This window comes from Nocardiopsis ganjiahuensis DSM 45031 (assembly GCF_000341085.1).
In the GTDB taxonomy this organism is placed as follows: Bacteria; Actinomycetota; Actinomycetes; order Streptosporangiales; family Streptosporangiaceae; genus Nocardiopsis; species Nocardiopsis ganjiahuensis.
The window spans coordinates 1-450,382 of record NZ_ANBA01000008.1 but is presented as its reverse complement, the minus strand read 5'-3'; the positions used below and the strand labels follow the sequence as shown (position 1 = coordinate 450,382).

General features: G+C 71.3%; 413 protein-coding genes and 3 pseudogenes (1 of these 416 cut by a window edge). 196 read left to right on the top strand and 220 right to left on the bottom strand.

The genetic code is table 11. The features are described 5' to 3' along the window. Window positions 1–19, top strand: partial view of a TetR/AcrR family transcriptional regulator gene (locus D458_RS0110625; protein WP_017586726.1) — the final stretch only. Its footprint begins 590 nt before the window's first position; 19 of the gene's 609 nt are visible here — the last part of the coding sequence; its start codon lies beyond the left edge, outside the window; its stop codon occupies window positions 17–19. 82 nt (window positions 20–101) lie between these two features. Here the strand turns inward: D458_RS0110625 and D458_RS0110620 are convergent, their stop codons facing one another. Beyond that, on the bottom strand, window positions 102–980 hold the full coding sequence (locus D458_RS0110620; protein ID WP_017586725.1) for an aldo/keto reductase: 879 nt from the start codon (window positions 978–980) through the stop codon (window positions 102–104). Window positions 981–1,144: 164 nt separating this feature from the next. Continuing rightward, window positions 1,145–2,011 carry an NAD(P)H-binding protein gene (locus tag D458_RS0110615; RefSeq protein WP_017586724.1) on the bottom strand — a complete coding sequence of 289 codons (867 nt, stop codon included), beginning with the start codon at window positions 2,009–2,011 and terminating at the stop codon, window positions 1,145–1,147. Between the two features lie 113 nt (window positions 2,012–2,124). On the opposite strand from D458_RS0110615, the gene D458_RS0110610 reads away from it, so the two are divergent. Beyond that, a complete protein-coding gene (locus tag D458_RS0110610; protein ID WP_017586723.1) occupies window positions 2,125–2,703 on the top strand; it encodes a TetR/AcrR family transcriptional regulator in 579 nt (192 codons plus the stop codon). Window positions 2,704–2,781: 78 nt separating this feature from the next. On the opposite strand, the gene D458_RS36950 is transcribed toward D458_RS0110610, so the two are convergent. Continuing rightward, complete coding sequence (locus tag D458_RS36950; RefSeq protein WP_017586722.1) at window positions 2,782–2,940, bottom strand: hypothetical protein; 159 nt, start codon at window positions 2,938–2,940, stop codon at window positions 2,782–2,784. Between the two features lie 25 nt (window positions 2,941–2,965). Here D458_RS36950 and D458_RS0110600 point away from each other — a divergent pair, with 25 nt between their 5' ends. After that, on the top strand, window positions 2,966–3,493 hold the full coding sequence (locus D458_RS0110600) for a CGNR zinc finger domain-containing protein (RefSeq protein WP_026119179.1): 528 nt from the start codon (window positions 2,966–2,968) through the stop codon (window positions 3,491–3,493). 588 nt (window positions 3,494–4,081) lie between these two features. Here D458_RS0110600 and D458_RS0110595 read toward each other — a convergent pair. Together D458_RS0110595 and D458_RS0110590 are read right to left on the bottom strand one after the other, a co-directional pair. Continuing rightward, the gene (locus D458_RS0110595; protein ID WP_017586720.1) at window positions 4,082–4,882 is read right to left on the bottom strand and encodes a hypothetical protein; all 801 of its coding nucleotides are present in this window, start codon (window positions 4,880–4,882) and stop codon (window positions 4,082–4,084) included. Window positions 4,883–4,885: 3 nt separating this feature from the next. Then, the gene (locus tag D458_RS0110590) at window positions 4,886–5,689 is read right to left on the bottom strand and encodes an IclR family transcriptional regulator domain-containing protein (RefSeq protein ID WP_017586719.1); all 804 of its coding nucleotides are present in this window, start codon (window positions 5,687–5,689) and stop codon (window positions 4,886–4,888) included. 179 nt (window positions 5,690–5,868) lie between these two features. On the opposite strand from D458_RS0110590, the gene D458_RS0110585 reads away from it, so the two are divergent. The 8 genes from D458_RS0110585 to D458_RS0110550 all read left to right on the top strand — a co-directional run bounded on the left by D458_RS0110585 (window position 5,869) and on the right by D458_RS0110550 (window position 13,641). Continuing rightward, a complete protein-coding gene (locus tag D458_RS0110585; protein ID WP_017586718.1) occupies window positions 5,869–6,756 on the top strand; it encodes a CoA transferase subunit A in 888 nt (295 codons plus the stop codon). Then, on the top strand, window positions 6,753–7,508 hold the full coding sequence (locus tag D458_RS0110580) for a CoA-transferase subunit beta (protein ID WP_017586717.1): 756 nt from the start codon (window positions 6,753–6,755) through the stop codon (window positions 7,506–7,508). Before D458_RS0110585 ends, D458_RS0110580 begins: the two co-directional genes overlap by 4 nt. A 107-nt stretch (window positions 7,509–7,615) precedes the next feature. Next, window positions 7,616–8,791, top strand: a complete 1,176-nt coding sequence (locus D458_RS0110575; protein WP_017586716.1) for a thiolase family protein — start codon at window positions 7,616–7,618, stop codon at window positions 8,789–8,791. A 65-nt stretch (window positions 8,792–8,856) separates the two neighbouring features. Further along, window positions 8,857–9,600 (top strand): protocatechuate 3,4-dioxygenase subunit beta, encoded by a 744-nt coding sequence (pcaH, locus tag D458_RS0110570; protein WP_017586715.1) that lies wholly within the window; start codon window positions 8,857–8,859, stop codon window positions 9,598–9,600. Then, entirely contained in the window at window positions 9,597–10,160 is a 564-nt protein-coding gene (gene pcaG / locus D458_RS0110565) for a protocatechuate 3,4-dioxygenase subunit alpha (RefSeq protein WP_017586714.1), read from the top strand. The genes pcaH and pcaG overlap by 4 nt, the downstream gene beginning before the upstream one ends. Window positions 10,161–10,209: 49 nt before the next feature. Further along, the gene (gene pcaB / locus D458_RS0110560) at window positions 10,210–11,583 is read left to right on the top strand and encodes a 3-carboxy-cis,cis-muconate cycloisomerase (RefSeq protein ID WP_017586713.1); all 1,374 of its coding nucleotides are present in this window, start codon (window positions 10,210–10,212) and stop codon (window positions 11,581–11,583) included. After that, window positions 11,573–12,712, top strand: a complete 1,140-nt coding sequence (gene pcaDC / locus D458_RS0110555; protein ID WP_017586712.1) for a bifunctional 3-oxoadipate enol-lactonase/4-carboxymuconolactone decarboxylase PcaDC — start codon at window positions 11,573–11,575, stop codon at window positions 12,710–12,712. The genes pcaB and pcaDC overlap by 11 nt, the downstream gene beginning before the upstream one ends. 95 nt (window positions 12,713–12,807) lie before the next feature. Beyond that, the gene (locus D458_RS0110550; protein WP_017586711.1) at window positions 12,808–13,641 is read left to right on the top strand and encodes an isocitrate lyase/PEP mutase family protein; all 834 of its coding nucleotides are present in this window, start codon (window positions 12,808–12,810) and stop codon (window positions 13,639–13,641) included. 182 nt (window positions 13,642–13,823) lie between these two features. Here D458_RS0110550 and D458_RS0110545 read toward each other — a convergent pair whose 3' ends face one another. The 5 genes from D458_RS0110545 to D458_RS0110525 form a co-directional block, all read right to left on the bottom strand. Beyond that, window positions 13,824–14,660, bottom strand: coding sequence for an SAM-dependent methyltransferase (locus D458_RS0110545; RefSeq protein ID WP_017586710.1), 837 nt, complete (start codon window positions 14,658–14,660; stop codon window positions 13,824–13,826). A 108-nt stretch (window positions 14,661–14,768) separates the two neighbouring features. Then, a complete protein-coding gene (locus tag D458_RS0110540; protein ID WP_017586709.1) occupies window positions 14,769–15,506 on the bottom strand; it encodes an SWIM zinc finger family protein in 738 nt (245 codons plus the stop codon). Then, a complete protein-coding gene (locus D458_RS0110535; protein WP_017586708.1) occupies window positions 15,503–18,526 on the bottom strand; it encodes a DEAD/DEAH box helicase in 3,024 nt (1,007 codons plus the stop codon). Before D458_RS0110535 ends, D458_RS0110540 begins: the two co-directional genes overlap by 4 nt. A gap of 89 nt (window positions 18,527–18,615) precedes the next feature. Then, window positions 18,616–20,010: an MFS transporter gene (locus D458_RS0110530; RefSeq protein ID WP_017586707.1), complete on the bottom strand. Its 1,395-nt coding sequence runs from the start codon at window positions 20,008–20,010 to the stop codon at window positions 18,616–18,618. A gap of 6 nt (window positions 20,011–20,016) precedes the next feature. Continuing rightward, window positions 20,017–20,838 carry a glycerophosphodiester phosphodiesterase gene (locus D458_RS0110525; protein ID WP_017586706.1) on the bottom strand — a complete coding sequence of 274 codons (822 nt, stop codon included), beginning with the start codon at window positions 20,836–20,838 and terminating at the stop codon, window positions 20,017–20,019. A 180-nt stretch (window positions 20,839–21,018) separates the two neighbouring features. On the opposite strand from D458_RS0110525, the gene D458_RS0110520 reads away from it, so the two are divergent. The 4 genes from D458_RS0110520 to D458_RS36945 all read left to right on the top strand — a co-directional run bounded on the left by D458_RS0110520 (window position 21,019) and on the right by D458_RS36945 (window position 25,640). Continuing rightward, a complete protein-coding gene (locus D458_RS0110520) occupies window positions 21,019–21,486 on the top strand; it encodes an Rv3235 family protein (protein ID WP_017586705.1) in 468 nt (155 codons plus the stop codon). A 259-nt stretch (window positions 21,487–21,745) separates the two neighbouring features. Next, window positions 21,746–23,644: a S9 family peptidase gene (locus D458_RS0110515; protein WP_017586704.1), complete on the top strand. Its 1,899-nt coding sequence runs from the start codon at window positions 21,746–21,748 to the stop codon at window positions 23,642–23,644. Window positions 23,645–24,134: 490 nt separating this feature from the next. Beyond that, window positions 24,135–25,145 (top strand): C40 family peptidase, encoded by a 1,011-nt coding sequence (locus D458_RS0110510; protein WP_017586703.1) that lies wholly within the window; start codon window positions 24,135–24,137, stop codon window positions 25,143–25,145. A 321-nt stretch (window positions 25,146–25,466) separates the two neighbouring features. Then, window positions 25,467–25,640: a hypothetical protein gene (locus D458_RS36945; RefSeq protein ID WP_017586702.1), complete on the top strand. Its 174-nt coding sequence runs from the start codon at window positions 25,467–25,469 to the stop codon at window positions 25,638–25,640. A 13-nt stretch (window positions 25,641–25,653) separates the two neighbouring features. Here the strand turns inward: D458_RS36945 and pdxR are convergent, their stop codons facing one another. Next, window positions 25,654–27,081: a MocR-like pyridoxine biosynthesis transcription factor PdxR gene (gene pdxR / locus D458_RS0110500; protein WP_026119178.1), complete on the bottom strand. Its 1,428-nt coding sequence runs from the start codon at window positions 27,079–27,081 to the stop codon at window positions 25,654–25,656. A 47-nt stretch (window positions 27,082–27,128) separates the two neighbouring features. Between pdxR and D458_RS0110495 the strand changes: the two genes are divergently transcribed. Both D458_RS0110495 and D458_RS33325 read left to right on the top strand, forming a co-directional pair. Further along, window positions 27,129–28,415 carry an MFS transporter gene (locus D458_RS0110495; RefSeq protein ID WP_017586700.1) on the top strand — a complete coding sequence of 429 codons (1,287 nt, stop codon included), beginning with the start codon at window positions 27,129–27,131 and terminating at the stop codon, window positions 28,413–28,415. Window positions 28,416–28,528: 113 nt separating this feature from the next. Continuing rightward, window positions 28,529–30,220 (top strand): glycosyltransferase family 2 protein, encoded by a 1,692-nt coding sequence (locus D458_RS33325; protein WP_239647929.1) that lies wholly within the window; start codon window positions 28,529–28,531, stop codon window positions 30,218–30,220. Between the two features lie 204 nt (window positions 30,221–30,424). On the opposite strand, the gene pstS is transcribed toward D458_RS33325, so the two are convergent. Further along, window positions 30,425–31,615 carry a phosphate ABC transporter substrate-binding protein PstS gene (gene pstS / locus D458_RS0110485; protein ID WP_040702304.1) on the bottom strand — a complete coding sequence of 397 codons (1,191 nt, stop codon included), beginning with the start codon at window positions 31,613–31,615 and terminating at the stop codon, window positions 30,425–30,427. Between the two features lie 272 nt (window positions 31,616–31,887). Here pstS and treY point away from each other — a divergent pair, with 272 nt between their 5' ends. The 4 genes from treY to D458_RS33320 all read left to right on the top strand — a co-directional run bounded on the left by treY (window position 31,888) and on the right by D458_RS33320 (window position 39,415). Then, window positions 31,888–34,233, top strand: coding sequence for a malto-oligosyltrehalose synthase (gene treY, locus D458_RS0110480; protein WP_017586697.1), 2,346 nt, complete (start codon window positions 31,888–31,890; stop codon window positions 34,231–34,233). A gap of 58 nt (window positions 34,234–34,291) precedes the next feature. Further along, the gene (locus D458_RS0110475; RefSeq protein WP_017586696.1) at window positions 34,292–35,149 is read left to right on the top strand and encodes a putative RNA methyltransferase; all 858 of its coding nucleotides are present in this window, start codon (window positions 34,292–34,294) and stop codon (window positions 35,147–35,149) included. A gap of 616 nt (window positions 35,150–35,765) precedes the next feature. Beyond that, window positions 35,766–36,638, top strand: coding sequence for a hypothetical protein (locus D458_RS36330; protein WP_152521104.1), 873 nt, complete (start codon window positions 35,766–35,768; stop codon window positions 36,636–36,638). 560 nt (window positions 36,639–37,198) lie between these two features. Then, window positions 37,199–39,415, top strand: coding sequence for a tetratricopeptide repeat protein (locus D458_RS33320; protein ID WP_160168048.1), 2,217 nt, complete (start codon window positions 37,199–37,201; stop codon window positions 39,413–39,415). 2,423 nt (window positions 39,416–41,838) lie between these two features. Here the strand turns inward: D458_RS33320 and D458_RS0110450 are convergent. The 7 genes from D458_RS0110450 to D458_RS0110420 form a co-directional block, all read right to left on the bottom strand. Then, window positions 41,839–42,393 carry a pentapeptide repeat-containing protein gene (locus D458_RS0110450; protein WP_017586690.1) on the bottom strand — a complete coding sequence of 185 codons (555 nt, stop codon included), beginning with the start codon at window positions 42,391–42,393 and terminating at the stop codon, window positions 41,839–41,841. Between the two features lie 9 nt (window positions 42,394–42,402). Then, window positions 42,403–42,567 (bottom strand): multiple cyclophane-containing RiPP AmcA, encoded by a 165-nt coding sequence (gene amcA, locus D458_RS36940; protein ID WP_017586689.1) that lies wholly within the window; start codon window positions 42,565–42,567, stop codon window positions 42,403–42,405. Between the two features lie 3 nt (window positions 42,568–42,570). Then, a complete protein-coding gene (amcB, locus tag D458_RS0110440; RefSeq protein ID WP_063825712.1) occupies window positions 42,571–43,671 on the bottom strand; it encodes a cyclophane-forming radical SAM peptide maturase AmcB in 1,101 nt (366 codons plus the stop codon). A gap of 57 nt (window positions 43,672–43,728) precedes the next feature. Continuing rightward, window positions 43,729–44,007: a hypothetical protein gene (locus D458_RS0110435; protein WP_017586687.1), complete on the bottom strand. Its 279-nt coding sequence runs from the start codon at window positions 44,005–44,007 to the stop codon at window positions 43,729–43,731. Between the two features lie 6 nt (window positions 44,008–44,013). Then, entirely contained in the window at window positions 44,014–44,550 is a 537-nt protein-coding gene (locus D458_RS0110430; protein ID WP_017586686.1) for an ATP-binding protein, read from the bottom strand. A 244-nt stretch (window positions 44,551–44,794) separates the two neighbouring features. Continuing rightward, on the bottom strand, window positions 44,795–46,006 hold the full coding sequence (locus D458_RS0110425) for a helix-turn-helix domain-containing protein (RefSeq protein WP_026119177.1): 1,212 nt from the start codon (window positions 46,004–46,006) through the stop codon (window positions 44,795–44,797). A gap of 14 nt (window positions 46,007–46,020) precedes the next feature. Then, window positions 46,021–46,527 (bottom strand): flavoprotein, encoded by a 507-nt coding sequence (locus D458_RS0110420; RefSeq protein WP_026119176.1) that lies wholly within the window; start codon window positions 46,525–46,527, stop codon window positions 46,021–46,023. Window positions 46,528–47,131: 604 nt separating this feature from the next. On the opposite strand from D458_RS0110420, the gene D458_RS0110415 reads away from it, so the two are divergent. The 3 genes from D458_RS0110415 (at window position 47,132) to treZ (ending at window position 54,697) form a co-directional block, all read left to right on the top strand. Beyond that, window positions 47,132–49,705: a tetratricopeptide repeat protein gene (locus tag D458_RS0110415; protein WP_026119175.1), complete on the top strand. Its 2,574-nt coding sequence runs from the start codon at window positions 47,132–47,134 to the stop codon at window positions 49,703–49,705. Window positions 49,706–50,092: 387 nt separating this feature from the next. Then, window positions 50,093–52,570: a tetratricopeptide repeat protein gene (locus D458_RS35420; RefSeq protein WP_083936277.1), complete on the top strand. Its 2,478-nt coding sequence runs from the start codon at window positions 50,093–50,095 to the stop codon at window positions 52,568–52,570. A gap of 342 nt (window positions 52,571–52,912) precedes the next feature. Beyond that, window positions 52,913–54,697 carry a malto-oligosyltrehalose trehalohydrolase gene (gene treZ / locus D458_RS0110400; protein ID WP_026119174.1) on the top strand — a complete coding sequence of 595 codons (1,785 nt, stop codon included), beginning with the start codon at window positions 52,913–52,915 and terminating at the stop codon, window positions 54,695–54,697. A 177-nt stretch (window positions 54,698–54,874) separates the two neighbouring features. On the opposite strand, the gene D458_RS0110395 is transcribed toward treZ, so the two are convergent. Together D458_RS0110395 and erm are read right to left on the bottom strand one after the other, a co-directional pair. After that, a complete protein-coding gene (locus D458_RS0110395; RefSeq protein WP_017586679.1) occupies window positions 54,875–55,450 on the bottom strand; it encodes a hypothetical protein in 576 nt (191 codons plus the stop codon). A 50-nt stretch (window positions 55,451–55,500) separates the two neighbouring features. Next, window positions 55,501–56,331, bottom strand: a complete 831-nt coding sequence (gene erm, locus D458_RS0110390) for an ErmE/ErmH/ErmO/ErmR family 23S rRNA (adenine(2058)-N(6))-methyltransferase (RefSeq protein WP_017586678.1) — start codon at window positions 56,329–56,331, stop codon at window positions 55,501–55,503. Window positions 56,332–56,790: 459 nt separating this feature from the next. Between erm and D458_RS0110385 the strand changes: the two genes are divergently transcribed. Beyond that, a complete protein-coding gene (locus D458_RS0110385; protein ID WP_017586677.1) occupies window positions 56,791–57,492 on the top strand; it encodes a class I SAM-dependent DNA methyltransferase in 702 nt (233 codons plus the stop codon). An 11-nt stretch (window positions 57,493–57,503) separates the two neighbouring features. Here the strand turns inward: D458_RS0110385 and D458_RS0110380 are convergent, their stop codons facing one another. Further along, window positions 57,504–58,325, bottom strand: a complete 822-nt coding sequence (locus D458_RS0110380) for a phosphotransferase enzyme family protein (RefSeq protein WP_051049661.1) — start codon at window positions 58,323–58,325, stop codon at window positions 57,504–57,506. Between the two features lie 90 nt (window positions 58,326–58,415). Between D458_RS0110380 and D458_RS0110375 the strand changes: the two genes are divergently transcribed. After that, window positions 58,416–58,982, top strand: a complete 567-nt coding sequence (locus tag D458_RS0110375; protein ID WP_017586675.1) for a helix-turn-helix domain-containing protein — start codon at window positions 58,416–58,418, stop codon at window positions 58,980–58,982. A gap of 85 nt (window positions 58,983–59,067) precedes the next feature. Here the strand turns inward: D458_RS0110375 and D458_RS0110370 are convergent, their stop codons facing one another. The 3 genes from D458_RS0110370 to D458_RS0110360 form a co-directional block, all read right to left on the bottom strand. After that, window positions 59,068–60,366 (bottom strand): MFS transporter, encoded by a 1,299-nt coding sequence (locus tag D458_RS0110370; protein ID WP_017586674.1) that lies wholly within the window; start codon window positions 60,364–60,366, stop codon window positions 59,068–59,070. 149 nt (window positions 60,367–60,515) lie between these two features. Then, window positions 60,516–62,759, bottom strand: a complete 2,244-nt coding sequence (locus tag D458_RS0110365) for a DUF6351 family protein (RefSeq protein ID WP_017586673.1) — start codon at window positions 62,757–62,759, stop codon at window positions 60,516–60,518. 245 nt (window positions 62,760–63,004) lie between these two features. Continuing rightward, the gene (locus D458_RS0110360; RefSeq protein ID WP_017586672.1) at window positions 63,005–63,574 is read right to left on the bottom strand and encodes a pyridoxamine 5'-phosphate oxidase family protein; all 570 of its coding nucleotides are present in this window, start codon (window positions 63,572–63,574) and stop codon (window positions 63,005–63,007) included. Window positions 63,575–63,985: 411 nt separating this feature from the next. Between D458_RS0110360 and D458_RS0110355 the strand changes: the two genes are divergently transcribed. Then, a complete protein-coding gene (locus tag D458_RS0110355) occupies window positions 63,986–64,642 on the top strand; it encodes a response regulator (protein ID WP_017586671.1) in 657 nt (218 codons plus the stop codon). Between the two features lie 171 nt (window positions 64,643–64,813). Next, complete coding sequence (locus tag D458_RS0110350; RefSeq protein WP_017586670.1) at window positions 64,814–65,191, top strand: DUF1304 domain-containing protein; 378 nt, start codon at window positions 64,814–64,816, stop codon at window positions 65,189–65,191. Window positions 65,192–65,265: 74 nt separating this feature from the next. Here the strand turns inward: D458_RS0110350 and D458_RS0110345 are convergent, their stop codons facing one another. From D458_RS0110345 to D458_RS0110330, 4 genes are all read right to left on the bottom strand, one after another. Then, a complete protein-coding gene (locus D458_RS0110345) occupies window positions 65,266–67,038 on the bottom strand; it encodes a sensor histidine kinase (RefSeq protein WP_017586669.1) in 1,773 nt (590 codons plus the stop codon). 241 nt (window positions 67,039–67,279) lie between these two features. Further along, window positions 67,280–70,543, bottom strand: a complete 3,264-nt coding sequence (locus D458_RS0110340) for an NACHT domain-containing protein (RefSeq protein WP_017586668.1) — start codon at window positions 70,541–70,543, stop codon at window positions 67,280–67,282. A 156-nt stretch (window positions 70,544–70,699) separates the two neighbouring features. Beyond that, window positions 70,700–71,932, bottom strand: a complete 1,233-nt coding sequence (locus D458_RS0110335) for an FG-GAP repeat domain-containing protein (protein WP_017586667.1) — start codon at window positions 71,930–71,932, stop codon at window positions 70,700–70,702. Window positions 71,933–72,463: 531 nt separating this feature from the next. Continuing rightward, window positions 72,464–73,825: an MFS transporter gene (locus D458_RS0110330; RefSeq protein WP_017586666.1), complete on the bottom strand. Its 1,362-nt coding sequence runs from the start codon at window positions 73,823–73,825 to the stop codon at window positions 72,464–72,466. A 262-nt stretch (window positions 73,826–74,087) separates the two neighbouring features. Here D458_RS0110330 and D458_RS0110325 point away from each other — a divergent pair, with 262 nt between their 5' ends. Next, the gene (locus D458_RS0110325) at window positions 74,088–75,374 is read left to right on the top strand and encodes an NAD(P)/FAD-dependent oxidoreductase (protein WP_017586665.1); all 1,287 of its coding nucleotides are present in this window, start codon (window positions 74,088–74,090) and stop codon (window positions 75,372–75,374) included. Here D458_RS0110325 and D458_RS0110320 read toward each other — a convergent pair. Together D458_RS0110320 and D458_RS0110315 are read right to left on the bottom strand one after the other, a co-directional pair. Next, window positions 75,343–76,026: a nucleoside/nucleotide kinase family protein gene (locus D458_RS0110320; RefSeq protein ID WP_017586664.1), complete on the bottom strand. Its 684-nt coding sequence runs from the start codon at window positions 76,024–76,026 to the stop codon at window positions 75,343–75,345. The two genes, D458_RS0110325 and D458_RS0110320, sit on opposite strands and share 32 nt — an antisense overlap. A gap of 122 nt (window positions 76,027–76,148) precedes the next feature. Beyond that, entirely contained in the window at window positions 76,149–76,685 is a 537-nt protein-coding gene (locus D458_RS0110315) for an NUDIX hydrolase family protein (RefSeq protein WP_017586663.1), read from the bottom strand. A gap of 457 nt (window positions 76,686–77,142) precedes the next feature. On the opposite strand from D458_RS0110315, the gene D458_RS0110310 reads away from it, so the two are divergent. Then, a complete protein-coding gene (locus tag D458_RS0110310; RefSeq protein ID WP_017586662.1) occupies window positions 77,143–77,496 on the top strand; it encodes an STAS domain-containing protein in 354 nt (117 codons plus the stop codon). A gap of 381 nt (window positions 77,497–77,877) precedes the next feature. Here D458_RS0110310 and D458_RS0110305 read toward each other — a convergent pair whose 3' ends face one another. Together D458_RS0110305 and D458_RS0110300 are read right to left on the bottom strand one after the other, a co-directional pair. Then, window positions 77,878–79,755, bottom strand: coding sequence for a PH domain-containing protein (locus tag D458_RS0110305; RefSeq protein ID WP_017586661.1), 1,878 nt, complete (start codon window positions 79,753–79,755; stop codon window positions 77,878–77,880). Beyond that, the gene (locus D458_RS0110300) at window positions 79,752–80,249 is read right to left on the bottom strand and encodes a PH domain-containing protein (RefSeq protein WP_017586660.1); all 498 of its coding nucleotides are present in this window, start codon (window positions 80,247–80,249) and stop codon (window positions 79,752–79,754) included. The genes D458_RS0110305 and D458_RS0110300 overlap by 4 nt, the downstream gene beginning before the upstream one ends. Before the next feature lie 121 nt (window positions 80,250–80,370). Between D458_RS0110300 and D458_RS0110295 the strand changes: the two genes are divergently transcribed. Then, window positions 80,371–81,279 (top strand): SPFH domain-containing protein, encoded by a 909-nt coding sequence (locus tag D458_RS0110295; protein ID WP_017586659.1) that lies wholly within the window; start codon window positions 80,371–80,373, stop codon window positions 81,277–81,279. A 16-nt stretch (window positions 81,280–81,295) separates the two neighbouring features. Next, window positions 81,296–81,553, top strand: a complete 258-nt coding sequence (locus tag D458_RS0110290) for a hypothetical protein (RefSeq protein ID WP_017586658.1) — start codon at window positions 81,296–81,298, stop codon at window positions 81,551–81,553. Window positions 81,554–81,606: 53 nt separating this feature from the next. Here the strand turns inward: D458_RS0110290 and D458_RS0110285 are convergent, their stop codons facing one another. Both D458_RS0110285 and D458_RS0110280 read right to left on the bottom strand, forming a co-directional pair. Continuing rightward, entirely contained in the window at window positions 81,607–82,266 is a 660-nt protein-coding gene (locus D458_RS0110285; protein ID WP_017586657.1) for a Uma2 family endonuclease, read from the bottom strand. A gap of 170 nt (window positions 82,267–82,436) precedes the next feature. Further along, window positions 82,437–84,101 (bottom strand): FAD-binding dehydrogenase, encoded by a 1,665-nt coding sequence (locus D458_RS0110280; RefSeq protein ID WP_017586656.1) that lies wholly within the window; start codon window positions 84,099–84,101, stop codon window positions 82,437–82,439. A 279-nt stretch (window positions 84,102–84,380) separates the two neighbouring features. Here D458_RS0110280 and D458_RS0110275 point away from each other — a divergent pair, with 279 nt between their 5' ends. Continuing rightward, window positions 84,381–85,247, top strand: coding sequence for a hypothetical protein (locus tag D458_RS0110275; RefSeq protein WP_017586655.1), 867 nt, complete (start codon window positions 84,381–84,383; stop codon window positions 85,245–85,247). 26 nt (window positions 85,248–85,273) lie between these two features. Here D458_RS0110275 and D458_RS0110270 read toward each other — a convergent pair whose 3' ends face one another. After that, window positions 85,274–86,368: a zinc-binding dehydrogenase gene (locus D458_RS0110270; protein WP_017586654.1), complete on the bottom strand. Its 1,095-nt coding sequence runs from the start codon at window positions 86,366–86,368 to the stop codon at window positions 85,274–85,276. A gap of 248 nt (window positions 86,369–86,616) precedes the next feature. Between D458_RS0110270 and ddaH (D458_RS0110265) the strand changes: the two genes are divergently transcribed. Further along, entirely contained in the window at window positions 86,617–87,453 is an 837-nt protein-coding gene (gene ddaH / locus D458_RS0110265; RefSeq protein ID WP_026119172.1) for a dimethylargininase, read from the top strand. A gap of 223 nt (window positions 87,454–87,676) precedes the next feature. Next, window positions 87,677–88,315 carry a TetR/AcrR family transcriptional regulator gene (locus D458_RS0110260; RefSeq protein WP_017586652.1) on the top strand — a complete coding sequence of 213 codons (639 nt, stop codon included), beginning with the start codon at window positions 87,677–87,679 and terminating at the stop codon, window positions 88,313–88,315. Between the two features lie 271 nt (window positions 88,316–88,586). On the opposite strand, the gene D458_RS0110255 is transcribed toward D458_RS0110260, so the two are convergent. Continuing rightward, window positions 88,587–89,432 carry a helix-turn-helix transcriptional regulator gene (locus D458_RS0110255; RefSeq protein WP_152521103.1) on the bottom strand — a complete coding sequence of 282 codons (846 nt, stop codon included), beginning with the start codon at window positions 89,430–89,432 and terminating at the stop codon, window positions 88,587–88,589. A 144-nt stretch (window positions 89,433–89,576) separates the two neighbouring features. Here D458_RS0110255 and D458_RS0110250 point away from each other — a divergent pair, with 144 nt between their 5' ends. Further along, window positions 89,577–89,993 (top strand): nuclear transport factor 2 family protein, encoded by a 417-nt coding sequence (locus D458_RS0110250; RefSeq protein ID WP_017586650.1) that lies wholly within the window; start codon window positions 89,577–89,579, stop codon window positions 89,991–89,993. Further along, window positions 89,990–90,856, top strand: coding sequence for a Rossmann-fold NAD(P)-binding domain-containing protein (locus tag D458_RS0110245; RefSeq protein ID WP_017586649.1), 867 nt, complete (start codon window positions 89,990–89,992; stop codon window positions 90,854–90,856). The genes D458_RS0110250 and D458_RS0110245 overlap by 4 nt, the downstream gene beginning before the upstream one ends. A 74-nt stretch (window positions 90,857–90,930) precedes the next feature. Here D458_RS0110245 and D458_RS0110240 read toward each other — a convergent pair whose 3' ends face one another. The 3 genes from D458_RS0110240 to D458_RS0110230 all read right to left on the bottom strand — a co-directional run bounded on the left by D458_RS0110240 (window position 90,931) and on the right by D458_RS0110230 (window position 95,115). Next, window positions 90,931–92,427 (bottom strand): purine-cytosine permease family protein, encoded by a 1,497-nt coding sequence (locus D458_RS0110240; protein WP_017586648.1) that lies wholly within the window; start codon window positions 92,425–92,427, stop codon window positions 90,931–90,933. Between the two features lie 157 nt (window positions 92,428–92,584). Continuing rightward, on the bottom strand, window positions 92,585–93,544 hold the full coding sequence (gene speB / locus D458_RS0110235; RefSeq protein WP_017586647.1) for an agmatinase: 960 nt from the start codon (window positions 93,542–93,544) through the stop codon (window positions 92,585–92,587). 47 nt (window positions 93,545–93,591) lie between these two features. Next, complete coding sequence (locus D458_RS0110230; protein ID WP_017586646.1) at window positions 93,592–95,115, bottom strand: sodium:solute symporter; 1,524 nt, start codon at window positions 95,113–95,115, stop codon at window positions 93,592–93,594. A gap of 305 nt (window positions 95,116–95,420) precedes the next feature. Here D458_RS0110230 and D458_RS0110225 point away from each other — a divergent pair, with 305 nt between their 5' ends. Then, window positions 95,421–96,992: a helix-turn-helix domain-containing protein gene (locus D458_RS0110225; protein WP_017586645.1), complete on the top strand. Its 1,572-nt coding sequence runs from the start codon at window positions 95,421–95,423 to the stop codon at window positions 96,990–96,992. Between the two features lie 933 nt (window positions 96,993–97,925). Then, window positions 97,926–99,233 (top strand): GAF domain-containing protein, encoded by a 1,308-nt coding sequence (locus D458_RS0110220; protein WP_026119170.1) that lies wholly within the window; start codon window positions 97,926–97,928, stop codon window positions 99,231–99,233. Window positions 99,234–99,588: 355 nt separating this feature from the next. Here D458_RS0110220 and D458_RS0110215 read toward each other — a convergent pair whose 3' ends face one another. Then, on the bottom strand, window positions 99,589–100,197 hold the full coding sequence (locus D458_RS0110215) for a hypothetical protein (RefSeq protein ID WP_017586643.1): 609 nt from the start codon (window positions 100,195–100,197) through the stop codon (window positions 99,589–99,591). A 555-nt stretch (window positions 100,198–100,752) separates the two neighbouring features. Here D458_RS0110215 and D458_RS0110210 point away from each other — a divergent pair. The 3 genes from D458_RS0110210 (at window position 100,753) to D458_RS0110200 (ending at window position 105,343) form a co-directional block, all read left to right on the top strand. Further along, a complete protein-coding gene (locus tag D458_RS0110210; RefSeq protein ID WP_017586642.1) occupies window positions 100,753–101,985 on the top strand; it encodes an aminotransferase class I/II-fold pyridoxal phosphate-dependent enzyme in 1,233 nt (410 codons plus the stop codon). 53 nt (window positions 101,986–102,038) lie between these two features. Then, window positions 102,039–102,989: a D-alanine--D-alanine ligase family protein gene (locus D458_RS0110205; protein ID WP_017586641.1), complete on the top strand. Its 951-nt coding sequence runs from the start codon at window positions 102,039–102,041 to the stop codon at window positions 102,987–102,989. Between the two features lie 134 nt (window positions 102,990–103,123). Continuing rightward, on the top strand, window positions 103,124–105,343 hold the full coding sequence (locus D458_RS0110200; RefSeq protein WP_017586640.1) for a molybdopterin-dependent oxidoreductase: 2,220 nt from the start codon (window positions 103,124–103,126) through the stop codon (window positions 105,341–105,343). A 173-nt stretch (window positions 105,344–105,516) separates the two neighbouring features. Here the strand turns inward: D458_RS0110200 and D458_RS0110195 are convergent, their stop codons facing one another. Together D458_RS0110195 and D458_RS0110190 are read right to left on the bottom strand one after the other, a co-directional pair. After that, the gene (locus tag D458_RS0110195; RefSeq protein ID WP_040702303.1) at window positions 105,517–106,539 is read right to left on the bottom strand and encodes an FAD binding domain-containing protein; all 1,023 of its coding nucleotides are present in this window, start codon (window positions 106,537–106,539) and stop codon (window positions 105,517–105,519) included. Window positions 106,540–106,541: 2 nt separating this feature from the next. Beyond that, window positions 106,542–109,151, bottom strand: coding sequence for a molybdopterin-dependent oxidoreductase (locus D458_RS0110190; protein WP_017586638.1), 2,610 nt, complete (start codon window positions 109,149–109,151; stop codon window positions 106,542–106,544). A 280-nt stretch (window positions 109,152–109,431) separates the two neighbouring features. Here D458_RS0110190 and dctA point away from each other — a divergent pair, with 280 nt between their 5' ends. Then, the gene (dctA, locus tag D458_RS0110185; protein WP_017586637.1) at window positions 109,432–110,844 is read left to right on the top strand and encodes a C4-dicarboxylate transporter DctA; all 1,413 of its coding nucleotides are present in this window, start codon (window positions 109,432–109,434) and stop codon (window positions 110,842–110,844) included. A gap of 80 nt (window positions 110,845–110,924) precedes the next feature. Here dctA and D458_RS0110180 read toward each other — a convergent pair whose 3' ends face one another. The 4 genes from D458_RS0110180 to D458_RS33310 all read right to left on the bottom strand — a co-directional run bounded on the left by D458_RS0110180 (window position 110,925) and on the right by D458_RS33310 (window position 113,246). After that, window positions 110,925–111,173 (bottom strand): hypothetical protein, encoded by a 249-nt coding sequence (locus D458_RS0110180; RefSeq protein WP_017586636.1) that lies wholly within the window; start codon window positions 111,171–111,173, stop codon window positions 110,925–110,927. Next, entirely contained in the window at window positions 111,170–111,418 is a 249-nt protein-coding gene (locus D458_RS33315) for a hypothetical protein (protein WP_017586635.1), read from the bottom strand. The genes D458_RS0110180 and D458_RS33315 overlap by 4 nt, the downstream gene beginning before the upstream one ends. Before the next feature lie 100 nt (window positions 111,419–111,518). Continuing rightward, window positions 111,519–112,025 carry a flavoprotein gene (locus D458_RS0110170; protein ID WP_017586634.1) on the bottom strand — a complete coding sequence of 169 codons (507 nt, stop codon included), beginning with the start codon at window positions 112,023–112,025 and terminating at the stop codon, window positions 111,519–111,521. Window positions 112,026–112,046: 21 nt separating this feature from the next. Next, window positions 112,047–113,246: a helix-turn-helix transcriptional regulator gene (locus D458_RS33310; RefSeq protein ID WP_083936276.1), complete on the bottom strand. Its 1,200-nt coding sequence runs from the start codon at window positions 113,244–113,246 to the stop codon at window positions 112,047–112,049. Window positions 113,247–113,415: 169 nt separating this feature from the next. Here D458_RS33310 and D458_RS36325 point away from each other — a divergent pair, with 169 nt between their 5' ends. The 3 genes from D458_RS36325 to D458_RS0110155 all read left to right on the top strand — a co-directional run bounded on the left by D458_RS36325 (window position 113,416) and on the right by D458_RS0110155 (window position 115,574). After that, entirely contained in the window at window positions 113,416–113,859 is a 444-nt protein-coding gene (locus D458_RS36325) for a hypothetical protein (RefSeq protein WP_152521102.1), read from the top strand. Window positions 113,860–113,987: 128 nt separating this feature from the next. After that, a complete protein-coding gene (locus D458_RS36720) occupies window positions 113,988–114,137 on the top strand; it encodes a hypothetical protein (protein WP_017586632.1) in 150 nt (49 codons plus the stop codon). Between the two features lie 222 nt (window positions 114,138–114,359). Continuing rightward, the gene (locus D458_RS0110155) at window positions 114,360–115,574 is read left to right on the top strand and encodes a serine hydrolase domain-containing protein (protein WP_017586631.1); all 1,215 of its coding nucleotides are present in this window, start codon (window positions 114,360–114,362) and stop codon (window positions 115,572–115,574) included. Window positions 115,575–115,619: 45 nt separating this feature from the next. On the opposite strand, the gene D458_RS34815 is transcribed toward D458_RS0110155, so the two are convergent. From D458_RS34815 to D458_RS0110125, 6 genes are all read right to left on the bottom strand, one after another. After that, complete coding sequence (locus tag D458_RS34815) at window positions 115,620–117,134, bottom strand: serine/threonine-protein kinase (protein WP_051049641.1); 1,515 nt, start codon at window positions 117,132–117,134, stop codon at window positions 115,620–115,622. 204 nt (window positions 117,135–117,338) lie between these two features. Continuing rightward, on the bottom strand, window positions 117,339–118,781 hold the full coding sequence (locus D458_RS0110145) for an NCS2 family permease (RefSeq protein ID WP_017586630.1): 1,443 nt from the start codon (window positions 118,779–118,781) through the stop codon (window positions 117,339–117,341). Window positions 118,782–119,050: 269 nt separating this feature from the next. Beyond that, window positions 119,051–121,486 (bottom strand): xanthine dehydrogenase family protein molybdopterin-binding subunit, encoded by a 2,436-nt coding sequence (locus tag D458_RS0110140; RefSeq protein WP_017586629.1) that lies wholly within the window; start codon window positions 121,484–121,486, stop codon window positions 119,051–119,053. After that, the gene (locus D458_RS0110135; RefSeq protein ID WP_017586628.1) at window positions 121,486–122,841 is read right to left on the bottom strand and encodes an 8-oxoguanine deaminase; all 1,356 of its coding nucleotides are present in this window, start codon (window positions 122,839–122,841) and stop codon (window positions 121,486–121,488) included. Before D458_RS0110135 ends, D458_RS0110140 begins: the two co-directional genes overlap by 1 nt. Beyond that, a complete protein-coding gene (locus D458_RS0110130) occupies window positions 122,838–123,356 on the bottom strand; it encodes a (2Fe-2S)-binding protein (protein WP_017586627.1) in 519 nt (172 codons plus the stop codon). The genes D458_RS0110135 and D458_RS0110130 overlap by 4 nt, the downstream gene beginning before the upstream one ends. Next, a complete protein-coding gene (locus tag D458_RS0110125; protein WP_026119168.1) occupies window positions 123,347–124,216 on the bottom strand; it encodes an FAD binding domain-containing protein in 870 nt (289 codons plus the stop codon). The genes D458_RS0110130 and D458_RS0110125 overlap by 10 nt, the downstream gene beginning before the upstream one ends. A 294-nt stretch (window positions 124,217–124,510) precedes the next feature. Here D458_RS0110125 and D458_RS0110120 point away from each other — a divergent pair, with 294 nt between their 5' ends. Beyond that, on the top strand, window positions 124,511–126,094 hold the full coding sequence (locus D458_RS0110120; RefSeq protein WP_017586625.1) for a PucR family transcriptional regulator: 1,584 nt from the start codon (window positions 124,511–124,513) through the stop codon (window positions 126,092–126,094). 37 nt (window positions 126,095–126,131) lie between these two features. Further along, window positions 126,132–126,836: a pentapeptide repeat-containing protein gene (locus D458_RS0110115; RefSeq protein WP_017586624.1), complete on the top strand. Its 705-nt coding sequence runs from the start codon at window positions 126,132–126,134 to the stop codon at window positions 126,834–126,836. Between the two features lie 142 nt (window positions 126,837–126,978). Here the strand turns inward: D458_RS0110115 and D458_RS33300 are convergent, their stop codons facing one another. Both D458_RS33300 and D458_RS0110105 read right to left on the bottom strand, forming a co-directional pair. Next, the gene (locus D458_RS33300; protein WP_051049640.1) at window positions 126,979–127,899 is read right to left on the bottom strand and encodes an SDR family oxidoreductase; all 921 of its coding nucleotides are present in this window, start codon (window positions 127,897–127,899) and stop codon (window positions 126,979–126,981) included. After that, the gene (locus D458_RS0110105; RefSeq protein ID WP_026119167.1) at window positions 127,896–128,756 is read right to left on the bottom strand and encodes an NAD(P)H-binding protein; all 861 of its coding nucleotides are present in this window, start codon (window positions 128,754–128,756) and stop codon (window positions 127,896–127,898) included. The genes D458_RS33300 and D458_RS0110105 overlap by 4 nt, the downstream gene beginning before the upstream one ends. Before the next feature lie 82 nt (window positions 128,757–128,838). Between D458_RS0110105 and D458_RS0110100 the strand changes: the two genes are divergently transcribed. Next, entirely contained in the window at window positions 128,839–129,870 is a 1,032-nt protein-coding gene (locus D458_RS0110100) for an AraC family transcriptional regulator (RefSeq protein WP_017586621.1), read from the top strand. Here the strand turns inward: D458_RS0110100 and D458_RS0110095 are convergent. From D458_RS0110095 to D458_RS0110080, 4 genes are all read right to left on the bottom strand, one after another. After that, complete coding sequence (locus D458_RS0110095; protein ID WP_017586620.1) at window positions 129,812–130,783, bottom strand: alpha/beta hydrolase; 972 nt, start codon at window positions 130,781–130,783, stop codon at window positions 129,812–129,814. The genes D458_RS0110100 and D458_RS0110095 overlap by 59 nt on opposite strands. A 97-nt stretch (window positions 130,784–130,880) precedes the next feature. Then, window positions 130,881–131,807 (bottom strand): aminoglycoside phosphotransferase family protein, encoded by a 927-nt coding sequence (locus D458_RS0110090; protein ID WP_017586619.1) that lies wholly within the window; start codon window positions 131,805–131,807, stop codon window positions 130,881–130,883. 62 nt (window positions 131,808–131,869) lie between these two features. Beyond that, complete coding sequence (locus tag D458_RS33295) at window positions 131,870–133,045, bottom strand: endo-1,4-beta-xylanase (protein ID WP_193374604.1); 1,176 nt, start codon at window positions 133,043–133,045, stop codon at window positions 131,870–131,872. A gap of 18 nt (window positions 133,046–133,063) precedes the next feature. Then, on the bottom strand, window positions 133,064–134,317 hold the full coding sequence (locus tag D458_RS0110080) for a cytochrome P450 (RefSeq protein ID WP_017586617.1): 1,254 nt from the start codon (window positions 134,315–134,317) through the stop codon (window positions 133,064–133,066). Between the two features lie 278 nt (window positions 134,318–134,595). Between D458_RS0110080 and D458_RS0110075 the strand changes: the two genes are divergently transcribed. Beyond that, entirely contained in the window at window positions 134,596–136,425 is a 1,830-nt protein-coding gene (locus D458_RS0110075; RefSeq protein ID WP_338036984.1) for a serine/threonine protein kinase, read from the top strand. Between the two features lie 499 nt (window positions 136,426–136,924). Beyond that, the gene (locus D458_RS0110070) at window positions 136,925–137,590 is read left to right on the top strand and encodes a lytic polysaccharide monooxygenase auxiliary activity family 9 protein (RefSeq protein ID WP_017586616.1); all 666 of its coding nucleotides are present in this window, start codon (window positions 136,925–136,927) and stop codon (window positions 137,588–137,590) included. Between the two features lie 226 nt (window positions 137,591–137,816). Here D458_RS0110070 and D458_RS0110065 read toward each other — a convergent pair whose 3' ends face one another. Continuing rightward, the gene (locus D458_RS0110065) at window positions 137,817–138,758 is read right to left on the bottom strand and encodes a sucrase ferredoxin (RefSeq protein ID WP_017586615.1); all 942 of its coding nucleotides are present in this window, start codon (window positions 138,756–138,758) and stop codon (window positions 137,817–137,819) included. A 492-nt stretch (window positions 138,759–139,250) separates the two neighbouring features. On the opposite strand from D458_RS0110065, the gene D458_RS0110060 reads away from it, so the two are divergent. The 6 genes from D458_RS0110060 to D458_RS0110035 all read left to right on the top strand — a co-directional run bounded on the left by D458_RS0110060 (window position 139,251) and on the right by D458_RS0110035 (window position 145,394). After that, on the top strand, window positions 139,251–140,207 hold the full coding sequence (locus D458_RS0110060; protein WP_017586614.1) for an ABC transporter substrate-binding protein: 957 nt from the start codon (window positions 139,251–139,253) through the stop codon (window positions 140,205–140,207). Window positions 140,208–140,307: 100 nt separating this feature from the next. Then, window positions 140,308–141,273: an ABC transporter substrate-binding protein gene (locus D458_RS0110055; protein WP_017586613.1), complete on the top strand. Its 966-nt coding sequence runs from the start codon at window positions 140,308–140,310 to the stop codon at window positions 141,271–141,273. Beyond that, window positions 141,270–142,136 (top strand): ABC transporter permease, encoded by an 867-nt coding sequence (locus D458_RS0110050; protein ID WP_017586612.1) that lies wholly within the window; start codon window positions 141,270–141,272, stop codon window positions 142,134–142,136. The genes D458_RS0110055 and D458_RS0110050 overlap by 4 nt, the downstream gene beginning before the upstream one ends. Further along, complete coding sequence (locus D458_RS0110045) at window positions 142,133–143,017, top strand: ABC transporter permease (RefSeq protein ID WP_017586611.1); 885 nt, start codon at window positions 142,133–142,135, stop codon at window positions 143,015–143,017. The genes D458_RS0110050 and D458_RS0110045 overlap by 4 nt, the downstream gene beginning before the upstream one ends. A 51-nt stretch (window positions 143,018–143,068) precedes the next feature. Then, a complete protein-coding gene (locus tag D458_RS0110040) occupies window positions 143,069–143,854 on the top strand; it encodes an ABC transporter ATP-binding protein (protein ID WP_040702338.1) in 786 nt (261 codons plus the stop codon). 79 nt (window positions 143,855–143,933) lie between these two features. After that, window positions 143,934–145,394, top strand: a complete 1,461-nt coding sequence (locus D458_RS0110035) for a benzaldehyde dehydrogenase (protein WP_017586609.1) — start codon at window positions 143,934–143,936, stop codon at window positions 145,392–145,394. 100 nt (window positions 145,395–145,494) lie between these two features. Here D458_RS0110035 and D458_RS0110030 read toward each other — a convergent pair whose 3' ends face one another. Continuing rightward, on the bottom strand, window positions 145,495–146,295 hold the full coding sequence (locus D458_RS0110030) for an SDR family oxidoreductase (protein ID WP_017586608.1): 801 nt from the start codon (window positions 146,293–146,295) through the stop codon (window positions 145,495–145,497). A 126-nt stretch (window positions 146,296–146,421) separates the two neighbouring features. Between D458_RS0110030 and D458_RS0110025 the strand changes: the two genes are divergently transcribed. Beyond that, window positions 146,422–147,339: a DUF817 domain-containing protein gene (locus D458_RS0110025; protein WP_017586607.1), complete on the top strand. Its 918-nt coding sequence runs from the start codon at window positions 146,422–146,424 to the stop codon at window positions 147,337–147,339. Here the strand turns inward: D458_RS0110025 and D458_RS0110020 are convergent. Beyond that, window positions 147,329–148,267, bottom strand: coding sequence for a LysR family transcriptional regulator (locus tag D458_RS0110020; protein ID WP_040702302.1), 939 nt, complete (start codon window positions 148,265–148,267; stop codon window positions 147,329–147,331). The two genes, D458_RS0110025 and D458_RS0110020, sit on opposite strands and share 11 nt — an antisense overlap. A 69-nt stretch (window positions 148,268–148,336) precedes the next feature. Here D458_RS0110020 and D458_RS0110015 point away from each other — a divergent pair, with 69 nt between their 5' ends. Continuing rightward, complete coding sequence (locus D458_RS0110015; protein ID WP_017586605.1) at window positions 148,337–149,578, top strand: MFS transporter; 1,242 nt, start codon at window positions 148,337–148,339, stop codon at window positions 149,576–149,578. Between the two features lie 1,103 nt (window positions 149,579–150,681). Here D458_RS0110015 and D458_RS0110010 read toward each other — a convergent pair. After that, window positions 150,682–151,035 (bottom strand): hypothetical protein, encoded by a 354-nt coding sequence (locus D458_RS0110010; protein WP_152521101.1) that lies wholly within the window; start codon window positions 151,033–151,035, stop codon window positions 150,682–150,684. A gap of 300 nt (window positions 151,036–151,335) precedes the next feature. On the opposite strand from D458_RS0110010, the gene D458_RS38160 reads away from it, so the two are divergent. After that, window positions 151,336–151,467: a DUF6255 family natural product biosynthesis protein gene (locus D458_RS38160; RefSeq protein ID WP_394296579.1), complete on the top strand. Its 132-nt coding sequence runs from the start codon at window positions 151,336–151,338 to the stop codon at window positions 151,465–151,467. On the opposite strand, the gene tnpA is transcribed toward D458_RS38160, so the two are convergent. Then, window positions 151,453–151,920: an IS200/IS605 family transposase gene (tnpA, locus tag D458_RS0110005; RefSeq protein ID WP_083936287.1), complete on the bottom strand. Its 468-nt coding sequence runs from the start codon at window positions 151,918–151,920 to the stop codon at window positions 151,453–151,455. The genes D458_RS38160 and tnpA overlap by 15 nt on opposite strands. A 60-nt stretch (window positions 151,921–151,980) precedes the next feature. Between tnpA and D458_RS0110000 the strand changes: the two genes are divergently transcribed. Next, entirely contained in the window at window positions 151,981–153,243 is a 1,263-nt protein-coding gene (locus tag D458_RS0110000) for an RNA-guided endonuclease InsQ/TnpB family protein (RefSeq protein WP_051049639.1), read from the top strand. A 32-nt stretch (window positions 153,244–153,275) separates the two neighbouring features. On the opposite strand, the gene D458_RS0109995 is transcribed toward D458_RS0110000, so the two are convergent. Continuing rightward, window positions 153,276–153,488 (bottom strand): hypothetical protein, encoded by a 213-nt coding sequence (locus D458_RS0109995; protein ID WP_040702337.1) that lies wholly within the window; start codon window positions 153,486–153,488, stop codon window positions 153,276–153,278. Window positions 153,489–153,795: 307 nt separating this feature from the next. Here D458_RS0109995 and D458_RS0109990 point away from each other — a divergent pair, with 307 nt between their 5' ends. From D458_RS0109990 to D458_RS0109980, 3 genes are all read left to right on the top strand, one after another. Further along, window positions 153,796–154,746, top strand: coding sequence for a ring-cleaving dioxygenase (locus tag D458_RS0109990; RefSeq protein WP_026119163.1), 951 nt, complete (start codon window positions 153,796–153,798; stop codon window positions 154,744–154,746). Beyond that, window positions 154,743–155,375: an alpha/beta hydrolase gene (locus tag D458_RS0109985; protein WP_017586599.1), complete on the top strand. Its 633-nt coding sequence runs from the start codon at window positions 154,743–154,745 to the stop codon at window positions 155,373–155,375. The genes D458_RS0109990 and D458_RS0109985 overlap by 4 nt, the downstream gene beginning before the upstream one ends. A 239-nt stretch (window positions 155,376–155,614) precedes the next feature. After that, on the top strand, window positions 155,615–156,382 hold the full coding sequence (locus tag D458_RS0109980) for a sulfite exporter TauE/SafE family protein (protein ID WP_017586598.1): 768 nt from the start codon (window positions 155,615–155,617) through the stop codon (window positions 156,380–156,382). A 4-nt stretch (window positions 156,383–156,386) separates the two neighbouring features. On the opposite strand, the gene D458_RS0109975 is transcribed toward D458_RS0109980, so the two are convergent. After that, entirely contained in the window at window positions 156,387–157,397 is a 1,011-nt protein-coding gene (locus D458_RS0109975; RefSeq protein WP_017586597.1) for an iron-siderophore ABC transporter substrate-binding protein, read from the bottom strand. A 211-nt stretch (window positions 157,398–157,608) separates the two neighbouring features. Here D458_RS0109975 and D458_RS0109970 point away from each other — a divergent pair, with 211 nt between their 5' ends. The 3 genes from D458_RS0109970 (at window position 157,609) to D458_RS0109960 (ending at window position 160,640) form a co-directional block, all read left to right on the top strand. Further along, entirely contained in the window at window positions 157,609–158,643 is a 1,035-nt protein-coding gene (locus tag D458_RS0109970; protein WP_017586596.1) for a FecCD family ABC transporter permease, read from the top strand. Continuing rightward, window positions 158,640–159,731 carry a FecCD family ABC transporter permease gene (locus D458_RS0109965; RefSeq protein WP_017586595.1) on the top strand — a complete coding sequence of 364 codons (1,092 nt, stop codon included), beginning with the start codon at window positions 158,640–158,642 and terminating at the stop codon, window positions 159,729–159,731. Before D458_RS0109970 ends, D458_RS0109965 begins: the two co-directional genes overlap by 4 nt. 90 nt (window positions 159,732–159,821) lie before the next feature. After that, window positions 159,822–160,640, top strand: coding sequence for an ABC transporter ATP-binding protein (locus D458_RS0109960; protein ID WP_017586594.1), 819 nt, complete (start codon window positions 159,822–159,824; stop codon window positions 160,638–160,640). Window positions 160,641–160,691: 51 nt separating this feature from the next. Here the strand turns inward: D458_RS0109960 and D458_RS0109955 are convergent, their stop codons facing one another. Continuing rightward, window positions 160,692–161,570 carry an alpha/beta fold hydrolase gene (locus tag D458_RS0109955; RefSeq protein WP_026119162.1) on the bottom strand — a complete coding sequence of 293 codons (879 nt, stop codon included), beginning with the start codon at window positions 161,568–161,570 and terminating at the stop codon, window positions 160,692–160,694. A gap of 330 nt (window positions 161,571–161,900) precedes the next feature. Here D458_RS0109955 and D458_RS0109950 point away from each other — a divergent pair, with 330 nt between their 5' ends. Continuing rightward, complete coding sequence (locus D458_RS0109950; RefSeq protein ID WP_017586592.1) at window positions 161,901–163,862, top strand: BTAD domain-containing putative transcriptional regulator; 1,962 nt, start codon at window positions 161,901–161,903, stop codon at window positions 163,860–163,862. 122 nt (window positions 163,863–163,984) lie between these two features. Here D458_RS0109950 and D458_RS0109945 read toward each other — a convergent pair whose 3' ends face one another. From D458_RS0109945 to D458_RS0109930, 4 genes are read right to left on the bottom strand one after another with little or no spacing between them, the layout of a single operon-like run. Next, the gene (locus tag D458_RS0109945; RefSeq protein ID WP_017586591.1) at window positions 163,985–164,569 is read right to left on the bottom strand and encodes a GTP-binding protein; all 585 of its coding nucleotides are present in this window, start codon (window positions 164,567–164,569) and stop codon (window positions 163,985–163,987) included. Between the two features lie 10 nt (window positions 164,570–164,579). Then, entirely contained in the window at window positions 164,580–164,951 is a 372-nt protein-coding gene (locus D458_RS33290) for a DUF742 domain-containing protein (protein WP_026119161.1), read from the bottom strand. Continuing rightward, on the bottom strand, window positions 164,948–165,409 hold the full coding sequence (locus tag D458_RS0109935; RefSeq protein WP_017586589.1) for a roadblock/LC7 domain-containing protein: 462 nt from the start codon (window positions 165,407–165,409) through the stop codon (window positions 164,948–164,950). Before D458_RS0109935 ends, D458_RS33290 begins: the two co-directional genes overlap by 4 nt. Then, window positions 165,409–167,865 (bottom strand): nitrate- and nitrite sensing domain-containing protein, encoded by a 2,457-nt coding sequence (locus D458_RS0109930; RefSeq protein ID WP_017586588.1) that lies wholly within the window; start codon window positions 167,863–167,865, stop codon window positions 165,409–165,411. Before D458_RS0109930 ends, D458_RS0109935 begins: the two co-directional genes overlap by 1 nt. A 610-nt stretch (window positions 167,866–168,475) precedes the next feature. On the opposite strand from D458_RS0109930, the gene D458_RS0109925 reads away from it, so the two are divergent. Both D458_RS0109925 and D458_RS0109920 read left to right on the top strand, forming a co-directional pair. Further along, complete coding sequence (locus D458_RS0109925; RefSeq protein WP_017586587.1) at window positions 168,476–168,781, top strand: 4a-hydroxytetrahydrobiopterin dehydratase; 306 nt, start codon at window positions 168,476–168,478, stop codon at window positions 168,779–168,781. A 253-nt stretch (window positions 168,782–169,034) separates the two neighbouring features. Then, entirely contained in the window at window positions 169,035–170,330 is a 1,296-nt protein-coding gene (locus D458_RS0109920) for an MFS transporter (protein WP_040702301.1), read from the top strand. Between the two features lie 78 nt (window positions 170,331–170,408). Here the strand turns inward: D458_RS0109920 and D458_RS0109915 are convergent, their stop codons facing one another. After that, window positions 170,409–172,025, bottom strand: coding sequence for an AMP-binding protein (locus D458_RS0109915; RefSeq protein ID WP_017586585.1), 1,617 nt, complete (start codon window positions 172,023–172,025; stop codon window positions 170,409–170,411). A 194-nt stretch (window positions 172,026–172,219) separates the two neighbouring features. Here D458_RS0109915 and D458_RS0109910 point away from each other — a divergent pair, with 194 nt between their 5' ends. Both D458_RS0109910 and D458_RS0109905 read left to right on the top strand, forming a co-directional pair. Next, window positions 172,220–173,245 (top strand): acyltransferase domain-containing protein, encoded by a 1,026-nt coding sequence (locus D458_RS0109910; RefSeq protein WP_017586584.1) that lies wholly within the window; start codon window positions 172,220–172,222, stop codon window positions 173,243–173,245. 227 nt (window positions 173,246–173,472) lie between these two features. After that, window positions 173,473–174,681, top strand: coding sequence for a winged helix DNA-binding domain-containing protein (locus tag D458_RS0109905; RefSeq protein WP_239647927.1), 1,209 nt, complete (start codon window positions 173,473–173,475; stop codon window positions 174,679–174,681). 84 nt (window positions 174,682–174,765) lie between these two features. Here D458_RS0109905 and D458_RS0109900 read toward each other — a convergent pair whose 3' ends face one another. From D458_RS0109900 to D458_RS0109875, 7 genes are all read right to left on the bottom strand, one after another. Continuing rightward, a complete protein-coding gene (locus tag D458_RS0109900) occupies window positions 174,766–175,470 on the bottom strand; it encodes an ATP-binding cassette domain-containing protein (RefSeq protein WP_017586582.1) in 705 nt (234 codons plus the stop codon). Beyond that, the gene (gene urtD / locus D458_RS0109895) at window positions 175,467–176,213 is read right to left on the bottom strand and encodes an urea ABC transporter ATP-binding protein UrtD (protein WP_017586581.1); all 747 of its coding nucleotides are present in this window, start codon (window positions 176,211–176,213) and stop codon (window positions 175,467–175,469) included. Before urtD ends, D458_RS0109900 begins: the two co-directional genes overlap by 4 nt. Further along, entirely contained in the window at window positions 176,210–177,367 is a 1,158-nt protein-coding gene (urtC, locus tag D458_RS0109890) for an urea ABC transporter permease subunit UrtC (RefSeq protein WP_017586580.1), read from the bottom strand. The genes urtD and urtC overlap by 4 nt, the downstream gene beginning before the upstream one ends. Then, complete coding sequence (urtB, locus tag D458_RS0109885; RefSeq protein ID WP_017586579.1) at window positions 177,364–178,254, bottom strand: urea ABC transporter permease subunit UrtB; 891 nt, start codon at window positions 178,252–178,254, stop codon at window positions 177,364–177,366. The genes urtC and urtB overlap by 4 nt, the downstream gene beginning before the upstream one ends. Before the next feature lie 81 nt (window positions 178,255–178,335). Continuing rightward, window positions 178,336–179,559 carry an urea ABC transporter substrate-binding protein gene (urtA, locus tag D458_RS0109880; protein ID WP_017586578.1) on the bottom strand — a complete coding sequence of 408 codons (1,224 nt, stop codon included), beginning with the start codon at window positions 179,557–179,559 and terminating at the stop codon, window positions 178,336–178,338. A gap of 117 nt (window positions 179,560–179,676) precedes the next feature. Continuing rightward, on the bottom strand, window positions 179,677–179,865 hold the full coding sequence (locus tag D458_RS36715) for a hypothetical protein (RefSeq protein WP_160168047.1): 189 nt from the start codon (window positions 179,863–179,865) through the stop codon (window positions 179,677–179,679). Between the two features lie 242 nt (window positions 179,866–180,107). Then, window positions 180,108–180,818, bottom strand: a complete 711-nt coding sequence (locus D458_RS0109875) for an SDR family oxidoreductase (RefSeq protein WP_017586577.1) — start codon at window positions 180,816–180,818, stop codon at window positions 180,108–180,110. Window positions 180,819–180,940: 122 nt separating this feature from the next. On the opposite strand from D458_RS0109875, the gene D458_RS0109870 reads away from it, so the two are divergent. Continuing rightward, on the top strand, window positions 180,941–181,366 hold the full coding sequence (locus D458_RS0109870) for a MerR family transcriptional regulator (protein WP_040702335.1): 426 nt from the start codon (window positions 180,941–180,943) through the stop codon (window positions 181,364–181,366). Between the two features lie 98 nt (window positions 181,367–181,464). Here the strand turns inward: D458_RS0109870 and D458_RS0109865 are convergent, their stop codons facing one another. Beyond that, complete coding sequence (locus tag D458_RS0109865; RefSeq protein WP_017586575.1) at window positions 181,465–182,001, bottom strand: hypothetical protein; 537 nt, start codon at window positions 181,999–182,001, stop codon at window positions 181,465–181,467. A 1,337-nt stretch (window positions 182,002–183,338) separates the two neighbouring features. Next, window positions 183,339–184,316, bottom strand: a complete 978-nt coding sequence (locus tag D458_RS0109860) for a phosphotransferase family protein (RefSeq protein ID WP_017586574.1) — start codon at window positions 184,314–184,316, stop codon at window positions 183,339–183,341. A gap of 133 nt (window positions 184,317–184,449) precedes the next feature. Between D458_RS0109860 and D458_RS0109855 the strand changes: the two genes are divergently transcribed. From D458_RS0109855 to D458_RS0109845, 3 genes are all read left to right on the top strand, one after another. Further along, window positions 184,450–184,911 carry a VOC family protein gene (locus D458_RS0109855; protein WP_017586573.1) on the top strand — a complete coding sequence of 154 codons (462 nt, stop codon included), beginning with the start codon at window positions 184,450–184,452 and terminating at the stop codon, window positions 184,909–184,911. Window positions 184,912–185,134: 223 nt separating this feature from the next. Then, window positions 185,135–187,492, top strand: a complete 2,358-nt coding sequence (locus tag D458_RS0109850) for a phosphoketolase family protein (protein ID WP_017586572.1) — start codon at window positions 185,135–185,137, stop codon at window positions 187,490–187,492. Further along, window positions 187,492–188,571, top strand: a complete 1,080-nt coding sequence (locus D458_RS0109845) for an acetate/propionate family kinase (protein WP_017586571.1) — start codon at window positions 187,492–187,494, stop codon at window positions 188,569–188,571. The genes D458_RS0109850 and D458_RS0109845 overlap by 1 nt, the downstream gene beginning before the upstream one ends. Before the next feature lie 339 nt (window positions 188,572–188,910). Here D458_RS0109845 and D458_RS0109840 read toward each other — a convergent pair whose 3' ends face one another. Continuing rightward, entirely contained in the window at window positions 188,911–189,732 is an 822-nt protein-coding gene (locus D458_RS0109840; RefSeq protein ID WP_017586570.1) for an SDR family oxidoreductase, read from the bottom strand. 203 nt (window positions 189,733–189,935) lie between these two features. On the opposite strand from D458_RS0109840, the gene D458_RS0109835 reads away from it, so the two are divergent. Genes D458_RS0109835 through D458_RS0109825 form a run of 3 tightly spaced genes read left to right on the top strand, consistent with a single transcriptional unit; the run spans window position 189,936 to window position 192,675 of the window. Beyond that, complete coding sequence (locus D458_RS0109835) at window positions 189,936–190,961, top strand: tyrosine-type recombinase/integrase (RefSeq protein ID WP_040702300.1); 1,026 nt, start codon at window positions 189,936–189,938, stop codon at window positions 190,959–190,961. A gap of 50 nt (window positions 190,962–191,011) precedes the next feature. Beyond that, a complete protein-coding gene (locus D458_RS0109830) occupies window positions 191,012–191,827 on the top strand; it encodes an exodeoxyribonuclease III (RefSeq protein WP_026119160.1) in 816 nt (271 codons plus the stop codon). A gap of 11 nt (window positions 191,828–191,838) precedes the next feature. Continuing rightward, a complete protein-coding gene (locus tag D458_RS0109825; protein ID WP_017586567.1) occupies window positions 191,839–192,675 on the top strand; it encodes an alpha/beta fold hydrolase in 837 nt (278 codons plus the stop codon). 94 nt (window positions 192,676–192,769) lie between these two features. On the opposite strand, the gene D458_RS0109820 is transcribed toward D458_RS0109825, so the two are convergent. From D458_RS0109820 to D458_RS0109810, 3 genes are all read right to left on the bottom strand, one after another. Then, on the bottom strand, window positions 192,770–193,555 hold the full coding sequence (locus tag D458_RS0109820; protein WP_017586566.1) for a class I SAM-dependent methyltransferase: 786 nt from the start codon (window positions 193,553–193,555) through the stop codon (window positions 192,770–192,772). 99 nt (window positions 193,556–193,654) lie between these two features. After that, window positions 193,655–194,308 carry a response regulator gene (locus tag D458_RS0109815; RefSeq protein WP_017586565.1) on the bottom strand — a complete coding sequence of 218 codons (654 nt, stop codon included), beginning with the start codon at window positions 194,306–194,308 and terminating at the stop codon, window positions 193,655–193,657. Next, complete coding sequence (locus tag D458_RS0109810) at window positions 194,305–195,582, bottom strand: sensor histidine kinase (protein WP_017586564.1); 1,278 nt, start codon at window positions 195,580–195,582, stop codon at window positions 194,305–194,307. Before D458_RS0109810 ends, D458_RS0109815 begins: the two co-directional genes overlap by 4 nt. A gap of 356 nt (window positions 195,583–195,938) precedes the next feature. Here D458_RS0109810 and D458_RS0109805 point away from each other — a divergent pair, with 356 nt between their 5' ends. Together D458_RS0109805 and D458_RS0109800 are read left to right on the top strand one after the other, a co-directional pair. Then, a complete protein-coding gene (locus D458_RS0109805; RefSeq protein ID WP_017586563.1) occupies window positions 195,939–197,381 on the top strand; it encodes an amino acid permease in 1,443 nt (480 codons plus the stop codon). A gap of 414 nt (window positions 197,382–197,795) precedes the next feature. Beyond that, window positions 197,796–198,347 carry a hypothetical protein gene (locus D458_RS0109800; RefSeq protein WP_017586562.1) on the top strand — a complete coding sequence of 184 codons (552 nt, stop codon included), beginning with the start codon at window positions 197,796–197,798 and terminating at the stop codon, window positions 198,345–198,347. 108 nt (window positions 198,348–198,455) lie between these two features. Here the strand turns inward: D458_RS0109800 and D458_RS0109795 are convergent, their stop codons facing one another. The 14 genes and pseudogenes from D458_RS0109795 to nirB form a co-directional block, all read right to left on the bottom strand. Next, window positions 198,456–200,090, bottom strand: a complete 1,635-nt coding sequence (locus D458_RS0109795) for a hypothetical protein (protein ID WP_017586561.1) — start codon at window positions 200,088–200,090, stop codon at window positions 198,456–198,458. 152 nt (window positions 200,091–200,242) lie between these two features. Further along, window positions 200,243–201,481, bottom strand: coding sequence for a site-specific integrase (locus D458_RS0109790; RefSeq protein WP_040702299.1), 1,239 nt, complete (start codon window positions 201,479–201,481; stop codon window positions 200,243–200,245). 76 nt (window positions 201,482–201,557) lie between these two features. Then, window positions 201,558–202,118 carry a hypothetical protein gene (locus tag D458_RS0109785; RefSeq protein WP_017586559.1) on the bottom strand — a complete coding sequence of 187 codons (561 nt, stop codon included), beginning with the start codon at window positions 202,116–202,118 and terminating at the stop codon, window positions 201,558–201,560. A gap of 10 nt (window positions 202,119–202,128) precedes the next feature. After that, window positions 202,129–202,452: a hypothetical protein gene (locus tag D458_RS0109780; RefSeq protein ID WP_017586558.1), complete on the bottom strand. Its 324-nt coding sequence runs from the start codon at window positions 202,450–202,452 to the stop codon at window positions 202,129–202,131. A gap of 206 nt (window positions 202,453–202,658) precedes the next feature. Then, entirely contained in the window at window positions 202,659–206,228 is a 3,570-nt protein-coding gene (locus D458_RS0109775) for a TM0106 family RecB-like putative nuclease (RefSeq protein WP_017586557.1), read from the bottom strand. Between the two features lie 324 nt (window positions 206,229–206,552). After that, complete coding sequence (locus D458_RS37920; RefSeq protein WP_017586556.1) at window positions 206,553–207,395, bottom strand: septal ring lytic transglycosylase RlpA family protein; 843 nt, start codon at window positions 207,393–207,395, stop codon at window positions 206,553–206,555. Window positions 207,396–207,620: 225 nt separating this feature from the next. Beyond that, on the bottom strand, window positions 207,621–208,856 hold the full coding sequence (locus D458_RS0109765) for a dual specificity protein phosphatase family protein (RefSeq protein WP_017586555.1): 1,236 nt from the start codon (window positions 208,854–208,856) through the stop codon (window positions 207,621–207,623). Window positions 208,857–209,038: 182 nt separating this feature from the next. Then, window positions 209,039–209,569: a GNAT family N-acetyltransferase gene (locus D458_RS0109760; protein WP_017586554.1), complete on the bottom strand. Its 531-nt coding sequence runs from the start codon at window positions 209,567–209,569 to the stop codon at window positions 209,039–209,041. Window positions 209,570–209,733: 164 nt separating this feature from the next. Further along, window positions 209,734–210,606 (bottom strand): helix-turn-helix domain-containing protein, encoded by an 873-nt coding sequence (locus D458_RS0109755; RefSeq protein WP_152521099.1) that lies wholly within the window; start codon window positions 210,604–210,606, stop codon window positions 209,734–209,736. Window positions 210,607–210,639: 33 nt separating this feature from the next. After that, window positions 210,640–211,449 carry an alpha/beta fold hydrolase gene (locus tag D458_RS0109750; RefSeq protein ID WP_026119157.1) on the bottom strand — a complete coding sequence of 270 codons (810 nt, stop codon included), beginning with the start codon at window positions 211,447–211,449 and terminating at the stop codon, window positions 210,640–210,642. Window positions 211,450–211,599: 150 nt separating this feature from the next. Beyond that, complete coding sequence (locus tag D458_RS0109745; protein WP_017586551.1) at window positions 211,600–212,307, bottom strand: sirohydrochlorin chelatase; 708 nt, start codon at window positions 212,305–212,307, stop codon at window positions 211,600–211,602. After that, entirely contained in the window at window positions 212,301–213,455 is a 1,155-nt protein-coding gene (locus tag D458_RS0109740) for a uroporphyrinogen-III synthase (RefSeq protein ID WP_017586550.1), read from the bottom strand. Before D458_RS0109740 ends, D458_RS0109745 begins: the two co-directional genes overlap by 7 nt. A 101-nt stretch (window positions 213,456–213,556) precedes the next feature. After that, window positions 213,557–213,931 (bottom strand): annotated as a pseudogene (nirD, locus tag D458_RS33285) (nitrite reductase small subunit NirD); the annotation flags it as partial. Next, window positions 213,928–216,435: a nitrite reductase large subunit NirB gene (gene nirB / locus D458_RS0109730; RefSeq protein ID WP_017586548.1), complete on the bottom strand. Its 2,508-nt coding sequence runs from the start codon at window positions 216,433–216,435 to the stop codon at window positions 213,928–213,930. The gene nirB and the pseudogene nirD, both read right to left, overlap by 4 nt. Before the next feature lie 206 nt (window positions 216,436–216,641). On the opposite strand from nirB, the gene D458_RS0109725 reads away from it, so the two are divergent. After that, window positions 216,642–217,547 carry an ADP-ribosylglycohydrolase family protein gene (locus D458_RS0109725; RefSeq protein WP_017586547.1) on the top strand — a complete coding sequence of 302 codons (906 nt, stop codon included), beginning with the start codon at window positions 216,642–216,644 and terminating at the stop codon, window positions 217,545–217,547. 39 nt (window positions 217,548–217,586) lie between these two features. Here the strand turns inward: D458_RS0109725 and D458_RS34810 are convergent, their stop codons facing one another. After that, window positions 217,587–218,420, bottom strand: a complete 834-nt coding sequence (locus tag D458_RS34810) for a hypothetical protein (RefSeq protein ID WP_152521097.1) — start codon at window positions 218,418–218,420, stop codon at window positions 217,587–217,589. Between the two features lie 405 nt (window positions 218,421–218,825). On the opposite strand from D458_RS34810, the gene D458_RS0109715 reads away from it, so the two are divergent. Next, window positions 218,826–219,302: a DUF6194 family protein gene (locus D458_RS0109715; protein ID WP_017586546.1), complete on the top strand. Its 477-nt coding sequence runs from the start codon at window positions 218,826–218,828 to the stop codon at window positions 219,300–219,302. A gap of 158 nt (window positions 219,303–219,460) precedes the next feature. On the opposite strand, the gene D458_RS0109710 is transcribed toward D458_RS0109715, so the two are convergent. Continuing rightward, complete coding sequence (locus D458_RS0109710) at window positions 219,461–219,856, bottom strand: winged helix-turn-helix transcriptional regulator (protein WP_017586545.1); 396 nt, start codon at window positions 219,854–219,856, stop codon at window positions 219,461–219,463. Window positions 219,857–219,949: 93 nt separating this feature from the next. Here D458_RS0109710 and D458_RS36930 point away from each other — a divergent pair, with 93 nt between their 5' ends. The 3 genes from D458_RS36930 to D458_RS0109695 all read left to right on the top strand — a co-directional run bounded on the left by D458_RS36930 (window position 219,950) and on the right by D458_RS0109695 (window position 222,089). Beyond that, window positions 219,950–220,102 carry a hypothetical protein gene (locus tag D458_RS36930; protein ID WP_017586544.1) on the top strand — a complete coding sequence of 51 codons (153 nt, stop codon included), beginning with the start codon at window positions 219,950–219,952 and terminating at the stop codon, window positions 220,100–220,102. A gap of 11 nt (window positions 220,103–220,113) precedes the next feature. Then, window positions 220,114–220,752 (top strand): DsbA family oxidoreductase, encoded by a 639-nt coding sequence (locus D458_RS0109700; RefSeq protein WP_026119156.1) that lies wholly within the window; start codon window positions 220,114–220,116, stop codon window positions 220,750–220,752. Between the two features lie 194 nt (window positions 220,753–220,946). After that, window positions 220,947–222,089 (top strand): hypothetical protein, encoded by a 1,143-nt coding sequence (locus D458_RS0109695; protein ID WP_017586542.1) that lies wholly within the window; start codon window positions 220,947–220,949, stop codon window positions 222,087–222,089. A 185-nt stretch (window positions 222,090–222,274) separates the two neighbouring features. Here D458_RS0109695 and D458_RS0109690 read toward each other — a convergent pair whose 3' ends face one another. The 3 genes from D458_RS0109690 to D458_RS37910 all read right to left on the bottom strand — a co-directional run bounded on the left by D458_RS0109690 (window position 222,275) and on the right by D458_RS37910 (window position 229,006). Continuing rightward, on the bottom strand, window positions 222,275–223,900 hold the full coding sequence (locus D458_RS0109690; protein ID WP_017586541.1) for an OmpA family protein: 1,626 nt from the start codon (window positions 223,898–223,900) through the stop codon (window positions 222,275–222,277). A gap of 217 nt (window positions 223,901–224,117) precedes the next feature. Next, complete coding sequence (locus D458_RS37915) at window positions 224,118–225,881, bottom strand: S8 family serine peptidase (RefSeq protein WP_017586540.1); 1,764 nt, start codon at window positions 225,879–225,881, stop codon at window positions 224,118–224,120. Between the two features lie 95 nt (window positions 225,882–225,976). Continuing rightward, window positions 225,977–229,006, bottom strand: coding sequence for an AAA family ATPase (locus D458_RS37910; protein ID WP_017586539.1), 3,030 nt, complete (start codon window positions 229,004–229,006; stop codon window positions 225,977–225,979). A 220-nt stretch (window positions 229,007–229,226) separates the two neighbouring features. On the opposite strand from D458_RS37910, the gene D458_RS0109675 reads away from it, so the two are divergent. Next, complete coding sequence (locus tag D458_RS0109675; RefSeq protein WP_017586538.1) at window positions 229,227–229,715, top strand: anthrone oxygenase family protein; 489 nt, start codon at window positions 229,227–229,229, stop codon at window positions 229,713–229,715. A gap of 147 nt (window positions 229,716–229,862) precedes the next feature. On the opposite strand, the gene D458_RS0109670 is transcribed toward D458_RS0109675, so the two are convergent. From D458_RS0109670 to D458_RS33275, 3 genes are all read right to left on the bottom strand, one after another. Beyond that, window positions 229,863–231,359: an FAD-dependent oxidoreductase gene (locus tag D458_RS0109670; protein ID WP_394296580.1), complete on the bottom strand. Its 1,497-nt coding sequence runs from the start codon at window positions 231,357–231,359 to the stop codon at window positions 229,863–229,865. An 86-nt stretch (window positions 231,360–231,445) separates the two neighbouring features. Then, on the bottom strand, window positions 231,446–233,623 hold the full coding sequence (locus tag D458_RS0109665; RefSeq protein ID WP_017586536.1) for a molybdopterin oxidoreductase family protein: 2,178 nt from the start codon (window positions 233,621–233,623) through the stop codon (window positions 231,446–231,448). Then, complete coding sequence (locus D458_RS33275; RefSeq protein ID WP_017586535.1) at window positions 233,620–235,047, bottom strand: MFS transporter; 1,428 nt, start codon at window positions 235,045–235,047, stop codon at window positions 233,620–233,622. Before D458_RS33275 ends, D458_RS0109665 begins: the two co-directional genes overlap by 4 nt. A 429-nt stretch (window positions 235,048–235,476) precedes the next feature. On the opposite strand from D458_RS33275, the gene D458_RS0109655 reads away from it, so the two are divergent. Genes D458_RS0109655 through D458_RS37905 form a run of 3 tightly spaced genes read left to right on the top strand, consistent with a single transcriptional unit; the run spans window position 235,477 to window position 237,659 of the window. Continuing rightward, a complete protein-coding gene (locus D458_RS0109655) occupies window positions 235,477–236,466 on the top strand; it encodes a GNAT family N-acetyltransferase (RefSeq protein ID WP_017586534.1) in 990 nt (329 codons plus the stop codon). A gap of 34 nt (window positions 236,467–236,500) precedes the next feature. Next, window positions 236,501–237,478 carry a phosphotransferase family protein gene (locus D458_RS0109650; RefSeq protein ID WP_017586533.1) on the top strand — a complete coding sequence of 326 codons (978 nt, stop codon included), beginning with the start codon at window positions 236,501–236,503 and terminating at the stop codon, window positions 237,476–237,478. A 49-nt stretch (window positions 237,479–237,527) separates the two neighbouring features. After that, entirely contained in the window at window positions 237,528–237,659 is a 132-nt protein-coding gene (locus tag D458_RS37905; protein WP_017586532.1) for a hypothetical protein, read from the top strand. 46 nt (window positions 237,660–237,705) lie between these two features. Here D458_RS37905 and D458_RS36925 read toward each other — a convergent pair whose 3' ends face one another. Both D458_RS36925 and D458_RS0109635 read right to left on the bottom strand, forming a co-directional pair. Then, on the bottom strand, window positions 237,706–237,864 hold the full coding sequence (locus D458_RS36925; RefSeq protein ID WP_017586531.1) for a hypothetical protein: 159 nt from the start codon (window positions 237,862–237,864) through the stop codon (window positions 237,706–237,708). Window positions 237,865–237,990: 126 nt separating this feature from the next. Beyond that, complete coding sequence (locus D458_RS0109635) at window positions 237,991–238,443, bottom strand: Lrp/AsnC family transcriptional regulator (protein ID WP_017586530.1); 453 nt, start codon at window positions 238,441–238,443, stop codon at window positions 237,991–237,993. 118 nt (window positions 238,444–238,561) lie between these two features. On the opposite strand from D458_RS0109635, the gene D458_RS0109630 reads away from it, so the two are divergent. Then, window positions 238,562–238,972 carry a DUF2000 domain-containing protein gene (locus D458_RS0109630; protein WP_026119153.1) on the top strand — a complete coding sequence of 137 codons (411 nt, stop codon included), beginning with the start codon at window positions 238,562–238,564 and terminating at the stop codon, window positions 238,970–238,972. A 271-nt stretch (window positions 238,973–239,243) separates the two neighbouring features. Here D458_RS0109630 and D458_RS0109625 read toward each other — a convergent pair whose 3' ends face one another. Then, window positions 239,244–239,675 (bottom strand): VOC family protein, encoded by a 432-nt coding sequence (locus D458_RS0109625; protein ID WP_026119152.1) that lies wholly within the window; start codon window positions 239,673–239,675, stop codon window positions 239,244–239,246. Window positions 239,676–239,866: 191 nt separating this feature from the next. Beyond that, on the bottom strand, window positions 239,867–240,025 hold the full coding sequence (locus D458_RS36710; protein ID WP_017586527.1) for a hypothetical protein: 159 nt from the start codon (window positions 240,023–240,025) through the stop codon (window positions 239,867–239,869). Between the two features lie 685 nt (window positions 240,026–240,710). Here D458_RS36710 and D458_RS0109615 point away from each other — a divergent pair. Then, a complete protein-coding gene (locus tag D458_RS0109615) occupies window positions 240,711–241,571 on the top strand; it encodes an alpha/beta fold hydrolase (protein ID WP_017586526.1) in 861 nt (286 codons plus the stop codon). A gap of 202 nt (window positions 241,572–241,773) precedes the next feature. On the opposite strand, the gene D458_RS0109610 is transcribed toward D458_RS0109615, so the two are convergent. Continuing rightward, window positions 241,774–242,295 (bottom strand): GNAT family N-acetyltransferase, encoded by a 522-nt coding sequence (locus D458_RS0109610; protein WP_017586525.1) that lies wholly within the window; start codon window positions 242,293–242,295, stop codon window positions 241,774–241,776. A 316-nt stretch (window positions 242,296–242,611) separates the two neighbouring features. Between D458_RS0109610 and D458_RS0109605 the strand changes: the two genes are divergently transcribed. Further along, the gene (locus tag D458_RS0109605; protein WP_040702298.1) at window positions 242,612–243,082 is read left to right on the top strand and encodes a hypothetical protein; all 471 of its coding nucleotides are present in this window, start codon (window positions 242,612–242,614) and stop codon (window positions 243,080–243,082) included. A gap of 408 nt (window positions 243,083–243,490) precedes the next feature. On the opposite strand, the gene D458_RS0109600 is transcribed toward D458_RS0109605, so the two are convergent. From D458_RS0109600 to D458_RS0109590, 3 genes are all read right to left on the bottom strand, one after another. Continuing rightward, complete coding sequence (locus D458_RS0109600) at window positions 243,491–244,213, bottom strand: hypothetical protein (RefSeq protein ID WP_017586523.1); 723 nt, start codon at window positions 244,211–244,213, stop codon at window positions 243,491–243,493. A gap of 283 nt (window positions 244,214–244,496) precedes the next feature. Further along, window positions 244,497–245,195, bottom strand: a complete 699-nt coding sequence (locus tag D458_RS0109595; protein WP_017586522.1) for a GNAT family N-acetyltransferase — start codon at window positions 245,193–245,195, stop codon at window positions 244,497–244,499. Window positions 245,196–245,238: 43 nt separating this feature from the next. Further along, on the bottom strand, window positions 245,239–246,558 hold the full coding sequence (locus tag D458_RS0109590; protein ID WP_017586521.1) for a DUF2716 domain-containing protein: 1,320 nt from the start codon (window positions 246,556–246,558) through the stop codon (window positions 245,239–245,241). Between the two features lie 284 nt (window positions 246,559–246,842). Between D458_RS0109590 and D458_RS37515 the strand changes: the two genes are divergently transcribed. After that, window positions 246,843–247,091: a DUF4253 domain-containing protein gene (locus D458_RS37515; RefSeq protein WP_017586520.1), complete on the top strand. Its 249-nt coding sequence runs from the start codon at window positions 246,843–246,845 to the stop codon at window positions 247,089–247,091. 555 nt (window positions 247,092–247,646) lie between these two features. On the opposite strand, the gene D458_RS0109580 is transcribed toward D458_RS37515, so the two are convergent. Next, window positions 247,647–248,408: a MerR family transcriptional regulator gene (locus D458_RS0109580; protein ID WP_017586519.1), complete on the bottom strand. Its 762-nt coding sequence runs from the start codon at window positions 248,406–248,408 to the stop codon at window positions 247,647–247,649. Window positions 248,409–248,659: 251 nt separating this feature from the next. Between D458_RS0109580 and D458_RS0109575 the strand changes: the two genes are divergently transcribed. Further along, entirely contained in the window at window positions 248,660–249,469 is an 810-nt protein-coding gene (locus D458_RS0109575; protein ID WP_017586518.1) for a thioesterase family protein, read from the top strand. Window positions 249,470–249,587: 118 nt separating this feature from the next. On the opposite strand, the gene D458_RS0109570 is transcribed toward D458_RS0109575, so the two are convergent. The 5 genes from D458_RS0109570 to D458_RS0109550 form a co-directional block, all read right to left on the bottom strand. Next, window positions 249,588–250,409 carry an MBL fold metallo-hydrolase gene (locus D458_RS0109570; protein ID WP_017586517.1) on the bottom strand — a complete coding sequence of 274 codons (822 nt, stop codon included), beginning with the start codon at window positions 250,407–250,409 and terminating at the stop codon, window positions 249,588–249,590. An 85-nt stretch (window positions 250,410–250,494) separates the two neighbouring features. Then, window positions 250,495–250,716, bottom strand: a complete 222-nt coding sequence (locus D458_RS0109565) for a hypothetical protein (protein WP_017586516.1) — start codon at window positions 250,714–250,716, stop codon at window positions 250,495–250,497. A 5-nt stretch (window positions 250,717–250,721) separates the two neighbouring features. Then, window positions 250,722–251,720 carry an RNA polymerase subunit sigma-70 gene (locus D458_RS0109560; RefSeq protein WP_017586515.1) on the bottom strand — a complete coding sequence of 333 codons (999 nt, stop codon included), beginning with the start codon at window positions 251,718–251,720 and terminating at the stop codon, window positions 250,722–250,724. A gap of 194 nt (window positions 251,721–251,914) precedes the next feature. Continuing rightward, window positions 251,915–253,207, bottom strand: a complete 1,293-nt coding sequence (locus D458_RS33270) for a helix-turn-helix domain-containing protein (RefSeq protein ID WP_017586514.1) — start codon at window positions 253,205–253,207, stop codon at window positions 251,915–251,917. 554 nt (window positions 253,208–253,761) lie between these two features. Next, a complete protein-coding gene (locus D458_RS0109550) occupies window positions 253,762–254,190 on the bottom strand; it encodes a hypothetical protein (RefSeq protein ID WP_017586513.1) in 429 nt (142 codons plus the stop codon). 116 nt (window positions 254,191–254,306) lie between these two features. Between D458_RS0109550 and D458_RS0109545 the strand changes: the two genes are divergently transcribed. After that, window positions 254,307–255,302 carry a hypothetical protein gene (locus D458_RS0109545; RefSeq protein WP_017586512.1) on the top strand — a complete coding sequence of 332 codons (996 nt, stop codon included), beginning with the start codon at window positions 254,307–254,309 and terminating at the stop codon, window positions 255,300–255,302. Between the two features lie 65 nt (window positions 255,303–255,367). Here the strand turns inward: D458_RS0109545 and D458_RS0109540 are convergent, their stop codons facing one another. The 4 genes from D458_RS0109540 to D458_RS0109525 form a co-directional block, all read right to left on the bottom strand. Then, on the bottom strand, window positions 255,368–256,252 hold the full coding sequence (locus D458_RS0109540) for a metal ABC transporter permease (protein ID WP_017586511.1): 885 nt from the start codon (window positions 256,250–256,252) through the stop codon (window positions 255,368–255,370). Next, the gene (locus D458_RS0109535; protein ID WP_017586510.1) at window positions 256,240–256,986 is read right to left on the bottom strand and encodes a metal ABC transporter ATP-binding protein; all 747 of its coding nucleotides are present in this window, start codon (window positions 256,984–256,986) and stop codon (window positions 256,240–256,242) included. The genes D458_RS0109540 and D458_RS0109535 overlap by 13 nt, the downstream gene beginning before the upstream one ends. A 12-nt stretch (window positions 256,987–256,998) precedes the next feature. Then, window positions 256,999–257,934: a metal ABC transporter substrate-binding protein gene (locus D458_RS0109530; RefSeq protein WP_040702297.1), complete on the bottom strand. Its 936-nt coding sequence runs from the start codon at window positions 257,932–257,934 to the stop codon at window positions 256,999–257,001. A gap of 123 nt (window positions 257,935–258,057) precedes the next feature. Next, a complete protein-coding gene (locus D458_RS0109525) occupies window positions 258,058–258,546 on the bottom strand; it encodes a hypothetical protein (RefSeq protein WP_017586508.1) in 489 nt (162 codons plus the stop codon). Between the two features lie 172 nt (window positions 258,547–258,718). Between D458_RS0109525 and D458_RS0109520 the strand changes: the two genes are divergently transcribed. The 4 genes from D458_RS0109520 to D458_RS0109505 all read left to right on the top strand — a co-directional run bounded on the left by D458_RS0109520 (window position 258,719) and on the right by D458_RS0109505 (window position 263,015). Then, complete coding sequence (locus D458_RS0109520) at window positions 258,719–260,341, top strand: serine/threonine-protein kinase (RefSeq protein ID WP_017586507.1); 1,623 nt, start codon at window positions 258,719–258,721, stop codon at window positions 260,339–260,341. Between the two features lie 157 nt (window positions 260,342–260,498). Then, window positions 260,499–261,464 carry an exonuclease domain-containing protein gene (locus D458_RS0109515; RefSeq protein WP_026119149.1) on the top strand — a complete coding sequence of 322 codons (966 nt, stop codon included), beginning with the start codon at window positions 260,499–260,501 and terminating at the stop codon, window positions 261,462–261,464. 134 nt (window positions 261,465–261,598) lie between these two features. Further along, the gene (locus tag D458_RS37510; RefSeq protein WP_017586505.1) at window positions 261,599–261,910 is read left to right on the top strand and encodes a site-specific integrase; all 312 of its coding nucleotides are present in this window, start codon (window positions 261,599–261,601) and stop codon (window positions 261,908–261,910) included. A 373-nt stretch (window positions 261,911–262,283) separates the two neighbouring features. After that, window positions 262,284–263,015 carry an alpha/beta hydrolase family protein gene (locus D458_RS0109505; protein ID WP_017586504.1) on the top strand — a complete coding sequence of 244 codons (732 nt, stop codon included), beginning with the start codon at window positions 262,284–262,286 and terminating at the stop codon, window positions 263,013–263,015. A 10-nt stretch (window positions 263,016–263,025) separates the two neighbouring features. Here the strand turns inward: D458_RS0109505 and D458_RS37900 are convergent, their stop codons facing one another. From D458_RS37900 to D458_RS0109485, 4 genes are all read right to left on the bottom strand, one after another. After that, a complete protein-coding gene (locus D458_RS37900; protein WP_017586503.1) occupies window positions 263,026–263,151 on the bottom strand; it encodes a hypothetical protein in 126 nt (41 codons plus the stop codon). Window positions 263,152–263,185: 34 nt separating this feature from the next. Further along, window positions 263,186–263,503 carry a hypothetical protein gene (locus D458_RS0109495; RefSeq protein WP_017586502.1) on the bottom strand — a complete coding sequence of 106 codons (318 nt, stop codon included), beginning with the start codon at window positions 263,501–263,503 and terminating at the stop codon, window positions 263,186–263,188. 30 nt (window positions 263,504–263,533) lie between these two features. Next, window positions 263,534–264,121: a TetR/AcrR family transcriptional regulator gene (locus tag D458_RS34805; protein ID WP_083936274.1), complete on the bottom strand. Its 588-nt coding sequence runs from the start codon at window positions 264,119–264,121 to the stop codon at window positions 263,534–263,536. Window positions 264,122–264,217: 96 nt separating this feature from the next. Next, window positions 264,218–264,847 (bottom strand): TetR/AcrR family transcriptional regulator, encoded by a 630-nt coding sequence (locus D458_RS0109485; protein ID WP_017586500.1) that lies wholly within the window; start codon window positions 264,845–264,847, stop codon window positions 264,218–264,220. 80 nt (window positions 264,848–264,927) lie between these two features. On the opposite strand from D458_RS0109485, the gene D458_RS0109480 reads away from it, so the two are divergent. After that, window positions 264,928–265,842, top strand: coding sequence for a saccharopine dehydrogenase family protein (locus D458_RS0109480; protein ID WP_026119147.1), 915 nt, complete (start codon window positions 264,928–264,930; stop codon window positions 265,840–265,842). Between the two features lie 232 nt (window positions 265,843–266,074). Beyond that, window positions 266,075–267,151, top strand: coding sequence for a mandelate racemase/muconate lactonizing enzyme family protein (locus D458_RS0109470; protein WP_026119146.1), 1,077 nt, complete (start codon window positions 266,075–266,077; stop codon window positions 267,149–267,151). A 97-nt stretch (window positions 267,152–267,248) separates the two neighbouring features. Here the strand turns inward: D458_RS0109470 and D458_RS0109465 are convergent, their stop codons facing one another. The 5 genes from D458_RS0109465 to D458_RS0109445 all read right to left on the bottom strand — a co-directional run bounded on the left by D458_RS0109465 (window position 267,249) and on the right by D458_RS0109445 (window position 272,620). Further along, the gene (locus tag D458_RS0109465) at window positions 267,249–268,280 is read right to left on the bottom strand and encodes a LacI family DNA-binding transcriptional regulator (protein ID WP_017586496.1); all 1,032 of its coding nucleotides are present in this window, start codon (window positions 268,278–268,280) and stop codon (window positions 267,249–267,251) included. 78 nt (window positions 268,281–268,358) lie between these two features. Continuing rightward, window positions 268,359–269,252: an NAD-dependent epimerase/dehydratase family protein gene (locus tag D458_RS0109460; RefSeq protein WP_017586495.1), complete on the bottom strand. Its 894-nt coding sequence runs from the start codon at window positions 269,250–269,252 to the stop codon at window positions 268,359–268,361. A 43-nt stretch (window positions 269,253–269,295) separates the two neighbouring features. After that, window positions 269,296–270,135, bottom strand: coding sequence for a DUF6807 domain-containing protein (locus D458_RS0109455; RefSeq protein ID WP_017586494.1), 840 nt, complete (start codon window positions 270,133–270,135; stop codon window positions 269,296–269,298). Beyond that, on the bottom strand, window positions 270,132–271,310 hold the full coding sequence (locus D458_RS0109450) for a Gfo/Idh/MocA family protein (RefSeq protein ID WP_017586493.1): 1,179 nt from the start codon (window positions 271,308–271,310) through the stop codon (window positions 270,132–270,134). The genes D458_RS0109455 and D458_RS0109450 overlap by 4 nt, the downstream gene beginning before the upstream one ends. Further along, entirely contained in the window at window positions 271,310–272,620 is a 1,311-nt protein-coding gene (locus tag D458_RS0109445; RefSeq protein WP_017586492.1) for a Gfo/Idh/MocA family protein, read from the bottom strand. The genes D458_RS0109450 and D458_RS0109445 overlap by 1 nt, the downstream gene beginning before the upstream one ends. A 422-nt stretch (window positions 272,621–273,042) precedes the next feature. Between D458_RS0109445 and D458_RS0109440 the strand changes: the two genes are divergently transcribed. The 6 genes from D458_RS0109440 to D458_RS0109415 all read left to right on the top strand — a co-directional run bounded on the left by D458_RS0109440 (window position 273,043) and on the right by D458_RS0109415 (window position 279,744). Next, on the top strand, window positions 273,043–274,020 hold the full coding sequence (locus D458_RS0109440; RefSeq protein WP_026119145.1) for a carbohydrate ABC transporter permease: 978 nt from the start codon (window positions 273,043–273,045) through the stop codon (window positions 274,018–274,020). After that, a complete protein-coding gene (locus tag D458_RS0109435; RefSeq protein ID WP_017586490.1) occupies window positions 274,010–274,882 on the top strand; it encodes a carbohydrate ABC transporter permease in 873 nt (290 codons plus the stop codon). The genes D458_RS0109440 and D458_RS0109435 overlap by 11 nt, the downstream gene beginning before the upstream one ends. Before the next feature lie 18 nt (window positions 274,883–274,900). Continuing rightward, window positions 274,901–276,226: an ABC transporter substrate-binding protein gene (locus D458_RS0109430; protein WP_026119144.1), complete on the top strand. Its 1,326-nt coding sequence runs from the start codon at window positions 274,901–274,903 to the stop codon at window positions 276,224–276,226. A 92-nt stretch (window positions 276,227–276,318) separates the two neighbouring features. Continuing rightward, complete coding sequence (locus tag D458_RS0109425; protein ID WP_017586488.1) at window positions 276,319–277,644, top strand: ABC transporter substrate-binding protein; 1,326 nt, start codon at window positions 276,319–276,321, stop codon at window positions 277,642–277,644. A gap of 302 nt (window positions 277,645–277,946) precedes the next feature. Further along, window positions 277,947–279,227: an aminotransferase class I/II-fold pyridoxal phosphate-dependent enzyme gene (locus D458_RS0109420; RefSeq protein ID WP_017586487.1), complete on the top strand. Its 1,281-nt coding sequence runs from the start codon at window positions 277,947–277,949 to the stop codon at window positions 279,225–279,227. Window positions 279,228–279,375: 148 nt separating this feature from the next. Beyond that, on the top strand, window positions 279,376–279,744 hold the full coding sequence (locus tag D458_RS0109415; RefSeq protein ID WP_017586486.1) for a VOC family protein: 369 nt from the start codon (window positions 279,376–279,378) through the stop codon (window positions 279,742–279,744). A 129-nt stretch (window positions 279,745–279,873) separates the two neighbouring features. Here the strand turns inward: D458_RS0109415 and D458_RS0109410 are convergent, their stop codons facing one another. Both D458_RS0109410 and D458_RS33260 read right to left on the bottom strand, forming a co-directional pair. Then, window positions 279,874–281,031 carry a baeRF2 domain-containing protein gene (locus tag D458_RS0109410; RefSeq protein ID WP_026119143.1) on the bottom strand — a complete coding sequence of 386 codons (1,158 nt, stop codon included), beginning with the start codon at window positions 281,029–281,031 and terminating at the stop codon, window positions 279,874–279,876. A gap of 165 nt (window positions 281,032–281,196) precedes the next feature. Continuing rightward, window positions 281,197–282,570, bottom strand: coding sequence for an MFS transporter (locus D458_RS33260; protein ID WP_051049637.1), 1,374 nt, complete (start codon window positions 282,568–282,570; stop codon window positions 281,197–281,199). Between the two features lie 210 nt (window positions 282,571–282,780). Here D458_RS33260 and D458_RS0109400 point away from each other — a divergent pair, with 210 nt between their 5' ends. Beyond that, window positions 282,781–283,659 (top strand): AraC family transcriptional regulator, encoded by an 879-nt coding sequence (locus tag D458_RS0109400; protein ID WP_017586483.1) that lies wholly within the window; start codon window positions 282,781–282,783, stop codon window positions 283,657–283,659. A 43-nt stretch (window positions 283,660–283,702) separates the two neighbouring features. On the opposite strand, the gene D458_RS0109395 is transcribed toward D458_RS0109400, so the two are convergent. Next, a complete protein-coding gene (locus tag D458_RS0109395; RefSeq protein ID WP_083936273.1) occupies window positions 283,703–284,395 on the bottom strand; it encodes a TetR/AcrR family transcriptional regulator in 693 nt (230 codons plus the stop codon). A 106-nt stretch (window positions 284,396–284,501) separates the two neighbouring features. Here D458_RS0109395 and D458_RS0109390 point away from each other — a divergent pair, with 106 nt between their 5' ends. Continuing rightward, the gene (locus D458_RS0109390; protein ID WP_017586481.1) at window positions 284,502–285,431 is read left to right on the top strand and encodes a zinc-binding dehydrogenase; all 930 of its coding nucleotides are present in this window, start codon (window positions 284,502–284,504) and stop codon (window positions 285,429–285,431) included. 32 nt (window positions 285,432–285,463) lie between these two features. Here D458_RS0109390 and D458_RS0109385 read toward each other — a convergent pair whose 3' ends face one another. Then, window positions 285,464–286,312 carry an alpha/beta fold hydrolase gene (locus D458_RS0109385; protein WP_026119141.1) on the bottom strand — a complete coding sequence of 283 codons (849 nt, stop codon included), beginning with the start codon at window positions 286,310–286,312 and terminating at the stop codon, window positions 285,464–285,466. A 278-nt stretch (window positions 286,313–286,590) separates the two neighbouring features. Further along, a complete protein-coding gene (locus D458_RS0109380) occupies window positions 286,591–287,889 on the bottom strand; it encodes an MFS transporter (protein WP_017586479.1) in 1,299 nt (432 codons plus the stop codon). Window positions 287,890–288,232: 343 nt separating this feature from the next. Here D458_RS0109380 and D458_RS0109375 point away from each other — a divergent pair, with 343 nt between their 5' ends. Further along, window positions 288,233–289,183, top strand: a complete 951-nt coding sequence (locus D458_RS0109375) for an NAD(P)-dependent alcohol dehydrogenase (RefSeq protein WP_017586478.1) — start codon at window positions 288,233–288,235, stop codon at window positions 289,181–289,183. A 69-nt stretch (window positions 289,184–289,252) separates the two neighbouring features. Here the strand turns inward: D458_RS0109375 and D458_RS0109370 are convergent, their stop codons facing one another. Beyond that, a complete protein-coding gene (locus D458_RS0109370; RefSeq protein ID WP_017586477.1) occupies window positions 289,253–289,918 on the bottom strand; it encodes a TetR/AcrR family transcriptional regulator in 666 nt (221 codons plus the stop codon). 321 nt (window positions 289,919–290,239) lie between these two features. Between D458_RS0109370 and D458_RS0109365 the strand changes: the two genes are divergently transcribed. After that, entirely contained in the window at window positions 290,240–291,850 is a 1,611-nt protein-coding gene (locus D458_RS0109365; protein ID WP_017586476.1) for an alkaline phosphatase D family protein, read from the top strand. Between the two features lie 85 nt (window positions 291,851–291,935). Here D458_RS0109365 and D458_RS0109360 read toward each other — a convergent pair whose 3' ends face one another. Together D458_RS0109360 and D458_RS0109355 are read right to left on the bottom strand one after the other, a co-directional pair. Next, on the bottom strand, window positions 291,936–292,634 hold the full coding sequence (locus D458_RS0109360) for a metal-dependent transcriptional regulator (RefSeq protein ID WP_017586475.1): 699 nt from the start codon (window positions 292,632–292,634) through the stop codon (window positions 291,936–291,938). Window positions 292,635–292,732: 98 nt separating this feature from the next. Beyond that, window positions 292,733–292,939 (bottom strand): hypothetical protein, encoded by a 207-nt coding sequence (locus tag D458_RS0109355; RefSeq protein WP_017586474.1) that lies wholly within the window; start codon window positions 292,937–292,939, stop codon window positions 292,733–292,735. Window positions 292,940–293,043: 104 nt separating this feature from the next. Between D458_RS0109355 and D458_RS0109350 the strand changes: the two genes are divergently transcribed. Next, window positions 293,044–293,955: a LysR family transcriptional regulator gene (locus D458_RS0109350; RefSeq protein WP_017586473.1), complete on the top strand. Its 912-nt coding sequence runs from the start codon at window positions 293,044–293,046 to the stop codon at window positions 293,953–293,955. A 25-nt stretch (window positions 293,956–293,980) separates the two neighbouring features. Here the strand turns inward: D458_RS0109350 and D458_RS0109345 are convergent, their stop codons facing one another. Together D458_RS0109345 and D458_RS34800 are read right to left on the bottom strand one after the other, a co-directional pair. After that, on the bottom strand, window positions 293,981–294,352 hold the full coding sequence (locus D458_RS0109345) for a nuclear transport factor 2 family protein (protein WP_017586472.1): 372 nt from the start codon (window positions 294,350–294,352) through the stop codon (window positions 293,981–293,983). 31 nt (window positions 294,353–294,383) lie between these two features. After that, window positions 294,384–295,499, bottom strand: coding sequence for a hypothetical protein (locus tag D458_RS34800; RefSeq protein WP_017586471.1), 1,116 nt, complete (start codon window positions 295,497–295,499; stop codon window positions 294,384–294,386). Window positions 295,500–295,958: 459 nt separating this feature from the next. Here D458_RS34800 and D458_RS0109335 point away from each other — a divergent pair, with 459 nt between their 5' ends. Next, complete coding sequence (locus D458_RS0109335) at window positions 295,959–296,918, top strand: bacteriocin fulvocin C-related protein (RefSeq protein ID WP_026119140.1); 960 nt, start codon at window positions 295,959–295,961, stop codon at window positions 296,916–296,918. 25 nt (window positions 296,919–296,943) lie between these two features. On the opposite strand, the gene D458_RS0109330 is transcribed toward D458_RS0109335, so the two are convergent. The 3 genes from D458_RS0109330 to D458_RS0109320 form a co-directional block, all read right to left on the bottom strand. Next, window positions 296,944–297,552, bottom strand: a complete 609-nt coding sequence (locus tag D458_RS0109330; protein WP_017586469.1) for a DUF4291 domain-containing protein — start codon at window positions 297,550–297,552, stop codon at window positions 296,944–296,946. 73 nt (window positions 297,553–297,625) lie between these two features. Beyond that, the gene (locus D458_RS0109325; RefSeq protein ID WP_017586468.1) at window positions 297,626–298,321 is read right to left on the bottom strand and encodes a type 1 glutamine amidotransferase domain-containing protein; all 696 of its coding nucleotides are present in this window, start codon (window positions 298,319–298,321) and stop codon (window positions 297,626–297,628) included. Window positions 298,322–298,513: 192 nt separating this feature from the next. Further along, window positions 298,514–299,473, bottom strand: a complete 960-nt coding sequence (locus D458_RS0109320; RefSeq protein ID WP_017586467.1) for a GlxA family transcriptional regulator — start codon at window positions 299,471–299,473, stop codon at window positions 298,514–298,516. Between the two features lie 69 nt (window positions 299,474–299,542). Here D458_RS0109320 and D458_RS0109315 point away from each other — a divergent pair, with 69 nt between their 5' ends. From D458_RS0109315 to D458_RS0109305, 3 genes are all read left to right on the top strand, one after another. Continuing rightward, complete coding sequence (locus D458_RS0109315; protein ID WP_017586466.1) at window positions 299,543–300,514, top strand: NADP-dependent oxidoreductase; 972 nt, start codon at window positions 299,543–299,545, stop codon at window positions 300,512–300,514. A gap of 141 nt (window positions 300,515–300,655) precedes the next feature. Further along, complete coding sequence (locus D458_RS0109310) at window positions 300,656–301,117, top strand: hypothetical protein (protein WP_017586465.1); 462 nt, start codon at window positions 300,656–300,658, stop codon at window positions 301,115–301,117. A 143-nt stretch (window positions 301,118–301,260) separates the two neighbouring features. After that, window positions 301,261–302,493 carry an erythromycin esterase family protein gene (locus D458_RS0109305; RefSeq protein WP_017586464.1) on the top strand — a complete coding sequence of 411 codons (1,233 nt, stop codon included), beginning with the start codon at window positions 301,261–301,263 and terminating at the stop codon, window positions 302,491–302,493. A gap of 35 nt (window positions 302,494–302,528) precedes the next feature. Here D458_RS0109305 and D458_RS0109300 read toward each other — a convergent pair whose 3' ends face one another. The 3 genes from D458_RS0109300 to pabB all read right to left on the bottom strand — a co-directional run bounded on the left by D458_RS0109300 (window position 302,529) and on the right by pabB (window position 306,518). Continuing rightward, entirely contained in the window at window positions 302,529–304,028 is a 1,500-nt protein-coding gene (locus D458_RS0109300; RefSeq protein WP_017586463.1) for an amidase, read from the bottom strand. A gap of 80 nt (window positions 304,029–304,108) precedes the next feature. Continuing rightward, a complete protein-coding gene (locus tag D458_RS0109295; RefSeq protein WP_017586462.1) occupies window positions 304,109–304,414 on the bottom strand; it encodes a hypothetical protein in 306 nt (101 codons plus the stop codon). Between the two features lie 67 nt (window positions 304,415–304,481). Further along, window positions 304,482–306,518, bottom strand: a complete 2,037-nt coding sequence (gene pabB / locus D458_RS0109290; protein WP_017586461.1) for an aminodeoxychorismate synthase component I — start codon at window positions 306,516–306,518, stop codon at window positions 304,482–304,484. A gap of 178 nt (window positions 306,519–306,696) precedes the next feature. Here pabB and D458_RS0109285 point away from each other — a divergent pair, with 178 nt between their 5' ends. Both D458_RS0109285 and D458_RS0109280 read left to right on the top strand, forming a co-directional pair. Further along, window positions 306,697–306,945 (top strand): SHOCT domain-containing protein, encoded by a 249-nt coding sequence (locus tag D458_RS0109285; protein WP_017586460.1) that lies wholly within the window; start codon window positions 306,697–306,699, stop codon window positions 306,943–306,945. 324 nt (window positions 306,946–307,269) lie between these two features. Beyond that, window positions 307,270–308,934 carry an ABC-F family ATP-binding cassette domain-containing protein gene (locus D458_RS0109280; protein WP_017586459.1) on the top strand — a complete coding sequence of 555 codons (1,665 nt, stop codon included), beginning with the start codon at window positions 307,270–307,272 and terminating at the stop codon, window positions 308,932–308,934. Window positions 308,935–309,007: 73 nt separating this feature from the next. Here the strand turns inward: D458_RS0109280 and D458_RS0109275 are convergent, their stop codons facing one another. Beyond that, window positions 309,008–310,366, bottom strand: coding sequence for a sugar porter family MFS transporter (locus tag D458_RS0109275; RefSeq protein ID WP_239647938.1), 1,359 nt, complete (start codon window positions 310,364–310,366; stop codon window positions 309,008–309,010). Between the two features lie 543 nt (window positions 310,367–310,909). On the opposite strand from D458_RS0109275, the gene bioB reads away from it, so the two are divergent. Further along, window positions 310,910–311,971 carry a biotin synthase BioB gene (gene bioB, locus D458_RS0109270; protein WP_017586457.1) on the top strand — a complete coding sequence of 354 codons (1,062 nt, stop codon included), beginning with the start codon at window positions 310,910–310,912 and terminating at the stop codon, window positions 311,969–311,971. A 78-nt stretch (window positions 311,972–312,049) separates the two neighbouring features. Here bioB and D458_RS0109265 read toward each other — a convergent pair whose 3' ends face one another. Both D458_RS0109265 and D458_RS0109260 read right to left on the bottom strand, forming a co-directional pair. Beyond that, window positions 312,050–312,340, bottom strand: coding sequence for a YiaA/YiaB family inner membrane protein (locus D458_RS0109265; RefSeq protein WP_017586456.1), 291 nt, complete (start codon window positions 312,338–312,340; stop codon window positions 312,050–312,052). Between the two features lie 88 nt (window positions 312,341–312,428). Continuing rightward, window positions 312,429–313,547: an NAD(P)/FAD-dependent oxidoreductase gene (locus D458_RS0109260; RefSeq protein ID WP_017586455.1), complete on the bottom strand. Its 1,119-nt coding sequence runs from the start codon at window positions 313,545–313,547 to the stop codon at window positions 312,429–312,431. Between the two features lie 147 nt (window positions 313,548–313,694). On the opposite strand from D458_RS0109260, the gene ddaH (D458_RS0109255) reads away from it, so the two are divergent. Then, the gene (gene ddaH / locus D458_RS0109255; protein WP_017586454.1) at window positions 313,695–314,492 is read left to right on the top strand and encodes a dimethylargininase; all 798 of its coding nucleotides are present in this window, start codon (window positions 313,695–313,697) and stop codon (window positions 314,490–314,492) included. 259 nt (window positions 314,493–314,751) lie between these two features. On the opposite strand, the gene D458_RS37505 is transcribed toward ddaH (D458_RS0109255), so the two are convergent. The 3 genes from D458_RS37505 to D458_RS0109245 form a co-directional block, all read right to left on the bottom strand. Then, entirely contained in the window at window positions 314,752–314,979 is a 228-nt protein-coding gene (locus D458_RS37505; protein WP_239647925.1) for a pentapeptide repeat-containing protein, read from the bottom strand. Between the two features lie 164 nt (window positions 314,980–315,143). After that, on the bottom strand, window positions 315,144–315,413 hold the full coding sequence (locus D458_RS37500; RefSeq protein ID WP_017586453.1) for a hypothetical protein: 270 nt from the start codon (window positions 315,411–315,413) through the stop codon (window positions 315,144–315,146). 111 nt (window positions 315,414–315,524) lie between these two features. Continuing rightward, window positions 315,525–316,364: an SDR family oxidoreductase gene (locus D458_RS0109245; RefSeq protein ID WP_026119138.1), complete on the bottom strand. Its 840-nt coding sequence runs from the start codon at window positions 316,362–316,364 to the stop codon at window positions 315,525–315,527. A gap of 143 nt (window positions 316,365–316,507) precedes the next feature. On the opposite strand from D458_RS0109245, the gene D458_RS0109240 reads away from it, so the two are divergent. Both D458_RS0109240 and D458_RS0109235 read left to right on the top strand, forming a co-directional pair. Then, window positions 316,508–316,828 carry a winged helix-turn-helix transcriptional regulator gene (locus tag D458_RS0109240; protein ID WP_373295649.1) on the top strand — a complete coding sequence of 107 codons (321 nt, stop codon included), beginning with the start codon at window positions 316,508–316,510 and terminating at the stop codon, window positions 316,826–316,828. 899 nt (window positions 316,829–317,727) lie between these two features. Beyond that, entirely contained in the window at window positions 317,728–318,132 is a 405-nt protein-coding gene (locus tag D458_RS0109235; protein ID WP_017586449.1) for a RidA family protein, read from the top strand. Here the strand turns inward: D458_RS0109235 and D458_RS0109230 are convergent. Continuing rightward, window positions 318,122–319,096: a helix-turn-helix domain-containing protein gene (locus D458_RS0109230; RefSeq protein WP_026119136.1), complete on the bottom strand. Its 975-nt coding sequence runs from the start codon at window positions 319,094–319,096 to the stop codon at window positions 318,122–318,124. The two genes, D458_RS0109235 and D458_RS0109230, sit on opposite strands and share 11 nt — an antisense overlap. A gap of 70 nt (window positions 319,097–319,166) precedes the next feature. Here D458_RS0109230 and D458_RS0109225 point away from each other — a divergent pair, with 70 nt between their 5' ends. Beyond that, a complete protein-coding gene (locus D458_RS0109225; protein WP_017586447.1) occupies window positions 319,167–320,213 on the top strand; it encodes a saccharopine dehydrogenase family protein in 1,047 nt (348 codons plus the stop codon). Between the two features lie 7 nt (window positions 320,214–320,220). On the opposite strand, the gene D458_RS0109220 is transcribed toward D458_RS0109225, so the two are convergent. Next, entirely contained in the window at window positions 320,221–320,796 is a 576-nt protein-coding gene (locus D458_RS0109220; protein ID WP_017586446.1) for a CGNR zinc finger domain-containing protein, read from the bottom strand. A gap of 55 nt (window positions 320,797–320,851) precedes the next feature. On the opposite strand from D458_RS0109220, the gene D458_RS0109215 reads away from it, so the two are divergent. Continuing rightward, a complete protein-coding gene (locus tag D458_RS0109215; RefSeq protein ID WP_017586445.1) occupies window positions 320,852–322,051 on the top strand; it encodes an MFS transporter in 1,200 nt (399 codons plus the stop codon). Window positions 322,052–322,169: 118 nt separating this feature from the next. Then, window positions 322,170–323,135 (top strand): helix-turn-helix transcriptional regulator, encoded by a 966-nt coding sequence (locus D458_RS0109210; RefSeq protein ID WP_017586444.1) that lies wholly within the window; start codon window positions 322,170–322,172, stop codon window positions 323,133–323,135. Between the two features lie 25 nt (window positions 323,136–323,160). On the opposite strand, the gene D458_RS0109205 is transcribed toward D458_RS0109210, so the two are convergent. After that, a complete protein-coding gene (locus D458_RS0109205; RefSeq protein ID WP_026119134.1) occupies window positions 323,161–323,742 on the bottom strand; it encodes a Uma2 family endonuclease in 582 nt (193 codons plus the stop codon). Window positions 323,743–323,904: 162 nt separating this feature from the next. Between D458_RS0109205 and D458_RS0109200 the strand changes: the two genes are divergently transcribed. Beyond that, window positions 323,905–324,291: a DUF2784 domain-containing protein gene (locus D458_RS0109200; protein ID WP_017586442.1), complete on the top strand. Its 387-nt coding sequence runs from the start codon at window positions 323,905–323,907 to the stop codon at window positions 324,289–324,291. A gap of 103 nt (window positions 324,292–324,394) precedes the next feature. Then, entirely contained in the window at window positions 324,395–325,315 is a 921-nt protein-coding gene (locus D458_RS0109195) for a GNAT family protein (RefSeq protein WP_017586441.1), read from the top strand. On the opposite strand, the gene D458_RS0109190 is transcribed toward D458_RS0109195, so the two are convergent. Further along, window positions 325,293–326,309, bottom strand: coding sequence for a Gfo/Idh/MocA family protein (locus D458_RS0109190; protein ID WP_026119133.1), 1,017 nt, complete (start codon window positions 326,307–326,309; stop codon window positions 325,293–325,295). The two genes, D458_RS0109195 and D458_RS0109190, sit on opposite strands and share 23 nt — an antisense overlap. A gap of 143 nt (window positions 326,310–326,452) precedes the next feature. Between D458_RS0109190 and D458_RS0109185 the strand changes: the two genes are divergently transcribed. Then, complete coding sequence (locus D458_RS0109185) at window positions 326,453–326,836, top strand: hypothetical protein (protein ID WP_017586439.1); 384 nt, start codon at window positions 326,453–326,455, stop codon at window positions 326,834–326,836. A gap of 27 nt (window positions 326,837–326,863) precedes the next feature. On the opposite strand, the gene D458_RS0109180 is transcribed toward D458_RS0109185, so the two are convergent. Genes D458_RS0109180 through D458_RS0109170 form a run of 3 tightly spaced genes read right to left on the bottom strand, consistent with a single transcriptional unit; the run spans window position 326,864 to window position 329,990 of the window. Beyond that, a complete protein-coding gene (locus tag D458_RS0109180) occupies window positions 326,864–327,835 on the bottom strand; it encodes a DUF4097 family beta strand repeat-containing protein (protein WP_017586438.1) in 972 nt (323 codons plus the stop codon). A 50-nt stretch (window positions 327,836–327,885) separates the two neighbouring features. Continuing rightward, window positions 327,886–328,593 carry a response regulator transcription factor gene (locus D458_RS0109175; RefSeq protein ID WP_017586437.1) on the bottom strand — a complete coding sequence of 236 codons (708 nt, stop codon included), beginning with the start codon at window positions 328,591–328,593 and terminating at the stop codon, window positions 327,886–327,888. Continuing rightward, a complete protein-coding gene (locus tag D458_RS0109170) occupies window positions 328,581–329,990 on the bottom strand; it encodes a sensor histidine kinase (protein WP_017586436.1) in 1,410 nt (469 codons plus the stop codon). Before D458_RS0109170 ends, D458_RS0109175 begins: the two co-directional genes overlap by 13 nt. Window positions 329,991–330,159: 169 nt before the next feature. Between D458_RS0109170 and D458_RS0109165 the strand changes: the two genes are divergently transcribed. Then, entirely contained in the window at window positions 330,160–330,891 is a 732-nt protein-coding gene (locus D458_RS0109165) for a (2Fe-2S)-binding protein (RefSeq protein WP_017586435.1), read from the top strand. Between the two features lie 21 nt (window positions 330,892–330,912). On the opposite strand, the gene D458_RS0109160 is transcribed toward D458_RS0109165, so the two are convergent. Then, complete coding sequence (locus D458_RS0109160; protein WP_017586434.1) at window positions 330,913–331,395, bottom strand: VOC family protein; 483 nt, start codon at window positions 331,393–331,395, stop codon at window positions 330,913–330,915. Between the two features lie 165 nt (window positions 331,396–331,560). Here D458_RS0109160 and D458_RS0109155 point away from each other — a divergent pair, with 165 nt between their 5' ends. Both D458_RS0109155 and D458_RS0109150 read left to right on the top strand, forming a co-directional pair. Continuing rightward, window positions 331,561–331,992, top strand: coding sequence for a helix-turn-helix domain-containing protein (locus tag D458_RS0109155; RefSeq protein ID WP_017586433.1), 432 nt, complete (start codon window positions 331,561–331,563; stop codon window positions 331,990–331,992). Between the two features lie 50 nt (window positions 331,993–332,042). Then, window positions 332,043–332,411 (top strand): DUF4180 domain-containing protein, encoded by a 369-nt coding sequence (locus D458_RS0109150; RefSeq protein ID WP_017586432.1) that lies wholly within the window; start codon window positions 332,043–332,045, stop codon window positions 332,409–332,411. 124 nt (window positions 332,412–332,535) lie between these two features. Here the strand turns inward: D458_RS0109150 and D458_RS0109145 are convergent, their stop codons facing one another. Both D458_RS0109145 and D458_RS0109140 read right to left on the bottom strand, forming a co-directional pair. Further along, window positions 332,536–333,621, bottom strand: a complete 1,086-nt coding sequence (locus tag D458_RS0109145) for a CU044_5270 family protein (RefSeq protein ID WP_017586431.1) — start codon at window positions 333,619–333,621, stop codon at window positions 332,536–332,538. After that, window positions 333,618–334,187: an RNA polymerase sigma factor gene (locus D458_RS0109140; protein WP_017586430.1), complete on the bottom strand. Its 570-nt coding sequence runs from the start codon at window positions 334,185–334,187 to the stop codon at window positions 333,618–333,620. Before D458_RS0109140 ends, D458_RS0109145 begins: the two co-directional genes overlap by 4 nt. A gap of 184 nt (window positions 334,188–334,371) precedes the next feature. Here D458_RS0109140 and D458_RS0109135 point away from each other — a divergent pair, with 184 nt between their 5' ends. Together D458_RS0109135 and D458_RS34790 are read left to right on the top strand one after the other, a co-directional pair. Then, a complete protein-coding gene (locus D458_RS0109135) occupies window positions 334,372–335,175 on the top strand; it encodes a class I SAM-dependent methyltransferase (protein WP_017586429.1) in 804 nt (267 codons plus the stop codon). Window positions 335,176–335,318: 143 nt separating this feature from the next. Next, the gene (locus D458_RS34790) at window positions 335,319–338,759 is read left to right on the top strand and encodes a WD40 repeat domain-containing serine/threonine protein kinase (RefSeq protein WP_051049636.1); all 3,441 of its coding nucleotides are present in this window, start codon (window positions 335,319–335,321) and stop codon (window positions 338,757–338,759) included. A 34-nt stretch (window positions 338,760–338,793) separates the two neighbouring features. On the opposite strand, the gene D458_RS0109125 is transcribed toward D458_RS34790, so the two are convergent. After that, window positions 338,794–339,282, bottom strand: coding sequence for a macro domain-containing protein (locus D458_RS0109125; RefSeq protein WP_017586428.1), 489 nt, complete (start codon window positions 339,280–339,282; stop codon window positions 338,794–338,796). Window positions 339,283–339,408: 126 nt separating this feature from the next. On the opposite strand from D458_RS0109125, the gene D458_RS0109120 reads away from it, so the two are divergent. Then, the gene (locus tag D458_RS0109120; protein WP_017586427.1) at window positions 339,409–339,816 is read left to right on the top strand and encodes a MarR family winged helix-turn-helix transcriptional regulator; all 408 of its coding nucleotides are present in this window, start codon (window positions 339,409–339,411) and stop codon (window positions 339,814–339,816) included. A 29-nt stretch (window positions 339,817–339,845) separates the two neighbouring features. Here D458_RS0109120 and D458_RS0109115 read toward each other — a convergent pair whose 3' ends face one another. Together D458_RS0109115 and D458_RS0109110 are read right to left on the bottom strand one after the other, a co-directional pair. Next, on the bottom strand, window positions 339,846–340,421 hold the full coding sequence (locus D458_RS0109115; RefSeq protein ID WP_017586426.1) for a GNAT family N-acetyltransferase: 576 nt from the start codon (window positions 340,419–340,421) through the stop codon (window positions 339,846–339,848). Window positions 340,422–340,653: 232 nt separating this feature from the next. Beyond that, complete coding sequence (locus D458_RS0109110; RefSeq protein WP_017586425.1) at window positions 340,654–341,277, bottom strand: TetR/AcrR family transcriptional regulator; 624 nt, start codon at window positions 341,275–341,277, stop codon at window positions 340,654–340,656. Between the two features lie 69 nt (window positions 341,278–341,346). On the opposite strand from D458_RS0109110, the gene D458_RS0109105 reads away from it, so the two are divergent. From D458_RS0109105 to D458_RS0109095, 3 genes are all read left to right on the top strand, one after another. After that, window positions 341,347–342,036 carry a GAP family protein gene (locus D458_RS0109105; RefSeq protein ID WP_017586424.1) on the top strand — a complete coding sequence of 230 codons (690 nt, stop codon included), beginning with the start codon at window positions 341,347–341,349 and terminating at the stop codon, window positions 342,034–342,036. Window positions 342,037–342,152: 116 nt separating this feature from the next. Further along, complete coding sequence (locus tag D458_RS0109100) at window positions 342,153–342,887, top strand: sensor domain-containing protein (RefSeq protein ID WP_017586423.1); 735 nt, start codon at window positions 342,153–342,155, stop codon at window positions 342,885–342,887. A 93-nt stretch (window positions 342,888–342,980) separates the two neighbouring features. Continuing rightward, window positions 342,981–343,844, top strand: coding sequence for a P1 family peptidase (locus D458_RS0109095; RefSeq protein ID WP_152521095.1), 864 nt, complete (start codon window positions 342,981–342,983; stop codon window positions 343,842–343,844). Window positions 343,845–343,902: 58 nt separating this feature from the next. Here D458_RS0109095 and D458_RS0109090 read toward each other — a convergent pair whose 3' ends face one another. Further along, on the bottom strand, window positions 343,903–344,760 hold the full coding sequence (locus tag D458_RS0109090) for a LysR family transcriptional regulator (protein WP_017586421.1): 858 nt from the start codon (window positions 344,758–344,760) through the stop codon (window positions 343,903–343,905). A gap of 69 nt (window positions 344,761–344,829) precedes the next feature. Here D458_RS0109090 and D458_RS37895 point away from each other — a divergent pair, with 69 nt between their 5' ends. Then, window positions 344,830–345,810: an EamA family transporter gene (locus D458_RS37895; RefSeq protein ID WP_083936284.1), complete on the top strand. Its 981-nt coding sequence runs from the start codon at window positions 344,830–344,832 to the stop codon at window positions 345,808–345,810. Window positions 345,811–345,863: 53 nt separating this feature from the next. Here the strand turns inward: D458_RS37895 and D458_RS0109080 are convergent, their stop codons facing one another. Next, entirely contained in the window at window positions 345,864–346,703 is an 840-nt protein-coding gene (locus D458_RS0109080) for an alpha/beta fold hydrolase (RefSeq protein ID WP_017586419.1), read from the bottom strand. A 159-nt stretch (window positions 346,704–346,862) separates the two neighbouring features. On the opposite strand from D458_RS0109080, the gene D458_RS0109075 reads away from it, so the two are divergent. Together D458_RS0109075 and D458_RS0109070 are read left to right on the top strand one after the other, a co-directional pair. Continuing rightward, complete coding sequence (locus D458_RS0109075; RefSeq protein ID WP_051049635.1) at window positions 346,863–348,749, top strand: ABC transporter ATP-binding protein; 1,887 nt, start codon at window positions 346,863–346,865, stop codon at window positions 348,747–348,749. 286 nt (window positions 348,750–349,035) lie between these two features. Beyond that, a complete protein-coding gene (locus tag D458_RS0109070; protein WP_017586417.1) occupies window positions 349,036–350,310 on the top strand; it encodes an amidohydrolase in 1,275 nt (424 codons plus the stop codon). Between the two features lie 96 nt (window positions 350,311–350,406). Here the strand turns inward: D458_RS0109070 and D458_RS0109065 are convergent, their stop codons facing one another. Further along, window positions 350,407–351,426, bottom strand: a complete 1,020-nt coding sequence (locus tag D458_RS0109065; protein ID WP_160168046.1) for an Lrp/AsnC family transcriptional regulator — start codon at window positions 351,424–351,426, stop codon at window positions 350,407–350,409. Window positions 351,427–351,566: 140 nt separating this feature from the next. On the opposite strand from D458_RS0109065, the gene D458_RS0109060 reads away from it, so the two are divergent. The 11 genes from D458_RS0109060 (at window position 351,567) to D458_RS33240 (ending at window position 361,856) form a co-directional block, all read left to right on the top strand. Next, the gene (locus D458_RS0109060) at window positions 351,567–353,093 is read left to right on the top strand and encodes an ABC transporter substrate-binding protein (RefSeq protein ID WP_152521094.1); all 1,527 of its coding nucleotides are present in this window, start codon (window positions 351,567–351,569) and stop codon (window positions 353,091–353,093) included. A 9-nt stretch (window positions 353,094–353,102) separates the two neighbouring features. Continuing rightward, the gene (locus D458_RS0109055) at window positions 353,103–354,101 is read left to right on the top strand and encodes an ABC transporter permease (RefSeq protein WP_017586414.1); all 999 of its coding nucleotides are present in this window, start codon (window positions 353,103–353,105) and stop codon (window positions 354,099–354,101) included. Then, window positions 354,098–356,002 carry a dipeptide/oligopeptide/nickel ABC transporter permease/ATP-binding protein gene (locus D458_RS0109050; RefSeq protein WP_204366894.1) on the top strand — a complete coding sequence of 635 codons (1,905 nt, stop codon included), beginning with the start codon at window positions 354,098–354,100 and terminating at the stop codon, window positions 356,000–356,002. The genes D458_RS0109055 and D458_RS0109050 overlap by 4 nt, the downstream gene beginning before the upstream one ends. After that, complete coding sequence (locus D458_RS0109045; RefSeq protein ID WP_017586412.1) at window positions 355,999–356,862, top strand: ATP-binding cassette domain-containing protein; 864 nt, start codon at window positions 355,999–356,001, stop codon at window positions 356,860–356,862. Before D458_RS0109050 ends, D458_RS0109045 begins: the two co-directional genes overlap by 4 nt. A gap of 221 nt (window positions 356,863–357,083) precedes the next feature. Then, the gene (locus D458_RS0109040) at window positions 357,084–357,770 is read left to right on the top strand and encodes a GNAT family N-acetyltransferase (protein WP_017586411.1); all 687 of its coding nucleotides are present in this window, start codon (window positions 357,084–357,086) and stop codon (window positions 357,768–357,770) included. A gap of 131 nt (window positions 357,771–357,901) precedes the next feature. Beyond that, entirely contained in the window at window positions 357,902–358,645 is a 744-nt protein-coding gene (locus tag D458_RS0109035) for an SDR family oxidoreductase (protein ID WP_017586410.1), read from the top strand. A gap of 97 nt (window positions 358,646–358,742) precedes the next feature. After that, window positions 358,743–359,168 carry a fluoride efflux transporter FluC gene (locus tag D458_RS0109030; protein ID WP_017586409.1) on the top strand — a complete coding sequence of 142 codons (426 nt, stop codon included), beginning with the start codon at window positions 358,743–358,745 and terminating at the stop codon, window positions 359,166–359,168. Then, the gene (gene crcB / locus D458_RS0109025) at window positions 359,165–359,527 is read left to right on the top strand and encodes a fluoride efflux transporter CrcB (protein WP_017586408.1); all 363 of its coding nucleotides are present in this window, start codon (window positions 359,165–359,167) and stop codon (window positions 359,525–359,527) included. The genes D458_RS0109030 and crcB overlap by 4 nt, the downstream gene beginning before the upstream one ends. A 29-nt stretch (window positions 359,528–359,556) precedes the next feature. Beyond that, entirely contained in the window at window positions 359,557–360,216 is a 660-nt protein-coding gene (locus tag D458_RS0109020) for a class I SAM-dependent methyltransferase (protein ID WP_017586407.1), read from the top strand. Between the two features lie 118 nt (window positions 360,217–360,334). Beyond that, complete coding sequence (locus D458_RS0109015) at window positions 360,335–360,937, top strand: class I SAM-dependent methyltransferase (RefSeq protein ID WP_017586406.1); 603 nt, start codon at window positions 360,335–360,337, stop codon at window positions 360,935–360,937. Between the two features lie 223 nt (window positions 360,938–361,160). Continuing rightward, window positions 361,161–361,856, top strand: coding sequence for an SRPBCC family protein (locus tag D458_RS33240; protein ID WP_017586405.1), 696 nt, complete (start codon window positions 361,161–361,163; stop codon window positions 361,854–361,856). Between the two features lie 67 nt (window positions 361,857–361,923). Here D458_RS33240 and D458_RS0109005 read toward each other — a convergent pair whose 3' ends face one another. Continuing rightward, complete coding sequence (locus tag D458_RS0109005) at window positions 361,924–362,511, bottom strand: XRE family transcriptional regulator (RefSeq protein ID WP_017586404.1); 588 nt, start codon at window positions 362,509–362,511, stop codon at window positions 361,924–361,926. A gap of 85 nt (window positions 362,512–362,596) precedes the next feature. On the opposite strand from D458_RS0109005, the gene D458_RS0109000 reads away from it, so the two are divergent. Both D458_RS0109000 and D458_RS0108995 read left to right on the top strand, forming a co-directional pair. Beyond that, entirely contained in the window at window positions 362,597–363,223 is a 627-nt protein-coding gene (locus tag D458_RS0109000; RefSeq protein ID WP_017586403.1) for a class I SAM-dependent methyltransferase, read from the top strand. A gap of 40 nt (window positions 363,224–363,263) precedes the next feature. Continuing rightward, window positions 363,264–363,764, top strand: a complete 501-nt coding sequence (locus D458_RS0108995; protein ID WP_017586402.1) for a DinB family protein — start codon at window positions 363,264–363,266, stop codon at window positions 363,762–363,764. Between the two features lie 14 nt (window positions 363,765–363,778). On the opposite strand, the gene D458_RS0108990 is transcribed toward D458_RS0108995, so the two are convergent. Together D458_RS0108990 and D458_RS0108985 are read right to left on the bottom strand one after the other, a co-directional pair. Further along, window positions 363,779–364,330: an NUDIX hydrolase gene (locus D458_RS0108990; protein ID WP_017586401.1), complete on the bottom strand. Its 552-nt coding sequence runs from the start codon at window positions 364,328–364,330 to the stop codon at window positions 363,779–363,781. Between the two features lie 60 nt (window positions 364,331–364,390). Further along, window positions 364,391–364,810, bottom strand: coding sequence for a RidA family protein (locus D458_RS0108985; RefSeq protein WP_017586400.1), 420 nt, complete (start codon window positions 364,808–364,810; stop codon window positions 364,391–364,393). A gap of 80 nt (window positions 364,811–364,890) precedes the next feature. Between D458_RS0108985 and D458_RS0108980 the strand changes: the two genes are divergently transcribed. Then, the gene (locus tag D458_RS0108980) at window positions 364,891–365,262 is read left to right on the top strand and encodes a winged helix-turn-helix transcriptional regulator (protein ID WP_017586399.1); all 372 of its coding nucleotides are present in this window, start codon (window positions 364,891–364,893) and stop codon (window positions 365,260–365,262) included. Between the two features lie 2 nt (window positions 365,263–365,264). Here the strand turns inward: D458_RS0108980 and D458_RS0108975 are convergent, their stop codons facing one another. Both D458_RS0108975 and D458_RS0108970 read right to left on the bottom strand, forming a co-directional pair. Continuing rightward, a complete protein-coding gene (locus D458_RS0108975; protein WP_017586398.1) occupies window positions 365,265–365,753 on the bottom strand; it encodes a GNAT family N-acetyltransferase in 489 nt (162 codons plus the stop codon). A 74-nt stretch (window positions 365,754–365,827) separates the two neighbouring features. Continuing rightward, the gene (locus D458_RS0108970; protein ID WP_017586397.1) at window positions 365,828–366,493 is read right to left on the bottom strand and encodes a helix-turn-helix domain-containing protein; all 666 of its coding nucleotides are present in this window, start codon (window positions 366,491–366,493) and stop codon (window positions 365,828–365,830) included. A gap of 106 nt (window positions 366,494–366,599) precedes the next feature. Here D458_RS0108970 and D458_RS0108965 point away from each other — a divergent pair, with 106 nt between their 5' ends. The 3 genes from D458_RS0108965 (at window position 366,600) to D458_RS0108955 (ending at window position 370,502) form a co-directional block, all read left to right on the top strand. Continuing rightward, window positions 366,600–367,379 (top strand): aspartate/glutamate racemase family protein, encoded by a 780-nt coding sequence (locus D458_RS0108965; RefSeq protein WP_017586396.1) that lies wholly within the window; start codon window positions 366,600–366,602, stop codon window positions 367,377–367,379. Between the two features lie 38 nt (window positions 367,380–367,417). Then, window positions 367,418–368,923, top strand: coding sequence for an NCS1 family transporter (locus D458_RS0108960; RefSeq protein WP_017586395.1), 1,506 nt, complete (start codon window positions 367,418–367,420; stop codon window positions 368,921–368,923). 70 nt (window positions 368,924–368,993) lie between these two features. Continuing rightward, window positions 368,994–370,502, top strand: a complete 1,509-nt coding sequence (locus D458_RS0108955) for an NCS1 family nucleobase:cation symporter-1 (RefSeq protein WP_017586394.1) — start codon at window positions 368,994–368,996, stop codon at window positions 370,500–370,502. A 116-nt stretch (window positions 370,503–370,618) separates the two neighbouring features. On the opposite strand, the gene D458_RS0108950 is transcribed toward D458_RS0108955, so the two are convergent. Further along, window positions 370,619–372,892: an ATP-binding cassette domain-containing protein gene (locus D458_RS0108950; protein WP_017586393.1), complete on the bottom strand. Its 2,274-nt coding sequence runs from the start codon at window positions 372,890–372,892 to the stop codon at window positions 370,619–370,621. An 81-nt stretch (window positions 372,893–372,973) separates the two neighbouring features. Here D458_RS0108950 and D458_RS0108945 point away from each other — a divergent pair, with 81 nt between their 5' ends. After that, a complete protein-coding gene (locus D458_RS0108945; RefSeq protein WP_017586392.1) occupies window positions 372,974–373,813 on the top strand; it encodes a TetR/AcrR family transcriptional regulator in 840 nt (279 codons plus the stop codon). Window positions 373,814–373,871: 58 nt separating this feature from the next. Next, window positions 373,872–374,426: a pyridoxamine 5'-phosphate oxidase family protein gene (locus tag D458_RS0108940; protein ID WP_017586391.1), complete on the top strand. Its 555-nt coding sequence runs from the start codon at window positions 373,872–373,874 to the stop codon at window positions 374,424–374,426. Window positions 374,427–374,704: 278 nt separating this feature from the next. Here D458_RS0108940 and D458_RS0108930 read toward each other — a convergent pair whose 3' ends face one another. Then, the gene (locus D458_RS0108930) at window positions 374,705–375,469 is read right to left on the bottom strand and encodes a class I SAM-dependent methyltransferase (RefSeq protein WP_017586389.1); all 765 of its coding nucleotides are present in this window, start codon (window positions 375,467–375,469) and stop codon (window positions 374,705–374,707) included. A 157-nt stretch (window positions 375,470–375,626) separates the two neighbouring features. On the opposite strand from D458_RS0108930, the gene D458_RS0108925 reads away from it, so the two are divergent. Further along, complete coding sequence (locus D458_RS0108925; protein WP_017586388.1) at window positions 375,627–376,586, top strand: phosphotransferase; 960 nt, start codon at window positions 375,627–375,629, stop codon at window positions 376,584–376,586. Window positions 376,587–376,691: 105 nt separating this feature from the next. Then, window positions 376,692–377,489 (top strand): phosphodiesterase, encoded by a 798-nt coding sequence (locus D458_RS0108920; RefSeq protein ID WP_040702316.1) that lies wholly within the window; start codon window positions 376,692–376,694, stop codon window positions 377,487–377,489. A gap of 94 nt (window positions 377,490–377,583) precedes the next feature. On the opposite strand, the gene D458_RS0108915 is transcribed toward D458_RS0108920, so the two are convergent. The 3 genes from D458_RS0108915 to D458_RS0108905 all read right to left on the bottom strand — a co-directional run bounded on the left by D458_RS0108915 (window position 377,584) and on the right by D458_RS0108905 (window position 379,570). Further along, on the bottom strand, window positions 377,584–378,396 hold the full coding sequence (locus D458_RS0108915; RefSeq protein ID WP_017586386.1) for a phytanoyl-CoA dioxygenase family protein: 813 nt from the start codon (window positions 378,394–378,396) through the stop codon (window positions 377,584–377,586). Window positions 378,397–378,499: 103 nt separating this feature from the next. Beyond that, window positions 378,500–379,099 (bottom strand): DUF7691 family protein, encoded by a 600-nt coding sequence (locus D458_RS0108910; protein ID WP_017586385.1) that lies wholly within the window; start codon window positions 379,097–379,099, stop codon window positions 378,500–378,502. A 72-nt stretch (window positions 379,100–379,171) separates the two neighbouring features. Beyond that, the gene (locus D458_RS0108905; RefSeq protein WP_017586384.1) at window positions 379,172–379,570 is read right to left on the bottom strand and encodes a cupin domain-containing protein; all 399 of its coding nucleotides are present in this window, start codon (window positions 379,568–379,570) and stop codon (window positions 379,172–379,174) included. Window positions 379,571–379,621: 51 nt separating this feature from the next. On the opposite strand from D458_RS0108905, the gene D458_RS0108900 reads away from it, so the two are divergent. Then, complete coding sequence (locus D458_RS0108900) at window positions 379,622–380,665, top strand: helix-turn-helix domain-containing protein (protein ID WP_193374602.1); 1,044 nt, start codon at window positions 379,622–379,624, stop codon at window positions 380,663–380,665. 20 nt (window positions 380,666–380,685) lie between these two features. On the opposite strand, the gene D458_RS0108895 is transcribed toward D458_RS0108900, so the two are convergent. Beyond that, window positions 380,686–382,665: a zinc ribbon domain-containing protein gene (locus D458_RS0108895; RefSeq protein ID WP_017586382.1), complete on the bottom strand. Its 1,980-nt coding sequence runs from the start codon at window positions 382,663–382,665 to the stop codon at window positions 380,686–380,688. Window positions 382,666–382,894: 229 nt separating this feature from the next. On the opposite strand from D458_RS0108895, the gene D458_RS0108890 reads away from it, so the two are divergent. Further along, complete coding sequence (locus D458_RS0108890) at window positions 382,895–383,347, top strand: pyridoxamine 5'-phosphate oxidase family protein (protein ID WP_017586381.1); 453 nt, start codon at window positions 382,895–382,897, stop codon at window positions 383,345–383,347. Between the two features lie 146 nt (window positions 383,348–383,493). Here D458_RS0108890 and D458_RS0108885 read toward each other — a convergent pair whose 3' ends face one another. Then, window positions 383,494–384,423 (bottom strand): hypothetical protein, encoded by a 930-nt coding sequence (locus D458_RS0108885; protein WP_017586380.1) that lies wholly within the window; start codon window positions 384,421–384,423, stop codon window positions 383,494–383,496. Window positions 384,424–385,206: 783 nt separating this feature from the next. Here D458_RS0108885 and D458_RS0108880 point away from each other — a divergent pair. Then, a complete protein-coding gene (locus D458_RS0108880; protein WP_017586379.1) occupies window positions 385,207–385,551 on the top strand; it encodes a MerR family transcriptional regulator in 345 nt (114 codons plus the stop codon). 70 nt (window positions 385,552–385,621) lie between these two features. Here the strand turns inward: D458_RS0108880 and D458_RS0108875 are convergent, their stop codons facing one another. Both D458_RS0108875 and D458_RS0108870 read right to left on the bottom strand, forming a co-directional pair. Continuing rightward, window positions 385,622–386,131, bottom strand: coding sequence for a DinB family protein (locus D458_RS0108875; RefSeq protein WP_017586378.1), 510 nt, complete (start codon window positions 386,129–386,131; stop codon window positions 385,622–385,624). A gap of 183 nt (window positions 386,132–386,314) precedes the next feature. Next, window positions 386,315–387,541: an FAD-dependent monooxygenase gene (locus D458_RS0108870; RefSeq protein ID WP_017586377.1), complete on the bottom strand. Its 1,227-nt coding sequence runs from the start codon at window positions 387,539–387,541 to the stop codon at window positions 386,315–386,317. A 97-nt stretch (window positions 387,542–387,638) separates the two neighbouring features. Here D458_RS0108870 and D458_RS0108865 point away from each other — a divergent pair, with 97 nt between their 5' ends. After that, window positions 387,639–388,277: a TetR/AcrR family transcriptional regulator gene (locus D458_RS0108865; RefSeq protein ID WP_017586376.1), complete on the top strand. Its 639-nt coding sequence runs from the start codon at window positions 387,639–387,641 to the stop codon at window positions 388,275–388,277. Window positions 388,278–388,427: 150 nt separating this feature from the next. Further along, entirely contained in the window at window positions 388,428–389,402 is a 975-nt protein-coding gene (locus D458_RS0108860) for an aldo/keto reductase (protein WP_017586375.1), read from the top strand. A gap of 371 nt (window positions 389,403–389,773) precedes the next feature. Here the strand turns inward: D458_RS0108860 and gdhA are convergent, their stop codons facing one another. Then, window positions 389,774–391,141, bottom strand: coding sequence for an NADP-specific glutamate dehydrogenase (gene gdhA, locus D458_RS0108855; RefSeq protein WP_017586374.1), 1,368 nt, complete (start codon window positions 391,139–391,141; stop codon window positions 389,774–389,776). A 269-nt stretch (window positions 391,142–391,410) separates the two neighbouring features. On the opposite strand from gdhA, the gene D458_RS33235 reads away from it, so the two are divergent. Next, the gene (locus tag D458_RS33235) at window positions 391,411–392,256 is read left to right on the top strand and encodes a Gfo/Idh/MocA family protein (protein WP_239647924.1); all 846 of its coding nucleotides are present in this window, start codon (window positions 391,411–391,413) and stop codon (window positions 392,254–392,256) included. Then, complete coding sequence (locus tag D458_RS37490; RefSeq protein ID WP_239647923.1) at window positions 392,202–392,453, top strand: hypothetical protein; 252 nt, start codon at window positions 392,202–392,204, stop codon at window positions 392,451–392,453. Before D458_RS33235 ends, D458_RS37490 begins: the two co-directional genes overlap by 55 nt. An 83-nt stretch (window positions 392,454–392,536) precedes the next feature. Here the strand turns inward: D458_RS37490 and D458_RS37485 are convergent, their stop codons facing one another. After that, entirely contained in the window at window positions 392,537–392,938 is a 402-nt protein-coding gene (locus D458_RS37485) for a hypothetical protein (protein WP_017586373.1), read from the bottom strand. Between the two features lie 134 nt (window positions 392,939–393,072). Between D458_RS37485 and D458_RS0108840 the strand changes: the two genes are divergently transcribed. Further along, complete coding sequence (locus tag D458_RS0108840; RefSeq protein ID WP_017586372.1) at window positions 393,073–393,891, top strand: phosphotransferase; 819 nt, start codon at window positions 393,073–393,075, stop codon at window positions 393,889–393,891. Window positions 393,892–393,959: 68 nt separating this feature from the next. Here D458_RS0108840 and D458_RS0108835 read toward each other — a convergent pair whose 3' ends face one another. Further along, a complete protein-coding gene (locus D458_RS0108835; protein ID WP_017586371.1) occupies window positions 393,960–395,072 on the bottom strand; it encodes an NADH:flavin oxidoreductase/NADH oxidase in 1,113 nt (370 codons plus the stop codon). Window positions 395,073–395,222: 150 nt separating this feature from the next. Between D458_RS0108835 and D458_RS0108830 the strand changes: the two genes are divergently transcribed. After that, a complete protein-coding gene (locus D458_RS0108830; RefSeq protein WP_017586370.1) occupies window positions 395,223–395,615 on the top strand; it encodes an ArsR/SmtB family transcription factor in 393 nt (130 codons plus the stop codon). 7 nt (window positions 395,616–395,622) lie between these two features. On the opposite strand, the gene D458_RS0108825 is transcribed toward D458_RS0108830, so the two are convergent. Further along, window positions 395,623–396,183: a helix-turn-helix domain-containing protein gene (locus D458_RS0108825; RefSeq protein ID WP_017586369.1), complete on the bottom strand. Its 561-nt coding sequence runs from the start codon at window positions 396,181–396,183 to the stop codon at window positions 395,623–395,625. Between the two features lie 41 nt (window positions 396,184–396,224). Here D458_RS0108825 and D458_RS0108820 point away from each other — a divergent pair, with 41 nt between their 5' ends. Both D458_RS0108820 and D458_RS0108815 read left to right on the top strand, forming a co-directional pair. Next, complete coding sequence (locus D458_RS0108820; RefSeq protein WP_017586368.1) at window positions 396,225–396,743, top strand: GNAT family N-acetyltransferase; 519 nt, start codon at window positions 396,225–396,227, stop codon at window positions 396,741–396,743. A 114-nt stretch (window positions 396,744–396,857) separates the two neighbouring features. Then, the gene (locus tag D458_RS0108815) at window positions 396,858–397,862 is read left to right on the top strand and encodes an EamA family transporter (RefSeq protein WP_017586367.1); all 1,005 of its coding nucleotides are present in this window, start codon (window positions 396,858–396,860) and stop codon (window positions 397,860–397,862) included. A gap of 166 nt (window positions 397,863–398,028) precedes the next feature. Here the strand turns inward: D458_RS0108815 and D458_RS0108810 are convergent, their stop codons facing one another. From D458_RS0108810 to D458_RS0108800, 3 genes are all read right to left on the bottom strand, one after another. Next, window positions 398,029–399,717, bottom strand: a complete 1,689-nt coding sequence (locus D458_RS0108810; protein WP_017586366.1) for an OmpA family protein — start codon at window positions 399,715–399,717, stop codon at window positions 398,029–398,031. A 104-nt stretch (window positions 399,718–399,821) separates the two neighbouring features. Next, window positions 399,822–400,751: a ribonuclease Z gene (locus tag D458_RS0108805; protein ID WP_017586365.1), complete on the bottom strand. Its 930-nt coding sequence runs from the start codon at window positions 400,749–400,751 to the stop codon at window positions 399,822–399,824. Between the two features lie 56 nt (window positions 400,752–400,807). Continuing rightward, window positions 400,808–401,569 (bottom strand): MBL fold metallo-hydrolase, encoded by a 762-nt coding sequence (locus D458_RS0108800; protein WP_017586364.1) that lies wholly within the window; start codon window positions 401,567–401,569, stop codon window positions 400,808–400,810. 499 nt (window positions 401,570–402,068) lie between these two features. Here D458_RS0108800 and D458_RS0108795 point away from each other — a divergent pair, with 499 nt between their 5' ends. Together D458_RS0108795 and D458_RS35405 are read left to right on the top strand one after the other, a co-directional pair. After that, window positions 402,069–403,688, top strand: a complete 1,620-nt coding sequence (locus tag D458_RS0108795; RefSeq protein ID WP_026119126.1) for a sodium-dependent transporter — start codon at window positions 402,069–402,071, stop codon at window positions 403,686–403,688. Beyond that, window positions 403,688–403,801 (top strand): methionine/alanine import family NSS transporter small subunit, encoded by a 114-nt coding sequence (locus D458_RS35405; protein ID WP_017586362.1) that lies wholly within the window; start codon window positions 403,688–403,690, stop codon window positions 403,799–403,801. Before D458_RS0108795 ends, D458_RS35405 begins: the two co-directional genes overlap by 1 nt. A gap of 142 nt (window positions 403,802–403,943) precedes the next feature. Here the strand turns inward: D458_RS35405 and D458_RS0108785 are convergent, their stop codons facing one another. After that, window positions 403,944–404,501, bottom strand: coding sequence for a type 1 glutamine amidotransferase domain-containing protein (locus D458_RS0108785; RefSeq protein ID WP_017586361.1), 558 nt, complete (start codon window positions 404,499–404,501; stop codon window positions 403,944–403,946). A gap of 194 nt (window positions 404,502–404,695) precedes the next feature. On the opposite strand from D458_RS0108785, the gene D458_RS0108780 reads away from it, so the two are divergent. After that, on the top strand, window positions 404,696–405,307 hold the full coding sequence (locus D458_RS0108780; protein ID WP_017586360.1) for a histidine phosphatase family protein: 612 nt from the start codon (window positions 404,696–404,698) through the stop codon (window positions 405,305–405,307). 51 nt (window positions 405,308–405,358) lie between these two features. On the opposite strand, the gene D458_RS0108775 is transcribed toward D458_RS0108780, so the two are convergent. From D458_RS0108775 to D458_RS36705, 3 genes are all read right to left on the bottom strand, one after another. After that, window positions 405,359–406,042 carry a hypothetical protein gene (locus D458_RS0108775; protein ID WP_017586359.1) on the bottom strand — a complete coding sequence of 228 codons (684 nt, stop codon included), beginning with the start codon at window positions 406,040–406,042 and terminating at the stop codon, window positions 405,359–405,361. A gap of 47 nt (window positions 406,043–406,089) precedes the next feature. Beyond that, entirely contained in the window at window positions 406,090–406,719 is a 630-nt protein-coding gene (locus D458_RS33230) for a helix-turn-helix domain-containing protein (protein WP_017586358.1), read from the bottom strand. A gap of 188 nt (window positions 406,720–406,907) precedes the next feature. Beyond that, a complete protein-coding gene (locus D458_RS36705; protein WP_017586357.1) occupies window positions 406,908–407,054 on the bottom strand; it encodes a cytochrome ubiquinol oxidase subunit I in 147 nt (48 codons plus the stop codon). Window positions 407,055–407,288: 234 nt separating this feature from the next. Between D458_RS36705 and D458_RS0108760 the strand changes: the two genes are divergently transcribed. The 4 genes from D458_RS0108760 to D458_RS0108745 all read left to right on the top strand — a co-directional run bounded on the left by D458_RS0108760 (window position 407,289) and on the right by D458_RS0108745 (window position 410,906). Further along, window positions 407,289–408,071, top strand: coding sequence for an SDR family NAD(P)-dependent oxidoreductase (locus tag D458_RS0108760; protein ID WP_017586356.1), 783 nt, complete (start codon window positions 407,289–407,291; stop codon window positions 408,069–408,071). 119 nt (window positions 408,072–408,190) lie between these two features. After that, the gene (locus D458_RS0108755; RefSeq protein ID WP_017586355.1) at window positions 408,191–409,426 is read left to right on the top strand and encodes a sensor histidine kinase; all 1,236 of its coding nucleotides are present in this window, start codon (window positions 408,191–408,193) and stop codon (window positions 409,424–409,426) included. Between the two features lie 58 nt (window positions 409,427–409,484). After that, complete coding sequence (locus D458_RS0108750; protein WP_017586354.1) at window positions 409,485–410,150, top strand: response regulator transcription factor; 666 nt, start codon at window positions 409,485–409,487, stop codon at window positions 410,148–410,150. 42 nt (window positions 410,151–410,192) lie between these two features. Continuing rightward, on the top strand, window positions 410,193–410,906 hold the full coding sequence (locus D458_RS0108745) for a MerR family transcriptional regulator (RefSeq protein ID WP_017586353.1): 714 nt from the start codon (window positions 410,193–410,195) through the stop codon (window positions 410,904–410,906). Here D458_RS0108745 and D458_RS0108740 read toward each other — a convergent pair. Then, window positions 410,888–412,303: an FAD-binding oxidoreductase gene (locus D458_RS0108740; protein WP_017586352.1), complete on the bottom strand. Its 1,416-nt coding sequence runs from the start codon at window positions 412,301–412,303 to the stop codon at window positions 410,888–410,890. The two genes, D458_RS0108745 and D458_RS0108740, sit on opposite strands and share 19 nt — an antisense overlap. A 298-nt stretch (window positions 412,304–412,601) precedes the next feature. On the opposite strand from D458_RS0108740, the gene D458_RS0108735 reads away from it, so the two are divergent. Both D458_RS0108735 and D458_RS0108730 read left to right on the top strand, forming a co-directional pair. After that, a complete protein-coding gene (locus tag D458_RS0108735; protein ID WP_017586351.1) occupies window positions 412,602–413,345 on the top strand; it encodes an SDR family oxidoreductase in 744 nt (247 codons plus the stop codon). 158 nt (window positions 413,346–413,503) lie between these two features. Beyond that, window positions 413,504–413,998, top strand: coding sequence for a hypothetical protein (locus tag D458_RS0108730; protein ID WP_017586350.1), 495 nt, complete (start codon window positions 413,504–413,506; stop codon window positions 413,996–413,998). On the opposite strand, the gene D458_RS0108725 is transcribed toward D458_RS0108730, so the two are convergent. The 3 genes from D458_RS0108725 to D458_RS0108715 are packed head-to-tail and all read right to left on the bottom strand — an operon-like array spanning window position 413,977 to window position 416,653. Continuing rightward, on the bottom strand, window positions 413,977–414,870 hold the full coding sequence (locus D458_RS0108725; RefSeq protein WP_040702296.1) for an ABC transporter permease: 894 nt from the start codon (window positions 414,868–414,870) through the stop codon (window positions 413,977–413,979). The two genes, D458_RS0108730 and D458_RS0108725, sit on opposite strands and share 22 nt — an antisense overlap. Further along, window positions 414,867–415,829, bottom strand: coding sequence for a daunorubicin resistance protein DrrA family ABC transporter ATP-binding protein (locus D458_RS0108720; protein ID WP_017586348.1), 963 nt, complete (start codon window positions 415,827–415,829; stop codon window positions 414,867–414,869). The genes D458_RS0108725 and D458_RS0108720 overlap by 4 nt, the downstream gene beginning before the upstream one ends. Then, window positions 415,826–416,653, bottom strand: coding sequence for an alpha/beta hydrolase (locus D458_RS0108715; protein ID WP_017586347.1), 828 nt, complete (start codon window positions 416,651–416,653; stop codon window positions 415,826–415,828). The genes D458_RS0108720 and D458_RS0108715 overlap by 4 nt, the downstream gene beginning before the upstream one ends. A gap of 329 nt (window positions 416,654–416,982) precedes the next feature. On the opposite strand from D458_RS0108715, the gene D458_RS0108710 reads away from it, so the two are divergent. Then, the gene (locus D458_RS0108710; protein WP_017586346.1) at window positions 416,983–417,804 is read left to right on the top strand and encodes a nucleotidyltransferase domain-containing protein; all 822 of its coding nucleotides are present in this window, start codon (window positions 416,983–416,985) and stop codon (window positions 417,802–417,804) included. A gap of 171 nt (window positions 417,805–417,975) precedes the next feature. On the opposite strand, the gene D458_RS0108705 is transcribed toward D458_RS0108710, so the two are convergent. The 3 genes from D458_RS0108705 to D458_RS0108700 form a co-directional block, all read right to left on the bottom strand. Further along, on the bottom strand, window positions 417,976–418,515 hold the full coding sequence (locus D458_RS0108705; protein WP_017586345.1) for an MOSC domain-containing protein: 540 nt from the start codon (window positions 418,513–418,515) through the stop codon (window positions 417,976–417,978). A gap of 189 nt (window positions 418,516–418,704) precedes the next feature. After that, window positions 418,705–419,055 carry a hypothetical protein gene (locus D458_RS36310; protein ID WP_152521093.1) on the bottom strand — a complete coding sequence of 117 codons (351 nt, stop codon included), beginning with the start codon at window positions 419,053–419,055 and terminating at the stop codon, window positions 418,705–418,707. A 300-nt stretch (window positions 419,056–419,355) separates the two neighbouring features. Then, window positions 419,356–420,216 carry a helix-turn-helix domain-containing protein gene (locus D458_RS0108700; protein ID WP_026119124.1) on the bottom strand — a complete coding sequence of 287 codons (861 nt, stop codon included), beginning with the start codon at window positions 420,214–420,216 and terminating at the stop codon, window positions 419,356–419,358. A 194-nt stretch (window positions 420,217–420,410) separates the two neighbouring features. On the opposite strand from D458_RS0108700, the gene D458_RS0108695 reads away from it, so the two are divergent. Both D458_RS0108695 and D458_RS0108690 read left to right on the top strand, forming a co-directional pair. Continuing rightward, the gene (locus tag D458_RS0108695) at window positions 420,411–421,421 is read left to right on the top strand and encodes an aldo/keto reductase (RefSeq protein WP_017586343.1); all 1,011 of its coding nucleotides are present in this window, start codon (window positions 420,411–420,413) and stop codon (window positions 421,419–421,421) included. A gap of 289 nt (window positions 421,422–421,710) precedes the next feature. Beyond that, a complete protein-coding gene (locus D458_RS0108690; protein ID WP_017586342.1) occupies window positions 421,711–422,928 on the top strand; it encodes an RNA-guided endonuclease InsQ/TnpB family protein in 1,218 nt (405 codons plus the stop codon). A 68-nt stretch (window positions 422,929–422,996) separates the two neighbouring features. On the opposite strand, the gene D458_RS0108685 is transcribed toward D458_RS0108690, so the two are convergent. The 5 genes from D458_RS0108685 to D458_RS0108660 all read right to left on the bottom strand — a co-directional run bounded on the left by D458_RS0108685 (window position 422,997) and on the right by D458_RS0108660 (window position 425,926). Beyond that, window positions 422,997–423,560: a DUF1062 domain-containing protein gene (locus tag D458_RS0108685; RefSeq protein ID WP_026119123.1), complete on the bottom strand. Its 564-nt coding sequence runs from the start codon at window positions 423,558–423,560 to the stop codon at window positions 422,997–422,999. A 271-nt stretch (window positions 423,561–423,831) separates the two neighbouring features. Continuing rightward, window positions 423,832–424,161, bottom strand: coding sequence for a hypothetical protein (locus D458_RS0108680; protein WP_017586340.1), 330 nt, complete (start codon window positions 424,159–424,161; stop codon window positions 423,832–423,834). A 25-nt stretch (window positions 424,162–424,186) separates the two neighbouring features. Continuing rightward, a complete protein-coding gene (locus D458_RS0108675) occupies window positions 424,187–424,657 on the bottom strand; it encodes a hypothetical protein (protein ID WP_017586339.1) in 471 nt (156 codons plus the stop codon). A gap of 31 nt (window positions 424,658–424,688) precedes the next feature. Beyond that, on the bottom strand, window positions 424,689–425,027 hold the full coding sequence (locus tag D458_RS0108670) for a hypothetical protein (protein ID WP_017586338.1): 339 nt from the start codon (window positions 425,025–425,027) through the stop codon (window positions 424,689–424,691). 245 nt (window positions 425,028–425,272) lie between these two features. Continuing rightward, window positions 425,273–425,926, bottom strand: a complete 654-nt coding sequence (locus D458_RS0108660; RefSeq protein WP_017586336.1) for a recombinase family protein — start codon at window positions 425,924–425,926, stop codon at window positions 425,273–425,275. A gap of 183 nt (window positions 425,927–426,109) precedes the next feature. Between D458_RS0108660 and D458_RS33225 the strand changes: the two genes are divergently transcribed. Beyond that, complete coding sequence (locus D458_RS33225) at window positions 426,110–426,805, top strand: class I SAM-dependent methyltransferase (protein WP_051049650.1); 696 nt, start codon at window positions 426,110–426,112, stop codon at window positions 426,803–426,805. Window positions 426,806–427,633: 828 nt separating this feature from the next. On the opposite strand, the pseudogene D458_RS38230 reads toward D458_RS33225, so the two are convergent. The 3 genes and pseudogenes from D458_RS38230 to D458_RS0108640 all read right to left on the bottom strand — a co-directional run. Beyond that, window positions 427,634–430,031, bottom strand: a pseudogene (locus D458_RS38230) (Tn3 family transposase); the annotation flags it as partial. A 225-nt stretch (window positions 430,032–430,256) separates the two neighbouring features. Beyond that, window positions 430,257–430,919, bottom strand: a complete 663-nt coding sequence (locus D458_RS0108645) for a pentapeptide repeat-containing protein (protein WP_017586333.1) — start codon at window positions 430,917–430,919, stop codon at window positions 430,257–430,259. A 427-nt stretch (window positions 430,920–431,346) separates the two neighbouring features. Continuing rightward, window positions 431,347–432,099, bottom strand: coding sequence for a class I SAM-dependent methyltransferase (locus D458_RS0108640; protein ID WP_026119122.1), 753 nt, complete (start codon window positions 432,097–432,099; stop codon window positions 431,347–431,349). Window positions 432,100–432,402: 303 nt separating this feature from the next. Here D458_RS0108640 and D458_RS0108635 point away from each other — a divergent pair, with 303 nt between their 5' ends. The 3 genes from D458_RS0108635 to D458_RS0108625 all read left to right on the top strand — a co-directional run bounded on the left by D458_RS0108635 (window position 432,403) and on the right by D458_RS0108625 (window position 435,522). Beyond that, window positions 432,403–433,479, top strand: a complete 1,077-nt coding sequence (locus D458_RS0108635; RefSeq protein WP_017586331.1) for a hypothetical protein — start codon at window positions 432,403–432,405, stop codon at window positions 433,477–433,479. Window positions 433,480–433,624: 145 nt separating this feature from the next. After that, window positions 433,625–434,533, top strand: a complete 909-nt coding sequence (locus tag D458_RS33215) for a phosphotransferase family protein (RefSeq protein WP_017586330.1) — start codon at window positions 433,625–433,627, stop codon at window positions 434,531–434,533. Between the two features lie 194 nt (window positions 434,534–434,727). Next, on the top strand, window positions 434,728–435,522 hold the full coding sequence (locus tag D458_RS0108625; RefSeq protein ID WP_017586329.1) for a putative protein N(5)-glutamine methyltransferase: 795 nt from the start codon (window positions 434,728–434,730) through the stop codon (window positions 435,520–435,522). Window positions 435,523–435,811: 289 nt separating this feature from the next. On the opposite strand, the gene D458_RS0108620 is transcribed toward D458_RS0108625, so the two are convergent. Beyond that, window positions 435,812–436,795: a phosphotransferase family protein gene (locus D458_RS0108620; protein ID WP_026119121.1), complete on the bottom strand. Its 984-nt coding sequence runs from the start codon at window positions 436,793–436,795 to the stop codon at window positions 435,812–435,814. A 67-nt stretch (window positions 436,796–436,862) separates the two neighbouring features. On the opposite strand from D458_RS0108620, the gene D458_RS36305 reads away from it, so the two are divergent. After that, window positions 436,863–437,165 carry a Tn3 family transposase gene (locus D458_RS36305; RefSeq protein WP_017586327.1) on the top strand — a complete coding sequence of 101 codons (303 nt, stop codon included), beginning with the start codon at window positions 436,863–436,865 and terminating at the stop codon, window positions 437,163–437,165. Window positions 437,166–437,231: 66 nt separating this feature from the next. On the opposite strand, the gene D458_RS0108610 is transcribed toward D458_RS36305, so the two are convergent. Next, window positions 437,232–437,840, bottom strand: a complete 609-nt coding sequence (locus tag D458_RS0108610; protein WP_017586326.1) for a TetR/AcrR family transcriptional regulator — start codon at window positions 437,838–437,840, stop codon at window positions 437,232–437,234. Between the two features lie 94 nt (window positions 437,841–437,934). Between D458_RS0108610 and D458_RS0108605 the strand changes: the two genes are divergently transcribed. From D458_RS0108605 to D458_RS0108595, 3 genes are all read left to right on the top strand, one after another. Further along, window positions 437,935–438,975, top strand: coding sequence for an NAD(P)-dependent alcohol dehydrogenase (locus D458_RS0108605; protein ID WP_017586325.1), 1,041 nt, complete (start codon window positions 437,935–437,937; stop codon window positions 438,973–438,975). A 324-nt stretch (window positions 438,976–439,299) separates the two neighbouring features. Further along, window positions 439,300–439,956, top strand: a complete 657-nt coding sequence (locus D458_RS33210; protein ID WP_017586324.1) for a YoaK family protein — start codon at window positions 439,300–439,302, stop codon at window positions 439,954–439,956. 210 nt (window positions 439,957–440,166) lie between these two features. After that, window positions 440,167–441,498, top strand: a complete 1,332-nt coding sequence (locus D458_RS0108595) for a purple acid phosphatase family protein (RefSeq protein ID WP_017586323.1) — start codon at window positions 440,167–440,169, stop codon at window positions 441,496–441,498. A gap of 132 nt (window positions 441,499–441,630) precedes the next feature. Here the strand turns inward: D458_RS0108595 and D458_RS0108590 are convergent, their stop codons facing one another. From D458_RS0108590 to D458_RS37890, 3 genes are all read right to left on the bottom strand, one after another. Next, window positions 441,631–442,611, bottom strand: coding sequence for an NAD(P)/FAD-dependent oxidoreductase (locus tag D458_RS0108590; RefSeq protein ID WP_040702311.1), 981 nt, complete (start codon window positions 442,609–442,611; stop codon window positions 441,631–441,633). 202 nt (window positions 442,612–442,813) lie between these two features. Continuing rightward, window positions 442,814–443,269, bottom strand: coding sequence for a TIGR03618 family F420-dependent PPOX class oxidoreductase (locus D458_RS0108585; RefSeq protein WP_051049649.1), 456 nt, complete (start codon window positions 443,267–443,269; stop codon window positions 442,814–442,816). Between the two features lie 164 nt (window positions 443,270–443,433). Beyond that, complete coding sequence (locus D458_RS37890; RefSeq protein WP_017586320.1) at window positions 443,434–444,060, bottom strand: TetR family transcriptional regulator; 627 nt, start codon at window positions 444,058–444,060, stop codon at window positions 443,434–443,436. A gap of 194 nt (window positions 444,061–444,254) precedes the next feature. Here D458_RS37890 and pip point away from each other — a divergent pair, with 194 nt between their 5' ends. Continuing rightward, window positions 444,255–445,208 (top strand): prolyl aminopeptidase, encoded by a 954-nt coding sequence (gene pip, locus D458_RS0108575; protein ID WP_017586319.1) that lies wholly within the window; start codon window positions 444,255–444,257, stop codon window positions 445,206–445,208. 139 nt (window positions 445,209–445,347) lie between these two features. Here pip and D458_RS0108570 read toward each other — a convergent pair whose 3' ends face one another. Next, a complete protein-coding gene (locus D458_RS0108570) occupies window positions 445,348–446,562 on the bottom strand; it encodes an aminotransferase class V-fold PLP-dependent enzyme (protein WP_083936282.1) in 1,215 nt (404 codons plus the stop codon). A 224-nt stretch (window positions 446,563–446,786) separates the two neighbouring features. Between D458_RS0108570 and D458_RS0108565 the strand changes: the two genes are divergently transcribed. Further along, window positions 446,787–447,770, top strand: a complete 984-nt coding sequence (locus D458_RS0108565) for an adenosine deaminase (RefSeq protein ID WP_017586317.1) — start codon at window positions 446,787–446,789, stop codon at window positions 447,768–447,770. 73 nt (window positions 447,771–447,843) lie between these two features. Here the strand turns inward: D458_RS0108565 and D458_RS0108560 are convergent, their stop codons facing one another. After that, window positions 447,844–448,788, bottom strand: a complete 945-nt coding sequence (locus D458_RS0108560; RefSeq protein ID WP_051049648.1) for a DUF2332 domain-containing protein — start codon at window positions 448,786–448,788, stop codon at window positions 447,844–447,846. Window positions 448,789–448,862: 74 nt separating this feature from the next. Then, on the bottom strand, window positions 448,863–449,852 hold the full coding sequence (locus tag D458_RS0108555) for a GlxA family transcriptional regulator (RefSeq protein ID WP_017586315.1): 990 nt from the start codon (window positions 449,850–449,852) through the stop codon (window positions 448,863–448,865). A 218-nt stretch (window positions 449,853–450,070) separates the two neighbouring features. Here D458_RS0108555 and D458_RS0108550 point away from each other — a divergent pair. After that, window positions 450,071–450,382, top strand: a pseudogene (locus D458_RS0108550) (ABC transporter ATP-binding protein); the annotation flags it as partial.

The window sequence follows — 450,382 nt, the reverse complement described above, 5'->3', positions numbered from 1 at the left end:
GGGGGTTCACGTGCGCTGAGGGTCGGGCGCTCCGGTACGAAGGGCTGCGCCCTCCCCGAGGATCTGGAGCCTTTCCCGGGCTCCTGTGCCCTTCCCCCGGGTCAGGAGAGCAGCTGGCTGATCCGCTCGACCTCCTCGGCGGACAGGCGCACCGCCGCGGCCCGCGTGTTCTCCTCCAGGTGCGCCACCCGCGAGGTGCCGGGGATCGGCAGCATCACGGGGGAGCGGTGCAGCAGCCAGGACAGCGCGAGCTGAACCGGGCTCACCCCGTGCTCGGCGGCGACGGCGGCCAGCGGGGAGTCGGCGGAGGCCATCTCGCCGCGCCCGACCGGGGCCCAGGGGAGGAAGGCGATCCCGTCCTTCTCGCACTGCTCCAGGACGTCCTCGGACTGGCGGAAGGACGGCGCGTACTGGTTCTGCACCGAGGCGACCGGCGCGATCGCGCGGGCCGCCGACAGCTCGTCCACGTTCACCTCGCTCAGCCCGATGTGGCGGATCTTGCCCTCGCGCTGGAGCTCGACCAGCGCGCCGAGCTGGTCGGCCAGCGGAACCTCGGGGTCGATGCGGTGCAACTGCATGAGGTCGATCCGCTCCACCCCCAGGTTGCGCAGGCTCAGCTCCACCTGCTGTTTGAGGTACTCGGGGCGGCCCATCCTGTGCCACTGCGCCGGACCGGTCCGCACGAATCCGGCCTTGGTGCCGATGACCAGGTCGTCGGTGTAGGGGTAGAGCGCCTCGCGGATGAGCTGTTCGCTGATCTGCGGCCCGTAGGAGTCGGCCGTGTCGATGAAGTTCACCCCGAGCTCGACGGCCCGCCGCAGTACGGCCAGGGCCTCGTCCCGGTCCCGGGGCGGCCCCCACACCCCCTCGCCGACGATCCGCATCGCCCCGAACCCCAGGCGGTGGACCGGTAGGTCGCCTCCGAGGAGGAGCGTTCCCGCCTGCTCTGCGACGTGGGGTGTGCTGTGTGCGTCGGTCACTGTCGTCCTTCCACTGCGGCGCGGCGGCCTGGTCGGTGCCATGGTGCCAGTTCGGTGGTGGCATGGCCCGTCTCCGCCGCTCCGTGTCGTTCTTCCGGCCGGGGACGGCAGGATTCCAGGAGCCGCCGGGACGCGCAAGGTACCCGGTCCCGCCGGGGCAGCGGTTACCGGAAGGCGTCGATGTGGTCGGCGACCCACCGGGCGTAGTCGCGTCCGGGGCGGCCCATGACCCGCTCGTAGTCCTTGGAGACGAACTCGTCCGGCCCCCATGGGGCGCCCTCGTCCTCCGGGCCGGGCTCCCACAGCAGCCAGTCGCAGACCTCGGGCGGAACGCCCTGGGAGATCCACAGTTCGCGGGTCTCGGCCAGGGTCAGCTCGACGAAGGCGATCTCCCTTCCCAGGGCCCGGGAGATCACGGCGGCGCGCTGGGCGGGGGTGATGTGCTCGGGGCCGGTGATCTCGTAGGCCCGGCCCTGGTGGCCGTCCTCCAGGAGCGCGGCCACCGCCATGTCGGCCACGTCGGCCTCGTGCACGGGGGCTCCGGGGTGGTCGCCGTTGGGCGCGCGGATCACGCCCTCGGCACGGACAGAGTCCGGGTAGGAGTCGAGGTCGTTGACCATGAACTCGCCGCCGCGCAGGTGCGTCCACTCCAGCCCGGAGCGCTCCACGGCCTCCTCCACCGGCCGGTGGTGCTGGTGGCCGAAGTTGCCCGAGGTGTCGGCGTCGGGGTCGGTCTCCACCGAGGACGAGGACATCAGGACGATCCGCCGCACGCCCGCGTCCCTGGTCCTGGCCACGACCTCCTCCGCGGTCTCGGGGTGCGGGTAGAGCATGACGGCGTCCACGCCGTCGAAGACGCCGTCGAGGGTCCAGGGCCTCTCGAGGTCGCCCGCGACGGGTTCGACACCCGCAGGGAAGGTGCGGCGGGCGGGGTCTCGGCTGAGCGCGCGGACGGCGGCCTCGCGCTCGAGGAGCAGCGGGACCACCGCGGAGCCGACGGTTCCGCCGGCTCCGGTCACCAGGATGCGCATGGTTCGGGTTCCTCTCGTCGCCTTGATGGGATCCCATTAGATCATAATGGGACACCACTGTGTCAAAAAGAGATCCATGTTTGCCGTTCTGGTGAGGGCGATAGGTTGGCGCCATGACGAGCACCGAGAACCCCAGGGCGGGGGTGCGTGCCCGGACCCGGGGCGCGATCCTGCGCGCGGCCGCCACCGTCCTGGCCCACGACCGCAACGCCCCGCTGTCAGCGGTCGCCGAGGCCGCCGAGGTGGGGCGCAGCACCCTGCACCGCTACTTCCCCGACCGCGAGGTCCTGCTGGCCGCCACCTACCAGGAGGCGCTCTCCGAGATCGGCCGGGTGATGGACGAGGCCGAGGTGGAGAAGGGGTCCGCCCTGGAGGCGATGCGGCGCGTGGTCGCCGCCCACGTGGAGGTGGGTGACTGGGTGGTCTTCGCCTTCGGCGACACCGCCAACGAGGTCTTCGACGACGCCCCCGCCGCCACGGATCCCGAACCCGACCTCCTCACGAACCTGGTGCGGCGGGGGCAGGAGGAGGGTGTGTTCGACCCCGAGGCCGATCCCGCCTGGGTGGTGCAGGTCCTGTGGGCCCTGGTCTTCACCGGCCTGGAGCGGGCCGAGCGCGGCCAGATGCCGCGGCACGCGGTGGCGCCGACGGTGGTGCGCACCCTGGAGCGGGGGATCTGCGCCCCGGGCTGACCCCGGAGCCGCCCCGGTCTGATCCGGGCCGCCCTGGGGGCCGTCCCGGGGGCGGCGGGCGGTCGGGGCGAGGGGGGTTCAGCGGCCGCGGCGCGACCGGGTGACAGCACGCGCCTGGGTGATGGGCGGGGAGAGGGCCACGCGGTGCTCGCCGCAGCGGCAGCGCTGGTACGTGACCACCCCCTCGCTGGTCGGGTGGGTGGAGTCGGTGGTCCAGCGGTGTTCGTGGTCGCTCATGCGCCCAGTCTGATGTAATGGCGTTATGCATCTCAACCCTTACGGGCAGGAGCCCTTGGCGCTCGCGGTGGACCTGGTCAACCGGCCGTGCGCCGGCACCGCCGACCTGGAACGGCGCTGCGCCGACACCGGCTTCCTCCTGGAACGGGCGGTGGGGGAGGACGACCTCGCCGAGGTCCGCGCCTTTTTGTCGGGCTGGACCGCCGTTGTCGACAGTCCGGACGAGCCCGTCCGCGCCGAGCGGCTCAACGCCCTGCTCGCCGAGTACTCCGGTCCGCCGCGGCTCACCGACCACGCGGGTACCGGCTGGCACCTGCACTACCGCCCCGACGACCTGCCCGCCCACCGGCAGATCGCCTCGCTGATCGCCGTCGGTACCGCCCTGCACCTGACCGGACGGGGGATGAGCCGCCTGGGCCGGTGCGCGGCCCGTGACTGCACGCGCGTCTACGCCGACTTCTCCCGCAACGGCCGCCAGCGCTACTGCTCGCCCGCCTGCGGCAACCGCGACGCCGTCCGCCGCCACCGCGCCCGCACCGCCGAGGACACCTGAGTCCCTGTCCAGGGCGGTTGCTCTTCGGTCGTGCCTTGCCTGTCCGGGCTGGTCCGGGCGTGCCCCCAGGCCTGCGCCCAACGCCGGGCCGTGTCGCGGCTGGTCGCGCACGTATCGAAAAGCGGCAGCGAAGGCGGTAGGGTTCCCCAGCTCCGCTCGGGCCGGTTGGCCGTGCTGCGGCCGGTCATCGGCTCCAACGGACAAGCGGTAGCGAGGGCGGCGCGGACCCCTCCCGGAGCGGGTTTCGGGCCCCTCCCCGTAAACGATCTTGCTACCAGAGGCGATCTCGGCGCCGAGATCGCCTCTGGTAGCAAGATCATCGGGGATTTAGGGGTTTCGGAAGCATCGGACGCCTCTGTATGCGAGTTTCAGGCACCCAGCCCCGCAAAGCTGAGACCCGAAGGCTGCCTCGGCCCACTCCCTCCTTTGCTGCCGCTGTTTCGTCTCGGGCATTGACCGGCCGCGACACGTTCAACCGGTTCGTGCAGGCCTGGGGGTGCTCCCGCCTTCGGTGCCGCTGTTCGCTGACCAGCGTGACCAGGGCCAGGATCTCCTCCGGGCCCACGTAGGGGTACTCGCGTCGGCCGCTCAGCGCCACAGGTACAGCCCCCAGCCGTCGCGGGTGAACGGCTCGGCCCAGTCCAGGAACTCCGTCAGCCATGGGTCGTCGCCCGGCTCGGGTTCGATGGGGACCGGGCCCGCCCTCCAACGCCGAGGGACGCACTGGTCGTACTCGTGCAGGGCCTCGGCCAGGTTCCGGGCGAAGGCGTCCACCTCGGACCGGACCCAGAACTCGTTCGGTTCGGGGCGGTCGTCCTCGGGGTGATCCGGCGGGCGCCGTTCACCGGGAACGGCCAGTGGCGGTTCCCGGCCGGGGATCGCCTCCCGGGCGAGTTCCAGCCGCTCGCCTCCGGCCCAGGAAAGGGGGAGGCCGCGGGTGCTCTCGGCGAGGTCGGCGGCCCTGTCCCACTTCCGGAGCAGGACCCGCGCCCGCTCGCGCGTGCGCATCGCCGCCATGAAGTGCGGGATCCTGCCCTCGCGCACCCAGCCGGTCCAGGTCCGCCACCGTTCGACCGAGCGCGCGGCCTCGGCCGGGGCCATCGAGCCCGGGGCCTCCCGTCGCCAGCGGGGCGGGAGCACGGGGCTTTCGGCCATCGCCGCCACCGGGAACGTGCGGCGGCGACCGTCACCGTTCACGGCCGGTTCGACCGTGCCGAGCAGCCGGTCGCCCGCCTCCTCGAAGGCGGCCTGCGCGCCGGTGTGACCGGAGCTTCCCGGGCCGGCCCGCTCGGCCTCCCGGGCCAGCCGGGTGTGCTCGGCGAACAAGGCGCCCACGGCCTCCGGTGCGGTGCCCGGGAGCGGCCGCACCGGGACCCAGCTGGCCCCCACGGGTCAGCCGGTGGCGTCGCGGCGGGCGACCGAGGCGAGGTCGGCCTCGATGAGGGCCGTGGTCTCCAGCAGGGCGGGGAGCAGATCGCGGCGCACGTCGTCGATCGAGGACCGGTTGGCGTGCGCGGACACGTTGGCCGCGGCGATCACCCGGCCGTCGCCGTCGTGGATGGGGGCGGCCAGGGAGCGCAGGCCCTCCTCCAGTTCCTGGTCGACGATCGCGTAACCCTGCTCGCGCACGCGCAGGATCTCCGTGCGCAGCTCGGCGGTGTCGGTGATGGTGAACCGGGTCAGCGGCTTCAGCGCGACCCGGTCCAGGTACGAGGTGAGTCCGGCCTCGTCGTACCCGGCCAGCAGGACCCGGCCCATGGAGGTGGTGGAGGCGGGGAAGCGCGTGCCCACGGCGATGGACACGGCCATGATCCGCGAGGTGGCCACACGGGCGACGTAGAGGACGTCGTCGCCCTCGAGCACCGACACCGAGGCCGACTCGTGGACCCGGGAGGACAGGTCCTCCAGGTGCGGCTGGGCCACGTCGGGCAGCCCGGCGGAGGCCACGTAGGCGTAGCCGAGCTCCAGCACGCGCGGGGTCAGGGAGAACATCCGGCCGTCGGTGCGCACGTATCCGAGGTCCACCAGGGTCAGCAGGAAGCGCCGGGCGGCGGCCCGGGTGAGGTCGGTGGCGCGCGCGACCTCGCTGAGAGTCATCGCCGGCCGCTCGGCGGAGAAGGCGCGGACGACCATGAGTCCCCGTTCCAGGGACTGGACGAAGTGGGCTCCGCGGTCGGGGGCGTCTTCGGTGGTCATGGGGCCTTCCGGGGTCGAGGACAGGGGGTGCGGGCGCGTCACGGCGGCTCGCGGTCATCGCGATGTTCTCATACCGAACAGGCAGGGCATGCCTTGACCCTTCCTGTGATCGGCGCTACGGTCATACCCAGTTGTTCGCACTGTGAACATCCATTCGCTATACGAACGGGAGGATCACCATGGTCGTGCCCCTGGGCGAGGCGGTCCGACAGCTCATCCATGACGGCGACACCGTCGCCCTGGAGGGGTTCACCCACCTCATCCCCGTGGCCGCCGGGCACGAGATCATCCGTCAGGGCCTGCGCGACCTCACGCTGGTCCGGATGACACCCGACATCGTCTACGACCAGCTCATCGGCGCCGGATGCGCGCGCAAGCTCGTCTTCTCCTGGGGCGGCAACCCCGGGGTGGGCTCGCTGCACCGCTTCCGTGACGCGGTCACCGACGCGTGGCCGGCCCCGCTGGAGATCGAGGAGCACAGCCACGCGGGGATGGCCAACCGCTACGTCGCCGGCGCCTCCGGTCTGCCCTTCGCCGTCCTGCGCGGCTACAGCGGCACCGACCTGGTCGAGAACAACCCCAACATCAAAACGGTCACCTGTCCCTTCACCGGGCAGGAACTGGCCGCTGTCCCCGCGCTCAACCCCGACGTCACCGTCATCCACGCCCAGCGCGCGGACACCGCGGGCAACGTGCAGCTGTGGGGCATCACCGGCATCCAGAAGGAGGCCGCCCTGGCCGCCGACCGGGTCCTGGCCACCGTGGAGGAGGTCGTGGACGTGCTCGATCCCGTCCCCGGCCAGGTGATCCTGCCGAGCCGGGTCGTCGACGCGGTCAGTGTCGTGCCCGGCGGCGCAGCCCCCTCCTACGCGCACGGCTACTACGAGCGGGACAACGCCGCGTACAAGGACTGGGACGCGATCGGCCGCGACCGCGAGGCCTTCACCGCCTGGCTCCGCGAACTCACCTCGGCCGCCCCCGGCCGGACGGCCCCGACCCCCGCTGTCCCCCCGGCGCCCGGTTCCCCGGACGCCGGCGACCCCGAACCCGCTGGGAGAGGCGCGTGACCACCGTGACCTGGACGTCCGACGAGATCATGACCGTCACCGCGGCGCGCTCGCTGCGCGACGGGATGGCCTGCTTCGTCGGCATCGGCCTGCCCAGCACCGCAGCCAACGTGGCCAGCCGCACCCACGCCCCCGACCTGTGGATGATCTACGAGTCCGGCACCCTGGGCGCGTCCCCCGACCACCTGCCGCTGTCCATCGGTGACGGGATCCTCGCCGATACCGCCGACACCGTGGTCTCGGTGCCCGAGGTCTTCAACTACTGGCTCCAGGCCGGGCGCATCGACGCCGGGTTCCTGGGCGCCGCCCAGATCGACCGCTACGCCAACATCAACACCACCGTCATCGGCGACTACGACGACCCCCGGGTGCGCCTGCCCGGGGCCGGCGGCGCCCCCGAGATCGCCGCCTCCTGTCGCGAGGTCATCGTGATCATGCGCCACAGCCGCCGCGCGTTCGTGGACAAGGTGGATTTCGTGACCTCGGTGGGCCACGGCGCGGGCCCGGGCGACCGGGAGCGGCTCGGCCTGACCGGGGCCGGTCCCGTCCGGGTCATCACCGACCTCGGTGTGCTCGAACCCGACCCGATCACCCGGGAGCTCACCCTGGTGGGCGTGCACCCGGGCGTGGAGGTGTCGGCGGTGCGCGAGGCGACCGGCTGGGACCTGAGGGTCTCCGACGACCTCGTGCGCACCCCGGCCCCCACCGACACCGAGCTCTCCGTGGTCCGTTCCCTGACCGGGGCCGCCTGAAGCCGTTCCGCTACCGTTGCCTAACACTGTTAGGTAACAGATCGCGGAACCCCGCACAGCGCGACCCCGCCCGACGGACACACACCCCTCGAACCAGGAGGCCCACGGTGACCGACGTCCACGTCCTCGACGCCGTCCGCACCCCCTTCGGCAAGTACGGCGGCGCCCTCTCCGGCACCCGCCCCGACGACCTCGCCGCACACGTGATCAGCGCCCTCACCCGACGCGCGCCCGGCCTGGACCCCGCCGCCCTCGACGAGGTCCTGTTCGGCAACGCCAACGGCGCGGGCGAGGAGAACCGCAACGTCGCCCGCATGGCCGCGCTCCTGGCCGGGCTGCCCACCTCCGTCCCCGGAGCCACCGTCAACCGCCTCTGCGGATCCGGGATGGAGGCGGTCGTCCAGGGCAGCCGCGCCATCCAGACCGGCGACGCCTCCCTGGTCCTGGCCGGGGGAGTGGAGTCCATGAGCCGCGCCCCCTGGGTGCTGCCCAAACCGGCCAAGGGATTCCCCGCCGTCAACGCCACACTGCACTCCACCACCCTGGGCTGGCGCATGGTCAACCCGCGCATGCCCCGGAAGTGGACCGTCTCCCTCGGTGAGGGCACCGAGGGTCTCGCCGAACAGCACGGGGTCAGCCGCGAGGACCAGGACGCCTTCGCCCTGGCCAGCCACACCAAGGCCGCCCGCGCCTGGGCCGACGGGACCTTCGACGCCGAGATCGTCCAGGTCGAGGGCGCCCGCCTGGACCGCGACGAGAGCATCCGCGAGAGCTCCCCCGAGAAGCTCGCCGGGCTCGAACCGGCCTTCCGCGACGAGGGCACCATCACCGCGGGCAACGCCTCACCCCTCAACGACGGCGCCGCCGCGCTCCTGCTCGGCAGCGAGGCCGCAGCCACCGCCGCCGGCCTGGAACCCCTCGCCCGCGTGGTCAGCCGGGGCGCCGCCGGGGTCGACCCCGACGTGTTCGGCATCGGCCCCGTCCGCGCCGCCGAGACCGCCCTCGAACGCGCCGGGATCGGCTGGGGCGACCTGACCGCCGTCGAACTCAACGAGGCCTTCGCCGCCCAGTCCCTGGCCTGCATCCGAGCATGGAAGGACCTGGACCCCGACATCGTCAACCGCAACGGCGGCGCCATCGCCATCGGCCACCCGCTCGGCGCCTCCGGCGCGCGCGTCATCGGATCGCTCGCCCACGAACTGCGCCGGCGCGGCGGAGGATGGGGCCTGGCCGCCCTGTGCATCGGCGTCGGCCAGGGCCTGGCCGTCGTACTGCACGCCTGACGGAACACGCCTGACGCCAAGGGCCCCGGGTGTCCCCCGGGGCCCTCCCCGAAAGGAAGCACCGCATGTCCACCGACTCCGGGCTCCACGTCCCCGGATACGTCCGCGACCACGACACCCACCCGCCACTGGACTACCCCGGGTACAAGAGCACCGCGCTGCGCCACCCCAAGCGCCCGCTCACGCTCCTGCCGCACATGCTCACCGAGATCACCTCGCCCGTGCTGGGCCAGGACCGCCTCGGCGCCCACGACCACGACCTCACCCGCCAGCACGACGACGAGCCCCAGGGCCAGCGCATCATCGTGCACGGACAGGTCCGCGACAGCGACGGCCGCCCCGTCCCGCACACCCTCGTGGAGATCTGGCAGGCCAACGCCGCCGGACGCTACCTCCACACCAGCGACAACTGGCCCGCCCCGCTGGACCCCAACTTCACCGGGGTCGGCCGCGTCATCACCGACGCCGGGGGCCGCTACCGGTTCGTCACCGTCCGGCCCGGCGCCTACCCCTGGAAGAACCACCGGAACGCCTGGCGTCCCGCCCACATCCACTTCTCCCTGTTCGGGCGGGCCTTCACCCAGCGCCTCGTCACCCAGATGTACTTCCCCGACGACCCGCTGTTCTTCCAGGACCCCATGTGGCAGTCGGTCCCCGACGAGAAGGCCCGCGAGCGCATGCTGGCCCGGTTCGACCACGACACCACCGAACCCGAGTGGGCCCTGGCCTACCGGTGGGACATCGTGCTGCGCGGACACGAACAGACCCCGTTCGAGTCCGAGGAAGAGGTCCTGGAGGACGACGAGTGAGCACCCATCCCACGACCCCCGCCCAGACGGTCGGCCCGTACCTGCACATCGGCCTGCCCTGGCCGGACGGCCCCTTCGCCGTCGCCGAGGGCACACCCGGCGCGGTCTGGCTGCGCGGCACCGTCCACGACGGAGCGGGCGCCATCGTCACCGACGCCCTGGTCGAGACCTGGCAGGCCGACCCCGAGGGCCGCTTCGACCACCCCGACGACCCGAGAGGTGCGCGCAGTCTGCCGGGCTTCCGCGGATTCGGGCGCTGCCCCACGGACGCCTCGGGCTCCTACGGGATTCTCACCCTCAAACCCGGGCCGGTCCCCGGTCCCACCGGCGACCAGGCGCCCCACGTCGACATCTCCGTCTTCGCGCGCGGCATGCTGCACCGCGTCGTCACCCGCCTGTACTTTCCCGAGGAGGAGGCGGCCAACGCCGCCGACCCTGTCCTGGGCTCCATCGCGGATCCGGCCGCCCGCGCCACCCTCGTCGCCCGGCGCGAGGAGGACGGCTACCGCCTCGACATCCGACTCCAGGGGGAGAACGAGACCGTCTTCTTCGACATCTGACCGACGTCCCCGACCCCGAGCCCACCCTGAGCCAGACAAGGAAGCACCCATGACCGGCCTGTTCGACGGTGTCCTCAACCACGGCCCCCTCGGGCCGCTCACCGACGACACCGCCTGGCTCCAGGCTCTGCTCGACGCCGAGGCCGCCCTCGCCTTCGCCCTGGCCGAGGCGGGGGAGGCCACGGGGGACCAGGCCGCGACCATCGCCGCCGCGTGCGACGCCGACCGCTACGATCCGGAGGCCCTGGGCAGGGCCGCCGAGGGCGGCGGCAACCCCGTCATCCCCCTGGTCGAACAGCTCACCGCACACGTGAACGAAGCCGACCCCGAGGCGGCCCGCCACGTCCACCGCGGTGCCACCAGCCAGGACGTCATGGACACCGCTGCCATGCTCGTGGTCCGCCGGGCCGGACGGGTCCTGCACGCCGAACTGGACGCCCTCACCACCGACCTGCGGGCGCTCGCCGACCAGCAGCGCACCGCACCCATGCCCGGCCGCACCCTGCTCCAACAGGCCCTGCCCACCACCTTCGGCGCCGTCGCCGCGGGCTGGGCCTGCGGCCTGAGCGGCGCGGCCGACCGGCTCGACGACGTGCTCACCCACCACCTCGCCGCCCAGCTCGGCGGTGCCGTGGGCACCCTCGCCTCCCTCCACCCCCGCGGCCCCGCTGTGGCCGCCGCCTTCGCCGCCCGCCTCGACCTGCCCGAACCCGACCTGCCCTGGCACACCGAGCGCGGTCGCGTCGCCGAGGTCGCCGCCGCCCTGGGCCGGGTGAGCGGCGCCACCGGAACGGTCGCCCAGGACATCGTCCTGCTGGCCCAGACCGAGGTCGGCGAACTCACCGAGGACGGAGGCAGCGGCGCCGGCGGATCCTCCACCATGCCGCACAAACGCAACCCGATCGCGGCCGTCAGCGCCCTGGCCGCCGCCCGACAGGCCCCCGGCCTGGTCGCTACCCTCTTCGCCGCCCAGATCCAGGAGCACCAGCGCGCCGCCGGCTCCTGGCACGCCGAATGGCTCCCCCTCACCGACCTCCTGCGCCGCACCGGATCCGCCGTGTCCTGGCTCCGTGTCAGCGTCCAGCGCCTGCGCGTCCACCCCGACCGCATGCGCGCCAACCTGGACCTCACCGCGGGCCTGGCCCTCAGCGAACGCGTCACCACGGACCTGGCCCCCGAACTCGGCCGCATGGAGGCCCACCGCCGGGTCACCGCCGCCTGCCGGGCCGCGGTGGACGAGGGCCGGGACCCGGCGGAGGCCATGGCCGAACACCTCCGAGGCCTGCGCACCCGCGACCAGATCCGCGCCCTGCTCGACCCCGCCGCCTACCTCGGCGCAGCACCGGTGTTCACCGACCGGGTGACGGGTAGGACCGGCCGGACGGACCGTACCGAGAACGAAGAAGGAACCCATGAGCGTTGACCTCCACCACGTCGTGAGCGGCCCCGCGGACGCACCGCCCCTGGTGCTCGCCGGGTCCCTCGGAACCAACGGGCACATGTGGGAGCCACAGGTCGAGGCGCTCTCCGCTGCCTTCCGCGTGATCCGGGTGGACCTGCGCGGACACGGGCGCTCGCCCGCCCCCGAGGGCCCCTACAGCATGGCCGACCTCGGCGGGGACGTCCTGGCCCTGCTCGACCGGCTCGGGATCGGGCGCACCCACTTCGCGGGCCTGTCCATCGGCGGCATGGTCGGCCAGTGGCTGGCGGTCAACGCCCCCGAACGCCTCGACCACCTGGTCCTGATGGCCACCTCCCCCTACATGGGCCCCGCCCAGAACTGGCGCGACCGGGCCGCCCTGGCCCGCGCCAAGGGCACCGCCGCCCTCGCCGACAACGTGGTCGGACGCTGGTTCACCCCCGACTTCACGGCCGAGCACCCCCACGAGGTCACCCGCCTGCGCGACCAGATCGCGGACACCCCCGACGAGGGGTACGCGGGCTGCTGCGGCGCCATCGAGCACTACGACCTGCGCGAGGACCTGCACCGCGTCACCGCGCCCACCCTGGTCGTCGCCGGGGCCGACGACCCCTCCACCCCGCCCGACGGCAACGGCGCGCTGATCGCCGAGCGGATCCCCGGCGCGCGGTTCGTGGTGCTGGAGGGCGCCGCACACCTGCTGTCCTGGTCGCACCCGGCCCAGGTCAACACCCTCATCACCCAGCACCTGGCCTCCGCCGACCGGTACGGCGCCGGGATGCGGGTGCGCCGCAGCGTACTCGGCGACGCCCACGTGGACCGGGCTGAGGACCGCAGGACCGCCTTCACCGAACCCTTCCAGGACCTCATCACCCGCTACGCCTGGGGCGAGATCTGGACCCGCCCCGGCCTGGACCGGCGCACCCGCAGCTGCATGGTGCTCACCGCCCTGGCCGCCCAGGGCCACTGGGGCGAACTGGCCATGCACGTGCGCGCGGCCCTGCGCAACGGCCTGACCCCGGACGAGATCGGCGAGGTCTTCCTGCAGGCCGCGATCTACTGCGGGGTCCCGACCGCCAACAAGGCCTTCGCCATCGCCCAGGAGGTCTTCGACGAGGCCCCCGCGGACTGAGCCCCGCCGCTTCCGCACTGTGCCCGGACCGCCCTCCGGACCGTCCCGGGACGTCCGCGCCCCGACTGTCGTATCCGTACGGTAGAAGGAGGGGCATGGACGACTCGCAACAGCGCCTGTCGGCGCGCGCGGAACGGTTCCGGGACCTGCACCGGGGGCCGGACGCCTTCGTGGTGGCCAACGCCTGGGACGCCGGGAGCGCCCGCCTGCTCGCGGGGCTCGGCTTCCCGGCCCTGGCCACCACCAGCGCCGGGCTCGCGCACGGGCTGGGCCGCCGGGACGGCGCCGGGCTGGTCACCCGCGAGGAGACCCTGCGCAACGCCGCGGTGATCGCCGCGGCCACGGACCTTCCGGTGACGGCCGACCTGGAGAACGGGTTCGGCGACAGTCCCGAGGACGTGGCCCGGACCATCCGGGAGGCCGCCGGGACGGGGATCGCGGGCGGTTCGATCGAGGACACCACGGCCGACCCCGACGCCCCGGTCCACGAGTTCGGGCTCGCGGTGGACCGGGTCCGCGCCGCCGCCGAGGCGGCGCGGGAACTGCCGTTCCCGTTCGTCCTCACCGCCCGCGCGGAGAACTTCCTGTACGGCCGACCGGACCTGGAGGACACGATCCGCCGGCTGCGGGCCTTCGAGGAGGCGGGCGCCGACGTGCTGTACGCGCCCGGACTGCCGGACGCCGACACCGTCCGGACCGTGTGCGCGGCGGTGGGGCGCCCGGTCAACGTCCTGGCGGCGGGCGCGGTCGCGCGGATGTCCGTGGCGGAGCTGGGCGCACTGGGAGCGAGGCGGGTCAGCCTGGGTTCGGGGCTGTCGAGATCGGCGCTGTCCGGGGCCCTGGCCGCCGCGCGCGAGGTCGCCGAGCACGGAACCTTCGCCCGGATGGCCGAGGCCGCCTCCAACTCCGAGATCCACCGACTGCTCTAACCGTTCACCGACAACTCGGAACCCCGGCCCCGCCCACCACCGGCCCTGCGCCCGGCCCGGCCGCGCTGCCCCGGCCCGGCCGCCACCCGTCCTGACCCGGTCCGGCCCGACTCCGCTGCTGACCGCGACCCGCTCCGGCCGAGGGGCCGCCGCCTTCGGCGACCCGGTCGGCTCGGGCAGGCTCAGGCCTTGAAGGCCACTCCGGCCAGTTCCCAGCGCTTGACGTCCGGGTCCTTGGGCCGGGCGACCGGATCCTGGTCGGGTCGGCGCCAGGTGGAGCAGTCCACGGCCCGGGGCCCCTGGTCACGGCCGTCGGTCCAGGGGCTGGCCAGCTCCAGCCCGCTGAAGACCTGGGAGGCCTCCTCCGGGCTGCGCACCCGGCCCCACGGGGTGCCGAAGGACAGGATCTTGTCGGTCATCCAGGCGGCCGCCGCGGTGTCGTCCGAGACGATGTGGGAGAAGATCACGCAGGATCCGGGGGCCAGCCGGTCCATCAGGACGCGCACCAGGCCGAAGGGGTCGGACTCGTCGGGCAGGCAGTGCAGCAGGGAGACCAGCATGACGCAGACCGGCAGGTCGGGGTCGATCAGCCTCTGCGCCTCGGGAGAGCCGAGGATGAGGTCGGTGTCGCGCATGTCGGCCATCAGGAAGGCGGTTCCGGAGCTGTCGGCGACCAGCGCCCTGCCGTGCGCCAGCACGATGGGGTCGTGGTCCACGTAGAGCACCCGCGCCCCGGGGTTGGCCCTCTGCGCCACCTGGTGGGTGTTCTCCCCGGTGGGCAGCCCCGCGCCGAGGTCGAGGAACTGTTCCACCCCCCGGCCGCTCACGTACTCGACGGCGCGTCCGAGGAAGGCGCGGTTGTCCCTGGCGAAGGCGACGAGCTCGGGCGCCCCCGCGGCGAGCTCCTCACAGGCCTTGCGGTCCGCCTCGAAGTTGTCTTTCCCTCCCAACAGGTAGTCGTACATCCGGGCGATGCTCGGAGTGTCCATGTCGATGTGTGGGGGGAAGCGATCGGCCATAGGAGAGGTACCAATCAGGACTAGTTGTGCGGGGTCGTCTCCAGGCGAATCGTAACCGTGTTTCGTGGGCCTTACCGGAGTTTTCCACAAGAAAGTCGAGCGGATACTTCACGGGCCCTCTTCACGTACGGAAAAGGGCTTCCCGAAACGGTGGAAACCGGGCAGGTGATCGGCGACATGCCCTGGCGCTGCGGCCCTGACGCGGTCTCCGACGCCCTCGGGCAGGGGTGGCACGGGGGGCGGTGGGGACGCCGACCAGAAGGCCGCGGGTGAAAGAGGGTCCGCTGTTTGTGCCTGCGTGGCGAAAACGCCGTTCCCGGATCCGGGGTGTTCCCCGGTGGGATTCCTGTGGTGATCGTCGCCGAACGACGCCTCGTGCGCCGAAGGTCCCATTGTTCCGCTGGGGAGGTCCTTGACCAGTTCCACCACCGCGCGCCGTTCCCGGCCCGCCCACCGGACCAGGGAGAAGGGGTCGCGGTCGGCCTCGGCGGCGAGCGCCGCGGCCGTCGCGGCCAGGTGCGCGCACCGCCCCTCCCAGTGGTCGCAGGAGCACGTCGCCACCAGGTCGCCCCATCCCCGCGGCACCAGGTCCAGCCCGAGCAGCTCGAACACTCGGGCCGCCGCCTCGGGCAGTTCCCCGGAGAGCACCCGCGCCCGGAACAGCGGCTGTGAGGCCAGCGCCGCGCAGACCCGGGTCCACTCCTCGTCGGGCCACAGCGTCCGGATCAGGCTCACCTCGTGCCCCCGGACCCGGGCGGTCACCTCGCCGGGGCGGACGGCGATCCGCTCCACGGCGGCGCCACCGGAACCCTCCAGGGCCTGGCCGACCAGCTCCGACCAGCTCATCCGGACACCGCCTCCGGCGCCAGCCGCACCACCTCGCGCAGGTCCTCCACGGAGAGCCCGCTCAACCACTGCTCACCGGTGGCCACCGCGCCGTCGGCCAGCGCGCTCTTGCGTTCGATCATCGCGTCCACCCGTTCCTCCACAGTGCCCACGCACACCATCTTGCGCACCTGCACGTCCCGGCGCTGGCCGATCCGGAAGGCCCGGTCGGTGGCCTGGTTCTCCACCGCCGGGTTCCACCACCGGTCCATGTGCACCACGTGGTTGGCCGCGGTCAGGTTGAGCCCGGTCCCGGCCGCCTTCAGCGACAGCAGGAAGACCACGGGCCCGGCCACCGCCTGGAAGTGCTCGGTCATCCGCTCCCGATCGGCCCGCGAGGTGCCGCCGTGCAGCCACAGCACCGGCACCCCCAGCTTCGACCGCAGGTACGGCGCCAGCCGCTCACCCCAGCGCGCGTACTGGGTGAAGCACAGCGCCTTGTCGCCCTCGGCCACCGCCTCGCCCAGGATCGCCTCCAGCCGGTCGAGCTTGCCCGAGCGCCCGGACAGCGCCGAGCCGTCCCCGAGGAACTGGGCCGGGTGGTTGCAGATCTGCTTGAGCCGGGTCATGGTCGACAGCACCAGGCCCTTGCGCTCCTTCTCGTCGGCCTCGGCCATCCGCTCGGCCATGTCGTCCACCACGGCCTTGTACAGCGAGGCCTGCTCGGGGGTGAGCGTGCACCAGGTGCGCATCTCCTGCTTCTCCGGCAGGTCGGCGATGATCGAGCGGTCGGTCTTGAGCCTGCGCAGCACGAACGGGCCGGTCAGCCGGCGCACCAGGTCCGTGCCGTCACCCGCGCCCTCCTCGGCCTCGGCCCGGTCGGCCACCGCGCGCTGGAAGTCGGCCGCCGACCCCAGCAGGCCGGGGTTGGCGAACTCCATCACCGACCACAGCTCGCCCAGGTTGTTCTCCACCGGGGTTCCGGTGAGCGCGATCCGGGTGGCGGCGGGCAGCGAACGCACCGCCTGAGCCTGCCGGGTGGAGTGGTTCTTCAGCGCCTGCGCCTCGTCGCAGACCACCCGGTGCCAGGGCATGCCGGACAGCTCGTCGGAGTCGCGCGCCACCACCCCGTAGGTGGTGACCACCAGGTCACAGGCGCCCACGATCCTGGCCAGCGCGTTGCCGGTCGGCCGGTCCGGGCCGTGCTGGACGTGCACCCGCAGCCCCGGGGCGAACTTCTCCGCCTCGCGCCGCCAGTTGCCCACCAGCGACACCGGACACACCAGCAGGGTGGGGCCGGGCGCGGGGCCCGCGGCGCGTTCGTCGGTGAGCAGGGCCAGCAGCTGCACGGTCTTGCCGAGCCCCATGTCGTCGGCGAGGACCGCGCCCAGCCCCAGCTCGCCCAGGAACCGCAGCCAGGCCGAGCCCCGGTCCTGGTACGGGCGCAGTTTCCCCTCGAACCCGGGCGGGGTCCCCATGGGGCGCGGTTCGGCCTTGGCCCCGCCGTCCAGCAGGGCGCCCAGCGGGCCGTCGGCGACCACGTCCGCCACCGGCAGCGGGGTCTCCTCCACCCCGATCGCCGCCCGCAGCGCCTCCTCGCGGCGCATCCGCCCGCGCCCGCTGCGGCGCATCAGCTCCAGGGCGGCCTCGACCCGTTCGGGGTCCATCTCCATCCACCGGCCGCGCACCCGCACCAGGGAGCGCTTGAGCCGGGCCAGCTCCGCGAGTTCGTCCAGCTCCGCCTGGTCCAGGGGCTTCTCGGAGCCCGGCCCCTGCAGCAGCGCCTCGAAGGACACGTCCACCAGGTCGGTGGGGCCCACCCCGCCGCGCCCGCGCCGCCGGGGCTCCTCGTTCACGGTCATTCGCAGTCCGAGGGCGCCGCGGCCGCTCCACTCGGGCAGGACCACACCGAACCCCGCCGAGGTCAGGCGGGCCGCGGCGCCGCCCACGAACGCCTGGGCGCCGGCGGTGTCCATGGTGAGCCGGGCCGGGGCCAGGTCGCGCAGGGCGCGCTGGAGCGGGGGCAGGTGGCGGACGGCGCGGCGCAGGTCGGCCAGGGCGGTGGTGCCCACGTCCTCGGGCAGCCAGGCGGCGCCCTCGCCCAGCCACACCTGTTCCAGGGGCAGGCGCAGGCCGGGGTCGGTGGTGGATCGCACCCAGAACTCGAGGGTCCAGGGGCGCGGGCCGCCCCGGGCGCTCTCGGGTTCGGGCTCGCGCAGCACGAACAGCAGTTGGGCCCGGCCGCCGCCGCGCACCCGGGAACGCCATTCGCGCAGGGGGCCGCTCAGAGCGCGGGCGGTGTCGGTGTCCACCCGCGTGTACTCGCCGGTGAGCGCGCTCGCCAGGCGGGCGGCGGGTGAGGGCTCGGGGTCGTGGCCGCCGTCGTCTCCTCCGTGGTCTCCGCCGTCGGAGCCGGGCCCGGCCGGGGCGGCGGCCAGGCGCCGGGCGGAGGCGTCGGTGAGGAGTTCGAGGGGGGCCAGCACACAGGTGCGGGCCGCCTCCTCCCGCTCCTCGGGGCCCAGGTGCGCGGTGGCCGCGGGGGGAAGCGTGCGGGTGAGTGCCGCCAGGTGCTCCTCGGCGGTGTCGAGCGGTGCGGGCCGCCAGCGGGCCCGGGGCGGGGCGCCGACCAGGTCGGGCAGGACGCATCCGGCCAGGACCAGCCGCTCGGCGAAGGCGTGCACCGCCCGCAGGTGGATCAGGGCGGGTCCGGCGGTGACGGGGAGGCCGTCGAGGGCGCCCAGCAGGGTGTCGGCCTGGGCCGCGGACAGCTCCAGGCCGTGGACCCGCCAGGGCCGGAGCTGCGCGGGCGCGGTGTCGGCGGCGTCGGAGGCCGCGGGGGACTCCGCGGTGCCGGGCAGGGACAGCACGGGTTCGACGGCGCGGGGGGAGCCGGGGTCGAGTCCGGCCTCGGCGGCCAGTTCGCGCAGCTCGTCCGTGCCCGCGGCGAAGGGGTGCGCACCGGCCGGTGGGTCCGGGGCGCGTTCGCCCTCACCCCACAGCACCAGCGTGTCCCTGGACCACACACCGTGCAGAACCCGCACTTCACCCCCCGTGGATAACGGCCGACGTCGTCGGCCCCAAGTATCGCGGGGGCCGACGACGATTCGTGACAGGGGGCCGGGGGAGGGAGTCAGAGCTTGGCGGGGACCTCGTTGCCCACGGCGATGATGCCCTCGCGCATGCGCACCCGCCACAGCAGCACGCCGCCCAGCACGAAGAAGGCGAGCAGGGACAGGATCGCGACCCGGTAGCCGCCGGTCATGCTGACCGCGATGGTCACCACCAGGGAGCCCAGGAAGGTGGAGCCCTTGTCGGAGATCTGGAAGAGGCTGAAGTACTCCGCCTCCCGGCCCTTGGGGATGAGCTGGGAGAACATCGAGCGGGCCAGGGACTGGGTGCAGCCCAGGACCAGGCCGATACCCACGCCCATCGCGATGAACAGCGGCACGTTGCCCGCGGGCATCAGGTAACCGAGGCCGACGAGGCCGGACCAGACCACCAGGCTGCCCAGCACGGTCTTCTTGGGGCCGATCCGATCGGCGATCAGACTGGTCGCGAAGGCCCCGGCGAAGGCGACGAACTGGATGATGAGGATCGTCGTGATCAGGATGTTCTGGCTCAGGTTCAGGTCCTGGGTGGCGAAGGGCGCCGCGTAGCGGATGGCGGCCTGTACACCGTCGTTGAAGAAGATGAAGGCCAGCAGGAAGAGCACCGTGTTCGGGTACTTGCGCATGTCGCGGACGGTCCGGCCGAACTGGCGCAGGGACGGGCCGAGCTTGGCCCGTCCCTGGGAGCGCGCGGCCAGCGCGCCGTAGCGGTTGCGCAGCGGCTTGATCGCGACCACGGTGAACCCGGCCCACCACAGGCCGACCGTCACGAAGGCGATCCGGGCGGCCGCGCCGACGTCGTCGGCGGTCAGCACCAGCACCAGGTGCACCACGAGCAGCAGGGCCCCGCCCAGGTAGCCCAGCCCCCAGCCGTAGGCGGACACGCGGTCGCGTTCGTCGGGGGTGGCGATCTCGGGCAGGAACGCGTTGTAGATGACGATCGACAGGCCGAACAGCAGGTTGGCGCCGAGGAACAGCACCGAGGCCAGCAGGTAGCCGTCCGTGGCGAAGTACAGGCCGGTCGTGCAGGCCGAGCCGGCCACGGCCATCCACAGCAGCCAGCTCTTCTTGTGCTTGGTGTGGTCGGCCAGCGCCCCGACCACCGGCAGCAGGACGATCTGGATGAGGATGGCGAGCGTGGTCAGCGCCGGGTAGAGCGCGTTGGGGTGCAGGGTCAGGAAGTCCGCGCCCAGCGGGGCGATGGCCAGCGAGGAGTCGCGGCACGCGGCGGCGTCGGCGGCCCCGGCCGCGTTGCAGGCCAGGTCGCTCAGGTAGGGGCCGATGAGGACGGTCACCACCGAGGTGATGAACACCGAGTTGGCCCAGTCGTACGTGTACCAGCCGCGCTGTTCGCGTTTGCGCTGTGCCGGGTCGGGCGAGGGGCCCTGCCCCTCGACGGTGTCGGAGGTGGTGGACATGGGGGCTTATCCGTTCTTCGGGGTTCTGGCGTTGCCCTGGGGCGGGTTCCAGCGGCCGCGTCGGCGGAGCACCTCGCGCAGGCCGGCGGTGTTGTCGGTGACGATGCCGTCCACGCCCGCGTCGAGCAGGCGCTCCATCACCTCGGGCTCGTTGATGGTCCACACGTGGACCTGCATCCCGAGCCGGTGCGCGGTCCGGATGACGTCCCGGCTGAGCAGCGGGAAACCCTTGCGGCTCAGGGGGATCTGGGCGCAGACCGGGACGCGGCTGGCGGCCGGGCGCAGGACCGGCGACAGCGAGGCCAGCCGGAGCCGGGCCACGTCCACCGGGCCGCAGGAGGTGGCCACGCGGGGACCGTAGAGGTGGCGGGCCCGGTCCAGGCGCTCCTGGTCGAAGGAGCCCACGCACACCCGGTCCCAGGCGTCGGTCCGGCGGAGCACCTCCAGCAGGGGCAGGACGGCGCCGTCGGCCTTCAGGTCGATGTTGAAGCGCGCTTCGGGCCAGGTGCCGAGAAGGTCCTCGAGCAGGGGGACCGGTTCCTTGCCCGCGACACGGGCGCCGGCGACCTCGCGGTACGGCAGCGCGGAGATGGCGCCGTCGCGGTCGGTGGTGCGGTTCAGGGTGTCGTCGTGGAAGGCCATGAGCACGCCGTCGCTGGTGGCGTGCACGTCCGTCTCCAGGTAGGTGTAGCCGAGGTCGACGGCGTGCTGGAAGGCCACCGCGGTGTTCTCCAGCTCGGTGCGGCGCACACCCTGGTCGTCGGTGAGCCACCCGCCCCGGTGGGCGAGGGCGACGGGCACGGGGGAGGAAAGGTACGCGTGTGTCACGTCTTGAAGTATGACGGCTTCCGCGCGGGGGCCGCTCGCCTCCGCCGCCCCGCGTCGAGGGGCGGGCGGTACCGGTGCCGAGGGTCGGAGAAACCTGGAATTCCAGGTGGCACGGGAACCCGGGTGGCGGCTCCTAGTAGGTCGTAAGGGTTTCGTTCCTCCCCCGGAAGGGATCTGTTCATGTCGCACGCCTCCCACGGTCACCCCTGTCGGCGCTCCGCCTGCACCCGGGCCGGTGCCGCGTCCAACCCCTGGCGTCCGGTGCGCACCCCCGCCCGGACCCCGCTCCGGGGGATGTCGGCGGGGCGGTGCGGGGTGTCCCCGCTGGTCGGGCACCGGACCCCCGGCGACGTGCACCGGCTGGCCCAGCAGATGGCTGAGGTGTTGGTCGGCAGGCGGGCGCCGGAGGTCCTGCGCGACCACGTGACGGTGCCGGTCCGCGAGGAGCTGCGCCGTCTGCGCGGCTCGGTGGGATGCGGCATGGCGCCCCGGCTGACCAGGGTGTTCCACCAGCCGCTCGGTGCGGGAGGGATGGAGGCCAGCGCCATGATCGACTGCGACCGGCGCTCGCGGGTGTTCGCGTTCCGGCTGCGCCGGGAGGGGGCGCGCTGGGTCTGCACGCGTCTGGAGACCGACCGGTGCCGCTGAGTACCGCCCTCCGGGCCGGTGGAACCGTGTGAGCCGGTGGAACCGCGGCCCGCTCGCCCCGAGCGGGCCGCGACCCCACCCTGCCGCGACTCACCCAGCAGTGCCCGAAAAGCCGGGAAGGTATGGATATGGCCGGTCCGGCGTCGATAGGGTCCGGGTGGGATGACCCCCTGACCGGGGGCCTCCTTCGGTCATCGGCATCCCCGTACCCAAGGGAAGGAGACGGCGGACCGTGCCCCCGTACGGCCGCCACTCGTGTATGAAACCCGCTGACATCGCTCAACTGCACAGCATCAGCGCACCGTCACTGTCCCCCGACGGTGGCCGAGCGGTCTTCGCCGTGACCCGGCCGGACCTGGAGGAGGACGCCTACCTCGGCTCCCTGTGGAGCGTGCCCACCGACGGTTCCGAGCCGCCGCGCAAGCTCACCCGGGGTACGAGGGACGGATCCCCCGTCTTCTCGCCCGACGGCCGCTGGATCGCCTTCGTCCGCCCCGACGAGGACAAGCGCCCCCAGATCCACATCCTCCCCGCCGACGGCGGCGAGCCGTGGAAGATCACCGACCACCCCCTCGGCGCGGGCCCCTTCACCTGGAGCCCCGACTCCACCCGCCTGGCCTACAACGCGCGGGTGCCCGAGGAGCAGCGCTACGTCGACGGCGCCCCGGACAAGGAGCCGCCGCGCCGGATCACCACCCTGAAGTACCGGCTCGACAACCTCGGGTTCACCAACGACCGACCCGTGCACGCCTTCGTCAGCGCGCCGATCGACCCCTCGGGTGAGGCCGGGGAGCCGGTCCAGGTCACCGAGGGCGGGGTGAGCCGGGGAAAGCCCGTGTGGACCCCGGACGGCGCCGGCCTGGTGTTCGACGCCGCCCTGCACGAGACCCGCGACACCGACCTGGTGAGCGACGTGTGGGTGCTCGCCCCCGAGGCCGGGGCCGAGCCGCGGCGGATCACCCGGGGCGACCTCGCCGTGGGCGCCGTGAGCCTGTCCGAGGACGGTGCCACCGTGTACTTCCTCGGTGACGAGCTGGGCCCGGAGGGCGGTGACTTCGTGGGCCGGGTCACCGGCCTGTGGTCGGTGCCCTTCGACGGTTCCGAGGCGCCCCGCCGCCTGACCGGCACCGAGGACCCCCGGTTGGGCCAGCGCACCCAGGCCGTCGGGGAGGGTGTCCTGGTGACCGGAGAGAACCGGGGCGCGGTCGAGCTGTACCGGATCTCCCCCGGCGGTGTGCGCAGCACCCTGCTGGGCGGGCACGTCGAGGTGCAGGGCTTCGACCACGCGGGCGGGGTCACCGTGGCCGTGGCCGCGGGCGAGCGCGACTCCGGTGAGCTGTACGTGGTCACGGAGGAGGGCCTCCGGGCCCTGACCTCCTTCACCGACCAGGCCCTGAACCCGTTGCCGGCGACCGAGCTGACCACCCGCTCCGGGGACGGCAACGAGGTCCACGGCTGGGTGGTGGTTCCCCAGGGGGAGGGGCCGCACCCGGTGGTGCTCATGATCCACGGCGGTCCCTTCGCCCAGTACGGCTGGCAGCTCTTCGACGAGACCCAGGTGTACGCGGCAGCCGGATACGCGGTGCTCTACTGCAACCCGCGCGGTTCCTCCGGCTACGGCCAGGAGCACGGCCGGGCGGTCATCGGATCGGTGGGCGCGGTCACCGCCACCGACGTCATGGCCTTCCTGGACGAGGCGCTCGAGGACGAGCGTCTGGACGCCTCCCGGGTGGGGGTCATGGGCGGTTCGCACGGCGGGTTCATGACCTCGTGGATCGCGGCCCACCACGGCGAGCGCTTCCGCGCCGCCATCAGTGAGCGCGCGGTCAACACGATCGAGAACCTGCACGGCTCCTCCGACATCGGCGCCTTCTTCCCGGAGCCGCTGTACGGGCCGCCGGAGACCTGGGCCAAGGAGAGCCCGCTCACCTACGCGGACCAGATCGACAAGCCGTTCCTGATCATCCACTCCGAACAGGACTGGCGCTGCCCGCTCGATCAGGCCCAGCGCCTGTACGTGGCGCTCAAGCGGCGGGGACACGAGACCGAGATGCTGCTGTTCCCGGGGGAGGGCCACGAGCTGTCGCGCTCGGGTCTGCCCAGCCACCGGGTGGCCCGGTTCGAGGCGATCCTCGACTGGTGGGACCGCCACCTGTGATCCCGGGCCGCTGACCCCGAGGGGTCGGACACACTCCGTGTCCGGCCCCTTCCCCGATCAGATGTGAGACGCATCACGGTCAAGTCGGCGCTTGGTCCGGTTTTGGTGTGCCCTGCGCGGGAAGAATGCGACGCCACCCGCGCCCCCGGCGGGCTTCCCGGACCCGGGGCACCCGGTTCGAGGCAGGCGGGTTGCCCATCGGGAAGTAACGAAAGGGTCGCGTCCGGTCCAGGTGATGAATTAGTGTTCCCCCAGGTCGGAACGCCCCAGTTCGTCACCACCAGGGTGACAGCGTTCGGCTTGCCGTTGCACTCTGCTCAACAGCTGTCCTTTTCCCAGGAGCAGAGGCCGTCACAACGCCCGGCGCCTTCTCGCGACCCTCCTCGTCGCAGCCGGATCCCCCTTGCCACGCATCCCGCGCCGTTCCTCGGCGCGTCTTCGGGATGCCCAAGTGCCGGTAAACGGGTGTGGGAGAAAGGCAGTCGGTGCTTTGACTCGCAACCCCGAACCCACCCGTCGCCTCACGACGGTCGGCTTCGTCGCACTCGGTGCCGTGGTGCTGTCCTCCGGTGTGGCGCTGGCCGACCCCACCGAGTCGGAGGCCCGTGAGCGCTACGAGGAGCTCCAGGAGGAGCTCTCCTCGCTGAACGCGGTCTACAACGACGCCCAGGAGGAGCACTCCGCGGCCGAGGCCGAGCTCGACGACCTCCAGGAGCGGCTGGACGAGGCGCAGAAGGAGCTGGACTCCCAGTCCGGCCAGATCTCCGTGATCGTCCAGGGCGCCTACACCGGCGCCACCCACAACCCGATGGACGTCCTGTTCGGCGGCGAAGCCGACTCCGCGTTGCAGAACATCGCCGACCTCGACTTCCTCTCCGAGGGCCAGCAGACGACCCTGGCCGACTACGTGATCGAGGCCGAGAACGCCGAGCAGCTCTACAACGCCGCCGAGGCCACCGAGGCGGCCGCGGCAGAGGCCCTGGAGGCCGCCGAGAGCGCCGTCTCCGAGAGCGAGTCCGCTCTGGACGAGCAGGCCGAGGTCCTGGAGAGCCTGGGCGGCGTCGACCCGACCGTCGGGGAGGCCACCGAGGCCTCCAGCGGCGGCAGCGGATCCTCCGGCGGGACCGCCGCCGTGTCCGGCGACGTCCAGGCCGTCCTGGACTTCGCCCGCGCCCAGATCGGCAAGCCCTACGTGTGGGGCGGTACCGGCCCCAACGGCTACGACTGCTCCGGACTGACCCAGGCCGCCTGGGCCCAGGCCGGCGTGAACCTGCCGCGCACCACCTACGACCAGGTCAACGCCGGGACCCCTGTCTCGCGTGACCAGCTCCAGCCCGGCGACCTGATGTTCTTCTACAGCGCCTCGGCCCCGAGCCACGTGGGCATCTACTCCGGCAACGGCATGATGATCCACGGCTCGAACCCGTCGAAGCCGCTGGAGGAGGTCTCGATGGCCGCCTACTGGGACAGCGTCTACACCGGCGCCGTCCGCCCGGGCTAGGTCATGTTCCTTGGATCATTTCGGGTTCGCGGCCACCAGGCTGCCTCTCGCTGCGCCGATATCACTCGGACAGCCAACCCCAGGCGGGCCCCCGCTGTGCGACACTGCGGAGCTTGCGTAGCAGGGCACAGTAGGGGCAGCTCGTTCATCGTCTGGCGAGAGATTGCCTGGACGGCCGCTCACGGACATCGGCGCAAGCGCCGAACCCACCGAAAGCATCCGCGGAACACTCCCTAGACCCAGACTCCCCGGTCCGCGTTCTGTGCGTGGAGTGCGGGCCGGGGTTCCACCGGGTTCGGGCAGCCGCGTATTCTTCGGCGCATGGGTCGTCTTCTTCTCAAGGTCGCCGCGGGAGTCGCGGCTGTCATCGCCTTCTTCTGGCTGCTGTCGGTGATCGTCGGACTGCTGGTGTGGTTCGTCATGATCGCCCTGGTCCTCGGGGTCGTCTTCCTCGGCGTCCGGATGCTGAAGTCGGAGTCCTCCGACAGGAGGTAGCCGAGCGCGTGGGTCAGGGCGCACAGGCGGCCGCGGAGTCCACCGCAGCCGCCAGCGCGGCCCGGAACAGGTGGGGCCGGGGCGCCCCGTAACCCAGCACCACCGCTGTCCTGCCGCCGTCCGGCCCCGTTCCCTCCGCACGGAACGCCGACAGCCCCTCCAGGGCCAGTCCGTGTCCGGCGGCCTCGGCGCACACGTCCTCCTCGTGCACCCCCTCCGGCAGCTCCAGCAGGCAGTGCAGCCCCGCCGCGAGTCCCGACACCCGGCATCCGGGCAGCCGTGCGGCCACCTCCTCGACCACCTCGCGCCGCCGGGACCGGTAGTGCTCCCGCAGTCTGCGGACGTTGCGGTCGTAGCGGTGGGACGTGAGGAAGGCAGCCAGGGCCAGCTGCCCGAGCGTGTCCTGGCCACCTCCGGAGAGCTCCCCGGCCCGGACCAGTGCCGGGACCAGTCGCCCGGGCGCCACCGCCCAGGCCAGCCCCACCGCCGGTGCCAGCGACTTGCTCGCCGTGCCCAGGTGGACGACGTGTTCCGGGGCCAGCGCCTGGAGCGCCCCCACCGCCCGCCGGTCGTACCTGAACTCGCCGTCGTAGTCGTCCTCCAGGACGAGCCCGCCGCTCTCCCCGGCCCACCGGACCAGGCTGAGCCGCCGTTCGGGGGACAGGGCCACCCCGGTCGGGAACTGGTGCGCCGGGGTGAGCAGGACGGCCCGCGCTCCGGAAGAACCCAGCAGGCCCACGTCCGCCCCGCCTGCGTCGACGGGCAGCGGAACGGTCTCCAGCCCCTGATCGCGGATGATCTCCCGGTGGCGCCGGTGGCCGAACTCCTCCACCGCGATCCGCTGGACACCGGACTCCCGCAGCGCACGGCACAGCCGGGCCAGCAGGTCGCCGAAGCCCGCGCCCACCACGACGTCGTCGGCCCGCGCGCGTACCCCGCGTACCCGGGCCAGGTAGCCGGCCAGGGCCTCGCGCAGCGGCGGGGCGCCGCGCGGGTCCGGGTAGCCGAAGGCGTCGGATGGCGCGGCCGCCAGCGCCCGCCGCATCGTCGCCGTCCACTCGGCGTGAGGGAACACCGAGGAGTCGGGGATCCCGCCCCGCAGGTCGAGCACGGGCGCGGGCGTACCGGCGGGGGGCGCGGCCGGGGTCGACCGTCCGGGCCGGTCGGCGACCCAGGTACCCGCCCCGACCCGGGCGTCGAGCCAGCCCTCCGCGGTCAGCTGGGTGTAGGCCTCGGCCACGCTGTTGCGGGAGATTCCCAGGTCGGCGGCGAGGGTCCGGGAGGCCGGAAGGCGGGTCCCGGAGGGGAGGCGGCCGTCCACGACCGCCTCCCGCAGAGCGCTCTCCAAGGACCGGGACACCCGGGTGCCTGCGGCCTCCAGGTGGAGATCGATGCCCGGGTAACGGGACGGAGCATCAGAATTGGCCCGAGTCTGTCGCATGGCATTGGACTTTAGACCAGAGCCATTCCTTCCTTAGGTTTGCTCCCATGAGCCCCGAAGCCGCCGACCGCGCCCGCCGTACGGACACCCCCGTAGCCGAGCCGCCCCCCGACCCCGTGGCCCCGGACCGCCCGGGCTCCGTACTCGGCGGGGTGCGCCGGGTGTACGCGGCCCAGCTGGTGGGCGCGGTGGTCGACGGGGCCGTGCTGGCCACGGTCGTCCTGTACTTCGGCACCCGGGTGGGGCTGTCAGCCGGGGTGGTCGGTCCGGTCCTGGCCGCGGCCAGCGGATGCGCCCTGGTGGCAGCCGCTCCGCTCGGGGCGCTCGCGGACACGTTGGGGCGGCGGCGCGCGGCCGTGGGGTACACGGCGTCGGTCGGGGTCTTCCTCCTCGTCTACCTGGTCGCGGACGGTCCGTGGTCGTACGCGGTGGGAGCGGTGGGGTTCGTGGTGGCCCAGACCGGGCTCGGGGCAACCCGTCACGCCCTGGTCGCCGCGCAGGTGGCACCCGAACGAAGGGTGGCCGCCAGGGCTCTCATGCACACTCTGCTCAACGCCGGGATGGGCGTGGGCACCGTGGTCGGCGCCCTGGTGCTGGCCCTGGACACGCGGGCGGGCTACCTCGCCCTGTACGGGGCGGGCGCGGCGGTGGTGTTCGGGTGCGCGGTCCTGCTGCTCGGGCTGCCCCGCGGACTGGACGCGCCCGGCGGCCTGGTTCGGGACACCCGCGTGCTGGCCGCGCTGGGCGACGCCCGGCTGGTCGCCGTCACCGCTCTCACCGCCCTTCTCCAGCTGTGCATGCCCGTGTTGTCGGTGATCCTGCCGCTCTGGCTGGCCACGCGCACCCAGGCCCCGGTCTGGGTGGCGGCGGTGGCGCTGGGGCTCAACACCGTGCTGGTGCTCCTCACACAGCGAGCGTGGTCGGCACGGGTGGTCTCCGACGCCTCGGCTGCCCGCTCGGCGTGGGTGGCGGGGGCAGCCCTGTCGGTGGCCTGTGTGCTGTTCGGTACGGCGGCCTTCGGTGGCCCGGTCACGGCGGCGGCCACCGTGCTGGCGGGCATCGTCCTGCTCACCCTGGGTGAGGTCGCGGGCGGTCCGCCCGCCTGGCACCTGGCGCTCAAGGACGCGCCGGTCGAGCTCCAGGGGCGGTACCAGTCGGTGTTCGGGATGGCTGGTTCCGCGGCGCGCATCCTCGGTTCGGCGCTGGCCCTGCCCCTGGTCCTGTTCGCCGGCGCAGTGGGCTGGGCGGCGCTGGGGGTGGTGCTGCTGGCCGCCGCGGCGGGGCTGGGCTTGCTGGCCCGACGCTCCCGAACGGTCCGGAATCCGCCACGATGACACTTCGAGGCGGTCGACACCCGCGCTGTGTGGGAAAACATCGCTATAGTGACTCTGTGTCACTGAATAAGCACGTAGGGTCTCATGTTGACGGGGTGTCGCACCGTGGCCGGGTGGAACGGGTCGCGACCCGCGTCTTCCGCAACGACTGGAGCGCGCTGACACCCCCCGCCACCGGCCGCTGGACACCGGAACTCACCGTCAGCGTCGTCATCCCCGCCCGCGGCGGGCAGGACCACCTGGACTTCGCCCTGGCGTCCCTCGCCGCCCAGACCTACCCGGAGCACCTCTTCGAGGCCGTGGTCGTCGACGACCACTCCTCACCGCCCCTGACGCTGCCCGACCTTCGCCCCCGGCGGTGCCGTGTGGTGGCCGCCCCCGACGGCGGTTGGGGCGCCGGGTACGCCCGTGCCTACGGCGCGCACTCCAGCACCGGCGACATCCTGATGTGGATGGACGCCGACATGGTCGCCTGCCCCGAGTTCGTCGAGTCCCAGGCCCGCTGGCACCACGTCCACGCCGAGTGCGTCACCCTCGGCCGCGTCCGCTTCACCGACACCGCCCCCCGGACCCCCGAGGACGTCCTCGCAGCCGCCCGGGCCGGCGACCTGAGCCGCGCCCTGGACACCGGGGGCCGCCACGACTGGATCGAGCACCTCCTCGACCAGAGCGACGACCTGCGCGACGCCGACCACCTCGGCTTCCACGCCTACCTGGGCGCCGCGGCCGCCGTGCGGCGCAGCCTCTACGAAGCCGCCGGGGGCGTCGACCCCGACCTCGACCTCGGGCAGGACACCGAGTTCGGCTACCGGCTGTGGCAGGCCGGGGCGGTCATGGTCCCCGAACGCGGCGCCACCGCCTGGCACGTGGGCCCGGCCTCCACCGCCCGCACCCGGCTGCCCTCGGAACGCTTCCGCACCGAGGTCCTGGCCGAACTCATGCCGCACCCGCACGCCTACCGCGAACGCGTTCCCGAGGCGCGCCGCCGCACCCCGCTGGTCCACGCGGTGGTGGACGTGGCCGGAGCCCCCTACGACCTGGTCCGCGGCTGCGTGGACCGGCTGCTCAACGGTACCGAGACCGACCTCGCCGTGACCCTGGTCGCCGACTGGGAGGGCATCGAGGCGGCCCCGGGCGGGTTCGAGGGGCCCCACCTGGACCTCCGCCTGATCCAGGCCAACTATCTGCGGGAACCGCGCATCTCCTTCACGTCCACCGCGCCCCGCACCGGCTTCCCCTCGCCCTTCCTCCTCCAGGTCCCCGTCGCCTGGGGACTGGGCGAACTGGCCCTGTCCCGGCTCCTGGCCAGCGCCGAACGCGCCCGCGCCGGGCTCACCGAACTCTTCCTGGCGGCCTCGCCCACCCGCGACGCCGGGGTGCGGCTGTGGCGCACCCGGGCCCTGGCCCGCGCCATGAGAGTGTGCGGACCGGAGGAGGACCTGTCCGACGTGGTCGCCGAACTGCACGGCCGCTACCGGATCCACGGCGGGGAGGGCACCCTCACCGACCTCACCCTGCACCGGTCCGTCCCGCCGCCGCCCCGCGCCGCGCCCGGCACGCAGAACCCGGCAGGCACCGGGCGGGACGCCTCGGACGGCGTCCGGAGCCGGGGCGAGGACCGGGACGACGGCGACGAGGAGGGCGGGGGCCGGCGGGCGCGCAGAGGGCTGCGCGCACGGCTGCGCTCCCTCTGGTACCGCGCCTGCCGTGCCTCGGGGCGGGAGATGCCCGACGAGGAGGACGGGGGAGAAGGGAACGCGGGGGACCGGAGAACGGACCCTGGGGGTCCGACCGCTACCGGGTAAGTGGGGGAAGACACCGACCCGGACGGGCGGACCCCGTCGCACCGCGCAGCACCCGACGACACGGCGTCCGTGAACGGGAAGTGACCGAGCGCTACGCGGTCAGTACGTAAGGTACCGGATCGGGAGCGTGAAACGGGCGCGCCACCACCGTGACGCGCCCGAAAACCCAGGATCCGGCGGGTGCTCACCCGCGGCGGGACCGAATCAGGAGCCGATCGCCTCGATGGAGGCCAGCAGGTCGGTGCGCAGGGCGTCGTTGACCGGGGTCGAGTCGGTCTCCTTGGAGGCCTCGGCCTGGCCCTCCGGGCTCACCACGTACTTCAGGAACGCCTTGACCCGCTCGGCCTCCTTCTCGTCCGGGTACTCCAGGCACACCGCCTCGTAGCTGACCAGGACCATCGGGTAGCTGCCGGGCTCGGTGGTGCCGTAGTCCAGGTCCAGTGCCAGGTCGTACTCGTTGGTGTTCTCCTCCCGGCGGGGGGAGTCGGCCACGACCTTGGCGGCCGCCTCCGGCGAGATGGAGACGAACTCCTCGCCCACGCCGATGTTCGCGGCGGGCAGGCCGTGCAGGTGGGACATCTCCACGTACCCGATGGCGCCCTCGGCCCGCGAGACCGTGTCGGCGATACCGCTGTTGCCCTGGGCGGACTCGCGCGGGGTGATCGGCCACTGGCCGTCGGCCTCGTGCGGCCACGAGTCGGGGGCCGCCTGGGCCAGGTAGCTGGTGAAGTTCTCGGTCGTGCCGGAGTCGTCGGCCCGGTTGACCTGCGTGATCGCCAGGTCGGGCAGGTCCGCGTCGGGGTTGTCCTCGGCGATCGCCGGGTCGTTCCAGTGCGTGATGTCCTGGTTGAAGATCCGCGCCACGGTGTCCGGACCCAGGTTGAGCTCCTCGATCCCCTCCAGGTTGAACACCACGGCGATGGCCACGACGTAGGTGGGCAGGTTGATGGTGTCGGTGTCACCGCAGCGTGCCAGGGCGTCGGCGTTCTCGTCGGGGTCCATCGCCGAGTCGGTACCGGCGAAGGCCACCGCGCCGTCGATGAACTGGTTGCGGCCGCCGCCCGAACCGATCGAGTCGTAGTAGATGCGCGCGTCCTCGCAGGCCGACTGGAAGCCCGCGATCCACGTCGTCATCGCGTTCTCCTGGGCGCTGGACCCGGAACCGTGCAGACTGCCCGAGAAGCACTCCAGGTCGTCGGGGACCGCGGGGGCCGACCCCTGGACGGCGTCGTCGCTGCCGCAGGCGGTGGTCGCCAGCAGAAGCCCGGCCAGGGCAGCCGAGGCTGCGCCCCGGTAGGTGCTCGAACGGCGCTGGGAGCGGTCCTGGGTACGGGTGCGCTTGTTGGACGGGAGCACGCTGCTTCTATCCCCTTCGTCGGTGTCGGTGGTCCTCATTGTGTTCACCGCTCGCCACCGGTTCCCGGCGCGTTGTCGCTGGTAATGGAACACCGCCGAAGAATTTAACCACTGTCGCACCATCTTCCCCAACGCGGGTGTGTGTGGAAGCGGACGTATCTGTGGCGGTTCGGGGCACTCTGGGTGGACAGGAGGTGAACGAGGAGTTTTCGACCGGTGAAAGTTCGCGTGAGGAGGCGCCGGAGCCGTCCGCGCACGGGTCCGGCCGCGCGTGCATGACACGCCGAACGGGCGGGCACGGGTTCCCCGTGATGAGTGCGCACAGTAGCTCCCAGACGCCCACGTCGACCTACCGGCTCCAGCTGAAACCCGGTTTCGACCTGGCCGAGGCCGCCGACCTGCTCGACCACCTGCACCGGTTGGGGGTGGGCGCCGTGTACCTGTCACCGATCCTCACCGCGACCCCGGGCTCGGACCACGGGTACGACGTGGCCGATCCCACACGGGTCTCCGAGGCCCTGGGCGGCGAACGGGCCTTCCACGACCTCGCCGACCGGGCACACGCCCTCGGCATGGGGGTGGTGGTCGACATCGTGCCCAACCACATGTCCGTTGCCCGCCCCGACGCCAACCCGTGGTGGTGGGACGTCCTCGAACACGGCCGGGACTCGGTCTACGCGCGCTGCTTCGACGTGGACTTCGACTCCGGACCCGTGCTGGTGCCGGTCCTGGGCGACGGCGGCGACGGCGGCCGCGCGGCCCTGGACGAACTCACCCTCGCCGACGGCCACCTCGTCTACTTCGACAAGCGCTTCCCCCTCGCCCCGGGCACCTTCACCCCCGGCGACAGCGCGGCCGACGTGCACGAACGCCAGCACTACCGGCTCGTCTCCTGGCGGCGCGGCGACCGCGAACTCAACTACCGCCGCTTCTTCGACGTCGACCACCTCGCCGCCGTCCGGGTCGAGGACCCCGGGGTCTTCGACGCCACCCACGCCGAGATCCTCCGCTGGGCCGAGCAGGGCCGGGCCGACGGACTGCGCGTGGACCACGTCGACGGCCTCAGCGACCCCGGCGGCTACCTGCGGCGCCTCGCCGAACGCTTCCCCGGGTGGATCGTGGTCGAGAAGATCCTCGCCCCAGGGGAGACCCTGCCCGCCTCCTGGCCGGTCGCCGGAACCACCGGCTACGACGCCCTGCGCACCGTCAGCGGGGTGTTCGTCGACCCCGACGCCGAACCCGTCCTGACCGCGCTGGCCCGTGAACGGGGCGTGCCCACCGACGTGGGCGCCATCGACCACGAGGCCCGTTCACACGCCGCCAGCGACCTCCTGAGAGCCGAGGTGCGCCGGATCGCGGCCCTGCTGCCCCAGGCGGAGAACACCGAGGAGGCCGTCGCCGAACTCCTCACCTCCTTCGACGTCTACCGCTCCTACCTGCCCGAAGCCGAACCCGCCTGGGCCCGCGCGGTGCGCACCGCAGCCGAACGCCGCCCCGACCTCGAACCCGTCCTGAAGACCCTCGACCGCACCGTCCGCGAGGACCCGCACGGCGAGCTCGCCCGCCGGGTCCAGCAGACCAGCGGCATGGTCGTGGCCATGGGCACCGAGAACACCGCCTTCTACCGGGGCACGCGCTTCGTCGCCCTCAACGAGGTCGGCGGCCACCCGGCCGGGTTCGGAGTGGACACGGCCGCCTTCCACGAGGCCAACCTGCGCCGGGAGGCGGCCGAACCGCACACCATGACCGCGCTCTCCACCCACGACACCAAACGCTCCGAGGACGTGCGCGCCCGCCTGGCCGTCCTGTCGGAGATCCCCGGGGACTTCGCCGACGCCGTCGAGCGCTGGAGCCGCCGGACGCCCCTGCCCGAACCCGCTCTCGAACTCCTCGCCTGGCAGACCCTCCTGGGCGCCTGGCCGATCAGCGGTGAACGCCTCGTGGAGTACCTGCTCAAAGCCGCCCGGGAAGCACGCCTGGGCACCTCCTGGACCGCCCGGGACCCCGAGTTCGAGGACCGGATCCGCGACTGGCCCGCACTGCTGCGCGCCGACACCGACCTGTACGCCGAGATCGGGGCCCTGGCCGAGTCCCTGGACCGGCCGGGCTGGAGCAACTCCCTGGGCCAGAAGGCGGTCCAGCTCCTGGGCCCGGGCGTGCCCGACGTCTACCAGGGAACCGAGCTCTGGGACCTGTCCCTGGTCGACCCGGACAACCGCAGGCCGGTCGACCACGGCCGGCGCGCCGAGCTCCTGGACCGGATCGAGCAGGGCTGGCGCCCACCGGTCGACGAGACCGGTGCCGCCAAACTCCACCTGGTCCGCACCTGTCTGCGCACCCGCGCCGAACTGCGTCCCAGCGGCTACCTGCCGCTGACCGCCGAGGGGACCGGAGCCGAACACGCCCTGGCCTTCGCCCGCACCGCCCGGGGCTCCCGCGAACCCGCCCTGGCGGTGGTGGCCACCCGGCTGCCCCTGACCCTGGCCGACGCGGGCGGGTGGGGCGACACGGTGCTCCCCCTGCCCTCGGGGCCGGGGGAGTGGACCGACCGCCTCACCGGCCGCACCCTCGCCCCTGAACGCATGGACGGGCTGACCACCGCCCACCTGTCCGAGGTGCTCGACCGCTACCCGGTGGCGGTCCTGGTCAGAAGCTGAGCACCGGGGCCGGTGCCGGTGAGCGGTGTGCGCGGGCGCCGGTAGGCTGACCGCGATCATGACGAACACCCACACCGGCCCCGAGCTGCGCATGCCCGCCTCCGTCGCGGCCGTCCTGACCTGTCCCGTCTGCGGCGAGGCCCTCCGCCAGGGGCCCCGTGGACTGACCTGCGCCGGCGGGCACAGCTTCAACATCGCCCGAGAGGGCTACGCGGGACTGCTCACCGGCGCCACCCCGCCCGGGACCGGGGACAGCAAGGAGATGGTCGCCGCCCGCCTGCGCTTCCAGGACAAGGGCCACTACGACCCCATCGGCCTGGCCCTGGCGGAGCAGCTCGCGGACGGGGATGTCGTCGTCGACGTCGGCGGCGGCACCGGCCACTACCTGAACCAGGTCCTGGACCAGCTTCCCGACGCGGTCGGCCTCACCACCGACGTTTCCAAGTTCGCCGCCCGCAAGGCCGCCAGGGCCCACCCCCGGAGCGGGGCCGTCACCGCCGACTCCTGGCGCCGCCTGCCCCTGGCCGACGGCTCCGCGGACGCGCTGCTCAACGTCTTCGCCCCGCGCAACGCCCCCGAGTTCCACCGCGTCCTCAAAGCCGAGGGGGTCCTGCTGGTCGTCACCCCCACGGCCGAGCACCTCCAGGAACCCCGCGAGGCGCTGGGCCTGCTGGACGTCGACCCCCGCAAGGACGAGCGCCTGGCCGAGGGCCTCAAGGACCACTTCGCCCTCGAATCCACCCGGGACCTACGCTTCACCATGGAACTCGCACACGAGGACGTGCTGACGGTGGTCGGCATGGGCCCCAGCGCCCGCCACGTCACCCCCGAGGAGCTCGCCGAACGCGTGGCCAAGCTTCCCGAGCCCTTCGCCACCACCGCTTCGGTCCGCCTGGGCGCCTACCGGCCCAGATAACGCGAGTGGATCGCTGAAGCCGCCTCCTACCAGGGCGGACGGAGCATCGGACTTCTCATCCGACGGTCGCAGGTTCGAATCCTGCCGGGTGCGCCACAAAACCCCAGCTCAGACGGGGTGCGCGAGGACCTCGGAAGAGGTCCTCGCGGCGTTTTCGGGGCTTGTGTGCTCCTCGTGTGCTCCCCAGTACAAGGTGAGTGCAGGTGGGCGTGGACCTCGCGGAGCACTTTGCCGAACTGTGACCCTGCGACCCTGCGACCCCTCAGGCCACAGTCTCCGCCGAGGCGATGACCGCCGTCCTGTATCGGCATGTCCACTCACCAGCCCCACAGTTGCTCTGTTACTCGCAGTTCACCGCGCGTGGCGTATGACAGCATCGAACGCTTCACCCAGTAGCACTCATCTTGTTGGACTACCTGTGCCAACCTCGTGCACACCCTGAGTTCTAGAGTTCGTTGCAACCCCATCTCTGAAGGAGCGCCGTGAAGGTGTTACTAGCCGAACATCTTTCCGCACTCGGAGTACACATCACTAATAGCATCACCCTTGCCCTCAAGAGAGCAGGACGCATCAAGAGGCATGTGGCAGGAAATCAGTTGATGCGGTAGAAGAGGGTATGCTTATCACTCGCCCTGACCTGACCCCTGACCTGACCCCTGGCACTCTCCGCGACGAACTGGACAGAGCTGAACACGCCGCAGAGTTGGCCCGCACCAAAGAGGCCAACCCAGCGATGGCAGTCCATCCAGACGAGGTTAAGGGCGGAGGTTTTTGCCTGGGAGTTTTCACCTACGTCATCGCTCTCATTGCACTTCCCCCCTCTGCCATAGATCTCATCGGGCCTGGGGGTGTTATCGGTACATGGATCCTGGGTTTGATCGTTGGCCCTATGCTATTTTTTGTTTATGAGGCACGTAGGCAAGCTCGAATTTTAAAGTTTCTGCAGGATGATGCCCAGCCTCAGTACGTGGCTGGAAGGGACTACATCACCTTTGACATGCTGTCCCCCGAGGACCAGGACATCGCCCACACGTTGCTTCTAGACGTGGACACGATCCTTGGCACCCAGCTACCAGAACCCCAGGATAAGTTGATCGACCACACCCGCAACCGGGTGGTGTTGGACGACGTACGTTGGCAACTAGCTAAGGAGCTGTTCGCCATCTCCCAGGTCACTATCGAGCTGAACGAACTAGCCTCTGAAGGGCCAATGGCATCAACAGCCAAGGCTAAAGCACAAGAGGGCATTGAAGATCGGCGCACTCAGGTACGTGACCGAGTGGCCGTGATCGCCGCATACGCCAAAGAGGTTCGTGCCATCGCCGCCCGCATCACCGATTTGGAGACAGCCTCCCGCATTAATCGCATCACAGCTAAACTTGCACTGGACACGGCCGACCACACCCAGGCAGACGAATCCCTCGCATCATTGGAAGGATTAAAAGCCGCAGCCCTTGCAGTGTCCGAACTCCATGAGGAACTCTCATAGTCAACTTCACATCCCTCCACAGCATGACGGGAACAAAGTACAGACCTTCAACCGCAGACAGGCTCTAAAGCAATGGTAGAGCAAGTAATTTTGGAGACTACCCGACCAACCCTTTAATCTGTTGGTCGATCAGCCCCAAGTGTGAGCAAGCCTTCCTGTGCGTATCCCGTATGAACCACAAGGCCTAAAAAACAACCTGTCGGCAAGTTTCCTTCCCAAAGCCCTTACCTGCGCCGGTCCGACACGCCACAATCAGATGTATGAGCTCGGCAAAGTGGATTTGCGCGATCACCAGCACCATCCTGGTTCTAGTTGCGCTAGGTGTGGGACTGTGGTTTGGAGGCGGTGCCGCTACACGAGATGGGTGGGAGGCTGCGGCCTGGGCTGCAGGCATCACCGCCGTGTTAGCGCTGCCTGTCAACGCCTTCATTTGGGCTAGCAACAGTACATCGCCCCCTTCGGGCACGAGCGGCCAAGAGGCCAGGCGCACATCCAACCCGGTCCGCAGGGGAATCTCCGGCGGCACCATCATCCAGACAGACAACCTAGATGAAGTGCACGTGGAGAGCCCCACCTACAGCGGCGATCACATCGATCTTCGAGGTGCGCAGAGCGAGACTGTCATCGGCAAGGCCGTCTACCATCATTATCCGCTCCAACAAGTTGACTGGCCGATACGCGTCGGGGTCATCCCTGAACAAGTAGTCCACTACCAGCACCGGGTAATCGCCGACCAACTCGACAACGCCCTGAGCAGCTTCGGGGCCGTCGTACCGCGCCAGGTGCTCTCCGGCACCGGCGGAGTCGGCAAGACCCAACTCGCCGCGCACCACGCCCGCGCCCTGGCTCGGATCATCGACCCCAGCACCAGGGTGGACGTGCTGGTGTGGGCAAACGCAACCTCACGTGAACAGATCACCTTCGCCTACACCCAGGCCGCTCGCCACCTCTTCACCACCGTGCCTGACGAGCCTGAGGAGGTCGCGCAACTGTTCCTGACCTGGCTCCAGGACCCGGCCAAGAACCAGGGACGACGCTGGCTCATCGTCTGGGACGACCTGGCTAACCCCGCTACCGCGCACGACCTGTGGCCCCCGCACGACCACCCTCACGGCAGGGTGCTGGTCACCACTCGCCGACGCGACCACAGCCTCACCCTCCAGGGCCGCCGCCTGCTCGACGTGGACGTCTATTCCTCCGACGAAGCCTGCGCCTTTCTCACTCAGGCCCTCGATGCAGCCAGAATCGGTCACACCCACGAACAGTTGGCCCTTCTTGCCTGCGACCTGGGACATCTTCCCCTCGCCCTAGGGCAAGCGGTCACCTACATGGCCGAACTCGGCCTGAGCTACGAGGACTACCACCAGATACTCCACGATCGCATGAGCACACTGGAGGAGGTCTTCCCCGACTGGGACAGACCCACCCCCCTTGCTGCTACTTGGGACCTGTCACTGGCCCAGGCGGATGCCTTCCACCCCCAAGGCGTGGCCCGCCCCTTAATGGGTCTGATCGCGCTCCTGGACGGCACCGCAGTCCCAGAACACGTCCTCACCGCACCACCTGCCCTGGACCACCTAACTGCCCACCACACAGAAACAGCCCACGCCAGGGCAGAAACCGCCCCGGGGCCTCTGTCCCCGCACCAGGTACGGTCCGCCCTGGCCGGGCTACGCCGCTTGAACCTGATTACCCGCACCACCCAACCCAGCGCCCAAGAGGACCACGGAGTGGAGGGCTTGGTACTGGTGAGTGCCCACCAACTGGTCCAGCGCGCTACCCGCGAACACACCACAACCCGTCCCACCCGGGACAGTGTTCACGTACTAGCAGACGCACTTATCCATGTGTGGCCCGAGATCGAACGAGACACCATCCTGGCCCAGCGGTTGCGCAGTAATACCGCCGCCCTGTGCTCTCACCACGCGGTAGAAGGACAAACCAGCGAGGACTGGTTGTGGAAACTAGGCGGGCACAGGTTGCTCTTCCGGGTGGGTTGGAGTCTAGGCGAGGCAGGTCGTGTCGGCGAGGCTCTAACTCACTGGAAACTCATAGCCGAAACTGCCCGGGATCGATTGGGAACTGATCACCCGTTCACCTTTGACGCCCGCCATAACCTTGCCCGCTGGCTCGGGGAATCCGGCGACCCCAAAGGCGCCACAACCACCCTCGAACAACTCCTCCCCGACCGCACCCGCGTACTCGGCCCCAACCACCCAGACACCTTCGATACCCGCCACAACCTCGCCTACTGGCTCGGGGAATCCGGCGAACCCAAACGGGCCATCACTATCCTTGAACAACTCCTCATCGACCGAACCCGAATATTGGGCTCCGGCCACCGGGCCACCCTCGCCACTCGCCATAACCTTGCCCGCTGGCTCGGGGAATCCGGCGACCCCAAAGGCGCCACAACCACCCTCGAACAACTCCTCCCCGACCAACTGCGCGTCCTCGGGCCCGACCACCCGGTCACCCTCACCACCCGCCACAACCTTGCCCGCTGGCTCGGAGAATCCGGCGACCCCAAAGGCGCCACAACCACCCTCGAACAACTCCTCCCCGACCGCACCCGCGTACTCGGCCCCAACCACCCGTACACCCTCGCTACCCGCCTCAACCTCGCTCACTGGACTTATGAGTCCGGTGACAAGGTCAAAGCCATCGATCTCCTCACCACCCTGGTCAGCGATCGAGCACGCGTACTCGGTCTTGATCACTCCCGCACTCAAACGAGTAGACAGCTCCTACAGCACTGGCAAAACCAGCCCGCCTAGGGTGGGGCCTGACCAGGGGACCTTTGATCCGATGGTCCACAGGCCCCGGGCGCGAGGAAACCCCAGGCCAGCACGGGTGAACCCGCATCCCCACCTGATATCAGCGGCCCCGTGGTGCTCCTGGTGTGCTTCCCTGAACCGGCTACCGCCCCGGGGCCGGGTTGCTCACCTCAGCCGGAGCCGCCGCACCGCGTAACAGCGCGGCGCTCGCCCTGGCCTCCGTCGTCGCCGCATGCGGAAAACACGCTCTGGCAGGTGTGCTGTGTGAAGTACGTGATGAGGCGCCCCAACCCGCCCGAGGCCACCTGCACAGCCGAACCCGCGGCCAACACCTTCCAGGTAAGCCCACACAGCACGAAGACCCAACACCCCCGCCCGAACTCACCCTGACGCTCAAGCGCCTTGACCAACACCCCCTACCTGGCTCCCCACCCCCCCGCACCACCCGATACGGGCGTTATGCCCTTTTCGCTGGTCGTGGCCACCACCGGCCCCGTAAGGGGCGCCGGCCACAGGGGCGGCTCTGGTACCGGGGCTGGGGTGTTCGGGGCGACAGCGGGGCGCTGGTGGCCCCACGCCGCCCCACGACCCGAACAGAACAGGAACCGCCCAGCCCCAGCACCCCACGCATCGGATCCATCTCCGGCTCCTCAGCCGTGACCCATCTCCGCCGCTGCTGCCCACGCACCCCACAGCCGCGCACCAGACCACTCGGCTGCGGCGGGGCATGCCCGGCGCGCACCCGCACGATCACACCGCTGATGAACCCACGAATCTCGAACAGCCACGAGACTCCGGAACAATAGCATTAATAAGGTCAGTGAATAACACTTTTATAAGTGACGGAGAAGGGAGAGGAGTGGGGGATGATGGTCAGGCCAGAGCGAAATAAAGGAATGGCGGGTCGGCCGGTGGGCCGACCCACCAGCAGGCCGGGGCCGCCGCCCCCTACGTGAAGATGACTACCCACTGGGTATAAGTCTGGTTTTGAGTCACACCCCCAGAACCGGCCCTGACCTGCAAAAATGAGCACTCCAGGGGGTCCACAGGCATGGAGGGGTCGTTGGAGTGATCGGTGGAGGGTGCGTTGGAGTACTGATTCACTGGCTCTCACAGGCCTCTCAACGCAGTCCTGGGTCCGAGGACTTCGAGTGTGGGACAACCCGGAGAACCCTTCTTGAATCGGATGATGAGTTTCGTTTCTTCGACCATTTCCAGCACGACAGTTTGGTGTCGATTCGTCGAAGAAACACCCTCAGAAGTTTTCTTCGGAGTTCGTCATCTTGAGCGATACTGCCGCCCCTCATCGCCGTCTTACGCCACGCTCAGCCCGTGTGGGTGACCACCGGGCGGGTCTCGCTCATTGCCCCCGCGTCGGTCGACGACGTCGACAGGCCCCACGACTCCGCTATCTCCGGTACTGGCGGACCAGGGCATTGAAACAGGGCCGCCCCTGGAAGGGAACGGCCCTGAATGCTTCTGTGCGAGGTCAGGCCACAGGCTGCCGCAACGCCTGCCACTGACGCACCACTGCGGCCAAATCGCTCATGTCCAAGGGCGGCTCACCACCGGCCGCCCCCGAGGCCACGGAAGCCAAGACCTCTTGACGGGGCGCCGGTGGCACCATTTTCACACGACGCCGGGCGTGCTGGTTCTTCTCGTGCACGGCCAGGTACAGGCGTACCCCGCGCACTCCGTCATCGTCCTCACACCACCCGCACCGACCCATGTGCAACTCCCGGTGGTGGGGCGGCGGCCCGGCTGTGTGCGTGCCCGTGAGGGCTTGCCCAGCACGGGGCCGAGGAACCTTCACACCCACCCTGCCTGCAGTCCCGTCCAGGCCAGGTTCACGGCATTGGGACGGACGCCGCGCTGGCAGCGGTTGACGCACCTCGACCACCACTCGACTGCTCTGCCCAACCGGGCTACAGAACACGGCGGCAAGCACCGCCCCCAGCACCCAACGCAGATGCTCACCCCAGCCCTGTCGGCGCTTGCGATGCCGCCCGCTATGCTTTTCCACGATCTCCTCCTGCTGCAATCAGGTGGGGATTCAGCCCCGGCGCGGTGTTCACAGCACCGTGTCGGGGCGCCTCCACTTCTTCGTTCTCCATCAAGGTGTGGCCTGGTCGGGTGTCAATGGCCCCGGGGTCGTACGCACCCGGAAATGCGCTTCCCACCCACACCACACAAAGGGCACAAAAGCCCCTAATGCCCGCAAGGAATGCGCTTTTCCCGCAGGGCTGGTCGATGTTCGCTTGGGTGAGCGAAGTTCTTCAAGTCCGTTCTGCGGAAAAGTCACGGTCCTGGGCAAAGGCACACCCGTAAAGCCAGTCAGGGAATGTCTGCTGGGTGTAAACACCGAGGGGCCTCGCCCGGTTTCTTTGGGTGAAGCCCCTCTTTTCTGGCTGGTGCGGTCGCGCCTACAGCGGGATCTCCGCGATCGTCAGGTCCAGGTCGCGGATCATGACCTCGCTGAGCTGTCGGAGCTGGATCTCGGTCACCTTCGCGCCGTGGAGCGAGGCCAGCCCGGACAGGTTCGACAGGTCGCTGCCGCGCAGGTCGGTGCCGGACATCTTGGTGTTCTTGATGTCCGCGGCGAAGGCGCAGTCGTCGAAGACCGCATCGCGCAGGTCGCTTCCGATGATCTCGGCTTCCTTGAAGGAGCAGCCGATGAACGCCACGTCACCGGTGACCCTGACCTGCTCCCAGCTGGCGTAGTCGAACTGGCAGCCTTCGAAGAGCACGTCAGTCATCGAAACGCGCGCCAGTGACACCCCCATCAGCCGTGAGCCGGTGAACCGGCAGCGGTTCAGGGTGGTGTCGACCAGGCGGTGTGAGGTCAGGTCGAGGGAGGTGAAGTGGGTGTTGGTGACCTTCTCCTCCTCCAGCGGGTTGGGGTAGGGCCATGCGCGCACGGCAGGCTCGTCGTCGCTGGGCAGGAGCACTTTCGCGCCCCGGATCTCGGCGGTCTGCACAGGCTTCCCCTACTTCTTCCAGTTGTCCCACGTCGAACGGTTGTCCCAGGGGCCGCCGCCGACGTTGTCCCAGGTGTCGCGGTTGTCGAACAGCCCTACCGGGGTGGTCGGCTGGAGTCGGTCGATCAGGTCGGCGGCCCGCTCGGAGGTTTCAAGTCCGGTCAGAGTCGTCATCGGTCACATTCCCATCTTCTCGCCCAGGGCGCGGACGAGTTCTTGTTTGGCGTTGCGGCAGTAGGTGGTTTCGGTGGTGGTGAAGCGGCCGATTTCGAAGTACTTGTTGGAGGCCTGTCCGCCTTGGCAGAAGGTGAAGAACTCGCATGTTCGGCGGCATTGGCGTACGCCGTCCAGGTGTTCGCGGACGTAGGGGGTGTGTGGGGCGCGGGTGAGGATGGTGGGCAGTTGCTCGTTCAGGATGTTGCCCAGGACGAAGTTGTCGTACTGGTTGTTCTTGACGCCGAGTAGTTCTGGGGAGAGCACGACCACGTCGCCGTTGGTGCCGATGGTGGGGATGGGGTCGAGCAGGGCGGTTTCCCACCGGGCCTTGTGCCCGGCTCTCACGTCGGCCAGGTAGCCCAGGAGCCGGTCGGCCTCGCGGACGCGGAGGGTGCTGCCGTTGTCGATGCGATCGAACATCGTGCGCCAGAAGCGGCGCACGTGTGCGGGGTCGATGTCCTGGCGGGTGTCGTTGGCGCCTTCGAGTTCTTCGATGTTGAAGCCGACGCTTTTGGCGCCCAGGCCTTCGAAGAAGTCGAGCAGGGTGTGGGGGTGGGTGATGGTCTGTGTGGTGACGACGCAGATGGCGGTGAAGTCGATTCCGTGGGCTCGGAGGTGGGAGATGCCGCGTTCCACGCGGGAGAAGGCGGGCCGGTTGGACCAATCCACTCGGGACAGATTCGCCGCCGCGGGTCCGTCGATGCTCACTCCGACCCGGAAGGCGTATCTGGTGAAGAAGTCGCACCAGGCGTCATCGATGAGGGTGGCGTTGGTTTGCACGCAGTGGCGGATCCGGCCCTTTCGGCGCAGGGGCTCGAACGCTTCCACGAGGTCGCGGAAGTGCTCGCGACGTGTGGTGAGGGGTTCGCCTCCGTGCCAGACCACGTCCACGACCTCGCTCGTGTTCTGTGTGTCGATGCCGGCGGCGAGGGCTTGGGCGACCTCGACCGGCATCTCGGTGCGGGTCTTGCGCTCGTGGACCGGCAGGTAGCAGTAGGAGCAGTTGAGGTTGCACAGAGTGGTGGGTTGCAGGATCACCGAGTGGAAGTGAGGGGCTATCACGGCACCTTCTCGCGGGAGGGAGTCGAGAGTGGGCAGGCTAGGCCGGTGGGGAACAGGTCAACGGTTGTCGGGAGGTTGGGTGAGCTGTGCGGTCTGGGTGGTGTGCGTCGCGGCGTAGGTCCGGCGGGTTTGCCGATGGCCGACGTTGCGAACCTGCTGGCGCAGGCCTTCGAGCGTGGGATCGGACAAGATCAGAGGGGCAGAACCTGCGCAGGCGAAGGCCCAGAAGCGCCGCGATCCCGGCCCCCACAGGACCACCCAGCCGACTCCGAGCTGGTGCTGGAGGCGTTCAGCAGCGGAGTAGAAGCTCGTGTCGTCGGCGCGTGTCCAGGGCATGAGGGGTCAGGTCCGTCTTGCTGGGCGGTCGATCTCGAACCACACGGTGGTGCGCCCGTTCTCCTGGAGGGTGCCCCACCGGCTCGCCTCGGCGGCGACCAGGTGCAGGCCGAACCCTCCCTCGATGCGCGCATCCAGCGGGCATGGGCAAGGGAAGGCGTGCTCGCCTTCGTGCGGGCCCTGGTCGGTGACCTTGACCTGGAACCGGCCGGGGAGCTTGAAGAGAGCCACCGTCACCTCGCCGCCAGGCTCTCCACTGCGGGTATGGCGCAAAGCGTTCGTGAAGAGCTCATCGGCCAACAGCACCAACGCCTCTGTCGTGGAACCGAGGGTGCCAATCCGGGAGCGGATGCGTCGTCGCATCACTGCGGCCTGCTCCGGTTCTCCGGGCAGGATGACCGCTGCCGCCTGCTGCGGCTGGGCGGTGTTGGTGGCGATCGGGGTGTTCGCGCGCGGATCGCTCGTGCGCCGAGGGAGCCGTTGCACGGACTGGCTCTTGTGGGCGCGAAACCGGTCCACGTCCACCTCGATCACCTGGGCCACGCCGCCACCTCCTGCAGACCGAACAGGGGCTGTGCGACCGGTTGGCCGAGCCGGGGGTGAGCCCCGCCCTGCTGAGGAGGGTGGTGACCGTAGTGTCGCTGCTGTGGAATCGAGGCGGGAAGTAGTGAGCGCCCGGCGGGTTGGGAGCAGTGTGAGAGTGACATGCGGTGACCGTAAGGCGCGGACAGCGCACGGTTCTGCAGCCGAAGGAGGGTAAAAGACCCACAGGATTTTGCGGGTTGGCTCAGGCCACCCCGGCCCTGCTGGCCAGGGGGCGCAGTTCCGGGGTGGAGCGCCGGTGCTCCCTGCGCAGCAGTTCGGTCAGCACCCCGGCGGTGCCGGGGTGGTAGCGGATGAGTTCGGGGGCGAGCCGTTCGGCGTCCAGCAGGGTCTGGACCGCTGCGGCGTCCTGGCGGCGCTGGGTGTAGGCGCGGGCCAGGTCCAAACAGACCTGGGTCCGCCGGCCGACCAGACCCGCAGGCAGCGTGCCCACCTCCAGGTCCTCCCCCGCTTCCACAGCGGTGCGGGCGTCACCGATCGCCACAGCGGTGCTGATGGTGTGGATGGCCACGTTCGTTGGACCGAAAGCGGTCCCGTGCAGGTTGTGGTCACCGCCCAAACGGGTGGCAGCGCGGCGGGCCTGGCGTAGGAAGCGCGGTACCGCCGCACGGTCGAACTCCGCGGCGGCGGCTGTGGCGGCGGCGAGGTGGAGTCCGCCGTAGACGCTCAGCTCTTCGGGGGTGCCGGGGCGCATGCGGCGCTCCAGCGTTGAGGCCGCGCCCATCGCCAGCTCTGCCGCTTCAGCGGGCCGCCCGCGCGAGATGAATACGTAGGCGAGCCGGTAGGCGCCCACCGCTGTCAGCAGCGTTTGGTCGGCCCACTCGGCGGCGGACATGGCGCGGTCGGCGGCCTGCCAGGCCAGGTCCTTCTCCCCCACCCGGCGCAGTAGGGCCGCGGTGGTGTTGTAGACCATGGCTCGGGCCGAGCACACGGCGGGCCGGTCGGAGCCGGGGGTGTGTGCGGCGGCTTCGGCCTCGCGGATGAGCCGGGGCAGGCGGCGTCCGACCTCGTCGTAGCGGGCCGCTTGGTAGGCGGCGTAGGTCTGGTGTGCCTGGACCGAGAGCGATGCGGGGTCGATGCGGGGTTCGATTCCGGTCTCGGCGACGATGGTTTCCAGGGTGGAGTAGCGCATCATGGCCCGCTCGATCGCGCGGGCGGCGTCGTAGCGCATGTCGGTGACCGCCTCGGTTTCGGTTCCGGACAGCTCGGTCAGGTCCAGGCGCAGGACGCGGGCCAGGCGGGTGAGGATTTCGTGGGAGTCCACCGACAGGATGCCGCGTTCGACCTGGGAGAGCCAGGACTCGGAGCGTCCCACGAGTCCGGCGAGCACGCTCTGGGAGTAGCCGTGCCGTCGTCGGGCGCGTTTGATCGTCTGGCCTCGAGTGGCGGGGTCCACGTTGCGCCTTTCGGTCAGAGGCGGTTGACGGTGTCGATGACCTGCTGCCAGGAGGGCAGACGGTCTTCATAGGGGGCCTCGGGGTCGTGCAGGACAGTGACCGGCTCCATCGAGCGCAGGGTCTGCAGGGAGCGGGTGAAGGCCGGGTGGGTGGCGAGTTGGGGTTTGCAGTGCGGCACCACCACGGTGGGTACCCCGTATCCGACCATCTCGCACAGCAAGGCGATCGCGAAGTTGTCCGCCAGGCCCTGGGCGAACTTGTTCGTGGAGTTGAAGGTCAGCGGACAGGCCAACACCACATCGGCGGGCGGCAACGGCTTGCCCTGGCCAGGCATCCGGAACGCCACACGGACCGGCTCGCCCGTCAACTCCGCGAGCTGGTCCTGGTCGTGGAAGACCGCGCCCGTCGGGGTGGACAGCACCGTCACGTGCCAGCCGTGCTCGTGGAGGGCCTGAACGAGCTCGGTCACCCCTTCCGGCGCGGGGGCTCCGGACAACACCAGGTACAGGGTTCTCGGCATGAGCCAGAGTCTAGAGGCGCACCACGCAGACGAGTCGCCACTTCTCGATCCTCGGGCGAAGGACGGTGGGCGAGTGACAGAAGGCGATCCTGACACACATCCACGCCTTCATGACTCCCGGGCGTCCCCGGTACGGAACACACCCAAAGCCGGTGTCAGGGGAGACGATGTTTGGAGTGGCCGCTTTCGGCGAAAACTGGCCGCACGCCCTATGAACACGGAACAATCACTCCATGGGACATAAGAAGACCTGGGTGAGTGCCCTGGGTGCGATAGCGCTGGTGCTGGCCGGGTTCTGGCTGGCCCCTCGGGTACTTTCTGGTGACGGGTGGGGGTTGAACGAGCTCAACCAGGTCGCTGGTATCGCGTCCTTGGCGGTGGCCGTGGCGACCCTTGTCTTGGCCCTATGGCCTGCCCCTGGCCAGGCCGGTGATGAGGATCAGGGTGACCTCGTCGAACTGGACCGAGTTCGGGCCAAGGGCTCGGTCAAGGGTAGGGTCGGCCCCTCTCCCGCCAAGGGTGGGAGTCGCACCCGTCTGCGGCGTATCCGTGCCGGAAGCGACGTGATCGGCCAACAGGTCGACCCACCCACGGAGCCGCCCCGATGACCCACACCAGTAACACCCCCAAGGACCCGGCCTCCTCCATCGACCAGCGATGGATAAATGCCGGTCGCGACGTCATCGGTCAACAGGTCATCCACCCGCCCCAGCCAATTCCCAGCGCGCTGCACACCCTGCCCCCTCCACCCGCCACACTGGTCGGCCGCGTAGAACCCTTGAAGGAGCTGCTTAGCGAACTAGTTCCTGTTTCTGAGATGCACAGGTCTTTTAGAGGAGCCAACGAAACGCAAGAGGAGAACTCCAGTTCGGTCGGGGTGGTGGTCTCCGCCTTGGCAGGGATGGGCGGGGTAGGCAAAAGCGCGCTGGCCTTAGCCGCTGGCGCGATCGCCCATAGCAAGCGGTGGTTCTGTGCCGAGCTATTCGTGGACCTACGCGGCTACACCCCCGGCGTTGAACCGCTGTCCGCCGATACTGCCCTGGATGTGCTGCTACGCCAGATGGGGGTAGACCCCGAGGACATCCCGCTGGGAGTTGAGGAGCGTGCCTCCTTCTACCGTTCCGGGCTGGAGTCTCTGTCCGAGGCCGACGAACAGGGTCGTCCAGTGCTGGTGGTGGCTGACAATGCCAGTTCCGCCTCTCAGATACGGCCTTTGCTGCCCGGTTCGGGCGGGCACAAGCTGGTGGCGACCAGCCGCAGCGGCTTACACTCCCTGGCCGGAGCACGCCACTTGGACCTGGACGTCCTCGACTTCAAAGCGGCCATCGAGCTGCTGGCCTCAGATCTGACCACCCACAGTCCGGAAGACCCGCGCGCCAAGGATGAGGCAGGATTGGGCCTGTTGGCCAGCTTGTGCGGGTTATTGCCATTGGCCTTGGAGATCGCTGCCGCTTATCTCAAGCGCAACCCCAAGTTGGCCCCAGCCCGGTTGGCCGAACGGTTGGAACGGGCTGTCTCTCGAGTGGACAAGCTCAAGGATCCCGACCGTGACACCGGGCAGGCGCGAGTACTGCGGGCGGTCTTCGATACCTCCCTGAGCCGCCTAGACCAGATCGAGGCTCGGGTGTTCCTGCTCGTGGCTTCCACACCGGGTCCTACCCTGGGCACGGCTGCGGCGGCGATCCTGACTGGACTGCCTTCGGAGGAAGTCGAGGAGGTGCTGGAGACTTTGGCGTCCGCGCATCTACTCACCCAGCCCGCTCCCGGCCGGTGGGGGGCCCACGACCTGCTCGCTGACTACGCCCGTCACCACTCCCACCCGCCCAAGGACCGTGAACAGGCGTTAGGGCGGGTTCTGAACCACTACACCGCTACCACGGGTGCCGCCAACGATTGTCTGGAGGCCCTGCCAGGGCAGTTGGTTTCCGACCTGTTCTCTGACTCGGATGCAGCGTTGGCGTGGTTTGACGCCGAACGAACTGCCCTGGTGTCTGCGGCTCTGGCTGCTCCCGATCTCGGACACATCGATGCGGCCATCAACCTCCCCCTACACCTGGCCGAGTACCTGAGCCGTGAGCGGCGTTTCGAGGACTTGGAGCGAATCCTGCGCTCCGCCCAGGCCACAGCCCGCACCACCGGCGACCACACACAGGAAGGGAGAGCATGGAACTACCTCGGCATGACGCTGAGGCAGGTGCGCCGGTTCGACGAAGCCATCCACGCCCTCACCCACGCACGCGACCTGCATCAACAAACCGGCCACATCCTTGGCGAAGCAGCAGCATGGACCAACCTCGGCACAGCACTGGCGCAGGTGCGCCGGTTCGACGAAGCCATTCTGGCCTTGACGCGCGCTCTGGAACTGCACGAACATACCAGCGCCCAGGTAGACGAGGCAGCCACGTGGAATAACCTCGGCACCGCACTGAGACAAGTACGCCGATTCGACGAGTCGATCAAGGCCCACACCCGTGCACTCAACCTGTACCAACTAACCGGTCAAACCCTTGGTGAGGCAGCGGTATGGACCAACCTCGGCACCGCACTGAGACAGGTACACCGATTCGACGAAGCTATTCACGCCCTCACCCGTGCATGTGATCTGCAGCAGCAAACCAGCGACGCACACGGCGAAGCACAAGCGTGGACCAACCTCGGCACAGCACTGCGAGAGATGGGGCGTTTCAACGAGGCCATCGACGCCCTGACCCACGCACGTGAGGTCTTCGACAAGCTAGGTGCTGCCCACGGAAAAGCAGCAGCATGGACCAATCTCGGGATAGCGCTCGCGCAGGTGGACAAGCCCACCGAGGCCATCCACGCCCTGACCCGCGCGCGCGACCTGTATCACCGGACAGGTGATGTCCACGGCGAAGCGCAAGCGGGGGCCAACCTCGGGATGGTACTCGCGCAAGCGGGCAAGCCCACCGACGCTGTCCAGGCCTTAGACCGTGCACGAGAGGACTTCAACCGGACAGGTGATATCCACGGCGAAGCGCAACTGTGGAAGAACCTCGGCCAAGTACTGCTGTGGTTGGGTCAGCGGGCTGGGGCGGGCAGAGCGGTACAGCGGGCAGTGGAGCTGTTCGAGGAGAGCGGGGATGTTCGCGAGGCGGCTCTCGGACGGGATTTGCTTATGCGGATCCAGGAAGTTCCTGAAACTGATGATCCGACCTGACTGAGTGTCCCGGTTCTGAGTTTCCGGGACCAGGGTTTCGGCACACCGAGGCTCGGTCGGCGGTTTACGGGCATCCCCCGGCATCCACACGCGGCCTCACTGAGCAGAGGGAAGCGGAGCTCGCGAGGCGCCATCGGATTCTTCCCGCGCTTGTGTGCTCCGTTTGTGCTCCTCAGTACAAGGTCAGTGCAGGTGGGGGGCGACCTCCCGGAGCACTTTGCCGTTCCATGACTCTGGGGGTGCGCCCCCGCGTCCGCCCACCAGCGCCCCACAGCCACCCCTGCGCCGTCGCGTGGAACCCTCCGATCTGTCGCCCCACAGGCCGCATACGGCCGTTTCAGCCTAAAACCCTTATCCCGCCGGGGATGACGCACCATAATCGGTGTTATGAACAGGGCAAGGGGAGATCAAAGCGACGTCGCGAACACCGTGAACGGAGACATCTTCGGTGGCATCGTCATTCAGGGCCGGGACCTGCATGTGGTCCACCTTGCGCCTCATAAGGTGGACTGGCCCGTCCGGGTCGGTGTCATCCCCGAACAAGCCGCCCACTTCCAGTACCGGGCCGTGACTGACCGTCTCTGCAAGACACTGAACAACTTCGGAACCGTCGTGCTGCGGCAGGTGCTTTCCGGTGCAGGTGGGGTCGGCAAGACTCAACTCGCAGCCCACTACGCCCGCACTCTGCGCGATATCACCGATCCTGAGCAGCGAGTCGACGTATTGGTGTGGGCCGACGCCTCCGCCCGGGACCGCATCACCTTCGCCTACGCCCAAGCCGCCCATCGCCTGTTTGCGATCGTCCCTGATGACCCCGAGGACGCTGCGAAGGCATTCCTAACCTGGCTCGGTGACCCCGCCAACAACCAGAAGCGACGATGGCTCGTGATCTGGGACGACCTCGCCGATCCTGCCCAACTCCGGGACCTGTGGCCCCCACACGACCACCCCCACGGTCGGGTCCTGGTTACTACTCGCCGACGCGATCATTCCCTCACTACCCAGGGACGCCACCTTTTCGATGTGGATGTCTTCACCCCCGAAGAAGCCCGCACTTTCCTCACTCGTGCCCTGAACCACGCAGGCATCGCCCACACGATCACGGAGATGGACGAACTCGCTGAAACGCTGGGGCGTCTACCTCTGGCCTTGGGTCAGGCTGTGGCCTACATGGCTGAACTGTCCCTGGGCTGCACCGCCTACCTGCAGCGGTTCCACGACCGCACGACCACCTTGGGTGACGTGTTCCCTGATTGGGATACACCTATCCCGCTCGCCACTACCTGGGACTTGTCCCTTCGTCAGGCCAGCACCCACACTCCAGCAGGCGTGGCCCAACCTCTCATGAGCTTGATCAGCCTGCTCGCCCCCGAAGGCATTCCGATATCGGTGCTCACCGCACAATGTGCGCTCTCTTACCTGACCGCCCACAGGACAAACCAGACCAAACCAGGATCGGACGCCGGAAGAAATCAAATAAAAAATGACACCACAGTAGAACCTATCCGTGATATCGAAATTCATGATGCCAGAAAGGCGCTAGCAAACCTACAACGACTGGGATTAGTCAATATAAGAGGACGCCTGGATGAGAAAAATACCCTCTTGAGCATGCACCAAATCGTGCAGCGCGCAACACGGGAACACCATAGCACTCGCCCGTCTCCATACACCGCTCGCGCCGCAGCTCACGCCCTAGTCGATACCTGGCCTAGCATGGATCAAAACGCAGCCTCAACCCAACGGCTGCGCGCCAACGCCAAAGCCCTCCGGGAACACGCCAACCAGTGGCTTTGGGAGAAAGGGGAATACAATATATTATTCCGACTAGGCGTCAGCTTGGGCGAGTCAGGCAACTTTTTTGAGGCTCGCAAATATTGGTGCGAACTCCTCGAAAGCGCCAGCAGTCATCTCCGTGCCGACCATCCGGACATCTTCGTTACGCGCAGTAATATCGCCCGATGGCGAGGGAAAAGTGGATATGCAGCCGAAGCAGTCAAGTCGTACACCGAGCTGCTTACCGACATGACCCACGCCTTGGGCAGTAAACACCCCGATACCCTTCTTGCTCGCAGCAATCTCGCGCACTGGCAAGGTGAGGCGGGCGATGTGCCGGGAGCAGCCAAGGCCTACGCGGAACTCCTCACCGACATGATCCGCGTCCTAGGGCCGGATCACCCCCACACCCTCACCGCGCATAGCAACCTCGCTCACATGCGCGGACTTCTCGGAGATGCCGTCGGAACCGCGAGTGCGTACGCGAGGCTTCTCTCCAGCCGCATCAGTGCTCTGGGACCAGATCACCCCCACACCCTCACCACGCGCCACAATCTGGCACGTTGGCGAGGAGAATCCGGCGACCCCAAAGGCGCCGCCCACACCCTCGATCAGCTCCTCACCGACATGATCCGCGTCCTGGGACCAGATCACCCCCACACCCTCACCACGCGCCACAATCTGGCACGTTGGCGAGGAGAATCCGGCGACCCCAAAGGCGCCGCCCACACCCTCGATCAGCTCCTCACCGACATGATCCGCGTCCTGGGACCAGATCACCCCCACACCCTCACCACGCGCCACAATCTGGCACGTTGGCGAGGAGAATCCGGCGACCCCAAAGGCGCCGCCCACACCCTCGATCAGCTCCTCACCGACATGATCCGCGTCCTGGGACCAGATCACCCCCACACCCTCACCACACGCCACAACCTCGCGTGGTGGATCCACGAGTCCGTTAACCGAGCCAAGGCCATTGTGGTTCTTCAAGCCCTGATCCCTGATCAGGAACGGGTTCTCGGCCGCAATCACTCTGAGACACGAGACAGCAAACAGGTACTGGAGCGTTGGATCGACGAATTCTTCTAGCAATAGCCTCCAGCCAGCCCAGGGAACCTTTGATCCGATGGTTGAACGGCCCCGAACACGAGGAAACCCCAGGCCAGGGCGGGTGAACCTTCGTCCTCACTTGAGGTCAGCGGACCTGTGGCGCTCCTGGTGTGCTCCCCTGAACCGGCTACCGCACCCGGGCCAAGTTGCTCACCTCAAACGGAGCCGCCGCTCCGCACAGCGGGGCGGCAGTCGCACCGGCCCTCACCCTCGCCATGCCGGGGCGACACCGCCTGACAGGTGGTCCCGTGCCGTGTTCTGCTGACTCGTGTGACGCGCGGTTCGGTTCGGCCCGTGTCACCCATGGGTAGGCCACTCTCCGTGAACGAACTGGTTACCCAACCCACCAGGCCCGCCACCCCCGGACGCGGGGTGCGCGGGGACTTCTCGGTCTGGGCGCCCCAGGCCCGCGACGTACGCGTCCGTGTCGACGGCACCGACCACCCGATGGACCGCGACGACGACGGCTGGTGGCACGCCCGTGTGGCGGGAGCCGGACCGGGTTCGGACTACGCCTACCTCCTGGACGACGACCCCCTGCCCATGCCCGACCCGCGCTCCCTCCGCCAGCCCGACGGGGTCCACTCACCCAGCCGGGTGTACGACCACGACGCCCATGCCTGGACCGACGGAGACTGGACCGGCCGCCCGCTCGCCGGGGGCGTGGTCTACGAACTCCACGTCGGCACCTTCACCCCCGAGGGCACGCTGGCCGCCGCCGTCGACCGCCTCGACCACCTGGTCGGCCTCGGTGTCACCCACGTCGAGCTCATGCCGCTCAACGCCTTCGACGGCACCCACGGCTGGGGCTACGACGGGGTCCTGTGGGCCGCCGTCCACGAACCCTACGGCGGCCCCGACGCGCTCAAGGCGTTCGTCGACGCCTGCCACCGCAAGGGCCTGGCCGTCCTGTTGGACGTGGTCTACAACCACCTCGGTCCCTCCGGCGCCTACCTGCCGCGCTTCGGCCCCTACTTCTCCGGGGAGAACGCCTGGGGCCCCTCCCTCAACCTGGACGGACCCGACTCCGACCCCGTCCGGAGCCTGGTCGTCGACGGCGCCCTGGACTGGCTGCGCCACTACCACCTGGACGGCCTGCGCCTGGACGCGGTGCACGCCCTGCGCGACGACCGGGCCGTGCCGATCCTCGCCGAACTCTCCGCGGAGGTCGACGCCCTGGCCGCCGGGCTCGGCCGCCCGCTCTCGCTGATCGCCGAGTCCGACCGCAACGACCCGCGCACGGTCATGCCCCGGGAGGCGGGCGGGCTCGGCATGACCGCCCAGTGGTCGGACGACCTCCACCACGCCCTGCACGTCGCCCTCACCGGGGAGAAGCACGGTTACTACGCCGACTTCGACGGTCCCGAGGTCCTCGCCGAGACACTCCGGCGCGTCTTCTGGCACGACGGGACGCTCTCGACGTTCCGCGGGCGCAGGCACGGTGCCAGGGTCGACACCGCCCTCGTCCCCGGCAGCCGGTTCCTCGGCTACCTCAGCACCCACGACCAGATCGGCAACCGCGCCCGCGGCGACCGCATGGGGGAGCACCTCTCACCCGGTCTGCTCGCCTGCGGCGCCGCCCTCGTCCTGTGCTCGCCCTACACACCGATGATCTTCATGGGCGAGGAGTGGGGGGCCACCACGCCGTGGCCGTTCTTCGCCTCCTTCACCGACCCCGACCTGATCGACGGCGTGCGCCGGGGCCGCCGCCGCGAGTTCGCCGCCCTCGGCTGGGCGGAGGAGGACATCCCCGACCCCATGGACCCGGCCACGCGCGACGGAGCGGTCCTGGACTGGTCCGAACCCGAGCACGGATCCCGCCAGCTGGTCCTGGACACCTACCGCGCCCTCATCGCCCTGCGCCGGGCCGAACCCGAACTCGCCGACCCGCGCCTGGACCGGTTCTCCGTCAGTGCCTATCAGGAGGGCCGTGTGCTGGTGCTGACCCGCGGTTCCCTGCGCCTGGTCTGCAACCTCGGCGCCGAGGTCACCCGGGTGGAGCTGGACGCCGTTCCCCGGGAGCTGCTGCTCGCCAACGGTTCCCCGGGGATCGACGGAACCTCGGCCACCGTCCCGGGCGAGTTCTTCGCGGTCCTGCGGGTCTGAGTCCGTCCGGTTCGGGGAACACCTCCGGGGCCCACGGGTAGGTGTGTGAGGCCTGCCCGAGGAGGCCCGCCGGTGTGCTGGAAGCGTCCGCCACGGGGCCTCCCCGGGGGCGGCCGCTTCCGCGTCCACCCCTGCGGGCCTGTTCGGCCGGCCTACTCCCGGCCCTCGGAAGTCGGCCTACCCCACCGGCCCCCGGAAGTCCGCCTCGTCCCCTCCGTTGGCCACGGAGACGAGCACGGAGTCGGGGGACTCCGGGGCGTCGCACACCATGTCCGTGGTGTGGGTTCCGGCCTCCAGCTCCCCGAGCGGCGCGTCGGTGGTGGCGGGCTCCGCGTGTTCCCCGTAGGAGCACCGCACGTCCAGCAGACCGGTGCCGAAGACCCGGCCCAGCTCCGGCACCTCCACGGTCAGCGTGAACCCCACCTGCCCGGGGGCGGTGAGGACGACGTCGTCCACGGTGTAGACGACGTCCTCGGTGACGCCCTCCTGGAACTCCTCCTCGTAGGCGCCCACCGGGTGCGGGAAGGCGGCGCCCTCACCGAAGGCGAACTCCCCGCCCGTGCCGCCCCCGTCGACGGTGTCCTCCTCGTCGCCCTCCTCGGTCTCCTCCGGCGGGTCCTGCGGTTCCGACGCCGCGTCGGTGGCGCTCTCGTCGACAGTCGGCGAGTCCGGGGAGACCTCCTGCTCCGGTGAACCGCACCCCGCGGCGAGAAGGATCGGCAGAGCCAGTACGCAAGGGATGATTCGTCGCATACCCCCACGCTAGGTGAGGCGTCCATGTTTCCCCGGCTCCGGCCGGGGCCTCATCCGGCCAGAGCCCGGAACACCTCCAACCACTGCTCCGGGGACACCAGTCCCACCGGTGTGCCCGGAGTGGCCCCCGCCTGCCGTAGAGCAGCCGCCACCCGCGCGGCCGGATATCCCCGGCGCAGGGACGCGGACAGTGAACCGCCCACGCCGCCGAAGCCGAGTTCGACCATGCGCCGGTACTCGTCCCCGCGTTCCCACGGCACCAGGGGTTCGGCGCGCCTGCGCAGTACCAGTACCCCGGCGTCCACCCGGGGCACGGGACGGAAGCGGTCCCGGCCGATCCGTCCGGCCAGCCGCCACGACCACCACGGCCAGGTCAGCACGGTCAACCGGCTCCACCGGCCGTAGGCCCCGGTGCGTTTGCGGGCGTACTCCAGCTGGGTGACCAGGGTCGCCGAGGTCAGCCGCGGGGCCTCCAGGCACCAGCGGACGATGTCGGCGGTCCGGGAGTAGGGGATGTTGCCGACCACGGAGAACGGTTCGCGGGGCGGGCGTGCCCGGGTGAAGTCACCGTGCACCACCCGCACGCCCAGGGCCGGGTCCCGGTAGCGGGCGGCGAGCCGCTGGGCCAGCCGGGGGTCGAGTTCGTGGGCGATCACCTGTCGGGCCCTCGGAGCGAGGAACCGGGTGACGGCCCCGTCGCCGGGGCCGACCTCCACCACCAGGTCTCCGGGGGCCACCCCGGCAAGCCGGACCACCCAGCGGGCGGTGCCGGGGTCGGCGAGGAAGTTCTGCGAGAGCCGCCGCCGGTTGCCGGCGCCGCGGTGGTTCGAGCGGTCGTTCCGAGGGCTGGAGCGCTGGGTTCGGTGAGAGTGGCGTGCCACGTGTGGTCCGTTCTGTCACCCCGAGGGGTGGCTGACGCGGACGGGCAGCACGAGGGGGCGCGTTACCCGGGGAGGGTGCGCGCGTGTACCAGGAGAGGTCCGTGGTTGCCCGTCCGAAAGGAAGAGGACGTCGGCGGAACCTGGACCGGTACGCGTCTACGAATCGACGCCTGCGAAGAACCCCCTGGCACCGCCGACGTCGCACCCGGGAAACGGGGTACGGAAACGGCGGTGCGCTCGGAGGGGCTCGGTCACCGGTCCAGAGCGACGGACCGGAGGCGTGCGTAGGTGTGAGCGACCGAGGGCCAGGTGTACCGGCCCTCGAAGATCGCCGTGAATGCTGCCATGGGCAGAACGTTAGGGGAGCCGGGATCAGCGGGGCAACGGGTTTTCCGGGAGCCCCGCGCTTCTCGGAAAACCGGTCGCGTGTCCGCCGCCGGCCACGGAATACTCGGCTCCATGCCTGACTTCGCCGACTTCGATACCCGTCACTACCGCACCGTCGACGTGGCCACCGGCTACGACGGCTGGTCCCGTACCTACGAGGACTCCGTGCTCGACGCCATGGACCTGGCGCTCCTCGACGGGCTCACCGCACCCGACTGGTCCGAGGTCCGCCGCGCCGCCGACCTGGGCTGCGGTACCGGCCGCACCGGGGCCTGGCTCCGCGAACGGCGGGTGGAGCACGTGGACGGTGTGGACCTCAGCGCCGGGATGCTCGCCCTGGCGGACAAGCGCGGCGCCCACGACACCCTCACCCAGGGCGACGTCCGCGCGAGCGGTCTGCCGGGCAACACCTACGACCTGGTCATCGCCTCACTCATCGACGAGCACCTGCCCGACCTCGCGCCGTTCTACGCCGAGGCCCGGCGGCTGACCAAACCGGGCGGGCGCTGCGTACTGGTCGCCTACCACCCGCAGTTCATCATGGCCTCCGGCATGCCCACCCACTTCACCGACGCGTCGGGCGAGGAGGTCGCCATCACCACCCACGTGCACCTGATCGGCAACCACGTGAGTGCCGCCCTGGCCGCCGGGTGGCGTCTGGAGGAGCTGAACGAGGCGGTCGTGGACGACGGCTGGGTGGCGGCCAAACCCAAGTGGGAACGCTTCCGCGGCTACCCGATCTCGGCCGCGTTCGTGTGGGTCCGTCCCCTCTGATTGGAACGGGTTCAGCGAGCGGTCAGCGCCTCGGTCCACCGCTCCCGGTGGCGTGCGACGTAGGCGGCGGCCGGCCCCCAGTGGTCGGCGTGCCCCTCGGCGTGCAGGCGGGCCCAGGGCTGCCGACCCGTCCGCGCGCCCTCCTCCAGGAGCTCGAACATGCCGCGCACCCGCCGCAGGGCCGCCTCCGGGAGCTCCCGGCGCTGGTCGGCGTCGCAGCCGTAGCCGTCGGCCAGTGCCCGCAGCCGCAGCCCGTCGGCTCCGGGGTCACCGCCCTCGTGCAGGGGGACGAACCCGTGCGCGGCGTAGCCGAGATCGCCCATCCGGCTGCCGGGCCCCGCGCCGTCCCAGTCGATGAAGCACCAGGAGTCCGGGCCGCTCCCGGGGTCGCGGACCAGGTTCCACGGCGCGAGGTCGTTGTGGCAGATCACCTCGGGTTCCTCGGGTGGGAAGACCGATTCCCACCGTGCGTCGGCCGCGGGGCGGTGGTCGGCGGTGAGGTCGTGCAGCCGACGGATCATCGCGCCCAGCTCGCGGAGTTCGTCGGCGTTCATCGGCGGCATCCGGTCGGCCAGGGTGCCGGGGACGTAGGACAGCCGCTGGTAGCCCTTCGGCCGTTCCCCGTAGGTGATCGGTGCTGCGGGGTAGCCGTGCAGGCGGAGGTGGCGCAGCAGGGCGGTCACGGCGGGGGAGGAGCGCAGCCAGGGTTTGCGCACGGTGGCGCCGATCCGCAGGACCTGGTCGGAGACGTTCCCGCCCTCCAGGACCTCGACGTCCTCGGCGTCGTCCTCGAAAGCGGTGGGGTCGGTGGGGGAGTGGCCGGAGTGTGTCACGGGGCCATCCTCACCGCCCGGATCCGCCGCGTCCACCGGTTTGTCGGACAAGGATTCTCGATCGATTGATCGATCGGTTAGCCTGCTTCCATGGCAGAACCGGCCGAGAAGGAACCCGAGCGGGAGCCCGCCCCCGCGCCTCGCAAACGCCGTCCGGCCACCGCACGTGAGGCCAAGGCCCTCGGCCACCCCCTGCGCCTGCGCATCCTGCGGCTGTGCCTGACCAGGGAGCTCACCAACCGCGAGCTCGCCGACCGGCTCGACACCAACCCCGGAACCGTGCTCCACCACGTGCGCACGCTGGTGAACGCGGGTCTGCTCACGGCCGCCCCGGTCCGTACCGGGTCCAGCGGAGCTCTGGAGAAGCCCTACCGCGCCACCGACGAGTCCTGGTGGCTCGACGGTCCCCTCCAGGACCTGCCGCCGGAGGAGCGGACGGCCCCGATCGTCGCCCTGACCGACGAACTCGACGAGGCCGGACCGGAGGCGGTGCGCACCTACGCCAGGTTCGCCCTGCACCTGAACGACGAGGAGGTGGCCGAACTGGACCGGCGCATCCTCGCCGTGCTCGACGAGTACGTGGCCGGCGACGACCAGCGCCTGGACCGGCCGGTCCACGGCGGGGCGTTCCTGCTGTACCGCAGTCCGGAGGCCTAGACCGCTCCGAGCGCCGCAGACGCCTGGGACGTACGGAACGCCTGGGGCACCGGGGACATCAGGAGATCCGAAACGCCCGGAACGCTCAGGCCGCCTTCGGAGACGAGGGCGTGCCGGAGCTCTCGGCGGCATCGAGGGCGGCGTCGTCGATCCGCAGCAGCGGGACCGTCAGGGTGAGGATCAGCAGCCCCATGACGACGAACATGGCCTGTGTGCCGAGGAACTGCGCGAGCAGGCCGCCCACTCCCGCGCCCAGCGGCCGGGTGCCCCAGGCCAGCAGCCGGTAGACGCTGTTCACCCGGCCCAGGAGGGCGCCCGGGGCCATCCGCTGGCGCAGGGACACGGTGATCACGTTCCACACCATGACGCCGATTCCACCGACCACGAAACCCAGCCCCACCAGCCACGCGTCGGCGGTCAGTCCCGGCACCAGCGCGAGCAGGGCGAACGGCACGACGGACAGTCGCAGGGCGCGGGCCCGGCCCAGCATCCGCTCGCACCGCTCGGCGACGAACGCCCCGACCAGGCTGCCGGCGGCGAACGTGGAGAACAGCAGGCCGAAGGCGGCCTCGGTGAGCCCCAGCGGGGAGTCCGGGCCCACCGCGTAGACCACGAGGAGGGTGAACACGGCGCTCAGGGCGAAGTTGGAGACCCCGGCCAGCACGGCGAAGGTGCGCAGGACGCGGTGGGACCACAGGTACCGCACCCCTTCGGCGATGTCGGCGCGCATGCTGGTGCGCGGTCCGGTACGGCTGACCCCGAACCGTCCGCGCACCAGCAGCAGAGCGCCCACGGCGGCGAGCCACAGCGCCCCGGGGGTGAACAGGGCCAGGGCCAGGCCCACCGCGACCAGGGTGCTGCCCAGGGGCGGACCGATGAGCTCGTTCGCGGCCATCTCCATCCCGTACAGGCGCCCGTTGGCCCTGGAGAGCTGGTCGCGGCGGACGAGCTGGGGCAGGATCGACTGCGCGGTCGTGTCGTAGAGGGTCTCCGCGGTGCCGAGGAGGAAGGCGGCGGCGTAGATCAGCCCGATCGACCCGAGGTCGAGCCCCACTCCGAGCAACAGGGCCAGGGCCAGGGTGCCGCGCACGGTGTTGGCGCCGAGCATCGCCCGCCGCCGGTCCAGGCGGTCGGCCAGGGCTCCGGCGGGCAGGGCGAACAGGAGCCAGGGCAGGCTCAGGGCCACGCCGACCCCGCCGATCAGCAGCGGGGAGTCGGTGAAGCGCAGAGCCAGCAGGGGCAGTGCCACCTTCAGGACGCCGTCGGCGAGGTTGGAGAGTCCGGAGGAGGTCCACAGCCGCCAGTAGCCACCGCCCAAAGGGCCGGGGGTGGTCGTGGTGCCGTCGCGGGGGGTGCCGGATCCGGGGTCTTCGTTGTCGACCATGAATTGAGATTGACAGATGGATTGGGAAAATTCAATCGACCAGTGAAAGTCGATCGCCTGGCCCTCCCGGATCGCCTGGCCTCGGGGACCGAAGGGTCCCTGGAGCGGGTCGGCGTTGCGCACAGGGTCGGAAAGACACGGAACAGGGCCTAGAAGGACTGCCAGGGCCCCTTCGGCGGACGCTGGCCCTGGCCCGGCTCCGACCAGTCGCACACGCCCTCGGCGAAGACCTCCTGGGCCCGTTCGGCCTGCTCCTCGTCGAACTCCACCGGGTACGTGTCCTCGTCGAACCCGGTCAGGCGGCACTTGACGACGTCGGAGGCGAGCGGGCCGCCCGCGGCGGTCCTCGGGGAACCGTACGTGGGGAAGGCGTCCGCGCAGCTGTCCCCGTGCCCTTCCGGCAGCGGCAGCTGCGGGGAGACCACCCGTTCGTCCCCGATCCAGCAGGAGTCCGCCAGCCACTCCGGGCGGCTCCGGCGCAGGTGGTCGATCGGGGCTCCGCCGGGGTCGGTGCGGGTGAGTTCGGCGGCCGCGGTCACCCAGGAGTCGAGTTCGGTCAGAGCGCGTCCGGCCACCGGCTGGTCCGCGGAGAACACGTTGCCGTAATGCGCCTCCGTCAGCATCACGTGGTTGTCGGCGGTGCCGTTGGCGGCCAGCAGCCGGTCCCGGGTACTGAAGGAGTGGTACCGCATGTGGATGTCGCCGCCGGCGGCGTCGTCCTGGTAGGGGCGGTGGTCCACGATCGGGATGTCGGCGAGCCCGCCACCGGTGTGGAGCAGCCGACCGCTGTCGTAGGCGGCCCGGATCGCGTCCGGATCGCCCGGTGTGCGTTCGGGGGCGAGCCCGCCGTCGTGGTCGAACCCGCCCACGTACTCGTTCAGGTGCAGGAACTGGTCGACGTCGATGACGCCCTCCACCAGCGCCGACAGCCCGTACTGCACCCCCACGTTGTCCAGCGGGCGCCGCGGCAGGCCGGTCTCCGGATCGGTGCCGTAGACGTTGCGGGCGTGGGAGAACACGTCGCAGCGGGCCCCGCCGGGGTTGTCCTCCGGGTGGTAGCGCTCCTCGGCGGGCAGCGCGGCCGGGCACACGCCCCGAGGGTCGATCCTGGCCGCGGCGTCGGCCATCGCGCCGATGCCCTCCCAGGTCCCGAACCCGGACACCGCGCGCTGTTGCTCCCTGCTGAGGGCGTCGGGATGCGCCTCGGCGTAGGAGCGCAGGAGGAGGGCGTCGGTGACCGCGGGCACGGTCGCGAAACCGACGTCGGGGTAGCTCTGGGAGACCACGATGCCGTCGAGCAGCCCCGGGTAGTTGTCGGCGATCTGGTGTGACTGGTAGGCACCGCCGGAGGCGCCCCAGCCCAGGGTGTGGTCGGGGACCCCGTGGGCGAGGACGAAGCGTTCCTTGACCGCGTTCATGGTCTCGGCGGCCAGCAGGTCGTCGCAGTTCTGGCCGAACACGTTCAGGGAGGCGGAGGCCACCGCGTACCCCTGGGAGAGCATGCCGTGGTCCACCACCCCGGCGGTCCGGTCGCCCTGGACGAACCAGCCGCCCGGGCAGCCGCCGCCGAACTTGTACACCAGGCGGCGGTTCCAGCCGTCGGGGGCGGTCCACGGGTCGGGTTCGGGATCACGGGGGTCGTGCAGGACGGCCGTCTCGTACACGGCCCGGTTGACGGTGCCGGTCTCCACCCGCACCGTGTACGGCACCTCCTCGCCGCTGGAGGTGGTGGTTCGGGCGACGTCGGAGGGGAGGCGGCCGCCTTCGGGCAGCGGGGCGAACGCGCCGCCGGTGGTGCGGTACACGTACCCCACCACGGTCTCCACCGAGCAGTCGTCGTCGAGCGGTGCGCCCAGGCGTCCGCCCCAGGCGAGTTCGAAGTCCTCGGTCTGGCAGACGAACGGGTCCTGGTGGGGACCGGCGAACACCGGGCCGCTGCGGGGATGGTTGGTCACGACGACACCGGCCGGCTCGGGGGCGTCGCGGTTCTCGTCGCCGTCGGCCAGGGAGGCGACCAGGGAGGTCTGTCCCTCGGGCAGGTCCTCGACCAGCCCTTCCAGGACGTGATCGCTGCCGGGCAGGTGGACGGGGCGCAGGACGTCGGTGACGTCGGTGCCGTCCGCCTCCAAGCGCACCTCGTGGGGCTCGACCGGGGCGGGCAGCTCCACCCGGACCAGGGCGGTCCCGCCCATGACGGTGTCCGGCCGGGAGGACAGCACGCTCACGGCCAGTGCACCGGCAGGGCCCTCGGCCGCCGGCTGGAGCGGCGCGGCCGACGGGGGGACAGTCAGGGCCACGGCCTGCTGGACCAGTGAGCCACCGGAGAGGGTGAGGACAGCGGCGGTGGCGGCGGCGCCCACAGCCAGGGCCGTCCGGCCCCAGCCCGGCCTCACCGGGTGTTCCTCGAAACCGCGGGTGCACCCGTTTCTGTGGTGGACCGGGGGTTCCGGTGGCAGTTGTGACCGCTCTCGCACGAAGTGATGCTCTCCGTGTGACAGGAGGAGAAGCTGCGGACACACCGGCTATGAGACGGGCTTTGCACTCCCATGTCGCCACCGATACCCCGTTCGGTGACAAAAACACCGCTGGTCCGGTGGTCACACCTGTCCGCCTGTGGTCACCGGAGCACGCGGCGGCCTCAGGAGCGGTGGATGTCCCGGCCGGTCACCCTGCCCGGGGTGATCTTCAGGACCTGGTCGCGCGGTCCCTTCGCCCAGGGCTGGGGCAGCCGTCCCTGCGGGAGGCGTTCCAGCTCGCCGGTGTCACGCACCCACCGGCAGCGCCCGGAGACCAGCACGCTCCAGCCCTCGCGCCGCTCCTCGTCGAAGTGGTCGATCTGGAAGGCCGCGTAACCCCGCGAGTACCGCATGATCGTCCCGGCCAGTGTGGACCGGAACACGATGGTGTCGTTGACCAGGACGTAGTTGACCGGGAGCACTGTCGGCGCCGGGTCCCCGGCGATGGTGAAGGCCACCCGCCCGATGTCCCGTGTGGCCATCAGGTTGAAGCAGGTCTGGCGCTCCAGGACCGTGAAGCTCGCCCGGTCGTTGTCGGCCAGGTCGGCGCCGACCAGCAGCCGGTCGTCCTCCGTGAGCCGGTCCGTGCCCTCGAACGTGTCGGACGCCGCCCGCTGCTCCGGTGGCGAGGCGGCTCCCGCGACCCACTCCCGCCCCTGTGCGGACGCCCCGGATCCGCTTGTTCCAGCCATGGCAAGCCCCCCGAAGATTGGTGCCTTCTGTCCCTGCCCCCGCCATCCTTGCCGGTCGTGGCGCTGAGGGCAGGAGGCGCGAGTCCCCCGGCTGGCGACGAAGGTCCTCACCTGCGGACTACCCGTCAGGACGCTCGCCCCAAACGGAACAGGACGTTCGACTCATTCGACGGCGATGAGTACTGCCTAGAGTGAGTGGGGCGCGGTGAAGGTGCCCGACGAGAGCGCAGAGCGCGGGAACAGGGCGTGAGAGCACGGCGGAGGCCGCGCGATCCGGCTCCGGATCCGCACCCCGCCCACGCCGTGTCCGGAGGTGCCCCACAATGGGCACCGGGGGCGGGGCGCCCCACAACCCAGGGCGGCCGAGCCGCCTCAGGTCACCACATCCAGAGCTGAGGAGGTGCGCACCTGATGGTCGGCGACCGAACGATCCGGGTGTTCCTGGTGGACGATCACGAGATCGTCCGACGAGGGGTCGGATCACTCCTCGAGGACGAGGACGGCATCGAGGTGGTCGGCGAGGCCGGAACCGCCGCACAGGCCCTGGCCAGGGTCCCCGCACTCGAACCCGACGTGGTCGTGCTCGATGTGCGGCTCCCCGACGGTGACGGCGTCACGGTCTGCCGGGACATCCGCTCGACGCTCCCGGACACCCGCATGCTCATGCTCACGTCCTACTCCGACGACGAGGCGCTCTACGGCGCCGTCATGGCGGGGGCGTCCGGCTACATCCTCAAGCAGATCCACGGCACCGACCTGGTCGGAGCCGTCCGCACGGTCGCTCAGGGGCGTTCCCTGCTCGACCCCGAGTCCACCGCGCGCATGCTCGAGCGCCTGCGCGAGGAGGCCGGCCGCAAGGACCCGCTGAGCGAGCTCACCGACCAGGAGAAGCGCGTCCTGGAGCTCATCGGCGAAGGCCTGACCAACCGGGAGATCGGCTCCAGGATGTACCTGGCGGAGAAGACCGTGAAGAACTACGTGTCCCGCGTCCTGGCCAAACTCGGCATGGCCCGCCGCACCCAGGCGGCGGCCTACGCCGTGCGCCTGTCGATGAACCAGACCTCCTGACCTTCGCACCGACCGGCCGGGACGTCGCGCGCGACGTCCCGGCCGACGCACGAGGGGAACCACCGGTGCGCCGGGGCCGACAGCGGTTCGGAACGTGTCACGGCGCCGGGAACGGCGCGGCATGGGGCAGAGTGGGCAGGTCCCGTCCGCAACGAGAACACCGAGGCACCCGTGCACCTGGTCACCGTCATCCTGGCCGCGCTCGCCGCGCTGATCCACGTGTACATCTTCGTCCTGGAGTCGTTCCGCTGGACCGATCCGGGCACGCGCAGAATCTTCGGGATCTCCGCGGAAGCCGCCGAGACCACGCGTGAACTCGCCTACAACCAGGGTTTCTACAACCTGTTCCTGGCGATCGTCACCGCGGTCGGCCTGGTCCTGTGGCCGACGGTCCCCGCAGCGGGGGTCGCCCTGATCCTGGCGGGCACCGGCTCCATGGCAGCCGCCGCACTCGTCCTGGTCACCCGGGACAGCAGGAAGACGCGCGCCGCCGTGATCCAGGGGACCCTCCCCGCCCTCGCGGTCGTCTCCACCCTGTTCACCCTGTAGGGCCGCCCGGCCCGGAGCGACGGGCCGGGCGCACGGGGACGCCCGGGAGGCGGTTCGCGCAGAACCGCGCGGGTCTACACCGTCCCGCCCTCGCCGGAACGTCGCACCGGCGCCGACCACTCGACCACGGTGCCCCCGCCGGGACCGGAGGCCACCGCCGTCGTCCCGCCCAGCTCCTCGGCACGTGAGGCGATGTTGCGCAGACCGCTGCGGTTCACCCCCTCCGGGATGCCGCGGCCGTTGTCGGACACCCGCAGGACCACCTCGTCGCCCCCGACCGACACCTCCACGTCCACCGAGGTGGCCCCCGAGTGGCGGGCGGTGTTGGACAACAGCTCACGCAGCACCGCCACCAGGTGCTCGCCCACCCGCTCGTCCACCGTGTTGTCCACCGGCCCCTGGGTGAGCAGCCGCGGCGCGAACCCCAGGGTCTCGGCCGCGGTGTTGACCACCCCCAGCACCTGGGAGCGCAACCGCGAGGAGTCGTCCTCCGCGGAGCTCTGCAGCGCGAAGATCGTGGACCGGATCTGCCGGATGGTGTCGTCCAGGTCGTCGACGGCGCCCTGCACCCGTTTGGCCGACGTGGTGTCGTCGATCCGCCGTACGGTGCCCATCAGGGTGATGGCCGTGGCGTACAGCCGTTGGATGACCGTGTCGTGCAGGTCCCGGGCGATCCGATCCCGGTCCTCCAGCACACTCAGCCGCTCGGAGTCCAGCCGGGCCTCGGCCAGCTCCAGGGCGACCGCGGCCTGGTTGGCGAACGACGACAGCATGCTCAGCCAGCTGTTCTGGAAGGGGTCCCGCTGCCGGTCCCGGGCCAGCACCAGCACGCCCCGAGCGCCGTCGGGCGGACCGAAGGGCAGCACCAGCACCGGGCCCACCCCCATCCGGGTCAGGAAGCCGACACCGAGGTGCTCGAACGCGGCCACGTCGGTGCACACGGGCGTCCCGCTCAGGTAGACGCGGCCGATCAGGGTGTCGGCCGCCCTGGTCAGGGTGGCGCCCCGCGCCCCGGCGGCCAAGGACTCACGCTGGTCCTCGGGGCCGTCCCACACCCGCACGGTGAGGGTCTCGGCCTCCTCTCCGGGCATGGCGATCACGGCGATGTCGGCGTGCGCCATCATCCGGGCGCGCCGCGCGACCAGCCGCAGGACCTCCTCCGGGGCGGCGCCGGAGAGCAGCCGTGTGGTGATCTGCCCGGAGGCGTCCAGCCAGGTCTCCCGGCTCTGGGTCTGGGCGAACAGCTGCGCGTTCTCGATCGCGGTGCCCGCCGCGGTGGCCAGGGCCCGCAGCAGGAGCTCGTCGTCTCCGGTGAACTCCGCGCCGTCGGTCTTGTCGGTCATGTACAGGTTGCCGAAGACCTTGTCGCGGATACGGATGGGCACCCCCAGGAAGGTGTGCATCGGCGGGTGGCCCGCGGGGAAGCCGCGTGACTCCGGGTGCTCGCGCACGTCCCGCAGCCGCAGGGGTTCGGGTTCCTTGATGAGCAGTCCGAGGATGCCCTCGCCCCTGGGCCAGTGGTCGATGCGGGCGATCTCGTGCGGCTCCAGGCCCACGGGGATGAACCGGCTCATGTTCCCGTCCGGCCCGATCACCCCGAGTGCCCCGTACCGGGCTTTCACCAGACTGGTGGCGGTCTCGGTGATCCGGAGCAGCAGGGGCTCGAGTTCGAGTCCCTCACCGATGGAGATGACGGCCTCCAGCAGTGTGCGGATGCGCTCCTGGGTCCGGGAGATCTCGGTCATCCGGGACCGGACCTCGTCGAGCAGGTCGTCCAGCCGCACCTGGGGCAGTGACAGCCGATCCTGCCCGAGCGGGCCGTTCGGATCACCGTCTGTCTCACGCATGGGGGACTCTTTCCGGCTGCTGTCCACTGTCCGTGACCGAGTCTAGGCCCGCGTTTCCCGGCATCGTCGCCGCCTCCGGGACTCCACGGTGCGCCAGATCACCCTTCCCGCCCAGGCACTTCCTCCACCTGCACCGCCCTCCCCGACAAGTGCCGAAAGCCCTGTCCGAAGGGGGTCTTTCGGCTTATAGCAGTGGTCCTTGAATGCTTCCTCCGCCACCATCTACAAACGATGACCACTATCACCAAGGTCCGCCGGGTATGCGTCTCTCGACCCTCGATCCATCTCCCAGGAGTTCGGCGCCCAGCACACGGGTTCCTGGGAAAACCCGAACGACTAGGTTGCGGGCCCCCGCGATATCGGTCAGGTCTACCGCACTCAGCGTTTGGACATTGAGCGTGTCCAAGGTGGGGATGGTGCGGATCCACCTGGGCACGGGTACGGGCATGCTCTGTTCGAGGGACTCCAGGTGGAGAAGTCTGAGCCGGGGGATATGCGGAATGAAACGAGCATTGTATAGGGCGGTGCGCAGGTCTATCCGCAGTTCGGTGAGGTTTTCGAATTCCCCCAACAGCTCAAAGCTGAGAAGGGGAAGGCCTGGTCCGCTCCGTGTGATGAGGGCGGCCAGACATTCGATCTGGCTCTCCAGGCCGTCCAACCGCTTTAGGTGGGGTGTGTCGATGACACGAACGGTGCGGAGTCTGTTAGGTAGCTTGGCAAGGATGTTCAGGTCACTGAGTGATGAGCGCATGAACGCCAGGCTTCTGAGACCCGCCGGAATTAGTGTGTGAAAAGGTACTCGTGGAAGGCTTCTGGTCAGCTCCAACTCTTCGAGATGTTCGAGTTCGCGTAGGTCTTCCGGCTCGGGAAGAGTCCTGGAGTTGCCCAGCGATAGTATGCTCAGCCTGCTTCGGACGAGGGGTTTCAACGATGACACGGAGGCTCCGTTGTAGACCCGGAGCTCTCTGAGATGGGGAAGGTCTCTCAGCGGGGCGAGGTCGATGTCATGCCAGGAGCTTCGTGCACGCGGATTGAGCTTCACCCTGGTCAGCTGGGGTAGCTTCCCTATGCCCTGAATGGAGTCTCCGTTCCACCCTTCGATGCTGGCGCTGCGAGTCTTCGGCAGGTGGGATGTGAGGAAATCGATTCGATCGGCCGGAATGGGTAGATATTCGATGTCCTGATAGTGCTCGGCCCAGGGAAGAAGCACCGTGGCAAGGTCCTCGCCCATGTCGTTCCACCAGGCTCGGAGCGCCGCGCTTCGCACCCTCCAGGACCTGAAGCGCAAGGCCTGACCGATTACGGGCACCGAGTTGGGGCCACCGATCAGTGAGGCCGCCTCGATGGTCTTCGCTGCCTCCCGGGCATTCTTCGGCGGGGTCTTGACCAGTAGCGGCAGGGCGGACTCACCGACCAGCCCCAGGGCGTGGACGTGGTCCTTCGTTCTCGGCGGCAGGATGCTCCGGACCCGTTCTTCCACCTCCTCTCTCAAGCGCTGAGCGAGCTGGGGCGAGGTCTCCAGACAGGCGAAGGCCACCAGCAGCAGGCGGTCGTGGTGCTTCTTCACCTGGTCGGCCCGGTCCAGCAACCCGGTGACCAGCTCCTCCCGCTGAGCGGGGGTGGCGTGGCCGGCGGCCATCACCACCACCTCGTGCCACTGGTCGTCGTGGGCCTTGCCGACCAGCAGTGGAAAGCTGTCCTCCTCCACGATGGCCTTGGCGGCCAGGTACTCCTCGAAGGTGCGGTGCAGGAAGCTCACCCGGTCGACTGTTGGGCATTGGAGCAGTCCGCTGCGCACGATCAGATGGGTGAAGACCTCCTCCGGCTCCTCCTCGACGCGGTGCATGCCGGCCAGCACCCTCGCGACCTGCCGCTGCGCGGTACTGGTGGGGGCGTCCGAACTCCCGTTGATGACCAGCCACCTGGCCAGCTCCTGGAGGAGCAGCACCAGTTCCTTGCGGGACAGCTCCACCCCCTCGATGCCGCGCTGTTGGTCACGGTCCTTGAGCAGCATCGCCAGCGCCGCCTCGTACACCTCCATCCGGTCCCTGGGCAGTGACGTGTGCCGGTCCCGGTACAGGGCGCACAGCAGCGCGCACAGGAGCGGGGTCGAAGCGATCGTGCGTAGGTGTCTCTGTCCCATCACCTTGCCGGTGAGTTCCCGCTCGTAGGCGGTGAGGAGCTCTCGTTCGGTTTCGTCGGCGACCTCGCTGCGCACCGCCTCGTGCCAGTGGTGGATGAACGAACGCACGTCCCTGTCGGTGAGGGGTTGGAGCTCGGCACTGACGAACCCCTCCGCCTCGAGCCAGGACTCCTTGGCGGCCCCCGGTCTGGTGGTGACCACGTACCGGCAGCCGGGGAAGTCGGCCATCAGCTCCCGCAGCCATCTGCGGGCCGCCTCTCGCTGGCTCTGGGGGAGTTCGTCCACCCCGTCCACCAGGACGATCCCCCGGCCCGCCGCCAGGACAGAGGTCACCCATCCCTGAGGTGCCTGGTCGGCCAGGTGGCGCCCGGTGTGCCGGACGAAGTCGACGGGTTCGGGGAGCTTCTCGCCCACGTACTGGCGCAGCGGCACCATGAACGGGACGAGTCCGTTCCAGGAGGACATCGCCTCGGGGAAGTCACCCCGGCTGGCTCTCACCCCGACCCAACGCAGCAGGGTGGTCTTTCCCGTCCCCGCCGGCCCGCGAAGGAAGGTGCGGTCGTGCTCGGCGAGTGCCTGCTCCACCCGAAGGTCACCGCTGGGCAGGGACTCGCTTCCGTCGCCCAAGCCGAGCTGTTCCCGCCACCGCTGGTCCCAGGACACCCTCAAACTCAGGTACGCCAGGGTCAGCGGGTAGTTCCGGGTGTTCGCCTCGGTGCCGAACAGCTCCAGGACGTCCCAGCGCTCCGCCGCCTTTCTCCGGTAGGCCGTTTCGAACGCCGCCTCGGTGTCCTCCTTCCGGCCCACCTCCTTCGGGATGCGGTCCAGAAGCTCGTCCAGCTTCCCCAGGACCAGGCTCTCCCGGCGGAGCAGTTCGGTGAAGGCACCCGCCTGGAAGCGGGGGAGGGTCCCCAGGGTGGCCATCACGTAGGCGCAGGACTCCGGCAGCACCCGGTCGTAGAGGGCCACGCCCGCGCCGCCCAGGTCCCTGGTGGCTCCGGGTGCCTTGCCCCGGACGTAACGCTCCAGGTACAGCGGGTCCAGGTCCTGCTCGAACAGGATGCGGTCGGTGAGCCCGGCCCGTTCGAAGGTGTCCGCGACGGCCAGCACCGCAGCCTCGCGCTCGTTCTCCGCCAGTCCGTGGAACTCGTGGTCCAGGTAGCCGAGCACCCGCTCGGCGATGCTCTCCTCGATCTCGGCGAACTTGCGCTCCAGCCTGCGCTGGTCGCGTCTGCCGGTGACCTTCTCCTGGACCAGGTCCACGACGGTGGTCGCGGCGTTCTCCGCGATCGGGTTGCCGATCCAGATTCCACAGGCGGCCTTGACGACCGCGACGCCCAGTTTGAGCGCGGCTTCGTACACGGGTGCACTCCGGGGGTAGGGATGCGGGGGACCTGTTCCCAGCCTAGAACGGGCAGGGCCGCCGGGGGCGTTGTCCACAGCCCCGATCGGCCCGGGTTCTCGGCCGCCTCCCGCTTTCCGCGCCCCGTCCGGAGCGACATCCCTCCCCGACCGGAGCTAAAGCTCCTCGGTGGTGAACTCCAGCGGCTCCGGGTCGACGCCCTCGGGGCCGCCCAGGTGGAGCGCGTAACCCGCCCCGGCGTTGGGCGGGAACCCCGAGCTCACGGTGCTCAGCAGCAGGTCGGCGTAGCCGTCGCCGTTGTAGTCGGCCAGCGAGTGGTGGCTGTAGCTGCCCAGGTCGCCCCGTTCCGGGACGGGCACGGACGCGGAGCCCTCACCGGTCAGCCCTTCGGGGCCGCCGAACAGCACCGTCACGCTTTCGAAGGAGTGGAACGGGCCGGCCATGACCGCCGCGTCGTCGTGGCCGTCGCCGTTCACGTCACCCACCAGCAGTCCGTTGCCGAACCCGTCACCGTCCTCGGCCTCTCCGGGAACGCCCTCGCTGGCCCGGGTGAGGCGGACCGGTTCGGCGGCCAGGAAACCGTCGTCGCCCCCGTAGACGTCGACGTACCCCGGGTGCAGTTCGTCGTCATGGCCGGGCTCGTTGTTGGGGATGCCGCTGACCCCGATGAGCAGGTCGGTGCTGCCGTCGGCGTCGAAGTCGCCCGTCCCGTACGCGTGGCCGGGCGCGGTGTCGCCGAGGACCTCCTGGGCGGGGCCGTCCGGGCCGGAGCGCAGGACCAGGTGGGGTGCCGGGGACTCGTCGTAGTTGCGGACCAGCAGCAGGTCCAGCGCCGCGTCGCCGTCGGCGTCGAACACCGCGAGATCGGCGTCGTCGGCGTCGTCGGGCAGCTCCATGGCGCTGCTCTCAGTGGGGGAGCCGTCCCGGTCGAAGGGGCCCTGGTGGTAGGCGGCCTCGAACTCGTCCACGGGGGTTCCCTGGAGGTGGTCGAGCACGGCGACGTCGCTGTGTCCGTCCCCGTCGAGGTCGCCGACGGCGAGGGAGACCGCGTACATGTCGAACGGCTCGTCCTTCTCCAGCCAGGGCAGCGGCACGGCCTCCCCGGCCGGGCCCTCGGGGCCTCCCCACACCACGAACCCGCTTCCGGCGTCCACGAGCAGGTCGGTGTACCCGTCCCCGTCCAGGTCGCCGGTGTCCAGGACGGTGAGTGTCTCGACGTCGTCGGCGAGGCCCAGGTCGGAGCGGGTCAGGACGACGGACCGCTCGGGTGTCAGCCCGTCCTCGCCGCCGAGCAGCACCCCCGCGTAGGGTTCGCTGTCCCCCGGATCACCGACGTATCCGTCGACGGGCAGGTCGGTGTAGCCGTCGCCGTTGACGTCGGCCCCCACCGGGGCGGAGCCACTGCTGTTCTCGCTGCTGCCGGTGTTCTGGGCGTCGCTGAGGTCGGTGGTGCCGACGGTCGGGGCGCCGCAGGCCGTGGCCAGGAGCAGCGCCGTGGCGGTCAGGGGGAGTGTGGTGCGGGGGTGGATGGGGTGCCTCCCAGGGGCGAGGTGCGGGGGAACCGTCCGGTCCGTTGGACGTGGACGGCTTCCAGGGGGTTGACCGGACGGGGGTTCTGGTCGCGGAGTTTCCAGGAAGCCCTGTTCCGGTGATCCCTCCCCTGTACTCGCCGGTGGATAAACCCGATGTCAAGGCCGGAGGTGTGACCCGGCGGCTGACGGGGGGCGGTGCCGGGTCGGGGAACGCGGCCGCTCCGGTCGGGGCCGCGGAGCATCGGAGCCCTTGACCGGGAAAGGCCGGACGGGCCGGGGCGGCGTGTGCCGCCCCGGCCCGTCCGAGGGGGAGTGGGGGTGTTGTGGGGGTTCGGCGCCCTGACGGGCGCCGCGGGGGCTCCTGGAGGGGGACCCGGCCAGGAGGGCCTATCTGGTCACCTTGGCGGAGATGGTGTCCAGGTCGTCGTCGCGGGTCTCCCGGCTGACGATCAGCGCGCCCAGGGTGATCACGCCGACCAGGACCAGGTAGCCGCCGACCCAGGCCAGCCCGAAGGTGCCCGCGAGCCAGGTCGCGATGTAGGGCGCGAACGAGGCCCCCAGCAGGCTGGCCAGGTTGTAGGAGGCCGAGGCCCCGGTGTAGCGCACCTTGGTCGGGAACAGCTCCGGGAGCACGGCGGCCATCGGGCCGAAGGTCAGACCCATCAGGGACAGGCCGATGATGAGGAAGGCCATCACTCCGACGGTGCCGCCGCTGCCCATGAGCGGGCCCATGGCGAAGCCGAACGCGATGATCGCGACGGTGACCGTGACCAGGACGGGCTTGCGGCCGAACTTGTCGGAGAGCCAGCCGGAGATCGGGGTGAACAGCCCGAAGAACAGGACGCCGATGAGCAGGAAGACCAGGAACTCGGTGCGCTCGTAACCCAGGCCGTTCTCCGGGTCGGTGCCGAAGCCCAGGGAGAACACGGTCATCAGGTAGAAGAGCACGTACGTGGCGACCATGATCAGGGTGCCGATGACCAGCGCGGACCAGTTGTGGCGGAAGACCTCGACGATGGGGGTCTTGACCCGCTCGCCGGAGGCGATGACCTTCGCGAAGGCGGGCGTCTCGTGCAGGGTCAGCCGCACCCACAGGCCGATGACGATCAGGATGGTCGACAGCAGGAACGGGATGCGCCAGCCGTAGGCCAGGAAGGCCTCGTCGCTCATCGCCTGGCTCAGGATCAGGAAGACGCCATTGGCGAGGAAGAAGCCGATCGGTGCGCCCATCTGCGGGAACGTGCCGTAGAAGCCGCGCTTGCCGGGGGGAGCGTTCTCGGTGGCCAGCAGCGCCGCGCCGCCCCACTCCCCGCCCAGTCCCAGGCCCTGGCCGAACCGGCACAGCGCCAGCAGCAGCGGGGCCGCCACGCCGATCTGGGCGTAGGTCGGCAGCAGACCGATCGCGATGGTGGCGATGCCCATGGTCAGCAGGGAGGCCACCAGGGTCGCCTTGCGGCCGATCCGGTCACCGAAGTGGCCGAACAGCCAGGAGCCGATCGGGCGGGCCACGAAGGCGATGGCGAAGGTCGCCAGCGACTGCAGGCGGGCCGCCATCATGTCGCCCTCGGGGAAGAAGAGGTAGGGGAAGACCAGGACGGCGGCGGTCGCGTAGATGTAGAAGTCGTAGAACTCGATGGACGTGCCCACAAGGCTCGCCGTGAGGACCTTCCGCTTCGGGTTGGTCGGTGGCTCCGCCGTCTCGGCCTGTGGCCGTTTCGGCGCCGGGGTGTCTTCGGCGACGTCCGTCATTGGGAGTTCTTTCCAGCTCAGTGCGGGTTGATGGGATGGATGCTAGCCGCGGTGGACACTATATGAAACTTTTGTCTCAATATGTGGATACTTGGGGTGTTTGTGGTCGCCTCGTCATGCATGGGCGGATGGCGGGAAACCCTGCCGCCTCGGTCTTTTCCCGCCTGGAGTGATCCCCGTCACGAGCGTCCGGTGTCACGTTTCCGGGTGCCCGTCTCGTCATGTGGATCGACACCGCTCGACGATTCGAGGAGGAAGACGCATGACACACCGGATCCTGGTGCTCGGAGCGGGCTACGCCGGACTCGCCGCGGCCGGTCGGATCGCCCACAACATCCGTGGTGGCGCGCTCGACGCCCGCGTCACCCTGGTCAACGCCGTACCCGACTTCATCGAACGCGTCCGCCTCCACCAGGTCGCCACCGGACAGGACGTCGGCGTCCACCCCCTGGCCAGGTCCCTCGACGGAACCGGGATCGAGCTGGTCGTGGGCAGGGCCGAGCAGATGGACACCGAGCGGCGCACCGTCCGTGTGCGCACAGGCCGCAAGGACACGGGACGGGAGGGCGCCGCGGACCAGGAGCACACGGGGCGGGAGGAACGGGAGTTCGGCTACGACACACTCGTGTACGCCCTCGGCAGCGGCGCCGCGAGAGGCGGGGTGCCCGGGGCCGCCGAACACGCCCACGACTCGGCCTCCCTGGGGTCCGCCCGCGCTCTGGCCCGCCGGATCGACGAGAACGGGGGCGGCGGCGTCGCCGTGGTCGGCGGCGGGTTCACCGGCCTGGAGGTGGCCACCGAACTCGCCGAGAGCCACCCCGGACTGCGCGTCGAACTCGTCACCCGGGGCCGGGTCGCGGACGGCGCCAGCCCGCGGGGCCGTGCCCACGTGCACCGGGCCCTGCGCCGACTGGGGGTGAGCGCCCGCGAACACTCCTCCGTCGCCGAGGTGGACGCCGAAGGCCTGCTCCTGGCCGACGGCTCCCGTGTCAGGGCCGACCTCGTGGTCTGGAACGCGGGCTTCGGAGTCGCGGGCCTGGCCGCCGACGCCGGACTGACCGTGGACGAGAACGGCCGCGCCGTGGTCGACGTCACCCAGCGCTCGGTCTCCCACCCCGACGTCTACGTGGTGGGGGACGCCGCGAACGCGTCCGGGGTGGACGGACGGCCCCAGCGGATGTCCTGCGCCATGGGGCTGCCCATGGGGTGGGCCGCCGCCGACGCCGTCACCGCGCGCCTGTCCGGGACCGAGCCCGACCTCTCCCGGTTCGGCTACCTCTTCCAGTGCGTGAGCCTGGGCCGCCGTGACGGTCTCATCCAGTTCGTACGCGGCGACGACTCCCCGGTCCGCTTCGTCCTCACCGGTCGGCCGGCCGCCCTGTACAAGGAGTACATCGTCGCCTCGGCCTACAGCGGGCTGAACGGCGGCCAGTGGCAGCCGGACCAGTACCTGATGCTGGTGCGCTGGTCCGCCCGGCGCTTCGTCCGGCGCGCCGCCGCGAGCCGACGTGCGGGGCTCAGCGCGCGGAGTAGCGGTCCCTGGACCTGAGCCGGGGGACCCCGTTGACCCGCACGACCCGGGTGCAGTTGTCCCGCAGGCCCTTCACGAGCTCTCCGTTGGGGCGGTCGCTGCGCTCGACCCACTCCTGGGCGGCACTCGCGCTCGCCCCGCCCGCCATCTGGCGCCGGTGCAGGCGGCGTTCGCGCACCTGGTCGTCGGTCTCCACGTACCACAGCTCGGCGAGCAGCCCTCGGACCCCGGCCCAGGGCTCCTCGTCACCGGCCAGGTAGTTGCCCTCGGTCACGACCAGTCGGGTGTGCGGCTCGACCACGTGCTGGGCGGCGATCGGCTCGTGCAGCCGGCGGTCGTAGTCGGGGACGTAGACCGGGTTGCCGGTCTCGGTCAGCAGCCGCCGCACCATCGCCAGGTACCCGTGTGCGTCGAAGGTGTCGGGGGCGCCCTTGCGGTTCCGGCGGCCCAACCGGTCGAGCTGGGCGTTGGACAGGTGGTACCCGTCCATGGGCAGGTAACCGGCGGTGCCCGGCCCCGAGTGCTCGTCGACCGCGTGCACCAGGTAGCGGGCCAGGGTGGACTTCCCGGCCGCGGGGGCACCGGTCAGCCCGAGCACCACCCGGGCGGGGGAGCCGGGGGTGCCCTCCGGGACCAGTGCGAGGGCGTCGGCGACAAGGGATTCGAGCATGGTCTCCAGACTAGACCGTCCCGCCTGTCGGGGATCTGGTGCTTTTCCGGAAGGTGTGCGGGCCCCGCATCCGGGGGCAGAGGCGGGATTCGGATGCGGGGCCCGGGGTACTGAGGGTCGGGTCAGGGGGCGTGGCCGACGTAGGCGAGCGCCTGGCGGACCAGGACTCCCTGCCCGCCGGGCATCTCCTCGCGCACCTGCGGGCTGGTGGCCTCCTCGGGGGTGAACCACACCAGGTCCAGGGCGTCCTGGCGGGGCTGGCAGTCACCGCTCACCGGTACCACATAGGCCATGGCCACCGCGTGCTGGCGGGGGTCGTTGAACGGGGTGACTCCCGGGGTGGGGAAGTACTCGGCGACGGTGAACGGCTGGGGCGAACTGGGGATGCGCGGCAGGGCGACCGGGCCCAGGTCCTTCTCCAGGTGGCGCAGGAGCGCGTCCCGGACCCGCTCGTGGTACAGCACCCGACCGGAGACCACCGAGCGGTTGAAGGTGCCGTCGGGGTCGGCGCGCATGAGCAGCCCCACGTGGGTCACCGACCCGGACTCGTCCACCCGTACGGGCACCGCCTGGACGTAGAGCACGGGCATACGGCCGCGGACGTTCTCCAGCTCCTCGGAGGAGAACCAGCCGGGCTGGGTGTCAGCTGTTTCGGTCATCGGGTTCGCGACCGTCGTACTGCGCGGGGCAGTGCGGGGCCGCTCCCTCCCTTCGCTCTCTTCGTGTCCATGAGGGCGGTCGGGGCCCTGTTCCAGAAGGAACGGGGCCACCGGCCGTCACACGGGTGTCCAAGTACCGCTTTTACCGCACACGCGAGCGGAAAGCACGGTGCGGGTGCCTTTTCGGGAGTGTCCGAGAGAGAAGGGAGTGGGCTCTGGGGAGTGGAGCCCGAGCGCGGTCGCGGTCCGACACCGGAGATGGTGACATCAAGGTGTCGGCGAGGTCAGATCAGCGAGATTCTGGCGGATTTTCTCACAGAAACCCTCCCGGAACCTCACTGGAGAGGTTACGATCTCGTACGCGGTTGCGTAGTGGAAAGGTTACGTCCGGTGAGAGGTGGCCCGAGTGGCGAAGGATGCCCGGTTCTCGGCCCAGGAACGTTTTCCATGTACAGGAGTGACGGTGGTGCGCGTCCACGGTGAGGTGGACCTGGCCACCGCTGACCATCTGCGTGATCGGCTGCTCCAGGCCGCCCAGGCCTCCCGGTGCGATTGTCTGGTCGTGGACATGTCCGGGCTCGGATTCTTCGACGCCAGCGGCGTGCGCGCCCTGGTCGCTGTCTACCAGGTCCTGACCCGGCAGGGTCGGCACGTGGTCCTCGCCGAGCCCTCGCCCATCGCGGAGCGGGTGCTCGAAGCCCTGGGGATGCGGCGCCTGTTCGAGGTCTACCCGATGGTGGAGATGGCCCTCACCCACACCAGCGGCCTGCGGGTGGACGGAGAACCCATCTTCGACAACCCCGTTCTCTAGGGAGTGTTCCGCGGATGCTTTCGGTGGGCTCGGCGCTTGCGCCGATGACTGTGAGCGGCCGCCTCCCCTACTGTGCGTTGCTTCGCAAGCTCAGCAGTTTCGCACAGCGGGGGCCCGACAATCTCTCGCCAGACGATGAGCGAAGCTGCCCCTACTGTGCACTGCTACGCAAGCTCCGCAGCGTCGCACAGCGAGGGCCCGCCTGGGGTTGGCTGTCCGAGTGATATCGGCGCAGCGAGAGGCAGCCTGGTGGTCGCGAACCCGAAATGATCCAAGGAACACGACCTAGAGGCCCCCGGTGGGAACGGCCGGTCGCAGACGACGTGTGTCCCGGTGCCCCGGGGAAGAGGGGCGCCGGGACACCGGTCCGTCGAGCGGGGCTCAGGGCAGCACGGAGGGCTTCGGCTCGGCGGTGCCCTCCTCGCGCACCAGGAAGGGCGCGAGCAGTTCCGGAACGGCCCCGTCGGCCCAGGCCAGTCCCTGTCCCAGACCCACGTCGCCGACGGTGTACGTGCCCTCGCCCGAGGCGGTGGTCGCCGACACGTCGGCCAGACCGAGCCTGCGCTGGAACGGTGAGCGGGTGATCCGCCAGCCGATCACCGCGGAACGCTCCAGGGTGACCGTGGTACGGACCGCCATCCCCTTGCGCACCACCAGGTACTTCGGGTGCAGGCCGTGGCCCAGGCCCCGGTAGGAACCGACCGCGTACCAGAACGCCACCGCGACGAACACCAGAGCCACGAGGAACCAGCCCCAGGCCGGGGTGGCCTCGGTGGTCGGGCCGATCAGCGGGAACGGCATGAAGTGCTCCTCCGCCGTCCGGATCCCCTCCCACCAGGCGTCGGTGGCCACCCGCTGCAGCCACGCGAGCCCACCGGCCAGGGCGAGCGCCGCCACCGAGCAGACCGTGGCCCGGGTGAACCGGCGGCGCAGTGCCGCCCTCGGGTGCCGGGCCAGCGGCACGTCCAGCGCGGAGTCGGGTTCCCGCATCAGAGCGGCACCCAGCTCCCGGGCGCGCTCGCGGGGCATGGCGGGGGACAGGCGGCTTTTGGCCTCGGTCTTCTGCGCGTCCCCGGCGGACAGGCCGGTCGCCACCGCGCGGATGGACGCCCCGCGCACCGAGCGCAGCACGAAGGGTTCGTGCAGGACCACGCCGTTGAGGCGGCGGCCCTCCACGGACAGCGACACGCTGGTCAGCAGGCCGCGGCGCAGCCGCACCGTGCCGTCGGCCTCGCGGACGAGCCGGTAGTCCCACCAGGTCTCCACCGCCACGAGGACCAGGATGAGCACGCCGGAGAGCAGCAGGGCGAACAGGGCGGTCGGGACGACCAGCAGCAGCCGGCTCATCACGAAGCCGGACATCTCCTGGGCGCTGGGGAGCCCGGCCTGTTCGGAGATCCACCGCCAGCCGTGGCCGCCGCTCTGCGCGTTGATGCCGATCAGGGCCGCGATCACACCGATCCCGACACCGAAGGTCGCCGTGGTGGCGGGTGCGTAGGCGAACCAGCGCGGGTTCAGCCGCACCAGCTCGGTCTCCTCCTCGTCGGCGGCCTCGCCGCCGGTTCCCGCGGTGCCGTCCGCCGCGCCGGCGGTCTTCGGGCGCGTGGCGGTCCGGCGCAGCAGTTCGCGGCGCAGCCGCTCGCCCTGGTCGGCCGTCACGTACAGCAGCTGGAGCTGGTCGGTGCCGCCCGCCCCGGCCGACTCGCCGGTTCCGACGGTCACCGAGCACAGCCCGAAGACCCGCACGTAGATCGGGGCCGCCACGTCCACGCTGCGCACGCGTTCGCGGGGGATGGAGCGGTAGGCCTTGGCGACGATGCCCGAGCGCATCTCCATGCGCTCGGCGGTGATCCGGTACCGGGTGGCCCGCAGCCGGAGCATGTCGAGGTAGGTCATCAGCCCGATGAAGGCGAGCACCGCGGGGAGCGGCAGGAGCGCCCACAGGTTCGAGACGTCGACGAAGAAGAGCACGAGGGTCGCGACGATCGCGGACGGAACCATGAACAGCGACACGAGGGCGGTACTGGCCCACACGCTGAGCGCGCTCAGGCCCTCCCAGCCCTCCTCCGCCGCCTCCTCGGGCGCTTGCTCGGAGGGCTCCGCGGGCACCTCCGCAGGCACCTCCGCGGGCGCTGCCGCGTGCCGGTCCTCCTGTCGGCCCTCCGGGCTCGGGCCGCCCTGCGCCTCCGGGGCCGGACCCTCCTGCGGGCCTTCCGCGTGCGGGTCCCTCTCGGGGAAGTGGTCCTCGTGGGAGGTCATGTCGCGTCCCCCGGGATCGCCTCGGTGCTGTCGGTGAGCTGGTCGGCCACCTCGGTCGCCAGCTGGTGGTCCAGGCCGCTGATCTCGATGGGCCCGGCGGCCGACGCGGTCGTCACGGTCACGCTCGACAGCCCGAACGCTCGCTGGAGCGGTCCGCGCGCGGTGTCCACGGTCTGGATGCGCGACATCGGGGCGACCCGCCACTCCTGCCAGATCCACCCACTGGAGGTGTAGACGGCGGTGTCGGTGACCTCCCAGCGGTGGACGCGGAAGCGCCACTGCGGCATCACCACGGTGATCAGGAGTCCGATCCCGCCGAGGACCCCGGCGGCGACCAGGAACCAGAAGCGCACCGGTTCCCAGATCAGGGCGGGAACGACGGGGATGACCGTGAGGACGACCGTCACCGCGAGAGACCGGGTCGTCCACCACCGGATCGCGCGCCGGTCCACGCGGTTGTTCGGCGGTCGCAGGCGCAGAGCGTCGGTGCTCATCGCGTCCACGTCTCCTCTCAGTCGGTGGCCCCGGGGGAGGGCCGTCTACTAAAAGTGATATCACAATGCTATGCTCAAGTCATCACCTAAAAGGACGGAAGCCGCAGAGGATGGACACCACATGAGCGATTCGACGAGCGTCATCAGGCCCGCACCGCAGTACCGGGAGCGCGAGGCCTTCGGCTCCAGCGGCATACCCGTGTTCGTGGTCTCCCTCGTGCTGTTCCTCGGCGGCGCCGCGATCGCCTGCCTGCCGCTGCTCGGCATGCACGTGTCCCTGGTCGCGGTCGGGATCGTGATCGCCGTGGTCGGTGCCGTCCTGTCCATCGGGCTGACGATGGTCGCGCCCAACGAGGCCCAGGTCGTCCAGTTCTTCGGCCGCTACGTCGGGACCATCCGCACGGACGGCCTGCGCTGGGTCAACCCGCTGACCGTGCGCAACGCGGTCTCCACGCGCATCCGCAACCACGAGACCTCCGTCATGAAGGTCAACGACGCCTCCGGCAGCCCCATCGAGATCGCCGCCGTCGTCGTCTGGCAGGTCGAGGACACCGCACGCGCCTCCTTCGAGGTGGACGACTTCATCCAGTTCGTCTCCACCCAGACCGAAGCCGCCGTCCGCCACATCGCGGGCAAGTACCCCTACGACTCCTACGGCGACAACGCCGTTCCCTCACTGCGCGACAGCGCCGACGCCATCACCGAGCAGCTGTCCAAGGAGGTCGCCGAGCGGGTCGACGCGGCGGGTGTGAAGATCGTGGAGTCCCGGTTCACCCACCTCGCCTACGCCCCCGAGATCGCCCAGGCCATGCTGCAGCGCCAGCAGGCCAGCGCGATGATCGCCGCCCGCGCCGAGATCGTCGAGGGCGCCGTCAGCCTGGTCGACCGCGCCCTGGCGCGCCTGTCGGACGAGAACGTGGTCGACCTCGACGAGGAGCGCAAGGCCGCCATGGTCAGCAACCTGCTCGTGGTGCTGTGCTCGGACCGTCCCGCCAGTCCCGTCGTCAACACCGGGACCCTCTACCAGTAGATCCGGGTGATGTGCCGTGCCCGAGCGCAAGAAGGTGCTGCTGCGGCTCGACCCCGCCGTCCACGACGCGCTCGCGCGCTGGGCCGGGCAGGAGTTGCGCAGTACCAACGCCCAGATCGAGTTCCTCCTGCGCCGCGCCCTGGACGACGCGGGGCGGATGCCCAAGGAGGCCGGGGACATCCCGCGCCGAGGGCGTCCGCGCAGGTCCGAGCCGGACGAATCCGCCGCCGGGAAGGAGGACGGGGGTTCGGGGGAGGAGCCGGAGCAGACATGACGGAGCCGGGTGCCCGAGGCGGCACCCGGCTCCGTGCCGTCGTGGGACAGAGGCTACGCGCCACTCTCCGACTTCTCCGCTTCCTCCGTGGCCTTCGCATCGTCCGCCTCCTCCGGTCCGCCGATGTGCCGGCGCCAGTCGCCACCGGAACGCAGCAGCCACTGGGGGACGACCCGCATCGGGAAGGGCAGTTCGGTGTCCAGGACGTCCTCGCCGAAGGCGGCGGCCACCTCGGTGTACTCGCCGTCCTTCAGGCGCATCTCGATGATGCTCGGTTCGTCCGGGTCGGGGGTGATCACCCAGTACGAGGGGATGCCGAAGGCCGCGTACTCGTGCTTCTTGGTGTGGTGGTCCCGCAGGACGCTCTCGGGGGAGACCACCTCCACCGCCAGCAGCGGCGGTTTGGTCAAGTACGGGCTTTCGGCGTCCTCGGTGCTGATGACCACCAGGTCCGGGATGCGGTGATGCGTCCGGTCCGCGTTGATGTTGATGCCGGGACCGGTGATGATCTCGCACTCCACCGGCGCCAGGTTGCCCAGGTGAATGCTGAGTCGGGTTTCGACGCGACTGTGCAGGAACACGGGTGCGGGGGACACGTCAAGCCTCCCGTCGACCAGCTCGTAGCGCCGCCCGTCGTCCGGCGTACGTCGCAGGTCGTCCACAGTGAGCGGTGCCGGTCCCAGGTCCGTCTTGCCGATAGCCATGACACTCATCTTGCCTCCTTGTTCGCATGGAGACCAGCGTGTCGGAACCGTTGACCGTCCGGGCTGGGAATCGCGAAATTCGCGAGTAAGCGCCCACATCATTCGTTTCCTGGGTCGGCCCGGAAACGGCGAAGGGGCAGGACACGCGTCCGTGCCCTGCCCCTACACGATGGTCGGACCTACCCCAGGGCGGCCGCCGCGGCCCTGCCGGCCGTGCGGCCGGAGAAGATGCAGCCGCCGAGGAAGGTGCCCTCCAGCGAGCGGTAGCCGTGCACACCGCCGCCGCCGAACCCGGCGACCTCGCCGGCCGCGTACACGCCCGGCAGCGGGGTGCCGTCGGCGCGCAGCACACGCGCGTCCAGGTCGGTGTGCAGGCCGCCCAGGGTCTTGCGGGTGAGGATGTGCAGGCGCACCGCGATCAGCGGGCCCGACTTCGGGTCGAGGATCTGGTGCGGGGACGCCACCCGGGCGATCTTGTCGCCCCTGTAGTTGCGGGCCCCGTGGATCGCCATGACCTGGAGGTCCTTGGTGAAGGTGTTGACCATCTCCCGGTCGCGGGCCACCACCTCGCGGGTCACGGTGTCGGCGTCCAGGGCGTCGTCGCCGGAGATCTCCTTCATCTTGCGGATCAGCTCGGGCAGCTTGTCCGCGACCACGAAGTCGGCGCCGTTCCGCTTGAACGCCTCCACCGGGCCGGGGGCGCCGGGCAGGACCCGCTGGAGGACCAGCTTGATGTCCTTGCCGGTCAGGTCGGGGTTCTGCTCGGAGCCGGAGAGCCCGAACTCCTTCTCGATGATCTTCTGCGAGAGCACGAACCACGTGTACTCGTGGCCGCTCTTCATGATGTGGTCCAGGGTTCCCAGGGTGTCGAAACCGGGGAAGTACGGGGCGGGCAGCCGCTTGCCGGTCGCGTCCAGCCACAGGGACGACGGCCCGGGCAGGATGCGGATGCCGTGCTTGTCCCAGATCGGGTCCCAGTTCTGGATGCCCTCGGTGTAGTGCCACATGCGGTCGCGGTTGATGATCTCGCCGCCGGCCTCCTCGGTGATCCCGAGCATCCGCCCGTCCACGTGGGCGGGCACCCCCGAGAGCATGTGCTCGGGCGGCTTGCCCAGCCGCTCGGGCCAGTTCCGGCGGACCAGGTCGTGGTTGCCGCCGATCCCGCCCGCGGTCACGACGACCGCCTGCGCGCCCACCTCGAACTCGCCCGCGGCGTCCCGGTTGCTGGCCTGCCCCCGCTCGATGTCGCTGGGGGCCAGCACCGTGCCCCGTACCCCGGTGACCGTCCCGTTGGTCACCACGAGCTCGTCCACGCGGTGGCGGAAGCGCAGGGAGACCAGGCCCTTCTCGGCTGCCGCGCGGACCCGGCGCTCGAAGGGCGCGACCACACCGGGGCCGGTGCCCCAGGTGATGTGGAAGCGCGGCACCGAGTTGCCGTGCCCGTCGGCGAGGTAGCCGCCGCGCTCGGCCCAGCCCACCAGGGGGAAGATCCTCAGGCCCTGCTGGCGCAGCCAGGAGTACTTCTCCCCGGCGGCGAAGTCGACGTAGGCCTCCGCCCACTTGCGGGGCCACTCGTCCTCGGGCCGGTCGAAGGCGGCGGTGCCCATCCAGTCCTGGAGGGCCAGCTCCTTGGAGTCCTTGATGCCCATGCGGCGCTGCTCGGGCGAGTCGACGAAGAACAGTCCGCCGAAGGACCAGAACGCCTGCCCGCCCAGGGACTGCTCGGGCTCCTGGTCCAGCAGGATCACCCGTTTTCCGGCGTCGGCGAGCTCGGCCGCCGCGGCCAGTCCGGCCAGCCCTGCCCCGACGACGATGGCGTCGGCCTGGTCGACTCCGGTACTCATGGTTCTCCTCGGGGGTCGTCCGTGCCCCTGGGGGCCGGTGGTGCGTGCCCGGTGTCGGGGGCACAGCGTGCGCGATGGTGACGACTGTGCCCCGGTACGGGTGGCACGGCAAGGGTGTTGTGTGTCCTGAACCACATCATTTGTCAGGGTGTGACAAGTGGGGAGCCAGATGGGACGGCGAACAGGACAGATGGTGCATAATCGCGCTGTCGCGTTCCTGCGGCCCCGCCCCCGAGGGCCATCGCAGGTCACAGCGCGCTCCGCTGAGAAGGATCCCCCGTGCACTTCCCCCTGCCGACCTTGGTCCCCGGTCCGGTCGCCACCGTCATCGCCCTGGTCCTGTTCGCCTACTACGTGGCCGCGCCTCCGTTGCTGCACCGGCTACGTGCGAGGAGGGACCGCCTACGTACCCATCAGAACCCCACTCCCATGGCCGACGAGTTCCGCCTCGGCACTTGGTGCCTGCTCGTCGAGGCCCTGCTGGTGATGGCCTTCCTCGGCACCGCGACCGCGGTCTCCCCCGCCGACATCGGTTGGGCCGTGCCAATCCTCGCCGACACTGAACCGCTTGGTCATCTCCTGTTGGGGGCGGGCGGTCTAGCCGTCTTCGTGCTCCTGGTCCTGTCCCTCGCCCGGGTCCACATCAGACTCCTGGCCCACGTGCGCGCAGGGGAACTGCCGCACGGTATGCGCAGGGAGGAATTCCTGGCCTCGCCGCGGGACCGGTGGGAGCTCGGCTTCTTGGCTGGAGGCTGTGCCCTGAGCGTGCTCTCCCAGGTCCTCGTGGTCTACACGGTCCTGTTCCCGGTGCTGGCACAGGTCTCCGGATCCGCCCTGCTCGCCGCACTCATGCTGGGCCTGCTGGGCGGCTGGCAGTACGTGGGCCAGGGTGGCGGCATGATCGGGACGTTCGCCGTGCTGAGCACCGCCGGGCTGCTCGTCTACGGGCTGCTCCTCCCCGGATCCCTGCTGGTCCCCGTGCTGCTCTGGGCCGGCTACTACGCGGTCGCGCTGGGGGGCTCCATCGCCCTCGCGAAGCTGCCGATCCCGCGGAACTCCCGCCCCCTCCACCCGGTCGAGGTGACCCTGCTCGACGCGGACGGCAACCCGGTCGAGCGCCCCGGCCGGGGAGCGCTCGACCGCTGAAACCCGTGTGCGGCCCGAGTCCCCGCTCAGGCGCCGAAGCGCACCAGGGATCGGCCGCCCTTGCCCTGGCGCATGCGCTCGAAGGCCTCGGGCAGACCCTCCAGGGGGATCTCGTCGGTGATCATCGCGGCGAGCTTCAGCTCTCCCGCACGGACCGCCTCGGCGAGCACGGGGATGTCCCGGACCGGGTCGCTGGAGCCGTACACGCATCCCTGGACCGTACGCGCCTGGTGGAACAGCTCCAGGGAGTTGAAGGACACCTCGTCCTGCTTCGATCCCAGCCCCACCACCGTCACGGTGCCGCCCCGGCGGCAGGAGTTCCACGCGGTACGCACCACCTGGGCCTTGCCGACCACCTCGAAGGCGTGGTCGACCCCCCGCCCGCCGGTCAGCTTGCGCACCGACTTGTGCACCTTCGGGTCGGAGACCAGGAAATCGGTGGCGCCCAGGGAACGGGCCAGCTCCTCCTTCTCCGCGGAGACGTCGACCGCGATCAGCGGGTCGGCCCCCGCCATCCGCGCGGCCTGCAGGAGGGACAGGCCCACCCCGCCCAGCCCCAGCACCAGGGCGGACTGGCCCGCCCGCAGCCGGGCGGCGTTGTTGACGGCTCCCCAACCGGTCAGGGCGGCGCAGCCCAGCATCGACGCGACCGCCAGGTCGATCCCGTCCGGCAGCGGGACGAGCGCGCCGACCGGAACGACCGTGGCCTCGGCGAAGGCACCGGTGTTCAGTCCCGGATAGACCGGGGTGCCGTCGGTGAGTTCGGCGTAGGGGGTGCCCATGCGGTCGAGGGCGTGCTCGCACAGGTGGGGTTCACCCTGTTCGCAGAACCAGCACGCGCGGCAGGGCGGCGCCCAGTTCAGGATGACCTGCTGGCCCGGCATCACCTCGGTCACGCCGGGGCCGACCGCCTCGACGGTGCCCGTGCCCTCGTGGCCCAGAACCGCGGGCAGGGGCTGGGCCAGGGTCCCGTTGGACAGGGAGATGTCGGAGTGGCACACGCCCGCCGCGACCATCCGGACCCGGACCTGGCCCGGGCCGGGGTCGGGCAGGACCACGTCGCGGATCTCGGGGGGAGCGTCGGTCTCGAGGAAGACGGCTGCCTTGACGGTCGTACTCATGAGGAGGTCTCCAATCGCGGAACTGCGGAGACACTAGCAATACCGGCCGGTCGGTCGGTTGTGCGGGGCGGCTCTCCCGGCGGCGGGCGCGCAGCTTTCACCGACAGCGGAGGAGTTTATGGGAAGGCCTATATTGGCGGGCCTTCCGCGCGGGTATCCCACTTCTGTCCGCCGGAGAAAGCGGTGTGGTCAATGTCTGTACCACTGTCGGCCGTTCGGTCTCCGGTACACCTCAATGGGGAGGTTCCATGGTTCGACCTGTCGGATCGGCGGCCGCGGTGACAGCGCGGCACTATCTGATGTGCAGACCCACCTACTTCGCGGTGGAATACGCGATCAACCCCTGGATGGACCCGGTCGCGGGCGTGGACCGCGCCCGCGCCATCCGCCAGTGGGAAGGGCTGCGGGACCTGTACCGGTCCCTCGGCCACAGGGTCAGCGAGATCGCGCCGATCGAGGGGCTGCCCGACATGGTCTTCGCGGCCAACGGGGCGCTGGTCGTGGACGGGCGCGTCTACGGGGCCCGGTTCGCCAGCGCCGAACGCACCCCGGAGGGCCCGGCCTACCTCGACTGGTTCCGCAAGGCCGGCTACACCGACATCCTGGATCCCAAGCACGTCAACGAGGGCGAGGGCGACTTCATCACCCTCGACGACGTGGTCCTGGCCGCCACCGGCTTCCGAACCGAGGCCGCCGCCCACCAGGAGGCCGAGCGCCTCCTGGGCCGCCCGGTCGTCACCCTCCAACTGGTCGACCCCCGCTTCTACCACCTGGACACCGCGCTGTTCGCCCTCTCCGGTGAGCAGGTCGCGTACTACCCGGGGGCCTTCTCCCAGGGCAGCCGCCGGGTGCTGCGTTCACTCTTCCCCGACGCGCTCCTGGCCACGGAGGAGGACGCGGCCGTGCTCGGGCTCAACGCGGTCTGCGACGGCCGCAACGTCGTCATCGCCGCCGAGGCCGCCGTGCTCGCGGACCGGTTGCGCGCGCTGGGCTTCGAGGTCCACCCGGTGGAACTCGACGAACTGCGCAAGGCCGGCGGCGGGGCCAAGTGCTGCACCCTCGAACTGCGGGGAGCACCCGACTGACGGACTCACCCGGGTGACAGGGCGTGGGCGGAATCCCCGTACTCCCGTGCGGTCTCCGCCCGCGCAAACCTCTCCGGGTGTGGGAAAGGACACGTACCCTTTCCGAGCCGGAAATGGTGTCCACAGGTCACACCCGCTACCGCGTGGAAACGTCCGGAGCCGACGGGGAAACCCGTGTCCTCGGCCCCTGGCGGAGCCCTCCGGGCCCCATAGGGTCGGTTCCGTGAAGACCAAACAGCGCAGACTCCCGCGTCGTGTCAGGGAACAGCAGCTGATCGACGCCGCCGTCACCGCGTTCTCCCGGGGCGACTACCACACGGTCAGCGTGGAGGAGATCGCGGAGGCCGCCGGGACCTCCAAGCCGACCGTCTACCACTACCTGGGTTCGAAGGAGGGGATTTTCACCGCTTGCGTGCGCCGGGAGATGGAACGGCTCATCGAGGCCGTCCGCGCCGCCGTGCACGACCCCTCGGCGCCCCTCGGTGACGACCCCCTGCGCCGTGGGATGCAGGCCTTCTTCACCTTCGTGGTGGAGAACCGGGAGAGCTGGACCGTCCTCTACCGGCGCGCGGCCGTGCAGGGCGAGCCCTTCGAGGGCGAGACCACCCGCATGCGCGACCGGGTCACCGCGGAGGTCGCCGAACTCATCGAGGCCTGCACCCGCGGCGACTACGGCGCCCTCGAGCCCAAGGACGCCCAGCTGCTGGCCAGAATCGCGGTCAGTACCGCCGACGCCTTCACCGACTGGCTGTTGGAGCACCCGGACGAGACCCCCGACGCCATGGCCGGGCACGTCACCGAGCTCACCTGGTCCCACCTGCGCGCCCAGGAGAAGGACCCGGTCCGAAGCGTGCCGGTGTGACGGCGTGACGGCGGACCGCGGGAAGAGGAACACGCAGAAGTCTTCTACGCGGCTGGACGCCGAGAACCGTCCAGGAGCACCCCTGGCGTGACCACGGGGTCGGCGCTGGGGGAGGGGAGTCACTGCCAGAGGCGTTTTTCGTTCACGCACTCCTTGTCCCGCGGAGCCTGGCTCAGGCCGATGCCTTCCCGGTTCGCGATCGACGCGAGATGGATCAGCGCGTCGGCCAGTTCCGCGCCGAGTGCTTCCTGACCGGGGTCGTGGGCGTGCTCTACCCGTCAGCGTCGAGTCGGGCGAGCCCGGCGGCGCTCGGGCTGCCGGGGTCCGCTGTGTACATCACCAGTTGCAGGTCGGTGCCGGGCAGCAGCAGGATCCGGCGTTCCAGCTCCAGCTCACCCACCCGGGGATGGTGCAGGTGCTTGCGCAGCGTCGGCAGGGGCCGTACGTCGTGGTCGCGCCAGCCGGCCGCGAACTCCGGGCTGTGCGCGGCGAACTCGTTGACCCGCTCACTGAGGACGCGGTCGGCCGGGTGCCGGGCGCCGGCCGCGCGCAACTGGGCCGCGGATCGCCGGATGAACTCGCCCTCCGCGTCCGCTGGTGCCGAGCAAAGGGTGTCGCGCAGGCGAAAGGACAGCCTCACGGCGTTGCGTTCCCCGGCGGGCAGCCGCCCGAAGTCGATGATCAACGCGGCTGCCGTGCCGTTCCAGGCCACGATGTCCTGACGCTCGTCGACCAGGTAGGCGGGTATCGGACCGAGCTGGTCCAACAGCCGGCGGGCGTCGTCGGGCACCGGCTCCCGATCGGCGTTCGTGTCGGGGAGGACCTGGCCGGCCAGCCGCGCCAGGTGTTCGCGCTCGGCGGCGGTGAGCCGCAGTGCCCTGCTCAGCGCCGCCAACACCTCCGGGGACGGGCGCGCCGCGCGGGCCTGTTCCAGCCGCTCATAGTAGTTGACCGACACGCCGGCCAGCTCGGCGACCTCCTCGCGGCGCAGTCCGGGAGTGCGTCGGGCACGGCGGCCCGGCGGGTGGATGGCGGTCGCCGACACGCGGTCCGGGCGTAGCGCATCCCGCCGACGGCGCAGGAAGTCGCCCAGTTCGTCTTTGCTCACCCGACTCATGGTGGCACGGGCCGCCCGGCCTGACCACGGACCGGTGGTCCGGGGATCAGCTGTCAGTTCCCCCACTGCTGATCCGCGTCCAGTGTGGGTCGCACAGCCTGTCGAACATTGGAGAACACCGTGCCCCGCACTCCCGAGGAAACGATGCGCCGACTACTGGATCTGGTCCTGGCCAAGGACAGGAACGTCGCCGACCTGTGGGCGGAGGACGGCACCGCCGAGTTCCCTTTCGCAGTCGGAGCCTCGCCGCGCCGGCTGGTGGGGCGGGAAGAGGTCCGCCGCTACCTGGCCGGGTTCCCGGAGGTGTACGACGTGCGAGGGATTTCCGCGATCACCGTCCACCACACGGAACGGCCGGACACCGTTGTGGTGGAGTACCAGGCGGACGGGCACTCGGTGCGCACCGGAGAGCCCTATCGGATGGACTACATCGTGGTGATCACCGTCCAGGACGGTCTGATCACCCGCTTCAGGGACTACTGGAACCCGCTGGCCAACGCCGCGGCGGCCGGGACGCTGCCCGAACTGCTCGATTCCCTGCGCTCAGGAGCCGACCGATGACGGGCGTACTGGTGACCGGTGGCACCGGAAAGACCGGAAGCGCGCTGGTGGGACTACTGCGGGGCGCCGGTGTGCCGGTCCGGGTGGCCGGCCGCCATCCGTCCGGCGACGATCCGGACGCGGTCCGGTTCGACTGGAACGACCCGACCACCCACCCTGCCGCACTGCGCGGGATGGACCGGGTCTTCCTGGTTCCCCCGGTGAACGCTGTGGACCCGATGCCGTTGGTCGGACCGTTCCTGGCCGAGGCACAGAGCCTCGGCGTGCGCCGGGTCGTGCTCCTCGGCTCCGCCATCGTGCTGCCGAACGCGCCCAGTGCGCTGGAGATGGCCGAGCGGGTGCGGGCAAGGCCGGGTGGGGTCGTGCTGCGCGCGTCCGGGTTCATGCAGAACTTCCTGAGCCCTCATCCGGTGGGCGAGCGGATCCTGGGGCGCGGCGAGATCCGGACCGCCGCCGGTGAGGGCGCGGTGGGCTGGATCGACGCGCGGGACATCGCGGCCTGCGCTTTCGCCCTGTTGGCCGATCCCGGCGTCGAGCCCAACAGCCGGCGCGACTACCTGCTCACCGGGCCACAGGCCCTGAGCTACCGGGACGCGGCGGCGATCATCACCGCCCGCACCGGACGGCCGGTCCGGGTGGTGACGATCGGGACCGACGAGCAAGCGGCCGCCTACCGGGCCGCAGGCATGCCCGCCGAGTTCGCCACCGCCATCGCCGAGGTCGAAGACGGCATCAGGAGCGGTCTGCAGGACCAGGTCAGCACAGCGGTGCTGGACCTGACCGGTCGGCCGCCGCGCACCTTCGCCGCATTCGTCCAGGAGCACGCAACCGAGTGGGCGGTCAAGGAAAGGGGCGAACGCTGACCGGAGGCCCGGTGCAGGGAAGGCCGTCCGGGCGGCGCGTTCCCGCAGGGTGGCGAAGAGCGCTCCGGGCGGGGTCAGCGCACCTGGGCGGCCGGGGCCTCGGGACTGGTGGGATCCGCGGCCTCTTCTCTGGCCGGGACCAGGCGCGGCCCCTCGGGCCCGAACACGGAGCGAGGTTCGGGGGACAGGAACAGCGCCGCCGGATAGGCGACCGCGGCGGTCACCAGCGCCGCGGGAAGGCTCAGGTCGATCCCCGCGGCCAGGTTTCCCAGCGGTCCGACCAGCAGCGGGGTGTTGGCGAACAGCAGGCCCGCCGACGCGGCCAGCAGCCACGCCGCCATCGCCCGCCAGTTGACCCCCGAGCGGAACCAGTACGCGCCGCCCCGACGCCCCTCGTTGAACACCTGCAGGTCCTCGACCAGGTAGAACCCGCGCCGGAAGAGGTAGCCCAGCATGAGGATCACCATCCACGGCGAGGTGAGCAGGACGATGAGGATCGCGAAGGCGTTGATGGTCTCGACGAAGTCGAACAGGAACGTGCCGACGAACACCAGGGCGAGCGCCAGGGAGCCCACCACCACGGTGCCCTGGACCCGGTTCAGGCGCGGCACCAGGGAGGAGAAGTCCAGGCCGGTCCCGTAGAGCGCCGTGGTTCCTGTGGACAGGCCGCCCACCAGCGCCACCAGGAGCAGCGGCAGGGCGTACCAGAGCGGGGACAGCTCCGACAGCCCGGACACGTACTGGTTGGGGTCGGCGACCAGGGTCGCGGTGGCCAGACCGAACCCGAAGGGCAGCAGCGTGCAGACCTGCGCCAGGAACGGGGCGGCCAGCATCCGGCGCGTGGAGGTGGTGGCCGGGATGTAGCGGGACCAGTCGCCGAGGAACCCGCCGAAGGAGACCGGATTGGCCATGATGGTCAGCACCGCGAGCACCCAGGTGGGCCAGAAACCGCCCAGGAGGTAGTCGCCGCTCCCGGCGAAGGACGGGTCGAACGAACCGCCGTAGGCGAACACCCCGAGCAGCATCAGCGCGCTGCCCGCCACCACGGCCACCTTGTTGATCAGCAGCATGAACTGGTATCCGTACACGCACACCACGAACACCGCCACCGCGATGACCCCGTAGGCGGCCGCGCGCAGGGTGTCCCCGCCGTGCAGGCCCAGGCGGGCGGCGGCGCCGACGATCGCGTCACCGCTGACCCACACCGAGATGGAGAAGAAGGTGACGGCGGTCAGCAGGGACAGCAGCGAACCGAGGGAGCGGCCCACCACACCGAAGTGCGCTCCGGAGGAGACCGCGTTGTTGGTGCGCGTACGCGGACCGAACAGCGCCATGGGGGACAGGATGAGCGCCCCGAGGACCACCCCGACCAGGGTGGCGGCCAGCGCCGCCGTGAACCCGAGTCCGTAGGCGATGGGCAGGGTGCCCAGGATGATCGTGGCGAAGGTGTTGGCGCCGCCGAAGGTGAGCCGGAACAGGTCGAAGGGGCGCGAGGTCTGGTCGGGGACCGGGATCGGCGCGACCCCGTGGCTCTCCACCTCCGTCACCGGGGCGGGCTGGGACTGGGGCACGGCTGGACTCCTGAGGGATCAGAACGGGGGACCGGGTAGGGAAAACGGGTGGAGATGAGAAGCGTTCGGGGGCGCGCGTCGCCGTTGACGCGCGCCCCCGAAGGCAGCGAGGTGAGCTCAGCCGTCAGGGCGGGCCGTCGCGGGCCCGCCCGTCCGCCTAGTCGCCCGTCTTCCTCTGGTGGTTCAGGGCCAGCAGGCTGACCAGGTCGTAGGCCACGTGGGAGGCGGCCGTGGAGGTGATCTGGGCGTGGTCGTAGGCCGGGGCGACCTCCACCACGTCGGCGCCGACCAGGTTCAGGTCGGCCAGGCCGCGCAGGATCTCCAGGAGCTCGCGGCTCGTGATGCCGCCGGCCTCCGGGGTGCCGGTGCCGGGCGCGTGCGCCGGGTCCAGGACGTCGATGTCCACGGACACGTACAGCGGCCGGTTGCCGATGCGCTGGCGCAGGGAGTCGGCGATCTCGTCCACACCCTTGCGCAGGACGTCGGCGGCGGTGACGATGCCGAACCCGAAGCGGCGGTCCTCCTCCAGGTCGCGCTTGCCGTACAGCGGACCGCGGGTGCCCACGTGCGCGATCGCCTCGGTGTCGAGGATGCCCTCCTCCACGGCCCGGCGGAACGGGGTGCCGTGCGTGTAGGGCTCACCGAAGTAGGTGTCCCAGGTGTCCAGGTGGGCGTCGAAGTGCAGCAGGGCGATCGGCCCGTGCTTGCGGTACAGCGAACGCAGCAGCGGCAGCGCGATCGTGTGGTCCCCACCGAGGGTGACCAGCCGGGTCCCGGCCTCGACGAACTTCGAGGCGCCCTGGTCCAGGGTCTCCACGGCGTCGCCGATGGAGAACGGGTTCACGGCGATGTCGCCGCCGTCGACCACCTGGAGGCGCTCGAACGGGGCCACGTCCAGGCCCGGGTGGTAGGGGCGCAGCAGACGGCTGGCCTCCCGGATCGCGGAGGGGCCGAAGCGGGCCCCGGGCCGGTAGGACACCCCGGTGTCGAAGGGGACGCCGATGACGGCGACGTCGGCGCGCTCGACCTGGTCGATGCGGGGGAGCCGGGCGAAGGTCGCCGGGCCCGCGAAGCGCGGGACGAGGCTGGAGTCGGTGGGTCCGATCGGGCTGTTCATCTGGTCCGTTCCTGTCGTCGGTGCTGTGGTGCTGTGGTGCTGTTGGTTCAGGCGGTTCGGTCGTTCGGTGCCGGGCCGGTCGCGTCGGAGGCCGCCGCGGTGGCAGCGCCCTCGTCCTGGCCCTCGTCGGGGTCGTCCTGGCCGCGCAGGCGCCGCTGCCAGAGGTCGAGCGCCGCCGGGTCGGTCGGCTCGGTCATCAGGCTGACGGCCACGTAGACCACCAGCGCGGTGCCCAGGCCCACGTAGATGGGTTCGTTGGAGAGCAGTCCGGTCACCGCCATCGTGGCGACGACGGCCACGGAGCCGGACAGCATGGAGGCGAGCGCGCCCGCACGGGTGCCGCGCCGCCACACCAGGCCGCCGAGGATCGCGATGAGCAGACCGCCCACGAGGATGTTGTAGGCCAGGGTGAGCGCCGCGACCACGTTGTCGACGGCCAGGGACACACCGATGCTGGACAGGCCCAGGACCAGGGTGAAGATCCGGTTGGAGGCGACCTCGTCGCGGCCCTCGCCGTGGGCGGCGCCCTCGTCGCGCCCGAGGAGGCGGCGCACCTGGGGCCACAGGTCCGTGGAGGTCACCGTGGAGCAGGCGATGAGGGAGCCGCTGGCGGTGGACATCACGGCGGACAGGGCGGCGGCGATGACCAGGCCGGCCAGCCCCACGGGCAGGGTGGCCTCCACGATGAGGGTGAAGGCGGTGTCGGGGTTGGCCAGGCCGGGGAACATGACGGCCGCGGCGGTACCGATGAGCGCGCCGCACACGCCGTAGACGAGGCAGTACACGCCCGCGCCGATGCCGCCGATCTTGGCGACCCTGTCGTTGCGGCCGGTGAAGACCCGCTGCCAGATGTCCTGTCCGATGAGCAGGCCCAGCGAGTAGATGACGAAGTAGGTCAGGATCGTGCCGCCACCGATGTTGGTGGGACTGAAGTAGGACGGGTCCAGCGACGCGCGCATCCCGGAGAAGCCGCCCACCGACCAGATCGCCACGGGGGTGAGGATGAGGACCAGGCCGACGGTCTTGATGACGAACTGCGCCATGTCGGTCATGGTCACCGACCACATGCCGCCCATCGTGGAGTACAGCACCACGATGGCGCCGCCCAGGATGATCGCGGCCACGCGCGGCAGCTCGAACAGGCCGCTGAAGATGGTGGAGAAGGCCAGGGTCGAGGTCACCGTCAGCATGAAGGTGTAACCCCACATGACCAGGCCGGAGACCACCTGCGAGTTGCCGCCGTAGCGCAGGTCCAGCATCTCCGAGACGGTGTAGACCCGCAGCCGGGAGATGCGCTTGGCGAAGAACAGGTGCAGGGCGAGGATGCCGATACCGATGGCGACGACCAGCCACGCGCCGGAGATCCCGTAGGTGTAGCCCAGACCGATGCCGCCGACGGTGGACGCGCCGCCCAGGACGACCGCCGCCATCGTGCCCGCGTACATGAGGGGGCCGAGACGGCGGCCCGCCACCAGGTAGTCGGACTTGTTCCGGGTACGACGCATGCCCCACCAGCCCAGGGCGACCATGCCCAGGAGGTAGGCGGCGATCACCGCGAGGTCGATGGCCATGATGCTCCTTATGAGGGGAGAAGCAGGAGGAAGGTGCGTGCAAAAGTGTGCTGGCGAACCGCGGCGGCGTTGACGCAGGTCACAGTGCTTCGGTCAGAGTAAGCAGCAGTTAAGCTCGGCTCCAGTGGCCGAACCGCACGAGTTCGCTCGATTCTTTGGATGAACCGTCCATAAAGTGCGGGTGGTGTACTCGTGTACGCAATGTCCGGGACACGTGACAGTGCGCCCGTGTTCAGAGGGACCCGCTTTCGGAGGCGCGCGCCGGTCGCAGCCGCAGCGGTGCATCGGGAGGAGACGGGAGAACCGTGGTCGACAGCACGGGTGGAGCGGACACCCACGACGTGCCCCTGAGCGTGGTCGTGGGCCGCCGCGACCTCGCCCTGACCACCGTGGTGGCGGCGGGTGACCCCGGGATCACCTGGGCCGTGGCCAGCGAGATGGTCGAACCCGCCGCCTACCTGCGCGGCGGTGAACTCCTGCTCACCGCGGGCGTCAACCTGCCGGTCACCGCCGCGGGGGTGCGCGAGTACGTGAGTTCCCTGGTCCTGACCGGGGTCGGGGCGATCGGCTTCGGGGTCGCCCCGGTGTACGAGACCGTCCCGGACCGGCTCGTCGGCCAGTGCCACGCGCAGGGCCTCCCCCTGCTGGAGGTCCCCAGGTCCACCCCCTTCGCCGCGGTCAGCCGCGCGGTCGGTGAGGAACTGGAGGAACGCCACCTGCGGGACGTCCGACGCCTGGGCGAGGCCCACCAGGCCCTGGCCCGAGCGGTCACCGCCACCGCGCCCGTGGAACGGGTCCTGTCGGTGCTGGCCGACTCCCTCGGCGGCTGGGCCGCCCTGGAACCCTCCGATCCCTCGGCGTCCGGGTACCGCACCTCGGGCGCCCCCCGCTCCGTCGCCCCCGAACTCCGCCCCCTGCTCGCCAAACTCACCGCCCCCGCGGGGCCTCGCGGCGCCAAGGCCCCCAGCGGCGCCGACGAGGTCTTCCTGCACACGGTCGGGACCCCGCCCGGTGAGTGGGGTGTGGTCCTGGTGGGGCGCCCGGAACCGCTGGGCATCACGGACCGCGCGGTTCTGCGCACCGCCACCGCCCTGCTCGAACTGCTCTCCCGCACGGTGGGCGACGCTCCGCCCCTCCCGGGCCGGCTCCTGACCCAGCTCCTCCTGGACGGCGCGCTGGGCGCGGAGACGGAGCCCCTGCTCACCGAACTCACCGACACCCGTGGCAGGGCGGGGGCCTCCGGCACCTACCGGGTCCTGCGGGCCACGGCCCTGACCCCGGGCCGCCACGCCGCGCCGGGCGACCTCCCCCTGGGCACCCATCTGGTCGACCGGACCGCGTCGGCCGGGGAAGGGACCGGCCGGGGCGACACGGTGCGCGCGGTGCTCACCGACCGGGGCGAGCAGGCCCACCGCGAACACCTGGACCTGCTCCGTGCGCACGGATGGGTCGCCGCGCTCAGCCCGCCCGTGCCACCGCGGGAGCTGCCCGAGGCCGACCGCAGGGCGGCGTCCCTGCTGGTCCGCGCCCGCGCCACCCGGGAGCCGTTGCTCTGGGGCGAGGGCACCGACCCGTTCGAGGCCCTCCTGGACCCCGCCGACGCCAGGGACCTCAGCCGTGAACTCCTGGGCCCGTTGGCCGGGGACACCGGGACGGCCCGCACCCTCCGGACGACCCTGCGCACCTGGATCGCACGCCACGGCAACTGGGATCGCGCCGCCGCGGACCTCGGGGTCCACCGCAACAGCGTCCGGTACCGGATCGGCCGGATCGAACGGGACCTGGGCGTGGACCTGGCCGACGCGGAACAGCGCATGCGCCTGTGGTTCGCACTCACCCGCCGTTCCGAGGAGGGTCCCGGCGCCCCGACTGCCTAGGGCGCCTTCCTCCCCGACCCTCCCGTGCGTTCTGCTGTGCGCCCTCCCGCGCGGCGGGAACGCGGCGATGGCACGGGAAGCGGTCATGCGGCCCTCGCTCCACCTGCGGGAACGGGCGATACCAGAGTCGTTCGACCTTGTGTCGCGGGTGGCCGCTACCGGCCATATTCGCGCCTCGTTCCACAGCCTGACAGAAGGTGGAAGCAGTGCCCCGCCAGGGGTTCCCGCCACGCTGACCAGCAGGCTCCCGCCCCCGTTCCGCGCCCGTCGGCAGGGTCTTTCACGGAGTTCCGCCGTTGTGGCGGGATGGAGGGCAGATCCGAGCCAGGATGTTTCCTGGACGATAATTCCCACAGGAAACGGAAGGGCGTGCCCGAAAAGCCTTCCGAAACGAGTGCATCTCCCGGTTCCGTTGGCCCAGCCCGACCCGAACCAGGAAACTTGGGAACCCCGCCACGAACACGAGGATCCGGAGGCCGTGTGAAGGGATCCAGGGCCTGAAGGTCCGGGCTTTTCAGCCCACATGGCTGAGGGCCGCCTTCACCGGCACCGGCCATCACCGTTTGAGGAGGTGACCTCGATGGCTACGTTCCGCGTAGGACCGAAGACTCACCCCGGCGTGCCTCCCCGTCCCGCCCGCTGCCCGCCGCAACCCTCGACGGACGCCTCCGGAGCGGCGCTTTCGGCGGCTCCGGAACCGGAGCCGGCAGCCACACCCCGGAGCGGACCCGGAAGGGGACTCCGGCACCGCGCCGTCCAGGAGCCCGAAGCCGGCGGGGCCGGGCCCGGGGCCGCCTCCGGATCCAAGCGCACCGGCGCCTCCCTCCCCGCCCGCCAGGCGGGTCGGCGCCGGGCTCGCTACGCCTACACCTGGAAGGAGGAGGGCGTTTCCTCCCGGATCCGCAGTACCGGGTCCCCGCGCCCCACACACCGATGACGTTTCCTCCCTTGGACACGGCCCTGCCCTCCGGGACGGACGCACGTGAACACGCGGTCCTTCTCCGCCGTGTTCACGACGCGCTGGTCACCGGACGCCCGACGCCCGCGCCGCTGCGCCCGGTGATCGAGGACTCCTGGGAGCGGATGCGCCGTTTCGGGATCAACCCGGACAGCGCGCCGCCGCCCAGGATGGCCCGGCTGGAGGAACTCCAGCGCTTCCGGGACGCCTCGCCGATCGCGGAGGTCCTCCCCCTGATCCGTCGCTCCCTGGTGTCGGTGGCCGACGACGCCGAACACATCATGCTGGTCACGGACGCCGCCGGGCAGGTGCTCTGGCGGGAGGGCTCCCACCGGATGCGTGCGGTCGGCGACCGGGTCGGCCTGATCGAGGGCTCCTACTGGAACGAGGGCAGCACCGGCACCAACGCCATCGGGACCGCGCTCGTGGTGGGGCGGCCGGTCCAGGTCTACTCCGCCGAGCACTACGTGCGGAGCCTGCACACCCTCACCTGTGCCTGCGCGCCCGTCCACGACCCGCGCGACGGCCGTCTGCTCGGCGCCATCGACGTCACCGGTCCGGTCTCCACCATCCACCCCGCCACGCTGGCTCTGGTCAGCGCGGTCGCCCAGCTGGCCGAGGCGCACCTGCAGGGCATCCACCACACCCACCTGGAGCGGCTGCGCTCGGTGGCCGCGCCGCTGCTGGCCGGGCTGACCCGGCCGGCCCTGGTGGTGGACGACACCGGCTGGACCGCGGCCGCCGTCCACATGGAACCGGTCCGGCGGGTGCTGCTGCCCAAGCACTGCGAGGGCGGGACCGCCTGGCTCCCGGCGCTGGGGGAGTGCGCTCTGGAACCGCTGCCCGGCGGCTGGCTGATCCGCCCCCGCCCCGAGGAGCAGGCCGCGCCCTCCACCGTCACCCTGGACCTGACCCGGCCCGGGGCCCCTTCCCTGTCGGTGGCCGGGGACAGCGGGGAGTGGGTCCAGCACCCGTCCCCGCGCCACGCCGAACTGCTCCTGCTGCTGGCCGTGCACCGCGGCGGGCGCACCGGACTGCAGCTGTCCCAGGACGTGTTCGGCTCCGACAAGCACGTGGTGACCGTGCGGGCCGAGCTCTCCCGGGTGCGGCGCAACCTGGGCGGGGTGATCGAGAGCCGCCCCTACCGGTTCTCCGACGACGTGCGCGTTCGGGTCCTCACCCCCGAGTCGCCGCTGGACCTGCTGCCCGGCTCGGTGGCACCCGGAGTGCGCGCGTTGCGGGACCGCACTCGCGCGGCGGATCTGTTCGACTGCCCCGGGTGATCGCGTTGGGCGATGGCGTCGCAACCTGTTGCAACCATTGCCGCCTTCGCCGGGATGGGGTCAACTGGGTCTTGCGCGGCCCGCCTACCGGTGGGCGGCCTCCGGGCAAGAGAGGGCACGGCGGCTGCTCACCGGTGCGGGGCGCGTCCGCGTCCTTCGCGCCTTGAGGGGGGTGACGGGGGCTGAGAGCGGACGCGCCGGCGGACTGGTGCCCCGTGAGGATCGGGGGAATCTCCGGGGACATCGCGCATATGACGGTACGGCCCGACGACATCGACGTTCTCGGGCCGTACCGTTGCCCGCTCCGCAGGCCCGGCCGGTGCCGCCTGGCCCGGTTCGCGCCGGGCCGTCCGGCTCACTCCGCGTCGTTCGCGGTCCCGTCGGCCTCCGGGGCCGTCGCCCCGTCCGAGGCGGCAGCGTCCTCGTGCGACTCCGAGCCGGCCGGGGAGCACTGGAAGCAGTCCATGGTGAAGACCTCGTCTCCGGCGACGAGGCCGGTGAAGTCGCCGCGCAGACTGTCGTCGCCGTCCTCGCGTCCGGCCAGGGCCTCGCGCAGCAGACGGCCCTCGAAGCGGATCTCCTCGCCGTCGCGGCTCCGCCCCGTGCAGAGCACCTCCAGCTGACCGCCGCGTGCCTCTCGTGCGTCCTCGGTCGGCTCCTGCGCGACCGCGTCCTCCCCGGCCTCGGTTCCGCCCGCGGTGACGGTGTCCCCGTCGCCCTCGGCCGGTTCCGGAGGCGCGGTGGTGCAGCTGAGCGATCCGTCCACGGGGTGGCCCTTGCGGGCGAAGGCGCGTTCGGCGCCGGGACGCAGGACCGTCACCGACAGCGCGTCGGCGGCCTGCTCCAGTTCCAGCAGTGCGGCGTCGACCTCCTGCTCGGGTGCCTCGTCCGCGGTGCACGAGGCGAGCGTCGCGCACAGCAGCAGCGCCAGCGACGCGGTGACGGTGGTCGAGCGGACTCCCATGACTTCCCCCCGGGTTGGTGGCGCCGCCGTGTCGGGCGAGCGCGGGTCCACCGCACCAATGTCTTCGATGTGCCCTAAGTGGCCAATGTCCGACTCGGGGGGAAAGGGTGAAAAGTGCGCCATGTTCTGGTCATCCACGTGTGAGTCGGAACACCCACATGGGTACCGTGCCGGATGACAGACCGGATCGACCAGCGGCCGACGAATGCTCGGGCGGGCCGGAAAAGCCCTGCTCGACCGCGTCGACACCGCCACTGGGCTAGACTCGGGGCATTTCCCGAACCGTGTTCGAACACGGTTCACACAAACCGAACGCCGCACCGGGGACTCTCATGGCCCAGCCGACCCAGGGGATCCCGGTGAACCAGAGGGCCGGTCGAGGCGTCGAACCAGGGATCAACGATGATCCCCTGGATCGTCCCGTACCGACGGCCCCACAGACCGTCCTTCCTTCGGAGGTGGATCGTGTCCGCTGACCACCGAGAGCAGCAGCCCAGCCAACAGGGCTCGCGTATCGACCCGCACGTCGGCCGTTACGCACTCCGAGCACAGGGCATGGTCGCCTCCGAGGTCAGGGCACTCTTCGCGGTCGCCTCCCGGCCGGAGATCGTCTCCCTGGCCGGCGGTATGCCCAACGTCGCCGCCCTGCCCCTCGAACAGCTCGGCGACCTGGTCAAGGACGTCGTCTCCGAAGAGGGCGCGACCGCACTGCAGTACGGATCGGCTCAGGGCGACCCGATCCTGCGTGAGCAGATCTGCGACTACATGACGCTCGAGGGCGTTCACGCCAGCCCCGACGACGTCATCGTCACCGTCGGTTCGCAGCAGGCGCTGGACCTGATCACCCGGGTGTTCGTCGACCCCGGCGACGTGGTCCTCACCGAGGCGCCCACCTACGTCACCGCGATCAACACCTTCGCCGCCTTCCAGGCCGACATCCGCCACGTGGGCCTGGACGACCAGGGCGTCATCCCCGAGGAGCTGGAGGAGGCGCTCGTCCGCGCCGAGCTGGACGGTCGGCCGGTCAAGTTCTTCTACACGATCCCCAACTTCCAGAACCCCGCGGGCATCACCATGAGCGCCGAGCGCCGCGCCCGGGTCATGGAGGCCTGCGAGCGCCACGACGTGCTCGTGATCGAGGACAACCCCTACGGCCTGCTCCGCTACGACGGCGAACCCGAGCCCACCCTGTACTCCCAGGGCAACGGCAACGTCGTCTACCTCGGTTCGCTCTCCAAGACCCTCTCCCCGGGTCTGCGCATCGGCTGGGCCCTGGCCCCCGCCGCCGTGCGCGCCAAGCTGGTCCTGGCCGCGGAGTCGGCGATGCTCAGCCACTCCACGTTCAACCAGCTCGTGGTCCGCCGCTACCTGAAGACCTTCCCCTGGAAGGAACAGATCAAGGCGTTCAACTCCATGTACAGCGAGCGCCGCGACGCGATGCTCGGCTCCTTGGAGGCGATGATGCCCGCCGGGTGCACGTGGACCAGGCCCGAGGGCGGGTTCTTCGTGTGGGCCACCCTGCCCGAGGGCATCGACGCCAAGTCCATGCTCCCGCGCGCCCTCGGTGAACGTGTGGCCTACGTGCCCGGCACCGGCTTCTACGCCGACGACCGCGGCCGTGACAGCATGCGCCTGAGCTTCTGCTACCCCACCCCCGAACAGATCCGCGAGGGCGTACGCCGTCTCGTGACCGCGATCGAGGGTGAGATCGACCTGCGCGACACGTTCGGTCCCGCGATCGCCCCGCCCACCGAAGGCAGCCAGGCACCCACCCCTGACCTGCCCTGACATCCCCGCGTAAGGGCACAGCAATGACAGCAGCACAGAAGGAGGTTCGCGCCGTGGCCGACCTTGAACGGGTTCTCGTCCTCGCCGGAGGCCTGTCCCCCGAACACGAGGTGAGCGTCCATTCCGGCCGCAGCGTCGCCGAGGCCCTGCGTCGGCTCGATGTCGAGGTGCAGGTCGCGGACGTCGGCTCCGGTCTGTTGGACCGGCTCGCCGCCGACCCGCCCCAGGTGGTCTTCCCCGTCCTCCACGGCGCCGCCGGCGAGGACGGCGCGATCCGCGAGGTCCTGGAACTGGTGGGGGCGCCCTACGTGGGCGCCCGCCCCGACGCCTGCCGCCTGGCCTACACCAAGCCGGCCGCCAAAGCGCTGCTCGCCGAGAAGGGCGTGCGCGTGCCGCGCGGCGCGACCCTGCCCAAGTCGGCCTTCCACGACCTGGGCGCCCCGGCGCTGCTGGGCCGTCTCGCCGACCGCATCGGTCTGCCGCTGTTCGTCAAGCCCGACCGCGGCGGTTCGGCCTTCGGAGCCACCCCGGTGACCTCGGTCAGCGACCTGTCGGCGGCCCTGATGTCCTGCTTCGCCTACAGCGACTCCGCGCTCGTGGAGGAGCAGGTCCAGGGCACCGAGCTGGCCATCGGCGTCCTCGACACCGGTGAGGGACCCGTGGCCCTGCCGCCGGTGGAGATCGTCCCGGACGGCGGGGTCTACGACTACGCCGCCCGCTACACGGCCGGCCGCACCGAGTTCTTCTGCCCGGCCCGCCTGGACGAGTCCGTGGTCGCCGCCGCCACCGAGGTCGCCCTGACCGCGCACCGCACCCTGGGGCTGCGCGACTTCTCCCGGACCGACCTCATCGTCGACGCCGACGGCGAGGCCATCTTCCTGGAGACCAACGTCGCCCCCGGCCTGACCGAGACCTCCACGTTCCCGATGGCGGCCGCCGCCGCGGGTCTGGACTTCGCGGTGGTGTGCCGCGACCTCGCCCACCAGGCCTACCTGCGCGGCTGATCTCCGGCCGGGGACAGCGCAGACCAGCAGTACCGGGGCCGCCACCGCAGTGGCGGCCCCGGACTGTACGAAGGGACGCGTGACGAGTAGGGTCCCATACAAACCGACTGTTCGGTATGTGAAAGGTATCCCTCATGGAAACGGCCCTGCGGATCTGTCCGCTGTGCGAGGCCACCTGCGGCCTGACCCTGACCATCGACGCGGGGCGGCTCACCGGGGCGCGCGGAGACCGCCAGGACGTGTTCAGTGCCGGATTCGTCTGCCCCAAGGGCGCCACCCTCCCCGCCCTGGACAACGACCCCGACCGGCTGCGGCGGCCCATGATCCGCGACGGAGAGCACTGGCGCGAGGTCGACTGGCCCGAGGCCTTCGCCGCCGTCGACGCCGGGCTCACCGGAGTGGTCGAACGCCACGGCCGCCAGGCCGTGGCCAGCTACCTGGGCAACCCGAACGTGCACACCCTGGCCGGACAGCTCTACTCGAGCCTGCTGGCACGCACCCTCGGCAGCACCAACGTCTACAGCGCCAGCACCGTCGACCAGATGCCCAAACACGTCTCCTGCGGGCTCATGTTCGGCGACCCGTTCGCGATCCCCGTCCCCGACCTGGACCGCACCGACCACCTGCTGATGCTCGGCGCCAACCCGCTGGAGTCCAACGGCAGCCTGTGCACCGCCCCCGACTTCCCCGGCAGGCTCAAGGCGCTGCGTGCCAGGGGAGGCCGACTGGTCGTGGTCGACCCCCGCCGCACCCGCACCGCCGACCTCGCCGACGAGCACGTCCCCGTCCGCCCGGGCGGGGACGCCTTCCTGCTCTTCGCCATGGTGCACACCCTGCTGGCCGAGGACCTCGCCGACCCCGGGAGCCTCGCGGAGCACACCAGCGGTCTGGACGAACTCCGCGCGCTGGCCGAGGACTTCGCCCCCGAGGCCGTCGCCGCGGCGTGCGGGATCGAGGCCGAGCACATCCGCACCCTGGCCCGCGACCTGGCGGCGGCACCGACCGCCGCGGTCTACGGGCGCCTGGGAACGACCGCCGTCCAGTTCGGCACGCTGACCAGCTGGCTGGTGGACGTGCTCAACCTGCTCACCGGGAACCTGGACCGGCCCGGCGGGGCGATGTTCCCCCAGCCGGCGCACCGCGGCCCCGGCTCCAGCCGCAGCCGCCCCTTCCGGACCGGGCGCTGGCACAGCCGGGTCCGGGGCCTGCCCGAGGCCAAGGGCGAGTTCCCCGCGGTGACCCTGGTGGACGAGATCGCCACCCCCGGCCCCGGGCAGGTCCGCGCCCTGGTCACCGTCGCCGGCAACCCGGTGCTGTCCACACCGGGCGGCGAACGCCTCGCCGAGGCGCTGCCGGAGCTGGAGTTCATGGTCAGCGTGGACCCCTACCTCAACGAGACCACCCGCCACGCGCACGTCATCCTGCCGCCCGCGCCGCACAGCCGCTCCAGCCACTTCGACCTGGCCTTCAACGAGCTGGCGGTGCGCAACAACGTCCGCTACTCGCCCCCGGCCCTGCCGCTGGGCGAGGGGGAGGCCGACGAGGGCGAGATCCTGCGCCGACTCGTGCAGATCGCCGCCGGCCAGGGGCCCGACGCCGACCCCGACGCCGTGGACGAGGCCGAGATCGCGCGGCTGCTGTCCCGGGCCGTCGCCGACCCGGACTCACCCGTGCACGGACGCGACCCGGCCGAGCTGGCCGCCGACCTGCACCCGGGCGGCTGGGCCGAGCGCCGCGTCGACCTGTTCCTGCGCCTGGGCGCCTACGGCGACGCCTTCGGCGCCCGCCCGGAGGGCCTCACCCTGCGATCCCTGCTGGACGCTCCGCACGGCATCGATCTCGGAGCGCTGCACCCGCGCGTGCCCGCGGTCCTGGCCACCGAGTCCGGACGGATCGAGGCCTGCCCGCCGCCGATCGCCGAGGACGTCGCACGGTTGCGAGCCGGGCTGGCCGAACGCCGCGAGTCCCTGGTCCTGGTGGGTCGGCGGCACCTGCGCTCCAACAACAGCTGGGGCCACAACGTGCCCCGCCTGAACAGCGGCAGCAACACCTGCACCCTGCACGTGAACCCCGAGGACGCGACCCGCCTGGGCCTGGAGGAGGGCGCGACGGCCACGGTGAGCAGCGGCGCGGGCTCGGTGGAAGCACTCGTGGAGCACACCGACACCGTCGCACCGGGGGTGGTGAGCCTCCCCCACGGCTGGGGGCACGGGGTGCGGGGGACCCGGCTGTCGGTCGCAGCCCGGAACCCGGGCGTGAACGTCAACGCCGTGACCGATCCCTCCGTGGTGGACCCGCTCTCCGGCAACGCCGTCCTGAACGGGGTCCCCGTCCAGGTGCGGCCCCGCGACTGACACGGGCAGGGCCGGCCCGGGCGCCGGCTTCCACCGGGCCGGGGCGCCGCCCCTGCCCGCCACCGGCCGGCGAAGCGCGGAGGCGGGCTCCGGACGGTCGTGACCGGTCGTGGCCGCGGACCGGGTGGGCCGCCACGCCACGGCGGCCCACCCGGCCGGTCTCCGGCCCCGTGTCACCGGTCCGGAGAGTCCAGGGCCCGTTCGACGGCGTCTTGGACAGTGGCCTGGAGCAAGGGGACCTTGTACCCGGTGGCGGGCAGCGGGGAACAGAGTTCGGTGAGGCCCTCCAGTGCCTCGAGGACCACCGCGCCCGGTCCTCGGCCGGGGAGCGAACCCACCAGGGACCGCTCCACACCGGGCAGCCGCAGCGGGGTGCGGGCGACCCCGCCGACCGCCACCGCGGCGCGGACCACCGGACCGGTGCCGCCTTCGGCGCACTCCAGCCGGACCACCGCCTCCACCAGCGGCCACTCCGCCCGGGAGCGCCCCGCCGCCCGCAGGTGGGCGGCGCGCTCCCCGGGTACGGAGGCGGGCAGGGACACCGCGACGAGCAGGTCCTCGGGGGACAGCACGTGGTCGCGGGTGGGGTCGGTGCCGTCGTACAGCTCGGACAGGTCCCTGTCGGCCACCGCGCCCGAATCCGTACCTGAGCCGTGCCGCACCCGCACGGTCGCGTCGTAGGCCAGCAGGGCCACCGCCAGCGACGACGGGTGCGGGGCCACACACGGCCCCTGGTCCACGACCACGCCGCGCAGGTGGTCACCGGAGCGGGCGGGGCAGGAGTCACCCCCGGTCTGGAAGCAGTCGAAGGCCGGGTTGCGCAGGTAGGAGCAGCGGTTGCGCTGGAGCAGGTTGCCGCCGACCGTGGCCGTGCCGCGGATCTGCGGGGTGGCCAGGGCCCGGGCCGCGGCGGCCAACCCCGGATAGGCTCCGGCCAGCCGGGGATCGGCCCCCAGTTCGGCGACGGCGGTCATCGCTCCGATCCGCACCGAACCGTCCTCGGCCCAGTGCGGACCGCGCAGTTCGGGTACGTCCAACAGGTCCACCAGTGGGCCGGGCGCGACCGCGCCGACCTCGAGGCAGGCGGCCAGGTCGGTGCCGCCGGCGCGCGGGCGGGCGCCACCTCCGGCCAGTTCCCGGACGGCCTCAGCCGTGCTCGTGGGGCGGGTGACGGTCGACGTGGGCTGTCGCTCCATGGTCAACGCAGGGCTCCGATCAGTCGGTCCGGGCGAAGCGGAAGGTCGTGCGGGCGCCAGCCGGTGGCGTCGTACACGGCGTTGCCCAGGGCCGCCGCCACACCCACCACGGAGACCTCGCCCAGGCCGATCCCGCCGCCGACCACGTGCTCGAACCCCTCCTCGTGGAAGTACACCTCGGTCTCGGGCACGTCGCCCATCCCCGGGATGCGGTAGTCCTCCAGGTTGTCGGAGAGCACCACACCCGAGGCGGGGTCGTCGCGCCGCTCCTCGAACAGCGCGTACCCCACCCCCTGGACCACCGCGCCCTCGCACTGGTTGCGGGCCAGCCTCTCGGAGTAGATGCGCCCGGCGGCGATCCCCGCCCAGCAGCGGGTGGGGCGCACCCGGCCGAGCAGGGTGTCCACCTCCACCTCCATGACGTGCACGGCGCCGCTCATGCCGCGCCCCACGGCCAGGTCGTCCATGTTCGGGGTCAGCTGCCCCCAGCGATCCCGGCCGCGTTCGCCGACCACGCTCACCCCCTCGGCGGCGGCGAGCGCCTCCTTGAACACGTGCTCGGGAACCGGTCCCTCGGCGGGCACGTCGGGGGAGAGCTCGCGCAGCGCGTCGCGCATCCGGTCGGCCGCGTCGGCGGCGGCCGGGCCCATGGAGGTGGTGGTGCGACTGCCGAAGGAGCCGGTTCCGTGCACCGAGGAGCTCTGCCCGATCTCCACGCGAAGATCCGCCGCGCTCACCCCGAGCCGGTCGGCGACCACCTCCCCGAGCACGTTCCGGATGCCGGTGCCGATGTCCTGGGTGGCCGAGCGCACCACCAGCGCGCCGCCCTCCACCACCAGCTCCACCCGAGCCTCGGGTGCCAGCAGGTACGGCCAGCCCGCGGCGGCCAGCCCCACCCCGCGCCGGAACCGGCCGGTGCGCTTCCCGCGCGGGCGGTCCCGCCACAGCGGCAGGTCGGCGACCCGCTGGTACAGGGCCTGCCGCTTGGGGTTGCCGTCCCAGCGGCGGCGCAGGGACAGGGGGTCCTCGTCCAGCCGCAGGGCCATGGTGTCCACGGCCTGTTCCAGGGCCCAGGCCATGGGCGGCCCGCCGGGGCCGCGCATGGGTTGGCCCGGAGGCCGGTTGGTCACCACGTCGAAGTCACGCGTCCGGCGGGGTGAGCGCCCGTACATCAGCGCGGCCAGGACGGCGGCGTTGGAGCCCACCGACACCCCGCCGTCGCCGTGGGAGTCCACGCTCATGGCCCGGAGGGAACCGTCCCGCCCGGCCAGCAACGCCACCCGGGTGCGGGTGCCGGGCCGGTGCCCGGCGTCGGTCAGCTCCTCGGCCCGGTCCAGGCACACCCGGACCGGGTGGCCGACCAGCCGGGACAGCTCCACGGCGGCCACCACGTCCGCCGACAGCGAGTTCTTGGCTCCGAACCCGCCGCCGACGTACTCGGTCACCAGGTGGACCCGCTCCCGGGGGAGGTCCCAGCGCTTGGCCGCCTTGTTCGCGATCTTGCTGACCGACTGGGTGGACACGTGCAGGTACAGGTCGCCGTCGGCCCAGGAGGCCACGCTCACGTGCGGTTCCAGCGGGCTGTGCACCTGGGTGGCGGTGGTGTACTCCTCGGCGACCAGGAGCGGGTCCTTGCGGCGGGAGGCGGCGCGCAGCCGCGACACGGCCGTGGGTCCGCGCCAGCTCACGACACCGGGACCGCGCACGTTGCCGTTCCACGGGGCCGGGGGAGTGGGCGCCTCCCCGTAGGCGGGAGCGGCGGCGCGCTCCTCCTTGGTGGGATAGAGCACGGGGGCGCCCGGGGCGCGTGCCTCTCCGGGGTCGGTCACCGCGGGCAGGGGTTCGAGGTCGACCCGCACCGCCTTCGCGAACTCCTTCGCCGCCTCCCTCGTGGGTGCGGCCACCGCCGCGATCGGCTGGCCGACGTAGCGCACCACGCGGTCCTCGCCGAGCAGGTCGACCAGGGGCGCCGGGCTGCCGTCGGGTCCGGGGCCGGCGCTCACCTTGAGCACACGGGCGTGCGGCACCGTGGAGCGCACGATCACGCCCTCCCACGCGCCGTGCGGGGCGAAGTCGGCGCTGAACCGGGCGCTCCCGGTCACCTTGGCGGGGGCGTCCGAGCGCGGGGGAGCCTGGTCGGGTTCGGTGTCGAACTCACCGGCGCAGGCCGCGGCCACGGCCGCGAAGATGCCCTCGTAGGCGCCGCAGCGGCACAGGTGGCCGGCCAGGGCGTCGGCGATGGCGCCGCGCTCGGGGCGGCTGTCCCCGTGTTCGGCGCGCCAGGCGTCCACGAACACGGAGGCCTCCACGGCGAAGCCGGGGGTGCAGTAGCCGCACTGGAGCCCGTCGTGGGCGGCCAGGGCGCGCTGGACGGGGTGGACGCCGTCCAGGCCCTCCACGGTGGTGACGGAGCGCCCGGTCAGGTGGTCGGCGGGCAGCAGACAGGAGGCGGTGGGCGCGCCGTCGACGAGGATCGTGCAGGCCCCGCACGCGCCTGAGCCGCAGGCGACCTTGGTGCCGGTCAGACCGAGCCGGTCGCGCAGGTGCTCGGCGGCGCTGAGGCCGGGGTCGTCGGGTGCGGGGGAGGGTGCGCCGTTGACGCTGGTGTGCATGGGCGGCTTCCGGAGAGAGGGGAGAAGTTGTCATTGACAACTTAGGTGCCCGTGAAGCCCGGTGTCAAAGGTCTTTCGGGTGGATTGACCCGGGCTGGGCGTCCGCCGCGGGCGCCGGTTCGCGAGTGCGCCGACTGCCGCCCTCGTTGTTACCTGCCGGTTTGTACTGATGTTCATTGTGTGACGGGTGTGACGCCCGCTACTCTGTCGGAATGTCTATATTCCACCATGAGGAATACAGATTCCATAACCCCGCTGAGCCCCCTTGTGGAGTGCCCCCATGGCTGTTGCCCCGGAAGCCGAAACATCGGACCGCCCCCGTCCCCGCTTCTATCGGTCACTGTTCTTCCAGGTGATCGTCGCCGTCATCGCGGGTGTGCTGATCGGGCACCTGTGGCCCTCGTTCGGCGAGAGCCTGCGCCCGCTGGGTGACGGCTTCATCCGCCTGATCAAGATGCTGATCGCGCCGCTGATCTTCTGCGTCATCGTGACCGGTATCGCCAAGGTCGGCGACCTCGGCGCCGTCGGCCGGATCGGCGTCAAGGCGCTGGTCTACTTCCAGGTCGTCACCGCCTTCGCCCTGCTGTACGGCATGGTCGTGGCCAACCTCCTCAAGCCCGGTGTGGGCTTCGAGGTCGACGCGGCCGACCTCGACACCAGCGCCCTGGAGGAGGTGACCCAGGGCGGGGAGATCCCCGGCTTCGCCCAGTTCCTCCTCGACGTGATCCCCGAGAGCGTCGTGGGCGCCTTCGCCGAGAACTCGCTCCTGCAGGTCCTGTTCTTCGCGGTGTTCGTCGCCCTGGCCCTGTCCAAGCTGGGCGAGCGGGGCAAGCCGATCCTCGACCTCATCGAGCGGTTCACCGACGTCATCTTCACCTGCATCGGCTGGATCATGCGGGTGGCGCCCCTGGGCGCGCTGGGCGCGATGGCCTTCGTCATCGGGGCCTACGGCCTGTCCTCGCTCAGCAGCTTCGGCATGCTCATCCTCGCCTGCTACTCGGCCGCCGCCGTCTTCCTGCTCGCCCTGGCGGTCATCGCCCGCGTCCTCGCCGGGGTCAACCTGTGGAAGTTCCTGCGGTACACCAAGGAGGAGTTCGCCCTGGCCATCGGAGCCGCGTCCTCCGAGGCGGTCATGCCGCGCATCATGCAGAAGCTGACCAACGCAGGATGCTCCAAGGCCACCACCGGCCTGGTCGTGCCGACCGGGTACTCGTTCAACCTCGACGGCGCCGCCATCTACCTGCCGATCGCCGCGCTGTTCCTGGCCCAGGCCTTCGGCACGGACATGACCATGGGGGACCAGCTGATGATGGTGCTCATCCTCCTGCTGACCTCCAAGGGCATGGCAGGGGTCCCCGGCTCGGCCTTCCTCGCGCTGTCGGCGACGGCCACCGCACTGGGCGCCTTCCCCGCCGCGGGCGTCGCCCTGCTGCTGGGAGCGGACCGCATCATGGACACCATGCGCGTGTCCATCAACCTGCTCGGCAACTGCGTGGCGACCTTCGTCGTGGCCAGGTGGGAGGGCCAGCTCGACATGGAACGCATGCGCGCGGTCCTCGACGGCAAGGAGCCCCCCGCACGACCCGAGGACACGACCGGGGACGAGGAGAAGGCCCCGGAGGACGCCGCGCCTGTGGCGGTCTCCGGCAGCGAGGTGCCGCGGAGCGAGACCGACCCGGCTCCGGAGCGGTAGCCGGGAAGGGGCGGGCAGGCCGGGGCGCGAAGGTCCGCGCCCCGGCCCGTTCCGTCGCCGGGGCCTTCAAGCTGGGCGACTCAGGAGCGCACATGCAGTTTGGCGTGAAGCTCGTCCACCGTGCGTGCACTCAGTGAGCCCAGCTCGCCGGAAACGGGCGCTCGCCGCTTGGCGTACAACCGCTCGACCGTCCCGTTCCAGGGGTGGCACGGCCCGATCTCCCACATCTCGCCGAACTCGGCCTGGAGCTGGTCCACGTGGGGTCGGACGGCCTCCAGGGCGCGCTCCTGCTCAGGAGTGAGTACGAGACCCGTTCTCTGCGCGCTCACAGGAGAACCTCCCCGTCCACCAGGAGGCCGCCGATCCGCAACGGTGGGTTCTTGAGGCGGTCCTCCAGCTCATCGGCGGTGTCGCCGTGCAGCGTCGGGTCGTACTGGCTTCGGGGGTTGAGGTTGCTGGCCACCCACCCGGCGAGCGTGTCATCCCTCCGGCTGCGCCACACGCTCCAGCCCGGGTAGTCACGGTTGAGTCGGTCCAGCTCGTTCCGGTCACTCTGGGGAGTCAAGGAGTCCATGGGGCGATCGTGGATCCGTCAAGGGGACGCACTGTTCCAACTTGGAACATGCTCCTCTCCCCGGGTAGAGCGCCACGGAGGGTGTTTCGCACCGGAACTCCTACGACGCGGGCACCTTTGCCAGGGCCTCGGCCACCTCGCGCCACGGCGGGAGGCTGCGGGTCGTTCCTTGCAGCAGGGTGACGTGTGGGACCTCTCCCAGCAGGTCGAGGCTGCGGCCCCAGGCGGGGTGACCCGCGAGGCCGTCACCGGCCTTGGGGACCAGGAACGTGGGGACGCCGCGCCCGATCATCTCGCACACGAGCGCGACGGCGAAGGTGTCCGCGAGCCCGAGCGCCGTCTTGTTCGTGCTGTTGAACGACCACGGGCAGGCGAGGACCACGTTCGGAGGGAGCAGGCTCTTGCCCGTGCCGGGACGGCGGAAGTCCACGCGCACCGGCTCCCCCGTCAGCGCCTCCAGCGCGTCGAGGTCGTGGAAGCGCGTGCCCGTGGGTGTGCACAGGACGGTGACCCGCCACCCCTCGTCTTGAAGCAGGCGGACCAGGTCGGGCGCGGTCTCCTCCGGCGTCGTGCCGGCGGCGGAGAGCGTGAGGTAGAGAGTTCCCATGCGATCAGTCTGTCCGACGAATCAGAGGCGCATGCGGAACACAAGGCCCCTGAGATCCTCCGAGAGGACCCTGTGGCGGTCCTGGAGGTGGGTCGCGACGGTACGCGCGGACGGGTGGTAGTGAGTCATCTGGGGTGCGACTCGCTCCGCCTCCACAAGCCTCGCGAGCGCCTGCCTGGTGCGCCCTTGGTCCAGGTGGACGCGCGACATGTCGATCAGGTGGTGTGACCGGCGCTCCCTAGCGAGGCTGTTGAGGGCGTTCGCCGGGATGGCCGCGTCACGCCTGACCGCCTCGTCGTAGTCGCCCAGCTCGGTCGCCACCGCCGCGCCGTGGATGAGGATGTTCGCGGGCGAGAAGTACGTGCTGTAGTCGTCCAGGTGGGGCCGTCCCGCTCTGGCGCTGATCTCGGTCGCCCGCTCGAAGTGGTCCCACGCGCTCCCGGCGTCGCCCATTCGACCCGCGATGACGGCCGCCCGCAGGTGCAGTGCTCCGGAGACCTCCACGTCACCGGGCCGCCCCTGCTCGATCCTCGTCGTGCACCGCTCCAGGAGCCGGACGGCCGCCCCGAGGGCGCCGTGGTTCATGAGCACGAGGGCGCGACGCCACGTGATGATCAGGGGAAGGTGCGGGTCGCGTGAGAGCGCCGCGAAGCGGGCCGCCTCCCTGAACATGGAGTCCGCGAGGTCGCTGTAGCCCAGGCGGCGGGACAGCTCACCTGCCGCGCAGTGGGCGTCCGACAGCAGCCGCCACGCACGCGGGTCGTCGCCCTCGTGGGCGTGGTGGCTCAGCTCCTCCATGACCGCCGGAAGCATGTCCCCGAGCTGGATGTGGCGGGCACGGCGACGCAGCCGCTTCGCGTTCTCGACCTCGGCGGCCAGGACCTCCAGAGGGCGCGCCGGTCCCTCCAGCTCGGGCGGCAGGTCCGACCACGCCAGGGCACGGCGCAGGTGTGGGATGGAGCGGTGGACCCGGTCCGTTGAGGGGGTGTCGCCCCGGTAGGGCTGCCCGTACAGCTCGCTCATCTCGACCTTGAGCGCGTCCGCGACGGCCGCGATGAACGAGGGGGTAGCCGCCTTGTGCCCGGTCTCGACCTGGGCGATGTGCGAGCGGGCGTAGGAGGTCTTCTGTGCCAGGCCCTGCTGTGTCAGCCCGCGACGCTTTCGGGCACGCGACACGCGCGCTCCGACGTCGTCCGAGGGGCCGGGGGATTGCTCTGCCACGTGCTCGCCCTCCGATCAGGGGGTGATGGTTCAAGGGTAGGCGCCGGGGTGCATAGAGGTGGGTGCTTCTCGGTCGCTCACTCCTGATCGGGAATGTCGTAGCTGTGATGTTCCATCGGGGTAGGCGGGGTCTACCGACTCCCGATGACGGAGCATCAAGGGGGTGTCTGTGAGTCGACGACGAGAGAAATCCAGCGACAGGTATTTCAAGCTCATCTGTACCGGTCGAGGCTCCCATAACGCGGCAGAGCTCGGCCACTTCCAGGACAACCGTTACGGTCAGTCCTTCACTCCCGTCGCTAAGACCGATGTGGACATCGAAAAGAAGGAGGTGCACGAGCTCTCTGTAGACGATCAACTGACTATCTATGCAACAGGTGGCTCAGCGCGCGGCTATGGGGCAAGCAGAGCGAACCTTGAACGCGCCGAAGTTTTTGGCAAGAACCCGGACGGAGTTCCTAAGACACGGCTTCGCTGCTCGCGTTGTGGTCGAGATGAACAGTTCAGTAGTGAGCGATTCCACCGCCTCGCGGACGCGATCCACAAGGCCCAAGTCAACCGCCTTCGCTTCACGGTGGACATCTCATGGCTCGATGGCTATCTTGATCCCTAATAGCAGCAAAGCCAGACCTAGCATGGGCTGTCTGGTGCCGGTTGGGCGTGAGTAGCCGCTTACACCTCACGTGCTTAAGGCTCTTGGTAGGAGCCCTTGGTTGTCATGTCCAAGGAGCTCCGCCGCCGATGTTCGCCCATCTCTCACTTGTCGCCTGCAAGGTCCTTGACCTGGTTGAAAAGGCCATTGAGGACGACGGCAAGACACGCCGCCTCGTCGCCGTCACCTTCGCGTTCGCTGTCGTGGGCGTTGCCGTCATCCACCTGCTGCGGATGTAGCGGCGGAGGGCCGCCTCACCCAGTTACGCCCTACCAACTTGCGAGTCCGGGCCGCGGTTCCCCGTGGACCAGCCTTCCCTCGCTATCCAATGGCCAGGATTCATGCTGGTCAGCGCCCTTTTGGGTGCGGGGACGCACGTATCGTCCGGTCGGCTTTACCTGTCCTCGGCTACCCTGGGCACGCCTTCCCCGCCCCCTCGTCCCTCCTCCCGAGGAATCGCCGTGCCCGTCGCCTTACCTCCGCCCGTCCAGGGATGGACCGAGCCCGCCTTCGCGCCCGTCCGCGAGGCCTTCCGACACAACTTCGCCGAACACGGTGAACTGGGTGCGGCCGTGGCCGTGCACCACCGGGGCCGCCTGGTGGTCGACCTGTGGGCGGGTGTGCGCGATCAGAGCACCGGAGCCCCCTGGGAGTCGGACACCCTCGCCATCGTCTTCTCCGCCACCAAGGGCGTGACCTCCCTGGTCCTCGCGCACGCCCACTCCCGGGGCCTGATCGACTACGACCGCCCCGTCGCCGACTACTGGCCCGAGTTCGCCCAGCACGGCAAGGAACACGTCACCGTCCGCGAACTCCTCTCCCACCGCGCGGGGCTGCCCTACCTGGACGCCGAACTCACCCCCGCCCTGCTCGCCGACCACGACCGCCTCGCTCACCACCTGGCCGCCCAGGCCCCGGTCTGGACCCCGGGCACCCGGCACGGCTACCACAGCGTCACCATCGGCCTGTACGCGGGCGAACTCCTCCGGCGCGTGGACGGGCGCACCGTCGGCGCCTACCTGGCCGAGGAACTGGCCGGTCCCCTGGGCCTGGACCTGTACGTGGGGCTGCCCGAGGACGTCGACCCGGACCGTCTGGCCCCCATGGCCGGGGGCAGCTGGCGCGACCTGGCCGCCGACCCCGGCGCCGTCCCCCTCGGGCACCTCCTGGCGCGGGCCCTGCCCTGGACCACCGCCGCCCGCACCTTCGCCAACCCGCCGCTGAGAACCGCCAACCAGCTGGCCGAACCCGCCTACCGGGCCGTGGAACTGCCGCACGGCAACGGTTTCGCCACCGCCCGCTCCCTGGCCGTGCTCTACGGCGAGTTCGCCCAGGGCTCCCCGGTCCTCGGGGTGGACGAGGAGAGCCTGCGCGCCCTGGAGGAGCAGCCCACCGAGCCCTCCGGCGGCGAGCGCGACGTCAACCTCAAGGTGCGTACCCGTTACTCGCTGGGCCTGTGGAAACCCTTCCCCGGATGGCGGTTCGGCAGCGACGGCCGCGCCTACGGGACCCCCGGCGCGGGCGGCTCCTTCGGGTTCGCCGACCCGGCCACCGGAACCGGGTACGGGTACGTGCCCAACCGGATGGGCCTGCGGATCTGGGACGACCCCCGCGACGTCAACCTGCGCGAGGCCCTGGCCGACTGCCTGAGGGCCGAGGCCCGCCGGACCTCCTGAGCCCGGACGGCCTCGCGGCGGGCGCCGGTACGGTGGCCGGGTCCGTCACTCGGTACCCGCTCCGCCGTCGGAGTCGGGCTCCGTGCCCGAGCCGTCACCGCCGCCCTCACCGCCGCCCTCCGGTTCGTAGCCCTCGTCACCCCCGCCGACGCAGGAGTCGGGGTCGTGCTCGCACGGGTCGGGATCGGTCGGTGCGCAGCCGGGGGCGTGCGGGTCGGTGTGGCAGTCCTGCGTGGGAGGCGTCCACTCCGTCGTCACGCCCTCCTCCTCGACGGGTCCCCCGCCACCGCCGCCGTCCTCCTCGGCCGGCTGCTCCTGCCCGGCCCCGGGATCCTGCTCCGCGTCGGTGACGGGGGTCGTGGGTTCGGCGGAGGGTGCGGAACCCGTGGGCTCGGCCTGCCCCGGCGGCTCCTGGCCGGCCGCCCAGATCAGCAGCGCGCCGAGCAGCCCCAGGAACGCCACGGCGCCCATGGTGAACAGTCCGGACCTCGAGCGCCGGCGAGCGCGGCTCCGACCGCCCCCGGCCGGTTCCGGGCTCCGGGCGGGGGCCACGGCGGTGGTCGGCGGGGGCGGGGCCGTCCGTGTGGGGGCACCGGACGCGGGCGCCTCCGGAGGCGCGGGGTCGGGCACCTTCCGTGTACCGGTCCTCTGTGAAGGCCCCTGGCCCGCGATCGGTACGACGCGGATCCGGGCGGTGTCCTGGACCACGGCCGAGGACGCCTGCTCCAGTACGGCGGTCGGCTCCGCCTTCGGGGCCGCCGGGCCGCGTCCGATCAGGCGGTCCAGCACCTCCACGGCGGTGGGCCGGTCGGCGGGATCCTTGGACAGGCAGTGCTCCAGAACGGGCAGCAGCCGCTCCGGCACCCCGGTCAGGTCCGGTGGGTCCGACAGCACCTTGTCGATCACGGCCATGGTGTTCCCACCGGGGAAGGCGGCGTGGCCCGAGGCCGCGTAGGCCATCACGGCGGCCCAGGAGAACAGGTCGCTGGAGGCCGCCGCCGCGCCTCCGCGGATCTGCTCCGGTGACATGTAGGCGGGGGTGCCCGTCACCGTCGTGGTCTGCTGGGTGGCGTCGGTGAAGCGCGCGATGCCGAAGTCGATGACCCGCGGCCCGTCCGGGCCCAGGACGACGTTGCCGGGTTTGAGGTCCCGGTGGACGACACCGGCCTCGTGGACCGCGGCCAGGGCGGTGACCGTGGCGATGGCCAGCCGGTCCAGCGCGGCTCCGGTCCGGGGCCCCTGTTCCACGACCGCGGAGCGCAGCGTGGGACCCGGGACGTACTCGCTGGCGATGTAGGGCACATCGGCGTCCATGTCGGCGGCCAGGACCGCCGCGGTGCAGAAGGGGGCCACCCTGCGTGCGGCCGACAGCTCCCGGGCGAAGCGCTCGCGCTGGCGCGCGTCCCCGTCCCAGGCCCTCGTGAGGACCTTGACCGCGGCGGGGGACCCGTCCTCCCCGTGGCCGAGGTAGACGACCCCCTGCCCTCCGCTGTCGATGCGCGCGGCGAGGGTGAACGGCCCGATGCGCTGTGGGTCGGTACTGGTCAGAGGACTGGTCATGGTCGCGCCCCGTCGGAAGGGAGCCGCTGGTTGCGTTCTCCGTTCACTGTCTGGGACGTGGTGGAGGGCGGGAACGACCCTTGCTCCCAGGTGACACTCTCCTTCTTTTTTCCAGACAGAAGGGGAGGCCGAGGCACAAAAGCGTGCGAAATCGGCCTCCCCTGTCGGGCCCCTGAAGGCGGAGGTACTACGGGCCCCTGCCCTCTACAGGCCCAGAGCGTGCATCGCGAAGTGGAAGGAGAACACCGCGCTCAGGATCCACATCAGCCAGCCGACCTCACGGAAGCGGCCCTGCGCCGACTTGATGAGGGTGTGCGCGATGATGCCGATGCCGATCCCGCTGGCGATGTCGTAGGCGAACGGCATGATCGCGATGGTCAGGAACGCGGGGATGGCCACCGAGATGTCCGTCCACGCGATCTGGCCCACGTGCATCATCATCATGGCGCCGACCAGCACCATCGCCACGGACGCCGCCTCGGCGGGCACCATGCCGAAGACCGGGGCGAAGAAGATCGCGCTCAGGAACAGCAGCCCGGTGACCACACTGGCCAGACCGGTCCGCGCGCCCTCGCTCACCCCCGCCGTGGACTCCACGAACACCAGCGTCGCCGAGGAGCTGGTCAGGCCGCCGGTCACCGCCCCGGCGCCGTCGGTGACCAGGATCTGGTTGACCCGGGGCATCTGGCCGTTCTCGTCGGCGATGTCGGCCTTGGTGCCGATCGCCAGGATGGTGCCCAGCGCGTCGAAGAACCCGGCCAGCACCAGCGTGAACAGGATGACCCCGGCCGTGGTGGGTCCGGCCGTGGTCCAGGCGCCGAACATGTCGACCTGGAACAGGAGGCCGAAGTCGGGTGTGGCCACGGGGCTGGAGGGCAGCGCGGGGACGCCGCCGCCCCAGGCCTCGGGGGAGAGCCGCAGCACGAAGTGCAGGACCACGGCGAGCACGGTCGCGCCGATGATGCCGTAGAAGATCGCGCCGGGCACGTTGCGCGCCAGCAGCACACTGGCCAGGACGAGCCCCGCCACGAACACCAGGATCGGCCAGCCGTTCAGGTGTCCGCCGCCGCCCGAGGCGCCGATCTGGAGCAGGCTGCCGCCGTCGCCGGCGCTGACGAACCCGGCGTTGGCCAGGCCGATCAGCGACACGAACAGGCCGATACCGACCCCGATGGCCAGCTTGAGGTTGTGGGGGAGGGCGTTCATCACCGCGGTGCGGACCCCGGTGACCACCATCAGGACGATGGCGACGCCCTGCCAGATGACCAGTCCCATGACCTCGGGCCAGGACATCACCGGAGCCGCCTGGTAGGCGACCACGGCCATCACGCCCAGGGCCGCCGCGCAGGCGATCGGCGCGCGGCCGACCACGCCCATCATGATGGTGACCAGTCCGGCGGCCAGGGCGGTCATGGTGGTCAGCTGCCCGGCGGAGAGGTGGTCGCCGTTCACGTCGGCCACGCCGCTGAGGATGATCGGGTTCAGGACGATGATGTAGGCCATCGCCATGAAGGTGGTCAGGCCGCCGCGGATCTCCCGCCCGAAGGTGGAGCCCCGCTCGGAGACGAAGAAGAAGCGGTCGAGCCAGGATCGATCCGTACCGGCCTGCGGCCGCGGCCGCGAACCGGTCTCGTTGAGTTTGGTCACGTCCCCTCCTGGAGGGATATGAGCACGGTGAACATCACCATGTGTGGGGGGTTTGACACTTGGAGTAGTCAAACTTGGGTGCTGTCAGGACGGCACTGTCCTGACGACCCGCCCCGGGGCCGAGGGCGTCGGATGTCCGGGGCGGGCGTTCAGGGGAGGGGCGACGACGGGCGCTGTTGCCGCCGCCCCTCCGGATCGGGGGGTCAGCCGGGAACCCGACTGCTACACGGGTCGGCTCGCAGTCCGGTTCACGGGCCGGGAACCGCAGGTCACAGGTCGATGCCCACGATGTCCTCCGGGCGCACCGGCGCGTGCCTCAGCGGACGCTTGGTGGCGTCGCGCACCGCGGCCACGACCGCCGGGGTGGACGACAGCGTCGGCGGCTCGCCCGCGCCGCGCAGCCCGTACGGGGCGTGCGGGTCCGGGTGCTCCAGCACGTCGATGCGCATCGGCGGCATGTCGAGGATGGTCGGGATCAGGTAGTCGGTGAAGGACGGGTTGCGGATCTCGCTGTCCTTGACCTGGATCTCCTCCATCAGCGCCAGCCCCAGGCCCTGGGCGGAGGCGCCCTGGATCTGACCGGCCAGCTGCTGCGGGTGGAGCACCTTGCCCACGTCTTGGACCGCGTCCAGGGCCACCACCTTCACCAGGCCCAGCTCCACGTCCACGTCCACCACGGCACGGTGCACGCACATCCCGAACTGGGTGTGCGAGGCGCCCTGCCCCAGGGTCGGGTCGAGCATCTCGGTGGGCCGGTGGTGGTGCTCGCGGGTCTCCTCCACGACCGTGCCGCCGGCGGCGGACTCTCCCAGCAGGTCGGCCAGGGACACCAGGACCCCCTCGCTCTCCGACACGATCTTGCCGCCGGCCAGCGACAGGTCGGAGTCGGAGACCGAAGCCGGGACGACCCCGCGCTCGCGGGCCAGCGCGTACACCGACTCGCGCACCGCCTCGCAGGCCATCTTCACCGCGCCGCCGGTCATGTACGACTGCCGGGAGGCCGAGGACGAACCGGCCGAACCCACCTGGGTGTCGGAGGGGGCGATGGCCACCTTCTCCACGCCCAGTTCGGTCCGGGCGATCTGCCCCTTGACCGTCACCAGGCCCTGACCGACCTCGGCGGCGGCCGTGTGCACCAGCACCACCGGCTCGCCGGCCACGACCTCCAGCCGGACCCGGGCCGTGGAGTAGTCGTCGAAGCCCTCGGAGAAGCACAGGTTCTTCAGGCCCACGCCGTAACCCACACCGCGCACCACACCCTCGCCGCGGGTGGTCCCGGCCACGCCGCCGGGCAGGGTGCGCTGGTCGGAGGGGTCCTCCAGCTCGGTCCGCTCCACCGGCATGGGCAGATCGCGGGCGCGCTCCAGCATCTCCGCCATGGGCAGCGGCATGTCGATCTCCTGGCCGGTGATGATCCGCGAGCCCTGCGACATCGCGTTCTTCACCCGCAGCGCCACCGGGTGCATGCCCAGCTCCTCCGCGAGCCGGTCCATCTGCGACTCGTAGCCGAAGCAGGCCTGCACCGCGCCGAAGCCGCGCATGGCACCGCACGGCGGGTTGTTGGTGTACACGCCGTAGGCGTCCACCAGCACGTGCGGCACCTCGTAGGGGCCGATGCCCAGCGAGGAGGCCACACCCACCACGGCGGGCGTCGCCGAGGCGTAGGCGCCGCCGTCCACGATGATCTCCATCGTGGCGTACAGCAGGGTGCCGTCGGCCCTGGCGCCGTGCTCGTAGCGCATCTTGGCCGGGTGCCGGTGCACGTGGCCGTAGAAGGACTCCTCGCGGTTGTACACGAACTTGACCGGCTTGCCGGTGCGCAGTGCCAGCATGCACGCGTGGATCTGCATCGACAGGTCCTCGCGGGCACCGAAGGCGCCGCCCACCCCGGCCAGGGTCAGCCGCACCTTGTCCTCGGGCAGCCCCAGGGCCGGGGCGATCTGCTTCTGGTCCACGTGCAGCCACTGCGTGGCCACGTACAGGTCCACCCCGCCGTCCTCGGCGGGCACGGCCATCCCCGACTCCGGGCCGAGGAAGGCCTGGTCCTGCATACCGACCTCGTACTCGGCCGCCACGACCGCGTCGGCCTGGGCGCGCAGGCGCTCCAGCACCTCCTGCTGGCCCTCCCCGGACTCGGCGACCCCGACGAAGTCACCGGTGCGGATGGGCTGGTGGCGCACCCGGTTGCCGCGCTGGTGGTACTCCTCGTGGATCTCGAGGGAGCCCTCCTCGTGGACCAGCGGGTACTCGGGGTCGTGGGCGGCCCGCACGGAGTCGCTCACCGGGGCGAGGACCTCGTAGTCGACCTTGATGCGCTCCATCGCCCGGCGCGCGGTCTCGGGGTGGTCGGCGGCCACCACGGCCACCGCCTCGCCCTTGTAGCGCACCTTGTCGTAGGCGAGTACCGGCTGGTCCTGGAACTCCAGGCCGTACCGCTTGGTGCCGGGCACGTCCTCGTGGGTGAGCACCGCCTCCACCCCGGGCACCTTGAGCGCCTCGGTGATGTCGATGCCCAGGATCCTCGCGTGCGGGTGGGGGCTGCGCAGGGTCGCGCCCCACAGCACGCCCTCCATCCACAGGTCGGAGGAGTAGGCGAATTCGCCGGTGACCTTCAGCGTGCCGTCGGGGCGGCGCGGGCTGGCGCCCAGGCCGTCCTTGGTGGTGCTGGACAGGTCCGTGGTCACGGTCTTGGTCGTCGCCGTCATCAGCGGTTCGCCTCCATGAGGGATCGGTGCGCCGCACGACCCCGCGCGGCGGCGGTCTCGGCGGAGAGGGTGCGCAGCTCACCGCGGTCGACGACGGTGTCGCCGCCGACCAGGAGCCGCTCCAGGGGCGGGACGGGGCCGAAGGTCAGCGCCACCACGGGATCGGCGATCACGTCGTAGCCGAAGCCGTCCACGCGCCACAGGGCCACGTCGGCCTGCTTGCCGACCGTGAGCGAACCCAGCTCGTCGCCGCGGCCCAGCACCCGGGCGCCGCCCAGGGTGGCCAGCTCCAGGGACTGACGGGCGGTCATCGCCTGCGGGCCCTTGCGGGCACGGGCCATCAGCAGGGCCTGGTGCATCTCACCGGCCATGGTCGACAGCTCGCTGGAGGCGGGACCGTCCACACCCAGACCGACCTTCACACCCGCCTCCAACAGCTCGGGCACCCGGCAGATCCCGGCGCCCAGGCGGGCGTTGGAGGTCGGGCAGTGCGCGATCCCGGTACCGGTGGCCGCGATCCGGCCGATCGCCGGGTCCGACAGGTGCACGGCGTGCGCGAACCACACGTCGTCGCCCAGCCAGCCGAGCTTCTCGGCGTACTCCACCGGGGTGCACCCGAACTCGGCCAGGCACTGCTCCTCCTCGTCGAGGGTCTCGGCGAGGTGGGTGTGCAGGCGCACACCCTTGTCGCGGGCCAGCGCCGCGCCCTCCGTCATCAGCTCACGGGAGACCGAGAACGGTGAGCAGGGGGCCACCGCGATCCGGGTCATGGAGGAGGCGGAGGCGTCGTGGTGGGCCTCGATCGCCGCGGCCGTGCCGGCCAGGGCGCCCTCCAGGGTCTCCACCACGCTGTCCGGCGGCAGACCGCCCTGGCTGTGTCCGCGGTCCATCGAACCGCGTGCCAGGTCCAGGCGGATACCGACCTCACGGGCGGCCTCGACCTCGGCGGCGACGATGTCGCCGCGCCCGGCCGGATAGATGTAGTGGTGGTCCGAGGCGGTGGTGCACCCGGACAGCGCCAGGTGGGCCAGCCCGGCCGAGGTCGTCCCGGACACCACCCCGGCGTCCAGGCGGTGCCAGATCTCGTAGGAGCCCACCAGCCACTCGAAGAGCGTGCCGTCCGCGAACAGTCCCTGGGTGGCCCACTGGTAGAGGTGGTTGTGGGTGTTGACCAGACCCGGCGTGGCCACACAGCCGCGGCCGTCGATCCGCTCGACCTCACCCTCCGCCCGCGGGGCGGGACCCGCGCCCACCGCGGTGATCACGCCGCCTTCGGACACCACGTGCCCGTCGGCGTACTCCGCGCCGTCCACGGTGACGACGTGGGCGCCCTCGATGACCACGGTCCGGCTCATGAGCTGCTCCCCGCTGCCTCTGCGCGCCGCTCGGCGGCCAGGTGGACGGCGTCGATGATCTTCTCGTACCCCGTGCAGCGGCACAGGTTGCCCGCCAGGGCCTCACGGATCTCGGCGTCCCCGGGCGCGTCCTTGCCCGCGCCCACCGTGCGCTCCAGCAGGTCGTCGGTCTGCACCAGCAGACCCGGAGTGCAGAACCCGCACTGGACGGCCCCCGCCTCCAGGAACGCCTCCTGGACCACGCCCAGCGTGCGGTCGCCGCCCTTGCCCGAACCCTCGGCCAGGCTCTCCACGGTGCGCACCTCGCGCCCCTCGGCCTGCCCGGCGGCGATCATGCACGAGCACGCGGTCACACCGTCGAAGTAGACCGTGCACGAACCGCACTCGCCCTGCTCGCAGGCGTTCTTGCTGCCCGGCAGGCCCAGGCGCTCACGAAGCACGTACAGCAGGCTCTCGCCCGGCCACACGTTGTCGGCGGTGACGTCCTCGCCGTTGACGTTCAAGTTCACGCGCATCGCGTGGACCCCTTCCGGTAGTCGGTGACGGACCAGCTCAGCGCGCGGCGAGCCATGACCGACAGAGCGTGCTTGCGGTACTCGGCCGTTCCGCGCTGGTCGTCGATGGGACGGGCGGCGGCGGCCACGAGGTCGCCGAACCGGCGGACCACGGACTCCGCGAGCGGACGGCCGTCCTCCCAGTCGAACTCGCCGGCCAGGAACTCCTCGGCCGCCTCCGAGCGCAGAGGCGTCGGCCCGGCCGAACCGATCCCGGTCCCCACGGACCGCTGGTCGGCGTCCAGCACCAGGCTGAACGAGGTCACCGCGATCACCATGGCGTTGCGGGTGCCGATCTTGGCGAACTGCTGCGGGCCGGCGGCCTCGGGCAGCAGGATCGCGGTGATCAGTTCGTCCTCGCGCAGCGCGGTGGTGCGGAAGGACAGGTAGAAGTCGCGGGCCCTCACCCGACGGGTGCCGCGCACGGAGGCGAGTTCGATCTCGGCGTCGCCGGCCAGCAGCGGAGGATGGGCCTCACCGGCGGGGGAGGCCCCGCCCAGGTTGCCGCCGACCGTGCCCCGGTTGCGGATCTGGGGGGAGGCCACCGACCGTGAGGCCTTGGCCAGTGCGGGAGCCCGGCCCGACAGGTGCTCGATGATCTGGGTGTAGGGAACCCCGGCGCCCAGACGCGTGTGGCCGCCGTCCACCCCCCACTCGGTCAGCTCGGGGACCCGGGTCAGGTCGATCAGCGCCGAGGGGCGGCGCTTGTCGAAGTTCAGCTCCACCATCACGTCGGTCCCGCCCATGATGGGCACGCCGTCGGGGTGGGCGCTCCTGGCCTCTAGGGCCTCCACCAGCGTGGATGGCCTCAGGAATTCCATGCTCGTCCTCGTCCTGCGCAGTGCGGTCTGGTCGCGTCGGTGCGGCGCGATCCCTCGTCGGTCGGGCGATCATGTGAAGTACAGCACTCCACGGCGGCGCCCGACCAGCCATCGATGACATGAAGTGGTCATGGAACGAACGGTCGGTGTTGGGCGTTTCCTACAAGTGGCGTCGGTGAGAAACCCCGGGACCGTCGGCGCTGTCATCAGGAGCCTCCGACCAGGGGCACACTGTCCTGGTACGAAGACACCACCGGTGGGACCCGCACCCGCCCGACCAACAGAGGGACGTTCATGCAGATCAGTGAGCTGCTCGCCGTCAAGCGACTGCACCTGCGGTTCCTGGCGGGCGCCGAGCACGCCCACCGCGACATCCGGTGGGCCTACACCACTGACCTGCTCGAACCCGCCCGCTACCTGCGCGGCGGAGAGCTCGTCCTCACCGGGATGATGTGGCGTACCCGCCCCGAGGACTCCGCGACCTTCGTGGCCTCCGTGGTCGGCGCCGGGGCCCTGGCCGTGGGGGCGGGCACCGCCCTGGGCGAGGTCCCCGACGACCTCGTCGCCGCCTGCGAGGCCCACGACATCCCCCTCGTCGAGATCCCCCCGGAGACCTCCTTCGGCGTGGTCACCGAGGAGGTGCTGCGCTCCCTCACCCAGCGGCGCTTCACCACCATCGCCGAGACCCGGGACCGGCAGCGCCGCCTCATGGCCGAGGTCGCCTCCGGCGCCGACTTCCCCGACGCCTTCGCCTCGGCCGCCCGGCAGGCCGGCGTCACCGCCTGGGTGATCTCCGCCAGCGGCCGCCATATCGCCTCCTCCGGTGCCCCCCTGTCCGCCGAGGAACGGGAGAACCTCGCCGCCAAGGCCCTCACCTGGTCGGCCTTCCCGCGCACCACCCGCGCCACCGCCGGCGGCGAGGGGAGCACCCTGACCGTCGTCCCGATCCAGACCAAGGAGTCGCACCCGCTCTCCAACTGGCTGCTGGTCTGTACCGGCGACCACGCCACCTGGACCGAGGAGGCGCACGAGGCGGTCGCCGAACTCGTCTCCGTCAGCGTCCTGGCGCGCAGCCGCGACGAGGAGCGCTCCCTGACCACCGCCCGTCACCTCGAAGGGCTGCCCCGCCTCCTGGCGGCACAGCGCTTCGACGAGGTCACCGCGCTGATGCGCGGCACCGGAGAGGGCGGAGCCCCCGAGCCCGACGAGCGCGCACACGTGGTGGTCAGTGCCATGATGCTCCCCGAGCCGCGCGTGCCCGACCTGGCACGCCGTGTGATCGCCGAACTCGTCGCCGACCACCCCGGCGCCGTGGTCACGGGTGACAACGACGCCCTCGCCGTGATCCCGGTGGAGGGGCCCGACCACCAGGCCCGAACCAGGGCCGAGGCCATCCGCGCGGAACTGGTCCACCGGGCCCGCGTCCTGGAGGGGGGCCTGCTCGACTACCGCCTGGCCGTCGGCCTGAGCTCGGCGGCCCGCGGTGTCTCCGAGCTGCGCGGCGCCGCCGTGGAGGCCCGGCACGCCCGCCGCCTGGCCGAGCTGCGCGGCGGCCGCTCCCGCGTGATCGCGGGGGCCGAGATCGACTCGCACGAACTCCTGCTGGCCTCGGTGCCCGAGGAGGTGCAGGCCTCCTACCGCGAACGGCTGCTGGGACCGCTGGTCGAGTACGACCGCGACCACCGCTCCGAGCTCGTGGAGACCCTGGAGCAGTTCCTGGCCCACTCGGGGTCCTGGCAGCGCTGCGCCGCCGCCATGCACGTGCACGTCAACACCCTGCGCTACCGCATCGGCCGGGTCGAGGAGCTCACCGGCCGCGACCTGAGCAGTCTCGAGCACCGCGTCGACCTGTTCCTGGCGCTGAAACTGCGCGATTGAGCGCGGTCTGTCGTCACCACGCCCTAGGGTTCGGTGCGTGAGCACCGATCTTCTCGCCCAGTCCGAGACCACCGACGCCGACCTGTCCGAACTCGACCTGCGGGACGTCCTGTCCGAGGACCCGGGCGCACCGCGTGTCCTGACCCGCTGCGATCTGAGCGGGGCCGACCTGCGCGACGCCCACCTGGTGGACGCGAAACTGGTCGACTGCCGTCTGGACGGGGCGCGGCTGGACCGGGCGGTGCTGGAGGGCGCGGTGTTCAGCGGGGGAGGGGCGCCGGGGGCGAGCTTCGCGCACGCCGAGTGCACCGACACCCGCTTCGAGCGGATGGACCTGGCCAACACCCGCTGGCAGGGCGCCCTGCTCACCGACACCGCCTTCACCGGGTGCCGCCTGACCGGTGCGGGGCTCACCTCGCTGCGGGGGATCGGCTACACGTTCTCCCAGTGCAACCTGATGCTGGCCCGTTGCAAGGGCCTGGTGCTGCGCGGCCGGACCCTGGAAGGGCTGCGCATGGACGAGGCGGACCTGGCCTCGGCGGACCTGCGCGAGACCGTGTGGGTGGAGTCGCGCCTGCGCGGCGCCAACCTGGTCAACGCGAAGTTCGTCGGCGCCGACCTGCGCGGCGCCGACCTGGGGGAGTTCGAGCTCCAGCAGGCCGGTTTCCTGCGGGGGGCCACCATCAGCCCCGGCCAGGCCGGGACCATCCTGGGCTCCCTGGGCATCACCGTCGCCGACTGAACGGCAGCGGCTCCGGGGCCGGGCACCCTGAACGGGCCCGGCCCCGGAGCCGTCACTACGAATCTACATCGTAAAAGTGCGGTATCGATTCGCTCGTTTCAGGTACTCCACACGACCGCCTCCTCGAACGACTCGCGGTCCGTCACGACGCGAACGTGCCGGTTCCTTGACCCGACCACGCGGAGCCCGCCGGCAGGGACCGCTCCCAGGCCCCGGCCCCGGCCGCGTCCGCGGCGAACGCCGCAAAGTCGCGCGGCTCACGGCCCAGCGCCCGCTGGACCCCGTCGGACAGGTGCTCGTCCTTGCCGCGCGGGATCGGGGAGAGCATCGACGCCAGAGCCCTCGCCTCCTCCTCCGCGACACCCTGGTCCGCGAGCTCGGCGACGAACTCTTCGGTGGAGAGCGGCACGTAGCGCACGGTGCGCCCCGTGGCCGAGGAGATCTCCGCGAGCGCCTCGGCCACGGTCAGGGCACGCGGCCCGCTCAGCTCGTAGGTGCGTCCGTGGTGGCCCGGTTCGGTCAGGGCGGCCGCGACCACCTCGGCGATGTCCTCGGCGTCGGTGAAGCTGACGGCTCCGTCACCGGTGGGCAGGCGCACCTCCCCGGAACGGACCAGGTCGGCGAGGAAACCCTCGTCGAAGTTCTGCGAGAACCACCCCGGCCGCAGAACGGTCCACTCCAGACCGCTGTCACGCACGGCCTCCTCGGCGGCCACCAGCGTGTTCCCCGACAGGACGAGCTCGTCCACGTAGTCGGGGTCGTCGATCCCCCGCCCCGAGAGCAGGACGATCCTGTCGAGCCCGGCGGCCACCGCCCTTTCCACGAGGGCGGGTACGAGCGGTTCGGGGTCGAACGGCACGACGTAGGCCGCCCCCGCCCCTTCCAGGGCCGTGTCCCACGTCCCCGGGTCCTGCCAGTCGAAGTGCCAGTCCCCGGACCGTGACGCCACGCGGACCTCGTGCCCGGCGGCGCGCAGCCGCGCCACCACCCTCCTGCCGGTCTTCCCCGTGCCGCCGAGCACCAGCACCGGCCTCCGGTCACTCCGGCCGCTGGTCGGGCTCATGACCGGACCGCCTCTCCGGCGAAGGCCGCGGCGACGTAGGCCGAGAAATCGCGGGGCTCACGCCCCAGCGCCTCACGGACGCCGGGGGCGGTCTCGGCCTCCTGGCCGCGGCGGATGGCCGAGAGCGCCGAGACCAGCTCCTGAGCGCCCTCCTTCGGCCACCCCTGTTCCACGAGCTCGGCCACGTACTCCTCGGCCGGCACAGCTTCGTAGCGGATCGGGCGCCCCAGGACCGCGGAGATCTCCGCCACGGCCTCGGCCACGGTCAGTGCCCGGGGCCCGCTCAGCTCGTAGGTGCGTCCGTGGTGGCCCGGTTCGGTCAGGGCCGCCACGGCCACGGCGGCGATGTCCTCGGCGTCGATCCAGGCGGCCGCACCGTCCCCGGCGGGAATGCGCAGCACCCCCGTGCTCAGGCCGTCGGTCAGGAACCCCTCGTCGAAGTTCTGCGCGAACCAGCCGGGCCGCAGCACCGTCCACTCCAGCCCGCCGGCCTTGACCGCCTCCTCGCTCCGCAGGTGGGAGGGATCGCCCTCCACACCCTCGAAGTAGCCGGGTACGTCCACGCCGCGCGCGGACAGCTGGACGATCCGCTCCACCCCGAGCGCCACCGCGCGCTCCACGAACTCCCCGGTCCGCGGGTCGGCGTCGTTCTGCACCAGGTACACCGAACCCGCGCCCTCCAGGACCGTGTCCCAGGTGCCGGGTTCGGACCAGTCGAACCGCCACTCCGAGGAGCGCGAGGCCGCGCGCGCCGCCACCCCCCGCTCCCGCAGCCGTGCCAGGACCCGCCTGCCGGTCATCCCCGTCGCTCCGGTCACCAGGACCGGCCGTGTCGTGTTCTGCGTCTGCTCTGTCATGGCTCTGAGTCAACCGCCTCAGCCTGAGACGATCCATGGCCCAGAAGCTCAAGGCAATGTCTGAGCGTCTATGCTTGCCGGTATGGACGCACTCGCCGACCTCCTTGACGGGGTCCGCGCCCGAGGGGCGCTCTTCAGCAAGTCGGTCATGAGCCCGCCCTGGGCGGTGCGCTTCGCCCACGGCTCACCCCTGACCCTGATCACCATGGTGCGCGGCAGGGCCTGGATCGCCTCCGAAGACGGTGACCCCCTCCCGCTGGTCGCCGGGGACACCGCGATCCTGCGCGCGCCCGGCCCGCACACCATCGCCAGCCCCGCCGGCGCCCCCACCAGCTGCACCGTTCTGGACGGCAACCGGTGCCTGGGGCCGGACGGGGAGCCCCTGACCGAGGAGGCCACCCTGGGACTGCGCACCTACGGTGAGTCCCTGGACTCCCAGGACCTGCTGCTCAGCGGCTCCTACGAGGTCACCGGGGACCTGAGCCAACGCCTGATCGCCACCCTGCCGTCGGTTCTGGTCGTCCCGGCCGACGAGTGCCACGACCGGCTGGGCGCGATGATCGAAGCGGAGATCGACTGCGCGGCCCCCGGCCAGCAACTGGTCCTGGACCGCCTGCTGGACCTGGCCCTGATCACCAAACTGCGCGCCTGGTTCACCCTGCCGGGCGTGCAGCCGCCCGCCTGGTACTCCGCCATGGCCGACCCGGTGGTGGGCCAGGCGCTGCGTCTGCTGCACAACCAGCCGGCCCACCTCTGGACCGTGGCCTCCCTGGCCGAGCGGTGCGGGGTCTCCCGGGCCACCCTGGCACGCGACTTCCGCGCCCTGGTGGGGGTGCCGCCCATGTCCTACCTGGCCGACTGGCGGGTGTGCCGGGCCGCGGACCTGCTCCGCGAGACCGACACCACCGTCGAGGCCGTGGCCCGCCGCGTCGGATACTCCAACGCCTTCGCCCTGAGCACCGCCTTCAAACGGCTGCGCGGCACCACCCCCACCGAGCACCGGCGCGGCACGGCCCGGAGCGAGCCCGGCGCCCCCGAACCCAGAGCCCCCGAACTCAGTCCGACAGGATCCGGCGCAGCCACGGCAGCCGCTGTTGCCGTGCCGACCGGCTGAGCACGGCGTCCGGCGCGAAGCCGTCGAAGGAGTGGAACCCGCCCGGCCACACGTGCAGCTCGGCGTTTCCGCCCGCCTTCCAGATCCGTGAGGCGTAGTCGACGACCTCGTCGCGGAAGGTCTCGGCCGAGCCCACGTCCAGGAAGGCCGGGGGCAGCCCGGACAGGTCCTCGGCGCGCGCCGGGGCGGCGTAGGGCGACACGTCCGGGCCGCCCGCCCGGTCTCCGAGCAGGGCGCCCCATCCGGTGGCGTTGGAGACCCGGTCCCACACGCCCACGCCCGCCATCTGGTGGGAGGAGACCGAGTCGTTGCGGTCGTCCAGCATCGGGCACAGGAGCAGCTGCCCGAGCGCCTGGGGCCCGCCCCGGTCCCGGGCCAGCAGGCAGGTGGCCGCGGCCAGGCCGCCTCCGGCGCTGAGCCCGCCCACCACCAGCCGGGCCGGGTCGGCGCCGATCTCGGCGGCGTGGCCGACCGACCACTCCAGCCCGGCGTAGCAGTCCTCGACCGGGGCGGGGTGCGGGTGTTCGGGGGCGAGGCGGTAGTCGACCGAGACCAGCACCAGGTCCAGTTCACGGGCGTACTCCAGCAAGGTCGGGATCTCCCAGCCGCGGTGGGTGCCCGCGACCATCCCGCCGCCGTGGATCCAGTACAGCACTCCGGTGGCGGCGGTGGTCCGCTCGGTCCGCCACACCGTCAGCGGAACCTCTGCCCCGTCCGTGCCGCGGGCGGTGTACTCCTTCTCCTGGAAGCTCCCGTCCAGGGTCATGTCCACGGCGGGTCCGGGGGCCCGCGCGGCGCCCCCGGCCCTCAGGGCCGGGAGCATCTCCGGGGTGACCGAGGACGGGATCTCCTCGCCGACGGCGGCCAGCGCGGCGGCGAGTTCGGGGTCGAAGGGGGGAGGGGGGACGGACAAGGGTGCCTCCGATCGGGTGGGGGACGGTGCAGAGCCCATCATGCTCTGTCGGTCCCGCGAGCTCCAGCCCCTCCGGGACGGGGTTCCCCCGAGCGCTTCAGCCCTCGAGCGCCCCGGCCACCGCGGCCTGGACCGCGGGGATCCGGGCCCGGCCGCCCTCCAGCTGCCACAGCGAGTCCTCCAGGACCCGCACCAGGGTCCAGGCGCGTGCCCGTTCCCGGTCCAGCCCCGCCGCTTCGGTCAGCAGGTCGAAACGGCGCCGGACCTCCCGGAGGGGGTCGCCGGTGGCCTCGGCCTCCGCCCACCGGTTGCGCAGTGCGGGCAGGAGCTCGAAGCCCGGGTCGCCGGCCAGGGGTTTGGGGTCGATGGCCAACCACGGTCCGCGCCCGGACCCGGGCAGCGGCGCCAGGACGTTCTCGTAGTGCAGGTCCCAGTGGAGCAGCCGGTCGCCCGGTTCGGCGGCCAGTTCCCGGGCCAGGGCGGACCAGCGGCCCAGGCACACCCGTGCGGTGGGCCCGACCCGTCCTGACGCGGCCGTTCTCCGGGCGCGTTCGGCCAGGCCCAGCGCCGTCGAACCCAGGTCGCGCATTCCGTCCGGGGCCGGGTGGGCCCCCAGGCGGGCCAGCAGGCCGCCGATCACCTCCAGCGCTTCGTCGAGCGGGGCGCTCTCCAGCCGCCGGGTGCCGTCCAGGGCCTCCAGCAGCATCGCGCCCGTACCGGGGTCGTGTTCCAACAAGCGGACCGCGCCGTCGCCGTCCCAGGAACGCAGTGCGGCGGGCTCGCCCTCGGTCTCGGAGTCCACCGGCTGGAGTTTGAGCACGGCGGCGGCGCCGTCGGCGCGCTCCACCGGGAGCACCAGGGCCACGGCGCCGTGCATCGGTTCCCCGGCGGGTCGCAGTCCCCACCGGTCGCACTGGCGGGCGGCCAGTGCGGGCAGGGCCTCGGCCCATGCGGGGCCGAAGAAGCCGGTGACGCTCTCGGTGAGGGCGGGCGGCACGGGGATCGGGGGAGTGGTCCTGCGCATGTCGTCGGTCTCCTTCGTCGGTGTGGTCGGGTCCGGTGAAGGAGATCTGGTGGGGCGCGTGCCTAACGCATACCGAACACCGTCCTGGTTCTCGTGCCCGCTCGTGTGTTCCTGCCCCGGGGTCCCCGCCCCTGGGCGCGGTTGCCGCGCTGCAGCGCCTCGATCATCCCGCCCAGCGCGGGTTTGGGCGCGTAGTCGTCGTCGAAGGGCAGGGCGGCGGTGTAGCCGGGGAACCACTCGGGGATCCAGGAGTGCGCGTCGGCCACGCCCCACACCGACACCCCCACGCAGCGGGACACCTCCAGGCAGGACTCGAGGACGTGCCGGTACTCGTCGGCCTGGGCGGCGAGCTCCTCCGAGGTGGCCGGTTCGGAGATGCGCACGTCCAGCTCGCTGACCTCCACGTCCAGTCCCAGGTCGGCGAAGCGCTGCATGTTCTCGGCCAGGTCGGCGGGGACGTTGCCGTGCACGAAGTGTCCCTGGAAGCCGATGCCGTGCAGCGGCACGCCCCGCTCCAGCAGGCTCGAGGCCAGCTCGTACAGGGCGTCGGCCTTGTCCCCGCCGCCCTCGATGCCGAACTCGTTGATGTACAGCTTCGCCTCGGGGTCGATCTCGTGCGCCATCCACAGGGCCTCGGCGATGTAGTCCTCGCCCAGGGTCTGGTACCACAGGTTCTCGCGCAGCTCGGGGGTGCCGTCCTCGTAGGGTTCGTTGATCACGTCCCAGGAGTCGACCCGCCCCTCGTAGCGGCCCAGCAGCGCCTCCATGTGCTCGCGCATGACCGTGCGCAGCTCGTCGGCGTCGAAGAACCCCTGGACCAACCAGTCGGGTTGCTGGTTGTGCCACAGCAGCGTGTGGCCGTGGACGGAGAGTCCGTTGTCCTCGGCGAAGTCCACGACCGAGTCCGGTCCGCTCCAGTCGAACTCGTACCGTTCGGGCTGGACGTGCTGCCATTTCATCGTGTTCTCGGCCGTCACCGACGTGTAGTGGTCGGTCACCACGTCCTGGTACTCGGAGTCGTGGTTGAGGGGGTTGACCGCCACGGCCACGCCCAGCTCGATCCCGTGGGACCTGGCCAGTGACGGGAGCTCACTCGCGGGTTCCTCGACCGGTCCGGGAAGGACCAGCGCCAGAACCGTCACCACCATGAAGACGACCAAGCACACCGCCCCCGCCGAGAGCAGGACGCCCCGCCCGCGCGTGGCCGCACGCCAGCCGTCCTGGACAGCTTCTCGCACCCTGTCGGCCCCCGCCCTCTACCTGTGCCCGGCGGAGACCGGGAACTCGGACAGGGACCGCACCGTCATGGTGCCGCGCCGGGTGGGCATCGCCGTGGCGCGCAGTTCGGGGGCCCGTTGTGCCAGGGCCCGCAGCGCGATCTCCCCTTCCAGCCTGGCCAGCGGTGCCCCCAGGCAGTAGTGGGCGCCGCCGGAGAAGGACAGGTGTTCGCCGGCGTCGGTTCGGGTGATGTCGAACCGGTCGGGGTCCTCGAAGTGGGCGGGGTCCCGGTTGGCCGATCCGATCAGGCACATGACCTGCTGGCCGGCCTTGACCTCGACCCCCTCCACCTCGGTGTCCCGGGCGGTCCAGCGTCCGGTGAGCTGGACCGGTGAGTCGTAGCGCAGGACCTCCTCCACCGCTCCGGTGACCAGTGCGGGGTCGGCGACCAGCCGGTCCCACTGTTCCCGGTGGCGCAGCAGGGCCATCACTCCGTTCCCGATCAGGTTCACCGTGGTCTCGAACCCGGCGATCAGTAGCAGGCGGCACATCGAACCGAGCTCGGCCGCGGTCAGCTCTCCGGCGTCCGACCTGGCGACCAGGGCGGAGACCACGTCCTCGCGCGGGTCGGTGCGGCGTTCGGCCATCAAACGCATGAACAACTGGTCCAATTCTGCCGTCGCCTCCTGGATCTGCCGCAGGTGACGCGCCGAAGTGGCGCCGTCCAGTGCGCCGCCGATCACGTAGCCGATGCGGACGAAGTCGGCGTTGTCGCGTTCGGGGACGCCCAGCAGGCGGCTGATGACGGTGATGGGCAGGGGTTGGGCGAAGTCGCGCATCAGGTCGAACCCGTCGCGGGCCAGGGCCGCGTCGAGGAGTTCGGTGGTGATCTTCTCGATCTCGGTGCGGTACGCGGCCATACGGCGCGGGCTGAAGGCGGGCCGGGCGAGTGTGCGCAGCCGGGTGTGGTCGGGCGGGTCCATCTGGAGGAAGGAGAGTTCGACGACGTCGAACTGGTCGGCCCGCACGACGCCCTCGGGGGGTTCGGAGACGAAGTCGCGCGAGCGGAGGATGCGGCCGACGGCGGCGTGGGTGGTGGCTGCTCGGAAGGGGAGCCTGCTGGAGACCAGCGGGCCCTGTTCGCGCAGTCGCCGGTAGGTGGGGTAGGGGTTCTCCCTCCAGGGCCAGTGCAGGAGGCGGCTGGGGTGGTCGCCGCTCTGCGCGGTCAGCCACGACACGCCGTGGGCGACGCGCAGTTGGGTGTCGATGCGGAGCGTGTCGAGAATCGGCATGGCTTTCGGGTTCCTCTCGGTGACGCTTTCGACCCTAGGGGTGCCTTCCCCTCCTGCCTGTTCGTGGCCGCGGGTTGGCCGTCTGTGGCCAGGTGGGAACTTCGCGCCCGGGGCCGGGCGTTGTGTGCTCACGCCCTCCGTCTTCCGGGACCCTCCGCCGCCTTCGCGTGAACCCCGGCGCACCGGCGCGGAGCACACGTGCTCACGATGGTCCGTACGGGTAACCGGGGCCCTAGACTGGGGCCCCGTTCGGTAGGAAGACGCCGCAGAGCCGGAGGTTGAGGACGTTGGGGCCGCTAGAGAGCACTGATCCGGAGCGGGTCGGTCGGTATCGGCTGATCGGGCGTTTGGGCGCCGGTGGTATGGGTCAGGTGTTCTTCGGGCGCTCGGCCGGTGGCCGCGCGGTCGCGATCAAGCGCATCCACCCGCATTTGGCCACCGATCCCTCGTTCCGGCAGCGGTTCGCCCGTGAGGTCAACGCGGCCCGGCAGGTCAGCGGGGCGTTCACCGCCCCGGTCATCGACGCCGGGCCCGACGACGAGGTGCCCTGGCTGGTCACCTCCTACGTTCCCTCGCTGCCGTTGGACGAGGCGGTGCAGGCCCACGGGCCGCTGCCGGAGGCGAGCGTGCGGGTGCTGGCGGCCGGTCTGGCCGAGGCGCTGGGCGAGATCCACCGGGTGGGGCTGATCCACCGCGACCTCAAGCCGGGCAACGTGCTGCTGTCCGAGGACGGGCCGCGGGTGATCGACTTCGGTATCGCGCGGGCCACCGACGGTACGGCGGCGACGCAGTCGGTGATCGGCACGCCGGGGTTCATGAGCCCCGAGCAGGTGCAGGGCACCGAGCTCACGCCCGCCAGCGACCTGTTCGCCTACGGTGCGGTGCTGGCGTTCGCGGCCGCGGGGACCGGTCCCTTCGGTGAGGGCAACATGCCCACGATGGTCATGCGCATCATCAGCCGGGAGCCGGACCTGTCCGGGGTTCCGGAGTCGCTGCGCCACCTGGTCGCGGCCTGTCTGTCCAAGGACGCGCAGGGCCGGCCGGGGCCGGGTGAGATCCTGGACTACCTGGGTGACGTGCACGCGGGGTCCTCCTGGCTGCCTCCCGCGGTGATGATGGGTGTGCAGGAGCAGGTGGCCAAGGTCAACAAGGCGCTGGCGACCTCGGCGGGCGACCCCGGTGCGACCGGTGGCCACCAGCGCACCGAGGTGCTCGGTGCGGGTGGCGCGGCGGCGCTGGGCGGCGCGGCGGGTGCCGCGGCCGGAGCCGCGGCCGCGGGTGCCTTCGGCGACGACCGGTCCACGCAGGTGGCGCCGTCGGGCGGTTACGGCACACAGGACCCGGCCGGCGGTGCGACCTCGGTGCTGGGCGGCCAGCAGCAGGGCGCCCCCTACCAGCCGACGGCCCAGTTCCCGTCGGGTACGCAGGCCCCCGGTCAGCCGGGGCAGGCTCCGCCGACCGCGTACCAGCCCACCCAGCAGTTCGGGCAGGGGCAGGGCGGTCCGGTCGACGACGACCCCTACGCCGACCTGTACGGCGGGCGCCGGGACCAGCAGGCCGACCCCCGTCAGCAGCAGCAGGAGCAGTACCGGCGCGCCGAGGAGCAGCGCCAGCGGAAGATGGAGCAGCAGCGCCAGCAGCAGGAGCAGCAGCGCAGGGCTCAGGTGCAGCAGGAGGAGCAGCGGCGCCGCCAGGAGGCCGAGCGCGCCCACCGCGAGCGGGTGCGCGCCGAGCAGGAGGCCGCGCGGCGGGCCCAGTCCGAGGCGCGCCGGGCCGATCAGCCGGGTCTGTGGAGTTTCGCCAAGCTGTTGCCGCTGATGATCATTCCGCTGATTCAGATCCCGCTGGGGTACGGTGCGGCGCTGGCGTGGTCGTGGTTCACCACCGAGACCGACGTGTGGACGGGGACGGCCTACTACTTCGAACCGTGGAGTATGGACTCGTTCTGGCACGCGATGATGCTGGGTTACTTCATCCTCAACAACCTGGTGTCCCTGGAGTACCTGGTGCGTTCGCTGCGGACCTCGTTCGTCACCGGTGCGGTGCTGGCGCTGGGTGCTGTGGCCGCCACGAACTTCCTGTTGTACAGCTTCGGTTTCTGGGGCTGAGCGGAGGATCGCGGTGAACGAGAGGGGGCGGGCCCGGCCGGGCCCGCCCCCTCTCGTCGTTCGTGCGCTCCGTGCGTCGAGCGCGCGGGCGGCGGTGGACGCGGTCGGCGTTCCGCACCGCCGCTCAGCCGTGGCCGGTTCCCCGCGAGGAACGCCTCGGGCGCGCTCTTCGTGTCCATTGGTGTGATCAGTCGGTGTCAGTGCAGTTCGGGGTGGGCGCGCGGGCTTCCGGTTCGGTCACTGAACGTGTGCTCAGTGAGTCTTTGGGTGAAAAATCTGCCCCAACCCCCGTTGTGGCGCTGTTTCGGTGCTGTTAACTTGCCCCGTAAGCGCCATGGGAACGCTCCCAAATCCTGTGGGGCCCGAATAGTACTCAGATACCCGAACGACACACCACCCGAGGTGAGCACACCCGCCCCCGACCCCGACGACCCTGCCGAGACCGTCCGTCGGGCCCGCCCCCGCTCACCGCCGGACCCGCTACCCCGAAAGGAACCCCATGCGAACCCTCGCCAGAATCGGAGCCCTGACCGCGTCCGCGGCCCTCGTCGGCGGAATCTCGCTCACCCTGGCACCCGAGGCCGCCGAGGCCCACGGCGCCTTCACCTACCCCGCCAGCCGCACCTACGCCTGCTACGTCGACGGGCTCGAGGGCGGCGCCGGAGGCAACGTCGAGCCCACCAACCCCGCCTGCGCCGACGCCCTGGACGAGGGCGGCAGCTACCCCTTCTGGAACTGGTTCGGCAACCTGATCAGCGACGCCGACGGCCGCCACCAGGAGGTCGTGGCCGACGGCGAGCTGTGCGGGCCCACCGACGACTTCGCCGCCTTCAACGCCGTGCGCGACGACTGGCCCACCACCTCCCTGCCCTCGGGGCAGACGGTGGAGTTCCACCACAACGCCTGGGCCCACCACCCCGGCACCTTCTTCACCTACGTGACCGACGCGGGCTGGACCCCCGACTCCCCGCTGGACTGGTCCGACCTGGAGCTCATCAGCGAGGTCACCGACCCGCCGCTGACCCAGGGCGGGGTCGAGGGCGCCGAGTACCGCTGGGACGTGGACCTGCCCGAGCGCTCGGGCCAGCACATCGTCTACGTGGTCTGGGAGCGCTCCGACAGCCCCGAGGCCTTCTACAACTGCTCCGACGTCGTCTTCCAGTAGTCCCCGCACCCCGAAGCCCCACCGGAGTCCGTGCGTTCCGGGGCGCCGAGGGGCCCGGCCCGGCGGTGCCCCCCGGATCCGGCACCGCCCCGACCGGGCCCCGACCCCCCACTCCGGCACCCCGACAGCACGGACGACGAGGGACCGGTCCCGCGCCACAGGGCCGGTCCCTCGACTCGTGAGGCCACTTGCCGCCGCGAGCGCGGAACCACCCGCGGAAGACGCCCTAGACCGCGGCCCCGCTGTGCAGGCCCCCGCGAATCCCGCTGACGCGGTGGTGCACCGGGCGGGTGGGGGACAGGGCCGAACACGTGGTGGGGCACTCCTGGCCCTCCACCGTCTCCACCGACACCGAGTAGAGGCCGCCGTCGTGGCCCAGGGTGAGGCGGACCCCGTCCACGGTCTCCTCCTCGGCCAGGTGGGTGATTGCGTCGACGCCCACCGGGGCGCCGATACGAGTGCGCAGCGCGGCCTCCGCGGCCTGGGCGGGGGAGGAGTCGGTACAGCGGCCCCGGTAGTTCTCGGGCAGGACGGTCCCCTGCTCGAAGGCGGCCACGGTGCGTACCGCCGAGTCCGGGTCCAGGCGGCCGAAGTACACGCCCTGGGGCAGGGCGACCAGGTTGGCGGCGAAGCGGTCGCCGCCCACGTGGGTGGTCTCCCAGACCTCGGCCCGCCCCCGGCCCAGGGCCGCGGCGACCGGGCGGCCCAGCATCGCACAGCAGGGGTCCTTCTTGGCGTGTGTGCACACCAGGTAGAGGGTGTGGTCCACGGGGGTGCCGAAGGCGGGCGGTTCGGGGCGCTCCGCGGCGGTGACGTCGATGTCCAGGAGTTCGGACAGGTCGTGGAAGTCCACCCGGCGGGCCCAGGGGCGGGTGCGGCTGGTGTGGACGAGATAGGCCCGCCGCGGAGCGCCGGGCCGGGAGCGCTCGGCGCCGGGGCGCTTGATGAGCTGCGGCTTGAGGGCGTGCCCGGCGATGCGCTCGGCCAACTGGGAGATGACGGCCCGGTCCAGGCCGGGGCTGGTGAAGGCCGGATGGCGCCAGGGGCCGTCGTGTTCGATCAGGAGCCATCCGGTGGTGAGGCCCGCGGTGCCCGCGATCTGCTCGTCGGTGTAGCGCGCCAGGGCGGAACAGCCTCGGCGTCCGTCCGGGGCGGTGGGAAGCCGCACGGGTCTGCGTCCAATCAGGTGGTGCTCACTGCCGGGCACACGCGAGGACGCCGTCGAAGGGCATCCCACTCGCGTGGCGATTTGGTTAGGCTACCCTACCCTGCTTCGCGTTCCTGTGGGCCGGTCGAGGCGCTGGTGCAAGCGCCGGTGCCCGCGCCCCCGCGCCTCCCGCCCTCGTGCATTCTGCGTCCCTCCGCTTCGCGTCCCCTGGGCGCCCCATGTTCCTTTGTTCCGCGCCCCTGAGCGTCGTGCCCCTTTGCCGCGTGTCCCGCGCCCCCGGCATCGCCTCGGCCGCGGGCTTCGTGGTGCCCGCGAAACGCCCTGAACAGGCACGGTCATCCCGTCCTCCGCTGTTCACGTATCCGAAATGTGCCTGGAGCACACCTTGACCCGGTGATGCGGATCACCTATGTTCACTTTCAGAACACATGTTCGCTAAGCGTACAAAATGATGGTTGCGCCCCCATCCCACCCACACCAGTTGGAGTTGCGATGCGTCCGACCCTGGCCGCCCTCACCACGGGAGCGGCGCTGCTCGCCGCCACGGCCTGCGGCTCCCCGGCCGACGAAGCCGACGGCGCCGACGGCCTGACCACCGTCACCGCCGGGGTCATCCCGATCGTGGACGTGGCCCCCGTCTACCTCGGCGTCGAACAGGGGTTCTTCAGTGAACGCGGCATCGACCTCCAGCTGGAGTCCGGATCCGGCGGGGCCGCGATCGTCCCCGGGGTGATCAGCGGAGAGTTCGACTTCGCCTTCAGCAACGTCGTCTCCCTCGTCGTCGCCCGCGAACAGGGCCTGCCCCTGACCACGCTCTCCAACGGCGTCACCAGCGCCGGTGAACAGGGAGCCGACTTCGGCGGCGTGTTCGTGCTCTCCGACAGCGACGTCACCAGCGCCGCCGAGCTGGAGGGCCTGACCGTGGCCGCCAACAACCTCAACAACATCGGCGACACCACCGTCCGCGAGTCCGTACGCGAGGCCGGCGGCGACCCCGCCGAGGTCGACTTCGTCGAACTGCCCTTCCCCGACATGCCCGCCGCGCTGGAGACCGGACAGATCGACGCCGTCTGGGCCGTGGAACCCTTCGCCTCCACCATCCGCGAGGCCGGACACCGCGAGATCGCCTCCAACTTCGTGGACACCCACCCGGACCTGTCCGTGGCCGCCTACTTCACCGCCGAGGACCGCCTGGCCGAGGACCCCGAACTCTTCGAGGGCATCACCGAGGCGCTCCACGAGTCCCTGGCCTACGCCGAGGACAACCCCGACGAGGTCCGCCGCATCCTGGCCACCTACACCGAGATCGACCCCGACCTCATCGAGCAGATGGTCCTGCCGCGCTTCCCCGAGGAGATCAACGAGGAGTCCGTGGAGGTCCTCGCCGAACTCATGGTCACCGACGGCCTGCTGGACGAGGCCCCCGACCTCGACGCCCTCCTGCACTAGGGCCCACCCCCGCCCCCTGCGCCACCCCCGCCCCGTTGCCCCCGCGCCCCGCCGCCCCACACCCGAACCGACGATCCTGTCCGTCCCCAGGAGAGAACACATGACCGCCAACAAGACCGCCCTGGGCGTGCTCGCCGCCGGCGCCGCACTCACCCTGGCCGCCACCGCCTGCGGCTCCGGAGACACCGCCGAGGCCGAGGGCGGGCTCACCCCCGTCACCGTGGGCGTCCTGCCCATCACCGCGGTCGCCCCGATCTACCTCGGCGTCGAACAGGGGTTCTTCGAGGAACGGGGCCTGGACGTGACCATCGAGACCGGCGGGGGCGGCGCCACCACCGTCCCCCGCGTGGTCAGCGGAGAGCTCGACTTCGCCTTCGGCAACGTCGCCTCCCTGATCATCGCCCGCGAACAGGGCCTGCCCCTGACCGTGGTCGCCAACGGCATGACCACCACCGGCGACGCCGACACCGACTACAGCGCCCTGGTCGTGCCCGCCGACAGCGACGTCACCGGCCCGGCCGACCTCGCCGGTGCGACCGTGGCCATCGACAACCTCAACAACATCGGCGACACCTCGGTCCGCAACTCCGTGCGCGTGGCCGGTGGGGACCCCACCGACCTCGACTTCATCGAACTCGCCTTCCCGGACATGCCCGGCGCCCTGGACAACGGCCAGGTCGACGCCGCCTGGGTGGTCGAGCCCTTCCTCACCGTCGCCCTGGAACAGGGCGCCACCGAGATCGCGGGCAACTTCGTGGACCTGCACCCGGACCTGTCCATCGCCACCTACTTCACCTCCGAGGAACTCGCCGCCGAGGACCCCGAGACCGTGGACGCCTTCACCGAGGCCATGAACGAGTCCCTGGCCTACGCCGAGGCCAACCGCGAGGAGACCGTCCAGACCCTGACCACCTACACCGAGATCGACCCCGCCCTCTTCGACCAGCTGCGCTGGCCCCGCTTCCCCGCCGAGATCGACCGCGACGCCCTGTCGACCCTGGCCGAACTGATGGTCACCGACGGCATCATCGACTCCGCCCCCGACCTGGACGCGCTGATCCGATGAGCACCACACACACCCGGGACACGGTGGCCGCGGGCCCGCCGCCGGACGGCACCCGCCGCCCCCGCCCCCTGAACTCCGCCTTCAGCCGCACCGCACCCAACCGGCCCCTCCTGGGCGCCCTGGGCATCGCCGGCCTGCTCGCCCTGTGGGAACTGGCGCCCCGCCTGGGCGCGGTGCCCGAACGCTACTTCCCGCCCGTCTCGGAGGTCCTGGCCACCCTGGCCGAGCGCGCCACCACCGCCCCCTTCTGGGAGGCGGTGGGCCACACCCTGTACGGGTGGGCGCTGGGCCTGGGCATCGCCCTGGCCGCCGCGATCCTGCTCGGCTTCGCCCTGGGCGCCGCACCCCGGCTGCGCGCCTTCACCACCTCCACGGTGGACTTCCTGAGGCCCATCCCCTCGGTGGCGCTCATCCCGCTGGCCGTGCTCGTGTACGGCACCGACATCCGCTCCACCCTGCTCCTGGTGGTCTACGCCTGCTTCTGGCTCATCTACATCCAGGTGCTCTACGGAGTGGCCGACGTGGACCCGGTCGCCGAACAGACCGCCCGCTCCTACGGGCTGGGCCGCCTGGCCCGCATCCGCTACGTCGTGTGGCCCACCACGCTGCCCTACCTGATGACCGGGCTGCGCCTGGCCGCCGCCGTCGGCCTCATCCTGTCCATCACCGCCCAGCTGATCATCGGCTCCCCCGGCATCGGGGACCAGATCACCAACGCCCAGCAGGGCGGCGCCGTCGCCCTGGTCTACGCCTGGATCGTCGCCACCGGCATCCTCGGCGTGGTCATCAACATCGGTGTGCGCGCCCTGGAACGCCGCGTCCTGCGCTGGCACACCTCCGTCCGAGGGGAGGCCGCAGCATGAGCCGGCCCACCACCGTCGAACCCGGCACCACCGGCGCCGCCGGCACGGGAAGTCCCCCCGCCGGAACCGCCCCCGCCCGCCGCACGCGCCGCCGCCCCGGAGCCCCGGGCCCCGGCCTGCGCCTGCTGCACGTGCTGGCGCTGCCGGCCCTGATCGTCGGCGTCTACTGGGCGGTCACCGCCCAACCCGGCGCCGGCTTCTACACGCCCACCCCCGCCGCCATCGCCTCGGCCTTCGCCGACCTGTGGTTCTCCGAACGCTTCTTCGTGGACGTGCTGCCCAGCCTGGGCCGCCTGCTCACCGGTTTCGCGATCGCCGCCGTGCTCGGTGTGGGCCTGGGGGTCCTGCTGGGCCTGGACGCACGCGTGCGCGCCACCATCGAACCGGTCCTGGAGTTCCTGCGCGCCATCCCGCCGCCGGTGCTCGTCCCGCTGATGATCATGCTCGCCGGGATCGACGACTCCATGAAGATCATGGTGATCGTCTTCGGCTGCGTGTGGCCCGTCCTGCTCAACACCGTCGAGGGCGTGCGCGCCGTGGACCCGGTCCTGTCCGACACCGCCCGCTGCTACGGCGTCTCGGGCCTGACCCGCCTGCGGGTGCTGGTGCTGCGTTCGGCCGGCCCGCAGATCATGGCCGGTCTGCGCCTGGCCCTGGCCCTGGCCATCATCCTCATGGTGATCAGCGAGATGTTCGCCAGCTCCAGCGGCCTGGGTTTCGCCATCGTCCAGTTCCAGCGCACCTTCGCCATCCCCGAGATGTGGGCCGGCATGGTGCTGCTGGGCGTCATCGGCTTCGTGCTCTCGTCCCTGTTCGAGCTCGTCGAGGGGCGCGTCCTGGGCTGGTACCGCGGCCTGCGCGCCGCCAACCGGGGGGAGTGAGCCATGAACCACCAGAACCATCAGCCGAACCACCAGGGAGAACGGCCCGCCATGCTCAAGGTCACCGGCCTGCAGAAGATCTACAACGGGGGCGCCACGGCGGTCGAGGCCGTACGCGACCTGACCTTCGAACTCGCCGAGGGCGAGCTGGTGTGCCTGGTCGGCCCCTCCGGCTGCGGCAAGACCACCCTGCTCAAGTGCATCGCCGGGCTCATGGCGCCCACCGGCGGCACCGTGGAACTGGCCGACCGGCCGGTCCTGGCCCCGCCGCCCGGGATGGCCGTCGTCTTCCAGGAGTACGGACGCAGCCTGTTCGCGTGGATGAGCGTGCGCGACAACGTCGAACTGCCCCTCAAGGAGAAGAAGCTCCCCAAGGCCCGCCGCACCGAACTCGTCACCGAGTCCCTCGAGGCGGTCGGCCTGACCGGGTTCGCCGACTCCTACCCCTGGCAGCTCTCCGGCGGCATGCAGCAGCGCGTGGCCATCGCCCGCGCGATCGCCTACGAGCCCCAGGTGCTGCTCATGGACGAGCCCTTCGCCGCCGTGGACGCCCAGACCCGCGCCGACCTGGAGGACCTGGTCCGCGAGATCTGGCAGCGTCTGGGCGTGACGGTACTGTTCGTCACCCACGACATCGACGAAGCTGTCTACCTGGGCGAACGCGTCCTGGTGCTGTCCAACTCGCCCACCGTGGTCCAGGACGACATCACGGTGGACCTGCCGGTGGAACGCGACCAGCTCACCACCCGCCAGGACGAGCGCTTCACCGACCTGCGCGCCCGCGTCTACGCCCAGATCCAACGTGCCAAACGCGGCACCGACCAGCCGGTCGCCTGACCGGTCGCCCGCACCACCAGCACCACCAGCACCACCACCCGCCCCCTGTCATCAAGCACACCTGACAAGGAGTCACACCGTGAGCCTGCTCGCCGCCGAGGATTTCACCAGCGCCGTCTTCACCGGGGCCTGGACCCCGGCCAAGGGCGGAGACGCCGAGGTCGTCTCGCCCTCCTCCGGCACCGTCCTGGGCCGCACCGGCATCGCCGGCGCCGAGGACGTGCGTGACGCCGCCCTGCGCGCCGCCCGCGCCCAGCGCGACTGGGCCGCCGCCTCCTTCGAGGAGCGCGCCGCCGTCATGCGCCGCGCCGGGGACCTGTTGGAGTCCCACCAGGAGGAGGTCATCGGCTGGCTGCGCCGCGAGGGCGGAGCCGCCGCCGGGATGGCCGGCTTCCAGGTGCACGTGGCCGCGGGGGAGTGCTTCGAGGCCGCGGCCCTGGCCTCCCAGCCGCACGGCGAGATCCTGCGCACCGCCAAACCCCGCCTGAGCTTCTCCCGCCAGGTGCCCGCGGGCGTGGTCGGGGTCATCGCCCCCTTCAACGTCCCCCTCATCCTGGGCATCCGCTCGGTCGCCCCGGCCCTGGCCCTGGGCAACGCCGTCATCCTCAAGCCCGACCCGCGCACCGCCGTCTGCGGCGGCGCCGTCCTGGCCGAGGTCTTCCGCCGGGCCGGGGTTCCCGAGGGGGTGTTCCAGGTGCTGCCCGGCGGGGTCGAGGCCGGGGAGGCCCTGGTCGCCGACCCGCACGTGCGCGTCATCTCCTTCACCGGCTCCACCCCGGCCGGGCGCAAGGTGGGCGAGGCCGCGGCCCGCCACCTCAAGCGCGCCCACCTGGAACTGGGCGGCAACTCCCCCCTGGTCGTCCTGGACGACGCGGCGGTGGACTCGGCCGCCTCCATCGGCGCCTGGGGCTCCTTCCTGCACCAGGGGCAGATCTGCATGACCACCGGCCGCCACCTGGTGCACGAGTCGGTCGCCGACGCCTATGTGGAGCGCCTCGCCGCCAAGGCCGAGGCCCTGGTCGTGGGCAGCACCGAGGAGGACGGTGCGGCGCTGGGGCCGATCATCGACGCCGGTCAGCGCGACAAGATCCACCACCTGGTCACCAGCAGCGTCCAGGCCGGGGCGCAGTTGCGCGCGGGCGGCACCTACCAGGACCTGTACTACCGGCCCACCGTCCTGGACCGGGTCGACCCGGACACCCCCGCCTACGCCGAGGAGGTCTTCGGCCCGGTCGCCCCCGTGGTGCGCTTCTCCTCCGTGGACGAGCTGGTGGAGCTGGCCAACTCCACCGAGTACGGGCTGTCCCTGGGCGTGGTCACCACCAACCCGATGCGCGGCATGGAGATCGCCGACCGCATCCCCAGCGGGATCGTGCACATCAACGACCAGACGGTCGACGACGAGGCCGTGGCGCCCTTCGGCGGGGTCGGCTTCTCGGGCACGGGTTCACGGTTCGGCGGTACCCGCGCCAACCTGGAGGCCTTCACCGAGACCCAGTGGATCACCATGCAGGCCGACCCGGCCCGCTACCCGTTCTAGGGTTCGTCCTCGACCGTGAGCTTGCTGCCAGAGGCGCTGAGCCACTGAAACCCCAGGCGCCGAAAGCGCCTCTGGCAGCAAGACCATCCGCGGGTGGGGGTCAGGCGGAGATACCGCCGTCGCTCTTGAGGAGCTGGCCGTTGATCCAGCCGCCCTGGGGCGAGCACAGGAAGTCGACCAGGTGCGCGGTGTCGCGCGGGGTGCCCAGGCGCCCCAGCGGCGTGTGCTCCGCGCAGTGCTCGCGCACCTGGTCGGGCATCCAACCGGTGTCCACGGGCCCGGGGTTGATCACGTTGGCGGTCACCCCCAGGTGCGCCAGCTCGCGCGCCGAGGCGAGCACGATCCGGTCCAGGGCGCCCTTGCTGGCGCCGTAGGGCATGTTCTCGACCACGTGGTCGCTGGTCAGGGCGATGATCCGGCCGCTGCCGTGCGCCCCGGAGAACCGCAGCCCGAACTCACGCACCAGCAGCCAGGAGGCGCGGGCGTTGACGGCGAAGTGCCGGTCGAAGCTCTCCACGGTGGTGTCGAGCAGCCCCGAATCCACCGACTCGGCATGGCACATCACCAGGGCGCTCACCGCGCCCAGGCGCCGTTCGACCTCGTCGAAGACGCGGGCGGGGGTGGCGGGGTCGGCCAGGTCCGCCTCGACGGCGAGGGTGGCCGCACCGCGTTCGGCGAGGTCGGCGCCGATGGTGTCGACGGCCTCGTCCTCCACGCCCCAGGGCATGCGCTCGTCGTAGGGGGTCCACTGGGTGCGGGCGACGTCCCAGCCCGAGTCCGCCAGCCGGCGGGCCAGGGCCGCACCGATGCCCGCGGTGCGGCCCACCCCGGTGAGCAGGGCGACCGGACGGGGCGCGGCGGGCCGGGCGGCGGTTTCGGCAGAGCTGTGCTGAGCGTTCATGGGGTCTCATCCTGGCCCCGCGAGGCGGCGCCCACAAAGGGTTTTCGCCCCCCGGAGCCGCGGGGCGGGGGCGTGCCCGGCCGTCTCGGGTCGGAGCGGACCGGGATGATCCGTACTATCGGGCGCATGCCAACTGAACGCCGGTCCTCCCTCACCCCCGTCGAACGGCGCCTGGACGCCTGGGCCCACCAGCGCCTGGAAGCCCTGGAGGGGCGGGGGAGGGTGCGCGGGGTCCTGCTGGAGTTCGCCGTGTTCACGGCCAAGCAGGCCTGGGCGTGCGTCTTCGGCGCCCTGATGCTACTCCTGCTGCTCGCCACCCACCTGTGGTACCCCGAGGGCGTCGCGCTCTCCCGCAGCGACGCGTTGGTCATCGGGGCGGTGGGGATCCAGGCGCTCATGCTCCTGCTGAAGTTGGAGAGCGGCCGCGAGCTGTGGGTGATCGTCCTGTTCCACCTGGTCGGCACGGCCATGGAGGTCTTCAAGACCGCCGTCGGCTCCTGGTACTACGGCGGCGAGGGCCTGCTCTGGATCGCCGGGGTGCCGCTCTACACCGGGTTCATGTACGCCGCCGTCGGCTCCTACATGGTCCGGGTCTTCCGCCTGTTCGACCTGCGCTTCGACCACTACCCGCCGCGTTGGGCGACGGCGCTGCTGGGCGCGGCGGTCTACGCCAACTTCTTCGGCCACCACTACGTGTTCGACTTCCGCTGGGTGCTGCTGGCCCTGGTCGTGGTGCTCTACGCCCGCTGCGTCATGCACTTTCGCAACCACCGCTCCCAGGACTGGCGGCGGATGCCCGTCCTGGCGGCCTTCGCGGGCGTGGCCTTCTTCATCTGGGTGGCCGAGAACATCGCCACCTTCGCGGGAGCCTGGATCTACCCGAACCAGGACGACGGGTGGGAGCTGGTGTCGCTGTCCAAGCTGATCTCCTGGCTGCTCCTGATGATCATCTCCGTGGTCCTGGTGACCTTCGTGTACCGGCCCCAGCCCCTGCGGGCCGACCCGGAGGAACCGGTCGCGGACCCCGCCCCGCTCAGCCGGTGAGATCGGGCAGGACCTTCGGCCCCACCCGGCGCACGTAGTCGCGGAACAGCGCCACCGCCGGGGGTTCGTACCCGCCGCCCGATCCCTCCCTGGGCCAGACCACCCCGACCGGGCGCTCAGCCTGCCCGTCCCGGATCCTCAGCTCCACCGTCCCGCTCAGCGGCCCGCGGGGCCGGGCCGGCAGCACCGACACCCCCAGGCCGGCCGCCACCAGACCGCGCGCCGTGGCGATGTCGTCGGCCTCGAAGGCCACCCGGGGCGTGAACCCCGCCCGGTCGCTGAGCCGGTCGGTCAGATGCCGTACCCCGCGCCCCGGTTTGAGCAGGATGAACTCGTCCCGCGCGGCGGACAGGGCCACCGCTCCGTCCGCCGAGGCCGCCAACGGATGGTGCTCGGGCACCACCAACCGCAGGTACTGGGTGTGCAGCACCGCCGAACTCAACCCCGGACCCGAGGGCAGCGGAGAGGTCAGGGCCAGGTCCGCGCCGCCCGAGGCCAACCGGCGCAGCGACTCCGCCCACGGCTCCTGGGTCAGGGTGAACCGCACCCCCGGATGCTCGGCCCGAAACCCCCGCAGCAGCACCGGCACCACCTCCACCCCCAGCGTGGGCAGGAACGTCAGTGCCACCCGGCCCTCCTCGGCCCCGGTGAGTTCGGCCACTCCCTGACGCAGATCGTCCAAGGCCCGCTCCACGTGCGGCAGCAGCAGCCGGCCGGCCCGGGTCAACCGGATCCCCCGTCCGGTGCGCTCCACCAACGCCATCCCCAGCTCCTCCTGCAACCGGGCCAAGGCCCTGCTCAGGGTGGGTTGGGGCATGTCCAGCTCCTCGGCCGCGTGGGTGATGTGCTCGGTCCTGGCCACCGCCGCGATCATCCGCAACCGGGGTGCCAGGGTGCGGGTCAGGGCGTCCACGTCACGGTCATTCATGCACAACAGTATGCAACAACGTGAAATCATGTATTGGACGTATGAAAATACGCTTTCTAGCGTTGAAGCATGACCGTGACCAGCACTTCCTCCACCACCCGTGATCCGCGCCCCCGCGCCGGCACGGCCGCCTACCGGCGCACGGTCATCGCGCTCGTGGCCGCCGCCGTGGCCACCTTCGCCCAGTTGTGGTCGGTCCAGCCGATCCTGCCCGCCATCGCGGTCGGCTTCGACACCTCCGCCGGACAGGCGGCCCTCGCCGTCTCGCTGTCCACCGGCGGCCTGGCCGGGTTCACCCTCGTCTGGAGCGGTGCCGCCGACCGCATCGGCCGCGCCCGCGTCATCGCGATCTCACTGCTGCTGGCCACCCTGATCGGTGCCGTCGTCCCCTTCTCCACCGAGCTCTGGACGCTCCTGCTGCTGCGCACCCTCCAGGGCGCCGCCCTGGGCGGGGTCTCGGCCGCCGCCGTGGCCTACCTCGCCGAGGAGATCCATCCCCACGACGCGCCCAGGGCCACCGGCCTGTACATCGCCGGAAACCCGCTCGGCGGTATGGGCGGACGCCTCCTGGCGGGCCTGGCCGCCGACCACGGCGGATGGCAGTGGGGCGTGGCCGCCAACACCGTCCTCGGCCTGGCCGCCCTGCTGGTGTTCGTCCTGGTCCTGCCCCGCCCCGAGAAGTCCGCGGACCCCGTCCGCCGCACCGGCTCCGACGAGGGCCTCGGCCTGGGCGCCCGCCTCGGGGCCGCCATGACCACCCGCGGCCTGATCCCCATGTACGCCCAGGCGCTGCTGCTCATGGGCGCGTTCATGGCCGTGTACAACGTCCTCGGCTTCCGCCTCACCGATGCGCCCTTCGGCCTGTCCCAGGCGGTCGCCTCCCTGCTCTTCCTGTCCTACACGGCGGGAATGGTCGGCTCGGCCATGGCCGGGTCCGCCACACTGCGCTGGGGCCGCTACCGGGTCCTCACCGCCGCCACCCTGCTCCTGCTGGTCGGCCTCGGCGGGCTGTTCACCACCTCGGTGCTCCTTCTGCTGGGGGCCCTGCTCCTGCTCACCTTCGCGTTCTTCTGCGCCCACGCCACCGCCTCGGCCTGGGTGGGCTCCCACGCGGTCCGCGGCCGCGCCCAGGCCGCGGCCGTCTACACGCTCGCCTACTACCTGGGCGCCAGCCTCTTCGGCTGGCTCGGCGGGGTGGTCTACGACGCGGTCGGCTGGAACGGCACCGTGGTGCTGGCGCTGGGCCTGACCGTGCTCGCCTCGCTCTTCGCCCTCAGGCTGCGCCGCCTGCCCGCCCCGGCCCGGGACTGACCCCAGCACCGCCCGGACCACTGGCCGGACAGGGCGGGGTGGGTCCTCCGGGCTTCCCCGGGGCCGGTCGGGGCCCGATCACGCCGACGGGGGACGACGGCGCTGCGGGAGCGCAAAATTTCGGCGAGGAACCGGGAAGTGGAGAGAGAGCCCTCAAAGTGCCTTTGAAGTGCGATGGCACTCCTTTGCCGGAGACCGGCCCGCAGTCACCGAAGCGTTTCCTGGAGAGCTTCCTCAGGCAAAGGCGCATTATCGCTGTGGTTGGGGGTAGCGAGCCACTGCAAAAGCAAAAAGTGTTCTGTTCGTCATTATTCCCTGCGTTTGTGAGTCCGGGTACCGCTAGGGCTCCGAACCGGTCGCGCGAGGTTCCCGTGCCTCTGACACCAGGTGATGGTGACGGCCGAGACCAGGGGGAGACGGCCGCACGCGGTACACACCGCTGAGGCGGTGCCGCCCTCCTGGGCCCGCGAGCAGGCGGTCGAGCCTGAGCGGCCCGCGGCGTCGGAGCCGCGTACGGAATCGGCACAGAACACGGACTTGATTTTGACGAGGAGGAGATCGATATGAGGAACCCTCTGAAGAAGGCACAGCGCCTGGCGAAGTCCCCCTCGACCAAGGGGCGTTCGAAGCCCGGGAAGCCCCTGAAGGGAGTCCAGGGGCCGGGCAGGTCCAAGAACAGGGGGAACTTGCTCACGGGCCCCGGGGGCGGGAGCAGGAACCCCCTGAAGAGGCTGGCGAACGGCAAGGACCCGATGAAGGCCCCGGCCGGTCGGAGCACCTCGCCAGGCCGGGCGAACCGCAGGAACCCCCTCAAGTGGCTCGGCGGCCTGGGTGGGAAACGCAGGACCCTCTGACACGCGCGTGGGCCCGGCCCGAAGGAGGAAGGGGCCGGGCCCCGGGGCGGGGCGCCCGAACGGCGCACGCCGACCATCCCAGCCTCCGCCCACCGGGGCCGGTCTCGTGCGAGGCAGCCGGGGGCGATGCTGTCCGCTGGGACCCCGCCGATCCCGCGGCCGATACCGGGTCCTTGCGGCCGCCACCCTGCTCTGCTGGTCGGCCTCGGCGGAGTGGTCCACGGCGCGGTCGGCGCGCTTTCCCGCGGGTCAGTCGCAACCGGGAAGGACGGTGATCGACCCCTCCTGTTCCCAGCCGTCCATTCCCGCCGCGGGCGGGCCGTCCAGCCATTCGATGTCGTAGCGCCCGAAGTAGGTGGTTCCGTCGTGATCGACCGGACAGCTGAGTTCCATCCGCACCCGGTGGCCCGCGGAGAACAGCTCTCCGGGGAACGCCGTCGATATCCGCGCGTAGCCGGTCGCCGTGTCGTCGTTCCACGAGGTCCAGGTGACGGAAGTCGCTCGTAGGTAGGTGCTCGGCCTGAACGAGCTCGGCACCTTTTCGGCCGCTGTCCTCTCGCCCTGGGAGGAATGGACGTGGCTGCTGCTGAAAAGAGCGGTCACGGCAGCTCCGGTGAGAACGTTCCTTCCGAAATACCCGACGGCCGGCAACAGCAGCAGGACGGCCGTGCCGGCGAGGATGGAGATCTTCTTGCTCTTGACGGGTTGCTCCGTTCTTCGTGCGTGTCCTGCCCGAGGGGGCCCGGTGCTCTCCACGTTGCCCCGCCGCGGGTCCTTCACCGCGGTGGCCGCCGGTCACCGGAGCGCGTCCGTCCGGTCGCGGGCGGGGCCTGTCCGGAAGCGGACGCGACCGGCCCGGTCCGGCCCCAGTGGGTAGATCCTTCGGAGAGGTGAGGAGGATCCATGCCCAGATGCGATCACGACTGGGGCTCGGGGCCCAACAGCGGGACCGAGCAGTGTTCGAACTGCGGGGCCATCCGAGCGAAAAACTACCTGGCGTTGGCGCGGGTGCCACCGGCTTCAGCCGGTGGGTGAATCGCCCCACCACCCCTTGGGCTGGTGGCCGGTGCGCTCCTGCGCCTGGATGTAGCGCCGCACGATCTCCAGCGGCGCGCCGCCCACCGACCCGGCGAAGTAGGACCCGGACCAGAACCGTCCGTGCATGATATTGCGGCTCACCTGACCGGTGAACTCCTGGCGCAGGTACCGGGAGGACACACCCTTCAGCGAGTTGACCAGCTTCGAGAGCGCAACCTTGGGCGGGTAGTGCACCAGCAGGTGCACGTGGTCGCGCTCGCCGTTGAACTGCTTCAGCTCGGCGTCGAAGTCCACGCACACCTCCCGCATGATCTCCTCGCACCGGCCCAACATCTCGGTGGTGAAAACTCCGCGTCGATACTTCGTGACAAACACCAAATGGGCATGAAGGTGATAAGCGACATGTGCGCCCCTGCGCACTTCAGGATTGTGTTCCCAGCGTGGTGACATGAACCAAACGACAGTATGGGCACGTCGCCGAACACGCTGGGAGGGAGGTTCCCTGTGTAACTGCAACGCGGACACAAGGCCAGGCTCGACCTGACCCTCGACCAGGCCGCCCTGGTCGAAGACCAGGGCCACGCCGCCCGCGCCCTGTGGAACCTCCTCCACGACTGGTGGACCATGGCCTCGCAGAACCGGCGGGTCTCACTGGCCGACGCCGATGCCGCGATCAGGCAGGCACGCAAGGACATCCCCTGGCTGGTGGTACTGCCCGCCCAAGCCGCTCAACAGGTACTGAAGATCTACTTCAACGCTTGGCGGGCCTGCTGGGCGGGCAAACGCGCCCAGCCCCGATTCAAAGCCCGGATGCGCGCCCGCGCCGCGATCGACGTCCCCCAAGGCGGCGACCTCCAGATCGTTCGGCTCAACCGCCGATGGGGACAGGTCAAGATCCCCAAGGCCGGCCGTGTCAAGTTCCGGTGGACCCGGAACCTGCCCATCGGAAAGCAGACCAACAAGGACAACCGGGTCACCGGCGCCCGCCTGGTGCGTGAGGCCGACGGGTGGCACATCGTTTTCCGCGTCCAACGCGAAGTGGACGGCCCGGCCCCACATGAGGGGCCGACTGTGGGCATCGACCGGGGCATCGCCAAACCCCTGGCCCTGTCCGACGGAACATTTTGTGAACACGGCCCGTGGATGAGCGATGGCCAGACCGAACGCCTGCGCCGGTTGGAGAAGAAGGCTGCACGTCAGCGCCGCGCGCGCAAGCGGGGCGAGAGGACTTCCAACCGGCTGAAGCGAACCTATGACCAGATCTGCGGGCTGCGCGCGAGAGCCAAGCGCCGAGCCCTGGACTGGCAGCACAAGACCACCACCGAACTCGCGCGGGATTTCTCCCGCATCGGGGTGGAGGATCTGAACATCCAAGGGATGACCAGGTCTGCCCGTGGCACCGTGGAAACCCCCGGCACACAGGTCCGTCAGAAGGCTGGATTGAACCGCGCCATCGCCGGTCAGGCGTGGGGGCGCACTGTCACCCTGCTGGAATACAAGGCCGCCGAGCGTGGTGGGACCGTGGTGAGGGTTCCCGCCCGGGGCACCTCTCAGCGGTGCTCGGTGTGCGGGTTCATCACATCCGGTAACCGGGAGTCGCAGGACAGGTTCGTGTGCAAGAACCCCACCTGCGGGCACACCGACAATGCGGACACCAACGCTGCGAACAACATTGATCACGCCGCCGGGCTGGCGGTGTCGGTGCGTGGAGACCTCGCCGGTAGGCGGTCTGAGAAGCGCGAACCACCCGAGAACCCGCCACAGGCGGCGTAAGGGATTCTCCCGCCTTCAGGCGGGAGAGGAAGTCAATGAGCTTCGACCTGTGCGACGGCGGTGCGGTTGCAGTCGGTGCAGTCGGTGCAGTCGGCGCGGCACGGGGCGCCGTAGTTGTTCATGCTCATGGACTTGCAGCGGCCACACACCAGGCGCTTGCCGTCCGGCGGGTCGTGCCGCCACTCGTGATGGCCGCGGCGGCAGATCCCGGAAGGCTGGATACGCGTGGGGTCGCTCGTGCTCATGAAGGACACCGTAGCCGCGCCAAGCGCGCACGGGGAAGGCCTCCGGCAGAACGTCACGGTATGGGCTCCGGTTCCCGGAAGCCGGTCGGATCCGGTTCGCCGGAGTGCTGAGGCCTTCGGTGCGGGGGCCGTTCGAATCGGCTCCGGCCCCGGTCGTCCGCCTCTGGGAGAGTCCTGTGCCTGCCCTTGGGGGAAGGCGGACCGGTTGCCGGGCAGGAGAGGGGAGACGTCCGCCAGGAAGTAGTTTAGGATTCAACTTGTTGGAGCGGGTGACCGGCAGGACCAGGAACAGGAAAGGGTGAAGGACATGGACGTGCGCCCCTCGGGGATCCACCACGTGACCGCGATCGCGAGCGACCCCCAGGCCAACGCCGACTTCTACCTGAACGCGCTGGGCATGCGCATGGTCAAGCGGACGGTCAACTTCGACGCTCCCGAGACCTACCACTTCTACTACGGCGACCGCGCGGGCAACCCCGGCACGATCATGACCTTCTTCCCCTGGCCGGACGCCCCCAAGGGCAGGCTCGGCGCCGGGCAGGCCACCACCACGACCTTCTCCGTCCCCGAGGGCTCCCTGGGCTGGTGGGCCGACCACCTGGCCGCGCTGAACGTGCCGATCACCCGGCCGAGCGAGCGCGGTGAGGAGGACGTCCTCACCCTGCGCGACCCCGACGGCCTGGTCATCGAGCTGGCCGCCAGCGCCGACTACCACGACACCGACCCCTGGGACGGGGGAGTGGTCCCCACCGACCACGCCATTCGCGGCATCCGGGCCGTCACGTTGACGGAGCAGGACGCCGACGGCACCGCGCAGATGCTCGGCGGCCAGCTGGGCTTCCACCTCCACAGCGAGGACGGCAACCGGATGCGGTTCCGCACGAACGACACCGGTGACGGGGTGGGCACCATCGTCGACGTCCTGGCCGACCCGAAGGCCGAGAGGGGCATGGTCGCCGCGGGGACCGTGCACCACGTGGCCTACCGGGCCCCGGACACCCCCGTGCAGGAGTCCTGGCGCCGGCGCCTGGAGGCGGACGGGGTGGGTGTCACCGAGATCCGTGACCGCACCTACTTCACCTCGATCTATTTCCGCGAACCCGGCGGCGTGCTGCTGGAGATCGCCACGGACGGCCCCGGGTTCGACTACGACGAGCCGCTGCTGGAGCTGGGCCGCTCGCTGAAGCTGCCGCCGTGGCTGGAGCCCGACCACGAGCAGATCGCCGCGAGCCTGCCGCGGGTGGAGGTCGACCAGTGACGGCGGTGGAGGACTTCGTCCACGTCTTCGAGCCGGCCGCGGTGCCGGACGCGCCCACGGTGCTGCTCCTGCACGGCACGGGCGCGGACGAGCACGACCTGTTGCCGTTGGGCCGGGCCCTGGCTCCGGGGGCGGCTCTGCTCTCACCGCGGGGAAAGGTCTCCGAGAACGGCATGAACCGCTGGTTCCGCCGGGTGCGGGAGGGCGTCTACGACGTCGAGGACCTGATCGCGCGCACGGAGGAGCTGGCGGGGTTCCTGAAGGTCGCCACCGCGGCCTACGGCCTGGATCCGGAGCGGATCGTGGTCAGCGGGTTCTCCAACGGGGCCAACACGGGTGCCGCCCTGCTGCTGCTCCGTCCGGGGCTGCTCGCGGGCGCGGCGCTCTTCGCGGGCGGCGCTCCGCTGCAGGACCGCGAGCCGGATCCGGTGGACCTGTCGGGCACCCGGGTGTTCCTGGGCAACGGTGTGGCCGATCCGATCATCACCGTCGACCAGGCCCGTCTGCTCGCCGCCCAGCTGGGGGAGCGGGGAGCGGACGTGCAGACCCGCGAGCATCCCGGCGGCCACCAGCTGCCTCCGGATGTGCTGGCCGGGGCCCGGGACTGGTTCGACCGCGCGGGGTTCTGAGCGCGGTCCCACAGACGGCGGTGGCGTCCCCTGTACCCGGGCGCCGCCGCCTTTTTCCCGACTACTACGAATCTACATCGTACGGGTGGCCTTTCGGCGGGGTGTGTAAGGGGATCACTGACCCGGTCCCGTGACAGACCGGTCAGTGCCGGTGGCTAGATTGGCTCGCGTCCCGTTCCCCGCCACGGAAGTGAACCGATGATCCCCTCTGTCCGAACCCCCGGCGAGCAGGCCCGGTGATGGACCCCGAGATCCTGGGCCTGCTGTTGCTGGCCGCCGTCGCCGCGGGATGGATCGACGCCGTCGTCGGGGGAGGCGGACTGCTGCTGCTCCCCGCCCTGATGGTCGCCGCCCCGCACCTTCCCCTGGCCACGCTGTTGGGCACCAACAAACTCGGCGCGGTCTTCGGCACCACCTCGGCGGCCATCGCCTACGCGCGCAAGGTCAGGATCGACCGCAGGGTCGTCATCCCCACCGCCGGACTGGCGCTGTTGGGCTCGGGTCTGGGCGCGGCACTGGCCACCGCCCTGACCGCCGACGTGCTCAAGCCGATCATCATGGTGGTCCTGGCCGGGGTCGCGCTGCTGGTGGTCTTCCGCCCCGCCATGGGCACCTCGCCCGACCCGGCCCTGCGGACCCGCAACCGGATCCTGGCGGCACTGGCCCTGGCCGGGATCGGGGTGAGCTTCTACGACGGCATCATCGGCCCCGGTACGGGCGTGTTCCTGATCATCGCCTTCACCGCGGTGCTGGGCATGGACTTCCTGCACGCCTCGGCCTCGGCCAAGATCGTCAACGTGTGCACGAACATCGGCGCCCTGGTGGTCTTCGCCCTGGGCGGGCACGTGGACTGGCTGCTGGGCCTGGGTCTGGCGGTGTGCACGATCCTGGGCGCGCAGGTCGGCGCCCGCATGGCCCTGCAGCGGGGTTCGGGGTTCGTCAGGGCGGTGCTGCTGGTGGTGGTCCTGGCCCTGCTCGCCAGGATGGGCTGGGACGTCTTCGCCTGAGGGACTACACCGCCGGGTCCATGGCGCCGGTGAGGGCCGCGGTGACGTCCTCGATGATGCGGTGCGCGCCGTGGTGGTTGGCCGAGCCCCAGAAGTCGTGGTCCACCCGGTAGAGCCGCTCGTCCCGGACCGCGTCCAGGTTGGACCACAGGCCGTCGGCGAAGGTCTCGGGGGCGTCCGGGTAGCCGGAGCCGGCCAGGACGAAGACCGCGTCGCCGTCGGCCTGGTCGAGGTTCTCGTAGCTGTGCGGGATGAAGTCGGTGTCCCCGTCCCCCTCCAGCTGGGTGTCGGGGCGTGCGAAGCCCAGGTCCGCGACGATCTGGCCGGGGAAGGACGCCGGGGTCTCCAGGCGGAACTCGGTGTCGCTCTGCAACCGCACCAGGGACAGCTCGGTCGAGGCCGGGTCCACGCCGGCCTCGGCCAGGTCGGTGCGGGCCTGCTCGATCGCGGCGTCGTAGGCGGCCACGGCCTCCTGCGCCTCGGCCCGGGCGTCCAGGATCTCCGCGACCTCGGCCAGGTGGCCGCGCCAGGAACCGGTGCCCTCCCACTCCAGCAGGACGGTGGGCGCGATCGCCTCCAGGTGGTCCACCATCTCGGCCTGGGTGCCGACCGGGGTGCTCACGCCGATGATGAGGTCGGGCTCGGTCCCGGCCAGCTCCTCGATGTTGACGTCGTCCTCGACGGGTGAGTTGGTGACCAGGGTCAGGTCGGCGCCGTCGACGTCCTCGGGCAGGAAGGGCGCCAGGCCCTGGTCGGCGTCGCCGGGGGTGCCCATGGTGCCGACCACGTCGTGGCCCAGCTGGGTGACGGCGGCGAGGGAGGGGCGCCACAGCACGGCGACGCGTTCGGGGGAGGCGGGGATCTCCACGGTTCCGTTGGCGCCCTCGACCGTTCGGGTGTCGGAGGGGGAGTCGGCGGCGGGATCGTCGCCGCGGGTGCCGCAGGCGCTCAGTGCCAGGACCCCGACCAGGGCGAATACGCTCAGGTGGCGCGGAGCGGGTGTGAGTTCGGGCATCTGTGGGGACCCTTCCGTGCGAACAGGATGTAGGTAAGGCTAACCTGTCCGGGTGGGATTCGGTTCATTTCGTCCCATGCCCTACGATGCTTCGTCGGTTCCGCTGAAGGCGAGCCTCACCTGACGCTGTACGGCACCCGTTGTCGCAGCGCACCGTCCACCTCACCCGACCCATTCATCCACCTCACCCAGTAAGACGAACGGGGAAGCCGTGGTCCTGCGCGCGCCCACACCAACGCGCCCCACCCTGACCAGACGCGTCATCCGCCCCATCGGCCTCATCATCGCCCTGGGCGCACTCGCTGTCTGCGCGCTCCTCAGCGTCACCGTCGGAGCCAAACCCATCCCGGCCGCCGACGTGTGGGCCGCCCTCACCGACTACGACGGCTCCTACGACCACGACGTCATCCGCAGCCTGCGCGTGCCCCGCACGATCATCGGGGTCTTCGTCGGCGCCGCCCTCGGCCTGGCGGGCGCCCTCATGCAGGCCCTGACCCGCAACCCCCTGGCCGAACCCGGAATCCTCGGCATCAACTCCGGTGCCGCTGCGGCCGTGGTCGTGGCCGTCTTCGTCTTCGGTGCCGGCGGAGCGGGCCTGGTCTGGCCCGCCTTCATCGGCGCCGCCTTCGCCGCCGTCGCCGTCTATGCTTTGGGCTCACGCGGGCGCGCCAGCGCCACCCCCGTACGCCTGGCTCTGGCCGGAACCGCCCTGGCCGCCGTCCTGCAGGGCCTCATCTACGGCGTCATCGTCCTCAACGACTTCGTCTTCGACCGCATCCGCTTCTGGCAGGTCGGCTCCCTGACCGGGCGCGACCTCGACATCTTCTTCCAGGTCGCCCCCTTCCTGGTCATCGGTGTCGTGGTCACCCTGGCCCTGGGCCCCTCGCTCAACGCGATGGCCCTGGGCGATGACCTGGCCGCCACCCTGGGCGCCAAGATCCCCCTCATCCGCGCCGCGACGGCCGTGGGCGTGATCCTGCTGTGCGGCGCCGCCACCGCCGCGGCCGGACCCATCTGGTTCGTGGGCCTGATCATCCCCCACGCCGCACGCGTGATCACCGGCCCCGACCAGCGCTGGCTCCTGCCCTACGCCGCGGTCCTGGGCGCCGTCCTGCTCACCGCCGCCGACACCGTCGGACGCGTCATCCTGCCCAACTCCGAGCTGGAGGTCGGCATCATCACCGCACTCGTCGGGGCGCCCCTGTTCATCGCCCTGGTCCGCAGCAGAAAGATGGCCCAGCTGTGAGTGACACCCTGACATCGGAGCGCCGCGCCGCCGCGCCGGCGCTCACACCCCGGGGCGCCAAGGCCTGGCGTTCCCCGCGCGGCCGGGTCTCCTTCCTGTTCCGCCCGCGCACCCTCGTGGTCGGCCTGGCCCTGGTGGCCGTCAGCCTGGCCGCCCTGGTCGTGTCGGTCTCGGTCGGTGACTACCAGATCCCGATCTCCGCGGTGCCCGCAGCCCTCATGGGGTTCGGTGAACGCCTCGACGTGTTCTTCGTCCAGGGGGTGCGCCTGCCCCGCGCCCTGACCGCGATCGGCGTGGGCGCCGCCCTGGGCATCGCCGGCGCGGTCTTCCAGAGCCTGTCGCGCAACGCCCTGGGCAGCCCCGACATCATCGGCTTCACCTCCGGTGCGGCCACCGGTGCCGTGGCCGCGATCCTCCTCCTGGGCGCCGGGCGCCTGGTGGTCTCCCTGGGAGCCGTCGCCGGAGGTCTGATCACCGCCGGGGTGGTCTACCTGTTGGCGATGAAGAACGGGGTCCAGGGCTACCGGCTGGTCCTGGTCGGTATCGGTGTGAGCGCCATGCTCGCCTCGGTGCGCGACTACCTGATGACCCGGGCCGACCTCACCGACGCCCTGGGCGCCCAGATCTGGATGATCGGCAGCCTCAACAGCCGCGGCTGGGCCGAGGTCGGTGCGGTGTGGATCGGCCTGGCCGTGCTGGCTCCGGTCATCTTCGCCGTGGGCCGGCGCCTGCGCTTCCTGGAGCTGGGTGAGGAGACCGCGCGGGGCCTGGGGGTGTCCGCCCAGTCCACCCAGATCATCGCCCTGGCCGCCGCCAGCGCGCTGACCGGGGCCGCCATCGCCGTGGCCGGGCCCATCGGGTTCGTGGCCCTGGCCGCGCCCCAGCTGGCCCGGCGCCTGACCCGGACCGGCGGCACCACCCTGGTCGGTGCCGCACTGATGGGGTCCGCGCTGCTGGTGGTCGCCGACCTGGTGGCCATGCGTTTGATGGCCCCGACCCAGCTGCCCGTGGGCGTGGTCACCGCCGTCATCGGCGGCAGCTACCTCATCTGGCTGCTCTACACCGAATGGCGCGGCGGCCGCGTCTGAGGCGCCCCCGCGCCCATCCTGTTCCAGGAGCGACAGCCGAGCCAGCAGCCACCGCAGAGCCATCCGCCGAGCCATACCCGAAAGAGAACGATGATCGACGACGCCAGCACCCGCCTCACGGGCCAGGACCTCACCCTGTCCTACGACCAGCGCGTCATCTCCCGCGACCTGGCCGTGAGCATCCCCGACAACTCCTTCACGGTCATCGTCGGTCCCAACGCCTGCGGTAAGTCCACTCTGCTGCGCGCCCTGTCGCGCACCCTCAAGCCGGCGCAGGGCGACGTGCTCCTGGACGGGCAGGTGATCAGCTCCTATCCGGCCAAGGAGGTCGCCCGCCGTCTGGGGCTGCTCCCGCAGTCCTCCATCGCCCCCGACGGCATCGGTGTGGCCGACCTGGTGGCCCGCGGCCGGTTCCCGCACCAGAGCTTCCTGCGCCAGTGGTCGTCCCAGGACGAGGCCGTGGTCGCCGAGGCGATGGAGTCCACCGGGGTCACCGCCCTGGCCGACCGCTCGGTGGACGAGCTCTCCGGCGGGCAGCGCCAGCGGGTGTGGCTGGCCATGGTCCTGGCCCAGCAGACCCCGCTGCTGCTGTTGGACGAGCCCACCACCTACCTGGACATCGCCCACCAGATGGACATGCTGGACCTGTGCGCGGACCTGCACGCCGAGCAGGGGCACACACTGGTCGCGGTCCTGCACGACCTCAACCACGCCTGCCGTTACGCCACCCACCTGATCGTGATGAAGGACGGTGCGATCGTCGCCGAGGGCGAGCCCGCCACGGTGGTCACCGCCGACCTGGTCGAGAAGGTGTTCGGGCTGCCGGTGCGGATCATCCCCGACCCCGAGACCCACACCCCGATGATCGTCCCGGTCGATCGCCGGGGCACCCGCCGCGACCACGACTGACGGGGGTGGGCGAACAGGGCCCGCACACGCGTGCGAGCCCTGCCGTTGCGATCAGCGCTCCAGCAGCGCCCGCAGCTCCCCGACCACCCCGGACGGGTCCTGCTCGGCCATGAAGTGCCCGGACGTGACGGTGGCGTGGCGCAGGTCCGGGGCCCAGGCACCCCACAACGCTGCGGCGTCGTAACCCAGGGCCGCGCCCCAGTCCTGCTGGAGCACCGTCACCGGCATCCGCAGACGCCGCCCGGCGGCCCGGTCGGCCTCGTCGTGCTCGATGTCGATCCCGGCCGAGGCCCGGTAGTCGGCCACGATCGAGTCCACCGCTGCCGCACTGGCGTCCAGGTAGGCGCGGCGCACCTGGTCGGGGAAGGCGTGCGGCCCGGTGGACCAGGCGTCCAGGAAGAACCCGAAGAAGGCCTCCGCGGCGGCGGAGATCATCTGCTCGGGCAGCCCCGGCGGCTGGGCCATCAGGTACAGGTGGAAACCGACCGCGCCCCGCACCCCGTGCAGCGCCTCCCACATGTCCAGGGTCGGCAGTACGTCCAGGCTCGCCAGGTGCGTGACCGCCTCGGGGTGGTCCAGTCCGGTGCGCACCGCCACCAGCGCCCCGCGGTCGTGCCCGGCCAGAGCGAACCGCTCGTGCCCCAGCGCCCGGGCCAGCTCCACCACGTCCGCGCCCATGCGCCGTTTGGAGTACACCTGCGGGTCGGTCGCCTCCGGTTTGTCGCTGTCCCCGTAGCCGCGCAGGTCGGGGCAGATCACCGTGTGGTCCGCGGCCAGGTCAGCGGCCACGTGCCGCCACATCAGGTGGGTCTGCGGGAATCCGTGCAGCAGCACCACGGGCGGGCCCGAACCCCCGACCGCCGCGTTCAACGACACCTGCGGGGCCACCCGCACGCGCTCGTACTCGAAACCCTCGATCACCGGGGCCATGCTCATGCCTGCTCTCTCTCGTCCGTGGGGGGAGTGCTCCCAGCCTGGCCTGGCGCGATGAGCAACCGATGAGCGCCCAAGGGCGGTTCGGCCTCCCAGCCCTTGCCCGAACCGGCGCCGGCGAACAGGCCGCGGCCTCCAGCACACCCGCCCGAACCGGCGCCGACCCACCCGACGGGACGGGACCGGAGTGGGGAGGGCGCGGCCGCCGGAGGGCCACGGGGGAGCGATCCCACCGGCCGCGGCGGCGACCCGGCCCCACCGCGCCCTCCGGGCTCCCCAGGCGGTACGTTGACCACGGACGACACGGCCACAGGGGGAGGGGCGCCGGTGCGGGTGAGTTTCGGGGTGCTCGGACCCGTCACGGCCTGGGACGACCAGGGCCGCCCGCTCGCGTTGCGCGGACCACGCCACCGCGCCGTCCTGGCCCGGCTGATCGTGGCCCGCGGCCGCGTCGTCCCCGTGGACCTGCTCGTCGAGGACCTGTGGGAGGGCTCTCCACCGGACGGGGCCGTCAGCGCCGTGCGCACCTTCGTGGCCGCCCTGCGCCGCGCCCTGGAACCGGACCGCCCGCCCCGCGCCCCCGCCACCCTGCTCACCACGCGGGGGCCGGGCTACGCACTCGAGACCGATCCCGACACCGTCGACGCCCGGCTCTTCGAACAGCGCCACCAGCAGGCCGCCGCCCTGCCGCCCGCCCAGGCCCTGCCCCGACTCCGACAGGCGCTGGACCCCTGGCGCGGACCCGCCTACGCCGACTTCCCCGACGCGCCCTGGGCCCGCAGCGAACGCGCCCGCCTGGCGGAGCTGCGCCTGCACACCCTCGAACGCCTGTCCCAGGCCCTCCTGGACCTGGGACAGGCCGACCGGGCCGTCCCGGACCTGGACGCGCACGTGGCCGAACACCCCTGGCGTGAGGACGGCTGGCGCCTGCTGGCCCTGGCCCTGTACCGCACCGGCCGCCAGGGGGACGCCCTGGCGGTGCTGCGCCGCGCCCGCGCCCTGCTGGTCGAGCACCTGGGAGTGGAACCGGGCCCCGCCCTGCGCCGCCTGGAACAGGACATCCTGCGGCAGGCCGACCACCTCACCCCCGACCCCGCCGGGGACCGGCTGTGGTCCCGGGCGGCCGACGCCTACCAGCGCACCGTCACCCCCGGTTCCCGGGTCCGGCTCGAATCCACCGTCAGCCTCCTGCGCGACCTCGCCCTCACCGGCCCGGAAGGACTCCAGGCCTCCCGCTCCCAGCGCCTGGCCGCCGTCACCGCCGCCGAGGAACTCGGCGACCCCCACCTGACCGCCCGCGTGATCGGCGCCTACGACGTCCCCGCCAACTGGACCCGCGTGGACGACCCCGACCGGACGGCCCGGGTGGTCGCCGCCGCCGAACGCGTCCTGAACGCCCTGCCCGCCACGGGGCACGAAGCCGCCCGCGCCCGCCTTCTGGCCACGATCGCCCTGGAGTCACGTGGCACGGGCGGGCCCCGCGGCCCCGAGACCGCGGCAGAAGCCGAACGGCTCGCCCGCGACCTGGGCGACCCCACCCTGCTGGCCTTCGCCCTCAACGCCCGGTACATGCAGACCTTCCACCGCACGGGGCTGGCACCCGAACGCGACGCCCTGGGGGCGGAGCTGCTCACTCTGGCCACCCGCCACGACCTGGTCACCTTCCAGATCCTGGGCCACCTCGTCCGGCTGCAGTCACGGGCGGCGCTGGCCGACTGGGAGGGAGCCGACCACCACGCCCGCGCCGCCCAGGAACTGGCCCGCCACCACGAGCGCCCCCTGACCGAGGTGTTCACGACCTGGTACCGGGCGCTGCGCGCCGCCGCTGACCCCAACATCTCGTTCGAGGAGGCCGAGTCCGCCTACCGCGGCGCCGCCGCCCTGCTGCGCGGCGCGGGCATGCCCGGGCTCGAAGAGGGGATGGAAGCCCTGGCACTGCTGTGCCTGCGCCTGCAGCGCGGCCTGCCCGCCCCCGCCGGTCCCGACACCGACCACGGCCCCCACGAACCCTGGGCGCGCCCCCACGTGCTGCTCGCCCAGCACCGGCCCGACGAGGCCGCGACCGCCCTGGCACGCCTGCCCGAACCGCCCCGGGACCTGCTCCTGGAGACCCGCTGGAGCCTGACCGCCCGCGCCGCGCTGGCCCTGCGGGAGCGGCCCGTGATGCGCCGTGCCCGGGAGGCTCTGGCCCCCGCCGCCGGGGAGCTGGCCGGGGCCCAGACCGGCATGCTCACCCTCGGACCGGTCGCCGACCACCTGCGCGACCTCGACCACGCCCTCCGGTCGTAGATTTCAGACATTGGAGACTTGTTGGCTCCACCACCGGGGGTAGAAGCCAAAAGTCTCAACTCTTACTTGAAGGATTCACTGGAGACGCGAGGGCACCGGGACAGGAAAACCCACCCAAGGCCCTAGGCACCCGACACCTCCAGGCGCAGCACCAGCGACACCAGCTCCACCACGACCTCCTTGACCGACTCGCGCTCACGGGCGTCGCACAGCAGCACCGGCACCCCCTCGGCCACGTCCAACGCCACCCGCACGTCCTCCGCGCGGTGCGTGAGCTGGCCGTCGAAACAGTTCACCGCCACCACGAACGGCACCCCGCGCGACTCGAAGAAGTCGATCGCGTCGAAGGAGTCCGCCAAGCGGCGTGTGTCGGCCAGCACCACCGCGCCCAGCGCCCCCTGCGCCAACTCCTCCCACATGAACGAGAACCGCCGCTGACCCGGGGTCCCGAACAGGTACACCACCGTCGAGGCGTCCAACGTGATCCGGCCGAAGTCCAGCGCCACCGTCGTCGTGGTCTTGCCCTCCACCCCGTCCAGATCGTCCACGCCCACGCTCTGGGAGGTCATCACCTCCTCGGTGTGCAACGACTCCACCTCGCTCAACGCCGAGACCAGCGTCGTCTTGCCCGCCCCGAACCCACCGGCGACCACGATCTTCAACGTGTCCGGAACGGGACCGCCCTCTGGGGCCACCGAGCCCTCCATCCCCACCACCTCACAGCTCACGGATGCGCTTCAACACCGACCGCAGCGTCTGCGCGTCCGGTCGGCACCGCTCCCAGTCCGAGGTATGCACCATCACATGCCCCTGATCCAGCAGATCGGCCAACAGGACCCGCAGCACCCCCAGTGGAAAGCCCGAGCGCGAGGCCACCTCGGCCACCGACACCGGACGCACGCACACCGACAGGATCAGCTCCAGTTCCGGGTCCACCTCCAGCCGCTCCACGGACGGAACCGCGACCACCTGCGAGGTCATCGAGAAGTCCGTCCGTGTGGGCCGGGTACGACCCCCTGTCAACGAGTACGGGCGGATCAGGCTCGACTCCGCCGACCACCCCTCACCCTCCGGAGGTAACGAGTTCACCTCTGTCCTCCCCGGCCCCGGGGCAGGGCCGACAGGTAGGGCCCCACCTGCCGTACCAGCCGGTTCACCTCGAAGGCCGCCTGCCCCATGTCGCAGGAGGAGTCGGCCACCAGCGCCAACTGCGCCCCCTGCCCGGCGGGCAGCACGAAGAAGAACACGCTGTCCATCTCCACCACGCTCTGACGCACCTCGGTGGCGCCCAGCTGCGCACGCGCCCCCCGGGCCAGGCTCGCGAAGCCCGACGCGATCGCCGCCAGCCGCTCACCCTCCTCGCGCTCCACCCCCGGCGAGGACGACAACAGCAGCCCGTCCGCGGACAGCAGCAGTGCCTGCCGGGCCCCCGCCACCCGCTCCACCAGGTCGCCCATGAGCCAGTTCAGCCTCTGGCCCGCGGACACCCCGTCCACGCCCACTCCGACGCTCCTGCCCTCCGCTGCGGCCTCGGCCGACATCGCCATCACCCTTCCGAACTCTCGTCGTGGTGCGCCTGCTGCTCGGGCGCACCCTCCGTGTCCTCCGTGCCGGCGGACTCCGCGCGTCCGCGCTCCGTTCCGGCCTGGAAGGCGCTCATCATCGACCGGATCTCCGACAGCGAACGCTGCGATCCGGTGGTCTGGGTCTCGTGGGCCCCGGTGCCCTGCGGTCCGCCGGTTCCGGGGGCGGTCGGCGGGTCCACGGGTCGGCGCTGCCGCCGGGGCAGCCCCTTGTAGGTGCGGCCCGTGGCGGGGGAGGGGGCCGGCCCGCCGGGGACCTCCTCGCCCGCCGGTTCGGCGAACCAGGGTTGCGCGGGGGGCGCGGGGCTCTCCGGGTGGGGCGGGTCGCCGTGGGGGCGCGGCGCCTGGGAGCGGTGGCGTCCCGGGCGCGCCCGTTCGGTCAGTACCGCGTTGCCGTCGGGGTCGGGGGGCGTGTCCGCGTGCGGGTTCGCGGTGGGGGAGGGGGCCGTGGAGTCGTCCGAGGCGCGGGGCGGGCCCAGGAGTTCGGCCCGGCGCAGCGGCCCGGTGTGGCCGGTGTGCTGCACGGCTTCGTCCGGGATCCGCACCAGAGCGCGTGTGCCCTGGTAGGGCAGGGCGTGCAGCTCCACCTCGAATCCGTGCCGTGAGGCGATCGTGGCGACCACGTACAGCCCCAGCTGGGAGTCCTCGCGCATCTGTCCCAGGTCGAAGCGGGGCGGGTCGGCCAGCAGTGTGTTGGCGGTCTCCAGCTGGTCGGCGGTCATGCCCAGGCCGCGGTCCTGGACCTCCACCACGTGGCCTCCGCCCTCGGGGGTGTGTCCGCCCACGGTGACCTCGGTGCCCGGGGGCGAGAAGGCGGCTGCGTTCTCCAGCAGTTCGGCGACCAGGCGTACCAGGTCCGATCCGGCCTCGCCGGGCAGGGCCACCTGGGGCAGGGCGAGGACCCGGACCCGGGCGTAGTCCTCGATCTGGCCGGCCGCGGCCCGTACCGCCTCGTGCAGCCCGACCGAGGCCGCCCCGCGCCGGGTGGGGCGGTCACCGCTGAGCAGCATCAGGTTCTCGGCGTTGCGGCGCATCTGGGTGCTGAAGTGGTCGATGCGAAAGAGCGATTCCAGGACCTCGGGGTCGGTCTCGGTGCGCTCCAGCCGGTCCAGCAGGGACAGCTGCCGGTGCACCAGCGACTGTGTGCGCCGGGCGATGTTGCGGAACATGTTGCGGACCCCGGCCCGTACCTGGGCCTCCTCGACCGCGGCCACCACGGCGGCGCGCTGGGCGTCGTTGAAGGCCTCGGCCACCTGCCCGAGCTCGTCGTGGTGGTCCTGGGCGAGGCGGGGGGTCTCGGCGTCCACGTCCACGCTCTGGCCGGCGCGCAGCCGTGCGGTGACCTGGGGGAGGCGGATGCGTGCGTGGTGCAGGGTGTGGGTGCGCAGGGCCTGGAGGCGGTGTCCCAGGCGTTGGGATCCGGTCACCGCGACCAGGACCGAGGTCAGGGCCGCCACCAGGGCCACGATGCTGATGAGCAGGGCCCCGCCGAACAGGTCCCTGGTCTGGGTGTGGCCCAGTTCGACGATCTGGGCCATGCGGCCCAGTTCGAGTTCGCGCATGCGCTCGTCCAGGGTCCGGCTGGCCTCGTTCCAGGTCTGGGAGCTGAGCGGGACGCGGCTGTCGGGGCCGCCGGGGCTGGCGATGACCAGGTCCTGCAGGTGGTGGACCGATCGCATCTGGCTGGATCCGGTCAGTGTCGTGTAGTCCGAGCTGCGCCGGCTGCCGTTGGCGGGTTCCACCTGGTCCCAGGTGTGCCGTTGGGCTCCGGCCGCGGCGGCGAACTGGATGTGGGCCTCGGGGGTGAAGCTGTTGGTGGCCAGGGAGTAGGCCAGGACGTTGTCCTGCTGGCTGAGGAACTCGCGGGTGCGCAGGATCGAGGCCAGGGAGCGCAGGTGGGAGGAGAGCGCGGCGTCGGCACGGTCGGCCTGGCCCTCCCAGATCTCCAGGCCGGAGTTGATCATGCGGGTGTAGGGGGCGGAGGCCACCTGCAGGGGGTCGGCTCCGGAGGGGAGGGGGTCGACGACCTCGGTGCGGTGGCGGTCGAGAAGGTGCAGCTGGCGTTGGAGGTCCAGGACCTCGGGGGGCAGGTCCGTGTGGTCGTGCCGGTCCAGGACCAGGACGAGGGTCTGGACGGCCTCGTCGGTCTCCTGCTGGGCGGTGTCGAGTTGTTCGGTGGTGGCGGCGGTGGGGCGGTGGGCGGCGGCCATGGTGGCGCGTCGTTCGCGCTGCAGGTGGCTGATCACGTCCACGACGGGTTCTCCGACCTCCTCGATGAGGGCGGTGGTGGTGCTCAGGTCGCGGATGTCGGTGGCCAGGACGGTGGTGAAGACCGCCCACAGGGCCAGCAGGGCGGTGCTGGGGATGAGTACCAGGGTGATCATGCGGGCGCGAAGCGAGGAGCGCTTCTCGTGGGGCATGGGCTCGCTTCCGGGGGGAGTGGCGGGCGTGGCTGGTGGGGGCCGCCGGTGGGGGATGGGGCCGGAGTTGCACAGAGCTAACCGCCCCGTGGGGGGATTTGCAAGGCTTTGCGGGTGCCTGGATCCGAAGGGCGGGCGCGGGGGCGCAGGTCGCCTCGGGGTACCGGTGGGCCGGATGACTGTCCCCATATAAAAATCTACGCTGTAAAGGTGCCGTATCTTTTCACAAGAAACAGCAGTTCAGGAAAGACATGAAGGATGCGGCTCTCGCCGCACCGAGTACACGGGGTTTTCCTTCGGGGAGTGGATCAGGTGGTCGGGGCCCTTGGGGTGGTGGCCGTTGCTGGACGGGGCGGGTGGGGGCGGCCGGAACCGGCCAATCACGGATTGGCACCTTGATCGGCACCCTGCGTCACCACAGGTGAGCGGGGTGGGGCCGGTGAGTGCGGTGGGGGTCGGGCCGGTGGAGTTCCGCGACTGGAACTTGTGGGGCCGATGGGCCGTGGGCCCCTTCCGTTGCGGGCGGGGCGCCCCCGTTCTTGTGGGTGGGTGCGGTCGGGGTGGGTAGGGGGCGGTACGGAGGACGTCGCCGAGGAACGGGGAAGAGACGGTGCGGCTCAGTGAGGAACAGATCCGTGAGGGACTGGGACGGCTCGAGGGATGGGAGTGGGATCCGGAAGGGCCGCTGGTGCATCGCACGGTGCGGCTGGCGGACTTCCTGGCGGCGGTGGCGTTGGTGAACGAGGTCGCGCAGGCGGCCGAGCAGGCCGGGCACCATCCCGACATCGACATCCGCTACAACACGGTCCGGTTCGCGCTCACCACCCATTCGGAGGGTGCGGTCACCGACAAGGACATGGCGCTGGCCGCCCGGGTGGACGAGCTGGTCGCGGCGACGGTGCCGCCCTCGGAGTGAGTCGGCCTGCTCCGGGACGGCCCTGCTGCCTGTTCAGGGCCGTCCCCTTCTGACCTGGACGGCGGCCCGGTCCGGGTTCGGTCCGACAGCCGGGGGTCGGCCCCCGGCTGTCTCCGGGCCGCCGTTCGCTGCGGCCGGGCGGGCCGCGGGGTCCGGTCGGCACGATCGGCTGCCAGCGGGTGCGGTGGGGCGTTAGGGTGACGGCGTTCTGGTCCCTGCCCCTACTCGCCCCCTGCCCGTGTGAGGACCCCTGGTGTCGGCCGTACCCCCCTCTTCTCCCACCCCTGCCTCACCCCCGCCGCGGTTGGACGCGGCCTTCCACCGGTTCTGGGCGGGCAGTGTGGTCAGCAACCTCGCCGACGGGGTGATGCTGACCGCGTTGCCCTTGCTGGCCGCGGTGCTGACCAGCGACCCCTTGGCGGTAGCCGGGCTGACGGTGGCCCGGTACCTGCCGTGGCTGCTGTTCGGGCTGGTGGCCGGGGTGTGGGTGGACCGGGGCGACCGGGTGCGGATGATGGTCGCGGCCAACCTGGTGCGGGCCGCGGCGATCGTGGCTCTGGCGGTGCTCGTGGCCACGGGGCAGGCCGGCATCGCCTGGCTGTACGTGGTGATGTTCGCCGTGATGACCTGCGAGATCGTCTACGACGTGGCGGCGCGGGCCATGGTGCCCTCCTTGGCCCGGGGTGCGGTCGACCAGGCCAACGGCCGGCTGGTGAGCGGGCGGGAGGTGGCTCAGGAGTTCGTGGGGGCGCCGCTGGGCGGGTTCTTGTTCGTGGTGGCGGCGTTCCTGCCGTTGGCGGTGAACGCGGGCGCCTACGTGGTGGGGGCGGTGGTGCTGCTCGGGTTGCCGCTGGCGGTGCGGGGGCCCGGTGCCCGGGCGGCGCGTGAGGGCGGGGGTGTGCGGGCGCGGCGGGGTTCGGTGGGGGCGGATCTGGCCGAGGGGGTGCGGCACGTGTGGGGTGATGTGTCGTTGCGGGCGCTGGTGGTGTTCTCGTCGGTGTCGAACTTGGGTGCTGGGGCGCTGATGGGTGTGTTCGTACTGGTGGTGCAGGTGCATTTCGGGGTGCCGGGGCCGTTGTTCGGGGTGTTCTTGGCGGTGGCGGCGGTGGGGGCGATCGGTGGTGCGCTTTCGGCGTCGTGGGCGCGTGAGCGGTGGGGCCGGTTCGCGGTGGTGGTGGCGGGATTTTTGGGGCAGGCGGGTTGGTGTGCGGTGTTCGCGTTGGCTCCGAACGCGTGGGTGGCGGCCTTGGCGTGGGCTGGTGTGGCGGCTTCGGGGACGGTGGCGGTGGTGTTGTTGGCGGGGATCGTGCAGCAGGTGGTGCCCGAGCGGTTGATGGGTCGGGTTCTGAGTGTGAAGAAGATGTCGGGTATGGGGTTGGTGGCGGTGGGTGCGCTGGTGGGTGGCCTGTTGGGGCGGGTGCATCTGATGGCGCCGGCGTGGTTCGGGGTGGTGGTGTTCGTGGGGGCCACGGTGTGGGTGTGGGGCCGGTTGCGTGAGGGTGCGGCGCGGGCGGATGAGGCCGAGCGGTTGGCCCGTCGGGGCGGGTAGGGCCTTGGCTGTGGGCGCGGGGGTGTGCGGGGGCGCGGTGGGTGTGCTGCGCGCCCCCGTGGGCTCCGGTGCCTGGGGTTATCTCAGGCGGGCGCGGCGCATTTTGCCGGAGGCGCTGCGGGGGAGTTCGTCGATGAAGCTGACGGTGTGGGGTGCTGCGTGGGGGGCGAAGCGGGTGCGGACCCAGTCGCGGAGTTCTTCGGCGAGTTCGGGTGTGCCGGTGTGGCCGTCGGCCAGGACGATGCGGGCGCCGACGAGGTGTCCGGCGATGTCGTCGGGGATGGAGTAGACGCCGCATTCTTCGACGGCGGGGTGGGTGTTGAGGACGGCTTCGACTTCGGTGGGGCCGATGCGGTAGCTGCGGGTGATGATGGCGCCGTCGTCGCGGGTGGAGAAGTGGAGGTTGCCTTGGCGGTCCATGATGCCGGTGTCGCCGGTGAGGTGGTAGGTGCGTTCGGGGGTGAAGCGGATGTCGATGGTGTTTTCGTAGCCGAGGTAGCCCTCGAACCAGTCCAGGGGGCTGTTGTCGCGGTTGATGGCGATGCGGCCGTAGGCGCCCAGGGGTGCGGGTTCGTCGGTGATGGCTTCGAGGACTTGGATGTCCCAGCCGGGTAGGGCGGGGCCGATGGCTCCGGGGGGTGGGGTGGTGGGGGTGTGGGGGAGGTCGCCGTTGGGTAGGCCGGCGCACCAGCCGAGTTCGGTTTGGCCGTAGTGGTCGCGGACGGGGACGCCGAAGAGGTCGGTGGCCCAGTCGATGACGTCGGGGGCGAGGGGTTCTCCGGCGCTGGCCATGCGTTGGACGATGATGTCGGGGGGCAGGGTCTTGGTGGCGGCGCGCAGGGTGCGGTAGGTGGTGGGGTCGGAGGCGAAGTTGGTGACTTGGTGCAGGCCCAGGACGTCGAGGGTGAGTTCGGGGTCGAAGAATCCTGCGCGTAGGGCGAGGGAGTTGTGTCCGGCCAGGAGGGGGGAGATGAGGCCGTGGTAGAGGCCGTAGGCGGAGCCGGGGTCGGCGGTGTTCCAGTAGGTGTCGTCGTCGTGGACGCCGAGGCCGAAGTGGTGGTAGGCGTGCATGGCTGTCAGGGCGCGGGCGGGGACGCGGACGCCGCGGGGTGGGCCGATGAGGTTGGAGACGTAGACGGTGGCGATGTCGCCGTTGCCGGTGGTGGTGTGGGGGGTGGTGTGTGGGGGGTGTTGGCTGAGGCTGGTGAGGGTGTGGTCGCCTTCGCGGAGGGGTTGGGTTCCGGTGGTGGCGATGTGCCAGGTGGGGTGGGTGGGTGTGTGGGGGGTGGGGTCGAGTTTGGTGCGGTATTCGTCGGCGCAGATGAGGATGCGGGCGTCGGAGTCGGTGAGGCGTTGGGTGATGGCGGAGGGGGCGAAGGAGGACAGGAGGGGGACCAGGACTGCGCCTAGGCGCCAGGTGGCCAGGGCGGTGATGGTGAGGTCGATGCCTTTGGGGATGAGGGTGGCGATGCGGTCGCCGGGTCGGATGCCTTGGTGGGCGAGTCCGGTGGCGAGGGTTTGGGAGCGTTCGCGTAGTTCGCCGAAGGTGAGGGTGGTGGGCTCCAGGGTGGGGCCGATTTCGGTGGTGGCGGTGGCGTGGGGGTCGTGGCGGTCGCAGAGGAGGTGGGCCACCGACGTGGTGGGGGAGTCGTAGGTGGCGATCCAGTCGCGCAGGAGTTGCGCTGGGTCGGACATCGGTGGTGTTCCTCTTCGGTGTGTGGTGGTGGGTGGTTGGGGGTTTCTTCAACACTATGCCCACCTGTGGATCTGGTCTCACTGGCCGGTGGGGGGTTGGGGTTCCTCTGGGGTATGGCTGTTTGGGTGTTTTGTGGTGATTGGTCTTGGTGTGGTTCTTCCCTTGGGGTGGGTGGGGACGCCAGGATGTGCGCATGGACAGTGTGCGTGTGGTGGAACGGTTCGGGTTGGACGCCGAGGCGGGGGAGTGGTTGCGGGCCTGCGAGGAGCTGCCCGAGCCCGGGGTGGAGCTGAAGGTGCCCACCGGGTCGGCGGCGGCCGAGGTGTTGGACATGTTCGTCTTGGACGGGGCCGACCGTGCCGAGCTGGAGGCGCTCTGGCCCGGTTCGGGCACGGCCCAGGGCGAGTGGCCTCAGGAGCTGTGGTACCTGGTGGAGTGCATGTACCGGCGGTTGTGGGCCGACGCCGACCTACCCGTGGGGGTGTGGCGGCCCTGGCCGAGCCTGGTGGGGGCCCAGGACCCGCGGGTGCGGGCGGCCTCGCTGTGGGCGTTCGCGGCGATGGTGCCCGAGCAGCTGGAGCGCCACGCCCGGCGCGGGATCGACCGGGCGGTGACGGTGGCGACCCTGGCCGACGTGGGTGTGCAGGTGGGGCGTTCGCGGCGGATGTTCGGCCATCTGAGTGTGGAGACGGCCGCGTGGGTGGCCGCGCAGTTCCGGGGCCGGTTGTTCTGGGTGGGCGGCCTGCAGCTGGAGCCCGCCCTGTTGGGCGACCAGGGGCCGGTGAACTGGTACGGGGCCCGGGAGGCCGCGGCGCTGGGTGCGGGGTTCGGGTTGGGGGATCCGGTGCTGCGCCTGCACATTCCCTCGGGCGGGCTGGACCCGGACTCGGTGCAGGACGCCTTGGAGCGGGCCCGTCCCTTCGCCCGCGAGCAGTTGGGGTCGGACCCGGTGGTGGCCACGTGCACGTCGTGGCTGCTGGATCCCTGGTGGGGGCGGGCGTTGGGTGAGGAGTCCAACATCGTGCGGTTCCAGAGGCGGTTCACGCTGGTCGACGACGGCTCTCCGGGGGAGGCGGACGTGTTCCGGTTCGTGTTCGGGATGGCGCGGGTGGAACCGGAGCGGGCGCCGCGTCGGACCCGGCTGGAGCGGGCGGCCCTGGAGCGGTTGGAGTCGGGTGCGGGGTTGAAGGTGTGCACGGGCTGGTTGCCTCTGCCCTGAGCCTGTGTGCGTCCAGAGGGGTCCGCCCGGAGGGGTGGGCCCCTTTCGTGTGTGCCGCGGCGCTGGGGTGCGGGCGTTGTTCGCGGGGGAGGCCGGGGTGGTCGGCTCTTCGCGGGCGAGTCTGCGTGAACTGTGCTGCGGGTGCGGGCCCGGGCGGGTGCAGGACAGGGGTTGGCCTCCATTCTTCCTAGGGTGGGCGCCTACCTTCTGTGTCGAGGAGAGCACCTGTGTCATCAGCCCTCACGTCCCCGTCCGTACCCGCCCCCGAGCCCGGAGCCGCGTCCGTGGACTGGTCGGGGCAGATCGCACGGCGGTGCGAGCGCCATCACCTGAGCAGCCCGGGAGCGGACGTGGCCCAGGTGGTGGGGGCGATGTGCGGGGCGCATGCCCAGGTCATGGGTGCGGCGGAGGTGTCGGTGGCCCTTCGCCTGGGTGGGGTGGAGCGCACCCGGGTGCGGGAGGCGCTGTGGGAGCGGCGTGAGGTGGTCAAGACCTACGGCCCCCGGGGCACCGTGCATCTGCTGCCCTCGGCTGAGCTGGGGTTGTGGTGTGCGGGGTTGGGTGCGGTGGAACGGGCGGGCAATCCCGCCCCCAAGGGGGCTGTGCTGAGCCCGCAGCAGGTCGAGGAGCTGGTGGTCGCCGCGGGCGAGGTCCTCGGTGAGGCGGAGATGAGCGCGGACGAGCTCACCCGGGCCCTGGTGGCGCGGGTGGGTGCCTGGGCGGGCGAGGAGGTGATGCCCGCGTTCGGGGGGTGGTGGCCGCGGTGGCGGTGGGCGATGCGGGCTCTGGCCACGCGCGGGGTAATGTGCTTCGGTCCCGTACGGGGGCGCACGGTGACCTTCACCGGTGTGCGCCGCTGGGTGCCGGACTTCGCGTTGGCGTCGGAGCGTGCGGGGCTGGAACACCTGGTGGGCGCCTATCTGCGTGCCTATGGTCCGGTCACCTCGGCTCACCTGGCGCGGTGGCTGGCGGCTCCGCTGCGGTGGACGCGGCAGCTGCTGGAGTCGCTGGAAGGTGTGGCCGAACCCCTGCGGGCGGGTGGCCGGCAGGGGGGCGGTCAGCGGTACTGGCGGCTGGCCGGGGACGTGCGGGGCGCGGTCGGGGACGCTCCGGAGGTGATGCTGTTGCCCTACTTCGATCCCTACACCGTGGGCTCGCATCCCCGCGAGGTCCTCTTTCCGGGTAGGGCTCACGGGCGGGCGCTGGCCCGTGGGCAGGCGGGCAACTTCCCCGTGCTCTACCTGCGGGGGCGGGCGGCGGGGGTGTGGCACCAGCGGCGTTCGGGTTCTCGGTTGCAGGTGCGGGTGGAGCCGGTGGTGGAGTTGACGGCGGCCCAGCGTGAGGGGGTGGCTGAGCGGGTCCGGGAGTTGGGCCGTATCCAGCAGGTGCGGCCCGCTTTGAGTTTTGGTCCCGTCACTGTGGGCCCTCATGCCTGAAGGGGGTGTGTCCCCGCGCTCCTGTGCCTTTCCGGTCCTGTGCCTGTGCGGCCCTGAGCCCTTCGTTTCCGCGGGGGCGTGGTTTCAGATGGCCATGAGCGCGTGGGCGCTGCGGTGGGTGAGTTCGGTGCGCGGGCCGGTGTGGATGACGCGTCCGGCGTCGATGACGGTGATGGTGTCGGCCAGGCGCAGTGCCACGTCCAGGTACTGCTCCACCAGCAGGACGGTGATGCCCTGGGCGGCGGTGTCGGTGATGGCGGTTTCGATCTCGGCGACGATGTTGGGCTGGATGCCTTCGGTGGGCTCGTCCAGGATGAGCAGGTCGGGGTCGGTGACCAGGGCGCGGGCGATGGCCAGTTGTTGGGCTTGTCCTCCGGAGAGCAGGCCGGCTTTGCGGCCCAGGAGGGGTTTGAGGCGGGGGAAGCGTTCCAGGGCGGCGTCGATGAGGTCGGGGCGGTTGCGGCGGGTGGCCTGGTGGGCCACGTGCAGGTTCTCGGCGACGGTCAGTGGGGCGAAGGTGTCGTGGCCCTGGGGTGCGTAGGCGATGCCGCGGCGGGTGCGTTGGTGGGGGGCCAGGGTGGTGATGTCGGTGCCGGTGTGGGTGATGGTGCCGGTGGTGGGGGTGATGAGTCCGGCGATGGTGTTGAGCAGGGTGGTTTTGCCGACGCCGTTGCGGCCCATGACGCAGGCGATGGTGCCGGGGTGGACGGTGAGGTCGATGTCGAAGAGTACGCGGGCGCGGCCGTAGCCGGCGGACAGGTTTCGCACGTTCAGGTGGGGGGTGGTCACGGGGTGGCCTCCTGGGGGGTGCGGCCCAGGTAGACCTCCTGGACGCGGGGGTCGTTCTGCACGGTGTGGACGTCGCCGTGGGTGAGGACGCGTCCTTCGTGCAGGACGGTGACCTGGTGGGCGTAGCGGCGCAGGAAGTCCATGTCGTGTTCGATGACGATGATGGTGTGGTCGGTGGCGATCTCGGTGAGGAGGTCGCCGGTGCGGGTGCGCTCTTGGGCGTTCATTCCGGCGACGGGTTCGTCCAGTAGGAGCAGGCGGGGTTGTTGGGCCAGGAGCATGGCGATCTCCAGCCATTGGCGTTGGCCGTGGGAGAGGGTGGCGGCTTTGTGGTGGGTGTGTTCGCTCAGGCCGACCCGGTCCAGGATGTGGGTCAGGGGTGGGGGCAGGGTGCGGCGTCTGCGCAGGAGTTGCCAGGGGGGTAGGCGGTGGGAGGCGGCGAGGTCGACGTTGTCGGCGACGGTGAGTTCACCGAAGACGACACTGGTTTGGAAGGTGCGTCCGATGCCGGCGCGGACGATGCGGTGTTCGGCCATGCCGGCCAGGGGGTGGCCGTTGAAGGTGAGGGTGCCCGAGGTGGGGCGGGTGCGGCCGGTGATGGTGTCGATGAGGGTGGTTTTTCCGGCGCCGTTGGGGCCGATGAGGAAGCGTAGTTCGCCTTCGGTGAGGGTGAGGTCGACGTGGTCCAGGGCGGTGAAGTCGCCGAAGGTGACGGTGAGGTCGTTGATGTCGAGCAGGTTCATGGGGTGCTCCCGGTGGTGGGCTCCTGGGGTGCGGGGGTGGGGGTGCGCCGGTGTGTGTGGTGGCGGCGGGTGTGCAGGGTGTCGCGGATCTGTTGGGTGAGTCCGGCCAGGCCTTGGGGGGCGAGGGCGATGACGATGACGAACAGGGCGCCTTGGAGGTAGGTCCAGCCGCCGGCGAAGTGTTCGGAGAAGGTGGTCTGGGCGGCGTTGACGAGGACGGCTCCCAGGGCGGCTCCGGCCAGGGAGTAGCGGCCGCCGATGGCGACGGCCAGGACCATCATGATCGAGGGGATGACGCCGATGAGGGAGGGGGAGATGATGCCCATGACGGGGACGAAGAGGGCGCCGCCGGCTCCTGCGGCCATGGCGGAGAGGGCGTAGGCGAAGGTTTTGGCCCAGGTGGGGTCGTAGCCCAGGTAGCGGACGCGGTCCTCGCCGTCGCGGATGGCGATGAGGAGTTGTCCGTAGCGGCTGCGGGTGATGTGGCGGAAGAGGAGGTAGAGGGCGGCCAGGGTGAGGACGGTCAGGGCGTAGAGGGTGGTTTGTGCGGTGGGGGTGTAGAGGCTGTGTCCGGCGAAGACGGGGAAGTCGGTGAGGCCGTTGGAGCCGCCGGTGAGGTGTTGTTGGCCGATGAGGAGGATGACGAAGGCGGCGGCCAGGGCCTGGTTGAGGATGGCGAAGTAGGCGCCGCGTACGCGTTGGCGGAAGACGGACCAGCCCAGGAGGGTGGCCAGGGCGGCGGGGAGCAGGAGTGCGGTGGTGACGGCGACGGCGGGGTTGGCCAGGGGTTGCCAGAACCAGGGGAGTTCGGTGAGGCCGGACCAGAGCATGAACTGGGGGAGGGCGCCGGGGTCGAGGGGGTCGGTGGCGGTGCGGGCCAGGGTCAGGTGCATGGCCATGGCGTAGGCGCCCAGTCCGAAGTAGACGCCGTGTCCCAGGGTGAGCATGCCTCCGCGGCCCCAGGCCAGGGCGATGCCCAGGGCGACGATGGCGTAGCACAGGTACTGGGCGAGCAGGTTGAGGCGGAAGGGTTCCAGGATCAGGGGGAGGAGGAGCAGGGCGGCGGCGAGCAGGGCCAGGAAGGTGGCGGGTCCGCGTAGCCGGGTGAGGGTGCCCGGTGCGGTCTCGGTGGTGGGGGTGGGGGTGTTGGTCATGTGAGTGCCCGGGTCTTGACGGTGAACAGTCCTTGGGGGCGGGCCTGGAGGAAGGCGACGATGGTGGCGAAGACGATGAGTTTGGCCAGGGAGGCGTCGGCCCAGGCTTCGACGGTGGCGTTGAGGATGCCCAGGGTGAAGGCGGCCAGGACGGTGCCGCGTAGTTGGCCCAGTCCGCCCACGACCACGACGAGGAAGGCGTCGACGATGTAGTTGGTGCCCAGGGTGGGTCCGGTGGGGCCGATGAGGGTCAGGGCGACTCCGGCGATGCCGGCCAGGCCGGAGCCGATGAAGAAGGTGGTGGCGTCGACTTTTCGGGTGTTGATGCCGGTGATGGCGGCCAGGTCGCGGTTGTGGATGACGGCGCGCATCTGTCGGCCCTGGCGGGAGCGGTTGAGGTAGTGGGCGATGGCGATGACGCAGGCGATGGTCAGGGCGAGGATGAACAGGCGGGAGTAGTGGATGCGGATGCCGTCGGTCAGGGTGAGGCCTCCGGTGAGCCAGGCCGGTGCGGGGACGTCGACGTTGGGTGCGCCGAAGGTGTCGCGGGCGGCTTGTTGGAGGATCATGCCGATGCCGAAGGTCAGCAGGAGGGTGTCCAGGGGGCGGGCGTAGAAGTGGCGGATGATGCTGAGTTCGAGGAGCCAGCCCAGGGTGCCGGTGATGGTGAAGGCGACGGGTAGGGCGATCAGGAGTGAGTAGGCGGGGTTGAGGCCGATCCAGGCGTGCAGGACGTAGGCGGTGTAGGCGCCGGTCATGATCAGTTCGCCGTGGGCCATGTTGATGACGCCCATTTGGCCGAAGGTGAAGTTGAGGCCGAGGGCGGCCAGGAGGAGGACGGCGCCGATGGCCAGGCCGGTGGGGAGTTGGCTGATGATGGCGTCCATCGCTGCTCCTTTCTGTGCTGGGGGCCGGGAGGCGGGGTGGGGGTGCGGCCGCACCGGTGGGGGTGAGCGGGTGGAGGGGGGTCAGCCGGTGAGGTTGTCGGCCCAGTCGTAGCCCTGGAGGTAGGGGTCGGGGACGATGGGTTCGGGGGAGGTCCAGATCTCGTCGATGAGGCCTTCGTCGTTGACCTGGCCGATGCGGGCGGTCTTGGCCACGTGCTGGGTGTCGCCGTCCACCGTGATGGGTCCTTCGGGGGCGTCGATGCCGATCCCGTCCAGGGCGGCGCGCACGTCCTCGACCTCGAAGCTGTCGGCGGCCTCGACCGCGGCCTTCCACAGGTAGACGCCGTTGTAGGCCGACTGCATGGGGTCGGAGGTGACGCGGTCGGCGCCGTAGGTGTCGGTGAAGGCCTCGACGAAACCGGTGTTGGCATCGTTGTCGACGCTCTGGTAGTAGTTCCAGGCCGTCAGGTGGCCGGCGATGTTGTCGGCGCCGATGCCTTCGACCTCTTCTTCGGCCACGCTGACGCTGAGCACCGGCACGTCCTGGGCCTCGACTCCGGCGGAGCGCAGCTGTTGGAAGAAGCTGACGTTGGAGTCGCCGTTGAGGGTGTTGAAGACGGCGTCGGGTTCGGTGCGGGCGATGTCGTTGGTGATGGTGGAGTACTCGGTGTGGCCCAGGGGGGTGTACTCCTGGGCGGTGATCTCCATGTCGTGGTGGTCGGCGTAGGCGGTGATGATCTGGTTGGCGGTGCGGGGGAAGACGTAGTCGGAGCCGACCAGGTAGAGGCTGGTGTGGCCTTGTTCGCGCAGGTAGTCCAGGGCGGGGATGATCTGCTGGTTGGTGGTGGCACCGGTGTAGACGATGTTGTCGCTGGCCTCCAGCCCTTCGTACTGCACGGGGTAGAACAGCAGGCCGTTGTTGCGTTCGAAGACGGGCAGCATGGCTTTGCGTGAGGCGGAGGTCCAGCCGCCGAAGACCGCGACGGCGTTGTCGGACTGCAGGAGTTTTTGGGCGCGTTCGGCGAAGGTGGCTTCGTCGGAGGCGCCGTCTTCCAGGACGGGTTCGATCTGGCGTCCCAGGACTCCGCCGTCGGCGTTGATCTCGTCGATGGCGAGTTGGACCGCGTCGCGTACGGTCACTTCGCTGATGGCCATGGTGCCGGACAGGGAGTGGAGCATGCCGACGGTGACGGTGTCGGTGTCGACTCCGGCGGGTTCCGCGGTGCCGCAGGCGGTGGCGGCCAGTGTCAGGGCCAGTGCGGCGGTGAGGGTCTTGGTCCAGGTGCTCGGGCGGGAGCAGGCCATGCCCACCTCCTAGGTGTGTGGGGGTTGTTCGGGGGGTGCACCTAGGAGGCTGGTGTCGGGGTGTTTCGCTGGGCGTGCCCGACCGTTACGTATACATGTCGGTATCCGGTGGGTGGGTTAAATCCCGTTTTTGGTGGGGGTGGGGCGGTGGGTGGCGGCCAGGTGGTGGTGGCCGTTGCCCGCGCAGTGGGGGCAGGGGTGGGGGACCAGGGTTTGGGCTGGTGGTTGGTGTCGGGGGGTGTAGGGCAGGACCAGGACCTGTGTGCCGCTGCCCAGACAGCTGCGGCACAGGGTGCGGATGAGCATGGGGGCAGAGTACGGGGTGGGGCCTGGGGTGGGGGTGGATTAGGTGAGGTTGGTGGGTCTGTGTGGGTTGGGGGAGGCGGGATGCTCGGGGGAGGTTCGAGGAGCGCTCGCTCAAGCGGATGGGGCACTTCCTGGCCCGGTTCGGTACCCCGGGGCGGGGGAGGGGCTCCGGGCGCAGTGGCGGGCCGGTGGGGTGCGGTGTGCCGGGGTGGCCAGGGGTCGACGGTTGGGTGTGGGGCGGTTCAGTTCCCGGACAGGTCGTAGAACTGTGCGGGGTCGCCGGACAGGGTGCTCTTGACGTAGCGGCTGGGTTCGTCGACCAGCACCTCGAGGGTTCCCTTCTGGACTCCGTCCAGGCTGGCGCGGGCGACGTCGGCCGGGTCGATCTTGGGGGTGTCGTGTGCGGCCATCATGTCGGTGTCGGCGGCCCCCAGGTGGACGCCCTGGACGAGGGTTTTCTGTGCGGCCAGTTCCAGGCGCACACCGTTGGTCATGCTCCACTGGGCGGCCTTGGCCACGGAGTAGGAGCCGGTGCCCGGGCCGGTGACCCACGAGAGCAGGGACAGGACGTTGACCAGGGCCCCTCCGCCGTTGGCGCCCAGGAGGGGTGCGAAGGCACGGATGGTGCGCAGCGAGCCGAACAGGTGGGTCTCCAGGTCGGTGCGGATCAGGTCCGTGTCGCTGGTGAGCAGGTTCGCTCCGGTGGCGATGCCGGCGTTGTTGACCAACAGGGTGAGGTCCTGGGCGGTGGCGGCGGCCTCCTTGATCGATGTCTCCTCGAGCAGGTCCAGGTACAGGGGCACCACGCGCGGGTCGGAGGCGTCGATGAGCTCGGGTCGGCGGGCGGTGGCGTAGACCTTCGCGGCGCCCCGGGCGAGGAGTTCGTCGACGTAGCGTTTGCCGATGCCGCGGTTGGCGCCGGTCACGAGCGCGATGGAGCCGTTGATGTCCATGGTGGTTCCCCTTGTGGGTGGTTGAGGATGGTTTCCTCAGGTGTGTGCCGCCTACGCTAGGACTTGACGTTGACGTCAAGGGCAAGTCCTCGAGGGCTGTTGGGGGAGTGACGGTGGCCACGATGCGCATCGGTGAACTGGCCGGCAGGGTCGGGGTGAGCACGCGTGCCCTGCGCTACTACGAGGAGCAGGGCCTGTTGCGGTCCCAGCGCACGGCCAGTGGCCAGCGCCTGTACCCGGACTCCTCCGTGGACCGGGTGCGGCTCATCCGCCAGCTGTACACGGCCGGGTTGAGCAGCGCTCTGATCGCCGTGCTGTTGCCCGCCATCGACGCCCGCCACGTCGACCCCGAACTGATGGGGCTGCTGGTGCAAGAGCGCGAGCGGATCCGGGACAAGGTCGCCGGGTTGCAGGAGGCCGGGCGCAGACTCGACGTGCTGATCGGGCTGGCCGCGCATCCGGATGCGCGGCCGTGTCCGGGGTCGCTGGGTCGGGAGGAGAGCACCGAGGCGTCCGGTTCTGCGGCGCCGGGCTCCGAGCCGGTCTGAGCGGGGGCCGTCTGGTCTTTGACCTGCACAGATTGCTCGCAGCGGCCGCAGGGGGCGGGTGTGCGGTGGGGTGTGCCCGGGGTCTGGGGGGTGGCCGTTCAGTGCGGGTCGGTGTCCCAGGTGTGTCTGGCGCGGTCGAGTTCGATGTCGCGGCCCAGGGCGGGGAGTGCTGTGTAGGCGCTGATCAGGGTTGCTGCGCCCAGCAGGCACCAGAAAGCGAGGGTGTTGCACCAGGGTGCCAGTGGGGAGAGCAGCGGTGCGGTGCACGCGAGGAAGGTCAGGGCGGTCGGGGGGAGCCACTGGTGTCCGGTGGGGGAGCCCTGGCCCGAGCGGGTCGTGGACACCAGGAACGGTGTCATGGCGATGGTGCCCAGGACGAAGCCTGCCGGGGCGGCCAGGAGCGCCGCCACGACCAGGGCCCACGGTGCCAGCCACGGGCTCAGGCCCCACACGGTGGTGGTCGCGGCGACCAGGGCGGTGGACAGCCCCAAGACCAGCAGGGGCGCGGGGAGGCCGCCGCGTGGGCGGGGGGAGTGGGGGTCGCCGCTGGTCAGGGAGTGGGCCGCGGTCAGGGTGCGTCGCAGGGACAGCCCGGTCAGGACTCGGCGGGGGTATGAGTGGGGGGCCTGGCCCATAAGTGTGCAGGTCCTTGTCGTTCTGGGCTGCGGGCCGGGCGGTCTCGAGGCAGGGTGCCGCTGGGCGGGGCCGGTGGCGGTGGGTGTTGCGTTTGTCGGCCTCACTGTGGGGCGGGGCCGGCTCCTGTGCTCGTGGCCGCGGGGTTGTGGGGGCCAGTCTAGGAGTGGTGGCGCTCTGGTGGCGGAGGGTGAGCGGGTGTGGTGAGGGTGTGCTGGGGCGAAGAGGGGCCGCAGTGGCTGGAGTGGTGGCGGATCCGTCGGGGGTCGGGTGTGGCCTGCAGCGCGGCGGGGCGGTTGAGGGGTGTGGCGGTGGTTGCGGGGAGGACCCCGAACACTCAACTTGACATAATGTGCATTATCGGCGATTCGGGAAGGCCTGTGGGGAAGGGGTTCTCGCGCTCCGGGTGGTCTGCGGGTGTCGCAACGGCGTTGCGCCGGCCCACTGGCGGCTGCTGGTGGCCGCCTTCCCGGATGGCTGGTGGGGCGTCGATGGTCCTGGGGTGCTGGCTCGGTGGGGTGGGCGGGTTGCCCACAGGCTGCGTGGTGGGCGCTGGCGGGTTCGGGTTGGCGTCGGTTCAGGGGCGCTGTGGGCGGCTGTGGGCGAAGTTCGGCGCCCTGGATCCGAGTCTGTTCCGACCAGGGCCTTTGTGGCAAGCCGCAGGCCAGGAGCCTGTGGACAAAGCGCGCAGTCGCGCTGGAGCCGTGCGCTGGGCGCTCAGGATGTGCGGTGGGCCCATCCTGGGGCTGCTGTCGGCCTGGGCGGAGTCCCCTGGCCTCACGGGGCCGACTGCCTGCAGGCTCTGGGGCCGTTGGAGTGCTCACCTTCTGTCAGGAGCCCGCGGCCCATGGGCGGGTGTGCGCGCCGGACGCCGCTTTGACCTGGGGTGTTCTCGTGTGCAGGGCTCCCCGGCCGACGGGTGCCCGTGCGGCCCTCAGGGGCGGGCGCTACGGTGTGCGTGTGCGGAGGGCTGCGTGTGTGCAGGTCAGAGGGCTCCCTGCGGGTCCGTGAACCCCTTCCGGATGGTGATCCCTCCATGTTTCATGCATAAACGGTGTTATGCATCCTTTTGTAGGTTTTTGTGGACGCATGACCGTTTTTCCGTGCGGGCGTCACCGGAGGCTCCCCCGGGCACTCGCGTGCTGCCCGGGGGTACTCCTGTCCTTCGTACCACCCCCTGACGAACATCAGTTCGAGTGACGTCCTCCATGGGTGCTGGTCGAACCTGTGTGCGAGGTGCTGGCTCTTCGGAGGCGCGATCACCGCCACCGCTCCCCCACGCCCCCCGTGGTGCCCACTCGGACCAGGACTCCTTGATCACTCTGCGTGACAATGGGGTCTACTCCCCCACCCCCAGGGCGGCGCGTACGTCCGCGCGCTCCAACAACCGCACACACCAGGCGAAATGGCCGTCATCGCCCTCCTGCGAGTAGGCGTTGGCACCGGCCAGCCCGTAGGCCGCCCGGTACAGCAGCGCCCGCTCACGTTCGGGCCCCGACTCCCCCGCCCACCGGGCCAGCAGGGTGTCGTCGAACTCGCGTGCCCGCGGCCCGTACATGTCGTAGAAGCCCGCCGCGGTGGAGACGTCGAACAGCGGGGCGGCCGCGGTGGTGAAGAACCCCCAGTCCAGGACGGCGGTGGGCTCCCCCTGGTCGGTGGCCAGGATGTTGGGTGCGCACAGGTCCCCGTGCACGATCCGAGCGGGCTCCCGGGGCAGGCGCTCAAGGCGCTGCGAGAGCGCGGCGAGCAGGGAGTCCAGGTCGGGCAGGGCCGTGCGCAGGGAGGGCGCGAAGCGGTCGGTGCGGCGCCGCACCAGCGCGCTCAGGGCGCTGGGCCAGGTGGTGTGGCCCTCCCAGAGCGGACGCTGTTCGTCCAGGACGGGCAGGGCGCGGGTGGCCCGGCCCGCGCGGGTGCGCGCCAGGGCCTGGAGGACCTGGGTGAAGGTGTCCTGGGCCTGGGTGTGGGTGAGGGATCCCTGGTCCAGGAGGGTGTTCAGGGCGGTGCCCGCCAGGTGGGGTTCGACGGTGACGGCTGTACCTGCCTCGCTCTGGGGCCCGTGGTGTACGTCCTGGTCCAGGTGGCGCAGGTGCAGGATGCGGGGGGTGGCGAAGGGCAGGTGCTGGGCGGCGAGTTCGTCGTAGAAGGCCTGCAGGGGGCGCAGGTCGGCGACGGTGCGGGTGTGCCAGGCCTTGGCGATGAGGTTCTCGCCCAAGGGGCCCGGGCCCAGGTGGTGGACGGTGCCCTCCATGCCCCGGCCCAGGGGGCGGGCGCGGTGGTGGCCCCAGCGGGCGTAGGCGGTGGCGGGGTCGGTGGTCATGGGTGGCTCTTCCTGGGCTCGGTTCCGGGGGTATGGGGGCACATTGTCAGAAGTGGCGGACCGTTGTTGTCCGCTTGGGGTGTGAGGGTGGGTTCTGCGGTTGCACACGAGTGGTGTTGAACGGAGCAGAGCCATGAGTCGTCAGGTCCAGGTCACCTTCGATGCGCACGACCCGGGGGCGTTGTCGTGTTTTTGGCGTGATGCCCTGGGTTATGTCCACCCTGGTCCTCCTGGTGTGGAGTTGGCTGAGGGGGATGATCCGTTGGTGGCGTGGGGTGAGTTCCTCGAGGGGATCGGGGTGCCGGAGAGTGAGCGCAACGCGCGGTCGGCGGTGGAGGATCCGCGGGGGCGGGGGCCGCGGTTGTTCTTCCAGCGGGTGCCGGAGGGCAAGGTGGCCAAGAACCGGGTGCACCTGGATGTGCGGGCGGCTCCGGGGTTGCGTGGTGGGGAGCGGATGGCGGCGCTGGAGGCCGAATGTGAGCGGTTGGTGGGGTTGGGGGCCGCGCGGTTGCGTCGTCATGAGCCGGAGCCGCCGATGGAGGAGGGTTTCATCGTGATGGCCGATCCGGAGGGTAACGAGTTCTGCCTGGACTGAGCCGGCGGGTTCTGTGCGGGCCGGTGGTGGGGGCGTCCGGGGGTGGTTGCCCCGGGCGCCTTGTGGTGTGCCGACACGGCCCTGATGGCTCTGGAGGGGGTCGGGGCGGGCGGTTACGGTGGCTGGGACCGGGTGAGCCCCGGCCTGGGCCGGGCCTTGTGGTGGGTGGTCGGTCGCTCCCCCGCGGTGTGTACGGGAACGTTCCTTCGAGGAAGGTGGACCCATGGCTGTGGAGCAGTTGGACCGGAGGGAACTGGAGTTGCTGGACGCCTACTGGAGGGCGGCCAACTATCTGTCGGTGGGGCAGATCTACCTGTTGGACAACCCGTTGTTGCGTGAGCCGTTGCGGCCCGAGCACATCAAGCCGCGCCTGCTCGGGCACTGGGGTACGACACCGGGGTTGAACTTCTGTTACGCGCACCTGAACCGGGTGATCCGGGAGCGCGATGTGGACATGATCTACGTGATGGGGCCCGGGCACGGGGGTCCGGCGGCGGTGGCCAACTCCTGGTTGGAGGGCAGCTACAGCCAGGTCTACCCGGACGTGTCCCGGGACGAGGAGGGGATGCGCCGCCTGTTCCGGCAGTTCTCCTTCCCCGGTGGGATCCCCAGCCATGTGGCGCCCGAGACGCCCGGGTCCATCCACGAGAGCGGAGAGCTGGGGTACTCGCTGGCGCACGCCTTCGGTGCGGCCTTCGACAACCCCGACCTGGTGGTGGGTTGTGTGGTGGGTGACGGTGAGGCCGAGACCGGTCCGCTGGCGGCCAGTTGGCATTCCACCAAGTTCCTGGACCCGGTGCGTGACGGTGCGGTGCTGCCGATCCTGCACCTGAACGGGTACAAGATCGCCAACCCCACGGTGCTGGCGCGGATGCCCGAGGAGGATCTGGTCAAGATGCTGGAGGGGATGGGGTACCGGCCGCTGGTCGTCAGCGGCTCCGACCCCGCCCGGATGCACCGGCGGATGGCCCGGGTGTTGGACGAGGCGATGGACGAGATCGCCGCCGTTCAGCGGGCGGCGCGCGCGGGCGGGTCCTCGCGGCGTCCGGTGTGGCCGATGGTGGTGCTGCGCTCCCCCAAGGGGTGGACGGGGCCGCGGGAGGTGGACGGGGTGCCGGTGGAGGGTACGTGGCGTTCGCACCAGGTGCCTTTGTCGGGGGTGCGGGACAACCCTGGGCATCTGCGGCAGTTGGAGGAGTGGTTGCGCTCCTACGGGCCCGGGGAGTTGTTCGACGCCCAGGGGGCTCCGGTGGGTGAGCTGGTGGCGTCGGCGCCCCGAGGTGAGCGGCGCATGGGTGCGAACCCGCATGCCAACGGCGGTGTGTTGTTGCGTGATCTGGTGTTGCCGGATTTTCGCCGGTACGCGGTGGAGTTCTCCGGGCACGGGACGCACAGCAGTGAGGCCACGCGGGTGCTGGGGTCTTTCCTGCGGGACGTGGTCCGTGCCAATCCGGACAACTTCCGGATCATGGGGCCCGACGAGACGGCGTCGAACCGGTTGTCGGCGGTCTATGAGGCCACGGGCAAGGTGTGGCAGGAGGAGGTTCTCGGCACCGACGAGGACCTGGTGCGGCACGGTCAGGTGATGGAGGTGCTCAGTGAGCATCTGTGTCAGGGGTGGTTGGAGGGGTACCTGCTCACCGGGCGGCACGGGTTGTTCAACTCCTATGAGGCGTTCGTGCACATCGTGGATGCGATGTTCAACCAGCACGCCAAGTGGTTGAAGGTGACCCGGCACCTGGAGTGGCGTCGGCCGATCGCCTCGTTGAACTATCTGTTGTCCTCGCATGTGTGGCGTCAGGACCACAACGGTTTCACGCATCAGGATCCGGGGTTCTTGGACGTGGTGATGAACAAGCCCGCGGAGTTGGTGCGGGTGTACCTGCCGCCGGACGCGAACACGCTGCTGTCGGTGGCCGACCACTGTCTGCGCTCGCGGGACTACGTGAACGTGGTGGTGGCCGGTAAGCAGCCCGCGTTGGACTACCTGCCCATGGAGGAGGCGGTGGCGCACTGTCGGCGCGGCATCGGGATCTGGGAGTGGGCCGGTACCGGGGGCGGGGACGATCCGGACGTGGTGCTGGGGTGTGCGGGTGATGTGCCCACGTTGGAGGCGTTGGCCGCGGCGGATCTGTTGCGGCAGTTCTTTCCCGAGTTGCGGGTGCGGGTGGTGAACGTGGTGGATCTGATGCGGTTGCAGTCGGCCGGTGAGCACCCGCACGGGTTGCCCGATGCCGAGTACGAGGCGTTGTTCACCATCGACAAGCCGGTGATCTTCGCTTTCCACGGGTATCCGTGGTTGGTGCACCGGTTGACCTACCGGCGTCGGGGGCACGAGAACCTGCACGTGCGGGGGTTCAAGGAGGAGGGCACCACGACCACGCCCTTCGACATGGTGATGATGAATGATCTGGACCGTTTTCATCTGGTGATCGATGTGATCGACCGGGTTCCGGGGTTGGCGCAGCGGGCGGCGCAGGTGCGTCAGCGGATGGTGGACGAGCGGTTGCGGCACCGGGCGCACACTCGGGAGTTCGGTCAGGATCCGGAGTCGGTGCGTGATTGGGTGTGGCCTTACTGATGCGGGTGCTGGTGGTCAACGCGGGGTCGAGCAGCCTGAAGTTGAGCGTGCTCGATTCTGAGGACGCGGTGTTGGACGAGTGCGCCATCGCGGTGGAGCGGGACGTGTGGGACCGGGCGGCGTTGGAGGAGGCGTTGGGTCGGTTCCCGTCGGTGGATGCGGTGGGGCACCGGGTGGTGCACGGGGGTCGGGAGTTCGTGGACCCGGTGCGGTTGGATGCCCGTGTGGTGGGGCGGTTGCGTGAGTTGGGTGCTCTGGCGCCGTTGCACCAGCCCAAGTCGTTGGCGGGCATCGAGGCGTTGGAGCAGGTGTTGCCGGGGGTGCCGGCGGTGGCCTGTTTCGACACGGCCTTTCACGCGCGCCTGCCGGTGGAGGCGCACACCTATGCGGTGCCCGAGCGGTGGCGCGGTGAGTTCGGGGTGCGCCGGTACGGGTTCCACGGTCTCTCGCACGCCTATGCTGCGCGGCGGGCGGTGGAGTGGACGGGGGCCCAGCGGGTGGTGGTGGCGCATCTGGGGGCGGGTGCGTCGTTGTCGGCGGTGCTGGAGGGCAGGTCGGTCGACACCACGATGGGGTTCACGCCGTTGGAGGGGTTGGTGATGGCGACCCGTTCGGGGAGTGTGGATCCGGGGTTGGTGCTGTGGTTGAACCAGCACGCCGGGGTGGCGATGGCCGACATCGGGTGGGCGTTGGAGCATGATTCGGGGCTGGTGGGGCTTGCGGGGTCGGCGGACATGCGCGCGGTGTTGGAGCGTGAGGCCGCCGGTGATGAGGCGGCGCGGGTGGCGGTGGGGGTGTATCTGCACCGGTTGAGGGCGTTGGCGGCGTCGATGGTGGCGGCGTTGGGTGGGGTGGACACGTTGGTGTTCACCGGTGGTGTGGGTGAGCGTTCGGCGCCGATCCGGGCTCGGGCGGGGGCTGGGTTGGGGTTTGTGGGGGTGGGTGTGGACGAGGCGTTGAACGAGGGTGTGGAGGGTGAGGGTGAGATCACCGCGGCCGGGGCGCGGGTGCGCACGGTGGTGGTGCACGCTCGGGAGGATGTGGAGATCGCCCGTGGGGTGCGGTCGGTGCTGGGTTGAGGGTGCTGGGTTGAGTCCGGTGCCGGTGTGAGTTCTGTGCCTGCCGGGCGCGGTGGGGTGCGGTGAGGTGGGGTGGGGGTGCTGCTTGAGCGGTGGCGCTCCCCTTTGTGGTGTGTGGGGTGGTGCTGTGCGGGTGGGGCGGAGGGTTTCACGCTCGACTCCGGCTTGGTACGGGTCTTGCTGCGTGGGCGTGTGGGGCTGGGGTGTGCGCGGCGGGCGGGTGGCCCGGGCTGGTGGAGGCGGACGGGCACCGGGCGCGGGGCATGGTGGGGGTCCTCTCCCCCGCTGCTGGCCCTGCCTGGGGCGCGGGGGCGTGAACCCTCCCGGGTTGTGTGGTGGTCAGGTGAGGAAGTCGTGGGCGCCGCGCAGGGTGGTGCGCAGGTGTCGTTGGGTGCGGCGTGAGTCCAGGCGCAGGTCCAGGGGGCCGGGCGGGCCCGTTTGGGCGCGGCGGGAGCGGGGCAGGCGGTGCGGGTCCAGGCCTTGGCGGCGGGCGATGAGCACGCCCAGGGCGTGCCGGCTCAGGGCGTGGGGTCCGGCCAGGTGGTGGATGCCGGTGCGGGTGGTCTGGGCCAGTTCCAGCAGGGCGGCGGCCAGGTCGTGGACGTGGACGGGGCAGCGGATGTCGTCGGTGAACAGGGCTCCTTCGGTGTGGCCGGTGGCCAGGTCGCGGACGCGGTGTTCGTGGGGTGAGTCTCCGTCTCCGATGATCAGGGAGGTGCGGGCGATGAGGGCGGTGGGGTCCAGGGCGGCCACGGCGGTCTCGGCGGCGGCTTTGGCGGCGCCGTAGGGGGTGGTGGGGTCGGGGTGGGCGGTTTCGTCGTAGTGGGGGGCGTGGCCGGAGAAGACGGCGTCGCTGGAGAGGTGGATCAGGCGTGCGCCGGTGGTGGTGGTGGCCTGGGCCAGGTGGGCGGGGCCGTGGGCGGTGGTGGGCCACTCGTGTTGTCGGTAGGCGGCGTTGATGACCGTTCGGGGTCGCAGGGTGGTGATCAGGTGGTGGACCTGGTGGCGGTCGCGTAGGTCCAGGGGTTCCCAGTGCACTCCGGGGGTGGCCGGTGGCGGGGTGCGGTGGTGGGTGGCGGTCACGGTGTGGCCGGCTGCTGTGGCCTGGCGCAGCAGGTGGGTGCCCAGGAAGCCGGTGGCTCCCACGACGAGGAGGGTCATGGGCGCACGTTAGCGCTGTGGGGGTGGGCGTGGGTGGTGATCGGTGTGTTGGGGTGGGTGTCGGGTGCGGGGTGGATCAGCAGGTGGGTGGCTGCTCCCCCGCTGTGGGGGGTCTGCTCGGGTTGTGTGCGGTGGTGGCGAATCCTGTGCTGGGGCGCGGGTGGGGTGTGCGCGGTGGGGCGCTGATCGGCAATGCTGGGGGCATGAGTGGCGATGCGGTGTCGGTGGAGCAGGCGATCGAGCGGTATCTGGTGGCCAGGCGGGCTGCCAAGCCCTCACCGCACACGGTGGCGGCCTACCGGCGTGACCTGGTGGGGGTGCTGGGGTGTGTGGGGCGTGCGTTGGGGCGTGATCCTGCGGGTGTGGGGTTGGGTGAGTTGGAGGCGGGGGTGTTGCGGGAGGCCTTCGCGGAGTTCGCTGAGGAGCGGGCTGCTTCGAGTGTGTTGCGGGCCTGGTCGACGTGGAACGGGTTCTTCGCGTTCTGGGTCTCGGAGCGGGTGGTGGCCGGTAATCCGATGTCGGCGGTGCCGCGGCCGCGGGTGAAGCCTTCGGGGCCCAAGCCGTTGATGGGTGAGGACACCCCGGAGCGGTTGTTGGAGGCTTTGGCGCGGGGGGCGAGGCGGGCGCGGGATCCGTGGCCGGAGCGGGATCTGGCGGTGTTGGCGCTGGCGTTGTTGACGGGGATGCGTTCGGCGGAGATGCTCTCGCTGCGGGTGGAGTCGTTGGGTGGTCGGGCCGGGGAGCGGCGGATCCGGGTGGTGGGCAAGGGTGGTGGGGAGCGGGTGCTGCCCATCGAGGTGCCGTTGGAGGCGTTGTTGGAGGCCTATCTGGAGTCGCGTCGGGTGCGGTTCGGGGTGGCGGTGCGGGGTGGGGATCCGTTGTTGGTGGACAACCGGGGTCAGGGGTTGCGTCGGGGTGGGCTGCAGTACCTGGTGAAGCAGTGTTACCGGTATGCGGGGGTGAACGATCGGGTGGCGCGGGGGACGTTGGTGCACGCGTTGCGGCACACGTTCGCGACCCGGTTGGCGGAGGACGGTGCTTCGGTCACCGAGATCATGCATTTGCTCGGGCATGCGTCGGTGACGTCCTCGCAGGCCTACATCGAGGTGACGGCCCGGGCGCAGCGGGAGGCGGCCTCCTCCAATCGCACCTACGGGGTGTTGCGGCGTCTGGCCCGGGACGGGGTCGAGGGGCAGGGGGCGCGTGAGGACGTGGGCGGTCAGGGGTGAGCGGCCTCTGGGGGGTTGGTGTGGGGGCGGGGGTGGTTACGCTGAGGGGCGTGAACCAGTCGAGTTTTGTTGTGTCCAGCGTCAATGTCAACGGGTTGCGGGCGGCCGCGAAGAAGGAGCCGGGGTTCGTGTCCTGGTTGGCTGCCACCGAGGCTGACGTGGTGTGTTTGCAGGAGACGCGTGCGGAGCCTGATCAGCTTCCGGCTCAGGTGGTGGCGCCGCAGGGGTGGCATGTGGTGTTGTGCCCGGCGGCGGCCAAGGGACGTGCGGGGGTGGCGGTCTATTCGCGTGTGGAGCCCGACGAGGTGCGGATCGGGTTCGGTGAGGCCGAGTTCGAGGACTCGGGTCGTTACGTGGAGGCCGATTTCGGTGCGGTGACGGTGGCCAGTCTGTATCTGCCCTCGGGTGAGGTGGGTACTCCGCGTCAGGAGGAGAAGGAGCGCTTCATGGAGGCGTTCTTGCCCTACCTGGTCAAGCGGCGTTCGCAGGTGGAGTCCCAGGGGCGGGATCTGTTGGTGTGCGGTGACTGGAACATCGCGCACAAGGAGGCGGATCTGAAGAACTGGCGGGGCAACCAGAAGAACTCGGGTTTTCTGCCCGAGGAGCGTGCGTGGTTGTCGCGGGTCTTCGAGGAGGCGGGGTATGTGGACGTGGTGCGTTCGCTGTACCCGGAGCAGGAGGGGCCTTACTCGTGGTGGTCCTACCGTGGTCGGGCCTTCGACAACGACACCGGGTGGCGTATCGACTACCAGGTGGCGACGCCGGGGTTGGCGGGTCGGGTGGTGTCGGGTCGGGTGGAGCGTTACCCCAGCCGTGAGGAGCGTTGGTCCGACCATGCTCCGGTGACGGTCGAGTTCGAGAAGTAGGAGGGGGCGTCATGGGTGTTCCGATCGTGTTGGCGCACGGGTTGCGGTCCTCGTCGAGCATGTGGCGGCCGCAGGTGGAGTTCTTGGAGGCGCAGGGGCGTACGGTGGTCGCTCCCGACCTGCCGGCGCACGGGTCGCGTCGGGGGGAGGACTTCTCGGTGGGGCGTGCGGTGGACACCGTGTTGGAGGCCATCGATTCGGTGGGGGGCCGGGCTCTGCTGGTGGGGTTGAGCATGGGCGGGTTGATCTCGATCGCGGCGGCGGGTGCGGCGCCGGGGCGGATCGCGGGTCTGGTGGCGGCCAGTTGCACGGCTCAGCCGGCGCAGTCCTTGGCGCAGGTGTACCGGATTCCGGCGGTGTTGATGGAGCGGTTGCCGGACAAGGGTGCGGCGGTCAACGAGCGTTTCCACCGGTTGACGTTGCGTGATGGTGCGGCTGATGCGGTGGTGGACGGCGGGTTGGCGGTGGAGGCGGGTACGGCGGTGATCGACGAGCTCTCCACGATCGATGCCCTGTCGGCGTTGGCGGCCTATACGGGGCCGGTGTGGTTGATCAACGGGTCGCGTGATCACTTCCGTATCCACGAGAAGGCGTTCTTCGACGCGTGTGTGGAGGGGCGGTTGGTGAACGTGCCGCGGGCCGGGCACATGGTGAGTCTGGATCAGCCGGAGAATTTCTCGCGGTTGGTCTCCGATGCCGCTGATGTGGTGGGGGCGCGTGAGGTGCGGGCGGGTCTGGAGCCCGGTTCCCAGGTGCCTGATGAGGTGGACTCTCCTCCTTCTGATGTGGAGGAAGAGGTGGAGGCCGGGGTGGACTCGGTGGTGGAGGTCGATCCTGAGGGGCCCTGAGCGGGTCCGGTGAGAGGCCGGGCTGGTGTGGGAGCAGGAAGGGGGGCGGTGGGCCGGTTGGCCCGCCGCCCCCCTTTTTTTGTTGTGTGGGGGTTCAGGGGTGGTGGGTGGGGTCCTCGGTGTGGGTGCGTTGGCGGGGTGGGGTGGGGATGGCCTGTCCGGGGCGGGGGCGTTCGGGCAGGCGGAAGAAGATCATGGGGTTGTGGGTGGATTCGCGTACGGGGGTGTCCAGGCCCAGTTCGGTTTTGAGTTCGTTCAGTGCCTGGTGGTGGTGGGGTGCGCGGGCGGCGGAGGCGGTGAAGTAGTCGGTGGTGTTGTTGGCCAGCCATTTGAGGACGACGGCGCCTTCGGTGAAGGGCAGGGCGTAGCGCTGGTGGAAGACGTCGTGGACGCTGACGGGGATGTGTGGGGGCAGGGTGGGCAGCAGGTGGTGGATGTACCAGCGGGCGAACCATCCGTTGTGGGCGGCGTCGATGAACAGGTAGTCGGTGCTGGCGGGGATGTGGGTGATCTTGGCGCGGACGTCGCCTTTGGTGAAGGTCCAGCGGTCGCCGGCCAGGGTTTCGGGGACGTGGTTGGTGGCGTGGTCGACGATGTCGAAGGAGTGCAGGTGGCCGGTGCCGTTGTCGCGTAGGGCGGACAGGATCCAGGAGGTGGACCAGCCGTAGTAGGTGCCGATCTCCACGACGGTGGCGGGTCGGTGGTGGCGCAGGAGCAGGTAGGTGATCTCGGCTTCGAGGTCGTCGAGTTGGGGGGTCATGGCGGGGTCGGCGTCGGCGAAGTGTTGGCGTTGTTGGTCGCGTACGCGTGCCAGGTCGTCTCGGTGGGTGCGGTAGAGGGTGGTGATGAGGTCGAGGTCGATGGCTGGCGCGGTGGACATGGTGTTCTCCCCTGGGGGTGCGTTCTGGGCCGCCTTTGAGAGCTGAACGTAACAGCGTTGTTGCTGGGTGTTGGTGCTTTGGTGGGTGTGTCGTGGTTTTCAGCGGGGGCGGGCGGGGTGGATGAGTCCGGAGTCGTAGGCGGCGATGACGGCTTGGGTGCGGTCGCGTACGCCGAGTTTGGTGAGGATGTTGGACACGTGGGTTTTGACGGTTTGCAGGCCCAGGTGCAGGTGGGTGGCGATTTCGGCGTTGGTCAGGCCTTGGGCGATGAGGGTGAGGGTTTGGGCTTCGCGTTCGGTGAGGGTGGTGATGGCGCGGGCGGCGGGGGTGGGGTGGGCGGGTTGGGTGGCGGCCATGGCGCGTAGGGCGGTGGGGAAGAGCAGGGTGTCGCCGCGGTGGACCAGGCGGATGGCGGCCAGGATGTCTTCGGGTGGGGTGCGTTTGAGGAGGAAGCCGTGGGCTCCGGCGCGTAGGGCGCCCCAGACGTAGTCGTCGTTGTCGAAGGTGGTGACGACGATGACGCGGGGTGGGTGGGGGGTGCGTTGGAGGGTGTGGGTGGCTTGGATGCCGTCCAGGCCGGGCATGCGCACGTCCATGAGGATCAGGTCGGGGCGGGTGCGGCGGACCAGGTCGGGTACGTCGGCGCCGTCGCAGGCTTGTCCGGTGATGTGCATGTCGTCCTCGGCGTCGATGAGGGCGGCCAGGCCGGCGCGGATGAGGGCTTCGTCGTCGACGAGGTTGATCCTGATCACGGGGTCTCTTTCCAGGTCAGGTGGAGTGTGAGGTGGAAGTGGGTGGTGGTGGGTGCGGCGGTGAGGGTGCCGCCGATCAGGTGGGCGCGTTCTTGCATGCCTTGGAGGCCCTGTCCGGCGTTGCGGCGGTGGGGCAGGCGTGGGGTGTGGGGGGGTAGGGGGTTGGTGACGGTGAGGGTGAGGGTGCCGGGGGTGGTGTTCAGGGTCAGGGTGAGGGGTTGGCGGGGTGCGTGGCGTAGGGCGTTGGTGAGGGCTTCTTGGGCGATGCGGTAGGTCTCGCGGGAGAGCAGGGCGGGGATGTGGGTGAGGTCGCCGTGGATGTGGCAGGTCAGGTCGGTGCCGGTGTGGTGGGTGGCTTGGGTCAGGTGGGTGAGGTCGCCGAGGTCGGGTGGGGGTGTGGTGGGGGTGGTGGTGTCCTCGCGGAGCAGGCCCAGGGCGTGGTCGAGGTCGGCGGTGGCGGTGCGTGCGGTGTCGGCGATGTGGGTGAGGGCTTGGCGGGCGAAGTCGGGGTTGGTGTCGATGAGTCGGGCGGCGGTGGCGGCTTGGAGGGTGACCACGGACAGGGCGTGGCCGAGGGAGTCGTGGAGTTCGCGGGCCAGGCGGTTGCGTTCGGCGAGGCGGTGGGCGTGGGCGTGGGCTGCGTTCAGGCGGTCGGTGGGGGTGGGTCCCAGTAGGTGGGGTGCGGCTTTGGTGAGGAGGTGGCCGGTCAGGGAGATGGTGTAGATCAGGGCCAGGACCCAGGCCAGGGCCAGGAGGGGGCCGCTCCAGCCGGGGGTGGAGGGGGTGTGGCCGAAGAGGGTGAGGGTGCCTTGGGCGATGGGGTGGGGGCCGGGGGCCAGGGGGGCGATGGCCAGGAGTGCGGCTTCGGTCAGGGCGGTCATGGTGGCCAGGCAGACGGCCATGCCGGTGGCCAGGTGGAGGTGGAGCCACAGGGTGGTGCGCCATCTGCTGCTGGTGGGGGTGTTGTCCAGGGGGGTGAGCAGGGCGCGGGCCAGGTGGAGTTGGCCGGGGCGGGTGGCGGGGATCAGGGCGGTGGCGGTGATGAGGGTGGTGCAGATGAGGGCGGCCAGGGCGATGTTGGCGGGGGTGGGTTCGGTGGCGCCTGGGGTGGTGGCGGGGTTGGTGTTGATGATGAGGGTGCTCAGGACCAGGGAGGCCATGAGGTAGGGCATCAGGAGTGCGCCGCCGATGATGAGGTAGGCCCAGCGTTGGTAGGTGTGGGTGGTGACCAGGGGGTGTAGTGCTGTGGTCAGCGGGGCGGTGAGCTGGCGCATAGGTGGATCGTGGCACGGGTGGGTGGGTGTGTGCCTCCCTCTGGGGTGGGAGGGCGTGGTGGGGTGATGGGTTCGGTCACGGTGGGGATGGTGTGGGGGTGGTGGGGTGTTGCAGGGTTCGTGGCATGTGGGGGGTGTTTGTGGTGGGGGTGGTGGTAGTGCCGTGTGCCCTGGTGTGAGGTGGATGACCTGGATCACTTTCATGGGTTCATGGGGTGTTTTCCGGGGGTTGGTGAAAAATGTGATGAACCTTTCGTCCTATGGTGGGGCCCGTGACACGCAGTGATACGTCGTCCGAAGAGACGGCACAAACAGACAACGGGTCGGGGCTGGCACACTCGCTGCGCCGCCGACACATGGCACTGATCGCGATCGGCGGATCGGTGGGCGCCGGGCTGTTCATCGGCTCCGGTGCGGTGATCCAGACCGCGGGACCCGCGGCGGTTCTCTCCTACGCGTTGGCCGGAGCCCTGGTCTTCTTGACCCTGCGGGCTCTGGGCGAGATGGTCGTCTCGGTTCCGGCCGGTGGCTCCTTCTCCGACTACGCCCGCCTGGCCTTCGGGCCCCGGGCGGGGTTCACGATCGGCTGGGTCTACTGGTGGATGTACGCGGTCCTGGTGGCCGCCGAGTCCGTGGCCGGAGCCGCCATCCTGAGCCAGTGGGTGGAGGTGCCGGGTTGGGCGCTGGCGCTGGTGGTCCTGCTGGCCATGACGGCCGCCAACCTGATCTCGGTGCGCGTCTTCGCCGAGACCGAGTCCCTGTTCTCCCTGATCAAGGTCGCCACCATCGTGGCCTTCCTGCTGGTGGGCGGTTTGTACGCCTTGGGGCTGTGGAGCGGGTCGGGGGGTTCCACGGTCACCAACCTGTGGGAGCTGGGCGGGTTCGCCCCCAACGGCTGGGTCGCGGTCCTGGGTGCGACCGTGGTGGTCCTGTTCGCCTTCGGTGGCGTGGAGATCATCACCATCGCCGCCGGTGAGAGCGCCGAACCCGAGCGCGGGGTGGCCTCGGCCATCACCAACGTCCTGTGGCGCATCGGCCTGTTCTACGTGGCCTCCATCCTGGTCGTGGTCATGGTCGTGCCCTGGAACTCCACCCAGCTGGACCGCAGCCCCTTCGTGGTGGTCATGGAGACCGTGGGTGTGCCCGGTGCTTCGCTGATCATGGAGATCGTGGTCCTGATCGCGGTGCTGAGCGTGCTCAACGCCGCCATGTACACCTCCTCGCGGATGCTGTTCATGCTCACCCGCCAGGGCGATGCCCCGCGGGTGCTCAAGGGCACCAACCGGCGCGGGGTTCCGGTGCGCGCCATCTTGTTGGGGACCGTGGTGGGTTACGCGGCCGTGGTCGCCGACTACCTCTTCCCCGGCCAGGTGTTCCCGTTCCTGGTCGCCTCGATCGGGGCGATCCTGCTGGTGCTGTTCCTGACGATCTGCGCCTCGCAGCTGGTGGTGGGCGCCCGGGTGCGCCGCAACGCCCCCGAGCGGCTGACCCTGCGCATGTGGGGCTTTCCCTACCTGACCTGGGCCACCCTGCTGGGGTTGGTGGCGATCTTCCTGGCCATGGCCACCCTGCCCGAACACCGCCAGGCCCTGTGGGCGACGATCGCCGCGGTGGTGGTGGCGGTGCTGGCCTACGAGGCGCGCCGCCTGTTCGGGCCCACCGAGCCCAGCCGCAGGGTGTTGGGTGTGGAGGGGCGGGCCACCCCCGAGGAACTGGACCGCATCGCCGGCACCGGCGCGGGCGGGGTCCAGGGGGCCGAGGGGGCCCTGGCGGGTGAGGACCCCTCCCCCGGCCGGTAGACCCCTGGCCGGGAACACTCTTACGTCAGCTCCACCCGGGGCCCCTACCAGCGGGCCCGAGGACATTCGTGGCGCCGTCCCCCACCCGGGGGCGGCGCCACGGTGCTTTCGCGGGTGAGGGGCGGCGCCCTGCGGGGGTGCTCGTGCCCCGCGGGTGCCGGCGGTGCTGTTCGCGTCGGCCTCGTGATGGCTCTTGCGGGGCCTGAAGGGCTCGGAGGTAGAGAGAACAAGGCCCGGGGTGGTGCTGGTCGGGTGCTGGGTCGCTGGTGGGCGCAGCGGGGTCTTCGGGGACGGCGTGGCTGGTGAAATGGGTGTGGTGCACCCCGGTGTCCGAGATGGCCGGACTGGTGGTTGTGGTGCCGATCTCGGTTTTTGTCGCTAAGGTGCTGCTCAACCCCTGAGAGGAGCACCCCCGTGCGACATTTCGTCGGCTTCCTGTCGGGCCTGATCCTGGGCCCGGTACTGCTACTGGTGACCGGCTGGGCGTTCGCTCACCTGCGGGGCCTGCACGCGGCCGGTGCGAGTGCCCTGCAGGGCACCGGACCCGTTGCACTGGCCGGGCTGGTGGGCGTGGGTCTGCTGGTGGCCCTGGTCGCGGTCCCGCCGCGGCTGACCCCGATGCTGCCCTTCTCCGCGGCCCTGGTTCTGGGCGGGGCGACCGCCACCGCGCTGGTGCGCATGCACCTGCTGGAGCGGCTGCCGGTCCTGCCCGGCGTGGAGGGGGCCCTGGTGCTGTTGCCCCTGGGTGTGTTCGTGCCCCTGGTGCTGGTGCTGTCCGCTCCGCTGTTCGTGGGCGCCCGCTGGGTCCGCGAGGAGGAGGGCCCCACCGAGGAGGAGCAGTACTTCGACGGCCTCTACGACGAGGACGACGACGAAGGCGGGGACCGGCTCCGTACCAGTTCCACCCGGGCCGAGCCGGTCGCGGTCCACCACGAGCCGCGCCACCGTCTGGAGGATGAGCACTGATCCTGCCCGAACGCCGTGGGGCCCGGGAGCGAGTTCGCTCCCGGGCCCCACGGCGTTTCGCGGACGGGCCTGCGCCCGGCACCGGGCGGGCTCTCCTGTGCGGGGGGCTCAGCGCCAGGCGGGGCCCCAGCCCGAGCTCTGGGAGACCCCGCGCGGCATCCGGGGCAGCCCGGTGGGGGCCGCCGGTGACGGTCCGGTCCCCTCCTGCTGCTCCTGCTGCTCGGCCCCGGCGGGTGCCGGGAGCTCGGTGGTGGCGGGCTCTTCCTGGGCGGGCTCCTGCCGGGTGCGTCCGCGGGGGCCGGGACCCGGGGCGTCGTGCTCGGCCGCGGGGGGCTCCCCGGAGCCGTGGTCCGTCGCGGTCCGTTCGGCGCTCTGGGGGGCCTGCGGGGTTCCCTGGTCCGGGTCCGGGTCGGGGTCCTGGTCCTGTCGGGCGGGGTCGGCCTGGGACCGCTCCGGGGCGGTGGGGGCGCTCTGGTGTCCGCCGTTCTCGGGTTCGGCGGGCCGGGCCCCGGCGCCTTCGTGTCCGCTCTCCTCGGGCTCAGGGGCGGGCTCGGGTCCGGGGGCCGGTTCGGGTTCGGCCCGGGGCATGAAACCGCGCACGCGCTGGGCCTCGGTGCCCGAGGCCTGCCCGGGGCTGTGCAGCACCACGGGTTCGGGCAGGGGCGTGTGGTCCTCGGCCTCGGGGTCGGGCAGGGCGGGCTCGGCCGGGGCCACCCGCTTCCACCACAGGGCGGCCTCGTCCTCGCTGAGCTCGGACTCCACCTCCAGCCAGCCGCGCACGTGCGCGTGGCGGCGCCCGGCGTTCCAGGAACGCGGGTAGGGCTGCTCGTCCAGGACCAGGACGTGTTCGCCGTCGATGGTGGGGATCTCGGCGGGCACGCCCTCGTTCCAGACCCAGGCGCCGTCGTGGGCGACCATGTTCCACCAGCCCCACACGGTATGGGCGGCGGGGTCCACGGGGCTGTCGCGGAAGGAGGCGGTCCAGCGCGGGTCGGGTGCGTCGCCGGGCAGGCCCTGGCCGTTGGGTCCGATGAGGGCGTCGGCGAGCAGGGTGTGGAGTTGGAAGTTGTCGCCGATGCCGTCGAAGAGCACGCGGAAGGCGCGGCCCGAGGCGCGGTCCATGACCAGGGCCGAGGTGGCCTCGGCCATGCGCAGCAGGGCTCGGACCTGGTCGAACTCGGTGAGCAGGTCGCTGAGTTGGTTGGCGATGGCCACGAGTTCGGCGTGCAGGGAGGGGTCGCGGCGTATGTGGGCGCGCACGCTGGACTCGCTGAGCATGGTTTTGGCGGCCAGGCCGTGGCGGCGGATGGTCCACCAGCACATGGTGGCGGCGGGGGCGTCGGTGCCCAGGTCGGCGGCGACGCGGGCCTCGGCGTCGGCGGTGACGGCGTCGGGGTCGGGCGGGGTGCCGCCGCCGGTGCGTTCCCAGGCGCGCAGGAAGACGATGGCGCCTTTGCCCATGGTGCGCAGTCGGTGCAGGATCTCGATGCCGGCGGGGCCGGGGTCGGTGCCCATCTCGACCAGGGCGCCGGCGACCACGGACAGGTCGGCGATGATGCCGGGGGCGGCGTGGTCTCCGGAGAGCAGGGGGGTGAGGGCCTCCAGGGCCAGTTCCCGTTCGGTGGTGGGGATCTGGGAGGCCAGGAGGTAGACCTTGTGGACGGCCGGTGGGAACTGTTGGGGGTCCGTGGCGACGGAGGCGTCGATCAGTTCTTGGAATGCCGCGCGAAACTCGTCGACCATGGGTCCGTCCCCTTTCTCACGCAACCAACCTAATGTCTCATCAGGGAAGGATCGCACTTTAACGGGTTATATCAGGTGTTGCTGGTGGGTTTGTTGGTGATTCGAGATGAGGGGGTGGCCGCCTGGTGGCCGCTCCTCCCCCGGTGCGGGTCCTACAGGCCCAGTCGGGTGACCGCGTTGTCCTCCAGGGGGTCGGCGGTGCGGATGTAGTCGTGGACCGTCTGGGCGTTGGTCCACCGTCCCTGACGCATGATCTCGCGGTCGGTGGCCCCGCCCAGCGCGGCCTGGGTGGCGAACCCGGCGCGCAGGGAGTGACCGCCGAAGTCGTCGGGGTCCAGCCCGGCCCGTTGGGCGTAGCGTTTGACCACATCGCCCACGGCCTTGGCCGACATCGGTTTGTGGGCCAGGCGGCCGTGCCGGTCCACCCCCGGCAGCAGGGGGCGTTCGGTGCCGTCGGCCAGCTCCAGGCGCCCGAGCCCTTGGCAGGAGTGGGCGGGTGCGGGATCGGGTGCGCCCAGGCTCTCCAGCCAAGTGCGCACCGCGGGCGCTCCCCCGTCGCGGTGCACCGCCACCAGCGCCGACCAGTCGGCCAGGGCGCACACCGGGCAGGTGGCGCGGTGGCGTCCCCGTGGCAGGGCCACCCTCTGGCCGGTCCGCCCCTCCTGGTCGGTCTTGGTCGCCCCGAGCGAGACCACCAGGGTAGGTGATCCGGTGGAGGGGTCCACGCGCAGGGCCAGGTCGTCGAAGCTGAGCGCGGCCAGTTCCGCACGGCGCAGTGCCCCGGCGAACCCGGTCAGCAGCAGTACCGCGTCACGCCTGCGGGCCACTCCCCCGGGGTGGCCCTCGGCCGGGCGCACCGCCAGCAGCGACTCCAGGGTGCTCAGCACCACAGGGGCCTTGCGGCGCGGGCGCGCCTTGCGGGTGCGGCGGATACCGCGCAGGGTCATGCGCACGACCTCGGCGCGGGTGGGTGAGTCCAGGCCGTGGGCGCCGTGGACGGCGGCGATGGCCGCGGCCCGCCGCTCCAGGGTGGCCGGGGCCAGCGCCCATCCGGTGCCGTCGTCGGTGCGCTGTTCGGCGCAGGCCGCCAGGTAGACGGCCACGTCCACCGGGTCGGCCGGCAGGGAGGTGCGCCGCTCGGTCAGGCACCAGGCGCCGAACGCCGTCCAGTCGGCGCGGTAGGCGCGCAGGGTGGCCGGTGACTGGGCGTTGGTCAGGAAGCGGCCCAGGGTCTGGGCCTGTTCGGTGTCGAAGCGCTCCCGGACCCGTTCCAGGGCGCGGGTGTCCACGAGCACACCGTGGTCCAGGTGCTCCAGGCGGGCGCGCACGGGTGAGGGCAGGGCGATCTCGGCCCGGGGTGTGTCGGGGTCGGTGGTGTCCACAGCTTCCATTGTGACCGGGGCCTGGGCCCAGCTGCGGTAGGCGGGCGTGGCAGGCGGGGCGGGTTGGGCTCGGGCGGGGTGGTGCTCAGCCGGGGTCGGGGGCCGCGGTGCCGAACAGGTGGGCGCTCAGGGCGTCCCAGAGTTCGACCGGGGAGATGACCAGCAGCAGCAGCCCCACGGACAGGGCCAGGGCGACGGTGAAGGCGATCGCGGCCTTCTTGCGGCGCAGTACGGCGGCGGTGAGGGCGCCCGCGGCCGGCACGACCCAGGCCATGACCAGGAACCAGACCAGGGCGGTGCCGATGGAGCGCACGGCCTGGGCCTCCTGCTCGGCGAGCAGGGCCGGGTCGCCCATGGCGCCGGGGTCGGTCAGGGCGGGGTCGGCGACCGCCTCGAAGGCGGAGAGTCCGGCGAAGAGCACGGCGGCCAGCGCCAGCGGACTGCCCAGGGCCCACAGCACCCACAGCACGGCCCAGAGGACGGTCAGGCGCCGGTCGGGCGGTTCGGCGACCACGACCGGGGTGCGGCTCACCGGACGCCTGTCGGGGATCCGGCCCGGTTCGAGGCGGCCCTGCTCGGTGGCGGGAGCCGGTGGTGGGGACCCCTGCTGGTGGGGCTTGCGGCGGTTGCGTTTCTTGGGTGACACGCCCGGGAGCCTACCCGGCCGACCCGGACAGGTGGATGACCACCACGAACACCACGGGCCAGACCAGCAGTGCCAGCGCCCACAGGGCGGCCTTGCGGTCGCCCGCCACGGTGGCCACGGCCGCGGCCAGGAAGGGGATGCCCACGGCAGCGCCGAAGGCCAGGGTGAACCATTCGGCGGCCGAGCCGGCGTGGGAGTCGGCGTCGATGCCCATCAGATAGCCCACGGGGCCCAGGACCAGCGCGAACAGGGCCAGGACGACGATGACGACACGGATACCGGTGGGGTGGCGGGTGTTGCGGCCACCGCCGGGAGTGGAGGGACGTTCAGACACGGGGGCCGTGGTGCCTTTCGAGAACGGGTGGCGGGCCGGTGCGGCCAGGCCCGGGCAGCAGGTGCGGGGGTGCGGGCCTGTGAGACACGACCCCACCCGGGCGCGGGGGCGCGTGGGCGCTCGCGACCGGGTGTGGTGTGCTCCCTAAAACGTACTCCACCTGGGAGGTGTCCGAAACCCGGGGCGGGGTGTGTGCGGGGTGGTTCTCAAAGGTCGGGCCAGGGGCGCGCGGAGCTGACCAGGCCGGTGAAGGAGGCCAGCAGGCGTAGTTCGTCGATGGTGCGCGGGGCGGTGGTGAGCAGGTCGGGTGAGTGCACGACCAGGGCCAGGAGCTGGGCGCGTGAGAGGGCGACGTTGAGGCGGTTGCGGTCCAGGACGAAGGAGGGGCCGCGGCTGGTCTCGGCGGCGTTGGAGGTGGTCATGGAGCAGATGACGGCGGCCGCCTCCTGGCCCTGGAACTTGTCGACGGTGCCCACCCGTACCCCTTCCAGGGCGGGGGTGTGCTCCTGGGCGCGGGTCAGGGCCTGGCGCAGGGTGCGCACCTGCAGGTTGTAGGGGGCCACCACGAGGATGTCTGTGCCGGTGAGGGGGCGCGGGCCCTGGTCGGGGTCGGTGGTGACCTGTTCGGTGACCAGGCGGCGGGCGGCGGCCACCACCGCCTCGACCTCTTCGGGGCTGTGGGTGGTGCGGCCGCTGTGGTGGACGGGGCTGGTGTACACGCCCGGGGCCAGGGTGGACAGGGAGCGGTGGGCGGTGGAGGGGTGGGCCTGCAGGCGCCCCTGGTAGGACAGGGCCGAGACGGGTGCGCACACGGCCGGGTGCATGCGCCGGGTCTGGTCCAGGAAGTAGCCCAGGGCGGGGTCGATGACGGCCTCGCCGGCCATCAGGTGCTGCAGGGCCGAGGCGTCGGCGCCCTCGGAGTGCACGCCTTGGACGACCTGGGGCAGTTGTCGGGGGTCGCCCAGCAGGACGAGGTTGTGGGCCGAGGCGGACACGGCCAGGGTGTCGGCCAGGGCGAACTGTCCGGCCTCGTCGATGATCATCACGTCCAGGGGGTCGGCGACGGTGTCGGCGCCGGACATGCCCCAGGCGGTGCCGCCGATCAGGACGGGTTGGCCCTGGGCGGCGCGTTTGGTGCGCCAGTTGGCCAGGACCTGTTGGCTGGAGGGCTGGTACCAGGGGGCGTCGGGGTCCTTCTTGCCGCCGCGGGGGCGTTTGGCGGCCTCCACGGTCAGGCCCTGGTCCTGGGCGGCGCGCAGGGCGGCGGCCATGACGTTCTCCACGGCCTTGTGGCCGGTGGAGCACACTCCCACGCTGCGTCCCTCCTTGATCAGGTGGGTGATGAGCTGGGCGGCCAGGTAGGTCTTGCCGGCCCCGGGTGGGCCCTGCACGGCCAGGTAGGAGTGGTCCAGGCGGTCCACGGCGCTGATGGCGGCGCTGATGAGGTCGCCGTCGGCGGGGTCGGGCAGCGGGCCGGGCGGGTTCAGGCGGGGCGGGATGCGGCGCAGGGCGTCCAGGCCGGGGTGGTGGGGCCAGGAGGGCAGTTCGGCCACGGCGGTGTGGGCGACCGTCTCCAGGGCGCCGTCCTTGGGTTTGGGGTCCACCGGTGAGCCGGGCAGGACGGCGGCGGGGGCGCGTGAGGAGATCTCGTCGGGGGCGGCGCTCTCCAGCAGGGTCAGGGAGTCGGGTTCGGCCTTGGTGACCTTGGCGGGGCGGGCGGTGGCGGCCTGGCCGGGGGCGCCGGGGTGGAGCAGGTGGACGCTCTCGCCCAGGGTGAAGGGGTTGGGGTGGGCGCGGTCCAGGCGCATGGCCACCTCGCGGCGGGCGTTCTTGCGCCTGCCGGTGGGCTCCTCCCACTCCCCCACGTGTACCTGCAAGGGCACGGCGCAGTTGCTGTCGGTCTCCAGGTCCTGCAGGGGTGCGCTCTGGCGTTGGAAGTGTTCGCGCCAGGGCGGGGTGTTCTCGCGCTGGTAGTAGCCGACCAGGGCGGCCAGGGCGGCGCGGGGGCGGTCCTGGTCGGTGCGCTGTTCGGGATCCTCGGGGACCTGGTCCAGGAGGGGGCCGGTCAGGGCGGCGTGGCGGGCGGCCTTCTCGGCGCGCCGCTGGGCGCGCTCGGCCTCCTCCTCGGAGAGTTCGAACTGGATCAGGGGGCGCTCGGTGATGCCCTGCTCGGTGCGGTGGCCCTCCAGCCAGTCGCGCAGGCGGGCGGTGGAGCGGCAGTCGTCGCGGTTGTAGTCGGCGATGTCGGCCAGGACCTGGGCGGCGGCCCGGACGTCTCCGGTCTCGCGGGCGGCCAGGTAGGCGGCGTAGGCGTCGATGCTGGAGGCGGCGGTGGTCACCTGGCCGCCGCGGGAGGTGTCCAGGTAGAGGGGCTCCAGGTACTTGATGGAGTAGGAGCGCTGGGACACGCGCAGGCTCTTCTTGACCACGGTGAACAGGTCGATGAGGCGGTTCTCGCGCAGGAGCCGGTCGACCTGTTCCTCACGGGTGTTGAACTCCGAGCTCAGGTGTTTGAGCCGGTCCACCTCGTAGGAGGCGTAGTGGTAGACGTGGGCGTTCTCGTCGGCGTCGATGCGGGCGGTGGCGAAGTCGACGAAGTCCTCCAGGGCCTTCTTCTCCTGGGTGCGGTCGTGGGCCCAGAAGGCGTGGAAGGTCTCCTGTCCGTTCTCGTCCTTGGTGGTGGCGCCGAACAGGTACTCCAGGCCGCGTTCGCCCTGGCGGGAGTGGTAGGGGTAGCCCTCCATGTCGAAGAAGACGTCGCCGGGGCTGGGTGCGGGCAGGGAGGCCAGGCCGTCGGGTGCGAAGACCTCGGCGGTGACGGTGCCCTGGGGGTTGGCGGGGGTGCGGGTGGTGTCCTGGCGTACCTGCAGGGCGGCCTGGGCGCGCAGCTGGTCGAAGGAGCGGCGCGGCAGGGTGTCGGGGCGCGCGTGGTCGGGGGCGCAGGCCAGGGCGTCGATGGTGTCCAGGCCGGCGTCGGTGAGTTTGGCGGCCTGGTCGGTGCGCAGGCCCGCGACCAGGGACAGGTGGCGGGCGGCGGTGCGTCCCTGGGAGCACCAGGTGTTGTAGCCGCAGCCCTCGCAGGCCGGGCGGGGCTGGCCCCAGGTGGGGGTGGGCAGGGCCGGTTCGGTGGCCAGGTGCTCCAGCAGGCGGGCGGTGATGGTGGTCAGGATGGGGGTGAACTCGGCGGTGGGCAGGGTGTGGGTGCGGCTGTCGCCGGTGAGCAGGTGCATGTGCTCGGGGGTGTGTCCGTGCAGGACGGCCACGGCCTGGGCGTAGGCGGCCAGTTGGACCACAGCCGAGGGGCCGGGGCGGCGGGCCAGCTTGGTGTCCCAGGGTTCGTAGGTGAAGGGGGTGGGGGCGTCGGGGCGGTGCCGGCCGGTGGCGGGGTCCACGTCGGAGCGGATGAGGAAGTCGGCGCGTCCGTGGAAGGCCACCTGGTCGGTGAGGGGGTGGTGGAAGGAGGCCTGGTAGATGACGGGGGCGCCGGCGGCCATGGCCTGGGCGGTTCGGGCCGCGGCGCGGGCCAGGGAGGCGTCGTCGGCGGTGGGTTCCTCGATGCGGACCAGGTCGTCGCCGAACAGGGCGCTGAGGCGGTCGAGTTCGGCCTTTTCGTGCAGGTCGCCGTGGTGGGCGACCAGGGCGTCGATGTCCTCGGGGCGGGGTGCGCCGGGCAGGTGGGCGGCCAGCGCGCTCTTGAGGGCGCTGCGGTGGTCGCACTCCAGGGTGTCGACGAGGTCGGTGGGTGAGACGACCCAGCCGGTGGTGGTGCGGAACAACGCCCGATTCCCCTTGGTGTGGTGGTGGCCTGCGGCGGTGGTGATGGGAGGGGATTGTGCCACGTCGTGGTGACGTGCGGGGACTCACACACGCGGGTGTGCGGGGTGTGCGGGGTGGTGGGTGTGGTCCCCGGGGCAGGAGTCTACGCGGGGCCTGCGGTGGGCGGGGTGGGTTCGCGCAGGTGGGGTGGGGCAGGCGGGGTGGGGTTCAGGTGGGGTGGGGTTCAGGTGGGGCCTCGCGGGTGCGGGGGTGGAAACGACGGCGCGCCCCGAACCCTCGGTGGGGTGCGGGGCGCGCCGTCGGTGCGGGGCCGGGTGGTGGGGCTAGCCCACGACCTCCCACTCGACCGTGCCCACACCGGCGCCGGTGCCGATGATCTGGTCGAAGGCCGCGGTGGACAGGTCCAGGCAGCGGCCGTCGATGTAGGGGCCGCGGTCGTTGATGCGCACCGTCACCGAGGAGCCGTTGTTGGGGTTGGTCACCTTGACCATGGTGTCGAAGGGCAGCGTCTTGTGCGCCGCCGTCATGGCGTTGGTGTCGAAGGTTTCGCCGTTGGCGGTGGTGGCGCCGTGGAAGCCGTCGCCGTAGAAGGAGGCCTGGCAGGTGCCGCCCTCGCCGGTGCCCTCGGAGGTGCCGGAGCCGCCCGCGTCACCGGAGGGCGCCTCGGCTTCGGGCTCCTCCTCTTCCTCGGGCTCCTCGAGGACGCCGGCCCCCGAGGCGGTCAGCGCCTGGGGCGCCGCGGCCTGGGAGCGGTCCTCATCGCCCTCGGCGAGCTCGGGGACCTCCTCGACGTCCTCCACGGTCAGGGTCTGGGTCTGGGCCTGGGGGATCCCGGCGGCGTTGGTGGCGTTCTGCGGGTCGCCGCCCGAGACGATGACGGCCGCTGCCGCGGTGCCGCCCACGACCAGGGTCAGGCCGGCGGCCGAGGCCACGACCAGGGCACGCTTCCTGCGTGAGCGCGAGCGCGCGGCGGCCTGGCGCGGTCCGAGGACGGGTGCGGCCTCGGTGGCCGCCTCGTACTGGGCTCCGTACTCGGGCCCGTAGCCGGATTCACGGTCGGCCTCGTAGCCGTCTTCGTAGTCGGCCTCGCGGTCGCTCTCGTGAGCGGCTTCGTGCTCGGTCTCGTGACCGTCAGCGGGCGGGATCTGGGGCTCGTGTTTGCCCACAACGCAGTCCTTCGAACGGGAACAGGGGCGTGGCGGTCGCCTCCCGGATCGGTGTCGCGGTGCCGTGGAGGGCGTGGAGCGCCGGGTGGTGCGGACCCCGGGGTACGGGTGGGGCCGGGCACGGGAGGAGCGGGGACCGCCGGTGGCATCGCACGGGGTCTGAGCGCAGAGCCTAGGGGTAACGCGAGGGTAACGGTACCGGAAAGTGGTGCTTTGTGGAACTTGTCACCCGCTGAGTTTGACCGCCCGCAGTTCGGGGCGGCGCGCAGGCAGCCCTTGGGGGAAGAGCACGGACCCGGGGTCGGGCAGGTCCAGGCCGCTGAGCTCGGCCACCGCCTGGGAGAGCGTGGGGTTGTCCAGATGCCCGCCCACGGCGTGGATGAGGGTGGTCATGGTGGGCAGGGGCGGCGCGCCCAGGGTGGCGGCGGCGTAGCGGGCGGCCACGGCCGGGGTGCGTGAGGCGCCCGCCCAGCAGTGCAGCAGCACCCGTTTTCCCTCGGAGCGCAGGGAGGCCACCGCCGCGGCGGCCTCGTCCAGGGTGAAGTGCAGGTTGCTGTTCTTGCCGGGGGTGTCGTGCAGCCACACCCGCACCCAGTCGCTGCCGGCCAGGTGGGGGGCGTCCTCTGGGTGGGTGCGGCACAGCGAGACGGCCGCGTCCACGCTCTGGGGGCGGGCGCGCAGGTAGTCCAGGTTGCCGAGCAGGACCTCGGGGTCCAGGGGGTGGGGCACGGCGAAGGGCGGCAGGCGCTGCTCGGGCCGCTGCCGGATGGCCTGCTGGGGCCACCGGTCGGGGTGGGAGCCGTTCAGGCAGACCAGGGCCGCGGTGGTCAGCGCGTGGGGGTCGGTGTGCTCGCTCAGCCTGCGCAGGGCCTGCAGGGGCAGGGCCGAGCTGCCCCAGCGCGCCCCGGCCAGGGCTCCGGTGCACATCGCGGCCAGGTCACCGCAGGCGTGGTAGGCCGACCAGACCGCGTCCACCAGGTGGGCGCAGGCGAACGAGCCCCGGGCGGGCGCGTGCGCGGGGACGGGTGTGCGGGTCAGCGCCCGCCAGGAGGTGCCCAGGGGGTCGTCGTTGGTGGTGTGCTCCAGGTCCGGTTCGGCGGCGGGCGGGGTGGCGGTGAGGACCAGTGAGCGCAGCACCCGGACCCAGGCGCCCTGCACGGGGTCCGTCGTGCGGGGGGCGGCGGCCGGGGCGGCGATGGCCTGTTCCAGCGCGGTGCGGCTCAGCTGGGCCAGCAGCACGGTGCCGGTGCGGCCGTTCGGTCCGCCATCGGCCGCGGCCGGCCCGGTCGGGAGGGGGTCGGCCGCGGCGCGGGAGGAGGTGGCGGCGGCGGTGAACCGGTGTGCCAGGGCGGGCGGGGTGCCCACCAGGGCCGCGGCGGCCACCGCGCCCAGCAGGGCTCCGACGGCGCGGTCGTGGGTGGGCTCTTCGACGGGGCGCGAGGGGATGGGCGCTGAGGGCACGGCTGTCCTCTACGGGGTGGAACCGGGTGGGGTGGGCGGGCTCCGGCCGGGTTCGGTCAGGGCCCACCGGTGGTCTTCCCTGAAGAGGTGGTCTTTGCGCACGGGTTGCCGGTTGTGGCCATCTTCGAACCCTGTGCCGCCGGTGCGCCCCGGGCAGGTCGGGGCGCGCGGCCCGGGCGCCGTCACTCCCGGGGGCGGGGCAGGAGCGGTTTCTCGTAGCGGGTGACCGGGTGCCAGGTGGAGTCGGGGCCGAAGGTGACCTGGCCGTGCGGGCGGTAGCCGCGGTGTTCGTAGTAGGCGCGCAGGCGGTGGTTGGTGGACACGCAGTCCAGGCGCACCCGGTCGTGGCCCAGGGCCGCGGACCTGGTCTCGGCCCAGGCCAGCAGGCGCGCGCCCAGCCCTTGGGCGGAGGCGGTCCTGGCCACCATGAGCCCGTGCACGTAGGTGGCGCGGGCGGTGGCCGAGTCGGGCCAGACCAGCGGGTCCTGTGTCAGCACGCGCACCGCTGCCGCCAGGTGGTCCTCCTGGTGCAGGACCCACCACTCGGCGCGCTGGATCTGCTCGAGGATCTGCGCCTGGCTCACCTCCCCCGGCGTCCACTGGGTGATGCCGCGGCTCTGCTGCCAGCGGGCCAGGGCCTCGCGCAGGGTGTGGAGGGCAGGGGCGTCGTCGGCCCGGGCGGGGATCGGTTCCGGGGCAGAAGGTGACCGCAAGGGTCCTCCTGGGGGTGAGGGGACGATGCTCGCGGCCTGGTCAGTGCCCTGCGTTGGGGCGGTGAGTCGAAGCGCCGCGCGGAACAGCGCGATGGTCTCACACACAGGTCGGTTGTGCGGACACCAGGCACTCCGGTCGACCTCACGTCGCGCAGGTCCCGCTGTCACCTTTGAGCAAGCGGGAGCGGAACAGGGCTTCGCGATGGTGATGAACCAGGCCACACAACGTCGTCGATGGCCAGCCACGGAGCGAGGGCCACAGTGGTGGGAGTGTGCCCGGCGAACGACTTGACCTCGCGGTGCAGGTGGGACTGATCGGCGTAGCCGCTCTCGGCGGCAACGTCGGCGGCGGTGTGGCCTGCCGCGAGAAGGCGGGCAGCGTGGTCGAACCGCACCAGTCGGGCGGCGCGTTTGGGTGTGATGCCGAGCTGGGCACGGAAGCGGGCCGACAGGCGTTTGCGGCTCCAGCCGACCTCGTCCGCGAGGTCCTCGACTCGTATCCGCCCCTGGCTGGAGCGCACCTGCCGCCAGGCGAAGGCGACCTCCGGGGCGACCCTCGGGCGGGCGCTCAGCCGCCGGCCGAGGATGTCCCTCATGATCGTGAACCGTTCGTTCCACGACGCGGTGGCGCGCAGCCTGTCCTCGGCGCGTGCGGCGTCGTGGCCCCAGACCTCCGCGAGTGGCACTACGGCCCCGGTGAGTTCGGTCGTCGTGCCGAGCGCGGCCGCCGCGGCGGCCGGATCCAGTCGGATCTGGAGGCACTCGCCCACCCGGCCACCTGTCCGGAGATCGCCGGGGAGGAGGCCGGCGACGAAACTGCCGCGCCTTCGCTGGCCGCGGGTGTGGTGGACCAGGCCCGCTGTCTCGCTCAGATCGATGAACAAGCTGACGGAGGGGTGCGCGACCATGGCGATGTCCACGAACGCCAAGGCGTTGTGGCGGAACCCGGCCATACTGCTTCCCGGCAGCCGGTCTGACGGGCGCGGGAGGGCGACGTCCACCAGCGCCCAGTCGGGTGGTGCCCCTGAGGAGAGCATCTGATCAGCGTAGACCTTGTCGGGGGCGGGGTGTCAGCGATCTGTTGCCGTGAAGTCGAGGAGCAGTTCGCTGGTCGCCTCGGGTGCTTCGAGTATGGGCAGGTGTCCGACGCCGGGCCTTTGCTCGACCCTTGCGTTCGGCACCGCGTGGTACTGGTGTGCCGAGGACGGCGCCCAACGGGGATCGGCGGCGCCGAAGATCACCAGTACGGGAATGCCGAGGTCGGCCAGGCGCTCGGGCACGCTCCGTTCGGTGAGGTACTCCCTGCCCCGACGCAGCACCGTCCTGAACGTGCGGTACGTGGTGCCCCGGGACGCGGCGATCATGTCGTCGGGGACCTGTACCGGGCGAGCAGCCGTGGCCCTGATCCCCTTGCGGATCATCGCGTTCGAGCGTCTTGCCCACAGGAGCGGGCCGAAAGGTGGTCCCAGCAGGACACGGAGGAGGAGCGGCTGCGGAAGGAGCGCGTCGAGGCTCGGGCCGCAGCTGATGAGCGCGATCGACCTCACCAGGTCGGGGCGCTGTTCGGCGAGCGCGGTGGCGACGTAGCCGCCACTGGAGTGTCCGACCACGGTGACCGAACCGAGTCCGAGTTCGTCGAGGAGTGCCGCTACCCGGTTGGCCTGCGCGGCCATGTCGTATGACGCTGCGGGCGGTGATTGGCCGCAGCCCGGGAGATCGACCCGCAGGACGTGGTGGTGCTCGGCAAGGGTCGGGACCATCGGGCTCCAGAGAACACCCGAGGCGCCCGAGCCGTGGATGAGCAGCAGCGGCGATGCCTGTCGAGGGCCGTCGTGGACCACATGCATCCCATGTGAGGGCGAAACGTCGTGTTCAGTCATGCGGTCGATGATGCGTGGGTTGTCGGGCATCGGTCTTGTACGAATGTCGCGGTCGGCCGGCCGCGAACAGCCTCATGAGGATTCCATCGACACCCCGGAGGAGAGCCGACCTGACCTGTCCGCATCGACACGGGCACCGGATCGCGGGCGTCAGGGGTGGGCGGGGTGGGGGACGGCGGCGCGCAGGTAGTGGTCGGCCACGGCGTGGGCGATGGCCGGGTCCGGGCACAGGGGCGCGGCGACCGCGTCGGCGCCCGATGCGGTGAGGCGGTCGTGGAACAGGCCCGGGGCCAGCAGCCAGGTGGCCACGCTGACCCGCCGGTGGCCGGCCGCGCGCAGTTCGGTGACCTTGTCGGCCACGGTGGGGGCGCTGGTGGCGGCGTAGGCCAGGTGCACGGGTCCGCCCGTGTGGTGGGACAGGCGCCGGGCGGCCTGGTCGAGTTCGGTCTGGGCGTGGGGGTCGGAGGTGCCCGCGCACGCCAGGATCAGGGCGTCGCCGCTCTGGTACCCGGCCTGGGTGAGGCGGCGCAGGGCGGTGGACATCAGTGCGGGGTGTTCGCCCAGGGCGGGGGTGATGACGGCGTCGGCGCGGCCCGCCAGGGCGAGTTGGTGGGGGATGTCGGTGCGTACGTGGTAGCCGGTGGCCAGGAAGGCGGGCACCACGACCAGGGGGCCGGGGGTGGTGGCGGCGACCTCGGTGACGGTGGGGCGGGTCACGTCGGCGAAGGCCAGGCGGGTGGGGCGGTGGGTCACCTCGGCCACGCGCAGGGCCAGGGAGTGGGCGATGGCGGTGCCGCGGGGTGAGCGGGTGCCGTGCAGGACCAGCAGCAGGGTGGGCACGCGGGCGGTGTTCAGCATGGGTGGGTGTCCAGGGCCAGGCGGTAGCCGCGTTTGACGACCGTTTGGATGATCTTGGCGTCGCCCAGAGCGGTGCGCAGGCGGGCCACGGCGGTTTCGACGGCGTGGGCGTCGGCGTCCTCGCCCAGGCAGGTGAGCAGGTGGGCGCGGTCGCGGACCTGGCCGGGGCGGTGGGCCAGGGCGCGCATCAGGCGCATGAGGGTGGGCGAGAGGGTGTGGACGGTGCCGTCGACCAGGACGGCGTGGCCGCGCAGGCGCAGGCGGTGTCCGGCCACGGTGAGGGTGGGGAAGCGGGCGGGGAGTTCTTCGGTGAGTTTGCGGACCTGGGCGCCGATGCGGGCGCGGTCGGGCCACACGGTGGGGATGTCGTGGGCCATCAGGGGGCGGGCGGTGACCGGTCCCACGCACATGGCCAGGACGTGGCCGCGCAGGGCGCCGATGAGGGCGTGGTGTTGGCCGGTGGTGTGGGCGCGGGCGAGCAGTCCGGCGGCGGCCGGGGCGCTGGTGAAGGTGACGGCGTCCACTCCCCCGGTGGTGACGGCCTCGATGAGGCGGTCCAGGGGGGCGGTCTGTTCGGGTTGGGTCCAGCGGTAGACGGGGACCTCGGTGACGTCGGCTCCGGCCAGGCGCAGGGCGGCGGTGAAGTCGGGCAGGGGTTCGCCGTGGAGCTGGATGGCCACGCGCAGGCCCTGGACGCCGCGCTCCAGGAGGTAGTCCAGGACCTCGGCGGAGGATTCGGAAGGGGGTGACCACTCCTCGGTGAGTCCGGCGGCGCGGATGGCGCCCTTGGCCTTGGGGCCGCGGGCGAGCAGGCGTGAGGAGTTCATGCCGGCCAGGAGGGGGTCGGCCATGCCCCAGGTCTCGCAGGCCTCGATCCAGCCGCGGAAGCCGATGCCGGTGGTGGCCACGACGACGTCGGCGGGGGCGCGGGTGAGCTGTTCGGAGACGGAGGCCAGGCGCTGGTCGTCGCTCAGGGGGACGATGCGCAGGGCGGGGGCGGCGATGACCTGGGCGCCCTTGCGGTGGAGCAGGGCGGTGAGTTCCTCGGCGCGGCGGGCGGCAGTGACGGCGACGGTGAACCCGGCCAGGGGTGCGGTGGTGGCTTCGGGTGTGGGCGGGGAGGCCGCGGTGGGCGGGGTGGGGGTCATGGGGTCCCCTCTTCGGCGCGGGTGGTGTCCGGGGCGGTGGCCCGGGGTGGGGGGTTGGGGCTGGTGGGGTCTTGGGGGGCGGTGGTGTCGGCGCCGGGGCCGGTGTGGGGTGTGGTGGCGATCTGGACGTTCTGGCCCTGCACGCGCACGGGCCAGGTGCTCAGGCCGATGCCGGGGGTGTCCAGGCTCTGGCCGGTGCGCAGGGAGAAGACGTGCTTGAGCATGGGTGAGGCCACGGTGGGCTCTCCGGCGCGGTCGCCCACGATGCCGCGGGAGATGACGGTGGCGCCGGTGTGGGGGTCGAGGTTGTCCACGGCGTACAGGTGGTGGTCGCGGGTGCGGAAGAGGGCGACCTGGTGGCCGTCGGGGAGCAGCACGGCCAGACCGATCTCGGTTTCGAGGCGGTCCTGGGGGCAGGCGGTGACCCAGTGCGCGGCGGGCGGCGGGCCGGCGGGGACGTGGGTGAGGACGCTCATCGGGTGCTCTCCTTGCTGGTGCGGAGGGTGGGCATGCCCAGGGCGGTGGGGGTGCCGGGCACGGGCTGGTCGCGGGTGGTGGTGAAGCTGATGGCCGGGTCGGGGGTGGTGGGGGCGTTGGCGAAGGAGACGAAGCGGGCGAGCTTGTCGGGGTCCTCCAGTACGGCCGCCCACTCGTCGGTGTAGGTGTCCACGTGGCGGGCCATGGCGGCCTCGAGTTCGTCGGCGATGCCCAGGGCGTCCTCGACCACGACCTCGCGCAGGTGGTCCAGGCCGCCCTCCAGCGCTTCGATCCAGGGCGCGGTGCGCTGGAGGCGGTCGGCGGTGCGGATGTAGAACATCAGGAAGCGGTCGATGTAGCGGATGAGGGTGTCCTCGTCCAGGTCGCCGGCGAGGAGTTGGGCGTGGCGGGGGGTGAAGCCGCCGTTGCCGCCCACGTACAGGTTCCAGCCGGTTTCGGTGGCGATGATCCCGAAGTCCTTGCCGCGGGCCTCGGCGCACTCGCGGGCGCATCCGGAGACGGCGGACTTGAGTTTGTGGGGTGAGCGCAGGCCCCGATAGCGCTCCTCCAGGCGGATGGCCAGGCCCACCGAGTCCTGGACGCCGTAGCGGCACCAGGTGGTGCCCACGCACGACTTGACGGTGCGCAGGGACTTTCCGTAGGCGTGTCCGGACTCGAAGCCGGCGTCGACCAGGCGCCGCCAGATGGCGGGCAGCTGTTCCAGGCGGGCGCCGAACAGGTCGATGCGCTGGCCGCCGGTGATCTTGGTGTAGAGGCCGAAGTCGCGGGCGACCTCGCCGATGACGATGAGCCGGTCGGGGGTGATCTCTCCGCCGGGGATGCGCGGTACCACCGAGTAGGTGCCGTTGCGCTGCAGGTTGGCCAGGTAGCGGTCGTTGGTGTCCTGAAGGGTGGCGGCCTCCCCGTCCAGGATGTGTCCGCCGCCCAGGGAGGCCAGGATCGAGGCCACGGCGGGTTTGCAGATGTCGCAGCCGTGTCCGGTGCCGTGGGTCTCGATGAGGGCGGAGAAGGTGGTGGTGCCGGTGGCGCGCACGATCTCCAGGAGTTCGGTGCGCGACTGGGTGAAGTGTTCGCACAGGGCCTTGGACTGGACGATGCCGGCCTGGGTGAGGATCTGTTTGAGCATGGGCACGCACGAGCCGCAGCTGGTGCCCGCCCGGGTGCAGGACTTGAGTTCGGCCACGTCGTGGGCGCCGCAGGCGATCGCCTCGGTGACCGCGCCCTTGGTGACGGCGTTGCACGAGCAGATCTGGGCGCTCTCGGGCAGGGCGTCGGCGCTGAGTCCTTCGCCGTCGGGGGTGATCAGGGCCAGCGGGTCGCCGGGCAGGGGTGCGCCCACCATGGGGCGCAGGGTGGCGTAGGCGGTGGCGTCGCCGACCAGGATGCCGCCCAGCAGTGTGGTGGCGTCGTCGGAGAGGACGAGTTTGGCGTAGCGGCCGCCGGCGGCGTCGTTGACGACCACGTCCAGGGCGCCGGGGGTGGTGCCGTGGGCGTCGCCGAAGCTGGCCACGTCCACGCCCAGGAGTTTGAGTTTGGTGGAGGTGTCGGCTCCGGTGAAGGTGGCCTGGCCGCCGACCAGGCGGTCGGCCAGGACCTCGGCCATGGCGTTGCCGGGGGCGATGAGCCCGTAGACGGTGCCGCGGTGGTGGGCGGCCTCGCCGATGGCGTGGATGTGGGCGTCGCTGGTGGTGCAGGTGTCGTCGATGACGATGCCGCCGCGCTCGCCCAGGGTGAGTCCGGCGGTGCGGGCCAGGTCGTCGCGGGGGCGGATGCCCACGGAGAACACGACCAGGTCGGTCTGCAGGTGGCTGCCGTCGGCCAGCATCAGGCGGGCGGCGCGGCCGTCGGGGCCCGCTTCGACGGCGGTGGAGGCGGTGCCGGTGTGCACGTGCACGCCCAGGTCGGTGACCAGGTTCTGCAGGAGTGCTCCGGCGCCCTGGTCGATCTGGGCGGGCATCAGGTGGGGGGCGAGTTCGACGACGTGGGCCTGGACGCCGAGCAGGCGTAGGGCGTTGGCGGCTTCCAGGCCGAGCAGGCCGCCGCCGATGACCACACCGGTGGTGGCCTCGCGGGCGGAGGCGGTGAGGTCGTCCAGGTCCTCGATGGTGCGGTAGACGTGGCAGCCGGGCAGGTCGTGGCCGGGGACGGGCGGCACGAAGGGGGTGGATCCGGTGGCCAGGACCAGGCGGTCGTAGGGCAGGGTGCGGCCGGAGGCGGTGGTGACGGTGCGGGCGGCGCGGTCGACGGAGGTGGCCTGCTCGGACACGTGGACGTCGACGTCGGGGCCGCGCAGGTCGCCCAGGGACAGGTCCTGGGCGGTGGCGCCGTCGAGGTAGGTGGACAGGGCGACGCGGTCGTAGGCGGTGCGGGGCTCCTCGCCCACGACGGTGATGTGCCAGTGGCGGGCGGTGTCGCGCTCGCGAAGGGCCTCGACGAGTCGGTGGCCGACCATGCCGTTGCCGATGACGACGAGTTCTTCCATGGGGCGGCTCCTGCGGGCTTCGGGCTGCGGGGTCGGACGCTTCCCAGGCAACCGGCAGGGTGTTACCCGTGGGTTGGTGGTGGGTGTCGGGGATGTTTCGTTGTGCTGTCACCGCAGGTGGGGGATGCGTGATTGGTGGGGAAAGAGGTGGGGGCGCGGGCGGGGCGTGGACAGTGCGGTGCTCGTGTGGTCAGGATGGTGGTGATATGCACTCCATCGACATCGCGCGCCCGGTGCGCGCCCTTGCCTCCCTGTCCGCCCTGGCCGTGGGCGATGCCTTCGGCTCCCAGTTCTTCGTCCCCGAGAACCGGCCTCACCTGACCGGGCGGGAGTTGCCGCCGGGCCCCTGGCAGTGGACCGATGACACCGAGATGGCGGCGTCGGTCCACGCCGAGGTGGTGCGCGGCGGTGCGGTGGACGCCGACCGGTTGGCGGCCTCCTTCGCCCGCCACCACGACTTCGACCGCGGGTACGGGCCCTCGACCGGGCGGATGCTGCGGCTGGTGCGTGAGGGCGGTGACTGGCGGGCTCTGGCCGCGGAGCAGTTCGAGGGGGCGGGGTCCTTCGGCAACGGGGCGGCGATGCGGGTGGCCCCGCTGGGCGCCTGGTACGCCGAGGATCTGGAGGAGGTGGTGGAGCAGGCGGCGGTGAGCGCGCGCATCACCCACACCCACCCCGAGGCGGTGGACGGGGCGATCGCGGTGGCGGTGGCCGCGGCCCTGGTGGCGCGGCGCGAGACGATGGGCGCGGGCCCCTTCCTGGACCGGGTGGTGGGGTGCCTGCCCCAGGGCCGGGTGCGGGAGGCGGTGCGTGACGCCCGGGCCCTGCTGATCACCTCCAACCCGTTGGGGGTGGCCGCGGAGCTGGGCAACGGGTCCCGGGTCAGCGCTCTGGACACGGTGCCCTTCGCGCTGTGGGCGGCGGCCCGGCACCGGTCGGGGTTGGCCTCGGCGCTGTGGGCCACTGTGGCTGCGGGCGGGGACATGGACACCACCTGCGCGATCGTGGCGGGCATTCTGGGGGCCGGGCTGCCGGAGGGTGCGATGCCCAGGGAGTGGGTCGAGCGCACCGAGCCGCTGCCGGACTGGGCGCTGGCCGCCGCTCCCCTGTAGCGCCGGATCTGGGCGGCTCGGTCGGGGCCGGTGGGCTGGTCAGTGCTGTTGCGGCCCGGAGGGGTCGGGCCCGTGCGGGTGGTCCTGTGGGCCGCGAGCCCCGCCCTGGTGGGGAGGCGGTGCTCCCTGTGGACCTGGTGGCCCCTGGTGTCCCCCGAACCCCTGGGGGCCCGCGGGTCCCTGGAAACCCTGGGGACGTCGCGGGTCCTGGGGCGGGCCGGGATAGGGGCCCTGACGTGGGCCGTGGGGCGTGCGTTCGTTGATGAGCTGTTGGCGGTGGCGGCCCCGGCGCACGACGGTGACGATGATCAGCAGGACGCCGCCCACCACCCCCAGGAACGGGAGGAGCAGCAGCGAGCCCAGTGCTCCGAGCAGCCCCGTCATGAGGGTGCCGGTGGTGTCGCCCCCGTAGGCCAGCCCGAAGCGGACGTTCTCGGGGGCCCTGCAGGTCAGGGTGTACTCGCCCGGGTCGGACAGGCGGGTCATGCCGATCATCGCCCAGGAGCCGTCCGAGCCCTCCACCTCGTGGTTGAAGGTGGGGTAGTTGAAGGCGGGGCGCTCGCCGCCGGGTCCGGTCAGGGCGCACGCGGTGTGGTCCACACCGGCGGGTGAGCCGTACAGCAGCCACCCCTGCTCGGTGTGCTCCTGGTCGTCGACGGTGAAGGTCGCGCTCTGGGAGCCCTGGGTGCGTGCGGCGAACTCGGGCAGGGCCACGGCCTGGACGAGCATGACGACGAACAGGACCGCGCCCGCGATCAGTGACAGCGGGATGAGCGCGCCGCCCACCCAGAGCCAGGCGCGGGAGGGGCGCAGTTCCCCGGGGTCCACGTGGGGCGGCGGTGGCCCGTAGGGGCCCGGGTGCGGTGCGGCCATGCGGTGAGTGTCGCACGCGCCACCGGTGATGACACGCATTCTTGGCGCAGCCTTGGAGGCGTGTTGTCCAACCTTGTGACCCCGGGAGGCGGGTGCCGCCCGGGCGGTGCGGGCCGGTCTCGGCGGGGGCCGGGACCGGCGGGGACCGGGGTGGTGGCCGAGGGGTCGGTGCTGTCCTGAGGGGGCGGTGCGCGCGGCGGTGGCCCCGGTGCTCCCGAGGCCGAAGGGCGAGCGGGTCGGGAACCCTGAGGAGGCAGGCGTGGGCTCAGGGCGGATTTGAGGGTTGCGTTCCGGCATCAGCTGTTCTGATGGACAAAGAGCTGGGAAAGCCTCAAAAAGCACTTCAATGACACACTTGAAGGAGGGGTGGCCGGTCAGGGCACCCGAGACCTTCGAGGGGGCGTGATGACCGAGGACGAGATCATCCGGTTCGTGGCCGGGCTGGGTGAGGTGGACGTGATGACCGCGAGCGCGGAGAGCGGGGCGCCCGAGGCCGCCTGGGGCGACTCCTTCTTCCTGTACGACCCCGACGGGCGGGCGCGCGAGCGCAGCGGCTTCACCCCGTTCGCGACCCTGGTGACCAAGGACTACCCGGGCTTCGACGGCGACTCGCACCTGGACCGGCCCGGGGTGTTCCGGGTCAACATCGCGGTGGGGCGCGCGCTGTTCGAGGAGGTGGTCGGCCACTCCCCCGCCGCGCACGCCGAGCACCGCGACGGGTTCGACTTCACGGAGCTGGACCGGTTCCTGCCGCACCCGGCCTATGCCGCGCAGGGGTGGGTGGCGGTGCTCAACCCGGGGCCGGCCACCTCCGAGCGGATGCGTGAGCTGTTGGGGCTGGCCCGGGACCGGGCGGCGAAGCGGCACCGCCCCCAGGGCTGAGCGGCCTTCGGCCACGCGGTTTCGTCCCTGCGGCCCCGCTCGCGGTGGCGCGCTGCCCAACCGAGCCGCGGCGCCGCCGGGCCCGGCCCGGTGAGGGGCGGGAGCATTTCGCGGGCCTGCGGTGTTCTACCGGGGGCCCGCCCGTGCGCGGGGCGGGGTCAGCCCTGCTGGCGGTCGTGGCGCTCGCGGGCGGCGCGGATGTCGTCGCGGTGCCGGTTGGCCCAGTGGTCCAGGGCGGTGAGCGGTTCGAGCAGGGTGCGCCCGAGTTCGGTCAGTGCGTAGTCCACGCGCGGGGGCACGCTCGCGTGCACGGTGCGTTCGACCAGGCCGTCGCGGACCAGGGCGCGCAGGGTCAGGGTGAGCATGCGCTGGCTGATGCCCTCGATGGCGCGGTCCAGCTCGCTGTAGCGGTGCGTGCGCCGGCCGAGCATGACGATGATGAGCACGCTCCACTTGTCCCCGACCCGGTCCAGGACCTCGCGGACGGGGCAGTCCTCGGGGTGGCCGGAGGGGTCGCGCTCGGTCGGGGGAACACCGGTGTTCGTTGCGGACATGAAAGTTCCTCCTTGTGAGCGGACTGTCCTGCCTGCATACTCACTGATAATAGGGTTACGCACAATATGTGTGTGTTGGTGTGAGGAGCAGTGATGAGGGCGAGCGAGGCGGACCCGGACAGGGCACCGGAACCGGTGCCCGCGCCGGAGCCGGGCGGGGACGAACAGCCCCTGCCCGTGTTCCGGGGACTGGTGACGTTGGGAACCGAGGACGCGCCCGCGTGCTCGGACGGAATCTGCTTCTGAGGGGATCGACCGTGCAGGTTGAAGTGTGGTCCGACATCGTGTGCCCGTGGTGCTACATCGGCAAGCGGCGTCTGGAGAAGGCGCTGGCGGGCTTCGAGCACGCGGACGAGGTCGAGCTCGTCTGGCGCAGCTTCCAGCTCGACCCCACCTTCCCCAAGGGGGTGCGAGAGCCGGTCTACGAGTCCCTGGCCAAGAAGATGAACGCCACCGCTGACCAGGTCAGAGGCATGACCGACCAGGTCAAGCAGGTCGCGGCGCAGGAGGGCCTGCACTACGACTTCGAGAACGGCGTCATGGTCAACACCTTCGACGCCCACCGGCTCACCCACCTGGCCAAGGACAAGGGACTGGGTGATCGGGCCCACGAGAGGCTGATGCGCGCCCAGCTGGTGGAGGCCCGCGTCCTGGACGACGTGGACACCCTGGTGGAGCTGGCCCAGGAGATCGGGCTGGACGCCGGACAGGCCCGCACCGTCCTGACCGGTGACACCTACACCGCCGAGGTCGAAGGCGACATCCGCGCCGCCCAGCAGCTGGGCGCCACCGGTGTGCCCTTCTTCGTGATGGACCGCGCCTTCGGGATCTCGGGCGCCCAGCCGCTGGAGGTCTTCACCTCCGCGCTGGAGAAGGCCTACGCCCAGAAGGTCTGACCTGGTTCGCGCACCCGGGTGATCGACAGGGGCCGGTCCGCCGTGAGCGGGCGCCGGCCCCTGCTCGTGTGCCCGGGCCCGGACCGCGATCCCCCGTGCGGGGGAGGTGGAACCACCCCTGTTGGGGAGGTGCCTGCCTGGAAGCCGGAGCAGGGTGGGGGTGAAGGTCAGTACCACCCACGAAGGAGCCGGTCATGTCCGTCCCACTCAGCGCCCGGCCAGAGCAGACGCGCTCTGGCGAGGCCCGCCACACGTTCGCGTCACGTACCCCCTACTGGGCCGCTCTGGCCTGGTCGGCCGCGGCCCTGGGCCTGGCCTTGGGATGGCTGGCCGGAGTGGTGCCCCCCGGGCTGTCCGAGTCGGGCTCCTTCGGCGGACTGCTCACCACCGAGAACCTGGGCGCGGCCGTGGCGGCCACCGCCGTGATGGGCGCGCTCGGGGTGGGGCTGGCCCTGCTCCTGCCGCGCGGTGTCCTGCCGCGCGCTCTGGAGGTGCCGGTCTGGGCGCTGATCGGGGCGCTGCTGGTGACCTACATCGATTCCACGCTGCTGGTGTGGTTGGGCTACGGCCTGATCACACCGGTGCTGGTGTGGTTCGAACCGGCCATGGGGGCCGCCTACGTCACCTACACCTTCTCCGCCGCCGTGTCGCAGGTGCTGTTCTTCGTGCTGGGTACGGGCATCTGGGCGTGGGTCCTGGTGGTCCACCGCCGACACCGCCTCCAGGCGTGCGTGCGGTGCGGGCGCGCCGAGGGCTGGACCCCCGAGGCCGAACGCGAGGTGCGGGGGCGGGCGCTGCGCACGGGCCGGATCGCGGTGGCCTGTGCCATCGCCTTGGCCCTGTTCTACCCGGCGCTGCGCATCCCGTGGCTGTTCGGGTTCTCGATGGGCATGGACGCGGAGGCCTTCCAGCGGATCCAGGCGGAGTCGGGCACGCTCATGATCGGTGTGGGTCTGGGCTCGGCCGGGATCCTGGGCGCCGTGCTCATGCTCGGCCTGGTCCAGGGGTGGGGTGTGCGCTTCCCCCGCTGGATGGTGGGTCTGGCCGGGCGCCGGGTCCCGGTTCTGTTGGCGGTGGTGCCCGCGATGCTGGTGGCGACGGCCCTGGTGGGGATGGGGCGCAGCATCGTGGTGCAGACCTGGCACGGGGGCGGGATCGAACCCGAGATGGTGACGCACCTGGTGGCCTTCGGCTCGATGCCCCTGTGGGCCGCGGCCCTGACGGCGGCCACCGCCGCCTACGCGGTGCGCCGGCGCGCCGAGTGCGGTGCGTGCGGGCGCGGACTGCCGGAGGCCTGGCCGGTGGCGGCCCCGCCGGTCCTGTCCCGGCGCCGCTGACCCGACGGCCCGGCTGTGGGTGCCCGGGCCCGGCAGTGCGGCCGCGAAGGCCGATCCCGCTGTTCAGGGCCGTGAGGGCCCGGAAACGGCGGTGCCCCGCTCCCCCTGGGGATTCTCGGGAGGCGGGGCACCGTGGCGCGCCGGTGGTCCTGGGTGCGGCCGCAGCCCGCCCCGCAGGTCTGGGGCTACTGCTGGACCGGGACCCCGGTGATCTCACCGAAGGCGCCCGCGTACAGGGTCATCTCCTCGACCTCGGGTGCGGGGGCGGGGAAGACCGACAGGGCCAGGTACTCCTCGCCCGGGGAGAGGGTGAGGATCTCGTCGGCGAAGTCCTCGTACTCGCCCTCACCGGTGCGGATGCGGATCACGTAGCGGATGATGCCGCTGTCGGGCTCGGCCAGGCGGAAGCCGCCCATGGTGCCCTCGGTGTACTGCTGGGGGCTGCCGGGCAGGGAGGCCTCATCGCCCTCGAGGTCGGCTTCCAGGTCGGACAGGGTGGAGTTCTGGAACCCCACCATCTGGAACAGGTAGGCGCCGTCGCGCACCAGCGGGTAGACGTTCAGGTCCAGGTCGTTGTGGGTGACCGTGGCGAACAGGTCCAGTTCCTCGAAGTAGGGCGCCGGGGGGCCGACGTGGCGCTTGGCGGCGTCCAGGCCCGAGTCGCCCTCCTCGGAGCCGGTGTCGGACATGGGGACCTGGTAGGTGAACTCCACGCGGCGGTTGCGGGCGCGGGCCTCCTCGTCGTCGTCCCCGCCCTCCTCGGCGAGCAGTTCCTCGCTGCCGCGGCCCTCGGTGGTCAGGGTGAAGCCCGAGCCCAGCTCCTCCTCCAGCAGTTCGCGCACGGCCTCGGCGCGTTCCTCGGACAGGGTCTGGTTGTAGTCGACGGTGCCCTTGCCGTCGGTGTGGCCGACGATCGTGATCTCCACACCCTCGCCGAGGTTCTCGCGCAGGGACTGCGCGGCCTCGTGGATGGTGTCCACGGCGTCGTCGGTGGGTTCGGCCTCGTCGAACTCGAACATGTTGTCCGCGTGCAGGGCGATGGTCTCCTGGTCGCCCGCGCGTGTGGTGGAGGCGGTGGAGCCGTCCACGAAGCTCTCCATGGACTGCACGAACTCGGTGGTGTCCAGGCCCGGCTCGGGCGGGGTCTCGGGGTAGACGATCTCGTCTTCGGGCAGTTCCCCGTTGATCACCCAGGTCTCGGGGTCGATGTAGTCGTGCACGTCGGGTTCGGGCAGCTGGGTGAACTCGTCGACGTAGCTGACGGGGATGCCGGGCACGTGGCCGGCGGTCATGCCGGTCAGGGTCAGGAACTCCACGTCCTCGCTGGGCGCGGGGAAGTAGGTGCGGATGGGTGCGGGCAGGTTCTCGTGGATGGGGACGAGGTCGCTGCCCTCGATGAAGTAGCTGCCGTAGGGCTCGCCGTGCTCCTTGTTGTCGATGGGGAGCAGGACCTCGCCCGAGACGGGGTCGACCAGCCGCAGGGGTGCGCCCGCGTAGGAGATCTCCTCGCCGGTGATGTGCTCGAGGATGTTGCGGCTGATGTCGAGCATCAGGTACTCGCCGTTGTGCTCGAGCGCGTCCACGGTGATCTCGACGGCGACGTCGTTGCCGCCCTCGACGAACATGCGGCCCTGGCGGACGAAGGGGAGTTCGACGTCCTCGGCGGAGACCTCCTGCGCCGCCTCCTCGGAGGTGGTCTCCTCCTCGCCTTCGCCTTCTCCGGGGGTCAGGTCGCGGACGAGGCCGCAGGAGCTGAGGGCCAGGCTCAGCGCGATGACCGCGCTGGTCAGGCCAAGGGCTCGGGTGGGCATGGTCGGGGGACTCCCTCGCGGTGGTGCCGTGCTCCGGCCGGGGTGCCGGGGATGTGTGTCAGCCGCTCAGACGCGCGGCGGGGCTGACTGGTTCGGGGAGTTTATCGGCTGATGCCCTGTTCGGGCCCGGCGTTGTGGGGCCGAGGACGCGGGTGCGGCCCCCGCGCCTGGGGGATCTGGCGCGGGGGCCGCTGGGGGATGTGCGGTGGGCCGGGTGTTACAGGGTGACGGTCTTGCTGAGCGAGCCGGTGGCGCCGGTCTCGTCGGTGACGGTCAGGGTGATGGTGTAGGTGCCCGGGCCGGGGTAGAAGTGCCAGGCGTCGGCGCCGCTGGCGGTGCCGCCGTCACCGAAGTCCCAGCGGTATCCGGTGATGGGGGCGTCCCCGGCGCTGGAGCCGGAGGCGTCCACCTCGCAGAAGTAGAAGAACGAGTAGCAGGCTCCGCTGAAGTCGGCGGTGGGCGCGGTGTGGTCGGGGGCTCCCACGGAGATCTGCGCCTCGGCGGAGTCGGTGCGGCCCTCGTCGTCGGTGACGGTCAGGGTGACGGTGTAGGTGCCCTCGGAGGTGTAGGTGTGCTCGGTGGTGGCGCCGGTGCCGTCGGAGCCGTCGCCGAACTCCCAGGCCCAGCCGGTGACCTCACCGGCGCTGCCGGATCCGTCGAAGGTGCAGGTCAGGGTGGTGTCGTCGCAGGAGTGGGAGAGCGAGGCGGTCGGGCCCTCGGGCGGGGTGGTCTCACCGTCGGCGGGGAAGAGGGCCGGGTCGCCCACGTCGAGCAGGGGTTCGTGGACGCCGTCGCCGGAGGTGTCGTTCCAGTCGGGGTTGCCCGCACCGGTCAGGGTGTCGTAGACGGCCAGCACGTCGGCGCGGTCGGTGGGCTTGGCCTCGCCCACGGCCAGCAGGGCCAGGCCGCCCGCGGCGTGCGGGGAGGCCATGGAGGTGCCGCTCATGCTGCCGTAGCCGCCGCCGGGCATGGTGGAGGTGATGCAGGAGCCGGGAGCGGCGATGTCGACGATGGCGCCGTAGTTGGAGAAGGTCGACAGGGTGTCGTCCTGGTCCGCCCGGCAGTTCAGGGCCCCGCCGTTGCCGCCGGGGGCGCCGTCGGAGTCGGCCATGGAGGAGACGGTGAGCACGTCGGGGTGGTTGGCGGGGAAGAAGTTGGCCGCGTCGCGGGCGCTGTTGCCCGCGGCCACGGCGTAGGCGACCCCGTCGCCGACGGAGTTGGTCAGCGCCTGGCTCAGGGCCTGGTCGGAGCAGCCCTCACAGCCCAGGCTCATGTTGGCCACACCGATCCGGTCGGCGTTGGCGGTGACGTAGTCCACGCCCGCGGCGATGCCGGCGAGGCTGCCGCTGCCGGCGGCGTTGAGCACCTGCACGTTCCACACCTGGGCGCCGGGGGCCACGCCCACCACACCGAGGTCGTTGTCGAGGGCGGCGGCGCTACCCGCGACGTGGGTGCCGTGCCCGTTGCCGTCGGTGGCGGTGTTGGGCACGCAGGTGCCGCTGGTGCAGTCGACCGAGTCCACCACGTTCAGGTCGGGGTGGGAGCCGTCGACACCGGTGTCCAGGACGGCGATGGCCACGTCGGGGACGTAGTTGTCCTGGCCGTCGATGCGGAGGTTGGGGTTGTCGGGGGCGAAGACCCGCGCGATGCCGTCGGGCACGTCCTGGTCGAATGCCTCGAAGACCTGGTCCTGCTGGACGTAGGCCACGTCGGTGTCCTGGAGCAGGTCGGCGGCCTCGGCGGCGGTCATGTCCGCGGCGTAGCCGGTCAGGGCGTGCTCGTAGACGCCCAGGGGGTCGTCCCCGTGGCGTTCGGCGACGTCGTCGGGGTCGGCGCCCTCGTCCAAGACGACGATGTAGGTGCGCTCGGCGGGGTCGGTGGTGTCCAGGAAGGCGGGGAGGTCGGGGTCTGCTGCGGCGGGCGACACTGCCAGGATCGGCAGTAAGGCCGCGGCCGCGATGAGTGCACCGAACTTGCGCATGTGTGCGGGGACCCTTCTGTGACGGGGGATGGTGGAAGGGTGGCCACCCGAGAGACATGATGTGTCGCCCCGCGGGGGCGGACCATACGTAGTCGCTACGTAGTTCGGTGCGTGGGCGGGGACCACGTAGGGGGTTCGGTTCCGGTGGCGGGGTCGGCGGGCGGGGCCAGGTCGCGGCGCGAGCGCAGGCCGAGCTTGGCCAGGGCGTTGGCCACGTGGGTCTCCACGGTGCGCGGTGACAGGTGCAGCAGGGCGGCGATCTCGCGGTTGGTGTGTCCGCGTGCGGCCAGGGCGGTGATCTCGTTCTCCCGGGGTGAGAGGCGTTCGTCGCCCGAGCCCCCTCCCCGGGCCGGGGGTGTGCTGACGCCGAGTCCGCGCAGCCGGCGGCGGACGCGTGCGGCGTCCCAGGTGGCGCCGAGTTCGGTGTACTGCTCCAGTGCGGCCTGGAGCGCGGCGACCCCCAGGTCGGGGCCGCGGCTGCCGGCGGCGGCCAGGTGGGGGCCGGCGGAGGCCTCGCGTGCCTGGGCGGCGTCGTAGGGGCGGGGCATGTCCCGGTAGGCGGCCTCGGCCTCGCCGTACAGGTGCAGGGACCGGTCGTGGTGGCCGTGGTGGTGGGCCAGGGCGGCCTCGAAGCGGACCAGGGCGGCGTGGGCGGCCGGGGCGCTTGCTCCTCTCAGTCCGGCGCGGAAGCGGGTGCACAGTTCCTGGGCCACGGCGCGTCTTCGGCTCGTCAGCAGGGCCTCCATGCCCGGGACCAGGTCGGCGGCCCACACCCAGATGCCCTTGCTGGCCACCAGGGAGACCAGGCCCTCCACCCGCTGCCAGGCGGTGTCCGGGTCGTCCTGGGCCAGGGCCAGGCGGGCCAGCAGGCCGGCGGCGAAGGCGCGCACGGGCACCGTGTAGTCGGGCAGGGCGTCGGCGGGCACGGGGGCCCCGGAGCGGCCGGAGCGGGTGAGGTGCGCCGGTCCGGGTTCGGTCGGGGCGCGCTCGGCCGGCGCGGGAACGGACGCGCCGGGGAGGCAGGCCCCGGGTCCGGTGCCGGGGGCGGACAGGATCCGGTCCAGGCGGGTGCGGGCGGTGACCGGGTCGCCGTGGGCCAGGGCCAGGGCGGCGCGCACCACGGTGAGTTCGGCGGTGACCGAGTGCAGGTGGGCCAGGCGGCGCGAGCGCAGGTCGTGTTCGGCGCGCTCGGCCAGGTCGGACCAGTGCCCGCGGTTCCAGTCCAGGAGCAGGTGCAGGGCGCGGGCGCTCTCGTGGATGTAGGGGTCGCAGGCGCCGTCGACGTCGGCCAGGTGGCGGTCGGCCCGGTCGTAGTGGCCCAGGATGACGGCGGCGTCGGCCAGGTTGAGGGAGGCGCGGGCGAACTCGCGGCGCCGGGCCAGGGCCTGAGGGCTGGTGCGCGGGGCGGGGCCCTCGGGGCGGGGCGGGGCCAGGTCCCAGGCGGTCGGGTCTCCGATCTGGGCGAGCAGGGTGGCCTGGTTGACGCGCACGGTCCGGTCCACGGCCGGGTCCTTGCTGCGTCGGGCGGCCTGGACGGCCTGCTCCATCCAGCGGCGGTGGGTGGAGACCGGGTCGGGGGTGGAACGGGGCACGGCCAGGGCGCACATGACCCGGGCGGCCAGGGCGGGGCGTGAGGAGAGTTCGGCGGCGGCCCGGACGAGTTCGCCGCGCGCGGAGCGGTTCCGGGAGGCCTGGTTGAGCAGGAGCAGGCCCAGTTCCATGCGTAGTTCGCCGCGTTCGGCCGCGGACAGGCCGGGGGTGTCCAGGACGTCGCGAAGCAGGTCGACGGTGTGCTCGGCGGAGATACCGGTCAGGGCGGCGCGGCCGAGTTTGAGTGCGAGGTCGCAGCGGCGCCGCGCGGGCAGGGAGCGGCGGGTCAGGGCGTCGCGCAGCAGGGCGACGGCGGTGGTGTCCTCGCCGCGGTCCAGGGCCTGGTCGGCGGCGTGTTCGGCGTGGTCGGTCCAGGCGTCCAGGAGTCCGGCCTCGCGGGCGTGGTGGGCCATGCGGGCGTGGGGCTGCTCGGTCTGTTCGCCCAGGACCCGGAGGCCGGCCCGGTGGAGCCGGCGGCGTTTGTCGCGGGGCAGGGCGGTGTAGCAGGCCTGGCGCAGCAGCGGGGTGCGCGGTTCCAGGACGGCCGGGCCGAGGGAGTGCAGCAGGCCGCGCCGGTGGGCGCGGGCCAGGGCCTTCTCGGCGCGGTCGGTGGGCAGGGCGGCCACTCGGGCCAGTTGGGTGTCGGTGGCGGGCCGGTCCAGGACGCAGGCGGCGCGGACCAGGCGGCGGGTGTCGCGGTCCACCGAGCGCAACCGGTCCAGGAGCCAGTCGCGCAGGGGCGCGGGGACCGGCGGTTCGGCGGGTACGGCCGGCTCTCCCGGGACGGGGGGCAGGTGGGCCAGGTGGTGCAGGGTCTCCACCGCGGCCAGGGGAAGCCCGCCGGTCCAGGTGTGCAGGCGTCGGGCGTCGGCGCCGGTGGTCTCGGCGCGTCCGGTGTCCCCCTCGTCGAGCAGGTGCCGGGCCAGGGTGTGCAGGTCGTCGGGGGACAGTGGGCCCAGGGTGAGTTCGTGGTGCCGGGTGCCGGGCGGGGTGCGGGCGGCCAGTGCGGCGAGGGGGAAGGCGTGCGGGAGTTCCTCGGGGCGGTAGGTCAGGACCAGGGTGAGGTTGGCGGGCAGCCGGGGCACCAGGTAGGTGAGCAGGTCACGGGTGGCCGGGTCGGTCCACTGCATGTCCTCCAGCACCAGGACGGTGGGGCCCAGGGCGCCCAGGAGTTCGGTGAGGGCGCGGTAGGTGCGGTGGTCTTGGGCCGCGGTCTCCACCGGGGGCGGCGGTGGCGGCAGCACGTGGCCGTGTTCGGGCATCAGGGGGGCCAGCGCGCCGCACAGCGGACTGAGTCCGGCCGGGATCGCGGCCCGGTGCAGGGCCTCGATGAGGGGGGCGTAGGGGAAGGGGTCGGTGCGGGGCGGGCAGTACCCGGTCAGCACGGTGCTGCTGGTGGTCTCGTGCAGTTCCTGGACCAGGCGGGTCTTGCCTGTTCCGGCCGTCCCTGACAGCAGGACGATGGTTCCGGGAACCGCTGCCTCGTGCAGCTGCCGTCGTTCCGTGTCGCGCCCGACGAGTGGGGGGAAGCACACACGGTCACGGTATAGGCACAGTGGGCTTCGCGGTAGAGGGAGGAAAGTTACGTATCGGCTTCGTCGGTGGTTGGTTTCCGGGCGGCCGGTTCAAGGGGTCGGTGGTGGCCCGCCGGTCCGGAAGCGCCGGCGCCCATGGCGCCGGGGCCTTGGGGGTGCTTCGATGGGCGCATGACGTGTCCCCGGAGCGGCACGGCCGAGGAAGGGCGGGCGTGTGCCCATGACGGAGATGGTGTTCGGGGTCGTGCCGGTGTTGGCCGCCGTGCTGACCGGACTCTTCGCGGGGCTGTTCCTGGCCTTCTCGATGGCCGTGATGCCCGGGCTGGCCCGTGCCGGGGACCAGGCGATGGTCGAGGCCATGCAGGGGATCAACACGGCCATCCTGAATCCGCTGTTCGCGCTGGTCTTCGTGGGTGCCCCGGTGGCGGCCCTGGGTTCGCTGGCGCTGTTCCTCGCCTCCGGTGCGCACGTCTCGGCCGCCTGGGCCGGGGCCGCGCTGGTGCTGCTCGTGGTGACGGTGGTGGTCACCTTCACCGTGAACGTGCCCCGCAACAACGCCCTGGAGCGGGCCGGCGCGGCGGAGCGGATCAAGGACCCGGCGGCGGCGCGCGCCGCCTTCGAGCCGGTGTGGGTGCGCTGGAACCACCTGCGGTCCCTGGCCTCGGTGGCGGCACTGGCCTGCTCGGTCGTGGCCCTGGTCACAGGCTGAACAGGTCTGGCGAGCCGACCGAAACCCCGGTTCACCAGGGCAGTGGCCGGCCCCGGACACCGAGGTGCCCCGTGTCCCGGATAGCTGCGGGAACGCTGCTCAGGGCAGCTCCCCCGCAGCACTCCACACGGGGACCCGTGACCCCGCTCAGCCCACCGGTTCGGTGCTGCGCCCGCCCCCCATCCCCGCCAGCAGGGCGTTGACGTCGCGCACACAGCCACCGCAACCGGTCGTGGCACGGGTGCGCTCGGCGATGCTCTCGCGTGTGCGCGCCCCGTCCAGCCAGGCCTGCTCGATGTCGTCGCGGCTGACCGCGTTGCACCGGCACACCAGAGCCGGGGCCGCACCGGCGGCGTCCTCCTGCGCTGCGGCGGTGGGCAGGCCCTGGACCAGCGCCAGCCGGTCGGCGGGCACCGGGGCGCCGGTGTCGTAGAGCTGGGACAGGGACGCCGCCGCCTGCGGGAACCCGAGCAGGACCGCGCCCACCACCCGGTCCTCGCTCACCGCGAGCTTGGCGTAGCGGCGCCCGTGCGGGTCGCTGACCGTGACCGTCTCCACCTGCGGGCCCAGCTCCTCCTCCTGGACCAGGCCGAACGCGGTGAGTTCGATGCCCTGGGCCTTGAGCCGGGTGAGCGGGCGCGCCCCCGCGTACCGGGCCTGGGGCGCCGCCCCGGTGAGCCGGCTGGCCAGCACCGAGGCCTGCTCCCAGCCGGGCTGGACCAGCCCGGCCCCGCCCCCGGGGTGCTGGGCGCAGTCACCGATGGCGTGCACGCGGGCGTCGGAGGTGGCCAGGAAGTCGTCCACGAGCACCCCGTGCTCGACCTCGATCCCGGCCTCCTTGGCCAGTTCGATGTTGCCGCGCACCCCGGCGGTGACCACCAGCGCGTCACCGGGCAGCACCCGGCCGTCGTCCAGCACCAGGCCGGTGCCGGGGATCCACCGGGAGGCCACCCGCCAGGAGTGCACGCTCACCCCCAGGTCCTCGTAGCAGTCGGCCAGTACCCGGGCGGCGCTCTGGTCGATCTGGCGGCGCATGATCCAGGGCGAGGACTCCACCACGCTGACCCGGGCCCCGCGCCCGGCCAGCCCGCGGGCGGCCTCCAGCCCCAGGACCCCGCCGCCCAGGACCACCACGGGGGCGCCGGGCCGGGCCAGGGCGAGCAGGCGTTCGCAGTCGGCGAGGTCGCGCAGCGCGGTCACCCCCTCCCCCGGCTCACCGTCGGGGGCGCTGACCCCGGTGATGGGCGGGAAGGCGGCGCGGGCACCGGTGGCCAGGACCAGCTCGTCGTAGACCAGGTGGGTTCCGTCGTCCAGGTCCACGCGGCGTTCGGCGGTGTCCAGGGCGGTGGCGCCCACCCCCAGCCGCACGCTCACCCCGGGGGTCTGGGGCACCGGAAGGCGGATCTGATCGGGGGTGTAGTCGCCCGCGACCACGCCCGAGAGCAGCACCCTGTTGTAGGCGGGCTGGTGTTCGGCGCCCACCACGGTGACGTGGACGCGCTCACCCTCGGGATCCAGGCGGGCGACCTCCTCGACGAAACGGGCGCCGACCATGCCGTTGCCCACGACCACGATCCGGCGCGCGGACGGACGCCGCCCGGGCGCGTTCGGCCCCGACGGGCCCTGCTCGGACACACGCTGCACGGTGCTCAACTACTGCCTCCTGGTGGGTGGTGTCTGTCCGGACGGCGTCGGCCGGGTGGTGCTGTGCGGGCGCGGCCCGCGCGCGTTCAGGGAGCGGATACGGGCGGCCCCGAGGGGTCGGGTTCCAGACGCACGGCACTGACCTTGAACTCCGGCATCCGGCTGGTGGGGTCCAGCGCCGGATGGGTGAGGTTGTTGGCGGCCTGGGCGCCCGCGTAGTGGAAGGGCACGAACACCGTGTCCAGCCGGGCCGTGGGCTCCAGGCGCACCCTGGCGCTGGTGTGGCCCCGGCGGGAGGTGAGCCGGGCCCGGTCCCCGGCGGCCAGCCCGGCGCGGGCGGCGGTGTCGGGGTGCACCTCCACGTACACCTCGGGTTCGGCGCCGTCGAGCTCGGGCACCCGGCGGGTCTGGGCTCCGGACTGGTAGTGGCCCATGAGCCGGCCGGTGGTGGCGATGAGCGGGAACTCGGCGTCGGGCTCCTCCGCCGCGGGGCGGTGGGCGACGGCGACGAACCGGGCGCGCCCGTCGGGGTGGGCGAAGGAGTCCAGGAACAGGCGGGGGGTGGGCGCGGCGCCCGGGAGCACCGGCCAGTGCAGGGCCTCGCCTGAGGCCAGCCTCTCGGGGGTGATGCCGGAGTAGTCGGCCGCTCCCCCGGCGGAGGCGGCTCCCAGTTCGGCCAGCACGGTGTCGGGTTCGGTGGGAAAGCGTGCGGCGGGCTGGCCCAGGCGCACGGCCAGTGCGGAGAGCACCTCCAGGTCGGTGCGCACCCCGCCCGGCGGCAGGGCGGCCCGGTTGCGGCGCAGCACCCGCCCCTCCAGGTTGGTCATGGTGCCCGACTCCTCGGCCCACTGGGCCACCGGGAGGACCACGTCGGCCAGGGCTGCGGTCTCGGAGAGCACGAAGTCGGCGGCCACCAACAGGTCCAGGGAGGACAGGCGCTCACGGACCCGGTTGCTGTCGGGGGCCGAGACCACCGGGTTGGAGCCGAACACCAGCATGGCGCGCGGCCCGCCGGGGGTGCCCAGGGCGTCGAGGAGTTCGGCGGCGCTGCGGCCCGGTCCGGGCAGGGAACGGGGGTCCACCCCCCACACCCCGGCCACGTGCTCGCGGGCGGCCGGGTCGTCGATCCTGCGGTAGCCGGGGAGCTGGTCGGCCTTCTGGCCGTGCTCGCGCCCGCCCTGGCCGTTGCCCTGCCCGGTGATGCACCCGTAGCCCGCACCGGTGCGGCCGGGCAGGCCCAGGGCCAGGGAGAGGTTGATCCAGGCCGAGACGGTGTCGGTGCCCTTGGCGTGCTGCTCGGTGCCGCGCCCGGTCAGAACGTAGGCCGAGCGGTTGTGGGCGGCCCGGCCCAGCAGGTCGGCGGCGGCGCGGATCTGGGCGGCGGGCACCCCGGTGACGAGTTCGGTGTGCTCGGGCCACCAGGCCGCGGCGTGCTCCCAGGCCCGCTCGAACCCGCTCGTGCGGGCGGCGACGTAGTCGGTGTCCACCCAGCCCTGGGCGCGGACGGCGTGCAGCAGGCCCAGGGCCAGGGCCAGGTCGGTGCCCGGGCGCGGGGCCAGGTGCAGCCCGCCGTTGTCCAGTGCGACCTGGGCGGTGGCGGTGCGGCGGGGGTCGATGACGATCAGGGCGGGCGCGGACAGGTGACCCATCATCGGCGGCATGGTCTCGGCGGGGTTGGCCCCGGCGAGCAGGACCACCTCGGCCGAGCCGACGTCGGTGAGCGGGAAGGGCATGCCCCGGTCCAGGCCGAAGGCGCGCATGCCCCCGGCGGCCGCCGAGGACATGCAGAAACGGCCGTTGTAGTCGATCTGGGAGGTGCCCAGGGCCACACGGGCGAACTTGCCCAGGGTGTAGGACTTCTCGTTGGTCAGTCCGCCGCTGCCGAAGACCGCGACGGTGTCGGGGCCGGACTCGGCGCGCAGGGCCAGCAGGCGCTCGGCGACGTGGTCCAGGGCGGTGTCCCAGTCGACCTCGGTGAAGTCGGAGTCGCGGTCCTTGCGCAGCAGGGGGCGGGTGAGGCGGTCGGGGACGGTGAGGACCTCGGTGGAGGTCCAGCCCTTGCGGCACAGCCCGCCCCGGTTGGTGGGGAAGTCGGCGGGGCGCACGGACAGGCGCCCGTCGGTCCCGGTGTCCAGGTGCATGGCGCACTGCAGGGCGCAGTAGGGGCAGTGGGTCCGCACCGAGGGGGCGGAGGCGCCGGTGCCCGGAGCCGGGGGTCCGGAGACGGGTTCGGGGCGGCCGGGGGCGGCCGGGTTCGGGTTCATCGGTGGGCCGTTCCCTGTGCGGGTGTGGAGGGGTCCGGGGTTTGTGCGGCCGGGGCCGGTGCGGCGGGGGTCGGACGGGTGCCGGCCGGGCGGCGCAGGTACACCAGGTAGGTGATGGCCGCGCAGCCAAGGTAGAACATCCCGAAAGCGGCGAAGGCGGGCGCCGTGGAGCCGGTGGCGGCGAAGGCTTCGCGGAAGGTGACGTTGATGGCCACCCCGCCCAGCGCACCGACCGCGCCGATCAGCCCGAGCATCGAGGAGGCGGTGCGCTTGGTGCGGGCCAGCGCCTCCTCACGGGGCTCTCCGGCGGCGATGGCGTTCTCGGCCCGGGCCGCGTAGATGGAGGGGATCATCTTGTAGGTGGAGCCGTTGCCCAGGCCGGTGAGGAAGAACATCACCGCGAAGGCGCCCACGAACAGCACCAGGTGGTCCGCCTGCACGGCCAGGACCAGGGCCGCGGCGCACACGGCCATCGCCAGGAACACCCACAGGGTCACGCGCGCCCCGCCCAGGGCGTCGGCCGTTCTGCCGCCGACCGGGCGGATCAGGGAGCCGATGACCGGGCCCAGTACGGCGATCGCGGCGGACTGGACGGGCTCCAGGCCGAACTGGGACTGCAGGAGCAGGCCGAAGGCGAAACCGGTGCCGATGAAGGAGCCGAAGGTCCCGATGTAGAGCACCGACATGATCCAGAAGTGGCGGTCCCTGGTGGCCGACAGCTGTGCGGGGATGTCGCTGCGCACGTTGACCAGGTTGTTCATCGAGCGCAGCGCCCACCAGGCGGCCAGCAGGATCAGCGGCGCGTAGAACAGCGGGACCAGGTACCCGGCCGAGGTCGTGAACAGGGCGATCACGGCCAGGCCCACCAGTTGGACGGTGGCCACGCCGATGTTGCCGCCGCCCGCGTTCAGTCCCAGGGCCCACCCCTTCTCCCGTTCGGGGAAGTAGGAGTTGATGTTGGCCATCGAGGAGGAGAAGTTGCCGCCGCCCACACCGGCGGTGGCGGCCAGCAGCAGCATCAGCCAGAAGGGGGTGTCCGGGTTCTGGATCAGGAAGAATGCGGCCGCGGTGGGGACGACGAGCAGGAAGGTGGACACCAGCGTCCAGTTGCGGCCGCCGAAGATCGGCACCGCCAGGGTGTAGGGCACCCGCAGGACGGCACCGACCAGGGTGACCACCGACAACAGCAGGAACTTCTGTTCGGGGGTGGTGGAGAAACCGTGCTCGGGGATCATGAACAGCACCAGCACGGACCAGATGGACCACACCGAGAAGCCGATGTGCTCGGAGAGGATGGAGGCCCACAGGTTGCGGCGGGCGACGGGGCGGCCGGTGCTGTTCCAGAACTCCTGGTCCTCGGGGTCCCAACGGGAGATCCAGCTCGGTCCGGTGCGTGGCGCTCGTGTTCCGGTCTCGGGGGTCACGACCAGGCCTTCCTGCTTGACGGCTGCTGACATAACCGAAGGTAGGGAGGGGGCGTTGCCTGAATGTGTCGGGCCGTAACACACGGGAAACACCTGCCTCACCCGGGCGTCGCGGGCACGGTGAGACGAAGGTCCACCCTAGCCGGGGCGGAGCCGTGAACCCCTCCCCCGTAAGGCTTCGCGGTGGTGACGGGGGTTTCCCGCGCAGGGGACGCGTGCCGCTGTGCCAGGCCGGGCGTTTCCATCGGGCGGTGACGCGCGCGGCCTGGTGGCCGAAGTCACAGCACCGGCGCTCGCCGCCACCCCGACGACCGGGGGTCCGGGGGCGGGGAAAGCGGTCCGGTCGGCGTGGACGACAAGATCGGTTCGTCGCCCAGGAGGGCGTCGCGGGAGCGGGACAGGACGACCCCGGTGTGGCACGGTGGCAGGGTGAGCCCTCTCGTTGAAGCCTTCGACCCCACCACGGCCACACTCTCCGACCTGGCCGCCTGGACCGTGGTGTACACCAAGGGGCAGAGTGAGCTCTCGGGCGGCGCACCCCTGACCGAGGAACTGGCCGAGCGCCTGCGCGCCGGGCGCGCGGGCGAGGCCTGGCGCTGGGCGGCCCGCGTCGCACCCCGGACCCCCGTCCAGGGGGTGGCCGAGCTGCGCCGCCAGCACCACGACGCGCGGATCGGGTTCCTGCGGCTGTTCGTGACCGATCCGGCCCGGCGCAAGGGCATCGGCGCGCAGCTGCGGGAGGCCGTTGTGGAGGAGGCCCGAGCCCGGGGTATGGACCGCCTCCAGAGCACCGTCCTGGCCGGGACACCGGGTGAGCCCTTCGCTCGGGCCAGTCCTTACCTGCGCACCCTGCTGCGGTTGGAGCTGCAGAAGCAGTACCTGGACGAGCCGACGCTGCGGCGCTGCTGGAGCCTGGCCGCCACCCCGGCCCGCGGGTACCGGCTCACGCACTGGCAGGGAGCCGTGCCCGAGGAGCTGGCCGCCTCCTTCGGCCGGGTGATGGCGCACCTGCTGGACGCCCCCGGGGCGGCCCTGCAGATGGAGGCGCGCGCCTGGGGCGTGGCCCAGGTACGGGAGTGGGAGCGCAAGGTCACCGAGGACGGGTCCCAGTTGGTGGTGGGCGCGGCCCTGGACTGCCTCTCCGACCAGGTGGTCGCGGCGACGGTGAGCACGGTGACCGGCGGCCCGGTCGCCGACCAGCACGACACCGCGGTGCTGCCCGCCCACCGGCGCAAGGGGTTGGCCAGCCGGGTCAAGGCCACCCAGGCGCTGCGGGTGCACGACCTGTTCCCGCACGTGGAGGCGATGGCCGTGACGATCAACCGGGAGAACCGGGCGATGCTGGCGGTCAACCGGTCCCTGTTGTACAAGAGCGTCAGCGAGCGGCTGCTGGTGGAGGAGAGCCTGACCGGGCACTGAATCAGCACCTGAACGGTCATGGGAAGATGCTCGCATGGTGCCAGAGCCCAGCGCGGATACCCATCCACTCGACCAGCATCGCGATCCGTCCCACGCAGCCCTGGTCCGGGGCTGGGCCGCCGAGGTGGCAGCCCGCTACCGTGGCGAGCTCACGCGGATGCGACGAGCGAACGGGTACTCGAACGCGACGTGGGTCGGTGACGGCATCGCCGTGCGGATTGCGCACACACCCGTCGACATGGCTCGTGAGGCCGCGCTCGTGCGTGCTCTGCCGCGGGAGGTCGGGCACCCGGACATCCTCGGGGAGGGCACCACCGAGGGCCACGGCTGGATCGTGACCGCGGAGGTCCGCGGCCAGAACCTGCACGAGGCATGGCCGATGCTGACACCTGCGGAGCAACGACAGGCGGTCCGTCAGCTGTGGGCCCGGGCCCAGATCGTGCACGACGCGAGTTCGTCTCTCAGGACGCATGTCGCATCGCACGGGGGTTTTGTACCGGCAACGCTCGGCGATGCCAGGGCGGCGGCTGGACGCGCCGAGGTTGCGCTGGGACTGTCCAGCGCCCAGCGGTCGCGGCTCCACGAAGTCCTCGAGGGCTACTTCCGGGCCGCACCCCTGGTCGAGCAGACCGTCAACCACGGCGACCTCGCCCTGATGAACGCCCTGTGGGACGGCGAGGTCGTCGCCTTGCTGGACTTCGAGTTCGCCGTGCTCGGTCCGGTCGAGATCGACCTGTGCCGGCTGGTGTGCGAGGCTCGCGTATCAGAGGAAGGCCAACGCGTTGATGCGGAGGCGGGTGTTGCCGCGGTGGAGATCGCCGCGCGTCATATGGATCCGGTTCATGGTCGCGCGCTCATCCACGGCGCAGCGGTTCTCGACCAGCTTCGCGACCTCGACATCTGGCTCGCCCTCGACAGCGCCGAGGAACGTGTCGAGGACTGGCGGCCGTGCCGCCTGCTCACGGAGCTGCTCGACGCCGAGGGCGGTTATCTCGCGCCGCTGCTCAGGTAACGGTCTCCTCGCAGACGAGGGTGCAGGAGCTGGTGGCGCGTCGGCCCCGGTGAGCCCGTCCAGGGCGGTGGCGGCGGCCGTGGACCGGAACAACGCGGCGATGCTGAAGCTCAACCGCTCCCTGCGCTTCGAACCGGGTGGCGATCGCTTCCCGGTCGAGGAGGACCTGACCGGGCGGTGAGGGCTCAAGGTGCCCGGGGTTCTTCGGCGGCCGTGTGCTCCGGCGCTCAGCCCTCGCTCTTCTTGGACTGGTGGGCGCCGAAGGCCAGCCCGAAGACGAGGCCGAGCGCGATGCCCAGGCCCAGGTTGTCGAACAGCATCCCGAAGACGACACCGAAGGCCAGTCCGAGCGCGAGCCCGGTGCCCTGGCTGTTCTTCTTGCCCATACGACGTCTCCCCCGACTGCTTCTGCGTGCTGGTGTCCATGATCGGACGTTTCGGCCACATTCGGGGTTCCCTCGGGACCGGGGGAGGTTTCCCGGAATCGCACGTCAGGGGCGCCTCCCCCGCTCTCAGAGGGGATCGGAGACGTGTTTGCGGGCGCTGTCGTAGATGATCTGGCTGCGGAAGGAGGCCACCTCACGGCGTTCGGTGAGGCGGTCGATGAGGAAGCTGTGCAGGGCGTCCAGGTCGGGCACGGACACGTGCACCAGGAAGTCCTGCTCCCCCGCCACCACGTAGACCGCCAGGACCTCGGGCAGGGCGAACATCGCCGCCTTGAACCCCTCGATCGCCCGGCGGCTGGGCGGACGCAGCTCCACCGACACGAACGCCTCCACCCGGCGGTTGAGCGCCCCCGGGTCGATGTCGGCGTGGTAGCCGCGGATCACCCCGCGCTGGTGCAGCAGCCGTACCCGCTCCAGGCAGGTGGAGGGCGCCACCCCGAGCTTGTGGGCCAGGGCCCGGTTGGTCTGCCGTGCGTCCTGCTGGAGTTCACGCACGATCGCCGAATCAAGTTCGTCCATACCGGGCAGTCTAGGCCGGACGCCGAATAGTGTTCGGACTCCTGTCCGTGCCGTTGTTTCTCTGGTTAGTTTCTGGGTGTTCCACACGTCAGATGAACAGGCGAACGGGGAGAAGTCCATGAGTATGTCCACGAAGCTGGTTGTCGTCCTGCGCTCGGACCTGGAGCTCGCGGTGGCGGCCAACGCCGGCGCGGTGCTCGGTCTGGCGCTGGGTGCGCGGCTGGAGAACTCGCTGGGGGCCGACGGCAAGGACGCCGGCGGCAACGTGCACGCCGGGATCAATCCCCATCCGGTGCCGACCCTGGCCGCCAGCGGTGAGGAACTGCGCCGCATCAAGGAGCTGGCGGACGAGCGCGACCTGACCGTGGTCGGCTTCAACGAGGTGGCCCGCCGCTCGCGTACCTACGTGGACTACCTGGACCGGCTCGCGGTGACCGAACCGGCGGAGATGGAGTACGTGGGAGTGGCGGTGTTCGGGCCCAAGAAGGACGTCAACAAGCTGACCGGGAAGCTGTCGCTGATCGGCTGAGCAGGAGCGGCGAGGGTCCGGGTGAGCGGACGTAAGCACAGGGTTCGGGTGGAGCAGGGCGCCCCGCCAGGACACCTGGTGCTGGTGGCCGCCCCGCTGGTCGGCGTCGAGCCCTCCGAGGACGGCGAGGACGAGCATCGGACACCCGTCCCCGCGCAACCCTCTGTTGCGGGTGGCTCGGGGTTTCGGGGGTTGAGGAACATCGGAACGAAAACCCGCGCCAAGTGCCGGATCCTGTTCCGATGTTCCTCAACCTCCGTCTTGAAGGGGTTCAGGAGAGACAGAACTCGTTGCCCTCGATGTCCTGCATCGTGATGCACGACTCGTTGACACCATCGGCGTGCTGCGTCAGCACGTGCTTCGCACCCAGAGCCATCAGCCGTGCGCATTCGGCCTCGAGTGTGGCCAGGCGCTCGTCACCCACGAGCCCGGCGCCGGCCCGCACACAGAGATGCACGCGGTTTTTGACGACCTTGCCTTCGGGGACTCGCTGGAAGAGCAGGCGTGGACTCACACCGGAGGGATCGGTGCACGCGAAGTAGATCTCATCCTCAGGTGGCAGCGAGTGGTGGTACTCCTCCCACGTGCTGAAGCCTTCGGGGACTGTCGGTACGACGTACCCGAGCACCTCGCACCAAAAAGCGGCGAGGCGCGCAGGTTCCGCGCAGTCGAAGGTCACTTGGAACTTCTTGATCGTTGACACCAGCGCAGAATAACCGGCCCATCAGGGCCGTCAACAGGGTGCTGAAGGAGCTGTTGCCCGCGCCCGGGTCCGACTCCTCTCGCCGTGCCTGGCGCACCAGCCGGGAGAGCACGCTCAGGCCGGGCAGCAGGATCTGATGTTCGAGCAGGTAGAGCACGGCCCGGTCGCGGTCCCGCTTCGTGCCGCTGGGGTCAGCTGACGCCGAGCTCGTCGGTGATCTGCGGGGACCACTGCTTCCTGTCCTTCGGAACCTTGGCCACATCCTGGATGGCCTTGCGGACGAGGTGCAGGCTGCCTGCAGGATCGTTGTCGGTTTCGCGCAGATCGGCCAGGTTCAGCTCGTAGACCATCGTGGGTATCGGGCCGAAAGGGCCCTCAGCGTCGATCGTGACTGTGTGGATCTGCGGAACATCCTCGTTGAGGAGCTCAAAAGCCCTTCCCCGACGGCCACACCAGCCGATGCCCGGGCCCAAACGATGCGATGCCGTTCTGGAGCCGCTCCTGCGCCCTGACGCCATCGAGGGGTTGGCCCCTCTTGCTCGGTGCTCGGGGCCGAGGAGGCTCGCTCCGGGATGGGGCGTGAGGAACATCGGAACAGGATCCGGCGCTTAGCGCGGGTTTTCGTTCGGATGTTCCTCAAACCCCGTTTCATGCTCACTCCACGAGACGCTTCGTTTCGCTTTCCAGAACCCTCGGTTCGTTCCCCTGCAACACACCGTCCCGCCGGGCGGACATGAGAAAAGCCCCCGCGCGACGCTTGGTCGCGCGGGGGCTTCCACATCTCACCGGACCCTGCGGATCCCCCGATACCGGCGGTCCGGCGCGGGCCGTGCGCGCTCACCCCCGTGGGCGCCGGCCCTCGCACCCGCACTGTGTCATCCCGGGGCCGAACGGCCGTGGAGGCCGTCCCCCGTGGCCCGCGGGGCGCGCAGGTGCTCTCTCCACCCCTACCCGATTCTCGGCGGGCAAACATCGGATCGGCTCCGAGTCGCTCAGAACTCTCAGAACCGGTCGTTCATGAGAGACAATCGGCGGGTGTTCGAGAACTTCACCGCTGAGCGGATCCAGGTAGGTGAAGCGTCCGTCTTCGTCCGCCATGGCGGCGAGGGCCCGCCCGTGCTGCTCCTGCACGGCCACCCCAGGACCTCCGCGACCTGGCACCGCGTCGCCCCGCGACTCCTCGAACGCGGTTTCAGGGTCATCTGCCCGGACCTGCGAGGGTACGGCCGCTCGCGTGGCCCCGCCCCTTCGGCGGACCACACCGAGTACTCCAAACGCGCGGTCGCCCGGGACCTGGTGGGCGTGATGCGCGCTCTGGGGCACGACCGGTTCGCCCTGGCCGGGCACGACCGCGGCAGCTACGTCGCTTTCCGGCTGGCCCTGGACCACCCCGGGGCGGTCTCGCGGGTAGCGCTCATGGACTGCGTGCCTATCAGCGAGCACCTGGCCCGGATCACGCCCGACTTCGCGACGCGGTGGTGGCACTGGTTCTTCTTCGCCCAGCCCGAGATCCCGGAACGGGTCATCAACGCCGACCCCGACAGCTGGTACCGCGGTGATGCGCGCTCCATGGGTCGGGAGAACTACGACGAGTGGCGCGCGGCGACCCGCGACCCGGTGGTGGTGCGAGCCATGCTGGAGGACTACCGAGCTGGTCTCACAGTCGACCGCGGCCACGAGGAGGCCGACCGGCGCGCCGGCCGACGCCTGCTCTGCCCGGCTCTGATCCTGTGGTCGCTGCGAGACGACCTCGAGGTCCTGTACGGCGACCCGGTGGAGATCTGGAAACCCTGGGCACGCGACGTGCGAGGCCAGGGCATCGACTCGGGCCACCACATGGCCGAAGAGGCCCCGGAAGCGGTCGCCTCCTGCCTGGCGGACTTCTTCAGTACCTGACGCCCGATGCTGTGGTGATCCTCCTCGGCCCCGATGACGCCGACGGCAACGCGCACACCGGGGTCAATCTCCACCCGGTGCCGACCTCGGCCGACCGGGCAGGAACGGCGCGGGCCCGCGTGCGAGTCCGGGTGGGACAGGGCGCCCCCGCCGCGGTCTGCCGTGGCGGGGGCGCCTGCTCGGCTCGACCGAACCGGCGGCGTCAGATACCGAAGGCGGCCGGGTACTGGATGGTGCCGCGCGGGGTCGCGCGCGACGGGTCCAGGGACAGGGCCATCATGGCCTCGTCCGGAACCTCGAACGGGGCGCGCACACCGAACCCGGAGGCCGGGGTGAACCCGAACCTGGGGTAGTAGTCGGCGTGCCCCAGCACCAGGACGAGGTTCTCACCCTTGGCGCGCGCGGCCTCCAACCCGGTTCGGATGGCGGCCGAACCGGCGCCGGTGCGCTGGAACTCGGGCAGCACCGCGCACGGAGCCAGTGCCAGAGCCGCGTGGCCGTCGACATGGCAGCGGGTGAACAGGACGTGCCCGACGAGGGCGCCGTCCGCTGCCTCGGTGACGATGGACAGACCGTCGATCCACGCTGCGGGGTCGGTGCGCAGGGCGTCGACCAGGTCGGCCTCGGACGGGGTCTCGAAGGCCGCGCTGTTGATCGCGTGGACAGCGGTGGTGTCAGCGCTGGTCTCGGGTCGGGTGGACCAGGCGTGAGTGGAGTCGGACAACGTGAGGACCTTTGTGTTCAGGGGTCCCGTGGTGTTGTCAGGCCGGGACCCGGAGGTGGGCAGGGCTGGGGGCGCTGCTCAGGGCGGCGCTGGTCACGACAGTCATCAATTCACCTCTGGTGGTCCGCGGGGCCGGCTTTCGACTCCGCGAGGATCAACGCTAACAGGGGTCCGGGTGTTTCCCTTGGTGAGAGCGTTCACGCCCGGACTGCGGTTTCCGGACCCCCGGTGCGCAACCGTGCGGCTGGCTAGGGCGTCTCACCCACAGGGCTTTGCCGGTGCTCGGCGGGCCCTGCGGTCACGGCGGTGCAACGGCATGGAGGGTGGCACGGTGGAGCTGTTCGAGGAAGGCGCCAAGGTCCTGACCCAGGAGATGGCCAAGGGCGGTTGGACCGTGGTCCAGGCGTGGATCACCCGGGTGTTCAGGGGCGCCGAGGCCAAGGAGAAGGCCCTGGGCGAGCTGGAGGAGTCGCGCAAGGACCTGGCCGGGGACGCGGTCTCGGCCGAGGAGGTGGAGCAGAACTGGAGGACCCAGCTGCGCCGCCTGCTGCGCGAGGACCCCGAAGCCGCCGCCGAACTGCGCGCGCTCCTGGACGAGGTCGCTCCGCGCGGTGCCGGCAACGTCACCAACATCGCCCGCGACGTGCACGGGACGCTCATCCAGGCGGGCGCCGTGCACCAGCAGGAGACCCGCTACGGGGGCGACCACATCGACATGCGCGGCATCGAGGCCGAGGGCGGTGTGATCGGTACTCAGCACAACCACGGTGACCGCCGCGACAGCTAGGTCGTGTTCCTTGGATCATTTCGGGTTCGCGGCCACCAGGCTGCCTCTCGCTGCGCCGATATCCCTCGGACAGCCAACCCCAGGCTGACCTCGCTCATCGTCTGGCGAGAGATTGCCTGGACGGCCGCTCACAGTCATCGGCGCAAGCGCCGAGCCCACCGAAAGCATCCGCGGAACACTCCCTAGCAGAGCGCGCCGAGCGAGCGAGGAGAAGCCCCCGCTGGCAGGGGTCGGCTTCCACACGCCTGCACGGGGTCCGACAGCCGGCTCTCGGTTTCACGGCGGTCGGCGCCGCGAGGACGGAGTGCCCCGACGGCGTGGGGCGGGAGCCCGAGGCGAGTGCGGGCCGCGCCCGGGAGCACGGGGCAGAAGGTCTGCGACGGCGGAGAGCGGACGCGAAAGCCCGGGTCAGGCCGGGGTGATGCCCTCGGCGATGCGCAGGACCTCTTCGGGGTCGCCCTCCGGGTACCACTCCTCGTCGATGGCCTCGTCCTCTGCCCCGTCCGGCTCCACGAACTCCTCCTCGTTCCACAGGTGAACGCTCAGGACCACACCCGGCTCGGGGCTCCAAATGGCCTCGATGCCGGTGTAGTAGCCGCCGCCGAAGGGCAGGTCCTGGACGTTCTCGCCCTCGAAGTACTCCTCGGGGGTCGACTCGTAGTAGAGCTCGAAGTAGGCGTCGACGTCGGTGAAGTCCTCGTCGCGTTCCACGGTCACGCTGAGCGGCCCGTCCGCGTAGGCGTACTGTTCCTCGATCTCACCGTTCTCGTCCAGCCAGGTCTCCAGTTCCGCCTCGTCGGAGAGCCAGGAGCGGGAGGTCGAGGCCGGGATGTCCTCCTCCGCTTCCCATGAGGTGTCGAAGGGTGTCCCGTCGGCGGACTCGGGGACGTAGCCGACCTCGTAGCCGTCGAGGTCGCCTTCCGCGGGGAAGGTGTCCTCCTCCGCGAGGTAGGGCAGGGCCTCCTCCAGGCTGATGGTCTTGGTGCGGGGGCCGGAGCACTCGCCCCAGTCCTTGGCCGGGTCGTCGGCGCTGTCGGCGAACGCCCCCATGGGGAGCAGGATCGCGGCGGTGGCGGCGCTGGCGACGATCGCCGAGCCGAGGCCGACGAGAGCGGTTCTGGTTGTGCTCATTGGGGCCTTTCCTGTCGGGGAAGGTGTTCGTCCTTCCTCTCGCCGTGGGATGCGCGGCCGGTTCCGTCCGGCCGGAAGTTCGCGGGTTCTGGCCGTTAGCGGCCAACCACGGGGGGCGAGGCCGTGGCAGGTGCGTCAAGGGCGTCGGCTCGGAGCGAGGTCTTCGGGGAGCCCGGTGGGGCCTGCCCGGTTGGCGGGGACGCGGAAGCCACCGGCACCCGGAACCACCGCGGTGGCCGACACGGAAGGAGCTGGAGGAGCCGAGCGCCGGGGCGGGACTTGCTCAACCCAGCTGCAGGCTGAGCTGCGCCCCGAGCTCCCTGAAACCCAGGGCTGCGGCCACGCGCCGTGACGGTGCCGGGCGGGCGCGCCACTGGGGAAGCAGGCCTTGGTCGAGGGCGTGGGCCACGGCGGCGGAGGCCACGGCCCGGGCCAGTCCGCGGCCGCGCTGTTCAGGGTCGGTGAGGACGCACAGGTGGGCCACCTCCTCGGGCAGCACCTCGTATCCGGCGGCGGCGATGACCGCGCCCTTTTCGGTGAGGGTGAACAGCGGGATCTCCAGCTCGGCCAGGCCGCTCTCGCCGGCCTCCTCGGGGCCGGCCTTCTCCAGCAGAGCCTCGACCGCGGGGTCTGCGGCGGACCGACGGTTCAGGCCCGGGGCGGGTCGCGGGCGGAAGTCGTCCCGGGCCAGGTAGGCCAGGGTGGCCGGGCCCAGGACGTCGGTGGCCGGCAGGGCGTCCCGCAGGACTTCGGGGTCGGTGTGCTCGGCCGGGCGGGTCCTGGCCAGCACGGCGCGCAGGGTGTCGGCGAGGTCGGCGGTGGGCGCTGTGGCCAGGGTGGTGCCGTCCAGGTGGACGATGCCGCACCAGCCCGGTGGGCACAGGAGCGAGTCCGGGACGGCGCTGACGGTGAGCGGGCCCTGCGCTCCGGCGCGGGCGAGGTGTTCCCACAGGGCCAGGGCGCGGGCGGTGGTGTCGGGCATGGGTCGGACTATGGCAGTCCGCTTTCGGGGGCGGAAGTGCTTTTCAGCTGATCCGCTGTCCGTTCCTGCGCATGGGGGCTCCCAGCAGCTGGTTGAGGTCCTCCTCGACCTGGGCCAGCAGATCCACGCCGAACACGCACAGCGTGCCCCGGCCGTGCGGGCCCTCCTCCCAGGGGTGCCCGAAGGTGCCCAGGCGCAGGTCCTTGGTGAGGTTGAGGACGTAGTCGCCGTTGGGGTAGGTGAACGCGGGGTGGCGGGGCTGTTCGGGGCCGCCGACCCGGTGCGGGTCGTACCGTTCGCCGATGTGCTGCCAGTCCAGGGCGTACAGGGACTCCCCCGGCAGGGTGTTGCGGCTGAGCCCGCGGCGCACCGTGCGGTCCAGTTCGGTGCGGCGCCCGGGGTGTTCGGTGATCCTGTGGAGCGGCCAGGTCACCGAGGGGGTGGGTTCGACGATGCCGGGGAAGAGTGTGGTGCTGGGGGCGAAGAAGAACCGTTCGGTGAAGCGGTCCCAGAGGTCGTGGTGTTCGGGGTCGTGGAAGAGCTGGGTGACCGGCCGGGTGGTGGTGGGGGCGCCGGGTGGGTCCCAGGTGTAGGTGCGCACGGTGGTGATCTCGCGGAACCCCGAGTCCAGGAGCAGTTCGTGCAGGTCCGGTTGGGCCCGGGGGTCGACCTCGGCGGCCATGAGGTGGGCCTTCGCGTGGCGCCACACCCACCATCCGTCCAGGACGCGGACCGAACCGGCCTGGCGGGCCCACTCCCCCAGGAACTCCGGGTGGGGCGCGGTCATCCCCTCCAGGACGACGAACGGTGTCCCGGTCCGCAGGGTGGCCCAGCTGGCCGCCCGTACCCGTGCCCCGTGCACCAGGGCGAGGGTGCGGTTCTCGAAGGAGACCCCGTCGGCCTCCTGCTCGGCCAGGGGGCGCCGGTGCGGCCCGGAGGCGGCGGCCAGTTCGCGGACCGCCTCGGCGCTGACCCGGTCGTCCTCCCTGAGGTGTTCGCCCGGTGCGGGTGCTACGGAGGGCAGATCGGAGAGTTCGGCGACCAGGACGGTGCGTTCGGGGCCCGGGGTGAACCCGGCCGCTTCCAGGGCCTGGGCCAGGGCGGGTGGGTCGTGGGCGTGCACCGGCCAGTACGCGGGTTCGGTGTGCGCCTCGAACCGGTCCCGTTGGCGGGCGACCAGAGCGGGCAGGTCCGTCTCCGGTGGCAGCGGGCCGTGGTCGATGCTGCCGTGGGTGCCGTAGTGGGTGCGGACCAGGCGGGCTCCGGTCAGTCGCGGGTCCCGCAGGTGGACCGCGCCGGCTCTGGGCGGTGAGGGGAGGTGACCGCGCAGATGGGTGTCGTAGGCATGGCGGAGGACGTGCATGTGGCAGCCAGAAGGAGGTCGAGAGGGCTGGGCTGAAGGGCGGGGTCGGAGGGGATCGACCGGTCGCCACAGCCGGACAGGGGCGGTGCAGGGGCGTCGGACAGCGTGAGCTGGAGGGGTGCCGACACTTCATTCTGTCAGGATCGGGTCACCGTGGGCGTAATCCCGGCGAGGCGTTACCGGTCCGGAAGCAGGGCCGCGGGTGTCCGATTGTCGGAGCCGGTCCGTAACCTCGCGGGTGCGTCCTGCGGCGCGTCGTCTCCCCACACGGACAGGACCGGATCGTGCGCCCTTGGGAACGTCTGAGCACGGCACTGCCGCCGGGGCGGGTCGTCTGCCTCGGGTTCGACACCCTGAGCGTAAGCGTGAGCGTTGCCGCGCTTGCCGCCACGCGGGAGGCGGCTCTGGGCGTGGCGGTCGAGCACTTCGCGTTCTGCCCGGACAACGTCCGGCAGCTGAGCGGAGGACGCCCCCTGGAGGCCTACGCCGATGGCCTGATCGGGGAGTCGGCCTGCACCTTCTGGTGGGACTGACCGGCTGGTCCGGGCCGTTCCCCGCCCGGGTCAGCAGAAAGGCGGTCGACCTCGTCAAGGCGCGTGACACAGAAGGTGTCCAAGATCGCGTCGGCAATCAGCGGAGGCAGATCATCGACCGGGCGATGTATCCCGAGTTGCGCCTCGATCTCATCTGCGATCACAGCGGCGAGTTCACGAGCGACTGCGTACTTGTCCATCGCACCATCCTTCTCTGTGCTACGCGGGCAGAGCCCGAAACGGGCCGGGGTCGATGGTGCTGTGAGCGTGATCGGCTTCGTCATGGTGACCGTTAGCGCCAAGTCCCCGGAGGGGCGGGGAGGGCAGGTACATCGCACCCACGTGCACGGCGATGACCGGCCCGGCCGCGCCCACCGAGTGGCCGCAGTCGGCCATGTGGAGGGAGCATGGTAGAGACTCGGACGGTGGCGAGCTGGGAACCACAGGGGAGGCAGATCACTGGATCAACGACTCCTGCCAGTCCAGATCCCCTGCCCTGTCCCCGTGGTCCCCGGCGGTGCTCGCTTCCCGGGCCCGGACCGTTCCCCGTTCGGATCAGCCCTCGCGGCGGGCGGCGTTGGCAGCGAAGGCCTCACGCAGGTAGAGGCTCAGCCCCTGGCCGTAGGCGTCGATCGTGGCGGTGAAGCGCTCGTCGTCCACATAGAGCTGACCCAGGCCCCGGTGGATCTCGGGGGTGCAGTCGTAGTAGTGGCGGCTGATGTGCGCGCGGTGCTGTTCGGCCAGGTCGGTGACGGTGTCGCTGTCCGCGGGGAGGCCGTCGTTCATCGCCTGGGCGAGGGCGCGGCAGATCTCGTCGGCCTCGGCCTTGATCCGCTGCCAGTCCTGCTTGGTGTAGGAGCTGGTGCGGCCCTGGGACTGGGCGAAGCCTCCGTTGCCACAGTCGCCCCAGCGCTGGCGGGCCTCCTCGGCGTGTGCGTTGACGTCGAAGTCTCCGAAGACCTCGAACTGTTCTTCTGGGGTCAGGCTGGTGCCCATGTGTTCCGCCTCCATCATTTTCTGCAGGGTGTGCGCGACGCTGCGCAGGTGGTCGATGCGTTCGTTGACCAGCCGGTGTTGGCGGGCCAGGTGGCTCCGTGGGTCGGGGTCGTCGAGGAGTTCACCGATCCGCTCCAGGGGAAAGCCCAGTTCGCGGTAGGTGAGGATCCGGTGCAGGCGGTCCAGGTCCGCCTCGGAGTAGAGGCGGTAGCCGGTGGGTGTGCGCTCGGCCGGGACGAGGAGTCCGATCCGGTCGTAGTGGTGCAGGGTGCGCACGGTCTGTCCGGTGATCCGGGCGACCTCGCCGACGGTGTGGCCCACGGTGCGCCTTCCGTTCTCTGTGGTGGTCCCGCCCCGAGTGGGTTCCGGGTTCGGGTCGTGCTGCTGGTTGCGGCCTCGTGTGCGATGTCGCTCCCGGTGCCGTGGTGACGAAGCTAGGGCCCTACGTAGCGTCAGGGTCAAGCGGCGCGCGGAGGGGCGTGCGGAGGCGGCCGGTGTGGTGGCGCCCACAAAACCGAACGGGATTCGGGTTTGGTGTGGCCAGGGTTCCTACTGGCCGGTAACCTTGCCCTATGAGCCTTGACCACCCCGCCGAGGGCTACGAGTTCGACCAGGACACCCGGGTCGAGAAGCGAGCCGACGGCGAGTTCACAGCCACCCTCACCGACGGCTGGACCACGTTCACCTCGCACCCCAACGGCGGTTACGTCCTGGGAACGGCGCTCAACGCCCTGGGCCAGACCCTCGCCCAGCCCGACCCCCTCGTGGTCTCCGCCTTCTACCTGCGCCCCGCCGCCCCCGGCGAGGCCCTGCTGCGCACCGAGACCATCCGAGAGGGCCGCCGCACGGCCACCGGCGCCGTCGTGTTGGAACAGGGCGGCAAGGAGATCGTGCGGGCCACCGCCACCTACGGCGACCTCGCCACCGAGGGCCGGGAACTGCACCTGGAGGGCCCGCCGGAGCTGCCCGCCCCCGAGGACTGCCACCTTCCCCCGGAGTTCGCCGGGAAGCCGGAGGGCGTGAGCATCGCCCACCGCGTCGAGTACCGCTACCCCGAGCGTCCCGGATGGCTGGACGGCAAGAAGGACGGCCGCCCCCAGGGCGACTTCTGGATGCGCTTCGCCGACGGCCGCGACGCCGACGTGCACTCCCTGCCCGCCATGGTCGACTTCGCGGTCCCGGCGGTTCTGGAGATCGGTGAGTTCAGCACCATCACCGTGGAACTGACCACCCACATCCGGGCCAGGCCCGCCCCGGGCTGGCTGGCCTGCCGGGTCTGGACCAAGCACGTCTCCCACAGCCTCCACGAGGAGGACATGGAGATCTGGGACAGCCAGGGCACCCTGGTCGCCCAGGCCCGCCAGCTGGCCATGCTGATCTGACCTGTCCTGACCCACCCCCGGGCCGCCGCTCCCAGCCGAGCCGCGGCCCGTCGTGCTTCTCCGCCCCGGTCGTGGGGGGCGCCGAGCGCGCCCGGCGACGCCGTCCCCACCCCACGGGTTATGACGCTCTTCTGCTTTGGGCGAGCCGCTGAAGCTGCCCTGCGTGGATGTCGCTCACCCACTCCCAGCCAGGCTGAGGCGAGTTGACCCGCGGGTCGTCGCAAACACCGCCGTCACGCAGGGCATGTACGTACGCGCGGTCCTGTTCGATCCGTGCGTGTACCTGATCAGCTCCGCAGACGGACCCGTGACCGGGGATGAGGACATCGACGCCGTCCGCCATGTCCTCGAGCACTCGCAGCCCGACGAGGTAGTCCTCGACCGGGTCATGGGTGCCGTTGAAGTCGTCGAGCATCGGAACGAAGACATCAGACAGCATGTCGCCGGCCACGAGCACCCCGCGTTCCCCGATCAACAGAGCCGCATGGCCCGGGGCATGCGCCGGGTGCTCGACAATCCGGACTTCAGGGCCGTCCCAGGGAATCTGCACAGTTCCGGCAGGCAGACCGGTGATGAGGCCGTAGAGGTCCAGCGGTGTCTCCTCGGCGATTTCCGGCGGTAGCCCTTCGGCGGCGCGGGCCTTCCAATCCGCGTTTGAGCGCACCTCTCGCATGTCAGCCGCGCAGCGGGCTGTGCCGTAACGGGGCACTTCGCCGAGGTCGGCGTGCCAGAGCACGTGATCCCAGTCAGGATGCGTCGAGAAGCCTGCCACGACGGACAGGCCCATCTCGGACAGGTCGTTCGCAAGGCAGGTCAGTTCGTCGTCGGTAAGTCCGGGGTCGACCAGCAACACGCCGGCCTGGCCTTGCACGACAACGGCGTTGTTCTGGAGTAACTCGCTTTGGTGGATCAGCACACCCTCCGCGACCTGCGTCAGCATGGCAGCCCTGCCTTTCTTCGTGGGTTGATCGAGCCATTCGCAGACAGCTCGGTGAGGTCGGTGATCGTGTAGTCGCCACTGCCGTTCACACGAGACGCTCGGCGGGGTGAGCGCTCCAACGAAGAAGAGCGGCAGTGACGCCGGTGCCACGGAGCCAGAACCCGGCATCGCGTTCGAGGGTCGGCCCCGGCTCGCCACTGCGCAGCTCCAGCTGTACCCGGAAACGGGTGACGAGGCAGAACGCGTCGTGCCACTCCTCCGCGATCACGGCGATACGCGCGCCGCCGCGCAACGTGAGCGTCCGCACCGGGACTACTCCGTGCCGTCGGCCGGCAGGTGCGCCGGCAGCCCGAGCCGCGGGAACCGGTCGTCGTGGAACGTGAGGATCTCGGTGATCGCCCCGCCGGTGACGCGCAGGACGTCGATGGTCAGCGGCAGGTACGCGCCCTCCTGCTGCTGCCAGAGGTAGAAGGCGAGGGCGGGCTGCCGGTTCACGGTGGTCTGGACGGCGCGCAGGCCCTTCATGCCCTCGAAACTGCTCTCGGCCAAGTAGTTCACCACCGTGTCGCGGCCGACATGCAGGCCCGGCGTGGGCGGCATCGAGAAACGGACGTCGTCGCGCAGCATCGAGGCGAGCGCCGTGACGTCCGTGGAGACGCTGGCATCGGTGTAGCGGCGCACCAGCTCACGCGTTCGGGTGTCCTCCTCTCCACCGGTCCAGTCCTGCCGCTCGGAGGGCAGGTGCTCCCGCATGCCGGCACGGGCCCGCTGCAGCGCGCTGTTCACGGAGTTGACGGAGTCCCCCAGGAGCTCAGCGACGTCCTTCGCCGGCCAGCCGAGCACATCCCGCAGGATCAACACGGCCCGCGGGCGCGGCGCGAGGGGCTGGACCGCGACCAGGTAGGCCAGCTCGATCGTCTCCCGCGCGACGGCGACGGCCTCCGGCTCCTCCGCGTCGCCCGCGGGCAGCTCATCGAGCAGCCGGTCCGGGTAGGGCTGCAGCCACAGCACCTCGCCGCCGGTCGCAGGCTCCGGGCGGCGCTTGGCGAGCAGGTCCAGGCAGGCGTTGGTGGCGATCCGATACAACCAGGCCCGGAACGTCGACCGCCCCTCGAAGGTCTCCCGCCGCCGCCAGGCACGCATGAACGTCTCCTGCACGGTGTCCTCGGCGTCCTCGAACGACGCGAGCATCCGGTAGCAGTGCACGTGCAGCTCCCGCCGGTGCCGCTCCGCAAGCCCCGAGAACGCCGGCTCGTCGACCTCGCCCAGACCGCTCACGTCCATCTCCTCCAGTCGCGTGGCCGCACCCATCACGTCATCCTTCCGTCTCAGCGTGTCCCGGCACAGGTATGACGGGTGCGGGCGCGAAAACTCATCACTTCGTCGCCGGCTTTCGATAACTGCGTTACCGGAGGTCAGAACCGGGCGATACCGGGGCGAACCACTCCGGATCGCTGGACCACTCGAAAGTTCCGCATTGGTCCACCTCCTGACCTGCGGAAACTCTAGGCCGTTGCCGCGGTCCGTGCGGGTGCGGCTTCGGCGGTGCCGGTGCCCTCAGGGCGCCGGGGAGGCTCGAACCGCTCGCGCAACTGGTCCAGGAGAGCCAGGGTCTCGGGCGACAGTCCTGAGGCGCGGACTGAGCGGGACGTGCTCTTCGTGCCCGGCGCGGCGGCGGGCGCGCGCTCACCACCGTTGAGGGAGACGAGCATCCGTGCCCGTAGCTCCGGGACCAGGGCGGCTTCCGCAGAGCCCACGGGAGGATCCGAAGACTCCGGCTCAGGTGTGCTCCGGGGTGCGCGCTGGGTCGGTGCGGCTGCTCCCCGCCCGGGTTCGGGCATGATCTGGCCGGGTGTCGACCGGCACGGCTCACCGCAGATCGCGCAGTTGCCACCGGGGATGTTGCGCGTGCGGTCGTGCACGGGGCAGGTGCCGGTGGCCCGCCCCAGGCTGTCCAGCCGGAACTCCTCGGGCCCGGTGGAGGCCTCGTCCCCGCCCGAGCCCGGACCCGGGGTCGTCCGCGGGGGCGAGGTGTGGATGCCTCGTCCCAGTGAGCCGTTGAGGAAGTCCAGTGCGTACGTGAGGTCGCCCAGCCGCCGCATCAGCGCCGGGAAGGGGCGGCGCAGCCGTTCCATCCCGGAGAACAGGGCGCGCACGTCGGCCTCGCTCAGCCCTTGGCGCAGGAGTTTCTCCACGGCCAGTGCCAACAGGTCCCGGTCTTTCTCCGGAGAGGCCAGGAACGAGTTGGGTATGCGATTGATGAGGCCGAAGATTCCGGTCCGTGGCTTTTGTCGATTTTGTTCTCCTGTACTTGAGGTGCCACGGACGGAACTGTCCACCTCGGCTTCAGAACCGTCTCCAGGGAAACAGTCTGTGGGTCGATCTGAGCTGGGGGTGGGTTCAGTCTGAGCTGGGGTCGGGCGGCGTTTCAGGGGCGGACGATTGTGCGCGGTGAGGGGCTCCTCCCCCAGCTGTGCGCGGCAGGCGTTGATCTCTTCGAGCACCGACTCGGAGTAGTCCTCAGCCGGAACGAGGAGCTCCAGCACGCACGGCAGCCGGTAGGGGGAACGGCCCTTCCGGATGTCCTCGGCGAAGAAGTCGATGGTCTCCGAGCGCGTGAGCTTGCGAACGATGCCCGCTTCGACCAGGTCGTCGATGGCGCGCTTGAGGCTGCTGACACTCAGCGTGCCGCTGGAGCGCTGGGCCAGGTTCTCCAGGAGGAAGAAGCACCAACGGCCGTCGGCGTCGACCGCGTTGGCGATGGCCATCAACGCCGCCAGTGAGCGCAGCGTGGGCAACTGCCCCTTGCTGAAGACCTGCAGGACCCAGATCGGGAGGATGAACCCGATGCCCTTGAATGCGCCTTGGGGGCGCTTACGGGGCGGAGAGAACCCAGCCGAATCCGGGGTTTCGGCTGTGCTGCAGGGATGCGTGAGGGTAGACTCCACGACGAGTCGCCTTCCTGGTGCTTTCAGGGAGTGGCTCAGTCGACAAACCTGTTGGTGCAGGCGTCGGCCACAACCCGACCGGGTGTTGTCGCACCGGGTCGGGTTTTTCTTTTCGCGCCCCAACCTAGCGGCCCGAACAAGAGTTCGTCGGGTTTTCTCTCAAATCCCCGTACGGGAAAAACAACCCACAGAACCAAGAAGTCGCATTTGTCCCTTGCTGTGATAGCGCGCCACCGCAGCCCGCAATGTCGACGACGGGACACGTGTGGAAATCATGGAGAGGGCCGGTGGGTCAGGGCCGCCGTGAATCGGGACTGGACTGGGCCCTGTATGACTGGCCGGGGCCCGGTTCCGGTCACGACGGTTCCCGGCACACCGGCCCCCTCCGCGCTACGCCTGCTCGCCTATCCCTCCTCGTCCCCGGTCCGCTTCACCAGGCGTTCGTGGCGCTGGCGGGCGGCTTGGGCGGTGCCCAGCCCCAGACCGAAGGCCAGCTCCTGCCAGGTCATGCCGCGGCCCTTGGCCATGGTGAGCAGGCCCGCCTCCATCTGGTCGAACTCCGCGCGCGCCCACGGCACCAGGGTCAGCGCGGCGGTCAGGTCGCCCTGGTCGACGGCCGGAGCTCCTTCGTCGGGAACGGCGCTGCCCGCGGCCAGGTCGGAGACACGGCGGATCGCCTCGTACGGCGGCATCGGCATTCGCCGCTCCGTCCAACGGACGCGGTCCTCGCCGCTGGCATGCCGTTCGGTGATGCGGAAGAGGGCCTCGTGTGTGCGCTGGCGCCGGGCCTGTTCGGGGTCGGGCTGGGTGAAGGGATCCTGTGGTTCGGCCATGACTCCACTGTGCGTTGTCAACTCACAGTTGTCAACTGTTTCTTGTCAACACTAAGTGTTGAACAGATCATTCAAAAACTTGGTGTCGGGCACCTCGGAAGGTGGACAATCCCCTCATGCCCTCCCTGCCGGCGAGCCCCGCACCCCTCCCCCACGTCCACCGGATCACCAAGTACGACCCGGCCCACCGCGACGCCCGGGGTCGCTACACCGGCCCGGAGGACACCGTCAGCGACCACGGTCCGGTTGAAGCCGCCTACCTGTCCTCGATCGCCGCGCTCGCCGAGGCCAGCGGCATCGACCACCTGGAGATCCGCGAGCCCGAACTGCCCGGCCTCGTGCACTTCGGGCTCGAACCGACGATCGAGGGGAACGGTCTGGACGAGCTCCTCGACCCCACCGATTTCCACGACGGCGCCCGGGTCGCCCTACCGGTCGCCCTGGAGCTGGTCCGCGCCATGCTGCGCGACCACGGTCTGTGGTGCCGTCTGGAGGCCGAGGGCCGCTTCGCCGTGCACGTGGGTTGGGACCAGTACGTCTACGTCGGCACCGCCCTTCCCTGCACGGAGGCCCTGGCGCGCGTCCGTGGACTCGGGTTGTTCGCCGAGCCGCTCGACATCTCCCCCTACGACGCGTCTCTGGACTCCGAGCCCGGGCGGCAGCGCCCCGCCGACAACGGCTTCTGGGCCGAACTGCGCCACTACGTCTCCAACGCGCAGGCCGGACTGCTCGAGGAGGGGTACGCCGGCAACGCCTCCCGCTGGCACCGCCTCACCGAGGACACGCTGGAGGAAGTGCGCACTCGACTCGTACCCCGCTCCCGCCTGGCCGTGTGGCCCGGACTGTCCGAGGACGTGGCGGCCGTCCTGGCCGGACTGCCCGAGGAAGGGTTGACGGAGGTGGTCTGGGAGGACAGCCGCGGGCACATCTCCAGTGTCACCGTGGACGGGGAGGACCGCTCGGAGCTCGTCAGGCTCCTGTCCGGCTCCCGGGGCGCCCTGGCCCTGTCCGTCTACCAGGACGAGGATCCCCCGCTGCTCGCCGGGGTACTGCCGGACCCCGACGGTGTGTTGCGCGCCCGTTGGCGCACCGCCCCCTGCCCGGGCGACTGAACCCCTCTCGGGCTCCCCGGTGCGCGGCTGCGCCCGCGTCGCCCGCACTCTCTCCCTCCGCTCCTTCAGTGTCCGGCGCGCGTGGCTCGTACCGCCCGGGCGGTGCGCCCCTTCCAGAGCACTCCCTGCCCGGGTGAGAACAGGTAGGCCAGGGTGAACGCGATCGCCTGGGCCAGCACGATGCAGCCGCCGGTGGACACGTTCAGGTGGAAGCTCGTGAAGACCCCTGTCACGGCCGCCGCGAAGGCGATCGCCGCCGAGATCATCAGCATCCGCTCGAAGCGGTCGGTGAGCAGGTAGGCGGTGGCGCCCGGGATGATCACCATGGCCACGACCAGGATGATGCCCACGGCCTGCAGCGCCACCACCACCGTCACCGACAGCAGCCCCAGCAGCAGGGTCTCCAGCAGGCGCGGGTTGACGCCGATGGCGTGGGCGTGGACCGGGTCGAAGGCGTACATGGTCAGGTCGCGGTGCTTGTACCAGACCACGGCCAGCACCACGGCGGCCAGGAGCAGCACCTGGAGAATGTCGCCGTCGGAGACCCCCAGGACGTTGCCGAACAGGATGTGGCCGAGGTCGGTCTGGCTGGGCACCCGCGAGATCATCACCAGGCCCAGGGCGAACATGGCGGTGAAGACCACACCGATCACCGCGTCCTCCTTGACCCTGGAGGTGCGGTTGACCACCCCGATCAGGGCCACCGAGCCGCCCCCGAAGATCAGGGCGCCCAACGCGAAGGGCATCCCGAACATGTAGGAGAGCACCACGCCGGGCAGGACCGCGTGCGAGACGGCGTCGCCCATCAGCGACCAGCCCACCAGGGTCATCCAGCAGGAGAGCACGGCGCAGACCACGCCCGCGACCACGCTCACCAGCAGTGCGCGCTGGACGAACTCGAACTGCATCGGCACCGTGAACCACTCCACGAGCGCTGTCAGGGCGTCCACGAGCGTCCCTCCTCACTGGGGTGGATGCCGAACGCCTCCAGGAGCACGTCCGGTTCCAGCACCTCCTCGGGTGTGCCGTGCGCGATCACCCGGCGCTGCAGCAGCACGGCCTCGTCGCACAGCTCGGGCACCTGGGCCAGGTCGTGGGTGGACACCAGCAGGGTGTGTCCGGCCTGGCGCAGCTGCAGGAGCAGGTCGGTGATGGTGGCCTCGGAGCGTTTGTCCACGCCCGCGAAGGGTTCGTCCAGCAGGAGCACGTCGGCGTCCTGGGCGATGGCGCGCGCCACGAAGGCGCGTTTGCGCTGGCCACCGGAGAGCGCGCCGATCTGGCGGTCGGCCAGCCCGGTGAGGTCGGTGCGGAGCAGGGCGTGCTCGACGGCCTCGCGGTCGGCGGGGCGGGGGCGGCGCCTGCGTCCCATGTGGCCGTAGCGGCCCATCATGACCACGTCGCGCACCCGGACGGGAAAGGCCCAGTCCACCTGCTCCGACTGGGGAACGTAGCCGACCAGTCCCTTGCGGCGGGCGGCGGTGTTGCCCATGCCCAGGATGCGGACCCGGCCGCGATCGGCGGTGACCAGGCCGAGCACGGTCTTGAACAGGGTGGACTTGCCCGAGCCGTTCATGCCGAGCAGCCCGCACACCCGGCCGGGCTCCACGGACAGGTACACGTCGTCCAGGGCGAGGACGTCCCCGTAGCGGACGGTGGCTCCGGTGACCTCGATGGCGGCCGTCACTTCGGTTCCCCCTCACTCACCGGTCAGTCCGGCGACGATGGCCTCCGCGTCGTGGCGGAGCAGGTCGAGGTAGGTGGGCACGGGGCCGTCGGGCTCGGAGAGGGAGTCGACGTAGAGGGTTTCGCCCATGGCGGCGTCGGTCTCGCGGATCACCGAGCGCTGGGCGCTGTCGTTGACGGTGCTCTCGCAGAACACGGCGGGCACCTCGTTGGCGCGGACGAACTCGGAGACGGCGGCGATCTGCTGGGGGGTGCCCTCGCGTTCGGCGTTGACCGGCCACAGGTACTGCTCGGTCAGTCCGGCGTCGCGGGCCAGGTAGGAGAAGGCGCCCTCGCAGGTGACCAGGGCGCGGGAGGAGTCGGGGACCTCGGCGAGCTCGGTCTCCAGGTAGGCGCCGACCTCGGCGATCTCTGCCTTGTAGGCCTCGGCGGCCTCGCTGAACTCCGCCTCGCCCCCGGGGTCGAGTTCGGTGAGGGCGTCGCGGATGTTGTCGACGTAGACCAGGGCGTTGTCGGGGGACATCCAGGCGTGCGGGTTGGGGTCGCCCTCGTAGCCGCCCGAGGCCACGGGGATGGTGTCCACGCCCTCGCTCAGGACGGCGGTGGGCGCGTCCACGCGTTCGGTGAACTGCCGGAACCAGGCCTCCAGGCCGAGGCCGTTCTCGAGGATGAGGTCGGCGTCCTGACCGCGCACCAGGTCGTCGGGGGTGGGCTCGTAGCCGTGGATCTCGGCTCCGGGCCTGGTCAGGGAGGCGACGTCCACGCGGTCGTCGGCGATGTTCTCGGCCATGTCGGCGATGACGGTGAACGTGGTCAGGACGAGGAGGCGGTCGTCGTCGCGGGTCTGCCCGGAGGACGTGGAGCAGGCGCTCAGAGCGAGGGAGAGGGTGATCGCCGGGATCACCCTCGACCAGGTCTTTGAGGGCAGCCTATCTCTAGAGTTCGGCACACCTAACTTTTTACCACAAGCTGGTCAAACTATGCGCCGGTCAGTCGCGCGTCAGGCTTGTGGACCGCTGTGAGGTGTGGGCGCGGCGGCCGCCGACCCGAACCCCCGAGGCCGCCCTCTGCTTCATCGCTGGGTGAACGCGTAGGTCCGGACGGGGTCGAGGTGCAGTTCGTAGGGTCCGAAGCAGTCGGCCGCCAAGGTCGCGACCCGGACACCGCAGGCGCAGGCCCGGTTGGGCCCTTCGCCGCCTGTCGGCCCGCAGCAGCCTTGGCTGTTCTCCCCGTCGGGCAGGGGCTGGAGGTGGGCGGCGTCGTCGGGATGCACCAGAACGGTGTGCCGTGTGCCCGCTGAGACGACGAAGCCTTCTTCGTGAGAGACCAAAGGTCCGCGCGCATGAGCCGGCTTCGGGTTCTCCTGATCGTCCTGCACCACGTAGGGAGGCCCCCAGGGCTCGGAGTCGATCACATAGTGGCCGCGTGGAACGGTGGACGGCGCCCGGCGGGTGTCCTTGTCCCGGTCGTGCTCGTTGCCCGAGACATCGGGGACGGCGGTGAGCTCGGCCAGCTCCGGCGTGATCGTGGTACCGCACTTGGAACAGAGGAAGACGGTCATCCCTGGAGAATAGGGATCATCCGGCTGAGAAGCCCACGACCCGCCCCGACGGATGTGCGCGGCAGGGGGCGAACCTTCCTAGAATGGGCGCTTCGACGTGAGATCCCCCGCTGTGTCCCCGCACCGCCGCGTCGCCCGTTCACCCGACCCCCACCCCATCAGGAGCCCCCAGGTGGTCCATCCCCACCGCACGCTGCGTGAACGCTACGAACTCGTCTCCGAGGTCGGACGGGGCGGAATGGGCAGGGTCTGGCGAGCGCACGACACCGGGCTCAACCGCACGGTGGCGGTCAAGGAGATCCTGCTCGGACCGGGGCTGGACGAGGCCGAGCGCGCCCGGGTGGCGGCGCGGACCCGGCGCGAGGCGCAGGCCACCGCGATGGGCCAGCACCCCAACATCGTCACGGTCCACGACATCGTCGAGGACGACGGGCGCCCCTGGATCGTCATGGAACTCCTCGACGGGGACTCCCTGCACCGCCTGGTACGCGACCGGGGCCCGGCACCGGCCGAACGGGTCGCGGCCTGGGGATCGGCCCTGCTCGACGCACTCACCACCGCGCACGCCCAGGGCATCACCCACCGGGACGTCAAGCCCGAGAACGTGATGGTCACCGCCTCCGGGCGGGTGGTGCTCACCGACTTCGGCATCGCCACCATCGTCGACACCGCCGCGGTCACCCAGACCGGCGGCGTGCTGGGTTCCGCCGCCTACGTGGCCCCCGAGCGGCTCGCCTCCGAACCGGCGACCCCGGCCAGTGACCTGTGGTCGCTGGGAGCCACCCTCTACCACGCGGCCACGGGGGTCTCCCCGTTCCAGCGCGAGGGCGTCCCGGCGACCCTGCACGCGGTGCTCAGCGCCGACCCGCCCGAGGCCCTGCCCGGGCCGTTGGGCGAGGCGATCGGCGGGCTGTTGGCCAAGAACCCCGCCGAGCGCCTGGACGCACGGGGCTGCCAAGAGCTGCTGGCCGCCGCGGCCCGGGGCGAACACTCGGGCGGGTGGACGGGAGGACTCCACCGGCCGCCCCCGGCCCCGGGAGGTACGGGCACCCAGGGCATGCCCGCCCCCACCCTGGCCGCCGTCCCACCGACCGCTCCCGCCACCCCGACCGGGCGCCCCCGTCGCCTGTCCTGGCCGGTGGTGGTGCTCACTCTGGGGCTGGCCGCGGTGGTGGCGGCGGCCGTCCTGGTCGTCGTCAACCCCTGGGCCGAGGGCGGAGAGGAACCCGGCCAGGCCGGGCAGGACGTATCGGCCTCCTCGCCCTCACCCGAGGCGGACCCCACGGGGCAGGCCGCGGAGGAGCAGACGAACGAGACGACCGCGCAGACGGCGGACGAGGAGCCCGCCGCGCCCGGCATGACCTGGACCCGGGACCCCGAGGGCTTCTCCCTGCTGGTCCCCGACGGCTGGATCCGGCGCACCGACGGCGCCAGCGTCTTCTACGACTCCCCCACCAGCAACGCCTACCTGCAGGTCGACCGCACCCCCCACTCCACCGACGACGAGTACGCGCACGTGGTGGAGCAGGAGAACGCCTCCGTCGAGGGCAACCGGCTGCCCTCCTACGAGCGGATCAGGCTGGAGGACGTCACCGACCGGACGTCCTTCGCCTCGGCCGCCGACTGGGAGTTCACCTGGGACCGGGGCGAGGGCACCTGGCGGCTGCTGGCCCGCAACATCGCCGTGGCCGAGGGAGGCGACTACTACACGCTGGCGTGGAGCTCCTCCGAGAGCGTGTGGGCCGAGGACGAGCAGTGGCGCGACCACGCGGTCGACTCCTTCGACCCCGCCTGAACCGACCGCGCCGGTCTTCGGGGGAAACGGCCCGGACCCGCCGTACCCGCGTCGCGCACGCGATCCGGCGCCGAGAACCGTCCCATTCGGCTCCGGGGACCCGTGAACCCGGGTAGCCTCGATCCGTTCGGCCCGGACGGCAGCAGGAGGTTACGTGGTGGCCCACACCTGGACCGCGATCGACTTCGAGACCGCCAACCAGGACCGAGGCAGCGTCTGCGCCGTCGGCCTGGTCCGGGTGAGCGAGGGACGGGTGGTGGACCGGTTCAGCACCCTCATCCGCCCACCGGAGCCGGTGTCCTTCTTCTCCCGCCACAACACCGCCGTGCACGGCATCACCGCCGCCGACGTCACCGGCGCACCCACCTGGGAGACGGTGCGCGGGCAGGTGCTGGAGTTCGCCCAGGGCGGCGCGCTGGTGGCGCACAACGCCGCCTTCGACATGGGGGCGCTGCGCCAGGCCTGCGCCCACACCGGCCAGGCGCTGCCCGCCCTGGACTACGCCTGCACCCTGGCCCTGTCCCGGCGCACCTGGGATCTGCCCGACCACCGCCTGCCCACGGTGTGCGCGCACGTCGGACACCAGATCACCCAGCACCACCGGGCCGACGCCGACGCCGAGGCGGCCGCGCACATCATGATCGCGGCCATGCTCCGCTACGGCACCAGCTCCCTGCCCGAGCTCACCCGTGCCGCGGGCATGCGCCTGAACCGTCTGGAGGAGATCCGGGCGGTCTCCGTCCCGGTCGCCGCCCCCGCCCCGTCGGCGGCCCCCGCCATGGAGGACCGCTTCGGACGCTGGCAGCGGGTCGCGCAGTCCCCGCTCCCCGAGCCCTCCCCCGACGCCGACCCGGCCGGTCCGCTCTACGGGCGCACGGTGTGCGTCTCGGGCGACCTGCGGGCGATGGACAAGCCCGAGGTGTGGAAGCGCGTCGCCGAGGCCGGCGGCACCCCCGCCAAGAACGTCACCAAGAAGACCGACGTGCTGGTCGTGGGCGACAGCGACCACGGCGGCAAGACCTCCAAGCACAAGCAGGCCGAGGCCTACATGGCCAAGGGCCAGCGCATCGACATCATCACCGAGTCCGAGCTGATGGCCCGCCTGGGCATGGCCTCAGCCTGACCCCGTCCGCCCCCGACCGTACTCGGGCCCTGGACCGCGCCGAGGTCGAGAACCTGCTCACCCGGGAGGGGATCGGGCTGCGCGAGCGCACGCTATGGCGGCTGCTGTACGAATCGGCGGCACGCGCCGAGGAGGTGCTCGCCCTTGAACGTCGAGGATCTGGACCTGCGCAACCGCCGGGCGACATCGACGCCGGCTCGGGGCGGGCCCGGCTGTCCTATCGGCGGGCCGCCGAGCTGTTCAGCGCGGCCACCGGCGGTGCGACGCTGCACCAGCTGCGGCACTCGGCGCTCACCCACGCGGCCGAGGACGGCGCCAACACCGCCGTCCTGCTCGCCTGTTCCGGCCCTACCTCGGTGGCCTCCCTGGCCCGCTACGCTCGCGTCTCATCCGAAGCGCTCGCCGCCTGGCAGGCCGGGCACGACCCCGCCTCCCGCCGCCGCTGACGCCGGACTGGTCAGCCATCCTCGTCGTCGGCGTCCTCGTTCTCGCGGTGATCGGCTGCCGACTGCGCGGTCTCGCTGTCGGGGGCCTTCGCCGCGGCGGATCGGATGCGTTCTCAGCACTTGTCAAGCGAGCGGCTGTGAATCCGTTGGACCTTGCCGGCTGAGCGTGACCGCCCTCGCGTCCGGTCACAGAGCCTCCGCAAAAACCTGTTGGCGGACCACGGCGACCACTGCTACTTTTCTGGAGGCCGTGCGAGAGATCGAGGAGGTGGTACCCGTGAACGTATCGACATGGGTGCTCCCCTCCGGGGTCACGGTCGGACGATAGGTCGTCCGGGAGCGCCGTTCACGAGCACTCCCGAAAGGCACGACCGTGCGATTCACTTCCGAACAGCGCCTCGACGACGGCGTCCTCGAACGCGAATTCACCCTCGGCGAGATCCCCGGCATCCTGTGGACGCCCGAAACCGCATCCGCACCGGCCCCGCTGATCCTGGTCGGCCACCCCGGCGGACTGCGCAAGATGTACCCCCGGCTGGCGGGGCGGGCCCGGCACTCCGTGGCGGAGGGCTTCGCCGCGGCCACCATCGAGCTCCCCGGGGGCGGTGACCGGCCCCGTTCGGCCGCCGCGGAGAAGGCCCGCGCCGACCTGCACCGGGCGCTGACGGCCGGCGAGCCGGTCAACGACGAGATCGTCGACCGGCTTGTCCTCCCACTGGTGGAAAAGGCGGTCCCGGAATGGCGGGCCGCCCTGGACGCACTCCTTTCGCTGCCCGAGATCGGCGGCCCGGTCGGGTATTCGGGGGGAGTGATCTCCATCGGTATCCGGCTGGCGGTGGTCGAGCCGCGTATCTCGGCGGCCCTTCTGTTCGCCGGGAGCTTCCTACCCCGCGCCATGTTCGAGGAGGCCCAGCAGGTCACCATTCCGCTGCAGGTGCTGCTGCAGTGGGACGACGAGGGAAACGACCGGCAGTTGGCCTTGGACTTGTTCGACGCCTTCGGCTCCAAGGAGAAGACGCTGCACGCCAATATGGGCGGGCACACCGGCGTCCCGCACTTCGAGGGGGACGCCGGGAACCGGTTCTTCGCCCGCCACCTGAAGTGAGGCCGGGCCGTCAGGCCGACAGCAGGCGATAGGCGCTGTCGGCCAGGATGCCGTTCATCAAGGACAGGCCCCGGCCCTCCTCAATGGCGGTGGCCAGCAGATACACAACCGCCCCGATCGCGGTGGTACCGATCATCGGTGGTACCGGGCGGTCGGGGCGGGCGGCCCGGTCACCTTCTCCTGGGAGCGGACGCCAGGGCGTCCCAGGCGGTGTCGTAGTCAGGGTGGTCGCGCCAGGTGCGGGCCAGGGCCGCGCGCAGGTGGTCGCTGACACGGGCGGCGTCGCTGGCGGGGTCGCCCCCGAAGAGGTACTCCCCGATCTTCCACTCGACCGACGCGTCGGTGAGCCAGGAGAGCCAGTCGTCCTTCTTTCCCTGGGAGCGGATCGTGTCGCTCAGGTCCAGGATCGTGCTGTAGGTGTGGTGGACGCGGTGGTCGAGGTCGTGTCCGGACAGGCGCTCGGCCACGAAGTCGCGCAGCTTGCTCATGAGTCGCTCCCGTGGGTCGTGGTGGTTCCTCTACTTCTGGTCGGTGAGCAGGGCCCTGCGGAGCACGGCGCGGGCCTGGTCGGGTGTGATGAGTTCCGGGGTGTGCAGGAGTTGGAAGGTCAGGCCGTCCACCACCGCGTGCAAATGGGCGGTGTGGGCGTCGACGTCGGTGCGGGGCGGGAGCAGGCCCAGTCCGACCAGGTCGGAGGTGACCTTGTGCAGCAGGGCCCGGATCGCGTGGGCCTGGCTGGTCAGGTGCTCGGCCAGCCGGGGGCTGGTGGCGGATCGGGCGACGAAGGCCGACCACACGCGGAGTTCGCGCTCGGTGTCCTCGCGCAGCGGCATCAGCTCGGCGACCATGTCCGTCGCCCGTTCGCGGGGGTCGGGGTTGCGTGCGGCCCGTCGGATGCGCTCGCCCACCCGGTCGGCCAGGGCGGACATGGCGAAGGCGTGCAGGCTGGCCTGGTCGGCGAAGAAGTAGCGGATCGAACCCGAGGACAGGCCGGTCTCGGCGACCACGGCGCGTACCGTGGCCGCTTCCAGTCCGCCCTGCTCCAGCAGTCGCCACACCGCCTCGGCGATGTCGCGGCGTCTCTGCTCGTGGTCCACGCGTTGCACACTTCGCAGACTAGCACAGCTGTGCTAGTTAGCTGAGCTGGCAAAACATCAAGCACTGGGGCCTGTTGAGAGGACTTCGGAGCGTCCCCCGCAGTCTCAGCTGTCGAGGAGTTGGCGGGTGACCGCTTCGGCGGCCCACTCCGTCCAGCGGTCGGGGCTCCAACCGAGGCGGGCGGTGTAGAGGGTGTACAGCTCGGGGCTGAGCAGGCCGAGCAGCGTGTCGGCCGCTTCCTCCGGGGGCAGGTGCGGACGCAGGGCGCCTCGGTCGGCGAGGGCCCGGGCGAACACCGTGTGGACGGTTCGGCGCTGGTCGATGTTGGTCCGCCACAGCGCGGCCAGGTCGGGGTCGGCCGGGGCGGCGCTGCGAAGTACCTCGGCCAGGGGGGCGACGCGGAGCATCACCCGGGCGGTGCCCGCCACCTGGAGCCTGACCAGTTCCCGAGGGTCCTCCGCGGCCAGCGCCTCGCGCACCCAGGGGCGGTCCAGGGTGGCCACTGGATCGGTGTCCCCGGCCACCGCCTGGTCCAGGGCCTCCTTGAGCACGGCTGTCTTGGTGCCGAAGGCGTTGTAGACGGTCTGGGCGGCCACCCCCGCCTCCTTGGCGATGCTGGTGATGCTGGTGGCGGTGTAACCGTGGACCGTGAACAGGCGGGCGGCCGCCAGGGTGACCCGGGCGCGGGTGGCGGTGGAGCGGGCGGTGCGGCCGTCAACGGGGCGTGCGTCCATGGTCACGATCCTACGCCTTGACTGTAGTGTCACTACACATATCTACTTGTAGTTCCACTAAAGAAAGAAGGCGGACGCGGATGCGGGTACTCGTGTTGGGCGGCTACGGGGCCGTAGGGGCTTCGACGGTGGAGGCGTTGCGGGCGGCCGGGCACGGCTGCGTGGTCGCGGGCCGCGACCCGCTACGCGCGGACCGGGTCGTTGATCTGGCCGAACCGGGGCTGGGCGGCTACCTGGCGGCCCTGCGCGGTGTGGACGCGGTGGTCAACGCCTCCGGGGTCGAGGAGCCCTCGTTGGTCTCTGTCGCCACTGGCCAGGGCGCGGCCTTCGTCGATCCCACCGCCACCTCCGGATACGTCGCCAGGATCGAGCAGCTGGAGCCGCCCGCGCCGGTTCTGCTCAGCGTCGGACTGGCCCCCGGGCTCACCAACCTGCTCGCCGCCGAGCTGCCCGGGGCGGGGCCGATCGACCTGGGGGTGGTGCTGGGTTCCGGGGAGCGGCACGGGGCGGCGGCCACGGCCTGGTCCCTGGGGCTGCTCGGTCGCTCCTTCCCTGATCCGGCCACAGGGGAGAGTATCCGCAACCTCACCCGGGGGCTCGTCCTGGACCTTCCCGGGGTCGGGCGGCGACGCCTGTTCCGGGCGGACTTCAGTGATCAGCACACGCTCACCCGGGACCTGGGGAGGCCCGTCCGCACCCACCTGGGGTTGGACTCCGCGCCGGCCACCTGGGCCCTGTCCCTGTTCGGTCGGCTGCCGGGGGCCGGGGCGCTGCGCAGGGTTCCGCACCTGCCCGGCTCCGAGGAGTGGGCCCTGGTGGCCGCCTCGGCCGGCCGGCGGCGCTGGGCGCGCGGACGCGGCCAGTCCCGGGGGACGGCGGCGGTCACCGCCTGGGCCACCACCCTGACCGAGAACCTGTCGGCCGGGGTCCATCACCTTCACGGGGTGAGCGCCCTGACCGACCTGCCTCCGCTGGACGGGATCGAACTGGGCTGAGCGCGGTTCCCCGGGGTCCGTTGTTCCCCCGCCTCTGGTGGGGCGGGGTAGCTTTGCCGTAGGCTGGAAAGCGCTTTCATAGAAGGGGGTGGACGATCCATGGGTGATCGAGTGCTCGGCACCGCCGTGAACGGCGCCACCGGCCGCATGCTCGAACTCGGCGGCCCCCGGCCCACGTGCACCCCCTGAACCCCATCACCGCGATGGACCACCGACACCTGGAGTACATGCTGTGAGAGTGACCGGAGTGCAGGCCCGCGCCCACCGGCTTCCGTTGAAACGGGCCTGGGACGGCGGGGTCGACCGCAACGACATCGTCGTGGTCCGGGTCGGTACCGACGAGGGCCTGGTGGGCACCGGGTTCTCCTGGACGCCGCTGATCGGCGCGCGGGCCGTCGAAGCCCTGGTCAACGACGACCTCGCCCCGGCCCTGCTGGGCAAGGAGGCGCACCCCGCCCTGTGGGACGAGGCGCTCTGGCACCTGCGCGAGGCGGGAACGACGGGACTGACCCTCATGGCCCTGGCCGGTGTCGACATCGCCCTGTGGGACGTGCACGCGCGTTCGCTGGGCGTGCCCCTGGTGGACCTGCTGGGCCGCCGCCGCGAGCGGGTCGCCACCTACGGCAGCGGCGTGAACCTGGACTACGGGCTCCCCGACCTGCTGGAACAGGTCCGGGGATGGACGGACCGGGGCCACCGCGCGGTGAAGATGAAGGTGGGCTCGGCCTCCGTCGACCGCGACGTCGAACGGGTGGGCGCCGTGCGCGACCTCCTGGGCCCCGACCGACTGCTGATGATCGACGCCAACCAGCGCTGGGACGTCCCGCGCGCCGCCCGGGCGCTGGCGCGGCTGGAACCCTTCGAGCCGCACTTCGTGGAGGAGCCGCTGCCCGCCCTGGACCTGGCGGCCCACGTCAGGCTGCGCGCGCGTACCGGCCTGCCGTTCGCGCTGGGTGAGAACCTGCGTTCGGTGGCGGAGTTCGAACGGTTCGTCGACGAGGGCGTGTGCGACGTGGCCCAGCCCAACGCCGTGCGGGTCGGGGGCATCACCCCGTTCCTGCGGATCGCCGAGTCCGTGGCCCGGCGGGGGGTGCCGGTCGCGCCCCACCTGCTGCCGGAACTGTCCGGCCAACTGGCCCTGTGCCTGCCCGAGGTCGCCATGGTCGAGGACATCGACCACGCGTCCTTCGCCGCCCTGGGGGCTTTGGCCGCTCCCAGCGGGGTGGAGTTCGCGGGCGACCACCTGTCCGCCGACACCGGTCCCGGCCACGGGCTGGTGTTCGCAGACGACCTCGCCCCGCTCCCCTAGCACCGGGGCCGTCTGCGGGACGGAAGAAGGCGGCGGCCCTTTCGGGGCCGCCGCCACAGGCGCGGATCCGGCCTCGGCGGGCCGGGCGGAAGCGGGCTCAGCCCTTGGGTGAGGCGGTGCTCGCCCGGGACATGATGGTGCCCTCGACACTGATCACCCGGGGCTCCCCCCGGTACTCGGAGTCCAGGGCGAGCGCGGCGGCGCGCTCCCCCATCTCCTCCAGGGGAAGACGGACCGTGGTCAGGGTGGGGGTGAGGTCCCGCAGGGTGGGGATGTCGTCGAAGCCCGCCACCGACAGGTCCTCCGGGACGGACTTGCCCATGTCGCGCAGCGCGGCGATGGCGCCGGTGGCCATGACGTCGTTGACCGCGAACAGGCAGGTGGCGTCGGTGCCCAGGGTCATCAGGCGCTGCGTGGACTCGTAACCGCCGTCCCGGGTGAAGTCGCCGTGCACGACGTTGTGGTGGGCCAGTTCCAGGCCTGCGGCCGAGAGCGCGGAGTGGAAGCCGTCCAAGCGCTCGCGTGCGGTCCGCAGGTTGGTGGGCCCGGCCAGGATCGCGAAGCGCCGGTGCCCCTGGTCGACCAGGTGCCGTGCCAGGGCCGCGGCCCCGGAGCGGTTGTCCGGGCTGACGGTGTCCGCCGGCAGGGTGGCCTGTGAGACCAGGGCGACCCGCCCGCCCTGGCGTGCGAAGGCCTCGATCTCCTTCGCCAGCCGGGCGTCGGTCTCCTCGCTGGTGGTCCGCGAACCGGCGATCACGATCGCCTTGGCGCGGTGGGCGCGCAACGCCGAGATGATGCGGGTCTCCTCCTGGGGGGAGCGGTTGGTGGTACCCAGGACGAGGACCAGCCCCAGCTCCTCGGCGTACCGGGTGACCCCGGCGGCGATCTGTGAGAAGTAGGGGTCGGCGATGTCGTGCACCACCAGGCCCATCAGCGAGCTGCTGTTGCGGGCCAGGGTCTGGGCCGAGGCGTTGGCCAGGTAGCCGAGCTGGTGGGCGCTGGCCTCGACCTTCTCCCGGAGCCGCTGGCTCACCTGGCGCGTACTGCCGTTGATCACGCGTGAGGCGGTCGCCAGGGAGACGCCGGCATGCTCGGCGACCTGTTCAAGAGTCACGTAACCGGGATCCACTCCCCTGCCCCTCCTGCCACCGCTGGGAAAACTCTTTCCCAGAGTAGCGGAGGGGCGGGGTTCCTCCCGCGTTCCCACCTAGATCCTCTCCGGCTGGTCGAGGTGGTCGCGCCAGGTGCGCTTGGGCAGCCACCCGAGGTCGTTGCGGGCCCGCTCCGAGGAGAACACCGCCCGTCCGTCGGCCAGCGCCGGGGCGTGCTCGGCGGTCGTCGGGTGCAGGCGGGCCAGGTGGGCGTCGACCGGCCCCTCGGAGAGGGGGTCGGGGGCGACGGCGTTGTAGACGGTGCCGCTGGGGACCTGCTCCGGGTGCTCCACGATCAGCGCGAACAGCTCGGCCGCGTCGTGGGCGTCCACGTAGTTGAACAGGGAGCCGGCGGCCAGGGCGGGGTCGTCCAGGCGCTCGCGGATGGTGTGGCCCTGCTGGGTGGTGGCGCCGCGCCACTCCTCCGGTGAGACCACGTAGCCGGGGCGCACCGCGGACAGCACGCAGGTGTCCGCGGTCCGCGCCAGGGTGCGGACGGTCTCCTCCACCACCGCCTTGCTCAGGCCGTAGGCGTGCCAGGGAGCGACGGGGTGGTCCTCGTCCAGGGGCAGGTAGTGCGGCCGCCAGGAGGGTGTGTTGTACCCGTAGACGGTGGGGCTGGAGGCGGCGACCGCGCTGCGGGCGCCTGCCGCGACGGCGGCTGACAACACCTCCCAGGCCAGGACGGTGTTGACCCGCAGGGTCTCGGCGTCGGGGCGCGCGAAGGGGACGGCGATCCCCGCCAGGTGCACCACCGCCTCCGGCGCGGTGCGGTCGAACAGCTCCGCCCGGGCGTCGCGGTCCAGCAGGTCGCAGACGGCTGAGGTGATCCCCTCGGGCCACGGGTGTTCGGCGGTGTCCACCGAGGTCACGTCGTGTCCGCGTGAGGCGAGCACGGTCACGACGCTTCGTCCCAGCCGTCCGGAGCCTCCGGTGACGAGCACGCGCATGTGTGCGGTTCCTTTCCAGGCCCCGGTAGGGGCGTCGTGAGGGTCAGACCAGTGCCGCGACGGCGTTGGCCAGAGCTTCGTGGTCGGTGACCGAACCGTCGGTGACGGCGGTGCGCAGGCCCAGTTCCAGGGTCTGGCCCGCGGGCAGGACCTGGCGGGTGTTCCAGGCGGGGGCCGGGCACACCCCCGGGTACTCCCTCGCCCGGAGGAACCAGGGGTCGGTGCGCGGTCCGGTCCGCAGGAAGAGCAGGGTCCAGGGGGAGTCGTGGGAGGCGGTGGAGGCGAGGGCGAGCCAGCGGGCGCTGGAGCCGTGCAGGGCGTCCTCCCCCGACATCCCGTCCGGGCCGGTGACCGAGGGCGGCCGGTCCCCGATCGGCGCCCGCCAGAACACCCCGCCGTAGCCGGCGCCGGGGCGGCCGTTGGTGGCGGGGCTGCCGATGCCCAGTTCACGGCCCGAGGTGTTGCGCAGCGACGAACGCAGGTCCAGGACCCAGGTCGTCGCGTCCAGCGGCAGGGCGCGGAGCGTGCGTTCCTCCCGGAGGAGTTCGGTGCCCTCGCGGTCGGTCCAGGAGAGCAGTTCGGTGGTCCGGTCCGGTGCGTGGTCGGCCCAGGACAGGTGCGTCTGGCGGCCGTGGTTGTCGAGCATGACCGAACCGTGCTCCCGGGTGAAGGTCCGCCCGCCCCAGAAGCTGGTTCCGGAGACGTCGGCCAGGGTCACGCTCACACCCAGGTGGTGGCGGTGGTCGGCCGGGAGGGTCTCGGTGACCTCCGTGCCCGCGAGGGTGCGCACCGGGTGCAGGTAGGGGCGCGGTGAGAGTTCGGAGGGTACGGACTCTCCGCTGTTGTGGGTGGCCACGGGGGTGTGGCCGACCGACAGGTTCACTGGGGTACCTCTGTGTTCGTCGGGGCGGGGCGGGCCCAGGGGGCGCCGAGTTCGGAGAACAGTGCGAGGGAGCGTGCGCTCTCGTGTACCAGGGGTTCGATCCCGGAGATGCTCCGGTGGGTGACCCCTTCCTGGCGGTACACCTCCTGGTGCTCGGCGGTGACGGGTCGGGGGTCGGGCGCGGTCCGCACGGCGTCCAGGACGTGGGTGAAGCCGCGGGTCCGCTCGGGCGGTACGAGGAGGGGGACCCCTTCGCGCACGTGCGCGACTAGGTTCTCCATGAGGTTGACGCGCCCGTGCGTGGTGGTGCGCGGTTCCTGTCCCGGCTGGTGGAGGGTGAGCCGGTCCAGTGTGTACTCCAGCGTCAGGTCGGCCCGGTCGCCGTGGAGCGTGATGGCGGGCGGCCGGCTGTCGGGCGCGCACAGGGTGACGGCGACGGTGAGCGTGGTGCCCTCCTCCGTGCGCAGGCGCAGGGAGGAGGTGTCGTCGCTCTCGATGGGGTGGGCGTGATACATCTCCAGCTCCAGGGAGCTGGGCGCGCCCGACTCCGCCCGGGCCAGCGCCAGGGAGGTGGCCACCGCGTGGGCGAAGGGGTTGGTGAGCGCTCCGTCCACCACCTCGTGTCCGTCCATCCTGCGCCGGCCGGCCCAGGGGGCGCGGTCGTAGTAGGCGGAGGTGCGTTTCCAGGCGCCGGCCGCCCCGATACCGCGCAGTGTGCCCAGGGCGCCCTCGCCCACCAGCCGGTGGACCTCGTCGATCGCCTCCGACCCCAGGCTCTGGAACCCGATCTGGCAGGCCAGGCCGGAGGCCTGTACCGCATCCTCCAGCAGGGTCAGCTGGGCCAGTGACGGGGTGGTGGGTTTCTCCAGCAGCAGGTGCGAGCCGTGCTCCAGGGCCACGGTGGCCAGGGGCAGGTGGGTGTGGATGGGGGTGACCAGGACGGTCAGGCGGGCCCGCGTCCGTTTCAGGGCGGTCGCCAGGTCGTCGAAGTAGGGGACTTCGCCGTGGCCCTCGAGGTCGTCGCCGGGCACGGGCGGCCTGCGGTCGCAGACGCCGACGAGCCGGATGGTGCCGGCCTTGGCCAGGGGAAGGAGCGCCCGCAGGTGGGAGCGGCCGTGCCCGTGGACGCCGACGAGCAGCAGGGGCAGTGGTGCTGTGTGGTCGGGACGGTTCATCAGGAGGAACCGGAGAGCAGGTCGGCCACGCGCACGGGGGCGCCCGAGGCCATGGAGGCGTTGGCGGCCAGGCCGGTCAGGAGGGCGTTGCCTCCGTCGGCGTGGTCGGGGCGGATGCCGTCGTCGACCCCGCCGAGCAGGGAGCTGAGCATGGCGTTGTCCCCGCCGCCGTGGCCGCCGCCGCCGACGCTGACGGGGATCTCCTCCGGGGGCTGCCAGTGGCGGCGCAGGAGGAGCCTGGCCACGGTGTTCTCCTTGGGCGCGGGCATCCCCCGTACGGGGTGTGCCTCGTCCTGGCCCGGGGTGGTGCTGGCGAACTCGGTCATGTCCAGTTCGAGCCGTCCGCGGCTGCCGGTGAAGGCGATGCGGTAGCCCTCCCAGGGGGCGTAGGCCACCAGGTGGTAGCTGAGGCGCACCCCGGTGTCGTACTTGACCAGGACGGACATGTCGTCCTCGATGGTGATGCCGGGGCCGAAGACGTTGAGGTCGCGGCGGTAGCCGTCCTCGTGTTCGGCGTCCAGGTAGAGGGCGGTCAGGTCGGGGCTGTCCTTCATGTGCAGGGCGAAGGGGTCGTTCTCGGCCGCCTCCGCTCCGTGACCGCGTTCGTAGTCGTTGGTCAGGCCGTGGCGGCGGCCGTTGTCCTGGCCGTAGAAGAACAGGCCGCCCCAGGCGAAGACCTCGCGCGGCTGCGCGCCCACCCACCAGTTGACGAGGTCGAAGTGGTGGCTGGCCTTGTGCACCAGCAGCCCGCCGGACTTCTCCTTGTCCCGGTGCCAGCGGCGGAAGTAGTCGGCCCCGTGCCGCAGGTCGAGGAGCCACTCGAAGTGCACCGACCCCACCTCGCCGATGGCGCCGGAGGAGATCAGCTCGCGTACCTGGCTGTGGACGGGGTTGTAGCGGTAGTTGAAGCCCACGGTCACCCGGCGCCCGGTGCGGGCCTGGGCCTCGTTGATCCTGCGCAACCCCTTGAGGTCGGCGGTCATGGGCTTCTCGGTGATGGCGTCCACGCCGGCCTCGAGGGCGGCCACGACGTAGTCGGCGTGGGTGTGGTCGACGGTGCACACGATCACCTCGTCCACGGCCTGTTCGCGGAGCATCCGGGTGAAGTCCTCGGCGGGGTAGGTGGGGACGGCCTCCTCCCCCGCGTCGGTGACGATCCGGTTGTGCACGGCCATCCGCGTGCTGTTGGTGTCGCACAGGGCGACCAGGACTCCCAGGTCCCGGTGGGTGTCCACCAGCGCCCGGGTGTACATGCGTGCCCTGGAGCCCGTGCCGACGATCGCGTATCTGCGTTGAGTGGTCTCGTTCACACGGGCATGGTAAACGCTTTCCTGAGTGCCCGACAAGGGGCTCGTTGTTTCAGGGGCATGACGGGACCGGGGCGCCACCTGCAGAGAAAGCACTTTCAGCTATTGGTTAATTACTTTGTGTTGCTTTTTGGAGCGGTGAACGGCCCGAAGGCGAAGGTAACGATCTGGGGCGCGCTCGGGTCTCGGGGGGAAACAAAGCGTTGACAGCCCCGTAACCCGGTGCTAGAAACTGATCATCCTAGTATCTGGATAGCGCTTACCAGGCCTCAGCCTGCGGAATCCGCCCGTGTTCTTGACCACAGGCATCCGGCCTGCGTTCCAACAGCGCATTTTCCAAACCAGATTGGCGGTCACCACATGAACCCCGGTCCAGGCGCGCAGACTGCGCGCGAGACCCCGGCGCGGAGAGGAGGTGTTTCGCCTTGACCACTCTGCTTCACGGCAAGTCCCGTACGGCTGACGACTCCGGTACCGGCGCGAAACCTCCGCGAGCCCCTCGGAAGGCCGCGGCCTCTCGAGGGGGGAACCGCAGGTACGAGAACCTTGCTGCCCTGGGGTTCCTCGGCCCCTGGTTCCTGGGTCTGGTGCTCATCACCGCGGGCCCCCTCATGGCGTCCCTCTACTTCTCCTTCACCGACTACAACCTCATCGGTGACCACCAGTGGGTGGGCCTGGAGAACTACGAGCGGATGCTGAGCGACTCGCGCCTGCACAGCGCGCTGCGGGTCACCTTCGTCTACGTGTTCGTCTCCGTGCCCCTCCAGCTCGCCATGGCGCTGGCCCTGGCGATGGTCCTGGACCGGGGCCTGCGAGGACTGGCCCTCTACCGCTCGGTCTACTACCTGCCCTCCCTGCTGGGCGGCAGCGTCGCGGTGGCCATCCTGTGGCGCCAGGTCTTCGGTGCCGACGGCCTGATCAACCAGGTCCTGGCCTTCTTCGGCATCCAGGGCGAGGGGTGGGTGTCCCACCCCGACTACGCCCTGGGCACCCTCATCGTGCTCAACGTGTGGACCTTCGGGGCGCCGATGGTCATCTTCCTGGCCGGCCTGCGACAGATCCCGGCCATGTACTACGAGGCGGCGGCGGTCGACGGCGCCAACCCCGTACGGCGGTTCTGGCACATCACGGTGCCCATGCTGACGCCGATCATCTTCTTCAACCTCGTGCTGCAGATCATCAACGCCTTCCAGACCTTCACCCAGGCGTTCATCGTCAGCGGCGGTACCGGAGGCCCCTCGGACTCCACACTCTTCTTCACGCTCTACCTGTACCAACGCGGTTTCGGCGCCTTCGACATGGGCTACGCGTCCGCGATGGCCTGGCTGCTCCTGATGATCATCGGGGGATTCACCGCGGTGAACTTCCTCGCCTCCAAGTACTGGGTCTTCTATGGCGACTAAGACCGAGGCCCCGGCGCCCCAGAAGCGCACCAAGGCCCAACGCACACGGCGACTGCTCATCCACCTGGGACTGATCGGCTTCGGCCTGATCATGCTGTACCCGCTGCTGTGGATGCTGTCCAGTTCCTTCAAACCCACAGCGGAGATCTTCCGGGAACCCGGACTGATCCCCTGGAGCTTCACCCCCGAGAACTACACGGAGGGGTGGAACGCGCTCCAGTTCCCGTTCCACCACTACCTGCTGAACTCCGCGATCGTGGTGGGCGGAGCCATCGTCGGCAACCTCATCGGGTGCTCGATGGCCGCCTACGCCTTCGCCCGGCTGGAGTTCCGCGGCAAGCGGCTGTTCTTCGCGATCATGCTCGCCACGATCATGCTGCCCATCCACGTGGTGATCGTGCCGCAGTACATCCTGTTCGCGGAGCTGGGCTGGATCAACACCTTCTACCCGTTGATCGTGCCCAAGCTCCTGGCCACGGACGGCTTCTTCATCTTCCTGATGGTGCAGTTCATCCGAGGCCTCCCCAAGGACCTGGACGAGGCCGCCCGCATCGACGGGTGCGGCCACATCCGGATCTTCTGCCAGATCATCCTGCCCCTGTCGATGCCGGCCCTGGCCACCACGGCGATCTTCACCTTCATCTGGACCTGGAACGACTTCTTCAGCCAGCTGATCTTCCTGACCAGCCCGGACATGTACACGGTCCCGGTGGCGCTGAGGACCTTCGTCGACTCCAGCTCCCAGACCTCATGGGGTCCGCTCTTCGCCATGTCCGTCGTGGCGCTGGGGCCCGTGTTCGGTTTCTTCCTGGCCGGTCAGCGCTACCTGGTCAAGGGCATCGCGACCACCGGAATCAAGTAGAGGAAAGGAAGTCCCCCCATGCGCCCCCTACCTGGCGGAGCACGCTCTTCGCACCGAAACCGTCCACTGCTCGCCACGACCGCAGCGGCCTTCGCTCTGGTCATGGCCGCCACGGCCTGCGGCGGCGAATCGGGCTCCGACGACGGTGTCGTGGAGCTGCGTTTCTCCTGGTGGGGGTCGGACGACCGCCACGCCAACCTGCAGGAGGCCATCGGCCTCTTCGAGGAGCAGAACCCCGACGTCCGGGTCGTCGGGGACTACACCGACTGGGCCACCTACTGGGACCGGCTGGCCACCGGCACCGCCGCCAACGACGCCCCGGACGTCATCATGCAGGACGAGAGCTACCTGCGCGAGTACGGTCAGCGCGGCACCCTGGCCGACCTCGGCGAGTTCGGTGACCACCTGGACCTGTCCGGAATCGACCCGAACGTGGCCGAGAACGGCGTGATGGAGGGGCAGACCTTCGGGGTCGCCACCGGCGTGAACGTCTCCGCGATCCTGGCCGACCCCCAGGCCTTCGAGGAGGCGGGGGTGGAGATGCCCGACGACACCAGCTGGACCTGGGACGACTACATCGAGATGTCGATCCGGATCAGCGAGGCCACCGACGGGGAGGTCGTCGGAACCCAGGGGATGACCAACGAGAACGCCTTCCACGTCTACGCCCGCCAGAACGGCGAGAACCTCTACGACGAGGAAGGCAACCTGGCCTTCTCCGCCGAGACCCTGACCAGCTGGTTCGAGATCTCCGAACGGATCCTCGCCGACGGCGGACAGCCCAGCGCCAGCGAGGGCGTGGAGATCGCGGCCGGCGGCCCCGACCAGTCCGTCCTGGCCACCAACACCGGTGCCACGGCCTACTTCTGGACCAACCAGCTCGGCGCGGTGACCGAGGCCGCCGGGCGCGACATCGAACTCCTGCGCTTCCCGGGCGAGACCGAGCTCGAGCGCACCGGCATGTACTTCAAGCCCGCCATGTACTACTCCGTCTCGGCCGGCAGCGACCACCCCGAGGAGGCCGCGCGCTTCGTCGACTTCATGCTCAACAGCACGGAGGCCGCCGAAGTGATCCTGTCCGACCTGGGGCTGCCCGCCAACCTGGAGGTACGCGAGGCGATCACCGACGACCTGTCCCCGGCGGACGAGCGCGGAGCGGCCTTCCTGGCCGACGTCGAGGACGAGGTCGTCGACGGCAACCCGCCCCCGCCCATCGGGTCGGGCGAGATCGTCTCCATCAACGAGCGCGTCTACCAGGAACTGGTCTTCGGCAACCTCACCGCCGAACAGGCGGCCGAGCAGTTCATCGAGGACCTGGAAGCCGCGATCGACAACGGCTCCTGAACCCACCGACCACGAACCCGGGCTCCGGTGCCCCGCCTCGGCCAGAGCTCTCGCACATACCCGTAACACTCAGCAGAGAGGTCAATCCCCCCATGAACCATCACTCCGGCAGGGCGCTCCCCCAGCGCCGGCGCCGCCCACTGCTCGTCACGACCGCAGCGGCCTTCGCGCTGGTCATGGCCGCCACGGCCTGTGGCGGCGACTCCGGCTCCGACGACGGCGTCGTCGAGCTGCGCTTCTCCTGGTGGGGCGCGGACGACCGCCACGCCACGATGCAGGAGGTCATCGAGGTCTTCGAGGAGCAGAACCCCGACATCCGGATCGCCGGGGACTACACCGACTGGGGCTCCTACTGGGACCGCCTGGCCACCAGCACCGCCGCCAACGACGCCCCCGACATCCTGATGCAGGAGGAGCGCTACCTGCGCGAGTACGGTCAGCGCGGCGCCCTGGCCGACCTCAGCGAGTTCGGTGACCACCTGGACCTGTCGGCTCTCGACCCCCTGGTGGCCGAGACCGGTGAGCTCGAGGGGCAGACCTTCGGCATCCCCACCGGGGTGAACGCCTACGCCGTCCTGGCCGACCCCCAGGCCTTCGAGGAGGCGGGGGTAGAGATGCCCGACGACACGACCTGGACGTGGGACGACTACGTCGAGATCGCGAACGAGATCTCCGAGGCCACCGACGGAGAGCTCGTCGGTGTGCAGAGCATGGCCTACAACGAGTCCGGGTTCCAGATCTTCGCCCGTCAGCACGGGGAGAACCTCTACGCCGAGGACGGCACCCTGGCCTTCTCCGCGGAGACCATGACCTCGTGGTTCGAGATCACCAGCGCCCTGCTGGAGGGCGGCGGACAGCCCAGCGCCGCGGAGAGCGTCGAGATCGAGGCCGGCGGCCCCGACCAGTCGGTGCTGTCCACCAACCAGGGGGCGATGGCCCACTTCTGGACCAACCAGCTCGGCGGGATCAGCGAGTCCTCCGGGCGTGACATCGAACTGCTGCGCTACCCCGGTGAGACCGAGAACGAGCGCACCGGCATGTACCTCAAGCCCGCGATGTTCTACTCGGTCTCCGCGAACTCGGAGCACCCGGAGGAGGCGGCCAGGTTCGTGGACTTCATGCTCAACAACGAGGCCGCCGCCGAACTCACCCTGTCCGACCTGGGCCTTCCGTCCAACGTGGACATGCGCGAGCACATCCTGGACGACCTTCCCCCCGCGGACGAGCGCAGCGCGGCGTTCCTCGAGGAGATCACCGGTGACATCGTCGACGGCAACCCGCCGCCGCCGATCGGCGCGGGCGAGGTCGTGGAGATCACCAAGCGGACCTCCGACGCGCTCGGCTTCGGCGACCTGACGCCCGAAGAGGCCGCGGAGCAGTTCATGAACGAGGTCAGCGAGGCGACCGGCAGCTCCTGATCCCTGACAGTACGGGAGCGCTCCTGAACCCTGGCAGTACGGGAGCGCTCCTGAACCCTGGCCTTCAGGGGTGGGAGCGCTCCGGGCCCCGCATCGGGGCATGGGTGCTCCCGCTCCGAGAGCAGCCGGTCTTCGGACACCGGGAACACACCAAGGGTCAGGGGGCTCGCTGAGGCGGGCCCCCTGACCTGACCTCCGCCGGGTGGTCTGGGACAATCCGTACGCGAAAGCGCGCAGGTCCCCGGTGCGCCACGCCCCACGGCGAGCGGCGCACCGGGGACGTCCCATCGGAAGGAACACCCGTGACCACCCCAGCCACCACAGAGACACCGGCCGAGATCCTGGAGTCGGCCCGGCGCGAACACGCCGCCCTGGTCGAGCGAGGGCTCTCGCTGAACCTGACCCGGGGCAAGCCCTCGGCGAGCCAGCTCGACCTGTCCGCCGATCTGCTCGGTCTGCCCGGGGATCGGTACACCGCCGCCGACGGCACCGACTGCCGCAACTACGCGGGTGCGCCCCAGGGGCTCCTGGAACTGCGGGAGATCTTCGCCGACCTCCTCCAGGTCCCGGTCGAGCAGCTCGTGGCCGCGGGCAACGCCAGCCTGGAGCTCATGCACGACTGCCTGGCGTTCGCCTTCCTGGGCACCCTGCCCGGGGCGACCGGCCGCTGGGCGGACGCCGAGCGCGTCGCCTTCCTGTGCCCGGCCCCCGGCTACGACCGGCACTTCACTCTGTGCGAGCGCTTCGGCATCGAGATGATCCCCGTGCCGATGACCGACCAGGGTCCCGACATGGACGAGGTCGAGCGCCTGGTGAGCACCGACGCCGGCATCAAGGGCATCTGGTGCGTGCCCAAGTACAGCAACCCCGACGGCGTCACCTACTCCGACGAGACCGTCCGGCGCCTGGCCGCCATGCCCACCGCCGCCCCCGACTTCCGGATCTTCTGGGACAACGCCTACGCGGTGCACCACCTGACCGACGAGGAGGTGGAGATCGCCGACCTCCTGGCGGCCTGCGACGAGAGCGGCCATCCCGACCGGGCCTTCGTCTTCGGTTCCACGTCCAAGATCACCTTCGCCGGCGCCGGTGTGGCCTTCCTGGGCTCCTCCCCGGCCAACGTGCGCTGGTACCTGGACCGCGCCGGGGCCCGCTCCATCGGCTCCGACAAGGTCAACCAGCTGCGCCACGCGCTCTTCCTCGGTGACTCCGAGGGCGTGCTCAAGCACATGCGCGGCCACCGCGAGCTGCTCCAGCCCAAGTTCGAGGCCGTGGAGCGCATCCTCACCGAGCGGCTCCAGGGCACCGGTCTGGCGACCTGGTCCACGCCCAAGGGCGGCTACTTCGTCCGTCTGGACGTGCTGGACGGCTGCGCCCGCGAGGTGGTGCGCCGGGCCGCCGAGGCCGGGATCGCGCTCACCCCCGCCGGGGCCACCCACCCCTACGGTGAGGACCCCCAGGACCGCACCATCCGCATCGCCCCCTCCTTCCCGGAGCTGGACGCCCTGGAGGAGGCCATCGAGGGTCTGGCCGTGTGCGTGCGGCTGGTCGGTGCCGAGAAGCTCGTCGCCGAGCAGGGCTGATCCTCGCGGAGCGGGGCTGAACCGCTTTCCGGCCCCGGTACCGCGCACCACCGCGAGGCGCCCCCGTCCGAACCGGACGGGGGCGCCTCGCGCGTGCCCCGGCCGGTCCTCCCCGGTTCTGTCGGTCGGGTCTGGGACCATGCCGGGCATGAGCGAAGCAGAACAGCACACGCACCACGCCATCGACTACGTCGAGCTCCCGGTCACCGACCTGGAGGAGGCCAAGCGGTTCTACACCGAGGCCTTCGGATGGGAGTTCAACGACTACGGACCCACGTACGCCGGGATCCGGTCGCCCGGCGGTGAGTCCGAGGTGGGCGGGCTCGACCCGGGCGGTGAGGTCCGCGGCGGCGGTCCCCTCGTCCTGCTCCACTCCCAGGACCTGGACCGCACGGTCGAGGCGGTGCGGGACGCCGGCGGCCGGATCCTGCAGGCCCCCTACGCCTTCCCCGGCGGGCGCCGGTTCCACTTCGCCGACCCGAGCGGGAACGAGCTGGGCGTCTACGCCGATTCCTAGGGGCGGCCTCCGGGCCCCGCGGAGTCTCCGTGGCCCGGAGGAGGGACCGCACGCGAAGGTGCCCCGCTCCCCCACGGACGGGAGCGGGGCAACCGGCCACGGACCTACCGGCCCGCTACGGCCTGGGTCCTACTGCTTGGGAAAGCGCAGCGTGGCACCGGCGTTCGTGGTGTTGTGGTCGGTGTCGAAGTCCGGGTTCTGCTCGGTCTGGGGCAGTTCGCTGAAACCCGCGTCCGACATCACCGCGGCCCGCAGCATCAGCGCGCTGGCCGGGGCCCGGAAGCCCGCGTTTGGGTCGTCCAACCTCTTGGGTGAGGTGTCCACCAGCACCGGTGAGTAGTACGAACCCCACAGTTCGGGCTCGTTCGCGCGTTCGGCCCCCAGCAGGAGCGTGTCCACCCGGGCCTCGGACAGCATCGGCAGGATGGAGGTGGTGCCCTCCACGGCCTGGTCGTGGGCGAGCTTGCGCTGGTACTCCGAGAAGACCTGGTCGCGTTCCTCCCGGACCAGCTCGCGCAGGCACTCCTCGGCGGTCTCGTGCAGGCGTTCCTCGGCGTCGGCCCCGCCGCGTCCGCCCGCGACCACCTTGATCGGGATGGTCAGCTGGCGGGGGCCGAGGTTGTCGCGCAGGTAGGCGATGGCCTCGTTGTCACCGCCGACGATGATCGCCTTGGCGTCGACCTTGCGCACGGCCTCGCGCACCATCTCGGCGACTTGGGCGGTGTTCTCCTTCCACAGCTCCTGGGCCATGTTGGTGTCGGCGCGCCGGCCTCCGGCGTCACCGCGCTGGGCGGGGTAGAGCCGTCCCTGCGCTTCGATGTCCTGCAGGTCGTAGCCCTCGTTCTCCACTTCCATGACGGGTTTGTGGGTGGGCTGAGCGGTGTAGGCGAACACCTTGGCGTGGATCCGGTCCAGGGCCACGAGCACATAGGGAAGACAGCGGCTGCGGTCGATGGCCAGGGGGAGGGTGTCCGGTACCGGCAGGAACGAGGCCCGGTCCTGAAAGGGCGGCTCGGCCAGCGTGTGCGCTCCGAGGAGCTGCCCCTCGGAGGCGTAGAGCGCCTGACCGTGGTCGCCGTAGGCACGGGAGGCGCCTTGCCCGACAGCCTCCTCCAGCACGTCCAGGGTGGCCTCGTCGGTACCGAGCGCGGCCAGCTCCTCGCGCAGGTGGCGCCAACGCAGTTCGATCTTCTTGTCGGCGTCCGTGGTGTCGCGGCTGGTGTCCAGGTGCACCGATGCCACCGGGCCGTCGCTTTCGTACAGAGGTCGCAGAAAACCTAGGTCCATAGTCTGCGGGGCGTGTGTTCCCCCGCCCCGCCCACCTCCTTCTCGGGGTCGGCCTGCGGGCCATCCTGCGGGGCCATGGTGCATATGGGAAGAGCGCCACGTCCAACCAGACACGGATGTTGCCCGAAGATTTCCAGGTTTTTCCCGATCGTCCGGTTCCGGAGGTCAGTTCTCTCCCGTTCCGGCCCCGGAACCGCCCCCGGGTTCGTTCTCGGCCCGGCTCCTGGTTCCGGCCTCGGTGCCCGACTCGGTTTCCGCCTCGGCGTCGGCCAGAGCCGGGTCGATCACCCGCGGGGTGAGGACCAGGGCGGGAGCCGCGGCCAGGGCCAGGCCGATCAGTCCCGCCGACAGGAACGGCGAGGCCAGTGCCCACTCGCGTCCCAGCGGGCCCTCCAGGGCGGTGGCCAGGGCTCCTCCCAGCCCCATCCCCACCGACAGCAGCCCCCACGACAGCGTCCGGTGGGCGCTGAAGATCCTGGACCGCATCCGGTCGGGGGTCAGCCGCTGGATGAGGGAGATGAGGGTGATGTTCCACCACGTGGCGACGAATCCGGTGAGGAAGTAGCAGGCCACGAACACCGGGATGCTGTGCAGCGCCCCCACGAGCAGCGCGGTCGCGCCCAGGACCGCCAGGATCACGGCCATGGCGGTGGAGGGGTGCACTCGGCCGGAGAAGGAGGGCACCACCAGCGCCCCCACGACAGCACCCGCGGCGGTGACGGTCATCAGCAGCCCGTATCCCTGGGCCCCCACCTTCAGCACGTCCTGGGCGAAGAGCACCAGCACGGCCCCCATCATCGCCGCGGCCATGTTGGACAGCCCGGACACGATCGCCAGCGGGCGCAGCACCGGGTGCAGCCAGAGCCACACCAACCCCTCGGCCAGCATGGTCCGGATCGGCGGGCGCGGCTCCCCGTCCGTCCCGGGGCGGAAGTTCCCGCGCATGCTCAGCAGGCAGACCACGGCCAGCAGGATGAGCGCGGCCTGAGCGCCGAACGCCCACGCGGTGGAGACCGCCAGCAGCATCCCCGCCAGCGGGGCGCCCAGGAACTTGTTGAGCACCCGCTCCACGACCTGGACGAGGCCGTTGGCCCGCTCCAGCTGGGAACGCCGCACCACGGTGGGTACCACCGACTGCGCGGTGTTGTCGAAGAACACCTCGCACGCACCGACCAGCAGGGCCATCGCGACCAGCAGCGGGATCGACCCGGCGCCCAGGGCGGCCACGGCGGTCAGGGCCGCCAGCAGCAGCGCCTTGGCGCCCCCGGCGGCCACCATCAGACGCCGCCGGTCCACCCGGTCACCCACCACCCCGGCGACCAGGGCGAACAGCAGCCAGGGCAGGCGGGTGGCCGCACCCACCAACGCCACCAGGAAGGGGTCGTCGGTGAGCGTGGTGGCGTACCAGGGCAGCGCCACCACCGCGATCCCGTCGCCCAAGTTGCCCGCCCCCACCGCGCCCAGGAGTCTGCGGAACTGCGCGCCCAAAGGCGGGCGGCGGGAGCGTTCGGCGGCGGGCGGTGGTGTGCTCCGGGACATGGGGCCTTCCAGGTGGGGGATCGTACGGCTTCACCCTGGCACGGTAGGGGGCGGGGGCGACAGACGGTTCTCCCGCTGGCAGAAGCCCGGCGAAGGCACAGGTCGGGGAGGGTGCCGGAGCGGCGTCGACCTGACCGGAGGCGCACGGCAACTGTCGGGTCGGGGAGGGCGGCCCGTCCGTAATTTGGGTGATGAAAGAGGGAGGCACGAATGCTGGACCGGTTGAACAAGGCACTCGAACAGGTCGAGTCGAACCTGGACGAGCCGGTGGACGCGGCCGCGATGGCGCGGACCGTGCTCACCTCCGAGCACCACTTCCGTCGGATGTTCTCGGCGCTGTCCGGGATGCCGCTGTCGGAGTACGTGCGTCGGCGCCGCCTCACCCTGGCCGGGGCCGAGGTGATGGAGGGCAGGGACACCCTGCTCGACATCGCGGTCCGCTACGGCTACGGATCCGCCGAGGCCTTCGGCCGGGCGTTCCGGGCCATGCACGGGGTCAGCCCCGGCGAGGCCCGCCGGACGGGTGCGGCACTCAACTCCCAGTCGCGACTGGCCTTCCGTCTCACCGTCGAAGGGAACACCGCCATGCGTTACCGAATCATCGAGAAGGAGGCGTTCCGCCTCATCGGCCCCAGGGCCCGGGTGCCACTGGTGTACGAGGGCGTCAACCAGCCCATGGTCGAGTTCGTCAAGGGCATCGACGACGCCACCTCGAAGAAAATCGAGGCGCTGTCCGACCAGGAGCCGCACGGCATCCTGGGCGTCACCGTCGCCTTGGACCCGGACGGCGGAGAGGGCAGCGACGTCGACTACTACCAGGCCGCCGCGACCTCGGCCGCGCAGGTCCCTGAAGGGATGGCGGCCCTGGAAGAGCCCACGGGCGCCTGGGTCGTCTTCCCGTTCGAACGGTTCGCCTTCCCCGAGGCCATCCAGCGGATCTGGGCGTACGCCTACTCCGAGTGGTTCCCGTCCAACCCCGCCTACCAACTGCGTCCCGGCTCGAACATGCTGCGTGTGGAGTACGACGAACAGGACCCGGGTGTCGCCTCGGGCGAGCTCTGGCTCCCGGTCGAGAAGAGTACGGTCTAGGACCGCGCCCCGGCCCTGCTGTTCCTGCCCCGTGCGGGCCCGGTCACTCCTGGCGGGGCCCGCGCGGGCTCAGTGCGGTCGTGACGCTTCGGGGCAGGGCCGACATCACGCTTCTGGTCGTCTCCGCCAGGTCGGGTGCGCCGGACCGCTCTGAACCGTCGAGCCAGAGCTCGACCGCGGTCTGGTATCCGGCGACGAGCATTCTCACGGACAACGACACCTCGACCGGGTCCGCGTCGCCCATGTCGAAGCGCTGTTCCAGGATCCCTGTCGACGCCGTGCGCGTACGTTCGCACACGGCGAGCGACTCCACCCCGATCGACGCCGTGGCGTTGGTGAGCCGGGTGCTGGCGAGCATGCGGGCTTCCCAGCCCTCGGGCATCAGCGTGATCGCGTCACCCAGTACCCCGCCCAGGAATCCGACCAGGGACGGCTCATTGAGAGGCGCCTGGGCCAGGCGCTCAAGGAACTCCGCCCAGAGATCGTCCATGGGGGCCAGGACGACGTCCTCCTTGTTCCGGAAGCGGCGGAAGAAGGTGCGCCTGGACACCTGAACCGCGTCGCAGAGATCGTCGAGCGTCACACCGTCGAATCCGCGGTCGGTGAACATCTCCAGCGCCTTGTCGACCAGTGCGTTCCGGGTCTGCCGCACCTTCCTCGCCCGCAGCCCCATGGTCGGCGCGGACGGAGAGACGGTGGCCGAACCTGTCGAGCCGGCAGGGGTGTTCGTGGACATTCCACCAGGCTAGCCCAGCCGCCATCACATGCCATAAGCCATCCTGTGCCATGTGCTACTTTATGCCAAGTGTCACAGAGTGGCACTTTGGCAGAGGAGGATCAGTATGCGTGCTCTCGTCGTCGACCATGCCGCCCCCGGCGGCGTGCGGCTGAGTGCCGTGGAGGACCCCGAGCCCGCGAGGGATGAGGCGCTCGTGCGCGTGCGTGCGGTGTCGGTGAACTTCGGCGAGGCGGTCGGGGGGATCGACGAGGCGGACGACGGTACCGTCCTCGGCTGGGACGCCGCCGGAATTGTCGAACGGGCCGCCGCGGACGGCTCCGGTCCGGCGGTGGGAACACCGGTGATATCTCTGGGAGCAGCGGGGGCGTGGGCCGAGCTGCGGGCGGTCAGGGCCGACACACTCGCCGTCGCACCACCCGGAACCGACCCGGGCGCGCTCGCGGCCCTCCCCGTCGCCGGGTTCACCGCCCTCCGCGCGCTCCACGAGGCCGGACCGATTCTGGGCCGCCGCGTGCTCGTCACCGGAGCGTCCGGCGGCGTGGGACGCTTCACCGTCCAGCTCGCCAGGCTCGGCGGCGCACACGTCACCGCTCTCACCAGCGGGGTCGACACCCACGGCGCCGAACTCCGCTCCCTGGGCGCACACGATGTGGTCGGCGAACCGAGGGACGTGCTCCACCGGGTGGACGCCGTCATCGACCTCGTCGGTGGGGCCACACTCGTCGATTCCTTCGAACAGCTCGCCGACAACGGAGTCCTGGTCGCAGTGGGGCACGCCGCCGGGCTACCCGAGCGCTTCCCCCACGGCTCCCTCTTCGGGACCCCGGACCGCCCCCGGCGAAGGCTCGTCACCTTCCACACCGCCGGCCAGGGCAACCCGGCCGGCGACCTCGGCTGGCTCGCCCGACAGGTCCACGACGGCCTCCTCGACCCCCAGATCGCCTGGCGAGGCCCCTGGGCCGCCGCAGGCGAGGTCATCGAGGGCCTCCGAGAGCGGCGCATCCACGGCAAGGCCGTTCTGGACGTCGGCTGATCCCGATCGCGACGGCGGGCCGCTGCCCGGGGTCAGCGGGTTCTGGCCCGGGCCTGTTCCAGGAAGCGGCGCAGGACCTCGTTGAACCGGTCCGGGCGCTCCAGGTTGGGCAGGTGGCCCGCGCCCTCGATGATCTCCACGACCGAGTCCGGGACCCGGACGTGCATGAGCTCGGCGCCCTCGGGCGGGGTGAAGCCGTCGTACTGCCCCACCACGAGCAGGGTGGGCGCGGAGATGCGCTTGAGCAGCAGGGTGTGGTCGGGGCGTTCGGCCCGGCCCAGCTGGGCGGCGGCCACCCCCTCGGGCGGGGCGGCGTACATCATGGCCCGCACGTGGTCGGCGACGGCTGGAAGGTCCCGCACGTTCTCGGCGGTCATCATGCCGACCAGCATCTCGTCGGCGTAGCCGCGCATGCCCTCCTCGCGCAGGCGTGCGGCCATGCGCTTGCGTGCGAGCCTGCCCTGGTCGGTCTCGGGCATCGGGTTGGTCGCCGCCAGGGTCAGCGAGTCCACCCGGTCGGGGAAGAGCCGGTACAGCTCCAGTGCGACCTGCCCGCCCATGGACAGGCCCACCACGTTGACCACGTCCAGCTCCAGGTGGTCCAGGAGGGCGGCCAGATCCCGGGCGAGGGTCTCCATCGAGGTCACCCCGGGCACGACGGTGCTGCGCCCGTAGCCGCGCAGGTCCGGGACGATCGTCCGGTATCCCCGCCCGGCCAGTGATCTGACCTGGGGTTCCCACATACTCCGATCGAGGGGGTGTCCGTGGATGAACAGGACGGGGCATCCTGCTCCACGGTCGGTGTAACTGACGCTGATCCCGCGTACGAACGCGAGACCCGAGCCGTCACTGTTCGCGGTGTTCGCCGTCGGGTGTGTCACAACAAACGATGCTATTCACGGACGCAAGGGGATCAACAGGGGGCGCGGAAAAATCGGGCGGGCCGCAGGTGGTCCCTCGTCACCTACGGCCCGTGCACCGTGACCCGCCGTCCTCGGGCACGGTCCCACACGGTGGACCGGGGTCCGCCGCGCCCGTACCGGAGCGTGGAGACTCCGACACAGGGAAGACGCGTGCCGAGGCGGATGGGTTCGGCCGGAGCAGGTGCCGAACCCGGGAAATTCTCCAGGGAGGTCAGGTCACCCGGAGCGGCTCCGGCTCACCCGGCCGGGGGCGCGGCCGGGCGCGGGGACCGGGGTCGGCCGACCCGGGCCATCAGGACGGCGGCGAACAGGTACGGGACGGAGAACAGCACGAAGGCCGGCCCGTGTCCGAGCGCCAGGAACACCCCCGCGTACAGCAGGTAGGACACGACACCGACCGCGTCCGTTCCGGCCCCGGACAACGAGGTGACGGTGGCCCGGCCGGCACCGGTGATGCTGTCCTGGAGCCGGGCGTCGGCGACCACGTTCATCATCTGGCACACCCCGAAACCGCAGCCCAGCAGTACCCAGCCCGCGGGGTTGCCCAGCAGCGCGCCGACGGCGACGGCCGCGGCGGCCAGGGCCAGGAGCGCCCCGAGGATGCGCGGTGACAATCGGGCGGCCGGGCCGGCGAGCAGACCGCCCAGGGTGACGCAGACCCACACCGTCAGCACCACCAGGGGAACGTGCTCGGTGGTGACCCCGGAGGAGGCCGCCAGCAGGGGCACGTACTCCTCGAGCATCCCCCAGAACGCGGTGATGGCCACGACCAGCACGATGGCGTTGCGTACGGCGCGGCTGCTGCGGGCCTCGGCCAGGCCGAGTCGCAGGGTTTCGAGGTAGCCGGGCTCGGTTGCGGCTTCGGGTCCGGTGCCGGATTCCCGGGGCTCTTCGGGCTCTCGGAGGCCGTCGGAGCCCGGTGAGCCGTGGGAACTGCGAGAGCTCCGGGTCCGGTGCTCGGGCAGGGCCAGACCGGCCAGCGCGCACAGCACGCAGGCGGCCACGCTGGCCAGGCCGATCGCGGTGTAACCGCCGTGGGCCATCACCGGCACGGCCAGCAGCGTCGCCGCGCCCACCGCGGCCACCCCGAGGGCGCGGGTCACGCCCATGATCCGCGCGTACCCGTGGGCGCTGCCCCGGTGCGCGAGTTCGGTGTAGACCAGCGCCTCGAAGGCACCGGAGACCAGGGCTCCGGCCGTGCCCCACAGCACGAAGCCCAGGGCGAACACCCAGTAGGAGGGGAAGAGCAGCCAGAGCGCGAAGCCCGCTCCGGTCAGCAGCGGTGCGGTGGCCAGCAGGTAGCGGCGGGGCACGATGTCGGCCCAGGCTCCGGCGGGGACCGTCAGGAGCACACTGGTCAGGGACCACAGGACGAAGAGCGAGCTGATCTGGGTGACGGACAGCCCGGTCTCGGTGAAGAGCAGGGCGTACAGCGGATAGAGGAGGACGAACTCCTCGAGGAGGGCGTAGGCGTAGAGCGGCCTGGTCAGCCTGGACAGACGCGTGTCGCACACGCGCGAGGGCAGGGTGGTCATGGAGGTCTTTCGGTCGGACGAACACGGGCACCTGGGGTGGTGGCCACCCGGTGGTGCGCGGGCGTTCGCCTCGGACCGGCCTCGGCCGCGGCCTAGGAGTTAATGTCGCTGGTCCATGCGTCCAGGGTAGGGGATGGGGCCGTGGGCGCGCGAGGGATTTCTGCCCGGACCCGAGGAGCGGGGGCGGTTCCCGGGTTTCCGAGAGGATTGCGCCTACGGGGTTCTCACTTCGGCGCCAAGCGGAGGAAGCCCTCCGTTTCTCTCGTTACCTTCGATGACGGCAGGAGAGAGAACGGCCTGTTCCTCTCCTGAACCGGAACGGACGGAGAAGACATTGGTACAGATGCGCGCGGCCCGCTTCGACAGCTACGGGGCGCCCGAGGTGCTGTACGAGGGCAGGGTCCCCCGTCCCGAGGCGGGTCCGGGCCGGATCCTGGTACGGGTGCACGCCAGCAGCGTGAACGGCGGCGAGCTGATGCTGCGTTCAGGACGGCTCGCCCCGCTGACCGGACGGCGCTTCCCCAAGGGCATCGGTACCGACTTCACCGGTGAGGTCGCCGAGGTGGGCACCGGGGTCAGCGGGCTCGCCGTGGGTGACCGGGTCTGGGGTTTCGTGGGACGGGCCGGGGGCAGCGCCACCTCCGAGTACGTGGCCGTGCGTCCCGGGCAGGTTTCCCGCAGTCCCGCGGGGCTCGACCTGGTGGAGGCGGCCTCGCTGCCCGCCGGAGGGACCACGGGCATCACCGCCCTGCGGGACAGGGCACGGGTCGTACCGGGCGACCGGGTGCTCGTGCGCGGGGCCGGCGGCGGGGTCGGGAGCGTGGTCGTCCAACTGGCCAAGGCGATGGGCGCGCACGTGACCGCGCTGGCCGGGGCCCGCAACCTCGACTTCGTCCGCGGCCTGGGCGCCGACGAGGCCTTCGACTACACGGTCACCGGCCCCGCGGAGCTGGCGCGACTGGAGCGCTTCGACGCGATCATCGACGTCGTCGCCACCGATCTGCCCGCCTACCAGAAGCTGCTCACCCCGAACGGGCGCCTGGTGGCGGTGGGCATCGGGTCGTTCGCCTCGGCCCTGCGCCTCGTGTGGGCCGCGGTGACGAGGTCGCGCCGGGTGGGGTTCTTCAGCGGGAACCCCGGGACCGCGCTCTTCGCCGACCTGGCCGGGTACGTGGAGCGGGGCGAGGTCCGACCGGTCGTGGACACGGTGCACGAACTGGCCGGCATCGCCGAGGCCCACCGTGCGCTGGAGGCCGGAGGGGTGCGGGGCAAGCACGTCATCCGCCTGGCCTGACCTCGAACCGCTGCCCTGGTCCCGCACGGGGCCGGGTCCGCGAACCGGTGTGGTGGCGGGCCGGGAGCGTCAGCCGCTGGTGGCGGAGGGGTTCTGCCAGTTGACGCCGCGAAGAGCCGGATGCGGTCCCAGACGGGGCGCCGGAGGCAGGGCTCCGAGTTCCGGGGCCGCCCTGAAGGCCTGGATGAAGTAGGACGACAGGCGTCGGGCGGCCGCCAGCGCGTCCTCCCGGGAGTCGGCGGTGATCCCGCTGTTGGCCATGATCACCAGAGTGAGGTCGTCGCGGACGAAGTCCGGGCGCAGCCGTCCGGCGGCCTTCGCCCGGCGCGCGAGTTCGGCGAACGCGTTCTCGGCCCGGATCCGCTCCTGCTCGAAGAGTTCACCGCCGGAGAAGGCCGCCCGGAACACGGAGTTGAAGCCCCGGTCCTGGACCTGCAGCACGCACAGCTGCTCGACGAACCCGCAGAACCCGCGCCACGGGTCGGGGTCGTCGAGGGCCGAGTGGAGGGCGCCGACACAGGTCTGGAGCTGCTCGGAGAACGTCCCGGTGATCAGTTCCTCCTTGGCCGGGAAGTGCCGGTAGAGGGTGGCGATGCCGACCCCGGCGCGCTGGGCGATCTCGGTCATCGACACCTCGATCCCCTTCTCGGCGAAGGCCGCCCGGGCGGCCTCGAGGATGCGTCGGCGGTTGTACAGCGCGTCGGAGCGCGGCTTCCGAGAGGGTTCGGGCGGCATGCGCGCCACCTTATGCCAACCGGAGTCCGCCCTCCGTTTCACGGCTGGGCTCCGACGGCGGCCGAGCCCATCAGCCCGGCCCCGGACCGGACCCTCGGCGGCCTTGCGCGGGGAGGAGCGCGGCGGGCTGATCATGGCGCCCGAAAAGCAACGGAAACTCCCAGGTCACGACGCTCAGTCACCTTTTGGTCACTGGCGGGGGACTATTGTTCACCGTGTAGGCGTTGAGCCGTACCGCTTTCCATGGCGGGATGGAGCACGGTTTCTTCCGTCCCGGGCACCGCCGGGGCGGTCCTCCACACCGACCCCAGGAGACCGTGAATGCCGGGTACACCCGCATCCCCCTCCCCCACCGCTTCATCCCCCACCCCTGCCTCGGGACCCGCCACCACCCGCCGTCAGGCGCTGGTCGGCGGGGCCGCCACACTGGGCGCCGCTGCGCTGGGTACCACGCTGGGCGCCCCCTCCGCGCTCGCCGACACCTCCGCCCCCCGAGGCAGCGCGATCTCCGAACCCTTCACCCTGGGCGTCGCGTCCGGCGACCCCCGCCACGACGGCGTCGTGCTCTGGACCCGGCTGGCCCCCGACCCGCTCGCCGAGGACGGTCTGGGCGGGATGCCCGACCGTACGGTCGAGGTCGAGTGGCAGGTCTCGCACAGCGAGGACTTCGCCACCCTCGCGGCTTCGGGCACCACCGAGACCGGCCCCGAACAGGCCTATTCGGTGCACGTGGAACTGGATCGGCTGCGACCGCGGGCGGAGTACTTCTACCGTTTCCGGGTCGGCAACGAGATCAGCCCGGTCGGCCGTACCAAGACGGCCCCGGTCCCGGGCACCCGTCTGGACCGGTTCGCCTTCGCGTTCGCCAGCTGCCAGAGCTACACCCACGGCCACTACACCGCCCAGGCCCACCTCGCCGAGGAGGACCTGGACCTGGTGGCCTTCCTCGGCGACTACATCTACGAAACCGCCGACCAGGGCAGTATCGGCCGCGGCCACTTCCCCGCGGTGGAGGTCCGCTCCCTGGCCGAGTACCGGCTCCGGCACGCCCAGTACAAGAGCGACCACAACCTCCAGGCGGCCCACGCGGCCTTCCCGTGGGCGGTGGTCTTCGACGACCACGAGCTGGAGAACAACTGGGCCGACGACACCTCCTACGAGGAGGACGTCCCGCCCGAGGAGTTCCTGCTCCGCCGCGAGCACGCGCTCAAGGCCTACTACGAGCACATGCCGCTGCGCGCCGCCCAGCGTCCGGCCGGCCCCGACCTGCACCTGTACCGCAGGCTGACCTTCGGCAACCTGGTCGACATGCACCTGCTCGACACCCGCCAGTACCGGGACGTGCAGGTGGAGGACTCCGAACGCGAGGACCCCGAGCGCACCCTGCTCGGCGCCGACCAGCGCCGGTGGCTCTCCCGCGGGCTGGCCGAGTCCACCGCCACCTGGAACGTCCTCGCCCAGCAGGTGTTCTTCTCCCAGCGCGACTTCGCCGAGGGAGAGTCCACCAACTTCAGCGACGACGCCTGGGACAACTACAAGGCCGAGCGGGACAGCGTCCGCGACGAGATCGCCGGGGTGTCCAACCCGGTCGTGCTCACCGGCGACGTGCACGCCAACTACGTGGTGGACGTCAAGGCCGACTTCGACGACGCGTACTCGGAGACCGTGGCCACCGAGCTGGTGGGCACCTCCTTCACCAGCGGCCGCGACGGGGTGGAACAGAACCCGGGCGACGCGGTCCAGCTCGCGGAGAACCCGCACATCAAGTTCATCAACCGCAACAGGGGCTACGTGCGCAACACGGTCACCCCCACGGAGTGGACCGCCGACTACCGGGTGGTCGACTACGTGAGCGAACCGGGCGCGCCCATCCGCGACCGGGCCAGGTTCGTCATCGACTCCGGCTCCCCCGGCGTGCGCCCCCGGGAGTAGTCCGGGACGGAAGAACGGATCCGCACGGAACCCCTGCGCTCAGCACCCGGGGTGGAAACCCGCGGTGCCGGGCGGGGAAGGTGCCCTAGCCGCCTTCGGGACTGAGCCAGAGGGCTTCGGCGGCGACCAGGCCCAGGGCCTGCTCCCTGACCTCGCCGCCCTTCTCCGGACGGACCGAGAGCTGGAGGGAGCCGGCGAAGGGCAGCCGTTCCACGACCTCCACGCGCATGCCGATACCGATGTCGATGTCGGCGAGGTAGCGCAGGAGCTCGGGGTCGGTGTCGTTGACCCGGACGATCACCCCGCAGGTCCCGGCCTCCGCGTCGGAGAGCAGTACGGAGTCGCGCTCGACGATGGTGCCCTCACGGGTGGGGATGGGGTCGCCGTGCGGGTCCACCACGGGGTTGCCCAGGTGGGTGGCGATGCGGTCGACGAACTTGTCCGAAACCACGTGCTCGAGGATCTCGGCCTCGTCGTGCACCTCGTCCCAGGAGTAGCCCAGCTCGGCCACCAGATAGGTCTCCAGCAGGCGGTGGCGGCGCAGTACCGCCAGGGCGGCCTTGGTACCGGTCTCGGTGAGGCTGACGTTGCCGTACCGCTGGTGCTCCACGAAGCCGAGCTCGTTGAGCTTGCGGAGCATCCCCGACACCGAGGAGTTGGACACCGACAGCCGCTCGGCCATCCCGGAGATCGTCACCGGCCCGGTGCCGCGCTCCTGGAGGTCGTAGATGACCTTCACGTAGTCCTCGGCCGAAGTGGACGGCCGCGCCGGTGTGTTCCCCATGCCCGTAACCGTATCGCGGACCGGCCCGGGACCACGATTTCCGCACCGGACCTGTGGACAACCCCCGAACCGGTACGGGCCGGTGGGCGCAGGCGTTCTCAGGCGGCGCAGGGAGGGTTCCGCCGGCCCTGGGCGGGGCGGCCCCGGGAGACGATCCGGGTGCCCGCGACACCGACCTCGCGGATCTGCGTCGAACCGCAGGCGCAGCGCGACCACACGGTCAGTCCGGCGCTGGTCCGATGCTGTGAGAGCACCGTGAAGGGCTGGTCGTCGGGCCATCCGCAGTGGGGGCAGAGACTGGTCATCGAATACCTCTGGTTCGCCGGCGTCTTCTCCGGTCCAGCTTCACGCCCGCGGACCCTCGCGGTCCAGGTTGAGTTTCTGGACAGCACTCTGAAGAATCGCCTACATGATCGACCTTCGCCGGCTGCGCATCCTCCGGGCCGTGGCCCACCACGGGACGGTGACCGCCGCCGCGGAGGCACTCCACTTCACCCCCTCGGCGGCGTCACAGCAGATCCGTCAGCTCGCCAGGGAACTGAACGTGACACTGCTGGAACCCCAAGGGCGTGGTGTGCGGCTGACACCGGCCGCGCGAAGTCTGTTGGAGCACGCTGACGCGATCCAGGCCCGGTGGGAACGGGCGGAGATCGAGATGCTCGGGCTGGGGGCCGAACCGGCCGGAACGCTGCGTGTGGCGGGCTTCCCCGTCGCGCTGTCCCGGCTGCTGGCACCCATGGCCGCCGCTCTGAGCGCAGAGTATCCGCGCCTGGACGTCCAGATCCTGGAATCCGAGCCCGGAGAGAGCCTCGACCTGCTTTTCCGAGGTGATATCGACCTCACCGTGGTGGAGTCCGCGCCCAGCACACCCGCGCTGAGCGATACCCGCTTCGACCAGGCACACCTGCTCGACGATCCCCTCGACCTCCTGGTCGCCGACGGACACCGGCTCGCCGGACGCGCGAGCGTGCCCCTGGTCGAGACCGCCCGGGAAGCGTGGATCCTGCCTCCGCCGGGAACGACCTGCCACGCTCACGCGATGACCGCGTGCGGGGCGGTCGGGTTCACTCCGGAGGGCCGCCACCAGGCCCTGGCCTGGGAGTCGGTGGCGTCACTGGTCGCCAACAGCCTGGGAGTGGCGCTCGTGCCGCGGCTCGCGGACCTGTCACCGGAACTGCCGGTCACCCGCGTGCGCCTGGAGGGCGTCCCCTCTCCCGCACGCACACTGCTCACCTTCACCCGGGCCGGGGCACGGGAGCGCCCCTCGATCGCCGCCGCCGTCGCAGAGCTGGAACGCATCGCCCCCGGGACCGTGGCCTGAATCCCGGACCCGGGGACCACTGCCCTCAGTCGGCGGCCGGAGTGCCCTGGTGGTAGTACGTCCGCCACCGGCCCTCGGCGTCGCGCCGCCACAGGGCGCTGCGCAGCGCCCGGCGCCCGCCGACCACGGTGGTGTAGGTCAGGTGGACCAGCCCTGGGGCGAGCCGGACCCCGCGCATGTCCCGTACCTCGATCTCCTCACCGGGTTCTCCCGAGGACATCGACGGCAGGTCGGCGAGCATCCGCTCCCGGTCCCACCGCCGCCCGGACTTGCCCACCTCGACGAACTCCGGGTCCAGCAGCGCCCCGGCCCCCTCCCGTGAGGCGCGTACCTCCGGACGGTGCAGGCTCAGCTCACCCGCGACGGCCTGTTCGATCTCGTCCCGCTCGTCATCCATACCCGAACCTCCACTCGCCCCACGCGTGAGCCTAGGCTCCCACCCCGGTCCGTGCCGGGGGTTTCCCGATCCGGTGCCCCACGTAGCCCCAGGCCGCCAGGGCCAGCAGCGGTCCCCATACCGGGAACGGGAAGAGCAGCACCCTGATCAGACTCTGGGGCGGGTCCTGGAACGCAAGCACAAGAAGAGGGGGACTCTCGACCAGCATCGCTCCGGCGGCGATCAGCGCGGGGACCGCTGCCAGGGCGACGGGTACGGGCCGCCCGGCGTATCCGGGAAACCAGCGGGGGAAGAGCTCGCCCCACGGGCGGATCAGCCCCAGGATCAGGACGCCCCCGACCAGGCAGGCCGCACCGATGGACAGCCCCCACAGCTTGACGGCGAGGTCGAGCGATTCCGGGCTGCCGGGCAGGTCAAGCAGGTCCTCCACATGGAACGGGGTCAGCCACAGGAACCGAAGGAGGGTGTAGGGCAGTGCGCAGGCCGCCGCGGCGACGGTGATCCACCGGCGGTTGCGCACCACCGCGGCCGTCATCCGGCGCACCGGCCCGGGGTGCCGCGCCCCGAGCAGCGCCCCCCACGAGACCGTGGCGGCCAGGATCAGGAGTGCGGACAGAGCGAACGGAGCCATGTCCGCCATCGTGCCCACGAAGCGGTACATCCCGCCGATGTTCGACGCGGAGAGCAGCCCTGTCAGCACCCCGGCGGCCACCGCCGCTCCCACGATCAGGAGTACGGGCCAGCGCCACCCCGGCATCCGCACGGCCACCAGCACGAGGAGCGTGAAGAGGACGGCTGGCAGGGACAGGGCCAAGACGTAGCCCAGCGCAGACATGGTGCCAGGGCCCTGGTAGACGGTGGTGAGGAACGCCAGCTCCAGGATCGCGACCCCGCTGAGAGCCCTCTGGGGCAGCCGGTGGGACCACAGGATCGCGGCGGCGCCCGCCAGCCCGAGCAGGACCAGCGGCGCCCCGATCAGGTGTGCGGGCAGCAAGGCGTTGACGTGGCGCTCGGCCAGTCCCGTGAACGGCATCCAGGACGGCACCACTGTCCAGACCGCCCCGGCCAGGGCGAGCAGGAGCGAGGTCAGCAGGGCGGAACGGCGGGTGTGTCCGGTGATCTTCGGTAGGTCGAGCGTGGAGGTCATACGGAAACCCCTCGGGGTCGGAGAAACCTTGGTGAAAGGAAAACGGTCTCCGCCCACTCTTCGCCCACCGCCAGACCCGCGCCTCCCCCCAGGGAGGGGCCCTGTTCGCTCGGTCCCCCGGAGGAGGGAGCCCGGCCCCTGGCCGGGGTTCGGGCGATGAGCGATCTCCCGCCCTCCAATCGGCCCCACTCCAGTGCCCCCTACGACGAGGGCGGGATGGCGGAATCATCGACCCGGTCGGCTTCCACATCGTCACCTGGTGGTTGGTGCGTGAGGGTGAACCCGTATTCGAGTAGTGCCGAAACAAGCAGGAACGGGCGGCGCGATCACGGGTTCATCCGTGTTCGCGCCGTTTCTGCGCCCGGTTGCCGTCGATTGGACGTACCGAGTTCCGAAAACCCACCCCATGAACGTGTTCACTCCCTAACACTGAGTAGCGGCGGTGTGGGAAGGGAGAACATGGGGCGCGTTCGGGTTCGGTACGTGTTGGCCTTCGACTCCTCGTGCGACAGGTGCTCGGACATCTCCAACACGGTGGAGGCGGTATCGGGCGGCAGGTTGGAGACGCTCCCGCTCACCCATCCGGAGGTACGGGAGTGGCGGGCCCGCCAGTGGGGGCCGAACGCTCCCTGGGTGCCGACCCTGGTCCGTCACCGCGGCTCCGAGGTCCGCTGCTGGAGCGGGATGTCCATGGTCCGGCCGCTGGTACGCGGCCTGGGCGCGCAGGCCACCCTGAGGGTCGTGGAGGCCCTGGGCGAACTGAGCCGCCAACGCCGCCGCGCCCCCTGGGAGCGGGCCCGGATCCCCGATCCCGAGGCGCCGGTGCGGCCGCGACTGCAACGGCTGGGCGCGGGCGGCGTGGTGGTCATGACCCTGGCCCTGGCCGGGCGCACCCCCGCGCTGGCACGTTCCGACCACGCCCTGGCCCGTGAGTGGGTGGAGGCCAACCGGGACCGCCTGCCGCAGGACTACGACGGGTTCGCGGCCCATCCGCTGATCCGCCGCCGCCTCGTCTTCGCCGAACTCCCCCCGGTGGTCCGCCGCGACCTGTGGCTGGAGCACCTGCGCCGCTACGAACGCGCCCACCCCCACCTCAGCGCGGCCCAGCGGGAGGTGCTCGGCCTGGCCCGCCGGACCCTGTCCGACGTGCTGGTGTTCCGCGACGGGCTGGACCCGGTTCGCGAGCGGGAGCTGCGCGGCCTGGCCGTCTCGGCCTTCGGCACGGAGGAGGCCCACGCGCTGCTGGCCACCCTGGGCCCCGACGAGCCCGACCCGGGGGCCACACCGGCGAAGAGGGGGCGCTGCGGCGCCTGGGAACCGTGCCTGTCCAAGGGCTGCGCGGAGGTCCCCTTCACCTGCGGTACCGCCTGGATGTACACCCGTGACGGCATCCGGGCCCGGGCCGAACCCGCCGGTTAGCGGCCCCGGGCGTCAGGCGCTCGGCTCAGCCCTCGGCCATGGCCGGGCGCAGGTGGGCGACCGCCTCGTCCGCGACCGGGTACGGGTGCTCCTGCGGCAGCAGGGCGGCCGCCGCGTCCAGGTCGCCCCGGCACACCAGGTCGTGCGCGCGGTGCGCCGACGGGGTCACGTCGGTGATCGCCACCGTCCACTCGTCCGCGTAACGGCGCGAGGCCTCCCCCGCCAGGCCCAGCTGGAGCGAACGGTGCTCCAGGGGTCGCAGGTGCAGGTCGCGTTCGGGGTCCCACTGCACTCGGGCGGGGGCTTCGCGCAGCTGCCGCTTCCAGGAGTCCCGGTCGGTGTGCACGCCCGGCTTGTAGTGCGACAGCGCGGAGTTGCGCAGCGCCCACTCGAAACCCTCGCGGGTGATTTCCACGGCCAGGACGGTCTCCTGGTTCTCCTTCCGGCCCCAGCCGCACCGGTACATCATCCACAGGTAGGACGGTTTGATCCAGGTCATGCGCTCGCGCTTCCACGCGGCCGGGAAACGGCCCTCGCGTGCGGCGGGCACCCCGATGGCGGGGGTGTAGGCCTGGTAGACGGTGACCGTGGTGTCGGTGTACCGGGCGCGGATCTGGAACGGGGGAAGGCTCATGGGCCTCAAGAGTGCCGCCGGCCGACGGCCCGGGCAACCGGTTTTCCGTCGGCCGGCGTCGCGGTGACGGCGGTCAGCCCAGCTGCTTGAGCAGCTCCTGGGCCAGCGGGGCGGAGGAGGCCGGGTTCTGGCCGGTGACCAGGTTGCGGTCCACCACGACCTTCGGCGCCCAGGGCTCCCCCTCCTGGACGTCCACCCCGGCCTCGACCAGGCGGTCCTGGAGCAGCCACCGGGCCTTGTCGGCCAGTCCGGCCTGGGTCTCCTCGGTGTTGGTGAAGGCCGAGACGCGGTAACCGGCGAAGGTGTTGGTGCCGTCGCTGCGCTCGGCGGCGAGCAGCGCTGCCGGGGCGTGGCAGACCACGCCGAGCGGCTTGCCCGAGTCCAGTGCCGCGGTGAGCAGGTCGCCGGAGACGGAGTTCACCGCCAGGTCCTCCATGGGGCCGTGCCCGCCGGGGTAGTAGACGGCGGCGTACTCGTCGAGGTCGACCTCCTCCAGCTCGATCGGCGAGCGGAGCTCGGTGAAGGAGTCCAGGGTGGCGGCGATCCGGTCGGCGTTCTCCTGGCCGCCGTTGGCGTCCGCGGCCAGGCTGCCCCGGTCGACGGGGGGAACGACCCCGCCGGGGGTGGCCACGACGATCTCGTACCCGGCGCCCTTGAGGGCCTCATAGGGAGCGACGGCCTCCTCGGCCCAGAACCCGGTGGGGTGCCGGGTGCCGTCGGCCAGGGTCCAGTGGTCGGCGCCGGTCATCACGAAAAGGATCTTGGACATGCTGGGTCACTCCGAAGGTACGCGGGCGGTCGGCCTTGCTGTGTCGGTCCCCGACCGCTCGGAGGCGGAAGGGGTCGATGACGACGTCACCGACGCTAGTTGCCCACACAATTATTTTCCAATGCGGCACCCTATGTCTGTCATCGGAATCCTGATAGGTGCTGACCCAGGCCTTCGAGCAGCCCCGTGACCTCAGGAAACGTCGACCGCCTCACCTCGGAAGGTGCGCCGGTACGTGAGCGGGGACACCCCGATCGCGGCACGCAGATGCTGCCGCAGCGAGGTCGCGGTGGCGAAGCCGACCTGGCCGGCGATGCCGTCCACCGGCAGGTCGGTGGACTCCAGCAGGTGCCGCGCCCGCAGGACGCGCTGCTGGATCAGCCACCGCCCCGGGCTCGTCCCGACCTCCTCGTTGAACCTGCGGATGAAGGTGCGCAGGCTCATGTGGGCGTGTTCGGCCAGGTCCGCGAGGGTGAGGGGGTCGTGGAGGCGTTCCAGGGCCCAGTCTCGGGTCGCCGCGGTGCCCTCGCGGCCCTGCTCCGGAACCGGCCGCTCGATGTACTGGGCCTGACCGCCGTCGCGCCAGGGCGGCACCACGCACACCCGGGCCACGTGGTTGGCGAGCTCACTGCCGTGGTCGGTGCGGACCAGGTGCAGGCACACGTCCACCCCCGAGGCGGCGCCCGCCGAGGTCAGGAGGTCGCCGTCGTCCACGAACAGCACGTCGGGGTCCAGGTCCACCTTCGGGAACCAGGAGCGGAAGACCTCGGTGAGCGCCCAGTGGGTGGTGGCGGGCCGGCCGTCGAGCCACCCGGCGGCGGCCAGGACGAACGCCCCGGTGCAGATGGACACCACACGCGTGCCGGGACGGATCCTGTCCAGTGCGGATGCCAGCTGCGGGCTCAGTTCACGGCTGAGCCGGGCGGTGTCGAAGGGCGGGATCACCACCGTGTCGGCACCGGCCAGGGCCTCCGGGCCGTGCCCGACAGTGACGGAGAAGTCGGCGTTGGTCGGTACCGAGGGCCCGTCGACCCCGCAGGTCGACAGTTCGTAGCGGCCCCCGGCGGCGCCCAGGACCCGGTTGGGGATGCCCAGCTCGAACGGGTAGACGCCCGGCAGGGCCAGGACCACGACGCGGTGCGGAACGCTCATGGCACGATCCTATTCAAAGATGACAATCATGCCATGGTGTGGAATCCCCGAATCGGGAAGGCTGTGACCATGAGCGACGACAACAGCGCCACCATGCGCGCCATCAGCCAGAACGCCCACGGCGGCCCCGAGGTGCTCCAGGAGGTCCGGGTTCCCAGGCCCGCGCCCGGCCCCAGCCAGATCCTGGTCTCGGTCCGCGCCGCCGGGCTCAACCCGACCGACTGGAAGCACCGGTCCGCCGGGGTCTTCCTGAACCGGCTCCCCCTCACCCTGGGCTGGGACGTCTCCGGGGTGGTGGAGGCCGTCGGCTACGGTGTCACGATCTTCCGGCCCGGCGACGAGGTCTTCGGGATGCTGCCCTACCCGCACGGGGTGGGTTCGCACGCCGAGTTCGCGGTCGGCCCGGCGCGGGCCTTCGCGCACAAGCCCGCCGGGATCGACCACGTCCAGGCCGGGGCGCTGCCGCTGGCCGCCCTGACCGCCCAGCAGGCCCTGGTGGACACCGCGGGGATCCGCTCCGGCCAGCGGGTGCTGGTGCACGCCGCCGCCGGCGGGGTGGGGCACCTGGCCGTGCAGATCGCCAAGGCCCACGGCGCGTACGTCATCGGTACGGCGAGCTCGCCCAAGCACGACTTCCTGCGCGGGATCGGCGCGGACGAGGTGATCGACTACCGCGAGACCGACTTCGCCGAGGCCACCGGTGACATCGACGTGGTCCTGGACCCGCTCGCCGGTGAGGTGGCGGCACGCTCCCTGGAGGTGCTGCGTCCGGGCGGAACCCTGGTCTCCCTGCTGCCCCTGAGCGGGGAGGTCCTCGATCGGGCCGCCCAGCGCGGGGTCCGGGCCACGCCGCTGCTGGTCGAGGCCGACCACGCCGGGATGAACGCCATCGCCGACCTGGTCGAGAAGGGCGCCCTGAAGGCCCACGTGGAGGCGGTCTTCCCGCTGGCCGAGGCCGCCGAGGCGCACGCCCTGGGCGAGACCGGCCGCACCACCGGAAAGATCGTTTTGACCGTGGAGGGCCGCGAGCAGCCCCAGTAGTCGGTACCCGCCCCGGCCGGTCCGGGGCGGCCTGGTCCCCTCGGCTGTGCGCCGGTCCCTCCCCCGGGTGGGTGAGGGACCGGCGCACGCTCCCCTGTGAGGAGGAGGCCCGGACGAGGGCCGTGGGCGAACATGGGGGGTATGGCCTCCCGCAGCAGCACGGCACCCCGCCCCGCCGGATCGCGCGCCCTTCGCCTCTGGGCCCTGGGCGCTGCCGCCTGGACACTCCTCTACGTCGTCTCCAAGGTCGTCCACGCCGTGGAGGGACGCCTCGGCGTGACCGGCGGTCCACGCGTGGACCCCGACAGCTACGCCTCCTACGGCCCCGGCGACGTGGCCGCCGCCCAGTGGGCGAACGCCGGGGTGGGGACGGCTGTGGTGCTGCTCTTCGTCCTGTGCGCCCTGCCGGTGGTGAGGTCCCTGCCCCGCTGGCTGCCGGCCGTGCCGGTCGGACTCGTCACGCTCATGGCGGTGGCAGGCACGGTGGGCATGGTCGGCCGGGCTCTGCTCACCGCCTCCGGTGGAGCGGGGTTCGGCATCTACTGTGCGGTCTGGGCGGTGCTCGCCGCGGGGGTCCTCGTCTGTCTGCTCCGCCGGAGCTGACCCCCGCACAGGAGCCGCACGGAAGCTGGACGAAGCCCTCCCACGAGCGGAGCACCTCCATCCCGGTTTGAGGCTTTGCCGCTATCCGAGGGGTGTTGTGGCGGAAAAGTCTCAACCGAGTGTTCAGAGCTAGCGTTGAAGGTATGGCCACTGACATCACGGACAGCACCCTTGCCCTCGAAACCGCCTCCCTCCTGAAGGTCCTCGGGAAACGACCGCGGATCCTGGCCCTGGGCGAGCCCACCCACGGCGAGGACACCCTGCTCCACGTCCGCAACGAGCTCTTCCAGCAGCTCGTCGAACAGGAGGGCTACCGGACCATCGCGCTCGAGAGCGACTGCCTCATGGGGTTGGTCGTGGACGAGTACGTCACCTCGGGCAGCGGCAGCCTCGACGAGGTCATGGAGCGCGGGTTCAGCCACGGCCTCGGCGCCTCCGCGGCCAATCGAGAGCTCGTGCGCTGGGTGCGCTCCTACAACGGGGATCGCCCCGCGTCCGAGCAGGTCCGCTTCGCGGGGTTCGACGGGCCGCTGGAGATCACCGGCCCTGCGAGCCCGCGGCAGGCTCTCGCCGCGCTCCACGACTACCTGGCCTCCCATGTCGAAGCCGGCCTGCTCCCCCGTGCCGCGCGGGACCTGGACGACCTGCTCCGCGCGGACCAGCTCTGGATGCATCCCGACGCGATGATGGAGCCCGCCCGCTCCGTGGGACAGTCGGCCGAGGCCGCTCAGCTGCGGCTGCTCGCCGACGACCTGGTGGCGCTGCTCGAGGAGCAGGTCCCGCACCTGGTCAGGGCGACCTCGTGGGAGGACCTCGAGCGGGCACGCCTGTACGGACGCACCGCTGTCGGCCTGCTCCGCTACCACCACTGGATGGCCGACACCTCGCCCTCCCGCATGAACCGGCTGCTGAGCGTGCGGGACCGGATGATGGCCGAGAACCTCCTCGCCCTCGCCGAACACGGACCGGTCCTGGCCTTCGCGCAGAACGCCCACTTCCAGCGGGAGAAGAGCTCCATGGGGATGTGGCAGGGGCCGGTGGAGTGGTGGAGCGCCGGCGCGCTGGTCAACGCCCGCCTGGGTGATGACTACGCCTTCGCGGCCACCGCCCTGGGCACGATCCGGCACCGGGGCGTGGACGCACCGGCGCCGGAGACCCTCGAAGGGCTCCTGTACGCGCTCCCCGGGGACCGCTGCGTCGTCGACCCCCGGCGGTTGGCCACCGCCTTCGGGGACACACCGCCCGAGCACCGCGCGTCCCCGTGGTTCGGTTACGCCCCCTTCGACCCGAACCACCTGGCCGCCGTCGACGGCATCGTGTTCGTCAAGGACACCGTGCCGAACCAGGCAGCACAGGGGCAGGGCGCGCAGGCGTAGCACCGCGTCCGCGGAGCGCACCCCGCCCGGTGCGCCTACACCTCGGCGGGGAAGGGGACGCCCGAGGGGCGGCGCTGCGCCCAGGGGCTGGCCTCCTCCAACTGGGCGGCCAGGCGCAGCAGCATCCCTTCGCCCGCCGAGGGCGCGATGAACTGCACGCCCAGCGGCAGCCCGGATTCCGTCCAGTGCAGCGGAACCGACATCGCGGGGGTGCCGGTCAGGTTGGCCATGAGCGTGAACGGGGTCGCGGTGAGGTTGTTCATGACCTCGGTGGTCACCAGGTCGGTGGCGGTGACCACCCGCGCGGTGCGGGTGCGCACGAGCAGGCGCTCGGCCCGGCGCAGCCACGGCGGCGGGTCCAGGCGGCCGATGGTCACCGGCGGTCCCGCGATGGTCGGGGTGAGCAGCAGGTCGTACCGGGAGTGGAATTCGGCCAGGGCCAGGACGTGGTCGTTCCACCGGTCGTTGCCCCGCACGTAGTCGGCGGCGCTACGGGACCGGCCCATGGCGGCCAGCATGAGGGTGTCGGGCTCGAAGTCGTCGTCCGAACAGCCGGTGTCGGCCTTGATCCCGTCCACCAGGGCGGCCATCGAGCCGTACCAGAGGGTCAGGAAGTCCTCGGTGAGCGCCCGGCCGTCGACGGCGGGTTCGGCCTCCACCACCTCGTGGCCCAGTCCCTCCAGCAACGACGCTGCCTCGCGCACCGCCCGGACCGCTTCGGGGTGCACCCGGGTGCCCAACGGGGAACGGGTGGTGAAGCCGATCCGCAGACGGCCCGGGTCCCGGCCGACCTCCTCGGTGTAGGGGCGCTCCGGCGGCGCGATCGGGTACGGCGAGGTGGGTTCGGGCCCCGCCATGGCCTCCAGGAGCGCGGCGCTGTCGCGTACCGTGCGCGTGATGACCCCGTTGACCGAGGCGCCGTGCATGGGCTCACCCCAGTTGGGGCCGAACGGGACCCGCCCGCGCCCGGGTTTGAGCCCGAACAGCCCGCAGCAGGCCGCCGGGATCCGGATCGAGCCGCCGCCGTCGTTGGCCCCGGCGGCGGGCACGATCCCCGCTGCCACCGCGGCTGCCGACCCACCCGAGGAACCGCCGGGTGTGTGCCCGGGGTTCCACGGATTGCGGGCCGGGCCGAACTCGTCGGACTCGGTGACGGCCTTGGCCCCGAACTCGGGGGTGTTGGTCTTGCCGAAGGGCACCAGCCCGGCGGCGAGCCACCGGTCGACCACCTCGGCGTTGCGCCGCACCGGCACGTGCCGCAGTGCCTTGTTGCCCGCCGAGGTGGGGAACCCGGCGTAGTCCTGGAAGAGGTCCTTGAGCAGGAAGGGGACCCCGCCCAGCGGCCCTTCGGGGGAGGTCGCGGCCACCCGGCGGCCCTCCTCGTACATGGGGAGGACGATCGCGTTGAGCGCGGGGTTCACCTGAGTGGCCCGCTCGATCGCGCTCTCCAGGAGTTCGGCGGAGGTGACCTCCTTGTTCCGCACCAGCTCGGCCAGCCCGACAGCGTCGTGTCGCAGGTATTCGTCAACTCGCATGGCCGGAACCTAACACCGAACTGAAACCTGTTCTAGTTATCTGGGGCGTGTTGTTGCCGACGGCGCCCTCACCTCCGGTGTCAACCCGCGTCCAGGGACCGCAGTGCCTCCTCCCAGCGGTGGCGGCGTTCGTCGAGGCGCATCTCCCACCAGGGGGTGCCCCTCTCCCCCAGCCCTTCCTTGGCCAGCTGCACCCGCCTCCTGGCGAGCTGCTCGGCATCGGAGTCCTCGGCGCGCAGGGCGGAGCCGACGTCCCGTCGCGCCGACATCAGATGGGCGACCAAGCGCTCGCGGACCTCACCGGGCAGTTCCGGATCGCTGGCACGCCAGCGCCGCCCGCGGATCATGACGTGGCGGCCGTCAGCCGTACGTTCGGGGTCGGTCATGTCCGGGGCCTTCCCCGCCTCGCGCGAACACACACGGGCCGCGGCGCCCCGGAGCCGGACGGCGGGCTCAGCGGCCCCTCGCGGGGACCCTGGCCTTGAGGAGCATCTCCTCGTACTCCTCCTCCGGATCGGAGTCCAGCACGATCGCCCCTCCGGCGCCCACGGTGATCTCTCCCCCGGCGAGGACGGCGGTGCGGATGACGATGCTCAGGTCCGATTCTCCGCTGTGCGACACGTAGCCGAGCGCGCCCGAGTACACACCTCGCGCCGAACCCTCCAGCCGGTCGATGAGTTCCATGGTGCGCAGCTTGGGAGCCCCGGTCATCGAGCCCCCCGGGAAGCAGGCGCGGACGGCCTCCATGGTGGACACCCCGGGACGCAAACGGCCCCGGACGGTGGAGACCAGCTGGTGCACGGTGGCGTAGGACTCGGTGTACATGAAGGCGGGCACCTCCACGCTCCCGACCTCGCACACCCGGCCGAGGTCGTTGCGGAGCAGGTCCACGATCATCAGGTTCTCGGCGCGGGTCTTGGCGCCGGTTCGCAGGTCGGCGGCGAGCTGTGCGTCGGTGGCCGGATCCGGGTGGCGGGGGGCGGTGCCCTTGATGGGGCGGCTCTCGGCCACTCCTTCGGCGTCCACCCGCAGGAAGCGCTCCGGAGAGGCGCTCAGCACGGTTACCCCCTCCACCCTCAGCAGGGCGGCGTAGGGCGCGGGGCTCGCGGCGCGTAGGCGGCGGTAGAAGTCCAGGTCACCGCCCTCGCCGAGGTCGGGCAGGCGGACCCGGTCGGTCAGGCAGATCTCGTAGCTCTCGCCGTCGGTGAGGTGGCCCAGGCACGCCTTGACGTCGTCCACGTACCCCTCGCGCGGCTGCTCCAGGAGCGCGGAGAGGTCGAGGGCGGGAGCGGAGGGAAGCGGTGCGGGCAGGGGAGGCAGCTCCTCCAGGGCGGCACGGGTGGTCTCGACCCATTCCTGGGCGTCCGGGGCGCCGTCGGCGCAGACCACGTAGGTGCGGTCCTCGTGGTGGTCGACGGCCAGGAACCGGTCACAGCGCATCCACACCGCGTCCGGGGTGGCGGCCGTGTGGGCGCGGGCGGCCCCGCAGTCGGCCTTGAGCTCGTAGCCCAGGTAGCCCACGTACCCGCCGGTGAAGCCGAAGGGCAGGCCGGTCGCGGCAGCGGGGCGCCCCGTGCGGCGTTCGAGCGCCTCGAACACGCTCCCGGGCTCGGTCCGCGTTCCGTCGGCGGTGCGCACGCGTACGCCCTGGTCGCCGACGTCGTAGGTGAGCACCTCGGCCGTGGGGCCGGAGGCGTCCCCCAGGAAGGAGAACCGGGCGGGCCCCTCGGGGCGGGAGCTGTCCAGCCAGAAGGAGTGCTCGGAGCCGGCGTACAGGTGGGCGAAGGCGCGCTCGGTGTCCACGGCGTAGGGCAGCACGGTGAACCGCAGGTCAGGCGCGGGGTGGGCGGCCGCGGGGGCGCTTCCTGCCGCGTTCACCGCGTTCCCGGTTCCGGCCTCGCCCGGGCCGCGGTGCTTCCGGGCCAGTTCCAGGAAGTTGGCGACCAGCTCGGCTCCGTACTCGCTGGCGACGGACTCGGGGTGGAACTGCACGCCCCAGCGCGGCAGGTCGCGGTGGCGCAGCCCCATGACCACGCCGTCCTCGGCCCAGGCGGTGGCCGTGAGGCTCCCGGGCAGGGGCTCGGGCACGGCCAGCGAGTGGTAGCGCACGGCGGTGAAGTCCTGCGCAAGCCCGGCGAAGAGCCCTTCGCCGTCGTGCCGGATCCGGGTCAGGTGGCCGTGGCGGGGCTCGGGCGCCGAGGACACCTCGGCCCCGGCCAGGTGCGCGATCGCCTGGTGGCCCAGGCACACCCCCAGCACCGGGATCCGCGTGTGCTCCAGCAGCTCGGGCACCCGGCCCAGGTCACGGGCGGTCTGCGGGCGCCCCGGGCCCGGCGAGACGACCACGGCGTCCACGGAGGCGGGATCGAGGTCCGCCCAGCCCGGACCGTCGTTGGTCAGCACCCGGGGCTCCTCGCCGAGCACTCGGGCGAGGAGCTGGAACAGGTTGTACGTATAGGAGTCGTGGTTGTCCACGAGGAGAACGCGCATCCCGCCCTTTCTGGAACGGCTCACGGATCGCGACGTCCCAGGTTACGGCGTTTCGGGTGGAATCGGGCATGTCGGCCCCGTACCGGGGCTGCTCGGACGCTGGCGGCAGACCCCGGGGAGGAGTAGACAGGAGACAGGCAGGCCGGTTCCGGCCTCGCGCACCCGAAGGAGCTGAGCAGTGAACGTCTTCGTCGCCGCGATCTCGATCGTGGTCGTGCTGGGGTTGGCCTTCTTCTTCGTGCTCACCGTCACCGAGGTCGCTCGGTCCGTCAAGAACCGCGACACCGGACGGCCCCTCGGCCCCGCTCCGGGTTCCGCTCCCCCGTCCCAGGACCCGGCCGCTCAGGAGCTGCGGTTGCGCTACGCCCGGGGCGAGATCAGCCGCGAGGAGTACCTCCAGCGCAAGATCGACCTCGAAGAGTTCTGAGCCGCCCTTCCACCCGGGCCCGCCGCCGCACCAACACCGCGGGACGCGCCTCACACACGAAAGCCGGTTGACATCAGGGGCCGGGTGGGTACAGTACTCATCGTCCTGTTGTCTCCGATTGAGGTGGACGTTGCGCATCTAGGTTCGCGATCATCACGCGGTACGGCGCCGGTAACCGGCCTGCCCGTCGCGTGTACGGAACCTTGGTGCATGAGCCGTCCCTGTCTCGTCCAGGACCCTCTCGCCGCTCTTCCCGGCTGAACAGCCGCGTGGTGCTCGCATACGAAGCCCTTTTCCACACCGCTTCTGACTGCGAGAACACCCATGCCGAAAACCACCACCACGAGTGCCGCCGTCGCCTGCTCCGACCTGTCCTTCCAGTGGAAGGACGGCACCGTCGTCTTCGACGGCCTGTCCCTCACCCTGGGCAGGGGCCGCACCGGCCTGGTCGGCACCAACGGCGCCGGCAAGTCCACCCTGCTCCGGCTGCTGGCCGGGCGGCTGCGCCCCGCCCGGGGCTCGGTCACCGTCGGCGGGAGCCTGGCCTACCTGCCGCAGAACGTCACGCTCGACACCGGCATGCGGGTCGACCAGGCCCTCGGTATCGCCGGCAAACGCGCCGCCCTGCACGCCATCGAGGCCGGGGACGTCGCGGAGAAGCACTTCGAGACGGTCGGCGACGACTGGGACGTCGAAGAGCGCACCCTGGCGACCCTGGGTTCGCTCGGCCTGGGCGGGATCGAACTGGACCGCACCGTGGGCGAGCTCTCCGGCGGCGAGACCGTCCTGCTGCGCCTGGCCGCGGTCCTGTTGGAGCGCCCCGACGTGCTCCTGCTCGACGAGCCCACCAACAACCTGGACCTGTTCGCGCGACGCAGGCTCTACGACACCGTGGAGACCTGGCGCTCCGGTTCCCTGGTCGTGGTCAGCCACGACCTGGAACTCCTGGAGCGCGTGGACCAGATCGCCGAGCTGCGCACCGGCTCGGTGACCATCTACGGGGGCGGCTGGACCGCCTACCAGGAAGCCCTGGCCGTCCAGCAGGAGGCGGCCGAACGCACCCTGCGCGCGGCCGAGTCCGACGTGCGCCGACAGAAACGCGAACTGGAGGAGACCCACATCAAACTGGCCCGGCGCCAGCGCACCGCCAAGAAGGCGGCCGCCGAGCGCGGTATCCCGAAGATCGTCCAGGGTGCGCTGAAGCGGGCCGCGCAGGAGTCCGCGGGCAAGCTCCGCGGCACACACGAGGACCGGCTCGACGAGGCCCGCGAACGCCGCGAGGAGGCGGCCGACGCGGTCCGCGACGACGCCGAGATCCGAGTGGACCTGCCGCACACCGAGGTGCCCAACGGCCGCTCCGTGCTCAGTCTGAGCGGGGTGCGCACCCGCTACGGCCGGCTGCGCTCCGGCGATCTGCTGGTGAGCGGGCCCGAGCGGATCGCCCTGGTCGGGCGCAACGGCGCCGGCAAGACCACGCTGCTGCGCGCCGTCGCCGGCCAGCAGGCCCCGGTGGAGGGCGAGGTCCGGGTGTCCGTGCCGATGCGGTTCCTGCCGCAGCGGCTGGACGTGCTGGACGAGGAGCTGAGTGTCGCGGAGAACGTCTCCAACGCCGCTCCCGGCGTGGACGAACAGCACATCCGCGCCCAGCTGGCCCGCTTCCTGTTCAAGGGGAACCGGGCCGCGCAGATCGCGGGGACTCTGTCCGGAGGCGAGCGCTTTCGGGCCTCCCTGGCGGCGACGGTGCTGGCCTCCCCGGCCCCGCAGCTACTGGTGCTGGACGAGCCCACCAACAACCTGGACGTGGCGAGCGCGCGGCAGTTGACCGGTGCTTTGGAGGCCTACCGGGGTGCGCTGCTGGTGGCCAGCCACGATCTGCGGTTCCTGGAGTCGATCGGGATCACCCGGTGGCTCCTGTTGGACGAGCAGCTGCAGGAGTCCAGCGCCGAGGAGGTGCGCGAGATGTTCACCGGGACCCCGGCCCCGCTGTAGTCCCCGTGCCCCTCCTCCGCCCCCCGGGAACCCGCCGTTCGGGTCCCGGGGCGGAGGAGGAGCCTCTGAGCTGCTAACCCTGCATCTCCTCCAGGGTCTTGCCCTTGGTCTCCTTCACGAACTTGAGCACGAAGAAGAACGACAGCAGCGCGAACCCCGCGTACATCATGTACGCGCCCGGCAGGCTCCAGTCGCGCAGGCTCGGGAAGCTCACCGTGATCAGCCAGTTGGTCAGCCACTGGGTGGCGGTGGCCACGCCCATGGCGGCGGCGCGGATGCGCAGCGGGAACATCTCACCCAGCAGCACCCACACGACCACACCCCAGGACAGGGCGAAGAACAGCACGAACGAGCTGGCCGCGATCAGCGCCACCACACCCCAGGTGAAGGGGAGCACGACCTCGTCGCCGGTACCGGTGGCGTGGTTGAACGCGAAGGCCGCCAGGGCCAGGGCGATCGCCATCCCCGCCGAGCCCACCAGCAGCAGGGGTTTGCGGCCGACCCGGTCCACCAGCATGATCGCGATCACGGTACCCACGATGTTCACCACCGAGGTGAACAGGCTCAGCAGGAGCGAGTCGGACTCGGCCACACCCACCGACTGCCACAGCGAGCTGGAGTAGTAGAAGATGACGTTGATGCCCACCAGCTGCTGGAAGGCCGAGACCGCCATACCGATCCACACGATCGGCAGCAGGCCGTAGCGTCCGGTGAGGTCGCGCAGCCTGGGCCGCACCTCCGAGCCCAGGGCCGTCTTGATCTCCTCGATCCGCCGGTCGATCCGGGCCGTGCCGCCGCCCTCGACCTCACTCAGGATGTGCCTGGCCCTGTCCACGCGCCCGATCCGCACCAGGTACCGGGGGGACTCGGGAATGACCAGGCTCAACCCCAGGTAGACCAGGGCGGGCAGAACCTCGATGCCCAGCATCCACTGCCATGCCTGCACGGGGCCGAGCATGTTGTGCGCGCTGCCGTCGGCCGCCTGCGCGACCGCGTAGTTGACCAGCTGCGAGCACGCGATGCCCAGGACGATGGCGAGCTGTTGCAGGGAGGCCAGCCGGCCGCGGTAGGCGGCGGGCGAGACCTCGGCGATGTAGGTCGGCGCGATCACCGAGGCCATACCGATGGCCACACCGCCCAGGATCCGCCACGCGGTCAGGTCCCACACCGAGAACGGCAGGGCCGAACCGATGGCGCTGACGGCGAACAGCACACCGGCGATCTGCATGGCCCGGATCCGGCCCAGCCGGTCGGCGAGATTGCCCGCGGTGGCGGCACCCACCACACAGCCCAGCAGCGCGGCGGCGATGGTGAAGCCCAGAACCCCGGAGCCCACGTCGAACCGCTGCTGGATGGCGTCGACGGCGCCGTTGATCACCGCACTGTCATAACCGAACAGAAATCCGCCCATCGCGGCCGCTGCCGCGATCATCGTCACGTGGACCAGGTTGGCGTCCCCCTCGGAAACGCTTCCCCGGCCGTTACTGACTCCGCTCACTCCGGATTCCCTCCCCCTGGGCATGCCTGACGGCCCGGACTGGCACCACGATGCAGCACGGGCTGACGACATGCGTGTACGCAACGCTGAGGAGGCCAAACACACGTCGATGCTTGGCGCTCAGACAACCGACGAGGACCTTACTACCGAATATTTCCATAAGTACACACGGGGCCTCCCTAAGTCACCCAATAGTCATCCCATTTCACGAGGGTGATGCGGCGACCGGACCGGCCCCGACCCGGCGAGTCAGGGCACAGGACCGAACCGGACACCGTCCGGAGCGGGGCGCCACAGCGGCCCTCCTGGCGGGTGCCCTCCCGGAAGGGCGCCCAGCCGAGCACGCCGGAACGCCTTGTGACCGGATCCGGACACCACCCCTGGCGGTCTACCCCGCCAGGGGCACAAGACTTCGGCCGGTTTCTTGGCTGGTTCGACGACTGCGCGGGCGCGCTCCCAGCATCCAGGATCGACACCGTGACGACATTCGACACCCTGGCCGAGAAGGCCCTTCTCCGTGAGACGCCCACCCGAGACGAACTCCTGGAGGTGCTGACCAGCGCCGACGACGATCTGATGGACCTGGTCGCCGCCGCCTCACGGGTCCGCCGTCGCTACTTCGAGCGCCGCGTCAAGCTCAACTACCTCGTGAACATGAAGAGCGGCCTGTGCCCGGAGGACTGCTTCTACTGCTCCCAGCGCCTGGGCTCCCAGGCCGAGATCGTCAAGTACACCTGGCTCAAACCCGACCAGACCCGTGAGGCCGTCTCCCACGGCGTGAAGGCCGGCGCCAGCCGCGTGTGCCTGGTGGCCAGCGGGCGCGGACCCACCGACCGCGACGTGGACCGCCTCGCCCCGGCCGTGGCCGGGATCAAGGACGAGTACCCCGGAGTGGAGGTGTGCGCCTGCCTCGGCCTGCTCTCCGACGGGCAGGCCGACAAGCTCCGCGAAGCCGGGGTCGACGCCTACAACCACAACCTCAACACCTCCGAAGAGCGCTACTCCGACATCTGCACCACACACGAGTTCGCCGACCGCGTCGAAACGGTCGAACAGGCCAAGCACGCCGGCCTCTCCCCCTGCTCCGGACTCATCGCCGGGATGAAGGAGAGCGACGACGACCTCGTCGACGCCCTCTTCGCCCTGCGGGAGCTCGGCCCGGACTCGGTGCCGGTCAACTTCCTCATGCCCTTCGACGGCACCCCCCTGGAGGGCACCTGGGACCTGACCCCGCAGCGCTGCCTGCGCATCCTCGCCGCCACCCGGTTCGTCTTCCCCGACGTGGAGGTGCGCCTGGCGGGCGGACGCGAGATCCACCTGCGCTCCCTGCAGCCCCTGGCGCTGCACATCGCCAACTCGATCTTCCTCGGCGACTACCTCACCAGCGAGGGCCAGGCCGGCAAGGACGACCTGGAGATGATCGCCGACGCCGGCTTCGTGGTGCAGGGCGCGGGCGAGCCCACCCTCCCGGGCGAGCGCCACGACCTGCTCAGGACACGCCGGCGGGGCGCCGGAACCGCTCTTCCGCCCAACGCCTGACCACCGGTCCGACCGCTGACGCGCCCGGTGGGCGCCGCGCTCCCCCGCGCGGCGCCCACCTCTCCCCTCCTGGCCGGATCAGGATCTGGGCTGGGCCTGCTGGTCGCCCTGCCAGATCGGCAACTGCTGGTAGTACTGCGCCTGTTCGGCCAGTGCGACGTCCTCCTGGCGGTCGCGGACGCACTTGGCGAGCGTGAACGTGGACGTGATCACGAACAGCACGCTCATACCGAGGAAGGCGCGCATCCACAGGTCCACGGGCAGGTAGAGGATGCCGACGCCGACTCCGACGGAGGAGACCGCGAAGGCGATCATCGACTGGAGATAGAACTGGGGGGTCGACCGGGGCTGGGGGATCGGTGCGTTCATGCACCCATGGTGGCCGGGACCGCCGGTCAGCACCTGAGTACGGCTACTCATCAGTACGGAACGACTCGCCCCGAGGGCCGCGCGATCCTCAGAGCGGCACCTGGTCGCGGTCGGGGACGAACGCGGACAGGTCCAGCCCGGGGTCCTCACCCATCGCCAACCGGGCGGCCACCACCCCCTGGAAGGGGCCGTAGGTCAGCCCCTGCGAACCCAGCCCCGTGGCGACCAGCACCCCCGGCAGGCGTTCGACCGGGCCGAGCAGCTGCCGGCCGTCGTGGGTACCGGGTCGGAAACCCACCCGGGTCTCGACCACGCCGGCGTCGGCCAGCTCCGGCAGTACCTCCAGCGCCGTGGACAGGTTGTGCAGCATCCCGGAGGCGGTCACCCTGCAGTCGAACCCCGCCTCGGGCTCGGTCGTGCCACCGGTGACCACCCGGTCCGGAGCGAAGGCGCTCACGTAGTAGTCGCGTTCACCGAAGCGCACCACCGGCCAGCCGCGGGTGTCCCGGCCGGGGAGCGCGAAGTGGGTCATCTGGCCGCGCACCGGGTGCACCCCGAGTTCGACCCCGGCCACCGACAGCAGCTCCGCCGACCACGCCCCGGCCGCCACGATCACCGTCGGCGCCTCCAGGTCCTCGGAGCCCACCCGGACCCCGGTCACCCGGTGCCCGTTCCACAGCAGACGGGCATCACCCCTGAAGTAGCGCAGCCCGCGCTCCTCGGCTGCGTTGAACAGCGCGGCCCGGGCCCTGCGGCCGTCGAGCCGGGCCATCCCCTCGACGTACACCCCGCCGTAGGGTTCGGGCACCAACGGGAAGTGCTTTCTCGGCTCCCCCTCGGCCAGCCGCTCCACCCGCCCCATGGTCGCGAACTCGGGGCGCTCGGACAGCGTGCGCAGCAGCTCGAACCCCGCGTCGTCGCCCTCACGGTCCACCGACATCCCGCCGACCACCTCGTACCCGGTGACCTGGCCGTCCTCGGCCAGCTCGGCCATCAGCTCCGGGTAGTGCTCGGCGGCGCGCGCCTTGAAGCCCCACAGCGGCGGCGCGTCCCACGGGAACGGCCACGGGTACACGATCCCCGTCCCGGCCGCCGTGGCCTGCCCCAGGCGTGCGGAGTCCACCAGCGCCGTGGACACGCCCTTCTTGGTCAGGTGGAACGCCGCGCTGGCCCCCACGATCCCGCCGCCGACAACAATCACGTCCATGTGTCCCACCCTGCCCCCACCGACCTCTCCGGACAAGCCGTTCGACCCGCGTGCCGGTCCCCGAAACGGGGTAGGGGATCGCGATACGCTGCGGCTTTTCCGACGGAGCCCGGCCCCTTCGCTCCCTTTTCCCTTCCAGGAGGTCGCATGGACGGTTACACCTACTACGGGGTCGCCCTGATGCGTCGGCCCGGCCCCCGGCTGGCGGACGGCATCGTCACGCACATCGCCCGCACCCCGGTGGACCCGGTGCTGGCCGCGCGCCAGTACACCATCTACCAGGAGACGGTCGCCTCGGCCGGCTGGCGGGTGCACGAGATCGACCCGGCCCCCGAGCACCCGGACTCGGTGTTCGTGGAGGACCCCCTGGTGGTGTGCGAGGACCTGGCGGTCCTGACCCGCTCCGGTGCCGAGGCCCGGCGCGGCGAGATCGAGGGCGTGGAGGCCGCGGTCCGCACCCTGGGGCTGAGGGTCGCCCGGATCGAGAAGCCCGGAACCCTGGACGGCGGCGACGTCCTCCAGGTCGGCGAGACCGTCTACGTGGGCGTGGGCACCAGGACCAACGAGGACGGCGCCGACCAGCTCGAACAGCTCCTGGCCCCGCTGGGCCGCAAGGTCCACCGGGTCGCCCTGGGCGAGGTCCTGCACCTGAAGTCCGCGGTGACCGCGCTGCCCGACGGTTCGTTCGTCGGCCTGCCCGAACTGGTCGAGACCGCCTCGCTTCCGCCGATCCGCCGCGCCCCCGAGGAGCCGGGAGCCCACGTGCTGCCCCTGGGCGGACGCGACGTCCTGGTCAGCGCGGCCGCATCCGAGACCATCCACCAGCTGACCGCGGACCACTGGCGGGTACTGCCGGTGGACATCTCCGAGTTCGAGAAACTGGAGGCCTGCGTGACCTGCCTGAGCGTGCTGATCCCCGACCGGGACCGGCCCGACCGCGGGTAAGGGGTCCTCTCCGGGGCGGACGCGCCCCGGAAGGCCCGCCCGTCACCCTCCACCACCCTCAACGGTCGCCTCCGGCGCAGCCCTGCCCGCCCGTCACCCTCCACCGCCCTCAACGGTCGCCTCCGGCGCAGCCCAGCCCGCCCGTCACCCTCCACCGCCCTCAACGGTCGCCTCCGGCGCAGCCCAGCCCGCCCGTCACCCTCCACCACCCTCAACGGTCGCCTCCGGCGCAGCCCTGCCCGCCCGTCACCCTCAACGGTCACGCTTCGCGCGCGGCACCATCGGGCCGCGGCTCGACCAGCCCTGGTGGAGAACCTGACAACCGTGTCTTTCTGAATCGGCCCCGCCGGTCGACCCCCGTCCCGCCAGTGAAGTGAGCCCTGGACAGGTTGCCGCCATCGAAGACGGCGCCGGTGAAGTCCTTGCCTCGCCAGCGGGTGTCCCCACGCAGGTGGTTGCCGATGATGCGGATGATGGTGTGGCACACCTCGCGGAAGGAGCCGAACTCCAGCTCGCGCTTACGGTGTTCCTCCCGGCGGGCCTTGCCGGCGTCCTTGGTGGCGCTTCAGGAGCAGGGGTGTAGGGCATACGCAGGTAAGCGCAGAGCACGTCGATGACCGTCTGCACCAGGTCCTCGCGCCCATCGGGGCGTCATCGGCCGTGGACTGCGGCGTGCTCGCTGCCCAGCCGCTCGCTGGCGGTGGTGAAGCGTTCGGTGAACAGCTTGGTGGTCTCGCCCTTCTCACCGTTTTCGGTGGTGCGCCGGCGCCGGTAGGCGATCATCAGCAGCGCCACACCGCCCAGGTCGGCCATGACGGCGAAGTCGCGGGTGGCAATGGCGTCCAGGGCTTCGTGCAGGGAGTGGAAGCCCACCCCGGCGCGGCGCTGGCGATCGAGCTGCTGGGTGTTCTGGAGTTTCACTCCGACAACTCCGCGCACCGGCCCGTCACGACGCCCTGGACCTGGGCTCGCGTCCGGACCTCGGTGTGGGGGCGGGAGCGGGAGGCCCCGCCCCCGCGTGATCACCTGGTCTCAGCGGAACGCGGCGACATTACGGGCGGCCCAGTCGGCGAAGGGGTGCGGGGCGCGGCCGAGGACCCTCTGGACGTCGGGGCTGATGCGCAGTTCGGCCGGGTTCGGGGAACCGAGGATGTCCAGAGTGTCGTCGGCGAGTTCTGCTGGCATGCTCTGGGCCATGGCGGCCTTGGCTTCGTCGCGGGTGAACTCGTGAAACCTCACCGGTGAGCCCAGCGCAGCGGCGATGGCCTCTGTCTGCTGGCGCGGAGTGATCACCTCCGGGCCGGTCAGTTCGTAGACGCCGCCGGTGTGCCGGTCATCCAGCAGGCAGGCCGCTGCGACCGCGGCGATGTCCGCCGGGTCGATGATCGGCACCCCGATGTCGCCGAAGGGCGCGGCGACGACCTGTTGCGTGCGGACGGACTCGGCCCACCACAGGGCGTTGGAGGCGAAGCCGCCCGGCTGGAGGATGGCCCACTCCAGGCCGGACTCCCGCAGCATGTCCTCCAGTGCGCGCATCGCGATCCGCGTGGGGCCGAAGGGTCTGGTCACCACGCCCAGGGTGGAGAGCAGGACGACCCGGCGAACCCCGCTGGCCTCAGCTTCTCTGATGATGTCGGCAGGGTTGGCTCCCGTGGCGTGCAGGTCGCCGGACAGCAGCAGGAACAGAGCCTTCGCTCCGGTCAGCGCGGGTTTGAGGCTGGCCGGCTCGGACAGGTCGGCCACCACGTGGCGGCCGCCGTTCGGTACCGCCGCCGTGTGCCGTGACACCGCCGTCACCTGCTGGCCGGCCTCGGCCAGCGCCTGCGTCAACGGTCGGCCGATGTTTCCGGTAGCCCCGGTCACTACGATCATGATCAGCTCCTTGTCGGATGTCTTCTGTGGTCCTCATGCTAGGAGCGGGGGCTAACTTTTGGTAAGGGCATACCTTGAGGTAAGCTCATGACATGACAGAAGGCGCGCAGCACAGACAGGCCGAGGCGGGGGGGCATTATGACGTGTTTCATACCGACTGTCCCGCGCGTGATGTGGTCAACCACGTGACCAGCAGGTGGGGTGTCTGGGTGCTGATCTCCTTGCGGGGCAGCAGCCTCCGCTTCTACGAGCTGCGCGAGAGCATCCAGGGCATCAGCGAGAAGATGCTCGCCCAGACCCTGCGCGCGCTGGTCCAGGACGGCCTGGTCTGGCGGGAGGTCGAGCCGACGACGCCGCCCCAGGTCACTTACGGGCTGACCGGGTTCGGCCGGGACGTCGGCGAGCCGCTGACGGAGCTGTTCGACCGGATCACACGGCGGCTGTCGCCGGGCAGCGCAGGGTAGCGCGGCAGCGGCTGGTGCACACCCGCGAGGTGAGGGACGGCATGGGCGCACAGGATGGGCCCTATGGCACCCCGGAGCCCCACATCACCTGCTGCCTGTGCCGCAACCGCACCCGGCCAAGGACGACGCCCATCCCCTGGACGCCGAGTGGCAGCACCGGTTCCCCGCCAGGGTCGGGGCCCTGACCCTGTCACGAGTGCGCCCTGCGCACCGGGGCGTGGGCAAGAACCGCCTCACCGAGTGCCGAGCAACCCGCGGGTAGACCCGGTTCTTGCGAAGCCGCGGCGGTCTTCGCGGTGAGCCGGGCGGCGGGAATCGCGCCCCGTTCACCCGCTCAGGTGCGGTGAAGGGCATCCACTTGCCGGTGAGCCCGGCGTTGACCGGTACGGCCACCTCCTTGCGTTCGGTCTCGTTCTCGGCCAGGTTCACGCCGTGGCGCCAGGGGTGCATCGCCTCTGTCCTTTCGTTGCAACTGGCCCGCCGCGACGGCGCCGAGGCCACGGTCATGATGGGCTGCCGGCACCGAGGAGCCGTGGGCCGGCAACGCCCCCGTTCTGCGCAGGGGCGAGGATCCCAAGGCCTGGCTCGACACGCTCCGGACCCTGCCCATCGGCCTGGGCGGGCTGCCCATCGGCACCGCGCATCAGATGGGCGGCGCGTGCATGGGCACCGACCCGACCGCGCCCTTCCGCGGGCCCGGTCAGAGCGGCTAAGGACGAGAACTGGGTCCGCTGGGCGTGGAGGGGTTCACCACCTGCACAGCCGCCCAGTGCCGGCCGACCTCCTGCGATATCGGATGGCGCCGTTCGGTACCGGCTGGCACAGTGCCGTGTGAGCAGGCAGTACCAACACGAGCGGCCGTGGTCCGTGAGGGCCTTCGGCAGCGGAGAAGAGGATTCATGGGCGGCGCGGTCAAACTGATCCGCAACGACGAGCTCACTTCCGTGGTGGAGTACGCCTACGCGGCCACGGCCGAGGCCCCTGCCCGGGTGGTGTGGACCGCCGGGGCCTGCCCGTTGGACGAGCACGGCGCCACGGTGGCCGTGGGCGACTACGCGGGCCAGGCCCACCAGGTGATGCGCAACCTGGTCACCGCCCTGCGCGGAGCAGGCGCCGAACTCACCGATGTCGTGAAGACCACGGTCTACGTGGCCTCCGACCGGCAGGAGCACCTGGTGGAGGCCTGGGAGGTGGTGCGCTCCCACATGGGTGAGCACGACGCGCCCGGCACCCTGCTGGGCGTTTCCGTGCTCGGGTACGACGACCAGCTGGTCGAGGTGGAGGCGGTGGCCGTCACCTCCTGAGGCCGTCGGGCACCGCGGTGCCTCCGCGTTCTCGGAAGGTACGCCGGTAGGCCTGGGGCGGGACCCCGAGAGCGCGGTGGAAGTGCCTGCGCAGGGTCGCCGCGGTGCCCATCCCGGTGCGGGCGGCGACCTGCTCCACCGCGTCGTCAGTGGTCTCCAACAGTTCCTGGGCGCGGTGCACGCGCTGGTGGTGCAGCCAGCGCAGCGGGGTCAGGCCGGTCACGGCCACGAACCGCCGGGTGAGGTTCCGCGTGCTCATGCCGGCCTGCCGGGCCAGGTCCGATACGGTCAGCGGCTCGTCCAGGTGGGCGCTCGCCCACTGGATCAGGCCGGCGAGTGCGTGGCCGGGTTCCCCGGCCGCCGGTGCGGCGACGAACTGGGCCTGGCCGCCCGCCCGGTGGGGCGGGACCACGAGGCGGCGGGCGATCGCGTTGGCCACCCCCGCACCGTGGTCGGTGCGGACGATGTGCAGGCACAGGTCCATTCCGGCGGCTTTGCCCGCCGAGGTCAGCACCGTGCCCTCGTCTGTGTAGAGCACGTCCGGTTCCACCCGGACCCGGGGGTAGCGGGCGGCGAGCGCGTCGGTGTGCATCCAGTGGGTGGTGGCGCGGCGCCCGTCCAGTACTCCGGCGGCGGCCAGCACGAACGCCCCGGTGCACAGCGACACGATCCGCGCGCCCCTGCCGTGGGCGGCGCGCACGGCCTCCACCAGGTCCGGTGGCGGATCCGCGGCGACGTCGTCCAGGGCCGCGACGATCAGGGTGTCCGCCTCCGCCAGGGCGTCGAAGCCCTGGAGCGCCTCAACACTCAACCAGTCACCGAGCCGGGTCCGGCCCGGACCGCAGATCCCGAAGTCGTACCAGGGATCGGCCAGGCCGCGGTCGACCCCGAACACCTCCAGCGCGGAGGCGGCCTCGAACAGCATCGCGCCGTCGTACAGCGCCAGTCTCACGGACCCAGTCATGTCCGAAAGTGTACGCATGAGGTCGTTTCAGCCACTCGTGGAGGAGGCCTCGAACGGACAGCATGGACCCATGAGCCACCACCAGACCGTCGCCGTCTTCGGCGCCTATGGCCACACCGCCCTCTTCGTGCTCGGGGAACTACGCCGACGCGGCCTGACCCCCGTCCTGGTCGGCCGCGACCGCGACCGACTGCACGCCCTGGGCCGGGCGTACCCGGACTCCCCCGTCCGGGTGGCCTCCGTCGACGACCCCGCCTCCCTGGACCGCGCGCTCCTCGGAGCCGACGCGGTCGTCAACTGCGCGGGGCCCTTCGCCGACACCGCGCCCGCCCTCATCGACGCGGCGCTGCGCGCCCGCATCCCCTACCTGGACGTGGGCGCGGAGCAGGCAGTCGCGCTGGAGACCTTCCACAACCGGCAGGAGCAGGCCCGCGCGGCCGGGGTGGTGGTCGTCCCGGCCCTGGCGTTCTACGGGGGACTGGGCGACCTGCTGGCCACCACGGCGATGGGCGACTGGCCCGAGGCGGAGGCGATCGACATCGCGTTCGGGCTGGACAGCTGGGAACCGACCCAGGGCACACGGAAGACCGGGCGGCGCAACGCCGGACGGCACGTGGTCTACACCGGGGGCCGCTTCGTGCCTCCGACGGAGAACCCCGATCCGACCCTCTGGGAGTTCCCCGAACCCCTGGGGGTCCAGGAGGTCACCGAGTTCTCCACCGCCGACCAGGTCACCGCCTCCCGCCACCTGCGCACCCCGGACATCCGCGCCCACATGAACCTGGCGCCCCTGCGTGACGTGCGCGATCCCGCCACCCCGGCGCCGTCGGCGGCGGACGGGAGCGGGCGTTCGTCGCAGACCTTCCTCGTGGACGCGGTCGTGCACCGGGGCGGACAGCGGCGGCGGGCCAGCGCCTCGGGCCGCGACATCTACGCGGTCACCGCTCCGCTGGTCGCCGAGGCCACCGCCAGGGTGCTCGACGGTCGGATCCGTGAGGGCGGGGCCGGCGGCGTGTACGCAGCCGGAGAACTCTTCGACGCCGAGGACTTCCTGCGGGCACTGGCCCCGGAACACCTGAGCCTGGACCTGCCGGCCCGAGCCGAGAACAGCGCCTGAGGCCGGCTCAGCCGCGGGCGCGGTGGGCGGCCACCCGTTCCCTGGTGGCGCAGCGGCGCGAGCAGTAGCGGCGGCGGCTGCCGTGCGCGGTGTCGATGAACACCCGCTCGCAGCCGCGCGCCGCGCACACCCCGCCGGGCAGCCGCTGCCGGTCGCTGATCAGCAGGGCCAGCAGCATGCCGGCCGAGGCCAGGAACCACTCGGCCAGAGGCGCCTCCTCGTCGTCGCTGTCCACGTGGATGTGCCAGGTGAAGGCTCCGCCGTGGTTGCTCAGCCGGGGCGGGTGCGCGGCGCGGGCGAGGAGGGCGTTGACCCGTTCGGCGGCCAGGTCCAGGGAGTCCGCGGTCAGTACCGGGCGCAGTTCGCCGGCGGCCGTGCGCAGGTCCGCCACGTCCTCCGCGGTGGTCGCCGGGTCGGTCTCGCCGTGTTCGCGCAGGACCGCGGTGATCTCGTCGGGGGTGACCTCGGGGTCGGCCAGGGTGTTGAGCAGGTCGGTGGTCCGGTCGACGAGGCCCTGGATCGCTCCCACGGCGATGACGTGGGGTTCCGGCCTGGCGGGTTCCGGGGCGGTGGGAGTCGGCATGGGGCCAATGTAACGCCCATGGTGCGTTCTGGCGTTACTCCGTACCGTCAGGTGGATGACCCAGCGCCATGCCCTGCCCCGGTACCTGTTCGGGGCCGCCGCGGCCCGTACCGGTGACGAGATGTCCGGCCCCGCCCTGCTGCTCCTGGGGGTGGCGGCCACCGGCACCGCCACCACCGGTTCGGCGCTGCTCGCGGCGATCACCGCGACCGCCGCCCTCGGCGGACCCGCGGTGGGCGTCCTGCTGGACCGGGCGCTGCGCCCCGGCCGGGTCCTGGCCACCGTCCTGGCGGTCTACGCGGCCGGGCTGGCCGCCGTGGCCCTGCTGCTGGGCCGCCTCCCCCTCGTGCCCGTGCTGGTACTCGCCCTGGGCATCGGCCTGCTGGGCCCGGCGCTGTCCGGCGGGTGGACCGCGCAACTCCCCCGCCTCCTGCCCCCGGCACGCACGGCCGGGGCCAACGCCTGGGACGCGATGACCTTCAGCACCGCCGGCCTGGTCGGCCCGGCGCTGGCCGGGGCGGTCGCGATCGCCGCCGGTACCACCGTGGCGGTGGCGGTCTCGGTGGCGCTGGTCGCCCTCGCCGTCCCGGTGGCCTGGTCCCTGCCCGCCCGGGAGCGTCGTCCCGAACCCGCTCCGGTGCTCGGCGAACTGGTCGCCGGAGCCCGCGCGGTGCTGGGCAACCGGGCGCTGCTGCGGGTCACCCTGGTCACCACGGTGTCCATCGCCGGTACCGGCATGGTGGTGGTCAGCGCGCCCCTGCTGGGTGAGAGCCTGCTGGGCGGACCCGAGCGCGGCGCGATGCTGCTGTCGGTGACGGCCGTGGCCGCGGTGCTGGCCAACCTGGTCCTGGCCCGCCGCCCCCTGCCGCTCCGTCCGGACACCGTGGTGCTGGTGTGCGTGCTGGCGCAGGCGGTGGGCGTGGTGGGGTTGCTCCTGGCCCCCTCCGCTCCGTGGCTGATCCTGGCCGCCTCGGTGGTGGGTGCCGCCGAGGGCCCCCAGTTGACCCACCTGTTCGCGATCCGCCACCGGGAGGCGCCCGAACGCCTGTGCACCCAGGTCTTCACCACCGCCGCGAGCCTGAAGGTGAGCGCCTTCGCCGCCGGGGCCGCCCTGGCCGGACCGCTCGCCGACCTGGCCCTGCCCCTGTGCCTGGCCGCGGCCGCCGCGGTTCAGGTGTGCGCCGCTTTGGTCCACGTGGCGGTGCGCTCCACCCGTTCCCCGCGTTCGGCCCGCCGGCAGCGGTCCAGGCGCTGAGGCGGGCCCGAACAACGCGTTCCTGTGTCCGGGGCCGACCGTCCGGGTCAGCCGTACCGCTTCCGCTGTCGGTGAGTGCAGGACCGAAACTGACCTGCACCCCTGGCAGACTTCGGGCATGAAGTCGACATCGGCCCGGCTGCTCCAGCTCCTGTCCCTCCTCCAGACCCGCAAGGACTGGCCCGGCGCGGACCTGGCCGACCGCCTGGAGGTCAGCCCGCGCACGGTCCGCCGCGACGTGGACCGGCTCCGTGAGCTGGGATATCCCATCCAGGCGACCATGGGCACCGGCGGCGGTTACCAGCTGGGCGCGGGCGCGGCCCTGCCCCCGCTGCTCCTGGACGACGACGAGGCGGTGGCGGTCGCGGTGGGGCTGCGCACGGCGGCCCAGGGCGGGGTCTCGGGGATCGAGGAGACCTCGGTCCGGGCGCTGGCCAAGCTCCTCCAGGTGCTGCCCTCCCGGCTTCGCCGCCGGGTGGACGCGCTGGGCACGTTCACCGTCCCGATGCCGGGCGAGGGGCCCACGGTCGACTCCGAGGCCCTCACCCTGGTGGCGGGCGCCTGCCGTGACAGCGAGCGGCTGCGGTTCGACTACGAGCGCCACGACGGCACCACCGGCCGCCGGGTCGTGGAACCGCACCGGCTGGTCTCCCACGGGCGCCGCTGGTACCTGGTGGCCTGGGACACCGGCCGCGACGACTGGCGCACCTTCCGGGTGGACCGGATGCGCCCGCTGACCCCGACCGGCCCGCGGGTGCCCCCGCGCGAGGCGCCCGAGCAGGGTGTGGCCGCCTACCTGGCCGACCGCATGAACCTGCAGATGTGGCCGATCAAGGCGCGCATCCGCCTCAACGTGTCCGCCGAGGCCGCCCTGGAGGGGCCGGCCGCCCGCTACGGTCCCATCGAGGCGGTGGACGAGCACTCCTGTGTGCTGCTGTGCGCGGGCGAGGACCTGGTGGGCATGGCCTGTTACCTGGGCATGCTGGAGATGGAGCTGGAGGTCGTGGAACCTCCGGAGCTGCGCGAGGCGATGGCCCGCCTGGGCGAGCGCTTCACCCGCGCGGGCCGGGCCCCGGAGGAGTGAGTCCCACGGCCGGTGCTTGAGAGGTTCAGACCCTGTCCTGTACTTCGCTCAGGTCGATGTCGATGGGGTAGGGCTGTTCGACCTTGACCCGACCGTGGTGGATCCCGGTGACCACATAGCAGGACCTGACCGGTTCCAGCTCATGGACGTAGACCACGGGACTCCCGTCGTTGTCCTCGATTCGCCAGAAGTGCGGGATCCCGGCCTTGGCGTACAGCACCGGCTTCCGGAGGCGGTCACGTTCAGCGGACTCGGGTGAGACCACCTCGATCGCCAGGAGTACTGAGTCAGCCGTGTACCCGGTCTGGTCCTTGCCGGTGGAGGCGTCCGCCCTCACCACCATCAGATCCGGCTCGGGGCGCTGCCTCGGTGCCAGGGTCACCGAGATCTCTCGGCGGACTCTGTACTCGCGGGGGGTCACCAGGTACAAGGCAGCCACGAGTACGTCGATGAGGACGCTGTGGAAGACCTTCTGAGGGCTCACGAGGACGAGGCTCCCGTCGATCAGTTCGGTGTGCGGAGGCAGGTCGGGCAGGTTGTCCAGGTCCTCGGCTCTGAAGCCCTCCGTCGGCGGGATGAGCCAGTCCGGCACCGGCTGAGCGCACATCTTGCCTCCACTGATCGAGTCCTCGACACGAGAATAGCCTCAGACAGGCCGTTTCCACCCGGCTACGCCGAAGAGCTCGCCGGGCGCATGAGTAGGCGTACTCACGGAAAGTGGGTAGGAACGCTGATGAGCGGGCAGCTCTCCTCGCCTTAGGTTTCCGACATGACCTACCTCCTCGCCGGCCACACCGCGATGGTCCTCCACTACCTGTTCCTGGCCTATGTCGTCTTCGGCGGGTTCCTCGCCTGGAAGTGGCCGCGGATGTTCTGGCCGCACCTGTTGGTGGCGGCGTACGCGCTGGGGATCGTCGTCATCGGTTGGCCGTGCTTCCTCACCGACATCGAGAACTGGTCGCGGCTGAACACGGGCCGCGAGGTGATGGAGAACGGGTTCATCGACCACCACATCACCGGTGTCTTCTACCCGGACGAGCACCTGATGACCTCGCGCTACGTGATCGCGGGCATCGTCGCCACCGCCTACGCGGGGCTCGCGTGGAAGCTGTACCGGCGACGGTCGGCGGAGGCGGTGGGCACCGTGTCCGGGTAGTCCCGGGAACCTCCGCTTGGGTCAAGTCGACACGGGAACGCCACAAAGCCGCTACGTTAAGGAGTCGTTTACTTCCGTAGAGTGATGAAAGTGGGGCTTCCGCGTGCCCGACCAGACCCGACACCCCTGCCCGGAACTGCGCGAACTCAGTGTGCCCCCGGTGATCCGCCCGCTACGGCCGGGCTACCGCGTCGCCCGCTGGGACAACCCCACCGCGCTGACCCCGCAGTGCCGGGAACGCCTCCACTCCGCCCTGCGCGACCTGGCGGCCCGGGCGTTCGGAGCCGACCACTCCGGCTACTGGCGGACCCGGATGGCCTCCGGCTTCTTCGACCAGATCTCCTCCCTCGCCCTGATCCTGGGCCCCGGCGACGTCCCGGTCGGCTGGGGCGGCTACCACCGGCACCGGTTCGCCTCCCGCCGCGCCCTGTACCTGGACGCCACGGGAGTGGTCCCCGCCCACCGGCGCTTCGGGCTCTCCGCGGCCCTGATGACCCACTTCCTGCACCGCGAGGTGCTGACCCATCCCCTGAGCAACACCTACGTCGTCCTGCGCACCCGCCACCCGGCCGTCTACGCCGGTTGGCGCAAGGGCCTGGGCCGCGCACGCGTCTTCCCCCGCCAGGACCGCCCCGTCCCCGGCCTGGTCCGCAGGATCGCCTCCGACGCCGCCGACTGGCTGGGCGACGGTCCTCGGCTGGAGCCCGACACCCTGCTGGTCCGCGACGCCTACCGGATGTTCGACGGCGAGATCTACGGGGTGGCACCGCGCAGCGGCGACCGCGACCTGGACGCGCGCTTCGCCCGCGAGGTGGGTCCCAAGGACGCCGTCCTGGTCGTGGCCCGCATGGGCGTGCTGCCCCTGGCCCGGTGCGCCCTGGGCCGTCTGCTGAACTCCCGGCCGAGCCCCGCGCCCGCCACCGGCGGCCGACCCGTCCCCGGCGCGGTCCCCGAGAACCTCACCGCACGGGCCGCACCCACCGGTGCGGGCGCGGGCGGGCTCATCCCAGGGGGACGGCTTTGACGTTGGCGGGGCTGTAGACCAGCCCGCCCGCGTCCCGGATCTGGTCCATGACCACGGCCAGCCGGGCACTCTCCGCCCAGGGCATGTCCGGGCTCTGGCGCTCACCGGCGGCCAGGCACCGGGTGACCTCCTCGATCTCGTACTCGTAGCCGTTGGCCCGGAAGGGGCGGTGGAACCGCTCGGGTTCCCGCCCCTGCCGGTGCAGGACGAGCTCGCTGGCGGTCCAGAAGGCGGGGAGTTCGATCCACCCGGCCGTTCCGGCCAGTACCGCGCGGTTGGGCAGGGCGGTGCGCGAGGCGCAGCCGAGCGTGGCGCTCACCCCGTTCTCACCTCGGACCAGAACCGTGGTCTGGGTGTCGACCATCCGGTCCGGGGACAGCTGGCGGGTCGCGCCCACCACGGTCAGCTCGCCCAGGTACTGCGAGGCCAACGCGAGCGGGTACACACCCAGGTCCAACAGGGCTCCGCCGCCCAGGTCGGCGTTGAACAGGCGGTGGTCGGGGTTGTAGGGGACGTTGATCCCGAACTCGGCCGAAACCGAGCACAGTTCACCGATCGCCCCGTCGGCGACCAGTTCGCGGGCCAGCCGGGGGGCCGGCAGGTAGCGCGTCCACATCGCCTCCATCAGGAAGCGGTCGTTGGCCCGGGCGGCCGCCATCATCTCCGACACCTGCAGGGCGTTCATCGCCATCGGCTTCTCGACGAGTACGTGCTTGCCCGCGTTGAGCATCAGAAGCGTGTTCGGGTGGTGCCAGGGGTGGGGCGTGGCCACGTACACCACGTCCACCTCCGGATCGGCGGCCAGCTCCTCGTAGCTGCCGTAGCGGTTCGGGACGTCCCAGGCCCGCCCGAACTCCTCCGCGCGCGAGCGTGTGCGCGAACCCACCGCCGTGACCCTGGCCGAGGGTGCGGCCCGCAGTCCTTCGAGGAAGGAATGCGCGATCGCGCCGGTCCCCACCACGCCCCAGCGCGTCCCACTGTCTTCTTGTGTCATACGGGCATCCTAAAAACACGGTCATGTCCGGGTCGAGGCGGGTAAGGTCCTCGGATTCGGAGCGTCGGAACCGTACGGTGGCCGAGGAGGCCACAACACGCGGGATACGACGTGTGGAGGCCGCACACGTGAACGGAGGAGGAATGTCGGAGACACTCGCCCGGAGGTTGGGGGTCGAGCCAGGGGACCGGCTGCTCGTCCTCAACGCCCCGGAGCGCTACCTGCGCCTGCTGGACCCCCCGCTCGACATCCACATCGACCTCGGTCCGGTCGAGGGAGCCGAGTACGACGACGTGCACCTGTTCGCCCTGGACCGGGGCACCGTCGACCGGGAGGGTCCGCGTGCCCTGGAGCTCGCGGCCCCCCGGACCCGGCTGTGGGTGTGCTTCCCCCAGCGGGGCGGCACCATCATCACGGACCTGGCCGCGGACAAGGGCTGGGACGCCCTCACCGACGCCGGATGGCACAGCACCGCCCAGGTTCCGATCGACTCGGACTGGGCGGCACTGCGCTTCGAACGACGCTGACCCTTCGGGGGCGGACCGGGGCGGGACCTAGTTGCTGATCCGCACTCCGCCGCTGACGGTGCTGACGTCGATCCGGCTGTCGGAGTCCGAGGCGGTGTCCACGTCGAAGTCCCGCTCACCGGAGACCGACTCGCCGGTGATGTCGTAGGACTCGTCCGGCACCGTGGCCCGGACTCCGCCGCTGACGGTCTCCACCGACATCAGGTCGAAGGGGGCGTCGGTCCTGACCTCGATCTCACCGGAGACGGAGGAGGCCTCCAGGGCGGTGAATCCGCCGCCGAGCTTCTGGGTGCCGCTCACCGACTCGGAGCGGACCTCGTCCGCCTCGAAGCCCGAGGCGTCGATCCGACCCGAGGTGGTGGACAGGTCCAGCAGGTCACCGGAGCCGGTGGCCGTGATCTGACCGCTGGTGGACTCGGCCGTCACCGAACCCTCGACGCCGTCGAGCTCGATCGCTCCCGAGACCGTCTCGACATCGACCGCCCCGACCTGGTTCGCCACCTGCACGCTGCCGCTGGTGGTGTGCGTGGTGAGCTCACCCTCGATGTTGCTGGCGGTGATCCTGCCGCTGACGGTCTCCACCGTCACCCGGGTTCCGGCCGGGACGGTGATGTCGTAGTTCACCGAGCAGCCGGAGAAGAACAGCAGCCCCGAGCAGTCGGTGTCGATCTCCAGCTGGCCGCCCTCGGCCTCGATGTCCTCGTCCGGCTCCGAGACGGGGCTGCCGCTCAGCTCGCGCTCCACGACGACCTCGTCCCCGTCACCGCCCCGCAGCTCGACCCGGCCGCCGGTGGAGTTCTCCAACTCGATCTCGGCGACCCCGCTGAAGGAGTCCGTCCGGTCCGAGTGGTTGACCGTCATGTTGCCCAGCACGGAGAACGCGGTGAAGACCACCAGGCCCACCACGAGCACACCGCCCAGCAGCATCCACGGTCCCCGCCGGAACCGGCCCGGCTCCTTGCTCGAGGAGGCGTACAGGCCTCGTGCTTTGAACGTCATCTTCTTCCCCTTCTCGGAAGGCGTCGCCCTCCTTCTCAGTCGGTGCTCCGTCAGTCCTGGTCGGCGCCGCGCAGGTAGCGCAGCACCGCCTGGACCCTGCGGTGGTCGTGGTCGTCCTGACCCAGGTCGAGCTTGGTGAAGATGGACCGGATGTGTTTCTCCACGGCCCGTTCGGTGATGGTGAGCCGGTCGGCGATCCCCGCGTTGTTCAGCCCCTGGGCCATGACCTCCAGCACCTCGCCCTCACGCGGGGTGAGGCGCTCCAGAGACCGGTCCAGATGCCTGCTCAGCAACTGCGAGACCACTTCGGGGTCGATCGCCGCCCCGCCGTCGGCCACCCTGCGCAGCACGGTCAGGAACTCGTCGATGTCGGCCACCCGGTCCTTGAGCAGGTAGCCCACCTTGGAGGCCCCGCCCCCGAGCAGGTCGGCGGCGTAGCGGCTGACCACGTGCTGGGACAGCAGCAGGACCGCCACCTCGGGATAGGTCTCGCGGATCTTCAGCGCCGCCTGGATACCCTCCTCCGAGTAGGTGGGCGGCATCCTGATGTCGACCAGGCACAGGTCCGCGTCCGGGTGCTCGGCGACCACTGCGAGCAGCGCGTCGGCGTCTCCCACCGCCGCGACGATCTCCACCCCCGAGTCCTCCAGCAGCCGGACCATGCCGCTGCGCAGCAGCACGGAGTCCTCGGCGATGATCACTCGCGGCCCGGGCCGCTCCTCGTGTGTGTCGGCCGAGTTCACGGTCACGCCTCCCATGGAATGTTCGCGGTCAGGACGGTTCCCCCACCGGTCGGGCTGTGGACGGTCAGCACACCGTCGACAGCGTCCACCCGGTCCCACAGCCCGTAGAGACCGGTGCCCGCCTCGGGGTCGGCGCCCCCGCCCCCGTCGTCGGTGACGGACACCCGCAGCAGGTCCCCCTTGCCGCCGCGGCCCCCGACCCGCTCGGCGACCACGGTGACCTGCTCGGCCGCGGCGTGCTTGGCGACGTTGGCCAGGGCCTCGCAGACCACGTAGTAGGCCACGCCCTCCGCACGCGGGGAGGGGCGTTCGTCGAGCCGTACGTCCAGCCGGACCGGGACCGGGGAACGCCCGGCCGCGACCGGCAGAGCCGACCCGAGCCCGTGGTCGGTCAGGACCCGGGGGTGCAGACCGCGCGCCACCTGGCGCAGTTCGGTCATGACCTCCTTCGACTCCTCCTGGGCCTCGGTGATCAGCTCCCGGGCCCCGTCGGGGTCGTGGGCCAGCCGGGCGCGGGCCCGGGTCAGGGTCATCGTCAGTGCGAGCAGGCGCTGCTGGGCGCCGTCGTGCAGGTCGCGTTCGATGCGCCGGCGTTCGGCCTCGGCCTCGTCGACCATGCGCAGACGGCTGTCCTGGACGTGCAGGAGGCGGCGCCGCATCCGCACCTCGGGGGCGTCGAAGAGCAGCAGCCTGTGCAGCAGGACCTCCGAGGCGATCATGTACGGGGCCAGGCGCAGGCCGATCAGGGCGGCCAACGGGCCCGCCACGACCAGGACCAGCGGCCCCGCCAGGTCTCCGGGAGAGCCCTGGGCCAGGATGTACACGATGCCGAGGAAGGCCCCGGCCGCCGCGGCGCCGCCGCACACCACGAGCACCGCGACCAGCCCTCCGGCGAGCAGGCCGTGCAGTCCGGCGACGGTGCTGTAGACCACCATCGACCACGCCTCCCGGCCGAAGAGGAACCGCCACACGCGCGCCCAGGGGTTGTCGTCGGCCATCGGGTCGGGCGGTCTGGTCTCCACGATCCCGAACACGTTGGCGATCCGGTCGCGCTGGAGCCGGCAGGCGAAACGGGCCAGCAGGGTGGCGGCCAGGGGCAGGAACACGAGGAACCCGAGCGCGTCCCTGGCGATCCGGGCGACGGGGAAGTCGATCGAGACGTCCGACCAGGGCAGGTACAGCCCCACTCCGACCCAGGAGGCCGCTGTCACCAGCAGCGTCGCCGGGATCAGGTAGAACAGGGCCAGTACCAGGGAGGTCATCAGGTGCAGGACCTCGACCAGGAGACTCCGCCAGCCGTTCGTTCCCGCCCCGGGCAGGAAGGGCGCGTCGACCGGAGCGATCAGCCGGGTCCAACCCCGGCCTCCGCTCCGCTCCGCCTCTGGCGCCTGTTGTTCGTGTGTGCCGCTCACAGGACCAATCTAGGTTTCCGGGGGGTCCGGCACGAGGCCATCAGCACGAGGAACACGGGTGGTGCCAGCACTACCGGCCTGGTGACGGCCCCTCGAGCGGCGGGCGCCCCGGCGATCGGGCATGGTGGAGACCCGGCGGTGCGGGAGCCGGACACGGAGGCAGGGGGCAGTGGTGCTGGAAGAGGTGCTCGGGGACCTGGGGCGCGTCAACATGTTCTTCGGGGTGGGGGTCTTCGGGACGGGGGCTCGGCCACGGAGCCACGGTTGGGAACCGGTGTCCGCCCTGGCCGGGGAGCGGGTCGCCGAGGAGGTACGACGGGTGCGGGCCCAGCTCGGGGCGCTGTCGGGCGGGGGCGCCGAGGACGTGGAGTGGCGGGTGGGCGCGTCGCTGTTCCACCAGGGTCTGGCCTCCCGGCTGCTGTCCCCGGTCCTGGCGGCGGCGCTGTGCCACGGGGTGCGTCTGCGTGTCGCGGACTTTCACTTCGAACCCGTCCGTTCGGGGCCGCTGGTCCTGCGCACGGCACAGACCCGGGTCGAGGCGATCCCCCGGGACCCCGGCGAGATCGCGGAGTGGGTGTCCGCCACCGTGGTGGAGCGGGCCCTGGCCGGGGTCGAGGAGGAGCTGGCCGGCATCGGTCGGGTCTCCCCCGGTCTGCTGCGGGGCAACACCGCCGCGGCGCTGGCCGGTGCGGCCCGGTCCCTGGGCGGTGCCCGGCACGAGCAGCGGGCGGCGGCCGAGGAGGTGGTCCGGCTGACGCTGGAACGCCCCTCACTGCAGGGGACCGGCGGCTACACGGGGGTGGACCGGTCGGGACTTGCGGTGTTCCGGCGCACCACCTGCTGCCTGTACTACCGGTTGCCGGACGGCGGCCTGTGCGGGGACTGCGCGCTGCGCCCCTGAGCGGGTTCGGATGCGGGGTCCTCAGGTTCCGTCGGCGGCCCGGCGCACCATCTCCAGGTCGATGCGGCGCATCATGAGCATCGCCTGGGTGGCCCGGTGCGCCCGTTCGGGGTCGGGGTCCTCCAGCAGGGTGTTCAGTTCCTCCGGGTAAACCTGCCAGGACAGGCCGAACCGGTCCCGGAGCCAGCCGCACTGGCTCTCCTGGCCGCCGTCGGTGAGCCGGTCCCAGTAATGGTCGGACTCGGCCTGGTCGCGGCAGCTGACCTGGAAGGACACCGACTCGTTGAAGGTGAACTCCGCCCCGCCGTTGAGCGCGGTGAAGGGGTTGCCGTCCAGCTCGAACTCGATGGTCAGCACGGTGCCCTCGGGTACGGGCAGGCCGGGGCCGTAGTAAGTGGTCGTGAGCACGCGCGAGTCCTCGAAGACGTTCGTGTAGAACGCCACCGCCTGCTCGGCCTGCCCGTTGAACCACAGGCACGGCTTGATCGGGTGCAGGAGGGCCATGGCCTTCTCCTCTCTCCGCGGGTGTCTCCCTCTTCTCACCCGTACCCGGTTCCCCCTTCCAGCACCGGCCCACAGCGCCGTGCTCCGAGAACTTCTCTTTTCTTCCCCGAGTTCAGGTACAATTGGGGAACTTTAAGGATAAGAAGCCTGCGGGTGAGGAGAATCGTGGCCCAGCAGTACTACTCGGTGGAGCAGGTCGCGGACCTTCTGGGTCTGCACGTCAAGACCGTGCGCGCCTACGTCCGCGAAGGGCGCCTGGCGGCCACCCGGATCGGTAAGCAGTACCGGATCCGGCGCCAGGACCTGGAGGAGTTCACCGGCGGACCACTGGCCGGGGAGCAGCCGCCCGCAGCCGAGGCGGCCCCGCACGCGGAGGCGTCCACGGTCGTGCAGGTCGACGGGGTCGACCGGGGCACCGCCGACCGCCTCACCACCCTGCTCACCGTGACCGGACGTCCGGAGGAGCGCGGGCGCTCGCATGTCCAGGTCGTCCACGACCCGGAGCGCGCCCGGCTGAAGGTGGTCATCGTGGGCGACCTGGACACCACCGCCACACTCCTGGGGTACATCGACTCCCTCACCGGAGACCAGCCGTGAGCTCTCCAGGAAAACCCGACCAGCACCCCATCGCGAAGGATCCGGAGCCGATGCCCGAGACACTCCCCGAAACCCGCAGGGTTGGCCCGCACCCGGTCATGTTCTGCCCGGCGGACGGCCCGCCCCTGCGCGATGCCGGGGACGTGATCGGCGATGCCTTCTACCACGGCGTCACCTGGATCGCGGTGCCCGTCGAACGCCTCGACCCGGACTTCTTCCGGCTGCGCACGGGCGTGGCGGGCGAGTTCCTCCAGAAGTTCGCCAACTACCGGCTCCGCCTGGCCGTCGTCGGAGACGTCTCGCGGCAGGTGGCGGCCAGTGACGCGTTCCGCGACCTCGTACGCGAGTGCGACCGCGGCAGCCAGTGCTGGTTCGTCCCCGGCCCGGAGGCGCTGGAGGAACGGCTGGCCGGCGCCTGAACCGCGCGGACGCCGACGGCCGCACCGGCACGTGCCGGTGCGGCCGTGGTCAGCTCCCGGGCCCTTCGGCCCGGCCCTCCGAACACCAGTGCCGGCTCAGCCCTTCCGGCTCAGGGGCCCTGCCTCAGGGGCGCTGGCCGATCTCCTCGACCCACCCGGACCAGACGTAGCTGACCTGCGAGGACAGGACCGGGTACGTCAGCCCGTAGTCCTCGATCGGGGTGCTCGGGTCGTGCTCCTCCAGCAGGGTGGTGTCGCTGTACAGCAGCGATCCGTCCCGGGCGTCGTACAGGTACCGGTACTCGAGGGTCTGGACGCCGGGCTCCTCCACGCGGAACGAGAAGAGCTCGCCCTGCCTGTCCAGCGGGTCGGTGGCGGTGCCCAGGTACTGCACGTCGGCGCGGTCGGCGATGACCCGCTGGACGGCGGCCTCCTCCGCGCCGGCCAGCGGCCGGTTCTCGTAGAGGTAGGACACGGAGTGGAACAGGGACGCGTCGGTCTCCCGGACCTCCGCGGAGTCCTGGCCGATACCGGTGAGGACCTCCTCCATTCCCTCCGGGTCGGTGGGCAGCTCCTCGGGCAGGACCAGGCTGGGGTGCAGGGTCTCCTCGTGGACCTCGCTGACCTGGTCCAGGAACCACTCGTGGTCGCCTTCCTCGCCACCGGTCTCGGTCGGGGGCCGGGGGTGGCTCTCGCTACGGATCTCGCCGCCCGGACCCTGCCACCGGTTCCACTCGAAGGGGACGAACCCGTAGCCGTGGGTCTCCTCGGGGTCCTCGTCACCGGCGTTGGCGTTCATCCGGTACAGGGTGGTGCCGTTGGAGGCGACGAACCCGACCTCGCCCCGCCCCTCGGGCTCACCGCGCTCGGCCGTGGTCCCGGCCAGCTCCAGCAGCGGCTCGGTGCCGTCGACCGGCGGCCCGCCGGTCACCTCGATCGGCTCGGGCGGAGCGGCGTAGGCGACGGGGACACCGGCCGGGTGGTCCGCGGGCAGCAGAAGCGCGGCGGCCCCGACGGCCAGGGCCGCGGTGGCGGCTCCGGCGACGAGCACGGGGACACGGCGCCACAGGGGACGTGCCATGGGGGTGTTCTCCTTCAGGCGTGCGATGGCGTTGGTACGGGCCCGCAGGCGGTCCTCGGGTGCGGGTGCGGTGTCCTTGGCGGGGTCGGCGCCCTCAAGGGCGGCGCGCAGTGCGGTCAGGTCGTTCATGCCGACTCCTTCTCCTTCTCCTCGAAGGCGGGGGCCCGTTCGGGGCCGGGCGTCTCGGCCAGATGTGCGGTGAGCCTCTTCCGGGCGCGGTGCAGGCGCCCCCGGGCGGTGACGTGGGTGCATCCCACGACCTCGGCCGCCTGGCGGCTGTCCAGTCCCTCCCAGGTCACGAGCATCACGAGCTCGCGTTCGATCTCGGTCAGCCGGGCCAGGGCGGCCAGGGCCCGGTCGCGGTCGATGACGCGCTCGGCGTCGTCGGAGTGCACCCCCAGCCGTCCGGGCTCGCGGACCAGCGACTCCGCGATCCGGTCCTGTCGCTGGTCGCGGCGCAGGTGGGCCAGGGTGATGCGGCGTGCGCACGCGTACAGCCAGGGCAGTTCCCGTTGCGGGACCAGGCGCCCTCTCTTCTGCCAGGCCACGACGAAGGCCTCCGAGGCCACGTCGTCGGCCTGGTCCGCGCCCACCCTGCGCCGCGCGTACCGGTACACGGCGTCGTAGTGCTGCTCGAACAGGGTGTTGAAGGCGCGCTCGTCGGAGTAGTCCTCTCCGACCGTGCTGCGTCCCATGGGCGTTCCTCCCGTCCTCTCATCTGCTTGTGTCGGAACGGGAGGTGTGTGTTAGGTCGGCTCGGGAAGTTTTCCGGGCGGTTCGGAAAGAGGAGAAATCGTCTCGCTATATGAGAATTCCATCTCACCAGGAGAGACGAGGGGGTAGGGTCGACCCGAACCCCGGCACGAAGGACGGTACGCGATGGCGCGGTACACTCACGGACAGCACCCGACGGTCACCACCTCCTACCTGTGGCGTAACGCCGAGAACTCCGCGGCCTACGCGCTCGCGGAGATGCGCCCCGGCCGCTCCCTGCTGGACGTGGGCTGCGGCCCCGGCAGCATCACCGCCGACCTCGCACGCAGGGTGGCCCCCGGCCGGGTCACCGCCGTGGACTCCTCCTCCGAGGCGGTCGAGCAGGCCCGGGCCAACGCCGAGGAGGCGGGCGCCGACAACATCGACTTCCTGGTCGGGGACATCCACGACCTGGACCTGCCCGACGACACCTTCGACGTCGTCCACGCCCACCAGGTCCTGCAGCACGTGGGCGACCCGGTGCGCGCCCTGACCGAGATGGGCCGCGTGGCCCGGCCGGGCGGCGTGGTGGCCGCCTGCGACAGCGACTACTCGGCGATGCACTGGTACCCGGGCCTGCCCGAACTGGACTCGTGGATGGAGCTGTACCAGCGGATGGCCCGCGCCAACGGCGGCGAACCCGACGCCGGTCGCCGCATGCTCGCCTGGGCGCACGCGGCCGGGTTCGAGGACGTCACCCATGTCGCCGAGGTGTGGGACCACTCCGCTCCCGAGCGCCGCGCCTGGTGGGGCGGCATGTGGTCGCGCCGCATCCTGGAGTCGGCGATGGGCCGCGACGCCGTCGCCAGGGGCTACGCGAGCGAGGCGGACCTGAAACGGATCTCGGCGGGATGGAAGCGCTGGAGCGAGCACCCCGACGGGGTCTTCGTCATCCCCCGCGGCGCGATCCTGTGCCGCCTGCCCGGGTAGGAGCCGGAACTCAACGGATCCAGGCGATTCCTCCCGGGCGTGAACGCCCGGGCCTCCTCGCCAACAAACAGGTGAACTCCGGTGGCGGTTCGGGCATCTATCGGACTGGCGCCCCCTGACCCCCTGCCTTCCGGAGACGCACTGTGACCCGAGCCCCCCTCGTCCGAGGCGAAGACCCGCTGAGCATCGGTGGCTACTGGTTGGCAGGCCGCCTCGGCGTCGGGGGCCAGGGTGTGGTCTACGAGGCCTACGGCACGGACGGTACCCGGGTGGCGCTCAAGGCCCTGCGCAGTGAGGAGGGCTTCCACCGTCCCGTGCGCAGGGAGGTGACGGCGGCCCGGAGGGTGGCGCCGTTCTGCACGGCCCGGGTGCTCGCCGCCGATCTGGAGGGGGAGCGGCCCTACATCATCACCGAGTTCGTGGACGGGCCCACTCTGCGCACCGCGGTCAGGGAACACGGGCCGTTGCCGTCGCAGGACCTGTACCGGTTGGCGGTGGGCACGATCACCGCGGTGGCGGCCATCCACCAGGCCGACGTCGTCCACCGCGACCTCAAGCCGGGCAACGTGCTGATGGGCCCGGACGGCCCCAGGGTGATCGACTTCGGTATCGCGCGCATCCTCACCGACTCGGCCACGCTCTCCCGGTCCAGGCTCGTGGGCACCCTGCGGTACATGGCCCCGGAACAGTTCGCGAGGAAGCGCGCGGGCCGGCCCGCCGACGTGCACGCCTGGGCGGCGGTCGTCTTCTACGCCGCCACCGGCCGCCACGCCTTTCAGGGCAGTACCGATCGCGAGATCATGCGCGCTGTCCGGGAGAGCACCCCCGACCTGGATCCCCTCCCGCCCGGGTTGCGGCCGCTGCTGGCCGACGCCCTGGCCAAGGACCCCGAGCAGAGGCCCACCGCGGCCGAACTGCTCATGCGGCTCCTCGACCCCCCATGGGACGAGGGGTTCGAGAAGGCGGACACCGGAACGGACCGGGAGGAGGAGACCGACTCCGCGACGGTCCCTGTGTCAGGGGACATCAGCCCTTCGGACATGGAGACCCTCCCCCGGGCCGGCCAGGACCGCGCCGACCGCGCACCGGTCCCCCAAGCGGGCCAGGACGAGGAGACCGACTCCGCTACGGCCCCCGCGCCAGGGGACGGCGGCCCTTCGGACATGGAGGCCCTCCTGCAAGCCGGCCGGGGCCGGGCCGCCCACGACCTGGTCCCCCGAGCCGGCCAGGAGTCGTCGACGGACCTGGGCCGTACCGCCGAAGACCTCTACCAGGATCTGACCGAACAGCAGCGCCGGCTGATGCTCCAGATCCTTCTGCGGATGCTGGAGCCCGAACCCGGCGGCGGCATGGCCCTGCGCGGGGTGGCGCTCGCCGACCTGCCCGCGGACGACACCGCGGTGGCCGAGGACCTGGCCCGGCGCCTGGACGGGGCCGGGCTGGTCTCCTTCGACGGCCTCCGGCTGCACCTGGAGAACGCCGCCCTGGGAGTGGCCTGGCCGAGGCTGCGCACCTGGATCGCCGAGGAGGACGACGGCCTGCGTCTACTGGGCCGCATCGACACCGCCACGAGGTTCTGGCACGAGCACGGTGAACGTGAAGGCGACCTCCTCCAGGGCAGCCTGCTGGACCAGACCACGGCATGGGCGGACTCGGAGCGGACCCGGGTGCAGCTCAACACCACCGAGCACCGGTTCCTGACGGCCAGTCGGAACCTGACCGTGCGCCGCGAGCGCCGCCGCCGCACCGTGACCTCCGTCCTGGCAGGGCTGGTGGCCGTTCTGCTCGTGGCCTCGGGAGGACTGGTGTGGCTCAACCAGGCCAGGACGCAGGAGAGGGACGCCGCCCGGAGCCTCCTCGACGAGAGCATGTCCCGCGACCTGGCGGCGCGTGCGGCCGAACTGCGCAGCGGCGAACCGGAGACGGCCATGCTGCTCGCCGCCGCCGCATGGCAGTTCGCGCCGACCGTCGACGCGCGCTCGGCGCTGCACCGGGCCGTGACCCAACCGGAGGAGAGCTCCGTCAGGCAGCTGGGCACGCACCCCGTGATGAGTACCGGCGGCCGCCGGACCGCCGCCCTCACGGACACCTCGGTCGACGTCCGGGACGCCGACACCGGCGAGGAGGTGGGCGCAGTCGCCCTCGCCGATATCGCAGGAGCCGAGGAGGCGGTGGTGGACGTCGCGCTGAGCGCGGACGGGGAAACGGTCGCCGTGATGGCCGGCGACGGACCCCGGTTCTTCTCGGCCGGCGACGCGGCCCCCGACGGCCTCGACGTTCCCCTGGTCCAGGCGTGGCACGCACTGCCGGACATCGTCTTCACCGAGAACGACGACTACCTGCTGCTGGAGTACAACGACACCTACGTCGTCGAGGTCCAGGACCGGGGCCCCCGGTTCCTCGTCAGCGCGGACGACGGCTCCTACGTCCTCGGTGACGAGCCCGGCGTCCTGGATGTGGCCGTGGCGGCGGACAAGGATCTGGCCGCGGTGTACCGGGATGTCGGAGAGGGCGTGGAGATCGTCGACCTGTCGACCGGCGACACGGTGTCGACGGCGTGGCCGGACGGGGCGGGCGAACTCGTGGACCTGGCCCTCAGCCCGGACGGGACCCGGTTGGCGGGAGCGGTGGCCGACGGAGGGCTGCGGGTGTGGGACGTGTCGGACCGGGAATCGCTCGAAGCCTCATCGACACGACTGCGGGACGAACCCGCCCATGACAGGCAGACCCCGCGCGGTGTGCGCTTCAACGCCGACGGGAGTGTGCTGGCCGAGTTCAGCGGCGACCAGCTCACGCTGTGGGAGTCCTGGGAGCGGGTGGAGGAGCCGACGCCCGATTCCTTCCCTCCTTTCGAGGAACTGACCGGCTGGTACTCGCTGTCCCTGGTCCACACCCTGGAGGGCCGGATGATTGCGGACGCGGTGTGGCGGCCCGATGACGACGGGCTGCGCCTGCTCCTGGACAACGGGACGGTGACCACCCTCGACTGGCCGTGGGGAGCGATGGTCCGGGTCGACGACGGCCAGGGCGAGCTGCCCGACCCGCCGGAGTTCCGGCCCGTGGAGGGGGACATCGCACCCGACGTCTCCCCCGACGGTGCGGTCGCGGTCCGGACGGGCCTCGACGACCTGGTGTTCCTGGACGGGGAGTCCCTGGCTCCCCTCGCCCCTGTGGTGCGCCTGGGCGAGGAGTACTTCGACGGAACGGGCGGTGCCCTCGTGGCCTTCACCTCGGACTCCGAACTGATGGTCATGGTCAACAACGCCGGCACCCACTGGCGCAGGGACATCGCCAGGACCCTGCTACAGGTGTGGCACGTGCCGACCCGGACCCCGCTGGGGCCGCCGATCGTGGGGCCCGGGGTCCAGTACATGACGCAGGACAGCGCGGGTGTCGGGTTCGTCGACGACGGCTCGACGCTGAGGCTGGTGGTGACCGAGGAGGAGGACGAGGCGGGCACCTACGAGGTCTCCGTCGACCCCGGCGCCATGGTGCGGACCCTGTGCGAGCGTGTGGGCCGGGACCTGAGCGACGAGGAGTGGCAGGAACACCTGCCCGGTGTCGAACGGCGCACGATCTGCTGAGGGAGGGGACGGCGATCTCTGCCCGGGTTCGTGGTCAGTCGACGTCGTAGACGGTGACGCGCACGCCCCGGTCCAGGAGGTGCTCCTCGATCAGCGGCTGGACGCGATTCCACTTTCCACCCGCCAGACCGCACCCGATCCGGGGCATGTGCACCGTCGCGCCCAGTTCCAGGGCGTGCCCGGCCAGGAGCCCGAGGCAGTCGGCGAGCGCCTCGTAGCGGATCGGCGGCCCGCCGCTGCCGTGTCTGACCCCGTGCTGGGCGACCATGTTGGCCACGTGGAGGTCGGGGCGCACCCGGACCATCCGGACCGCCCCCAGGGCGAAGTCGTTGCCGGAGCGGCCGCGGTACCAGGCCCGGTAGTCGCGTTCGGGTTCGGGCCAGTGCCGGGACAGGGCGAGGACGAATCCCTTGCCCCAGCCGCCCCGGTTGTTGCACACGTGCGCGATGACCTTGGGGCCGGAGGCCTGCGGGTTGGTCGCGTCGCCGCGCACGAACCGGAGGCCGGTGGGTGTGTCGGACATGCGGGCAGGCTAGCCAACGCCTCCGACACACGCGCTCGAACACTCGGGGAGAACGGCGGCCGCGACGCCGTTCGGCGGCATATCGTTGGTCCATCGGAACGCAGTCATCGGCACTCCGGAGGAACCATGTCCGACCTACCGATCGGATTCTGGCTCAAGCACCTGGACCGACTCATCGAGAACGACTTCGACCGGACCCTGGCCTCGGAGTCCCTCGGACGCCGCCAGTGGCAGGTGCTCAACTCCCTGCACGGCGAACCCGGCACCGTGCTCCAGCTGGACCAGCGCCTGACCCCGTTCCTGGAGGAGGACGAGACCACCGTCGCTCCGGCGGTGGAGGCCCTGCGGCAGCGCGGCTGGGTGAGCGGCCTGGTCTCCCTGGAACTGACCCCCGAAGGGCGCCGGGCCCACGAAGAGCTCCTGGAACGGGTCAAGGAGACGCGGAACCGGATCTGCCAGGGCATCAGCGACCAGGAGTACCGGGACACCGTCAACGTCCTGGAGCGGATGTCGGCCAACCTGGAACAGGACTGACCGGCACCCCCGGCTCCGACCCGCCCCGCTCAGAGGTCGGCGGGCAGTTCCCGGGTGAGTTCGACGAAGGCCAGGTCGTCCTGCTTGGGCAGACCGAAATCGGTGTCACCGTAGGGGAAGGGTTCGGTCTTGCCGGTGCTGGTGTACCCGCGCCGCTCGTACCAGGCGATCAGCTCGGGGCGCTGCTTGAGCACCTTCATCCGCATCAGGCGGCAGCCCCACTCCCGTGCGGCCGTGCGCTCGGCCTCGGCCAGGACGACCCGGCCCAGCCCCGCGCCCTGGAGGTCCGGGCGCACCGAGAACATCCCGAAGTACGCCCCGTTGACACTCCGCTGGAGCTCACAGCAGGTGACGATCTCCCCCTCGGACTCCCCCACCAGCACCAGGGTGTTGGTCCGCGCCAACAGCTCGGCCATGGTGTCGGAGCCCACCCGCTGCCCGCCGAGGAAGTCGGCCTCGGTGGTCCAGCCCTGCCGGGAGCTGTCCCCCCGGTAGCAGGAGTTGACCAGGTCGACCAGAGCCCGGGCGTCGGTGGCCGTCGCGGCCCGGAACTCGATCTTGGTCCGCTCGTGCGACCCGTCCCCGCCGCTCTGTGTGATGCTCACGCCCTGCTCCCCCTCGGTTCGGCCCGACTGCGTCACCCAGTATGGCCAAGCCCCGGGACCGGGTGCGCCCGGGTCCCGGATCGCCCGGGCGGCCAGGGCCCCTCGGACAGTCGGAAAACCCGTGGCGGCCGCGTTTCCGGTTCCATGACATGCACCGCACGCATCCTGCTGACCTCTGTCCGCCCTCTCCAAGAGCGCTCCGCTGTTCACCCGCGGCCCCGAGTCCCTCCGGTCAGGAGGGGCGTTTCTGGTTCTCGATGTGGGCGAGGAAGGCGCGCAGCCTGGCTCTCGCGGCTTTCGGGGGGACCTGTGTCGGGGTGACCATCAGCTGCAGGGCGAGGCCGTCGATGTAGGTGTGCAGGTACTCGGACCAGGTCTCCACCCAGGGATCGGGGTGGACCTGTTCGGGTTCCTCCAGGGGCGGCAGTCCGCCGAGCCCGCCGACCAGCCGCCGGTAGAGGGACCGTTGCTGGATCCAGCGCTCCTCCGCTCGGGGGTCCATGGCCCCGAGGGTTCCGGTGGCCTCCCACGCGCGGTACTCGGCGCGGCGGGTCTCGTCCAGGGGCAGCATCTGCTCGGCGAACCCGGCGGCCCGCTCGACCATGGGCACCTCGGGGGTCAGGGTGAGCGAGTACTCGGCCATGCGCCGGCGCACGCGCTCCTCGGACAGGTCCATGGCGAAGAGCAGGAGTTCCTCGCGGGTCTGGAAGTAGTGGCGCAGCGCTCCCGCGGACAGTCCGGCCTCGGCGGCGACGGTGCGGATGGACACGGCCTGGGGGCCGGAGGAGGCGATCACCCGCCACAGGGCCTCGGCGAGCTCGCGGCGGCGTTCTTCGTGGTCGACGATCTTAGGCACCTCCCCTTTCTAACACACCTGTGTTATTTTATTTAGCACAGGCGTATTAAAACGAACGAGGAGAATCCCGTGCCGCCCCTGGAAGTACTGCTACCGGTCGCCGGACTGGCGATCCTGGACACCCTGAGCCCCGCCACCCTGGGCGTCACGCTCTTCGTGCTGCTGAGCGGGGCCCGCTCGATCGCCCGCCCGCTGTTCACCTACCTCGGCACGGTCGCGGTCTTCTACTTCGCCCTCGGGTGCGCGCTGATGCTCGGCCTGCAAACGGCCCTGAACCGCCTGTCCCACCTGGCCGACAGCCCCGCCGCCGGCTGGGTCGTGCTGGTCCTGGGCGCGGGCCTGTTCGCCTACTCCTGGGTGATGCCGACCAGCAAGCGGGCCCCGCGCCGCCCCGCGTCCTTGCGCACCGCCACCATGGTCGGCCTGGGCCTGGCCACGGGCCTCCTGGAGGCCGGGACCGCCCTCCCCTACTTCGGCGCCATCGGGATCATGGGAGCCTCCGGGCTGGCCGCCCACACCTGGATACCGGTGCTCGCCGCCTACAACCTGGTCATGGTGCTCCCCCCGGTCCTGCTCTACCTGGCCCACCGCGTCTTCGGTGAACGCCTGCGCCCGCGGCTGGACCGCTGGAGGGAGAAGATCGACGCGGGCTCGCGTGAGGCCATGGCCTGGATCATCGGCATCGTCGGCTTCCTCCTGCTCGTCAACGGCCTCCAGCAGGTGGGGTTCGTTCCGTTCCTCAGCAACCTGGGCAACTGAGTCCCCTCCAGCCCCAGGAGACACAGCCACCAGGCAGGGGGGTGGTGACAGCACCACCGTCGATGCTCACGTCTGCGGCCATGACGGCGAGGGTCCCCGAGCGTAGCGTCGACGCTATGAACGCCTCCCTCTTCACCGGACTCGGCCGCGACACCCGCTACGTCTTCCTGGGGTTTCCGCTCGCCGTGTTCTCCTTCGCCGTCGTCCTGACCGGTCTCGCCCTCGGGATCGGCACCTCCGTGGTCTTCGGAGGACTGGTGCTGTTGTCGGTGCTCCTGGTCACGGCCCGAGGGCTGGCGCACGTGGACCGCATCCGCCTCTCCGACCTCTACGGCCGACCGGTGATGCGCCTGCCCTACCGCACACCCCCGAAGAACGCCGGGCCCCTGCGCCAGTTACTGCACCCGCTGACCTGCTCCCGCAGCTGGCTGGACGCCCTGCACCCCCTGCTGCGCTTCCCCGTCTCACTGGTCACCTTCGTCGTCGCCGTGACCTGGTGGGCCCTGTCCCTGGGCGGTCTGCTCTACCCGCTCTGGGGCTGGTCGCTCTACCTCGTCCCCGGCTACACCGACGTGGGCACCTACGTCCTGCCCGAGTACCCGGTCCTGGCCACCCTGGCGTTCCACATGGTCGGCGGAGCGCTGTTCGCCCTGACCCTGCCCCTGGTCATGCGCTTCCTGGCCCAGGCCGAGGCCACCCTGGCCCGCGCGCTGCTGCTCGCCCCGGAGGACGCCGGCGTCCAGGTCCTCACCGCCGAGGTCCCCGCTCAGGCCCCCGCCGCACAGGGCTCGGACGACGTGCCCGAACCCGACCGGCAGCCCACCGTCCGCCGCTTCGTCTCCGCCCGTTGAACCGAGGAGAGCACCGGGGCCTGTGACAGGGCCCCAGGGTTCGTCGGGGAGCCGCCGCACACCACCGGGCGCCGCGCCCCTAGCCTGGGGAGCATGGGTCAGCGCATGGGTGTGGACGGGGTCCGTGTCGGACACTGGACCGACGAGGCGGCGAAGACGGGCTGCACCGTGATCGAGTTCCCCGAGGGGACCGTGGCCTCCTACGAGGTGCGCGGCGGCGCGCCCGCCTCACGTGAACTGGACCTGCTGGCCCCGGACAAGACCGTGACCCGTGTCGACGCCGTGCTGCTGACCGGCGGATCGGCGTTCGGCCTGGCCGCCGCCGACGGCGTCATGCGCTACTACGAGGAACAGGGACGCGGAGCGGGCACCCCGGCCGGACCCGTCCCCATCGTTCCGGCGATGGCGCTGTTCGATCTCGGCGTCGGCGACCCCCGGGTGCGGCCCACGAGCGAGTCCGGATACCTGGCCGCCCGGGCCACCCGGGGCGAACAGGTCCTCACCGGAGGCGTCGGCGCCGGGACCGGCGCCTACGTCAGCCACTGGCGGGGCCCCCGGGGCAGCCGGCACGCCGGACTCGGCTACGTCGAGCACAGTGTGGGTGACCTGGTGGTCGGCGCGCTGTGCGCGGTCAACGCGTTCGGGGACGTCGACGACGGCCGCGGTGAGATCTCGCTCGACGCGGTGCGCGCTTTGGCGGAGCCGTTCGAACTGGCACCCGAGCGCGCCCACACGACCATCGGGGTCGTCGTCACCAACGCCCGCCTCGACAAGGCCGGGTGCCGGATCGTGGCGCAGGGCGCCCACGACGGGCTCTCCAGGGCGCTGACCCCACCGCACACGCGCTTCGACGGCGACGGCTTCGTCGCCGCCGCGACCGGGCGCGTCGACGCGCACGTGGACACGGTCCGGATGCTCGCCCTCGCCTCGGTCGCCGAGGCGATCCGCTCGGTGTGACCCGCCGGGGCCGGGGAGACGTGAGCGCCGCCGGGCCCGTCGGCCGTCCCCGTTCCGCTCAGCGGCCCTTTCGGTAGAGCTCCGAGAGCAGCGCGACGGCGGCGTGTGTGGCCGGATGCGGGTCATGGCGCCGCCAGACCAGCCGTACCGGGATGAGCGGGGCGTCCCGCAGGGGGCGGAAGACGATTCCGTCGCGCCGGTACTGGGTGGCGGTGCTCTCCGGGGTGATGCCGACCGCCCGCCCGGTGGCGATCTCCGCCAGCCAGTCGTCGATGTCGTTGACGTGCTCCATGGCCGGGCGTGTGCCCTCCGGCCACAGGTCGGCGGTGGTGGTGCCGGTGCGCCGGTCGAAGAGCAGGAGCCGACCGGAGAGTTCGGCCAGACGCAGTGAGCGGCGCCGCGCCCAGGGGTCGTCGGAGGCCATCGCGCAGTGCCTCCGTTCGTGGCCGACCACGGCGCTGTCGAAGCGTTTGCCGTCGAAGGCCGCGCGCACCACCGCCAGGTCGCACAGGCCTTCGGCCAGGCCACCGGTGGGGGTGTTGGTACGGATCAGGTGCAGGGCCACCTCCGGATACAGGTCGGCCCAGCGGCGCTGGAACTCGGCGGTGTGGCGGCCCACCGCCGACCAGGCATGCCCCACCCGCAGCCGGGTGTGGCCGGTGGTGGCCTCGCTGAGCAGGTTGTCTGCCCCGGCCAGCAGGTGGCGGGCGCGGGCCAGCACCTGAACCCCGGCCGTGGTGGGGGTGACGTTGCGGCTGGTGCGGTGGAGCAGGCGCACCCCGAGGATGCTCTCCAAGGCGGCCAGGGTCCGGGAGACCGCTGCCTGGGAGATCCCGAGTTCGAGGGCGGCGTCACTGAAGCTTCCGGTGTCCACGATCGTGACCAGGCAGCGCAGGTGGCGGAGCTCGAGATCCATGACTTCAGCGTATAGACGCTCACTCGTATGCATTTTGCGTATGTGGAGGGGCGGAGGATGCTCGCCCCCATGAGGACTTCCACCGACACCGGTCAGGGCGGGCACACCGCCGCGGATGCCGACGCGGGAGCGGTTTCGAGCGCGGGTTCGGGCCGTTGGCGGGGCATGGCCGTGATGCTGCTGGGCGGCACCTCCAACCAGGTCGGTGCGGCCACCGGCGCCCTGGCCTTCCCGGTGATCGGCCCGGCGGGGGTGGTCGCGATCCGCCAGTGGGTGGCGGGCGCGGTGCTGATGGCGGTGGGGCGGCCCCGGCTGCGTTCGTTCACCTGGGGGCAGTGGTGGCCGGTGCTGTCGATGGCGGTGGTGTTCGGGTCGATGAACCTGACCCTGTATCTGGCGATCGACCGTATCGGCCTGGCCCTGGCGGTCACCCTGGAGTTCCTCGGCCCCCTCGCGGTGGCCCTGGCCTCCTCACGCCGCTGGACCGACCTGGCGTGCGCCCTGGTCGCGGGCGGTGCGGTGGCGGTCCTGATGCGCCCGCAGCCCTCCACCGACTACCTCGGGATCGCTCTGGCCCTGGTCGCCGCGGCCTGCTGGGCCGGGTACATCCTGCTCAACCGGACCGTGGGGCGCCGCCTGCCGGGTATCGGGGGCTCGGCGGCGGCCGCGGGGGTCTCCGCGCTGGTGTTCGTACCGGTCGGGATCATCGCGCTGTACCTGAACCCGCCCACGATGGCGGCCGTGGCCTGCGCGGCCGTGGCGGGCGTGCTCTCCTCGATGGTTCCGTTCCTGGGTGACCTGTACGCCCTGCGCCGGGTACCGGCCCGCTTCTTCGGGCTGTTCATGAGCGTGCACCCGGTGATGGCGTCGCTGGCGGGCTGGCTGGTGCTGGGCCAGACCCCGCAATGGGTGGAGGGGACGGCGATCCTGGCGATCGTCGCCGCCAACGCGGTCAGCGCGGGCACGGTCAGCAGGGTTGGCGCGAGTACGGCCGGCGTGGGCACCGGCAGCGCGGGCACGGGCGAGGGGAGCACTGCGAAGCCGGACTGAGCGTCCCGCCCCGGGCCCGATCTCGGGTGGCGCGGGGCGGGACGGGGCGGTTCTCATCCCCGTAGGAACTCCAGGACCGGCCCGGTCTGGCTCGTGAGGGCGTGACCGACCCCGGGCAGGACCCTGACCCGGGCGTTCGGGACGCACTCGCGTACCCGCCGTGCGGTCTGTGCGGAGTCGAACATCTGGTCCCGCTCGCCCACGGTGACCAGTACCGGCATGGGCAGGGAGCGCAGGGCCGCGTCCGGGAAGACCGGCAGGGTCTCGGTGCGCGGACGGAACTCGGCGAAGACCTCCATGATCCCGTCCAGCAGCGCCGTGCCCTCGGAGGGGCCCAGGCCGACCAGGAACCTGACCGACCGCTCCCGGGCACGGCGGCCGAACAGTGTCAGCAGACCCGCGCCCAGGATGCGCCACCGGCGCTGGGTTCCCAGCCCCGCGGGGCAGCCCAGGGCGAGGCGGGTGACCCGGTCGGGCCTGCGGATCGCGTAGTCGAGCGCCGTCCAGCCGCCCAGGGACATCCCCGCCACAGCGGCCCGCTCCAGACCGAGCCCTTCGAACACGTCGTCCAGCCACAGCGCGCCGGCCTCGGTGGACAGGTCGGGGCGGGAGGGTGCGCTCAGCCCGGGTTCGCCGACCAGGTCCACCGCGTACACCCGGAAGTGCTCGGACCAGGCGGGCAGGTCGGCGAACCAGGTGCTGCTGTTGGCTCCCGAACCGTGCAGCAGGACCAGCGGCGGGGCCTGCTCGGGGCCGCAGGCGAGCACGAAGGTCTCCCCCTCGCGGGTGGGCAGGTGCAGTTGCCCGGTCGGGACCGGCGCCTGGGCGAGGCCCTGGCGGTACTGCTCCCGGAGCCGCTGCCCCGCGGCCTCGGTTCGATAGATCGCACTCATGACTCAAATCCTCCTCAGAGTTCCTGAAAGTACTCTAACCTTCCCTGAGGAAGGGAAGCAAAAGGAATGAAGAGGGATTCACCATACGAACTTGACCTCAACATTAGTTGAGGTCATACGGTTCCAGGACAGCCAACCCAACGAACCGGTGGACGACCCATGAGTATGGAAATGGCCGCGTGGAACTCGATCTACCACGCGATGCACGCCCAAGAGGACCAGCGCCCCTTCTCGCTTCCGATCCTGCGCAGGATCGCCTCCTTCGCCCGCCCGCACTCCCGCCAACTGGGCTGGTTCCTCACCCTGAGCGTGTTCATGGCCGCTCTGGCCGTGGCCTCACCCCTCCTGGCCGGTGAGGTCGTCAACGCCATCGTCGACGGGTCCGCGCTCGACCCCATCCTCTTCCTGGCCGGGATCATCGCCCTGGTCGCGGTGGCCGAGGCGGGCCTGTCCCTGATCGTGCGATGGCTGTCCGCCAGGATCGGCGAAGGGCTCATCCTGGACCTGCGCACCACCGTCTACGACCACGTCCAACGCATGCCGATCGCCTTCTTCACCCGCACCCGCACCGGGGCCCTGGTCAGTCGGCTCAACAACGACGTCATCGGTGCCCAGCGCGCCTTCAGCGACGTCCTGTCCGGGGTGATGAGCAACCTCGTCACCCTGCTCCTGGCCCTGGTCGTCATGGTGACCCTGTCCTGGCAGATCACCCTGATCGCGCTCCTGCTCCTGCCCGTCTTCGTCCTGCCCGCCCGCCGCATGGGCGCCCGGCTGGCGAAGATCGAACGCGAGCGCACCGTCCACAACGCGGCCATGGGCACCCAGATGACCGAGCGCTTCTCCGCGCCCGGCGCCACCCTGGTCAAGCTCTTCGGCCGCCCCGACGAGGAATCCGCTGAATTCGCCCGCCGCGCCAGCCGCGTCCGCGACATCGGTGTGCGCACCGCCATGGTCCAGGAGGTGTTCTTCACCGCCCTGACCCTGGTCTCCGCCCTCGCCCTCGCCCTGGTCTACGGGCTCGGCGGCTTCTACGCCCTGAGCGGTCAGCTCGACGCCGGAACCGTCGTGGCCATGGGCATGCTCCTCACCCGCCTGTACGCGCCGCTGACCGCCCTGGCCAGTGCCCGCGTGGAGGTGATGAGCGCCCTGGTGAGTTTCAGCAGGGTGTTCGAGGTCCTCGACCTCAAGCCGCTGGTGGACGAGAAGCCGGACGCGCGTCCGGTCCCCGCCGGGCCGGTGTCCCTGGAGTTCGACGGCGTCACCTTCGCCTACCCCAACGCGGACAAGGTCTCCCTGGCCTCACTGGAGGAGGTCGCCGTCCTGGACACCACCGAACACGGCCCCGTCCTGCACGAGGTGTCCTTCCGCGTCGAACCCGGCCAGACCGTGGCCCTGGTCGGTTCCTCCGGGGCGGGCAAGTCCACCATCGCCCAGCTCACCCCGCGCCTGTACGACGTGGACGAGGGCACCGTCCGACTCGCCGGCACGGACGTGCGCGACCTCACCTTCGACTCCATCCGCGCCACCCTGGGCATGGTCACCCAGGACGGCCACCTGTTCCACGAGTCCATCCGCGCCAACCTGCGCCTGGGCGCACCCGAGGCCACCGACGGACAGATCTGGGACGCCCTGCGCCGTGCCCGCCTGGACTCCCTGGTCGCCGACCTGCCCGACGGCCTGGACACGGTGGTCGGCGAACGCGGATACCGCTTCTCCGGCGGCGAACGCCAGCGGCTGACCATCGCCCGCCTGCTCCTGGCCGGCCCCGAGGTGGTCATCCTCGACGAGGCCACCTCAGCCCTGGACTCCACCTCCGAGGCCGCCGTCCAGGCCGCTCTGGCCGAAGCCCTGGAGGGGCGGACCGCCCTGGTCATCGCCCACCGCCTGTCCACCGTCCGCGCCGCCGACGCCATCCTCGTGGTCGAGGCCGGGCGGATCGTGGAGCGGGGCACCCACACCGAACTGCTGGCCCGGGACGGGCGCTACGCCGAACTCCACCGGACCCAGTTCGCCGGCGGGGACCCGGAACCGGCCACGTCCGTCTAGCTCCTCACTCCACTACCGGGTCGTGAACGGTCGGGGTCGACCGATCGGCTCGTCCGCGCCGGTTCGCGCACGCGACTGCTGCACCACGGGGCGGTCACAGGTCGCGGTCCCCCTCATCCGGCCCCACGCCGGGTGCGGAGGGCCGCGACCCGCTTGCGGTGTTGCCGGTGGCGCACACGTGCGGCCGGGGTGCGGGCGGCGGCGGATCAGTGCGTGCGGCAGGTGGCGGCTCCGGGCCGGGGACACAATGAGCGCTCCCCAATCACCCCACCCCGAGGAGACCTGCATGGAGAGCGCACTGCCCGCGGCGGAGAAGGTCCTGGCGCCGCTGCCCGAACTGTCCCCCGACGTGGAGGAGATGTACAAGGACCTGCACCGCCACCCCGAACTGGGCTTCCAGGAGGTCCGAACCGCGGGTGTCGCCGCGAGGAGCCTGCGCGAGTGCGGCTACGAGGTGCACGAGGGTGTGGGGGGCACTGGTGTGGTCGGGCTGCTGCGCAACGGCGAGGGCCCGGTGGTCCTCCTGCGCGCCGACATGGACGGCCTGCCCGTGGCCGAGGACACCGGTCTGGACTACGCGGCCGCGGACGCCACCGGGGTGCGCGAGGGCCGCGGGGTCCCGGTGATGCACGCCTGCGGCCACGACGTCCACGTGGCGTGCCTGGTCGGGGCGGTGCGGTTGCTGGCGCGGTCGCGGGAGCACTGGTCGGGGACGGTGGTGGCGCTGTTCCAGCCGGCGGAGGAACTCGGGGCGGGCGCCCGCGCCATGGTGGAGGACGGGCTCTACGACCGGGTGCCGCGTCCGGACGCCGTGCTGGCCCAGCACGTCTCCCCCCTCGCGGCCGGGCACGCCGCCTACTGCCCGGGCGAGTTCATGGCCGCTTCCGACGAGGTGCGCATCACCTTCCACGGTGTGGGCGGGCACGGCTCGCGCCCGGAGGCCGCCAACGATCCGGTCCTGACGGCCGCGGCCTTCGTCCAGCGCGTGCAGATGGTCGTCTCCCGGGAGATCGCCGCCCGGGAGCGGGCGGTCCTGAGCGTCGGTTCCCTGAGGGCGGGCGAGGCGGCCAACGTCATCCCCGAGACCGCCGAGGTGGCGCTGAACGTGCGGAGTTTCGATCCGGCCGTGCGCGAACGGGTCCTGGCCTCGGTCGAGCGCATCGCGAGGGCGGAGTCCGACGCCGCCGGAGCCCCTCGGCACCCGGACGTGCGCCATACGGGCGCCTTCCCCGTCTCCCGCAACGACGCCGCGTTGATGGAGAGGGTCAACGCCGCTCTGCGGTCCCGGCTGGGAGAGGAGCGGGTACACGAGATGGCCCCCGTCACCGGCAGCGAGGACGTGCAGCATCTCGCCGACGCCGCCGGAGCGCCCCTCTACTACTGGTGGCTGGGAGGTTGGGAGCCCGAGGAGTTCCTGCGCGCCTACCGGGACGGCTCCGTGGACCGCGACATCCCCGCCAACCACTCGCCCCGGTTCGCGCCCGTGCTCCGGCCCACGCTCGACACCGGGGTGGCCGCGATGACGGTCGCGGCCCTGTCCTGCCTGGCACCGACCGGCTAGCGTCCGCACGTCCGGCTGCCGGGTCGTGGTGCGGCCGACCGCCCGACCGTGGCCCGGGCGGTGTTTCGGCCTCGGGCGGCTCCCACGGGGCACGTCCTAGACATCGGGGGCCGGGTCCGCCCAGAAGTCCATGGGGACGTGGCCGACGGCGCGGCCGGCCCCGTTCAGCAACCGCCCCGTCCGTTTGACCGAGCGCAGGCTGACCGCCCGGTCCACGACGCTGACCTCGGGGTGGGCGGAGGCGACCCGGTGCTCCCAGTCGGCGAGGTCCTCCAGGCGGTGCAGCCAGACGATCGCGATCACCGACGCCCCACCGGCCACGTGGGCCGACATCCTCGTCTCCGGCATCGCGGCCAGCCCGGCGCACACGTCGCCGATCCGCCCCACCGGTACGTCCAGCCACAGTGACACGTGTACGGGCCAGCCGGCCTCGGGCGCCGCCGTGTCGCACCGGATGGTCATCCGCCCCGACCGCACCAGGTCCGGGATCCTGCGCCGCAGGGTGCTGGAGGGGACCCCGGTCCGGTGGGAGAGCTCGGAGTAGGGCATCCGTCCGTCCTCCCCCAGGGCGAGGATGAGCTCGCGGTGCGGTGTCAGGGAGGGCGGCTGCCCGTTCGTCTCCGGCTGCTCCTCGCCGATGCTCCTGCGCTGTCCCGGGTCGAGGCTGTCCAGGCGCCAGGAGCCGGCGTCGCGCGCCATGCGCACGATCATCGTGGTCCGCACCCACTGCACGCCGAAGACGCGGGGCAGGACATCGAGGACGACGGCGGTCACCGCCTGCTGGGTGACCGCCGCCACGGTCACCAGCAGGTCCCGGCTCCCGCTGGTGATCTCCACGCTCACCGCGTGCGGACAGCGGGCGATCCGTCTGGCCGCCTCCTCGGCCTGGCCGGCCGCGCAGCCGATCTCCACGAGCGCCATTCCTCCCCACGACAGTTGCGAGGGCCCCACATAACAGGTGATCCACGCCGATCCCCCCGCCGTGAGCTGCGCCCACCGGCGCGAGAGCGTGGACGCGTCCACGCCGAGGGGCTCGGCCAGCTCGGTCCACGGCGCACGCGGGGAGAGCTGCATGGCGTTGATCATCATGAGGTCCAGCTCGTCCATTCGGCCCATCCGTGCAGTGTCGAACCCGATATGACCTTTTCGTGAATAAAAGCACCCTACCCAGTGACCGTGGCCATGCTGGGGTCCGTCCTCCCCACCTGGGGCCGGACGCGCAGTACAAGGCGGGGGCATTCCACACAGGAGGCATCGTGACTCGACTCAGGCGCAGATGGACGGCGGTCGGCGTGGTTCTGGCCACCGCGGCCCTCACGTCCTGCACCACCGCTCCGGAGGGCGCAGCCGACACGTCCCGCGTACGCGTCGCCGTCACGGCGGACGCCACATCCTTCGATCCCGCGCGGGGAAACGTCGCCGCCGACTACCAGTTCGCACGCCTGGCCCACGACACCCTGGTCCGCATGGACCCCGAAGGGGAGACGGTCCCAGGACTGGCGGCGTCGTGGGAGGAGAGCCCCACCGAGGTCGTGTTCACCCTCAGGGACGGCCTCCTGTGCTCCGACGGGACGGACCTGGACGCCGACACCGTGGCAGCCGCGTTGGAGTACCTGGCCTCCCCCGAGACCGGATCGCCCGTCGCCGGCAACGTCTTCGGAGCCGGGGAGCCCGAGATCTCCTCCGACACCGACGCGGGAACCGTCACCGTGACGTTGGAGAGCCCCTGGTCGGGCCTTCTGCCGGGGCTGTCCTCCGCACAGGCCGGAATCCCGTGCAGCACCGACCCCGAGGAACTGGCCTCGGGCCGGGCCCCGGGAACGGGGGCCTACACCCTCACCGACTCCCAGCGGGGTTCGGAGTACACCTACTCCCTGCGCGAGGACTACGACTGGGCACCGGACTTCGGCGCCCAGGGCTCCTTCCCCGAGACCGTCACCTTCCAGGTGATCGAGAACGAGGGCACCGTCGCCAACCAGATGGAGACCGGCCAGATCGACTACGCCGCCTTCACCGGCGCCGACAGCGCCCGCTTCGACCCCGAGGAGTACACCGTCGTCTCCCGACCGACGGTGTTCATGTTCCTGGTCTTCAACGAACGCGAGGGCAGGCCCGGCGCCGACCCGCGGGTGAGGGAGGCGGTCGCCCGGAGCGTGGACCGGGAGGCCTTCCGCAACGCCGTCACCAGCGAGGCCGGAACCCTGCTCAACACCGTGGTCTCCGCGGACTTCCGGTGCGCCCTGGACGACGCCTCGCTGCTGGCGGAGACCGACCCCGACACCGCCGCCCGAGCCCTCGACGGCGTGGAGATGAACCTGGTCGGGACGAACGCGATCGCCGGCGGGACCGGCAACGAGTACGTGCGCGCCGCGCTCGCCGAAGCCGGCGCGCGGATCGACCTGCGCAACGTGGACAACGCCACCTGGGGGTCCGAGGTCCTGGGCGCCGAGGGCGACTGGGACGTCACGGTGATGGCCGCCCTGAACCCCAGCGGCACCCTCACCCCCACGATGTCCCTGCTCGCCGGGCCGCCGCCACCGGACGGCCGCAACTTCGGCGCGGTGGACAGCCCCGGACTGACCGAGGGCTTTCAGAGCGCGATGTCGTCGGTGGACGCCGAGGACCAGTGCGCCGCGTGGCAGGACGCGCAACGGGCGATGTTGGAGGGACACCACGCGATCCCGCTGTCCTCGGTGGACGTCAGCTGGGTGATGGCCGAGCACGTGAGCGCGACGGCCTTCCCCACCGGTGTCGAGATCTCCACCCTGCGGATCACGGACTGAGGCCGGCCGATGTCCCCCCTTCCCACCGCACGCACCGGGACCGGCCGGCTCTGGGCCCGCTTCCTCCTGCGCCGCCTCCTCGGACTCGCAGCCGTCCTCGCCGTCCTGGTCACCGCCACCTTCCTGATCCTGCAACTCGTACCCGGGGACCCCGCCCGCGCGGCGATCAGCGTCGACGCCTCTCCCGAGGAGGTCGAGGCGATGCGCGCCTCCCTGGGACTGGACCGGCCCCTGGCCGAGCAGTTCGCCTCCTACGTCGGCGGCCTGCTCACCGGTGACCTCGGCACTTCCTTCCAGACCGGTGAGGCGGTCTCGCAGGTGATCGCCACGCGGCTGCCCTTCACCGCGCAACTGGCCGTGTTCTCGGTGCTGGGCGCACTGCTGGTCGCGGTCCCGCTGGGCGTCGCGGTGGCCGTGGCGTGCCGCGGCGGGCGCCGCCGCCCCCTGGACACGGCGTTCACCACCACGGCCTCCGTCGTCGGCTGCACCCCCGAGTACATCGCGGGCACGCTCCTGGTCCTGCTGTTCGCCGTCACCCTGGGCTGGCTGCCGGCCGCGGGCGCCGCCACACCGGCGTCGCTCCTGCTACCCGTGGCGGCGATCGCGCTGTCGCCCGCGGCGGCGCTGGCCCGCATCGTCCGGAGGGAGGCCGCCGTCGTGCTGGAGGAGGACTACCTCCGCACGGCCCGCGCCAAGCGCCTGGGCGCTTGGGCCCTGTACGCGCGGCACACGCTGCCGAACCTGCTGACCTCGACCCTGACGATGGGAGGTCTGCTCCTGGCCGGGCTGATGGGCGGCACCGTGATCGTGGAGTCGGTCTTCGCCTGGCCCGGGCTCGGGAGCCGGGTCGTGCAGGCGATCCTCGTCCGCGACTTCCCCGTCATCCAGGGCATCGTCCTGGTGATCGGGCTCATGGCCGCCCTCATCAACCTCCTGGTCGACGTCTGCCTCGGCGTACTCGACCCCCGCACACTCACCGGAAAGACCGAGGAGGCGAGTTCGTCGTGACCTCTCCCCCACGCACCCCGAATCCTGTCCGAAGGCCCGGACTCGCCGTGGGCACAGCGGGCCTGCTGGCCGTCCTGGCTCTGGCCGTCCTGGGTCCCTGGGTCTGGGGCGACCAGGCCGCGCAGCTCAGCGACAGCACCCGGGCCACACCCGGGAGCCAACACTGGCTGGGCACCGACGCGCTGGGACGCGACGTGCTGGCACGCACGCTCACCGCCACCCGGCTCACCCTGCAGACGACCGCCCTGGCCACCGCTCTGGCCGCGAGTATCGGCCTGCTGCTGGGCGGGACGATCTGGCTGAGCGGACCGCGCGTGCGGACCGCCGGGCTGCGGATCATCGACGTCCTGGTCTCCTACCCCGCCCTGATCCTCGCGCTCCTGGTGGCCGCGGTGGTCGGCCCCGGACCCACGGCGTCGGTCCTCGCGGTCGGCGTGGCGGGCAGCCCGGCCTTCGCCCGGCTCACCGCCAACCTCGCCGGTTCGGTCGCCGCGCGGGACTACGTCACCAGCGCCCGCATGCTCGGCGTGCCCCGGCACCGCCTGTTCCTCAGGCACATGCTGCCCAACATGGCCGAACCGCTGCTGATCCTGGTCTCGGTGGCCTTCGGCACCATCCTCGTGACCCTGTCCGGCCTGTCCTTCCTCGGCCTGGGCGCACAGCCGCCCCACTTCGACTGGGGATCACTGCTCTCCGAAGGGCTCCGGGAACTGCACACCAACCCCAGCCAGGCCCTGGGGCCGGCCCTGGCCATCGTCCTCACCGGGACCTGTGCCGGGCTGGTGGGCGATGCCGTCGCGGCCGGCGCCGACACGCGCTCGTCCGGCGCCCGCGCCCTCGCCCGCTCCACGGACGGAACCCCTGCGCCCGCCGCGGACGCGGGAGCGGACCACGGAGCGGGAGTGCTCGGCGTGCGTTCGCTGACGGTGTGCGACGCCTCCGGGACCCGGCTCGTCGACGGAGTCTCCTTCGACGTCGGTCCCGGGGAGATCGTCGGAGTGGTCGGGGAGTCCGGCTCCGGCAAGACGCTCACCGCGATGGCGGTGGCGCGGCTGCTCCCCGTCGGTCTGCGCTCCGACGCCGAGGTGATGCGCCTGGGCGAGCTCGACCTGCGCGGACACCCCGAGGCGCAACGGCTGGCCCTGGACCTGGGCGTGGTCTTCCAGGACCCCCTGTCCTCGCTCAACCCCGCACTGCGCATGGGCACCCAGCTCACCGAGGTCCTGCGCACCCATGCGCGGGCCACACCGGAGGAGGCGCACGAGCGGGTACGGCGCAGCCTGGTCGGCATGCGCGTGGCCGACCCCGACGCGCTCATGCGCAACTACCCCCACCAGCTGTCCGGTGGGATGCGCCAGCGCGCCATGATCGCCGCGGCACTGGCCGCCTCGCCGAAGCTGATCATCGCCGACGAGCCCACCACGGCACTGGACGTGACGGTCCAGGCCGACGTCCTGCGCCTGCTGAGGGAGGCCGGACGCGGCGGGCAGACGGCCGTCCTGCTGATCTCGCACGACATCGCGGTCGTCTCCTCGGTGTGCGACCGGGCCCTGGTGATGTACTCGGGCCGCATCGTGGAGTCCCTCGACACGTCGGCGCTCCGCGAAGGGGAGGCGGCTCACCCCTACACCCGTGCCCTGATCGGCGCGACCCCCGCCGCCGCCCTGGCACTGGCCCCGGCCGGCCGCGGGGCACCGCCCGAACGCCTGGCCACCATCCCGGGGCGCCCACCCCGTCCCGGCATGCGCCCGGCGGGGTGCGCCTTCGCGCCCCGGTGCTCACACGCCCTGGACCTGTGCCGCGACTCGGTTCCCGCGCCGGTCGGGACCGGGACGGGCACGGCCGCGTGCTTCGCGCCGGTCACCTCCCCGCACGACGACGTTCCGAAGGACGCACGATGACCACCACGGAGTCCGACCGGACCGCCCGCCCCGCCCTGCTCCGAGCCGAGGGCGTCACCGTGGGCTACGGTTCCCGTTCGGGACCGGCCCCGGTCCTGCGCTCGGTCGACCTCGAACTGCGGCAGGGGCGCACCCTCGGGCTGGTCGGCGAGTCGGGGTCGGGCAAGTCGACCCTGGCCCGCGCCCTGGTGGGCCTGCTGCGGCCCTCCGCCGGACGGGTCCTGCACGAGGGCCGCGACCTCGCCTCGGCGAGCCGCAGGGAGGTGGCCGCGCTCAGACGCTCGGTCCAGCTCATCCCCCAGGACCCCTACGCGTCACTGAATCCCCGGATGACCGTCGGGGCGGCCATCGCCGAGGCAGTTGATCCGCGCCGCGCGTCGCTGCGCAGGCACCGGGCCGAGGTCGAGCGCTGGCTGGGGCTCGTGGCACTGGACCCCGACGCGGCGGACCGCCATCCGCACGCGTTCTCCGGAGGCCAGCGCCAGCGCATCGCCGTGGCCCGGGCACTGGCCGCCCGCCCCCGCGTGGTGATCGCCGACGAGATCACCTCCGCCCTGGACTGTTCGGTCCAGGCCGAGGTCCTCAACGTGCTGGGCGACCTGCGCGCGGAACTCGACCTGACGATGCTGTTCATCTCCCACGACCTGAGTGTGGTGCGCCTGATCAGCGACGACGTCGCCGTGCTCTACCTGGGGCGCGTGGTGGAGCAGGGAGAGGTGCACGAGGTCCTGGGCCAGACCCCCGCCCACCCCTACACCCGGCTGCTCCTGGACAGCGTCCCGGACGGCCGGGAACTACCGCGCCCCTCCGAAGCCGCGGCCGAACCCCTCACTCCGCACCGGGTGGTGCCGGGCGGCTGAGGCGGAGCCCGTCCTCCCCGAAAGCCCCGCCCCCGCGAGGGGCCCTTGGCGAGAGGTCCCTGCACAGCGACCCGGCAGGGCGGTCACCGCTTGAGGGAAGGGCCCGCCCCCTGCGGAACAGGAAGCCGTTCGGTGTCCCTCCCCAGGTGGCGCCGCACCGGGGGACGGCCGCGTCCGGCGGGGGTGGACAAGAGGGCGGGTTCGATGGTGAGGATGGGGCCATGGCCAAGAGCGCTGAACGCCCTTCCCTCCCTCCCCTCCACCCCTCCCGCACCCATCACCTGATCGGTCGCTGGGTCCACGGCTGGGCCCTGACCCGCGACACACCAGCCCCCGTGCGCGTGCCCCACGGCCACCGCCTCGACGTCGGTGTCCGCGGCCACCGGGTCCGGCACGTGCTGCCCGACGCCCGCCACGCGGCCTGGCTGTCCCGTTCCCTGTCCGCCCCGGACAGCTGGTTGAAGGTGTGCGGGCCGCGCGAGGAGACCGTCGCCGCCCTGGACCCCAGGTGGCGGGTGGAGGACACCGAGTACCTCATGACCGTCGAACTCTCACCGGTCCCGGTTCCGGTACCGGCCCCCTACACCGCCAGGGTCTCCCGCCGGGGCTCTTCCTACGTGGCCCGCGCTCTCACCGCGGAGGGCGCCGGCGCGGCCGGCGCGCTGATGGCCACCTACGAGGGCACGGCCGTCTTCGACCAGGTGGTCACCGAGCCCGAGCACCGCCGCGCCGGCCTGGCGCGGGCGCTCATGAACGCCCTGGGCCGCACGGCCCGGGCCCAGGGCGTGTACACGGGCCTGCTGGTGGCCACCGAGGAAGGCCGGGGCCTGTACGAACACCTGGGTTGGGAGGTGGTCTGCCCCCTCACACCGGCCCGCCTGCCACGGCACGAACCGCCCCGGGCCTGACGGGTCCGGTCAACCGAGCAGGTCCCAGCGGTTTCCGGCGATGTCGAGAAAGACCGCGACACGACCCGAGGGCGGCGCGGCACCGGTAAATCCGGGGCCCCGCACGCGGTGGCCGTGTCAGGATCCCCGCCATGACAGCGAACGAGGCACACGAAACACCCCCGGCGAACGACACGGACCCGGTGCGCGGCACGGTCCTGGTGAGCGGAGCGACAGGCGGGATCGGCACGGCTCTGGTGGACGCCCTGGTGGGGCGCGGGTGGGCGGTGGCGGCACTGGGCCGTGACCCCGAACGCCTCGCCGGGCTCTCCAGCGGACGTCCGCGGGTTCACACGGTACAGGCCGACCTGCGCCACCCCGCGAGTCTGGCCGAGTCCGTGGCCGGCATCGGGGACGTGGACGCGTTCGTGCACTGCGCCGGGATCTCCCCGGTCGCCTCGGTGGAGGACTCCCCGGTGAGCCTGTGGCAGGAGGTGCTGGCGGTCAACTTGATCTCGGCCGCCGAACTCACCCGCCTGCTGCTGCCCGCCCTGCGCGCCAGCGCCGGGCACGTGGTCCTGGTCAACGCCTCCCCCGGCCTGCGCGCGGTGCCGCTCTGGTCGGCCTTCGCCGCGAGCAAGGCGGGACTGAGCGAGCTGGCGGGCTCCCTGCGCGAGGAGGAGGGGCCGCACGGGGTCCGGGTGACCAGCGTCCACCCCGGGGGGACCGCGACCGAACTGCTGCGCGAGGTCCGCGGCGCCTTCGGGCGCGACTACGACCCCGCGGCGTGCATCCAGCCCGCCACACTGGCCCGCGCCGTCGTCAACGCCCTGGAGTTGCCGCGCGACGCCCAGATCACCGAACTCCACCTGCGCCCCGGGATGGGACAGCGGTGAGCCCGCCCCCGCCCGCACCGGGCGGCCAGGGGTCTTTCCCGCAGGGCAGAGGCGCCTTCATCTACGGTTCGGTGCCTCCCCGGTGGAGAATGGGCCCATGCCTTCCTCCGCACGGGACGCCCTGTGGCCCCTGGTCGCCGCCGTGTCCGCGGGCGGGGCCCTGGGCGCCCTGACCCGCTTCGGCCTGGACACGCTCTGGCCGCCCTCCGCCTCCGGGGTCTCCTGGACGATCCTCGCGGTCAACATCAGCGGCAGCCTGCTGATCGGCCTGCTCATGGAGCTGATCGCCCACCGCCGACCCGAGACCCGTTGGGTGCGGCCCTTCTGGGGTGCGGGTTTCCTGGGCGGCTACACCACCTTCTCCGCCTACGCCATGGACACGGTGACCGCACTGGAGCGGGGCGCGCCCCAGATCGCGCTCGCCTACCTCGCGCTCACCCTGGCCGGAGCGCTCACCGCGGCCTGGGCCGCCTCGTCCCTGGCCCACCGCGTCCTGTCCCACGGCGGACGGGGGCAACCGTGAGCGCACTGCTGGTCGCCCTGGGCGCGGCCGTGGGAGCCCCCGTCCGCTTCCTCGTGGACCTGGAGCTCAAGCACCGGTTGGGGGCGGCCTTTCCCTGGGCAACCCTGCTGGTCAACACGGTGGGCAGCCTGATCCTGGGGGCACTGATGGCGCTTCCCCTGTCCCCCGGGGCGACGGCGCTCCTGGGAACCGGCCTGTGCGGCGCCCTGACCACCTACTCCACGTTCGCCTACGAGACGGTCCAGCTCACCCGAGCCGGTTCCCGCGGCCGGGCGCTGCTGTACGTGCTGGCGAACCTGTGCCTGGGCCTGGGTTCGGCGTGGCTGGGCCTGACCGTGACGGCTCTCCTGTTCGGCTGAGCCGCCAGCGCCTCACTACTCTGGTCCGCATGTCCCCGCTGACACCCCTGATCCGCCGACTGGACCGGTTCAACCAGCGTCATCCCTGGAGCCACAACGACCGGCTCGCCCCCTGGGTGGTGCGCCGGGTCGCGGCCGGCGGGGCGCGCGAGGTCCTCGATGTCGGGTGCGGCACCGGGAACCTGGTCGCCCTCCTGCACCGCCGAGTGGGTTCGGTCGAGGGCCTGGAACCCGATCCGGACACCGCCGCGATCGCTGCTGCCCGCTTCGCGCACACCCCCGGGGTCACCATCACCCGGGTGCGCTTCGAGGACCGCGACCATTCCCGGCGCTGGGAGGCCATCACCCTGGTGGCCGTGCTGCACCACCTGCCCCTGGAACCGACCCTGCGCGAACTGCGCGAGGCCCTGGCCCCCGGCGGGCGCCTGGTGGTCGTCGGCTGCCACCGCGACGAGGGGCCGGCCGACCACCTGACCGGCCTGGTCTCACTCCTGCTCAACCCGCTCGTGGGCCTGTTGCGTCACCCGGCCCCGGCCACCGGACCGCCACCGCACATGCGCGCCCCCACCGCGGAACCGACCCAGACCCTCGCCCGCGTCCGCGCCGCGGCCACCCGGGAGCTGCCCGGAGCGCGCGTGCGCCGACGCCTCTTCTGGCGTCACACCCTGGTCTACGACCGCCCCGCCTGAACCAGATTTTGCCGTTCCCGCAACAAACTTTGCCGCACCCCCGGCCGCCGGGGCACCTTGGGTGGCGGAGGCGGCCGACAGGGCACCTCCGCACCCCATCACCGAGGAGGCGCGGACCATGGACGCACAGTTCTGGGACGACAGGTACAGCAGTCAGGCCCAGCTCTTCAGCGGCGACCCCAACGGCGTCCTGGTGACCGAACTGGCCGACCTTCCGCCCGGCCAGGCCCTCGACGTGGGCTGCGGCGAGGGCGCCGACGCCCTCTGGCTGGCCCGGCGGGGCTGGCTGGTCACCGCGGTCGACATCTCCCGGGTCGCCCTGGAACGGGCGGCCGGCTTCGGAACGGACGTCGAGGAACGGGTGTCGTGGAAATGCGGTGACCTGACCACCGCACCACCGCCGGCCGACGCCTTCGACCTGGTCTGCGTGCACTACTTCCCATTCCCGCGCCGACCCGAGCACACCGCGCTCCACGGCCTGCTGTCCGCCGTCGCCCCCGGAGGCACCCTCCTCTTCGTCGGACACGACATCACCGGACTGCCCGAGCGCCTGGACGACGGCCACGCCCCCGCCGACTACTACCAGCCCGCCGAGGTCGCCGAACTGCTGGGCGGCGACTGGACCGTCACCGTCAACGAGACCCGCCCCCGGATCGTCCCCCCGCCGCCGGGGTCGCACCACACCCACGACACCGTCCTGCGCGCCCACCGCGCACGGTGACCCGGCCCCACCGCCCCTGATCAGGGTGGTGCTTCACCGGCGACCGGGGTAGCGTGGGAGACGGCGCGGTCCCGCGCCCAACCTCCGGCCCCGGCGCCCACGCCGCCGGCTCAGTGGAGGCAAAGGGGACCCTGGAGTTCTCGGGACGCCGGTCTGACGTGTGCAGCCCTTCCGGCGGGGCGGCGGGAGCGTGGGTGTCGCCGCGGACCGCCGAGGAGCCGTCATGACCAGCCAGAAGTCCTTCAAGCAGAGCGTGCGCGCCCGCATGGACAAGACCGGCGAGAGCTACACCGCCGCCCGCGCCCAGCTGATCTCGGACCCCGCACCCACCCCGGCCGCCTCCGCCGGCGAACCCGCTCCGCCCGCGGGCACCGGTGCGGCCACCATCCGCGAGCGCGTCTCCGGTGACAAGGTCGCCGAGGCCACCGGCCGCGACTACGGGTCCTGGTTCGCGCTGCTGGACGCCTGGGAGGCCACCACCCGCTCCCACACCGAGATCGCCGCCCACCTGACCGGCGAACACGACGTGGACGGCTGGTGGGCCCAGACCGTCACCGTCGCCTACGAGCAGGAACGCGGGTTGCGCGTGCCGGGCCAGAAGAAGGACGGCTTCGCCACCAGCGCCAGCAAGACCGTGAACGTCCCGGTCGAGCGGCTCTTCGAGGCCTTCGCCGAACCCGGGCTGCGCACCCGCTGGCTGCCGGTGGAGGCGGCCGAGCGCACCGCCAAGCCGGGCAAGCGGTTCACCGCGGACCTGCCCGAGGGCACTCGCATCGCCGTGACCTTCCAGTCCAAGGGCGAGGACAAGTCGATGGCCGGTATCGAGCACACCCGCATCGCCGACGCGGAACGCGCCGGCGAGTGGAAGGCCGACTGGCGCACCTGGCTCGCCGACCTCAAGAAGCTCCTGGAGGGCTGACCGCTCTCGCGCGGCCGCGGCCGGGCCGGGAAGCTCGGCCCGGCCGCGAGGAGATCCGTCAACGGGTTCAGGTCTCGGAGGCCGTACCGGTACGCAGGTGCGCGCGCACCCCTTGCGGGTCGAACAGGATGAGAAGCTCGACCGAGCCGCCGTCGGCGCTGCCCAGCCAGTGCGGCAGGGAGGTGTCGAACTCGGCCACCTCACCGGGCTGCAGCGTCAGGTCGCGCTCACCGGTCACCAGGCGCAGACGGCCGTTGAGCACGTACAGCCACTCGAAGCCCTCGTGGGTCTGCGGGGTCGGCTCGAGCGGTTCGGGCCGTGCCGGGATGATCATCTTGAACGCCTGTGTACCGCCTGGCCTCCTGGACAGCGGAACGAAGACCATCCCGAACCGCCGGATCGGCTTCAGATGGATGCGGGGGTCGCCCGTGCGCGGAGCGCCGACGAGATCGTCCAACGGGACGTCGTAGGTGCGGGCCAGTGGCAGCAGCAACTCCAGGGTCGCGCGACGCTGACCGCTCTCCAGCCGGGACAGGGTGCTCTCCGAGACCCCGATCGTCGCCGAGAGGTCGGCCAGGGTGATGCCCCGGGCACGACGCAGCGCACGAAGCCGCGGCCCCACCGTGTCGAGTTCGTCCTCTGTTCCGTGGTGCATGCATGCACCTTGCCATAACCGCAAGTTTTCGTGCCATATCACGGGGTCTCGGTGAGGCTGGGGGCAACCGACACAAGGAGTCCCGATGAGTACCACCGACGCGAGCACCTTCTGGGACGGCGTCCACACGACCCGGCCCGCGGCCACCGACCCGCGACCGAACAGCCGACTCGTCGAAGCGGTCACGGGCCTGGCGCCCGGCCGGGCGTTGGACCTGGGGTGCGGTGAGGGCGGCGACGCGCTGTGGCTCGCCCGCAGGGGGTGGCACGTCACCGCCGTCGACCTCTCGGCCGTCGCGGTCGCGCGGCTCGCCGCCCTGGCCCGTTCACACGGCCTGCAGGAGCTGGTGACCGCCGAGCGCCACGACCTGCACGCGGCCTTCCCCCGGGGCCGATTCGACCTGGTCTGCGCTCACTACCTGCACTCCCCCCACGACCTGGACCGGCCCACCGTCCTGCGGGCAGCGGCCCACGCACTGCACCCGGGCGGGAGCCTGCTGATCGTCGACCACGGCTCGACCGCACCGTGGTCGTGGAACCAGGACCCCGACACCTCCTACCCGACCCCTCAGGAGGTCGCCGCCGGCATCGGACTGGACCCCGCGACGTGGACGGTCGAGCGGGCCGACACGCCCCGCAGAATCGCGACGGGTCCGGGCGGCCGTACCGCCGAGGTCACCGACCACGTCCTGCTCATCCGCCGCACCGTCTGACCGGGAGCCAAAAGCCGCTTCCCGACGCAAGGAGTCCCTCATGTCCACCTTGTCCCACCGCGCCCGCCGCGCCGACTCCCCGCCGCCCCGGACCGGCACCAGCGAAGCCGAAGTCCTGCGCGGATTCCTCGACTACCTCCGGACCTCCATCGCGGCGAAGGTCGAGGACGCCCCCGAACCACAGGTCCGAACGGCCGGAGTGCCCTCGGGAACCAACCTCCTCGGTCTGCTCCACCACCTGACCTCCGTCGAGCGCTCGATCTTCCTGGGCGGCCGGGTCACCGACTGGCAGGCGACCTTCCAGGCCGCTCCGGCGGACAGCGTGAGCGACGTCGTCGCCCGCTACCGGCAGACGGTCGAGCAAGCGAACAGAGTGCTCGACGGGTGCACCGACCTCGGTGAACCCGTCCCCCGACCCGGCCCGGGACGTCCCGCTCCCAGCCTCCGCTGGGCCCTGGCCCACATGATCGAGGAGACCGGCCGCCACGCGGGCCACGCCGACATTCTCCGCGAACAGATCGACGGTGCGGTCGGACGCTGACCGCGGCGCCTGACCTAGACCCACACGTAGTTGTCGTCCGTGACCGCCGGCAGGGCGGCGTCGGCGACCACCGCGTGCGGGTCCGGCAGGGCGGCCAGGGCCGGCCCGATCAGCGGAAAGATCGGGAGGTCAGCGGTTCTCCGATGGTCCACCCACTCCACCACGCCCACCTCGTATCCACCGCCGGGCTGTTCGTCGTACTCCTCCGCGGCCAGCGTCTCGCGCACCTCCGGGGTGACGTGCAGGCGGTGGATCAGGTGCAGCTTGCGCGGTGGCGGGGTCGGCCCGGGACGGCTGACCCTCTGGTCCACCACCCACAGCAGCTCCGGTGAGCCGGCTTGGTCCGGGCGCAGGTCCAGCTCCTCGGCCAGTTCGCGCCAAAGCGCGGCCTCCAGGTCCTCACCGGGTTCGACGTTCCCGCCGGGCGGGGTGTAGTGCACGGAGTCGGGGCGGTCGCGGCGGATGAGGGCGACCTCGCTCTCGCAGAACACCAGTGCGCCGACCCGGATCTTGATCCGGGAGAACGGCACGGGGTCGGCGGCGGAAGGTGCGGCGGGAGTCGTCATGTGCGCCAGTATCGCGGGGCGGCCCCCGGTCCGGGTGCGACTGGGGGCCGCCGGTGCCGGTCAGTCCAGGACGGCGTAGGCCTCGACCTCCACGAGCACGTCGGGCTCGAACAGGTAGCTCACGCCGATCGCCGACACGGGCGGCAGCGGACGCGGAATCCCGAGTTCCTCGGTGACGTTCTCGATGCCCGCCATGAACGCCTCCATCGTCTCGGGCTGGTCGGGGCCCCAGTCGGTGAGGAAGAACCGCAGGCGCACGACATCGGCGAAGGTCGCCCCGGCTCCGGCCAGGCCGCGTGCGGCGTTGCGCAGGACCTGTTCGATCTGGCCGGTGAGGTCGCCGGTGGCGACGGGGCCGTTCGCTCCGTCGCGGGCGATCTGCCCGGCCACGTGCACGTGGCGGGTGCCGGTGCCGATCGCGACGTGGTGGTACGGGACGGGCTGGTACATGCCCTCGGGGGTCAGCAGCTGCACGGTCATGGTGGTTCCTCCGGTTGGCGTTCAGCAGGTATCCCATGTCTACTAGGTGTCCGAAGGGAACCTCAACGAGACTAGGTATCATGCTGGAAACCACCCCTGCCGCACCCGCCACCCAGATCACCGCGGAGCACCGCGAGCTGCTCGACCAGATCCTCGACAAGTGGTCGCTGCAGGTCCTGGACCGGCTGTGCGAGCAGCCCTCGCGCTTCAACGAACTGCGTCGGGCGATCCCCCTCATCACCCAGAAGTCCCTCACCGCGACCCTGCGACGTCTGGAACGCAACGGCATGGTCGACCGGGTCGTCGTGAACACGCGCCCGCTCGCCGTCGAGTACCGGATCTCAGCGCTGGGCACCACGCTCCAGGACCTCATCGACGCGCTCCTGCGCTGGACCACGGTCACCATGCCCGAGGTCGAGCGCGCCCGCGAGAGGTTCGACGAAGAGACCTGAGGTCAGAGCCTGCGGTACATGATGTGCAGCCCCACGTACCCGTGCTCGGGATGGCGGAACCCCTCCTCGAGGGTGCCGACCACCTCGAAGCCCAGTGACTCGTACAGGCCCACCGCCCGGGTGTTGGTCTCCACGACCGCGTTGAACTGCATGGCCCGGTAGTCCTGCTCGCGAGCCCAATCCAGCGAGTACTCGCCCAGTGCGCGCCCCACCCCCTGTCCGGCGCGGGCCGGGTCGACCAGGTAACTGGCCGAGGCGATGTGGGAGGCGTTGCCCATGTGGTTGCGGTTCATCTTGGCCGTGCCCAGCACCGTCCCTGACCCGTCCACGGCGACCACCGTCCGGTCGGGATCGGGCAGGAGCCATCCGTCGTGCGCCTGCTTCTCGTCCATCTCCACGGGGTAGGTGAACGTGTCCCCCGCCGCCACGATCGGACGGAAGAAGGACCAGATCGCGGGCCAGTCCGCTGCTTCGGCTTCTCTGATCTGCATGCGGCGATCATGGCAGAGGGCCCCGGCCGGGCGCCCGCGGTTTTCGGTACGCGAGCCCTCGCGGACCGGGCTGATCAGTCCAGGTTCAGCCAGATCGCCACGGCGTCCTTCGCGCCCTGGTTGGAGATGCGGTGCGGGGTGGTGGACGGGTAGGTGATGGAGTCACCGGGGTGGAGTTCGTAGGTGTCGAAACCGACGTCCACGGTGAGCACCCCGCTGACGACGTTGCCGATCTCGTGGCCGCGGTGGCGCACGTACTCGGCGTTCTGGCTGGAGTAGGAGCCGGGCGGGTACACGGACTCGAAGTAGTTCATCCCCGGAACCGGGCCCGGGGTCAGGCGCCGGTAGCGCACGCCGTGGCCGAGTTCGAGCGCGGCGGCCTCGGACCGGCGGGTGACCGCGACACTGCCCACGTCCGCGTCGGCGTCCGGATCCCAGCGAGGGCCGGGGGCCTCGCCCATCGGCGTGGTGTAGGCGTCGGGGGCCGCCGGTTCGCTGGTCTGAGGCCCGAAGGCTGCTGCCATCGGCACGTTCAGCTCACCCATGATCTGGTACAGCCGGGTGACCGAGGGGCGCATCTTGCCGCGTTCGATCTGGGACAGCGCGCTGGCGCTGATCTCCAGGCGTGCGGCCAGCTCACGCAGGGACAGGCCGCGTGCGGTGCGCAGTTCTCGGATGCGCTCGCCGAACCTCTGCTCGTCGAACCGTGGGGGCGCGGGGTGCTCGGTGAATTCAGCCATGGCGTGTTAAGTATAAGTGCCGGTCTTGTGAAGTCATTGCTTTAACTGTATTGAAGTAATAGCTTCATTTTGAGCGGGTCACCCCGCACGGCACCGGAAGGACCGCATGCGCATCCTGGTCGTCAACGTCAACACCTCGACGGACATCACCCGCGCCCTGGCCGAGCAGGCCCGCACCGTCGCCCGGCCCGGCACCGAGATCGAGGCGCTCACCCCCCGCTTCGGCCCCGCCTCGGTCGAGGGCAACTTCGAGAGCCACCTGGCGGCCGTGGCCGTCATGGACCGCGTCATGACCTACGACCGCCCCTACGACGCCGTCATCCAGGCGGGCTTCGGCGACCACGGCAAGGAGGGACTGCAGGAGCTCTGCCCGACCCCCGTCATCGACATCACCGAGGCCGCCGCGCACACCGCCTGCCTCCTCGGCCACCGCTACTCGGTGGTCACCAGCCTGGACCGCACCGTGCCCATGATCTGGGACCGCCTCACCCTGGCCGGAGTCAGCACCCGCTGCGCCTCGGTGCGCGCCAGCGGCCTGGGCGTGCTGGAACTGGAGAGCGATCCCACCGCTGCCGCCCAGGCCGTCGCCCAGCAGGCCCGAGCCGCCGTGGAACAGGACGGCGCCGAGGTGATCGTGCTGGGCTGCGGCGGCATGGCCGGTATGGAACTGACCTCCGAGGAGACCGCCGGAGCCCCGGTCGTGGACGGCCTCACCAGCGCCGTCGCCCTGGCCGAGTCCCTGGTCGGCCTCGGCCTGACCACCAGCCGGGTCCGCACCTTCGCCGCGCCGCGCCCCAAACCCCTCACCCACTGGCCCCTGAGCCCGGCCCTGGAAGCACAGCGCCCGCCCGTCGCCCCGGCCGCCGCCCCCGAGTCCCGTCTCTGACCCCTGAACCCCTGACCCTCCCCGAGGAGCACAGGCCCATGGACGCCACCACCCCCCGACGCAGCAGCTCGCCCCCGTCCGCCAACCACCTGCTCGAAGAGTCGATCCTGCCCACCTGGCTCAACCAGCGCCCCATCTCCCTGCTGGGCTTCGTCTGGATCTGGGTCGGCCTGGCCATCGTGATCGTGACCTTCCAGTACGGCGCCAACGGCGTCGAGGGAGGCCTCTCCCTGCCCGTGGTGATGCTCCTGGTGCTCGGCGCCACCATGACCCTGTCGGTCATCATGACCCTCACCGCCGACATCGGTACCGAACACGGCCTGTCCTTCGCCGTGTTCCTGCGCGCCCCCTTCGGCACCCTCGGCACGCACTTCCCCTCGGTCTCCCGGGGAGTGGTCGCCGCCTGCTGGTTCGGCATCCAGACCTACCTCGGGGCGCTGGCCATCAACGGCCTGGTCGAGTACTGGACCGGGTTCGCCTCCTGGCCCCTGTGGTACGCCCTGTTCCTGGTGGTGCAGATCGTCAACGTCGCCCTCGGCATCAAAGCCGTCGAGCGGCTGGCGTCCGTCGCGGCCCCGTGCATCCTGGCCGTCTCGATCTGGATGTACTACACCCTGGACGGCATCGCCGACCTGGAGGGGGCCAACATCTGGACCTTCGCCTCCGGCGGCGACCTGTCACTGGTGGCGTTCTTCCTCATCAACATGGTCGTCTGGGCGCCGTTGGCCGTGGACATCCCCAGCATCACCCGGTTCGTGCGCACCGTGCCCGGCGAACGCCGCTTCCTGCGCCGCAACCGCAACGTCCTGGTCGCCCAGTTCGTGGCCCTGCCCCTGATGCAGGCCTGGATCTCCTTCATCGGAGCGGTCTCGTTCGTCCTCACCGGCGAATGGAACCCCGTCGACGTCATCCAGGGCCAGAGCACCGGCTTCGTGCTGGCGCTGCTGCTGGTGATGATCATCCTGGCCCAGTGGTCCACCAACACCGCCGCCAACGTGGTGCCCGCGGCGCTCAACTTCGTCAACGCCGCCGCACCCCACCTGTCCTACCGCTCGGGGGTCGTGCTGGCCGGAGTGGTGGGCACCGCCGTCATGCCCTGGCTGCTGCTGGACAACCTGTTCACCTTCCTGAGCTACTACGGCGGGTTCATCGCGGCCATCGCCGGGATCATGATCTGCGACTACTACGTGCTGCGACGCCGCCGCCTGAACGTGCCCGCCCTGTACGACCCCCGGGGCCAGTACCGGTACGCGCGGGGCGTCAACCCCGCCGCACTCATCGCCTGGTTCGGCGCCTCGGCCGCGGCCCTGTGGCAGCCCGACTACGCCTACGTCATCGGCTTCCCCGTGGCCTTCGCCGTCTACCTGGTGCTGATGCGCACCTGGATCCTGCGCCACCACCCCCAGGCCGAGATCGACGACCCCGGCGACGCGTACCTGGCCACCAGTGTGGGCCGCAGCTGGGTCTACGACGCAGACTCACGCACCTTCAGCCGCCTGGCCGTGGACGAACTGCCCGCGAAGGGCGAGCGCACCGACATCTGAACCACTGCCCGACCCGCGCACCGTCTCCGCCCTGCCCCGAACCTGACCGCCGCCCTCCGTGAGGACCCCCGTGAGCAACCCTCCCCGACCGCACACCTCGGCCGACGCCACCGCCGGTGTCCCCGCCACCGGTGACGACGACCTGACCATCCACTCCCCCGACCCCTCCCTGTACAACGACGACCTCGCCCCCGTCCCCAAGAGCAAGCGCAGCTGGGGCGCGTTCGAGATCTTCAACGTCTGGACCAACGACATCCAGAGCCTGTTCGGCTACACCCTGGCCGCCACGCTCTTCATCTCCTACGGCCTCAACGGATGGGCGGTCTTCACCGGGATCATCCTGGCCGGGGTCATCGTGATGTTCCTGTGCGACCTCGTGGGACGGCCGAGCGTGCGCTACGGCATCCCCTACGCGGTCATGGCACGGGCCAGTATGGGCGTGCACGGCACCCAGTTCCCCACGCTCATCCGCGGTGTCACGGCCATGTTCTGGTACGGGGCACAGACCTACTTCGCCTCCACGGCGATGGCCCTGCTCATCACCGCCGTGGTCGGCCCCGGCCCCGAGGGCTCCTTCCTGGGGCTGTCCGCCGTGGGGTGGACCTCCTACGTCATCGTGGCCCTCGTCCAACTGGCGCTGTTCAGCATGGGCATCAAATGGATCGGTGTCTTCCTCAACTGGGCCGGGCCGGCCGTGTACGCGGTCATGATCGCCATGATGATCGCCCTGTGGGCCATGGCCGGCGGCGACCTGTTCACAGAGCTGGGCACGGTCTTCGCCGGAAACGGCGACTACCCGGGCGGCTCCCTGGCGGCCTTCTCCGCGGTCGTGGGCACGATGGTCGCCTACTTCGCCGCGGTCGTGGTCAACTACGGCGACTTCTCCCGGTTCACCCGCTCCGAGCGCGCCATGCGCCGGGGCAACCTGTGGGGACTGCCGGTCAGCCTGGCCCTGTTCTCCTTCCTCACCCTGGTCATCACCGCCGGAAGCTCGGTGCTGTACGGGCAGGCGCTGACCAACCCGGCCGACATCGTCGCGCGCGTGGACAACATCTGGCTGACCGTGGTGGCGGCACTGACCTTCTTCCTCGCCACCGTGGGCATCAACCTCGTCGCCAACTTCATCCCGCCCGCCTACGGGCTGGCCAACCTGGCGCCCTCGGTCATCAGCGCCCGCACGGGCGGGCTCATCACCGCCGCGGTGGGCTTCGTCGTGGGCGCCCTGTGGGTGGCCTACATCGACAACATCGGTATCGCGTCCTTCGTCGACACCCTCGGCGCGGTCCTGGCCCCGCTGTACGGCATCATCGTCGCCGACCACTACCTGCTGCGCCGCCAGCGGCTGAACCTGAACGCCCTGTACTCCGCCGCGCCCGGCTCCGAGTACTACTTCACCAAGGGATGGAACCTGCGCGCCCTGGCCGCCTTCTGCCTGGCCTCGGTCTTCTCGGTGACCGCCGTGTGGCTGCCCGCCCTGGAGGCCTGGTCCGGGTTCGTGTGGATCTTCGGAGCGCTGCTGGGCGGCGCCCTGCACTACACGATCGCCCGCGCCCGCAAGTCCGCCCCCGCCTCCTCCTGAACGCACAGGACCACCGGACCCCGCACAGGGTTCGGAAAACGCGTGTGGGCCCGCCTCCGGACGTCCTCCGGAGGCGGGCCCACCTGCTTTTGGGACCTTTTGGGACCTGCCGGGCGCTAGCGCCCCAGGTAGGTGCGCAGGTGGCGGGCGGTCAGGGTCTGGCCCCGCTCCACCAGTTCGGCGGGGGTGCCCTCGAAGACCACGTGGCCGCCGTCGTGCCCGGCTCCCGGGCCGAGGTCGATCAGGTGGTCGGCGTGGGCCATGACCGCCTGGTGGTGCTCGATCACCACGACCGTGTTGCCGTCCTCCACCAGGCGGTCCATCAGCGCGAGCAGCCGGTCCACGTCGGCCAGGTGCAGGCCGGTGGTCGGCTCGTCCAACACGTACACCGCGCCCTTCTTGGCCATGGAGATGGCCAGCTTCAGGCGCTGGCGCTCACCGCCGGACAGGGTGGTCAGCGGCTGGCCCAGCCCCAGGTAGCCCAGGCCCACGTCGTACATCCGGTCCAGGATGGTGCGGGCGTTGCCCGAGGCGAAGAAGTCACGCGCCTCCACCACGGACATGGCCAGCACCTGGCTGATGTCCTTGCCGCGCAGCTTGTGCTCGAGCACCTCGGCCTTGAACCGGCGCCCCTCGCACTTCTCGCAGGTGGAGGCGACACCGGCCATCATGGCCAGGTCGGTGTAGATGACCCCGGCGCCCTTGCACTCGGGGCAGGCCCCCTCGGAGTTCGCACTGAACAGCGACGACTTCACCTTGTTGGCACGGGCGAAGGCGGTGCGGATCGGGTCCAGCAGCCCGGTGTAGGTGGCCGGGTTGGAGCGGCGCGAGCCCCGGATCGCGGACTGGTCGACGACCACCACGCCCTCGCGGCCCGGCAGCGCGCCGTGGATGAGCGAGCTCTTGCCCGAACCCGCCACACCGGTGACCACGGTGAGCACGCCCAGCGGGACGTCCACGGACACGTCGCGGAGGTTGTGGGTGTTGGCCCCGCGGATCGGGATGACCCCCTTGGGGGTGCGCACCCGCTCCCTGAGCTGGGCCCGGTGGTCCAGGTGGCGCCCGGTCAGGGTGTCGGAGGCGCGCAGCCCGGCCACGTCACCGGTGTAGGTGACGGTGCCGCCGGTGGGTCCGGCGCCCGGCCCCAGGTCCACGACGTGGTCGGCGATGGCGATGGTCTCGGGCTTGTGCTCGACCACCAGCACGGTGTTGCCCTTGTCGCGCAGGCTGAGCAGGAGGTTGTTCATCCGCTCGATGTCGTGCGGGTGCAGGCCCACGGTGGGTTCGTCGAAGACGTAGGTGACGTCGCTGAGGCTGGAGCCCAGGTGGCGCACCATCTTGACCCGCTGGGCCTCGCCGCCGGACAGGGTGCCCGACTCCCGGTCCAGGCTCAGGTAGCCCAGCCCCACCTCCGCCAGCGAGTCCAGGGTGTGGCCGAGGGTGTCCGCGAGCGGCTTGACCGAGGGCTCGTCGATCTCGCGGACGAACTCCGCCAGGTCGCTGATCTGCATGGACGCACACTCGGTGATGGTGCGCCCGTTGACCTTGACCTCCCGGGCGGCGGCGTTGAGCCGGGTGCCCTCGCACTCGGGGCAGACCGAGAAGACCACGGCCCGGTCCACGAAGGTACGGATGGAGGCCTGCATCTTCTCGCGGTCCTTGGCCAGGTAGGTCCGCTTGATCTTGGGGACCAGGCCCTCGTAGGAGATGTTGTTCGTGCCGATCTTGACCTTGGTGAGGGGTTTGTGGAGGAAGTCCTGCCACTCCTCGTCGGTGTAGTCGCGCAGCTTCTTGTCCGCGTCCAGCAGCCCCGAGTTCGCGAAGACCTGCCAGTACCAGTTGTCCACGGCGTACCCGGGGACGGTGATGGCGCCCTCGTTCAGGGACAGGTCGCGGTCGTAGAGCTCCTCGACGTCGATCTGGTTGGTGCGACCCAGGCCCTCGCACTCGGGGCACATGCCCTCGGAGTTGTTGAAGCTGAACATGCTGGAGGGCTCCAGGCGCGGGGTGCCCACCCGGCTGAAGACGATGCGCAGCATGGCGTGGGCGTCGGTGGCGGTGCCCACCGTGGAGCGCGAGTTGGCGCCCATGCGCTCCTGGTCCACGATGATCGCGGCGCTGAGGTTGCGCAGCGAGTCCACGTCCGGCCGACCCACGCTGGGCATGAAGGACTGCAGGAACGCCGTATAGGTCTCGTTGATCAGCCGCTGGGACTCGGCGGCGATGGTGCCGAAGACCAGCGAGGACTTACCCGATCCGGACAGGCCGGTGAAGACGCTCAGCCGCCGCTTGGGGATGTCCACGGAGACGTTGTCGAGGTTGTTCTCCCTGGCCCCGCGGACCTGGATGGTGTCGTGGGTGTCCGCGGTGGCAGTGGGTTCGGAAGACAAGCTGCTCCTCAAGGTCCTGGAAATCCTTATGCGCTAAACTAACAGCCAGCGAACGTTAGTTTATTCCATAAGGAGATGCAAGTGGTTGTCTACGCCGGCCAGGGTGACCCCCGCCGCTCCATGGCACTGCTGTGGCGCGACCACGAACCCGTCGAACGCACCGGCCCCGGCCCCAAGTCACAGCTGAGCGTGGACCTGGTGGTGGAGACCGCCATCGAGGTCGCCGACACCGAGGGCATGCAGGCCCTGTCCATGCGCGCCGTGGGCCAACGCCTCGGGCGCACCGCAATGTCCCTGTACACCTACGTGGCCAGCAAGAACGAACTCGTCGACCTCATGTACGACCACGCCTTCGCCGAACTGGTCCGCGAGTGGGAGACCGAGACCACAACGCTAGAGGGCGCCACCGACAAAACGGTCTGGCGCGAGGAGGTCCTCACCTGGACCGGCAACCTGTGGCGCTTCTACCTGCGCCACCCCTGGAGCCTGGAGATCTCACAGGCCCGCCCGGTCCTGGGCCCCAACGAGTACCAGGTCTTCGAGTCCCTGGCCACGGTACTCCACCGGGCCGGACTGCCGCCCAAGGCCATCAGCGGCGCCCACGCCAGCATCTTCAACCTGGTCCGTGGCCTGGTGCGCACCGCAGCCGAGGCCCGCCAGGCCCAGGCCGTCACCGGCATCCCCGAGGACGAGTGGTGGTACGCCCGCTCCGCCCAGCTGGAGGAGGTCGTCGAGGACTTCGACACGCGCTTCCCCACCCTGACCCTGATGACCCAGGCCGGCGCCTTCGACAACGCCGACCCCGACGAGCCCTACCTGGAACAGGAGGCCTGGGAGTCCTTCCAGTTCGGCCTCGACGCCCTGCTGGACGGGGTACGGAACCAGATCGAGGCCGCCTCTCCCGAGCCGAAGGCCCCCTGAACCCCACAGCACGTACCCCCCGGGACCGGAGCCGAACCCGCGTGCCAGACTTCCGGTCATGGCAAAGATCCACGAGTCCATCGGACCCCGGCTGCAGCGGTTCCTCCTCACTCAGCCGGTGTTCTTCGTCGGCACGGCGCCTCTGGACGCCCACGGCCACGTCAACGTCTCCCCCAAGGGCATGGGCGGAACCTTCGCGGTCCTGGACGAACACCGGGTGGCCTACCTCGACTACACCGGCTCGGGCACCGAGACCATCGCCCACCTGCGCGAGAACGGCCGCGTCGTGCTGATGTTCTGTGCCTTCGAGGGGCCGCCCGACATCGTCCGCCTGCACGGCCGCGGCCGCGCCGTCCTGCCCGCCGACCCCGAATTCGACGAACTGCGCGTCCACTTCGCCAAGGAGCGCACCCTGGGGCAGCGTTCGATCATCGTGGTGGACGTCCACCGGATCTCGGACTCGTGCGGGTTCTCCGTGCCCCTCATGGACCTGCGCGGTGACCGCGACCTGCTGGACCGGCACCACGAACGCCACGATCCGGCCTACTTCGACGACTACTGGAGCAAGCGCAACGCCACCAGCATCGACGGCCTTCCCGGGATGCCGGGGTGAGCGGCCACACAGCTCCCAGGGCCCCCAACAGCGCCAACGGCTGTCAGAGGCCCTCGAACCGGTCCGCGGCGACCATCGCCGGCACGAACGCCCCGGGCCGGGGGCCGGTGAGAGCGCGGGCCGGTCAGATCCAACCGAGCAGGAACAGCAGCAGCAGGGTCAGGGCGGCCGAGACCAGGAGGGACGTCACGCAGCCCCACCGGCTGTTGTAGAAGAAGAACACGGGCACCTCCTCGAGAGCTCTTCACTGCCCAGTATCCTGCCCGATCGCCGTCGGCTCAGGCGGGGCGGGCGAAGGTGATGATCTCCTCGCTGGAGTCGGTGAGCGGGCTGCGGTCCCAGTACCCGTACTGGGCGCTCACCTCCAGCCCGGCCTCGGCGAGGAAGGCGTTCAGGCGCTCGGCGTCCAGGAAACGCAGGGTGCTGCGCACGGTCTCGGGTTCGGCCCAGCCCTCGACGCTGTAGTCGGAGGTGAAGGTGACCAACTCGCCCGCCACCTCGCGCAGGCGGTGCACACAGGTCGCCTTCCTGCCGCCGGGGCCGTCCACGGTGCGCACCCGCTCGGGGCTCCAGGCCTGCCAGCCGCGCACGGCCGGGTTGCGGGTCTCGAACACGAACCGGCCGCCCGGGGCCAGAATCCTGCGCACGGCGGCCAGGTTGGCACGCACGTCCTCGTCGCCGAGGAACACCTGGAAGGCGTGCCCGGACATGATGACCAGGTCGAACGCGCCGTCCCCCAACAGCTCGGCCTCTCCCTCGTAGGGGCCGGCGACCAGGTCGCCCAGAACCCACTCGACGTCGCCCCGGTCCCGGCGGCCGACCTCCAGCATCGCGTCGGCCGGATCCAGTCCCACCAGCCGCCCGGTGTGCCCCCGCTCGCGGGCGACCCGCTGGATCTTGCCGGTCCCGCACCCCACGTCCAGCACCGAACGGGCGCCCATCACCAGATCGAGGTAGAAGTCGTCCTGCGGTGAGACCTGCCAGTGGCTGAAGTAGTCGTAGAGCTCGGCCAGGTTGAGAACGGAGAAGTGTCGATCGACCATGAGGGCATTGTCGTGGCCCCGTCCCTTGCGGCCAAAGGGTTTTCACCCCCGAACCCACCAGCCGCCCTCCACCGGGTTCGGACACGAGGCGTCCGTGAGCCACGACACGGCACGCCGCTGACATTCCGCCAGCTCCTGGGCGTGGAATGATCATCCGATGACCGAATTCCTCACCCGAGAACAGCTCGCCGACCGAACCTCCGCGGCCGTGGACGCGGCCGTCGGAGCCGGACGCGACCTCGGACTCGACGTCCGCGAACCCGAGGTGCTGCACGACCTGTTCTCCGTCGTCGTCCACCTCGCGCCCTCACCGGTCGTGGCGCGCGTCCCCACCGTCCTGCCGGACTCGACGACCCTGGAGTCCCTGGCCCGGCGCCAGCGCGCGGAACTGGACGTGACCCGGTGGCTGGACGGACAGGGCGTCCCCGTGCTCCCGCCCAGCCCGCTCGTGCCGCGCGAGCCCGTACAGCGCGACGGGTTCTCGATGACGTTCTGGCAGTACGTCGAGGAGAACCGCGACAAGGAGCCCGACTACGCGGCCAACGCCGAGAGCACCGCTCACCTGCACGCCGCCCTGCGCGACTACCCGGGCCGACTGCGGTTCCTGGAGGCGGCCGAGCCGCACTCCCTCACCGAGAGCCTCGCCCGGCTGGAGAAGAGCCCCGACCTTATCTCCCCGCAGGACCTGGACCGCGCCCGCCGCGAGTGGCAGGTCCTCGAACCCCTCGCCGGTTCACAGACGGAGTTCGAGAAGGCCTTCCCGGGCGTCGAGCTGCAAACCGTCCACGGTGACTCCCCGCCCGCGAACGTCTTCGCCGCCGTGGACGGGGACCGCTACGCCGACTTCGAGCTGGTCTGCCTGGGACCGGTCGAGTGGGACCTGGCCGCGCTCGGATCCGAGCTGGAGGCCGCCTACAACCGCGGCGCGCGCCGTAACGGCATGCGGGAGCTGAACGAGGACGTGATGGACTTCGTGAACGCCGTGGGCAGGCTGCGCACCATCGCCGCCCTCGAGCTCGTCCCGAAGCTGCCCGTGCTGGCGGAGTACCTGAACCCGGCCGTGGACCAGTGGCGGCACACCCCGTTCAGCGTGAACCCGCCCGGCCGGGCCGACTGAACCCGCAGCCCGAACACCGGCTCCGGCGGCCGGGCCACGCCGCCCCGGTCCGCTCTCAGCGTGACCTGTTGCCCGTGAACCCGGCCCTGGGGCACCGTGGCCGTCATGACCCCCTCCAGCAGTACCTCCGTCGCACACCTCAGCGATCCCCACCTGACAACGGGCGCGCTCGCCGCCGAACCGGCCACCGGTCTGCACCGGGCGCTCAGCCGTGTTCTCGCCCTTGACCCCCGGCCGACCTGCGTGGTCATCACGGGTGACCTCGTCGAGCACGGCAGCCCCGAGGAGTACGCCCTCCTGGGCGAGATCATCGACCGTTTCCCGCTTCCACTGCACCTGGCCGCCGGCAACCACGACGACCGCCGGAACCTGCGCGCCGCTTTCGGGGACAGCTCCCACCTGGGCGGAGACGGCAGCAGCCGGTACGTGGTGGAGTACCCCGGGGTCACCGTCGTGGTCCTGGACTCCCTCGTGCCCGGCTCCCCCTGCGGGCTGCTGGGCGCCGAACAACTGACCTGGTTGGACACCGCCCTGGACCGGCGCCCCGGCGTCCCGGCCTTCGTGTGCCTGCACCACCCGCCGGTCCCCATCGGCGTCCCGTTCCTGGACGGTATGCGCCTGGAGGACGGCGAGGCGCTGGAGGAGGTGGTGGCCCGCCATCCCGACGTCGTCCGGGTCCTGGCGGGGCACGTCCACCGGCCGACCAGCACCGGATTCGGAGGCAGTGTCCTGGCCACCGCCCCCAGCACGTACCGGCAGAGCGAACTGGTCAGGAACGGGCGCGCCCCGATGGGATACGTGCACGAACCCACCGGTTTCCTCCTGCACCAGCAGACCGGCCGGGGGTGGGTGAGCCACACCGTCCAGGTCAGCCACACGGGCGGCCTGACCGGGCACTTCTGACCCGGTGCCGCCGACGCGCGGCCCCTGGCTGAACAGTCACTGTCCGCCGGGGTCTTCCTTCGCGACGACCTCGCCGACGCTGATCGTGGCACGGCTACCCGGCGCTGCGGCCGGTGCCGTCGCCGTCCGGGCCGGGGGTGTCCTGTCCCAGACCCCGGCGGATCGCGATCTCCACGGGAGAGTACGCGCCATCGGTTCGTTCCAGTTCGTACGGTGCGGCCGGCATCAGCGGTGGCTGCGCCATGAAGCGCGGCCGCACTCCATGGTGCGGCTGCGCGGCGTGCACCAGGAACGGATGGCACAGGAAGACGTCGCCCGGGGACCCGGTGGCATGGGCGAGTGGACGGTGGTCGGACGCCGCCACCAGATCGGGGGCGATGGCCAGCCCGCTCGCCCCGTCCTCCCCGTACTTGTCCAGCACCTTCGGCACATCGAGGTGCGATCCGACCCGGATCCGGGTCGGGGCGTCCTGTTCACCGACCTCGCTGAACAGGAACAGCATCAGCAGTGCCCGGCCCCGGGAGCGCAGGTTCGTGAAGTACCAGCTCTCGCCTTCCGGGAGATAGCTCCCGTCGATGTGCCAGCCCGCGTCGTCCGGCTCCTCCTCGTGCGGGAAGCGCAGTGGGAACGTGCCCAGCGAGTAGCGCGGCTCCCAACGTCCCGCGCCGACGAGCAGGTCGTACGCGCGATGCAGCGACGGGGAGTTGGGAGCGGCGGCGAACGGCCCCTGTGCCAGGCCACCCACCCAGTGCATGGGCTGCGTCCACGTCGACGGGTCGTCCGGGTCGCAGCCGGTCTCTCGCCACAGCAGCCGCGCGCAGTCCGCGGCCACGCGCGGCGCGACAGCGCCCTCCAACTTCACGAAGCCGTCGCGGAGGAAACGGGATACCAAGGTCGTGTCATCCATGCCCCCATCGTGCGGCGACCCCGGCCCCGGTCACCCGACAATCCTCGCACAGCCTTTGTCGGGTGACCACCGGAGCGCGCGCCGAGCGGCCTGCCCTGTGCGGTCAGCTGAAGAAAGCGGCGACGCCGCGTCCGAGGGCGGTGGCGTTGCGGCACCAGTCCATGCAGGACTCAACGGCCCGCAGCACCTCGGGTTCGAGGGCGGACTTGGCCTCGTCGGTGGCGGCCTCCCACTGCTCGAGAGCTGACTCGCACTCGGTGCGGCTCCACTCGCCGTAGCCCGGCAGGAAGTCCGGGTCGGGGATCGGCGAAGGAATGCGGCCGAAGCTGAACTCCTCGACCCTGACCGCGTTCACCCCCAGCGCCTTGAGGCCCTCGTCGACCACCCCCAGCCACTCGGACCTCATCGGGGAGAAGTCGTTGTTGAACTGGGCCCGTCCGTGGAACTCGCAGATCCACTTGTAGGCGTAGGCGTACATGGTTCCGTGCTGGTCGTCGAAGGGACCGCCCTCGATGACCGCGCGGATCGCGTCGCGGATGGTGGGACCGCCCTCGTCGATGACGCTGTCGAACTGGGAGTCGTCGAAATCCAGCCGCCGTTTGAAACGGCCGCCGATCATGCGGCGCAGTTTCTCGTCCTTGGACCCGACGGAGGCGTGCAGGACGTCGAGGTCGACCACGTAGGGCGTCAGCGCGTAACTCATGCGGGAACAGTATCGGCGGCCTACGACATCGCAGCACCAGTCGGCGAAGCGCCCGAGGAGGCAGCCCCCAGATCAGGTCAGCGCGTGACCGGTGGTGGCGTCCACGTGGTCGGGCACCTCCTCGTGCCGGTCGCCGACGCTCAGGGTCCCGGTGGGCTCGAACAGCAGGATGGACGCTCCGCCGTCGGACTCGGGGCGGTGTTCCGTGCCGCGCGGGACCACGAACACCGAACCCTGTTCCAGGGTGACCACCCGCTCCTCGGCGCCGTCGTGTTCGCGGAGCCGGATCCGCAGGTCGCCGGAGAGCAGCAGGAAGAACTCGTCGGTGTTCTCGTGGGCGTGCCAGATGTACTCGCCCCGAACCTTGGCCACCCGTACGTCGTAGTCGTTGACGCGGGTGACCACGCGCGGGCTCCACAGCTGGTCGAAGGTGTCCAGCGCGGCCTGAAGACTGATCGCTCGTTCGCTCATGTGCTCATCCTCGCGCTGGCGCCGTGCGCCGGGAAGTGCTAGGAATCGCACATGCCGCAAGAATCCTCGCACCGGGTGGCGCTGATCGTCGACGAGGGGTCCAACCCCTTCGAGATGAGCGTGGCCACCGAACTCTTCGGGCTGCACCGGCCCGAACTCGACCGCCCCTGGTACGAACTCACCGTGTGCTCGCCCCGCCCCGAGGTCCGCGTTCACCTGGGCATGTTCACCATGGCCGGCCTGGCCGGGCTGGACGCTGTGGCCGAGGCCGACACAATAATCGTGCCCAACCGCCCCGACCCATGGGTGCCGCCCGCCCCCGAGGTGGTCGAGGCCGTGCGGAACGCGTCCCTGCGGGGAGCGCGCCTGGTCAGCTTCTGCAGCGGATCGTTCACCCTGGCGGCGGCCGGGGTCCTGGACGGGCGCCGCGCGGCCACGCACTGGCGGTTCGAGGAGCTGTTCCGCCGGACGTACCCGCTCGTGCGCCTGGAGCAGGACGTGCTGTTCGTGGACGAGGGCGACGTGCTCACCGCCGCGGGCAGCGCCTCCGCGCTGGACCTGGGCCTGCACCTGATCCGCCGCGACCACGGTGCGGAGGTGGCCAACACCGTCAGCCGGCGGCTGGTGTTCAGCGGCCACCGCCAGGGCGGTCAGCGGCAGTTCGTCCCCCAGGCCGTCCCGGAGACGGCGGACAGCTCCCTCGCACCGCTCCTGGAGTGGGTGCGGGAACGCCTGGACACCCCGCTCACCGTCGCCGACCTCGCCGCTCGGGCGGCGGTCAGCCAGGCGACCCTGCACCGCCGCTTCCGCGCCGAACTCGGCACGACCCCACTGGCCTGGCTGCGTTCGGAGCGTGTGCTGCTGGCCTGCCGTCTGATCGAGGCGGGCGGGATGGGCTTCGACACCGTCGCGCGGGTCAGCGGCCTGGGCACCGGGGCCAACCTGAGGGCGAGCGTGCGGGCGCACACGGGTATCAGCCCGGCCCTGTACCGCGAGCGCTTCGGGCCGCGCCCGGCGAACCAGGCGGGCGGCGGCTTTGTTCCCGGGAGCGGAGGTTTTCCACAGGTTCAAAGTTCGCCCTTTCCCCTGGGATGAGCGCGTCCTAGCGTCTCTGATCAGTTAAGCGAACCCATGCGAACCGTAAGGTCTGGCGCGGGTTCTGCCCATCTGGGCGGGGTGGCGTGAGCGTGGAGATGGAATCCCGCGCCCAGTGCTGCTCCGCGTGGCCGATGTCGGCTGGTGGTGGGTGTACTGATCGTTGCCATGTGTGTGGCCACGCCCTGGTGCCGGTGGGCTGCGCGGGGCAGCCCTGGCCGGTCCGTTGGTGCGTGTCCCTCCGGACGCTTTCCGGCCGGGCTTTGGGGCCTGGCAGGCGAGGGAATCCCGCGTCGCCTGGGCGCGGGAGGGTGGGTTCGGGGCCGGGTGGGTCCGGTCTTGGACCGGTCTTTCCGGCTGGCTTTCGGGGTGGCCGTGATGACGGCTTTGGCTTCGAGTTTGTCGATGACCGTGCGGATCACCATGGTGGTGCTGGTGGTGTCCATGACGGTCTTGGCCTGGTGGGTCAGACCGCGTGCGGCGATGCGTCGCCAGGCTCCGTGGTCGCGGTCGCCCTGCCACCCGCAGCCGGTGTTCGGGCAGATGGCCCATTTCCAGCCTGGTGTGGTGGGCCGGTCGGGGGCTTTGCGGTGCCGCAGCCGGGTGAGGCAGTGCGGGCAGTGCTTGGAGGTGTTCTCAGCCGGGACGCTCACCACCGCGATGCCGACCTCGGCGGCCAGGTGCCGCATCCGCTCAGCGATGCGCCCGCGCACGGTCTGGGACAGGCGGGGGTTGTGCGTGCGGCCCATGCCGCCCGCTTCCATCGACCTCAGGTCCTCCAGGTAGATGACCGTGGCCCCGGCCGTAATGGCCTGGTCCACAGCCCAGCGGGCGGCCGATGCGGCCAGAGCCTGGTTGAGGTTGGATCGGCGGTCACAGACACGCTGGATCTCTTCGGCCAGGACGAGGGCCTTGCCCTCCAGAGCGGGGTCGGCGAGCCGGGCGTACTGGTCGGTCTTGGCGTGCAGGAACTCGCCCTGGCGGCGCAGCCGGTCCTGCTTGGCCAGCACACCCCCGGCCCGGAACTGGGCGCCGCTGCCCAGGGCGGTGATGCGCCCGTCCTCGCCCAGCCGGGCCGCTCCCGCTGAGAGCAAGGTGTTCAGTCCCCAGTCCACCCCGAGCGCAACCGTGTGCCCGGAGCGGGACGCCTTGGGCACGGGGTGGGTGTAGGCCAGATCAGCGCGTACCTGTTTGCCGACGGTGCGCAGGGTGGGCAGGTGGACCACGGCGTTCGCCGGGATGGTGGGCGCCAGCGTGATCGGGCAGGCCACCCACGTCCAGTCCCGGTAGGAGGCGGGGTCGGGGCAGGTGGGCAGCTGCAACCGCAGCAGGACCTTGGTCGGCTCGGTCACGGAGCGTTCGAGGGTGGCCTGCTGGGCGTCGCACGCGGCCAGCAGCAGCATGGGCGCGGCCGGTGGAACGCCCTCCAACTCGAACACGTCCGTGGGAAGGCGCCCGTTCTCGCGTGCGAACGCGGTGACCTGGCGGGTGCGGGACTTGATGACGCTGGAGGGCAGATGCTCACCGCCCGGTATCGCGACGCGGACGGCGTCCCACTCGGCCCGGGTGCGCTTGCCCGGATCAGCGGGCCAGGTCGCCAGAACCCCGGCCACCACACCAGTACGCCACTTCACCGACCGCAAGACGCGCCCGGCCGTCTCCTGGGCCATCCGAACGATCCGGTCGTTGACCCGCACACCCTCGGGCGGTGCGGTGGTCCAGCCCAGGCGGCGCAGCGCCATCCACGCGTTCGAGGGGAGTCTGCGGCCCTGGGCATCGGCCCCGGCGGCCAGCGTGTCCACGTCGGTGGAGTTCCAGTGTGCAGTCAGCAGCGCGCCGGTCATCTGGGCCACCAGGTCGGTGCACCAGCCCACACGTTCGGCCAGGGTGGAAGCGGTGAGGAGTTCGCCGGTCTTCTCATCCACACCGGAGTGGGCGAGCGTGCGGACACAGGCGGTGCGGGAGGCCTGGCCTTCGGCGAGCGGGATCTTGTGGTTCACCGGTCACCACCTCGCGCGGCCCGGATCGGCCCGCCCTGGCCGGGGCGGCCGCGCGCCCCGGCCAGGGGTGGGCTGTGGGCTGGGAGGGGGTGGACATGTTCGAATCATGGCACGGGGGAGTGACAAAGGGCGGGGGTTTGGGCCAAACCCAGCGGTCAGCACATCCAGGCCACCCGGAGCAGAACTGAGGGGAATGAGAGATCACTAAAAAACTGGATAGCCTGGGAATGTGGCCGACACTCCCAGCACCCCCCAGCAGGCACATCCCTTCGACGTCGACGCCTTCCTCGCCCGCCCCCTGGTCGCCCGGGTGGCCACCACCAACGCCGCCGGGGAGCCCACGGTCAGACCGGTCTGGTTCCTGTGGGAGGCGGGGTTCCTGTGGTGGATCACCGGGACGTACGCGGTCATGGCCAAGCACCTGGAACGCGACGCCCGCACGGCCGTGGTGGTGGACACCTGCGACCTGGAGCGGATGGAGTTCCTCCAGGTGATCATGCGGGGCAGAGCCGAGGTGGTGCCCTTCGACCCGGCCCTGAGCAGACGCAAGCTCCGCCGCTACCTGGGCGATGACGAGAGCGGCTGGCACCCGGACTTCCGGTACTTCGCCGACGACGCCCGCCTGGTCCGCTTCACCCCCGAACGCACCGTGGTCAAGGACCTGTCCAAGACCATGCCCTGACCGCTGCCTCTGAGGTTCTGCCCTTGTCCGCCCTCTGCGCAGGGCCCGAGCACCAGCGTCACCCGGAGGGCACCCCTGAACACCCGCCTCTCCCGGTGCCGCTGTGCTCGCTGTGTCTGGAGAGCACTGGCTTCGGGCGCGGCCGCTCAGGGCCTCCGGCGGAGTTGGCGGGCGGTCTCGCGTAGGGACGGCCTGCCGCGGGCTCCGTCCAGGAGCCGGGCGGCGTGGTCGAGCATGCGCTGGGTGCGTACCGAGACCACCTCGCCCCGGTGAGGCAGGACATCGCGCACCAGCACGGCCTCGGCCTCGTCCCAGGAGCGGGCCCTGGCCAGCGCGCACAGCAGGCTCGCCCGGTTGATGGCAGCCGCGCGGCCGTGGCCGGGCACGCCGTGACAGGCCTCGGCGAAGTGTTCGGCGGCCTGCCCCCAGGCGTCGGCGTCCGTGCAGATCATGGCCTGGTGCCAGCTGATCTCCGCCTCGGTCAGCCACCAGGTCCATGCCGGATCCCCTGACCGGGGCCCGTCCAGGTAGCGGCCGCGGGTGTGTCGGATCAGACGCCGGGCCTGCCGGTGTTCGCCCGTCTGCGCCGCGGCCCGTGCCGCACGCAGGGTGAACAGGGTGGCAACGCTCCCCCGGACACCGTCGGACAGGGCCGTGTCGCAGATCCGCGCGGCCTCGCTCGGCCGGCACAGGTGAATGTCCTGCAGGGCCAGCTGGCTGAGCACGAAGTACTCCATGGACCGGTCCCCGGCCGCCCGGGCCAGACTCAGTGCCGTCGCGCTCATGCGCCTGGACAGGCCCTGGAGTTCGGAGTCGAAGGCGACCCAACCGGCGATCTGGTGCGCCTCGGAGGCGGCGGCCAGGACGTCCCTGTCGCCGTCGAAGCGTGTCGCGGCGGCACGGTGTGCCCGTACGGCGGCCCCGACAGCCGTGCCCACCACGCCACGGGCGCCGAACCGGGTGTCCAGGGCGACGACGCGCGCGCTCGTGGCCCGCACCGCGGCTGCCGCCTCCTCGGCGGCGCCGCAACCGAGCGGGTCGACGGATCCGGAGCTGTGAACGGGGTCCAGGGGCATGCTCCGATCCTCTCCTCCGCCCTGGCGGGCCTCACCGCCGGGCCCTGCCCACCGCACTGTGTCCCCAAGCGTCACGCTCTGTCCCCCGACTCGGATACCTCATCGCGGAACACACGAAAATCTATATCGGTGACTGTAGACATCCCCTGGGAGTGCTGCTAGATTTCCTGTCGTAGGCACAGAGATCCACCAGCAGGACCACCGGATACGCCGGTGGAAGCAGTACAGAAGTACCGCAGGACCGGTCTTTCGCCCGTACGGGAAAGGCCGCGCAGCAAGGAGAAAGCGGGTCGGCTCGACCAGCGCGCACGTGTTGGAAGGTGCTGGGAGCCGGTAGGACCGCAGTACGCGTCACCGCAGTATCGAAGTATCGAAGTACCGCAGGATGTTTCACCGCAGTTGGGCTGTACGCAGTACCGCAGGACGGCCTTCCGCCTGTACGGGGAACGCCGAGCAGGAAGAAAGACGCAGGAAGGCTTGACCGGCGCATGGTTGTAGGCGCCGGGAGCCGGTAGCACCGTAGTAGTGAGAAGTGCACTGAGATCGAGAGGAGCAGCGCCATCAGGATCGCCTGGGCATGAGCAGAAACAGCCCGGGTACCGCAGGCCCCGGTTCGGAAGAAGGTGGTCCACGGTCACACAACCGCGATCCCCGCGATCCCGTCCCAGTTCGACCTCGGGAAGCGGAAGACCGGCAGCGGCCGGTAGATGGTTCTGAACTCTCGGGCCCCAGCGCCGTTCGGCGCTGGGGCCCTCGACGTGCGATCAGGAGAAAGAGAAACGCTTGTCCCGTCCCGAGACCGGCCACCGGTTCGACGATGACGACTACCCCGCCTACACCATGGGCCGCGCCGCGGAGATGATCGGCACCACGCCGGCCTTCCTGCGCGCTCTGGGTGAGGCCAAACTGATCGAGCCCCTGCGCTCGGAGGGCGGGCACCGACGCTACTCCCGCTACCAGCTCAGGATCGCCTCCCGAGCGCGTGAACTCGTGGACGAGGGCACACCGATCGAGTCCGCGTGCCGCATCATCATCCTGGAGGACCAGCTGGAGGAGGCGCAGCGCATCAACGAGGAACTGCGCGCCCGCTCCTCCGCCTCCCCGGTCGGCGGGGAGGGATCGTCCTGACCCGGAGCCGGTACTGACGGTGCTCGCGGCTCGGCCCCGCCCGCAGGGCCGTGCCCGGGCTTCCGGGTGGCTACTCCCCCGTGGCCCCGTCGACGCGTTCGCGGATCAGGTCCGCGTGGCCGTTGTGGCGGGCGTACTCCTCGATCATGTGCACCAGGATCCAACGGTGTGAGCAGTCCTCGCCGTGGCGCTGCTTCTTACCGACCGCGTCCAGTGAGAGCCCGGCCGAGACCTTCCGGGCGTGCTCGATCTCCGAGCGCCACAGCGCGAAGGCCTCTTCCGGGGAGGCGGTGTCCACGTCCAGGAAGTCACCGTCGGGGTTGGTGTCGTCGTCCTTGACCGGGGAGTTCCACTCCTCTCCTTCGAGGATCACACGGAACCAGACGTACTCCACGTGAGCCATGTGCCGGACCAGCCCCAGCAGGGACATCGGCGAAGGCGGCACGGAACGCTCACGCAGTTGTTCGTCGGTCAGGCCCTGGCACTTGACCGCCAGGGTCTCGCGGTGCCAGTCCAGCCAGTTGTCGAGCATGGCCCGCTCGTCGGCGATGAAAGGCGGGTCGGTGCGGGGATCGCTCATGGGCGATGACTCTAAGCCCTGACCGGGACCGGAGCAACGGATTTCTGTTCACCCGGACCCCGCGGCCGAGCTCGCCGCCGATCGGATCGGCGGCCTGTGGGACGCATCGCCCACCTGGTGGAGACCGAGCACGAGGGCCGGGGCGAGCGCGGCCTGGCGAGCTGAGCCCCGGGCCGGACCCGCTCAGGCGGGGATCAGGGGTGCGGGCGGCGCCCAGTGCACGACGTCCTTCCTCGACTTGACCACGGCGCCTGCGGGGACCAGCCGAAACGCGGAGTTGCGCAGCTTCTGCCGCCAGCCGCCGCCCAGGTCCGCTCCCCAACGCGCGACGACACGGGCCTGTCGGGCCAGGGCGCGGCGGCGCGGACGCCGGAGGGCGTCGAACCCGGCCAGGGCCCGCTCGAGGTCTCCCCGGCGGGCCGGTCCCACCAGCCGGCCCAGGCTGGCACCGTCCTCCAGGGCGCTGGCCGCGCCCAGCCCCCCTGTGGGCAGGGCGCCCTGGGCCGCGTCTCCGATCAGCACCACCCGCCCCCGGACGTAGCTCTGTGGGCCCTCCGGCATGTGGTGGACGTCGTGCCGCATGATCTGGTCGGGGGTGGTGGCGTCGATCAGGGCGAGCACTTCGGGTGCCCAGCCGGCGAAGCCGGCGCGCGCGGTGGCGAGCTCGTCGTCGAAGACCGCCCGCTCGGGCGCCTTGATGTGCCCGTACCAGTACACCTGTTCGGCGTTGACCTGCATGACCCCGAACTCCGTGCCCGGTCCCCAGTACTCCACGAGCCGCCCGTCCAGCCCGGTGCCCTGCAGTGCCGCCACGGGCACGATGGCCCGCCAGTCGGTGCTGCCGCTGTAGAGGGGGCGCACCCGGGGGTGGAGTGCGCCGCGTACGGCGCTCCGCAGGCCGTCGGCTCCCACCACCAGATCCGACTCGGTCTCGTGGCCGGTCGTGTCCGGGCCGGTTCCCCTCTGCTGCCAGCTGACCACGGCGGGCGCACCTTCGGGGCGACCGGCTGCCACACCTGTCACACGTGCCCCGCGCACCAGTTCCACGCCCTCCTGGTGCGCGGCCCGGGCCAGCAGTCCGTGCAGTCTCTGCCGGTGGAACCCCCACACGGTGGTGAACTCGCGCACCTGCGGGTCGTCGACGGGCATGGTCAGGATGGGCCGACCGAGGGTGTCCACGAAACCCGTCATCTGCGTGCGGTGGCCGGTCCGGTCGATCTCGGCGTCGTCGAAGCCCAGGGCGTTCAGGGCCACGACGCCGTTGCGCGGCAGGGCCAGGCCGGACCCGACCTCGGTCGTCCCCGAACGGGACTCCAGCACACGCGTCCTCCAACCGGCCCGGGCCAGGGACAGGGCCGAGGCCAGTCCGGCGATACCTCCGCCGACGACCGTCGCTGTGCGCTCACTCATGGGGCTCCCCCGTCTGCTCCCGGCGGGCGGATCGGTTCCGCCCCTCCTCATTCAATACGATAGTAGTGGTAACTTTCCGGGCCCTATAATCACCCCCATGCCTCCCGCCAACCTGCAACGACGCCGCGCCCTGGCGGACGCGGCCATCGCCCTTCTGGCCGAGCAGGGGACCCACGGGCTGACCCACCGCGCCGTCGAGGCACGCGCGGGCGTACCAGCGGGGACCGCCACCAACTACTTCCGCAACCGGGAGAAGCTCCTCATCACCGCCGCCGAGCGGATCGCGGAGGTCCACCTGGCCGAAGCCGCGGAGGCCACCGCCGCGGTCGCCGCCTCCTCCCCCCTGCCCGACCCGGACACCACCCCGCCACAGGAGCGGGCCGAGGCCACCGTCCGGACCATGGTGGACCTGCTCACCGAATCCCTGTGGACCGAGGTGACCACCCTGCGCGAGCGCTACCTGGCGATCTTCGAACTCCAGCTGGAGGCGCGCCGCCGCCCCGCGCTCGCCGCCGTCCTCGCCGAGCTCGAAGGCACCGCGTTCGCCGGTACCGCCCGGCTGCACGAGGACCTGGGCACCGGGGCCTCACCGGAGGCGATCGCCACCCTGATCACCCTGTACGGCGGCGCCCTGTTCACTCTCACCGCACGCCCCGTCGAGCTCCTGGACAAGGCCTCCGTGCGCACCCTCACCGAGGCGATGGTGCGCGGAGCGCTCGCCCCCGGCCCCGGTTAGCGTCGTTCCGCGGGCGGCCACGGCACCGCCCCGAAGGCCCGGACACCCGGGCCCGACGGGACCGGGCGCCTGCGGCAGATCCGGCCCCCAACCACCCAGGGCCGAAAGACCCTGATTGGGAGCGGTACCGGACGCTCTAGGATCACGGCTATGGACACACGCGAACTCGGTACCGTCGCCGACGTCGGCATCGTCGGTTTCGGCGCCTGGCAGATCGGCTCCGCCTGGGGCGAGGTCAGTGAGGCCGACGCCCTGAACGCCCTGAACACAGCCGTGGAGGAAGGCGTCACCTTTGTCGACACCGCCGACGTCTACGGTGACGGGCGCAGCGAAAGACTCGTCGGCCGGCTCCTCAAGGACCATCCCCACCTGACCGTGGCCACCAAGATGGGCCGCCGCATGGCCCAGGACCCCGCTCACTACAACTCGGGCAACTTCCGTGCCTGGAACGACGACTCCCGCCGCAACCTGGGCGTGGACACCGTCGACCTCGTGCAGCTGCACTGCCCGCCCTCGGCCGTCATCGACACCGACGCCGTCTTCGACGACCTGGACGCCATGGTCTCCGAGGGGCGCATGCGCGCCTACGGGGTCTCGGTGGAGACCTGCGACCAGGCGCTGGCGGCCATCGCCCGCCCCAACGTGGCCAGCGTGCAGATCATCCTCAACGCCTTCCGGCACAAGCCCCTGGAGCGCGTCCTGCCCGCCGCCAAGGCGTCCGGGACCGGGATCATCGTTCGGGTCCCCCTGGCCAGCGGCCTGCTGTCGGGCAAGTACACCGCCGCCAGCCGCTTCGGCGAGGACGACCACCGCAACTTCAACCGCCAGGGCGAGGCCTTCGACAAGGGCGAGACCTTCTCCGGTGTGGACTTCGAGACCGGTCTGGAGGCCGTCGAACGCCTGCGCCCCCTGGTGCCCGAGGGTGCCACCCTGGCCCAGTTCGCGCTGCGCTGGATCCTGGACCAGGACGGGGTGAGCGTGGTCATCCCCGGCGCCCGCAACGGGGACCAGGCCCGAGCCAACGCCGCCGCCGCGCGGCTGGCGCCGCTGGACGCCAAGACCCACGAACAGGTCCGCGAGGTCTACGACGAGCTCATCCGCCCCCAGGTCCACCACCTGTGGTGACCCCCTCCCGGGCCAGGGCCTGACGCACCTTGTCGGCCCCGGCCCGGGCCATTCCCGGATCGCGTCCCGCACCGGACCCAGCGGAGAAGGCGGCTTCACCAGAGCCGAAGCGGAGGAGCGGTTCCCGGCTCCCCTGATCCAGGGAGCGCCGCACGCGTTCCGACCGGCCCGGGTCCGCCTCGGCCGGCCACCCGGACCCGGCCGCGCGGTCCGACCCACCTTTCTCACGCACGCAAAAAAGACCCGTTCTCCGCAGAAAAACGGGTCTGCATTCCAGGGAAACCGGACACAACGCGAGGGGCGGCCCCGGAACCCGAAGGGGTTCGCGGGGCCGCCCCTGACGGCCTGCCCTACACGTGCCGTTCTTGGCGCTAGATGAGCCCCTGCGCGAGCATCGCGTCGGCGACCATCTCGAAACCGGCGACGTTGGCGCCCAGCACGTAGTCGCCCTTGGCGCCGTGCCGCTCGGCCGCCTCCTCGCAGCGGTCGTGGATCCCGGCCATCGTCTCGGCCAGCTCCGACTCGGCGTGCTCGAAGGACCACGAGGTGCGCCGCGCGTTCTGGCGCATCTCCAGCACGCTGGTGGCCACACCTCCGGCGTTGGCCGCCTTGCCCGGGGCGAACAGCACCCCGGCCTCACGCAACACCTTGACCGCCTCGGGGGTCGTGGGCATGTTCGCGCCCTCGGCCACCGCCAGCACACCGTTGTCCACCAGGGTCTTGGCGGCCTCGGCGCCGAGTTCGTTCTGTGTCGCCGAGGGCAGCGCCACCTCGCACGGCACGTCCCACACGCTGCCGCCCTCGACGTACTTCGCCGCGCCGCGCCGCTCGGCGTAGGCGCTGATCCGCTCGCGCTCGACCTCCTTGACCTGCTTGAGCAGGTCCAGGTCGATGCCCTTTTCGTCGACCACGTAACCACCGGAGTCGGAGCAGGCGACCACGACGGCGCCCAGCTGCTGGGCCTTCTCCACCGCGTAGATCGCCACGTTGCCCGACCCGGAGACCACCACGCGCATGCCGTCCAGATCGCGGCCGTTGCGCTCCAGCATCCGCTGGGTGAACAGCACCGTCCCGTACCCCGTGGCCTCGGTACGGACCGCCGAACCACCCCAGTCCAGGCCCTTGCCGGTGATGACCCCGGCCTCCCAGCGGTTGCTCAGCCGCCGGTACTGCCCGAACAGGTAGCCGATCTCACGGGTGCCCACACCGATGTCACCGGCGGGGATGTCGGTGTACTCGCCCAGGTGGCGGTGGAGTTCGGTCATGAAGGACTGGCAGAAGCGCTCGATCTCGGTGGCGGAGCGCCCCTTGGGGTCGAAGTCGCTGCCGCCCTTGCCGCCGCCGATACCCATCCCGGTGAGGGCGTTCTTGAAGATCTGCTCGAACCCCAGGAACTTGACCACGCCCAGGTTGACGCTGGGGTGGAAGCGCAGGCCGCCCTTGTACGGGCCCAGAGCGCTGTTGAACTCCACCCGGAAACCCCGGTTGACGTGCACGTTCCCCTGATCGTCACGCCACGGGACCCGGAAGATGAGCTGACGCTCGGGCTCGCACAGGCGCTCCAGCACCCGCTGGTCGGCGTACTCGGGGTGGCTGGTCAACGCGGGCGAGAGGCTGTCCAGGACCTCCAGAACCGCCTGCTGGAACTCCGGCTCGTCGGGGTTGCGGCGCGCTACGTGTTCGTAGGCGCTGCGGACGCCCGGGTGCTGGGCCTCCCGGGCACCATTGGAAAGCGGCATACGAGTGCGTTCCCTTCTCACTGCTGGAACGGGCACCCCGCACGCCGTTGTGCCGGGAACCGCGGTCGGTCGAGGAAGCTGGTAGGCACCGCCCCGAAGGGCTCCTACGGGCGGTAACCACCACTCATGTTGCCAGTGTATTTCCTTGATGTGAACATACTTCGCAGACCCGCTCTCGAGGCCACACCGCGTGCTTTCGCCGATCCTCGTCCGCGCATACGAGCCGAAAACCAGTTGCGCCGACACCGGGCGGCGACCACGATCGCACCATGCGCGTAGGAGTGGTGGGACTGGGGATGGGCCTGCACCTGGCGACATGGTGCGCAAGGCTCGGAATCGACGTCGCGGTCGTGTGCGACCGGGATCCGGCAGCTCTGGCCCGGGCAGCCGAGGCCCTGCCGCGCGCCCGGCGGGTCAGCGACTGGCGCGACCTGCTGGAGGAGGGCCTGGACGGGGTGGTCCTGGCCAACGACTTCGACGCCCACGCGCCCCTGGCGATCGCCTTCCTCGAACACGGTGTGCACGTCCTCTCCGAGACCGCCGCCTGCGCCGACGCGGCGGAGGGGCGCCGGCTCGTCGAAGCGGCCGAGCGCTCCTCCGCCACCTACTCGCTGGCCGAGAACTATGTGCTGCACCCGCACGTGCGCCTGATCCGCGAGGCGCTGCCCGAGATCGGCCGGATCACCCACATCGAGGCGGACTACCTGCACAGCATGTCTCCCGAGGGGATCGGCGGCCTCATCGCGGACCCGGACCACTGGCGGGGCAGGATCGCCTCCACCGCCTATTGCACCCACTCGCTCTCCCCGATCCTGGCGCTCACCGGCGCCCGCCCGGTCCAGGTCACGGCCTTCTCCGCGGACACCTCCACGCCCCGCCAGGCCAGCGTCATGGCGGTGCGCCTGTCCACCGGCGCCCTGGCCCTGACCCGCAACGGATTCCTGTCAGGAGAGCCGGACAGCCACTGGAGCTGGGTGTCGGTGCGCGGTGAGCGTGGTCTGGCCGAGTCGGTCCGCGCCCAGGGGGACCGAGCCTGGTCCGTGAGGGTCCGCACCGAAGGGTGGACCCACGCGGACGGGGGCGTCCGGGAGGAGGAGCGCGTGCCCCGGCCCTGACCCTGGAGGGCGCGACCCTCGACCGCGGGGCCGAGGGCACGGTACTGCTGCTCCAGGGCTTTCGGGCCACGGTCGAGGAAGGGGCGCCCCCGGTCACCGGGGCGCGCGAAGCCGTGGCGGCCTCGCTGGTGGGAGTGGCCGGGGCCGAGTCCCTGGCCCGGGGATCGGTTCCCGTCACCGTCGCCGACCTCACCTGAGAGGGCCTCGTCGCACCTTCGCCCGCCGACCGCGGTCAGCGTTCCCGCAACCGCCTCCACCGACAGGGATGGGCCGGCGGGGCTCATTCGGCGGGATCTCGGTGGCACACGCGTGCGTGGACGCGGCGGATCCGCTCCAGCCTTCGCGCGTCGGCCCCCTCCCGCCCCTGCGCTCGCACCCGGGCGCCGAGCTTCCACAGCACGTCCTGGGCCAGGGTGGCGTCGCGCCACTTGGACCAGACCCAGCGCTCGGTGGGCCTGCGCCCCTCGATCCGCTCCTGGGCCTCGGCGCAGGAGTCCGCGTCGAGCCCGCCCCTGGTCACGGCCAGCGCTTCGGCGGCCCGACGGCGGGGTACCCGCGCCTGGCGGCGCTTGTTGCGGGCGATGTTCTTACGGGAGCTCTTGTCGTTCTCCCCGTAGTTGTTGCGGCGGTCCTTCTGGTAACTCAGGAACTTCTTCTCCTGCGGTGAGCGGCGGCGCGACACGGTCCTCCTCCGGTCTCCTGCGGGCCCTCCAGCGGTTTCCTGTGCCTCGCAGAGCCACGACAGTAGGTTGGTTGCCTTCGGGGCGCCACGGGTTTTCCGTGCCGCGGACCGTTTCGAGGACGTGGAGGCCAGGCATGACCGCCGGAGACCAGGACCGGGACCAGCCGCTGAGCGGCGGCATGATGAACACCGTCTTCCGCCGCGGCGACCGTGTCGTGCGCACCGCACCGCCGCACGCCCCCGCCCTGCAGGCCTTCCTCGCAGCCCTGGCCGACACCGGGTTCGAGGGTGCTCCCCGGCCGCTGGCCCTGCACGGGGACGGTACCGAGGAGCTCACCTTCGTCGAGGGCGACGTGGCCGTTCCGCCCTTCCCCGCCTGGGCGGGGAAGGACTGGGTGGTGGGTGCTTCGGCCCGTCTGCTGCGCCGCTACCACGACGCCGCCGCGCACGTGCCCTTCGACACCGGGGCGGACTGGCCCACTGCCCTGAGCGATCCCCGGGGCGGCTCCCTGCTGTGTCATAACGACCCCTGCCTGGAGAACCTGGTCTTCCGCGACGGCGTGGGCCACGCCCTGATCGACTTCGACCTGGCCGCCCCGGGCCGCCCCGTCTGGGACCTGGCGGCCCTGGCCTTCTACCTGGGCCCGACCCTGCCGCCGGAGGCACTCGCGGAGTCGGAGTTCGCCGGTGCGAACGTCCTGCGCCGCCTGCGCCTGCTCGCGGACGGCTACGGCATGTCCGAGGCCGACCGCCGGGCGCTGCCCGAGGTGATCGAGCAGTACAACGAGGTCTCCCGCGTCTTCGTCAAGGACATGTTCGACCGCGGCAATCCGCTGTTCGTGCGGGACGTGGAGCGCGTCGGCGGCTGGTCCGCGTGGGAGCGCCGCAAGGACCGTCGCAGCGCCTGGCTGGCGGAGCAGCGCCCCGCCTTCCTCCGGTCCCTGACCCGCTGACCCTGCCGGCCTCGACCGCCGAACCCGGGCCGGTCCTTCGGGCACGTCCCCGGGGGCGACCGGGCGCTTCAGTCCTTCTTGCGGCGGGCCACCGCGTAGCCGTACTGCTCGGGCCAGGCGGGCTGGTCCCCGAGTTCGGCGCGGGCGCGGTGGGGCCAGTAGGGCTCGCGCAGCAGCTGGCGGCCGAGCATGGCGGCGTCGGCCCGGCCCGTGGCCACGATCTCCTCGGCCTGGGCGGGTTCGAGGATGAGGCCGACGGCCGCGGTGGGGAGGCCGGCCTCGGCGCGGACGCGTTCGGCGAAGGGCACCTGGTAGCCGGGTTCGGCGGGGATACGGGCGTCGTGGACCATGCCGCCGGTGGACACGTCGAGCAGGTCCACGCCTCGGGCGGCGACCTCCTTGGCCAGCCGCACGGTGTCCTCGGCCGCCCAGCCCTGGCGCGGGTCCTCGGGGTTCTCGCTGAGCCAGTCGGTGGCCGAGGTGCGGAACAGCACCGGCAGGTGTTCGGGCCAGACCCCGCGCACGGCCTCCACGATCTCCAGGGCCAGACGCATGCGGCCCTGGAGGTCACCGCCGTAGGCGTCGGTGCGGTGGTTGGCCACCGGGGACAGGAAGGTGTTGATGAGGTAGCCGTGGGCGCCGTGGACCTCGGCGACCTGGAATCCGGCGGCCAGGGCGCGTTCGGCGGAGGCGGCGAAGTCGCCCACCAGCCGGGTGATCTCGTCCTGGGTGAGTTCGTGGGGCGCGGGCAGGCCCTCGAAGGGCTCGGCACTGGCGGAGACCGTGGGCCAGCCGCCCTCGTCGGCGCTCAGCCCGCGGCCGCCGAGCCAGGGCTTGTCGGTGGCGGCCTTGCGTCCGGCGTGGGCGAGCTGGACGGCCGGGACCGAGCCGTGGGCGCGGACGGCGGCGGTGAGGCGGGCGAAGGCGGCCTGCTGGGTGTCGTTCCACAGGCCCAGGTCCCAGGGGCTGATCCGCCCGTCGGGCCGCACCGCGGTGGCCTCGGCCATGACCAGTCCGGCGCCGCCGGCGGCGCGGGAGGCCAGGTGGGTCAGGTGGAAGTCGGTGGGCGCTGCGGTGTGCGGGCCCTGGTCGGGCGCGGAGTACATGCACATCGGTGCCATCCAGGCACGGTTGGGGATCTCCAGGGACCGCAGTTTCAGCGGGGTGAACAGGGTGCTCACGGTCGGCGTCCTTCACTCGGGCGGGCATGGTGCGGACGGAGGGGAAGCACCCTCCAGCGTTCGTACGCTACATGTCGTACTACGAAGATTGTCAAACTACGACGCTTCTCGTACATTGACGGAAAAGCCATGCCGACGGAAGGTCCCAGCATGCCCAGGAGCACACGAGCCGTTCAGGGCCGACAGCTGGAGCACCCCGAGGCCGGCCAGATCCAGCTGGAGGCGGTGCTGAGCGCGCTCGCCGACCCGATCCGACTGCGCATCGTGCACGACCTCTCCCAGGGGCACGAGGACATGGCCTGCATCGCCTTCGAGCTCCCGGTGAGCAAGTCCACTTCGACCCATCACTTCCGGGTGCTGCGCGAGGCCGGGATCATCCGCCAGTACTACGAGGGCACCTCCCGCATGAGCCGCCTGCGCGAGCAGGACCTGCAGGAACGCTTCCCCGGCCTGCTCGCGGCCGTGCTGAACGCCCAGGACGCACGCCCCTCCCCGGACCGGGACACCGCTGCGACCCCGGGCCGGGACAGGGTCGGCAGCTGAGACCGCCCTATCCCCGGCGCGTGACGGCCACCAGGTAGCGGCAGGTCTCCTCGGTCGGGTTGTGGTACTCACCGGGCGCGGGCGCACCGAGCTGGAGGCAGTCCCCCCGCCCCAGGACGTGCTCGAGCGCCCCCTCGCGGTAGACGAGCGTGCCCGCCAGCACCCAGATCTGGTGGCGGGTGAAGGTGTAGGCCTCCACCGGGTAGGCCACCCGCGCGCCCGCGGGGAGTTCGACCTCGACCAGTTCCAGCGGGCCGCCCGAGGTGGGCGAGACCGCGCGCCTGCGGTAGCCGGTCTCGGGATCGGTCCAGACGGGCTGCTGGTCCCGGCGGGCCAGGCGGCGATCACCCTGCTCGGCCCGGGCGATGAGTTCGGACAGGGTGATGCCCAGCGCGCCGGACAGGCGGCCCAGCAGGGAGGCGGTGGGCTGGGCGTCCCCGTTCTCGATCCGGCTGATCATGGCGCGGGAGACCCCGGAGAGTTCGGCCAGGGCGGCGCCGCTCAGACCGCGCTCGCGGCGCAGGCTCTGGAGGGTCACGGCGAGGGCAGGTCCCAGTTCGTCGCTCATGCGTTCACCATAGTGGACACAATCGCTTATCATCTTCAATTATGAACTCTCTGCTGACACGCGCCGGCATCCGCGACGCCACCGGGGCCGACGCGGCGGCGTGCGCGGCGATCTACGCGCCCTACGTCACCGACACCTCCATCACCTTCGAGCTGGAGCCGCCCTCCCCCGAGGAGATGGCCGAACGCATCACCGCGGCCCAGCGCCGGCACGCGTGGATCGTCCTGGAGGACGAGGGGGGCGTGGCCGGCTACGCCTACGGCGGCACCTTCCGCACCCGCGCCGCCTACCAGTGGACCTGCGAGGTCAGCGTCTACCTGGAGCGGGGACGTCACCGCCGGGGCGCGGGCCGGGCCCTGTACGCCGAACTGATGCCCCGCCTGGCCGAGCGCGGCATGCGCACCGCCATCGCCTGCATGACCCTGCCCAACGACGCCAGCCTGGGCCTGCACCGGGCGATGGGGTTCGAGGACGTGGGGGTCATGCCACGGGTGGGGCACAAGCACGGCGCCTGGCACGACGTGGCCTGGGCCCAGCTGGACCTGGTCCCCGCCGAGTAGAGCCCCGCGGCCGACCTTCCCGGGGGAGGGCCCGAGGCCGGCGGCTCGCTCCCGGGGCCGCCAGGCCTATGCTCGACGAGGTCCCATCTCCCCATCAATCCCCTGGAGGGCTCCTTGACCGCGCACACCGCCCGCCACCGTCCCTCGGGGTTGGCCTTCGCGCTCGCCTCCGCCCTGACCTTCGGCGGTTCGGGGGTCTTCGCCCGCCCCCTGCTGGACGCGGGGATGGACTCGCTGCACGTCACCTGGCTGCGGGTGGCCGGAGCCGCGCTGATCCTGCTGCCCGTTGCGGTCCGCCACTGGCGGGTCGCCCAGCGCAGACCGCTCCTGGTCCTGGCCTACGGCGTCTTCCCCATGGCGGGTGTGCAGGCCCTGTACTTCGCCGCCATCGCCCGCATCCCGGTGGGGATCGCCCTGCTCCTGGAGTTCCTGGGCCCGGTGCTGGTGCTGCTGTGGGTGCGGGTGGTGCGACGCAACCGGGTCTCCCCCGCCGCGGTCGTGGGCGTGGTCCTGGCCGTGGCCGGCCTCGGCCTGCTGCTGGAGGTGTGGGCCGGGATGCGCCTGGACGCGATCGGAGTCGGCCTGGCCCTGGGCGCGGCCGCGGCCCAGGCCGCGTTCTTCCTGCTCGGGGACGCCATGGGCGAGGACACCGACCCGCTGGCGGTGATCGCCTTCGGCGCCCTGATCGCCACGGCCCTGCTGGGTGTGCTCGCCCAGCCCTGGACCCTGCCGTGGGGGCTGCTCGCTCAACCCCTCCCCCTGGGCGGGCTCTCCCTGCCGGGGTGGACCATCGCGCTGTGGCTGGGGCTGGTGTGCACCGCGGTCGCCTACTTCACCGGGGTCTCGGCGATCAAACGGCTGTCCCCGCAGGTCGCGGGTGCCGTGGCCTACCTGGAGGTGGTGACCGCCATCGTGCTGGCCTGGGTGCTGCTCGGTGAGGCCCTCACCCCCGTGCAGATCCTCGGCGCCGTGGTCATCGTGGCCGGTGCCTTCATCGCCCAGACCGCCGTGCCGAGCGCGCCGGAGGCCGCCCCCGCGGCCACGGGGGACGAAGAGGCCCCGGCCGTTGCCGACGCACCCGCTCCCGAGGAGGACCCCGCGACCCTGGACCGCCGCTGAGCGGCCCGCCGAGGGTGCCGCTGAGGCCCCGCCCCCGGAGCGCTCCCCGAAGGCGGGGCCCCGACACCGGCCCGCACCGGCCGGGAAGCGCTCCCGCAGGGGCGGAAACCGCCTGCTCCGGGGCCGTCTTCCGCTCCGACACCGGCCTCGGCTCCCCGGATCGGCCCTACCGCAGGGGCAGGCCCTCGAACTCACCGAAGGGGCCCGCGTCGAACGTCACCGTCTCCACGTCCAGCGGCGGAGCCGGGAAGTGCAGCTGGACCCGGTTGGTCGTGCCGCTCTCGATCAGGTAGGGGTAGCCCACCGGCTCCAGGTAGGGGGTGTCGTCGAACCGCGTACCCACCAGGGGGTTCTCCCCGTCCACCTCGGCCTGTCCGACCCGCAGCGACCGGTAGACGTCACCGCTGCCGGGGTCCTGGATCCCGAACGATCCGAACCGTCCGCCCTGGATCCCGTTCTCACCGAAGAACGCGCCCTGGGCCTGGGTGACGGTGTTGGACCCCGTGTTGGTCAGATCGAACTCGGCGACCACGAACGCGCCGTCGCGGCGCAGGGAGAACAGTTCGAAGTCGTAGGGGAAATTGGTCGAGGCCTCCGCCTGGCCGCGGGCCACCGCCTCCTGGGCGGGCTCGGCGTAGGGCGCGGGCGCAGCGACGTTGCCGGTGCCCACCAGGGACGAGGCGGTCTCCTCCTCCGTGCCGGTCTCCACGCTCTCCTCCACCTTGAGGATGTTGTAGGAGATCTCCACACGACGGTTGCGCGCCCGCGCCTGCTCGTCGTCCTCCCCGCCCTCCTCGGCCACGGGTTCGGTGGCACCACGGCCCTCGGCCGCGTACTCGTAGTCCGTACCCAGCTCCGCCTTCAGGTACCGCAGCACCGCATCGGCGCGGGCCTCGGACAGGGTCTGGTTGTGGTCGTCACCGCCCTGGCCGTCGGTGTGCCCGACGACGGTGATCGGCGGCAGTTCGGGGTCGGCCTTCTCCCGGGTCTCCTGGACCACCGCGTCCAGTGTGGCCGTGGCCTCGGGGGTGAGCTCGGCCTCGTCGAAGGCGAAGAGCACGTCGGCGTCCAGGTCCACCTGGTGTTCGCTGCCGGAGGTCCGGCTGACCGACTCGGCGCTCTCCACGACGCTGTACAGGTCGACGCCCTCCTCGGGGACCGGGCCGTCGGTGACGGGCATCGTGACGGTCTGACCGGGCTCGACGTCCGTGTAGGCGGGCGCCTCCTGTGCGGGGGCCGAGGCCGGGTCCCACGGGGAGTCGAAGGAGTCGTCCACCGCAAGGCCGGTGAAGATCCCCTGGGTGCCGGGGGTGGCGAGGCTGACCCGGCCGGTTCCGGCGGGCAGGGGCGGGAAGTGCGCCTCCAGCTCGTAGTGGGCGCCCACCACCGTTCGGGGGGAGATCTCCGAGCCCACGAACCCCGTGTCGTCCTGGGCGGGGTCGTAGACCCGCTGCCCGACCGGGTCGATGAGGGAGAAACCGATCGGGGCCTGGCCGTGCTTGTTCAGCGCACCCGGGGCGAAGGCGTTCAGGGCGTTGACGTCCTCACCCTCTTCGCCCTCGGGTGAGACGGTCAACCGCAGGACGGTGCGGTCGGCGTAGCCGACGATCTCGTCCACGCGCAGGGTGGAGTCGTAGCGGATGTTGCCGCCGCTGACACCCCGGCGCTCGTAGGGGCCTTCGGGGTAGTCCACGGAGAGCTCTTCGGGGGCGGCCTCACCGGACTCCTCGGGTTCGGAGCCGCCGACCAGGCCGCAGCCCGTAGTCGTGAGTGCCAGGACGGTCAGGGCCGCTCCCGCGCGCAGCCGAAGCCGGCCGGGGGCGGTCAGGGGCACGGGGGCAGAGCGGGTCGCCATGTCGAAAGCCTTCCAAAACGCACAAATACAACATGGCGTTGGACTACGGCAACACCCAGATGGTTCATGGGAGACAGGATTTTATGGATCCCTGACAGGCCAGGTCAGCGCCGTGCGGGCATCGCGATCCGGTCCAGGTCCGCGGCCAGCACCACCGGGCCGTCGAACTCCTCGCCGGCCTGGGCCACGAAGTCCCCCTCCTGCGATTCCTCGTAGCGCTCCGACAGATGGGTCAGCACCAGGAGACGCACGCCCGCCCGGGCGGCGATCCGACCTGCCTGGCGCGCGGTCAGGTGCCCGTACCCTTCTGCCAGATGCTCCTCGGAGTCCAGGTAGGTGGACTCGATGACCAGCATGTCCGCGCCCCGGGCCAGCTCCACCGCCTGGGCGCACACCCCGGTGTCCATCACGAACGCGAACACCTGGCCGGGCCGGGGCACCGCGCACTCGGCCAGCTCCACCACCCGCCCGTCCGCCGACTCCAGCGACCCCTCGAGCTGGAGCCGGGAGATGTCGGGCCCCCGCACCCCGAAGTGCTCCAGGCGCTCGGGCAGCATCCGCCACCCGTCGGGTTCGGTCAGCCGGTAGCCGTAGGCGGGCATCGAGTGGCGCAGCGGAAGCGCCGTGACGGTGAAGGGCTCCTCCGGGCCCACCACGCAACCGCCCGAGCCGCCCACGGGCTGGGGGACGATCACGTCGGTGTCGCGAAAGGACGTGGCGTGGCGCAGCCGGCGCCAGTACTGCTCACCGGAGCCGGGGTAGGCCACCCGCACCGTGTGCCGCACCTGGTCGCGGGCGATGCGCTGGATGATTCCGGGCAGGCCCAGGCTGTGGTCCCCGTGGAAGTGCGTCACACAGATCCGGGTGATGTCGTGGGCGGCCAGACCGGCCGCGCGCATCTGCCGCTGGGTGCCCTCGCCCGGGTCGAACAGCACACCGCGCTCACCCCAGCGCAGGAAGTAGCCGTTGTGGTTGCGCCTGCGGGTGGGCACGGCGCTGGAGGTTCCCAGGACCACGAGTTCGCGTACGGACATGGGGTGCATTGTTCCACCGCTCCCCCGCGCGGCGCTGCTCCGTTTCTCGGCTGCGGTCAGCGCACGCCCGTCGCCCTGGCCCGGATCACCGCCGCGCGGGGGCCGTCGGTGAAGGGGCCTCCGTGCCCGGGCAGCAGGAGGGTGCTGCGCGGCAGTGCGGCCAGGCGGTCCAGCGACTCCAGGGCCCGGACGCTGTCGTGCGTGGACATCCTGCTCACCACCCGCGGCCCCGCACAACCGACGCTGGGGTCGACGGTGACCAGGGCGTCGCCGGTGAACACCACCCCGCGATCCTCGAAGAAGACCAGGACACTGCCCGGGGTGTGGCCCGGCGCGGACAGCACCCGGGGACGGCCCGGCACCTCCTCCAACACCTCGTCGTCACCGAAAACGGTGTACTCGCGCACCCGGGCCGAGCTGAAGGCCCCGGCGTAGCCCAACCGCATCAGTGTCCGAACCGCGGAGGGGTGACGGGCCAGGTAGGGCAGCAGCGACCGTTCGGGGTGGGCGTGGATCATCGCGCTGGTGGGACCGTCCTCCAGGATCGGGGCGTCGCCCTCGTGCACCCACACCCGGGCCCCGCCCTGGTCGCGGGCCCGCTCGGCCAGACCGGTGTGGTCGGGATGGGCGTGGGTGAGCACCACCGCCTTGAGCTGGCCTCCGACCCAGGCGACCGCGTCCAGGAACTGGCCGCTGTGCGCGGGCAGCCCGGCATCCACCATGACCAGCCCGTCAGCGGTCTCCACCAGGTAGAAGTTCACCAGGGGATCGCCGATCCGGTACACGCCGGGAGCGACCTCGTCAGGGACATGGGTCATGTTTCCTCCCGGTGGGTCGTGGGTGGGAACCCGACATCGAACCCCACCCCTCACTTCTACCCGCGAACACCTCTTCTAGCGCTGTGCGACCCACCGGCCGCATTCGCCGCTTGTGCCACACCAGGCCCGCCCGCCTCCTGTTCGCCGACCAGGGCGTGCGTTCCCGTGCCGAGAGGGAGGGCCCGCCGGCGGCACCCGCGGCGGCCTCCCCCGAAGGCCTGCCTCCGGGAGGGCCGTCCCTTCGTCGGTCATATCGGGTTCGACGAACGATTCATCGATTCCGCCACGCGCACCCGATGAGGCGGCCTGAACGTGTCCGGTAAGTGCGGCTTGACACTTTCACCCCCCGTCAGAGACTTCTCGGGGGCTAGACAAACCAGCATCAAAAGCCCGAACACAAGAGGCATGCAGCGCACAGACCAGCCCCAATAATGCTCAAAAGACCAATTCCTGCTACCGTGCGGATCGCGAACTACGGGATGATTTAGGAGACCTGAACATGGGGCAACAGCCTCGCGAGCAGTGGGGGACGCGCGCGGGATTCCTGATGGCCGCGATCGGATCGGCCATCGGACTGGGCAATATCTGGCGATTCCCCTACATCGCCTACGACAACGGGGGCGGGGCCTTCCTCATCCCCTACCTCATCGCTCTGCTGACCGCGGGTATCCCGCTGCTCATCCTCGAGTACAGCATCGGGCACCGGTACCGTTCCTCGGCTCCGCTCGCCTACCGGCGCATCTCTCGCCCCGCCGAGGCCATCGGCTGGTGGCAGGTGGCGATCTGCTTCGTCATCGCCATCTACTACGCCGTCATCGTGGCCTGGGGCGTGCGCTACACCTGGTTCTCCGTCGGGCAGCAGTGGGGCAACGACCCCGACGCGTTCTTCTTCAACGACTTCCTCCAGGTCAGCGCCGAGCCCGGCATGGTCTCCGGCTTCGTCTCCGGAGTGGCCTGGCCGCTGATCGCCGTGTGGGCCGTCGTCCTGGTCGTGCTGGCCCTGGGCGTGCGCAAGGGCATCGAGAAGGCCACCAAGATCTTCATCCCCCTGCTGGTGGTGCTCTTCGTGCTGCTGGTCATCCAGGCCCTCACCCTGGACGGCGCCGCCGCGGGCCTGGACGCCCTGTTCACACCGGACTGGAGCGCCATGCTCGACGGCGGGGTGTGGATCGCCGCCTACGGACAGATCTTCTTCTCCCTGTCCATCGGCTTCGCCATCATGGTCACCTACGCGTCCTACCTGCGCCGCAAGGCCAACCTGACCGGTTCGGCCCTGGTTGCGGGCTTCGCCAACAGCTCCTTCGAGCTCCTGGCCGGCATCGGCGTCTTCGCGGCCCTGGGCTTCATGGCCACCGCCGCGGGAACCAGCGTCGACGAGGTCGCCACCTCCGGCATCGGACTGGCCTTCGTCGCCTTCCCGCAGATCATCTCCACCCTGCCGCTGGGCGGAGCGCTCTTCGGGGTGCTGTTCTTCGCCTCCCTGGTCATCGCCGGTATCACCTCGCTGATCAGCATCGTCCAGGTGATCATCTCGGCGGTCCAGGACCGCACCGGGATGGGCCGTGTCCAGACCGTCCTGCTGGTCGGCGGCGCCACGGCGCTCGCCTCCATCCTGCTCTTCCCCACACCCGAGGGCCTGTACATCCTCGACGCCTTCGACCACTTCATCAACCAGTACGGCATCGCGCTGGCCGGTCTGGTGATGGTGCTCGTGTTCGGCTGGGTCCTGCGCAAGCTGCCCCTGTTCGAGAAGCACGCCAGCTCGATCTCCTCGGTCCGCCTGGACTGGTGGTGGAAGATCGCCCTGGGCGGCCTCACCCCCGTCCTGCTGGGCTTCATGATGTGGGACAGCCTGCGCGCCGAGCTCACCTCCAACTACGAGGGCTACCCCGAGAGCTTCCTTCTGGTCGCCGGCTGGGGCATCGCCATCGGCGCGATCGTCTTCGGCATCGTCGTCGCCTGCATCCCCTGGAAGCGCGCTGACGCCATCGCCCGCCACGACGCCGAACGCGCCGCCGCCGTGCCGGACGGCACGGCCCCGGTCGAGCTGGAGGACCCCAGCCGGATCACGGCCTCCGGCGCGACCGTCCCCAACTCCGACCAGGAAGGGAACCGCTGATGTCCACCAGCGCCATCGTCATGATGGTCTTCTCCATCACCTTGCTGTGGGGCGGTTTCACCGCCGCCATCGTCCACCTGCGACGCCACCCCGACGAACTCGAGTCGGAGTAGCCCCGAGCTGAACCGCAGTTCCCGAGGGGCCGCGAGCCGCACCGAGCGGCCCGCGGCCCCTCGCCGTCGTCCGGACACCCGGCCGGGCCCCGTCACCGCGGGCCCCCGGCCCGGCTGGAGTCGGGGCCGGGCCGGGGACGGCTCAGGCGGCGAACTCCCGAACGATCCGCTCGCAGAACGCCGGAAGGTCGTCCGGGTTGCGGCTCGTGGTGATCCCGTGGTCGGTGACGACCTCCTCCTCCACCACGGTGCCCCCGGCGTTGACGATGTCGGTGCGGATGCTGGGGTAGGAGGTCACGGTGCGCCCGCGCACCGCGTCGGCCTCCACCAGCACCCAGGGCCCGTGGCAGATCGCCGCGACCGGCTTGCCCCGGGCCACGAAGTCGCGCACGAACTGCACCGCGTCAGCGTCCGACCTCAGGTTGTCCGGATTGATCGTGCCACCGGGAATGACCAGGGCGTCGTAGTCCTCGACACCGACCTTGGACACCTCCCGGTCCACATCGAACCGGTCGGCCGGCTCGATGTCGCCGTTCATCGCCTGGATCTGTCCCGGTGATTCGAGCGATCCCGGCAACGACACCAGCTCCACTTCGGCCCCGGCGTCGGTCAGCGCCTGCCTGGGCCGGACCAACTCCACCTGCTCGACCCCGTCGGCGGCCAGAATCGCCACTCGGCGGCCGGTGAGTGCGTCAGCCATGGTGTGCCCCCTCTTAACTGCTCGGATGCGCGGACCCGAACGAGTCCGCTACCACGTGCGGCCCTACCCGCCCAGACCCCTTCACTCACACCCGGGCCCCGCATATGCGACCGCGAACCCCGCGACCCTGCCCGGGATCGCAGAGGGCATCCGTACCCGAACGGCTCCCGTCCACGACCACAGAAGGGGCGCGCATGCCCGCCACCCGCCACCTGTACCTGGCCCGCCACGCCCAGGCCGACCCGGCCACCGGGGAACTCACCGCCGCCGGCCGCCGCCAGGCCGACCTGCTCGGAGCCCGACTGCGCGAGTTCTCCCCCCAGGCCCTGTGGCACGGACCGCTGCCCCGGGCCGAACAGACCGCCCGCCGAGTCGCCGCCCAGCTGAAGGGCGTGACGCCGACAGAACTCCCCGAGGCCGGGGACTACGCACCCCACCTGCCCGAACGCCATGAACTCCCCTCCGCCTGCGCCGACGGCGTCCTGGACTTCCTGGCCCGGATCCCGGACGCCGAACGCTCCCCGGAACTGGGCCGACGGGCACTGGATCTCCTGACCGGCCCCGTGGAGGGTGACTCGGAGCGCAGGGAGGTGGTCATCACCCACGCCTACCTGGTGGGCTGGCTGGTGACCGCGGCGCTGCAGGCCCCGCCCTGGCGGTGGGTGAGCGTGGGGGCCGCCAACGCCGGGCTCACGATCATCCGCCACCCGCCCCGGCACCCCTCCTCGGTGGTGGTGCTCAACGACCTGGCGCATCTGCCGCCCGAGCTGCACTGGACCGGTTTCCCAGCCCGCCTTCGCCCCTGAGCACCCGCACCCGCCCACGGCCCGCCCGGGAGGCCGGCGCGGTACGCGGCCTCACCCGCGGGTCCCCTCCCACACCTGGGCGGGGACCTGCTCGAGCAGGTCGACGAGGGTGTCGGCCCCGGCCACCACGGCGTCGGGCTCGAGTCTGCCGGTGCTCCAGGCCAGAACGTGCCCGCCCGTGAAACGGAACGGCGCCCGCTCCTGGGCCCGCTCCAACAGCCAGGCCCGCAGCTGCGGGCTCAGCACCGCCAGGGCGAAGGCGTCGTCCTGGGCCGCGATCCGGAAGGTGTCGTCGAAGGCCTGCTCGCCGACCTGGAGGTCGTGCACGCCCAGCAGGCCGAGCAGGGTGTGCCCGAAGTGCTCGGCCTTGACCTCCAGGACCGGGGTGGGCGGCGTGGACAGCGCGACGATGGTGTACCGGTGCGTGGTGGTGGTCGTGGTCTGACCGTTGTGGCTGGTGGTGGTGTAGGTGTACTCGTAGGCCAGGACACGGTGACCGCGGTGGTCGGCGCACAGGACGTGTTTGGCCTTGGCGTTGGAACGGCCCGACAGGAAGGGCGTCCCGCCGAACCGGTCGACCAGTTCGGGGCGTTCCCTGTCGTAGTTCCAGCCGTGCTCGCGGGCCCAGGCCGCCAGGGCCTCCGCCCGCTCCCGTTCCGCGGCTGCCGACATCACCGCGATCACGATGATGACGACGACCGCGATGGCCATGAATGCGACGGCGCCACCGGACATGGGGGACACTTCCTCTCAGTGGGGCTCTCCCATGACTGAGACGTCCCTCACTCGGTGCCTGGTTCCCCTCTGTTTCCCGATGTCTGCTTGGGGCGCACCCGTACGTGCGCGCGTTCGCCCTGGGGACCGAACAGGCCCAGGTACTCGACCGGCCCGGGCCCGGGATTGGCCAGGGCGTGCGGGATGCGGGTGTCGAACTCGGCGACCTCCCCGGGCTCGAGCACCATGTCGTGTTCGCCCAGAACCAGCCGCAGCCGGCCCTCCAGGACGTAGAGCCAGTCGTGGCCCTCGTGGGTGCGCTGCTCGATCTGGTCCGCGGGGGTGGTCAGCGGGGCGGTCGTCACCGGGTTGGTGATCCTGTACGCCTGGAGCCCGCCCGGCCTGCGGTTGAGGGGAACGTAGGTGACGCCGTCGCGGACGAAGGCCCCGCGCTGGACCCGGGGGTCCTGGACCCGGGGCTGTCCCACGAGCCGGTCCAGGGGCACCCCGTGCACCCGGGACAACGGCAGCAGGAGTTCCAGGGTGGGGCGCCGCCGGCCCGATTCCAACCGGGACAGGGTGCTCACCGAGATCCCGGTCTGCTCCGACAGCGCGGCCAGCGTGGTGTTGCGTTCCTTGCGCAGGGCTCGCAGCCTCGGACCGACCGCCTCCAGCACCGGTGTGAGTTCGTCTTCCATCCCTTGAATCTGCCACAACCTCCGCGCCCGGGGGCACACCCCCGCACCACGCCACCAGCCACAGCTCACTCACGCTGCTCCTCCCGCCACCGAAGGGGCTTCAGGCTCCGCCACGTCCTCGGGCGCAGCCCCTCAACAGCACCCCGTCCGGCCCTGGGCGGCCACCCGGCAGATCAACACCGCATCGGTCACCGACAGGGCCCCAACACCACGGTGAACAGCACCAACGACACCAGCGCCACCACCGGCACGAGCCCGAGCGTGAGCGCCACGAACACAAAGTGCAGGTTGGTCGTCACCGCGAGCTGCAGCCGGGCCAGAACAACAACGTCCACCGCCCCTCCTCTCGACCCGTCCAGCACACCGCCCGAGCAGCGACTCACACCAGCACAGGAAGAGGGGGCCACCCCCTACCAAGGCCGGGAAAGCCCCCTTCGGCCCCGCCCTTGGTCCTGAACAGAGCGAACACGGCAAAAATCAGAGGGCGGCGCCGGACCACCGGCACTATCGTGTCCACCGCTGTCCCACACCCCGGCCCCTGACCGAGCCGAGACCACCGAGGAGTCACGTTGATCGATCCCCGCCTGGCCGGGCAGACCGTCCTGGTCACCGGAGGAGCCGGAAACATCGGGGCGGCCATCAGCCGCGCCTTCGCCGCACAGGGCGCACGCGTGGCCGTCCACCACCTCGCACAGGACCCGCCCGCCCCCGACCGGGTCGAGTGGGCCCACATCACACCCGACACCGAAGCGGCCGCCCGGCTCGCCGACGAACTCGGCAACGGCTCCTTCGCCGTCAGCGCGGACCTGGCCCAACCCGACCAGGCCCACCGGCTCGTGCACACGGTCACCGAACACGCCGGGGCGCTCAACGTCCTGGTCAACAACGCCGCTCACTGCGAGTCACCGGACACCGTCGAGTCGTTGACCGCACCCTCACTGCAGCGGCACTACCAGGTCAACACCATCGCCCCCGCGGTCCTGACCGCCGAGGCGGCCCGCCTGCGCCGCGGCGACGACCCGCTGTCCGTCATCAACATCACCACCGACGCGGCCCGCGCCTTCCCCGGCCAGACCGGCTACGGCACCTCCAAAGCGGCACTGGAGGCCCTCACCCGCTCCAACGCACTGGACCTGGCAGCCCGTGGGATACGGGTCAACGCCGTCGCACCGGGCCCGGTCCAAACCGGCTGGATCACCGACGACCTCCTCCTCCAAGCCACCCGGATCGTGCCCATGGGCAGGGTCGGCGAACCGGACGACATCGCCGACGCCGTGCTCTTCCTCGCCTCCCACCAGGCCCGCTGGATCACCGGGCAGGTACTCCAGGTCGCCGGCGGCCACGCGCTCTGACCACCCCGCACACCGCAACCCCCACCAAAGTCGGGAATGCCCACCCAACCACCGCGACCTTGGTCGGTGAACACGACCGCCACACCCCCACACCGGGGCTCCCGTCCTAGGCTGACCCCATGCGACTCGGCCTGCCGCCACCCGCCCGGCACACCCTGGTGGACCTGGCCACCGTCGGCACCAGCGCCCTGATGGGCGCCTCCCTGGCCCGCACCGTCTGCGCGGACTCCCCCGTCCCCGCCGGGGCGGTCCTGACCGTGTGCCTGCTGCTCTCGGTGACCCTGCTGTGGCGGCGCACCGCACCGGCGGCCGTCCTGTGGGCCGCCACCGCCGCGGGCCTGCTCGCCATCGCGACCGCCCTGGCCACCGGCCCCCTCTTCGGCCCCGACACCGCCTCCACCCTGGCCTGGTTCCCGCCCACCGCACCCTTCGCCGCCTACACCGCGGCCCTGCGCACCCCGCCCGACCGCAGGTTCTGGCTCCCCTTCGCCGCCCTGGTCCTGGTCTGCCTGCTGGCCGCCGACCCCACCGGCATCAGCGAAACGGGGGTACGCACCGTGCTGTTCGTGGACCTGGCCGCCGCCGTGGCCCTGTACCTGTCCACACACCGACGCCTGGTCGAGGCGCTGCGCGAGCGGGCCCGACGCGCCGAGAACGAACAACACCTGCTCGCCCACCAGGCCCGCGCCGACGAACGCGCCCGACTGGCCACCGAGATGCACGACATCGTCACCCACCGCGTCAGCCTCATCGTGCTCCAGGCCGGAGCCCTGCGCGTGACCGCCCCCGACCAGACCGTGCGCACCGCCGCCGAGGAAATACGCGCCACCGGCCACCGCGCCCTGAGCGAACTGCGCGACCTGACCGGGGTGCTCTCCCAAGGACACGACCCCACCGACCCGCCCCTCCCGGGCAACGGCCTCGACGGCCCCGACCCCCGGCAGCTGGTTCAGGACACCCGCGCCACCGGCACCACCGTGGACCTGCGCACCCACGGCGACCCCGCCCTCGCCTCACCCCTGGTCGCCGCCACCCTGCACCGGGTCCTCCAGGAGTCCCTGACCAACGTGCACAAACACGCCCCCGGCGCCCGGGTGGGGGTCCGACTGCGCTACGGCCCCACCACGGTGCGGGTCCACGTCACCAACACCCCGCCCACCGGCACCCCCGACCCCGACCTCCTCTCCTCGGGATCGAGCCGGGGCCTGGCCGGGCTGCGCCGCCGGGTGGAACTCCTCGGCGGGCTGCTCGACGCCCGACCCACCCCCCAGGGCGGGTTCGAGGTGCTGGCCCGACTCCCCGCCCACGTCCCCCTCGGCGCCCGCACCCCGCCGGGACCGGACTCCCCCGCGTGATCGCCGCCCCAGACCACCCCCAGCCCAGGACGACCGCCTCCAGCGAAGGAACCCGCCGGTGACCCACGAACCCCACTCCACGACCCGCGTCCTGATCGTGGACGACGACCCCCTGGTCTGCGCCCACCTGCGCACCATCTTGGGCGTGGACCCGCACATCAGCGTCCTGGACCAGGTCCACGACGGCCAGGCCGCCCTCGACGCCGTCCGCCGCCACACCCCCGACCTCGTCCTGATGGACCTGCGCATGCCCGTGCGCGACGGCATCAGCGCCACCCAGGAGATCACCGCCCTGCCCGCACCGCCGGTGGTGGTCGCCCTGACCACCTTCGACGCCGACGAGTACGTGCTGCGCGCCCTGCACGCGGGCGCCTCGGGCTTCCTGCTCAAGTCCACCCCGCCCGAGGAGCTGGCCTCCCTGGTCCGGGTCGCCGCCCAGGGGCACACCGTCATGTCCCCCGAGGCCACCCGCCGCCTGCTCGCCTGCGCCCACACCGCCCAGTCCCACCGCCTGGACCGGGCCACCCTGGTGGCCTCCCTGACCGAACGCGAGACCGAGGTCCTGACCGGCCTGGGCGAGGGCCTGACCAACGGCCAGATCGCGGGCCGCCTCTTCCTGACCGAGGCCACCGTCAAAGGGCACGTCTCCCGCCTGCTGGAGAAACTGGGCTGCGACAACCGCACCCAGGCCGGGCTCCTGGCCTACGAGGCGGGCCTACGCTGAGGGCCACAGCACCCACCACCACACACGCGCGAGGAACACACGTTGGACGAGCCCACGCACCGGCTGCGCCCCGTCGACCTGGCCCGAGCCGCCGGCATCTCCACCCAACAGGTGCGCAACCACGCCGACGAGGGCATCCTGCCCCCGACCACCCGCACCCCTTCGGGGTACCGGGTCTTCACCGACGACCACCGCCGGGCCCTGCTCACCTTCCGCGCCCTGAGCGCGGGTCTGGGCAGCACCACCGCACGCCAGATCATGGCCGCCGTGCACGCCGAGGACCTGCCCGGGGCACTGGCACTGATCGACGCCGCCCACCACACCCTGCACGAACAGCGCACCGCCCTGCACACCGCCGGCCAGGCCCTGGAAGCGATCGCCGAACAGACCCCCCGAGCACCCGCCGCCCCCAGCGGTGACCTGCGCATCGGCGAGCTCGCCGCCCACCTGGGGGTGCGCACCTCCACCCTGCGCGTGTGGGAGGAGGCCGGGCTGCTCGCCCCCCGGCGCGAGCACCCCACCGGCTACCGCCTCTACACCCCCGCCGACGTACGCGAGGCCCGCATGGTGCACCTGCTCCGCCAGGTCCGCTACCCGCTGCCCGACATCCCCCCGGTCATGGCCGAACTCCGCCGCAGCGGCGACAGCCAGGCCCTGCACGCGGCCCTGGCCCAGCGCGGCGGCGAACTCACCCGGCGCTCGCGGGCCATGCTCACCGCCGCCGCCCACCTGGAGGACTACGCCCGAAGCCGCTGAGTCGAAGCAGCCGCCTCCTGCACGGCGAACACCTTGCCCGGGTTGAAGATCCCCTCGGGGTCCAGCGCGCCCTTGACCGCCCGGTGCATCGCCAACACGTGCGGGCCCAGCTCGTCGGCGGCGCCGCGCATCTTCAACAGGCCCACCCCGTGCTCGCCGGTGACCGTCCCACCCACCGCCAAGGCCTCGTCCACGATCACCTCGAACGCCTGCTTGGCCCGGTTCTTGGCCTCCTCGTCACCGGCCGGCACGATGAACAACGGGTGCAGGTTCCCGTCCCCGGCGTGGGCGATGTTGCCGATCTTGGTGTCGAAGCGCTCCCCGGCCGCCTCGATCGCCTCCAACATGTGCGGCACCTTCGCCTTGGGCACGCACACGTCCTCGGTCAGCAAGGGCCCCAACCGCTCCAGCGCCGGGTAGGCCAGCCGCCGCGCCTGGAAGAGCGCCTCGGCCTCCTCCTCGTCGGTGGAACGCACCGCGTAGACCGCCTTCTCCTGCTCGAAGCACTCCAGGATCCGGTCGGCCTCCTCCTGCCCCGAAGCCCCGGGCAGGTCGCTGCGGGCCAGCAGCAGCACCTCACCCTCGGCGGACAGCCCCATGTTCTTCCACTCGTCCACAGCCTGCAGGCAGAACCGGTCGATGAGCTCCAGCGCCGAGGGGACGATGCCCGCCGCCGAGACCGCGGCGACCGCCCGCCCGGCGTCCACCAGGGAGTCGAAGTAGCCCACCACCGTGTGCTCCACACCCCGGCGCAGCGGCACCAGCCGCAACGTCACCTCGGTGACCAGGCCCAACGTGCCCTCCGAACCCACCATGAGCCCGGCCAGGTCGTACCCGGTCACCCCCTTGGCGGTGGTCCTGCCCAGCCGCACCACCTCACCGGTGCCCACCACGGCCTCCATGCCCAGCACGTAGTCCCGGGTGACCCCGTACTTGACGCAGCACAGCCCGCCCGCGTTGGTGGCCACGTTCCCGCCGATCGTCGACCACGGCGCCGAGGCCGGGTCCGGCGGGTACCACAGACCGTCCTGGGCGACCCGCTCACGCAGGTCGTTGTTGACCACACCCGGCTGGACCGTGACGGTCTGCTGGACGGGGTCCACCTCCAGCACCCGGTTCATCCGCTCGAAGGAGACCACCACCCAGCCCTCGGCGGCGTTGGCCGCGCCCGACAGACCGGTCCCGGCCCCGCGCCCGACCAGAGCGACCCCGCGCCCGGCGCAGATGCGCACCACCCGGGCCACGTCAGCGGTGTCCCGGGGCCGCACCACGGCGACCGGTCCGCCGTAGGGCGCCCACTCGGCCTCGTCGTGCGAGTAGCCCTCCATCACCGCGGGATCGGTGACCACCTGTTCCGCTCCGATCGCGGCCAACAGCTCCTCGACGACCACGGACATGGGCACACTCCTCACCACTGTGTGTCGGCGCTCACTGCGCCGACGCTGCCCAGCACTCTAACCGGACAACCCACCACACAACCCACACCGGAGGGCGGGACCGGCCCTTCGAACGAGTGCGATCCCTGCCCCCGCAGGACCCGCGCCCCGGGCCGCCCACGGGGTTCGCACACCCCGGGCCACCCTGCGACGACGCGCACCGAAACCCCACCAAAAGTCCCCAAAATCACCCGTACGCGGTGTTAGCGTGGACCACCGAAGCCCGACAAGCGCCGACAACGGCCGCGGAGGTGGGGACGTGAACACGATCCTGGTCACCGGAGCCACCGGAACCCTGGGCGCCCCACTCGTGGAACAACTGCGCCGCACCGACCACCCGGTCCACACCCTGAGCCGCCACCCCGGCTCCCTGCAGGACACCGCCCACGCCGTGGACCTGCGCACCGGCCACGGACTCCACGACGCCCTGACCGGCATCCACACCGTCGTGCACTGCGCCACCAACCCCACCGGCGGCGACCTCCAGGCCGCCACCCACCTCATCCGCGCCGCCCGCACCGCCGGAGTCACCCACCTGGTCTACGTCTCCATCGTCGGCTGCGACCGCATCCCCCTGGGCTACTACCGCACCAAACACACCGTCGAGCAGGCCCTGCTCACCTGCGGCCTGGGCGTGACCGTCCTGCGCACCACCCAGTTCCACCAGCTCGTGGCGGCCCTGTGCGCCCGCGCGGCCCGCCTGCCCCTGATGCCCTACCCCGACATCGACGTCCAGCCCGTCGACCCGGCCGAGGTCGCCCTACGCCTGGCCCGCCTGGCCCAGGAAGAACCCGCCGGACGCGTGGCCGACCTGGGCGGACCCCAGGTGGAGTCCTTCCACGACCTGGCCGCCACCTACCTGCAGGCCACCGCGACCCCGCGCCGCCCGGTACCGCTGCGCCTACCCGGAGCGGTCTTCGCCGCCTACCGCTCCGGAGCCCACCTGACCCCGGACCAGGCCGTGGGCCGCACCACGTTCGCCCAGTTCCTCACCCGCACCTGACCCCTAACACCGAACCACCGACCCGCCCCGCCGGGGGCTCCCACCACACACCCGCCACCACGACCCGAGGAACCCACCCGCCGCCTCCACCACCCCACTGAAGCGACAACAACAGCTCCCACACCCCGCGAACGCCCGCTCCGGACGATAATCAGAACGTGATCCCCTCTCGCCTACGCAGCCTCGCCGTCCTCGAACACGTCAACATCGTCCTGTTCGCAGCGGTGCTGTTCGGGCTCCTCCACACACCCCCCAGCACCGCCAACCTGGTCGGCTTCGCCCTGCTGGCCCTCCTCCTGGGACAGGGCGGCACGTACTGGTGGCTCAAACTCCGCCAACTCCGCACCCGCGCACCACACCCACCGGGAATCGCCCTCCTGGGAGCGCTGTGCCACCTCAACACCGCCCTGTTCGCCCTGGGCGGCATCCTCATCGCCTGGTCCGGAGCCCAGGGCGCCCACGGCACCCACCTGTGGCCGGGGGCAGCCCTGTGGGCGTTCGCACTCATCGAGCACCTCAACTACTTCCACCTGCAGCTCTCCCACCAGAACCGAGCCGACCTGGCCCGGCTGCGCCGCACACGCCGCCTGCACCGCTCACACCTGGCCCGCGACCTGGCCCGCCACCGCGCTCAACGACTCAGCTTCCGATAACGCCGCAGCGCCAGCGGAACGAACACCGCCAACAACACCAACGGCCACACCACCGCCATGAGCAGAGCGTTCTGCGCCACCCACGACTCACCCACCACCGTGGTGTTGCCGAACAACTCCCGACAGGCCAACACCGTCGCCGAGAGCGGATTCCACTCGGCCACCGGCGCCAACCAGGGCGGAATCACCTCGGTGGGCACGAACGTCTCCGCCACCATCGCCAACGGAAACACCAGCGAGAAGAACTTCATCGCCGCCTCCGGGCTACGCACCAGCAACCCCAGGTAGATCCCGATCCAGGTGAACGCCAACCGCAACAGCAACAGCAAACCCAGCGCCGCCAACGCCGCCCCGGGACCGTTGTGCCACTGCCACCCGATCAGCAACCCCATCCCCACCAGGACCACCAGGTCCACCATCGCCGAGACCACATCGGCCATACTGCGCCCCACCAACAACGCCGAGGGCGCCATCGGCAGCGTCCGGAACCGGTCCACCACACCACGGCCCACATCCGTGACCACCGCGATCGTCGTGTTCCCGATCCCGAACGCCATCGTCAACGCGAACAACCCCGGCATCAGGAAGTCACGGTAGTCCTCACCGCCCACCCCCATGGCCGCACCCATCGCCTCCCCGAAGACGAACCCGAACAACAGCACCGCCAGCACCGGGATCATCAGAGTGCCGACCACCTCGTCGGGCTTGTACACCAGGTGCGCCAGGTAACGGCGCGCCACCACCGCCGAGTCGGCCACCGCCCACCCCGCACGGGCAACCCACGCGCGCGGCCCCCGCGGCTCACCCTCGGGAACCACCGCTTCGAAACCCTCCGGCCCGCCCACGCCCGGTCCCGCCGGTGTGACGCTCATGATGGCTCCTCCCCGCTCTGGTGCCCGGTCAGACTCAGGAACACGTCGTCCAGCGTCGGACGGCGCAACGCGATGTCCTCCACGTCCAGACCCGCCTCGTCCAGAGCCCGCACCACCTTGGCCAGCGCCGCACCCCGCCCGCCCATGCAAGCGCGCACGCTCAGCGCGTCCCGGTCCACCTCCGGCGGCGCCCCGGCCATTCGGCCCAGCACCTCCGCGGCCACCGCCAACTCCTCGGCGCGGGCCACCACGACCTCCACCCGGCCGCCGCCCACCCGCGACTTCAACTCCTCCGGGCTGCCCTCGGCGATCACCCTGCCCGCGTCCACCACCGAGACCCGATCGGCCAACCGGTCGGCCTCCTCCAGGTACTGCGTGGTCAGCAGCACCGTGGTACCCGCCGCCACCAGTTCACGCACGGCCCGCCACACCTCGGCGCGGCTGCGCGGATCCAGCCCCGTCGTGGGCTCGTCCAGGAACAGCACCCTGGGATCGAGCACCAACCCGGCCGCCAGATCCAACCGGCGGCGCATCCCACCCGAATAGGTCCGCACCGACCGGTCCGCGGCCCCCGCCAGGTCGAAGCGCTCCAGCAGTTCCGCGGCCCGCTCCTTGGACCGGCGCCGCCCCAGGTGGTAGAGGCGCCCGAACATCTCCAGGTTGCGGCGCCCGCTGAGGATCTCGTCCACCGCCGCGTACTGGCCCACGAACCCGATCCGCGACCTCACCAACCGGGCCTGGGTGGCCACGTCGGCCCCAGCCACCCGGGCCCGCCCCCCGTCGAACCCCAACAGCGTGGCCAGCACCCGCACCGACGTGGTCTTACCCGCCCCGTTGGGGCCCAGCAACCCGTGCACGGTCCCCGGCGCCACAGCCAGGTCCACCCCCTCCAGGGCGACCTTGCCGCCCGGGTAGAGCTTGCGCAGCCCCTCGGCCAGGATCACCGGTTCGCCGCTCATGACAACGCCACCTCCCTGACCTGCTCACTCCGGACCCGCCGCGGCACCGGCACCGTCACCGGGGTCACCTCGTCGTAGCGCCCCAGCGCGATCCGCGCGATGTTGCGCACCGACTCACTGCCCTGCAGGTAGTACGAGCAGTGCCCGGGGATGTCACCGGTCTCGAACACCCGGGCCCCGTACCCCCGCCGCATCGGTGAGGGCCCGTGCCCGACCTCGCCCACGTGCCCCCGGGGAAAGAACCGGATCCAGTCGCTGGGGCCCAGGGCCGCCCACAGGTTGCCCTCGAACCCCAGTTCCTGGCGGGTCCGGGTGCCCATACCGGGACTGCCCAGCGCCACACAGTCACTGACCCGCCCCTGTTCCAGGGCCAGACCGCACACCACCGTGCCGTAGCTGTGCCCCACCAGCGTCACCCGCGCCGAACTGGGCAGGAACCGCGTCAACCGGGCCAGATCCCGGGCCCCGTCCATGGCCGGGCGGCGCGAGACCGCCTCCCCGAACCCGCGCGGGGTCCGGTAACCCACCCACACCACCACCGCCACACGCTCACCGGGCGCCACCTCACGCATCGTGTTCAGCAGTGTCTCGGCGTTGGCGCGCGGCCGCGTGGCCCGCTTCTGGTTGAAGTAGTTGCCCAGGTAGTTGTCGTTACCCGGCACCAGGACCGCGACATGGTCCGCGGTGGCCGCGTCCCCCAGCTCCTCCACGATCCGGCCGTCCTCGGTGCCGTCACAGGCGAGCAGGCGCACGCCGTACTCCACAGTGCGCTCATAGCGCAGCGGGTCGGTGTCCGAGATGGTGGATGGGCCCGCCGCGACCATGTTTCTCCCCGAAGTTCCGCGTACAACAGGCTTTCTGATGTGTTCCACGCTAGAACCGCGGGTGCCCCTGGCACGATGACGCAGACACCCTCTTCCAGGTCCAGTCCTGCCCACCAAGAACGGTGGTGCCAGCACTACCGGAAACACGGCCCAACGGCCTGACCGGCACAAATCCGCTTGCCTGCCGACAACGCCCCTGCGAGCATGCACCCCATGCAGATCGTGACCCCGGCCCAGCGCCCGGACCCGGCCCAGGCACCGAAACGCCCCACCACCCCCACCGGAGGCTCACGTCGACGTCGCCGTCCGTACCCCACCGGAGCCACCCCGTGACACCACCGCCCCTGCCCCCGGTCCAAGGCCTCAACCCCGACGGCACCATCACCCGCGAAGGATCCCTGGACCGGGTCCCCGCCGCCTTCGCCCCCGTGGTCCAGACCCTGCGCACCCGCCTGAACGACGTCTTCGGGCCCCGGATGCACAGCGCCTACCTCTACGGCAGCATCCCCCGCGGCAACGCCGTCCCCGGAGTATCGGACCTGGACGCCCTGGTGGCCCTGCACACCGCCCCCGACCAGGACGACCGCGACCGGGCCCGCACCCTGGAGCAGGAGATCGACGCAGCCTTCCCCCAGGTGGAGGGCGGCGGCATCCTCCTGGACTCGGCACCCAACCTGACCAGCGACCTCGAACTCCACGACTCCGGGTTCTTCGTCTCCTGCCTGTGCACCCCGCTGACCGGCCCCGACCTGGCCCGACAGCTACCCGACTACCGGCCCACCAGCCTTGTGGCCCGTGAGACCAACGGCGACCTGCACCTGTCCCTGCCCCGCTGGCGCACCACCCTCGACCAGGCCGGCACCGACACCGAACGGCGCCGTCTGAGCCGGGGCATCTCCCGCCGCCTCGTCCGCGCCGGATTCACCCTGGTCATGCCCGCCTGGGGCGGCTGGACCAGCGACCTGAACCTGGCCGCGGACGTCTTCGGCCACTACCACCCCCAACGCCACCAGCAGATGCGCGCCACCGCCCGCACCGCCCAGCAGCCCACCGCCGACCCCGACCACCTGCGCGAACTCGTCGAGGACCTCGCGCCGTGGCTGTCCCAGGAGTACACCGCCGCCCACGGCCTCAAAGCACCCCGCCCCTGACCGGAGCGGCACAGCCTGCCGGCTGACCCCCTGCAACCGGGTCAACTCCCGGCTCCGCCCGGTCAGGGGACGGTGCGTCAACCAGGAGGTCGCCATGTGCCGCCGCCCCGCCCGGGGCGGGGCGGCCCGCCCCGGAGGGCTGTTTCAGCGACCCGCGGACCCCTGTTTTTCTCAGACCCGTTCCAGGGGCAGATGCGCCCCTTCGGGCTCCCACACCTGTACCGCCGTCCCCGGCTCGACCACACCGCCCTCCAACACCACACCCATCACCCCGGCCCTGCGCACCAGTTCGCCCCGCTCGTCCCGGTACACCATCTGCCTGAGCAGCCCCTGGGAGAACCCGTCGATCTGCGCACACGGGTTGCGCAGCCCGGTGATCTGCACCCGCGCCCGCCCCAGGCCGAGCACCGTGCCCCGGGACAACCCCAACAGGTCCAGACCGCGGGTGGTGATGTTCTCGCCCATCTGTCCCGGCGCGACCTCGAACCCGGCCAGGGCGACCTCCTCCAGGAGTTCGGCGTGTATCAGATGCACCTGGCGCAGGTTGGGCCGGGTGGGATCGGCCGCCACCCTGGAGCGGTGCTTGACCGTCGTCCCCAGGTGCGCGTCCCCTTCCACCCCCAACCCGGCCAGCAACCGGATCCGCGGCCGGACGGGTTTGCTGAAGGTGTGCTCGGGACTGCTGCTGACCGACTCCACGACGGGGGCCATGGCCACCCTCCTGAGGTGAGTTCCAACGGGCACCCCAGCCTAGAGACCACCGCACGGACAGCCCGATCCCACCCCCGGGCCTTTCTGGCACAACGGAACCACCAGCCCCCTGCCGGGTCTCGGGTCCCACCACCCGGGCCGGCCCCCGGGCCCGGCCCGCCACCCGCTCGCCCACCTGCCGAGGCCACCTCAACAGCCCCGGCCTCCCCCGTCCGGCGGAAGGTGATCAATACCCACGGGCGCTCGTACCGGCCAGGCATCGGCGTACTCCACCCCGTGCTCGGGTGCCAGCAGCCGCCCGGTACGCGCGTCCACGCACACCGAACGCACCAGCTCGGCCCGCCCCAGGGGGTGGAACCGGCCGGCGTGCACCCACCAACCGCACAGGTGCCGGCGTGGAACGGGACGCCCGTCGGGCCGCACATGAGCGGTGGCACCGGTGAAAGTACGCAACAGCACCCCCACCCGTTCCTGACCGCACACCGCGCGCCGCAGATCGGTGATCACCGCGGGGTCCTCGACCACCACCCCCCTACCCACACACCGCAGCACGGTACGCACTCTGGGACGGGTCCCCACAGTGAGCACGTGCAGATCGCCGGGGGCAGGGGCCACAAGGGGGACCACGAAGGCCTGATGCTGGCACATAAGAGCAGTATGGGCAGCCACACCACCCCGAACCGGGTTGTCCACAGGCCCACTTGCCCCACCCCGCCTTCGCACAGGAGCCGCACGCCACCCCCCGCGGCGGCAGGATCCGCACGGCCACCGCGACCAGACCCGGACCAGGCCGATGACCAAAGGGACCTCCGACAGGGCGGGCAAGACCCCGGCACCCGGTCAACCCCCGCCCAGACCCCCCACCGCGCGCAACTCGATCCGGTTCAGGCGCTCCAACGCCGCGGCGGCGGCCTCGTCAGCGGGCAGGTACACCACCAGGTACTGACCCCCGGCGTCCCACCGCTCGTAGGACAGGCGCAGCTCACCCACCCGGGGGTGGGACAACCGCTCCACCCCGGTCGTGGACGGCGACGGCGAAGGGGCGGCCATCCGTTCGGTGAAGGGCTCCCCACCCACGATCTCCAGCTCCTCCACCAGGTGCGCCAGGTGCGGATCCTCGGGGGCGGCCTCCGCACGCAGCTCCGCCAACCGGGCATCGGCCACACTGTCCCAGTCCGGGTAGGCCTGGCGGGCACGGTCGTCGGCGAAGACGAACCACACCCGGTTCGAAGGCTGCTCGTCCTCGGTGTCCAACAACCCCAACGGCCCCATCAGCCGCTCGTAACCGACCGTGTGCGCGAGCGTCTCCCCCAACCGGTTGAACAGCGCCGCAGGAGCGGGCTCCAACCTGTCCAACAGCGCGCGCGTGCTCGCCCGCACCCGCCGTTCGGGCGGCAACCCGCCCGGGCACAGCGCCCCCGCCCCCGAGGCCACCTTGGACAGGTTGCGCAACCGCACCCGCTCGCCCACCGACAACCCCATCGCGTCGGCCAACGCCACCAGCACCTGCGGCGAGGGGTTGTGGTCGCGCCCCTGCTCCAACCGGGTCAGGTACTCCACACTCACCCCCGACAGCGTGGCCAGCTCCGCCCGCCGCAACCCCGGGGTACGGCGCCGCGCCCCCGTCGGCAGACCCACCCGCTCCGGCGGCGTCGACTCACGGCACTCGCGCAGGAAAGCGCCCATTCCACTCCGGTCCATGCCGCGAGTCTACGAGCCCGCACCAGCACCGATCCTGGCCCTGCCAGGGCCAGTCTCCACACGGCCTTCCTCCCCACCCGCCCACCACCGCAGACTCCTCCTGTGAGCTCCCCACCCCACCCGACCGACCACCCCCGGAGCCCACTCCCGGGGCGAGCCGCCACCCACCACCCCTCAGAAAGGAACCCGACCTGATGCGCCACCAACTCCTGGGCCCCTCGGGCCTGCGCGTCTCCCAGCTCTTCCTGGGCGCCATGACCTTCACCGACCCCGAAGAAAGCCGCCGCATGCTCGACCTCTACCAGGAGGCCGGCGGCAACGTCATCGACACCGCCTCCGCCTACGGCGACAGCGAACAGATCCTCGGAGAACTCCTCCAGAAAAAACGCGACCACCTCGTGCTCTCCACCAAGTTCACCCTGCCCCGCGACCCGGCCGACCCCAACTCCGGCGGCAGCCACCGCAAGAACCTCACCCACACCCTCGAGCAGAGCCTGCGCCGCCTGCGCACCGACTACATCGACCTGCTGTGGGTGCACACCTGGGACGAGTACACACCCATCGAGGAGACCATGCGGGCCCTGGACGACGCCGTGCGCGCGGGCAAGGTCCTGTACGTGGGCGCCTCCAACCTGCCCGCCTGGGTCGTCGCCCAGGCCAACACCCTGGCCCACCACCGGGGATGGACCCCCTTCAGCGCCCTGCAGGTGCCCTACAACCCCCTCCAGCGCGACATCGAACACGAACTCCTGCCCATGGCGCGCGCCCACGGGCTGAGCCTGGCCACCTACAACGGCCTGGCCGCGGGGGTGCTCTCGGGCCGCTACACCGACACCGCCCCCACCGCCCCCACCGGCGGACGGGTCGATCCGGCCACCCTGACCGAACACCAGCACCACGCCGCACGCACCATCACCCAGGTGGCCACCGAGGTCGAGGCCACCCCGGCCCAGGTGGCCACCGCCTGGGCCCTGCACCGCTCCCCGCGCCTGCACCCCATCATCGGCGCCAGCCGCGCCCACCAGCTCAAGGACAACCTGGGCGCCGTGGACCTGGCCCTGCCCCCACAGGCCATGGAGCGGCTCGACGCCCTGGCCGGGTTCGAGCTCGCCTACCCCCACAGCCTGAACGCCGACACCCAGACCTGGCTCAACGGTCACCACCACGTGGCCCCACCGGTGCCCGAGCGCCCCTACGGCCGCTAGGCCCTCGACACCGCAAACGGGCGCACACACAAGGCGGAACACGGCCCGTGCCGTGTTCCGCCCCGGCCGCGCGCAGTCTCACCCGCACACGTGAACGACCGGTCCGCTCACACCGGACCGGTCAGCGCGGTGTTCACCTCTTGTTGGTGAGGAAGCCCGGGCGTTCACGCCCGGGAGGAATCGCCGTGCCCGCTGAACCTTGAGCGCAGGCGGCAGTGCGTGGCGGGTTTCGGGGGAGTTTTGTGGTTCGGCCCCGCGGGCGGGGGCGGGGTCGTTACTGTGTTCGATTATGAAGGTGGTCGTGCGGGTGAAACTGCTGCCCTCGCCGGTACAGGCGAGGGCGCTTGCGGCGACCCTTCACGCCTGTAACCGGGCCGCGAACCACGCCTCCCACATCGCGCAGAACACCGGGGCCCGCCGCAAGTACGCCCTTCAGGAGAAGGTCTACCACCAGCTGAAGGCCGAGTTCGGGCTCTCGGCGCAGCCCGCGGTGCGGGTGATCGGCAAGGTCGCCGACGCCTACACCACCCGTGCCGCGAACCTTCAGGCGGGGAACCTGGGCCGGAAGGGTTCGGTGAAGCGCAAGCGGGTGGAGGCCACCCCGATCGCTTTCCGTGCGGACGCCGCCCAACCCTTCGACGACCAGTGTGTGTCCTGGCGGATGGACGCCCGCACCGTCTCGATCTGGACGGTGTCGGGCCGGTTGAAGAACCTTGGCTTCACCAGCTCCCCTGACCAGCTCAAAATGCTGGCCGAGCACCGCCAGGGTGAGAGTGCCCTGATTTGCCAGGACAGGGCCTGGTTCCTCGCAGCAGTCTGCGAGGTCCCCGAGCAGCCCTTGAATGAAGAGCCAGAGGGGTTCATCGGGGTGGATCTGGGGATCGTGGAGATTGCCACCACCTCTACCGGCCAGCGCCATGGCGGGCGGCAGTTGAACCGGTACCGGCGCCGCCAGATGCGCCTGCGCGCCAAGCTCCAGGCCAAGGGCACCAAGAGTGCCAAACGGGTGCTCAAGCGCCAGCGCCGTAAGGAGTCCCGGCGGGCGCGGGATGTGAACCATCGGATTTCGAAGAGCATCGTGGGACAGGCCGAACGCACCGGCCACGGGATCGCCCTGGAAGATTTGAAGGGCATCCGTGGCCGGGTACGGCAGGCCCACCCGTCGCCCGCCACCACCCTCAACGGACGCCTCCGGCGCAGTCCTGCCAAGAAACAGCGAGCCGCGTTGCATGCGTGGAGTTTCGCGCAGCTGCGCGACTTCATCACCTACAAAGCGCGCAGGGCGGGGGTACCCCTCGTGGTCGTGGAGGCGGCCTACACCTCCCAAACCTGCTCGGAGTGCGACCACACTTCCAGAGGCAACCGGCCCTCGCGGGCCCGGTTCGTCTGTCGGGGGTGTGGAGTCATCTTGCACGCCGATGTCAATGCTTCACGCAACCTCGCCCATCGCGGTGAGGCTGTGTGGATCGCGGGGCGCCCGTCGACCGCCCCCGCACCCTCCGGTTAGGAGGGGTGCTGGACGCGGGAGGCCGGATCCACCTGCCAGGTGGGCGCCTACCTGCAAGCCCATGGGCTTCAGCCACGGGTAGTTGACAGCAGGAGAAACGAGAAGTCCGCTGTGGTCTTGCGCTTGAGTGGGATGTCGGTCTTGACCCGGCGCAGGACCTCGTTGCGGCTGATGCCCAGTCCGTGGGCGATGAGCCGTTCGGGGCGCACCGGGACCGGATCCTGGAAGGCCACCGTGACCGTCAGGGGCCAGGGGCCGTCGGGGACGGTGGGTGCGTGGAGTTGCCAGCACCCGTTCCAGTCGAGCGCGAACCGGTTGCGTCGGGCCAGTACCGGGTCCGCCAGGGTCGTGGCGACCAGGGCGGCGGAGTTGGCGGTGTAGCCCTGCAGCAGTTCGGCCGCCAGTGAGCGGACCGGGACGCGGTGGTGGACGGTGAGCTTGCTGGTGCGGTCACAGCCCACACAGTTGACCAGGAGCCAGACGTCGAGGAGTTTGCCGTTGGCGTTGACGCGGAACCTGCCATCGCCGGTGGTGGCCCGCTCCGAGGAGCAGTCCACACACGCGAAGGCGAGCAGGGGCAGGCGGGTGCGTCGCACGGCCCAGGGCAGCACGAGATGAGGAAGCGAAGACATGAACTCTCTTCAGAACTGACGGAAAGCACGGGGAAGGAGCCGACGGCGACGTCGGCGACCGATGCGTGAAGAAGTCAGATCCGAAGAGCGGGGGGCGTCATGTGCGCGCGAATCCTCTCGTGGGGGGCCAGGCCAACCTAAAGCGGTGCCTGGTTCGCACGCCACCGGTTTTCTCGCGCCCACAACAGGTGCGCGCCTGATGGCCCAGTTCTCCCGAAGCTACGGCGAGGGGCAAAGTAACCGGTGAGTAGCTGCAGCGAGCCCTGTCGCCTCACCGAAGGCGGGTGTAGCAGCGCGGGCAGGCCGGGGTCGTCACCGCGGCGGGGGCGTTCCAGGTGAAGCGGCAGTACCAGCGCCGGCACCGGCGCGACTCGGCCGCGGGGGAGTAGTCGTCGGTGGACAGCGGCGCGGTGTGGTCGCAGGCCGGGCAGGTCCATTCGTGCGGTGTGGTCTCGGTGCCGTGGGCGCGGGTCACCGACAGGTGTAGGCACATGTGGCCCGGGGCGGGGCCGTGCGGGTCGGCCACGTGGCCACAGGCCGAACAGCGCGGGTAGGCGGGTGGGGCGGGGTCGCGGTTGAGCCACACCATGATCAGGGACATCGACGCCTCCAAGGCGGCGGGGCAGTCAGGGCGCGGAGTCGAGGCCCAGTGCGCGCGCGGGCGGGCAGGGGTAGGTGACCTCGCAGGTCAGGCACCGCCGCTCGGTGATGTGGGCGTTGCCGTACAGGTAGGAGGCGTGCAGGGCGCACTCGGCCTGGAGCAGGACCAGTTCGGCTTCGGCCAGGGCCTCCATGGCGGCGTCGGTGCGCGGCGCCTGCTCTGTGAGCTGACGCTGCACATGGTCCTCCGCGCGCAGGGCGGGGTGGGTGTAGGTGGCGGCGTCGGTCTCGTCCAGGGCGTTGGCGTAGTGCAGGGCCGTCCACAGCGCCTGGGCCGGGACCAGCCACGTGTCGGCGTCGGTGTCCTGTCCGGTCAGGACGTCGGCCAGCTCCTGAAGGGCGGCCGGGAGCGGGGGCGGGGCGGGGTCGGTGCGGGCCAGGGTGTCCAGCAGGGCACTCAGGTGGCGGGGGTCAACGGCGACGGTCTCGGCGAACACGTCGGTCCTCCTTCTTCTTCGGGGCGGGGTGTCAGATGCTGATCATGAGTCGGTGGCCGGTGGGGAGGATGCCTTCGGCGCGGTAGCCGGACCAGCCGTGAGGAGCCGGGACTCTCATCACCGCGTGCTCGGCCAACACCGGCTCAAGGACGGACTCGTGCACCCGCACCAGCGCCCACAGTCCGGCGCCGTCCTGGGTCTCCTCCATCACGTCCAGCTCCCGCACGCTGGTGTCGAGCGCGTGCGCCCAGTTGACCAGGCAGCGCAGGAGCGCGGCGTGCGCCGCGGTGGAGGCGTCCGGGTGGCGCAACACCGTCCCGTCGGTGCCGGGCCCGGGAGCGGACATCACCTCGACGCGGATCCCGCCCACGGCGCCTTTGGCGCTCCATCCGTCGGCCAGGCTGAGCCGCTGGGCCGACCATCGGTGAGCGCGGGCGATGCGTGCACCAGGGTGTGTTGGTCCTCGACGGGCAGGTTGGCGGCCGGGCTGAGGGTCACCGGTGGCATGAGGCCGGCGTCAGGCGTCAGAGCGACGGTCAGGGGCGGGAGCTCCCCGGCCTTTTCCAACAGGTGGGCTGCGGCGGTGAGTAGGTGGGGCAGGGGATGGGCGTTCACTCAGTTCTCCGTCAGTTCGGTGCGGCGGCCGCCGGACAGCTCCGGCACGTGCTTGTACAGGGTCGACCTGCTGACTCCGAGCAGGCGGGCGATGGAAGCGACGCTGTTGTCGGGGCGGGTGAGTAGGTCGCGGGCGTGGCGGATCTGCTCCGAGGTCATGGCCGGGGGCCGTCCCAGGCGTTTTCCGGCGGCGCGGGCGGCGTCCAGGCCCTCCTTGGTGCCCTGGACGATGAGTTCACGGATGAACTCGGCCAGGGCGGCGAAGACGTGGAACACGAGCCTGCCGCCGGGGGCGGTGGTGTCCAGCGCTTCGTGCAGGGAGCGAAAGCCGATCCCCGCGCGGCGCAGGTCCCCGACCAGGGTGATCAGGTCGGCCAGGGAGCGGGCGAGCCGGTCCAGAGCGGGGACCACAAGGGTGTCGCCGGGGCGCAGGTAGGCCAGACAGGCCTTGAGGTCGGGGCGCTGAGCGTCTCGGCCGGACTTTTTGTCGGCGAAGATCTTGGAGCACCCGGCGGCTTTGAGGGCGGCGAGCTGGCGGTCGAGCTTTTGGCCCTGGGTGGAGACGCGGGCGTAGCCGACCAGCGCCCCGCCGCCGTGGGCGGGTTCGGGGGCCAGCGGATCGTCCGGCAGGGCGAGAGCGGGAGCGGTGTCCATCCCCTGAGTGCACGAAAAACGGTGCTCTCGGAATAGATGAACACCGGAAGTTTTCAACACGTTTTTCCGACACCCTCAGGCCCGGTTCGGCGCCCTCCGGCGGCGCTCGGGGCACCTGTCTGAGAAACGATCGATTCTCCGACAGATTCGGAGTTGGCCCGGATCGACTGTAGGGTCCTGCTCGTGGCAGATCATCAGGACGAGACCGGGGCCGCCTACGACGGGGTCGTCGAGCTCTACGCGTCGCTGTTCGCCAACCGGCTGGAGACACAACCGTTCTCCCGGGCCATGGTCGCCACATTCGCCGAACTGGTGCGCTCGACGGGCAACTTACGGGCAGCCGACGTTGGGTGCGGACCCGGACATCTGACGGCCATGCTGAACGAACTGGGCCTGAACGCCGTCGGGCTCGACCTCTCCCAGGGCATGATCGACCACGCCAGCAGAGCTCATCCGGCGCTGCGCTTCCAGCAGGCGCGGATGGAGTCCCTGCCGATCGAGGACGGCGCGCTCGGCGGCGTACTGGCCCACTACTCGATGATCCACACCCCTCCGGGGGACGTGCCGAAGCTGCTCGCCGAGCAAGTCCGCGTCCTGGCACCGGGCGGCCTGCTCCTCGTCTCCTGCTTTGGCACGGACGGGCCAGAGCCGGTCCGATTCGACCACAAAGTGGCGCCTGCCTACAGCTGGCCAGCGGAGTGCCTGGCCGAGCTACTGGCCGACGCCGGGCTCGTTCCCTTCGCGCGGCTGCTCCACGACCCGGCCTCCGAACGGGGCTTCCTCGACACCCACCTGCTGGCCCGCCGCCCGGAGGAGCTGGAGACGCTCAAGGAACGGGCTGAGGAGGCGGCCGAGGCGCTACGGGCCCGCGAGCCCTGACCCGACTCAGCGGACCCTGTGGAGTGGGGCCAGATCCTGGCGCAGGTCCACGACGGGCACTCCCTCGGGTGCGTCCACCGATCCCTTGCCGAAGCGCACCCACAATGCCAGAGCACCGGCGTCGCGGGCGAAGGCCAGCTTGGCGGCCGAGGAGCGGTTGGGCGCCGAGTCGATCTCGATCACGACCGGGGCGAAGACCGGGTGCCACAGCACCACGTCCAGACGTCCGTAGCGCTGGGCGCCCGGCGGTAGGACGGGCAGCCCCAGTCCCCGCCAGGCCCGGCCCGTCTCGGCGGGGAAGTAGGCGTCGGTGAAGGCGGTGATCTGCCGGGTCAGAGCGGTGGTGAGCCGTGCCGTGGAGTGGCCCTGGTGGGCGGGGTCGTGCTCGGCGGCCACCGCGCGCACCCACCCGGCCAGCCACGTGTGGAACGCTTCGCCCACCTGGGCGATCTCGGCGGTGGGCAGCGGGCGCGGGCGACGTCCGGTGAGGTGGCGCAGCCAGCCCTGGGCCCAGTGCCCGCGTTCCAGGAGGGTGAGCACCCCGTCGGCGGCCGCGGCCCGGCCCGCCTCGGCCGTGGTGGGCGCCAGGTGCCGGGCCCGCTCGGTGATCGTGGCCAGCACCTGCTCCACCCGCCCGGCTTGGTCCATGACCTGTTCGGCGGCCAGCGCGCCTTGGAGGTGTTTTGCCGCCCACCACCGCCACTCGGCCACCAGCGGGGCCGGCGCGGCGGGTTCGACCTCGATGGCGGCGATCATCTCCTGGGCCTTGCCGACGAAGCCGCGCGCAGCGGCGCCCAGGTCGGCCTTGAGGTAGCAGTCCGCGCACTTGGGCCGGTTCTTGACCACCCGCTCCAGGTGCGGCCAGGTCGCCGGCCCCTCATCGGGGCTGTACAGGCGCACCGCGCCGATGTTCTTCAACCGGGGCAGCAGCTTGAACCCGAGCAGCTCGGTGAAGGCGAACCCCACGATGGACGCGCCGTGGGTGTCGGTGTAGTTGGCCTGGACCTCTGCGTCGGTGCAGTGCCGCAGCACCCCTTCGATCATCGCCGCGACCTCGGAGGAGGAGCACGACTTGAGCTGGGAGTAGATGCACGCCCGGCCCTTGTCGACGTGCCAGTAGATCATCACCCCGTGCCCGCCGTAGCGGGCGTGGAACTCCGTCATCAGGTTCGACTCCCAGGACCCGAACCGCTTGGAGTCCGACGCCGTGGTGGTGGCGGTGCCCCACCAGGTGGCATCCCGAGCGGCGAAGGTCTCATTCACCACCGCGGCGATGGCGCGGCGCAGGTTGTCGCGGGTGATGTGCGAGGCCCGCGTGCGGCGCAGCGCCCCCTCGTCCTCGCCGTGGTCGCCGGTGGCGATCATCTGCTTGATGCCCATGTTGGTCCCCAGCGCGAACAGGCACAGCAACAGCCGCCGGTGCAGGGTCGACTTCGGGATGGCCTCGCGGGTGGCCACCGAAGCGAACTCCTCGCAGAACCCGGTCAGCAGCGCGGTGTCCTTGAGGATGTCGAGCAGGTCGATGGTGCCCCACCGGCGCTGCACCTCCCCCTTGAGCGCTCCCAGGTTCTGCGGCTCGGGCAGCGCCTCCAGCTTCGGCACGCTGATCCAGGGCTGGCCCTTGCGGGTCACGATCCGCACCCCGCCCGTGGTGCCCTTCGCCATCACCACATCGAGCCGGTCCAGGGCCTGGCGCATCCGGGTGCGCACGCCGTCCACGAACGCGTTGGGCTCCACCGGCTTCTTCAGCGCCGCGTAGTGCACGTCCCGGTTGTCCTCGAAGTCGCCGGGCAGGTCGGTGTCGGGGTTGCGCCACTTCCCTGCGCCCTCCACGTAGATCTCCCGCCGGCGCAGGGCCTCGCGCAGCGCGATGAGCACGCACAGCTCATAGGGGATGCGCTCCACCCGCCCCGAGACCTGGTCGGTGACGGCCTCGGCCCAGGCCTTGGGCACCACGCCCTCGATCGGCACGTGCTCGGCGCGGCCGTAGAACTTCTCCTTGCGGTCGACGTCGGTGTAGCGGCCCAGCAGCTCGATCGCCTCCATCACCGGCCGGTAGGCGGTGTTGTTGCAGCGGAAGGACAGGGCGGCCAGCAGCGGGGAGAGCATGCGTCGGTAGTGGTGGGAGTAGGAGCCGCGCAGCTGGTAGCGGACCCGCTCGGCCATCGCCTTCTCCGTGGCCATCAGCTCGCGCGCCAGCTTGCGCAGCGTCTTCTCCCCGCCCGGGACCGCGCTGAAGATCACCTCGGACACCGTCCCGCCGGGCTCGGCCAGGGAGGCGTCCACCATCCGGCGCAGGATGCCCTTCTTGCCCGGCACCGCGGTCAGCTCTCCGATCAGCTCCTTCTCCACCCGCTTCTCCGCGCGGGCGTTGATCCGGTGGATGAGGCGGATCAGCAGCTCCACCAGGGAGTCGATCAGCTCGGCCTGCCGGGTCCAGCACAGCGCGGCCAGCAGGGTGCAGCGCACCAGTTCGGCGCACTCGGCGAAGTCGGAGGGGTACATCCGGGCCGCCCGCGAGCGCCAGGCGGCCACGATCTTCTCCGACACGCCCCCGAACGGCTCATCCGGCAGTCCCAGTGCCTGCACGGTCTTGAGCTTGTCAATCTCGGTCAGCAGGGTTTCCAGCCCCAGCGGGCCCGGATCGGACTTCACGGCCCCCAGCACGCCCTCGGTGCCCAGCACCCGGCTCTGGAGCCGGTCGCAGATGCCCGGACCCAGGCGGGTCATCACGCTGGTGGTGAAGGTCTCCTCGAACCTGCGTACCCCGGAGGCGACGATCCGCTCGACCTGCCCCTCGCGCGGGCTCGATCTTCAGGGTGCGGCACCGGCGCACCACGGCCTGGGCGAGTTCGTCGCGGTCGACCTCCACCGGGCACACCTGGTCCGCCAACCAGTCGGCGAGCTGGTCCTCTTCTTCCTCGGTGGCCGCGTGGGTGCCGTACTTGTCACGGATCTGGCTGCGGTGGTACTTCACCGACCGGGTGTTCCAGGGGTACTTGCCGAACAGGGCCGCTTCCACGCCCACCTGGTCGGCGACGAAGTCCACCGCGGCGGCCGGGATCTCCTCGGCGTAGGAGGGGAAGCGGCCCTCGATCTGGAAGAACTTGAGCTTGAGTGCGAACCCGAGGCGGGTGGCGCCGCTCTTGTTTCCGAGTAGCTTGCGGTCGCCCTCTTCCAGGGTCCACTCGTCTACGAGCTGCTCGGGGGACCGGTCCTGGCGCATGAGGGGTGCCCCCAGATCGTGGCGGTCGGTACTCGACAGCGCACACGATCGCGGACAGGTTCCGGGTTACCGGTGGGTTCGCCCGATCCGTGACCTCAGACCGCTCCCGAAGCTACTCACGGGTTACTTTGCCCCTCGCCGTAGCTTCGGGAGAACTGGGCCGTCCAGGGGCGCGCGGGGGAAGGGGCGGGCGGGGCAACGCTCGAGCCGCCCCCGTGCCGGGGCTCAGTGGTCGGTGACCGTGATCCCCGTGTTGGCGGCCAGGGCGGGGGCCAGCGCGAGCAGTTGGGCCTGGCCGATGACCGCGCCTGCCAGTGAGTCGAAGCCCGAGGCGAGGTCGAGTTCGCTCGCCCCGCGCAGGTCGACCTCGCGCAGCCGGGCCCTGGTCAGGTTCACACCGCGCAGGCTGGACCCAGGGAAGGCGATGCGGGTCAGGGAGGCCGCGCCGAAGTCCACGTCGGTCAGCACGCAGTCCTGGAAGAGCACGTCGACCATGCGTGAGGTGCGGAAGTTGACGCCGTTGAACTTGCACGAGGAGAAGACCACGCGCTGGATGTCGCAGCCGAAGGAGGCGGTCGCGGCGAACAGGCTGGCCAGGACGTGGCTGTCCAGCCAGGTGCATTCGGCGATGTCGGTGCCGCTCATGCGCACCGTGTGCATCCACACGTCGGTGAACCTGCACCGGCGCATGGCCCCGCCCTCCCACCGGGTGCCGGTGAAGGCGCTCTCGATGAACCGTGCGCCGGTGAGGTTGATCCCCTCGAAGGTGTCGCCGTCGAAGTGGACCACGTCGTGGGGGTCCTCGTGGAGCTGGTCCATGGTGAAGGGGCGCAGGTCCTGGGCGTAGGGCAGGTCCGAGAGCGCGGTGGGGACGGTGCGGTCGTTCACGGGGTCCTCTCCCGAGGGCGGCCCTGGGGGCCGCGGGGTGTGGACACGGGCGGGGCGGCGGATGCACACCTGGGCACCACGGTCTGTTGCCTGTGGAACCTACCACCGCGCACCGCCCGGGCCGGCCTGTGCGATGGCCGGGCCGGGGTCGGCACCCCTCCGGAATAACGTTTAGTTGATAACGTTTCTAAGTAACGTTAAGCACTTTGGACAACGAAACGAATCCCCGCGGGGCTGGAAATCCTGACTTCCGATAAGTCAACCTTCTAGGAAGTCAGACCTTCAGGGGTGCCCCAAGCCCCTCCAGACCCCCGATGCGGCCCGCCAACGTTATTGAACCCAGGTCAGGACCCCGCACAAACGAGACGGGTACACCCCAGGCTGTACTGTCCTGGGGTGTACCCGTCTGCTGTGTCCCGCGCCTCGCCTACTCCGGGGCGGAAGGCGCCTCCAGGACGAAGAAGAGGAACCCGATCTTGGTCGAGAGCTCCTGGAAGTCCTCGGGGAACAACTCACGGGCGGCCGGGTCGGGCTGGGGCTCACTGATCACACACAGCCGAAAACCCGCGGCGGTGAAGGCATCGGTCATCGCGTGCAGAGGCCTGCGCCAGAACTTCATCGCCGCCGACCGCCCACCGAAGGAGAACTCGTCGCGATAGCTGGTGGTCGCGAAGTAGTCGGGCCGCGGATCCTGGATCGCGTAGTCCACGAACGGGTGGTGCACCGAAGCGATCAGCCGACCGCCCGGACGCAGCACCCGCCGCATCTCGGCCAGCGTGGGCCCCCAGTCCCTGAGGTAGTGCAGCACCAGGGAAGCGACCACGTCGTCGAACGCGGCGTCGGGGAAAGGCAGGGGATCGGCCAGATCACCCACCCGTAGATCCGCCTCATCGCCCAGGCGCCGCCTGGCCAACGCCACCATCGAAGCACTGGCGTCGATACCGCTGACCTGGGCGCCGCGCTCACGCAGAGCCGCCGCAAGCGGGCCCGCCCCGCAGCCGGCGTCCAGGATCCGCCGCCCCGACACCTGACCGGCCAAGGACAGCATGGCGGGCCGCTCGTAGTAGGCGTTCTGGACACCGCTTTCGTTGTGGGCCGCGTAGTCCTCGGCGAAGCCGTCGTAATCGTTGACCCGAACCGCATCAGAAGGCGCAGCGGGGGTGTCAGTTACTCGATCCATCACCGGAGCCTAGTGCGCACCCGCCCCACCCGACAGGACCACCGGGCGCCCCCACCCCGGGCGGGGCACCTGCCCGCCCCACCCCGCACAGGTACCGCATAGGCCGGTAATCCGGTGCACCACAAGAAGTGCACCCACCAGCTCCGCTGCACCCGCCGCCCCACCGGTGGACGAGCGCCCCCCTTCCCGGACCGGAAACACCTCTGGCATCGGCGGGCGGGCACTGTTACTGTCCGAACAACGACCTACCTGAGCCCCAGGGGAGTCCGCGCCGTTCGGCGTGTTCGATTCCCGGAGGCAGGCATGTTCCCCATCAACGCCCCACATCGGTCCACCGCACTGTGGGACATGGTCCAGGGCCCGATGCCGCGCGGACTGCTGGGCGTCGGCGACCCCGACCTACACGTGATCGACGGCGTCCCCACGATGTACCTGGGCGGCTTCTCCACGACGTTCCGCAACCGCCTGTACCGTGCGCGCCTGGCCCCCGGCCAGGCCCTGGACAGCGGACGGTGGGTGTGGGACACCGACACCCGCGGCCGGGTACGGCCACTGGTCCAGGACCCTCCCCGGCACGGGTGGGACCGCGCGGGAATGCACACACCCTCGTTCGTGCCCGGCACCGACGACCACCCGCCGCGCCTGTACTACACCGGCCGCGCCTCACCCCAGCACTACGGAAACCGCAGCAGCTACGCGATCGGGGTCCTGGAGTACCGCCAGGGACGCTGGGAGCGCCGTGCGGAGCCCGTCCTTGTCGGCAGCGCACCCCGCAAAAGCGTCCTGGAACCTCTCGTGATCCATGACCGGGGCCGCTACGTGATGTGGTTCCAGGCCAACCCCAACGAGATCGGACCGGGTGAACTGCCCGACTACGAACTCCGGGTCACCGAGAGCACCGAGAGCACCGACGGGATCGCGTGGTCACCACCCCAGGTCTTCGCAGGACCCCAGGAGGGGTTCTTCGACAACGCCGTCCACCGTGTGGGGCAGCGGTGGGTCATGGTGCTGGCCCGGGGATCGAACCTGCACAACACACCGAACTTCCCCCACCAGGGCCTGTGGGTCATCACAGCCCCCGAACTCGTTGCGGACCGGTCGGAGTGGACGGCCCCGGTGCGGATCCTGGACACCGATCGCGCGGACACACCCCAGTGGATGGGACGTGGTGTGTACGGGCCCGCGCTGCACACGCTGGAGGGCACCGAAGAAGCGGTCCTGATGTACACCGCCGTCAGGGCCGCCCCCACCTGGGCCGCGTTCAACCTGCGCCGCCTGCTCGGCGGCAAGCGCCCGGTCGTGCCCTCCCCCTTCTACCTCGCGGTGGGGCAGTCGCGGCTGAAGACAGCGCCCCACAGCACGGACGAAGAAGAAGGGTGAGAGCGGCCGGGGCCAGGCCACCACCCCTGCACTGATCGCACCGACCCACCGGCAACGCTTCGCCCCCCGGGCCGCGACAACACCACCCCACCAGCGCCGAAAAACCACAGGCGCCACCCACCCGGGCGTGCGAGGATCCCAGCCCATGGAAGCCGTCCCCGCCGCCGCGTACACGATCGCCGCACACCACCACATCGGCCCCGAACACATCCGCCCCCTGCCCCGAGGCGGCGCCAACCACGTCCTGGCCCTGGGCCCCGACCTGGTCCTGCGCATCCCCCGCACCCCCGACCACTTCGCCGACCTGCGCAAGGAAGCGACCCTGATCCCCCTCCTGGTCCGCGCGGGGGTGCGCACCCCCGCCCTGGTGGACTGGGCCGACCCACCCCATCAGGCCCCTCACCTGCTGCTCCGACGCGCCCCGGGCACCGACCTGGCCCACCCCGGCGGCCACCGCCCCCCACCACGGGTCCTGGCCCAGATCGGCCGCCAACTGGCCCGCATCCACACCATCCCCACCACCGCCCTGCCCGCACTCGCCCACCACGGCGCCCTGACCGAGACCGCACCCCTGCTGGAGCGCCTGCAACACCAGGGCCTGCTGGACGCCCACAACGCCCACTGGCTGAACTCCTGGTGCGAGCGCCTGGCCGCCCTCCTTCCCCCCGACCCCGCACCGACCCTCGTGCACGGCGACCTGGCCCCGCAGAACCTGCTGGTGAGCACCACCGACGACCGCACCGGCGCACTCACCGCCCTCGTGGACTGGGGCGATGCCGCCCTGGCCGACCCGGCCACCGACTTCGCCAAGCTCCCACCCCACTGGCTGCCCCCGGTCCTGTCCGCCTACCGCCACACCCTCGGAACACCCCCCGACCACCCCTGGGAGGCCCGCGTCCTGTGGCACCACCTGACCTGGGCCCTGGCCCGCCTGGCCGACCCCCTGCCCCGACCCGGCGAGCGCCACTGGAGCGCCCCACCCGCCAGCCGCCTGCTCGGGCTGCTGCACCTGTTCACCTGCCCGCCACCCGCACCCTGGCCCGACCTGACCTGACCCCGCACACACCCCACAACCTCCCTCCCCACACCCCGCACATCGGCGTGTGGTAGCTTTCCCCCGCAGACCACGACCGAGGAGGTGGGACCCATCACCGCAGTAGCAGGCTGGGCGCGCCCACCCCGCGGTCTTCGCCCCCACACGGTGTAGGCGAGCGCGGGAGCGCCCTCGGGCATCCCGAAAGGCTCCCTTTGTCACCTCACGCGTCACTGCTCTCTCCCACCGCCCTCATCACCCAGCTGCGCCAGGCCGGATGCGTCTTCGCCGAAGAGGAAGCGGAACTGATCACCGCCACCGCCCGCACCCCCCACGAACTCGTGCGCATGGCGGACGCGCGCAGCACCGGACTGCCCCTCGAACACGTCCTGGGCTGGACCCGCTTCCACGGTGTGCGCCTGGTGGTGGAACCGGGGGTGTTCGTCCCCCGCCCGCGCACCGAGTTCCTGGCCGAGCAGGCCCTGGCCCTCACCCGCCCCCAAGCCCTGGTCGTGGACCTGTGCTGTGGCACCGCCGCCCTGGGCGCGGTCCTGGCCACCCACCGGCAGGGGGTGCGCGTGCACGCCGCCGACATCGACGCGGCCAGTGTGCGCTGCGCCCGCCGCAACCTCACCCCCCTGGGCGGGCAGGTCCACCACGGCGACCTGTTCGACCCGCTGCCGCCCGCCCTGCTGGGTCGGGTGGACGTACTGGTCGTCAACGCCCCCTACGTGCCCACCCGCGAGATCGGTCTGCTCCCGGCCGAGATGCGCGAACACGAGTCCCAGCGCTCCTTGGACGGCGGACCCGACGGCCTGGACGTGGTGCGCCGGGTCGCCGCCCGGGCCCGTGTGTGGCTGGCACCCCGAGGCCACCTGTTGGTGCAGGCCCACCCCGACCAGGTGGCGCAGGCCTGCGACGCCTTCACCCGGGGCGGCCTGGTGGCCACCTCGGTGACCTGCCAGGACACCGACACCTCCGTGGTCGTGGGCCGGCGCCCGCCCGCCTGAGCGCCGGGGCGCCCACCCGCCCGCGATTCCACAGGTGCGCCTCGCCCCCGGAGCCCGAGCGCACACGTGTTCCCGGCCCCGCCCCTCGAGCCCTCCCGGGGGGTGTCGCCGGTGAGCAGGGCGCCCTCATGGGTGCCTGACCCCTGCGGCGGCTCGGCCCTCACCTGCGCCGCCGGTGCGGGCCGAGCCGCTCCCGCCTGCCCACCGGCCCGCCGGTCAGGGCGGTCCAGCTGGACGCAGCGGGCCCCACAGCCCGCGGCCACCGACCACAGCCCCTATCCCAGAGCTCTCACAGGTGGGCCAGAACCCGCCCCAGATGGTGCTCGGCGATGGCGAGCATCTCCTCGCGGTCGGGGTAGTCGCCCTCCAGCAGGCGCAACGGGCCGGCCACCAACGACAGGTGCTGAGCCAGCGTGTACAGGTCCATGCGCGCCGGATCCAGACCCGGCCGCGCCAGATGCTGCTCATACAGGCCTGCGAAGCGCAACCTCAGGAAGGTGTGCTCCCACTCGGCGTCGAAGTACATCAGCCCCTCGATGTCGATGAGCACCGGCACCCCCTCCCCGTCCACCAGGACGTGGTCGGGACCCAGCTCACCGTGGATCACCCCGTGCCCGGAGCGAGGCCGCACCCGCTCGGCCAACGCACGCAGGTGCTCACCCAGTCGGGGAGCGACCCGGGCCAGCTCCGGGCGCCGCCGAGCACCCTCCTCCACATCGTTCAGGGCCCGCTCCAGAACGAGGCTCTCGCACGAGCGGCCCCGCACCAGCGGCCGCGACACCTTGCCCAACCCTTGGTGGGTGGGGGCGGCCATGGCCGTGAGCGCCTGACCCAACCGCTCCAGCACCCCGCCCACCCAGGCGGGGTCGCTGCGTGCGATGTGCTCCTCCAAGGTGGGGCCGCGCACGTCCTCGACCAGGGCCGCGTCACCGGCCAGCCCACGGTGGTCGCGTTCGACCAGGTACACCCGGGGCGAGCGCACCCCCAACGACTCCAGGACCCGGGCCGCGCCCACGAACAGGTCGACCCCGTCGGCGTGAGCGAAGGGATCGGTGCCGTCCTCACCCGGGGCGGGGTCGGGCCAGTAGTTCTCGGCACCGCTCCACACATAGGCGACCACGCTGGAGCCCTGGTCCAGTTCCAGCCGGTACACGCCCTTCTTGGTGCCACCGCGCAGCCGCTCCACCCCCACCACGCTCACCCGGGAGCCGAACGCCTGACGGGCCAGGTCCTGCAACGGGGCAAGGTGGGCGAACCCTCGTATGGTGCTCATGGTCACGACTCCCGGGGGTGAAGGAACAAAGGGGGGTGAGAGGAGCGGCGGACAGGGCCTTCGGATCATGAAGTACACCACCGCCCTGCGGCTGGGCACCACCGAGGCTGAGCAGGTCCTGCGCCGCTTCACCAGGGGCGGCCCCCAGCACCTGACCTACCAGGCGATCGAGGAGCTGGGGCGCGTAGTGCGGACGGCGTTCATCTGCGACTACCTGTCGGAGGCGAAGATGCCCAAGGAGAACGGCGAGGGCTTACAGGTGGTGGAAAGCTGGAACTCGGCGAACTCCGACTGGACTTTGCGGCCACCGGGGCCACGGTGCCCGGCCCGCGCGCTCCGCAGGTGGGGACGGCGGGCGGTTGCGGCTTGAGACCTGGGCCGGTCCTGGCCGGAGTCCAGGCCACGTGCGCGGGTCTCACCAAGGGTACGGGGGCAGTCACGAGGGGGACGCGTGACTTCTGCCGGCCGCGGTGGCGCTTTGGACGCAGTCGCGGAGCAGGGCGCGGCGCTGGTCATGTACCTCATCGGGTTCTTGGCTGCTGGCCGCGTATACGTTGCTGACCGGTGACCAGGCCATGGACATGGCGATGACCATGGCCATGATGTCGAACGGGTCACCCGCACGAACCCGCCCGGCGTCCTGGGCCTCGGCGATGGCCCTGAGCTTGCGGTCGTCGTAGTGCTGGTGCATCTCGACGAGGTGCCCCTGGGGACGGCGCTCCAGTCGTGTCCAGGTCGCCAGCCGGATGAGGTCGGGGCGGCGCAGGTATTCGTCGTAGAGACGGACAGCCCAGTCCGCGAGATCGTCGGCGTCGATGGGCACGACGTTGGTGATGCGCTCCAGCGAGCCGAGGAAGATCGCGTCGAAGAGCCCTTCCTTGTCGCCGAAGTAGGCGTAGAGCTGTGCCTTGTTGCTGCGCGCCGCCGTCACGATGCGTTCGATGCGCGCCCCGGCGATGCCGTGCTGGGCGAACTCTTCGGTGGCGGCGTCCAGGATGCGCTGGTAGGTCGCGGCGCCTCGCGAGGTCTGGGGCTGTTCCGGCATGCCCGCACTCTACCAAACAGAACAGTTGGTTTGCTTTGGGGTGCGGCCGCGCTTACGCTAAAACAGACAGAACAGTCTGTTTAAGGAGACACGTATGCGAACGACCACCGGATGGCAGGCCACCGGCCCGACGGTGCTGCGACGCGCGTCGCTGGAGCGCCGTGACCTGCGCCCGGACGACATCGCGGTGCAGGTCGACTACTGCGGCGTGTGCCACACCGACCTGCACGCCCTGCACACCTACGACCAGCACACGAAAGCCCCCCTGGTGCCCGGTCACGAATTCACCGGCGTGGTGACCGCGACCGGCGCCATGGTGACCACCTTCTCGGTCGGCGACCGCGTCGCGGTGGGCAACATCGTCGACTCCTGCGGCGTGTGCACCATGTGTGAAGCCGGACAGGAGAATTTCTGCCACTCCTTCCCGACTCTGACCTACGGCGGCACCGACCGGCAGGACGGAACGACCACCCTGGGCGGCTACTCCCGCGAGTACGTGGTACGCAACACCTTCGCCTACCCGCTCCCCGGCGGCCTCGACCCGGCCGCAGCCGCCCCGCTGATGTGCGCCGGCGTCACCGTGTGGGAACCCCTGCGCTCCCTGGGCGTGGGCCCCGGCAGTCGCGTCGCCGTGGCCGGCCTCGGCGGCCTGGGCCACCTCGCTGTCAAAATGGCCGTGGCACTCGGCGCCACCACGACCGTCATCAGCCGCACCCAGGACAAGCTCGACGACGCCCGCAAACTCGGCGCTCCCGACCTCATCGACTCCACCGACCCCCAGCAGATGGCCACGGCACGCGACACCTTCGACGTCCTCATCGACACCATCCCCGCCCCGCACAACCTCGCCCCGTATCTGAAGCTGGTGACGATGGACGGCACCCTCAGCCTCCTCGGATACCTGGGCCCCCTCACCGTCGAGGCCACGGACCTGCTCATCGGCCGCAAGAAGCTCAGTTCCGCGGGCAGTGGAGGACGCACGGCGACAGCCGAGATGCTCCAGTTCTGCGCCGACAACGGCATCGCCGCCGACATCGAAGTACTCCCCTCCTCACAGGTGGACACGGCGCTCGACCGCCTCCAGCGAAACGACGTCCGCTACCGCTTCGTGCTCGACATGTCCGACCTGGACTGAAGAGACAGCCAGCCGGGCCATTCCGTGCCTACCGGACAACAGCACGCGCACGGCCCGGCACCCCGCCCTCCGCGAGTCCGGCGAGCAGATCCAACCCGACCTGATCATCCCCACCGGCAAGCGCAAGGGGCAGCGTCCCAGCGTCGCCGGCACCTACCGGGCGATCGCCGAGCGCCAGAAGGCCCAGCGCCCACGCGCACCACCGCCCCGCCCACCCCGGGTACGCTCCTGCCACCACAGCCCCCACCACAGGAAAGGACCACTCGTGCCGGCCCGCACCACCCACCCACCCGCCCCCGCAGGCGGACCGGACCCCCACCCCCGATGAGAGCGGCCACGGCACTGGTCCTGCTGGCCGCCTGCGCCGGAGGCATGGACCTGCTCTCGATCGTGGTGCTGGGCGGGGTGTTCAGCAGCGTCATCACCGGCAACCTGGTACACGCCGGCCACGGCCTGGGCGCCGGACACCTGCTCGGGGCGGCCACCGCGACGGCGGCGGTGACGGCCTTCGGCGCGGGCGTATGGGTCTGGGCCCGCCTGCTGGGACCCCCGACCGCGCTCTCCCACCGGCGCCGCACCGCCCTGCTGGCCGCCCACACCACCCTGCTCGCCCTGTTCGCCCTGGCCTGGGGCCTGCTCGGGGGCGACCCGCCCACGCACGGCGCGACTCTGGCGCTGCTGGCACCGGCCGCCTTCTCCATGGGAGCTCAGAGCGCGTGGACCCACACCGCGGGCGCCTCGACCACCTACCTGACCGGGACCCTGACCTCGGCGCTGGCGGGGTGGGCCCTGGGGGACCGGCTCAGTGCCCACGGCGGTGCCCTGGCCCGCCTGGCCGCCCTGGTCACCGGGGCGCTGGCCACCGTACTCCTGTGGGAAGCCGTGCCCTGGGCGGCACCGCTGTGGCCCTTGGCCTGCGCCTGGGGGGCACTGGTGCTGTGGTGGCCCTCCCACCGATCCGGCGCGAACACCCCGGCGTGAGCCCGGCCTCGCCCCGAAAGCGCCCCCGTGCCGGGGATCCCGGCCACGGCTCACCCCAGGCCTCCCACCCACCCCAGCCTCATCTCGTCTTCGTGCGGGGCGGGGATGTTCACCCGCCGAAGACCCACCGTCCACCCTCGTTCACGTTCTGTTACCTGCGGCTCGTTAGCGTCACCACCGCCCGCCACCCCCACAGGAAAGCGAGCCCCCATGACGGCGTCCCCCCGCTCCGCGGCCCACCGAACCCCGACCCCTCGCCCTCTCCGGCACGCACTGGCGCTGCGCGGCCTGGCCCTGCTCGGCGCCGGCGCCGTGGCGCTCACACCCGCCGTGGCCCTGACCCCCACGGCCGCGGCCGCCACCCAGGGCACCCCCGAAGGGCTGACCCTCTCACCCACGGCCGACCCCTCCTCCTCCCAGACCGTGACCTGGCGCGGCGACCACGGCCAGGACGCGGTGCTGGAGATCGCCCCCGCCTCCGACCCCGACCGCGCCGAACGCGTCCCGGGCCAGGTCAGCGGCCAAGCGGGCGCCACCCACTACGCGGCCACCGCCACCGCCCTGACCCCGGGCACCGACTACCGCTACCGGGTGGGCGACGGCGCCCGCACCACCGGCCAGTGGCACACCTTCACCACCGCCGCCCAGGGCGCCCGACCCTTCAGCTTCCTGTACTTCGGTGACATCCAGAACGACATCACCGCGGGCGCCGCCCCGGTGGTGCGGGCCGCCCTGGCCGCCGAACCCGACGCCGCCCTGGCCGTGCACTCCGGTGACCTGGTCAACAACGCCAACAACGACTCCCAGTGGGACCAGTGGTACGACGCCTTCGGCTCCCACACCACCGGGGGCATCAACCACGTCACCACCCCGGGCAACCACGAGTACTCGGGGCTGAGCCTCAGCGACCACTGGTCCCTGCAGTTCCCGGGTGCGGGCAACGGCCCCGACCAGGGCACCGACCTGGCCGAGACGGTGTACTACACCGACTACCAGGGGGTGCGGTTCGTGACCCTCAACTCCAACTACCGCAACACCGCGCCACTGCTGCCCTCGCGCTGGTTGGACCGCCAGCAGCAGTGGCTGGAGGACGTGTTGGAGGACAACCCCAACGAGTGGACCGTGCTCACCTTCCACCACCCGGTCTTCTCCAACAACCCCGGACGCGACAACGGGCCCCTGCGCCGCTCCTGGCTGGAGACCTTCGAGGCCTTCGACGTGGACCTGGTCCTGCAGGGCCACGACCACTCCTACAGCCGCGGCAACCTGATCGCCAACCGCACCGAGGACCCCCACACCCACACCGGCCCGGTCTACGCGGTCACGGTCACCGGACCCAAGATGTACGACGCCGGCGACGACAACTGGACCGACCACGGCGCCGAGGCCCGGGTCCAGCTCACCGACACCCAGACCTTCCAGACCGTTCAGGTGGACGGCCACACCCTGCAGTACGTGGCCCGCACCGCTCAGGGCCACACCGTGGACGCCTTCACCATCGTCAAGGACGACCAGGGCAAGCGTGTGACCACCACGTCCTGACCTGCGGTCCCACCCCAAGGCCCTGGCCGGGCCCTCACAACCCTCTCCCCGGGGGTGCCCGGAGCCGCGTGCGGGCGGCCCGGGCACCCCGCCCCGGACGCACCCGCCCGCACCTGCTCAGGGGGCAGCGGCTCAGAGGGCGGGCGCGCCCTGTTCGGCCCGGGCCCGCTCCAGGGCCCGCTCGGCCTCGGCCATGACCAGGTCGGCATTGATCATCGCCCCGGCCTTGTTGCCGGCGGCGGCCGAGCCGATCACCTGCTCGCTCACCGAGGTGACGTTGCCCGCCACCCACACCCCGGGCACCGCCGTGGCGCCGGTGGCATCGGCCGCCACATAGGTGCCCATGACGTGCTCGCCCATCTTCTGCTCACTCACCTCAAGACCCAGGTCGACCAGCAGTTGCGAGCGCGAACGCATGAACGTGGGCACCACGACCGCGTCGACCGCCACCACCGAACCGTCGACGGTACGCACCCCGCTCACCCCGCCCTCCTCGGAGAGCACCGCCTCCACGGGGCTGTCGACCACGGTGATCCCGCGCGCGGCCAGCTTCTCCCGCTCGAGCGAACCCAGAGTCCGGCCCGGGTGGGCGAACAGGGTCACCTTCTCGGTCCACTGACGCCACAGCAGTGAGGCGTGCACGGCCACCGGACCGGAGGCCACCACCCCCACGGGCCGGTCGCGCACCTCCCAGCCGTGACAGTAGGGGCAGTGCAGGACCCCGGTGCCCCAGTGCTCGGCCAGGCCGGGGATGTCGGGGAGCTCGTCCACCAGCCCGGTGGTCACCAACAGCCGCTGGGCCGCCACCACCGAACCGTCCTCCCGTTCCACGGCGAACCCCCCTTCGGTGCGTTTCAGGCCCACCACCTGCCCCTGTTCGACCACACCCCCGTAGGAGGTGACCTCGGCCCGGCCCCGGGCGAGCAGGTCGGCGGGGGAGGTGCCCTCGCTGCCCAGGTAGGCGTGCACCCCCTGGGCGGGGGCGTTGCGCGGCTGTCCGCCGTCGATCACCAGCACCGAGCGGCGCGCCCGGGCCAGGGTCAGCGCCCCGGCCAGTCCGGCGGCGCCGCCACCGACGACCACGGCCTCGAAGCTGCGTGTGGGTTCGTTCATGAAGGTCTCCCTTGTGCTCATGCCCCCATCCTGCGCACCACCCCACAAACTGACAACTATCGTTGCCAATACGGCAAAACCTCAGATCGTGGCGCACCCGCCCCGGGCCCGCCCCGTGGAAGCCCACCCACCACAGAGGGCCGGCGCGCACCCACCGCACCAGCCCCCCGTGAACACCCGGGCCCCACCGCCCACAACCCCCTCAGGGAACGATCCCCTCGCTCTGGGGACGCACGTTACCCAACACCCGCTTGACAGCGATCTCGATCACCACCCGCTCCGGGTTGGCACGCGGCTGCCGGTACCGCTGGGCGTAACGGCGCACCGCCTCGGCCACCGCACCCTCCTGACGGCTGACCGTGGCCTCACCCTCCAAGGTCGACCACCGCGCCCCCTCCACCTGGCACACCGACACCCGCCTGCCCGGATGCGCCTCCAGATTCAGGGCCTTGTAACTGGTCCCCGAAGAGATCACCCGCGCCAGGTGCCGTTCGGGGTCATAGGTCACCCCCACCGGAACCTGGTGGATGGTCCCGTCCGGGCGCGGCGAGGCCAGCGTGCACAGGCGGCGCTCACTCCAAAACACCAGGAACGGATCCTGGACACCCGGGTCCTCACCCACCGAACCGGTCTGCTCGGGCACGGTCTCCTCGGGCACGCTCTCGTCGGGCACGGGAACTCTCCTCCATCGTCGGCGAACTGGCCAGGACACCAGCTTCCCAGCCCTCCGACACCACCCCGCACCAGGTCAACCCAACCTTGCCCCCGCTCACCCTCACCGCCCAGGAAAAACCCCACCCGCCACCCCACCCCACAGCACACTCAGACCTGGCGCACACCCCGGGCCGCACCCGCGTGCCGCAACCGGATCCGCACCGCCCTCTGCGACTCGGGCCCCAACACGTGCAGAGCCGACACCAACTCCCCCACCTGCTCCAAAGCCTCCAGAGCCCGCTCCGCACCCACCGAACCCGCACCCTGCCCCACCTGCGCACCCACCAGAGCCGCCACCACCATCCGCCCCAACCCGGCCGCGTCCACGAACTCCTGCACCGGGCTCTGCGCCAACACCCGCACCAACACCCGCTCAAAAGCCACCGACCACACCCCCACCGCAGCCGCCACCGCCCGCTCCCCCACCACCGAACCCGACACCTGCGACACCACCCATCCCACCGACCCCACATCGGGCACCACACACCACGAACGCCCCACCCGCACCAACTCACCCACCGTGCGCACCCCCGCCAACTCCCCACCACAGGCCCGCACCCGCCCACGCACCACATGCTCCACCGCGGCCGCCACCACCTCCTCCACCCCACCGAAGTGCTCCCACACCACAGCCGCAGACACCCCCGCACGACGGGCGATACCATCAGCGCCGATCTTGGCGGCGCCCTCCACACACAACGCCTCCACAGCACCCTCGAGAACACGGGTTCGCATCGGATCGCTCATCGGCACACACGGCCCAGCACACACCCGGGGCCGCTACCCCCCTCCAGGAACGTTGACGCCAGCACACCGTGCCCTGACCCCCACAAGACACCGCGGTGAACACCCCGGACTATACGACCGCACCCCCACACCGCCTACCCCCTGCCCACAACCGGCCACCAACCCAGGACGGAACCCACCCCATGCACCCCACCAGCCACCCCCACACCAGCGCCCACCTGCCCCGACCCGGCGGCCACCGCCTGTTCTGGCAAGAACACGGCAACCCCCACGGCACCCCGATCCTCTTCGTCCACGGCGGCCCCGGCTCCGGATCCAACCCCCGATGGAGCGCCTTCGCCGACCCCGACCGCTACCGCATGATCCTGCTCGACCAACGCGGCACCGGCCACAGCACACCCCACGCGGGCGCACCCACCACCGACCTGTCCACCAACACCACCCCCCACCTCATCGACGACATCGAGGCCCTGCGCACCCACCTGCACATCGACCGCTGGCACCTCCTGGGCGCCTCCTGGGGAACCTGCCTGAGCCTGGCCTACGCCCAGACCCACCCCGACCACGTCATCTCCCTGGTCCTGTTCGCCGTCACCACCGGCACCCGCCAAGAGATCACCTGGATCACCCACCACATGCGCCGCGTCTTCCCCGCCCAATGGGAGGACTTCCGCGCCGCCGCAGGCCCCGGCGCGGACCCCCACGCCCTACCGGCCGCCTACGCCCGCCTGCTCGCCCACCCCGACCCCCGCATCCGCCACGACGCCGCCCTGGCCTGGTGCCGGTGGGAGGACACCCACGTGGCCACCACACCCGGCTTCACCCCCGACCCCCGCTACACCGACCCCGACTTCCGCCTCACCTTCGCCCGCACCGTCACCCACTACTGGGCCAACGACTGCTTCCTGGCCCCCCGCCAACTCCAGAACCAGGTGCACCGGGTGGCGCACATCCCCGCCGTCCTCATCAACGGCCGCCTGGACATCAGCAGCCCCAGCGACACCGCCCACGACCTGGCCCGCGCCTGGCCCGCCGCCGAACTGGTCATCGTCGACGACGCCGCCCACACCAGCAACACCGGCGGCATCGGCACGGCGGTGGTGGCCGCCACCGACCGCTTCGCCCACCTGCGCTGACCCCCACCCTCGTGCGCTCCCCTGCGGGCAGCCCCCGCCGACCCACCACCCCCGGGCAAGAACCCACACAAAAACCCCCGGAGCTCACCCGCTCCGAGGGCCCACACACCCACCCCACCCCACCGTCTCAGGGCGCGGTTCAGGTCAGCTCACGCACCAACCCCACCACCCGCTCCACCTCCTCCTCGGTGTTGAAGTAATGCACCGAAGCCCGCACCAACCCACCCGCACCACCCACAGGCTCCGCCCACCGCTGATCCCCAGGCCGCGACACCCCGGTACGCACCCCCCGCTCACGCAACGCCTCCACCACCCACCCCGACTCACGCCCGACCACCGAGAACGTCACGATCCCCGACAACTCCCGCCCCCGATCGTGCACCACCACCCCGGCCATCTCCCCCAACCCCTCACGCAACCGCCCCGCCAGAGCACCGATCCGCTCCCGAGCCCACCCCATCCCCACCCGGCGGGCATAAGCAGCAGCCACCCCCAACCCGATCTGCGCCGCGACCGCGTGCTCGAAGGACGCAAACCCCGCCGCCCCCTCCCGCACCCGATACTCCCGCGCACCGGACCACTCACCACCGATGTGGTTGACCAGCAACGGCTCCCCCAAAGGAGTCCCCTGGCGCACGTACAGAAAACCCGTCCCACGCGGGCCCCGCAGGAACTTACGCCCCGTCGCCGAGAGCAGATCACACCCGATGCGCTCCACATCCACCTCCCACTGCCCCACCGACTGACACGCGTCCAACAGGTACACCACCCCGAACCTGCGACACAGCGCCCCCACCGCCTCAGCCGGATTGACCAAACCACTGTGCGTGGGCATGTGATTGATCGCCACCAACCCCACATCCCCGCGCTCCAGCTCCGCCTCCAACACAGCCACGTCCAACACCCCCTCGGCATCGTCGGGCACCACCTGCACCCGCACCCCCCGAAGAGCCGCCCACCGCAACAACCCCACCCCGTTGGAGGCGTACTCACTGGTGGTGGTCAACACCCGCTGCCCCGGCTCCACCACCACCGCACCCAGAGCCTGCGACCACGCCTGAGAAGCACCCTCGAAGAAAACCACCTCACCCGCACCGGCCCCGATCAGCCCCGCCACCTCCACACCGGTGCTCTCCAACAACCCCGCCGCCCGATCCTGGGCCTCATAACCCCCCACCCGCGACTCCAACTCCAGGTGGGCCACCACAGCCTCATGCACCTGCCGGGGCACCAACGACGCCCCCGCACTGTCCAAGAACACCCACCCCGCACACCCCGGAGTGTCCGCACGAAGCCCACCCACATCCACCACGAACCCACCCCTCGACACCGACCGACCACACGTGGCCCGCATCCTGCCACACCCCCCGCACACCCAGCGGGCCAACCCCGCCCCCCGCACACCCGGCCCTCCCACGCGCAGAGGATCCCACCCCCACCCCGCCCCGCACTCTCACCGCGGTGTGTCCCACACCGCCCCCACCAGCGACCCGAACACCCCCCACCATCAGCAACAATGGCCAACAACCACCCCCCACACACCACCTGCCCACTCAACGAAATAGGTGCCCGGCAGCCATGGCCCTCCCCAAAGCCGAACTCCACATCCACATCGAAGGCACCCTGGAACCCGAACTCGCCTTCCACCTGGCCGACCGCAACGGCATCACCCTGCCCCACACCCACGTCCAAGCCCTGCGCGACGCCTACTCCTTCACCGACCTGCAGTCCTTCCTCGACCTCTACTACGAGCTCATGGACGTCCTGCGCACCGAAGCCGACTTCCACGACCTCGCCCAGGCCTACCTGGCACGCGCCGCCGCCCAAGGGGTCCGCCACGCCGAGATCTTCTTCGACCCCCAGGCCCACACCAGCCGCGGCATCCCCCTGGACACCGTCATCGCCGGCCTGACCTCAGCACTGGACACCAGCCAGCAGCGCCACAACATCTCCACCAGCCTCATCCTGTGCTTCCTACGCGACCGCCCCGCCACCGAAGCCATGGACACCCTGATGGCGGCCCGCCCCCACCTGGACCGCATCAGCGCCGTGGGCCTGGACTCCGCCGAGGTCGGCAACCCGCCCGAGAAGTTCACCGAGGTCTTCACCGCCGCCGCCCAACTGGGCCTGCGCCGCGTCGCCCACGCCGGCGAGGAGGGCCCCGCCTCCTACATCTGGCAGGCCCTGAACCTGCTGGGCGCCGAACGCATCGACCACGGCATCCGCTGCCTGGACGACCCCGAACTGGTCGCCCACCTGGCCGCCACCCAGACACCGCTGACGGTGTGCCCCTTCTCCAACGTGCGCCTGCGCGCCGTCAACACCCTGGCCGAACACCCCCTGCCCGCCCTGATGGAAGCCGGCCTGCTGGTGACCGTCAACTCCGACGACCCCTCCTACTTCGGCGGCTACGTCCACGACAACTACCTGGGCCTGCAGGAACACCTGGGGCTGGACACCGAACAACTGCGCACCCTGGCCCGCAACTCCTTCACCGCCTCCTTCCTGCCCACCGAACGCCGCCAGGCCCTGATCGCCGAGGTCGACGCCTACACCTTCTGACACCGAACAAAAAAGGGGGCCCTCGCACCACGCGAAGGCCCCCTTTCCGGTCGTGTGCCCACGGGGCGCTGTGTCAGCGCCAGGTCAACGACTGGCCGTGCTCACCGGTGTAGGCCACCACCCGCCCGTCCACCGCCAACGTGAAGTCGGTCGGCTCCGGCGCCCGCACACCCTCCCAGTGGGGAAAGACCCGCCCACCCTCGTTGCAGACCCAGTGCCCGGGCAGCCCACCCATCATCTGCTCCAACCGCTCACGCTCCTGCACCGACAGGTAGGCCGCCACCGCACTGTGAAAAACCACCAACGTGGCATCCCGCGGCGCCTGCGCCACCAGCCCCGGCAACGCCTCCAACAGGTTGCCCCGCACCAACAACGGCGGCTCCGCCGCGGCCACCGACGCCGCCGCCCGCAACCGCTCCACCCGCGCCTGCCGGGTGTGCCCGGGCCACACCAGCGACTCCAACCAGCGCACGTCCGCCTCACTGCCGGCATCGAGCGGATTCAGATCCACCCCCGCCCGCCACACCACCCGCGGCACCCGCTCAGGGACGGGCACCGCACCACGCGTGGCACACTCCAACAACACCGGGCTCTCCACCGCACCGATCGGCGCACCCCCGTCATAGGAGTAGCGGTACCGGTCCGGATACAGACACAACCCCGCCGAGGCACCCACCTCGACCAACGCCAACGGCCCCTCCAAGGAGGCCAGCACCGGCAGCAGCGTCGCACACCGACGCACCTCGTTGGTCTGGGTCATACGCTCCAGCACCACACCGCGCACCTGCTCCCAGTGCTCCACCACCCACCCGGCAAACCCCTCGAAGGAATCGGTGGGCCCACCCAGGAAACGCACCGCACCCAACAACAGGTTGGGCTGGCGCTTGTTGCCCGCCGGCAACCCCACCACCAGATCCAACAACCGCTCGTCCTGAGCCACCCCCAGGGCGATCCGCTCGTACTCAGGAGAGCCACCACCGGCGTAACTGGCCGCGAAACGCCGGTAGACCGCGACCATCCGGCCGCGCTCGGAGTTCACATCCACACTCAAGCCGCCACCCTCTCTCACCACGACAGCACGTGCGCGGCAACCTACTCCGAGCCACCTCCCGCACCCGCCACCGCCCCCACCCGAAACCGCTCCCGATAGACCGAGGGCGCACACCCCAGCACCCGCACGAACGCCTTACGCATCCCCTCCGCCGTACCGAACCCGCACCCGCGCGCGATCGCCGCCACCGGAGCCGTCCCCTCCTCCAGGCGCCTGCGCGCCCACTCCACCCGCACCCGCTCCACGTACCGGCCCGGGCCGCACCCCACCTGGGCGGTGAAGACCCGAGAGAACTGGCGCACCGACAACCCCGCCGCCCGGGCCAGCACCGCCACCGACCACCCCCGGCCCGGGTCGGCGTCCACCAGGTGCTGCACCTGACGCACCTCGGCCCGCTCGGCGCGCTGGGTGGCCAACTGGGTGGAGAACTGCGCCTGCCCCCCGGGCCGGACCAGGAACACCACCAGGGTGCGGGCCAGGGCCAACGCCACCTGCCGCCCCAGGTCCTGCTCCACCACGGCCAACGCCAGATCGATCCCCGACGTCACACCAGCAGAGGTCCACACCCGCCCCGAGCGCACGAACACCGGGTCCGCATCCACCTCCACCCCGCGAAACTCCCGCGCCAGGCGCTCGCAGTGCCGCCAGTGCGTGGTCGCCCTGCGCCCCTCCAGCAACCCGGCATGGGCGAGCACGAACGCCCCCGAGCACACCGAAGCCACCCGCTGCGCCCGCCCGGCCAGCTCACGCACTGCCGCCACCAGCGCCGGGTCCGGGTCGTGGGCGCCCTCACCCCCGGCCACCACCAGGGTGTCCACCCGCCCCACCTGCTCCAGCGCCACCGAGGGCACCAACCCCAACCCGCTGGAGCAGCGCACCACCGCCCCGCCCAGGGAGGCGGTGCGCACCCGATAGCGCGAACCCGGCGCCTCGGCCGCCCCGGCGAAGACCTCCAGCGGGCCGGTGGCGTCCAGGCTCTGTAGACCGTCGAAAACAACGATGACCACCTCGTGGTGGGTGCTGTGCTCCATGGCTGCCATCCCACCAAGCCCCCGCCGACGGCCACAAGGTCGCACACCCCAACCATGCGGCCACCGACCCCTACAACGGCCCCACCACGCTCACGTTCTCCTCACCCGCCCACACCTACCCTGAACAACGACACCAAGGACACGAACAGATAACAAGAACTCTCACAGGCCCGGGACGATCCCAGGCAGGAGACAACCACCCACACGAACGGACACCCGTGAGGCTCTCCACCCGCCACCACCTACGGCGCACCCACCCCACCCCGCCCGTACCACCACCCCTGCTCCAGCTCCACGACGTGTCCCTCACCCACAACCACCACACCCTCCTGCACCACCTCGACCTCACCCTCCACCCCGGCCAACACATCGCCCTCATCGGCCTGACCACCACCGCCGCCACCACCCTCACCCACCTCCTCACCCATCCCCCCCCACCCACCACCGGCCACATCACCACCCACACCAACATCCACACCAACATCCACACCACCCACCCCAACCCCACCCTCGCCCAAACCATCACCGGC

Excerpts from the sequence above, each read along its gene's own strand:
- D458_RS0110615 (WP_017586724.1), bottom strand. The coding sequence starts at position 2,011 with ATGCGCATCCTGGTGACCGGAGCCGGCGGAACCGTCGGCTCCGCGGTG.
- D458_RS0110610 (WP_017586723.1), top strand. The coding sequence starts at position 2,125 with ATGACGAGCACCGAGAACCCCAGGGCGGGGGTGCGTGCCCGGACCCGG.
- D458_RS36950 (WP_017586722.1), bottom strand. The coding sequence starts at position 2,940 with ATGAGCGACCACGAACACCGCTGGACCACCGACTCCACCCACCCGACC.
- D458_RS0110600 (WP_026119179.1), top strand. The coding sequence starts at position 2,966 with ATGCATCTCAACCCTTACGGGCAGGAGCCCTTGGCGCTCGCGGTGGAC.
- D458_RS0110590 (WP_017586719.1), bottom strand. The coding sequence starts at position 5,689 with ATGACCACCGAAGACGCCCCCGACCGCGGAGCCCACTTCGTCCAGTCC.
- D458_RS0110585 (WP_017586718.1), top strand. The coding sequence starts at position 5,869 with ATGGTCGTGCCCCTGGGCGAGGCGGTCCGACAGCTCATCCATGACGGC.
- pcaH (WP_017586715.1), top strand. The coding sequence starts at position 8,857 with ATGTCCACCGACTCCGGGCTCCACGTCCCCGGATACGTCCGCGACCAC.
- pcaB (WP_017586713.1), top strand. The coding sequence starts at position 10,210 with ATGACCGGCCTGTTCGACGGTGTCCTCAACCACGGCCCCCTCGGGCCG.
- pcaDC (WP_017586712.1), top strand. The coding sequence starts at position 11,573 with ATGAGCGTTGACCTCCACCACGTCGTGAGCGGCCCCGCGGACGCACCG.
- D458_RS0110550 (WP_017586711.1), top strand. The coding sequence starts at position 12,808 with ATGGACGACTCGCAACAGCGCCTGTCGGCGCGCGCGGAACGGTTCCGG.
- D458_RS0110545 (WP_017586710.1), bottom strand. The coding sequence starts at position 14,660 with ATGGCCGATCGCTTCCCCCCACACATCGACATGGACACTCCGAGCATC.
- D458_RS0110540 (WP_017586709.1), bottom strand. The coding sequence starts at position 15,506 with ATGAGCTGGTCGGAGCTGGTCGGCCAGGCCCTGGAGGGTTCCGGTGGC.
- D458_RS0110530 (WP_017586707.1), bottom strand. The coding sequence starts at position 20,010 with ATGTCCACCACCTCCGACACCGTCGAGGGGCAGGGCCCCTCGCCCGAC.
- D458_RS0110520 (WP_017586705.1), top strand. The coding sequence starts at position 21,019 with ATGTCGCACGCCTCCCACGGTCACCCCTGTCGGCGCTCCGCCTGCACC.
- D458_RS0110515 (WP_017586704.1), top strand. The coding sequence starts at position 21,746 with ATGAAACCCGCTGACATCGCTCAACTGCACAGCATCAGCGCACCGTCA.
- D458_RS36945 (WP_017586702.1), top strand. The coding sequence starts at position 25,467 with ATGGGTCGTCTTCTTCTCAAGGTCGCCGCGGGAGTCGCGGCTGTCATC.
- pdxR (WP_026119178.1), bottom strand. The coding sequence starts at position 27,081 with ATGCGACAGACTCGGGCCAATTCTGATGCTCCGTCCCGTTACCCGGGC.
- D458_RS0110495 (WP_017586700.1), top strand. The coding sequence starts at position 27,129 with ATGAGCCCCGAAGCCGCCGACCGCGCCCGCCGTACGGACACCCCCGTA.
- pstS (WP_040702304.1), bottom strand. The coding sequence starts at position 31,615 with ATGAGGACCACCGACACCGACGAAGGGGATAGAAGCAGCGTGCTCCCG.
- treY (WP_017586697.1), top strand. The coding sequence starts at position 31,888 with ATGAGTGCGCACAGTAGCTCCCAGACGCCCACGTCGACCTACCGGCTC.
- D458_RS0110475 (WP_017586696.1), top strand. The coding sequence starts at position 34,292 with ATGACGAACACCCACACCGGCCCCGAGCTGCGCATGCCCGCCTCCGTC.
- D458_RS36330 (WP_152521104.1), top strand. The coding sequence starts at position 35,766 with ATGCTTATCACTCGCCCTGACCTGACCCCTGACCTGACCCCTGGCACT.
- amcA (WP_017586689.1), bottom strand. The coding sequence starts at position 42,567 with ATGACGACTCTGACCGGACTTGAAACCTCCGAGCGGGCCGCCGACCTG.
- D458_RS0110435 (WP_017586687.1), bottom strand. The coding sequence starts at position 44,007 with ATGCCCTGGACACGCGCCGACGACACGAGCTTCTACTCCGCTGCTGAA.
- D458_RS0110420 (WP_026119176.1), bottom strand. The coding sequence starts at position 46,527 with ATGCCGAGAACCCTGTACCTGGTGTTGTCCGGAGCCCCCGCGCCGGAA.
- D458_RS0110415 (WP_026119175.1), top strand. The coding sequence starts at position 47,132 with ATGACCCACACCAGTAACACCCCCAAGGACCCGGCCTCCTCCATCGAC.
- D458_RS35420 (WP_083936277.1), top strand. The coding sequence starts at position 50,093 with ATGAACAGGGCAAGGGGAGATCAAAGCGACGTCGCGAACACCGTGAAC.
- D458_RS0110395 (WP_017586679.1), bottom strand. The coding sequence starts at position 55,450 with ATGCGACGAATCATCCCTTGCGTACTGGCTCTGCCGATCCTTCTCGCC.
- D458_RS0110385 (WP_017586677.1), top strand. The coding sequence starts at position 56,791 with ATGCCTGACTTCGCCGACTTCGATACCCGTCACTACCGCACCGTCGAC.
- D458_RS0110375 (WP_017586675.1), top strand. The coding sequence starts at position 58,416 with ATGGCAGAACCGGCCGAGAAGGAACCCGAGCGGGAGCCCGCCCCCGCG.
- D458_RS0110370 (WP_017586674.1), bottom strand. The coding sequence starts at position 60,366 with ATGGTCGACAACGAAGACCCCGGATCCGGCACCCCCCGCGACGGCACC.
- D458_RS0110360 (WP_017586672.1), bottom strand. The coding sequence starts at position 63,574 with ATGGCTGGAACAAGCGGATCCGGGGCGTCCGCACAGGGGCGGGAGTGG.
- D458_RS0110355 (WP_017586671.1), top strand. The coding sequence starts at position 63,986 with ATGGTCGGCGACCGAACGATCCGGGTGTTCCTGGTGGACGATCACGAG.
- D458_RS0110345 (WP_017586669.1), bottom strand. The coding sequence starts at position 67,038 with ATGCGTGAGACAGACGGTGATCCGAACGGCCCGCTCGGGCAGGATCGG.
- D458_RS0110330 (WP_017586666.1), bottom strand. The coding sequence starts at position 73,825 with ATGACGGACGTCGCCGAAGACACCCCGGCGCCGAAACGGCCACAGGCC.
- D458_RS0110325 (WP_017586665.1), top strand. The coding sequence starts at position 74,088 with ATGACACACCGGATCCTGGTGCTCGGAGCGGGCTACGCCGGACTCGCC.
- D458_RS0110320 (WP_017586664.1), bottom strand. The coding sequence starts at position 76,026 with ATGCTCGAATCCCTTGTCGCCGACGCCCTCGCACTGGTCCCGGAGGGC.
- D458_RS0110315 (WP_017586663.1), bottom strand. The coding sequence starts at position 76,685 with ATGACCGAAACAGCTGACACCCAGCCCGGCTGGTTCTCCTCCGAGGAG.
- D458_RS0110305 (WP_017586661.1), bottom strand. The coding sequence starts at position 79,755 with ATGACCTCCCACGAGGACCACTTCCCCGAGAGGGACCCGCACGCGGAA.
- D458_RS0110300 (WP_017586660.1), bottom strand. The coding sequence starts at position 80,249 with ATGAGCACCGACGCTCTGCGCCTGCGACCGCCGAACAACCGCGTGGAC.
- D458_RS0110295 (WP_017586659.1), top strand. The coding sequence starts at position 80,371 with ATGAGCGATTCGACGAGCGTCATCAGGCCCGCACCGCAGTACCGGGAG.
- D458_RS0110285 (WP_017586657.1), bottom strand. The coding sequence starts at position 82,266 with ATGAGTGTCATGGCTATCGGCAAGACGGACCTGGGACCGGCACCGCTC.
- D458_RS0110280 (WP_017586656.1), bottom strand. The coding sequence starts at position 84,101 with ATGAGTACCGGAGTCGACCAGGCCGACGCCATCGTCGTCGGGGCAGGG.
- D458_RS0110270 (WP_017586654.1), bottom strand. The coding sequence starts at position 86,368 with ATGAGTACGACCGTCAAGGCAGCCGTCTTCCTCGAGACCGACGCTCCC.
- ddaH (WP_026119172.1), top strand. The coding sequence starts at position 86,617 with ATGGTTCGACCTGTCGGATCGGCGGCCGCGGTGACAGCGCGGCACTAT.
- D458_RS0110255 (WP_152521103.1), bottom strand. The coding sequence starts at position 89,432 with ATGAGTCGGGTGAGCAAAGACGAACTGGGCGACTTCCTGCGCCGTCGG.
- D458_RS0110250 (WP_017586650.1), top strand. The coding sequence starts at position 89,577 with ATGCGCCGACTACTGGATCTGGTCCTGGCCAAGGACAGGAACGTCGCC.
- D458_RS0110245 (WP_017586649.1), top strand. The coding sequence starts at position 89,990 with ATGACGGGCGTACTGGTGACCGGTGGCACCGGAAAGACCGGAAGCGCG.
- speB (WP_017586647.1), bottom strand. The coding sequence starts at position 93,544 with ATGAACAGCCCGATCGGACCCACCGACTCCAGCCTCGTCCCGCGCTTC.
- D458_RS0110230 (WP_017586646.1), bottom strand. The coding sequence starts at position 95,115 with ATGGCCATCGACCTCGCGGTGATCGCCGCCTACCTCCTGGGCATGGTC.
- D458_RS0110220 (WP_026119170.1), top strand. The coding sequence starts at position 97,926 with ATGACGTTTCCTCCCTTGGACACGGCCCTGCCCTCCGGGACGGACGCA.
- D458_RS0110215 (WP_017586643.1), bottom strand. The coding sequence starts at position 100,197 with ATGGGAGTCCGCTCGACCACCGTCACCGCGTCGCTGGCGCTGCTGCTG.
- D458_RS0110210 (WP_017586642.1), top strand. The coding sequence starts at position 100,753 with ATGGTCGCCTCCGAGGTCAGGGCACTCTTCGCGGTCGCCTCCCGGCCG.
- D458_RS0110200 (WP_017586640.1), top strand. The coding sequence starts at position 103,124 with ATGGAAACGGCCCTGCGGATCTGTCCGCTGTGCGAGGCCACCTGCGGC.
- D458_RS0110195 (WP_040702303.1), bottom strand. The coding sequence starts at position 106,539 with ATGGAGCGACAGCCCACGTCGACCGTCACCCGCCCCACGAGCACGGCT.
- D458_RS0110190 (WP_017586638.1), bottom strand. The coding sequence starts at position 109,151 with ATGCACACCAGCGTCAACGGCGCACCCTCCCCCGCACCCGACGACCCC.
- dctA (WP_017586637.1), top strand. The coding sequence starts at position 109,432 with ATGGCTGTTGCCCCGGAAGCCGAAACATCGGACCGCCCCCGTCCCCGC.
- D458_RS33315 (WP_017586635.1), bottom strand. The coding sequence starts at position 111,418 with ATGGACTCCTTGACTCCCCAGAGTGACCGGAACGAGCTGGACCGACTC.
- D458_RS0110170 (WP_017586634.1), bottom strand. The coding sequence starts at position 112,025 with ATGGGAACTCTCTACCTCACGCTCTCCGCCGCCGGCACGACGCCGGAG.
- D458_RS36720 (WP_017586632.1), top strand. The coding sequence starts at position 113,988 with ATGTTCGCCCATCTCTCACTTGTCGCCTGCAAGGTCCTTGACCTGGTT.
- D458_RS34815 (WP_051049641.1), bottom strand. The coding sequence starts at position 117,134 with ATGACCAGTCCTCTGACCAGTACCGACCCACAGCGCATCGGGCCGTTC.
- D458_RS0110140 (WP_017586629.1), bottom strand. The coding sequence starts at position 121,486 with ATGACGGCGACGACCAAGACCGTGACCACGGACCTGTCCAGCACCACC.
- D458_RS0110135 (WP_017586628.1), bottom strand. The coding sequence starts at position 122,841 with ATGAGCCGGACCGTGGTCATCGAGGGCGCCCACGTCGTCACCGTGGAC.
- D458_RS0110130 (WP_017586627.1), bottom strand. The coding sequence starts at position 123,356 with ATGCGCGTGAACTTGAACGTCAACGGCGAGGACGTCACCGCCGACAAC.
- D458_RS0110125 (WP_026119168.1), bottom strand. The coding sequence starts at position 124,216 with ATGGAATTCCTGAGGCCATCCACGCTGGTGGAGGCCCTAGAGGCCAGG.
- D458_RS0110120 (WP_017586625.1), top strand. The coding sequence starts at position 124,511 with ATGCAGATCAGTGAGCTGCTCGCCGTCAAGCGACTGCACCTGCGGTTC.
- D458_RS33300 (WP_051049640.1), bottom strand. The coding sequence starts at position 127,899 with ATGAGCCCGACCAGCGGCCGGAGTGACCGGAGGCCGGTGCTGGTGCTC.
- D458_RS0110105 (WP_026119167.1), bottom strand. The coding sequence starts at position 128,756 with ATGACAGAGCAGACGCAGAACACGACACGGCCGGTCCTGGTGACCGGA.
- D458_RS0110100 (WP_017586621.1), top strand. The coding sequence starts at position 128,839 with ATGGACGCACTCGCCGACCTCCTTGACGGGGTCCGCGCCCGAGGGGCG.
- D458_RS0110090 (WP_017586619.1), bottom strand. The coding sequence starts at position 131,807 with ATGCGCAGGACCACTCCCCCGATCCCCGTGCCGCCCGCCCTCACCGAG.
- D458_RS0110080 (WP_017586617.1), bottom strand. The coding sequence starts at position 134,317 with ATGCCGATTCTCGACACGCTCCGCATCGACACCCAACTGCGCGTCGCC.
- D458_RS0110070 (WP_017586616.1), top strand. The coding sequence starts at position 136,925 with ATGCGAACCCTCGCCAGAATCGGAGCCCTGACCGCGTCCGCGGCCCTC.
- D458_RS0110060 (WP_017586614.1), top strand. The coding sequence starts at position 139,251 with ATGCGTCCGACCCTGGCCGCCCTCACCACGGGAGCGGCGCTGCTCGCC.
- D458_RS0110055 (WP_017586613.1), top strand. The coding sequence starts at position 140,308 with ATGACCGCCAACAAGACCGCCCTGGGCGTGCTCGCCGCCGGCGCCGCA.
- D458_RS0110050 (WP_017586612.1), top strand. The coding sequence starts at position 141,270 with ATGAGCACCACACACACCCGGGACACGGTGGCCGCGGGCCCGCCGCCG.
- D458_RS0110045 (WP_017586611.1), top strand. The coding sequence starts at position 142,133 with ATGAGCCGGCCCACCACCGTCGAACCCGGCACCACCGGCGCCGCCGGC.
- D458_RS0110040 (WP_040702338.1), top strand. The coding sequence starts at position 143,069 with ATGCTCAAGGTCACCGGCCTGCAGAAGATCTACAACGGGGGCGCCACG.
- D458_RS0110030 (WP_017586608.1), bottom strand. The coding sequence starts at position 146,295 with ATGAACGCTCAGCACAGCTCTGCCGAAACCGCCGCCCGGCCCGCCGCG.
- D458_RS0110025 (WP_017586607.1), top strand. The coding sequence starts at position 146,422 with ATGCCAACTGAACGCCGGTCCTCCCTCACCCCCGTCGAACGGCGCCTG.
- D458_RS0110020 (WP_040702302.1), bottom strand. The coding sequence starts at position 148,267 with ATGAATGACCGTGACGTGGACGCCCTGACCCGCACCCTGGCACCCCGG.
- D458_RS0110015 (WP_017586605.1), top strand. The coding sequence starts at position 148,337 with ATGACCGTGACCAGCACTTCCTCCACCACCCGTGATCCGCGCCCCCGC.
- D458_RS38160 (WP_394296579.1), top strand. The coding sequence starts at position 151,336 with ATGCCCAGATGCGATCACGACTGGGGCTCGGGGCCCAACAGCGGGACC.
- tnpA (WP_083936287.1), bottom strand. The coding sequence starts at position 151,920 with ATGTCACCACGCTGGGAACACAATCCTGAAGTGCGCAGGGGCGCACAT.
- D458_RS0109995 (WP_040702337.1), bottom strand. The coding sequence starts at position 153,488 with ATGAGCACGAGCGACCCCACGCGTATCCAGCCTTCCGGGATCTGCCGC.
- D458_RS0109990 (WP_026119163.1), top strand. The coding sequence starts at position 153,796 with ATGGACGTGCGCCCCTCGGGGATCCACCACGTGACCGCGATCGCGAGC.
- D458_RS0109980 (WP_017586598.1), top strand. The coding sequence starts at position 155,615 with ATGGACCCCGAGATCCTGGGCCTGCTGTTGCTGGCCGCCGTCGCCGCG.
- D458_RS0109975 (WP_017586597.1), bottom strand. The coding sequence starts at position 157,397 with ATGCCCGAACTCACACCCGCTCCGCGCCACCTGAGCGTATTCGCCCTG.
- D458_RS0109960 (WP_017586594.1), top strand. The coding sequence starts at position 159,822 with ATGATCGACGACGCCAGCACCCGCCTCACGGGCCAGGACCTCACCCTG.
- D458_RS0109955 (WP_026119162.1), bottom strand. The coding sequence starts at position 161,570 with ATGGCCCCGGTGATCGAGGGTTTCGAGTACGAGCGCGTGCGGGTGGCC.
- D458_RS0109945 (WP_017586591.1), bottom strand. The coding sequence starts at position 164,569 with ATGGAGGGCTCGGTGGCCCCAGAGGGCGGTCCCGTTCCGGACACGTTG.
- D458_RS0109935 (WP_017586589.1), bottom strand. The coding sequence starts at position 165,409 with ATGGCGATGTCGGCCGAGGCCGCAGCGGAGGGCAGGAGCGTCGGAGTG.
- D458_RS0109930 (WP_017586588.1), bottom strand. The coding sequence starts at position 167,865 with ATGCCCCACGAGAAGCGCTCCTCGCTTCGCGCCCGCATGATCACCCTG.
- D458_RS0109915 (WP_017586585.1), bottom strand. The coding sequence starts at position 172,025 with ATGTCCGACCCAGCGCAACTCCTGCGCGACTGGATCGCCACCTACGAC.
- D458_RS0109910 (WP_017586584.1), top strand. The coding sequence starts at position 172,220 with ATGGACAGTGTGCGTGTGGTGGAACGGTTCGGGTTGGACGCCGAGGCG.
- urtD (WP_017586581.1), bottom strand. The coding sequence starts at position 176,213 with ATGAACCTGCTCGACATCAACGACCTCACCGTCACCTTCGGCGACTTC.
- urtC (WP_017586580.1), bottom strand. The coding sequence starts at position 177,367 with ATGACCAACACCCCCACCCCCACCACCGAGACCGCACCGGGCACCCTC.
- urtB (WP_017586579.1), bottom strand. The coding sequence starts at position 178,254 with ATGGACGCCATCATCAGCCAACTCCCCACCGGCCTGGCCATCGGCGCC.
- urtA (WP_017586578.1), bottom strand. The coding sequence starts at position 179,559 with ATGGCCTGCTCCCGCCCGAGCACCTGGACCAAGACCCTCACCGCCGCA.
- D458_RS36715 (WP_160168047.1), bottom strand. The coding sequence starts at position 179,865 with ATGCTCATCCGCACCCTGTGCCGCAGCTGTCTGGGCAGCGGCACACAG.
- D458_RS0109875 (WP_017586577.1), bottom strand. The coding sequence starts at position 180,818 with ATGGACATCAACGGCTCCATCGCGCTCGTGACCGGCGCCAACCGCGGC.
- D458_RS0109870 (WP_040702335.1), top strand. The coding sequence starts at position 180,941 with ATGCGCATCGGTGAACTGGCCGGCAGGGTCGGGGTGAGCACGCGTGCC.
- D458_RS0109865 (WP_017586575.1), bottom strand. The coding sequence starts at position 182,001 with ATGGGCCAGGCCCCCCACTCATACCCCCGCCGAGTCCTGACCGGGCTG.
- D458_RS0109860 (WP_017586574.1), bottom strand. The coding sequence starts at position 184,316 with ATGACCACCGACCCCGCCACCGCCTACGCCCGCTGGGGCCACCACCGC.
- D458_RS0109855 (WP_017586573.1), top strand. The coding sequence starts at position 184,450 with ATGAGTCGTCAGGTCCAGGTCACCTTCGATGCGCACGACCCGGGGGCG.
- D458_RS0109850 (WP_017586572.1), top strand. The coding sequence starts at position 185,135 with ATGGCTGTGGAGCAGTTGGACCGGAGGGAACTGGAGTTGCTGGACGCC.
- D458_RS0109845 (WP_017586571.1), top strand. The coding sequence starts at position 187,492 with ATGCGGGTGCTGGTGGTCAACGCGGGGTCGAGCAGCCTGAAGTTGAGC.
- D458_RS0109840 (WP_017586570.1), bottom strand. The coding sequence starts at position 189,732 with ATGACCCTCCTCGTCGTGGGAGCCACCGGCTTCCTGGGCACCCACCTG.
- D458_RS0109835 (WP_040702300.1), top strand. The coding sequence starts at position 189,936 with ATGAGTGGCGATGCGGTGTCGGTGGAGCAGGCGATCGAGCGGTATCTG.
- D458_RS0109825 (WP_017586567.1), top strand. The coding sequence starts at position 191,839 with ATGGGTGTTCCGATCGTGTTGGCGCACGGGTTGCGGTCCTCGTCGAGC.
- D458_RS0109820 (WP_017586566.1), bottom strand. The coding sequence starts at position 193,555 with ATGTCCACCGCGCCAGCCATCGACCTCGACCTCATCACCACCCTCTAC.
- D458_RS0109810 (WP_017586564.1), bottom strand. The coding sequence starts at position 195,582 with ATGCGCCAGCTCACCGCCCCGCTGACCACAGCACTACACCCCCTGGTC.
- D458_RS0109805 (WP_017586563.1), top strand. The coding sequence starts at position 195,939 with ATGGCACTGATCGCGATCGGCGGATCGGTGGGCGCCGGGCTGTTCATC.
- D458_RS0109795 (WP_017586561.1), bottom strand. The coding sequence starts at position 200,090 with ATGGTCGACGAGTTTCGCGCGGCATTCCAAGAACTGATCGACGCCTCC.
- D458_RS0109790 (WP_040702299.1), bottom strand. The coding sequence starts at position 201,481 with ATGGAAGCTGTGGACACCACCGACCCCGACACACCCCGGGCCGAGATC.
- D458_RS0109755 (WP_152521099.1), bottom strand. The coding sequence starts at position 210,606 with ATGCTCTCCTCAGGGGCACCACCCGACTGGGCGCTGGTGGACGTCGCC.
- D458_RS0109750 (WP_026119157.1), bottom strand. The coding sequence starts at position 211,449 with ATGACTGAACACGACGTTTCGCCCTCACATGGGATGCATGTGGTCCAC.
- D458_RS0109745 (WP_017586551.1), bottom strand. The coding sequence starts at position 212,307 with ATGCTGAACACCGCCCGCGTGCCCACCCTGCTGCTGGTCCTGCACGGC.
- D458_RS0109740 (WP_017586550.1), bottom strand. The coding sequence starts at position 213,455 with ATGACCCCCACCCCGCCCACCGCGGCCTCCCCGCCCACACCCGAAGCC.
- nirB (WP_017586548.1), bottom strand. The coding sequence starts at position 216,435 with ATGGAAGAACTCGTCGTCATCGGCAACGGCATGGTCGGCCACCGACTC.
- D458_RS0109725 (WP_017586547.1), top strand. The coding sequence starts at position 216,642 with ATGCACTCCATCGACATCGCGCGCCCGGTGCGCGCCCTTGCCTCCCTG.
- D458_RS34810 (WP_152521097.1), bottom strand. The coding sequence starts at position 218,420 with ATGGCCGCACCGCACCCGGGCCCCTACGGGCCACCGCCGCCCCACGTG.
- D458_RS0109715 (WP_017586546.1), top strand. The coding sequence starts at position 218,826 with ATGACCGAGGACGAGATCATCCGGTTCGTGGCCGGGCTGGGTGAGGTG.
- D458_RS0109710 (WP_017586545.1), bottom strand. The coding sequence starts at position 219,856 with ATGTCCGCAACGAACACCGGTGTTCCCCCGACCGAGCGCGACCCCTCC.
- D458_RS36930 (WP_017586544.1), top strand. The coding sequence starts at position 219,950 with ATGAGGGCGAGCGAGGCGGACCCGGACAGGGCACCGGAACCGGTGCCC.
- D458_RS0109695 (WP_017586542.1), top strand. The coding sequence starts at position 220,947 with ATGTCCGTCCCACTCAGCGCCCGGCCAGAGCAGACGCGCTCTGGCGAG.
- D458_RS0109690 (WP_017586541.1), bottom strand. The coding sequence starts at position 223,900 with ATGCCCACCCGAGCCCTTGGCCTGACCAGCGCGGTCATCGCGCTGAGC.
- D458_RS37915 (WP_017586540.1), bottom strand. The coding sequence starts at position 225,881 with ATGCGCAAGTTCGGTGCACTCATCGCGGCCGCGGCCTTACTGCCGATC.
- D458_RS0109675 (WP_017586538.1), top strand. The coding sequence starts at position 229,227 with ATGACGGAGATGGTGTTCGGGGTCGTGCCGGTGTTGGCCGCCGTGCTG.
- D458_RS0109665 (WP_017586536.1), bottom strand. The coding sequence starts at position 233,623 with ATGAACCCGAACCCGGCCGCCCCCGGCCGCCCCGAACCCGTCTCCGGA.
- D458_RS0109650 (WP_017586533.1), top strand. The coding sequence starts at position 236,501 with ATGGTGCCAGAGCCCAGCGCGGATACCCATCCACTCGACCAGCATCGC.
- D458_RS36925 (WP_017586531.1), bottom strand. The coding sequence starts at position 237,864 with ATGGGCAAGAAGAACAGCCAGGGCACCGGGCTCGCGCTCGGACTGGCC.
- D458_RS0109635 (WP_017586530.1), bottom strand. The coding sequence starts at position 238,443 with ATGGACGAACTTGATTCGGCGATCGTGCGTGAACTCCAGCAGGACGCA.
- D458_RS0109630 (WP_026119153.1), top strand. The coding sequence starts at position 238,562 with ATGAGTATGTCCACGAAGCTGGTTGTCGTCCTGCGCTCGGACCTGGAG.
- D458_RS36710 (WP_017586527.1), bottom strand. The coding sequence starts at position 240,025 with ATGGTCTACGAGCTGAACCTGGCCGATCTGCGCGAAACCGACAACGAT.
- D458_RS0109605 (WP_040702298.1), top strand. The coding sequence starts at position 242,612 with ATGGAGGGTGGCACGGTGGAGCTGTTCGAGGAAGGCGCCAAGGTCCTG.
- D458_RS0109600 (WP_017586523.1), bottom strand. The coding sequence starts at position 244,213 with ATGAGCACAACCAGAACCGCTCTCGTCGGCCTCGGCTCGGCGATCGTC.
- D458_RS0109595 (WP_017586522.1), bottom strand. The coding sequence starts at position 245,195 with ATGCCCGACACCACCGCCCGCGCCCTGGCCCTGTGGGAACACCTCGCC.
- D458_RS0109590 (WP_017586521.1), bottom strand. The coding sequence starts at position 246,558 with ATGCACGTCCTCCGCCATGCCTACGACACCCATCTGCGCGGTCACCTC.
- D458_RS0109575 (WP_017586518.1), top strand. The coding sequence starts at position 248,660 with ATGAGCCTTGACCACCCCGCCGAGGGCTACGAGTTCGACCAGGACACC.
- D458_RS0109570 (WP_017586517.1), bottom strand. The coding sequence starts at position 250,409 with ATGCTGACGCAGGTCGCGGAGGGTGTGCTGATCCACCAAAGCGAGTTA.
- D458_RS0109560 (WP_017586515.1), bottom strand. The coding sequence starts at position 251,720 with ATGGGTGCGGCCACGCGACTGGAGGAGATGGACGTGAGCGGTCTGGGC.
- D458_RS0109550 (WP_017586513.1), bottom strand. The coding sequence starts at position 254,190 with ATGGCCGAACCACAGGATCCCTTCACCCAGCCCGACCCCGAACAGGCC.
- D458_RS0109545 (WP_017586512.1), top strand. The coding sequence starts at position 254,307 with ATGCCCTCCCTGCCGGCGAGCCCCGCACCCCTCCCCCACGTCCACCGG.
- D458_RS0109525 (WP_017586508.1), bottom strand. The coding sequence starts at position 258,546 with ATGACCGTCTTCCTCTGTTCCAAGTGCGGTACCACGATCACGCCGGAG.
- D458_RS37900 (WP_017586503.1), bottom strand. The coding sequence starts at position 263,151 with ATGATCGGTACCACCGCGATCGGGGCGGTTGTGTATCTGCTGGCCACC.
- D458_RS0109495 (WP_017586502.1), bottom strand. The coding sequence starts at position 263,503 with ATGAGCAAGCTGCGCGACTTCGTGGCCGAGCGCCTGTCCGGACACGAC.
- D458_RS0109485 (WP_017586500.1), bottom strand. The coding sequence starts at position 264,847 with ATGGACGCACGCCCCGTTGACGGCCGCACCGCCCGCTCCACCGCCACC.
- D458_RS0109480 (WP_026119147.1), top strand. The coding sequence starts at position 264,928 with ATGCGGGTACTCGTGTTGGGCGGCTACGGGGCCGTAGGGGCTTCGACG.
- D458_RS0109460 (WP_017586495.1), bottom strand. The coding sequence starts at position 269,252 with ATGCGCGTGCTCGTCACCGGAGGCTCCGGACGGCTGGGACGAAGCGTC.
- D458_RS0109450 (WP_017586493.1), bottom strand. The coding sequence starts at position 271,310 with ATGAACCGTCCCGACCACACAGCACCACTGCCCCTGCTGCTCGTCGGC.
- D458_RS0109435 (WP_017586490.1), top strand. The coding sequence starts at position 274,010 with ATGGCGACTAAGACCGAGGCCCCGGCGCCCCAGAAGCGCACCAAGGCC.
- D458_RS0109430 (WP_026119144.1), top strand. The coding sequence starts at position 274,901 with ATGCGCCCCCTACCTGGCGGAGCACGCTCTTCGCACCGAAACCGTCCA.
- D458_RS0109425 (WP_017586488.1), top strand. The coding sequence starts at position 276,319 with ATGAACCATCACTCCGGCAGGGCGCTCCCCCAGCGCCGGCGCCGCCCA.
- D458_RS0109415 (WP_017586486.1), top strand. The coding sequence starts at position 279,376 with ATGAGCGAAGCAGAACAGCACACGCACCACGCCATCGACTACGTCGAG.
- D458_RS0109410 (WP_026119143.1), bottom strand. The coding sequence starts at position 281,031 with ATGGACCTAGGTTTTCTGCGACCTCTGTACGAAAGCGACGGCCCGGTG.
- D458_RS33260 (WP_051049637.1), bottom strand. The coding sequence starts at position 282,570 with ATGTCCCGGAGCACACCACCGCCCGCCGCCGAACGCTCCCGCCGCCCG.
- D458_RS0109400 (WP_017586483.1), top strand. The coding sequence starts at position 282,781 with ATGCTGGACCGGTTGAACAAGGCACTCGAACAGGTCGAGTCGAACCTG.
- D458_RS0109395 (WP_083936273.1), bottom strand. The coding sequence starts at position 284,395 with ATGTCCACGAACACCCCTGCCGGCTCGACAGGTTCGGCCACCGTCTCT.
- D458_RS0109390 (WP_017586481.1), top strand. The coding sequence starts at position 284,502 with ATGCGTGCTCTCGTCGTCGACCATGCCGCCCCCGGCGGCGTGCGGCTG.
- D458_RS0109380 (WP_017586479.1), bottom strand. The coding sequence starts at position 287,889 with ATGACCACCCTGCCCTCGCGCGTGTGCGACACGCGTCTGTCCAGGCTG.
- D458_RS0109375 (WP_017586478.1), top strand. The coding sequence starts at position 288,233 with ATGCGCGCGGCCCGCTTCGACAGCTACGGGGCGCCCGAGGTGCTGTAC.
- D458_RS0109370 (WP_017586477.1), bottom strand. The coding sequence starts at position 289,918 with ATGCCGCCCGAACCCTCTCGGAAGCCGCGCTCCGACGCGCTGTACAAC.
- D458_RS0109365 (WP_017586476.1), top strand. The coding sequence starts at position 290,240 with ATGCCGGGTACACCCGCATCCCCCTCCCCCACCGCTTCATCCCCCACC.
- D458_RS0109360 (WP_017586475.1), bottom strand. The coding sequence starts at position 292,634 with ATGGGGAACACACCGGCGCGGCCGTCCACTTCGGCCGAGGACTACGTG.
- D458_RS0109355 (WP_017586474.1), bottom strand. The coding sequence starts at position 292,939 with ATGACCAGTCTCTGCCCCCACTGCGGATGGCCCGACGACCAGCCCTTC.
- D458_RS0109350 (WP_017586473.1), top strand. The coding sequence starts at position 293,044 with ATGATCGACCTTCGCCGGCTGCGCATCCTCCGGGCCGTGGCCCACCAC.
- D458_RS0109345 (WP_017586472.1), bottom strand. The coding sequence starts at position 294,352 with ATGGATGACGAGCGGGACGAGATCGAACAGGCCGTCGCGGGTGAGCTG.
- D458_RS34800 (WP_017586471.1), bottom strand. The coding sequence starts at position 295,499 with ATGACCTCCACGCTCGACCTACCGAAGATCACCGGACACACCCGCCGT.
- D458_RS0109335 (WP_026119140.1), top strand. The coding sequence starts at position 295,959 with ATGGGGCGCGTTCGGGTTCGGTACGTGTTGGCCTTCGACTCCTCGTGC.
- D458_RS0109330 (WP_017586469.1), bottom strand. The coding sequence starts at position 297,552 with ATGAGCCTTCCCCCGTTCCAGATCCGCGCCCGGTACACCGACACCACG.
- D458_RS0109325 (WP_017586468.1), bottom strand. The coding sequence starts at position 298,321 with ATGTCCAAGATCCTTTTCGTGATGACCGGCGCCGACCACTGGACCCTG.
- D458_RS0109320 (WP_017586467.1), bottom strand. The coding sequence starts at position 299,473 with ATGAGCGTTCCGCACCGCGTCGTGGTCCTGGCCCTGCCGGGCGTCTAC.
- D458_RS0109315 (WP_017586466.1), top strand. The coding sequence starts at position 299,543 with ATGAGCGACGACAACAGCGCCACCATGCGCGCCATCAGCCAGAACGCC.
- D458_RS0109310 (WP_017586465.1), top strand. The coding sequence starts at position 300,656 with ATGGCCTCCCGCAGCAGCACGGCACCCCGCCCCGCCGGATCGCGCGCC.
- D458_RS0109305 (WP_017586464.1), top strand. The coding sequence starts at position 301,261 with ATGGCCACTGACATCACGGACAGCACCCTTGCCCTCGAAACCGCCTCC.
- D458_RS0109300 (WP_017586463.1), bottom strand. The coding sequence starts at position 304,028 with ATGCGAGTTGACGAATACCTGCGACACGACGCTGTCGGGCTGGCCGAG.
- D458_RS0109295 (WP_017586462.1), bottom strand. The coding sequence starts at position 304,414 with ATGACCGACCCCGAACGTACGGCTGACGGCCGCCACGTCATGATCCGC.
- pabB (WP_017586461.1), bottom strand. The coding sequence starts at position 306,518 with ATGCGCGTTCTCCTCGTGGACAACCACGACTCCTATACGTACAACCTG.
- D458_RS0109280 (WP_017586459.1), top strand. The coding sequence starts at position 307,270 with ATGCCGAAAACCACCACCACGAGTGCCGCCGTCGCCTGCTCCGACCTG.
- D458_RS0109275 (WP_239647938.1), bottom strand. The coding sequence starts at position 310,366 with ATGATCGCGGCAGCGGCCGCGATGGGCGGATTTCTGTTCGGTTATGAC.
- D458_RS0109265 (WP_017586456.1), bottom strand. The coding sequence starts at position 312,340 with ATGAACGCACCGATCCCCCAGCCCCGGTCGACCCCCCAGTTCTATCTC.
- D458_RS0109260 (WP_017586455.1), bottom strand. The coding sequence starts at position 313,547 with ATGGACGTGATTGTTGTCGGCGGCGGGATCGTGGGGGCCAGCGCGGCG.
- ddaH (WP_017586454.1), top strand. The coding sequence starts at position 313,695 with ATGGACGGTTACACCTACTACGGGGTCGCCCTGATGCGTCGGCCCGGC.
- D458_RS0109245 (WP_026119138.1), bottom strand. The coding sequence starts at position 316,364 with ATGATCGTAGTGACCGGGGCTACCGGAAACATCGGCCGACCGTTGACG.
- D458_RS0109235 (WP_017586449.1), top strand. The coding sequence starts at position 317,728 with ATGGGCGGCGCGGTCAAACTGATCCGCAACGACGAGCTCACTTCCGTG.
- D458_RS0109230 (WP_026119136.1), bottom strand. The coding sequence starts at position 319,096 with ATGACTGGGTCCGTGAGACTGGCGCTGTACGACGGCGCGATGCTGTTC.
- D458_RS0109225 (WP_017586447.1), top strand. The coding sequence starts at position 319,167 with ATGAGCCACCACCAGACCGTCGCCGTCTTCGGCGCCTATGGCCACACC.
- D458_RS0109220 (WP_017586446.1), bottom strand. The coding sequence starts at position 320,796 with ATGCCGACTCCCACCGCCCCGGAACCCGCCAGGCCGGAACCCCACGTC.
- D458_RS0109215 (WP_017586445.1), top strand. The coding sequence starts at position 320,852 with ATGACCCAGCGCCATGCCCTGCCCCGGTACCTGTTCGGGGCCGCCGCG.
- D458_RS0109210 (WP_017586444.1), top strand. The coding sequence starts at position 322,170 with ATGAAGTCGACATCGGCCCGGCTGCTCCAGCTCCTGTCCCTCCTCCAG.
- D458_RS0109205 (WP_026119134.1), bottom strand. The coding sequence starts at position 323,742 with ATGTGCGCTCAGCCGGTGCCGGACTGGCTCATCCCGCCGACGGAGGGC.
- D458_RS0109200 (WP_017586442.1), top strand. The coding sequence starts at position 323,905 with ATGACCTACCTCCTCGCCGGCCACACCGCGATGGTCCTCCACTACCTG.
- D458_RS0109190 (WP_026119133.1), bottom strand. The coding sequence starts at position 326,309 with ATGACACAAGAAGACAGTGGGACGCGCTGGGGCGTGGTGGGGACCGGC.
- D458_RS0109185 (WP_017586439.1), top strand. The coding sequence starts at position 326,453 with ATGTCGGAGACACTCGCCCGGAGGTTGGGGGTCGAGCCAGGGGACCGG.
- D458_RS0109180 (WP_017586438.1), bottom strand. The coding sequence starts at position 327,835 with ATGACGTTCAAAGCACGAGGCCTGTACGCCTCCTCGAGCAAGGAGCCG.
- D458_RS0109175 (WP_017586437.1), bottom strand. The coding sequence starts at position 328,593 with ATGGGAGGCGTGACCGTGAACTCGGCCGACACACACGAGGAGCGGCCC.
- D458_RS0109160 (WP_017586434.1), bottom strand. The coding sequence starts at position 331,395 with ATGGCCCTCCTGCACCCGATCAAGCCGTGCCTGTGGTTCAACGGGCAG.
- D458_RS0109150 (WP_017586432.1), top strand. The coding sequence starts at position 332,043 with ATGCCCGAGACACTCCCCGAAACCCGCAGGGTTGGCCCGCACCCGGTC.
- D458_RS0109145 (WP_017586431.1), bottom strand. The coding sequence starts at position 333,621 with ATGAACGACCTGACCGCACTGCGCGCCGCCCTTGAGGGCGCCGACCCC.
- D458_RS0109140 (WP_017586430.1), bottom strand. The coding sequence starts at position 334,187 with ATGGGACGCAGCACGGTCGGAGAGGACTACTCCGACGAGCGCGCCTTC.
- D458_RS0109135 (WP_017586429.1), top strand. The coding sequence starts at position 334,372 with ATGGCGCGGTACACTCACGGACAGCACCCGACGGTCACCACCTCCTAC.
- D458_RS0109125 (WP_017586428.1), bottom strand. The coding sequence starts at position 339,282 with ATGTCCGACACACCCACCGGCCTCCGGTTCGTGCGCGGCGACGCGACC.
- D458_RS0109120 (WP_017586427.1), top strand. The coding sequence starts at position 339,409 with ATGTCCGACCTACCGATCGGATTCTGGCTCAAGCACCTGGACCGACTC.
- D458_RS0109100 (WP_017586423.1), top strand. The coding sequence starts at position 342,153 with ATGAACGCCTCCCTCTTCACCGGACTCGGCCGCGACACCCGCTACGTC.
- D458_RS0109095 (WP_152521095.1), top strand. The coding sequence starts at position 342,981 with ATGGGTCAGCGCATGGGTGTGGACGGGGTCCGTGTCGGACACTGGACC.
- D458_RS0109090 (WP_017586421.1), bottom strand. The coding sequence starts at position 344,760 with ATGGATCTCGAGCTCCGCCACCTGCGCTGCCTGGTCACGATCGTGGAC.
- D458_RS37895 (WP_083936284.1), top strand. The coding sequence starts at position 344,830 with ATGAGGACTTCCACCGACACCGGTCAGGGCGGGCACACCGCCGCGGAT.
- D458_RS0109080 (WP_017586419.1), bottom strand. The coding sequence starts at position 346,703 with ATGAGTGCGATCTATCGAACCGAGGCCGCGGGGCAGCGGCTCCGGGAG.
- D458_RS0109075 (WP_051049635.1), top strand. The coding sequence starts at position 346,863 with ATGAGTATGGAAATGGCCGCGTGGAACTCGATCTACCACGCGATGCAC.
- D458_RS0109070 (WP_017586417.1), top strand. The coding sequence starts at position 349,036 with ATGGAGAGCGCACTGCCCGCGGCGGAGAAGGTCCTGGCGCCGCTGCCC.
- D458_RS0109065 (WP_160168046.1), bottom strand. The coding sequence starts at position 351,426 with ATGGGCCGAATGGACGAGCTGGACCTCATGATGATCAACGCCATGCAG.
- D458_RS0109055 (WP_017586414.1), top strand. The coding sequence starts at position 353,103 with ATGTCCCCCCTTCCCACCGCACGCACCGGGACCGGCCGGCTCTGGGCC.
- D458_RS0109045 (WP_017586412.1), top strand. The coding sequence starts at position 355,999 with ATGACCACCACGGAGTCCGACCGGACCGCCCGCCCCGCCCTGCTCCGA.
- D458_RS0109040 (WP_017586411.1), top strand. The coding sequence starts at position 357,084 with ATGGCCAAGAGCGCTGAACGCCCTTCCCTCCCTCCCCTCCACCCCTCC.
- D458_RS0109035 (WP_017586410.1), top strand. The coding sequence starts at position 357,902 with ATGACAGCGAACGAGGCACACGAAACACCCCCGGCGAACGACACGGAC.
- D458_RS0109030 (WP_017586409.1), top strand. The coding sequence starts at position 358,743 with ATGCCTTCCTCCGCACGGGACGCCCTGTGGCCCCTGGTCGCCGCCGTG.
- D458_RS0109020 (WP_017586407.1), top strand. The coding sequence starts at position 359,557 with ATGTCCCCGCTGACACCCCTGATCCGCCGACTGGACCGGTTCAACCAG.
- D458_RS0109015 (WP_017586406.1), top strand. The coding sequence starts at position 360,335 with ATGGACGCACAGTTCTGGGACGACAGGTACAGCAGTCAGGCCCAGCTC.
- D458_RS33240 (WP_017586405.1), top strand. The coding sequence starts at position 361,161 with ATGACCAGCCAGAAGTCCTTCAAGCAGAGCGTGCGCGCCCGCATGGAC.
- D458_RS0109005 (WP_017586404.1), bottom strand. The coding sequence starts at position 362,511 with ATGCACCACGGAACAGAGGACGAACTCGACACGGTGGGGCCGCGGCTT.
- D458_RS0109000 (WP_017586403.1), top strand. The coding sequence starts at position 362,597 with ATGAGTACCACCGACGCGAGCACCTTCTGGGACGGCGTCCACACGACC.
- D458_RS0108995 (WP_017586402.1), top strand. The coding sequence starts at position 363,264 with ATGTCCACCTTGTCCCACCGCGCCCGCCGCGCCGACTCCCCGCCGCCC.
- D458_RS0108990 (WP_017586401.1), bottom strand. The coding sequence starts at position 364,330 with ATGACGACTCCCGCCGCACCTTCCGCCGCCGACCCCGTGCCGTTCTCC.
- D458_RS0108985 (WP_017586400.1), bottom strand. The coding sequence starts at position 364,810 with ATGACCGTGCAGCTGCTGACCCCCGAGGGCATGTACCAGCCCGTCCCG.
- D458_RS0108980 (WP_017586399.1), top strand. The coding sequence starts at position 364,891 with ATGCTGGAAACCACCCCTGCCGCACCCGCCACCCAGATCACCGCGGAG.
- D458_RS0108975 (WP_017586398.1), bottom strand. The coding sequence starts at position 365,753 with ATGCAGATCAGAGAAGCCGAAGCAGCGGACTGGCCCGCGATCTGGTCC.
- D458_RS0108970 (WP_017586397.1), bottom strand. The coding sequence starts at position 366,493 with ATGGCTGAATTCACCGAGCACCCCGCGCCCCCACGGTTCGACGAGCAG.
- D458_RS0108965 (WP_017586396.1), top strand. The coding sequence starts at position 366,600 with ATGCGCATCCTGGTCGTCAACGTCAACACCTCGACGGACATCACCCGC.
- D458_RS0108960 (WP_017586395.1), top strand. The coding sequence starts at position 367,418 with ATGGACGCCACCACCCCCCGACGCAGCAGCTCGCCCCCGTCCGCCAAC.
- D458_RS0108940 (WP_017586391.1), top strand. The coding sequence starts at position 373,872 with ATGGCAAAGATCCACGAGTCCATCGGACCCCGGCTGCAGCGGTTCCTC.
- D458_RS0108930 (WP_017586389.1), bottom strand. The coding sequence starts at position 375,469 with ATGGTCGATCGACACTTCTCCGTTCTCAACCTGGCCGAGCTCTACGAC.
- D458_RS0108925 (WP_017586388.1), top strand. The coding sequence starts at position 375,627 with ATGACCGAATTCCTCACCCGAGAACAGCTCGCCGACCGAACCTCCGCG.
- D458_RS0108920 (WP_040702316.1), top strand. The coding sequence starts at position 376,692 with ATGACCCCCTCCAGCAGTACCTCCGTCGCACACCTCAGCGATCCCCAC.
- D458_RS0108915 (WP_017586386.1), bottom strand. The coding sequence starts at position 378,396 with ATGGATGACACGACCTTGGTATCCCGTTTCCTCCGCGACGGCTTCGTG.
- D458_RS0108910 (WP_017586385.1), bottom strand. The coding sequence starts at position 379,099 with ATGAGTTACGCGCTGACGCCCTACGTGGTCGACCTCGACGTCCTGCAC.
- D458_RS0108905 (WP_017586384.1), bottom strand. The coding sequence starts at position 379,570 with ATGAGCGAACGAGCGATCAGTCTTCAGGCCGCGCTGGACACCTTCGAC.
- D458_RS0108900 (WP_193374602.1), top strand. The coding sequence starts at position 379,622 with ATGCCGCAAGAATCCTCGCACCGGGTGGCGCTGATCGTCGACGAGGGG.
- D458_RS0108885 (WP_017586380.1), bottom strand. The coding sequence starts at position 384,423 with ATGCCCCTGGACCCCGTTCACAGCTCCGGATCCGTCGACCCGCTCGGT.
- D458_RS0108875 (WP_017586378.1), bottom strand. The coding sequence starts at position 386,131 with ATGAGCGATCCCCGCACCGACCCGCCTTTCATCGCCGACGAGCGGGCC.
- D458_RS0108870 (WP_017586377.1), bottom strand. The coding sequence starts at position 387,541 with ATGAGTGAGCGCACAGCGACGGTCGTCGGCGGAGGTATCGCCGGACTG.
- D458_RS0108865 (WP_017586376.1), top strand. The coding sequence starts at position 387,639 with ATGCCTCCCGCCAACCTGCAACGACGCCGCGCCCTGGCGGACGCGGCC.
- D458_RS0108860 (WP_017586375.1), top strand. The coding sequence starts at position 388,428 with ATGGACACACGCGAACTCGGTACCGTCGCCGACGTCGGCATCGTCGGT.
- gdhA (WP_017586374.1), bottom strand. The coding sequence starts at position 391,141 with ATGCCGCTTTCCAATGGTGCCCGGGAGGCCCAGCACCCGGGCGTCCGC.
- D458_RS33235 (WP_239647924.1), top strand. The coding sequence starts at position 391,411 with ATGCGCGTAGGAGTGGTGGGACTGGGGATGGGCCTGCACCTGGCGACA.
- D458_RS0108840 (WP_017586372.1), top strand. The coding sequence starts at position 393,073 with ATGACCGCCGGAGACCAGGACCGGGACCAGCCGCTGAGCGGCGGCATG.
- D458_RS0108830 (WP_017586370.1), top strand. The coding sequence starts at position 395,223 with ATGCCCAGGAGCACACGAGCCGTTCAGGGCCGACAGCTGGAGCACCCC.
- D458_RS0108825 (WP_017586369.1), bottom strand. The coding sequence starts at position 396,183 with ATGAGCGACGAACTGGGACCTGCCCTCGCCGTGACCCTCCAGAGCCTG.
- D458_RS0108820 (WP_017586368.1), top strand. The coding sequence starts at position 396,225 with ATGAACTCTCTGCTGACACGCGCCGGCATCCGCGACGCCACCGGGGCC.
- D458_RS0108810 (WP_017586366.1), bottom strand. The coding sequence starts at position 399,717 with ATGGCGACCCGCTCTGCCCCCGTGCCCCTGACCGCCCCCGGCCGGCTT.
- D458_RS0108805 (WP_017586365.1), bottom strand. The coding sequence starts at position 400,751 with ATGTCCGTACGCGAACTCGTGGTCCTGGGAACCTCCAGCGCCGTGCCC.
- D458_RS0108800 (WP_017586364.1), bottom strand. The coding sequence starts at position 401,569 with ATGACCCATGTCCCTGACGAGGTCGCTCCCGGCGTGTACCGGATCGGC.
- D458_RS0108795 (WP_026119126.1), top strand. The coding sequence starts at position 402,069 with ATGGGGCAACAGCCTCGCGAGCAGTGGGGGACGCGCGCGGGATTCCTG.
- D458_RS35405 (WP_017586362.1), top strand. The coding sequence starts at position 403,688 with ATGTCCACCAGCGCCATCGTCATGATGGTCTTCTCCATCACCTTGCTG.
- D458_RS0108785 (WP_017586361.1), bottom strand. The coding sequence starts at position 404,501 with ATGGCTGACGCACTCACCGGCCGCCGAGTGGCGATTCTGGCCGCCGAC.
- D458_RS0108780 (WP_017586360.1), top strand. The coding sequence starts at position 404,696 with ATGCCCGCCACCCGCCACCTGTACCTGGCCCGCCACGCCCAGGCCGAC.
- D458_RS0108775 (WP_017586359.1), bottom strand. The coding sequence starts at position 406,042 with ATGTCCGGTGGCGCCGTCGCATTCATGGCCATCGCGGTCGTCGTCATC.
- D458_RS33230 (WP_017586358.1), bottom strand. The coding sequence starts at position 406,719 with ATGGAAGACGAACTCACACCGGTGCTGGAGGCGGTCGGTCCGAGGCTG.
- D458_RS0108755 (WP_017586355.1), top strand. The coding sequence starts at position 408,191 with ATGCGACTCGGCCTGCCGCCACCCGCCCGGCACACCCTGGTGGACCTG.
- D458_RS0108740 (WP_017586352.1), bottom strand. The coding sequence starts at position 412,303 with ATGTCCGTGGTCGTCGAGGAGCTGTTGGCCGCGATCGGAGCGGAACAG.
- D458_RS0108725 (WP_040702296.1), bottom strand. The coding sequence starts at position 414,870 with ATGAGCGTCACACCGGCGGGACCGGGCGTGGGCGGGCCGGAGGGTTTC.
- D458_RS0108720 (WP_017586348.1), bottom strand. The coding sequence starts at position 415,829 with ATGAGCGGCGAACCGGTGATCCTGGCCGAGGGGCTGCGCAAGCTCTAC.
- D458_RS0108715 (WP_017586347.1), bottom strand. The coding sequence starts at position 416,653 with ATGGTCGCGGCGGGCCCATCCACCATCTCGGACACCGACCCGCTGCGC.
- D458_RS0108705 (WP_017586345.1), bottom strand. The coding sequence starts at position 418,515 with ATGGCCCCCGTCGTGGAGTCGGTCAGCAGCAGTCCCGAGCACACCTTC.
- D458_RS0108700 (WP_026119124.1), bottom strand. The coding sequence starts at position 420,216 with ATGGACCGGAGTGGAATGGGCGCTTTCCTGCGCGAGTGCCGTGAGTCG.
- D458_RS0108695 (WP_017586343.1), top strand. The coding sequence starts at position 420,411 with ATGCGCCACCAACTCCTGGGCCCCTCGGGCCTGCGCGTCTCCCAGCTC.
- D458_RS0108690 (WP_017586342.1), top strand. The coding sequence starts at position 421,711 with ATGAAGGTGGTCGTGCGGGTGAAACTGCTGCCCTCGCCGGTACAGGCG.
- D458_RS0108685 (WP_026119123.1), bottom strand. The coding sequence starts at position 423,560 with ATGTCTTCGCTTCCTCATCTCGTGCTGCCCTGGGCCGTGCGACGCACC.
- D458_RS0108680 (WP_017586340.1), bottom strand. The coding sequence starts at position 424,161 with ATGTCCCTGATCATGGTGTGGCTCAACCGCGACCCCGCCCCACCCGCC.
- D458_RS0108660 (WP_017586336.1), bottom strand. The coding sequence starts at position 425,926 with ATGGACACCGCTCCCGCTCTCGCCCTGCCGGACGATCCGCTGGCCCCC.
- D458_RS0108640 (WP_026119122.1), bottom strand. The coding sequence starts at position 432,099 with ATGGATCGAGTAACTGACACCCCCGCTGCGCCTTCTGATGCGGTTCGG.
- D458_RS0108635 (WP_017586331.1), top strand. The coding sequence starts at position 432,403 with ATGTTCCCCATCAACGCCCCACATCGGTCCACCGCACTGTGGGACATG.
- D458_RS33215 (WP_017586330.1), top strand. The coding sequence starts at position 433,625 with ATGGAAGCCGTCCCCGCCGCCGCGTACACGATCGCCGCACACCACCAC.
- D458_RS0108620 (WP_026119121.1), bottom strand. The coding sequence starts at position 436,795 with ATGAGCACCATACGAGGGTTCGCCCACCTTGCCCCGTTGCAGGACCTG.
- D458_RS36305 (WP_017586327.1), top strand. The coding sequence starts at position 436,863 with ATGAAGTACACCACCGCCCTGCGGCTGGGCACCACCGAGGCTGAGCAG.
- D458_RS0108610 (WP_017586326.1), bottom strand. The coding sequence starts at position 437,840 with ATGCCGGAACAGCCCCAGACCTCGCGAGGCGCCGCGACCTACCAGCGC.
- D458_RS0108605 (WP_017586325.1), top strand. The coding sequence starts at position 437,935 with ATGCGAACGACCACCGGATGGCAGGCCACCGGCCCGACGGTGCTGCGA.
- D458_RS33210 (WP_017586324.1), top strand. The coding sequence starts at position 439,300 with ATGAGAGCGGCCACGGCACTGGTCCTGCTGGCCGCCTGCGCCGGAGGC.
- D458_RS0108595 (WP_017586323.1), top strand. The coding sequence starts at position 440,167 with ATGACGGCGTCCCCCCGCTCCGCGGCCCACCGAACCCCGACCCCTCGC.
- D458_RS0108590 (WP_040702311.1), bottom strand. The coding sequence starts at position 442,611 with ATGAACGAACCCACACGCAGCTTCGAGGCCGTGGTCGTCGGTGGCGGC.
- D458_RS37890 (WP_017586320.1), bottom strand. The coding sequence starts at position 444,060 with ATGCGAACCCGTGTTCTCGAGGGTGCTGTGGAGGCGTTGTGTGTGGAG.
- pip (WP_017586319.1), top strand. The coding sequence starts at position 444,255 with ATGCACCCCACCAGCCACCCCCACACCAGCGCCCACCTGCCCCGACCC.
- D458_RS0108570 (WP_083936282.1), bottom strand. The coding sequence starts at position 446,562 with ATGCGGGCCACGTGTGGTCGGTCGGTGTCGAGGGGTGGGTTCGTGGTG.
- D458_RS0108565 (WP_017586317.1), top strand. The coding sequence starts at position 446,787 with ATGGCCCTCCCCAAAGCCGAACTCCACATCCACATCGAAGGCACCCTG.
- D458_RS0108560 (WP_051049648.1), bottom strand. The coding sequence starts at position 448,788 with ATGGTCGCGGTCTACCGGCGTTTCGCGGCCAGTTACGCCGGTGGTGGC.
- D458_RS0108555 (WP_017586315.1), bottom strand. The coding sequence starts at position 449,852 with ATGGAGCACAGCACCCACCACGAGGTGGTCATCGTTGTTTTCGACGGT.